General features: G+C 71.2%; 413 protein-coding genes, 7 tRNA genes, 3 rRNA genes, 6 pseudogenes and 3 riboswitches (2 of these 432 cut by a window edge). Of the genes and pseudogenes, 267 read left to right on the top strand and 162 right to left on the bottom strand.

Annotated elements, in window-relative coordinates; genetic code table 11:
• From OG485_RS10825 to OG485_RS10815, 3 genes are all read left to right on the top strand, one after another.
• A protein-coding gene (locus OG485_RS10825) for an aldehyde dehydrogenase family protein (RefSeq protein WP_328667850.1) crosses the window boundary here: on the top strand, window positions 1-65 show its 3' end. 1,345 nt of this gene lie to the left of the window's left edge; the window shows 65 of its 1,410 coding nt (coding positions 1,346-1,410); its start codon lies beyond the left edge, outside the window; the stop codon is at window positions 63-65.
• Window positions 62-853: a 3-oxoacyl-ACP reductase gene (locus OG485_RS10820; protein WP_328667849.1), complete on the top strand. Its 792-nt coding sequence runs from the start codon at window positions 62-64 to the stop codon at window positions 851-853. Before OG485_RS10825 ends, OG485_RS10820 begins: the two co-directional genes overlap by 4 nt.
• A 108-nt stretch (window positions 854-961) precedes the next feature.
• Window positions 962-1,876 carry a DUF2510 domain-containing protein gene (locus tag OG485_RS10815; RefSeq protein WP_328667848.1) on the top strand — a complete coding sequence of 305 codons (915 nt, stop codon included), beginning with the start codon at window positions 962-964 and terminating at the stop codon, window positions 1,874-1,876.
• A gap of 60 nt (window positions 1,877-1,936) precedes the next feature.
• Here the strand turns inward: OG485_RS10815 and OG485_RS10810 are convergent, their stop codons facing one another.
• Complete coding sequence (locus tag OG485_RS10810; protein ID WP_328667847.1) at window positions 1,937-3,139, bottom strand: amino acid deaminase/aldolase; 1,203 nt, start codon at window positions 3,137-3,139, stop codon at window positions 1,937-1,939.
• A gap of 2,034 nt (window positions 3,140-5,173) precedes the next feature.
• Between OG485_RS10810 and OG485_RS10805 the strand changes: the two genes are divergently transcribed.
• Both OG485_RS10805 and mycP read left to right on the top strand, forming a co-directional pair.
• Window positions 5,174-5,992 carry a hypothetical protein gene (locus OG485_RS10805; protein ID WP_328667846.1) on the top strand — a complete coding sequence of 273 codons (819 nt, stop codon included), beginning with the start codon at window positions 5,174-5,176 and terminating at the stop codon, window positions 5,990-5,992.
• Window positions 5,989-7,299, top strand: coding sequence for a type VII secretion-associated serine protease mycosin (gene mycP / locus OG485_RS10800; RefSeq protein WP_328667845.1), 1,311 nt, complete (start codon window positions 5,989-5,991; stop codon window positions 7,297-7,299). The genes OG485_RS10805 and mycP overlap by 4 nt, the downstream gene beginning before the upstream one ends.
• A gap of 73 nt (window positions 7,300-7,372) precedes the next feature.
• Here the strand turns inward: mycP and OG485_RS10795 are convergent, their stop codons facing one another.
• Window positions 7,373-8,335, bottom strand: coding sequence for a serine hydrolase (locus OG485_RS10795; protein WP_328667844.1), 963 nt, complete (start codon window positions 8,333-8,335; stop codon window positions 7,373-7,375).
• Between the two features lie 149 nt (window positions 8,336-8,484).
• On the opposite strand from OG485_RS10795, the gene OG485_RS10790 reads away from it, so the two are divergent.
• Window positions 8,485-9,216: an SseB family protein gene (locus OG485_RS10790; protein WP_328667843.1), complete on the top strand. Its 732-nt coding sequence runs from the start codon at window positions 8,485-8,487 to the stop codon at window positions 9,214-9,216.
• 51 nt (window positions 9,217-9,267) lie between these two features.
• On the opposite strand, the gene OG485_RS10785 is transcribed toward OG485_RS10790, so the two are convergent.
• A complete protein-coding gene (locus OG485_RS10785) occupies window positions 9,268-9,624 on the bottom strand; it encodes a DUF1844 domain-containing protein (RefSeq protein ID WP_266756722.1) in 357 nt (118 codons plus the stop codon).
• A gap of 402 nt (window positions 9,625-10,026) precedes the next feature.
• On the opposite strand from OG485_RS10785, the gene infC reads away from it, so the two are divergent.
• From infC to OG485_RS10735, 10 genes are all read left to right on the top strand, one after another.
• A complete protein-coding gene (infC, locus tag OG485_RS10780) occupies window positions 10,027-10,758 on the top strand; it encodes a translation initiation factor IF-3 (RefSeq protein WP_328674304.1) in 732 nt (243 codons plus the stop codon).
• A gap of 106 nt (window positions 10,759-10,864) precedes the next feature.
• Entirely contained in the window at window positions 10,865-11,059 is a 195-nt protein-coding gene (gene rpmI / locus OG485_RS10775) for a 50S ribosomal protein L35 (protein ID WP_006374321.1), read from the top strand.
• Window positions 11,060-11,154: 95 nt separating this feature from the next.
• On the top strand, window positions 11,155-11,538 hold the full coding sequence (rplT, locus tag OG485_RS10770) for a 50S ribosomal protein L20 (protein ID WP_261702876.1): 384 nt from the start codon (window positions 11,155-11,157) through the stop codon (window positions 11,536-11,538).
• Window positions 11,539-11,780: 242 nt separating this feature from the next.
• Window positions 11,781-12,641, top strand: a complete 861-nt coding sequence (locus tag OG485_RS10765; protein ID WP_328667833.1) for a TrmH family RNA methyltransferase — start codon at window positions 11,781-11,783, stop codon at window positions 12,639-12,641.
• 53 nt (window positions 12,642-12,694) lie between these two features.
• Window positions 12,695-13,870, top strand: a complete 1,176-nt coding sequence (locus OG485_RS10760; RefSeq protein ID WP_328667832.1) for a sensor histidine kinase — start codon at window positions 12,695-12,697, stop codon at window positions 13,868-13,870.
• A gap of 182 nt (window positions 13,871-14,052) precedes the next feature.
• A complete protein-coding gene (pheS, locus tag OG485_RS10755; RefSeq protein ID WP_328667831.1) occupies window positions 14,053-15,180 on the top strand; it encodes a phenylalanine--tRNA ligase subunit alpha in 1,128 nt (375 codons plus the stop codon).
• On the top strand, window positions 15,180-17,684 hold the full coding sequence (gene pheT / locus OG485_RS10750; protein WP_328667830.1) for a phenylalanine--tRNA ligase subunit beta: 2,505 nt from the start codon (window positions 15,180-15,182) through the stop codon (window positions 17,682-17,684). The genes pheS and pheT overlap by 1 nt, the downstream gene beginning before the upstream one ends.
• A 589-nt stretch (window positions 17,685-18,273) precedes the next feature.
• A complete protein-coding gene (locus OG485_RS10745) occupies window positions 18,274-19,227 on the top strand; it encodes a PP2C family protein-serine/threonine phosphatase (protein ID WP_328674303.1) in 954 nt (317 codons plus the stop codon).
• Window positions 19,228-19,788: 561 nt separating this feature from the next.
• Complete coding sequence (locus OG485_RS10740) at window positions 19,789-21,129, top strand: transcriptional regulator (protein ID WP_328667829.1); 1,341 nt, start codon at window positions 19,789-19,791, stop codon at window positions 21,127-21,129.
• 189 nt (window positions 21,130-21,318) lie between these two features.
• Window positions 21,319-21,864, top strand: a complete 546-nt coding sequence (locus OG485_RS10735) for an NUDIX hydrolase (RefSeq protein WP_328667828.1) — start codon at window positions 21,319-21,321, stop codon at window positions 21,862-21,864.
• Between the two features lie 38 nt (window positions 21,865-21,902).
• On the opposite strand, the gene OG485_RS10730 is transcribed toward OG485_RS10735, so the two are convergent.
• Together OG485_RS10730 and OG485_RS10725 are read right to left on the bottom strand one after the other, a co-directional pair.
• The gene (locus OG485_RS10730; RefSeq protein ID WP_328667827.1) at window positions 21,903-22,160 is read right to left on the bottom strand and encodes a hypothetical protein; all 258 of its coding nucleotides are present in this window, start codon (window positions 22,158-22,160) and stop codon (window positions 21,903-21,905) included.
• Window positions 22,161-22,370: 210 nt separating this feature from the next.
• The gene (locus tag OG485_RS10725) at window positions 22,371-23,231 is read right to left on the bottom strand and encodes a 3-hydroxybutyryl-CoA dehydrogenase (protein WP_328667826.1); all 861 of its coding nucleotides are present in this window, start codon (window positions 23,229-23,231) and stop codon (window positions 22,371-22,373) included.
• Between the two features lie 168 nt (window positions 23,232-23,399).
• On the opposite strand from OG485_RS10725, the gene OG485_RS10720 reads away from it, so the two are divergent.
• Entirely contained in the window at window positions 23,400-24,650 is a 1,251-nt protein-coding gene (locus tag OG485_RS10720; RefSeq protein WP_328667825.1) for a glycoside hydrolase family 10 protein, read from the top strand.
• 36 nt (window positions 24,651-24,686) lie between these two features.
• On the opposite strand, the gene OG485_RS10715 is transcribed toward OG485_RS10720, so the two are convergent.
• Both OG485_RS10715 and OG485_RS10710 read right to left on the bottom strand, forming a co-directional pair.
• Window positions 24,687-24,884 (bottom strand): DUF1918 domain-containing protein, encoded by a 198-nt coding sequence (locus OG485_RS10715; RefSeq protein WP_326788826.1) that lies wholly within the window; start codon window positions 24,882-24,884, stop codon window positions 24,687-24,689.
• Window positions 24,885-24,976: 92 nt separating this feature from the next.
• On the bottom strand, window positions 24,977-25,933 hold the full coding sequence (locus tag OG485_RS10710) for a DMT family transporter (protein WP_328667824.1): 957 nt from the start codon (window positions 25,931-25,933) through the stop codon (window positions 24,977-24,979).
• On the opposite strand from OG485_RS10710, the gene OG485_RS10705 reads away from it, so the two are divergent.
• Together OG485_RS10705 and OG485_RS10700 are read left to right on the top strand one after the other, a co-directional pair.
• Entirely contained in the window at window positions 25,932-27,368 is a 1,437-nt protein-coding gene (locus tag OG485_RS10705) for an aminotransferase-like domain-containing protein (protein ID WP_328667823.1), read from the top strand. The two genes, OG485_RS10710 and OG485_RS10705, sit on opposite strands and share 2 nt — an antisense overlap.
• Window positions 27,369-27,542: 174 nt before the next feature.
• A complete protein-coding gene (locus tag OG485_RS10700; protein WP_328667822.1) occupies window positions 27,543-28,136 on the top strand; it encodes a histidine phosphatase family protein in 594 nt (197 codons plus the stop codon).
• On the opposite strand, the gene OG485_RS10695 is transcribed toward OG485_RS10700, so the two are convergent.
• Together OG485_RS10695 and OG485_RS10690 are read right to left on the bottom strand one after the other, a co-directional pair.
• The gene (locus OG485_RS10695; protein ID WP_328667821.1) at window positions 28,118-28,561 is read right to left on the bottom strand and encodes a DUF6314 family protein; all 444 of its coding nucleotides are present in this window, start codon (window positions 28,559-28,561) and stop codon (window positions 28,118-28,120) included. The genes OG485_RS10700 and OG485_RS10695 overlap by 19 nt on opposite strands.
• 114 nt (window positions 28,562-28,675) lie before the next feature.
• Window positions 28,676-29,500 carry a LysR family transcriptional regulator substrate-binding protein gene (locus OG485_RS10690; RefSeq protein WP_328667820.1) on the bottom strand — a complete coding sequence of 275 codons (825 nt, stop codon included), beginning with the start codon at window positions 29,498-29,500 and terminating at the stop codon, window positions 28,676-28,678.
• 80 nt (window positions 29,501-29,580) lie between these two features.
• Between OG485_RS10690 and OG485_RS10685 the strand changes: the two genes are divergently transcribed.
• Window positions 29,581-29,973, top strand: coding sequence for a DUF5997 family protein (locus tag OG485_RS10685; RefSeq protein WP_328454377.1), 393 nt, complete (start codon window positions 29,581-29,583; stop codon window positions 29,971-29,973).
• Between the two features lie 219 nt (window positions 29,974-30,192).
• Here OG485_RS10685 and OG485_RS44000 read toward each other — a convergent pair.
• A pseudogene (locus OG485_RS44000) lies at window positions 30,193-30,801 on the bottom strand (SecDF P1 head subdomain-containing protein); the annotation flags it as partial.
• Between the two features lie 122 nt (window positions 30,802-30,923).
• Here OG485_RS44000 and argC point away from each other — a divergent pair.
• The 5 genes from argC to OG485_RS10655 are packed head-to-tail and all read left to right on the top strand — an operon-like array spanning window position 30,924 to window position 35,778.
• Complete coding sequence (argC, locus tag OG485_RS10675) at window positions 30,924-31,952, top strand: N-acetyl-gamma-glutamyl-phosphate reductase (protein WP_328667818.1); 1,029 nt, start codon at window positions 30,924-30,926, stop codon at window positions 31,950-31,952.
• Window positions 31,949-33,103 carry a bifunctional glutamate N-acetyltransferase/amino-acid acetyltransferase ArgJ gene (argJ, locus tag OG485_RS10670; protein ID WP_328667817.1) on the top strand — a complete coding sequence of 385 codons (1,155 nt, stop codon included), beginning with the start codon at window positions 31,949-31,951 and terminating at the stop codon, window positions 33,101-33,103. Before argC ends, argJ begins: the two co-directional genes overlap by 4 nt.
• Complete coding sequence (argB, locus tag OG485_RS10665) at window positions 33,100-34,014, top strand: acetylglutamate kinase (protein ID WP_328667816.1); 915 nt, start codon at window positions 33,100-33,102, stop codon at window positions 34,012-34,014. Before argJ ends, argB begins: the two co-directional genes overlap by 4 nt.
• Complete coding sequence (locus OG485_RS10660; RefSeq protein ID WP_328667815.1) at window positions 34,011-35,219, top strand: acetylornithine transaminase; 1,209 nt, start codon at window positions 34,011-34,013, stop codon at window positions 35,217-35,219. Before argB ends, OG485_RS10660 begins: the two co-directional genes overlap by 4 nt.
• 22 nt (window positions 35,220-35,241) lie before the next feature.
• On the top strand, window positions 35,242-35,778 hold the full coding sequence (locus tag OG485_RS10655) for an arginine repressor (RefSeq protein ID WP_328454389.1): 537 nt from the start codon (window positions 35,242-35,244) through the stop codon (window positions 35,776-35,778).
• Between the two features lie 102 nt (window positions 35,779-35,880).
• Here the strand turns inward: OG485_RS10655 and OG485_RS10650 are convergent, their stop codons facing one another.
• From OG485_RS10650 to OG485_RS10630, 5 genes are all read right to left on the bottom strand, one after another.
• On the bottom strand, window positions 35,881-36,672 hold the full coding sequence (locus OG485_RS10650) for an FAD:protein FMN transferase (protein WP_328667814.1): 792 nt from the start codon (window positions 36,670-36,672) through the stop codon (window positions 35,881-35,883).
• Window positions 36,665-37,468, bottom strand: coding sequence for an FMN-binding protein (locus OG485_RS10645; RefSeq protein WP_328667813.1), 804 nt, complete (start codon window positions 37,466-37,468; stop codon window positions 36,665-36,667). The genes OG485_RS10650 and OG485_RS10645 overlap by 8 nt, the downstream gene beginning before the upstream one ends.
• A gap of 19 nt (window positions 37,469-37,487) precedes the next feature.
• Window positions 37,488-38,825, bottom strand: a complete 1,338-nt coding sequence (locus OG485_RS10640; protein ID WP_328674302.1) for a ferredoxin reductase family protein — start codon at window positions 38,823-38,825, stop codon at window positions 37,488-37,490.
• 125 nt (window positions 38,826-38,950) lie between these two features.
• On the bottom strand, window positions 38,951-39,451 hold the full coding sequence (locus tag OG485_RS10635; protein WP_328667812.1) for an FMN-binding protein: 501 nt from the start codon (window positions 39,449-39,451) through the stop codon (window positions 38,951-38,953).
• 7 nt (window positions 39,452-39,458) lie between these two features.
• Window positions 39,459-40,820: a ferredoxin reductase family protein gene (locus OG485_RS10630; protein WP_328667811.1), complete on the bottom strand. Its 1,362-nt coding sequence runs from the start codon at window positions 40,818-40,820 to the stop codon at window positions 39,459-39,461.
• Between the two features lie 139 nt (window positions 40,821-40,959).
• Between OG485_RS10630 and OG485_RS10625 the strand changes: the two genes are divergently transcribed.
• Window positions 40,960-41,877 (top strand): response regulator transcription factor, encoded by a 918-nt coding sequence (locus OG485_RS10625; RefSeq protein WP_328667810.1) that lies wholly within the window; start codon window positions 40,960-40,962, stop codon window positions 41,875-41,877.
• An 86-nt stretch (window positions 41,878-41,963) separates the two neighbouring features.
• Complete coding sequence (locus OG485_RS10620) at window positions 41,964-43,403, top strand: sensor histidine kinase (RefSeq protein WP_328674301.1); 1,440 nt, start codon at window positions 41,964-41,966, stop codon at window positions 43,401-43,403.
• A gap of 50 nt (window positions 43,404-43,453) precedes the next feature.
• Here OG485_RS10620 and OG485_RS10615 read toward each other — a convergent pair whose 3' ends face one another.
• The 3 genes from OG485_RS10615 to OG485_RS10605 form a co-directional block, all read right to left on the bottom strand.
• Window positions 43,454-44,152: a L,D-transpeptidase family protein gene (locus OG485_RS10615; protein ID WP_328667809.1), complete on the bottom strand. Its 699-nt coding sequence runs from the start codon at window positions 44,150-44,152 to the stop codon at window positions 43,454-43,456.
• Window positions 44,153-44,155: 3 nt separating this feature from the next.
• Window positions 44,156-44,743: a pyridoxamine 5'-phosphate oxidase family protein gene (locus OG485_RS10610; protein ID WP_328667808.1), complete on the bottom strand. Its 588-nt coding sequence runs from the start codon at window positions 44,741-44,743 to the stop codon at window positions 44,156-44,158.
• 134 nt (window positions 44,744-44,877) lie between these two features.
• A complete protein-coding gene (locus tag OG485_RS10605; RefSeq protein WP_328667807.1) occupies window positions 44,878-45,720 on the bottom strand; it encodes a hypothetical protein in 843 nt (280 codons plus the stop codon).
• Window positions 45,721-45,967: 247 nt separating this feature from the next.
• On the opposite strand from OG485_RS10605, the gene OG485_RS10600 reads away from it, so the two are divergent.
• The 5 genes from OG485_RS10600 to OG485_RS10580 all read left to right on the top strand — a co-directional run bounded on the left by OG485_RS10600 (window position 45,968) and on the right by OG485_RS10580 (window position 51,973).
• Window positions 45,968-47,161, top strand: coding sequence for an argininosuccinate synthase (locus OG485_RS10600; protein ID WP_328667806.1), 1,194 nt, complete (start codon window positions 45,968-45,970; stop codon window positions 47,159-47,161).
• A gap of 132 nt (window positions 47,162-47,293) precedes the next feature.
• Window positions 47,294-48,727, top strand: a complete 1,434-nt coding sequence (gene argH / locus OG485_RS10595; RefSeq protein WP_328667805.1) for an argininosuccinate lyase — start codon at window positions 47,294-47,296, stop codon at window positions 48,725-48,727.
• A gap of 129 nt (window positions 48,728-48,856) precedes the next feature.
• The gene (locus tag OG485_RS10590; protein WP_328667804.1) at window positions 48,857-49,828 is read left to right on the top strand and encodes an aldo/keto reductase; all 972 of its coding nucleotides are present in this window, start codon (window positions 48,857-48,859) and stop codon (window positions 49,826-49,828) included.
• 79 nt (window positions 49,829-49,907) lie between these two features.
• Window positions 49,908-50,459 carry a TetR/AcrR family transcriptional regulator gene (locus OG485_RS10585; protein WP_326788850.1) on the top strand — a complete coding sequence of 184 codons (552 nt, stop codon included), beginning with the start codon at window positions 49,908-49,910 and terminating at the stop codon, window positions 50,457-50,459.
• Window positions 50,456-51,973: an MFS transporter gene (locus OG485_RS10580; protein WP_328667803.1), complete on the top strand. Its 1,518-nt coding sequence runs from the start codon at window positions 50,456-50,458 to the stop codon at window positions 51,971-51,973. Before OG485_RS10585 ends, OG485_RS10580 begins: the two co-directional genes overlap by 4 nt.
• A 186-nt stretch (window positions 51,974-52,159) precedes the next feature.
• Here the strand turns inward: OG485_RS10580 and OG485_RS10575 are convergent, their stop codons facing one another.
• Complete coding sequence (locus tag OG485_RS10575) at window positions 52,160-52,849, bottom strand: lysophospholipid acyltransferase family protein (protein WP_328674300.1); 690 nt, start codon at window positions 52,847-52,849, stop codon at window positions 52,160-52,162.
• Between the two features lie 390 nt (window positions 52,850-53,239).
• Here OG485_RS10575 and OG485_RS10570 point away from each other — a divergent pair, with 390 nt between their 5' ends.
• From OG485_RS10570 to OG485_RS10560, 3 genes are all read left to right on the top strand, one after another.
• Window positions 53,240-54,403: a glycerophosphodiester phosphodiesterase gene (locus OG485_RS10570; protein ID WP_328667802.1), complete on the top strand. Its 1,164-nt coding sequence runs from the start codon at window positions 53,240-53,242 to the stop codon at window positions 54,401-54,403.
• 146 nt (window positions 54,404-54,549) lie between these two features.
• Window positions 54,550-55,044 (top strand): RNA polymerase sigma factor, encoded by a 495-nt coding sequence (locus OG485_RS10565; protein WP_328667801.1) that lies wholly within the window; start codon window positions 54,550-54,552, stop codon window positions 55,042-55,044.
• Window positions 55,045-55,099: 55 nt separating this feature from the next.
• Window positions 55,100-55,603, top strand: a complete 504-nt coding sequence (locus tag OG485_RS10560) for a GNAT family N-acetyltransferase (RefSeq protein WP_328667800.1) — start codon at window positions 55,100-55,102, stop codon at window positions 55,601-55,603.
• A 24-nt stretch (window positions 55,604-55,627) separates the two neighbouring features.
• Here the strand turns inward: OG485_RS10560 and OG485_RS10555 are convergent, their stop codons facing one another.
• Complete coding sequence (locus OG485_RS10555) at window positions 55,628-56,143, bottom strand: hypothetical protein (protein ID WP_328667799.1); 516 nt, start codon at window positions 56,141-56,143, stop codon at window positions 55,628-55,630.
• Window position 56,144: 1 nt separating this feature from the next.
• Window positions 56,145-56,504 carry a hypothetical protein gene (locus OG485_RS10550; protein ID WP_328667798.1) on the bottom strand — a complete coding sequence of 120 codons (360 nt, stop codon included), beginning with the start codon at window positions 56,502-56,504 and terminating at the stop codon, window positions 56,145-56,147.
• Between the two features lie 69 nt (window positions 56,505-56,573).
• Here OG485_RS10550 and OG485_RS10545 point away from each other — a divergent pair, with 69 nt between their 5' ends.
• The 9 genes from OG485_RS10545 (at window position 56,574) to OG485_RS10505 (ending at window position 69,040) form a co-directional block, all read left to right on the top strand.
• Window positions 56,574-57,221, top strand: coding sequence for an HAD family hydrolase (locus OG485_RS10545; protein ID WP_328667797.1), 648 nt, complete (start codon window positions 56,574-56,576; stop codon window positions 57,219-57,221).
• A gap of 375 nt (window positions 57,222-57,596) precedes the next feature.
• Window positions 57,597-58,631: a methionine ABC transporter ATP-binding protein gene (locus tag OG485_RS10540; RefSeq protein ID WP_443048680.1), complete on the top strand. Its 1,035-nt coding sequence runs from the start codon at window positions 57,597-57,599 to the stop codon at window positions 58,629-58,631.
• Window positions 58,628-59,365 (top strand): methionine ABC transporter permease, encoded by a 738-nt coding sequence (locus OG485_RS10535; RefSeq protein ID WP_328667793.1) that lies wholly within the window; start codon window positions 58,628-58,630, stop codon window positions 59,363-59,365. The genes OG485_RS10540 and OG485_RS10535 overlap by 4 nt, the downstream gene beginning before the upstream one ends.
• A 95-nt stretch (window positions 59,366-59,460) precedes the next feature.
• Window positions 59,461-60,297 (top strand): MetQ/NlpA family ABC transporter substrate-binding protein, encoded by an 837-nt coding sequence (locus tag OG485_RS10530; RefSeq protein ID WP_328667791.1) that lies wholly within the window; start codon window positions 59,461-59,463, stop codon window positions 60,295-60,297.
• 180 nt (window positions 60,298-60,477) lie between these two features.
• Entirely contained in the window at window positions 60,478-61,116 is a 639-nt protein-coding gene (locus OG485_RS10525; RefSeq protein ID WP_328667790.1) for a GNAT family N-acetyltransferase, read from the top strand.
• Between the two features lie 311 nt (window positions 61,117-61,427).
• On the top strand, window positions 61,428-62,639 hold the full coding sequence (cbiE, locus tag OG485_RS10520) for a precorrin-6y C5,15-methyltransferase (decarboxylating) subunit CbiE (protein ID WP_328667788.1): 1,212 nt from the start codon (window positions 61,428-61,430) through the stop codon (window positions 62,637-62,639).
• Window positions 62,640-62,983: 344 nt separating this feature from the next.
• Window positions 62,984-66,760, top strand: a complete 3,777-nt coding sequence (cobT, locus tag OG485_RS10515) for a nicotinate-nucleotide--dimethylbenzimidazole phosphoribosyltransferase (RefSeq protein WP_328667786.1) — start codon at window positions 62,984-62,986, stop codon at window positions 66,758-66,760.
• Between the two features lie 165 nt (window positions 66,761-66,925).
• Window positions 66,926-68,158 carry a uroporphyrinogen-III C-methyltransferase gene (gene cobA, locus OG485_RS10510; protein ID WP_328667784.1) on the top strand — a complete coding sequence of 411 codons (1,233 nt, stop codon included), beginning with the start codon at window positions 66,926-66,928 and terminating at the stop codon, window positions 68,156-68,158.
• Window positions 68,159-68,221: 63 nt separating this feature from the next.
• Complete coding sequence (locus tag OG485_RS10505; protein ID WP_328667782.1) at window positions 68,222-69,040, top strand: TrmH family RNA methyltransferase; 819 nt, start codon at window positions 68,222-68,224, stop codon at window positions 69,038-69,040.
• A 13-nt stretch (window positions 69,041-69,053) separates the two neighbouring features.
• Here the strand turns inward: OG485_RS10505 and OG485_RS10500 are convergent, their stop codons facing one another.
• The gene (locus OG485_RS10500) at window positions 69,054-70,367 is read right to left on the bottom strand and encodes a serine/threonine-protein kinase (protein WP_328667779.1); all 1,314 of its coding nucleotides are present in this window, start codon (window positions 70,365-70,367) and stop codon (window positions 69,054-69,056) included.
• A 196-nt stretch (window positions 70,368-70,563) separates the two neighbouring features.
• Here OG485_RS10500 and OG485_RS10495 point away from each other — a divergent pair, with 196 nt between their 5' ends.
• The 4 genes from OG485_RS10495 to OG485_RS10480 all read left to right on the top strand — a co-directional run bounded on the left by OG485_RS10495 (window position 70,564) and on the right by OG485_RS10480 (window position 73,086).
• On the top strand, window positions 70,564-70,797 hold the full coding sequence (locus OG485_RS10495; RefSeq protein ID WP_326788867.1) for a hypothetical protein: 234 nt from the start codon (window positions 70,564-70,566) through the stop codon (window positions 70,795-70,797).
• A 241-nt stretch (window positions 70,798-71,038) separates the two neighbouring features.
• Window positions 71,039-71,245 (top strand): hypothetical protein, encoded by a 207-nt coding sequence (locus tag OG485_RS10490; protein WP_326788868.1) that lies wholly within the window; start codon window positions 71,039-71,041, stop codon window positions 71,243-71,245.
• 507 nt (window positions 71,246-71,752) lie between these two features.
• Window positions 71,753-72,712 carry a phosphotransferase gene (locus OG485_RS10485; protein WP_443048679.1) on the top strand — a complete coding sequence of 320 codons (960 nt, stop codon included), beginning with the start codon at window positions 71,753-71,755 and terminating at the stop codon, window positions 72,710-72,712.
• A gap of 74 nt (window positions 72,713-72,786) precedes the next feature.
• Window positions 72,787-73,086, top strand: a complete 300-nt coding sequence (locus OG485_RS10480; protein WP_326788869.1) for a TFIIB-type zinc ribbon-containing protein — start codon at window positions 72,787-72,789, stop codon at window positions 73,084-73,086.
• Window positions 73,087-73,223: 137 nt separating this feature from the next.
• Here the strand turns inward: OG485_RS10480 and OG485_RS10475 are convergent.
• From OG485_RS10475 to OG485_RS10455, 5 genes are all read right to left on the bottom strand, one after another.
• Window positions 73,224-73,295 (bottom strand) — tRNA-Val (locus OG485_RS10475).
• Window positions 73,296-73,335: 40 nt separating this feature from the next.
• Window positions 73,336-73,407 (bottom strand) — tRNA-Val (locus OG485_RS10470).
• A gap of 19 nt (window positions 73,408-73,426) precedes the next feature.
• A tRNA-Val gene (locus OG485_RS10465) sits at window positions 73,427-73,498 on the bottom strand.
• 1 nt (window position 73,499) lies between these two features.
• Window positions 73,500-73,573, bottom strand: a tRNA-Cys gene (locus OG485_RS10460).
• Window positions 73,574-73,610: 37 nt separating this feature from the next.
• Window positions 73,611-73,683, bottom strand: a tRNA-Gly gene (locus tag OG485_RS10455).
• A gap of 156 nt (window positions 73,684-73,839) precedes the next feature.
• On the opposite strand from OG485_RS10455, the gene OG485_RS10450 reads away from it, so the two are divergent.
• The 3 genes from OG485_RS10450 (at window position 73,840) to OG485_RS10440 (ending at window position 76,722) form a co-directional block, all read left to right on the top strand.
• Window positions 73,840-74,886: a chorismate-binding protein gene (locus OG485_RS10450; protein ID WP_328667775.1), complete on the top strand. Its 1,047-nt coding sequence runs from the start codon at window positions 73,840-73,842 to the stop codon at window positions 74,884-74,886.
• A gap of 85 nt (window positions 74,887-74,971) precedes the next feature.
• Window positions 74,972-75,793 (top strand): aminotransferase class IV, encoded by an 822-nt coding sequence (locus tag OG485_RS10445; RefSeq protein WP_328667774.1) that lies wholly within the window; start codon window positions 74,972-74,974, stop codon window positions 75,791-75,793.
• Window positions 75,794-75,897: 104 nt separating this feature from the next.
• Window positions 75,898-76,722, top strand: a complete 825-nt coding sequence (locus OG485_RS10440; protein ID WP_328667773.1) for a GNAT family N-acetyltransferase — start codon at window positions 75,898-75,900, stop codon at window positions 76,720-76,722.
• Between the two features lie 81 nt (window positions 76,723-76,803).
• On the opposite strand, the gene OG485_RS10435 is transcribed toward OG485_RS10440, so the two are convergent.
• Window positions 76,804-77,337 (bottom strand): DsbA family protein, encoded by a 534-nt coding sequence (locus OG485_RS10435; RefSeq protein ID WP_328667772.1) that lies wholly within the window; start codon window positions 77,335-77,337, stop codon window positions 76,804-76,806.
• A 171-nt stretch (window positions 77,338-77,508) separates the two neighbouring features.
• Here OG485_RS10435 and OG485_RS10430 point away from each other — a divergent pair, with 171 nt between their 5' ends.
• Together OG485_RS10430 and OG485_RS10425 are read left to right on the top strand one after the other, a co-directional pair.
• Window positions 77,509-77,955, top strand: coding sequence for a hypothetical protein (locus OG485_RS10430; protein ID WP_328667771.1), 447 nt, complete (start codon window positions 77,509-77,511; stop codon window positions 77,953-77,955).
• A gap of 155 nt (window positions 77,956-78,110) precedes the next feature.
• Window positions 78,111-78,263 (top strand): hypothetical protein, encoded by a 153-nt coding sequence (locus OG485_RS10425; protein WP_167455603.1) that lies wholly within the window; start codon window positions 78,111-78,113, stop codon window positions 78,261-78,263.
• A gap of 85 nt (window positions 78,264-78,348) precedes the next feature.
• On the opposite strand, the gene OG485_RS10420 is transcribed toward OG485_RS10425, so the two are convergent.
• Together OG485_RS10420 and OG485_RS10415 are read right to left on the bottom strand one after the other, a co-directional pair.
• Window positions 78,349-78,906, bottom strand: a complete 558-nt coding sequence (locus OG485_RS10420) for a CGNR zinc finger domain-containing protein (protein WP_328667767.1) — start codon at window positions 78,904-78,906, stop codon at window positions 78,349-78,351.
• 253 nt (window positions 78,907-79,159) lie between these two features.
• A complete protein-coding gene (locus tag OG485_RS10415) occupies window positions 79,160-79,573 on the bottom strand; it encodes an SsgA family sporulation/cell division regulator (RefSeq protein WP_003959770.1) in 414 nt (137 codons plus the stop codon).
• Window positions 79,574-79,764: 191 nt separating this feature from the next.
• On the opposite strand from OG485_RS10415, the gene OG485_RS10410 reads away from it, so the two are divergent.
• The 7 genes from OG485_RS10410 to OG485_RS10380 all read left to right on the top strand — a co-directional run bounded on the left by OG485_RS10410 (window position 79,765) and on the right by OG485_RS10380 (window position 87,864).
• The gene (locus OG485_RS10410; protein ID WP_328667135.1) at window positions 79,765-80,199 is read left to right on the top strand and encodes a TIGR02611 family protein; all 435 of its coding nucleotides are present in this window, start codon (window positions 79,765-79,767) and stop codon (window positions 80,197-80,199) included.
• Between the two features lie 82 nt (window positions 80,200-80,281).
• A tRNA-Val gene (locus OG485_RS10405) sits at window positions 80,282-80,353 on the top strand.
• Between the two features lie 892 nt (window positions 80,354-81,245).
• Entirely contained in the window at window positions 81,246-82,535 is a 1,290-nt protein-coding gene (locus tag OG485_RS10400; RefSeq protein WP_328667133.1) for an ABC transporter substrate-binding protein, read from the top strand.
• A gap of 11 nt (window positions 82,536-82,546) precedes the next feature.
• Window positions 82,547-83,503 carry a carbohydrate ABC transporter permease gene (locus OG485_RS10395; protein WP_328667131.1) on the top strand — a complete coding sequence of 319 codons (957 nt, stop codon included), beginning with the start codon at window positions 82,547-82,549 and terminating at the stop codon, window positions 83,501-83,503.
• Window positions 83,500-84,405: a carbohydrate ABC transporter permease gene (locus OG485_RS10390; RefSeq protein WP_328667129.1), complete on the top strand. Its 906-nt coding sequence runs from the start codon at window positions 83,500-83,502 to the stop codon at window positions 84,403-84,405. The genes OG485_RS10395 and OG485_RS10390 overlap by 4 nt, the downstream gene beginning before the upstream one ends.
• Window position 84,406: 1 nt before the next feature.
• Window positions 84,407-85,024 carry a hypothetical protein gene (locus tag OG485_RS10385; RefSeq protein ID WP_328667127.1) on the top strand — a complete coding sequence of 206 codons (618 nt, stop codon included), beginning with the start codon at window positions 84,407-84,409 and terminating at the stop codon, window positions 85,022-85,024.
• Window positions 85,025-85,125: 101 nt separating this feature from the next.
• Window positions 85,126-87,864 carry an exo-rhamnogalacturonan lyase family protein gene (locus OG485_RS10380; RefSeq protein ID WP_328667124.1) on the top strand — a complete coding sequence of 913 codons (2,739 nt, stop codon included), beginning with the start codon at window positions 85,126-85,128 and terminating at the stop codon, window positions 87,862-87,864.
• A gap of 21 nt (window positions 87,865-87,885) precedes the next feature.
• Here the strand turns inward: OG485_RS10380 and OG485_RS10375 are convergent, their stop codons facing one another.
• Window positions 87,886-90,324: an SCO7613 C-terminal domain-containing membrane protein gene (locus OG485_RS10375; protein ID WP_328667121.1), complete on the bottom strand. Its 2,439-nt coding sequence runs from the start codon at window positions 90,322-90,324 to the stop codon at window positions 87,886-87,888.
• Between the two features lie 87 nt (window positions 90,325-90,411).
• On the opposite strand from OG485_RS10375, the gene OG485_RS10370 reads away from it, so the two are divergent.
• The gene (locus OG485_RS10370; RefSeq protein ID WP_328667118.1) at window positions 90,412-90,858 is read left to right on the top strand and encodes an SRPBCC family protein; all 447 of its coding nucleotides are present in this window, start codon (window positions 90,412-90,414) and stop codon (window positions 90,856-90,858) included.
• A gap of 39 nt (window positions 90,859-90,897) precedes the next feature.
• A tRNA-Val gene (locus OG485_RS10365) sits at window positions 90,898-90,969 on the top strand.
• A 67-nt stretch (window positions 90,970-91,036) separates the two neighbouring features.
• On the opposite strand, the gene OG485_RS10360 is transcribed toward OG485_RS10365, so the two are convergent.
• The gene (locus tag OG485_RS10360; RefSeq protein ID WP_328667117.1) at window positions 91,037-91,765 is read right to left on the bottom strand and encodes a 3'-5' exonuclease; all 729 of its coding nucleotides are present in this window, start codon (window positions 91,763-91,765) and stop codon (window positions 91,037-91,039) included.
• 170 nt (window positions 91,766-91,935) lie between these two features.
• Between OG485_RS10360 and OG485_RS10355 the strand changes: the two genes are divergently transcribed.
• The 3 genes from OG485_RS10355 to thrS all read left to right on the top strand — a co-directional run bounded on the left by OG485_RS10355 (window position 91,936) and on the right by thrS (window position 95,872).
• The gene (locus OG485_RS10355) at window positions 91,936-92,502 is read left to right on the top strand and encodes a DUF4365 domain-containing protein (RefSeq protein ID WP_328454474.1); all 567 of its coding nucleotides are present in this window, start codon (window positions 91,936-91,938) and stop codon (window positions 92,500-92,502) included.
• A complete protein-coding gene (locus tag OG485_RS10350; protein ID WP_328667113.1) occupies window positions 92,499-93,716 on the top strand; it encodes a hypothetical protein in 1,218 nt (405 codons plus the stop codon). Before OG485_RS10355 ends, OG485_RS10350 begins: the two co-directional genes overlap by 4 nt.
• A 179-nt stretch (window positions 93,717-93,895) precedes the next feature.
• Window positions 93,896-95,872, top strand: a complete 1,977-nt coding sequence (thrS, locus tag OG485_RS10345; protein WP_328667112.1) for a threonine--tRNA ligase — start codon at window positions 93,896-93,898, stop codon at window positions 95,870-95,872.
• Between the two features lie 37 nt (window positions 95,873-95,909).
• Here the strand turns inward: thrS and OG485_RS10340 are convergent, their stop codons facing one another.
• Entirely contained in the window at window positions 95,910-96,566 is a 657-nt protein-coding gene (locus OG485_RS10340) for a potassium channel family protein (RefSeq protein WP_328667110.1), read from the bottom strand.
• 67 nt (window positions 96,567-96,633) lie between these two features.
• Here OG485_RS10340 and OG485_RS10335 point away from each other — a divergent pair, with 67 nt between their 5' ends.
• The gene (locus tag OG485_RS10335) at window positions 96,634-97,194 is read left to right on the top strand and encodes an HIT family protein (RefSeq protein ID WP_328667108.1); all 561 of its coding nucleotides are present in this window, start codon (window positions 96,634-96,636) and stop codon (window positions 97,192-97,194) included.
• Between the two features lie 39 nt (window positions 97,195-97,233).
• Here the strand turns inward: OG485_RS10335 and OG485_RS10330 are convergent, their stop codons facing one another.
• Window positions 97,234-98,901, bottom strand: a complete 1,668-nt coding sequence (locus tag OG485_RS10330; RefSeq protein ID WP_328667107.1) for a hypothetical protein — start codon at window positions 98,899-98,901, stop codon at window positions 97,234-97,236.
• Between the two features lie 178 nt (window positions 98,902-99,079).
• A complete protein-coding gene (locus OG485_RS10325; protein ID WP_328667105.1) occupies window positions 99,080-101,275 on the bottom strand; it encodes an elongation factor G-like protein EF-G2 in 2,196 nt (731 codons plus the stop codon).
• A gap of 274 nt (window positions 101,276-101,549) precedes the next feature.
• On the opposite strand from OG485_RS10325, the gene pgsA reads away from it, so the two are divergent.
• The 15 genes from pgsA (at window position 101,550) to OG485_RS10250 (ending at window position 117,259) form a co-directional block, all read left to right on the top strand.
• Window positions 101,550-102,215: a phosphatidylinositol phosphate synthase gene (gene pgsA / locus OG485_RS10320; protein ID WP_326788891.1), complete on the top strand. Its 666-nt coding sequence runs from the start codon at window positions 101,550-101,552 to the stop codon at window positions 102,213-102,215.
• Window positions 102,212-103,162, top strand: a complete 951-nt coding sequence (locus OG485_RS10315) for a phosphatidylinositol mannoside acyltransferase (protein ID WP_328667103.1) — start codon at window positions 102,212-102,214, stop codon at window positions 103,160-103,162. The genes pgsA and OG485_RS10315 overlap by 4 nt, the downstream gene beginning before the upstream one ends.
• Window positions 103,159-104,319, top strand: a complete 1,161-nt coding sequence (locus tag OG485_RS10310) for a glycosyltransferase family 4 protein (protein ID WP_328667101.1) — start codon at window positions 103,159-103,161, stop codon at window positions 104,317-104,319. Before OG485_RS10315 ends, OG485_RS10310 begins: the two co-directional genes overlap by 4 nt.
• A 348-nt stretch (window positions 104,320-104,667) precedes the next feature.
• A complete protein-coding gene (locus OG485_RS10305) occupies window positions 104,668-105,213 on the top strand; it encodes a hypothetical protein (protein WP_328667099.1) in 546 nt (181 codons plus the stop codon).
• Window positions 105,214-105,401: 188 nt separating this feature from the next.
• A complete protein-coding gene (pdxS, locus tag OG485_RS10300) occupies window positions 105,402-106,250 on the top strand; it encodes a pyridoxal 5'-phosphate synthase lyase subunit PdxS (RefSeq protein WP_389076213.1) in 849 nt (282 codons plus the stop codon).
• Between the two features lie 4 nt (window positions 106,251-106,254).
• Window positions 106,255-106,860 (top strand): pyridoxal 5'-phosphate synthase glutaminase subunit PdxT, encoded by a 606-nt coding sequence (gene pdxT / locus OG485_RS10295; protein WP_328667096.1) that lies wholly within the window; start codon window positions 106,255-106,257, stop codon window positions 106,858-106,860.
• 76 nt (window positions 106,861-106,936) lie between these two features.
• Window positions 106,937-107,689, top strand: a complete 753-nt coding sequence (locus OG485_RS10290) for a YebC/PmpR family DNA-binding transcriptional regulator (protein WP_328667095.1) — start codon at window positions 106,937-106,939, stop codon at window positions 107,687-107,689.
• A 132-nt stretch (window positions 107,690-107,821) separates the two neighbouring features.
• On the top strand, window positions 107,822-108,418 hold the full coding sequence (gene ruvC / locus OG485_RS10285) for a crossover junction endodeoxyribonuclease RuvC (protein ID WP_328667093.1): 597 nt from the start codon (window positions 107,822-107,824) through the stop codon (window positions 108,416-108,418).
• Window positions 108,415-109,026, top strand: a complete 612-nt coding sequence (ruvA, locus tag OG485_RS10280) for a Holliday junction branch migration protein RuvA (protein ID WP_328454496.1) — start codon at window positions 108,415-108,417, stop codon at window positions 109,024-109,026. Before ruvC ends, ruvA begins: the two co-directional genes overlap by 4 nt.
• A gap of 97 nt (window positions 109,027-109,123) precedes the next feature.
• Window positions 109,124-110,218, top strand: coding sequence for a Holliday junction branch migration DNA helicase RuvB (gene ruvB / locus OG485_RS10275; RefSeq protein ID WP_328667091.1), 1,095 nt, complete (start codon window positions 109,124-109,126; stop codon window positions 110,216-110,218).
• 163 nt (window positions 110,219-110,381) lie between these two features.
• Window positions 110,382-110,900: a preprotein translocase subunit YajC gene (gene yajC / locus OG485_RS10270; protein ID WP_328667088.1), complete on the top strand. Its 519-nt coding sequence runs from the start codon at window positions 110,382-110,384 to the stop codon at window positions 110,898-110,900.
• 140 nt (window positions 110,901-111,040) lie between these two features.
• Window positions 111,041-112,807 carry a protein translocase subunit SecD gene (secD, locus tag OG485_RS10265; RefSeq protein ID WP_328667087.1) on the top strand — a complete coding sequence of 589 codons (1,767 nt, stop codon included), beginning with the start codon at window positions 111,041-111,043 and terminating at the stop codon, window positions 112,805-112,807.
• Between the two features lies 1 nt (window position 112,808).
• A complete protein-coding gene (gene secF, locus OG485_RS10260) occupies window positions 112,809-113,930 on the top strand; it encodes a protein translocase subunit SecF (protein WP_328667084.1) in 1,122 nt (373 codons plus the stop codon).
• Window positions 113,927-114,466, top strand: a complete 540-nt coding sequence (locus OG485_RS10255) for an adenine phosphoribosyltransferase (RefSeq protein WP_328667082.1) — start codon at window positions 113,927-113,929, stop codon at window positions 114,464-114,466. Before secF ends, OG485_RS10255 begins: the two co-directional genes overlap by 4 nt.
• Before the next feature lie 315 nt (window positions 114,467-114,781).
• Window positions 114,782-117,259 carry a RelA/SpoT family protein gene (locus tag OG485_RS10250; RefSeq protein WP_443048909.1) on the top strand — a complete coding sequence of 826 codons (2,478 nt, stop codon included), beginning with the start codon at window positions 114,782-114,784 and terminating at the stop codon, window positions 117,257-117,259.
• Between the two features lie 112 nt (window positions 117,260-117,371).
• On the opposite strand, the gene OG485_RS10245 is transcribed toward OG485_RS10250, so the two are convergent.
• On the bottom strand, window positions 117,372-118,601 hold the full coding sequence (locus OG485_RS10245) for a DUF349 domain-containing protein (protein ID WP_328667078.1): 1,230 nt from the start codon (window positions 118,599-118,601) through the stop codon (window positions 117,372-117,374).
• 135 nt (window positions 118,602-118,736) lie between these two features.
• On the bottom strand, window positions 118,737-119,585 hold the full coding sequence (locus tag OG485_RS10240; protein WP_328667076.1) for a peptidylprolyl isomerase: 849 nt from the start codon (window positions 119,583-119,585) through the stop codon (window positions 118,737-118,739).
• A gap of 179 nt (window positions 119,586-119,764) precedes the next feature.
• Between OG485_RS10240 and OG485_RS10235 the strand changes: the two genes are divergently transcribed.
• Entirely contained in the window at window positions 119,765-120,487 is a 723-nt protein-coding gene (locus tag OG485_RS10235; RefSeq protein WP_328667074.1) for an MBL fold metallo-hydrolase, read from the top strand.
• A gap of 10 nt (window positions 120,488-120,497) precedes the next feature.
• On the top strand, window positions 120,498-121,760 hold the full coding sequence (gene hisS / locus OG485_RS10230) for a histidine--tRNA ligase (RefSeq protein WP_328667072.1): 1,263 nt from the start codon (window positions 120,498-120,500) through the stop codon (window positions 121,758-121,760).
• 216 nt (window positions 121,761-121,976) lie between these two features.
• Here the strand turns inward: hisS and OG485_RS10225 are convergent, their stop codons facing one another.
• From OG485_RS10225 to OG485_RS10210, 4 genes are read right to left on the bottom strand one after another with little or no spacing between them, the layout of a single operon-like run.
• Window positions 121,977-122,600, bottom strand: a complete 624-nt coding sequence (locus OG485_RS10225; protein WP_326788909.1) for a response regulator transcription factor — start codon at window positions 122,598-122,600, stop codon at window positions 121,977-121,979.
• A complete protein-coding gene (locus OG485_RS10220; RefSeq protein ID WP_328667069.1) occupies window positions 122,597-123,868 on the bottom strand; it encodes a sensor histidine kinase in 1,272 nt (423 codons plus the stop codon). The genes OG485_RS10225 and OG485_RS10220 overlap by 4 nt, the downstream gene beginning before the upstream one ends.
• On the bottom strand, window positions 123,865-124,710 hold the full coding sequence (locus tag OG485_RS10215) for an ABC transporter permease (protein WP_328667067.1): 846 nt from the start codon (window positions 124,708-124,710) through the stop codon (window positions 123,865-123,867). Before OG485_RS10215 ends, OG485_RS10220 begins: the two co-directional genes overlap by 4 nt.
• Window positions 124,707-125,573 carry an ABC transporter ATP-binding protein gene (locus OG485_RS10210; RefSeq protein WP_328667066.1) on the bottom strand — a complete coding sequence of 289 codons (867 nt, stop codon included), beginning with the start codon at window positions 125,571-125,573 and terminating at the stop codon, window positions 124,707-124,709. Before OG485_RS10210 ends, OG485_RS10215 begins: the two co-directional genes overlap by 4 nt.
• A gap of 139 nt (window positions 125,574-125,712) precedes the next feature.
• Here OG485_RS10210 and OG485_RS10205 point away from each other — a divergent pair, with 139 nt between their 5' ends.
• The 3 genes from OG485_RS10205 (at window position 125,713) to rpsD (ending at window position 128,706) form a co-directional block, all read left to right on the top strand.
• Complete coding sequence (locus OG485_RS10205; protein WP_328667064.1) at window positions 125,713-126,351, top strand: vitamin K epoxide reductase family protein; 639 nt, start codon at window positions 125,713-125,715, stop codon at window positions 126,349-126,351.
• Between the two features lie 44 nt (window positions 126,352-126,395).
• On the top strand, window positions 126,396-127,751 hold the full coding sequence (locus tag OG485_RS10200; protein WP_328667062.1) for a replication-associated recombination protein A: 1,356 nt from the start codon (window positions 126,396-126,398) through the stop codon (window positions 127,749-127,751).
• A 340-nt stretch (window positions 127,752-128,091) separates the two neighbouring features.
• On the top strand, window positions 128,092-128,706 hold the full coding sequence (gene rpsD, locus OG485_RS10195; protein ID WP_054233962.1) for a 30S ribosomal protein S4: 615 nt from the start codon (window positions 128,092-128,094) through the stop codon (window positions 128,704-128,706).
• Window positions 128,707-128,745: 39 nt separating this feature from the next.
• On the opposite strand, the gene OG485_RS10190 is transcribed toward rpsD, so the two are convergent.
• Complete coding sequence (locus tag OG485_RS10190) at window positions 128,746-130,914, bottom strand: ATP-binding protein (protein WP_328667056.1); 2,169 nt, start codon at window positions 130,912-130,914, stop codon at window positions 128,746-128,748.
• Between the two features lie 161 nt (window positions 130,915-131,075).
• Between OG485_RS10190 and OG485_RS10185 the strand changes: the two genes are divergently transcribed.
• From OG485_RS10185 to nusB, 14 genes are all read left to right on the top strand, one after another.
• Window positions 131,076-131,510, top strand: coding sequence for a DUF948 domain-containing protein (locus tag OG485_RS10185; protein WP_261702773.1), 435 nt, complete (start codon window positions 131,076-131,078; stop codon window positions 131,508-131,510).
• Window positions 131,511-131,517: 7 nt separating this feature from the next.
• Entirely contained in the window at window positions 131,518-131,874 is a 357-nt protein-coding gene (locus OG485_RS10180) for a DUF6167 family protein (RefSeq protein ID WP_328667054.1), read from the top strand.
• Window positions 131,874-134,546, top strand: a complete 2,673-nt coding sequence (gene alaS, locus OG485_RS10175) for an alanine--tRNA ligase (RefSeq protein WP_328667052.1) — start codon at window positions 131,874-131,876, stop codon at window positions 134,544-134,546. Before OG485_RS10180 ends, alaS begins: the two co-directional genes overlap by 1 nt.
• 11 nt (window positions 134,547-134,557) lie before the next feature.
• Entirely contained in the window at window positions 134,558-135,022 is a 465-nt protein-coding gene (gene ruvX, locus OG485_RS10170; RefSeq protein WP_328454536.1) for a Holliday junction resolvase RuvX, read from the top strand.
• Window positions 135,023-135,145: 123 nt separating this feature from the next.
• Window positions 135,146-137,071: an endolytic transglycosylase MltG gene (mltG, locus tag OG485_RS10165; protein ID WP_328667048.1), complete on the top strand. Its 1,926-nt coding sequence runs from the start codon at window positions 135,146-135,148 to the stop codon at window positions 137,069-137,071.
• Window positions 137,052-137,900, top strand: a complete 849-nt coding sequence (locus OG485_RS10160; RefSeq protein ID WP_328667046.1) for a shikimate dehydrogenase — start codon at window positions 137,052-137,054, stop codon at window positions 137,898-137,900. The genes mltG and OG485_RS10160 overlap by 20 nt, the downstream gene beginning before the upstream one ends.
• Before the next feature lie 42 nt (window positions 137,901-137,942).
• Entirely contained in the window at window positions 137,943-138,317 is a 375-nt protein-coding gene (locus OG485_RS10155) for a hypothetical protein (protein WP_328667045.1), read from the top strand.
• 173 nt (window positions 138,318-138,490) lie between these two features.
• Window positions 138,491-139,675 carry a chorismate synthase gene (gene aroC / locus OG485_RS10150; RefSeq protein WP_328667043.1) on the top strand — a complete coding sequence of 395 codons (1,185 nt, stop codon included), beginning with the start codon at window positions 138,491-138,493 and terminating at the stop codon, window positions 139,673-139,675.
• Window positions 139,672-140,190, top strand: coding sequence for a shikimate kinase (locus tag OG485_RS10145; protein ID WP_328667041.1), 519 nt, complete (start codon window positions 139,672-139,674; stop codon window positions 140,188-140,190). The genes aroC and OG485_RS10145 overlap by 4 nt, the downstream gene beginning before the upstream one ends.
• On the top strand, window positions 140,187-141,278 hold the full coding sequence (gene aroB, locus OG485_RS10140; RefSeq protein ID WP_328667038.1) for a 3-dehydroquinate synthase: 1,092 nt from the start codon (window positions 140,187-140,189) through the stop codon (window positions 141,276-141,278). The genes OG485_RS10145 and aroB overlap by 4 nt, the downstream gene beginning before the upstream one ends.
• Before the next feature lie 192 nt (window positions 141,279-141,470).
• Window positions 141,471-142,415: a Pro-rich N-terminal domain-containing protein gene (locus OG485_RS10135; RefSeq protein ID WP_328667036.1), complete on the top strand. Its 945-nt coding sequence runs from the start codon at window positions 141,471-141,473 to the stop codon at window positions 142,413-142,415.
• 180 nt (window positions 142,416-142,595) lie between these two features.
• Window positions 142,596-143,702, top strand: a complete 1,107-nt coding sequence (locus OG485_RS10130; RefSeq protein WP_328667034.1) for an aminopeptidase P family protein — start codon at window positions 142,596-142,598, stop codon at window positions 143,700-143,702.
• A 59-nt stretch (window positions 143,703-143,761) separates the two neighbouring features.
• Window positions 143,762-144,328, top strand: coding sequence for an elongation factor P (efp, locus tag OG485_RS10125; RefSeq protein ID WP_261702763.1), 567 nt, complete (start codon window positions 143,762-143,764; stop codon window positions 144,326-144,328).
• Between the two features lie 2 nt (window positions 144,329-144,330).
• A complete protein-coding gene (nusB, locus tag OG485_RS10120) occupies window positions 144,331-144,765 on the top strand; it encodes a transcription antitermination factor NusB (RefSeq protein ID WP_328667029.1) in 435 nt (144 codons plus the stop codon).
• 224 nt (window positions 144,766-144,989) lie between these two features.
• On the opposite strand, the gene bldD is transcribed toward nusB, so the two are convergent.
• Window positions 144,990-145,490, bottom strand: a complete 501-nt coding sequence (gene bldD, locus OG485_RS10115; protein ID WP_037621142.1) for a transcriptional regulator BldD — start codon at window positions 145,488-145,490, stop codon at window positions 144,990-144,992.
• Window positions 145,491-145,735: 245 nt separating this feature from the next.
• Between bldD and pyrR the strand changes: the two genes are divergently transcribed.
• The 14 genes from pyrR (at window position 145,736) to OG485_RS10045 (ending at window position 162,731) form a co-directional block, all read left to right on the top strand.
• Window positions 145,736-146,326 (top strand): bifunctional pyr operon transcriptional regulator/uracil phosphoribosyltransferase PyrR, encoded by a 591-nt coding sequence (gene pyrR, locus OG485_RS10110; protein WP_328667022.1) that lies wholly within the window; start codon window positions 145,736-145,738, stop codon window positions 146,324-146,326.
• Between the two features lie 82 nt (window positions 146,327-146,408).
• Window positions 146,409-147,386 (top strand): aspartate carbamoyltransferase catalytic subunit, encoded by a 978-nt coding sequence (locus tag OG485_RS10105; protein WP_328667019.1) that lies wholly within the window; start codon window positions 146,409-146,411, stop codon window positions 147,384-147,386.
• Window positions 147,387-147,390: 4 nt separating this feature from the next.
• A complete protein-coding gene (locus OG485_RS10100) occupies window positions 147,391-148,677 on the top strand; it encodes a dihydroorotase (RefSeq protein WP_328667016.1) in 1,287 nt (428 codons plus the stop codon).
• A complete protein-coding gene (locus OG485_RS10095; RefSeq protein ID WP_328667014.1) occupies window positions 148,674-149,240 on the top strand; it encodes a PH-like domain-containing protein in 567 nt (188 codons plus the stop codon). The genes OG485_RS10100 and OG485_RS10095 overlap by 4 nt, the downstream gene beginning before the upstream one ends.
• Entirely contained in the window at window positions 149,237-150,409 is a 1,173-nt protein-coding gene (carA, locus tag OG485_RS10090; RefSeq protein ID WP_328667012.1) for a glutamine-hydrolyzing carbamoyl-phosphate synthase small subunit, read from the top strand. The genes OG485_RS10095 and carA overlap by 4 nt, the downstream gene beginning before the upstream one ends.
• Entirely contained in the window at window positions 150,402-153,710 is a 3,309-nt protein-coding gene (carB, locus tag OG485_RS10085; protein ID WP_328667011.1) for a carbamoyl-phosphate synthase large subunit, read from the top strand. The genes carA and carB overlap by 8 nt, the downstream gene beginning before the upstream one ends.
• A gap of 116 nt (window positions 153,711-153,826) precedes the next feature.
• Complete coding sequence (locus tag OG485_RS10080) at window positions 153,827-154,933, top strand: quinone-dependent dihydroorotate dehydrogenase (RefSeq protein WP_328674298.1); 1,107 nt, start codon at window positions 153,827-153,829, stop codon at window positions 154,931-154,933.
• Entirely contained in the window at window positions 154,930-155,772 is an 843-nt protein-coding gene (pyrF, locus tag OG485_RS10075) for an orotidine-5'-phosphate decarboxylase (RefSeq protein WP_328667009.1), read from the top strand. The genes OG485_RS10080 and pyrF overlap by 4 nt, the downstream gene beginning before the upstream one ends.
• Before the next feature lie 310 nt (window positions 155,773-156,082).
• Window positions 156,083-156,406, top strand: a complete 324-nt coding sequence (locus tag OG485_RS10070; RefSeq protein WP_081223334.1) for an integration host factor — start codon at window positions 156,083-156,085, stop codon at window positions 156,404-156,406.
• 37 nt (window positions 156,407-156,443) lie between these two features.
• Complete coding sequence (gmk, locus tag OG485_RS10065) at window positions 156,444-157,037, top strand: guanylate kinase (protein WP_328667005.1); 594 nt, start codon at window positions 156,444-156,446, stop codon at window positions 157,035-157,037.
• Window positions 157,038-157,074: 37 nt separating this feature from the next.
• Window positions 157,075-157,347, top strand: a complete 273-nt coding sequence (gene rpoZ / locus OG485_RS10060; RefSeq protein WP_003982715.1) for a DNA-directed RNA polymerase subunit omega — start codon at window positions 157,075-157,077, stop codon at window positions 157,345-157,347.
• Window positions 157,348-157,438: 91 nt separating this feature from the next.
• Window positions 157,439-158,641, top strand: a complete 1,203-nt coding sequence (gene coaBC / locus OG485_RS10055) for a bifunctional phosphopantothenoylcysteine decarboxylase/phosphopantothenate--cysteine ligase CoaBC (RefSeq protein ID WP_328666900.1) — start codon at window positions 157,439-157,441, stop codon at window positions 158,639-158,641.
• Window positions 158,642-158,880: 239 nt separating this feature from the next.
• Window positions 158,881-160,089 carry a methionine adenosyltransferase gene (gene metK, locus OG485_RS10050; RefSeq protein ID WP_328454579.1) on the top strand — a complete coding sequence of 403 codons (1,209 nt, stop codon included), beginning with the start codon at window positions 158,881-158,883 and terminating at the stop codon, window positions 160,087-160,089.
• 485 nt (window positions 160,090-160,574) lie between these two features.
• Window positions 160,575-162,731, top strand: coding sequence for a primosomal protein N' (locus tag OG485_RS10045; RefSeq protein WP_328666897.1), 2,157 nt, complete (start codon window positions 160,575-160,577; stop codon window positions 162,729-162,731).
• 279 nt (window positions 162,732-163,010) lie between these two features.
• On the opposite strand, the gene OG485_RS10040 is transcribed toward OG485_RS10045, so the two are convergent.
• Complete coding sequence (locus OG485_RS10040) at window positions 163,011-163,553, bottom strand: hypothetical protein (RefSeq protein ID WP_328666896.1); 543 nt, start codon at window positions 163,551-163,553, stop codon at window positions 163,011-163,013.
• Between the two features lie 549 nt (window positions 163,554-164,102).
• Here OG485_RS10040 and fmt point away from each other — a divergent pair.
• The gene (gene fmt, locus OG485_RS10035) at window positions 164,103-165,035 is read left to right on the top strand and encodes a methionyl-tRNA formyltransferase (protein WP_328454585.1); all 933 of its coding nucleotides are present in this window, start codon (window positions 164,103-164,105) and stop codon (window positions 165,033-165,035) included.
• Between the two features lie 63 nt (window positions 165,036-165,098).
• Window positions 165,099-166,532: an RsmB/NOP family class I SAM-dependent RNA methyltransferase gene (locus OG485_RS10030; RefSeq protein WP_328666892.1), complete on the top strand. Its 1,434-nt coding sequence runs from the start codon at window positions 165,099-165,101 to the stop codon at window positions 166,530-166,532.
• A 66-nt stretch (window positions 166,533-166,598) separates the two neighbouring features.
• Here the strand turns inward: OG485_RS10030 and OG485_RS10025 are convergent, their stop codons facing one another.
• Window positions 166,599-168,833, bottom strand: coding sequence for an MMPL family transporter (locus tag OG485_RS10025; protein ID WP_328674297.1), 2,235 nt, complete (start codon window positions 168,831-168,833; stop codon window positions 166,599-166,601).
• 134 nt (window positions 168,834-168,967) lie between these two features.
• Between OG485_RS10025 and rpe the strand changes: the two genes are divergently transcribed.
• From rpe to OG485_RS09990, 7 genes are all read left to right on the top strand, one after another.
• Window positions 168,968-169,654 carry a ribulose-phosphate 3-epimerase gene (gene rpe / locus OG485_RS10020; protein ID WP_328666889.1) on the top strand — a complete coding sequence of 229 codons (687 nt, stop codon included), beginning with the start codon at window positions 168,968-168,970 and terminating at the stop codon, window positions 169,652-169,654.
• Between the two features lie 78 nt (window positions 169,655-169,732).
• A complete protein-coding gene (locus tag OG485_RS10015) occupies window positions 169,733-170,776 on the top strand; it encodes a sugar-binding transcriptional regulator (RefSeq protein WP_328666887.1) in 1,044 nt (347 codons plus the stop codon).
• Between the two features lie 52 nt (window positions 170,777-170,828).
• Window positions 170,829-171,275: a ribonuclease domain-containing protein gene (locus tag OG485_RS10010; protein ID WP_328666885.1), complete on the top strand. Its 447-nt coding sequence runs from the start codon at window positions 170,829-170,831 to the stop codon at window positions 171,273-171,275.
• Window positions 171,272-171,649: a barstar family protein gene (locus OG485_RS10005; protein ID WP_328666883.1), complete on the top strand. Its 378-nt coding sequence runs from the start codon at window positions 171,272-171,274 to the stop codon at window positions 171,647-171,649. Before OG485_RS10010 ends, OG485_RS10005 begins: the two co-directional genes overlap by 4 nt.
• 107 nt (window positions 171,650-171,756) lie before the next feature.
• Window positions 171,757-173,199, top strand: a complete 1,443-nt coding sequence (locus OG485_RS10000; RefSeq protein ID WP_328674296.1) for a GuaB1 family IMP dehydrogenase-related protein — start codon at window positions 171,757-171,759, stop codon at window positions 173,197-173,199.
• Between the two features lie 319 nt (window positions 173,200-173,518).
• Window positions 173,519-175,000 carry an amino acid permease gene (locus OG485_RS09995; protein WP_328666881.1) on the top strand — a complete coding sequence of 494 codons (1,482 nt, stop codon included), beginning with the start codon at window positions 173,519-173,521 and terminating at the stop codon, window positions 174,998-175,000.
• 42 nt (window positions 175,001-175,042) lie between these two features.
• Window positions 175,043-175,495 carry an Lrp/AsnC family transcriptional regulator gene (locus OG485_RS09990; RefSeq protein WP_015661832.1) on the top strand — a complete coding sequence of 151 codons (453 nt, stop codon included), beginning with the start codon at window positions 175,043-175,045 and terminating at the stop codon, window positions 175,493-175,495.
• A 154-nt stretch (window positions 175,496-175,649) separates the two neighbouring features.
• Here OG485_RS09990 and OG485_RS09985 read toward each other — a convergent pair whose 3' ends face one another.
• Window positions 175,650-176,390 (bottom strand): GntR family transcriptional regulator, encoded by a 741-nt coding sequence (locus tag OG485_RS09985; protein ID WP_328666861.1) that lies wholly within the window; start codon window positions 176,388-176,390, stop codon window positions 175,650-175,652.
• 211 nt (window positions 176,391-176,601) lie between these two features.
• On the opposite strand from OG485_RS09985, the gene OG485_RS09980 reads away from it, so the two are divergent.
• From OG485_RS09980 to OG485_RS09935, 10 genes are all read left to right on the top strand, one after another.
• Window positions 176,602-177,759, top strand: coding sequence for an ABC transporter substrate-binding protein (locus OG485_RS09980; RefSeq protein ID WP_328666858.1), 1,158 nt, complete (start codon window positions 176,602-176,604; stop codon window positions 177,757-177,759).
• Complete coding sequence (locus OG485_RS09975; protein ID WP_328666856.1) at window positions 177,756-178,664, top strand: ABC transporter permease; 909 nt, start codon at window positions 177,756-177,758, stop codon at window positions 178,662-178,664. The genes OG485_RS09980 and OG485_RS09975 overlap by 4 nt, the downstream gene beginning before the upstream one ends.
• Window positions 178,652-179,470, top strand: coding sequence for an ABC transporter permease (locus OG485_RS09970; protein ID WP_328666855.1), 819 nt, complete (start codon window positions 178,652-178,654; stop codon window positions 179,468-179,470). The genes OG485_RS09975 and OG485_RS09970 overlap by 13 nt, the downstream gene beginning before the upstream one ends.
• A gap of 2 nt (window positions 179,471-179,472) precedes the next feature.
• Window positions 179,473-180,534, top strand: coding sequence for an ABC transporter ATP-binding protein (locus tag OG485_RS09965; protein WP_328666853.1), 1,062 nt, complete (start codon window positions 179,473-179,475; stop codon window positions 180,532-180,534).
• A gap of 446 nt (window positions 180,535-180,980) precedes the next feature.
• Entirely contained in the window at window positions 180,981-182,465 is a 1,485-nt protein-coding gene (locus OG485_RS09960; protein ID WP_328666851.1) for an HAD-IA family hydrolase, read from the top strand.
• A 174-nt stretch (window positions 182,466-182,639) separates the two neighbouring features.
• A complete protein-coding gene (locus OG485_RS09955; RefSeq protein WP_328666848.1) occupies window positions 182,640-184,943 on the top strand; it encodes a sensor histidine kinase in 2,304 nt (767 codons plus the stop codon).
• Window positions 184,933-185,436: a roadblock/LC7 domain-containing protein gene (locus OG485_RS09950; protein WP_328666846.1), complete on the top strand. Its 504-nt coding sequence runs from the start codon at window positions 184,933-184,935 to the stop codon at window positions 185,434-185,436. The genes OG485_RS09955 and OG485_RS09950 overlap by 11 nt, the downstream gene beginning before the upstream one ends.
• A 46-nt stretch (window positions 185,437-185,482) precedes the next feature.
• A complete protein-coding gene (locus OG485_RS09945) occupies window positions 185,483-185,824 on the top strand; it encodes a DUF742 domain-containing protein (protein WP_326791038.1) in 342 nt (113 codons plus the stop codon).
• 346 nt (window positions 185,825-186,170) lie between these two features.
• A complete protein-coding gene (locus tag OG485_RS09940) occupies window positions 186,171-186,998 on the top strand; it encodes a carbon-nitrogen hydrolase family protein (protein ID WP_328666845.1) in 828 nt (275 codons plus the stop codon).
• A gap of 76 nt (window positions 186,999-187,074) precedes the next feature.
• The gene (locus OG485_RS09935) at window positions 187,075-188,769 is read left to right on the top strand and encodes a flavin monoamine oxidase family protein (RefSeq protein ID WP_328666842.1); all 1,695 of its coding nucleotides are present in this window, start codon (window positions 187,075-187,077) and stop codon (window positions 188,767-188,769) included.
• Between the two features lie 28 nt (window positions 188,770-188,797).
• Here OG485_RS09935 and OG485_RS09930 read toward each other — a convergent pair.
• Window positions 188,798-189,726 (bottom strand): annotated as a pseudogene (locus OG485_RS09930) (LLM class F420-dependent oxidoreductase).
• A gap of 92 nt (window positions 189,727-189,818) precedes the next feature.
• A complete protein-coding gene (locus OG485_RS09925) occupies window positions 189,819-190,493 on the bottom strand; it encodes a DUF5995 family protein (protein ID WP_328666840.1) in 675 nt (224 codons plus the stop codon).
• Between the two features lie 172 nt (window positions 190,494-190,665).
• On the opposite strand from OG485_RS09925, the pseudogene OG485_RS09920 reads away from it, so the two are divergent.
• Window positions 190,666-191,770, top strand: a pseudogene (locus OG485_RS09920) (glycoside hydrolase family 6 protein).
• Here the strand turns inward: OG485_RS09920 and OG485_RS09915 are convergent.
• Window positions 191,752-193,143 (bottom strand): uracil-xanthine permease family protein, encoded by a 1,392-nt coding sequence (locus OG485_RS09915; RefSeq protein ID WP_328666838.1) that lies wholly within the window; start codon window positions 193,141-193,143, stop codon window positions 191,752-191,754. The pseudogene OG485_RS09920 and the gene OG485_RS09915 overlap by 19 nt on opposite strands.
• A 121-nt stretch (window positions 193,144-193,264) precedes the next feature.
• On the opposite strand from OG485_RS09915, the gene OG485_RS09910 reads away from it, so the two are divergent.
• The gene (locus OG485_RS09910) at window positions 193,265-194,605 is read left to right on the top strand and encodes an alginate lyase family protein (RefSeq protein ID WP_328666836.1); all 1,341 of its coding nucleotides are present in this window, start codon (window positions 193,265-193,267) and stop codon (window positions 194,603-194,605) included.
• A 104-nt stretch (window positions 194,606-194,709) separates the two neighbouring features.
• Window positions 194,710-195,168 carry an acyl-CoA thioesterase gene (locus OG485_RS09905; RefSeq protein WP_328666834.1) on the top strand — a complete coding sequence of 153 codons (459 nt, stop codon included), beginning with the start codon at window positions 194,710-194,712 and terminating at the stop codon, window positions 195,166-195,168.
• Here the strand turns inward: OG485_RS09905 and OG485_RS09900 are convergent.
• Window positions 195,128-196,339 carry an MFS transporter gene (locus OG485_RS09900; RefSeq protein ID WP_328666832.1) on the bottom strand — a complete coding sequence of 404 codons (1,212 nt, stop codon included), beginning with the start codon at window positions 196,337-196,339 and terminating at the stop codon, window positions 195,128-195,130. The genes OG485_RS09905 and OG485_RS09900 overlap by 41 nt on opposite strands.
• A 130-nt stretch (window positions 196,340-196,469) precedes the next feature.
• Here OG485_RS09900 and OG485_RS09895 point away from each other — a divergent pair, with 130 nt between their 5' ends.
• From OG485_RS09895 to OG485_RS09850, 10 genes are all read left to right on the top strand, one after another.
• On the top strand, window positions 196,470-197,702 hold the full coding sequence (locus OG485_RS09895; protein ID WP_328666830.1) for an ROK family transcriptional regulator: 1,233 nt from the start codon (window positions 196,470-196,472) through the stop codon (window positions 197,700-197,702).
• Window positions 197,703-198,043: 341 nt separating this feature from the next.
• Window positions 198,044-198,174: riboswitch (FMN riboswitch) on the top strand.
• A gap of 154 nt (window positions 198,175-198,328) precedes the next feature.
• Window positions 198,329-198,964, top strand: a complete 636-nt coding sequence (locus OG485_RS09890; RefSeq protein WP_328666828.1) for a riboflavin synthase — start codon at window positions 198,329-198,331, stop codon at window positions 198,962-198,964.
• Window positions 198,961-199,596, top strand: coding sequence for a nicotinamide mononucleotide transporter family protein (locus OG485_RS09885; RefSeq protein ID WP_328666826.1), 636 nt, complete (start codon window positions 198,961-198,963; stop codon window positions 199,594-199,596). Before OG485_RS09890 ends, OG485_RS09885 begins: the two co-directional genes overlap by 4 nt.
• Window positions 199,593-200,930, top strand: a complete 1,338-nt coding sequence (locus tag OG485_RS09880) for a bifunctional 3,4-dihydroxy-2-butanone-4-phosphate synthase/GTP cyclohydrolase II (RefSeq protein ID WP_328666824.1) — start codon at window positions 199,593-199,595, stop codon at window positions 200,928-200,930. The genes OG485_RS09885 and OG485_RS09880 overlap by 4 nt, the downstream gene beginning before the upstream one ends.
• Window positions 200,931-201,069: 139 nt before the next feature.
• Window positions 201,070-201,555 carry a 6,7-dimethyl-8-ribityllumazine synthase gene (gene ribH / locus OG485_RS09875; protein ID WP_328666822.1) on the top strand — a complete coding sequence of 162 codons (486 nt, stop codon included), beginning with the start codon at window positions 201,070-201,072 and terminating at the stop codon, window positions 201,553-201,555.
• 34 nt (window positions 201,556-201,589) lie between these two features.
• On the top strand, window positions 201,590-201,862 hold the full coding sequence (locus OG485_RS09870) for a phosphoribosyl-ATP diphosphatase (RefSeq protein WP_015661856.1): 273 nt from the start codon (window positions 201,590-201,592) through the stop codon (window positions 201,860-201,862).
• Between the two features lie 82 nt (window positions 201,863-201,944).
• Complete coding sequence (gene hisG, locus OG485_RS09865; protein WP_328454638.1) at window positions 201,945-202,802, top strand: ATP phosphoribosyltransferase; 858 nt, start codon at window positions 201,945-201,947, stop codon at window positions 202,800-202,802.
• A 14-nt stretch (window positions 202,803-202,816) separates the two neighbouring features.
• On the top strand, window positions 202,817-203,284 hold the full coding sequence (locus tag OG485_RS09860) for a PH domain-containing protein (RefSeq protein ID WP_328666811.1): 468 nt from the start codon (window positions 202,817-202,819) through the stop codon (window positions 203,282-203,284).
• Window positions 203,285-203,482: 198 nt separating this feature from the next.
• Complete coding sequence (locus OG485_RS09855) at window positions 203,483-204,814, top strand: hemolysin family protein (RefSeq protein ID WP_328666810.1); 1,332 nt, start codon at window positions 203,483-203,485, stop codon at window positions 204,812-204,814.
• A complete protein-coding gene (locus OG485_RS09850; RefSeq protein WP_328666808.1) occupies window positions 204,811-205,896 on the top strand; it encodes a hemolysin family protein in 1,086 nt (361 codons plus the stop codon). Before OG485_RS09855 ends, OG485_RS09850 begins: the two co-directional genes overlap by 4 nt.
• 76 nt (window positions 205,897-205,972) lie before the next feature.
• Here OG485_RS09850 and OG485_RS09845 read toward each other — a convergent pair whose 3' ends face one another.
• Window positions 205,973-207,838 carry an AAA family ATPase gene (locus tag OG485_RS09845; protein ID WP_328666806.1) on the bottom strand — a complete coding sequence of 622 codons (1,866 nt, stop codon included), beginning with the start codon at window positions 207,836-207,838 and terminating at the stop codon, window positions 205,973-205,975.
• Window positions 207,839-208,304: 466 nt separating this feature from the next.
• Complete coding sequence (locus OG485_RS09840) at window positions 208,305-208,958, bottom strand: uridine kinase family protein (protein WP_328666805.1); 654 nt, start codon at window positions 208,956-208,958, stop codon at window positions 208,305-208,307.
• Window positions 208,959-209,187: 229 nt separating this feature from the next.
• On the opposite strand from OG485_RS09840, the gene OG485_RS09835 reads away from it, so the two are divergent.
• From OG485_RS09835 to OG485_RS09810, 6 genes are all read left to right on the top strand, one after another.
• The gene (locus OG485_RS09835) at window positions 209,188-210,144 is read left to right on the top strand and encodes a hypothetical protein (protein WP_328666803.1); all 957 of its coding nucleotides are present in this window, start codon (window positions 209,188-209,190) and stop codon (window positions 210,142-210,144) included.
• 50 nt (window positions 210,145-210,194) lie between these two features.
• Complete coding sequence (locus tag OG485_RS09830; protein WP_443048678.1) at window positions 210,195-211,736, top strand: amino acid permease; 1,542 nt, start codon at window positions 210,195-210,197, stop codon at window positions 211,734-211,736.
• A gap of 210 nt (window positions 211,737-211,946) precedes the next feature.
• Window positions 211,947-213,299 (top strand): peptidase C39 family protein, encoded by a 1,353-nt coding sequence (locus OG485_RS09825; protein WP_328666799.1) that lies wholly within the window; start codon window positions 211,947-211,949, stop codon window positions 213,297-213,299.
• A gap of 316 nt (window positions 213,300-213,615) precedes the next feature.
• Window positions 213,616-213,762 (top strand): SCO1431 family membrane protein, encoded by a 147-nt coding sequence (locus tag OG485_RS09820; protein ID WP_328666797.1) that lies wholly within the window; start codon window positions 213,616-213,618, stop codon window positions 213,760-213,762.
• Window positions 213,763-213,897: 135 nt separating this feature from the next.
• The gene (locus tag OG485_RS09815) at window positions 213,898-214,557 is read left to right on the top strand and encodes a TetR/AcrR family transcriptional regulator (protein ID WP_328666795.1); all 660 of its coding nucleotides are present in this window, start codon (window positions 213,898-213,900) and stop codon (window positions 214,555-214,557) included.
• 249 nt (window positions 214,558-214,806) lie between these two features.
• Entirely contained in the window at window positions 214,807-215,979 is a 1,173-nt protein-coding gene (locus tag OG485_RS09810) for an acyl-CoA dehydrogenase family protein (protein WP_328666793.1), read from the top strand.
• Here OG485_RS09810 and OG485_RS09805 read toward each other — a convergent pair.
• Both OG485_RS09805 and OG485_RS09800 read right to left on the bottom strand, forming a co-directional pair.
• Complete coding sequence (locus OG485_RS09805; protein ID WP_328666791.1) at window positions 215,942-216,343, bottom strand: hypothetical protein; 402 nt, start codon at window positions 216,341-216,343, stop codon at window positions 215,942-215,944. The two genes, OG485_RS09810 and OG485_RS09805, sit on opposite strands and share 38 nt — an antisense overlap.
• Before the next feature lie 363 nt (window positions 216,344-216,706).
• Entirely contained in the window at window positions 216,707-217,141 is a 435-nt protein-coding gene (locus OG485_RS09800) for a hypothetical protein (protein WP_328666789.1), read from the bottom strand.
• Window positions 217,142-217,411: 270 nt separating this feature from the next.
• Between OG485_RS09800 and OG485_RS09795 the strand changes: the two genes are divergently transcribed.
• From OG485_RS09795 to fxsA, 4 genes are all read left to right on the top strand, one after another.
• Window positions 217,412-217,852, top strand: coding sequence for an Lrp/AsnC family transcriptional regulator (locus OG485_RS09795; RefSeq protein WP_328666787.1), 441 nt, complete (start codon window positions 217,412-217,414; stop codon window positions 217,850-217,852).
• 126 nt (window positions 217,853-217,978) lie between these two features.
• The gene (locus OG485_RS09790) at window positions 217,979-219,595 is read left to right on the top strand and encodes an amidohydrolase (protein WP_328666784.1); all 1,617 of its coding nucleotides are present in this window, start codon (window positions 217,979-217,981) and stop codon (window positions 219,593-219,595) included.
• A 540-nt stretch (window positions 219,596-220,135) separates the two neighbouring features.
• Window positions 220,136-220,930, top strand: coding sequence for a polyprenol monophosphomannose synthase (locus tag OG485_RS09785; protein ID WP_328666782.1), 795 nt, complete (start codon window positions 220,136-220,138; stop codon window positions 220,928-220,930).
• 209 nt (window positions 220,931-221,139) lie between these two features.
• The gene (gene fxsA / locus OG485_RS09780) at window positions 221,140-221,709 is read left to right on the top strand and encodes an FxsA family membrane protein (RefSeq protein ID WP_328666780.1); all 570 of its coding nucleotides are present in this window, start codon (window positions 221,140-221,142) and stop codon (window positions 221,707-221,709) included.
• A 215-nt stretch (window positions 221,710-221,924) separates the two neighbouring features.
• Here the strand turns inward: fxsA and OG485_RS09775 are convergent, their stop codons facing one another.
• The 4 genes from OG485_RS09775 to yczE all read right to left on the bottom strand — a co-directional run bounded on the left by OG485_RS09775 (window position 221,925) and on the right by yczE (window position 225,466).
• Window positions 221,925-222,299 (bottom strand): RNA polymerase-binding protein RbpA, encoded by a 375-nt coding sequence (locus OG485_RS09775; RefSeq protein WP_081223278.1) that lies wholly within the window; start codon window positions 222,297-222,299, stop codon window positions 221,925-221,927.
• Window positions 222,300-222,555: 256 nt separating this feature from the next.
• Window positions 222,556-223,905 (bottom strand): MFS transporter, encoded by a 1,350-nt coding sequence (locus OG485_RS09770; RefSeq protein ID WP_328666772.1) that lies wholly within the window; start codon window positions 223,903-223,905, stop codon window positions 222,556-222,558.
• 41 nt (window positions 223,906-223,946) lie between these two features.
• Window positions 223,947-224,714, bottom strand: coding sequence for a glycerophosphodiester phosphodiesterase (locus OG485_RS09765; protein WP_328454671.1), 768 nt, complete (start codon window positions 224,712-224,714; stop codon window positions 223,947-223,949).
• A complete protein-coding gene (gene yczE / locus OG485_RS09760; RefSeq protein WP_328666770.1) occupies window positions 224,711-225,466 on the bottom strand; it encodes a membrane protein YczE in 756 nt (251 codons plus the stop codon). The genes OG485_RS09765 and yczE overlap by 4 nt, the downstream gene beginning before the upstream one ends.
• Window positions 225,467-225,495: 29 nt before the next feature.
• Here yczE and OG485_RS09755 point away from each other — a divergent pair, with 29 nt between their 5' ends.
• Window positions 225,496-226,995 (top strand): SCO1417 family MocR-like transcription factor, encoded by a 1,500-nt coding sequence (locus OG485_RS09755; RefSeq protein ID WP_328666767.1) that lies wholly within the window; start codon window positions 225,496-225,498, stop codon window positions 226,993-226,995.
• 211 nt (window positions 226,996-227,206) lie between these two features.
• Here OG485_RS09755 and OG485_RS09750 read toward each other — a convergent pair whose 3' ends face one another.
• Both OG485_RS09750 and OG485_RS09745 read right to left on the bottom strand, forming a co-directional pair.
• Window positions 227,207-228,793, bottom strand: coding sequence for a hypothetical protein (locus OG485_RS09750; RefSeq protein WP_328666765.1), 1,587 nt, complete (start codon window positions 228,791-228,793; stop codon window positions 227,207-227,209).
• Window positions 228,794-228,831: 38 nt separating this feature from the next.
• Window positions 228,832-229,026, bottom strand: a complete 195-nt coding sequence (locus OG485_RS09745) for a hypothetical protein (protein ID WP_103549671.1) — start codon at window positions 229,024-229,026, stop codon at window positions 228,832-228,834.
• Between the two features lie 260 nt (window positions 229,027-229,286).
• Here OG485_RS09745 and OG485_RS09740 point away from each other — a divergent pair, with 260 nt between their 5' ends.
• The 5 genes from OG485_RS09740 to OG485_RS09720 all read left to right on the top strand — a co-directional run bounded on the left by OG485_RS09740 (window position 229,287) and on the right by OG485_RS09720 (window position 234,703).
• On the top strand, window positions 229,287-229,679 hold the full coding sequence (locus tag OG485_RS09740; protein ID WP_328666757.1) for an ankyrin repeat domain-containing protein: 393 nt from the start codon (window positions 229,287-229,289) through the stop codon (window positions 229,677-229,679).
• A 300-nt stretch (window positions 229,680-229,979) separates the two neighbouring features.
• On the top strand, window positions 229,980-231,398 hold the full coding sequence (locus tag OG485_RS09735; RefSeq protein ID WP_328666755.1) for a HEAT repeat domain-containing protein: 1,419 nt from the start codon (window positions 229,980-229,982) through the stop codon (window positions 231,396-231,398).
• Between the two features lie 139 nt (window positions 231,399-231,537).
• Complete coding sequence (locus tag OG485_RS09730; protein WP_328666754.1) at window positions 231,538-232,701, top strand: glycosyltransferase family 4 protein; 1,164 nt, start codon at window positions 231,538-231,540, stop codon at window positions 232,699-232,701.
• Window positions 232,698-233,852 (top strand): glycosyltransferase, encoded by a 1,155-nt coding sequence (locus tag OG485_RS09725; protein WP_328666752.1) that lies wholly within the window; start codon window positions 232,698-232,700, stop codon window positions 233,850-233,852. The genes OG485_RS09730 and OG485_RS09725 overlap by 4 nt, the downstream gene beginning before the upstream one ends.
• Entirely contained in the window at window positions 233,849-234,703 is an 855-nt protein-coding gene (locus OG485_RS09720) for an SGNH/GDSL hydrolase family protein (RefSeq protein ID WP_328666751.1), read from the top strand. Before OG485_RS09725 ends, OG485_RS09720 begins: the two co-directional genes overlap by 4 nt.
• Window positions 234,704-234,827: 124 nt before the next feature.
• On the opposite strand, the gene OG485_RS09715 is transcribed toward OG485_RS09720, so the two are convergent.
• The 5 genes from OG485_RS09715 to OG485_RS09695 all read right to left on the bottom strand — a co-directional run bounded on the left by OG485_RS09715 (window position 234,828) and on the right by OG485_RS09695 (window position 239,335).
• On the bottom strand, window positions 234,828-235,697 hold the full coding sequence (locus OG485_RS09715; RefSeq protein ID WP_328666749.1) for a biotin-dependent carboxyltransferase family protein: 870 nt from the start codon (window positions 235,695-235,697) through the stop codon (window positions 234,828-234,830).
• A complete protein-coding gene (locus OG485_RS09710; protein ID WP_328674295.1) occupies window positions 235,694-236,311 on the bottom strand; it encodes a 5-oxoprolinase subunit B family protein in 618 nt (205 codons plus the stop codon). The genes OG485_RS09715 and OG485_RS09710 overlap by 4 nt, the downstream gene beginning before the upstream one ends.
• 65 nt (window positions 236,312-236,376) lie before the next feature.
• Window positions 236,377-237,135 carry a LamB/YcsF family protein gene (locus tag OG485_RS09705; RefSeq protein WP_328666747.1) on the bottom strand — a complete coding sequence of 253 codons (759 nt, stop codon included), beginning with the start codon at window positions 237,133-237,135 and terminating at the stop codon, window positions 236,377-236,379.
• 29 nt (window positions 237,136-237,164) lie between these two features.
• Window positions 237,165-237,959 carry a putative hydro-lyase gene (locus OG485_RS09700; RefSeq protein WP_328674294.1) on the bottom strand — a complete coding sequence of 265 codons (795 nt, stop codon included), beginning with the start codon at window positions 237,957-237,959 and terminating at the stop codon, window positions 237,165-237,167.
• A gap of 56 nt (window positions 237,960-238,015) precedes the next feature.
• Window positions 238,016-239,335 (bottom strand): MFS transporter, encoded by a 1,320-nt coding sequence (locus tag OG485_RS09695; RefSeq protein WP_328666745.1) that lies wholly within the window; start codon window positions 239,333-239,335, stop codon window positions 238,016-238,018.
• Between the two features lie 181 nt (window positions 239,336-239,516).
• Here OG485_RS09695 and OG485_RS09690 point away from each other — a divergent pair, with 181 nt between their 5' ends.
• From OG485_RS09690 to OG485_RS09675, 4 genes are all read left to right on the top strand, one after another.
• A complete protein-coding gene (locus OG485_RS09690) occupies window positions 239,517-240,221 on the top strand; it encodes a GntR family transcriptional regulator (RefSeq protein WP_328666744.1) in 705 nt (234 codons plus the stop codon).
• Between the two features lie 252 nt (window positions 240,222-240,473).
• The gene (locus OG485_RS09685; RefSeq protein WP_328666742.1) at window positions 240,474-241,991 is read left to right on the top strand and encodes a hypothetical protein; all 1,518 of its coding nucleotides are present in this window, start codon (window positions 240,474-240,476) and stop codon (window positions 241,989-241,991) included.
• Between the two features lie 316 nt (window positions 241,992-242,307).
• Entirely contained in the window at window positions 242,308-243,186 is an 879-nt protein-coding gene (locus OG485_RS09680; RefSeq protein WP_328666740.1) for a hypothetical protein, read from the top strand.
• A 67-nt stretch (window positions 243,187-243,253) separates the two neighbouring features.
• Window positions 243,254-247,888, top strand: coding sequence for a hypothetical protein (locus tag OG485_RS09675; RefSeq protein ID WP_328666738.1), 4,635 nt, complete (start codon window positions 243,254-243,256; stop codon window positions 247,886-247,888).
• A 206-nt stretch (window positions 247,889-248,094) separates the two neighbouring features.
• Here the strand turns inward: OG485_RS09675 and OG485_RS09670 are convergent, their stop codons facing one another.
• A complete protein-coding gene (locus OG485_RS09670) occupies window positions 248,095-248,730 on the bottom strand; it encodes a hypothetical protein (protein WP_328666736.1) in 636 nt (211 codons plus the stop codon).
• Window positions 248,731-249,154: 424 nt separating this feature from the next.
• On the opposite strand from OG485_RS09670, the gene OG485_RS09665 reads away from it, so the two are divergent.
• The 5 genes from OG485_RS09665 to OG485_RS09645 are packed head-to-tail and all read left to right on the top strand — an operon-like array spanning window position 249,155 to window position 257,212.
• Window positions 249,155-252,118, top strand: coding sequence for a nitrate- and nitrite sensing domain-containing protein (locus tag OG485_RS09665; protein ID WP_328674293.1), 2,964 nt, complete (start codon window positions 249,155-249,157; stop codon window positions 252,116-252,118).
• Window positions 252,115-252,555: a roadblock/LC7 domain-containing protein gene (locus OG485_RS09660; protein WP_326789002.1), complete on the top strand. Its 441-nt coding sequence runs from the start codon at window positions 252,115-252,117 to the stop codon at window positions 252,553-252,555. The genes OG485_RS09665 and OG485_RS09660 overlap by 4 nt, the downstream gene beginning before the upstream one ends.
• Before the next feature lie 9 nt (window positions 252,556-252,564).
• Window positions 252,565-252,960 (top strand): DUF742 domain-containing protein, encoded by a 396-nt coding sequence (locus OG485_RS09655; RefSeq protein ID WP_328666732.1) that lies wholly within the window; start codon window positions 252,565-252,567, stop codon window positions 252,958-252,960.
• A gap of 24 nt (window positions 252,961-252,984) precedes the next feature.
• Window positions 252,985-256,626, top strand: a complete 3,642-nt coding sequence (locus tag OG485_RS09650) for a hydantoinase B/oxoprolinase family protein (protein ID WP_328666730.1) — start codon at window positions 252,985-252,987, stop codon at window positions 256,624-256,626.
• A complete protein-coding gene (locus OG485_RS09645; RefSeq protein ID WP_328666728.1) occupies window positions 256,607-257,212 on the top strand; it encodes a GTP-binding protein in 606 nt (201 codons plus the stop codon). Before OG485_RS09650 ends, OG485_RS09645 begins: the two co-directional genes overlap by 20 nt.
• Window positions 257,213-257,338: 126 nt before the next feature.
• Here the strand turns inward: OG485_RS09645 and glpK are convergent, their stop codons facing one another.
• From glpK to OG485_RS09620, 5 genes are all read right to left on the bottom strand, one after another.
• Complete coding sequence (glpK, locus tag OG485_RS09640; protein ID WP_328666726.1) at window positions 257,339-258,859, bottom strand: glycerol kinase GlpK; 1,521 nt, start codon at window positions 258,857-258,859, stop codon at window positions 257,339-257,341.
• Between the two features lie 75 nt (window positions 258,860-258,934).
• On the bottom strand, window positions 258,935-259,675 hold the full coding sequence (locus tag OG485_RS09635; protein WP_328666724.1) for an MIP/aquaporin family protein: 741 nt from the start codon (window positions 259,673-259,675) through the stop codon (window positions 258,935-258,937).
• Window positions 259,676-260,163: 488 nt separating this feature from the next.
• Window positions 260,164-261,807 carry a GGDEF domain-containing protein gene (locus tag OG485_RS09630; RefSeq protein ID WP_328666722.1) on the bottom strand — a complete coding sequence of 548 codons (1,644 nt, stop codon included), beginning with the start codon at window positions 261,805-261,807 and terminating at the stop codon, window positions 260,164-260,166.
• Between the two features lie 244 nt (window positions 261,808-262,051).
• On the bottom strand, window positions 262,052-263,242 hold the full coding sequence (locus tag OG485_RS09625; protein WP_328666720.1) for a lipid-transfer protein: 1,191 nt from the start codon (window positions 263,240-263,242) through the stop codon (window positions 262,052-262,054).
• Between the two features lie 28 nt (window positions 263,243-263,270).
• Complete coding sequence (locus OG485_RS09620) at window positions 263,271-263,717, bottom strand: Zn-ribbon domain-containing OB-fold protein (protein ID WP_328666718.1); 447 nt, start codon at window positions 263,715-263,717, stop codon at window positions 263,271-263,273.
• Window positions 263,718-263,959: 242 nt separating this feature from the next.
• Between OG485_RS09620 and OG485_RS09615 the strand changes: the two genes are divergently transcribed.
• Window positions 263,960-264,496, top strand: a complete 537-nt coding sequence (locus tag OG485_RS09615) for an NUDIX domain-containing protein (RefSeq protein ID WP_328666716.1) — start codon at window positions 263,960-263,962, stop codon at window positions 264,494-264,496.
• A 3-nt stretch (window positions 264,497-264,499) separates the two neighbouring features.
• Here the strand turns inward: OG485_RS09615 and OG485_RS09610 are convergent, their stop codons facing one another.
• Window positions 264,500-266,875 (bottom strand): glycoside hydrolase family 31 protein, encoded by a 2,376-nt coding sequence (locus OG485_RS09610; protein WP_328666714.1) that lies wholly within the window; start codon window positions 266,873-266,875, stop codon window positions 264,500-264,502.
• Window positions 266,876-267,088: 213 nt separating this feature from the next.
• On the opposite strand from OG485_RS09610, the gene OG485_RS09605 reads away from it, so the two are divergent.
• Complete coding sequence (locus OG485_RS09605) at window positions 267,089-269,056, top strand: acetoacetate--CoA ligase (RefSeq protein ID WP_328666712.1); 1,968 nt, start codon at window positions 267,089-267,091, stop codon at window positions 269,054-269,056.
• Here OG485_RS09605 and OG485_RS09600 read toward each other — a convergent pair whose 3' ends face one another.
• Entirely contained in the window at window positions 269,057-270,376 is a 1,320-nt protein-coding gene (locus OG485_RS09600; protein ID WP_328666710.1) for an aminotransferase class I/II-fold pyridoxal phosphate-dependent enzyme, read from the bottom strand.
• A gap of 111 nt (window positions 270,377-270,487) precedes the next feature.
• Between OG485_RS09600 and OG485_RS09595 the strand changes: the two genes are divergently transcribed.
• Both OG485_RS09595 and OG485_RS09590 read left to right on the top strand, forming a co-directional pair.
• Complete coding sequence (locus tag OG485_RS09595) at window positions 270,488-271,696, top strand: MFS transporter (RefSeq protein ID WP_328666708.1); 1,209 nt, start codon at window positions 270,488-270,490, stop codon at window positions 271,694-271,696.
• A 25-nt stretch (window positions 271,697-271,721) separates the two neighbouring features.
• On the top strand, window positions 271,722-272,615 hold the full coding sequence (locus tag OG485_RS09590; protein ID WP_328666707.1) for a hypothetical protein: 894 nt from the start codon (window positions 271,722-271,724) through the stop codon (window positions 272,613-272,615).
• 78 nt (window positions 272,616-272,693) lie between these two features.
• On the opposite strand, the gene ptsP is transcribed toward OG485_RS09590, so the two are convergent.
• Together ptsP and OG485_RS09580 are read right to left on the bottom strand one after the other, a co-directional pair.
• Window positions 272,694-274,364 carry a phosphoenolpyruvate--protein phosphotransferase gene (ptsP, locus tag OG485_RS09585; RefSeq protein WP_328666706.1) on the bottom strand — a complete coding sequence of 557 codons (1,671 nt, stop codon included), beginning with the start codon at window positions 274,362-274,364 and terminating at the stop codon, window positions 272,694-272,696.
• A gap of 77 nt (window positions 274,365-274,441) precedes the next feature.
• Window positions 274,442-274,891, bottom strand: a complete 450-nt coding sequence (locus OG485_RS09580) for a PTS sugar transporter subunit IIA (RefSeq protein ID WP_326789018.1) — start codon at window positions 274,889-274,891, stop codon at window positions 274,442-274,444.
• Window positions 274,892-275,560: 669 nt separating this feature from the next.
• Between OG485_RS09580 and OG485_RS09575 the strand changes: the two genes are divergently transcribed.
• From OG485_RS09575 to OG485_RS09515, 13 genes are all read left to right on the top strand, one after another.
• A 16S ribosomal RNA gene (locus OG485_RS09575) occupies window positions 275,561-277,087 on the top strand.
• Window positions 277,088-277,401: 314 nt separating this feature from the next.
• Window positions 277,402-280,524: ribosomal RNA gene (locus OG485_RS09570) — 23S ribosomal RNA — on the top strand.
• A gap of 89 nt (window positions 280,525-280,613) precedes the next feature.
• A 5S ribosomal RNA gene (rrf, locus tag OG485_RS09565) occupies window positions 280,614-280,730 on the top strand.
• The 16S, 23S and 5S rRNA genes sit together here, the layout of an rRNA operon.
• Before the next feature lie 172 nt (window positions 280,731-280,902).
• Window positions 280,903-281,511 (top strand): CDP-alcohol phosphatidyltransferase family protein, encoded by a 609-nt coding sequence (locus OG485_RS09560; protein WP_328454731.1) that lies wholly within the window; start codon window positions 280,903-280,905, stop codon window positions 281,509-281,511.
• Window positions 281,512-281,626: 115 nt separating this feature from the next.
• The gene (locus OG485_RS09555) at window positions 281,627-284,122 is read left to right on the top strand and encodes a mannose-1-phosphate guanyltransferase (protein WP_328666704.1); all 2,496 of its coding nucleotides are present in this window, start codon (window positions 281,627-281,629) and stop codon (window positions 284,120-284,122) included.
• Between the two features lie 98 nt (window positions 284,123-284,220).
• Window positions 284,221-285,126, top strand: coding sequence for a DUF881 domain-containing protein (locus tag OG485_RS09550; RefSeq protein ID WP_328666702.1), 906 nt, complete (start codon window positions 284,221-284,223; stop codon window positions 285,124-285,126).
• Window positions 285,123-285,455, top strand: coding sequence for a small basic family protein (locus OG485_RS09545; protein WP_003988855.1), 333 nt, complete (start codon window positions 285,123-285,125; stop codon window positions 285,453-285,455). The genes OG485_RS09550 and OG485_RS09545 overlap by 4 nt, the downstream gene beginning before the upstream one ends.
• Before the next feature lie 5 nt (window positions 285,456-285,460).
• Complete coding sequence (locus OG485_RS09540) at window positions 285,461-286,306, top strand: DUF881 domain-containing protein (protein ID WP_328666341.1); 846 nt, start codon at window positions 285,461-285,463, stop codon at window positions 286,304-286,306.
• Window positions 286,307-286,367: 61 nt separating this feature from the next.
• Window positions 286,368-287,324, top strand: a complete 957-nt coding sequence (locus OG485_RS09535) for an FHA domain-containing protein (RefSeq protein WP_328666339.1) — start codon at window positions 286,368-286,370, stop codon at window positions 287,322-287,324.
• 42 nt (window positions 287,325-287,366) lie between these two features.
• On the top strand, window positions 287,367-288,122 hold the full coding sequence (gene ftsR, locus OG485_RS09530; RefSeq protein WP_328666337.1) for a transcriptional regulator FtsR: 756 nt from the start codon (window positions 287,367-287,369) through the stop codon (window positions 288,120-288,122).
• Between the two features lie 86 nt (window positions 288,123-288,208).
• Entirely contained in the window at window positions 288,209-288,682 is a 474-nt protein-coding gene (locus OG485_RS09525) for a bifunctional nuclease family protein (protein ID WP_006123076.1), read from the top strand.
• 217 nt (window positions 288,683-288,899) lie between these two features.
• Complete coding sequence (locus tag OG485_RS09520; protein ID WP_328665791.1) at window positions 288,900-289,574, top strand: MerR family transcriptional regulator; 675 nt, start codon at window positions 288,900-288,902, stop codon at window positions 289,572-289,574.
• Window positions 289,575-289,642: 68 nt separating this feature from the next.
• Complete coding sequence (locus tag OG485_RS09515) at window positions 289,643-291,151, top strand: DNA polymerase IV (RefSeq protein WP_328665788.1); 1,509 nt, start codon at window positions 289,643-289,645, stop codon at window positions 291,149-291,151.
• Here the strand turns inward: OG485_RS09515 and OG485_RS09510 are convergent.
• Window positions 291,076-291,444, bottom strand: a complete 369-nt coding sequence (locus tag OG485_RS09510; RefSeq protein WP_326789027.1) for a PRC-barrel domain-containing protein — start codon at window positions 291,442-291,444, stop codon at window positions 291,076-291,078. The two genes, OG485_RS09515 and OG485_RS09510, sit on opposite strands and share 76 nt — an antisense overlap.
• Window positions 291,445-291,558: 114 nt before the next feature.
• A riboswitch (glycine riboswitch) is annotated at window positions 291,559-291,653 on the top strand.
• Window positions 291,654-291,831: 178 nt separating this feature from the next.
• Between OG485_RS09510 and gcvP the strand changes: the two genes are divergently transcribed.
• Window positions 291,832-294,717: an aminomethyl-transferring glycine dehydrogenase gene (gene gcvP / locus OG485_RS09505; protein ID WP_328665787.1), complete on the top strand. Its 2,886-nt coding sequence runs from the start codon at window positions 291,832-291,834 to the stop codon at window positions 294,715-294,717.
• Window positions 294,718-294,853: 136 nt separating this feature from the next.
• On the opposite strand, the gene OG485_RS09500 is transcribed toward gcvP, so the two are convergent.
• Together OG485_RS09500 and OG485_RS09495 are read right to left on the bottom strand one after the other, a co-directional pair.
• Entirely contained in the window at window positions 294,854-295,060 is a 207-nt protein-coding gene (locus OG485_RS09500) for a DUF5999 family protein (protein ID WP_328556777.1), read from the bottom strand.
• 394 nt (window positions 295,061-295,454) lie between these two features.
• Window positions 295,455-296,039, bottom strand: a complete 585-nt coding sequence (locus OG485_RS09495; RefSeq protein ID WP_328665779.1) for a hypothetical protein — start codon at window positions 296,037-296,039, stop codon at window positions 295,455-295,457.
• 539 nt (window positions 296,040-296,578) lie between these two features.
• Between OG485_RS09495 and OG485_RS09490 the strand changes: the two genes are divergently transcribed.
• The gene (locus OG485_RS09490) at window positions 296,579-298,096 is read left to right on the top strand and encodes a glutamate--cysteine ligase (protein ID WP_328665778.1); all 1,518 of its coding nucleotides are present in this window, start codon (window positions 296,579-296,581) and stop codon (window positions 298,094-298,096) included.
• A 282-nt stretch (window positions 298,097-298,378) separates the two neighbouring features.
• Here OG485_RS09490 and OG485_RS09485 read toward each other — a convergent pair whose 3' ends face one another.
• A complete protein-coding gene (locus OG485_RS09485) occupies window positions 298,379-300,148 on the bottom strand; it encodes a substrate-binding domain-containing protein (RefSeq protein ID WP_328665776.1) in 1,770 nt (589 codons plus the stop codon).
• A gap of 184 nt (window positions 300,149-300,332) precedes the next feature.
• Here OG485_RS09485 and OG485_RS09480 point away from each other — a divergent pair, with 184 nt between their 5' ends.
• A complete protein-coding gene (locus OG485_RS09480) occupies window positions 300,333-301,133 on the top strand; it encodes a CPBP family intramembrane glutamic endopeptidase (protein ID WP_326789033.1) in 801 nt (266 codons plus the stop codon).
• Between the two features lie 145 nt (window positions 301,134-301,278).
• Here the strand turns inward: OG485_RS09480 and OG485_RS09475 are convergent, their stop codons facing one another.
• Window positions 301,279-302,088 carry a PhzF family phenazine biosynthesis protein gene (locus tag OG485_RS09475; RefSeq protein WP_328665772.1) on the bottom strand — a complete coding sequence of 270 codons (810 nt, stop codon included), beginning with the start codon at window positions 302,086-302,088 and terminating at the stop codon, window positions 301,279-301,281.
• 123 nt (window positions 302,089-302,211) lie between these two features.
• Between OG485_RS09475 and OG485_RS09470 the strand changes: the two genes are divergently transcribed.
• The 3 genes from OG485_RS09470 to OG485_RS09460 all read left to right on the top strand — a co-directional run bounded on the left by OG485_RS09470 (window position 302,212) and on the right by OG485_RS09460 (window position 304,399).
• The gene (locus OG485_RS09470; protein ID WP_328665770.1) at window positions 302,212-302,613 is read left to right on the top strand and encodes a hypothetical protein; all 402 of its coding nucleotides are present in this window, start codon (window positions 302,212-302,214) and stop codon (window positions 302,611-302,613) included.
• Between the two features lie 103 nt (window positions 302,614-302,716).
• Window positions 302,717-303,508 (top strand): hypothetical protein, encoded by a 792-nt coding sequence (locus OG485_RS09465; protein ID WP_328665768.1) that lies wholly within the window; start codon window positions 302,717-302,719, stop codon window positions 303,506-303,508.
• A 177-nt stretch (window positions 303,509-303,685) separates the two neighbouring features.
• Window positions 303,686-304,399 (top strand): 2'-5' RNA ligase family protein, encoded by a 714-nt coding sequence (locus OG485_RS09460; RefSeq protein ID WP_328665766.1) that lies wholly within the window; start codon window positions 303,686-303,688, stop codon window positions 304,397-304,399.
• 130 nt (window positions 304,400-304,529) lie between these two features.
• Here OG485_RS09460 and OG485_RS09455 read toward each other — a convergent pair whose 3' ends face one another.
• Window positions 304,530-305,789, bottom strand: coding sequence for an MFS transporter (locus OG485_RS09455; RefSeq protein WP_328454765.1), 1,260 nt, complete (start codon window positions 305,787-305,789; stop codon window positions 304,530-304,532).
• 46 nt (window positions 305,790-305,835) lie between these two features.
• On the opposite strand from OG485_RS09455, the gene OG485_RS09450 reads away from it, so the two are divergent.
• The 4 genes from OG485_RS09450 to OG485_RS09435 all read left to right on the top strand — a co-directional run bounded on the left by OG485_RS09450 (window position 305,836) and on the right by OG485_RS09435 (window position 310,351).
• Complete coding sequence (locus tag OG485_RS09450) at window positions 305,836-306,231, top strand: MerR family transcriptional regulator (protein WP_328454767.1); 396 nt, start codon at window positions 305,836-305,838, stop codon at window positions 306,229-306,231.
• Window positions 306,232-306,525: 294 nt separating this feature from the next.
• Complete coding sequence (locus tag OG485_RS09445; protein ID WP_443048908.1) at window positions 306,526-307,233, top strand: TnsA-like heteromeric transposase endonuclease subunit; 708 nt, start codon at window positions 306,526-306,528, stop codon at window positions 307,231-307,233.
• On the top strand, window positions 307,221-309,314 hold the full coding sequence (locus tag OG485_RS09440) for a Mu transposase C-terminal domain-containing protein (protein WP_328665761.1): 2,094 nt from the start codon (window positions 307,221-307,223) through the stop codon (window positions 309,312-309,314). Before OG485_RS09445 ends, OG485_RS09440 begins: the two co-directional genes overlap by 13 nt.
• Window positions 309,311-310,351 carry an ATP-binding protein gene (locus tag OG485_RS09435; protein ID WP_328665760.1) on the top strand — a complete coding sequence of 347 codons (1,041 nt, stop codon included), beginning with the start codon at window positions 309,311-309,313 and terminating at the stop codon, window positions 310,349-310,351. The genes OG485_RS09440 and OG485_RS09435 overlap by 4 nt, the downstream gene beginning before the upstream one ends.
• A gap of 1,199 nt (window positions 310,352-311,550) precedes the next feature.
• Here the strand turns inward: OG485_RS09435 and OG485_RS09430 are convergent.
• From OG485_RS09430 to OG485_RS09420, 3 genes are all read right to left on the bottom strand, one after another.
• A complete protein-coding gene (locus OG485_RS09430; protein WP_328665758.1) occupies window positions 311,551-312,024 on the bottom strand; it encodes a hypothetical protein in 474 nt (157 codons plus the stop codon).
• A complete protein-coding gene (locus tag OG485_RS09425) occupies window positions 312,021-312,677 on the bottom strand; it encodes a hypothetical protein (RefSeq protein WP_328674292.1) in 657 nt (218 codons plus the stop codon). Before OG485_RS09425 ends, OG485_RS09430 begins: the two co-directional genes overlap by 4 nt.
• A 193-nt stretch (window positions 312,678-312,870) precedes the next feature.
• The gene (locus OG485_RS09420) at window positions 312,871-313,380 is read right to left on the bottom strand and encodes an SUKH-4 family immunity protein (RefSeq protein ID WP_328665756.1); all 510 of its coding nucleotides are present in this window, start codon (window positions 313,378-313,380) and stop codon (window positions 312,871-312,873) included.
• Window positions 313,381-313,727: 347 nt separating this feature from the next.
• Here OG485_RS09420 and OG485_RS09415 point away from each other — a divergent pair, with 347 nt between their 5' ends.
• Entirely contained in the window at window positions 313,728-314,381 is a 654-nt protein-coding gene (locus OG485_RS09415; protein ID WP_328665754.1) for a PadR family transcriptional regulator, read from the top strand.
• Window positions 314,382-314,489: 108 nt separating this feature from the next.
• On the opposite strand, the gene OG485_RS09410 is transcribed toward OG485_RS09415, so the two are convergent.
• The gene (locus OG485_RS09410) at window positions 314,490-314,918 is read right to left on the bottom strand and encodes a type II toxin-antitoxin system Rv0910 family toxin (RefSeq protein ID WP_328665752.1); all 429 of its coding nucleotides are present in this window, start codon (window positions 314,916-314,918) and stop codon (window positions 314,490-314,492) included.
• Between the two features lie 319 nt (window positions 314,919-315,237).
• Between OG485_RS09410 and OG485_RS09405 the strand changes: the two genes are divergently transcribed.
• The 3 genes from OG485_RS09405 to OG485_RS09395 all read left to right on the top strand — a co-directional run bounded on the left by OG485_RS09405 (window position 315,238) and on the right by OG485_RS09395 (window position 318,322).
• Window positions 315,238-315,834 carry a Clp protease N-terminal domain-containing protein gene (locus OG485_RS09405; RefSeq protein ID WP_328665750.1) on the top strand — a complete coding sequence of 199 codons (597 nt, stop codon included), beginning with the start codon at window positions 315,238-315,240 and terminating at the stop codon, window positions 315,832-315,834.
• Window positions 315,835-316,110: 276 nt separating this feature from the next.
• Window positions 316,111-317,121, top strand: a complete 1,011-nt coding sequence (locus tag OG485_RS09400; RefSeq protein WP_328665748.1) for an EamA family transporter — start codon at window positions 316,111-316,113, stop codon at window positions 317,119-317,121.
• 202 nt (window positions 317,122-317,323) lie between these two features.
• Complete coding sequence (locus OG485_RS09395) at window positions 317,324-318,322, top strand: DMT family transporter (RefSeq protein WP_328665745.1); 999 nt, start codon at window positions 317,324-317,326, stop codon at window positions 318,320-318,322.
• A gap of 106 nt (window positions 318,323-318,428) precedes the next feature.
• On the opposite strand, the gene OG485_RS09390 is transcribed toward OG485_RS09395, so the two are convergent.
• Window positions 318,429-319,121: a pyridoxamine 5'-phosphate oxidase family protein gene (locus OG485_RS09390; protein ID WP_443048677.1), complete on the bottom strand. Its 693-nt coding sequence runs from the start codon at window positions 319,119-319,121 to the stop codon at window positions 318,429-318,431.
• A gap of 35 nt (window positions 319,122-319,156) precedes the next feature.
• Between OG485_RS09390 and OG485_RS09385 the strand changes: the two genes are divergently transcribed.
• Complete coding sequence (locus OG485_RS09385) at window positions 319,157-320,488, top strand: aminotransferase class I/II-fold pyridoxal phosphate-dependent enzyme (protein WP_328665741.1); 1,332 nt, start codon at window positions 319,157-319,159, stop codon at window positions 320,486-320,488.
• A gap of 53 nt (window positions 320,489-320,541) precedes the next feature.
• On the opposite strand, the gene OG485_RS09380 is transcribed toward OG485_RS09385, so the two are convergent.
• The gene (locus OG485_RS09380; RefSeq protein ID WP_328665739.1) at window positions 320,542-321,477 is read right to left on the bottom strand and encodes a DMT family transporter; all 936 of its coding nucleotides are present in this window, start codon (window positions 321,475-321,477) and stop codon (window positions 320,542-320,544) included.
• A gap of 75 nt (window positions 321,478-321,552) precedes the next feature.
• On the opposite strand from OG485_RS09380, the gene OG485_RS09375 reads away from it, so the two are divergent.
• The gene (locus tag OG485_RS09375; protein WP_328665737.1) at window positions 321,553-322,455 is read left to right on the top strand and encodes a LysR family transcriptional regulator; all 903 of its coding nucleotides are present in this window, start codon (window positions 321,553-321,555) and stop codon (window positions 322,453-322,455) included.
• 225 nt (window positions 322,456-322,680) lie between these two features.
• On the opposite strand, the gene OG485_RS09370 is transcribed toward OG485_RS09375, so the two are convergent.
• On the bottom strand, window positions 322,681-323,148 hold the full coding sequence (locus tag OG485_RS09370; RefSeq protein ID WP_328454784.1) for a pyridoxamine 5'-phosphate oxidase family protein: 468 nt from the start codon (window positions 323,146-323,148) through the stop codon (window positions 322,681-322,683).
• Window positions 323,149-323,329: 181 nt separating this feature from the next.
• Here OG485_RS09370 and OG485_RS09365 point away from each other — a divergent pair, with 181 nt between their 5' ends.
• Complete coding sequence (locus OG485_RS09365; protein WP_328665734.1) at window positions 323,330-323,965, top strand: cysteine hydrolase; 636 nt, start codon at window positions 323,330-323,332, stop codon at window positions 323,963-323,965.
• Window positions 323,966-324,006: 41 nt separating this feature from the next.
• Here the strand turns inward: OG485_RS09365 and OG485_RS09360 are convergent, their stop codons facing one another.
• Entirely contained in the window at window positions 324,007-324,441 is a 435-nt protein-coding gene (locus OG485_RS09360; protein WP_328665732.1) for a Rieske (2Fe-2S) protein, read from the bottom strand.
• Between the two features lie 716 nt (window positions 324,442-325,157).
• Between OG485_RS09360 and OG485_RS09355 the strand changes: the two genes are divergently transcribed.
• Together OG485_RS09355 and OG485_RS09350 are read left to right on the top strand one after the other, a co-directional pair.
• Complete coding sequence (locus OG485_RS09355; protein ID WP_328665730.1) at window positions 325,158-325,604, top strand: cold-shock protein; 447 nt, start codon at window positions 325,158-325,160, stop codon at window positions 325,602-325,604.
• Between the two features lie 520 nt (window positions 325,605-326,124).
• A pseudogene (locus tag OG485_RS09350) lies at window positions 326,125-327,492 on the top strand (AMP-binding protein); the annotation flags it as partial.
• Here OG485_RS09350 and OG485_RS09345 read toward each other — a convergent pair.
• Entirely contained in the window at window positions 327,394-327,591 is a 198-nt protein-coding gene (locus tag OG485_RS09345; protein WP_328674858.1) for a hypothetical protein, read from the bottom strand. The pseudogene OG485_RS09350 and the gene OG485_RS09345 sit on opposite strands and share 99 nt — an antisense overlap.
• A 38-nt stretch (window positions 327,592-327,629) precedes the next feature.
• A pseudogene (locus OG485_RS09340) lies at window positions 327,630-327,845 on the bottom strand (ATP-binding cassette domain-containing protein); the annotation flags it as partial.
• A gap of 160 nt (window positions 327,846-328,005) precedes the next feature.
• Between OG485_RS09340 and OG485_RS09335 the strand changes: the two are divergent.
• The 8 genes from OG485_RS09335 (at window position 328,006) to OG485_RS09300 (ending at window position 334,618) form a co-directional block, all read left to right on the top strand.
• Window positions 328,006-328,482, top strand: coding sequence for a tyrosine-type recombinase/integrase (locus tag OG485_RS09335; protein WP_443048676.1), 477 nt, complete (start codon window positions 328,006-328,008; stop codon window positions 328,480-328,482).
• On the top strand, window positions 328,367-329,119 hold the full coding sequence (locus OG485_RS09330; RefSeq protein ID WP_328674291.1) for a HipA family kinase: 753 nt from the start codon (window positions 328,367-328,369) through the stop codon (window positions 329,117-329,119). The genes OG485_RS09335 and OG485_RS09330 overlap by 116 nt, the downstream gene beginning before the upstream one ends.
• Window positions 329,116-329,499 carry a DUF3037 domain-containing protein gene (locus OG485_RS09325; RefSeq protein ID WP_328454816.1) on the top strand — a complete coding sequence of 128 codons (384 nt, stop codon included), beginning with the start codon at window positions 329,116-329,118 and terminating at the stop codon, window positions 329,497-329,499. The genes OG485_RS09330 and OG485_RS09325 overlap by 4 nt, the downstream gene beginning before the upstream one ends.
• A gap of 204 nt (window positions 329,500-329,703) precedes the next feature.
• Window positions 329,704-330,465: a 3-oxoacyl-ACP reductase FabG gene (fabG, locus tag OG485_RS09320; RefSeq protein WP_151470604.1), complete on the top strand. Its 762-nt coding sequence runs from the start codon at window positions 329,704-329,706 to the stop codon at window positions 330,463-330,465.
• Window positions 330,466-330,482: 17 nt separating this feature from the next.
• Window positions 330,483-331,244, top strand: a complete 762-nt coding sequence (locus OG485_RS09315) for an SDR family oxidoreductase (RefSeq protein WP_328665724.1) — start codon at window positions 330,483-330,485, stop codon at window positions 331,242-331,244.
• A 252-nt stretch (window positions 331,245-331,496) separates the two neighbouring features.
• Window positions 331,497-333,077 carry an ABC transporter substrate-binding protein gene (locus OG485_RS09310; RefSeq protein WP_328665723.1) on the top strand — a complete coding sequence of 527 codons (1,581 nt, stop codon included), beginning with the start codon at window positions 331,497-331,499 and terminating at the stop codon, window positions 333,075-333,077.
• 177 nt (window positions 333,078-333,254) lie between these two features.
• Entirely contained in the window at window positions 333,255-333,938 is a 684-nt protein-coding gene (locus OG485_RS09305) for a uracil-DNA glycosylase (RefSeq protein ID WP_326789051.1), read from the top strand.
• A gap of 122 nt (window positions 333,939-334,060) precedes the next feature.
• Window positions 334,061-334,618, top strand: a complete 558-nt coding sequence (locus OG485_RS09300; protein WP_328674290.1) for a hypothetical protein — start codon at window positions 334,061-334,063, stop codon at window positions 334,616-334,618.
• A gap of 143 nt (window positions 334,619-334,761) precedes the next feature.
• Here OG485_RS09300 and OG485_RS09295 read toward each other — a convergent pair whose 3' ends face one another.
• Window positions 334,762-335,184 (bottom strand): hypothetical protein, encoded by a 423-nt coding sequence (locus tag OG485_RS09295; protein ID WP_328665719.1) that lies wholly within the window; start codon window positions 335,182-335,184, stop codon window positions 334,762-334,764.
• Window positions 335,185-335,452: 268 nt separating this feature from the next.
• On the opposite strand from OG485_RS09295, the gene OG485_RS09290 reads away from it, so the two are divergent.
• Complete coding sequence (locus OG485_RS09290) at window positions 335,453-336,364, top strand: Gfo/Idh/MocA family protein (protein WP_328665717.1); 912 nt, start codon at window positions 335,453-335,455, stop codon at window positions 336,362-336,364.
• Here OG485_RS09290 and lnt read toward each other — a convergent pair.
• The 7 genes from lnt to OG485_RS09255 form a co-directional block, all read right to left on the bottom strand.
• Window positions 336,282-337,868 (bottom strand): apolipoprotein N-acyltransferase, encoded by a 1,587-nt coding sequence (gene lnt, locus OG485_RS09285; protein ID WP_328665716.1) that lies wholly within the window; start codon window positions 337,866-337,868, stop codon window positions 336,282-336,284. The two genes, OG485_RS09290 and lnt, sit on opposite strands and share 83 nt — an antisense overlap.
• Window positions 337,869-338,069: 201 nt before the next feature.
• Window positions 338,070-338,555 carry a nuclear transport factor 2 family protein gene (locus tag OG485_RS09280; RefSeq protein ID WP_328665714.1) on the bottom strand — a complete coding sequence of 162 codons (486 nt, stop codon included), beginning with the start codon at window positions 338,553-338,555 and terminating at the stop codon, window positions 338,070-338,072.
• Between the two features lie 200 nt (window positions 338,556-338,755).
• Window positions 338,756-338,935: a hypothetical protein gene (locus tag OG485_RS09275; RefSeq protein ID WP_151470596.1), complete on the bottom strand. Its 180-nt coding sequence runs from the start codon at window positions 338,933-338,935 to the stop codon at window positions 338,756-338,758.
• A gap of 304 nt (window positions 338,936-339,239) precedes the next feature.
• A complete protein-coding gene (locus OG485_RS09270; protein ID WP_328665707.1) occupies window positions 339,240-339,431 on the bottom strand; it encodes a hypothetical protein in 192 nt (63 codons plus the stop codon).
• Window positions 339,432-339,549: 118 nt separating this feature from the next.
• Window positions 339,550-339,951, bottom strand: a complete 402-nt coding sequence (locus tag OG485_RS09265; RefSeq protein WP_328665706.1) for an NUDIX hydrolase — start codon at window positions 339,949-339,951, stop codon at window positions 339,550-339,552.
• 43 nt (window positions 339,952-339,994) lie between these two features.
• Window positions 339,995-340,870 carry an undecaprenyl-diphosphate phosphatase gene (locus OG485_RS09260; RefSeq protein WP_328665705.1) on the bottom strand — a complete coding sequence of 292 codons (876 nt, stop codon included), beginning with the start codon at window positions 340,868-340,870 and terminating at the stop codon, window positions 339,995-339,997.
• Between the two features lie 138 nt (window positions 340,871-341,008).
• Window positions 341,009-341,470 (bottom strand): winged helix-turn-helix transcriptional regulator, encoded by a 462-nt coding sequence (locus OG485_RS09255; RefSeq protein WP_328665704.1) that lies wholly within the window; start codon window positions 341,468-341,470, stop codon window positions 341,009-341,011.
• Between the two features lie 172 nt (window positions 341,471-341,642).
• Here OG485_RS09255 and OG485_RS09250 point away from each other — a divergent pair, with 172 nt between their 5' ends.
• Window positions 341,643-342,818: a thiolase family protein gene (locus OG485_RS09250; protein WP_328665703.1), complete on the top strand. Its 1,176-nt coding sequence runs from the start codon at window positions 341,643-341,645 to the stop codon at window positions 342,816-342,818.
• Between the two features lie 39 nt (window positions 342,819-342,857).
• On the opposite strand, the gene OG485_RS09245 is transcribed toward OG485_RS09250, so the two are convergent.
• Window positions 342,858-343,676 carry a TVP38/TMEM64 family protein gene (locus OG485_RS09245; RefSeq protein WP_328665702.1) on the bottom strand — a complete coding sequence of 273 codons (819 nt, stop codon included), beginning with the start codon at window positions 343,674-343,676 and terminating at the stop codon, window positions 342,858-342,860.
• Between the two features lie 50 nt (window positions 343,677-343,726).
• Between OG485_RS09245 and OG485_RS09240 the strand changes: the two genes are divergently transcribed.
• The 3 genes from OG485_RS09240 to OG485_RS09230 all read left to right on the top strand — a co-directional run bounded on the left by OG485_RS09240 (window position 343,727) and on the right by OG485_RS09230 (window position 346,907).
• On the top strand, window positions 343,727-344,461 hold the full coding sequence (locus tag OG485_RS09240) for a DNA alkylation repair protein (RefSeq protein WP_328665701.1): 735 nt from the start codon (window positions 343,727-343,729) through the stop codon (window positions 344,459-344,461).
• 318 nt (window positions 344,462-344,779) lie between these two features.
• Entirely contained in the window at window positions 344,780-345,949 is a 1,170-nt protein-coding gene (tuf, locus tag OG485_RS09235) for an elongation factor Tu (RefSeq protein WP_328665700.1), read from the top strand.
• Between the two features lie 112 nt (window positions 345,950-346,061).
• On the top strand, window positions 346,062-346,907 hold the full coding sequence (locus OG485_RS09230; protein WP_328665699.1) for a spermidine synthase: 846 nt from the start codon (window positions 346,062-346,064) through the stop codon (window positions 346,905-346,907).
• A 113-nt stretch (window positions 346,908-347,020) separates the two neighbouring features.
• Here the strand turns inward: OG485_RS09230 and OG485_RS09225 are convergent, their stop codons facing one another.
• The 3 genes from OG485_RS09225 to mmsA form a co-directional block, all read right to left on the bottom strand.
• The gene (locus OG485_RS09225; RefSeq protein ID WP_328665698.1) at window positions 347,021-348,130 is read right to left on the bottom strand and encodes a sugar-binding protein; all 1,110 of its coding nucleotides are present in this window, start codon (window positions 348,128-348,130) and stop codon (window positions 347,021-347,023) included.
• 80 nt (window positions 348,131-348,210) lie between these two features.
• Entirely contained in the window at window positions 348,211-349,509 is a 1,299-nt protein-coding gene (gene mmsB, locus OG485_RS09220) for a multiple monosaccharide ABC transporter permease (protein WP_328665697.1), read from the bottom strand.
• Entirely contained in the window at window positions 349,506-351,053 is a 1,548-nt protein-coding gene (gene mmsA / locus OG485_RS09215; RefSeq protein WP_328665696.1) for a multiple monosaccharide ABC transporter ATP-binding protein, read from the bottom strand. Before mmsA ends, mmsB begins: the two co-directional genes overlap by 4 nt.
• A gap of 217 nt (window positions 351,054-351,270) precedes the next feature.
• Here mmsA and OG485_RS09210 point away from each other — a divergent pair, with 217 nt between their 5' ends.
• Window positions 351,271-352,515, top strand: a complete 1,245-nt coding sequence (locus tag OG485_RS09210) for an ROK family transcriptional regulator (RefSeq protein WP_328665695.1) — start codon at window positions 351,271-351,273, stop codon at window positions 352,513-352,515.
• A gap of 249 nt (window positions 352,516-352,764) precedes the next feature.
• On the opposite strand, the gene OG485_RS09205 is transcribed toward OG485_RS09210, so the two are convergent.
• From OG485_RS09205 to OG485_RS09195, 3 genes are all read right to left on the bottom strand, one after another.
• Complete coding sequence (locus OG485_RS09205) at window positions 352,765-354,180, bottom strand: MFS transporter (RefSeq protein ID WP_443048675.1); 1,416 nt, start codon at window positions 354,178-354,180, stop codon at window positions 352,765-352,767.
• A gap of 159 nt (window positions 354,181-354,339) precedes the next feature.
• Entirely contained in the window at window positions 354,340-355,374 is a 1,035-nt protein-coding gene (locus OG485_RS09200; protein WP_328665693.1) for a hypothetical protein, read from the bottom strand.
• A gap of 114 nt (window positions 355,375-355,488) precedes the next feature.
• Window positions 355,489-356,580, bottom strand: a complete 1,092-nt coding sequence (locus OG485_RS09195) for a hypothetical protein (RefSeq protein ID WP_328665692.1) — start codon at window positions 356,578-356,580, stop codon at window positions 355,489-355,491.
• Between the two features lie 205 nt (window positions 356,581-356,785).
• Here OG485_RS09195 and OG485_RS09190 point away from each other — a divergent pair, with 205 nt between their 5' ends.
• Window positions 356,786-357,223 (top strand): DUF4442 domain-containing protein, encoded by a 438-nt coding sequence (locus OG485_RS09190; protein WP_328674289.1) that lies wholly within the window; start codon window positions 356,786-356,788, stop codon window positions 357,221-357,223.
• 440 nt (window positions 357,224-357,663) lie between these two features.
• Window positions 357,664-358,023: a hypothetical protein gene (locus tag OG485_RS09185; protein WP_328665691.1), complete on the top strand. Its 360-nt coding sequence runs from the start codon at window positions 357,664-357,666 to the stop codon at window positions 358,021-358,023.
• A 55-nt stretch (window positions 358,024-358,078) separates the two neighbouring features.
• Here OG485_RS09185 and OG485_RS09180 read toward each other — a convergent pair whose 3' ends face one another.
• Window positions 358,079-358,483 (bottom strand): PaaI family thioesterase, encoded by a 405-nt coding sequence (locus OG485_RS09180; RefSeq protein ID WP_328665690.1) that lies wholly within the window; start codon window positions 358,481-358,483, stop codon window positions 358,079-358,081.
• Between the two features lie 240 nt (window positions 358,484-358,723).
• Between OG485_RS09180 and OG485_RS09175 the strand changes: the two genes are divergently transcribed.
• From OG485_RS09175 to OG485_RS09165, 3 genes are all read left to right on the top strand, one after another.
• The gene (locus tag OG485_RS09175; RefSeq protein ID WP_328665689.1) at window positions 358,724-360,586 is read left to right on the top strand and encodes a LamG-like jellyroll fold domain-containing protein; all 1,863 of its coding nucleotides are present in this window, start codon (window positions 358,724-358,726) and stop codon (window positions 360,584-360,586) included.
• Between the two features lie 103 nt (window positions 360,587-360,689).
• Complete coding sequence (locus OG485_RS09170; protein WP_328665688.1) at window positions 360,690-361,739, top strand: NAD-dependent epimerase/dehydratase family protein; 1,050 nt, start codon at window positions 360,690-360,692, stop codon at window positions 361,737-361,739.
• Between the two features lie 134 nt (window positions 361,740-361,873).
• Window positions 361,874-362,524, top strand: a complete 651-nt coding sequence (locus tag OG485_RS09165; protein WP_328665687.1) for a DedA family protein — start codon at window positions 361,874-361,876, stop codon at window positions 362,522-362,524.
• 6 nt (window positions 362,525-362,530) lie between these two features.
• Here the strand turns inward: OG485_RS09165 and OG485_RS09160 are convergent, their stop codons facing one another.
• Window positions 362,531-363,061: a gamma carbonic anhydrase family protein gene (locus tag OG485_RS09160; RefSeq protein WP_328454854.1), complete on the bottom strand. Its 531-nt coding sequence runs from the start codon at window positions 363,059-363,061 to the stop codon at window positions 362,531-362,533.
• Window positions 363,062-363,203: 142 nt separating this feature from the next.
• Between OG485_RS09160 and OG485_RS09155 the strand changes: the two genes are divergently transcribed.
• Window positions 363,204-364,022, top strand: a complete 819-nt coding sequence (locus tag OG485_RS09155) for an acyltransferase (protein WP_328665685.1) — start codon at window positions 363,204-363,206, stop codon at window positions 364,020-364,022.
• 84 nt (window positions 364,023-364,106) lie between these two features.
• Here OG485_RS09155 and OG485_RS09150 read toward each other — a convergent pair whose 3' ends face one another.
• A complete protein-coding gene (locus tag OG485_RS09150) occupies window positions 364,107-364,964 on the bottom strand; it encodes a DMT family transporter (protein WP_328665684.1) in 858 nt (285 codons plus the stop codon).
• 92 nt (window positions 364,965-365,056) lie between these two features.
• Between OG485_RS09150 and OG485_RS09145 the strand changes: the two genes are divergently transcribed.
• The gene (locus OG485_RS09145; RefSeq protein ID WP_328665682.1) at window positions 365,057-365,629 is read left to right on the top strand and encodes a helix-turn-helix domain-containing protein; all 573 of its coding nucleotides are present in this window, start codon (window positions 365,057-365,059) and stop codon (window positions 365,627-365,629) included.
• Window positions 365,630-365,760: 131 nt separating this feature from the next.
• Complete coding sequence (locus tag OG485_RS09140; RefSeq protein ID WP_328665681.1) at window positions 365,761-366,321, top strand: YbaK/EbsC family protein; 561 nt, start codon at window positions 365,761-365,763, stop codon at window positions 366,319-366,321.
• A gap of 105 nt (window positions 366,322-366,426) precedes the next feature.
• Here OG485_RS09140 and OG485_RS09135 read toward each other — a convergent pair whose 3' ends face one another.
• Window positions 366,427-367,719, bottom strand: a complete 1,293-nt coding sequence (locus OG485_RS09135) for a cation diffusion facilitator family transporter (RefSeq protein ID WP_328665679.1) — start codon at window positions 367,717-367,719, stop codon at window positions 366,427-366,429.
• Window positions 367,720-367,780: 61 nt separating this feature from the next.
• Here OG485_RS09135 and OG485_RS09130 point away from each other — a divergent pair, with 61 nt between their 5' ends.
• Complete coding sequence (locus tag OG485_RS09130; protein ID WP_326789076.1) at window positions 367,781-368,140, top strand: ArsR/SmtB family transcription factor; 360 nt, start codon at window positions 367,781-367,783, stop codon at window positions 368,138-368,140.
• Between the two features lie 37 nt (window positions 368,141-368,177).
• Here the strand turns inward: OG485_RS09130 and ppk2 are convergent, their stop codons facing one another.
• From ppk2 to OG485_RS09110, 4 genes are all read right to left on the bottom strand, one after another.
• The gene (gene ppk2, locus OG485_RS09125; RefSeq protein ID WP_328665677.1) at window positions 368,178-369,113 is read right to left on the bottom strand and encodes a polyphosphate kinase 2; all 936 of its coding nucleotides are present in this window, start codon (window positions 369,111-369,113) and stop codon (window positions 368,178-368,180) included.
• 371 nt (window positions 369,114-369,484) lie between these two features.
• The gene (locus OG485_RS09120) at window positions 369,485-369,925 is read right to left on the bottom strand and encodes a GNAT family N-acetyltransferase (protein WP_328665675.1); all 441 of its coding nucleotides are present in this window, start codon (window positions 369,923-369,925) and stop codon (window positions 369,485-369,487) included.
• Window positions 369,926-370,022: 97 nt separating this feature from the next.
• Entirely contained in the window at window positions 370,023-370,430 is a 408-nt protein-coding gene (locus OG485_RS09115; protein ID WP_328665673.1) for a CoA-binding protein, read from the bottom strand.
• 22 nt (window positions 370,431-370,452) lie between these two features.
• The gene (locus OG485_RS09110) at window positions 370,453-371,325 is read right to left on the bottom strand and encodes an alpha/beta fold hydrolase (protein WP_328674288.1); all 873 of its coding nucleotides are present in this window, start codon (window positions 371,323-371,325) and stop codon (window positions 370,453-370,455) included.
• Window positions 371,326-371,603: 278 nt separating this feature from the next.
• On the opposite strand from OG485_RS09110, the gene OG485_RS09105 reads away from it, so the two are divergent.
• The 5 genes from OG485_RS09105 to OG485_RS09085 all read left to right on the top strand — a co-directional run bounded on the left by OG485_RS09105 (window position 371,604) and on the right by OG485_RS09085 (window position 378,251).
• Entirely contained in the window at window positions 371,604-372,407 is an 804-nt protein-coding gene (locus tag OG485_RS09105) for a hypothetical protein (protein ID WP_328665671.1), read from the top strand.
• On the top strand, window positions 372,404-372,946 hold the full coding sequence (locus tag OG485_RS09100) for a SixA phosphatase family protein (protein ID WP_328665670.1): 543 nt from the start codon (window positions 372,404-372,406) through the stop codon (window positions 372,944-372,946). Before OG485_RS09105 ends, OG485_RS09100 begins: the two co-directional genes overlap by 4 nt.
• A gap of 353 nt (window positions 372,947-373,299) precedes the next feature.
• Entirely contained in the window at window positions 373,300-373,926 is a 627-nt protein-coding gene (locus tag OG485_RS09095; RefSeq protein ID WP_328665669.1) for a YigZ family protein, read from the top strand.
• Window positions 373,927-374,035: 109 nt separating this feature from the next.
• Entirely contained in the window at window positions 374,036-375,199 is a 1,164-nt protein-coding gene (locus OG485_RS09090) for an exonuclease SbcCD subunit D (RefSeq protein WP_328665668.1), read from the top strand.
• A 55-nt stretch (window positions 375,200-375,254) separates the two neighbouring features.
• A complete protein-coding gene (locus OG485_RS09085) occupies window positions 375,255-378,251 on the top strand; it encodes an SMC family ATPase (protein WP_328665667.1) in 2,997 nt (998 codons plus the stop codon).
• A gap of 95 nt (window positions 378,252-378,346) precedes the next feature.
• On the opposite strand, the gene OG485_RS09080 is transcribed toward OG485_RS09085, so the two are convergent.
• A complete protein-coding gene (locus tag OG485_RS09080) occupies window positions 378,347-378,793 on the bottom strand; it encodes an Lrp/AsnC family transcriptional regulator (RefSeq protein ID WP_328665666.1) in 447 nt (148 codons plus the stop codon).
• Window positions 378,794-379,154: 361 nt separating this feature from the next.
• Here OG485_RS09080 and OG485_RS09075 point away from each other — a divergent pair, with 361 nt between their 5' ends.
• Together OG485_RS09075 and OG485_RS09070 are read left to right on the top strand one after the other, a co-directional pair.
• Window positions 379,155-379,598, top strand: a complete 444-nt coding sequence (locus OG485_RS09075) for a rhodanese-like domain-containing protein (RefSeq protein ID WP_328674287.1) — start codon at window positions 379,155-379,157, stop codon at window positions 379,596-379,598.
• Between the two features lie 117 nt (window positions 379,599-379,715).
• Window positions 379,716-380,231, top strand: a complete 516-nt coding sequence (locus OG485_RS09070) for an immunity 21 family protein (protein WP_328665665.1) — start codon at window positions 379,716-379,718, stop codon at window positions 380,229-380,231.
• Between the two features lie 159 nt (window positions 380,232-380,390).
• Here OG485_RS09070 and OG485_RS09065 read toward each other — a convergent pair whose 3' ends face one another.
• Window positions 380,391-382,082: a DUF885 domain-containing protein gene (locus tag OG485_RS09065; protein WP_328665664.1), complete on the bottom strand. Its 1,692-nt coding sequence runs from the start codon at window positions 382,080-382,082 to the stop codon at window positions 380,391-380,393.
• 62 nt (window positions 382,083-382,144) lie between these two features.
• The gene (locus tag OG485_RS09060; protein WP_326789089.1) at window positions 382,145-382,651 is read right to left on the bottom strand and encodes an Lrp/AsnC family transcriptional regulator; all 507 of its coding nucleotides are present in this window, start codon (window positions 382,649-382,651) and stop codon (window positions 382,145-382,147) included.
• A 60-nt stretch (window positions 382,652-382,711) separates the two neighbouring features.
• On the opposite strand from OG485_RS09060, the gene OG485_RS09055 reads away from it, so the two are divergent.
• The gene (locus tag OG485_RS09055; protein ID WP_443048674.1) at window positions 382,712-383,923 is read left to right on the top strand and encodes a trans-sulfuration enzyme family protein; all 1,212 of its coding nucleotides are present in this window, start codon (window positions 382,712-382,714) and stop codon (window positions 383,921-383,923) included.
• Window positions 383,924-384,013: 90 nt separating this feature from the next.
• Here the strand turns inward: OG485_RS09055 and OG485_RS09050 are convergent, their stop codons facing one another.
• From OG485_RS09050 to pdxR, 5 genes are all read right to left on the bottom strand, one after another.
• Entirely contained in the window at window positions 384,014-385,495 is a 1,482-nt protein-coding gene (locus tag OG485_RS09050; protein ID WP_443048673.1) for a GNAT family N-acetyltransferase, read from the bottom strand.
• A gap of 230 nt (window positions 385,496-385,725) precedes the next feature.
• Window positions 385,726-388,377 (bottom strand): DUF7824 domain-containing protein, encoded by a 2,652-nt coding sequence (locus OG485_RS09045; RefSeq protein ID WP_328665657.1) that lies wholly within the window; start codon window positions 388,375-388,377, stop codon window positions 385,726-385,728.
• Complete coding sequence (locus tag OG485_RS09040) at window positions 388,374-389,936, bottom strand: SWIM zinc finger family protein (protein WP_328665655.1); 1,563 nt, start codon at window positions 389,934-389,936, stop codon at window positions 388,374-388,376. Before OG485_RS09040 ends, OG485_RS09045 begins: the two co-directional genes overlap by 4 nt.
• A gap of 207 nt (window positions 389,937-390,143) precedes the next feature.
• A complete protein-coding gene (locus OG485_RS09035) occupies window positions 390,144-391,739 on the bottom strand; it encodes an alkaline phosphatase D family protein (protein WP_328665653.1) in 1,596 nt (531 codons plus the stop codon).
• A 190-nt stretch (window positions 391,740-391,929) separates the two neighbouring features.
• Window positions 391,930-393,414 (bottom strand): MocR-like pyridoxine biosynthesis transcription factor PdxR, encoded by a 1,485-nt coding sequence (gene pdxR, locus OG485_RS09030; protein WP_328665651.1) that lies wholly within the window; start codon window positions 393,412-393,414, stop codon window positions 391,930-391,932.
• Between the two features lie 47 nt (window positions 393,415-393,461).
• Here pdxR and OG485_RS09025 point away from each other — a divergent pair.
• Window positions 393,462-394,652 (top strand): annotated as a pseudogene (locus tag OG485_RS09025) (DMT family transporter); the annotation flags it as partial.
• Here OG485_RS09025 and OG485_RS09020 read toward each other — a convergent pair.
• Complete coding sequence (locus tag OG485_RS09020; protein ID WP_328665649.1) at window positions 394,539-395,369, bottom strand: alpha/beta fold hydrolase; 831 nt, start codon at window positions 395,367-395,369, stop codon at window positions 394,539-394,541. The pseudogene OG485_RS09025 and the gene OG485_RS09020 overlap by 114 nt on opposite strands.
• Before the next feature lie 163 nt (window positions 395,370-395,532).
• Window positions 395,533-396,186: an NADPH-dependent F420 reductase gene (locus tag OG485_RS09015; RefSeq protein ID WP_328665647.1), complete on the bottom strand. Its 654-nt coding sequence runs from the start codon at window positions 396,184-396,186 to the stop codon at window positions 395,533-395,535.
• Window positions 396,187-396,297: 111 nt separating this feature from the next.
• Here OG485_RS09015 and OG485_RS09010 point away from each other — a divergent pair, with 111 nt between their 5' ends.
• Complete coding sequence (locus OG485_RS09010; RefSeq protein ID WP_328665644.1) at window positions 396,298-397,182, top strand: RNA polymerase sigma-70 factor; 885 nt, start codon at window positions 396,298-396,300, stop codon at window positions 397,180-397,182.
• Between the two features lie 270 nt (window positions 397,183-397,452).
• The gene (locus OG485_RS09005) at window positions 397,453-398,214 is read left to right on the top strand and encodes a GntR family transcriptional regulator (protein ID WP_328665642.1); all 762 of its coding nucleotides are present in this window, start codon (window positions 397,453-397,455) and stop codon (window positions 398,212-398,214) included.
• A gap of 174 nt (window positions 398,215-398,388) precedes the next feature.
• On the opposite strand, the gene OG485_RS09000 is transcribed toward OG485_RS09005, so the two are convergent.
• The 3 genes from OG485_RS09000 to OG485_RS08990 form a co-directional block, all read right to left on the bottom strand.
• Window positions 398,389-399,546, bottom strand: a complete 1,158-nt coding sequence (locus tag OG485_RS09000; protein ID WP_328665641.1) for an ROK family transcriptional regulator — start codon at window positions 399,544-399,546, stop codon at window positions 398,389-398,391.
• 98 nt (window positions 399,547-399,644) lie between these two features.
• Window positions 399,645-400,307, bottom strand: a complete 663-nt coding sequence (locus tag OG485_RS08995; RefSeq protein WP_328665639.1) for a response regulator transcription factor — start codon at window positions 400,305-400,307, stop codon at window positions 399,645-399,647.
• Window positions 400,308-400,321: 14 nt separating this feature from the next.
• Entirely contained in the window at window positions 400,322-401,485 is a 1,164-nt protein-coding gene (locus tag OG485_RS08990) for a sensor histidine kinase (RefSeq protein ID WP_328665637.1), read from the bottom strand.
• A 108-nt stretch (window positions 401,486-401,593) separates the two neighbouring features.
• On the opposite strand from OG485_RS08990, the gene OG485_RS08985 reads away from it, so the two are divergent.
• The 3 genes from OG485_RS08985 to OG485_RS08975 are packed head-to-tail and all read left to right on the top strand — an operon-like array spanning window position 401,594 to window position 403,753.
• Window positions 401,594-402,523: an ABC transporter ATP-binding protein gene (locus tag OG485_RS08985; RefSeq protein WP_328665635.1), complete on the top strand. Its 930-nt coding sequence runs from the start codon at window positions 401,594-401,596 to the stop codon at window positions 402,521-402,523.
• A 2-nt stretch (window positions 402,524-402,525) separates the two neighbouring features.
• The gene (locus OG485_RS08980; protein WP_328665634.1) at window positions 402,526-403,251 is read left to right on the top strand and encodes an ABC transporter permease subunit; all 726 of its coding nucleotides are present in this window, start codon (window positions 402,526-402,528) and stop codon (window positions 403,249-403,251) included.
• Window positions 403,252-403,309: 58 nt separating this feature from the next.
• A complete protein-coding gene (locus OG485_RS08975; RefSeq protein ID WP_328665632.1) occupies window positions 403,310-403,753 on the top strand; it encodes a hypothetical protein in 444 nt (147 codons plus the stop codon).
• 1 nt (window position 403,754) lies between these two features.
• Here the strand turns inward: OG485_RS08975 and mug are convergent, their stop codons facing one another.
• From mug to OG485_RS08960, 3 genes are all read right to left on the bottom strand, one after another.
• Window positions 403,755-404,303, bottom strand: a complete 549-nt coding sequence (gene mug, locus OG485_RS08970) for a G/U mismatch-specific DNA glycosylase (protein ID WP_328674286.1) — start codon at window positions 404,301-404,303, stop codon at window positions 403,755-403,757.
• A complete protein-coding gene (gene purB, locus OG485_RS08965; RefSeq protein WP_328665630.1) occupies window positions 404,300-405,742 on the bottom strand; it encodes an adenylosuccinate lyase in 1,443 nt (480 codons plus the stop codon). Before purB ends, mug begins: the two co-directional genes overlap by 4 nt.
• A 284-nt stretch (window positions 405,743-406,026) precedes the next feature.
• Window positions 406,027-406,398, bottom strand: a complete 372-nt coding sequence (locus OG485_RS08960; RefSeq protein WP_326789110.1) for a hypothetical protein — start codon at window positions 406,396-406,398, stop codon at window positions 406,027-406,029.
• A gap of 1,105 nt (window positions 406,399-407,503) precedes the next feature.
• On the opposite strand from OG485_RS08960, the gene OG485_RS08955 reads away from it, so the two are divergent.
• Both OG485_RS08955 and OG485_RS08950 read left to right on the top strand, forming a co-directional pair.
• Entirely contained in the window at window positions 407,504-408,085 is a 582-nt protein-coding gene (locus tag OG485_RS08955; protein WP_326789111.1) for an RNA polymerase sigma factor, read from the top strand.
• Complete coding sequence (locus OG485_RS08950) at window positions 408,082-409,275, top strand: BN159_2729 family protein (RefSeq protein ID WP_328665627.1); 1,194 nt, start codon at window positions 408,082-408,084, stop codon at window positions 409,273-409,275. Before OG485_RS08955 ends, OG485_RS08950 begins: the two co-directional genes overlap by 4 nt.
• Window positions 409,276-410,023: 748 nt before the next feature.
• Here OG485_RS08950 and OG485_RS08945 read toward each other — a convergent pair.
• The 7 genes from OG485_RS08945 to OG485_RS08915 form a co-directional block, all read right to left on the bottom strand.
• Entirely contained in the window at window positions 410,024-410,821 is a 798-nt protein-coding gene (locus OG485_RS08945; RefSeq protein WP_328665625.1) for an SGNH/GDSL hydrolase family protein, read from the bottom strand.
• 159 nt (window positions 410,822-410,980) lie between these two features.
• Window positions 410,981-411,994 carry a hemolysin family protein gene (locus tag OG485_RS08940; RefSeq protein WP_328665623.1) on the bottom strand — a complete coding sequence of 338 codons (1,014 nt, stop codon included), beginning with the start codon at window positions 411,992-411,994 and terminating at the stop codon, window positions 410,981-410,983.
• Entirely contained in the window at window positions 411,991-413,313 is a 1,323-nt protein-coding gene (locus OG485_RS08935; RefSeq protein ID WP_328665621.1) for a hemolysin family protein, read from the bottom strand. Before OG485_RS08935 ends, OG485_RS08940 begins: the two co-directional genes overlap by 4 nt.
• Window positions 413,314-413,585: 272 nt before the next feature.
• Window positions 413,586-414,017 carry a GNAT family N-acetyltransferase gene (locus tag OG485_RS08930; RefSeq protein WP_328665619.1) on the bottom strand — a complete coding sequence of 144 codons (432 nt, stop codon included), beginning with the start codon at window positions 414,015-414,017 and terminating at the stop codon, window positions 413,586-413,588.
• 57 nt (window positions 414,018-414,074) lie between these two features.
• Window positions 414,075-414,992: an LLM class F420-dependent oxidoreductase gene (locus OG485_RS08925; RefSeq protein ID WP_328665618.1), complete on the bottom strand. Its 918-nt coding sequence runs from the start codon at window positions 414,990-414,992 to the stop codon at window positions 414,075-414,077.
• Window positions 414,993-415,133: 141 nt separating this feature from the next.
• A complete protein-coding gene (locus OG485_RS08920; RefSeq protein ID WP_328665616.1) occupies window positions 415,134-417,701 on the bottom strand; it encodes an ABC transporter permease in 2,568 nt (855 codons plus the stop codon).
• Window positions 417,702-417,708: 7 nt separating this feature from the next.
• Window positions 417,709-418,650 (bottom strand): ABC transporter ATP-binding protein, encoded by a 942-nt coding sequence (locus tag OG485_RS08915; protein WP_328665614.1) that lies wholly within the window; start codon window positions 418,648-418,650, stop codon window positions 417,709-417,711.
• Window positions 418,651-418,900: 250 nt separating this feature from the next.
• Between OG485_RS08915 and OG485_RS08910 the strand changes: the two genes are divergently transcribed.
• The gene (locus OG485_RS08910) at window positions 418,901-419,140 is read left to right on the top strand and encodes a toxin-antitoxin system HicB family antitoxin (RefSeq protein ID WP_326789120.1); all 240 of its coding nucleotides are present in this window, start codon (window positions 418,901-418,903) and stop codon (window positions 419,138-419,140) included.
• Between the two features lie 4 nt (window positions 419,141-419,144).
• Entirely contained in the window at window positions 419,145-419,519 is a 375-nt protein-coding gene (locus OG485_RS08905; protein WP_328665612.1) for a fic family toxin-antitoxin system, toxin component, read from the top strand.
• A gap of 33 nt (window positions 419,520-419,552) precedes the next feature.
• Here the strand turns inward: OG485_RS08905 and OG485_RS08900 are convergent, their stop codons facing one another.
• The 4 genes from OG485_RS08900 to bioB all read right to left on the bottom strand — a co-directional run bounded on the left by OG485_RS08900 (window position 419,553) and on the right by bioB (window position 423,873).
• The gene (locus tag OG485_RS08900) at window positions 419,553-420,242 is read right to left on the bottom strand and encodes a class I SAM-dependent methyltransferase (RefSeq protein ID WP_328665611.1); all 690 of its coding nucleotides are present in this window, start codon (window positions 420,240-420,242) and stop codon (window positions 419,553-419,555) included.
• A gap of 344 nt (window positions 420,243-420,586) precedes the next feature.
• Complete coding sequence (bioD, locus tag OG485_RS08895) at window positions 420,587-421,303, bottom strand: dethiobiotin synthase (RefSeq protein WP_328454943.1); 717 nt, start codon at window positions 421,301-421,303, stop codon at window positions 420,587-420,589.
• A gap of 1 nt (window position 421,304) precedes the next feature.
• Window positions 421,305-422,585, bottom strand: coding sequence for an adenosylmethionine--8-amino-7-oxononanoate transaminase (locus OG485_RS08890; RefSeq protein WP_328665609.1), 1,281 nt, complete (start codon window positions 422,583-422,585; stop codon window positions 421,305-421,307).
• On the bottom strand, window positions 422,578-423,873 hold the full coding sequence (gene bioB, locus OG485_RS08885; RefSeq protein WP_328665607.1) for a biotin synthase BioB: 1,296 nt from the start codon (window positions 423,871-423,873) through the stop codon (window positions 422,578-422,580). The genes OG485_RS08890 and bioB overlap by 8 nt, the downstream gene beginning before the upstream one ends.
• A gap of 170 nt (window positions 423,874-424,043) precedes the next feature.
• Between bioB and OG485_RS08880 the strand changes: the two genes are divergently transcribed.
• Complete coding sequence (locus OG485_RS08880; RefSeq protein ID WP_328665605.1) at window positions 424,044-425,168, top strand: 8-amino-7-oxononanoate synthase; 1,125 nt, start codon at window positions 424,044-424,046, stop codon at window positions 425,166-425,168.
• Window positions 425,169-425,243: 75 nt separating this feature from the next.
• On the opposite strand, the gene OG485_RS08875 is transcribed toward OG485_RS08880, so the two are convergent.
• Complete coding sequence (locus OG485_RS08875) at window positions 425,244-425,468, bottom strand: DUF397 domain-containing protein (RefSeq protein WP_328665603.1); 225 nt, start codon at window positions 425,466-425,468, stop codon at window positions 425,244-425,246.
• Between the two features lie 11 nt (window positions 425,469-425,479).
• Window positions 425,480-426,337 (bottom strand): helix-turn-helix domain-containing protein, encoded by an 858-nt coding sequence (locus tag OG485_RS08870; protein ID WP_328665602.1) that lies wholly within the window; start codon window positions 426,335-426,337, stop codon window positions 425,480-425,482.
• 212 nt (window positions 426,338-426,549) lie between these two features.
• Between OG485_RS08870 and OG485_RS08865 the strand changes: the two genes are divergently transcribed.
• Entirely contained in the window at window positions 426,550-427,008 is a 459-nt protein-coding gene (locus OG485_RS08865; RefSeq protein ID WP_326789129.1) for an ATP-binding protein, read from the top strand.
• Window positions 427,009-427,084: 76 nt separating this feature from the next.
• Here the strand turns inward: OG485_RS08865 and OG485_RS08860 are convergent, their stop codons facing one another.
• Window positions 427,085-428,047: a LysR family transcriptional regulator gene (locus OG485_RS08860; protein ID WP_328665599.1), complete on the bottom strand. Its 963-nt coding sequence runs from the start codon at window positions 428,045-428,047 to the stop codon at window positions 427,085-427,087.
• A 109-nt stretch (window positions 428,048-428,156) separates the two neighbouring features.
• On the opposite strand from OG485_RS08860, the gene OG485_RS08855 reads away from it, so the two are divergent.
• Window positions 428,157-428,798: a LysE family translocator gene (locus OG485_RS08855; protein WP_328665597.1), complete on the top strand. Its 642-nt coding sequence runs from the start codon at window positions 428,157-428,159 to the stop codon at window positions 428,796-428,798.
• Between the two features lie 70 nt (window positions 428,799-428,868).
• Here the strand turns inward: OG485_RS08855 and OG485_RS08850 are convergent, their stop codons facing one another.
• The 3 genes from OG485_RS08850 to OG485_RS08840 all read right to left on the bottom strand — a co-directional run bounded on the left by OG485_RS08850 (window position 428,869) and on the right by OG485_RS08840 (window position 430,827).
• On the bottom strand, window positions 428,869-429,342 hold the full coding sequence (locus OG485_RS08850) for a C40 family peptidase (RefSeq protein WP_326789132.1): 474 nt from the start codon (window positions 429,340-429,342) through the stop codon (window positions 428,869-428,871).
• A 3-nt stretch (window positions 429,343-429,345) separates the two neighbouring features.
• Window positions 429,346-429,518, bottom strand: a riboswitch (cyclic di-AMP (ydaO/yuaA leader).
• A 360-nt stretch (window positions 429,519-429,878) separates the two neighbouring features.
• A complete protein-coding gene (locus OG485_RS08845; RefSeq protein ID WP_328665594.1) occupies window positions 429,879-430,184 on the bottom strand; it encodes a hypothetical protein in 306 nt (101 codons plus the stop codon).
• 7 nt (window positions 430,185-430,191) lie between these two features.
• Window positions 430,192-430,827, bottom strand: a complete 636-nt coding sequence (locus OG485_RS08840; RefSeq protein ID WP_328665592.1) for an ATP-dependent Clp protease proteolytic subunit — start codon at window positions 430,825-430,827, stop codon at window positions 430,192-430,194.
• Between the two features lie 185 nt (window positions 430,828-431,012).
• Here OG485_RS08840 and OG485_RS08835 point away from each other — a divergent pair, with 185 nt between their 5' ends.
• From OG485_RS08835 to OG485_RS08800, 8 genes are all read left to right on the top strand, one after another.
• On the top strand, window positions 431,013-431,291 hold the full coding sequence (locus OG485_RS08835) for a type II toxin-antitoxin system Phd/YefM family antitoxin (protein ID WP_328674285.1): 279 nt from the start codon (window positions 431,013-431,015) through the stop codon (window positions 431,289-431,291).
• A 420-nt stretch (window positions 431,292-431,711) separates the two neighbouring features.
• Window positions 431,712-432,014: an urease subunit gamma gene (locus OG485_RS08830; RefSeq protein WP_326789136.1), complete on the top strand. Its 303-nt coding sequence runs from the start codon at window positions 431,712-431,714 to the stop codon at window positions 432,012-432,014.
• A 15-nt stretch (window positions 432,015-432,029) separates the two neighbouring features.
• On the top strand, window positions 432,030-432,341 hold the full coding sequence (locus tag OG485_RS08825; protein WP_328665589.1) for an urease subunit beta: 312 nt from the start codon (window positions 432,030-432,032) through the stop codon (window positions 432,339-432,341).
• A complete protein-coding gene (locus OG485_RS08820; RefSeq protein ID WP_328665587.1) occupies window positions 432,334-434,055 on the top strand; it encodes an urease subunit alpha in 1,722 nt (573 codons plus the stop codon). The genes OG485_RS08825 and OG485_RS08820 overlap by 8 nt, the downstream gene beginning before the upstream one ends.
• Window positions 434,055-434,729: an urease accessory protein UreF gene (locus OG485_RS08815; protein WP_328665585.1), complete on the top strand. Its 675-nt coding sequence runs from the start codon at window positions 434,055-434,057 to the stop codon at window positions 434,727-434,729. Before OG485_RS08820 ends, OG485_RS08815 begins: the two co-directional genes overlap by 1 nt.
• Window positions 434,730-435,075: 346 nt before the next feature.
• Window positions 435,076-435,753 (top strand): urease accessory protein UreG, encoded by a 678-nt coding sequence (gene ureG, locus OG485_RS08810; RefSeq protein WP_328665583.1) that lies wholly within the window; start codon window positions 435,076-435,078, stop codon window positions 435,751-435,753.
• Window positions 435,741-436,508 (top strand): urease accessory protein UreD, encoded by a 768-nt coding sequence (locus OG485_RS08805; RefSeq protein ID WP_328665582.1) that lies wholly within the window; start codon window positions 435,741-435,743, stop codon window positions 436,506-436,508. The genes ureG and OG485_RS08805 overlap by 13 nt, the downstream gene beginning before the upstream one ends.
• A gap of 168 nt (window positions 436,509-436,676) precedes the next feature.
• On the top strand, window positions 436,677-438,287 hold the full coding sequence (locus OG485_RS08800) for an alpha/beta hydrolase (protein ID WP_328665579.1): 1,611 nt from the start codon (window positions 436,677-436,679) through the stop codon (window positions 438,285-438,287).
• A gap of 69 nt (window positions 438,288-438,356) precedes the next feature.
• Here OG485_RS08800 and OG485_RS08795 read toward each other — a convergent pair whose 3' ends face one another.
• The 5 genes from OG485_RS08795 to OG485_RS08775 all read right to left on the bottom strand — a co-directional run bounded on the left by OG485_RS08795 (window position 438,357) and on the right by OG485_RS08775 (window position 442,939).
• The gene (locus OG485_RS08795) at window positions 438,357-439,370 is read right to left on the bottom strand and encodes an NAD-dependent epimerase/dehydratase family protein (RefSeq protein WP_328674284.1); all 1,014 of its coding nucleotides are present in this window, start codon (window positions 439,368-439,370) and stop codon (window positions 438,357-438,359) included.
• A 55-nt stretch (window positions 439,371-439,425) separates the two neighbouring features.
• Window positions 439,426-440,151: a lysophospholipid acyltransferase family protein gene (locus OG485_RS08790; RefSeq protein ID WP_328665577.1), complete on the bottom strand. Its 726-nt coding sequence runs from the start codon at window positions 440,149-440,151 to the stop codon at window positions 439,426-439,428.
• A 99-nt stretch (window positions 440,152-440,250) separates the two neighbouring features.
• Window positions 440,251-441,501: an ornithine--oxo-acid transaminase gene (rocD, locus tag OG485_RS08785; protein ID WP_328665575.1), complete on the bottom strand. Its 1,251-nt coding sequence runs from the start codon at window positions 441,499-441,501 to the stop codon at window positions 440,251-440,253.
• Window positions 441,498-442,310, bottom strand: coding sequence for a dimethylargininase (ddaH, locus tag OG485_RS08780; protein WP_328665573.1), 813 nt, complete (start codon window positions 442,308-442,310; stop codon window positions 441,498-441,500). Before ddaH ends, rocD begins: the two co-directional genes overlap by 4 nt.
• Window positions 442,311-442,435: 125 nt before the next feature.
• The gene (locus OG485_RS08775) at window positions 442,436-442,939 is read right to left on the bottom strand and encodes an Lrp/AsnC family transcriptional regulator (protein WP_326789146.1); all 504 of its coding nucleotides are present in this window, start codon (window positions 442,937-442,939) and stop codon (window positions 442,436-442,438) included.
• 98 nt (window positions 442,940-443,037) lie between these two features.
• Here OG485_RS08775 and OG485_RS08770 point away from each other — a divergent pair, with 98 nt between their 5' ends.
• The 4 genes from OG485_RS08770 (at window position 443,038) to OG485_RS08755 (ending at window position 447,428) form a co-directional block, all read left to right on the top strand.
• Entirely contained in the window at window positions 443,038-443,793 is a 756-nt protein-coding gene (locus OG485_RS08770; RefSeq protein WP_328665571.1) for a LytR/AlgR family response regulator transcription factor, read from the top strand.
• Between the two features lie 10 nt (window positions 443,794-443,803).
• Entirely contained in the window at window positions 443,804-444,163 is a 360-nt protein-coding gene (locus OG485_RS08765) for a hypothetical protein (protein WP_328665568.1), read from the top strand.
• Between the two features lie 3 nt (window positions 444,164-444,166).
• Entirely contained in the window at window positions 444,167-445,951 is a 1,785-nt protein-coding gene (locus OG485_RS08760) for a sodium/solute symporter (protein ID WP_328665567.1), read from the top strand.
• Window positions 445,952-446,222: 271 nt separating this feature from the next.
• The gene (locus tag OG485_RS08755) at window positions 446,223-447,428 is read left to right on the top strand and encodes a sensor histidine kinase (RefSeq protein ID WP_328665565.1); all 1,206 of its coding nucleotides are present in this window, start codon (window positions 446,223-446,225) and stop codon (window positions 447,426-447,428) included.
• A gap of 90 nt (window positions 447,429-447,518) precedes the next feature.
• Here the strand turns inward: OG485_RS08755 and OG485_RS08750 are convergent, their stop codons facing one another.
• The 5 genes from OG485_RS08750 to OG485_RS08730 form a co-directional block, all read right to left on the bottom strand.
• On the bottom strand, window positions 447,519-447,677 hold the full coding sequence (locus tag OG485_RS08750; RefSeq protein WP_328665563.1) for a hypothetical protein: 159 nt from the start codon (window positions 447,675-447,677) through the stop codon (window positions 447,519-447,521).
• Window positions 447,678-447,799: 122 nt separating this feature from the next.
• A complete protein-coding gene (locus OG485_RS08745; RefSeq protein WP_328665561.1) occupies window positions 447,800-448,753 on the bottom strand; it encodes a cytochrome c oxidase assembly protein in 954 nt (317 codons plus the stop codon).
• A gap of 136 nt (window positions 448,754-448,889) precedes the next feature.
• Window positions 448,890-449,915, bottom strand: coding sequence for a 6-phosphofructokinase (locus OG485_RS08740; protein WP_328454995.1), 1,026 nt, complete (start codon window positions 449,913-449,915; stop codon window positions 448,890-448,892).
• 273 nt (window positions 449,916-450,188) lie between these two features.
• Window positions 450,189-450,917 carry a type 1 glutamine amidotransferase gene (locus OG485_RS08735; protein WP_328665559.1) on the bottom strand — a complete coding sequence of 243 codons (729 nt, stop codon included), beginning with the start codon at window positions 450,915-450,917 and terminating at the stop codon, window positions 450,189-450,191.
• A 19-nt stretch (window positions 450,918-450,936) separates the two neighbouring features.
• Window positions 450,937-452,175: a MurT ligase domain-containing protein gene (locus tag OG485_RS08730; RefSeq protein WP_328665558.1), complete on the bottom strand. Its 1,239-nt coding sequence runs from the start codon at window positions 452,173-452,175 to the stop codon at window positions 450,937-450,939.
• A gap of 153 nt (window positions 452,176-452,328) precedes the next feature.
• Between OG485_RS08730 and def the strand changes: the two genes are divergently transcribed.
• Complete coding sequence (gene def, locus OG485_RS08725; RefSeq protein WP_328665556.1) at window positions 452,329-452,868, top strand: peptide deformylase; 540 nt, start codon at window positions 452,329-452,331, stop codon at window positions 452,866-452,868.
• A 75-nt stretch (window positions 452,869-452,943) separates the two neighbouring features.
• On the opposite strand, the gene OG485_RS08720 is transcribed toward def, so the two are convergent.
• Window positions 452,944-453,588, bottom strand: coding sequence for a TetR family transcriptional regulator (locus tag OG485_RS08720; protein ID WP_326789157.1), 645 nt, complete (start codon window positions 453,586-453,588; stop codon window positions 452,944-452,946).
• A gap of 169 nt (window positions 453,589-453,757) precedes the next feature.
• On the opposite strand from OG485_RS08720, the gene OG485_RS08715 reads away from it, so the two are divergent.
• The 3 genes from OG485_RS08715 (at window position 453,758) to OG485_RS08705 (ending at window position 456,893) form a co-directional block, all read left to right on the top strand.
• Entirely contained in the window at window positions 453,758-454,987 is a 1,230-nt protein-coding gene (locus tag OG485_RS08715) for an acyl-CoA dehydrogenase family protein (RefSeq protein WP_328665554.1), read from the top strand.
• A 365-nt stretch (window positions 454,988-455,352) separates the two neighbouring features.
• Window positions 455,353-455,844 carry a hypothetical protein gene (locus OG485_RS08710; protein ID WP_328665552.1) on the top strand — a complete coding sequence of 164 codons (492 nt, stop codon included), beginning with the start codon at window positions 455,353-455,355 and terminating at the stop codon, window positions 455,842-455,844.
• Window positions 455,845-456,215: 371 nt separating this feature from the next.
• Window positions 456,216-456,893 (top strand): transcriptional regulator, encoded by a 678-nt coding sequence (locus tag OG485_RS08705; RefSeq protein WP_328665550.1) that lies wholly within the window; start codon window positions 456,216-456,218, stop codon window positions 456,891-456,893.
• A 133-nt stretch (window positions 456,894-457,026) separates the two neighbouring features.
• Here the strand turns inward: OG485_RS08705 and OG485_RS08700 are convergent, their stop codons facing one another.
• The 4 genes from OG485_RS08700 to OG485_RS08685 form a co-directional block, all read right to left on the bottom strand.
• Entirely contained in the window at window positions 457,027-457,266 is a 240-nt protein-coding gene (locus OG485_RS08700) for a DUF6213 family protein (protein ID WP_328665548.1), read from the bottom strand.
• A gap of 25 nt (window positions 457,267-457,291) precedes the next feature.
• Window positions 457,292-458,683 (bottom strand): NADP-dependent succinic semialdehyde dehydrogenase, encoded by a 1,392-nt coding sequence (locus OG485_RS08695; protein WP_328665546.1) that lies wholly within the window; start codon window positions 458,681-458,683, stop codon window positions 457,292-457,294.
• A 109-nt stretch (window positions 458,684-458,792) separates the two neighbouring features.
• Window positions 458,793-459,269, bottom strand: a complete 477-nt coding sequence (locus OG485_RS08690; RefSeq protein ID WP_328665544.1) for an NUDIX domain-containing protein — start codon at window positions 459,267-459,269, stop codon at window positions 458,793-458,795.
• Window positions 459,266-459,839: the 3' portion of an ATP-dependent DNA ligase gene (locus tag OG485_RS08685; RefSeq protein ID WP_328665542.1), read on the bottom strand. The gene runs 965 nt beyond the window's last position; only the last 574 of its 1,539 coding nucleotides appear in the window; its start codon lies off the right edge, out of view; the stop codon is at window positions 459,266-459,268. The genes OG485_RS08690 and OG485_RS08685 overlap by 4 nt, the downstream gene beginning before the upstream one ends.

Below are 459,839 nucleotides of genomic sequence, written 5' to 3'. Positions count from 1 at the left end.
ACGCCCTCACCGCCTTCACCGAGACCAAGAACGTCTTCATCAGCACGGAGGGTCCCGCACAGTGACTTCAGACACCCCCGAGATCATCTGCCGCCGCCTGGTGGGCCGCACCGCCGTCATCACCGGCGCCGCCAGCGGCATCGGCCTCGCCACCGCGCGCCGGCTCGCCTCCGAGGGAGCCCACGTCGTCTGCGGCGACATCGACGAACAGCACGGGAAGGCCGTGGCCGCGGAGGTCGGCGGCACCTTCGTCAAGGTCGACGTGACCGACCCCGAACAGGTCGAGACCCTGTTCAGGACGGCGTACGACACCTACGGCTCGGTCGACATCGCCTTCAACAACGCGGGCATCTCGCCGCCCGACGACGACTCCATCCTGGACACGGGACTGGAGGCATGGAAGCGCGTCCAGGAGGTCAACCTCACCTCCGTCTACCTGTGCTGCAAGGCCGCCATCCCCTACATGCGCCGCCAGGGCAGGGGCTCCGTCATCAACACCGCCTCCTTCGTGGCCCGGATGGGCGCGGCGACGTCCCAGATCTCGTACACGGCCTCCAAGGGCGGTGTCCTGGCCATGTCCCGTGAACTGGGCGTCCAGTTCGCCCGGGAGGGCATCCGGGTCAACGCCCTGTGCCCCGGACCGGTCAACACCCCACTGCTCCAGGAGCTGTTCGCCAAGGACCCCGAGCGGGCCGCGCGCCGGCTCGTTCACATCCCGGTCGGCCGGTTCGCCGAGGCGGACGAGATCGCGGCGGCCGTCGCGTTCCTCGCCAGCGACGACTCCTCCTTCGTGAACGCCACCGACTTCCTTGTGGACGGGGGCATTTCAGGCGCCTACGTCACACCGCTGTAGCCCGCACGCGCGAACGGTCCGCGGGCGGCAGGCCCCAGGGTGCGGCCCCGTGGGGCGATCCCGCGGACCCGTTGTACCGCTCGTCCCGGCACGTCCTAGAGTGCCGGGATGAGCATGACGCCTCCACCCGGCTGGTACCGCGACCCTTCGTACCCGCTCGTCGAGCGCTGGTGGGACGGGACCACGTGGACCGACCACCGGCGTCAGCCCGAGACCCCCCAACAGCCCCTGATACAGACCCCGCCGCCCGGCGGCTCCGGACGCGCCAAGGCCGTCGCCCTCGTGACGGCCGCCGTCGTCCTCGTGGCCGCGATCGTCACCGGCGCCGTGCTGCTGCGCCGCGACGACGGCGGCGACGAGGCCGCGGCGCAGACCACGCCCGCGGCCGCCTCCCCCACCCGGAGCGACGGCCCCTCACCGTCACCGTCCGGCCCCTCGCCGTCGGCCGGTGACCCGTCCGTCGTCGTGGACGAACTCGACGGCATCACCTTCCCGGTCCTCGACGGCTGGGCGAAACCGCAGTACGTCGCCGACCACGACATGGTGCTGACGACCCCGCGGACCTACGACTGCCCGGGCGACCCCGGCCTCTGCCGGCACGGACGGGTCGAGGCGCGTACCGCGACGGCCACCGACGAGACGTCGCCGAAGGCCCTCGCCGAGGGGGACATCGAGGACGCCGCCGACAGCGCGTACGGACACGACCTCGTCGGCAGCCGCCCCTTCCGGGGCATCACCTCCCACCGGCTGGTGAAGTCCGGCTCGGTCGCCGTCGCCGGGCGCGCCGGATATCTCGTCCGCTGGAAGGTCAAGACCGGTGTGGGGCCCGGGGGTTACGTCGAGTCGCTGGCCTTCCCGTCCAGCGTGGGCTCGCAGTCCCTGGTCATCGTCCGGTTCGCCTTCGACGCCGGTGCCGACGGGCCGCCGCTGTCCGACATGGACCGGATCACCGAAGGCATCCGCTCGGTGGGCGACAAGGACACCGGCGGCGGTGTGGGCAGCAGCATCGGCCCGTCCCAGTGAACGACGCCCGCCGGGCCGGGGGACAGGCGTCCTCCGGCCCGGCGGGCGTGATCCCGCGGATCAGAGGAAGGTGTGGCCCTCGCCGCGATACGTCGGGACGGAGGCCGTGACGGTGTCGCCCTCCACGAGGTGCAGGGTGTCGAACCGCTCGCACAGCTCACCGGCCTTCGCGTGCCGGAACCACACCTTGTCGCCGATGAGCAGATCGTCCGCCGGGGAGCCGAGCAGCGGCGTCTGCACCTCGCCGGGACCCTCCTGGGGGTCGTACGACAGTCCCTCCGGCAGATACGGGACGGGCAGCCGGTCCGCGCCCGCGGCCCCGGACGCGGGATATCCGCCGCCCAGCACGGTCACCACACCCACACCGGGCCGGCGCACCACGGGCTGGGCGAACAGCGCCGCCGGGCGTCCGCTGAAGGACGTGTAGTTGTCGAAGAGCCTCGGCACATACAGTCCCGACCCGGCCGCGATCTCCGTGACCGCGTCCTCGGCCGCCGTGTGCTGGACGCTGCCGGTGCCGCCGCCGTTGACGAATTCGAGGTCCGGTTCGACGGCCCGTACGGCCCGGACGACCTCCGCGCGCCGCTCGGCGAGCTCCTTGCGTGCCGTGGCCTGCATCAGCCGTACGGCACGCGAGCGCAGCGGCCGACCCGAGACCGCGTCGCCGACGCCCGCTATGTGGCCCTCGTACGCCATGATCCCCACCAGCTTGAACCCGGGGGCGCGTCCGATGAAACGGGCCATCTCGGCCACCTGGGCGGGGGAGTGCAGCGGCGAACGCAGCGCCCCGACCCGGACCCGGCCGCCGAACAGCTTGAGCGAGGTGTCCAGCTCCAGGCAGACCCGCACGACCTCGGTGCCACCCTCGCGTGCCTCGTCGATGAGGCGGAGCTGCGCCGGATCGTCGACCATGACGGTCACCGCGGCGGCGAGCTTGGGGTCGGCGGTCAGCTCCGCGTAGCCCTTGCGGTCGGCCGACGGATAGGCGAGCAGGACGTCGTCGAAACCGGACCTGGCCAGCCACAGCGACTCGGCGAGAGTGAACGACATGATCCCCGCGAAGCCCTCCCGGGCCAGGACGCGTTCCAGGAGAGTGCGGCAGCGGACGGACTTGCTGGCGACACGGATCGGCTTCCCGCCGGCCCTGCGGACCAAATCGTCCGCGTTCGCGTCGAAGGCCTCCAGGTCCACGATGGCGACGGGGGCGTCGAGGTGAGCGGTGGCCCGGTCGTAGCGGGCCCTGTCGGCGGCACGGGCAGTCATGGACGAAGACTGCCAGACTCCATTACCGCAGGGTAGGGGGACGTTCCGGGCAGATGCCCCGGGGCCTCGTACTGGTTCCCGCCCGGGGCGCGTCAACCCGTAGAGTGACGCGGACGCAGGGAGGAACGACCTTGCCCCGGCGGACCCTGCCCGGGTGACGGTCCACCGGTGCGGGTATGCGTGCCCGTGGCGAACCTTCAGCGCACACGGAACGGCTCGCCGGGTCACGGGGCGTCCGACAGCCCGGTACGAGGAAACGGGGGGTGCATGGGTACGGAAGCGCGGCGCGCCTCGCATTCCCAGCGTCCCTCCGTCCCGCCCGCCTCGGCGCCGCAGGCCTCCCGGACTCCGCCGCCCCCCGCGAACCCACCGGGCGGTCCGGCTCCGGCTCACCCGCCGGTTCCGCCGAAGCCGGTCCGGTCGCCCGGGCCGGACCTGTCGGGCGGGGAGGACTGGTCCGCCGAGGACCCCACGCCGAGCACTCAGGGCTCCCCCTCCGGATCCGGGCAGTCGGCGTCCGACCGCGCTGCGGCGGTCCCGCCGCGCCCCGCGAGCCCGCCCCGTGGCGCGGCCCCGTCGGTGCCGCCCCAGCCCGCAGGGCCGCCGTCCGCGCCGACGCGGTCCGGTGCGCCGGGCGGACGATCCGCCGGCGGAGGCGGTTTCCGCTCCTCCGGCGATGCCTCCGCGCCGGGTTCCGCCCCGGCTTCATCCGCCGGGCCGAGGCCCGGACACGCCCCTCGGGTGCCCGCGCCGCCGCCGTCCTTCGACTTCTTCGACATGTCCACGGAGCCCGAGGCACCGTCCGGTACGACGAACGCCCCGAGGCCTGCTTCGCCGTCCGAGCCGCGGCCGGCCCCGTCCGGTACAAGGGCGTCCACCGGGCCCGGCGGGACCGGTGCCGTTTCGCCCGGCAGGCAGGGTGCCGCCACGTCCGGCGTGCCGGATTCAGCCGCTTCCCGTGCCCCGAGGCCCGACGCGCTCGCCCGGCCGAGGGCTGCTTCGGCCGGTGCGTCCGGTACCCCTGGGACGGCTTCGTCCGGCGGGCCGGCATCCGCCTCGACCCGCGCGGGGGACTCCTCGGAGCCGGGCGCGTCCCGTGCGCCGGAGTTCGCTTCACCCGGCGCCCCGGGGTCCGCCTCACCTGCCGCACCGGAGTCCGTCTCGCCCGGCAGGCCATGGTCGGCCTCGTCCGGTACCTCAGGGTCCGACGCGCCGCGGTCCACTCCGACGGGGACGCCGGGGGCCGGCCGCCGAGAGGACACCGCAACCGGCACCCAGGGGTCCGACACGCCGGGCTCCGACCCGTCCGGAACGCCGGAGCGCGACCCGCGATGGTCCGCCCCGACCGGTTCGGCATCGTCCGCCGTGCCGCGCCCGGCGACGCCGTCCAACGCGCCGCGCCCCGGGTCGCAAGCCACTCCGTACGGCTCCGCGACCTCCCCGCCGGAGAGCCCGGTCCCACCGTCGGCGGCTTCACGGCGCTCCGCGTCGGGCGCGGCTCCGCAGGGTCCCGGATCCGCGTCGAGGCCGGAGGCCCGGCGCTACCCCCACCTGCGCCCCGAGGGCCGTACAGGGCCGGCGGCCCCGCCGCCCCCCGCGGCCTCCGCACGCTTCCCGGACGCGCCCCCCGGGTCCGCCGGCCCGGCACGTCCCGACGAGGCGCCGCACAGCGCAGGGCCGTCGCGACCCGGCGGGACACAGCGTCCCGCGCCGCGCCCGGCCCGGCTGTCGCACCCGGCGGCGCCTCAGCGCCCGTCCGAGCCCCCGCGTGCCTCCGAGCCCCCGCGCCCCTTTGAGCCCCCGCGATCCTCCGAGTCCGGGGCGTCCGAGCGGGCCGGGGCGGCAGGGCGCGGCCCCGGTTCCGGGGAGCGGGTCGCGGAGGCGGCCTGGGAGACGCCGGAGACGCGGCCCGGGCGGAACGATCAGGCACCCCTGGCCTCAGCGGCCGCACAGCCGTTCATTCCGGCCCCGTCGGCCCCGTCGGCGGCGCCCGCCGAGGCGACTCCGGCGACCCCTCACGTACAGCGCCCCTTCGTGTCGTTCGCGGAGCCCGAGACGCACGGCGGCGGCACCGCGCGCGTGCGTCCGTTCCGCCGGCGGGCCCGGCCCGGCGTCGTCACCGCCGCGACCTGTGTCGTGCTCGGACTCGGGCTCATCGGCGGCGCGGTGACCGGCAGTTGGCTCACCGGCGACAACACGGACGCACCCGGTTCGCCCGGCGCCTTCACGTCGGCCGGAGAGCTCTGGCACAGCGTGCCCGTGGACCAGCTCTTCCCGCCGACCGTGCGAGGGGACGGCGCGGGCCCCGGCGGTTCCGACCGCAACTGGACGCGGATCGCCGTCGCCCCCGACGCCGGTTGCAAGGACGCCTTCGACCCGCTGCTGCGCCAGGCCCTCGCCCCCGTCGGCTGCCTGCGCCTGCTGCGTGCCACCTACGTGGACGCGACCCGCAGCCATGTCACCACCGTCGGCCTGCTGTTCACCAAGGCGGACGCGGCGGGCATGACCTCCCTGAAGGCCCGTTTCCGCAAGGAGGGCCTGGACCGGCGCACCGACCTGCTGCCCCTGCCCTACGCGGTCGAGGGCACCGAGGCCGAGGGTTTCGGCAAGGCCCAGCGTGCCTCCTGGACCGAGTCGGTCCTCACGGACGCCCCCGTCGTCGTGTACGCGGTCTCCGGGTTCGCGGACGGGCGTACGGTCGCCGCCCCGCAGCCCGCCGCCGACGCCATGAAGCCGGACTCGACCACGGCCGCGGCCCAGGCGGGCCTCGGCCATGAGGCGCAGGGCCTCGCCGACCGGGTCGAGCGAGGCCTTCGCAAGACCGTCACCTCGTCCACGGAGAAGCCGTCATGACCCGCGACGACGGCCCCTACGGCCGCATCCGCCAGTCCCGCACGACCGGTCCTGGCGATACGACCGGTACGACGCCCCCCGTCGGCCGGGCCCGGCGCCCGCGCCCGGCCCCGGAGGCCCGCGGGCCCCGGACCTTCCGCAGGGCCGGCACCCTCGCCGTCCTGCTCGCCGCCTCCCTCGCGCTGGTGCCCTCGGCCGCCGCGCACGCCGACGGCATACGCGCCCAGCAGTGGGGCCTCGACGCGATGCACACGCAGCAGGCGTGGCGCACGACCAAGGGCAAGGGCATCACCGTCGCCGTCCTCGACACCGGCGTCGACGCCCTGCACCCGGATCTCAAGGGCAATGTGCTCGGGGACAAGGACCTGGTCGGTTTCGGCGCGGGCCGCGGCGACGTGACCTGGGCCCGGCACGGCACCGCCATGGCGGGCATCATCGCCGGGCACGGTCACGGTCCGGGTGACGCCAACGGCGTCATGGGAATCGCCCCGGAGGCGAAGATCCTGCCCGTGCGCGTCATCCTCGAGGACAAGGACCCGGCCCGCTCCAAGGCCCGCAACACTCGTGGCAACGCCCTCGCGGACGGCATCCGCTGGGCCACCGACCACGGCGCCGACGTCATCAACCTCTCCCTCGGCGACGACTCCAGGTCCGCCCACCCCGAACCCGCCGAGGACGAAGCCGTCCAGTACGCGCTGAAGAAGGGCGTCGCCGTCGTCGCCTCCGCCGGCAACGGCGGGGAGAAGGGCGACCACATCTCGTACCCCGCCGCCTACCCGGGCGTCATCGCGGCGACGGCCGTGGACCGCTACGGAACCCACGCGTCCTTCTCCACCCGCCGCTGGTACGCCACCGTCAGCGCCCCGGGCGTCGACGTGGTCATCGCCGACCCGGACGACCGGTACTACGAGGGCTGGGGCACCAGCGCGGCGTCCGCGTTCGTCTCCGGAGCGGTCGCGCTCGTCAAGGCCGCCCACCCGGGTCTGTCGCCCGCGCAGATCAAACGGCTGCTGGAGGACACCGCCCGCAACGTTCCCTCCGGGGGCCGCGACGACTCCCGCGGCTACGGCTTCGTCGACCCGGCCGCCGCCATCAAGGCGGCCGGCCGGCTCAAGCCGGAAAGCGGTCTCACGTCGGCCGAGTACGGCCACAAGTACTTCGGCACAGGCCCCGACGCCCCCGACGACGGCGGCGGTCCGGCCGTATGGGTGGCCCCCCTCGCGGGCGGCCTGGGCCTCGCCCTGCTGACCGCCGCGGTGTTCCTGTGGCGCGGCCGCAGAGACACGAATCCCTTCCGGCAGCCTTGACCGTGCGGGTCGTCGAAGAACCCCGCACTCCCTGCACACCGACTCCCTCCGGCCGGCCCCGTGGTGGCGGGCCTCAGTCCTCGGCCGTGTCCTGGAACGCGGACACCGCGGTCTTCGACACCGCTTCCACCAGCGAAATGCCCTTCGCCTGCGTGGAGTTCCCGTTCGACAGCGCCGCCACCAGATAGTCGTGGCCGTCGGCCGAGATCCGCCCGATGCTGTTGACGTCCCACAGCCCGGTCGTGCTGCGTGCCAACCACCCGTTCTTCAGCGCCCACTGAGAACCGTCGGCAGCGGCCGACACTCCCCACTGCTGGTCGGTCTCGATCTCGCCCATGAGTCCCTGGAGATAGGACCGCGAGGCCGTGCTGAGTTCGGAGTCGTCCCCGAACACCTGGCGCAGCAGCGTGAGTTGGTCGCTCGCGGTGGTCTGGGTCAGCCCCCACAGCTCGCCGTCGCCGCCCTGCGTGTCCTTCAGGCCGAAGCGCTTGTTCGCCGCGTCCAGACCGTCGGCCCGCCCGATGGAGGCCCACAGAGCGGTCGCCGACACGTTGTCGCTGTTCTCGATCATCGCGGTGGCGTTCGTCTTCTCCCGCGCGGTCAGATGCCGGTCCGCGTCCTGCGCCTGGAGCAGCAGCGCGGCCAGGATGTTCACCTTGACGATGCTCGCGGTGTCGAAGGCCGCGTCACCGTAGGCGGCGCTCTCACCGGAGTCCACGTCGAGGACGGCCACCGACGTCTTCGCTCCGGCCGCCACCGTCACCGACTTCAGCGCCTTCGCGAGCAGTGCGTCCCGGTCCACGGAGGGTTCCGCCACGGGTTCCACCGATGCCTCCTCGCTCACGGCCGGCGACGGCGAGGGTGACGCCGACGCGGCCGACGATACGACGGCGGGACCGTCGTGCGCCTGTGCCTTCATGTACACCGTCCCGGCCGCCGTGGCGCCCACGAGGACGGCCGAGGCCACCGCGGTGTACAGAAGTGGCTTGCGTCGGGAGGGCCGGGCTCGGCGCCCGCGTGCTCTGTGACGGTCCATCCGCTGATGCTGGACGGCCGGGCTGTGTCTGCGGTTAGACGAGTGTTAGAGGTGTGTCAGGGAAGACTGAGAAACTCGTTAATCCCGTCAACCCGGGGTTTCAGGGGCCGCACAAGCCCAGCAGCATCCCCCCTATAGGGTCGGGGACCGTGGCGAACAAGAACATTCCCGACCCCGGCTTCCCCGACGACGACGGCTCCGCAGACCCCCGGCTGAGTGCGGCCCTCACGGCCTGGTCCGCCGACCGCGCCGCCGTACCGCCGGTCCTGGAGGCGCTCACGGGTGCCCGGCTGCTCGTGCCCGTCGTGGCGATCCTCGGCGAGGTCGAGGAGGACGAGAACGGGCTGCGCCGCGAGAAGACCAGCGACATGGCGGTGCCCACGCTCAAGGCGGGGAACCGTACGGCCCTGCCCGCCTTCACGTCCACGGACACGCTGGCCCGCTGGGATCCCGAGGCCCGCCCCGTCGCCGTACGCCTGAACCAGGTCCTGGAGGCCGCGGCGCACGAGAAGGCCGACACGATCGTGCTGGACCTGGCCGGGCCCGTGTCCTACGAGCTGACCGGTTCCGCCCTGCTGGCGCTCGCCGAGGGACGTACGACCGCCGATCCGCTCGCCGATCCCGCCGTGGTCGAGGCGGTACGCGCCGTGGTCGCCGCGGAGCCCCTGGTGGTCCGCGCCCATCTCGGCCCCGGTCCGGCGGACGGCACCCTGGCGCTCGTGCTCGACCCGTCGGCCGCCCCCGCCGAGGCGGCCCGCGCGGTGGCCGAGCGGCTCGCGGCCGACGAAACACTGAGGGCCCGCCTGGTGCGCGGCCTCGACCTGGCACTCCTGCCGGCCGAGGTCACGCCTCCGGGCGAGCCCCTGTACGTACGCGGATAGGTACGCGGGTGGTCCGTGTCCGTACGACGGACGGACACGGGTCGGCCGTTGTCAGCCGTAGACGGGTCCCGTGTACTTCTCGCCCGGGCCCTGGCCCGGCTCGTCCGGGACGAGGGACGCCTCGCGGAAGGCCAGCTGGAGGGACTTCAGGCCGTCGCGCAGCGGCGCCGCGTGGAAGGAGCTGATCTCGGTCGTGCTCGCGTCGAGCAGTCCGGCGAGCGCGGTGACCAGCTTGCGCGCCTCGTCCAGGTCCTTGTGCTCATCGCCCTCCTCGGTGAGACCGAGCTTCACGGCGGCGGCACTCATCAGGTTCACGGCGACCGTCACGATGACCTCGACCGCGGGGACCTCGGCGATGTCGCGGGTCATGGTGTCGTAGTCGGGGTTCTGGGGAGGGGTGTCACTCATGCCTCACACGATAGGCCCCGGCGCGCGTGACCCCGTCCACGGGAGCCCTCCGCCCGGTGAGCGGCGGTGAGGCGGCCTCCGGTTAGCGCGTACCCGGCGGAACTGCTAACCTTGTGTAACGACCGGCTGGACACGTATGTGCTCACGTATGTGCTCAGCCCACAAGTGGAGGCTCCGATCTCCCACCCGACTGTCCTCCGGGACGGCGGGTCATCCGGTCAGGTGGCCACCACCGTTCCGTACGGACGGTGGAGTCGCCCGAATGCGCGCCCCGCGGTTGACCGCGGCGGTGCTCCGGTTAGCCATGGAGCCCCGCCTGTGTCCCGTCCGGGGCATTTTTCATGTGCCGTGATGGTTGGTCCACTGTCATCAGAGACATACGCGGCTGTCCGCCAGACCGCCGTGTGGTGCTACCGAGGAGGATCCATCAGCACCGAGCCCCGCATCAACGACCGGATTCGCGTTCCCGAAGTGCGACTTGTCGGTCCCAGCGGCGAGCAGGTCGGGATTGTTCCGCTTGCCAAGGCCCTGGAGCTTGCTCAGGAGTACGACCTCGACCTGGTCGAGGTGGCCGCGAGCGCACGCCCGCCGGTCTGCAAGCTCATGGACTACGGGAAGTTCAAGTACGAGTCGGCCATGAAGGCCCGTGAGGCGCGCAAGAACCAGGCGCACACGGTCATCAAGGAAATGAAGCTCCGGCCGAAGATCGACCCGCACGACTACGACACCAAAAAGGGTCACGTCGTCCGGTTCCTCAAGCAGGGCGACAAGGTCAAGATCACGATCATGTTCCGTGGTCGCGAGCAGTCCCGGCCGGAACTCGGCTACCGACTGCTGCAGCGTCTCGCCACGGACGTCGAGGACCTCGGGTTCATCGAGTCGAACCCGAAGCAGGACGGCCGAAACATGATCATGGTTCTCGGTCCGCACAAGAAGAAGACCGAGGCGATGGCCGAGGCCCGTGAGGCTCAGGCGGCTCGCAAGGCGGAAGCGAAGGCCAACCCGGGTCGCTCGCAGAACGCCGCCGATGACGACATCGCCGAGGGTGAAGCCATCGAGGGTGAAGCCATCGAGGGTGAGACCACCGAGGCCGAGTCCGCCGAGGCACCGGCCGAGGCGTCAGCCGAGGCCTGATCCCAGGGCTGACGCCCCGGGACGCCAATCCATACATATGACGTTCCACCGTGCCCGGTCTTGCGACCGGGCACCGGAACGCCACTGACGAGGAGAGAACGGCGCTATGCCGAAGAACAAGTCGCACAGCGGTGCCAGCAAGCGCTTCAAGATCACCGGCTCCGGCAAGGTGCTCCGTGAGCGCGCCGGCAAGCGCCACCTGCTCGAGCACAAGTCGTCCCGCGTGACCCGTCGTCTCACCGGCACCGCCGAGATGGCCCCGGGCGACGCCGCGAAGATCAAGAAGCTTCTCGGCAAGTGACGTACCGGCGCCCAGGCGCCGCACGTCTGATCCGGGACCCCATCGATTTCGGGCCGTGTGAGTCCAACCACGGCCCCGCTACAAGGAGTTAAAAAGTGGCACGCGTCAAGCGGGCAGTAAACGCACACAAGAAGCGCCGGGCGATCCTCGAGGCGGCCAAGGGCTACCGCGGCCAGCGTTCGCGCCTGTACCGCAAGGCCAAGGAGCAGGTCACCCACTCCCTGGTCTACAACTACAACGACCGCAAGAAGCGCAAGGGCGACTTCCGTCAGCTGTGGATCCAGCGCATCAACGCTGCGGCCCGCCAGAACGGCATGACGTACAACCGCCTCATCCAGGGTCTGAAGGCCGCCAACATCGAGGTGGACCGCAAGATCCTCGCGGAGCTGGCCGTCAACGACGCCAACGCGTTCACCTCGCTCGTCGAGGTCGCGAAGAAGGCGCTGCCGTCGGACGTCAACGCGCCGAAGGCCGCGTGACCCTGCGCTGGCTTTAGCCGACGTGACTGAAGGACCCGCAGGTTTCAGCCTGCGGGTCCTTTGCTGCTGACGCCCGCGGAGGCTGTCCGTTCGGGTGCCGGCTGTCGGGGTCCGATCGCTCCCCCGAGTTCTCGGCTCCGCTCGAACAGGGGGGACCCCCATCGCGGCGGAGCCGCAGATCGACACGGGCCCGCGCCCCAGTGGGTCGCAGTCGTCCCCAGATACCGAAGGTGAACCAGAACATGCCCCCCGCCGCCCCCGAGCTGATCTCCCCGCGCTCGCCGCGTGTCCAGGCCGCCCGGCGGCTCGCCCGGCGGAACTTCCGGGGCAAGGAGCGGCTGTTCCTCGCCGAGGGGCCGCAGGCCGTCCGGGAGGCCGCCGCGCACCGCGCCGACGCCACCGCGACGCTGGTGGAACTGTTCGCCACCGTCGAGGCCGCGGAGCGCTACGCCGACATCATCGACGGCGCCCGCCGGGCCGGCGCCCGGGTGCACCTCGCCGACGAGCAGGTCATCGCCGACATCTCCACCACCGTCACCCCGCAGGGCCTCGTCGGCGTCTGCCGCTTCCTCGACACGCCGTTCGAGGACATTCTCAAGACCCGGCCCCGCCTCGTCGCCGTGCTCGCCCATGTCCGCGACCCCGGGAACGCCGGGACCGTGCTGCGCTGCGCGGACGCCGCCGGAGCCGACGCCGTCGTCCTCACCGACGCGTCCGTCGACCTCTACAACCCCAAGGCCGTACGCGCCTCCGTCGGCTCCCTGTTCCATCTGCCCGTCGCCGTCGGCGTGCCCGTCGAGCAGGCCGTGGCCGGACTCAAGGCCGCCGGCGTCCGCATCCTCGCCGCCGACGGCGCCGGTGAGGACGACCTCGACGACGAACTCGACAAGGGGACCATGGGCGGCCCCACCGCCTGGGTCTTCGGCAACGAGGCCTGGGGGCTCCCGGAGGAGACACGCGCGCTGGCCGACGCCGTCGTGCGCGTTCCGATCCACGGAAAGGCCGAGAGCCTGAACCTGGCCACGGCCGCCGCCGTATGTCTCTACGCGTCAGCCCGTGCACAGCGCGCCTCCACAGGGTGCCGTTCCGTCACCGGCAGCTAGTAGGGTGACGGGCCCGGGGGCCCTCTGCGCCAGACGAGAGGTGGGGTACGGGGATGAGTGTCGGCACGGGCGGTGCCCACAGCGCGCTGCGAGCACGGGACGCGCGCGGCACATCCGCGCCCCTGCACGATGACACCGCCGAAGCCGCTCCCGGTCTCGGCATAGACCCCGACGACCTGCCCGACGGGATCGTCGTCGCCGACGAGCACGGCCGCGTCGTCTGCTTCAACGCCGCCGCCGCCCGGATCACGGCGGTCCCGGCGGCCGAGGCACTCGGCCGCCGGCTCGAAGCGGCGCTCCCGCTGGAGGACCTCGAGGGCCGGCGCTGGTGGCAGCTCACGGACCCCTACGGCGGACTCGCCATCCGCAACGGCCAGCCCGAACGGAACCTGCTGCTCCCCGGCGGCCGCGAGATCCTCGTCTCCGCCCGCTATGTGCGCACCCGCCCCCTCGGACCGGTCCGCCGGGTCGTCGTCTGCCTGCGCGACACCGAGGCCCGCCGCCGCACCGAGCGCAGCCACGCCGAGCTGATCGCCACGGTCGCCCACGAACTGCGCTCGCCGCTCACCTCCGTCAAGGGCTTCACCGCGACCCTGCTCGCCAAATGGGAACGCTTCACCGACGACCAGAAGAAACTGATGCTGGAGACCGTCGACGCCGACGCGAACCGCGTCACCCGGCTCATCGCCGAGCTCCTCGACATCTCCCGCATCGACTCCGGTCGCCTCGAAGTGCGCCGCCAGCCCGTCGACATAGGGGCCGCCGTCGGCCGGCACATCCAGGCGTACGTCGCCTCCGGCCAGCCCGCCGACCGCTTCCTGCTGCGCATCGAGCAGCCTCTGCCCGCCCTGTGGGCCGACCCCGACAAGGTCGACCAGGTGCTCAGCAACCTGATCGAAAATGCGGTGCGCCACGGCGAGGGAACCGTCACCATTGACGTGGCACCCTCCACCTCCCCGCGCGAGCGGCCGGACGAGGAGGGCACGGCGAACGCCGTCACGTCGGTCACCGTGAGCGACGAGGGCACCGGAATCCCGGAGGAGTCCATGAACCGCGTCTTCACCCGCTTCTGGCGGGGCAGCAAGCGCGGCGGCACCGGCCTCGGGCTCTACATCGTCAAGGGGATCGTCGAAGCCCACGGCGGCACCATCACGGTCGGCCGCGCCCCCGGCGGGGGAGCGGAGTTCCGATTTACCTTGCCCGTGGGCACCCCGGCGTACCTTCTGTAACGCCACAGCGGCCCCCACGGGCGCATCCGCACGGGAGCACCGCGAGGACGCCCAGTCCTGGGCAGGCCCCCACCCCCGTTAGACTCGGCCTTTGGCACCTTTGCGTCCTCTCATCTGCGGACGATTCGTCTCCGAGTCGATGACGGGGACCCTCAGCCAGCCAACCGGAAGCACGGGAAGAGATGTCGGCACCTAATAAGTCGTACGACCCTGTAGAGGTCGAGGCCTTGAAACCGGAAGAGATCGAGCGCATGCGGGACGAGGCGCTCGCCGCCTTCGCCGCCGCCGGCGACCTCGACGCGCTCCAGGAGGCCAAGGTCGCCCACACCGGCGGCACCTCTCCGCTGGCCCTCGCCAACCGCGAGATCGGCGCACTGCCCCCGCAGGCCAAGGCCGCGGCCGGCAAGCTCGTCGGCCAGGCCCGCGGCGCCGTGAACAAGGCCCTCGCCACCCGCCAGGCCGAACTGGAGGCCGAGCGCGACGCGCGCGTACTGGTCGAGGAGGCGGTGGACGTCACCCTGCCGTACGACCGCGTACCGTCCGGCGCCCGGCACCCGCTCACCACGATGATGGAACGGGTCGCGGACGTCTTCGTGTCCATGGGATACGAGGTCGCCGAGGGCCCCGAGGTCGAGGCGGAGTGGTTCAACTTCGACGCCCTCAACTTCACGCCCGACCACCCGGCCCGGCAGATGCAGGACACCTTCTTCGTCCAGGGCCCCGAGGGCACCCACGGCGACGAGTCCGGTGTCGTGCTGCGCACCCACACCTCGCCGGTGCAGGCCCGCGCCCTGCTCGACCGGGAGCCGCCCGTCTACGTCGTGTGCCCCGGCCGCGTCTACCGCACGGACGAGCTCGACGCCACGCACACCCCGGTCTTCCACCAGATCGAGCTGCTGGCCGTCGACGAGGGCCTGACCATGGCCGACCTCAAGGGCACCATGGACCACATGGTCCAGTCGCTCTTCGGCTCGGACATGAAGACCCGGCTGCGCCCGAACTACTTCCCCTTCACCGAGCCGTCCGCCGAGATGGACATGCTCTGCTACGTCTGCAAGGGCGAGTCCGTCGGCAACCCCGACCGCCCCTGCCGGACCTGCTCCTCCGAGGGCTGGATCGAGCTCGGCGGCTGCGGCATGGTCAACCCGCGGGTGCTGGTCGCCTGTGGCGTCGACCCGGAGAAGTACAGCGGATTCGCCTTCGGGTTCGGCATCGAGCGGATGCTGATGTTCCGTCACAACGTTGAAGACATGCGAGACATGGTCGAGGGTGACGTCCGGTTCACCCGGCCGTTCGGGATGGAGATCTGATGCGGGTCCCGCTTTCTTGGCTGCGGGAGTACGTCGACCTGCCGGCGACGGAGACCGGGCGCGACGTCCAGGCCAAGCTCATTTCGGCAGGCCTCGAGGTCGAGACCGTCGAGCCGCTCGGCGCCGACCTCAAGGGCCCCCTGGTCGTCGGCCAGGTGCTCACCATCGAGGAACTGACGGAGTTCAAGAAGCCCATCCGCTTCTGCACCGTCGACGTCGGCACCGCCAACGGCACCGGTGAGCCCCAGGAGATCGTCTGCGGCGCCCGCAACTTCGCCGTCGGCGACAAGGTCGTCGTGGTCCTGCCCGGCGCCGTCCTGCCCGGCGACTTCGCGATCGCCGCGCGCAAGACGTACGGCAAGACCTCGCACGGCATGATCTGCTCCGGCGACGAGCTGGGCATGGGCGACGACGGCAGCGGCGGCATCATCGTGCTGCCGCCGGAGATGGAGCCCGGCACCGACGCGATCGAGCTGCTCCAGCTCGTCGACGAGGTCCTCGACATCGCCGTCACGCCCGACCGCGGCTACGCCCTGTCGCTGCGTGGTGTGGCCCGCGAGGCCGCCATCGCGTACGGCCTGCCGCTGCGCGACCCCGCGCTGCTGGACGTACCGGCCCCGAACGCGTTCGGCCACCCGGTGCAGGTCTCCGACCCGATGGGCTGCGACCGCTTCACCGCGCGCACGGTGACCGGCCTGGACCCCGACGCCCAGTCCCCGATCTGGCTGCGCCGCCGGCTCCAGAAGGCCGGCATGCGCCCGGTCTCGCTCGCCGTCGACATCACCAACTACGTGATGCTGGAGCTCGGCCAGCCCCTGCACGCCTACGACCGCAGCCGGGTCCAGGGCACGATCGGCGTGCGCCGGGCCGAGCAGGGCGAGAAGCTCACCACGCTCGACGGAGTCAAGCGCACGCTGGACGCCGGCGACCTGGTGATCACCGACGACCGCGGCCCCATCGGCCTCGCGGGCGTCATGGGCGGCGCCCACACCGAGATCGACGACACCGAGGGCACCACCACCGAGGTCGTCATCGAGGCCGCGCACTTCGACCCGATCACCATCGCGCGCACGGCCCGCCGTCACAAGCTGGCCTCCGAGGCGTCCAAGCGCTTCGAGCGCGGCGCCGACCCCGAGGCCACCTCGGCCGCGGCCCAGCGGACCGTGGACCTCCTCGTGCTCCTCGCGGGCGGCACCGCCGACGCCGGGGTCACCGAGGTGATCGCGCCGTCCGCGCCGCACACCATCACCATCCCGGCCGACCACCCGGACAAGGTGGCCGGTGTCGACTACGGCCGCGAGACCGTCGTCCGCCGCCTCCAGGAGGTCGGCTGCGATGTCTACGGGCAGGACGAGCTGATCGTCACCGTGCCGTCCTGGCGGCCCGACCTGACCGACCCGAACGACCTCGCGGAAGAGGTCATCCGGCTCGAGGGCTACGAGAACCTGCCCTCCACGCTGCCCAAGCCCCCGGCGGGCCTCGGCCTCACGGACCGGCAGCGGCTGCACCGCCGGGCCGGCCGCGCGCTGGCCGGCGCCGGATACGTCGAGGCGCTGAACTACCCGTTCATCGGCGAGCACGTCTTCGACCAGTTCGGCCTCGCCGAGGACGACCCGAAGCGCAAGGTCGTCAAGCTGGTCAACCCGCTGTCCGACGAGGAGCCCGCGCTCCGTACGACGCTGCTGCCGGGCCTGCTGCACGCCCTGCGCCGCAACGACGGACGCGGCAGCCACGACCTGGCGCTCTTCGAGACCGGCCTGGTCTTCCACCCCCGGGAGGAACTGCGTGTCGCCGGGCGGCTGCCCGTCGACCGCCGTCCCACCGACGAGGACGTCGCGGCCCTGACCGCCGCGCTTCCCGCCCAGCCCCGGCATGCCGCCGTCGTCCTCGCGGGCGCCCGCGAGCAGGCCGGCTGGTGGGGCAAGGGACGCCCGGCCGACTGGGCCGACGCGATCGAGGCCGCGCGGACCCTGGCCCGCGAGTCGGGGACCGAACTCCTCGTCCGCTCCGGTCAGTACGGGCCGTGGCACCCGGGTCGCTGCGCCGAGCTCGCGGTCCTCGTGGACGGCGCGGAGCAGGTCATCGGGTACGCCGGTGAGCTGCACCCCGGTGTCCTGAAGACGCTGGGCCTGCCCGTGCGCACCTGCGCGATGGAGCTGGACCTGGACGCGCTGGAGCGGGCGAGCTCGGGCCACCCCAAGGGCCCGAAGATCTCGACCTTCCCGGTCGCCACGCAGGACGTCGCCCTTGTCGTCGACAAGAGCGTCCCGCACACGGACGTCGAGGCGGCCCTGCACGAGGGCGCGGGTGAACTCCTGGAGTCCATCCGGCTGTTCGACGAGTACGAGAGCGAGCAGCTCGGCGCGGACAAGAAGTCCCTCGCCTACGCGCTGCGGTTCCGTGCCGCCGACCGCACGCTGACCGTCGACGAGGCCTCCGCGGCCCGCGACGCGGCGGTGGCGCTCGCCGCAGAGCGCACGGGGGCGGTGCTGCGCGGAGCCTGACCGCTCCACCGGGTGTGCCGGGGAACTGTGCGCCACGATGGGCCGTGGATCATTTCGCGGCCTGGCGCACGGTTCCCCGCACCCGTTTCAGCGGGTCCCACCGGCTCCGGTCCGGGGGTTCCGTGGCTCCTGCCCGGCCGTTCCGTGGCCCCTGCCTGCATAAATGCGGGTCTCCGAAGGCACCTCACTCATTCGGGTGACATGCCCGGGCGATCGGGCCCGGGCGGGCCGAGCGGTCGACAGAATCGGAGCGGTCTCTCCGAGGCCGTCTGTGCTGTCAGGGCCTATTGGGGGGCCAATCGGCATGATCCGTATCAAGGCTGGGGCTCCCCGCAGGGCGACGCTCCACACGCATTCGCGGAACCCGGCCCGGGCGGTCCTCGGCCCGCTTCGCCGGCGTGACCGGCTGAGAGCCGGATTCGACCGGGCGGTGCGCGGTCGCCGTCCCTGCCTCGGTTTCACCCGCGCGGCGTGCGGACGCGGCGCGCTCGGCCACCGGGTCCTGCGCACCGCCGACCAGCCGCCGCTGCGCCGGGCGGTGAACCTGGGGCTGCCCGCGGTCTGGGGCGCGCTGGCGATCTCGTACAAGATGGCCTGTCCGCTCGCTCAGGAGAGCGGGCTCGGCGCCCGCGTCGTCACCAGCGCCGTCTTCTTCGCGGTCGGAGCCGGTCTGATACTCCACGTCAGAAGAGTGCTGCTGCGTGAGCTCCGGCAGATCCGCAAGGTCGCGGGAGCCGCGCAGAGCGTCCTGCTGCGCCCGCTGCCACCGCGTATCGACGGGCTGGACATCGCGGCGGCCCAGCTCTCCGCGGACCACGGCGCGAGCATCGGCGGCGATCTGTACGAGGCGATCGCCACCGAGCACGGTGTGCGGGTCGTGATGGGGGACGTGCGCGGGCACGGACTGGGGGCCATCGGGACCGTCGCCGCCGTCCTCGGCAGTTTCCGCGAGGCAGCGCACGACGAAGGCGAACTCGGCGGCGTCCTCAGAAGACTGGAGCGGGCGCTGGCCCGGCACCTGTGCGAGCGGGACCGGGCCGGACACCCCTCCTCCGGGCCCGGCTCCGACAGCGACACCGCCGAGGAGTTCGTCACCGTCCTGCTCCTGGAGATCCGCGGGGACGGCGAGGTGCACGCCCTCAACTGCGGCCACCCGTGGCCGTATCTGCTCACCAGGGGCCGCGTGCGGCCACTCGTCCGCGCCGAACCACTGCCCCCGCTCGGGCCGTTCCCGCTGCCGGCCCGTCTCCCGGCCGAATCCTGCGGCCGGCTCCGGCCCGGCGAGGGTCTCTTCCTGCACACCGACGGTGCCGAGGACGCGCGGGACACCCGGGGGCGGTTCTTTCCGCTGCTGCCGGCGCTCACCGCGGCCGTCCGCGACGGACCCGTCGTACCGCAGGCCGTGCTGCGCGCGGTGCTCACCGGCCTGCTGAGCCACACCGGCGGCCGGCCCGCCGACGACGTGGCCCTCCTGGTGCTCCACAACGACCGCCGTCCCCTCGCCCTGAAGCCGGGCCGTGTGTCCCAGCACGTGCCTCGCTAGTGTCGCGTCAGCCAAGGTTCGCCCCGTCGCGACGCCCGGCACGCCCTCTCGCCGCACCGGCCGAAAGCCCAAGTACGTCCAGTACGAGGACTTCCGGCCGGCACGCCGAGAGCACGCACCGGACGCCGCTCCTTGACGGGCAAACATTGCCTGCCGCGGCACTAGCGCGCGGCGAGCACGGGCGGTCACCGGTCGCGCTTCGCGTTCCCGGCCGGGGCGACCGGCCACGGGACCCGCACCCGGACGACCGGAGTCCCGCGGTCGCCCCGGCCGAACCGGCTCTGCCGTCCGCCCGGCCACGGAGTGTCGGGCAGGCGGCCGGACGGACGACGCGGAGCGGGCCGCCGTACTGTACGAGGGGGAGCCCGGCGGCCCGGCCGGCCTCTTGCGAGGCATTTCAGTCAACCGGTACGAAACTCTCCGCGACAGCGCGCGCACAGCGCGGATACGGGCATTCCCATCACACCCCGTGTGAAAGGGGACGCACTACTCTCTCTGATGCGGTCGGGCGCGGTCGGGCATGACCGGCGCCGTCGGCAACGAGCCACTGGGGGGCCTCCCATGCAGCCCAACACTCTGCTCGACTCGATCCTCGACGAGGCGGGCATATCGCACGCGGGACTCGCCGCCCACGTCAACCAGGCGGGCCGGGCCCGCGGTCTGGCCCTGCGCTACGAACACACCGCCGTGGCACGGTGGCTGAAGGGCCAGCGACCGCGCGGTCAGGTGCCCGACCTGATCTGCGAGGTGCTCGCGGGACGCCTGCACCGGCCGGTCACGCTCGACGACATCGGCCTCGGGGTACCCGGCGAGCCCTCCACCCCGCACGCCGGCTCGCTCTCGGGTTTCGTCGAACGCGCCACCGCTCTGTGGCGCTCCGACGAACAGCAGCGACCGCACATACTCGGCGCCCCGGCCGTCACCGGAACCCCGGCAGTGATGCCCGTGTGGGAGTGGGAGAACCCGCCCGAGGACGTGGACGTCTCCCGCGGCGGGCGCCATCAGGTCAGCATGGCCGACATCGAGATGCTGCGCGCGGCGCGGGCCCACTACGAGCAGATGTACCGCAAGGCCGGCGGCATAGCGACCCGCACCCGGATCGTCGGCTTCCTCAACTCCGAGACCGCACCCCTGCTGCGCGGCAGCTACACCGACGCCACCGGCCGCCAACTGCACCGCGCGACAGGCGGGTTGGTGGCCATCGCGGGCATCTGCGCCTACGACTCCGACGCGCACGGACTCGCGCAGCGCTACTTCCACCAGGCACTGCGTCTGGCGAAAGCCAGTGGGGACAGGGGACTCGGCGCGTACGTCATAGCTCTGCTGGTCAACCAGTCGCTGTTCATGCGCGAGTACCGGCAGGCGGTCGCGTTCGCCGAGGCAGCGCTGCGAGCGGCGGGGCGCCACATCACCCCGGCCCTCGCCTCCGACCTCTACGCCATGCAGGCCAAGGCGTACGCACACCTCGGCGACGGCAGCAGCGCGCTGTCCTGCATACGGCGTGCCGAGCAGGCCGCCGAGCGTATCCGGCGCGGTTACGAGCCCGACGAGACCGGCTATGTCCAGCCGGGACTGGTCAACGTACAGGTGGCGGAGGCCCTGCTCAGCCTCGGCGACCTGGTGGCCGCCGCGGAGCACGCGGCGGCCGCGGTCGACACTCCGGCGCACGACCGGGGGCGTGTGCACCGGCTGGCCATGCTCAGCCAGATCGAACTGCGCCAGGGCAACGCCGACAAAGCGGTGGCGACGGCCGTCCAGATGGCGGAGCAGGCGCGGGGGATGGAGTCCCAGCGGCTGCGCGACAGACTGCGCGCGGTACGCGAACACCTGGTGCGCAGCGGCTGTTCGGGCACGACCGAGGCCGCCGAACTCATCGACGGCGCACTGCGCGTACCGCTGTAGGGAGCAGTCCGGCAAGCCGTTTCACCGGCCGCGCCGGAGCGCCGAGGCACGAGCGGCGCCTGAACGCGGGCCACCGTTTCGCCCGGCCGTGTTCAGGCGCCGCTGTGCTGCGCCCCGACCCCAGTGAGCCCTGCTGCCGGAACGCGGCTGCTGCGATATTGCCATCACTCGGCGGAAGGTGGCAGAACCGTGCAGTGGACGAAACGGAACGAACAAACTGTGTATGCAAACCGCTGGTTCAGCGTCAATCTCGCGGATGTGGAGCTGCCGGACGGGCGGCATCTCGATCACTTCCTGATAAGGCTGCGGCCCGTCGCCGTGGCCACGGTGGTGAACGAGGCCAACGAGGTGCTGCTCCTGTGGCGGCATCGCTTCATCACCGACAGCTGGGGATGGGAGCTCCCGGCGGGCGTCGTGGAGGACGGCGAGGACATCGCCGTGGCGGCGGCCCGCGAACTGGAGGAGGAGACCGGGTGGCGGCCGGGACCCCTGAGGCATCTGATGAGTGTCGAGCCCTGCAACGGGCTCACCGACGCCCGGCATCACATCTACTGGGCCGACGAGGGCGCTTACATCGGACACCCCGTGGACGACTTCGAGTCGGACCGCCGGGAGTGGGTGCCCCTGAAGCTCGTTCCCGACATGGTCGCCCGCGGTGAGGTCCCGGCCGCCAACATGGCGGCCGCACTGCTCCTCCTGCACCATCTCAGGCTCGGGCAGGACGCGTTGCCCTGATCCGGTCCCCTCTCACAGCCCCTCGGGCCGGACAGGTCCTAGTGCCCCAGAGCCTGCCAGACCGCCACGGCCAGTGCGCCCACGGCCGCGACGACGGCGACGGTGGGCAGTGGCCAGCGGGTGTGTTCGAGCGCGACAATCCGGGTGCTGAGGTCATCGAGGTCCTTGGCCGTCTGGTCGTCGCGCTGGGTGAGCAGTGCCAGTCCTCCCTCGATGCGGGTGAACCCCACTTCGAGAGACCGGCGTAACTCCGCGAGTTCCTTCGGTGCAACGGGATGCTCGGGGTCGGCGGTCACGAGTCCGCTCCTTTCCGTGGTCGGCACATCCCTTGTCTGTGCACGGAAAGTCAACTCGCCTGGTGGGCACGTGAGGAGAGTGTGCGCCAGGCATATGCGGGCCCGGCGCGCACACGGCGTGTGAACGCCGCGGGCCCGGCACCGCAGAAGGTGCCGGGCCCGTGCGAACTCCGTTGAGCGGAGCGGGTGTTCACTCGATGTTCGGCCTGGTCAGCCGTAGGTGTAGAACCCCGAACCGGACTTGCGGCCGAGGCGGCCGGCGTCGACCATGCGCTGGAGCAGCGGAGGAGCGGCGTACAGCGGCTCCTTGTACTCCTCGTACATCGAGTACGCGACCGAGGCCACCGTGTCGAGGCCGATCAGGTCGGACAGCTTGAGCGGGCCCATCGGGTGGGCGCAGCCCATCTCCATGCCGTTGTCGATGTCCTCGCGGCTCGCCATGCCCGACTCGAACATCCGGATCGCGGACAGGAGATAGGGGATCAGCAGCGCGTTGACGACGAAGCCCGAGCGGTCCTGGGCGCGGATCGCGTGCTTGCCGAGCGCCTTCTCGGCGAACAGCTGGGCGCGGCTGATGGTGCCCTCGGAGGTGGTCAGCGCCGGGATCAGCTCCACGAGCTGCTGCACCGGGGCCGGGTTGAAGAAGTGGATGCCGATGACCTGGTCGGGACGCGAGGTCGCGACGGCCAGCTTCACCAGCGGGATCGAGGAGGTGTTGGAGGCCAGGATCGCGTCCGGCCTGGTCATCACCTGGTCGAGCACCTGGAAGATCTCGGTCTTCACCTGCTCGTTCTCGACGACGGCCTCGATCACCAGGTCACGGTCGGCGAACTCGCCGAGGTCCGTGGTGAAGCTCAGCCGGTCCTGGGTGGCCTTGAGCTCTTCCTCGGAGATCTTTCCGCGCTCGGCCGCCTTGGACAGGGAGGAGAAGAGCCGGGTCCGGCCGATCTCCAGGGCTTCGCCGGTGGTCTCGGCGACCTTCACGTCCAGTCCGGCGCGGGCGCACACCTCGGCAATGCCCGCTCCCATCTGGCCGCAGCCCACCACTCCGACGCGTTCGATGTCGGTCACATCGTCCCCTTCGCTGATCCGTACGGCCCGGCAGGTAGTCCGTTGTTCGGGCCCTGCTCCGAACGTGCACGTTACTCCCAAGTATCGATGATCGATCGTCGGGGTGGTGCATGCTGGGTTCCGGTACGACATGTGATCGGACGGATACGCAGCGTAGGGGGTAGGGGTATGGGGCGACTGCCACGCCGGACGTTCGCGGCGGCCGCGCTCGTGACACTGTCGGGGTTCGGCACGGCGGGGGACGCCGCGGCGGCCGCCCAGGACACGGCCCCACCGCACCGGTCGGCGGCCCCGCGCGCCATGCGCGGCATGTGGCTCGCGACCGCCTCGAACCGCGACTGGCCCTCCCGCACCGGCCTGAGCCCCGCACGCCAGCGCGCCGAACTCGTCGGCCATCTGGACACGGCGGTACGCCTGCGCCTCAACACCGTGTTCCTCCAGGTCCGTCCCGCCGCCGACGCGCTGTGGCCCTCTCCGTACGAGCCGTGGTCCCGCTACCTGACCGGCGTCCAGGGCAAGGATCCCGGCTGGGACCCGCTGGGCACCGCCGTGCGCGAGGCCCACGCGCGCGGTCTGGAACTGCACGCCTGGTTCAACCCGTACCGCGTGTCCGGACAGCCGGACCCCGGCAGGCTCGCCCCCTCGCACCCCGCGCGTCTCCACCCCGACTGGACCGTGCGGTACGGCGGGAAGCTCTACTACAACCCCGGACTGCCCCCGGTCCGTACGTTCGTCCGGGCCGCGATGCTCGACGCGGTGCGCCGGTACCCCCTCGACGGCGTGCACTGGGACGACTACTTCTACCCCTACCCGGTGCCCGGCGAGCGCTTCGACGACGACGCGGCGTACGCCGAACACGGCGCGGGGTTCCCGGACCGGGCGGCCTGGCGGCGCGACAACGTCGACCGGCTGGTGCGGGAGATGGCGGAGGGCGTCAAGAAGGCCCGCCCCGGGGTCCGCTTCGGGATCAGCCCCTTCGGCGTCTGGCGCAACGCGTCGACCGACCCGCTCGGCTCGCCGACCCGGGCCGGCGTCGAGACCTACGACGACCTGTACGCCGACACCAGGAAATGGGTCGGGCGGCGCTGGGTGGACTACATCTGCCCCCAGCTCTACTGGAACATCGGCTTCGCCGCCGCCGACTACGCGAAGCTGCTGCCCTGGTGGGCGCGGGTCACCCGGGGCACGGGCGTGCACCTGTACGCGGGCGAGGCGCTCTACAAGGCGGGCGACCCGGCGCAGCCCGCCGCCTGGCGGGACCCGGCCGAACTCTCCCGGCATCTCACCCTCGCCCGCGGCCACGCCGAAGTGCGCGGGCATGTCTTCTTCGCGGCCTCGGAGGCGGGCACCGACCGGAACGGCGCGATGGCACGGGTCGTCGCCGACCACTACCGGCAGCCGGCGAAGCCCCCGCGCTGAGCGGACGCCGGCATCCCGGCGTCCGCTCCCGCCGTTCTACCGCGGCGGCATGTCCCGGTGGCGGATCTCGGAGTCCGGCCCCGGCGAGCACACGGCCTCGTGACCGTCCTCGAACCGCACGCGGTAGGGGGGAGCGCCTTCGGCTCCCATGACCTCGGTGATCTCCGCGACCTTGTCGTGCTGGCCGACGGTCCTGCCGTGCTGCACCAGCTGGTCGCCTTTGGTTGCGTGCATCTGAACGGTCTCCTCGCCTGTACGGGAGCAACGGTTCGTGGCCTCGGGCCGAGAGGCCCGGGGCACGGGTCGGTGCGGCCTGTTCGTGCGGGTCAGCCCCGTGCCCGCTGGGTCAGGGCGATGCAGACGAGGACGGCGGCCGCCGTCAGGGGTGCCGCCGGGGTGAGCCGTTCGCCCAGGAGCAGTACCGACCACACCAGTGTGAGCAGCGGCTGGGCCAGCTGCAACTGGCTGGCCTTGGGAATCCCGATCGACGCCATCCCCCGGTACCAGACGACCAGGCCGAGGAACTGCGAACCGACCGCGACCCACAGCAGCCCGGTCAGGCTGTGCGCCGTCAGCCGCACCGGTTCGTGCGACAGCGCCAGCAGCGCGCCCGGAACGCTGAGCGGCAGACACAGGACCAGGGCCCAGCCGATGACCTGCCAGCCCGGCATCACCCGGGCCAGCCGGCCGCCCTCGGTGTAGCCCGCCGCGCAGATCAGCAGGGCCCCGAAGAGATAGGCGTCCGCACCGGTCAGGGCACCACCGCTCTGCTGCACGGTGAACGCGATCACGGCCGCGGCGCCCGCGCAGGCCGCCACCCAGAACGTCCGCGACGGCCGCGCGCCGGTGCGCAGCGCCGAGAACAGCGCCGTCGTCAGCGGCAGCAGCCCGACGACGACGGCCGCGTGGGCGGTGGTCGACGTCCGCAGGGCGAGTGTCGTCAGGAGCGGGAAGCCGAGGACGACACCGGCGGCGACGACGGCGAGGCCCGCCAGATGCCGGCGGGCGGGCCGGGGGACCCGCAGCGCGAGGAGGCAGCCGCCCGCGAGGACCGCCGCGAGGACGCAGCGCACGGTCACCAGCGACCAGGGGCCGAAGCCCTCCAGGCCCCAGGCCGTCGCGGGGAAGGTGAGGGAGAAGGCGGTGACCCCCAGGGCCGCCTGAAGGGTGCCGGAACGGCGGTCCGCCGGAGCGGGGCTCCGGGGCGGGGCGGAGGCCGGGGGCTCGATGCCGGTGCTGACCGCTATCCCGGTCCGGTCGATAGCGCTACTCTCTGCTCTCATGCATGAGCGTAGCAGTGTGGGCGATCTGGCGGATCAGCTGCGGCAGGAGCTGAATCGCTACTCTCCAGGTGGAAAGCTGCCATCCAGCCGGGCGCTCGTCGAGCGGTTCCGAGTGAGCCCGGTGACCGTGTCACGGGCGCTGGCGCAACTCGCCGCCGAGGGGCTCGTGATCACCCGGCCGGGTGCGGGCGCCTTCCGGGCGAGGCCCCGGCCCGCCGTCACCTCCACCGGGGACACCTCCTGGCAGGAGGTCGCGCTCAGCGCGGACGCCGCGACGGAGGCCGTCCCGCGCACCGTGGACGCCTCCGGCGTCCTCGCCTCGCTCGCCGCGCCGCCCCCCGGTGTCGTCGAGTTCAACGGCGGCTATCTGCACCCCTCGCTCCAGCCGGAGCGGGCGATGGGCGCGGCCCTCTCCCGGGCCGGCCGTCGCCCCGGGGCCTGGTCACGGCCGCCCATGGAGGGACTGCCCGAACTGCGCGAGTGGTTCGCGCGCGGTATCGGCGGGGCGATCGGCGCCGCCGAGGTACTGGTCGCGGCCGGCGGCCAGACCGCCCTGACGACCGCCCTGCGCGCGCTCGCGCCGCCCGGCGCCCCGGTCCTGGTCGAGTCGCCCACGTATCCGGGCATGCTGGCCATCGCCCGCGCCGCCGGTCTTCGCCCCGTTCCGGTCCCGGTGGACCCCGACGGCGTGAAACCCGAGCTCCTGGCCGACGCCTTCAGGGCGAGTGGCGCCCGGGTCTTCGTCTGCCAGCCGCTGTTCCAGAATCCGACCGGCGCCGTGCTCGCGCCCGAGCGGCGCGGCGAGGTGCTGCGCATCGCGCGGGACGCCGGAGCCTTCGTCGTCGAGGACGACTTCGTACGCCGCCTGGTGCACGAGGACGCGGGCCCGCTGCCGCGGCCGCTGGCCGCCGAGGACCCCGACGGGGTCGTGGTGCACGTCGGTTCCCTGACCAAGGCGACCTCGCCCAGCTTCCGGGTGAGCGCCCTGGCCGCGCGCGGTCCGGTACTGGAGCGACTGCGCGCCATCCAGGTCGTGGACACCTTCTTCGTGCCGCGCCCGCTGCAGGAGGCCGCGCTCGAACTCGTCGGCTCGCCGGCCTGGCCGCGTCATCTGCGCACCGTTTCGGCCGAGTTGAAGGCTCGGCGGGACACCATGACCGCCGCACTGCGGCTGCGGCTCCCCGAACTCGCCCTGCCCCACATCCCGTTCGGCGGCTACCACCTGTGGGCGCGGCTGCCCGACGGCACCGACGAATCCGCGCTCGTCGCCGCCGCCCTGCGCGCGGGGGTGGCCGTCACTCCCGGCCGCCCCTACTACAGCGCCGAACCCCCGGCCGCCCAGATCCGGTTGAGCTTCGCGGCGGTGGCGGGGACGGAGGAGATCACGGAGGGCGTACGACGACTGACGGCGGCGTACGACGAGGTGCGGGCCTGAGCGGAGGCGGCGGGACCACGTGCCGCGGGAGCCGCGGGGGCGCGACGGCGACAAGACGCGGGTACAGGGCGCCGGCACAGTCGGCGCACAGACCAGAAGCCGATGTTCCGTGAATATTCGGATACTCTGCGTAACACCCTTGACCTGCGGAGTCCGGCGCTCCACGATCTGCGCATGCATCTTCGGGTCACGTTCGTCGCCGCCGCGCGTAGCTCCGCGCTGCTGGCGGAGCGCTTCGAGGACGACCGGCCGCTGGACCAGGCGGGATGGGAGGAAGCCCGGCGCGCCGCCGCGGGGCTGCTGCCCCTGGCGGCGGCCGAGCTGCGCTACTGCGCGCCGACACCCCGCAGCCGGGCCACCGGTGACGTCCTCGGCTACGCGCCACTGGTTCAGCTCGCGCTGCGTGACTGCGACATGGGCCGCTGGCGAGGCTTCACCCTCGGCGAGGCCATGGCCCGCGAGCCCGAGGCCGTGGACTCCTGGCTGTCCGATCCGCGCTCCACGCCCCACGGCGGTGAGAGTCTGCTGACCTTCATCGCCCGGGTCGGCGCCTGGCTCGACACCCGTCCGGGGGAGGACGGCGGCAGCATCGTCGCGGTGGCCGAGCCGTCGGTGGTACGGGCCGCGCTGGTCTACGCGCTGAAGGCGCCGCCGTCGACGTACTGGAACATCGATGTCCGTCCCCTGTCGGCGATCACCGTGACGGGCCGGGCGGGCCGCTGGAACCTGCGCGTCGACGGGGCGCCCGCTCAGGTCGGGCGCGCGTAACCGGTGGTGAGCACCAGGTCCTTCGCGGGTCCCCGGACCCGCCAGACGGACCGCCAGTGGTGCTCGTCCCTGACGGTGAACTCGCCGCGGTAGAGATCCGCGGCGCAGGGGTGGTCGGCGACGTACCGCCCGGTCGTCAGGTCCAGGTCATGGAACGGGCGGCCGTCGGAGAACCGTACGAGCGCGGTCCCGGGGCCCTGGCCCGGCAGGAACCGCAGTGTCCGCTCGGCGGGCCGTGCGACGCCCTGCCACACGAACGTGCCCGACTCCCGGTGCAGCAGCCCGCCCTCCTCCAGCGGCTCGAACACCGTCGTGCCGGTGAAGCGCCCTTCGGCGTCGCTCGCGAGGTCCCGTACGGTGCGCTCGACCCGCCAGTTTCCGCCCAGGTACGTCAGCACGTCCTCGACCGGCCAGAACTCGCCCATGCCGTCCCGTTCCCCGTCCCCTCCGATGCGGCGCGACCCGTTGAGGCGCGCCCGGCCTCCCCCTATCCTGCCGTCCCGGTCACTTCCGGGGCGGGGCCGGGGAGGGGAGCCCGGTCAGGAACTGCGGCGGGGCTTGCCGCGCTTCGCGCCGCCCTTCGGGCCGCCGGTGCCGCCACCCCGGGTGTTCTTGGCCGCGGTCCTGCCGCCGCCCTTGCCGCCCGTCTTGCCGGGCGCGGGCTTGCGCCGGGCGCCGCCGCCCGAGTCCGACTTCCGGGGGGCGGACTTCGCCGCGCCCCGGTCCTTCTGCGCCGCCGCGGGCGGGGTCTGGGAACGTCCTCGGGTGCTGTTGACCGTGCGTCCGCGCACGATGCCGATGAAGTTCTCCACCAGATCGGTGGTCCGCTCCTCGGGCCAGGCCAGCGCGACCCGTGACTCGGGGGCGTCCGTGACCGTCCGGTACGTGAGGTCCTTGCGGTGGTGCAGACGGGCGAGGGACTGCGGCACGACCACGACCCCGATGCCCGCCGCGACGAGTTCCACGGCGTCCGCGGTGGCCGCCGGGCGCTCCAGCGCGGGCCTGCCCGGCAGACGCTCCCACTCCAGCGGGTCGTCGAGGGGGTGCAGCACGATGTCGTCGGCGAGGTCCTCGCCACTGACCTGCTCGACCGCCGCCACGATGTGATCCTTCGGGACCACGACGACCGTCGTCTCGGTGTAGAGGGGGATCGCGCTGAGGTCGGTCCCGTCGACCGGCATCCGGACGAAGCCCGCGTCGGCGTCGCCGCGCCGCAGGACGTCGTACACCTCGTCGGCGGACACCGGGACGAGGGCCAGGGGCACGCCGGGCATCCGCTCGTTCCAGATCCGCACCCACTTCGAGGGCGTCACCCCCGGAACGTAGGCGAGCCTGAACGAGGGGGATGCTTCGGAGCCGGTCACCACGTCAGATTACCCGGCGTGGCCGCGGCACCGTACCGGCGATGGTCGGCGGGGGCCCGTGCGCTCGATACCCTTGACCCATGAGTTCGCACCAGACCGCCCAGACGATGAAGCCCGCCACAGCGGCGAAGAAGCTGGGTGTGTACCTCGAGGCCACCCCCGCCGAGTTCCAGGAGGGTGTCGTCTCTCGTGCCGAGCTGAACGCCTTGCAGACCGACCCGCCCGCGTGGCTCCAGGAACTGCGCCGCACCGGCCCGCACCCGCGGCCGGTCGTCGCGGCCAAGCTCGGTGTCTCCATCGCGGGACTCGCCCGCGCTGGCGTCAGCGAGGCCCTCACCACCGAGCAGATCGAGGCGCTGAAGACGGAGGACCCCGAGTGGCTGCGGCGCGAGCGCGCCACCCAGGCGGACGTCCGCAAGGAGACGGTACGCATCAAGGAGAAGAACGCGGAGCGGGACGCCAAGCGCTCCTGACCCGAATCGCCCCCGCCGCGGACGCCGGCGGGGGCACCCGAGCCGCCCCGCGCCGGGATCTCGGCCGCCGGTCCCCGGGGTGCCGGGCCCGCCGGCACCGGGCGTTCCGGGGCCGTTCGCGCCGAGCGGGGAGCCCTGCCCACCCGCGTGTCCGAAAGAGAGGCCGCCCGGGCCGAGGGTGGCGGCGAGCCGCTCGGCCGACTCCCGCGTGAGGCTTCCGTGGATGTCGGCGGTGCCGTCGCCGAGCCCCTGGTTCACGGCCGGGGCCGAGATCACGGCGCCGTCCAGGACGATGGCCGGCTGGTTCTGCGGCGGGGCGTTCCGGGACGCGCTCGCCGTCAGGGCGGAGAACTGCCGGGCGCCCGCGGAGTCGAGGCGCAGCCGCACGAGCCGGCCCCTCGTCTGCCGGCCGAGCACCGCCTTGGCCGAGGTCACATGAGTCCCGTCCACCGCCGTCGGCCCCAGCCCGAAACGTGGCGTGGGCGGCGGATCCGCCACCGGCGGTCCCCCAGGCCGCGACCGAGCCCCGCGCGGCGCCCTCCCGCCTCGTCGAGCGCCTCTCCCGTGCCGCGCGGTCCAGCGCGGACAAGCGCGCCGGGAGCGCCACGTCACCACGGACCGCCGTGCGTCCGCCGCGGCGAAGGGTGACCCAGAAGAGGAGAACCCTGCGTGGGGCCCCGGGGAGACGCATGCGGGGGACGGTTCCCGCTCGGTGCCCTCCGGCGAAGGTGATGCCGGGCTTCGACCGGAATCAATCCGGAGTGTGCGTGCTGTTCCACCGGATCCGATCGTGTGGTGTCCGAGTGGAGGGACAGCGACTCTGGGCATGACTCCCACCGTGCCGACGGACGGGGGCGTCGCGGAGTCGCGCGTGCCCCGGTGGTCGCCCGGGGAGGATTGCATAAACGTGCAGGGAAACGTATAGTCATGCCATCCAAGAGGAGGGTTCCATGGCGATGCGTGCGGCGGTGGCGGGAGCGAGTGGATACGCGGGCGGGGAACTGCTGCGCCTGCTCCTGGCACACCCCGAGATCGAGATCGGCACCCTGACCGGCAACTCCAACGCGGGCCGGCGGCTCGGGGGGATCCAGCCCCATCTGCTGCCGCTCGCCGACCGCGTCCTCGCCGAGACCACCGCCGAGGCGCTGAGCGGCCACGACGTGGTGTTCCTCGCGCTGCCCCACGGCCAGTCCGCCGAGGTCGCCGAACAGCTCGGTCCCGAGGTCCTCGTGGTCGACATGGGTGCCGACTTCCGGCTGAAGGACCCGGCCGACTGGGAGCGGTTCTACGGCTCCCCCCACGCCGGGACCTGGCCGTACGGCCTCCCCGAACTGCCGGGTGCCCGCGCCGCGCTGGAGGGGTCCAAGCGCATCGCGGTACCCGGTTGCTATCCGACGGCCGTCTCGCTGGCCCTCTTCCCCGCGTACGCGGCCGGGCTGGCGCAGACCGAGGCCGTGATCGTCGCCGCCTCAGGCACCTCGGGGGCCGGCAAGGCACCCAAGGCGCACCTGCTCGGCAGCGAGGTCATGGGATCGATGAGCCCGTACGGCGTCGGCGGCGTCCACCGGCACACCCCCGAGATGATCCAGAACCTCACCGCCGCCGCCGGTGAGCCCGTCACCGTCTCCTTCACCCCCACCCTCGCGCCCATGCCCCGCGGCATCCTCGCCACGTGCAGCGCCAAGGCGCAGCCGGGGGTCACCGCCGAATCGGTCCGGGCCGCCTACGAGAAGGCCTTCGCCGACGAGCCCTTCGTCCACCTCCTGCCCGAAGGGCAGTGGCCCGCCACGGCGTCCGTCTACGGTTCCAACGCCGTTCAGGTCCAGGTCGCGTACGACGCCGCCGCACACCGCATCATCGCGATCAGCGCCATCGACAACCTGACCAAGGGCACCGCGGGCGGTGCCGTCCAGAGCATGAACCTCGCCCTCGGCCTCCCCGAGGAGCTGGGACTTTCCACGATCGGAGTCGCACCGTGAGCGTCACGGCAGCACAGGGATTCACCGCGGCCGGAGTCGCCGCGGGGATCAAGCAGAACGGCAACCCGGACCTGGCCCTCGTGGTCAACAACGGGCCCCGCCGCGCCGCCGCGGGCGTCTTCACCTCCAACCGCGTGAAGGCCGCGCCGGTCCTGTGGTCGGAACAGGTCCTCAAGAGCGGCGAGCTGACCGCGGTCGTCCTCAACTCGGGCGGTGCCAACGCCTGTACGGGACCCAAGGGCTTCCAGGACACCCACGCCACCGCCGAGAAGGTCGCCGAGGCGCTCGGTGACACCGGCGCGGGCAGCGTCGCCGTGTGCTCGACCGGCCTCATCGGCGTGCTGCTGCCGATGGACAAGCTGATTCCGGGAATCGACCTGGCCGTCGCCCAACTCGGCCCGCACGGCGGCGAGAAGGCCGCCATCGCCATCAAGACGACCGACACCGTGCACAAGACGTCGGTCGTCACCGAGGGCGGCTGGACGGTGGGCGGGATGGCCAAGGGTGCCGGCATGCTCGCGCCGGGCCTGGCCACCATGCTCGTCGTGCTCACCACCGACGCGGACGTGGACGGCGAGGACCTGGACCGGGCGCTGCGCGCGGCCACCCGTACCACCTTCGACCGCGTCGACTCCGACGGCTGCATGTCCACCAACGACACCGTGCTGCTGCTCGCCTCCGGGGCCAGTGAAGTCACCCCGGAGTACGCGGAGTTCGCCGAGGCGGTCCGCGCGGTCTGCGACGACCTCGGTCAGCAGCTGATCCGCGACGCCGAGGGCGCCAGCAAGGACATCAAGGTCGAGGTGATCAACGCCGCGACCGAGGACGACGCCGTCGAGGTGGGCCGTTCCATCGCCCGCAACAACCTCCTCAAGTGCGCCCTCCACGGCGAGGATCCCAACTGGGGCCGCGTGCTGTCCGCGATCGGCACCACCCGGGCCGCCTTCGAGCCGGACCGGCTGAACGTCGCCATCAACGGCGTGTGGGTCTGCAAGAACGGCGGGGTCGGCGAGGACCGCGACAAGGTCGACATGCGCTACCGCGAGGTCCACATCGTCGCGGACCTCGCCGCGGGCGACGCGACCGCCACGATCTGGACCAACGACCTCACCGCCGACTACGTCCACGAGAACAGCGCGTATTCCTCATGAGCAATGTGACCCGCAAGCACACCGCTCTGCCCAAGGCGCAGATCCTCATCGAGGCGCTGCCCTGGCTGACCCGGCACCGCGGCAAGACCGTCGTCGTCAAGTTCGGCGGCAACGCCATGATCGACAGCGAGCTGAAGGCGGCCTTCGCCCAGGACATCGTGTTCCTGCACCACGCGGGCCTCAAGCCCGTCGTCGTGCACGGCGGCGGCCCGCAGATCAGCGCAGCCCTCGACCGGCACGGCATCGTCAGCGAGTTCAAGGCGGGCCTGCGCGTCACCACCGAGGACGCGATGGACGTCGTCCGCATGGTGCTGGCCGGACAGGTCCAGCGCGAACTGGTCGGACTCCTCAACGAGCACGGACCCCTCGCCGTCGGACTCACCGGCGAGGACGCGCACACCATCACCGCGACCAAGCACCAGCCCACGATCGACGGCCAGTTGGTCGACATCGGGCGGGTGGGCGAGATCACCGCGATCGACACGGGCGCGATCGAGGCCCTGCTCGCCGACGGCCGGATCCCGGTCGTCTCCTCGATCGCCCGGAGCCAGGACGACGGACATGTCTACAACGTCAATGCTGATACGGCGGCTGCGGCACTCGCTGCCGCACTGGATGCCGAAACCCTCATGGTCCTCACGGACGTCGAGGGCCTCTACGAGGACTGGCCGAACAGCGACGAGGTGATCAGCCGCCTCACCGCCACCCAACTGGAGAAGCTCCTTCCCGAGCTGGCCAGCGGCATGGTGCCGAAGATGGAGGGCTGTCTGCACGCCGTGCGCAACGGCGTCACCACCGCCCGTGTCATCGACGGCCGGGTCCAGCACTCGATCCTGCTGGAGATCTTCACCGACGAAGGCATCGGCACGATGGTCGTGCCGGACGACGAGGAAGCGGGGGACGCCGAATGACCGGCAGCGCGAGCAACGCGGAGCTCACCGAGCGGTGGCAGGGCGCGCTCATGGACAACTACGGCACCCCGCGGCTGCCGCTCGTCCGCGGTGCCGGAACCAAGCTGTGGGACGCCGACGGCAACGAGTACCTCGACTTCGTCGGCGGCATCGCGGTCAACGCGCTCGGCCACGGCCATCCCGCGATCGTCGAGGCCGTGAGCCGGCAGATCGCCTCCCTCGGCCATGTCTCCAACCTCTTCGTCGCCGAACCGCCCGTCGCGCTCGCCGAACGGCTGCTCCAGCTCTTCGGCCGCGAGGGCCGGGTGTACTTCTGCAACTCGGGCGCCGAGGCCAACGAGGGCGCGTTCAAGATCGGCCGGCTGACCGGCCGGACCCACATGGTCGCCACCACCGGCGGCTTCCACGGGCGGACCATGGGCGCCCTCGCGCTCACCGGCCAGCCCGCCAAGCAGGAGCCCTTCCTGCCGCTGCCCGGCGACGTCACCCACGTCCCGTACGGCGACGCGCAGGCCCTCGCCCAGGCGGTCACCGAGGACACCGCGCTGGTGATCATCGAGCCGATCCAGGGCGAGAACGGCGTGGTCGTCCCGCCCCCCGGCTACCTGAAGGCCGCCCGCGCGATCACCGCGGCCCACGGCGCCCTGCTCGTGCTGGACGAGGTGCAGACCGGAATCGGCCGCACCGGCCACTGGTTCGAGTACCAGGCCCACGAAGGCGTCCTGCCCGACATCGTCACGCTGGCCAAGGGGCTCGGCGGCGGACTGCCGCTCGGTGCCACGGTCGCCTTCGGCCGCGCCGCCGGGCTGTTGAAGCCCGGCCACCACGGCACGACCTTCGGCGGCAACCCGGTCGTCTGCGCGGCGGGACTCGCCGTGCTCGACACGATCGGGTCCGAGGGACTCCTGGAGAACGTCAAGCGCGCCGGCGAGAAGCTGCGGGACGGGATCGAGGGGCTCGGGGACGGTTCCGGCCATCCGTTGATCGACCACGTCAGGGGTGCCGGCCTGCTCCTGGGTATCGTGCTCACCGAGCCGCTCGCGCTCCAGGTGCAGCGGGCGGCTCAGGACGCCGGTCTCCTGGTGAACGCGCCCGCCCCCGATGTCGTACGGCTGATGCCGCCGCTGAACCTCGGCGACGACGAGGTGGACACGTTCCTCCGGGCCCTTCCCGGCATCCTCGACGCAGCCAACGGGGACGGGTGATCCCGGGAATGGGACGACGACGATGAGTCAGGCGCAGGACCACGAGCACGCAGGGCCTGCCGTGCCGCAGACCCGCACCGCACGCCACCGCCGGATCGTGGACATCCTCAACCGGCAACCGGTGCGCTCGCAGAGCCAGTTGGCGAAGCTTCTGGCCGACGACGGGCTGAACGTCACCCAGGCGACGCTCTCCCGGGACCTCGACGAGCTGAACGCGGTGAAGATCCGCAACAACGACGGCGACCTCATCTACGCGGTGCCGAGCGAGGGCGGTTTCCGCACTCCGCGCGCACCGCTGGGGGAGTCGGCGAAGGAGGAGCGGATGCGCCGGCTCTCCTCGGAGCTGCTGATCTCCGCGGAGGCCTCGGCGAATCTCGTGGTCCTGCGCACCCCGCCGGGCGCCGCGCAGTTCCTCGCCTCGGCGATCGACCAGGCGGAGCTGCACGACGTCCTGGGCACGATCGCGGGGGACGACACCCTGATGCTGATCAGCCGCGATCCGACGGGCGGCCAGGCGCTGGCCGACCATCTGCTGCGGCTGGCCCAGAACGACCACTGACCCGTACGACGGTGGAGGCGCACCCCGGAGCGGGGTGCGCCTCCACCGTCGTACGCCTCGTCGCGGGTGCGCCGGGGGACCGCGCCGGTGCACGGGTGCCGGTCATCCCAGGCGCTGGGCGAGGCCTCCGGTGCACCGGACCTCGTTGCCGGCCGTGATGAGCAGCGCCTCCACGTCCGGGAGCGACTCCAGCCAGTCGAGGCCCGCCCGCGAACCCATCGCGAAGGCCGCGGTCGCCCAGGCGTCCGCCCAGGTCAGACGGGGGCCCACCACGGTCACGGCCAGCAGGTCGGTGACCGCCGACTTCCCGGTGCGCGGGTCGACGATATGGGCACCGCGTTCGGCGGTGCCCGAGGTCGCGACGGCCAGTCGGTCGACGCCGGCCGCGGAGACCACCGCGGCGAGCGAGCCCGGGCGGAGCGGGTCGGACACGCCCACCCGCCAGGGGCGGTGCGGCCCGGGGACGCCGCAGAGCTGGACGTCGCCGCCGCCGTTGACGCTCACCCCGCTCGCCCCGGCCGCGGCGAGACTCAGGGCCGCGCGCTCCGCCGCCCAGCCCTTGACGATCCCCGTGGGGTCGAGCTGTCCCTCGTAGCGCGTGCTGAACCAGCCGTCGCTGGCCCGTTCCGCCTCGGCGCCCAGGTCGAGCACCTCGGCGACCTCCGGGTCGCACTCCTCGACGGTGAGCTCTCCGCGCACCAGCCGCGAGATCTGGCTGTCCTCGCGATAGGTGCTGAACACCGCGTCCACGCGGTGCAGTTGGGTGATCGCCTGCTCCAGCGCCGTCCGTACGGCATCGGGTTCGCCGCCGCGCACGTCGAAGGAGAAGACCGTGCCCATCACCTCCTCGGCGTGGCGCAGCTCCTGCGGTGCGTCCTGCGCGGGCTCAGACACCGGCCTTGTCCAGCGCCGACTGCAGGGACTTCTTGTAGCCCTCGCTCGTGTAGGTCGCGCCGGAGACGGTGTCGATCTGGGCGCTGCCCGCGGCGACGGCCTCCTGGTTGAGCTTGGGCACGGCGAGTTCGGTCTTCTGGGAGCTGGTCCCGCCGGAGGGTGCCTGGACCGCCTCGGCCTTGGTGATCTTCTTGCCGTCGAGGGTGAGCCGGACCTGGACGGGGCCGTACTGGGTGTCGGACACGGTCCCGGTGACGACGCGCGCCTGCGCGGCCGGTGCCGCCGGGGACGCTCCGGCCTTGCCCGAGGACCCGGAGGACCCCGATGCGCCGCCGGCGGCCTTCGCCTTGTCCAGGGCCGACTGGAGGGACTTCTGGTAGCCGCCGCTGGTGTAGGTCGCCCCGGAGACGGCGTCGATGTCGGCGCTCTGCGCGGCGAGGGTCTCCTGGTTGAGCTTGGGTACCGAGAGTTCGGTCTTCTGGGAGCTGGTCCCGCCGGAGGGCGCCTGGACCGCGTCCGCCTTGGTGATCTTGCCGCCGCTCATGGTGAGCTGCACCTGGACCGGCCCGTACTGCGTCTGCACCACGTCACCGAGGACGGTGGCGGTACCCGACTGCTGAGCGGTGCCGCCCTGCGGCGTTCCCTGCCCGGCGGCGCTCTGCTGGGGCGCCGCGCCCGCCTGCGCCGACGCGGCGGCCGAGTCGGTCGCCGGCTTGAGCGCCAGCAGCAGCACGATCCCGGACACGGTGGCGGCGCTCGCCAGCACGAACCGCCGGATGGGGTGATTTGTCTTCATCGTTCCTGACTCCCGTCGCTCACATCTCGAACGACTCGTGATGGATGCGGCGGGCGGGGACACCCGCGCCGCGCAGTGCCGCGTACACCTCCTGGGCGAAGCCGGGCGGCCCGCACATGAAGACGTCGTGGTCGTCTATGTCGGGCAGCTTGCGGCGCAGGGAGTCCGCCGAGATGTCCGGACGTTCGCCCTCGGGGCTGTTCACCGCGTACATCAGACGCGCCCCGCGCTCCTTGGAGATGGCGGCCAGTTCGTCCCACAGGGCCAGGTCCTGGGTGGTGTTGGCCCGGTAGAGCAGTGTGAGGTCGCCCGACGCGCCGGGAAGGGTCTCGAACAGCGTCCGCATCGGGGTGATGCCGACGCCGCCCGCCACCAGGAGCACCTTTCCGCGGCTGCGCTTTGCGGCGGTCAGGGCGCCGTAGGGGCCCTCGGCCCAGACCCGGGTGCCCGGCTTCAGATCCCGCAGGGCGGCGCTGTGGTCGCCGATCGCCTTCACGGTGATGCGCAGCATGTTGGGGCGGGGCGACGCCGAGAGCGAGTACGGGTGGGAGCTGAACCGCATCCCGGGTGCCAGGAAGCGCCAGCGGAAGAACTGCCCCGCCTCGGCGCCCATCCGGTGCAGCTTGCGTCCGCTGATCAGCACCGACACGATGCCGGGCGTCTCCTCGATGACGGCCTGGACCCGCATCCGGTGCTTCAGGTTCAGCCGGATCGGAGAAAGGATTCGGTACCAGACGACCAGCGCGGTCACCGATCCGTAGAGCCCGTACCAGACGGTCTTGGCGACCGGTTCGACCGCGAAGTCGTTGCCGGTGGAGAGCTGGTGCCAGAACGTCAGGAACACCGCGGCGTACGTCAGCAGGTGGACGTGGTACCAGGTGTCGTACGGGATCAGCCGGCGGAGCCAGCCGACGGATATGAACCCGATGAGCACGAGCAGGCCCGTGCCGATCGCGGCCTTGCCCATGTCGGGAAGCTGGTTGACCGAGTCGACGGTCTGCTGCACGATCTGGCCGAGCCCCTTGCCGGACTGCAGGGCGTAGCCCCACATCGTCAGGAAGAGGTGGGCGAGGACCAGGCAGATGGTGTAGCGGCCGGTCATGGCGTGCCAGCGCGCCACCCGGTCGGATCCCACCCGGCGTTCGAGGGCGGGGACGCGGGCCATCTGCAGCACCACGAGGGCCATCAGATATCCGGCGAGCAGCCCGGTGATGCGGCCGGCGTTGAGGATCCTGCTGTTGTTGTCCGCGATGGACGGGGTGTTGTTCCACCACAGCCACAGGACCGCGGCGGCGCCGGCCCAGACGGCGATCAACAGCGGGACGGCGGGCGAGCGGCGAGGGCGGATTCGGCGCATGGTCTGGCGCCGCGCGGCGCGACCACCGGCGATCGTGGACACGGTTCCTCCGTGTTCGTCCTGGAGAGACGGGGTGAGGGGAGTGGCCCCCTGGCCCAGAGATACGGTCCGCGACGCCCGTGCGTTCAGAAGCCCGCCGAGTCCAGTGCGGACTGCAGCGACTGCCTGTATCCGTCACTGGTGTACGTGGCTCCGGACACCGAGTCGATCTGGGCGCTCTGTGCGGCCAGCGTCTCGCGCCTGAGCTCGGGAAGCGCGTAACTGTTGATCTCCTGGTCCCTGGGATTGTCCGAAGGATAGACGACCGCCGTGGACTCGGTGATCTTGCCGTCCTTCAGCGTGATCCGCACCTGGACGGGCCCCCAACGGGTCTGCACCGAGTCGCCGGTGACGGTCCCCGTCCCCGTGCTCTTAGAGCCCCCGGACGCTCCCGAGGAGTCCCCGGAGGGGCTTCCCGAGGACGGGGACGAGGACGAGGACGGGGAACGGCCCGCGGACGACGCGGCGTCGGCCGCTGCCGGAGCTGTGTGCGGCTTCAGCGACAGCAGCAGGACGAAACCGGTGACCGTGGCGGCGGCCGCCAGCGTCACCCGGCGCAGCGGACGGTTCTTCTTCAGGGCGTGCACGGCGGCCTCACAGCTCGAACGACTCGTGGTGGATACGGCGGTCGGGGACCCCCGCCGCGCGCAGCTCCCCGTACAGGTCCCGCGCCATCGCGGGAGGTCCGCAGAGATAGACGTCGTGCTCGGCGATGTCGGGCACGGTCTGGCGCAGCGACTCGGCGGTGAGCCGCGGGCGGGTGCCGTCGGCGGCGTTGAGCGCGTACAGGACGCGGGCCCCGCGCCACCGCGCGATGTCCTCCAGCTCGCCGCCCAGCGCCAAGTCCTCGGCCGTGCGCGCCCGGTAGAGCAGCGTGACCCGGCCGGGCAGGGTCTCGAAGAGGGCGCGCAGCGGGGTGATGCCGACGCCGCCCGCTATCAGCAGCGCCTTCGGCGCCGTGCTCCGGTCCGCCGTCAGCGAGCCGTAGGGTCCCTCCGCCCACACCCGGGTGCCGGGGCGCAGCATTCCCACGGCCGCGCTGTGGTCGCCGAGTGCCTTCACCGTGATCCGCATCCGGTCGGGACGGGCCGGTGCCGACAGGGAGTACGGCGTCGAGGTCCACCGCATCCCGTCGGCGAGGAAGCGCCAGCGGAAGAACTGACCGGCCCGCGCGTCCAGTTCGTCCAGGCGCTCCCCGCGGATCACGATGGAGAAGACCCCGGGGGACTCCCGGTGCACGGACTCCACGCGCAGCCGGTGGCGCCGGTTGAGCCGTACGGGGGCGAGCAGCCGGAACCACACGACGAGCCCGGCCGTACCGAGGTAGAGGGCGTACCAGGCGGCCCGCGCCGCCGCGTCGCCGACGAAGTCGGAGCCGAGCGCGAGCTGGTGGAAGAAGGCCAGGAAGACCGCCGCGTACGTCAGCAGGTGCACGTAGTACCAGAACTCGTGACTGATCCGGCGGCGGGCCAGGCGTGCCGAGGTGATCCCGACGGCGAACAGGATGAGCGTGCCGGTCGTCGCCTTGAGCATGTCCGGATAGTCGAACACCACGCTGAGCGTCTCGTGGACGACGCCGGTCCCGTCCTGGGCCGCGTAGCCGAAGAGGATCAGTGTCACGTGTGCGACCAGCAGGCAGATCGTGTACCGGCCGGCCATGGCGTGCCAGCGGGCCACGCGGTCGGAGCCGACGCGCCGCTCCAGGAGCGGGACCCGCGCCATGAGCGCCACCAGAACGGCGCAGCCGTAGCCGCACAGCAGCCCGGCGATCCGTCCGGCGTCCGTCAGCCAGCCGGCCAGGCCCACCACCGACCGTGTGTCGGTCCACCACAGGGCGAGAACCCCGGCCGCTCCCGCCCACAGCAGGGCGAGCAGCGGCCCGGCGGGCGAGGGCCGGGGCCGCCGGCCTCCCCGCGTCGTGCGCGGGGGAGCCGCCCGCTGGTACACCGTGGTCATCTGTCCGCCCTTCTTTCGTGCCGTCCGGAAGAGAACTGTGCGTGGTGAACCTCTGAGGAGGCTCTGAACCGGCCCCTTCCGCGCCGACTCACAGGGAACTCAGAGGTCGCGGGGCGGGGAGCGGCCGCCGGGAGGAGCGATGCTGGAAGGCGACATGAACACTCCCGCCCCAGCCCCCGGCCTCTCCCGGGACCCGGCACCGGCCCCTGGCACTCCCCGGGACCCGGACTCCGGCGCTCTCCGCGACCCGGTGTCCCGTGCCGTCGGTTCCCCGGTGTCCGGTGCCGTCGGTGACCCCGGCGCCGGTGCCGTCCGGTCCCGTGGGACCGGCAGGCCGCCCTCGCTCACCCGGCCCGACGGCACCTCCGTGCGTGTCCTCGTCGTCGACGACGATCCGGACCTGGCCGAGGTCCTGTCCGGCGCGCTGCGCTACGAGGGCTGGGAGGTCCGCACCGCCTGCGACGGCGCCTCGGCCGCCGCGAGGGCGCGCGAGCTGCTGCCCGACGCCGTCGTCCTCGACGTGATGCTCCCGGACACCGACGGCTTCGCCGTGCTGCGCGACCTGCACACCGTGCTGCCGGACGTCTGCGTCCTCTTCCTCACCGCACGGGACGCGGTGGAGGACCGCATCGCCGGCATCACGGCGGGCGGCGACGACTACGTCACCAAGCCGTTCAGCCTGGAAGAGGTCGTCGCCCGGCTGCGCGGACTGCTGCGCCGTGCCGGCATGGCCCGCCGCGCCGACGAGGGACCGCGGCTCGTCGTCGGGGACCTGGCGATGGACGAGGAGGCCCGGGAGGTGACCCGGGGCGGCGACCTGGTCGAGCTGTCGCCGACCGAGTTCGAGCTGCTGCGCTTCCTGATGCGCAACCCGCGCCGCGTGCTCAGCAAGGCACAGATCCTCGACCGCGTCTGGTCGTACGACTTCGGGGGCCAGGCCCATGTCGTCGAGCTGTACATCTCCTACCTGCGCAAGAAGGTCGACGCGGGCCGGGACCCGATGATCCACACGGTCCGGGGCGCCGGGTACGTCATCAAACCCGTGGTGGGCCGGTGAACCCGGACACGCGGGACCGGGCCGGGGCCGGCCGCTGGTGGGCCCGGCCGGCGGCGGCCCTGCGCGCGCTGCCGCGGCCCCGCACGATGCGCGCCCGCCTCACCGCCGGCCTCGTGGTGCTCCTGGCCGTGAGCTGCGCGGCCGTCGGCGTGGCCGCGGTCTACGAACTGGACGGCTTCCTGACCGGCCGCCTCGACCAGCAGCTCCAGGATGCCGGGCCGCGGTTCCCGGCGAGCCTGGAGCACGGTTCGGCGATGCCGTCCGGCAAGCCGTCCGACCACGACGGAGACGAACACGGCGACACCCGGCGTCAGGCCACCGGCACGTTCGGAGCACGCCTGGTCGGCGACGACGTCACCAACGCCGCCGTTGTGCCGCCGGGCTCCGGCACGGCCGTGCGGAACGTGGATCCGACCGCTCACGACGAGGCGGTCCTGGCCGCGGTTCCGGCGGACGGCCGGGCCCACACCGTCCGTCTTTCGGCCCTGGGCGGCTACCGCGTCCTCGCGACACCCGGCAAGGACGGTGACGTGCTGGTCACCGGGCTGCCCACGGAGCCGGTCGACGCGGCCGTCCACCGTCTGGAACTCGTCGCCGCCCTGGTCTTCGGCGTGGCCCTCGTGGTCACCGGGGTCGCCGGAGCCCTGTGGGTGCGCTGGTCGCTCCGACCGCTGAACCGGGTCGCCGAGACCGCCACCCGGGTGAGCGAACTCCCGCTCGCCAGTGGGGAGGTGGCGCTGCCTCCACGGGCGCCCGGGTCGGACCCGCGCAGCGAGGTGGGCCGCGTCGCCGGCGCCTTCGACCGTATGCTCGGCCATGTCGAGGACGCGCTCACCAAGCGGCACGCGAGCGAGGAACGGCTGCGCACCTTCGCCGCCGACGCCAGCCACGAGCTGCGCACCCCGGTCGCCTCGGTCCGCGGCCACGCCGAGCTGGCGCTGCTGCACCCCGGCCCGGTGCCCCCGAAGGTGACGCGCGCCCTCGAACGGATCGCCGCCGAGTCGGCGCGCATGGGCGAGATGGTGGACGACCTGCTGCTGCTGGCACGCCTCGACGCGGGCCGCCCCCTGGAACGCCTTCCCGTCGACCTCACCCACCTCGTCCTCGACGCGGTCGCCGACGCCCGCGCGGCGGGCCCCGGCCACCGCTGGGTCCTGGAACTGCCGGAGGAGCCGGTGATCGTGACGGGCGACGCGCACCGGCTCCAGCAGGTGTCGGCCAATCTGCTGGCCAACGCGCGGGTCCACACGCCCGCGGGCACCCGGGTGACGGTGTCCCTGGAGCGCGTCGGCAAGGAGGCCGTGCTGAAGGTCCACGACGACGGCCCCGGGGTTCCCGAGGAGGTCCGGCCCGGCGTCTTCGAGCGCTTCACCCGCGCGGACCGCCGCCGCGCCGACGGCTCCGGCGGCGGAGCCGGGCTCGGCCTGTCGATCGTCGCGGCCGTGGTCGAGGCACACGACGGCACGGTCACCCTGGAGAGCGGCCCGGGAGCGACCACGTTCACGGTCGGTCTCCCCGCCGCCTGAACCACGGCCCGCGCACCCCGTACCGGGTCGCCGCCGCTCCCTCGGCGCCGTCAGTACCGGGTGACCGCCGTCGCCCCGCCCGTCGTGCCGATGGCGATGTGCGGCCTGCGCGCGGGATCGGCCCACGCGAGGATCCGCCGCATCGCGTCCGCCGGCACGGACACGCAACCGGCCGTGGGACCGCTCCCGTCGACGTGCAGGAAGATCCCCGCGCCACGTCCCCGCACCGGCCGCGCGTAGTTGAACCCGATGACGAGGGCGTACGCGTACTGCTTCTCGTAGGCGATCAGATGCTCGGACTCCCCGGCCCGGCAGTCCGCGGGACGCGGCTCGGTCCACCGGTTGTACGACCGGGAGGCGTTGTCCTGGCACCACCAGGAGTCCTGGTCCACCCGGCGGTACGGCATCGAGGTCCCGTCCGGCGCCGCCCGGGTCCCGAACGCGTACGGCAGCTCGTACAGCCCCGTGGGTGTCGTGTTCGTGCCCTGGCGCCGGGCTCCGCCCTCGACGAGTCCGCGCGCCCCGAACCGCGCGGGAGCGGAGCCGGCCCGCACCCACCGCCCACCCCGCAGGTCCCACCAGGTGAGGGTCCCCGAGGTCGCGTTCGCGCGCGGTGCCTCGGCGGTGAGGATCTGGCTCCCGCCGCCGGTGCCGGCCAGCCGCGAGGGCAGGACGGCGACGGGCGGCGGCCCGCCCGGGGCCAGGGCGAGCAGGGACACGGACGCGAGGGCGGCGGCTCCGAGGCGCATGGCTCAGACCGTACTGGGGGGCAACGGCAGCGGCAGCCCGGGAAGTCCGTCCAGGCTCGTCGCGATGTGCTCCTTCTTGGTGAAGTACGCGTTCAGCGACGCGTCGTCCTCGCGCGCGAAGCGCCTGCCGTGCAGGTCGCGGTCCTCGTCGTAGGACATGTAGGGCACCGCGTAGCCGCAGGAGTCGCGGACGAGCTCGGCCGTCACGACGATGATCGCGCGCAGCCCGTGCGCGGTCGGGTCGATACCGCCGAAGTGGGTGAGGAGTTCCGCGAAGCGCGGGTCGTCGCGGAAGACCGGCTCGCCGCGGCCGTGCACCCGGACGATGTTGGGCGGTCCCTGGAAGGCGCACCACATCAGGGTGATCCGGCCGTTCTCGCGCAGATGCGCGATCGTCTCCGCGGTGCTCCCGGCGAAGTCCAGGTAGGCCACGGTCAGTTCGTCGAGAACGGCGAACGAGCCGCTGAGCCCTTTGGGGGAGAGGTTGACCGTGCCGTCCCCGGACAGGGGCGCGGTCGCGGTGAAGAAGAGGGGCTGTGCCTCGATGAAGGTGCGGAGGCGGCCGTCGATGCGCTCATAGGTCTTTCCCATGTCCAACGACTATCGGGGAAAACCTTTCGCCTGTCTAAGGGGTTGCGGGTTCCGGCGGCGCCGTTCAGGGGCACCGCCGGAACCCGCGTACCGCCCCGGCCCTTGCCGGCGGGGCGGCCGCATGGCGGGTCAGGTCACTTGTTGAGCGTGCAGGCGGCGAGGCTGTCCAGGCCGGTGGGCTTGGCGGCGGTGCGGCCGATGGAGATCGCGATGCGGTCGATGGTGGAGACCCGCTTGTCCTTGAGGGGGCCGAGGATCGCGTTCTGGACGAAGTTCGGGCCGCCCTGTCCGACGGTGTCGACCAGCCGCTTGTTGGCCTCGGCGATCTGGGTGTCCAGCAGGGCCAGGTTGCGGTCGACCTCGGCCTTGGCGGTGGCCGGCACGGCGGGCAGCTGCGAGGCGACGTCCGGGCAGGTGATGGTGCCGGCGGCGGTGGCGGCACCCGTTCCGGAGCCGGCCCCGCCCGCCTGCGCGGTGGCCGGCGCGCTCGGCGCGGTGGCGCCGGTGCCCGCACCGCCTGCGGCCGCGCCTCCCGCGCCGTTGAGTGTGCAGGGCGCGAGGGCGTCCAGACCCTGCGGCTTGGCGGCGGTGCGGCCGATGGCCGTCGCGATCCGGTTGACGGTGGCGACCCGCTTGTCCTTGAGGGGGCCGAGGATCGCGTTCTGGACGAAGTTCGGGCCGCCCTGGCCGACGGTGTCGACCAGGCGCTTGTTGGCCTCGGCGATCTGGGTGTTCAGCAGGGCGAGGTTCCGGTCGACCTCGGCCTTCGCGGAGGCCGGGACCGGGGGCAGGCTCGGGGCGACCGCCGGGCAGTTCACCGTGTTCGCGGCGGCCTTCGTCGTGGCGTTCTGAGCATTGTTGTGCGCCTCGCCCGCCAGGGCGCTGCCGGCGATGACCGCCGCGGACAGCACCACGGCGGAGGCTCCGCCGATCATCACGACGCGCCGCTTGTTGTACTTCGGGAGAGCCCTGGACATGCGGAATCCTCACTCGGGTCGGGGGCGGACGACCACCCGGCGTTCGGCCGGTCGGTCAATGTCCGTGTGCCTGCCGTGCGTGAACGCGGCGCCTGCGTTCAGCGGGAGATACGCGGAAACGATTACGAGTGTTCAACCCTCGGTGAGGATTCCTCGGCCGAGCGTGCCGGGGCGGGTCGCGATTGACGAATCATGCAGAGTGCTGCATACTCATGCATGTCAGCGAATGCACTGTGAGGAGAATCCCGTGACCGAGCGCGTCGTACTCGCCTACTCGGGCGGTCTGGACACCTCCGTCGCCATCGGCTGGATCGCCGAGGAGACGGGCGCCGAGGTCATCGCCGTTGCGGTCGACGTCGGCCAGGGCGGCGAGGACCTGGACGTCATCCGCAAGCGGGCAATCGCCTGCGGTGCCGTCGAGGCCGAGGTCGCGGACGCCAAGGACGAGTTCGCCGATGAGTACTGCCTCCCGGCGATCAAGGCCAACGCCCTCTACATGGACCGCTACCCGCTGGTCTCCGCCCTCTCCCGGCCGACGATCGTCAAGCACCTCGTCGCCGCCGCCCAGAAGCACGGCGCCACCACGGTCGCCCACGGCTGCACCGGCAAGGGCAACGACCAGGTGCGGTTCGAGGCCGGTATCGTCGCCCTCGCCCCCGACCTCAAGTGCATCGCGCCGGTCCGTGACTACGCGATGACCCGGGACAAGGCGATCGCGTTCTGCGAGGAGAAGCAGCTCCCGATCGCCACCACCAAGAAGTCCCCGTACTCCATCGACCAGAACGTCTTCGGGCGCGCGGTCGAGACGGGCTTCCTGGAGGACATCTGGAACGCCCCGATCGAGGACATCTACGAGTACACCTCGAACCCGGCCGAGCACCGCGAGGCCGACGAGGTGATCATCACCTTCAAGCAGGGCGTCCCGGTCGCCGTCGACGGCAAGCCCGTCAGCGTGCTCCAGGCGATCCAGCAGCTCAACGAGCGCGCCGGCGCCCAGGGCATCGGCCGGATCGACATGGTCGAGGACCGGCTCGTGGGCATCAAGTCCCGTGAGGTGTACGAGGCTCCGGGCGCGATCGCGCTGATCACCGCGCACCAGGAGCTGGAGAACGTCACGGTCGAGCGTGAACTCGCCCGCTACAAGCGGCAGGTCGAGCAGCGCTGGGGCGAACTGGTCTACGACGGCCAGTGGTTCTCCCCGCTCAAGCGCGCCCTGGACGGCTTCATCGACGAGGCCAGCCAGCACGTCAACGGCGACATCCGGATGACCCTCCACGGCGGCCGCGCGGTCGTCACGGGCCGGCGCTCCGACACCTCGCTCTACGACTTCGACCTCGCCACGTACGACACCGGCGACACCTTCGACCAGGCCGCGGCCAAGGGCTTCATCGACATCTACAGCCTGTCGTCGAAGATCGCCGCCAAGCGGGATCTGGGTTAAGCCGTACGGGACTTGGCGCGGCCGTGTCGTGTCCGCCGCCTCGAAGCCCCCCGAGCACTAGCCTGACTGCCGCCTCCTCACGTACGCGTGGGGAGGCGGTGGCACATCCACACCTTTCGAGGAGTAACGCAAGTGAGCAGCAACAGCGGTGACGTCCGGCTCTGGGGCGGACGGTTCGCCGACGGTCCCGCCGAGGCCCTGGCCAAGCTGTCCGCCTCGGTCCACTTCGACTGGCGCCTCGCGCCGTACGACATCGCCGGTTCGCGTGCCCACGCGCGCGTGCTGCACAAGGCGGGCCTGCTCACCGAGGACGAGCTCACACGCATGATCGGGGGCCTCGACCGGCTGGAGTCGGATGTCGCCGACGGCTCCTTCGTGGGCACGATCGCCGACGAGGACGTGCACACGGCTCTCGAGCGCGGCCTCCTTGAACGCCTCGGCCCCGACCTCGGCGGCAAGCTCCGCGCCGGCCGCTCCCGCAACGACCAGGTGGCCACGCTCTTCCGGATGTACCTGCGCGACCACGCCCGGATCATCGGCGGTCTCATCGCCGACCTCCAGGAGGCGCTGATCGGTCTGGCGGAGGCCCACCCGGACGTGGCGATGCCGGGGCGCACCCACCTCCAGCACGCCCAGCCCGTGCTGTTCGCGCATCACGTCCTGGCCCACGTCCAGTCCCTGTCCCGGGACGCGGAACGGCTGCGGCAGTGGGACGAGCGGACGGCCGTCTCGCCGTACGGCTCCGGCGCCCTGGCCGGTTCCTCCCTCGGCCTGGACCCCGAGGCGGTGGCGAAGGACCTCGGATTCGAGCACGGCAGCGTCGCCAACTCCATCGACGGCACGGCCTCCCGCGACTTCGTGGCGGAGTTCGCCTTCATCACCGCGATGATCGGCGTGAACCTCTCCCGGATCGCCGAGGAGGTCATCATCTGGAACACGAAGGAGTTCTCCTTCGTCACCCTCCACGACGCGTTCTCCACCGGCTCGTCGATCATGCCGCAGAAGAAGAACCCGGACATCGCCGAACTCGCGCGCGGCAAGTCGGGCCGGCTGATCGGCAACCTGACCGGGCTGATGGCCACGCTCAAGGCCCTGCCCCTCGCGTACAACCGCGACCTCCAGGAGGACAAGGAGCCGGTCTTCGACTCCTGTGACCAGCTCGAGGTCCTGCTCCCCGCCTTCACCGGCATGATGGCCACGCTGACCGTCCACCGCGAGCGCATGGAGGAGCTGGCCCCGGCCGGCTTCTCGCTCGCCACCGACATCGCCGAGTGGCTGGTCAAGCAGGGCGTGCCCTTCCGTGTCGCGCACGAGGTCGCGGGTGAGTGCGTGAAGGTCGCCGAGGCGGACGGCAAGGAACTGGACGAGCTGACCGACGAGCAGTTCGCGAAGATCTCGGCCCACCTGACGCCCGAGGTGCGGACCGTCCTCGACGTCCCCGGAGCCCTCGCCTCCCGCGACGGCCGCGGCGGTACGGCACCGAGCGCCGTCGCCGTCCAGCTCGCCGAGATCAAGACGGACGTCGCCGCGCAGCAGACCTGGGCGGCGGCCAAGCGGAAGAAGTAGCGCGACGGCACCCTGCCCCACCGCCGCGGAGCGGACACGGTCCGCGGACCGGGGCGGGTGCGTACGACGGAGGGTGTCGCGGGTTACGTTGGCCGGGAGCCGTAAAGGAGCCGACCGAACGGAGCCGCGATGCCCTTCGCACGTCTCGCCTCAGCCACGACTCCCACCGCACACCTCGGCCTGGGACTCGCCGCCGTGGGCCGCCCCGGCTACATCAACCTCGGGCGCGAGGAGGACCTCCCGGCCGACCGCAGTGTCGACGCCCTGCGCGAGCGCACCCGTGAACTCCTCGAAGCCGCCTACGCCCAGGGCGTGCGCTACTTCGACGTGGCCCGCTCCTACGGCCGTTCGGAGGAGTTCCTCGCCGGCTGGCTGAACAGCCGCCCGGACGTCGACGACGTCGTCATCGGCAGCAAGTGGGGCTACGCCTACACGGCCGACTGGCGCACCGACGCCGAGGCGCACGAGGTCAAGGACCACGGCCTCGCCATGTACGAGCGCCAGCGCGCCGAGAGCGCGGAGCTGCTCGGCGACCGGCTCGACCTCTACCAGATCCACTCGGTGACCCCGGACAGCCCGGCCCTCACCGACAAGGAACTGCACGCGGCCCTCGCCGAAGCGGCCGCCCAGGGCCTGTCGATCGGCTTCTCCACCAGCGGGCCCGCCCAGGCGGAGGCGATCCGTGCCGCGCTCGCCGTCAGGGTCGACGGCGAGCCCCTCTTCCGTACCGTCCAGTCCACGTACAACGTCCTGGAGACCTCCGCCGCCCCGGCGCTCGCCGAGGCCCACGACGCCGGGCTCACGGTGATCGTCAAGGAGGGCATGGGCAATGGCCGGCTCGCCGGTCCTCACGCGCCGGAGGCGCTGCGCGCCATCGCCGCGGAGACCTCCCTCGGCTGCGACGCGGTCGCCCTCGCGATGATCCTGCGGCAGCCCTGGGCGGGCGTCGTCCTGTCGGGGGCGGCCACCGCCAACCAGCTCGCCTCCAACCTGCACGCCGCGGTCGTCGACCTCGACGACGGCCAGCTCTCCCGGCTCGCCGCCCTCGTGGAGGAACCGCGGGCGTACTGGGAGCGACGCGGGCAGCTCCCCTGGCACTGAGCGCCCCCGGGTGATGCGAGTGTGAGACGTGTGCGCCCCGCGTGAGACACCACTGTCTCATGTGCAGTACTGTTGTCTCATGGCTGTCGACCGTGATCACGTGCTGCGCAGCGCAGCCGCCCTGCTCACCCGGAAATCCACCGCGACCATGGACGAGGTCGCCAAGGCCGCCGGGATCAGCCGGGCCACGCTGCACCGCCAGTTCGCCGGCCGGGACGCGCTCGTACGCGCGCTGGAGGCGCTCGGCATCGAGGAGTGCGAGGCCGCCCTGGACGCGGCCCGCCTCGACGACGGCACCGCCCAGGAAGCCGTGCGCCGTCTGGTGCGGGAGCTGGAGAAGGTGGCAGGACTGCTCGCCTTCCTCTACACGGAGAACCAGCTCTTCGAGGGCGACGGGCAGCACGAGGGCTGGGCCCGGCTCGACGCCCGGATGGCCGCGCTGTTCCGGCGCGGCCAGCAGAGCGGCGAGTTCCGCATCGACCTCAGCCCGGCCTGGCTCACCGAGGCGCTCTACGGGCTGATGGCCTCGGCGGCCTGGGCCGTGACCGAGGGCCGGGTCGCCGCCAACGACTTCCACCACATGATCGTCGAGCTGCTGCTCGGCGGCGCGCTCAGGAGAGAGGAACCATGACCAGCACCCTGCGGCCGGCCGTTGTGACGGAGACGCCGAAGCGCCCGGGCCGCTGGCTCGCGCTCTGCGTCCTCGTCCTCGCCGTGCTGCTGGTGGCCGTCGACGCGACCGTCCTCGGCCTCGCGACCCCGTACATCAGCGAGGACCTCGAACCCTCGGGCACCCAGCTTCTGTGGATCGGTGACGTCTACTCCTTCGTCATCGCCGGTCTGCTCGTCTCCATGGGCAGTCTCGGCGACCGCATCGGCCGCAAGAGGCTGCTGCTGGCCGGTGCCACGGCGTTCGGCCTGATATCCGTGCTCAACGCCTATGCCACGACACCCGAGACGATGATCCTGGCGCGGGCGCTGCTCGGCGTCGCGGGCGCGACCCTGATGCCCGCCACCCTCGCCCTGATCCGCAACATCTTCCACGACCCGCGCGAACGCAGCCTCGCCATCGGCGTCTGGGGCGCGACGGCCTCCGCGGGCACGGCGGTCGGTCCCGTCGTCGGCGGCCTTCTGCTCGAACACTTCTGGTGGGGTTCGGTCTTCCTCATCAACCTTCCGGTGATGGTGGTCCTCGTCCTCGTCGGGCGCAGGCTGCTCCCGGAGTCGAAGAGCCCGAACCCCGGGCCCTGGGACCTGATCAGCGTGACGCTCTCGCTCGTCGGAGTGATCGGTGTGGTGTACGGGGTGAAGGAGCTCGCCGCGCACGGGCCCTCCGGCGAGGCGCTCGCCGCCGGTCTGCTGGGAGCGGGCGCCCTCATCTGGTTCGTACGCCGCCAACTGACACTTCCCGCACCGCTGTTGGACGTCCGTCTGTTCCGCAACCGGGGATTCTCCGGCGCGGTGCTCGCCGACCTGTTCACCGTGCTCGGCATGTCCGGGCTGGTGTTCTTCCTCTCCCAGTACCTGCAACTCGTGCAGGGGCGCGGGCCGTTCGAGGCGGGGCTCGCCGAAGTCCCCGCCGCCGTGGGCGCAGTGGCGGCGGGTCTGGTCGCGGGACGGTTCGCCCGGCGCTTCTCCGTGCGGACCGTCGTGTCCGGCGGACTCGCCGCCGTGGGTCTCGCGCTCGGCGCGCTCACCGTGCTGGACCGGTCCACCGGCTATCCGCTGCTCGGCGCGGCCCTGCTGGTCGTCGGCGTCGGCGCGGGCTTCTCGTTCACCGTCACCGCCGACGTCATCCTCTCCGCCGTGCCCAAGGAGCAGGCGGGCGCCGCGTCCGCGGTCTCCGAGACGGCGTACGAACTCGGCGCGGCCCTGGGCATCGCGCTGCTCGGCTCCGTCGTGACCGGCGTCTACGCGGGCTTCACCGGCCCCGCGGGCACACCGGCCGAGGCGCGCGACTCGCTGGGCGGAGCGGTGGAGGCCGCCGGAAGCCTCCCCGGGCACACCGCCGAGGCGCTGCTGGCCGCGGCCAGGGAGTCCTTCGTGGACGGCCTGGCACTCGCCTCCGCGGCGGGAGCGGTGGTCCTGCTGGCCACCGCGGTGGCGGCCTGGTTCCTGCTGCGCGGCCAGAGGCTGGACGCGTAGGACCGCGGTCGGGGTTCACGGGCGCGGAGCGGCTCGGCGGAGCACGGTCCCGTCCTGAACGGTCCGGGCGCACGCTGCGACCTGAACGCAAAGGGTGGGCCCGGCCGGAAGCTTCCGGCCGGGCCCACCCGTGCGCGATGTCGTGGCGCGGGGCGAAGAGCGGGGAGCCTTCGCGCGGCCGGTGTGTCAGGCGGCCTTCGCCTTGGTGGCGTACATGTCGACGTACTCCTGGCCGGAGAGCCGCATGACCTCGGTCATCACGGAGTCGGTGACGGCGCGCAGCACGTACCGGTCGCGGTCCATGCCCTCGTAGCGGGAGAACTCCATGGCCGGCCCGAAGCGGACGGTGACCTTGCCCGGTCGCGGCATGCCCGCGCCGCCCGGCTGGAGCTTGTCCGTGCCGATCATCGCGAACGGGACGACAGGGGCGCCGGTCATCATGGTGAGCCGGGCGATGCCGGTGCGGCCGCGGTACAGGCGGCCGTCGGGGGAGCGGGTGCCCTCGGGGTAGATGCCGAAGATCTTGCCCTCCTCCAGGACGCGGCGGCCGGTCATCAGCGCGGCCACGCCGCCGTTGGCGCCGTCCCGGTCCACCGGGATCATGCCGGTGCCGGTGAAGAACCACGCCATGAGCCGGCCCTTGAGGCCCTTGCCCGTGACGTACTCGTCCTTGCCGATGAAGAACACCTGGCGGTCGCAGATCAGCGGAAGGATCATCGAGTCGATGAACGTGAGGTGGTTGCCGGCCAGGATCACGGGACCCTTGCCGGGGATGTGCTCCACGCCTTCCACCCTGAGGCGGAACATCAGGCGGATGATCGTTCCGAGCACTGCCTTGATGAGCGCGAAGCGGGACAACGGGCCCTCCGGTGTCAGGGGGTCGGTATGGAGTCTGTGCAGGTGAGGACGATACTCGCGGTTCCCGGTCGATTGCACATCGGGTTCATCGACCGGATACGCACTGTTGACCTACGTTTACCTGCGGTTGTGTGCCGGTGAGCGGTGGACACGGGTCCGGTCCGGTGTGACGGACATCGCGCGCGGGTACCGGCGAACGGGTGAGCGCCCGGCGGAGGGCCGTACGCCCCCCTCCGCCTCACGCCTACCCGCGACCGCCCGGCCGATGCCGACGGACCGTCATGTTCCGCATCCTGCGGGGGATCCGAGGTCACCCACTGTTCCGCCGCGGGCCTCCCTCCCGTCACGCCAGGACACCTACGATCGTCCCGCTTCGACAGGCAGGCACCTACGGCGGGAGGAGCGCTCATGCGGGCGCAGGAGTCGAACGGCCAGGAGCGGGGCACGGCGCGGCGGACGCTGCTGGGAGCCGCGGTGCTCGGGGCGGGCGGAGCGGCCCTCGGCCTGCCCGGCACCGCGAGCGCGGACGGACGCCACGGAGGCGGCGGCTACCGGAGTCTGCCCAGACCGACCGTCATCGGTCACCGCGGAGCCAGCGGCTACCGGCCGGAGCACACCTTCGGCTCGTACCAGCTCGCCCTCGACCTGGGCGCTGACGTCGTCGAGGCCGGCGACCTGGTGCCCACCAGGGACGGCCATCTCGTATGCCGTCACGAGCCGGAAATCGGCGGGACGACGGATGTCTCGGCGCACCCCGAGTTCGCGGGCCGCAGGACGACCAAGACGCTCGACGGGGTCCCCACCACCGGATGGTTCACCGAGGACTTCACCCTCGCCGAGCTGAAGACCCTGCGCGCCGTCGAGCGCATCCCCGCGAACCGCCCGCACAACACCCTCTACAACGGCCGCTGGGAGATCCCCACCTTCGAAGAGGTGCTCCGCTGGCAGGACGAGCAGACCCGCAGGCGCGGCAAGCAGGTCTGGATCTACCCCGAGACCAAGCACCCCACCTACTTCCGGGACCTCGGCCTCGGCCTGGAGGAGCGGGTCGCGAAACTGCTGCGCACGTACGGCAAGGACAGGAAGGACTCGCCGGTCATCCTCCAGTCCTTCGAGCCGAGCAGCATCCAGCGGCTGGACAAGCTCGTCGGCAACCCGCTCGTCGTCCTGCTCTCGGCCGCGAACACCCGCCCCTGGGACTTCGTCGCGGCGGGTGACCCCCGCACGGTCGCCGACCTCGTCACGCCCGCGGGGCTGCAGTGGATCGCCTCGTACGCGCAGGGCATCGGCCCCACCCTCGACCTGGTCATCCCGAAGGACGCGGCCGGCAACCTGACCACGCCGACCACGCTCGTCGCCGACGCGCACCGCGCGGGCCTCATCCTGCACCCTTACACCATGCGCAACGAGAACCCCTTCCTGCCCGCGGACTTCCGCCAGGGCACCGCCGCGGACGCCTACGGGGACCCTTTCGGCGCGTTCAAGGTCTACTTCGAGACGGGCATCGACGGCGTGTTCTCCGACAACGCGGACACCGCGGTGCTGGCCCGCGCGGACTTCCTCGGGCGATGAGGCCGCGGCCCCGGTCCGCCGACGGACCGGGGCACCGAATGGGACGGATGCCCGTCCTCCGTCAACGGACGACCCCCTCACCCCGGATGGGGTGAGAAACGGCCGCCCCGGCAACCTCGTGCCGGGGCGGCCGCGTCGTGCCGCACATGACCCACGAGCTGGTTACCGCCCTGCGCCCGCTGCTGTCCGCCGAGGCGTCGGCGGAGGCCCACGCCTCGGGCGCCGAGCCGGGCGACCTGGAACAGGCCGTCTGGCTTCGGCTGCTGGAACGCCTGGACGTGTCGGGACCGCCCGCCGACCCGCGGCGCTGGGTGCGCCGGGCCGTGCGCTCGGAGGCCCGCCGCAGCCGCCGCACGGCCCGCGTCGAGCAGCCCTACGCCACCGAGCCCGCGGACGACAGCGGTTTTGGCCCGGAGCAGCGGGCGATGGCCGCCGTCCGCCGCCGCGAGCTGCACGAGGCGGTACGCCGGCTGCCCGGCCGCTGCCCGGGCCTGATGGCCGCCCTGCTCTCCCCCAGGGACCTCACCTACCAGGAGATCGCGGGCGAGTTGGGTATCTCACAGGGCAGTCTTGGTCCGGAACGCTCCAGATGTCTTGGATGTCTTCGTCGATTGCTGACCGCGGAGGTTGCGGCCCGCTGACGACGGGGATAGGAGTGGGGGACGACCGGAACAGGTGAGCGGGAGGCATGCACACATGGGCATGAGCGTGACCATCTCGGCGGCGACCGAGCAGGATGCGGAATCGATCCTGAAGCTGCAGTACCTCTGCTATCAGAGCGAGGCCGAGCTGTACGGCGACTACGGCATCGAGCCGCTCACCCAGCCGCTCGACTCGCTCAGGGCGGAACTGGCGGGCGGCACCGTACTGGTGGCCCGGCTCGGCGACGAGGTGGTGGCCTCGGTGCGCGGCGCCGTCGACACCGACGGCACGGGCCGCATCAACAAGCTCATCGTGCACCCGCGCATGCAGCGGCACGGCCTGGGCGGACGTCTGCTCGACGCGATCGAGACCCGCCTCGGCGCCGAAGGAACGGCCAAGTCCTTCCAGCTGTTCACGGGCCACCGCAGCGAGCGCAACCTGCGCCTGTACCGCAAGCACGGCTACGCGCCCGTCTCGCAGGAGCGGGTGGGCGAGCGCATGACGCTGGTGACCCTGGCCAAGGGTGCCGACACCGGCGTGTACGCGACCAGCGCCTGAGCCCGGCCGGCTTCGGCCGGTTCGTCAGACGGCGGCGGTCGTACGCGCCTTGCGCAGCCAGTACATCGCCGACAGCGGCAGCAGGACCGGGATGAAGAGATAGCCCATGCCGTAGTCCGACCACACCGTGGCGTCGGGGAAGGCGGAGGGCTCGGCCAGCGTCCAGGTCCCGACGATCAGTACACCCGCGAGCTCGGCGGCGCAGCACACCAGCGCCGCCCTGCGCGCCGTCTCGCCGCCGCGCACGAGCGAGTACGTGATGAATCCGTACACGAGACCGGCGGCCGCGGACAGCGAGTAGGCGAGCGGTGCCTTGTCGAACTGCGTCGAGATCTGCACGGCCGACCGTGACACGGCGCCGACCACCATCACTCCGTACAGCCACACCAGCAGGATCCCGGGGCCGCCGATCAGCCGCGCGCGTTTCGTGCCGGCGGCAGGCTCCGGCGGCGTTCCGCCCTGCACGCCCTGCACGCCCTGCACGCCCTGCGCGTTCCGCTCGTCCCGAGGCACGCTCGTGTTCTCCTCCGTGGCCGTCATCTCAGCCTCCCCAGATGTCGTAGAGCCGGACTTCGAGCACGGCCAGCACGATGCCGCCGGCCGCCACCGTGACCGAACCCCAGCGGGTGCGCTCCGCCAGGGACATGAATCCCGCGGCGGGGATGCAGGCGAAGGCGCCGATCAGATACGCCACGAAGATCGTCGTGCCCTGTTCCGGCTTCTCGCCGCGCGCCAGCTGGACGACGCCGATCACCAGCTGGACCAGGACCAGCACGCTCACCACGGCCATGCCGATGAAGTGCCAGTCCTTGGTGGGCTGATCGCGATGGGCGGCCCAGCCGCACCAGGCGGCGAGCACGAGCGCGGCGACGGCCGTCGCGACCGTCAGGGCATCAAACATGCCGTGACCCTATTACGGGCCAAAAGACCTGATGCGCTCGCCCCCGGGCTCCCCCGTAGGGTCGAAGCCATGAAGATCCACGCTGAAGCCCTCCTGTTCGACAACGACGGCACCCTCGTCTCGTCCCTCGAGTCGGTGAACCGCTGCTGGACCCTGTGGGCCGAGGAGTACGGGATCACCGCCGAGGACTTCGCCGCGATCGGCCTGCACGGCCGCCCCGCCGTCGAGATAGCCGCCGACCTGCTGCCCGCCGCCCTCGTCCCCGAGGCGCTCGCCCGCATCGAGCAGTTGGAGGTCGACGACGTGCCGGGCGGGGTCGAGGCGCTGCCCGGAACCCTCGCGCTGCTCGCCGGACTGCCCGCCGAGCGCTGGGCCGTCGTGACCTCCGCCACCCGCAGGCTCGCCGAAGCCAGGCTGGACGAGGTGGGGATCCGCTCCAAGACGATGGTCTGCGCCGACGACGTCACCCGGGGAAAGCCCGACCCCGAGCCCTATCTGCTGGCCGCCCGCGAACTGGGCGTCGACCCGGCCCGCTGCGTCGTCTTCGAGGACGCCCCCGCCGGGCTCCGGGCGGGCCGCGCCGCGGGTATGACCACCGTGGCGTTGGCCACAACGCACCAGGCCGGCGAACTCGACGCGGACCTCGTGGTCGAGGACCTCTCCGCCTTGTCCGTACTGGTGACGGACAAGGGGATGGAGATCTCCGTCCGAGGCTGAAAAGTGTCCACCGCCGTCCACGGCTGTCCGCTATTCGGACAGCGGTGGCGGCCCCCGGCCCCCGGTCTGCTTTACTTCCTTCCATGACCACGACGAGCGACCGCATCCTTGCGACCGAGGCGACCATGACGCCCGGTGCTCGTTGTATGTGTCGAATGTGTGCCTGCTAGAGGGCCCTCGCTCCACCGCCTGATCCCGCGCCCCGAAGCGGGATCGCCGCGCCCTGTGTCCGTACCGCGTACGTGACCGGGCTGCCCCGCGCACACGTTCTCCTTCCGGTTCCATCGCCATCGCGAGAACCGTGCCGTGTTCCGACCGAATGCACCCGTGCCCGGCGCACCCCCACGCCCGCACTCGACAGTGACGGAATCCCCAGTGATCACGACAACGGGCCTCACCAAGGTCTACCGCTCGCGCGGCCGTGAAGTGACCGCCCTCGACGGCGTCGATCTGCACGTCCGCGAAGGCGAGGTGTACGGCGTCATCGGCCAGTCCGGCGCCGGCAAGTCCTCGCTCATCCGCTGCGTCAACCTCCTGGAGCGTCCCAGCTCCGGCACGGTCACCGTCGACGGCCGGGACCTCACCGCCCTCGCCGGGCGCGGCCCGCGCGCGGGCCGGGAGCTCCGCCAGGCGCGCAGCCGGATCGGCATGGTCTTCCAGCACTTCAACCTGCTGTCCTCGCGGACCGTCCAGGAGAACGTCGAGCTGCCGCTCGACATCCTCGGCCTCTCCAGGAGGGCGCGCAGCCACAAGGCTCTCCAACTCCTGGACCTGGTCGGCCTGTCCGACAAGGCGGGGTCCTACCCGGCCCAGCTCTCCGGCGGTCAGAAGCAGCGTGTCGGCATCGCCCGCGCGCTGGCCGGCGACCCGAAGGTGCTGCTCTCCGACGAGGCGACCAGCGCCCTCGACCCGGAGACCACGCGGTCCATCCTCCAGCTCCTGCGCGACCTGAACCGCCAGCTGGGTCTGACGGTCCTGCTCATCACCCACGAGATGGACGTCGTGAAGACCGTCTGCGACTCGGCGGCGCTGATGCAGAACGGCCGCATCGTCGAGTCCGGCACCGTCAGCGAACTGCTCGCGACGCCCGGCTCCGAACTGGCCGCCGCGCTCTTCCCGGTCAGCGGTACCGCCTCGGGCGACGACCGCACGGTCATCGACGTCACCTTCCACGGGGAGTCGGCCACCCAGCCGGTCATCTCGCAGCTCTCGCGCACCTACAACATCGACATCTCGATCCTCGGCGCCGCGATGGACACCGTCGCGGGCCGGCAGGTCGGCCGGATGCGCATCGAACTTCCCGGCCGCTACGAGGAGAACGTCGTGCCGATCGGATTCCTGCGCGAGCAGGGCCTGCAGATCGACATCCAGGGGCAGCAGCCCACGCTGGTCAAGGAAGGTGCCAAGTGAGCTGGTCCGAGATGCAGCCGCTGCTGTCAGAGGAGTGTTGGAACACGCTCTACATGGTCGGCTGGTCCACCCTCATCGCGATCGCCGGCGGCCTGCCGCTCGGTCTCCTGCTGGTGCTGACGGACCGCGGCGGCCTGCTGCAGAACGTCGTCGCCAACAAGGTCGTCGGCCAGGTCGTGAACGTCGCCCGCTCGATGCCCTTCATCATCCTGATGGTCGCCCTGATGACCTTCACCCGGTGGGTCACCGGCACGATCATCGGCCGTGAGGCCGCCATCGTGCCGCTCGCCGTCGGCGCGATCCCGTTCTTCGCGCGACTGGTCGAGACGGCCGTCCGCGAGGTGGACGGCGGGCTCGTCGAGGCCGTGCAGGCGATGGGCGGCAACACCTGGACCGTCGTCCGCAAGGTCCTCGTCCCCGAGTCGCTGCCCTCGCTGATCTCCTCGGCGACCACCACGGTCGTGGCCCTCATCGGCTACTCCGCGATGGCCGGCACCGTCGGCGCGGGCGGACTGGGCGATCTCGCCATCCGCTACGGCTACCAGCGCTTCGAGACCGAGCTGATGTGGATCATCGTCGCCCTCCTCGCCGTGGTCATCTCGGCCATCCAGTTCGCCGGCGACCACGCGGCCCGCACCCTGGACCGCCGCGGCGGCCACTCCGGTCCCGCCCCGAGGCTGCGCCTGCTGAAGTCCCGCCGGCCCGCGGCCGCGGACGTCGGCGAGGCCGCCTGAACCACCGCGGACCCGCGCGGTCCCCGGCCCCACCCACCGTTTTCCCCGTCCACCCCATGACGGGGTCGCTCCACCCCTCAGGAAAGGCACTTTTCGTGCGTAACACTGCCAAGATCACCACCGCCGTCCTCGTCGCCGGAGCCCTCACCCTGGGTCTCTCCGCCTGCGGTTCGGGCAAGGACTCCTCCTCCTCGTCCTCCGACTACAGTGGCCCGCTCGTCGTCGCCGCCAGCCCGGTCCCCCACGCCGAGATCCTGAACTTCATCGAGAAGAACCTGGCGAAGAAGGCGGGACTCGACCTGGAGGTCAAGGAGTTCCAGGACTACATCGTGCCCAACACGGCGACCGAGGACGGCTCGGTGGACGCCAACTACTTCCAGAACCAGCCGTACCTCGACGACTTCAACAAGAAGCGCGGCACCCACATCGTGCCCGTCGTCACGGTGCACCTGGAGCCGCTCGGCCTCTACTCGCACAAGGTGAAGAGCGCCGACGCCCTGAAGAGCGGTGCGACCGTCGCGGTGCCGAACGACGCGGTGAACGAGGCGCGTGCCCTGAAGCTGCTCGCGTCCAAGGGGCTCATCACCCTCAAGGACGGCGCCGGCAGCGAGGCGACCCCGCGGGACATCTCCAAGAACCCGAAGAACCTCAAGTTCAAGGAGCTTGAGGCGGCGCAGACCCCGCGCTCCCTGGAGGATGTGGACGCCGCGGTGATCAACGGCAACTACGCCATATCCTCCGGCCTCAAGCCCGCCAAGGACGCACTCGTCCTGGAGTCGGCGACGAACAACCCGTACGGCAACTTCCTCGCCGTCAAGAAGGGCAACGAGAACGACCCGCGCGTGAAGAAGCTCGCGAAGCTCCTCACCTCGCCCGAGGTCAAGAAGTTCATCGAGGACAAGTACGCCGGCTCCGTCATCCCGTCCTTCTAAACAGGCCGGAGGCCGGGCCGATTTGCGGCCCGTGGCCCGACTAGTCACCGCACGGGGTCCACTCCATTACCCGGAGTGGACCCCGTTGTGCCGTTCGGTGGTTTCATGCTGCATGCTGGGCAGTTCAGCGGACCCGACGGTACATCAGGTCCGAAGTCCCCGACGGTTACGGAGCGTCGCATGACGAGCACCTTCCCCGACATCTCCATCAGCACGGAGCGGTTGGTCCTGCGTGCGCTCGACGAGGACGACGTGCCCGCGCTGACCGAGATGATGAACGACGAGATGGTGGCGGCCTGGACGTCGATCCCGCAGCCGTTCACCGAGGACGGTGCCCGCGACTGGATCACCGACTACGCGCCCACGGAACGCGCTCGGGGGCGCGGACTCGACCTCGCCGTCACCGAGTTCCTCACCCAGCGTCTGGTAGGCGTCATCCAGCTCGGCAAGACCAACTGGCGGGTCCGCTCCACCGAGCTGTCCTACATCATCGCCCCCTGGGCGCGCGGCGAGGGCTACGCCTCCGAGGCCGCGCTCGCCACAGCCCGCTGGCTCTTCCGCGAGCAGAAGTTCGAGCGCGTGGAACTGCGCACGGCCGCCGGTAACACCGCCTCGCAGCAGGTGGCCCAGAAGATCGGCTGCATCAGCGAGGGCGTGCTGCGCAACGCCTGCATAGCGCGCACCCGGACCGAGGAGGGCACCTGGGTCGACCTGCGCACCGACTTCATCGTGTGGAGCCTGCTGCCCGAGGACCTCGACGGAATGGACGGGCACCTCACCGACACGGGCCGCTACTCCTCTTTCAACGACTGGAACTGAGGGTCCCGGCCGACGCGCGGCAGCCCGTGCGCGGGCCGCTCCGACGAGCGGAAACCGTCACGGCATGTCGCGTCCGGTCACGACGGGTCGTATACGGTCGGGTCGAGTCACATGGGTGTACGGGAGTCACCTCACCGGATCCCGGCCCCGAGGGTCCGGACACGTACCCGGACCCGGCGACCCGGCACGGCGGGACCGCTCCCCGCGCCACACCGACCGCCACACCCCCGCCGGACCGCACCGGGGTACCCTCACGAAGCCCGCCCGGGCTGCACCTGAGACCTGCGAAGACCTTCTGGAGACTGACGACGATGGCCGACCGGGTCACGGTGATCGGCTGGGACGGCTCGCCGCTGGCCGACGCGGCGCGCTCCGCCCTCGGTGCCGCCACGCTGGTGGCCGGCGCGGCCCACCATCTCGAACTCCCCGAAGTGCCCGAGAACGCCGAACGCGTCCGGCTGGGCAGCGTCGCCCTCGCCGCCCGCCGTATCGCGGGCCACCGGGGCACCGCCGTCGTCCTCGCCGACGGGGACCCCGGATTCTTCGGTGTCGTACGCACCCTGCGCGCACCCGAGTTCGGCCTGGAGGTCGAAGTCGTGCCCGCCGTCTCCGCGGTGGCCGCCGCCTTCGCCCGCGCCGGAATGCCCTGGGACGACGCGCAAGTGGTCGTGGCACACAGTCGCACCCTGCGACGCGCAGTGAATGTATGCCGCGCCCATACCAAGGTCGCCGTCCTCACCTCGCCCGGCGCCGGCCCCGCCGAACTCGGGCTGCTGCTCGAAGGAGTGCACCGCTCCTTCGTCATCTGCGAGGAACTCGGCACCGCCCGGGAACAGGTCACGATCCTCACCTCTGACAAGGCGGCCGACCACACCTGGCGCGACCCGAACGTCGTGATCGTCATCGGCGGCTTCGTGGCCGCGGCCGAGGGCGGCGGCTGGATCGCCGGACGGGAACCCGGTGCCGGGCCGCGCGGCTGGGCACTGCCCGCGCGCGCGTACGGCGGCGCGCTCGGCGAGGGTGAGACGGATCTGCTGCGCGCCGCCCAGCTCGCCCGGCTGGGACCGCGCGTCGGCGACCTCGTCTGGGACATCGGCTGCGGCAGCGGCGCCTTCGCCACCGAGGCGGCCCGCACCGGTGCCGCCGTCATCGCGGTCGACCGCAGTCCGGGCTCCTGCGCCCGCACCGAGCACTCGGCCCGCCGCTACGGCGTGCAGATGCAGATCGTGCACGGCAGCGCCCCGCACGTCCTCGAAGACCTGCCCGAACCCGATGTCGTGCGGGTCGGAGGCGGGGGAGCGGCGGTCGTCTCGGCGGTCGCGGACCGCCGTCCCCAGCGCATCGTCGCGGACGCCGCGACCCGTGACGCCGCCGAACTCATCGGCCGCGATCTGACCGAACACGGCTATGACGTCGAGTGCGCTCTCATTCAGTCCGTCGAACTCGATACACGGGCCTGGACGGAGAAGGAGCGGAGCGTCGCGTTCCTGCTCAGCGGCCGTCTGCCGGATCGCGCCCCGTGATCCTGTTGTCGTACTGCGCGCGGTAGGCTGGCCGATCGTTGTACCGCTCCCGGGAGTCGGCCTTTCGTAGGTCAATGTCCGGAAAACCCGCCCGTTTTGAGGCGTGTGTGGTACGGCAGAACCGGAGGACGCGCAACGTGGCGCAGTCCACAGCGGCCACTCGCGGATCACGCTGTCGCGAGGGCGGGATGACCGGGACAATGCCTGTTAATGGCTTTGTCGCCTTTGGTGGCCGGTCGTACGTGCCGCTGGGCATGCACGCTCGTTCTTCACTGTGGGGCGGTCGGTGCGCCGTCCCCGGCGAGCTGGACTTTGGAGCACTAACCGATGGGCGAGGGGTACGCATGACCGACACCGGCCAGGTCCCGGGCGAGGGATTGCCGGAGAACGCAGGCATGGTGGAGCAGCCGGGCGTCACCGCGCCGGGCGCGTACACCTACCTCGACTCCTCCGAGAGCTCTGTCGAGGAGGACGACCTCCTTCTCCTGCCGGGTGCGCCCGGTGCCCAGGGTGCCTGGGGCAACGAGGTGCCGCCGCCGGCCCCGATGCCCTTCACGGACGAACCCGGCCCGCACGAGACGGACGGACGCGACACCGGCGCGATCGACCTCGGCGCCGTGCGCGCGCCGAGCCCGGCGCCCGTGCCCCAGCCGGTTCCGCAGCCCGTGACGCCGCGCCGTCCGCTGCACCTGGGCCCGCCCACGCCGGACGGTTCCTCCAGCCCGGTGCGCTCGCTGGCCGACCGCGGACCCGCGGGCGCCCGCCCGAGCTCCATGGCCACCCCGGTCACCCCGCTGCGCCACGCCGGCCCGGCGAACGCAGGCCCCGAGTACCTGGACCTGCCGCAGGCCGGCGACGCCCTGCCGCAGAGTGCGGCGGTGTGGGGGGCCGTGCCGGCGGGCGGCGAGGCCGCGGCCGCGGACACCGTCGTCCCCGAGGCGGCACAGCTGCCCGCCTCCGCGGACACCGTCGTCCCCGAGGCGGCACAGCTGCCCGCCTCCGCGGTGATGACGGAACCCGCACCGGGTCCCGAGGCACCGCAGGCCGCGGAGGCCGAGCAGGCGCCCGGCGTCGTGGCGGCGCCCTTCGTCCACGACCCGGCCCCGGACTTCGACGCCGCCCAGGCGCCGGTACCGGGGGCCGACGGGATGTCGCTCGACCTCCAGGAGCCGGTGGACGGCACCCCGGCTCCCGAAGCGGTGCCCGCGGCGGACGGCTCGGCCGCCCCGCAGATTCCCGGAGCCCCGCACTTCCAGGACGTCCCGGACGTCCTGGGCGGGCCGGACACCGCCGACGTCGGCGGACCGGCCCCGAGCGAGGGGGAGACCTCCGCGCCCGAGGCCGTACCGGCGCAGATCACCGAGGACCTCGGACCTGCCGTGCCCGCGCAGTCGTTCGCCCCGGCCGAGGGTCTCGTACCCGCCGAGGACCCCGCCGCCGCGCAGGTCCCGCCGCTGCTCGCCGGCCAGGACACCCACGGAGCCGGCCTGGCCGCACCCGGTGTCCAGGAGGCCGGGTTCGCGGAGCCCGCCGTCCACCTCCCGGAACCCGCTGTCCTCTTCGTGGACGAAGCCTCCCTGTCCGGCGCCGAGCAGCCCGCCGACGTACCGGCCCCGCACGTCTACGAGACCCCGGAGTCCGCCCTGTCGGCGCTCTCCGCGCGCTCGGCGGAAGCCTCGCAGGGCGGACAGGACATCGCTCCCGACGAGGTCCAGGTCCAGGGCCAGACCCAGGGTCAGCGGCTGACCGGTCCGCCCGTCGTCGCCGAGAACGGCACCGCCCTGTCCGAGGACGACGCCGTCGCCCACGACGGCATCGCCCTGTCCGCGTCCGGCACCACCGAGGCCCCGCACGCCGTACCGGCCGGCGTGGCCGCGCAGGCCGAGGCCGCCCACGAGACCGTCGGCGACCCGTACCTCCCGGCCCTCGGCGACCAGTACCCCGAGAGCGCCCCGGACGCGGCGGGCGCCCCCGGATTCCCCGGCGCCCCCGTCGTACCCCAGGCCGACCAGAGCCTCGGCGGGTTCGTGCCCGTGGACGGCACGGTGCCCACGGCCGCGCACCTCGCCCCGACCCCGCCGCACGGCATGACCATGGCTCCGGAGGCCGCCGAGGAGCAGCCGCCGGCCCAGGAGCCCGCCCAGGCCGCCCCGGCGCCCCTCCCGGCGGAGGAGGACACCACCGTGGCGCAGGCCGAGCCGGTCGCGCAGGCGTCGGTGCCCGCCCCCCGGGAAGCCGAGGCCGAGTCCGAGGCCACCACCCCCGTTCCGCAGCCCCTCACCGCGGAGCCGGAACCCGTGGCCGCACAGCAAGCGGAGGACCTGCGCACCCAGGTCGCCGACCAGGAAGAGAGCACGGCCGTGGTGGAAGACGTACGCGAGTCCACCGGTCCGGCGGCCCCCGGCTACAACGACGCCGAACGCGAGGCCGTCCTGCGCGTGATCCGCGAGCGCCGTGACATCCGCAACGGCTTCCGCAGCGACCCGATCCCGCACGACGTGCTGCTGCGCGTCCTGGAGGCCGCGCACACCGCTCCGTCCGTCGGCCACTCCCAGCCCTGGGACTTCGTCGTCATCCGCTCCGCCGAAACCCGGCGCAGCATGCACGAACTCGCCCAGCGCCAGCGCGAGGCCTACGCCAAATCGCTTCCCAAGGGCCGTGCCAAGCAGTTCAAGGAACTGAAGATCGAGGCCATCCTCGACACCCCGGTCAACATCCTCGTCACCGCCGACCCGACCCGGGGCGGCCGGCACACCCTGGGCCGGCACACCCAGCCGCAGATGGCGCCGTACTCCTCCGCCCTCGCGGTCGAGAACCTGTGGCTCGCGGCCCGCGCCGAGGGTCTCGGCGTCGGCTGGGTCAGTTTCTTCGACGAGCGCGAGATGGTCCGCGCGCTGGGCCTGCCCGAGCACCTCGAAGCGGTGGCCTACCTCTGTGTCGGATACGTGGACGAGTTCCCCGACGAGCCCGAGCTGATGCAGGCCGGCTGGTCCAAGCGACGCCCCCTGTCGTGGGTCGTGCACGAGGAGACGTACGGCCGCCGTGCCCTGCCCGGCGAGGAGCCGCACGACCTGCTCGCCGAGACGGTCTCCAGCATCCGCCCCCTGGACGCGAAGGCGCTGGGCGAGGCCTGGGAGCGTCAGAAGCGGATGACCAAGCCCGCGGGCGCCCTCGGCATGCTGGAGATCATCTCCGCGCAGCTGTCGGGCCTGTCCCGGATGTGCCCGCCGCCGATCCCGGAGCCGGCCGCCGTCGCGATCTTCGCCGGCGACCACGGTGTCCACGCGCAGGGTGTCACCCCCTGGCCGCAGGAGGTCACCGGTCAGATGGTGGCCAACTTCCTCGGCGGCGGCGCGGTCTGCAACGCCTTCGCCAACCAGGTGGGCGCCGAGGTCTGTGTCGTCGACGTGGGCGTCGCCTCCGACCTGCCGGCCACGCCGGGGCTGCTGCCGCGCAAGGTCCGCGCGGGCACCGCCGACATGACCACGGGTCCCGCCATGACCCGGGAAGAGGTCGTCGCCGCGCTGGAGGTGGGCATCGAGACGGCCCGCGACCTGGTGGCCGCCGGCAACAAGGCGCTGCTGACCGGCGAGATGGGCATCGCCAACACGACCGCGTCGGCGGCCCTGATCTCGGTCTTCACGGGGGCCGACCCCGCCGAGGTGACGGGCCGCGGCACGGGCATCAACGACGAGACCCTGGCCCGCAAGACCGAGGTCGTCCGCCGGGCCATCGACTTCCACCAGCCCGACCCGGCGGACCCGATCGGCGTTCTCGCGGCGATCGGAGGCCTGGAACACGCCGCCATGGTCGGCCTCCTCCTCGGCGGCGCGTCCCTGCGTACGCCGGTGATCCTGGACGGCGTCAGCGCGGGCGCCGCCGCACTGGTGGCCCGCGCCATCGCCCCCGAGGTCCTGGCCGCCTGCATCGCGGGCCACCGCAGCGCCGAGCCCGGTCACGTGGCCGCTCTGAACAAGCTGGGCCTGCGCCCGCTGATCGACCTCGACCTGCGCCTGGGCGAGGGCACCGGCGCCCTGCTCGCCCTGCCGATCGTGCAGAGCGCGGCGCGCGCGATGCACGAGGTCGCGACGTTCGACTCGGCCGGGGTGACCGAGAAGTAGGCCCCCGGCACCGGTGGGGTGGGCAGGCGTCCCGAGCTGCCCACCCGGCCCCGCCGTAGTCTGGACCCCTGTCCGGACCCGTACCGAAGAACCCCACGTCAGGGCCGCTCCAAAGCCGCAGCGCGCCCGCCCGTACCGCCTGCCCGTACGAGGAGCCGCACCTCCATGGCCGAACACCCCGCCTACCCCGTAGGCCTCCGTCTCGCCGGCCGTCGTGTCGTCGTCCTCGGCGGTGGCCAGGTGGCCCAGCGACGGCTTCCCGCGCTCATCGCGGCGGGCGCGGACATCCACCTCGTGTCACCGCAGGCGACCCCGTCCGTCGAGGCCATGGCCGACGCGGGCGAGATCACCTGGACCAGGCGCCCGTACGAGGAGGGCGACCTCGCCGACGCCTGGTACGCGCTGATCGCCACCAGCGACCCGCGGGCCGCCGCCGAGGCGTCGGCCGAGGCGGAGCGCCACCGTGTCTGGTGCGTCCGCTCCGACGACGCCGACGCGGCGACCGCGTGGACCCCGGCCACCGGCCACAGCGAGGGCGTGACCGTCGCCGTCCTCACCACCGACGCCAAGGGCCGCGACCCCCGCCACACGGCCGCGATCCGCGACGCCGTGGTCGAGGGGCTGCGGGACGGGACGCTCGTCGCACCGCACCACCGCACCCGTACCGCCGGAGTGGCCCTGGTCGGCGGAGGTCCCGGCGACCCCGACCTGATCACGGTCCGCGGACGCCGGCTGCTCGCCGAGGCCGACGTGGTCATCGCCGACCGCCTCGGACCCCGTGACCTGCTCGCCGAACTCCCGCCGCACGTCGAGGTGATCGACGCGGCGAAGATCCCGTACGGCCGGTTCATGGCCCAGGAGGCCATCAACAACGCGCTCATCGAGCACGCCAGGCAGGGCAAGGCCGTCGTCCGGCTGAAGGGCGGCGACCCGTTCGTCTTCGGCCGTGGCATGGAAGAGGCCCAGGCGCTCGCCGAGGCGGGCATCGCCTGCACGGTCGTCCCCGGCATCTCCAGTTCGATCTCGGTGCCGGGCGCCGCGGGCATCCCGGTCACCCACCGGGGCGTCGCGCACGAGTTCACCGTGGTCAGCGGTCATGTGGCCCCCGACGACGAGCGCTCCCTCGTCGACTGGTCCGCTCTCGCCAAGCTGCGCGGCACCCTCGTCGTCCTCATGGGCGTCGACAAGATCGGCAGGATCGCCGACACGCTCGTGGCGCACGGCAAGCCGGCCGGCACCCCCGTCGCCCTCGTCCAGGAGGGCACGACCGCCGCACAGCGCCGCGTCGACGCCACCCTGGCCACCGTCGCCGACACCGTCCGCGCCGAGGACGTGCGGCCGCCCGCGGTCATCGTCATCGGCGAGGTCGTGGGCGTCGGCTCCGGGCTTCCCGAGTAACCACGGGTAACCCACCCGTTCCCAGCCGTTGGCACCGCACCCAGGACAAGGCAGTATCACCCTGTGGCCGATCTCATCACCGTCGAGAACCCCGACGACCCGCGTCTGCGCGACTACACGGGCCTGACCGACGTGGAACTGCGCCGCAAGCGCGAACCCGCCGAGGGCCTGTTCATCGCCGAGGGCGAGAAGGTCATCAGACGGGCCAAGGACGCCGGCTACGAGATGCGCTCGATGCTGCTGTCCGCCAAGTGGGTCGACGTCATGCGCGACGTCATCGACGAACTCCCGGCACCCGTCTACGCGGTCAGCCCCGAGCTCGCCGAGCAGGTCACCGGCTATCACGTGCACCGGGGCGCGCTCGCCTCGATGCAGCGCAAGCCGCTGCCGACGGCGGAGGAGCTGCTGCGGTCCGCGCGCCGGGTCGTCGTCATGGAGTCGGTCAACGACCACACCAACATCGGCGCCATCTTCCGCTCCGCCGCGGCCCTCGGCATGGACGCGGTGCTGCTGTCCCCGGACTGCGCGGACCCCCTCTACCGCCGCTCGGTGAAGGTCTCGATGGGCGCGGTGTTCTCGGTCCCGTACGCCCGTCTCGACACCTGGCCCAAGGGCCTGGAGTCGGTGCGCGACGCCGGGTTCAACCTGCTCGCCCTCACCCCGGACGAGAAGGCGAGGTCCCTCGACGAGGCCGCCCCGCACACGATGGACCGGGTCGCGCTGATGCTGGGCGCGGAGGGCGACGGGCTGTCCACCCGGGCCCTGATGGCGGCCGACGAATGGGTGCGCATCCCGATGGCCCACGGCGTCGACTCCCTGAACGTCGGCGCGGCGGCCGCGGTCGCCTTCTACGCGGTGGCGACGGGCCGTCCCGCGAGCTGACGGCCGCGCGGCACTAGCTCTCCGCTCGGTGCGCGCTCCCGTACGGATCGGTGATCGCGTCGCCCGCGGGCAGTCGCCCGGACGCCGACTGTTCCTGGTGTACGCCGCCCCGCGGCCCGTCGTCGAGTCCGCGGGACGGCCCCTGGCACCCCTGCGCCGCCGCGATACCGAGCGCGACCAGCAGCGTCACCACCACGAACACGAAGAGCCGCTGGCGCAGCAGCCGCGGATTGGCGGGCCGCCTGCCGGTGCCGGTGGTGCGCGGACCAGGCCGTCCGGCGCCGCTGCGGGGCGCGGGCCTGTTCCCGGTGCGGCCGGTGCTGCGGGCGGGCGCCGGACGCGAGCCCGACCGCGATCCGCCGTTCGTCCCGCCGGTGCGCGGCGGGGGAGTGGTCCCCGGCCGCCGCTGGGTGCGCTGCTCGGCGTACTGTTCGGCCAGGCGTCCCGTCGGCCGGTCCGGATCCGAGCGCGGCGCGGGCGGCCGTGCGTCCACCATGCCCTGGGCCTCGCGGGCCGCGATCTCCTTGAGCCGCAGGGACAGTTGGAGGGTGCTGGGCCGTTCCTCCGGGTCCTTCGCCAGACAGGCCCGGACGAGCGGAGCGAGCGCGTCCGGGACCCCGTGCAGATGCGGCTCCTCGTGCACCACCCGGTAGAGCATCACCTCGGAACTGCCCTGACCGAAGGGTGAGTCCTGGGTCGCCGCGTACGCGAGCGTGGCCCCGAGCGCGAACACGTCCGTGGCCGGGGTGACGGCGACGCCGCGTACCTGCTCCGGCGCCAGGAAGCCCGGGGAGCCGACCGCGGTGCCGACGTGGGTGAGGGTGCTCGCCCCGGTCGCCCATGCGATGCCGAAGTCGATGATCCGCGGCCCCTTCGGGGACAGCAGGATGTTGGACGGCTTGAGGTCACGGTGGACGACCCCGGCCTCGTGCACCGCGACCAGCCCCTCGGAGAGGGCGGCACCCACGGCGGCCACGTCGGCGGCCGACAGCGGACCCTCCTCCGCGACCTTGTCGTGCAGGGAGGGACCGGGCACGTACTGGGTGGCGAACCACGGCCGGTCCGCCTCCAGGTCGGCGGCGACGAGCCGTGCCGTGCAGCCGCCCCTGATCCGCCGGGCCGCCGAGACCTCGCGAGCGAACCGGGAACGGAACTCCTGATCCTCCGCCAGATCAGGCCGGATCACCTTCAGCGCGACCCGCTGGCCACGCCGGTCGGAGCCCAGGTAGACAACACCCATACCCCCCGCGCCGAGCCGCCGGTGAAGCCTGAACGAGCCGACGACACGCGGGTCCTCGCGCCTCAGGCGCATCATCGCCATGTCCATCCCCGCTGCCCGGTCCGTTTGACGAGCCACAGCTTACGTTTTCGCGGCCGGGTGCGCGCAGAGGCCGCGCCCTCTCGTTCCGATCGATTGTCAGTGCCGGGTGGGAAACTTGAGAGGTGGTCAGGGAGCGTGCGAACAGCGCCTCTTTGGCCTGCCCTTGATCCCAACCATCCATCGTTGAAGGGGGATTGAGCCCGTGAGGGGTGACCGCGTGGAGATAGTCGTGGACGCAGGGGACACGACGCGTACGTACGAGGTGGTGGCGAGCAGGGCGGGTCGCCGGGTGGAGACGGCGGTGCGCCGAGGTGTCGTAGAAGTGAGCGAAGTCACTCGAAACGGAACAGTGGTACGGACCGCCCGCTTCATGGCGACTCGGGTGCTGGCACTCGTCGAGCAGCCGGTTCCCCGGGAGGACAGCTCGGAACAGTAGGGCCAATCGGACGTCCGCCTCCGGGAAGACCCTGAGACCTGGGTCCGCGTCTCCACCCACGGTAGTACTCGGCAGGTCATGGCTCATCCTCCGGGAGGCCCGGCAATCGGTACGAGGGCATGACGACCCGACGTCGTCGCGCGCCTAGATTTGAGGTCAAGCGGCGGGTGCAGCACTCGTCCCCCGAGGTCAGACACCCGCCGCTGCCAGGCACAACAGAATCTCGGTCAGGAGAGGGACCATGGCCCACATGGCACCGCGGACAGAGCTCCGCACGCAGGGACGCAAGGCGTACACCGCCGCGTTCGGCACCCGCCAGGGTCAGCGCCACCCCTTGGTGGCGACAGCGATGGTCCTTCCCCTGGCGGCCCTGCTCGTGGTCGTCTTCGGCGGCTGGGACGCGGTGGTCACACAGGCGTCGTCCGTGGGCGTGATGCTGGGGCGCTGAGCGGCGCCCCAGGCCCGGAAGAGCGGTCCGGGCGGGGACATCCGGCCATGAAACCCCGTGGGGACGGGGGTGCGGCGGACGGCAGAAAGATGCCCGCGCAGCTGGGGAGCTGCGCGGGCATCTCTTTGTGCCCGGTGTCTGCTGCCCGTGTCCGCTGCCCGGCGCTGGGCAGCGGGGCCTGGGCGAAGGTCCGCCGTGAGGCCGGGTGCTTCACAGCGGACCCTCCGCTCATGGACTCGCTTCGTGCCGGGCCGGTGCGGCGAGGGGGTACCCGGCCGGCCGGGCCGGGCACCGGGGTGGTCGGCACCCGTCCCGCCCCGGGATCCGGGGCAGGTGCGGCGGTGGGTGACCGGGGGCCGTCCTGTCGCGGGTGCCGGGTGCCGGGTGCCGGGTGCCGGGTGCCGGGCGTCGGCCTTGGGTGCGTACTCTCGCCGGCAGGCGTCCTGACCGGCGGGCGCCCCCGGCGTCAGGGTCGTACCGGCACGTCGTCCAGCACAGGGGGGATCCGTGACCGTACCCAGCCTGGTGTCCGCGCTCGCCGCCGCGGCGCGCGGCGCGGTTCACCCGGTGGCGGCTGTGCCCGGCCCCCGCGGAGCCTGCTCCTGCGGCGCCGAGGACACACTCCTCGCGGACCGCGACGACGGCACCGTGGTCCGTCACGGCGGCATCGTCGCCAAGGCCCACGCCCCGGACACGGAACCCCACGCGCTCGCCCGGCGTGTCGCCGCGGCCACGCGCCTTCCCGGCATCCTCCTGCCGCCGTCGGACCCGGCCCCGGCCGAGCTCCTCGGCCGCCGGGTGACCCTCTGGCCGTACGGCGCTCCCGTCGATCCCGACATCCCGGAGGCGGCCCCCTGGGAGGCGGCGGCGACCCTGCTGGCCCGGCTGCACCGGGCTCCCGCCCCGGACGGGCTGCCGCCCATGCGGGGGCCCGTCAAGGCCGCCCGGGCGATGGCCCGGATGCGCGCGGCCGGCCCGCACCCGGCCACCGCCCCGGTCCTGCGGGCCTGGGCCGCCCTGCCCGGCTGGGCGCGGGCCGAGGCCCCGATGCCGGACGTCACGACCCTGTGCCACGGAGACCTGCACCTCGGCCAGCTCGTACGCCACCCCGCACCGGACGGTCCCTGGCTCCTCATCGACGTCGACGACCTGGGCGTCGGCGCCCCGGCCTGGGACCTGGCCCGCCCCGCCGCCTGGTACGCCTGCGGGCTGCTGCCGCCCGACGAGTGGTTCCGCTTCCTGGCCGCCTACCGGGACGCCGGCGGCCCCGCCGTGCCCGCCGACGGCGATCCCTGGCCCGCCCTGGACGTCGCGGCCCGCGCCCTCACCGTGCAGGCCGCGGCCCTCGCGGTCGCCAAATCCGCCGCCGCGGAACGGCCGTTGGACGAGGTGCAGCAGGCCGTGGTCGACGCCTGTGACCGAATGAGTGCCATCCCGCCCGAGTTGACCCGAGGTTTCGCCACGTAGGCTGCAACCGACCGAAGCCGGGCGGTGTCTGTCCTGGCGGAAGCAGTACCGACCGGCGAGGAGTTGAGCCGAGCATGCAGTGTCCGAAATGCCATGCGCCGATGCACACGTACAACCGCAATGGCGTCCAGATCGAGCAGTGCAGCGGCTGCCGAGGGATATTCCTCGACTACGGCGAGCTGGAGGCCCTGACCCGCGTGGAGTCGCAGTGGTCCCAGCCCGCGCCGCCGCCCCAGGGCGCCCCGCAGGCGTACCCGTCCGCTCCGGCTCCCGCATGGGGCGCCCCGCAGCACGGCGGTCACGGAGGCCACTACGGCGGTCACGGCGGCCACCAGCGCCACAAGAGCTTCGGCCACATGCTCTTCTCGTCCTGAGCCACCCGAAGGGGCTCCTCCCGAACGGAGGGGCCCCTTCGGCGTGTCCAGGCCCCCGTGGGTCAGGTCACAGGTCCGGCAGGCCGGCCGGGGCACGACAAAGCCCCCGGTCGTCGAGACGACCGGGGGCTTGCTTGTGCGCGATACTGGGATTGAACCAGTGACCTCTTCCGTGTCAGGGAAGCGCTCTCCCGCTGAGCTAATCGCGCAGGTCACGCGGTCGGAGCCGCACTTGCTGCTGGTACTGCGTGCGCGATACTGGGATTGAACCAGTGACCTCTTCCGTGTCAGGGAAGCGCTCTCCCGCTGAGCTAATCGCGCGGGGATCCTTGCGGACCAGTGGACGATACTGGGATTGAACCAGTGACCTCTTCCGTGTCAGGGAAGCGCTCTCCCGCTGAGCTAATCGTCCTTGGAGGTGGAGACGGGATTTGAACCCGTGTAGACGGCTTTGCAGGCCGTTGCCTCGCCTCTCGGCCACTCCACCAGGAGTGCGGGTTCGGGAAGATCCCCCACTTCCTGCGAGCGGACGACCAGGTTCGAACTGGCGACCTCAACCTTGGCAAGGTTGCGCTCTACCAACTGAGCTACGTCCGCTTGTCGTTTCCGTTTCGCTTGCGCGTCCCGGCGACGAGTTGAACTCTAGCGGATTCCCGGGCCAGCACAAAAACGCGTTTGTGCAGCGTGCTGCGGTCTGTCCGCCCGAGGACATGGTCGGGGCACTCGCCGGACACCCGCCCTAGACTCGTCTGCGTGCTCGACCTCCCTCCTCTCGCCCGCTTCGGCGGCCTCGTCGCAACCGGTCTCCTCGATGTCACCAGCGATCCCGCGGCCCTGGACTCGTCCGGCTTCTGGGCCGTCTCGGCCGACTTCGAAGGGCGGCTGACCTGCGCCCGCTTCCGCGACGTACGAGAGGAGCCGGTGCCCGCGCCGGTGCCCGGACGCTGGCACGGCCCGGCGGCCGGTGACTGGACGTCGTCCCTCGACCGCGCCGCGTACACGGCGGGTGTCCGGCGGATCCGGGAGCACATCGCGGCCGGTGAGGTCTACCAGGCGAACCTCTGCCGCGTGCTCTCCGCGCCCGTCCCGGCCGACGCCGACGTCGACGCGCTGACCGCTCTGCTGGCCCGCGGCAACCCGGCACCGTACGCGGGAACGATTCGGCTGCCGGACCACGGTGTCGAGATAGCCACCGCCTCCCCGGAGCTCTTCGTGCGCCGCGCGGGCCGATCCGTCGAGTCGGGGCCGATCAAGGGCACCGGACGCACCGAGGCGGACCTCCTGGACAAGGACTACGCCGAGAACGTGATGATCGTGGACCTCGTCCGCAACGACATCGGCCAGGTCTGTGCCACCGGCACCGTGACCGTGCCCGACCTGTGCGTGGTCGAGAAGCACCCGGGGCTCGTGCACCTCGTCTCCACCGTCAGCGGCGAACTGCGCGAGGACGTCGGCTGGCCCGGACTCCTGTCCGCCGCCTTCCCGCCCGGTTCCGTCACCGGCGCGCCCAAGTCCAGCGCCCTGCGGATCATCGACACCCTGGAGACCGCGCCGCGCGGCCCGTACTGCGGAGGTGTCGGCTGGGTCGACGCCGACCGCGGCACCGGCGAGCTGGCCGTGGGCATCCGCACGTTCTGGATCGACCGTGCCGACGGCGTCCTGCGCTTCGGTACGGGGGCCGGCATCACCTGGGGGTCCGACCCCGAGGGGGAGTGGCGGGAGACCGAGCTGAAGGCGTCCCGGCTGCTCGCGGTAGCGTCGGGAACGTACGACGCGGGTGACGGGACCCTCACCGACTGACCCGGTTGCGGGGACGAGGCGGGGACCGGGGCCGGAACGCCGTGCCGGACGAGACGTCCGGCACATTCACATGCGAGGTAGACCAGTGAAGCTTTGGCTCGACGGCGGGCTCCAGGACATCGAGGCCGCCCGCGTCTCCGTCTTCGACCACGGACTGACCGTGGGTGACGGCATCTTCGAGACCGTGAAGGCGGTCGACGGCCGGCCCTTCGCGCTGACCCGCCACCTCGACCGGCTGGCCCGTTCGGCGCGCGGCCTCGGTCTGCCCGAGCCCGACGCCGACGAGGTGCGCCGCGCCTGCGCCGCCGTCCTCGACGCCAATCCGATGCCGCTCGGCCGGCTCCGCATCACCTACACCGGCGGTCACGGTCCGCTCGGCTCCGACCGCGGAGAGCACGGTCCGACCCTCGTCGTCGCGCTCGGCGGCTCGGCCCCGCGCCCCGACTCCACGGCCGTCGTCACCGTTCCCTGGACCCGCAACGAGCGCGGTGCCCTGACCGGCCTCAAGACCACCTCGTACGCCGAGAACGTCGTCGCCCTGGCCCGCGCGCGTGAACACGGCGCGTCCGAGGCGCTGTTCGCCAACACGGTGGGCCAACTCTGCGAAGGCACCGGGTCGAACGTCTTCGTCGTCCTCGACGGCGAGATCCACACCCCGCCGGTCGCCTCCGGCTGCCTCGCCGGCATCACCCGTGCCCTCACGGTCGAATGGACCGGCGCCAAGGAGACCGACCTGCCGCTGGACGTCCTGGAGCGCGCCGACGAGGTCTTCCTGACGTCGACGCTGCGCGATGTGCAGGCCGTGCACCGCGTCGACACCCGTGAACTGCCGGGCGCACCGGGCCCGGTGACCGCCAAGGCGATGCGCGTCTTCGACGAGCGGGCCGGGGACGACCTCGATCCCTGACCGGCCGTTTCGGGGCCACCGGCCTCCGGCCGTCCGGTAGGTCTGCTGGCGACCGCCCGGTAATTCGGCTGACGACGCGTGCGTCAGCGGGTACAACACCCCTGATGACCACGACCCTGCGGCCGACCGAGCCGCTCCATCGCGCCGCCGACGGGACCCTCTCACGCCGCTACCAGGTGTGCGTGAACAGCCGTCCCGTCGGCCGGGTACACCTGGCCACGGAACCCGGCGCGGGACCGCCCGCGGCCAGGATCCACGAGCTTCGCATCGACGAGCCGGACCGGGGCAGGGGCCGGGGCACCGTGGCCGCGCTGGCGGCGGAGGAGGTCGCCCGCGGATGGGGCTGCCGGCAGATCGAGGTGACCGTGCCCGGAGAAGCCGCCGCGGCCCTGGAGCTCACCAGGGCGCTCGGATACGTCCTGCGCAACCGCATCATGGCGAAGACGCTCGACGGCCCCGCGGTCGTACTCCCCCCGGGCAGCGCCGACCGTCCCATGACGCAGGACGAGTACGAGATCTGGGACCGGGCGGGCAGGCGGGACTACGCCGAGGACTGGATCCGGCGCGGTGTGCCGGAGGCCGAGGCGCTCGCCAAGGCGGACCGCGACTACGGCGGTGCGCTGCCGCAGGGCCCGGACACCGCGAACATGTGGCTGAGCGTCCTGGAGCACGAGGGCGTCCCGGTGGGCGATCTGTGGCTGGGGCGCCGGAGCGGACACGCCTTCGTCTACGACGTCCTGGTGCGCGCCGACCAGCGCGGCCGCGGACACGGCCGGACGCTCATGCGGCTCGCCGAGGCCCGCGCGACCGGTGCCGGACTGAACCGCATCGCCCTCAACGTCTTCGCGGGAAACACCCCGGCCGAGCGGCTCTACGAGTCGCTCGGCTACGAGACGACGGAGTACCACCTGTACAAGACGCTGCTCTAGGGTCCGTCGTTCGGAGCAGGTGGCACCGAGGCGCGGTGCGTCGCCGGCCGGGCCGAGCGGGGCAGGGCTCTTGCTCGGGTGTCAGGCCTGCTCGGCGAGCAGCCGGTCGGCGATCTCCTCGATCCGCTCGCGCAGTCCCTCCTGGCTCTTGCCGCCGTCCAGGAGCTCACCGCCGATGACGTACGTCGGGGTGCCGGTGACGCCGATCGCCTTGCCCTCGGCCTGGTCCGCGTCGACGATCAGGATGTGCCGGCCGTCGATCAGGGCCGTGTCGAACTCCTCGGCGTCCAGGCCGAGTTCCTGTGCGACCTCGACCAGGAAGGCTTCGCCGTCCTTGCGGTCCAGCTCCTCGACGCGACCGAGTACGGCCTCCACGTACGGCCAGGCGCTGCCCTGCTCGGCGGCCTCCTCGGCGGCCTGGGCGGCGGCGAAGGCGTGCTTGTGCTTCTCCAGGGGGAAGTGCCGCAGCCGCAGCTCCAGGCGGTCGCCGTAGCGGGCGCGCAGCGCGCGCAGGTCGGCGAGAGCGTCACGGCAGTCGGGGCACTGCAGCTCGCACCAGACGTCCAGGACGACGGGGGCCGGGCGCGCGGCGGAGGAGCCGGAGGAGTCGTTCATGGGATCCAGTCTCCCAGTCCGGTGAGGAGGAGGCCGCACCGGGACCTGAGGAGGACGGCGACCCCGAGATGTCCCTGAGGTCTGCCCGGACCGTGGCATACCGGGCATGGGGCGGTGCAGGATGGAAGGGATGGGAAACATGTCGCACCGAGCCCTGCCTGGAGGACCGGAATGATCGCAGAGACCGTCTGCTCCGCAGTCTCCGTCGCCGGCCTGGGCATCGCCGCGGTGACGGCCTACCGCAAGCGTTTCCTGGCGGCGGCCCGGATCGCCGCCTATTCCCTGGTGCCGATCGGCCTGGTCATGACCGGAGTGGTCGGCTGGCTGGCCGACACCGCGTTCAGCCCGACCGCCTGGGCCGGCTTCCTGGTGCTCGGCGGCGCCTGGGCGCTGTTCATGATCACCCGTGCCGTGGAGCGACGCGGCGGCGGCACCCGGAAGGAACGCAGAGCCGCGAAGGCCTCTGCCCGGCGCGAGGCGGCGGCTCCCGCGGCTTCGGCCCCGTCAGTGGGCCAGGGTGCCCCTCCCGCCTCCCGGCCGGCGGCGACACCGGGGGCGAAGCGCTCCGGGGACGACTTCAGTGACATCGAGGCGATCCTGAAGAAGCACGGCATCTGACCGGCAGAAACGACACAAGATCACATGCGTGACACAGGGAACGCGCGGAACCGTTCACGTTCGAGCGCGCCTGTCACATCATCCAGCGAACTCCCGTGTATTCCGGGCGTGTTGATCGCGAAGCAGGCGCCCTCTGCGTCATCATCGCCCGCGAGATGCTGGACACAACAACGAGCGACACCGCTGCTCCGCCCGAGGAGCGGCGCGGTTGTCTCTTCGCGCTCTCCCAGCCGCCGCTGATGATCTTCCTTGCGGTGATCGGCTGTCTGCTGCTCATGGCTTCGCTGCACGACCTGCTGCTGCTCTGAGCTGTACACGGAGCCCCTGGCGTCACCCGCCGAGGGCTCCGTCGGTCCGGCCAGGGGCCGGACTCCTCCTCCTGGTGCGAGCCGCTCAGCCCGCGGCTTCCTTGCGGCGTGCCCGGTAGGCGGCCACGTGGAGCCGGTTCCCGCAGGTGCGGCTGTCGCAGTAGCGGCGGGAGCGGTTGCGGGAGAGATCGACGAAGGCCCGTCGGCAGTCCGGGGCCTCGCAGCGGCGCAGCCGGTCCTGCTCTCCGGCGACCACGAAGAAGGCCAGCGCCATCCCGCAGTCGGCCGCGAGGTGGTCGGCGACCGAGGCGCCCGGCGCGAAGTAGTGGACATGCCAGTCATAGCCGTCGTGGTCCGTCAGCCGGGGCGTGGTGCCGGCAGCCGCGACCAGTTCGTTGATGAGTGAGGCGGCGGTCCGTGGATCATCGGCGGCGAAGATCCCGGCGAACAGGCTGCGAACGTCCCGTACGGCCGCCAGATCCCGCTCCGACAGCACCCCGACATCGCTGATGTCGTGCTTTCGTACGAAATCGGCGAGGGACGGCGCATCGGCGAGCCCGTCCGCCGTCTCGTCCTCCGGCGCGGTGTTCACCAGATCCACCACGGCGTCGAGTGCGCACCGGGTGTCGTGGGTGATCAGCACGTTTCGCTCCCTGGCCTGGGGGTCGGGCGAGGGCGCCCGCCCGATGCTGGCCGATGGTAGTGGCTTCCCGGCGCGGCCGAGACGGGCGTGGGGGCGTTGGGTGCGAGAGCGGGGAGTCCGTACTGGTGGACGCACAGCGGCGCCGCCACCGCGAACCTTCCGCGGTGCCGACGCCGGCGCCTTCCCTATGCGGTTGTCTGAGCCCGAGCCGTCTCCCCGAGTGGACGGCGCCGGGCGGCTCTGTCGTGACGCGTCAGCTCTCGGCCAGGATGTGTGAGAGCTCCGTGTCGAGATCGAAGTGCCGGTGTTCCGTGCCGGGCGGCACGGCTGCGTCCGTTCGCTTCAGGAATGACTCCAGGGCCCGCGCTGGGGCTTCGAGCAGGGCTTCACCCTCCGGAGAGCTCAGGGCGATGCATACGACGCCCTGGCCGTGGCTCCGGGACGGCCAGACTCGGACGTCGCCGGTACCGGTGGGCCGGTGGAGGCCCTCGGCGAGGAGGTCGCGGGCGAACACCCACTCGACGGTTTCCTCGGCTCCGGTGTGGAAGGTGGCGTGCACGGCATAGGGATCGGCCGTGTCATACCGCAGTCCTGCGGGTACAGGCAGTGAGGACTCGCTCGACACAACGAGGCGCAGGTGCAGCTCGCAGCTGACCGTGGTGTTCATAAGCGCCAGGGCCTTTCGCTCAGTGTGCGCTCGGGGATTCGCACGTCGGCGAAATCGACATGCCACCTACGGTGCCGTTGTAAACCCCTCTGAGGGTTTTGCCTGTCTTTATGTAACTCATCCGGCCGAGGGTGCGTTCTCCGGATAGGGCCATTCCGGTGACTGGTTTCTCTCGGGTAGGGTTTGGTCGTATGAATACGGGGAGTGACGAGTCGGGCGAGGTCGCCACGGCGGGCGACGGGGCGAACAATGAGCGAGCGCTCGGTTCACGGGCGCCTCAATTCATCAAGGCTCGCCGGGCGCTGCACGTGAGCTGGCAGGTGGGTGTCTTCGTCGTCGGGCTCGCGGTGGTGGCCGCGGGCGTGATCATGCTTCCGCTGCCGGGGCCCGGCTGGCTGGTGATCTTCGGTGGCATGGCGATCTGGGCGACCGAGTTCGTCTGGGCCCAGCTGGTGCTTCGCTGGACGAAGCGCAAGGTCACGGAGGCCACGCAGCGGGCGCTCGACCCCAGGGTCCGGCGTCGCAACATCATCCTCACCTCGATCGGTCTCGTGATCGTCGCCGTCCTGGTGGGTGTGTACCTCTGGAAGTTCGGCCTCGTGATGCCGTGGAGCATCTCCGAATGACGCGGCCGGCCCGGACGCCGTCCGGGCCGTCTCGGCTGGTCGAAGCCACCCCCTGACATGGGGTAATGTTCTTCCTGCGCCCGGGCGATTAGCTCAGCGGGAGAGCGCTTCGTTCACACCGAAGAGGTCACTGGTTCGAACCCAGTATCGCCCACACGTAGGAAAGACGGCTCCAGTCCACGACACCGTGGACCGGGGCCGTTTTCGTGGTTCCGGGGCCGTGCCGGTTCGCTGCGCTGGCGTCTGCGGTGCGGCTCCGGTGGGTGGGTCGGGGCCGTGCGGGTTCGCTGCGCCGGCGTTTGCGGTGCGGGTTCGTTGAGCTGGCCCTTGGCGGTGTCGGTCCGGTGGGGGCGGGGGCCGTGCCGGTACATCCGCCCGTCGCCGTTGGATCAGACGTGAGTTCTCTGGGGAGCCGTTGCTCGATCCGGGCGTAAGCGACGGGCATCTGATGTACCGGCACGGCCCCTCCCGTGCGCTCCCGGCTGCGGGTGCGTCGTGGCTCCGGCCCCTCCGGCCCGCCCCTCGTGGCGGGGGAAGATTCGGCCCCTCCGGCGCACCCCTCCAGCGCGGGGGAAATTTCGGCCCCTCCGGCGTTTGGGGAGCGGGGTCTGGGGTGGAGCACCGGTGCCGGGCGGAGCTGCACGCGCGGGTCGGGTAGGCGGGGAGGGGGCGAAAGCAGGCTGCGGCTGCGCCCGGGGGCGGGAGGCGGGGTCCCGGTAGCGTTGCTGCAAGCTCACGCTCCGTTTCCGTCGAGGCCACCGACACCCCGTCAGTACCCCTCGCTGCAGTACGTTTTCGGCCGCGCCGCCAAGCCGTCACGCCGTCCACGGGATGTTCGGCCGGCCGACCGCGCGGGCCGGACCTGCGTACTCCCGTGCGAGTGCCCCGGAAGGGGTGCGGCGGCCGCTGCGACGGGATCCGACCGCCGCACATCAATTCCTGTCCGAATCATTGACGCGCCCCGAGTGCCTCCGTAACTTGTGCCAGCAAGCGCTTACTTGAAACGATTCATGCAGGCGGCGTCGACGTTGCGGGGAGGCCCGGCAGTGGGGAACAACGGGAGTGTCGAGAGGCGGACGGTGCTCAAGGCGGCCGGGGCTTCGGTGGCCGCGCTGGGGTTGGCGGCGACGACGGGCTGCGGTGGGAGCGGAAGCGGCGCCGGGGACGGGACGGTGACGATCCGTTACGCCTGGTGGGGTGCGGACGAGCGGGCGAAGCGGATCAACCAGTCCATCGCGCTCTTCGAGAAGAAGTATCCGAAGATCAAGGTGCAGACGGACTTCCAGGATTATGTGGCCTTCTGGGAGAAGTTCCAGACCCAGGCCGCCGGCGGAAATCCGCCGGACGTATTCCAGAACGCCGTCGGATTTCTGCGGAAGTACGACAAGCGAGGGATCCTGCTCGACCTCAAGTCCCAGATGGACGCCGGAAATCTCAGCCTGAAAGGCTTCCGTGCCGGCGTGGAGAAGGTCGGCCAGGTCGACGGAAAACAGCTCGGAATTCCCGTCGGATCCAACACCATGTCACTTGTCATCGACGAGAAGGTGTTCGAGAAGGCCGGTATCAAGCCGAAGCAGGGCTGGACCTGGGACGAGTACTTCGCCGCGCTCAAGAAGATTCACGACACGCAGAAGGTCGCGGGTGACACGGGCTACTTCAGCATCATGTACCTGTACGACCTCTACCTCCGGCAGAACGGCAAGGCGTTCTTCACCGCGGACGGACTCGGTTTCGACGAGGCCGATCTGACGGAGTGGTGGACCGACGGCTACAACCGTGTGAAGGCCGGCATCATCACCGATCCCAAGCGGGTCGAACAGGACAAGCCCAAGTCCTCCCTCTCGGCGGGTCACGCGGCCTCCGAGTTCACCTGGGACAACTTCACGGTCCGTTATACGGCCGAGGGTGACAGCAGTTACGGTCTGGCGCCGATCCCGACGACCGACGGCAAGCAGACCGGCCAGTACCTCGCCTCGCTGATGCTCAGCGCGTCGGCGCACACCAAACACCCCAAAGAAGTGGCCCGGTTCATCGATTTCATGGTCCACGACCCCGAGGTCGGCAAGATCATGGGCTACGACCGCGGGATTCTCGCCACCACCGAGCAGTTCGACGCGTTCCAGCCCGCCGACGCCCCCAGCAAGGCCATCGCGCAGTACGAGCAGGACGTCGCCGCTGCCGGGGTACTGGGCACCATCACCCCGCATCCGGCAGGCGCCGACACCGTCGAATCCGCCTTCCTGCGCATAGGCGGTGACATGTCGCAGGGCACCACCAAGGTCTCCGACGCGGTGAAGCAGTTCTTCTCCGAGGCGAAGACCGGCCTCGCCGTCTGATGGGAACCGCCGTGACGCTCGTCAAGGACTCCCCGCCCGACGCGGCACAAAGACGCCCCGAGTCCCCCGGCGCCGACAAGCGCCGGCGGAGCGGGGACAATCTCGCCGGCTATCTCTTCATGTCGCCCTGGATCGCGGGCTTCCTGCTCCTGACCGCGGGCCCGATGGCCGCCTCCCTCTACTTCGCCTTCACCGACTACAACCTCTTCGACGCGCCGCGGTGGATCGGCTTCGACAACTTCACCACCATGTTCGACGACCCCCGGTGGCAGAAGTCCGTCGAGGTGACGGCCAAGTACGTCGTCATCGGTACGCCGCTCAAACTGCTGCTGGCGCTCGGGGTGGCCCTGCTCCTCGCCCAGAGCCGCCGCGGCCAGGCCTTCTACCGGGCCGCGTTCTACGCCCCGTCGCTGATCGGCGCGAGCGTCTCGGTCGGCTTCGTCTGGCGCGCGCTGTTCTCCGACGACGCCGTCGTGGACCGTACGCAGTCCTTCCTCGGCTTCTCCTCCGGGGGCTGGGTCGGCGACCCGGAACGGGTGCTCTACAGCCTGGTGGCGCTCACCGTCTGGCAGTTCGGCGCCCCCATGGTCATCTTCCTGGCCGGGCTCAAGCAGGTGCCGAAGGAGTTGTACGAGGCGGCCGAGGTGGACGGCGCCGGACCGCTGCGCAGGTTCTGGAGCATCACGCTGCCGCTGCTGTCCCCGGTGCTGTTCTTCAACGTGCTCCTGGAGACGATCCACTCGTTCCAGATCTTCGGTTCGGCGTACGTGGTCTCCAACGCCACCTGCGGTCCGGCCGACGCCACGCTCGTCTACACCTGCTACCTCTACCAGAAGGGGTTCAGGGAGTCCCAGATGGGCTTCGCCTCCGCCATGGCCTGGATGCTGCTGCTCGCCGTCGCACTGGTGACGGCCGTCCTGTTCTGGTCGCAGAAGCGCTGGGTGCACTACGAGGAGGACGCCCGATGAGCAGCGTCACCGGCAAGGCATTCGGCTCCGGCGCCGCGACCGCGTCGGCAAGCCCCGGGAGGTCCGGACGCAAGCGCGCCGGCTCCCTCGGCTGGCACATCGGGGCCCTGCTGATCCTCGCGGTCGTCCTCTACCCCGTGCTCTGGGTCGTCGGCGCCTCCTTCAAGCCCAGCCGCGAGATCATCGGCAGCCTGGAACTGTTCCCGGCCGGCCCGATCCTGGCCAACTTCAAGGGGCTCGCCGACGGGATCGCCGACATCTCGATCGCCACCTTCTTCCAGAACTCCCTCTTCTACGCGCTCGGTTCCGTCGCCGGCATCCTGATCTCCTGCTCGCTGACCGCGTACGCCTTCGCCAGGATCCGGTTCGCCGGGCGGAACGTGCTGTTCTCGCTGATGATCGGCACGCTCCTGCTGCCGTATCACGTGCTCCTCATTCCGCAGTACGTGATGTTCCAGAAGGCGGGGCTGATCAACACCTATGTGCCACTGCTGATCGGCAAGTACCTGGCCACCGAGGCGTTCTTCGTCTTCCTCATGGTGCAGTTCATGCGGAACCTGCCGCGCGAACTGGACGAGGCGGCGCGGCTCGACGGCTGCGGGCACCTGCGGATCTACTGGTCGATCGTGCTGCCGCTGTGCCGCCCGGCCCTCATCACCAGCGCCATCTTCACCTTCATCAACGCCTGGAACGACTTCATGGGCCCGCTGATCTACCTCAACGAGCCCGGCAAGTACACGGTCTCGCTCGGCATGATGATGTTCCGCGACCAGGAGGGGGTCGCCAACTACGGCGGCATGATCGCGATGTCGCTGGTGGCGCTGCTGCCCGTGCTCCTCTTCTTCCTCGCCTTCCAGCGCTATCTGATCGACGGCATGGCGACCTCGGGACTGAAGGGCTGACATGACGGTCACTCAGCCGAAGGCCCGCGCCGGGGCGCGGGCCCGCCGGGCGCCCCGGGAGTCCGTTCTCGCCGAGAGGTTCGCCGTCTTCGCGGAGTGTCTGCTGACGGGTGTGTGGATCGCGGTGGCCTCGCTGCCTCTCGTGACCGTTCCCGCCGCGTTCGCGGCCGGCGCGCGGCATCTGCGCCGGCGCACGGCTCATGAGGGCGGCGGGCGGCGGGAGTTCGTGGCCGACTTCCGGGCGGCCGTACGGGGCGGCTGGTTCGTCGGAACCGCCGGATGGGCCGGGGCGGCGGCGGTCTGGGTGGACGTCCAGGCCGTACGCGCCGGAATCCCCGGAGGTCCGCTCGTCGGGGCCGTCGGGATCCTCGCGCTGATCGGGGGAGTCGTCGCGGGACTGCGCGCGGCCGCTGTCTGGGAGCCGGGAGCGGTCTGGCGCGGGCTGCTCGCGGACGCCGGACGCCGGACCGTGCTCGATCCCGCCGGGTCGTTCCTGCTCGTCGGCGGGCTGGCCGTGGTGGTCTGCTCCGCTCTGCTCGTCGCGCCGTTGGCGGTTCCCGTCCTGGGGGCCCTGGCCGCGGCGGCCGTCGCCGTCGAGGAGCGCCGGCGGCGCCGCTGAGCGCGCACTCCCGCGGGCCGGAGCGCCGAGCGCCCGGCCCTGTTCCGCCGCGCCCTCATGACTGTCATGCCCCTGACTATCCCGTAAGGAGAGGAAAGGCCATGTCGCCCATCCCTCGCAGGTCCCTTCTCAAGGCGGCCGCCGTCGCCGGAGCCGCCGCGCAGTTCAGCTGGGCCCTCGGAACCACGAAAGCGCAGGCCGCCCCCGGAGCCGAGGACGCCGGCCCGGATCCCGTCGGCCTCGACTGGCTGGAGGACGGCGGCCTCGGCGCCGCCCCCGGCTCCACCGTCGGTGTTCCCTGGCCGAGGGGGACCCATCAGCAGGACCAGACGTTCGCGCTCGCGGATGCCGACGGCAACGCCGTCCCCGTGCAGTCCTGGCCGATCGCCTACTGGCCGGACGGCTCCCTCAAGTGGACCGCCCACGCGGTGAGTTCGGACGCCGGGAAGCTCACGCTGACCGCGGGGGAACCCGTCACGCCGGAGCGCAAGGTCACCGTCGACAAGAGCGGCGGCACCGTCACCGTCTCGACCGGGGTCATCACCGCGAAGATCGGCAGGAGCGGCTCGGCACTGGTCAAGTCCGTGACACGCGGTACGGCCGAGATCGCCAGGAACGGCCGCCTGGTCCTCATCCGCCGGCCGGAGATCGAGGACGAGGACCAGGGCACCGCGAAGTCCGAGCGTTTCGAGAGCGTGATCTCCGCGGCCGAGGTCGAACAGGACGGCCCGGTGCGGGCCGTCGTCCGCATCGACGGCAAACACCGCAAGGGCGACCGGAGCTGGCTGCCCTTCTCGGTCCGCCTGTACTTCTACGCGGGCGCCGACTCCTTCCGCATGGTGCACACGATCACCTTCGACGGGAAGCAGGAACCCGGGAAGAGCAGCGGCGACTTCGTGGGCGGGCTCGGCGTCCGCTTCACCGTGCCGATGCGGGACGCCGCCTACGACCGGCACATCCGGATCGGCGGAGACGGCACCGGTCTGCTGCGCGAGGCGGTCAAGGGGGTCACCGGGCTGCGCCGCGACCCCGGAGCGGCCGTTCAGGCGGCCCAGTTCGCCGGCGAGAAACTCGCCGACCCGTCCACCTGGGACCAGCGGGTCACCACCCGGCTCCAGTACATCCCCGAGTGGGGCGACTACACCCTCTCCCAGCTCTCGGCCGACGGCTTCACCCTGCGCAAGCGCACCAAGAAGGGGCACGGCTGGATCGCCGCGGGCGGTGGCCGGCGCGCCTCCGGCTTCGGATACGTCGGCGGGCCGAGCGGCGGGTTCTCCTTCGGGCTGCGGGACTTCTGGGAGAAGTTCCCCGCCCAGCTCGACATCCGTGACGCCCACACCGACGAGGCCGAGGTCACCCTCTGGCTCTGGTCGCCCGAGGCGCAGCCCATGGACCTGCGCTTCTACCACGACGGCATGGGCCAGGACACGTACGCCGAACAGCTCGAAGGCCTCAACATCACCTACGAGGACTACGAACCGGGCTTCGGCACCCCCTACGGCATCGCCCGCACCTCCGAACTGCTCTTCTGGGCCAACGAGTCGACGCCCACGCCCGAGAAGCTCGCCGAACAGGTCGACGCCGTACGCGTGCTGCCGCAGCTCGCCGCCCCGCCCAGGCAGCTGATCAAGGCGCAGGTCTTCGGCCCCGGTCTCTACTCGGAGCCCGACCGGTCCACCCCCGCCAAGGCGAAGATCGAGGACCACCTCGACTTCCTCTTCACCTACTACAAGGACCAGGTGGAGATGCGCCGTTGGTACGGCTTCTGGGACTACGGCGACATCATGCACTCCTACGACCCGGTCAGACACCAGTGGCGTTACGACGTCGGCGGCTACGCCTGGGACAACTCCGAGCTGTCGCCGGACCTCTGGCTGTGGTTCGCGTACCTGCGCAGCGGCCGCGCGGACATCTTCCGCTTCGCCGAGGCGATGACCCGGCACACCGGCGAGGTCGACGTCTACCACCTCGGCCAGTGGGCGGGCCTCGGCACCCGGCACGGCGTGCAGCACTACGCCGACAGCGCCAAACAGCAGCGCATCGCCAACACCACCTACCGGCGCTACTACTACTTCCTCACAGCCGACGAGCGGGTCGGCGACCTCATGCACGCCAACGTCGACTCCGACGAGACCTTCCTCGTCCTCGACCCGATCCGCAAGATCCGCACCGAGCCCTACACACCGGACCGGCACGCGTTGTCGATCGGCTTCGGCACGGACTGGAGCGGGCTCGTCTCGGCGTGGCTGACCGAGTGGGAGCGCAAGGGCCCCAAGTGGGAGAAGGCCAGGGCACGCGTGCTGTCGACGATGGAGACCATCGCCGCGCAGCCCAACGGATTCGTCCAGGGCAGCGGCCTGTACGACCTCGACACCGGACGGTTCGCCGTCGCCGCCGAGCCGGTGGTCGGCGTCTCGCACCTGTCCGCGGTCTTCGGCCTGAACGAACTGTGCGCCGAGCTCATCGATCTCGTCGACATGCCCGCCTTCAAGGAGGCCTACCTCGACTACTGCCGCTACTTCAACGCCACCAAGGCCGAACAGGCGGCCCGCTACGGCACCAACTTCGGCACCCTGCTGCTCTTCCAGGGCCATTCACGCCTCGACGCGTACGCCGCCGTGCAGACCGGTGACACCCAACTCGCCACCCGAGCCTGGGCGAAGTTCTACAGCTCCGACGGCTACACCGAGGCCTCGCCCTGGAAGACGGAGAAACTGAGCGGACCGGTCACCCTGGTGCCGGGCAGCGAGGCCAACTGGGTCTACACGAACGACACAGCGCTCTACGGCCTCGCCGCCATCGAGAACCTGGCACTCCTCGGGGACCGGATGCCCTCGTGACCGGTCCCCGATGACCGCCCGCTAGTCCATCTTCCCCAGTACCTCCCGCACCCGCCGTGCGTCGCGGATCCGCTGCTCGTAGGTGGCGCCCAGCGCGAGCAGCAGCAGGCCGGCGAGTGCGGGAGGCGTCCAGCGCGGCAGCGCGTCCACCACCTGCACGATGAACGGGGCGAGTTCGTGCAGGGCGTCCAGGACGAGCACGGCGCCGCCCAGCACCAGCGGAGCCTGGAGCCGGTGCCGGGCACCCAGCAGGGTGACGGCGAGCGCCGCCGCGCCCAGCAGCAGCGGACGCGGCCACTGCCCGTCGCCCCACGCCGCGAACAGGCTCGGCACGAGCGTCGCGGACAGGCCCGGCGCGTACGCCGTCCACGACGACACCGAGGTGTCCGAGTGGCGCCTGAACGCGCCCAGGAGCAGTGCCGGAACGGTCACCGGCAGCGTGTACGCCTCCGGGGAGCCGACGCCCCAGGAAGCGAGCCGCACCCATGAGGCCAGCACGAACAGGGTCGCGGCCGCGTATCCGACGGCGCGCCGGTCCTCCCGTACGGCCGTACCCGCAGCGATCAGTCCGCACAGGGCCAGGACCGTGGCCAGCAGCGCCGGTTCGGCCGTCGCGAGCCCGACGGCGAGCAGCCCGGCGAGGGCACCGGTGATCTCGATCGACACGGTCGTCGGCACGTCCTCGGCGCGTGCGGCGAGCAGCGCGGCGACCACGGGCACGACCAGCACGAGCAGCGCCGTGTGCTGGGGCTGCAGGCCCAGTGAGGCGCCCGCCGCGCAGGCGAGGGCCGACGCGTATCCGAGCGCGGCGGGCGCCGCGACCGGGCCCTGGCCGGGCCGCACGGCGGCCGCCGCGAACAGGACGGCCAGCGCGGCGAGCACCGTCAGGGTCGCGCCCTCGGAGGCCAGCGCGAGGAAGGCGAGACCGAGGGAGGTGACCAGGGCGAGCACCAGCGCCGTCGGCGGCGACAGGACGGTTCGGCGGGCGTACCCGAGCAGGGCCGCCGTGATGAGGCCGTGGACCGACAGCGCGGCCGTGTAAGGGAGTTCGAGGGTCGCCGGAAGGACGAGGACCGCCGCCCACGCCAGGGTCAGCGCGCAGGCCAGGGCGTACGGACGCCAGGCGGCTGCGCGGACGGCCACCACCAGGACGGCGGCGACGAGCGCGAGCACGAGCGGCGCCGTGACCGCGTCCGCGGGCCAGGGCAGGCCGTTCGTCACCGCGTCCCGCGCGTTCTCCGGAGCACCGGACCAGACGGAGCCCGCCCGGCCGACCGGGCCCAGCAGGGTGATCACGACCACGGGCAGGGCCCAGGCCACGGCGAGGGCCCCCACGCATCCCGAGGCCAGGGCGATCCCGCGCCGCACCGGCGTGGGGACACCCGCTCCGGCGACGGCCAGCAGGGCGATCGCGCACGCCAGATGACCGGGTACCGTCCACTCGCCCGGAAGGGACGTGCGCAGCAGACCGCCGAACGCGGTGACACCGATCAGTCCGCCGGCCGTCGCGACGCCCGTCGCGGTGTTCGTGGTGAGGCCCGGCTTCGGGGCGCCCCACGCCGCCGTCAGCGCGATCGACGCGCCGAGGAGGAGGAGCGCCGCCGCACGGGCGGCGGCGCTCGGGCCGGCCGACGTCCAGGACAGCCAGCCGGCGGCCAAGGCGCCCCAGCCGCCCAGGCCGTACGCCCCGACGGCGGCGACGGCGCGGACGGACCGCACGGGCAGGCGCAGCGCGAGCGCCGTGTCGAGCGCCGCCGTGACCAGCAGGGCGGCCGTGACGGCGTAAGCGCCCGCCGAGGCGGCCGCCGCCCACAGGAGCAGCGGAAGCTGTGCGGCGACCACGGCGGCGGGCAGCGGCAGCCGCAGCGACGCACGCGCACCGGGGCCGGCCGTCCGGAGCGGCGCGCCCAGCACGATGCCGTACGCCGCCCACACGGCGGCCAGCGCCGTCGAGGCGAGCGCCGCGTAGCCGACGCCGTCCGTCCGGGGCAGCGCCACCGCGTACAGCGCGTACGCGTCCAGGACCGTCAGTACGAGGCCGGTCCCTGCCAGCGCCTCGGCCGTCGAGCGCAGGCCTCGGCGCAGCAGGGGCACGGGAGCGCCGAGCGCGGCGAGCGTCACCGCGCCGAGCACCAGCGACCGTCCCGCGATCCCGAGATGCCCCCAGCCGACCAGGGTGAACGCGACGGCGGCGACGGCCAGCAGGATGCCGCCGAGGAGCAGGAGCGCGTTCTGCACCCCGGGTGCGCTGGTCTCGGGCCGCCGGACCCCGGGCGCCGGAGGCGCGGTCGGTACGGGCGTCGGCCGGAGCGCGTGGACCAGCCAGGCGCGGCGGGTCAGCAACATGGCCCGGCGTGCGTCGAGTTGCCACAGCTCGGTGTCCAGGAGCCGCAACTCCTCGACCGGGGACGGGATCTGGGTCATGGTTCGGAGTGTGGTCCGCGTCACGCCCCCGGACATGAGCGCGCGTACTCACGCCGTACTCAGATACGCGGACATGCCCGGCAGGTACTTCCGGTACCTCCGCCGCGTCGGCACACTCGGTCCATGGACTGGACGCACTACCGCTTCCACACCGTGTGGGAGCTGCCCGCGCCGCCCGCGGACGTCTACACGGTCCTGGAACAGGCCGAGACCTACCCGCGCTGGTGGCCCCAGGTGCGCGAGGTGACCCCCCTCGACGAACACAGCGCCGTCATCCGGATCCGCTCGGTCCTGCCGTACGACATCACCATCACCGCGCGCGAGGCGCGCCGGGACCCGGCGGCCGGCGTCCTGGAGATGGGGATGTCGGGCGATCTCGAAGGCTGGGCACGCTGGACGCTCGACGCGGCCGGTCCGGGCACCCGTGCCCGCTACGACCAGAACGTGCACGTCACCACGCCGTTGCTGCGGCGGCTCGCGGTACCGGGACGCCCGTTCTTCCGTGCCAACCACGCCCTGATGATGCGTGCGGGACGGCGCGGCCTCACAGCTCGCCTCGAAGCGGTTTGAACCCCACCCGCCGGGACCTGTATTGTTCAGTGCGTTCCCGGGCGATTAGCTCAGTGGGAGAGCGCTTCGTTCACACCGAAGAGGTCACTGGTTCGAACCCAGTATCGCCCACCGGGAGAAGACCGGTCCGTCATCGACGGACCGGTTTTTTCGTTGTGCCCGACGGCATCGCGCCCGGTCAGGCTGCCGCCGCCGGCAGATCCGGGCGCAGCGGCCACGCCGGATCGACCGCCTCCGGTGTACCGCTGCGCGCGAACCAGGCCTGAAGCCCGCGCGCCTGTGCCGCGTGCCACACCGCCTGGAGCGTATGCAGCTCGGACGGCGACAACCGCTCGAGACGGGCCGCGAAACGCCGCCCCACGGCACGGACGACCTCCAACGAGGCCAGTGCGTCGGCCGCCGCGTCGTGCGCGCCCTCCAGCGCCACCTCGTAGTGCGCGCACAGATCGGTCAGGGTGCGGCGGCCCTTGCGGTAGCGGTCCAGATGCTTGTCGAGGACGCGGGGATCGAGCACGCGCAGCGATGTCGACTCGAACCAGTGGTCGAGGGACGAGGCGCGATGCCTGCGCAACTCCCGGTCCAGCAGCGTCAGATCGAACGGGGCGTTCATCACCACGAGCGGCCGGCCCGCCGCGGCCTGCTCACCGAGCTCTCTCGCTATCTCCTCCATGACGGGCGACGGCCAGCGGCCGTTGCGCTGCAGATGTTCGTCCGTGAGCCCGTGCACCGCCGTCGCCCCGGCGGGCACCGGCACTCCCGGGTTCACCAGCCATCGGGTCACCCGCGGACGGGAACCCGGGGCGTCCTGGACGACGACGGCGGCCGACACGATCCTGTCGGTCTCGACGTCCACGCCCGTGGTCTCCGTGTCGAACGCGGCCAAAGGGCCTTCGTACCAGCACGTCATACGCACACAACTCCTCGTTCACCCACGGCAGCTGACGCACCGTCTTCTGCCTGTTTGGTGATACCCGGGCTGTTTGCGCCGTACGCCGGAAGGAGACAACAGAGGTACGGGTCTTTGCAGTTCAGCGACCCGTCGCGGGGATACATCAAGCCTGGAAGGCTGTTGGACTCATGGCACTCGCGCAGCCCGAACGGGGCGGGCTGCTGCCCCAGCGGACGGCACCCCATCGTGGATCACTCGCCACCACCGCCTGCATGGAGACCTTGCAGGTGGGCTACCTTCACGCGGTCGCGGCGGCCGCGGGCTGTTCGCTGTCCCAGCCGTTTCCCGACAACGGCATCGACTGGCACGTCAGCCACAGCGCCCCCGGGCACACGGTCGACGACGAAGTCACCATCAAGGTGCAGCTCAAGTGCACGTACCAGATCCCGCCCAACCCCCCGGGGCCCGCCTTCTCCTTCACGCTCGACAACGAGCACCTGGCGAAGCTCGCGCGCACCCCGGTCTCGGTGCACAAGATCCTGGTCGTGATGCTCGTGCCCAGATCGCAGGACGACTGGCTGCGCGCCAGCCACGACCGGCTCGACCTCAGGCACTGCTGCTACTGGATCAACCTCGCCGGACACGCCATCACGGGCCGGCGCCGGACCACCGTCCGTATCCCGACGGCCCGGATCTTCGACGACCGGGCCCTGTGCGAGATCATGGCGAGGGTCGGGACGGGAGGCAGACCATGACACACCGCCCCACCGACGAGGCGCTCCGGCCGGTCAGGCCCCACCCCGCCGAAGCCTTCTGGAACGATCCGCCGGCCCCCGACCAGGTGGACCCGGCCGTGCTCGGCGCGCTGCTGCGGCGGCACGGCTGGCAGCGCCGCGGGGGAGCCGCCGGGCGGTACGGCCGGTGGACCCCACCCGGGCCCGGGGGCGGCGGCACCAGCCTGCTGGTGCCGGAGAACCGGGCCTTCCCCGACAGCGACGACCTCCTCGGCGAGGCACTCGTCGCGCTCTCCCGCAGCGGCTCCCCGGCCGCGCGGGACGTGCTCGTCGCCCTCGCCGTGCCCAGCGACGAGATCCGCTGGTGGCGGGATGTACCGACCGGTCCCGTGGGCGCGGCGCCCTGGACCGTCGAGGAACAGACGCGTGGGGCCGCCCGCCAGATCCTGGTCGCCGGCGCGCTCGCGGCACACGCGCGTGCCGGCTACTACGGCGCCCGCCACCGCAGGGCGGCCACCGCCTCCCTGGAGAACGTCCTGGTGGGCGCGGAACCGGGCGGCCGCGGTCTCACCGCGTTCGTGCCCGTCACCACGGGCCGGCCGCTCGCCGTACGCCTGCACGAGGCGCTGTGCGCGGCCCGCGAGGCCATCGACTACCAGCGGGCCACCGGCGGTATGGACGCCTTCGACGCGGCCGTGGAGGCGGGCGTCAGCCATGAACTGATGGAAGCCCTGGTGGCCCTCGTCCGGGGCACCGAGGGCGCCCGGATCACCGTCGAGTGGTCACCGGCCGCGGGCGTCCCCGAGGGCGGCGCGAACCCCGCCGAGCCCGTCGAGTTCTCGCCCGGCGACCTGCCTGTGCTGCGCGAGGCCGGGGCCCGCTATCTGCGCGAGGAGCCGTCCGTGCCGGTGCGGCTCACCGGTGCCGTGGTCCGGATGCGCAGGTCGGGCCCGCGCGGCGCGGGCACGGTACGGCTGCGGGTCATCGCGGGCGCCGAGGTCCCGCACGTCCGGATGACCCTGGACGAGGAGGCGTACCGGATAGCGGGCCAGGCCCATCTGGTGGGGCTGCCGGTACGGGTGCACGGCCGCCTGGAGAGCCGCGGCGGCTTCCGCAGGCTCACGGACGCCACCGGTGTCGTACCCGTCCAGGTCGACGAGGCCGAACGGGACCGGCTGATGAAGTCGCTCCAGGAGAATCTGGACTTCTTCGAGGAGGCGTGCAGCGAGGACTGAGGCGGTCGCACGGGGAGGACCGAGGCACGCCTGCGGCGAGGACCGAGGGGTCGTGCGGGGAGGGCCGAGACGCACTGTCCACAACCGTTTCGCGGAGGGCACCCCGGGCTCGGTAGGATTCGGGGCATTGCCATGCCATCCCGTATGTGGTGTGGCACCCCTTCAGTCAGGAGAGACCGGTGTCAGACGTCCGTGTGATCATCCAACGCGATTCCGAGCGGGAAGAGCGCGTGGTGACGACGGGGACTACGGCCGCCGACCTCTTCACCGGCGACCGCACCATCGTCGCCGCCCGTGTCGCGGGCGAGCTGAGGGACCTCGCGTACGAGGTGCAGGACGGCGAGGAGGTCGAGCCCGTCGAGATCTCCTCCGAGGACGGCCTGAACATCCTGCGCCACTCCACCGCGCACGTGATGGCCCAGGCCGTGCAGGAGCTCTTCCCCGACGCCAAGCTGGGCATCGGTCCGCCGGTCAAGGACGGCTTCTACTACGACTTCGACGTCGAGAAGCCCTTCACGCCCGAGGACCTCAAGGCCGTCGAGAAGAAGATGCAGGAGATCCAGAAGCGCGGGCAGCGCTTCTCCCGCCGCGTCGTCACCGACGAGGGCGCCCGCGAGGAGCTCGCGGCCGAGCCGTACAAGCTGGAGCTCATCGGCATCAAGGGCCCCGCTTCCTCGGACGACGGCGCGAACGTCGAGGTGGGCGGCGGCGAGCTGACCATCTACGACAACCTCGACGCCAAGACCGGCGAGCTGTGCTGGAAGGACCTCTGCCGCGGTCCCCACCTGCCCACCACCCGCAACATCCCGGCGTTCAAGCTGATGCGCAACGCCGCCGCGTACTGGCGCGGCAGCGAGAAGAACCCCATGCTCCAGCGCATCTACGGCACCGCCTGGCCCTCCAAGGAGGAGCTGAAGGCGCACCTCGACTTCCTCGCCGAGGCCGAGAAGCGCGACCACCGCAAGCTGGGCAACGAGCTGGACCTGTTCTCCATCCCGGACCAGATCGGCTCCGGCCTCGCCGTCTTCCACCCCAAGGGCGGCATCATCCGCCGGGTCATGGAGGACTACTCGCGCCGCCGGCACGAGGAGGAGGGCTACGAGTTCGTCTACACCCCGCACGCCACCAAGGGGAAGCTCTTCGAGACCTCGGGCCACCTGGACTGGTACGCCGACGGCATGTACCCGCCCATGCAGCTCGACGAGGGCGTGGACTACTACCTCAAGCCCATGAACTGCCCGATGCACAACCTGATCTTCGACGCGCGCGGCCGCTCGTACCGTGAACTGCCGCTGCGCCTGTTCGAGTTCGGCACCGTGTACCGGTACGAGAAGTCGGGCGTCGTGCACGGCCTGACCCGCGCCCGGGGCTTCACTCAGGACGACGCGCACATCTACTGCACCAAGGAGCAGATGGCGGACGAGCTCGACAAGACGCTCACCTTCGTCCTGAACCTGCTGCGCGACTACGGCCTCACCGACTTCTACCTGGAGCTGTCCACCAAGGACCCCGAGAAGTTCGTCGGCTCGGACGAGATCTGGGAAGAGGCCACCGAGACGCTGCGCCAGGTCGCCGAGAAGCAGGGCCTCCCGCTGGTCCCGGACCCGGGCGGCGCCGCCTTCTACGGCCCGAAGATCTCCGTGCAGGCCAAGGACGCCATCGGCCGCACCTGGCAGATGTCGACCGTGCAGCTCGACTTCAACCTGCCCGAGCGCTTCGACCTGGAGTACACCGGCCCCGACGGCTCCAAGCAGCGCCCGGTCATGATCCACCGCGCGCTCTTCGGCTCCATCGAGCGCTTCTTCGCCGTGCTCCTGGAGCACTACGCGGGCGCGTTCCCGGCGTGGCTGGCGCCCGTCCAGGCGATCGGCATCCCGATCGGCGACGCGCACGTGGAGTACCTCCAGAAGTTCGCCGCCGAGGCCAGGAAGAAGGGCCTGCGCGTCGAGGTGGACGCGTCCTCGGACCGGATGCAGAAGAAGATCAGGAACGCGCAGAAGCAGAAGGTGCCCTTCATGGTCATCGCGGGCGACGAGGACATGACGGCCGGTGCCGTCTCCTTCCGCTACCGCGACGGTTCCCAGGAGAACGGCATCCCGCTCGACGAGGCCATCGCCAAGATCGCGAAGGTCGTCGAGGAGCGCGCCCAGATCTGACCGGCCCCTTCGGCCGGGCCCGAAGCCCCCGGGAAGCTCAGCTTCCCGGGGGCTTCTCGTCGCCCTCGCGCGAGAACAGCTGCAACAGCCACGAGGAGAAGGAACCCGTCACCGCGCCGAGCAGCGCCAGACCGCAGACCATCATGGCGACGGCGATCGTGCGGCCCCGAGGGGTCACCGGTGTCACGTCCCCGTACCCGACCGTCGAAAGGGTGGAGGCGGCCCACCACACCGAGTCGCCGAAGGTGACGATCGTCGCGTGCGGCGCCTGGTACTCGGCCTGGTAGACGGCGAGGGAACCCGAGAAGCCGAGCAGCAGGACCGCGATGCTCGCGTAGAAGATCACCCGTGCGTACAGCGGGAGACGGGGCTCTCCGCGGCGTCGCAGTACGGCGTCGTAGAGCTTGACGACCCGCAACGGGCGCAGCAGCGGCAGGACGAGCACCACGGTGTCCAGCAGATGGGTCCGGACGAACCGCGGACCCTGTCCGCTCAGCCGCCAGAGCACCAGGTAGTCGACGAGGAACGCCGCCCAGGCGGCCGCGATCACCGCCAGGCAGGCGTCGCGCCCGCCCTCGGACAGGCCGTGCGCCAGCACATGCACGGCGTAGGCGGCGAGGAACAGCAGAGACGCGACCGCCAGCGGTACCTCGGTGCGGTGCTCCCATCGGGTCATCGGGCTGTCGTCGTCCATGGCCACAGCTTGGCCGCAGGCTCCTTTGCCCGGCACCCGCCGACACGCCGCGAACGGGCGAAGCAATATGCTGCAACACATGACGAGTGAGCCGGAGCAGCAGATCGGAGTGGGAACGCAGGACGCGTTCCAGCGCCTTTGGACGCCCCACCGGATGGCTTACATCCAGGGCGAGAACAAGCCCACCGGCCCGGGGGCCGACGACGGTTGTCCGTTCTGCTCGATACCGGCCAAGTCCGACGAGGACGGGCTCATCGTGAGGCGAGCGGAGCACGTGTACGCGGTGCTCAACCTCTACCCGTACAACGGTGGACACCTGATGGTCGTGCCCTACCGGCACGTCGCCGACTACACGGACCTCACCGGGCCGGAGACGGCCGAACTGGGTGAGCTGACCAAGCAGGCCATGACCGCCCTGCGCACCGCCTCCGGCGCCCACGGCTTCAACATCGGCATGAACCAGGGAACGGTCGCGGGCGCCGGCATCGCCGCCCATCTGCACCAGCACATCGTGCCCCGCTGGGGCGGCGACACCAACTTCATGCCGGTCGTCGGCCACACCAAGGTCCTGCCGCAGCTTCTCGCGGACACCCGCAAGATGCTGGCGGAGGCCTGGCCCACCGCGTAGCCGGGCCCGGGGCGCCCCACCGGGCGCCCCGTCGGGCGGCTACGCGTCGTACACGTCGGCCTTGCGCGGCGAGGGGTCCTGGACCGCCGTGCTCAGGAACGCCGAGCGGCTGCCGAACTTCTCCGTGTCGACGCCGTTCTCCTCGAGGACCCTGATCGCCGCCGCGTGCACCACGCGCAGCACGGGCGTCGCGGCCCGCAGCGCGTCGTCCGCCATGAAACGGTGCCGCCAGGGCTGATCGGCCCAGGCGTGGCGCAGCCCGAACGGCTCGGGCAGCGCGAGGCTGCCGCCGAGCCAGTTCAGCAGCGGCGGATACCAGGTCAGGGGCGCCCGCGCCGCGAGCCGCACGACCTCGTCCGCGGTGACCAGCGGCAGGCTCACCGTGCGGGTCTCCCAGAACTTGACGGTCTTCGCGATCTGCTTGGACGGGGCTTCGGGCTTGCTGGTGAACAGCGGGTTCACCGGTCCCAGCGCGTGCCCGGTCACCTCGATGCGCAGCGTCTCGTGCAGGACGGTCACCGTGATCATCATCGTGATGATCAACTGGCCGTCCCAGAGCGTCCACTGGACCCCGAGATAGTGCCGGTCGCCGCTGCCGAACTGCTGCTTGTTGCAGATGTCCTGCACGGCGTGCGTCTTGATCGTGTAGGCGTCGACATCCGTGCCGCCCGGCCGGGACACCGCCTTCGCGTTCTCGCCGATCGGTGTGACGATCCAGTGCTTTATCGAAGGCGCCGGAAAACCACCGGTGTTGAGCGGGCCGCGCTCCAGCATGCGCAACTGGTCGTGGACGCTGCGGATGACGTCCCAGCTGCGGAACGGGTGGATCTCCTTCTTCGGGTCCTGCGCCACCAGGTTCTCGGCGAGCTGCCAGCTCCCCCAGCGGGTGCCCATGCCGAGTATGCCCTTGGGGCCCGCGTAGAAGACCGAGTTGGACTGCTGCTCCGCGGTGAGCCGGGCGAGCGACTGGCGCAGCTGCTCCGCCGCCGTCTCACCCGGGCTGCCGGGCACCGCCTCGGGGATCTTGGCGCCGATGCCGCCGCCCGACAGCAGGCTGTCCCAGCGCTCTCGCAGATCCTTGGCGGTGCGCTCACAGATCCGCTTCGCCCACAGCCAGCCCACGACCGGGAGGACCACCGCGGCGCGCGCGTACCAGGCCCAGAAGCCGGTGAACGGCATACGGATGAGGAAGAGGACGGCCAGGGCGCCGACGGCGAACAGGAGCGTGGTGCCGAGCGCGGAACCCCGCTTGTCCGCGCGCTTGGCGATCTGCGTACGGATCTGGAAGACCATCAGCCAGATCAGCAGTCCGGGCAGGAACAGCAGCCCGCAGAGCACCATGACGGCCGAGAGCCAATTGTCGCGCTCCCGGCGGATGTTGGTGGCCGCGAGACAGTGCTCGACGACGACCTGCGGCTCGGTGCCGAAGGACTGGATGAGCGCACCGCGGCCCGCGCCCAGCATGCGGGCCGTGACGGCCCCCGCGAAGGCCTCGCCGAGATTCGGCGTGAACAGTTTGATCCGGCCGGCCTTCACCGTGGACTGGTGCCACTCGTTGTCGGCCTTGAGGATCTCCTCCATCGGACTGTCGCGGTACGCCGCCGAGGCCAGGGCGAAGGTCGCCGCCGTCTGCCCCGCGGAGCCCGTGAGCGGCACCTGCGCCCCGGGAGTGAAATCGAAACCGTCGAACGCCACTTCCGCCCCCATCGCCGCCGCACCCGCTCCTGCGGCCTTCCCGACTTCGGTGTCCCGCACACCTGTTGATCAGGTCTTCGTCTTGATCAGTTCTCAGAGTATCGGCCGCGGCCGACATTCGTCGGCGGACGGCCGAAGCCGCCCACCGACGGATGAAACCCCCGGCGGAGCGCCCGAAGTCCCCCTGGCCTCAGGCGCTCGCCTCCTGTTCGCGGAGCCGCTCGGCGATGTGCTGCGGCATGGGTTCGTGCCGTGCGTAGCTCCGGTCGAAGCGCGCGGTGCCGTGCGAGACGGACCGCAGATCGACGGCGTACCGCCCGATCTCGATCTCGGGCACCTCGGCACGGACGAGCGTGCGCCCGGCGGCCGCCTGCTCGGTGCCGACCACCCGGCCGCGCCGTCCCGACAGATCGCTCATCACCGGGCCCACGTAGTCGTCGCCGACCAGGACGGTCACCACCGCCACCGGCTCCAGCAGATGGATCGTGGCGTCACGGGCCGCCTCGCGCAGCGCGAGCGCGCCCGCCGTCTGGAAGGCGGCGTCGGAGGAGTCCACCGAGTGCGCCTTGCCGTCCTTCAGCGTGACCCGTACGTCGATGAGCGGATAGCCGGCGACCACGCCCTTGGCCGCCTGGGCGCGCACCCCCTTCTCGACGGAGGGGATGAACTGCCGGGGCACGGCGCCGCCGACGACCTTGTCCACGAACTCGATGCCCGAGCCGTTCGGCAGCGGTTCGACCTCGATCTCGCAGATCGCGAACTGACCGTGCCCGCCGGACTGTTTGACATGGCGTCCGCGCCCGGTGGACGGGCCGGCGAACGTCTCGCGCAGGGAGACCTTGTGCGGCACCACGTCGACCTGCACGCCGTAGCGGTTGCGCAGCCGTTCCAGGGCGACGTCCGCGTGCGCCTCGCCCAGGCACCACAGGACGACCTGATGGGTGTTCTGGTTCTGCTCAAGACGCATCGTGGGGTCCTCGGCCACCAGCCGGCCGAGCCCCTGGGAGAGCTTGTCCTCGTCCGCCTTGCTGTGCGCCTCGATGGCGAGCGGGAGCAGCGGGTCGGGCATCCGCCACGGCTTCATCAGCAGCGGGTCGTCCTTGGCCGAAAGAGTGTCTCCCGTCTCGGCGCGGTTCAGCTTCGCCACGCTGGCGAGGTCGCCCGCGATGCAGTGGGTGAGGGCACGCTGCTGTTTGCCGAACGGCGCGGACAGGGCGCCGATCCGCTCGTCGACGTCGTGGTCCTCGTGTCCGCGGTCGGTCAGCCCGTGCCCGGAGACGTGCACCGTCGCGTCGGGGCGAAGGGTCCCGGAGAAGACCCGGACCAGGGAGACCCGGCCCACGTAGGGGTCGGACGCCGTCTTCACGACCTCCGCGACCAGCGGCCCGTCCGGGTCGCAGGCCCTCACCTCGCGCGGTGCGCCGTCCGGCGTGGTCACCGCGGGCGCCGGGCGTTCCAGCGGGGTGGGGAAGCCGCCGGTGATCAGTTCGAGGAGTTCGACCGTGCCGAGGCCCTGCCGGGCTCCCTCGGCGGCGGGCGCGGCGGCCAGCACGGGGAAGAAGCTCCCGCGGGCCACCGCCTGTTCCAGGTCCTGCACGAGCGTCTTGAGGTCGATCTCCTCGCCGCCGAGGTAGCGGTCCATGAGCGTCTCGTCCTCGCTCTCGGCGATGATCCCCTCGATCAGCCGGTTGCGGGCCGTGTCGATGAACGGCTGCTGCTCGGGCCCCGGATCCGCCTCCTTGCGCTCCCCGGAGGAGTAGTCGAACAACTGCCGGGTGAGCAGGCCGATCAGGCCGGTCACGGGCGCGTGCCCGTCCGGCCCCGCCGCGCCGTGCAGCGGAAGGTACAGCGGCAGGACGGCGTCGGGGTCGTCGCCGCCGAACGCCTGCGCGCAGACCGCGGTCATCTCCTCGAAGTCGGACCTGGCCGATTCGAGGTGGGTGACCACGATGGCCCGGGGCATGCCGACGGCCGCGCACTCCTCCCACAGCATGCGGGTCGAGCCGTCGACCCCGTCCGAGGCCGAGACGACGAAGAGGGCCGCGTCCGCCGCTCGCAGACCGGCCCTCAGTTCGCCGACGAAGTCGGCGTATCCAGGGGTGTCGAGAAGGTTGATCTTCAGCCCGTCCCAGTCGACGGGTACCAGGGAGAGCTGCACCGAACGCTGCTGCCGGTGCTCGATCTCGTCGTAGTCCGAGACGGTGCCGCCGTCCTCCACGCGGCCCGCCCGGTTCACCGCTCCCGCCGTCAGCGCGAGAGCCTCCACCAATGTCGTCTTGCCCGATCCGCTGTGGCCGACCAGCACCACATTCCGTACGGACGCGGGGTGGTCGGCCGCCGTAGCCCTGCCGGCGGCTCCGGTGTGTGTGTTCGCCTTGTCGCCCATGGCCTTGCCTCCCGTGCACGGTGAGGTCACTGTGGGCGCGGGACATGCCGAAGCCGCGTGCGGTGGCGGCACCGGTGACGCCCGCGGTCCTTCGAGCTTTGCACTCGCGTCACTGTGCGTCCATACAAGGGACGCGATCGCGCCGTGACACCGGCGGCATCGGGTCGTGACACGGGGCGCGGGTGCCCGGCCATCGCACAAGCGCACGCGTGACTACGATGGGCCAGCCGACGGCCAGCAGGGGCCCCCGGCGACACCGACCCTCGGGAAGGCCATGCTGAACAAGTACGCGCGTGCATTCTTCACGCGTGTCCTCACACCGTTCGCCGCGTTTCTCGTCCGCCGGGGGGTGAGCCCCGACACGGTCACCCTCCTGGGCACGGCCGGAGTCATGGCGGGGGCGCTGGTCTTCTTCCCCCGGGGAGAGTTCTTCTGGGGAACGATCGTCATCACGCTCTTCGTGTTCTCCGACCTGGTCGACGGGAACATGGCGCGCCAGCTCGGCCGCTCCAGCCGCTGGGGCGCCTTCCTGGACTCCACCCTCGACCGGGTCGCCGACGGCGCGATCTTCGGCGGCTTCGCGCTCTGGTACGCGGGCAACGGCGACGACAACGTCCTGTGCGCCGTCTCGATCTTCTGTCTCGCCAGCGGCCAGGTGGTGTCGTACACCAAGGCCCGCGGCGAGTCGATCGGCCTGCCCGTCGCGGTCAACGGTCTCGTCGAGCGCGCGGAGCGGCTGGTGATCTCGCTGGTCGCGGCCGGTCTGGCGGGACTGCACACGTTCGGTGTGCCCGGCATCCAGGTGCTGCTGCCCATCGCGCTGTGGATCGTCGCCGTCGGCAGCCTCGTCACGCTGATCCAGCGCGTCGTCACCGTCCGCCGGGAGGCCGCCGAGGCGGACGCCGAGGTCGCCGGGCAGAGCAGTGAGGCCACCTCGTGACCAGCCTGCGGGACAGGCTGGCCGACGGTGCCTACGCCGTAGGCTGGAGCGTCGTCAAGAAGCTTCCCGAGCAGGTCGCCGTGGGCCTCGGCCGCACGATCGCCGACATCGCCTGGAAGCGGCGCGGCAAGGGGGTCCAGCGTCTGGAGAGCAACTACGCGCGCGTGGTGCCGGACGCGACGCCGCAGCGGCTCGCGGAGCTCTCCAGGGCCGGCATGCGTTCGTACCTGCGCTACTGGATGGAGTCGTTCCGCCTTCCCGCGTGGAGCGAGGAGCGGGTGGCGAACGGCTTCGAGATCAAGGACGCGCACCGTCTCACCGACGGCATCGCCTCCGACCGGGGCGTCATCCTGGCGCTTCCGCACATGGCGAACTGGGATCTCGCGGGCGCCTGGGTCACCACCGGTCTGAAGACGCCGTTCACGACCGTCGCCGAGCGCCTCAAGCCCGAATCGCTGTACGACCGTTTCGTCGCCTATCGCGAGGGCCTCGGTATGGAGGTCCTGCCGCACAGCGGGGGTGCCGCGTTCGCCACGCTGGCCCGGCGCCTGCGCGACGGCGGACTGATCTGCCTGGTCGCCGAACGGGACCTGTCCGCTTCGGGCGTCGAGGTGGAGTTCTTCGGCGAGACGACCCGGATGCCCGCGGGGCCCGCCCTGCTCGCCCAGCAGACCGGAGCCCTCCTGCTGCCCGTGACGCTCTGGTACGACGACTCGCCCGTCATGCGGGGCCAGATTCATCCGCCCGTCGAGGTCCCCGAGGCAGGTACCCGTGCCGAAAAGACGTCTGTCATGACACAGGCGCTGGCCGACGCCTTCGCCACCGGCATCGCCGACCACCCGGAGGACTGGCACATGTTGCAGCGGTTGTGGCTCAAGGACCTCGACGCCGGGAAGGCTCCCCGAGAGGGGTCCGGGACTGCGGATCCCGAGAAGAGGGCCTCGTGAGGATCGGCATCGTCTGCCCGTACTCCTGGGACGTCCCGGGCGGCGTCCAGTTCCACATCCGCGACCTGGCCGAACACCTCATCGGCCTGGGGCACCACGTGTCCGTCCTCGCCCCCGCGGACGACGACACGCCCCTGCCGCCGTACGTCGTCTCGGCGGGCCGCGCGGTGCCGGTTCCGTACAACGGCTCGGTGGCGCGGCTGAACTTCGGCTTCCTGTCGGCGGCCCGGGTACGGCGCTGGCTGCACGACGGCACCTTCGACGTGGTGCACATCCACGAGCCGTCCTCGCCGTCGCTCGGCCTGCTCACGTGCTGGGCGGCGCAGGGCCCGATCGTCGCGACCTTCCACACCTCGAACCCGCGCTCCCGGGCGATGGTCGCCGCGTACTCCATCCTCCAGGCCGCCCTGGAGAAGATCAGCGCGCGGATCGCCGTGAGCGAGTACGCCCGGCGCACCCTGGTCGAGCACCTCGGCGGTGACGCCGTCGTCATCCCGAACGGCGTCGACGTCGACTTCTTCGCCCGTGCCAAGCCCAAGCCCGAGTGGCAGGGCGACACCATCGGGTTCATCGGCCGCATCGACGAGCCCCGCAAGGGCCTGCCGGTGCTCATGAAGGCCCTGCCGAAGATCCTGGCCCAGCGCCCGCAGACGCGGCTGCTGGTCGCCGGACGCGGCGACGAGAAGGAGGCCGTGGAGTCGCTGCCCGCCGAGATGCGTTCGCGCGTCGAGTTCCTCGGCATGGTCAGCGACGAGGACAAGGCCCGCTTCCTGCGCAGCATCGACCTCTACGTCGCGCCCAACACGGGCGGCGAGAGCTTCGGGATCATCCTGGTCGAGGCGATGTCCGCCGGAGCACCCGTGCTCGCCGCGGATCTCGACGCGTTCGCCCAGGTCCTCGACCAGGGTGCGGCGGGTGAGCTGTTCGCCAACGAGGACGCCGACGACCTGGCCGCCGCCGCGCTGAGGCTGCTCGCCGACCCGGACCGCCGGGCCGCGCTGCGCGAGCGGGGAAGCGAGCACGTACGGCGCTTCGACTGGTCGACGGTCGGCGCGGACATCCTGTCCGTGTACGAGACGGTGACGGACGGCGCCGCCGCGGTGGCCACGGACGAACGCACGGGCCTCCGGGCCCGCTTCGGCCTGGCCCGGGACTGACACCCCGCACGCACGTCCCGGCGGGACGGACCGCCCCGGCCCGCGCGGGCCTCCCGTGCGGACTGCGGTGGCGGCCCTGTCCGGACCGTTGCCGCTCGGCCCCGGGCCCGGCGGGCCGCGACGGCTGCGCTCCGGCCGTGCCCCTGTGGTGCCGCGCCTGTCGAGATGCGGCACCGAGCGGCAGGTCCCGCGCCGCTTCACCCGCCGGGGACCGGCCGGGAACCCGTCGCGCCCCGACCCGTCCCGACGGGGTCGGCCGGCGTCGTGGTGCGGGCGCCGGCGAGGCGCGCCCACGTCGTGGTGCGGGCCCCGGCGGGCCGGTGACCGGCACGGGTAGCCTTGCCGCCCGTGACCGCAACCCTCATCTGGACCCTCGTCGGCCTCGTCGCGATCGGCCTCTACCTGAGCTGGACCGCCGGACGTCTCGACCGGCTGCACGCCCGTATCGACGCCGCCCGCGCCGCCCTCGACGCGCAGTTGCTGCGCCGGGCCTCCGTGGCGCAGGAGCTGGCCACCTCCGGGGTGCTCGACCCGGCCGCCTCGATCGTGCTCTACGAAGCGGCGCACGCGGCCCGGCAGGCCGAGGAGGAGCAGCGCGAGGTGGCCGAGAGCGAGCTGAGCCAGGCCCTGCGCGCGGTGTTCGGGGAGCCCCAGCAGGTCGAGGCGGTACGCGCGGTGCCCGGCGGCGAGGAGGCGGCCGGCGAGCTGGCCCAGGCCGTGCGCCGGGTGCCGATGGCGCGGCGCTTCCACAACGACGCCGTCCGCGCCGCGCGTGCCCTGCGCCGGCACCGCAAGGTCCGCTGGTTCCGTCTCGCGGGCCACGCCCCGTTCCCCATGGCCTTCGAGATGGACGACGAGCCCCCGACGGCTCTGGCGGACCGCCCGACGAACTGATGTACACCGGTGGACCGGAACGAAAACGATCCACCGACTCCTCATTGGCCCTTGCAGTGGACTGGTCGCCTCGCGTTTCCTCGGAGCTGCAGAAATCCTCTTTCACCGAGTGAGGTCAACCCGTGTCCAGCACCCTCCCCAACTCCGCCGAGAACACTGCGATCGGTACCGCCCGCGTCAAGCGCGGCATGGCCGAGCAGCTCAAGGGCGGTGTGATCATGGATGTGGTCAACGCCGAGCAGGCGAAGATCGCCGAGGACGCCGGCGCCGTGGCCGTCATGGCCCTGGAGCGGGTCCCCGCCGACATCCGCAAGGACGGCGGCGTCGCCCGGATGTCGGACCCGAACATGATCGAGGAGATCATCGAGGCGGTCTCCATCCCGGTCATGGCCAAGTCCCGCATCGGCCACTTCGTCGAGGCCCAGGTCCTTCAGTCCCTCGGCGTCGACTACATCGACGAGTCCGAGGTCCTCACTCCGGCCGACGAGGTCAACCACTCCGACAAGTGGGCGTTCACCACCCCCTTCGTCTGTGGTGCCACCAACCTGGGTGAGGCCCTGCGCCGTATCGCCGAGGGCGCGGCCATGATCCGCTCCAAGGGCGAGGCCGGCACCGGCAACGTCGTCGAGGCCGTCCGTCACCTGCGCCAGATCAAGAACGAGATCGCCAGGCTGCGCGGCTTCGACAACAACGAGCTGTACGCCGCCGCCAAGGAGCTGCGCGCCCCGTACGAGATCGTCAAGGAGGTCGCCGAGCTCGGCAAGCTCCCGGTCGTCCTGTTCTCCGCCGGTGGTGTCGCCACCCCCGCCGACGCCGCGCTCATGCGCCAGCTCGGCGCCGAGGGCGTCTTCGTCGGCTCCGGCATCTTCAAGTCCGGCGACCCGGCCAAGCGCGCCGCCGCCATCGTGAAGGCCACCACCTTCTACGACGACCCGAAGATCATCGCGGACGCGTCCCGCAACCTCGGCGAGGCCATGGTCGGCATCAACTGCGACACGCTCCCCGAGACCGAGCGCTACGCCAACCGCGGCTGGTAGTCACATGAGCACTCCTGTGATTGGCGTCCTGGCCCTCCAGGGCGACGTACGGGAGCACCTGATCGCCCTGGCCGCGGCGGACGCCGTGGCCAGGCCGGTAAGGCGCCCCGAGGAGCTCGCCGAGATCGACGGCCTGGTCATCCCCGGCGGCGAGTCCACCACCATCTCCAAGCTGGCCGTCCTCTTCGGAGTGATGGAGCCGCTGCGCGCGCGGGTCCGCGACGGCCTGCCCGTCTACGGCACCTGCGCCGGCATGATCATGCTCGCCGACAAGATCCTCGACCCGCGCTCGGGCCAGGAGACCATCGGCGGCATCGACATGATCGTGCGCCGCAACGCCTTCGGACGGCAGAACGAGTCCTTCGAGGCGGCGATCGACGTCCGCGGTGTCGAGGGCGATCCTGTGGAGGGCGTCTTCATCCGCGCACCCTGGGTCGAGTCCGTGGGCGCCGAGGCCGAGGTGCTCGCCGAGCACGAAGGCCACATCGTCGCGGTACGCCAGGGAAACGCGCTCGCCACGTCGTTCCACCCGGAGCTGACGGGCGACCACCGTGTTCACGGTTTGTTCGTCGACATGGTGCGCGCGAACCGGACACCGGCGTCCTTGTAGGATCTGTGGGGTCTTCCCAGGCTCCCAATGTCTGGGGGCGTCCGTACAGGTTGGGTTACGCGAAGGAGACAGGCAGATGTCCGGCCACTCTAAATGGGCTACGACGAAGCACAAGAAGGCCGTGATCGACGCCAAGCGCGGCAAGCTCTTCGCGAAGATGATCAAGAACATCGAGGTCGCGGCACGCACGGGCGGCGCCGACGTGTCCGGCAATCCGACGCTGTTCGACGCCATCCAGAAGGCCAAGAAGAGCTCGGTCCCGAACAAGAACATCGACTCCGCGGTCAAGCGCGGCGCCGGTCTCGAGGCCGGTGGCGCGGACTACGAGACGATCATGTACGAGGGTTACGGCCCGAACGGTGTCGCCGTGCTCATCGAGTGCCTCACCGACAACCGCAACCGCGCGGCCTCGGACGTCCGCGTCGCCATGACCCGCAACGGCGGGAACATGGCCGACCCCGGCTCCGTCTCGTACCTGTTCAACCGCAAGGGCGTCGTCATCGTCCCCAAGGGTGAACTGGCCGAGGACGACGTCCTCGGTGCCGTGCTCGAAGCGGGTGCCGAGGAGGTCAACGACCTCGGTGAGTCCTTCGAGGTCCTGTCCGAGGCCACCGACCTGGTCGCGGTGCGCACCGCGCTCCAGGAAGCCGGCATCGACTACGACTCCGCCGACGCCAACTTCGTCCCGACCATGCAGGTCGAGCTCGACGAGGAGGGCGCCCGGAAGATCTTCAAGCTGATCGACGCCCTGGAGGACAGCGACGACGTGCAGAACGTCTTCGCCAACTTCGACGTCAGCGATGAAGTCATGGAGAAGGTCGACGCCTGATCGAGTGCTTGCAAGGAGCGACGGGCCGACGGGACACCCCCGTCGGCCCGTCGCTCTGTCAGTGGCACCCGATAGCCTGCACGAACTGGGGATACCTCCAGTGGTGGCCAGGGAAATCGAAGGAGAGCTCGGTTGCGGGTGCTGGGTGTTGACCCCGGGTTGACCCGGTGCGGCGTCGGGGTGGTCGAGGGAGTCGCGGGCCGGCCGCTGACCATGCGCGGCGTCGGAGTCGTCCGTACCCCCGCGGACGCCGAGCTGGGCCTTCGCCTGGTCGCCATCGAGCAGGGCATCGAGCGGTGGCTCGACGACTACGAGCCCGAAGTCGTCGCCGTGGAACGGGTGTTCAGCCAGCACAACGTCCGGACCGTGATGGGAACCGCCCAGGCCAGCGCCGTCGCCATGCTCTGCGCGGCCCGGCGAGGCATCCCCGTCGCCCTGCACACCCCGAGCGAGGTCAAGGCCGCCGTCACCGGCAACGGACGCGCCGACAAGGCCCAGGTCGGCGCGATGGTCACCCGCCTGCTCCGGCTCGCCGAGCCCCCCAGACCCGCGGACGCGGCGGACGCCCTCGCCCTCGCCATCTGCCACATCTGGCGCGCCCCCGCCCAGAACAGACTCCAGCAGGCCGCCGCGCGGACCGGGCCCGACCGGGCCGTCGCGCAGAACAGACTCCAGCAGGCCGCGGCCGCGCACGCCCAGAACCCAGCATCGAAAGGCCGTACCGCATGATCGCCTTCGTCAGTGGCCCGGTCGCCGCCCTCGCCCCCGACTCCGCGGTCGTCGAGGTCGGCGGCATCGGCATCGCCGTCCAGTGCTCGCCCAACACGCTCTCCGGGCTCCGCACGGGACAGCAGGCCAAACTCGCCACCTCCCTCGTCGTCCGCGAGGACTCGCTCACCCTCTACGGCTTCGCCGACGACGACGAACGCCAGGTCTTCGAGCTGCTCCAGACCGCGAGCGGCGTCGGCCCGCGCCTGGCCCAGGCGATGCTCGCCGTGCACAGCCCCGACGCCCTGCGCCGCGCCGTGTCCACCGGAGACGAGAAGGCCCTCATCGCCGTCCCCGGCATCGGCAAGAAGGGCGCCCAGAAGCTGCTGCTGGACCTCAAGGACCGGCTCGGCGAGCCCCTCGGCCCCGGCGGCCCCGCCATCGGCACGGCGGTCACCGCCGGCTGGCGCGACCAGCTGCACGCCGCGCTCATCGGCCTCGGGTACGCCACCCGCGAGGCCGACGAGGCGGTCGCCGCCGTCGCCCCGCAGGCCGAGGCCGCCGAGGGCACCCCGCAGGTCGGCCGGCTCCTCCGGGCCGCCCTGCAGACCCTGAACCGGACACGCTGAACGGCCCGGGCCCCCGGGACGGGCGCGCGCCCCGGTGCGGCCCGCGCCCGCCGCACCGCCGACCGCCCCACCACCACGAGACCGCGAGGCACCACCGATGAACTGGGACGACACGACAGACGAAGCCGCCGACGAGCGGCTCGTCGGCGCCACCGCGGAGCGGCTGGTGCGATCGGTCGCCGACGGAGAGGACCAGGCCGTCGAGGCCGCGCTGCGCCCCAAGGACCTGGACGAGTTCATCGGCCAGGAGAAGGTCCGCGAGCAGCTCGACCTGGTCCTGCGTGCCGCACGCGCGCGCGGGGCCACCGCCGACCACGTGCTGCTCTCCGGCGCTCCCGGCCTCGGCAAGACCACCCTCTCCATGATCATCGCGGCCGAGATGGGCGCCCCCATCCGCATCACCAGCGGCCCCGCCATCCAGCACGCCGGCGACCTCGCCGCGATCCTCTCCTCCCTCCAGGAGGGCGAGGTCCTCTTCCTCGACGAGATCCACCGCATGTCCCGGCCCGCCGAGGAGATGCTCTACATGGCGATGGAGGACTTCCGCGTCGACGTCATCGTCGGCAAGGGCCCCGGCGCCACCGCCATCCCGCTGGAGCTGCCCCCGTTCACGCTGGTCGGCGCCACCACCCGCGCGGGACTGCTGCCCCCGCCGCTGCGCGACCGCTTCGGTTTCACCGCGCACATGGAGTTCTACGAACCCGCCGAACTGGAGCGGGTCGTCCACCGCTCCGCCGGCCTTCTGGACGTCGAGATCGGTGCCGAGGGCGCCGCGGAGATCGCCGGCCGCTCCCGTGGCACGCCCCGCATCGCCAACCGTCTGCTGCGCCGCGTACGCGACTACGCGCAGGTCAGAGCGGACGGGATCATCACCCGGGAGATCGCCAACGCGGCCCTGAAGGTCTACGAGGTCGACGCGCGGGGTCTGGACCGGCTCGACCGTGGAGTTCTCGAAGCCCTGATCAAGCTTTTCGGCGGCGGCCCTGTCGGATTGTCCACACTTGCTGTCGCTGTGGGGGAGGAGCGTGAGACCGTGGAGGAGGTCGCCGAGCCCTTCCTCGTACGGGAGGGACTCCTCGCACGCACTCCCCGTGGCCGGGTGGCGACACCCGCGGCATGGGCGCATCTCGGCCTCACGCCGCCCCGCCGTTCGGCAGGCGGAAACGGACAAGAAGACCTGTTCGGGGCGTGACGGCGTGCGTACGTACCGGGGCAGGAACCCCGGTGCCATGCTGAGCGTTGTTCCCTGAGTGCGGACTCGCTTAGACTCCGCCGATGCCGCCCTTGTCGACGGCATACATACCCCCATCCAGCAGGCCGCTCACCTTTGCGGTTGAAGAAGGAAGTCCCGACCCGTGAGTCCTCTGACCCTCCTCCCGTTCATCGTGCTCATCGGGGCCATGTTCCTGATGACCCGGTCGGCCAAGAAGAAGCAGCAGCAGGCGGCTTCCATGCGCAATGAGCTGCAGCCAGGCTCGGGCGTGCGCACGATCGGCGGTATGTACGCCACCGTCAAGGAGGTCAACGAGGACACGGTCCTCCTCGACGCCGCCCCGGGCGTCGACCTGCTCTTCGCGAAGAACGCGATCGGCGCCGTCCTCACGGACGACGAGTACAACCGCATCGTCCACGGCATCGAGCACGACCTGAAGGCCGACGGAACCGTCGTGCCGGACGACGCCTCCTCCCTCACCGAGACCGACGAGCCCGCCGCCGACGCCTCTTCCGACGCCTCCGACGACAAGCCCCTCGACCTCGGCAAGAAGGACGCGGCTGACAAGCCTGCCGACGAGGCCGTCGCGGCGAAGGCCGACGAGGCCGTCGCCGACGACGCGGAGCCGAAGAAGACCGACGGCGGGGCCGAAGCGAAGTAGTCACGACCCGGGAGTACGGCCCGATCCGCTCGCGCCGCACACCTCCCGGGACGTGCTGTTCTCGCACGGAGTCCCGACACCATGGCATGGCCGTTCCGCGCTCACCCGGCGCAGGGCGGCCCGAGAGGGAGTACGAGAAGGTGGCAGCACCGAAGAAGGGCCGGAGCGCGAGCGCCCAGAGCAGGCCGGGGCGCTCGCTGGCCCTGATCCTGATCGCCATCGCGGCGCTCACCGGGGGGATGTTCGCCTCCGGGCACACCACTCCGCGTCTTGGCATCGATCTCGCCGGCGGCACGAGCATCACGCTCACGGCGAAGAACGAGCCGGGCCAGCCCAACGCGATCAACAAGACCAACATGGACACCGCGGTCGACATCATGAACCGCCGTGTCAACGGTCTCGGTGTCTCCGAGGCCGAGGTTCAGACCCAGGGATCCGACAACATCATTGTCAACATCCCCAAGGGCACGAACTCGGAGCAGGCCCGCGCGCAGGTCGGCACCACCGCCAAGCTCTACTTCCGTCCCGTGCTGACCACCGACGTCTCCGGTGCGGCAGCGTCGTCCAGCCCGTCGCCGAGCGCCTCCAGCAGCGCCTCCGGCAAGGCCGAGGACAAGGCGACCCCGTCCTCCTCGTCCTCCGTGACGCCGTCGGCCTCCGCCACCACCCAGGGCCGCGTGGTCACCGACGCCCTGAAGGCGGGCTCCTCGCCGTCCGCGAGCAGCACCCCGAGCGCCTCGGCCTCCGCCTCCGCCAGCGCCTCGCCGTCCGCGAGCGCCAGCGTGGACCCGGCGACCGCGAAGCTGCAGGCCGAGTACGCCGCGATCGACTGCACCGACAAGTCGGTCCGCGCCAAGGCCGGTGCCGGCACCAAGCCGACCGACCCGATCGTGGCCTGCGGCCAGGACAAGAACTCCGCGGGTGAGTGGCAGAAGTACATCCTCGGCCCGGCCGAGGTTGCCGGCACGGACATCAAGAAGGCCGGCGCGCTCTTCGACACGCAGACCGCCGCGGGCTGGAAGGTCACCATGGACTTCACGTCCGGTGGCTCCAAGAAGTTCGCCGCCATCACCGGCAAGCTCGCCCAGAACCAGCAGCCGCAGAACCAGTTCGCGATCGTCCTCGACGGCCAGGTCGTCTCCGACCCCTCGGTCGGCCAGTCGCTGAGCGGCCCCGCTGAGATCTCCGGCAGCTTCACCCAGACCGAGGCCGAAGACCTGGCCAACATGCTGAAGTACGGCGCCCTGCCGCTCAGCTTCAAGGAGTCCAGCGTCACCACGGTGACCGCCGCGCTCGGTGGCGAGCAGCTGCACGCCGGTCTGATCGCGGGCGCCATCGGCCTCGCCCTGGTCATCCTCTACCTGGTGATCTACTACCGGGGCCTGTCGGTCATCGCCATCGCGTCCCTGGGCGTCTCGGCGATCCTCACCTACGTGCTCATGGCGCTGCTCGGCCCGGCCATCGGCTTCGCGCTGAACCTCCCGGCCGTCTGCGGTGCGATCGTCGCGATCGGTATCACCGCGGACTCGTTCATCGTGTTCTTCGAACGCATCCGGGACGAGATCCGCGAGGGCCGCACCCTGCGTCCGGCCGTCGAGCGTGCCTGGCCGCGTGCCCGGCGCACCATCCTGGTCTCCGACTTCGTGTCGTTCCTGGCCGCCGCGGTGCTCTTCATCGTCACCGTCGGCAAGGTCCAGGGCTTCGCGTTCACCCTCGGTCTGACCACCGTGCTCGACGTCGTCGTCGTGTTCTTCTTCACCAAGCCGCTGATGACTCTCCTCGCCCGCAGGAAGTTCTTCGCGGAGGGTCACAGCTGGTCCGGCCTCGACCCGAAGCGACTGGGCGCCAAGCCGCCGCTGCGCCGCACCCGTCGCGCGTCCGCCCCCGTCGACACGAAGGAGGCGTGAGATGTCGAAACTCGGCACCCTCGGCGCCCGGCTCCACCGCGGCGAGATCGGCTACGACTTCGTCGGCAAGCGCAAGATCTGGTACGGCATCTCGATCCTGATCACCATCACGGCCATCCTCGGCCTGACGGTGCGGGGCCTGAACATGGGCATCGAGTTCCAGGGCGGCGCCGTCTTCACCACCACCGGGAAGAGCAGCGTCTCGGTGAGCCAGGCCGAGACGTTCGCGGAGGAGGCCTCCGGCCACGACGCGATCGTCCAGCAGCTCGGCAAGGGCGGCCTGCGCATCCAGATCGCCGGTATCGACACCGACAAGTCCGACACGATCAAGCAGAAGCTCGCCACGGACCTGAAGGTCGACGCCGAGGACATCAACGCCGACCTGGTCGGTCCGAGCTGGGGTGACCAGATCGCCAACAAGGCCTGGGAGGGCCTGGCGATCTTCATGGTCCTGGTCGTGATCTACCTGGCGATCGCCTTCGAGTGGCGCATGGCCATCGCCGCCCTGGTGGCCCTGATCCACGACATCACCATCACGGTCGGCATCTACGCCCTGGTCGGCTTCGAGGTCACCCCGGGCACCGTGATCGGTCTGCTCACGATCCTCGGTTACTCGCTCTACGACACGGTCGTCGTCTTCGACAGCCTCAAGGAGCAGACGAAGGGCATCACCAAGCAGACCCGCTGGACCTACAGCGACGTCGCCGACCGCTCGATCAACAGCACCCTGGTGCGTTCCATCAACACCACGGTGGTCGCGCTCCTGCCGGTCGCCGGCCTGCTGTTCATCGGCGGCGGTGTGCTCGGCGCCGGCATGCTCAACGACATCTCGCTGTCGCTGTTCGTCGGTCTCGCGGCCGGCGCGTACTCCTCGATCTTCATCGCCACGCCGCTCGTCGCCGACCTCAAGGAGCGCGAGCCGGAGATGAAGGCCCTGCGCAAGCGGGTCCTCGCCAAGCGGGCCCAGGCGGCCGCCAAGGGCGAGTCCCTGGAGCCGCAGGCCACCGAACCGGCGTACGAGGACGGCGAGCCGGACGACGTCACCCCGGCGGTCGTCGGCCCCCGCAACCAGCCCGCGTCCCGCGCCCGCGGCCGCGGCCGCCCCTCGGGGAAGCGCCGATGACCGGCATCGAAGAGCTGCTGACCAGCCGTATCCGTGACGTGGCCGACTACCCGGAGCCGGGAGTGATGTTCAAGGACATCACCCCGCTCCTGGCCGACCCGGCCGCGTTCGGCGCCCTGACCGGCGCCCTGGCGGACATCGCCGTGCGCACCGGCGCCACCAAGATCGTCGGTCTGGAGGCCCGCGGCTTCATCCTCGGGGCCCCGGTCGCCGTCCACGCGGGGATCGGCTTCATCCCCGTGCGCAAGGCGGGCAAGCTCCCCGGAGCGACCCTGTCGCAGGCGTACGACCTGGAGTACGGCTCCGCCGAGATCGAGGTGCACGCCGAGGACCTGAGCGCGGCCGACCGCGTGCTGGTCGTCGACGACGTCCTCGCCACCGGCGGCACCGCCGAGGCCTCGCTCCAGCTCATCCGCCGGGCGGGCGCCGAGGTCGCGGGCGTCGCCGTGCTGATGGAGCTCGGCTTCCTGGGCGGCCGCGGCCGTCTGGAGCCGGCTCTGGCCGGGGCTCCCCTGGAGGCGCTCCTGACGGTCTGAGGACCGCGTGCGCGCCACCCGGGAGTCCGCTCCCGGAAAGGCCCCCGAAAGGCCTGAGGCACCCGTAGGACACCCTGGAGGCGGGCCCGGAGGAATCCGGCGCCCGCCTCCGGCGTTTCCCCTGTGAGGCCGCTGCCGGCGGCCGACAGCGAGTCCGGCGCGAAGGATCGCTACCATGGGGTTTCCGGAGCCTGACCGGGGGACCCGGATCGCGCACGAGGAGCCCTCTTGCCAGACGAGGCCCAGCCACTCGCCCCCAGCGCGGAACGCCTGGGGCGAACCGCCTCCACCCAGCCCGAGCCCGCCCCGGGTGCCGTGGAGAAGCCCGCACGGAACGGAGCGAGCGGGCCGGTCGAGCACGCCCAGTCCGCGCCCGACGGAGCGGCGGCCGAGGGAGCACGTCCCAAGCCGGTGCCGCCCGAGCGCCCCGCGAACACCCCGGCGGTCCGTCCCACGGCAGCGCAGCCCACCCGCTCCGGCGGCTCCTCCAACCGCGTCCGGGCCCGCCTCGCCCGTCTCGGCGTCCAGCGCTCGAACCCGTACAACCCGGTTCTGGAGCCGTTGCTGCGCATAGTCCGCAGCAACGACCCCAAGATCGAGACGTCGACGCTCCGGCAGATCGAGAACGCGTACCAGGTCGCCGAGCGCTGGCACCGCGGCCAGAAGCGCAAGAGCGGCGACCCGTACATCACGCATCCGCTCGCCGTCACCACCATCCTCGCCGAGCTGGGCATGGACCCGGCGACGCTCATGGCCGGCCTCCTGCACGACACGGTCGAGGACACCGAGTACGGCCTCGACACCCTGCGCCGCGACTTCGGTGACCAGGTCGGGCTGCTCGTCGACGGCGTCACCAAGCTGGACAAGGTCAAGTTCGGCGAGGCCGCCCAGGCCGAGACCGTGCGCAAGATGGTCGTGGCGATGGCCAAGGACCCCCGCGTCCTGGTCATCAAGCTCGCCGACCGCCTGCACAACATGCGCACCATGCGCTATCTCAAGCGCGAGAAGCAGGAGAAGAAGGCGCGCGAGACCCTGGAGATCTACGCGCCGCTCGCCCACCGCCTGGGCATGAACACCATCAAGTGGGAGCTGGAGGACCTCGCCTTCGCGATCCTCTACCCCAAGATGTACGACGAGATCGTGCGCCTGGTCGCCGAGCGCGCCCCCAAGCGCGACGAGTACCTCGCCATAGTGACCGACGAGGTCCAGTCAGACCTGCGCGCGGCCCGCATCAAGGCGACCGTGACCGGCCGCCCGAAGCACTACTACAGCGTCTACCAGAAGATGATCGTCCGCGGCCGCGACTTCGCGGAGATCTACGACCTGGTGGGCATTCGCGTCCTCGTGGACACCGTCCGCGACTGCTACGCGGCACTCGGCACCGTGCACGCGCGATGGAACCCGGTCCCCGGCCGGTTCAAGGACTACATCGCGATGCCGAAGTTCAACATGTACCAGTCGCTGCACACGACGGTGATCGGCCCCAACGGCAAGCCCGTCGAACTCCAGATCCGTACGTTCGACATGCACCGCCGTGCCGAGTACGGCATCGCCGCGCACTGGAAGTACAAGCAGGAGACCGTCGCCGGCTCCTCCAAGATCCGCACCGACGTGCCCCGGGCGGCCAAGGGCAGCGCGGGCCAGGACACCGTCAACGACATGGCGTGGCTGCGCCAGTTGCTCGACTGGCAGAAGGAGACCGAGGACCCCAGCGAGTTCCTGGAGTCGCTGCGCTTCGACCTGTCGCGCAACGAGGTCTTCGTCTTCACGCCCAAGGGCGACGTCATAGCGCTTCCGGCCGGTGCGACACCGGTGGACTTCGCGTACGCGGTCCACACGGAGGTCGGCCACCGGACGATAGGAGCACGGGTCAACGGCCGCCTGGTGCCCCTCGAATCGACCCTGGACAACGGCGACCTGGTGGAGGTCTTCACCTCCAAGGCGGCCGGCGCGGGCCCCTCCCGCGACTGGCTCGGCTTCGTGAAGTCGCCGCGGGCCCGCAACAAGATCCGCGCATGGTTCTCCAAGGAACGCCGCGACGAGGCGATCGAGCACGGCAAGGACGCCATCGCCCGCGCGATGCGCAAGCAGAACCTGCCGATCCAGCGGATCCTCACCGGCGACTCCCTGGTCACCCTCGCGCACGAGATGCGCTACCCCGACATCTCGTCGCTGTACGCGGCGATCGGCGAGGGTCATGTCACCGCCCAGAGCGTCGTCCAGAAGCTCGTCCAGGCGCTCGGCGGCGAGGAGGCGGCCACCGAGGAGATGGACGAGGCCGTACCGTCCGCTCGGGGCCGTGGCCGCAAGCGGCGCAGCAACAACGACCCCGGAGTGGTCGTCAAGGGCGTCGACGACGTGTGGGTCAAGCTCGCCCGCTGCTGCACGCCGGTGCCGGGCGACCCGATCATCGGGTTCGTCACCCGCGGCAGCGGTGTCTCGGTCCACCGCAGCGACTGCGTCAACGTCGACTCGCTCTCGCGCGAGCCCGAACGCATCCTCGAAGTCGAGTGGGCGCCCACCCAGTCCTCGGTCTTCCTGGTCGCCATACAGGTCGAGGCACTGGACCGGTCCCGGCTGCTGTCGGACGTCACCCGCGTCCTGTCCGACCAGCACGTCAACATCCTGTCCGCGGCCGTCCAGACCTCCCGCGACCGGGTCGCCACCTCCCGGTTCACCTTCGAGATGGGCGACCCCAAGCACCTGGGGCACGTCCTGAAGGCCGTACGAGGCGTCGAGGGCGTCTACGACGTGTACCGCGTGACGTCGGCCCGCAGGCCCTCCGAGGCCTGACACCCGCCGTCCGCCCGGCCACTCGGCCGGGTGGACGGGCAGCCGGGCGGAGACACGCGAAGGGGCTCCCGTACGAACCGTGCGGGAGCCCCTTCGCGTGTCCGCAGCGTTGTCAGCCGCCGAACTCGTGAAGACCCTTCAGAGCCTGGTCCAGCAGCGCCTGACGGCCGTCCAGCTCCTTCTGGAGCTTGTCGGCCTTCGCGGTGTTGCCCGCGGAGCGCGCCGCCTCGATCTGGCCCTGGAGCTTGTCCACGGCGGCCTGAAGCTGACCGGTCAGACCCTCGGCACGCGCGCGTGCCTCAGGATTCGTCCGGCGCCACTCGGTCTCCTCCGACTCCTGGAGAGCCCGCTCCACCGCGTGCATCCGGCCCTCGACCTTCGGGCGGGCGTCGCGCGGCACGTGGCCGATGGCCTCCCAGCGCTCGTTGAGGGAACGGAAGGCCGCACGAGCCGCCTTCAGGTCCTGCACCGGGACGAGCTTCTCGGCCTCCTCGGCCAGCTCCTCCTTGAGCTTCAGGTTCTCCGTCTGCTCCGCGTCGCGCTCGGCGAAGACCGAGCTGCGCGCCGCGAAGAACACGTCCTGGGCGCCGCGGAAGCGGTTCCACAGGTCGTCCTCGTGCTCGCGCTGGGCACGGCCCGCGGCCTTCCAGTCCGCCATCAGCTCGCGGTACCGGGCCGCCGTCGGGCCCCAGTCCGACGAGCCGGACAGCGACTCGGCCTCCGCGACCAGCTTCTCCTTGGTCTTGCGGGCGTCCTCGCGCTGCGCGTCCAGCGACGCGAAGTGCGCCTTGCGCCGCTTGGAGAACGCCGAGCGGGCATGCGAGAAGCGGTGCCACAGCTCGTCGTCCGACTTGCGGTCGAGTCGCGGCAGCCCCTTCCACGTGTCCACCAGCGCGCGCAGCCGCTCACCGGCCGCCCGCCACTGGTCGCTCTGCGCCAGCTCCTCGGCCTCGACGACCAGCGCCTCCTTGGAGTGTCTCGCCTCGTCGGACTGCTTGGCCCGTTGGACCTTGCGTTCCTCGCGGCGCGCGTCGACGGTCTCCACGAGCTTGTCCAGCCGCACCTTCAGCGCGTCCAGATCACCGACCGCGTGGTGGGCGTCCACCTGCCCGCGGATGTGATCGATGGCGGTCTGGGCGTCCTTCGCCGACAGGTCGGTGGTCTTCACTCGCTTTTCGAGGAGGCCGATCTCCACAACCAGGCCTTCGTACTTGCGCTCGAAGTAGGCCAGCGCCTCATCAGGGGTGCCGGCCTGCCAGGAACCGACGACCTGCTCGCCGTCGGCCGTACGCACGTACACGGTCCCCGTCTCGTCGACGCGGCCCCACGGGTCGCTGCTCACAGCGCCTCCTCCACATGATGCCTGCGTGGGGCTTCAGCGCCCCCTGGCATCGTCCACAGTTCGTCACGGCCAACATAGGCGACCGGCGGGGCGGCTGTCCGCATCCCGCGCGACCGAAATCTCGCAGTTGAGGGGTCAGGATTTGACGACTGTCGCCTTGTTGATCACGACGGTCGCGTTCGGGGCGGTGTTCTGTGTCGCGGGGTCGGCGGCTTGCGCGCCGGCGGTCGCGATCTTCTTGAGAACCTTCATTCCGTCCTTGGAGATCGTCCCGAACGGTGTGTAGTCGGGCGGGAGCGGACTGTCCTGGTAGACCAGGAAGAACTGGCTGCCGCCGGTGTTGCGGCCCTGCCCCGTCTGCGCGTTGTACTGGTTGGCCATGGCCACGGTGCCCGCCGGGTACACGTTCCCCTTCAGGACCTTGTCCTTGAGGTTCTCGTCCGGGATCGTGTAGCCGGGACCCCCGGCGCCGGTGCCCTGCGGGTCACCGCACTGCAGCACGTAGATGCCCTCGGGGGTGAGCCGGTGGCACTTGGTGTGGTCGAAGTACCCCTTGCCGGCGAGGAACGCGAACGAGTTCACCGTGTGCGGGGCGGCGGAAGCCTTGAGAGCGATGTCGATGTCGCCGCAGGTCGTCGCCATCTTCATGGTGTAGGCGGCGGCCTTGTCGATGGTGACCGCCGGCTCCTTCTTCCACGTGAGCGACTTCACCTTGCCCTCCGCGGGCTTCTCGCACGGATCGGGTGCCTTGCTCGTCGGCGTCGCGCTGGGCGTCGCCCCGGCGCCCGCGTTGGCCTTCTTGCCGTCGCTCTCGAAGACCCCGGTCGCGTACGCCGTCGCACCGCCCGCGACGACCACGCCGACGACCGCCGCGATCACCGCGTTACGTGTATGGGTCCTTCGTCGAGCGGATGTGCGGCGCTGCTGCTGTCGCAAGAACTTCTCCCGGGCGAGCTGACGCCGCCGCTGTTCCTGGCTGACCACCGGGTTTCTCCTCGTGCGTCTCGTACGTCGAGTGGGACGCGTGCGTCGCCTGAGCCGACCGCCTGCGTGTGCCCCGTACCGTATATGGGTTAGCTGAGTAATCGGCAGCGCCGGTAGGCTCTGATCCACAGCCACCCGCCCGTACGACACTCGCGCGTACGCCACCACGAAGGACGATCGTGCTCATTGCCGGGTTCCCCGCCGGGGCCTGGGGGACCAACTGTTACCTGGTCGCCCCCGCCGCGGGTGAGGAGTGCGTGATCATCGACCCGGGCCATCAGGCCGCCCAGGGAGTCGAGGACGCACTCAAGAAGCATCGGCTCAAGCCCGTCGCGGTCATCCTCACCCATGGCCACATCGACCACGTCGCCTCGGTCGTCCCGGTGTGCGGAGCGCACGACGTTCCGGCCTGGATCCACCCCGAGGACCGGTACATGATGAGCGACCCCGAGAAGGCGCTCGGCCGGTCCATCGGCATGCCGCTGATGGGCGAGCTGACGGTGGGGGAGCCCGACGACGTGCGGACGCTGACCGACGGCGTCGAGCTGAAGCTGGCGGGCCTCGACCTCTCCGTCGCGCACGCGCCGGGCCATACGAAGGGGTCGGTGGCGTTCCGGATGCCCGAGAGCGCGGACATCCCGTCCGTGTTCTTCTCCGGGGATCTGCTCTTCGCCGGCTCCATCGGACGCACCGACCTGCCGGGCGGCGACATGGACGAGATGCTCGACTCGCTGGGCCGTGTGTGCCTGCCGCTCGACGACTCGACCGTGGTGCTGTCCGGCCACGGCCCCCAGACGACCATCGGCCAGGAGCGCGCCACCAACCCGTATCTGCGGCAGGTGGCGGCGAGCCGCCAAGAACGCGGAGCGGACCCGACATCCGCTCCTCGACGAGGAATGTGACCAGACTTCCGTGAGCACCTTCAGGGCCCCCAAGGGCACGTACGACCTCATTCCGCCGGACAGCGCCAAGTACCTCGCGGTACGCGAGGCCATCGCGGCCCCGCTGCGCAACTCCGGCTACGGCTACGTCGAGACGCCCGGTTTCGAGAACGTCGAACTGTTCGCCCGCGGTGTCGGTGAGTCCACCGACATCGTGACCAAGGAGATGTACGCCTTCGAGACCAAGGGCGGCGACAGGCTGGCCCTGCGTCCGGAGGGCACCGCCTCCGTGCTGCGCGCGGCCCTCGAGGCCAACCTGCACAAGGCCGGCAACCTCCCCGTCAAGCTCTGGTACTCGGGCTCGTACTACCGCTACGAGCGCCCCCAGAAGGGCCGTTACCGCCACTTCTCCCAGGTGGGCGCCGAGGCGATCGGAGCCGAGGACCCGGCGCTCGACGCCGAACTCATCATCCTGGCCGACCAGGCGTACCGCTCGCTGGGTCTGCGGAACTTCCGCATCCTGCTGAACAGCCTGGGCGACAAGGAGTGCCGTCCCGTGTACCGGGCCGCGCTGCAGGACTTCCTGCGCGGTCTGGAACTCGACGAGGAGACGCTGCGCCGCGCGGAGATCAACCCGCTGCGCGTCCTCGACGACAAGCGGGAGGACGTCCAGAAGCAGCTGGGCGGGGCGCCGTTGCTGCGCGACTACCTGTGCGACGCCTGCAAGGCGTACCACGAGGAGGTGCGCGACCTGATCACGGCCGCGGGCGTCTCCTTCGAGGACGACCCGAAGCTGGTGCGCGGTCTGGACTACTACACGCGCACCACCTTCGAGTTCGTGCACGACGGTCTCGGCTCGCAGTCCGCGGTCGGCGGCGGCGGCCGCTACGACGGGCTGTCCGAGATGATCGGCGGCCCCGCGCTGCCGTCCGTCGGCTGGGCGCTGGGTGTCGACCGTACGGTGCTGGCGCTGGAGGCGGAGGGCGTGGAGCTCGAACTCCCGGCGGCCACCAGTGTGTTCGCGGTGCCGCTCGGGGAGGAGGCCCGCCGGGTGCTCTTCGGTGTGGTCACCGAACTGCGCAGGCTCGGTGTCGCCGCCGACTTCTCGTACGGTGCGAAGGGGCTCAAGGGCGCGATGAAGAACGCGAACCGCAGCGGGGCCCGCTTCACGGTCGTCGCCGGTGAGCGTGACCTCGCCGAGGGTGTCGTGCAGCTCAAGGACATGGAGTCCGGGGAGCAGACGGCGGTCGGGACCGGCGAGATCGTGGCCGAGCTGCGCTCGCGCCTGGGCTGAGGCGGGTCCGGGCCGGTCGCCCGGCCGACCCCGTCGGGTGCCGGGCCGCCTCTTGCGACGGGATCCTCCCGGGGTCCCGGTGTCGGGCGGACGCTTTCCGGTGTCCGTCCGGCCCCGGGGTTCCACCCCGGACCCCTCTCCGTGAACGCCGGAGGGGCCGGAGGACTCTTCGGCCTCACCGGCCCCGGGGAAGCGGCAGGACAGGGCGGGGGAGCCTCACTCCAGCAGCCCGAAGCGCATCGCGCTCGTCACCGCGGCCGTCCGGTCGTCCACCCCCAGCTTCCCGAAGGCCCGCAGCAGATGCGTCTTCACGGTGGACTCGCCGATGAAGAGCCGGCGCCCGATCTCCGCGTTCGTGCAGCCCTCGGCCACCAGTCGCAGCACGGCGGTCTCCCGCGCGGAGAGGCGGGGCCGCTCCGGCCTGGTACGGAGCTGATCGACCAGCCGGGCCGCGACGGACGGGGCCAGCACGGTCTCGCCCCGTGCGGCGGCCCGGACGGCGTCCGCCAGTTCGGCACGGGGCAGATCCTTCAGCAGATACCCCGCGGCCCCGGCCTCCACCGCCCGCAGGATGTCCCGGTCCGTCTCGTACGTCGTCAGCACGATCACCCGGCAGGGCAGCCCGGCCCGCGTCATCCGCTCGATCGCGTCGACGCCCCCGCCCTCGGGCATCCGCAGGTCCATGAGCACGATGTCGGGCCGGAGTTCGGCGGCCAGCGCCTCCGCGCGGGGCCCGCTGGACGCGTCGGCGACCACTTCGAGATCGGGTTCCGCGCTGAGCATCGCGCGCAGCCCTTCGCGTACGACGGGATGGTCGTCGGCGAGGATGATCCGGATCACGCGTCACTCCTGGGGACGGGCAGGCACACGGTGACGGTCGTGCCGTCGCCCGGCGCGCTGCGGATCAGCGCGGTACCGCCCACCTCGGCGGCCCGTGCGCGCAACCCCGCAAGACCGTACCCGCCGACCGGCACACCGGGGTCGAAACCCCTGCCGTCGTCGCGTACGGAGAGGGCCAGCGAGCCGGCGGTGTAGGTCAGGGTGACCGCGACGGCGGGGGAACTCCCGGCGTGCTTGCGGGCGTTGGTCAGCGCCTCCTGGCACGAGCGGAGGATCACCACTTCGGGGCCCGCGGGCAGCGGCCGTACCGGGCCGGTCACGTCGACGCTCGCGTCGTGGCGGGCGGCCAGCCGGCGCAGCGCGTCGGGCAGCGTGGCGCCGTGCAGGTCGGCGGGCGTGCCCCCGGTCACCAGGGCCCGTGCCTCGGCGAGGTTCTGCCGGGCGGTCTCGTCCATCAGGGCCAGATGGCGGCGGGCCTGCGGCAGGTCGTGGTCGAGCTCGGCCTCGACGGCCTGGACCAGCATCAGCAGGCTGGTGAAGCCCTGGGCGAGGGTGTCGTGGATCTCCCTGGAGAACCGTTCGCGCTCGGCCAGCGCTCCGTGCGCGGCCGAGAGCCGGGCGATCTCGTGACGGCTGGCGTCCAACTCGGTGATCAGCGCGGCCCGTTCCCGACTCTGCTCCATGATGCGGATGATCCAGCTGCCCATGGCGACCGAGAACACGAGCGTGACCACGGCGAAGACCGTGTTGAGGAAGAGGACCTGTCCCTCGGGCCGCCACAGCAGGGCCCAGCCCGCCACCGGCGCGATGTTGATGACGGTCGTGGCGGCGAGTGCCCGGCGCAGCCGCAGCGCGTTGAAGCACTGGGGGATGAGCGCGAAGGTCATCAGGCGGGTCTCGCCCACCAGCACCCCGGGGGGCAGGAAGAGCAGGACCGCGCCTGCGATGTAGCCGAGGCCGCGGCGCTCGTCGGGGTCCTCGGCCGTGAGGACGGGGCGCCCGACCAGCAGGTACCAGGGGATCAGCAGCAGAAGGAGCCCGCCGGCCGCGAGACGGACGTGTATCCCCGGGTGCGCCGTGCCGAGCACGAACACCAGGGTGGCCACCCACACGACCGCGAAGTACGAGTCCCAGAGCCGGAACGAGAGCTCCCAGGTGTTCGAGGCGCGGGCCCCGCCCGGCGCGGGACGCGCCTGAGCCCCGCTCGGCTCCGGCGCCGTACGCACCGCGTCCGGCGCCGGGCCGGGGCGCGCGGCCGGAGTCCTCATCCGTCGCGCCGGTTCTTCCAGCGGAAGGTCAGCAGGCACAGCAGCAATCCTCCGGCGCACCATGCCCCGAGCACCAGGGCGATCCGCCCGAACTCCCAGTCGCCCGCCTGTTCGAGGACCTTGGCGGACTCGGGCAGGAACACCCCGCGCAGCCCCTGGCACATCCACTTGAGGGGGAACAGCGCGCCGATGTTCAGCATCCAGTCGGGGATGGTGTCGATGGCGATGTAGACGCCGGAGATGAACTGGAGGACCAGGAAGGGCAGGACGACCACCGACGTGGCGCTCCTGCCCGACTTCGGGACCGTGCTGATCGCGATGCCGAGCAGGGCGCAGGCCGTGAGCCCCAGTACGAAGATCCAGGCGAAGTCCGCCCACTTGCCGGGGTCCGAGGGCAGGTCGACGTCGTACAGCGTGGTGCCGACGAGCAGCAGGACCGCCGTCTCCAGGGCGCCGGTCGCGAGAACCAGCCATATCTTGCCGAGGAAGTACGCGGCCGGCGGCATCGGTGTCCCGCGCAGCCGGCGCAGCACCTTCTCGTCCCGCTCGATCGCGATCGAGATGCCGAGGGACTGGAAGCTGGTCGACATGATGCCCGCGGCCATCATCGCCGGGACGTACAGCTGGGAGGCGGTGATGCCCGCGCCCGCCACGTCGTCGCTGAAGATCGACGCGAACAGGAACAGGAAGACGACCGGGAAGGCGAAGGTGAACACCACCTGGTCGCGCTGGCGGAAGAACTGCCGGAGCTCCAGGCCGCCGCGGCGCAGCCCCAGTCCCCAGGTGCCGGGCAGCCGGCCGGACGCGTTCTTCGTGCCCGGTCGTACGTCGGTCGTGGTCATCGCGCGTCCTCCAGGCCGGTCAGTCGCAGATAGACGTCCTCCAGGGTGGGGCGGCTCACCCGGAGCCCCGGGATCTCCCCGTCGAAGCGGCGGGTGAGCGCGGCGACGGTCCTGGTGGGGGTGTCCGTGCGTTCGCTGCGCGGGCTGCCGTCGGCCTCCGTCCACTCGACCGTGGCCCCGGTGCCGAAGCGCTCGCGGAGCGCGGCCGGGTCGCCCTCGGCGACGACACGGCCCCGCGCGACGACCGCCAGCCGGTCCGCGAGGGCCTCCGCCTCCTCCAGGTAGTGCGTGGTCAGGAGGATCGTCGTGCCCTCGCCGGCCAGCTTGCGGATCAGGTCCCAGAACTGCCGTCGCGCCGCCGGGTCGAAGCCCGTCGTCGGCTCGTCCAGGAGCAGCAGTTCGGGGCCGCCGATCACGCCGAGGGCCACGTCGAGCCGTCGCCGCTGGCCGCCCGAGAGCGACTTGATCCTGCTGCCCGCCTTCTCCTCCAGACCGACCAGGCCGATGACTTCCTCCGGATCACGGGGATTCGGGTAATAACGGGAGAAATGCCTCACCGTCTCGCCCACCGTCAACTCGGCGGGCGCGGATTCGTCCTGCCAGACGATTCCGACACGGGACCGCCACGAGCGCGTGGCGGTCGCCGGGTCCGAGCCGAGCACGGAGACCTCGCCCGCGTCCCGCCGCCGGTTGCCCTGGAGGATCTCCACGGTGGTGCTCTTGCCCGCCCCGTTCGGTCCGAGCAGGCCGAACACCTCGCCCTGCCGGATGCCGAGATCGATGCCGTCGACGGCGGTCACGTCCCCGTACCGCTTGCGCAGTCCCCGTACGTCCACCACGAGCCGGTCCGCGTCTGTTGTCATGAAGGCGAGCCTCCCGCCGAACCGAACGCTCCGGAACGACCGTGCGTACCTTCTTATGTCCACCGAACGATGGACGAGCGGGCGCGTGCGGCACAATGAGCCTGCCCGCAAGCCCCTTCGAAGCTACGGAAACGGCGTGATGAACAAGACGACAGTCAAGGACGTCCCGACCGATCGGGAACGCCCCGCCGCCGCCGTGCGGACGGCCGGCGGCAGCCGCGCCCTCGCCGTGCTGCTGGTGATCACGGGTGCGGCCGGTCTCCTTGCCGCGTGGGTCATCACGATCGACAAGTTCAAGCTGCTGGAGAACCCGAACTTCGTCCCGGGGTGCAGCCTGAACCCGGTGGTCTCCTGCGGCAACATCATGAAGAGCGAGCAGGCCTCGGCCTTCGGTTTCCCGAACCCCATGATGGGGCTCGTCGCCTACGGCATCGTGATCTGCGTCGGCGTGAGCCTGCTCGCGCGGGCCACCTTCCCGCGGTGGTACTGGCTGACCTTCAACGCGGGCACGCTCTTCGGCGTCGCGTTCTGCACCTGGCTCCAGTTCCAGTCGCTGTACCGGATCAACTCACTCTGCCTGTGGTGCAGCCTGGCCTGGGTCGCCACGATCATCATGTTCTGGTACGTGACCTCCTTCAACGTCCGCAACGGCTTCCTGCCCGCCCCGCGCTGGGCCAAGAGCTTCTTCGGCGAGTTCACCTGGGTCCTGCCCACGCTGCACATCGGCATCATCGGCATGCTGATCCTGACCCGCTGGTGGGACTTCTGGACCAGCTGACGGTCCCGCGGGGTTTGTCAGCGGGGTGACATAGGGTTTCGCACGTGGAGCCCGACCTGTTCACCGCCGCCGCCGAAGAGCGCCAGGAGAAGGACCCGTCCGCCAGCCCGCTGGCGGTGCGGATGCGTCCGCGCACCCTCGACGAGGTCGTGGGACAGCAGCACCTGCTGAAGCCGGGCTCACCCCTGCGCAGACTCGTCGCCGAGGGGAGCGGCGGCCCCGCCGGACCGTCCTCGGTGATCCTGTGGGGCCCGCCGGGCACCGGCAAGACGACCCTCGCGTACGTCGTGTCCAAGGCCACCGACAAGCGCTTCGTCGAGCTCTCCGCGATCACCGCGGGCGTCAAGGAAGTGCGCGCGGTCATCGAAGGGGCCCGCCGCGCCACCGGCGGCTACGGCAAGGAGACCGTCCTCTTCCTGGACGAGATCCACCGCTTCAGCAAGGCCCAGCAGGACTCCCTGCTCCCCGCCGTGGAGAACCGCTGGGTGACCCTGATCGCCGCGACCACCGAGAACCCGTACTTCTCGGTGATCTCGCCGCTGCTCTCCCGCTCCCTCCTCCTGACCCTCGAACCGCTCACCGACGACGACCTGCGCGGCCTGCTGCGCCGGGCCCTCACCTCGGAGCGCGGTCTCAAGGAAGCCGTCGCCCTGCCCGGGGACGCCGAGGAGCACCTGCTGCGGATCGCGGGCGGCGACGCCCGGCGTGCCCTGACCGCCCTGGAGGCCGGGGCCGGCGCCGCGCTCGACAAGGGCGAGCCGGAGATCACCCTCCAGACGCTGGAGGAGACGGTCGACCGCGCCGCCGTGAAGTACGACCGTGACGGCGACCAGCACTACGACGTGGCGAGCGCGCTCATCAAGTCCATCCGCGGCTCCGACGTGGACGCCGCCCTGCACTACCTGGCCCGGATGATCGAGGCGGGCGAGGACCCCCGCTTCATCGCCCGCCGCCTGATGATCTCCGCCAGCGAGGACATCGGCCTCGCCGACCCGAACGCGCTGCCCATAGCCGTGGCCGCCGCCCAGGCCGTCGCGATGATCGGCTTCCCCGAGGCCGCGCTCACCCTGAGCCACGCCACGATCGCCCTCGCGCTGGCCCCGAAGTCCAACGCCGCGACCATGGCCATCGGCGCCGCCATGGAGGACGTGCGCAAGGGCCACGCCGGCCCGGTGCCGACGCATCTGCGCGACGGGCACTACAAGGGCGCGGCCAAGCTCGGGCACGCCCAGGGGTACGTGTATCCGCACGACCTGCCCGAGGGCATCGCCGCCCAGCAGTACGCGCCCGAGGAGCTCGCGGACCGGGAGTACTACACGCCGACCCGGCACGGCGCGGAGGCCCGGTACGCCGACGCGGTGGAGTGGACCAGGAAACGCCTGGGTAGAGGGCGGTCCTGAGCACCCTGTAGCATGGCTCGAAGCGCTGCGTCCCGTGTCCGGCTCCGGTCGGCACCACCAGAACGGGACATCCAGCCGGAGCCCCTGCCTCCACGGGGGGATTCCAGGAGCGTCGCGCACCGTCGAAGGTGTCGCGGGCAGCCCACCACCACCCGGATTTCCGGGACCGGCCGGTGGGTTATTCGCGTGCTGCACGTATGTGCCCAGACCCAGGAGCGGCTGCCCGCCCCGTCCACGTGGTTCGCCACAGCGGCGAGGAGGGTTTCCCGGGCTGCGGATTGCGACCTCCCCTAACCCTGGTGAAGCCGTATTCGCATCAGAAACACGAGGTGTTTGGTTCATGGCGAACCAGTCCCGCCCCAAGGTCAAGAAGTCGCGTGCGCTCGGTATCGCGCTGACCCCGAAGGCTGTCAAGTACTTCGAGGCCCGCCCCTACCCGCCGGGTGAGCACGGCCGTGGCCGCAAGCAGAACTCGGACTACAAGGTCCGTCTGCTCGAGAAGCAGCGTCTGCGCGCGCAGTACGACGTGTCCGAGCGCCAGCTCGTCCGCGCCTACGAGCGTGCCTCCAAGGTTCAGGGCAAGACCGGTGAGGCCCTGATCATCGAGCTGGAGCGTCGTCTCGACGCGCTGGTCCTTCGTTCGGGCATCGCCCGCACGATCTACCAGGCCCGCCAGATGGTCGTTCACGGTCACATCGAGGTCAACGGCCAGAAGGTCGACAAGCCCTCGTTCCGCGTCCGTCCCGACGACGTCGTGATGGTCCGCGAGCGCAGCCGCAGCAAGACGCTGTTCGAGGTTTCCCGCGCGGGCGGCTTCGCCCCCGACGGTGAGACCCCGCGCTACCTCCAGGTGAACCTCCCGGCCCTGGCGTTCCGCCTGGACCGTGAGCCGAACCGCAAGGAGATCCCGGTGATCTGCGACGAGCAGCTCGTCGTCGAGTACTACGCCCGCTGATCTTCTTACAGCGGACGCGGTACCACCTGCGCGTCAGTGTCAGCCCGTCGTCTCCCCGCCCTTCGAGGTGGGCGAGACGGCGGGCTCTCGCATATCCGGGGGCAGTCTGCGCGGCGACGGCACCGCCCCGAGCGGCGGCACCCCGGCACCGCCCAGCGCACGGGCGACCGCCGCGTCCTGACCGAGCAGCTCTCCCGCCCGTACGCACTCCTCGTAGCGCTCGTCGCCCAGCTGCTGCCGGGAAAGAGCCGCGCAGCGCTCGTGCGGCGCGTTGTAGTACGCCGAACCGAACAGCGGCAGGCCGACCGACGGCCACATCCGCGACGCCGCCCCCTGGAGCACCGCGGCCTCGGCCGGATCGCCCTCCGCCACCGTGACCAGGGCGAGCAGCTCGACCGCGAGAACGGCACCTAGCAGATCGTGGAAGCCGTGCGCGATACCGAGCCCCTGCTCCAGCAGTCCGCGGGCCCGCGCCTGACCGCCCTCGACCTGGGCCTCGTACGCGAGGACGTACAGCGCGTACCCCAGCGCCCAGCGCTCCCCGTGGTCCTCGCAGACCCCGCGGACGTCCTCGCACAGCTTCACCGCGCCCGGCAGATCGCCCTGGAAGGCGAGCGCCATCGCCAGTTCGACCTGGGCCATCAGCACATTGCTGTTGAGCTCGCCGATCTCGTGATAGCGGTCCAGCGCCGAGCGCAGCAGTTCCTCGGCACGCGCCATGTCGTCCGTGACCAGGGCCAGACAGCCGGTGCGATGCTCGGCGTAGGCGACCGCGACGGCGTTCTCACAGCGCTCCGCCTCCTCACGGCACTCCTGGAGCGCGGACAGCGCGGGCACCGAGTCCCCCTGGAGGACCGCCACATAGCCGAGCACCCACAGGGCCTTCAGCCGTGACTGGTCACGGTCGCCGTCGAGTTCGACACTGCGCTCCAGCCAGTGCCTGCCCTCGGAGATCCGGCCGCAGCCGACCCAGTAGAACCACAGGGCGCCCGCCAGATACTGGCCCAGATGTGCCTCGTCGGGTTCGCCGAGCGAGTACTCCAGCGCGCAGCGCAGATTCGGCAGTTCCGTCTCGACGCGTACCGCCACCTCGGCCTGCCGCGGCGAGAACCAGTCCAGCTCGCACCAGGTGACCAGGCCCATGTACCAGTCGCGGTGGCGGCGGCGAAGCCGCTCCGCGTCGCCCGTCGCCTCCAGCCAGTGCGCGCCGTAGGCCCGGACCGTGTCCAGCATCCGGTAGCGCACACCCGCCGCGGTCTCCTCGCGCGACAGCACCGACTGCGCGAGCAGCTCGCCGAGCACGTCCAGCACGTCGTCGGCGTGCAGCCCGTCCCCGCTGCACACGTACTCGGCGGCCTCCAGGTCGAACTGCCCGGCGAACACCGAAAGACGGGCCCACAGGAGCCGTTCAGCCGGTGTGCACAGTTCGTGGCTCCAGCCGATCGCCGTCCGCAGGGTCTGGTGCCGCGGCGGCGCGTCGCGCACACCGCCGGTCAGCAGCCGGAACCGGTCCTCCAGGCGGGCCAGGAGCTGCGCGGGGGACAGGGCGCCGACGCGTCCCGCCGCCAGTTCCAGCGCCAGCGGGATCCCGTCCAGCCGCCGGCACAGCTCCCGGACGTCGGAGCCGTTGCCCTCGTCCAGAGCGAAGCCGGGCACCCGGGCCGCCGCCCGGTCCGCGAACAGCTCGACCGCCTCCGCCGCGGCCAGCGGAGCCAGCGGGAACACCCGCTCGCCCGCGATGCCCAGCGGTCTGCGGCCCACGGCCAGCACCCGCAGTCCCGGCGCCCGCCGCAGCAACTCGCCCGCCAAGGCGGCACTCACGTCGACCAGGTGCTCGAAGCCGTCCAGGACCAGCAGGAGCCGGCGCCCGGCGAGGTGGTCGAGCAGCGTCCGGAGTACCGGCTTCGCCGTGTGGTCGGTCAGGCCGAGGGCCTCGGCCACGGCGTACTCGACGAGTTCCGGTTCCTGCACCGCGGACAGGTCCACGCGCCACACGCCGTCGCGCGGGTACGTCCCCGCCGCGGCGTGCGTGGCGAACCGGGTCTTGCCGACGCCGCCCATGCCGGTCACGGTCACCAGGCGGACCGTCTCCAGTGCCCCGGCCAGCCGCGCGAGCTCGGCGGAGCGCCCCACGAACGCGTCGAGTTCCAGGGGCAGATTGCCGGGTGCGGCAGGACCGGAGTGTCGGGCGGACTGAGAACGCTGCATGAGATACGGAGCGTACTGAAGCGTTAGCGCTCCGTACAATCGGTTCCCGCAACTCCACACTCCGGAGCGGATAAATGCGGTACAGAGCCCCGGCCCCGGCGCGATAGGCTCGGGTGACGACTTTTCGATGTTCAGGCACACAGTCAGGGAGCGGGTGCACAGTGTCCGGTGGTGAGGTGGCCGGGATCCTGGTGGCCGTCTTCTGGGCGATCCTGGTCTCCTTCCTCGCTGTCGCGCTGGTGAGGCTGGCCCAGACGCTCAGGGCGACCACCAAGCTCGTGGCGGACGTGACCGACCAGGCCGTCCCGCTCCTGGCCGACGCCTCGGCGGCGGTGCGCTCCGCGCAGACGCAGATCGACCGGGTCGACGCCATCGCGTCGGACGTCCAGGAGGTCACGTCGAACGCCTCGGCGCTGTCGACGACCGTCGCCTCCACGTTCGGCGGCCCGCTGGTCAAGGTCGCGGCGTTCGGGTACGGCGTGCGCCGGGCCATCGGAGGCCGTCGAGAGAATGTGCCCGACAAAGCGTCCCGGCGTACCGTGATCGTGGGCCGCACCGTCCCGTCCGCGCGGCGGGGAAAGCGGAAGAAGGACTGACGCAGCGATGTTCCGCCGTACGTTCTGGTTCACCGCGGGCGCAGCCGCGGGTGTATGGGCCACCACCAAGGTCAACCGCAAGCTCAAGAAGCTGACCCCCGAGAGCCTCGCGGCACAGGCCGCGAACAAGGCGATCGACGCGGGCCACCGGCTCAAGGAGTTCGCCCTCGACGTCCGCGACGGGATGGCCCAGCGAGAGGCCGAACTCGGCGAGGTGCTCGGCCTGAACGCGCACCCGGATCCCGAACTGCCCACGCAGCGCCGCATCGCCGCGATCGGCGGCGGCGAGCAGCCGGGCGACAACAAGCAGATCAAGTACATCGACAACACGACGTACTCGTACAACCGGAATGAGGACCACTGATGGAGTCGGCTGAAATCCGCCGCCGCTGGTTGAGCTTCTACGAGGAGCGCGGTCACACCGTCGTCCCTTCGGCGTCGCTCATCGCGGACGACCCGACTCTGCTCCTGGTCCCCGCCGGCATGGTCCCCTTCAAGCCGTACTTCCTCGGTGAGGTCAAGGCTCCCTGGGCGCGTGCCACCAGCGTGCAGAAGTGTGTGCGCACGCCCGACATCGAAGAGGTCGGCAAGACCACGCGCCACGGCACGTTCTTCCAGATGTGCGGCAACTTCTCCTTCGGCGACTACTTCAAGGAAGGCGCCATCACCTACGCCTGGGAGCTGCTCACCTCGCCCCAGGACAAGGGTGGTTACGGCCTCGACCCCGAGCGTCTGTGGATCACGGTCTACCTCGACGACGACGAGGCCGAGACCATCTGGCGCGACAAGATCGGCGTCCCGGCCGAGCGCATCCAGCGCCTGGGCAAGAAGGACAACTACTGGTCCATGGGCGTCCCGGGCCCCTGCGGCCCGTGTTCCGAGATCAACTACGACCGCGGCCCCGAGTTCGGCGTCGAGGGCGGCCCGGCCGTCAACGACGAGCGCTACGTGGAGATCTGGAACCTGGTCTTCATGCAGTACGAGCGCGGCGAGGGCACCTCGAAGGACGACTTCGAGATCCTCGGCGACCTGCCCAGCAAGAACATCGACACCGGTCTCGGCATGGAACGCCTCGCCATGATTCTGCAGGGTGTGCAGAACATGTACGAGATCGACACCTCCATGGCCGTCATCAAGAAGGCCACCGAGCTGACGGGTGTCGAGTACGGCGCCGCCCACGGCTCCGACGTCTCGCTGCGTGTGGTCACCGACCACATGCGCACCTCCGTGATGCTCATCGGCGACGGCGTGAGCCCCGGCAACGAGGGCCGCGGCTATGTGCTGCGCCGCATCATGCGCCGCGCCATCCGCAACATGCGCCTGCTCGGCGCCACCGGACCGGTCGTCAAGGACCTCATCGACGTCGTGATCGCGATGATGGGCCAGCAGTACCCGGAGCTGGTCACCGACCGGCAGCGGATCGAGACCGTGGCCCTCGCCGAGGAGGCCGCCTTCCTCAAGACGCTGAAGGCCGGCACGAACATCCTCGACACGGCCATCACCGACACCAAGGAGTCCGGCGGCACGGTCCTCGCCGGCGACAAGGCCTTCCTGCTCCACGACACCTGGGGCTTCCCGATCGACCTCACCCTCGAAATGGCCGCCGAACAGGGCCTGTCGGTGGACGAGGACGGCTTCCGCCGCCTGATGAAGGAGCAGCGGGACAAGGCCAAGGCCGACGCCCGCGCCAAGAAGACCGGCCACGCCGATCTCGGCGCCTACCGTCAGATCGCCGACGCCGCCGGCGAGACCGACTTCATCGGCTACGACCGCACCGAGGCCGAGTCGACGGTCGTCGGCATCCTCGTCGACGGTGTCTCCTCCCCGGCCGCCACCGAGGGCGACGAGGTCGAGATCGTCCTCGACCGCACCCCGTTCTACGCCGAGGGCGGCGGTCAGATCGGTGACACGGGCCGCATCCGCGTCGACACCGGTGCCGTCATCGAGATCCGCGACTGCCAGAAGCCCGTCCCGGGCGTGTACGTCCACAAGGGCGTCGTCCAGGTCGGCGAGGTCACCGTCGGCGCCAAGGCCCAGGCGACCATCGACGTACGCCGTCGTACGGCCATCGCCCGCGCCCACTCGGCCACGCACCTGACGCACCAGGCGCTGCGCGACGCTCTCGGCCCGACGGCCGCCCAGGCCGGTTCCGAGAACCAGCCCGGCCGCTTCCGCTTCGACTTCGGCTCCCCGTCCGCCGTCCCGACGGCCGTGATGACGGACGTCGAGCAGCAGATCAACGAGGTGCTCGCCCGCGACCTGGACGTGCACGCCGAGATCCTGAGCCTCGACGAGGCCAAGAAGCAGGGCGCCATCGCCGAGTTCGGCGAGAAGTACGGCGAGCGCGTCCGCGTCGTGACCATCGGCGACTTCTCCAAGGAGCTGTGCGGCGGCACCCACGTGCACAACACCTCCCAGCTCGGCCTGGTCAAGCTGCTCGGCGAGTCGTCCATCGGCTCCGGCGTGCGGCGCATCGAGGCTCTGGTCGGCGTGGACGCGTACAACTTCCTGGCCCGTGAGCACACGGTCGTCGCCCAGCTCCAGGAACTGGTCAAGGGCCGCCCGGAGGAGCTTCCGGAGAAGATCTCCGCCATGCTCGGCAAGCTGAAGGACGCCGAGAAGGAGATCGAGAAGTTCCGCGCGGAGAAGGTCCTCCAGGCCGCCGCCGGTCTCGTCGAGTCCGCCAAGGACGTCAACGGAGTGGCCCTGGTCACCGGCCAGGTCCCGGACGGCACGGGCGCCGACGACCTGCGCAAGCTGGTCCTCGACGTGCGCGGCCGCATCCAGGGCGGACGGGCCGCTGTCGTCGCCCTGTTCACCGTGGCGGGCGGCAAGCCGCTGACGGTCATCGCCACCAACGAGGCCGCCCGCGAGCGCGGTCTGAAGGCCGGCGAACTGGTCCGCGCCGCCGCCAAGACCCTCGGCGGCGGCGGTGGCGGCAAGCCGGACGTCGCCCAGGGCGGCGGCCAGAACCCCGCCGCCGTCGGCGAGGCCATCGACGCGGTCCAGCGCCTCGTCGCCGAGACGGCCAAGTAGAGGCCGCGGACATGCGCAGAGGACGTCGGCTCGCGATCGACGTCGGGGACGCCCGGATCGGGGTCGCGTCGTGCGACCCCGACGGGATCCTGGCGACACCGGTGGAGACGGTCCCGGGGCGTGACATCCCGGCCGCCCACCGCCGGCTGCGGCAGCTCGTCGAGGAGTACGAGCCGATCGAGGTCGTCGTCGGACTCCCTCGCTCCCTCAAGGGGGGCGAGGGTCCCGCCGCGGTCAAGGTCCGCGCCTTCGCCCAGGAGCTCGCGGAAGGGATCGCTCCTGTTCCGGTACGGCTCGTGGATGAGAGGATGACCACGGTCACGGCCAGTCAGGGCTTGCGCGCCTCGGGCGTGAAGTCGAAGAAGGGCCGGTCCGTGATCGACCAGGCGGCAGCCGTCGTCATCCTTCAGCAGGCCCTCGAATCCGAACGGGTGTCAGGCAAGTCGCCCGGCGAGGGCGTCGAAGTGGTCATGTGATCGCGATACGGTAACGTTCCGCCCGATGCGGTGGTGTTCGAACAGCCGTCGCACAGTAAAGAGGCGGACGGGAGCCGGGCCATAGGAGCCGGCCGTTGCCGGCTCGCGGCTCGTAGGGGATCGATGACTGAGTATGGCCGGGGCTCTGGCTCCGAACCGTGGCATCCGGAGGACCCGTTGTACGGGGACGGCGGATGGGGCGGGCAGGCCGCCGACGGCCAGTCCGCCTACGACGGCGGCCAGCCGCAGCACTATCCGCAGCAGGGCGACTGGGGCCAGGGGCAGCAGTACCAGGGCCAGCAGTACCCGCCGCAGGGCCAGCACGGTCAGTACCCGGGCCAGCAGCAGTACCAGGACCAGCAGCAGTACCAGGACCAGCAGTTCCAGGGCCAGCAGCAGTACCCGAACCAGGGCCAGCAGCAGTACCCGGGGCAGGGCGGGCAGCAGTACCCGAACCAGGGGCAGCAGCAGTACCCCGGCCAGGGTCAGCAGCAGTACCCGAACCAGGGTCAGCAGCAGTACGACACCCAGGGCGGGCAGCAGTACCCGAACCAGGGGCAGCAGCAGTATCCGGGGCAGGGTCAGCAGCAGTACGACACCCAGGGCGGGCAGCAGTACCCGAACCAGGGGCAGCAGCAGTACGCGGACAACGGCACCGGCGCGCAGTCCCAGGTGCCGTACGCGGCCGACCCCGCCGACCCCTACGCGGGCCAGTACGCGGCTGAGCAGCCCGATGCCTACAACACCCCGGACGCCTATCCGCCGCCCGAGCCGCCGGCCCGGCGCCGGGCCGAGCCCGAACCCGAGCCGGACTGGGACCCGGGACCGGACCAGGGCGAGCACGCCTTCTTCGCCGGCGGCGACGACGAGGACGACCTCGACGAGGACGACGACGACCCGAAGAAGCGCCGGGGCCGCGGGGACCGCAAGGAGCCGCGGGGCGGCGGCAAGGAGCGCGACGGCAAGGGCAAGAAGCGCCGCAACGGCTTCGCCTGTCTGGTGGTCGTCATGGTCTTCGGCGGCGGTATCGCCGGAGCCGGGTATTTCGGGTACCAGTACTACCAGAATCGTTTCAGCGCGGCTCCCGACTTCGCGGGCGAGGGTTCGGGGCAAGTCCCCGTCGAGATTTCCAAGGGCGAGGTCGGTTATGTGATCGGCCAGAAGCTCAAAGCGGCCGGTGTCGTCAAGAGCGTGGACGCGTTCGTGTCCGCCCAGGCGGAGAATCCCAAGGGCAAGTCGATCCAGGCGGGTGCCTATATTCTGCGCAAGGGGATGTCGGCCAAGAGCGCCGTCGAGTTGATGCTCGACCCCAAGAGCCAGAACAACGTCACCGTGCGCGAGGGTCTGCGCAATGCCCAGGTGTACAAGTTGATCGACACGAAGCTCGGACTCGCCAAGGGCACCACCAGTGCCGTGGCGAAGAAGAAGTACAAGAGCCTCGGGCTGCCGAGCTGGGCGAACAGCGACAAGGACATAAAGGACCCCCTCGAGGGGTTCCTCTATCCGCTCACGTATCCCGCCGCCAAGGGCATGAAGCCCGAGGTCGTGCTGAAGAGCATGGTCGCGCAGGCCAACAAGAGGTACACGGCGTTGGGACTCGCGGCGAAGGCGAAGGCGCTCAAGCTCGACAACCCCCTTCAGGTGGTCACGGTCGCGAGCCTGGTCCAGGCCGAGGGCAAGACGCACGACGACTACCGCAAGATGGCCGAGGTCGTCTACAACCGTCTGAAGAGCACCAACACCGAGACCAATCAGAAGCTGCAGTTCGACTCGACCTTCAATTACCTGAAGGGCCAGAGCAAGATCAACATCGGCGAGTCCGAGATCAACAGCAATCCGGACCCGTACAACACGTATTACCACAGGGGTCTGCCGCCCGGTCCGATCGGTAATCCGGGCGACGACGCCTTCAGGGCGGTGTTCAACCCCACGAAGGACGGCTGGATGTATTTCGTGGCGACCGACGGTCAGAACAATACGGAATTCGCCAAGACCTTGGCCGAGTTCGAGGTACTCAAGGACAAGTTCAATGACAGCTCGGGCAACTGACGCTCGCCGGGCTGCCGTGCTCGGTTCGCCGATCGCGCACTCCCTCTCGCCGGTGCTGCACCGCGCCGCGTACCGGGAACTGGGCCTCGGCGCGTGGACGTACGACCGCTTCGAGATCGACGAGGCGGCGCTGCCCGCTTTCGTCGAGGGCCTCGGACCGGAGTGGGCCGGGCTGTCGCTGACCATGCCGCTCAAGCGGGCCGTCATGCCGCTGCTCGACGAGATCAGCGAGACGGCCGCCTCCGTCGAGGCCGTCAACACCGTCGTGTTCACCGAGGACGGGCGGCGCGTCGGCGACAACACCGACGTCCCCGGGATGGTCGCCGCGCTGCGCGAGCGGGGGATCGAGCAGGTCGACTCGGCCGCCGTTCTCGGCGCCGGCGCCACCGCCTCCTCCGCACTGGCCGCCCTCGCCCGGATCTGCACCGGTGAGGTCGTCGCGTACGTACGAAGCCGGGAGCGGGCCGCCGAGATGCGGCGGTGGGGCGAGCGCCTCGGCATCGAGGTGCGTACCGAGGACTGGGGCGACGCCGAACAGGCGCTGCGGGCGCCGCTGGTGATCGCCACTACTCCGGCCGGGACCACGGACGCGCTGGCCGCCGCCGTCCCGGGGCGCCCCACGACCCTCTTCGACGTGCTGTACGACCCCTGGCCGACCGACCTCGCGGCACGCTGGTCCGCGTACGGCGGAGCCGTGGTCGGCGGCCTCGACCTGCTCGTGCACCAGGCCGTGCTCCAGGTGGAGCAGATGACCGGGCGGCAGCCGGCCCCCGTGGGCGCCATGAGAAAAGCCGGGGAACACGCGCTCGCTTCCCGTAATATCCGCTGAGGTCCGCAGGGAGCGGAGCGCGGGGTAGGGGGAGTCAGGTACATGACCAGCGTGTCCACCGGGGTGCCACTGGCGTCCGGCAAGGGTGAGATTTTCGAGCTCGTTCTGAAGTTCCTGCCCGACTGGGTGCAGGTCACCGTTCTCGCGTTGATCGTGCTCGCCGTCCTCGGCTCGTGGATCCTGAAGCTCACGCGCAAGATCCGGTACTGGCGTGCCGTGCGGGCGGGTGTGCCCGTGCACGCCGCGGCGCAGTACGGACAGGGGCGCGGCGCGGACTACCTGGGCGCCTACGCTCCGCAGCAGAACCAGCAGGGCGGGCAGAACCAGCCCGCGCAGACCCCGGCACCGGCCGGGCAGAGCGGTGCCGACTTCCTCGGCGGCTACGCGCCCGGGCAGGGGCAGGACGGGGCGCGCTGAAGCCGCCGTCCGTGCCCGGCCGTCCCGCCTGATGGACCTGCGGCCGGTTCCCGCCTCCGGACGTGGGAGGATCGGACATGGCGGGCCTGGGCCGCGCACCCGGTCGCGCCGTCGCCGTACGCGAGGACACGTGTACGCAGCAGCAGTACAGGGCGCGAGCATGAGGAGCACCGTTGAGCAGGTTGCGCTGGCTGACCGCTGGGGAGTCCCACGGTCCCGCACTTGTCGCGACGCTGGAGGGTCTTCCCGCCGGCGTGCCGATCACGACGGAGATGGTCGGCGACCACCTCGCCCGGCGGCGCCTGGGCTATGGACGCGGTGCCCGGATGAAGTTCGAGCGTGACGAGGTCACCTTCCTGGGCGGTGTCCGGCACGGTCTCACCCTCGGCTCCCCGGTCGCGGTCATGGTCGGCAACACCGAATGGCCCAAGTGGGACCAGGTGATGGCGGCCGACCCGGTGGACCGGGAGATCCTCGACGGTCTGGCCCGCAACGCGCCGCTGACCCGGCCGCGGCCGGGTCACGCGGACCTGGCCGGGATGCAGAAGTACGGCTTCGACGAGGCCCGCCCGATCCTGGAGCGCGCCTCCGCCCGCGAGACCGCGGCCCGCGTCGCCCTCGGCGCCGTCGCCCGCTCGTACCTGAAGGAGACGGCCGGCATCGAGATCGTCTCGCACGTCGTCGAACTCTGCGCCGTGAAGGCCCCGCTGGGCGTGTACCCCACCCCGGCCGACGTCGAGAAGCTGGACGCCGACCCGCTGCGCTGCCTGGACGCGGACGCCTCGAAGGCGATGGTCGCCGAGGTCGACCAGGCCCACAAGGACGGCGACACCCTCGGCGGCGTCGTCGAGGTCCTCGCCTACGGCGTTCCCGTGGGTCTGGGCTCGCATGTGCACTGGGACCGTAAGCTGGACGCCCGGCTGGCCGGTGCCCTGATGGGCATCCAGGCGATCAAGGGCGTCGAGATCGGTGACGGCTTCGAACTGGCCCGGGTGCCCGGCTCCCAGGCACACGACGAGATCGTCAACACGCCCGAGGGCATCCGCCGTGTCTCGGGCCGCGCCGGCGGCACCGAGGGCGGTCTGAGCACCGGCGAGCTGCTGCGCGTGCGCGCCGCGATGAAGCCGATCGCCACCGTGCCGCGCGCGCTGGCCACCATCGACGTCGCCACCGGCGAGGCCGCCAAGGCCCACCACCAGCGCTCCGACGTCTCCGCGGTACCGGCCGCCGGCATCGTCGCCGAGGCCATGGTCGCCCTCGTCCTCGCGGACGCGGTGGCCGAGAAGTTCGGCGGCGACTCGGTCACCGAGACCCGCCGCAACGTCCGCTCCTACCTCGAGAACCTGGCCATCCGGTGACCGCAACCCCGCTTGTCGTCCTGGTCGGTCCGATGGGGGTCGGCAAGTCCACGGTCGGCGCGCTCGTCGCCGAACGGCTCGGCTGCGCCTACCGCGACACCGACGACGACATCGTGGCCGCCCAGGGCCGCACGATCGCCGACATCTTCCTCGACGAGGGCGAGGCGGCCTTCCGCGCGACCGAGAAGCAGGCGGTGCGCGAGGCGCTCGCCGAACACGACGGTGTGCTGGCGCTGGGCGGCGGTTCGGTCCTCGACGCCGACACCCGGGCGCTGCTCGCCGGCCACCAGGTCGTCTACCTCTCCATGGACGTGGAGGAGGCGGTGCAGCGCACCGGCCTGAACGCGGCCCGGCCGCTGCTCGCCGTCAACCCCCGCCGGCAGTGGCGCGAGCTGATGGAGGCCCGCCGTCACCTGTACACCGAAGTCGCCCGGGCGGTCGTGGCGACCGACGGCCGTACCCCCGATGAGGTCGCCCAAGGGGTCCTCGACGCACTGGAGTTGAAGCAAGCATGAGCCAGGCAGTGACCCGGGTCCAGGTCGGCGGCAGTGCGGGAACCGACCCCTACGAGGTCCTGATCGGCCGTCAGCTCCTCGGTGAGCTGGGCGGGTTGATCGGCGACCGGGCCAAGCGCGTCGCGGTGATCCACCCCGAGGCGCTCGCCGGCACCGGTGAGGCGCTGCGCGCCGACCTGGCCGAGCAGGGTTTCGAGGCCGTGGCGATCCAGGTGCCGAACGCGGAGGAGGCCAAGACCGCCGAGGTCGCGGCCTACTGCTGGAAGGCACTGGGCCAGTGCGGTTTCACCCGCACCGACGTCATCGTCGGCGTCGGCGGCGGCGCCACCACCGACCTGGCCGGTTTCGTGGCCGCGACCTGGCTGCGCGGGGTCCGCTGGATCGCCGTCCCCACCACGGTGCTCGCCATGGTGGACGCGGCGGTGGGCGGCAAGACGGGCATCAACACCGCCGAGGGCAAGAACCTCGTCGGCGCCTTCCACCCGCCTGCAGGCGTGCTGTGCGACCTGGCCGCGCTCGACTCGCTGCCGGTCAACGACTACGTCTCCGGGCTCGCGGAGATCATCAAGGCCGGCTTCATCGCCGACCCGGTGATCCTGGAACTCATCGAGTCCGACCCCGAGGCGGCCCGCACGCCCGCCGGCCCGCACACCGCCGAGCTGATCGAACGCTCCATCAAGGTCAAGGCCGAGGTCGTCTCCGGCGACCTCAAGGAGTCGGGGCTGCGCGAGATCCTCAACTACGGCCACACCCTCGCCCACGCCATCGAGAAGAACGAGCGCTACAAGTGGCGCCACGGCGCGGCCGTCTCCGTGGGCATGCACTTCGCCGCCGAACTCGGCCGTCTCGCGGGCCGGCTGGACGACGTGACCGCCGACCGGCACCGCACCATCCTCGAGTCCGTCGGTCTCCCGCTGAGCTACCGCTACGACCAGTGGCCCAAGCTCGTGGAGAACATGAAGGTCGACAAGAAGTCCCGGGGCGACCTGCTGCGCTTCATCGTCCTCGACGGACTGGCCAAGCCGACCGTCCTGGAGGGCCCGGATCCGGCCGTCCTGCTCGCGGCCTACGGCGAGGTCGGCGAGTAACGGGCGGCGCCCGGCGAGGACGTATGGTCCGGAGAACACCTGCTCAGCCCGTTTTGCCTCTCCTCACCGGGCACTTCGCACGGTCCCCGGCCGTTCACACAACGGCGGCCGGGGAAGGTACCGTTCGGTAGCGACGGGACCGGCGTCCCGTCCGCCAGCGCACATCGCCTGTACGAGACGGAGTGGCACCGGATGCAGCACGCAGTGGGGGCTCCGCTGCCGCCGCCCCACCAGCCGGGGCAAGGGCCGGCCGCCGGATGGTCGCCGGCCGGACAGTACCCGGGGCAGCAGGGCCCCGCGCCCGCTCCGGGCTTCGCCGGAGCGCCGGTGCCGCCCGGCGCCCCACCGGCCCAGGTGCCGCAGCATCATCTGCCACCGCATCAGATGCCCCAGCAGCCTCCGCAGCACCCGTCGGTGCAGCCTCCGCAGCACCCGTCGGTGCAGCCTCCGCAGCATCCGTCGGCGCAGCACCCGCCGGTGCCGCCCGCGCCGGACACCACCGGGCATGTGCGGCTGCCTCCGGGTGTGTCGGTGGCCATGCCGAGCCTGCCGCCCGCCACGGGCGCGCCCGACCCGGCGGCGACCACGCTCGCGGTCCTGCTCATCGGGCCCGCGGGCGCCGGGAAGACCAGCGTCGCCAAGTACTGGGCCGACCACCGCCGGGTGCCCACGGCCCACATCAGCCTCGACGACGTACGCGAATGGGTGCGCTCGGGCTTCGCCGACCCGCAGTCGGGCTGGAACGACCATTCCGAGGCGCAGTATCGTCTCGCCCGCCGCACCTGCGGCTTCGCCGCCCGCAACTTCCTGGCCAACGGCATCTCGTGCATCCTCGACGACGCCGTCTTCCCGGACCGGCCGGTCGTCGGCCTCGGCGGCTGGAAGCGGCACGTGGGTCCCGGGCTGCTGCCGGTCGTGCTCCTGCCGGGCCTGGAAGTGGTCCTTGAGCGCAACGCGGAGCGCTCGGGGAACCGCAGGCTCAGCGACGAGGAGGTCGCGCGCATCCACGGCCGCATGGCGGGCTGGTACGGCTCCGGGCTCCCGATCATCGACAACTCCCAGCTCGACGTGGCGGCCACGGCCCGCGTCCTGGACGACGTCCTGGCCCGCTCGATCGCCAGCCCGCCGCAGTGGTGAAAGGGTTCGGCCCGCCGAGGTGAAGAAAGGGTTCGGCCGGTCGCGGTTCTGAAGCGGTCCGGCCCGCCGCGGTGCTGAAACGGTCCGGCCCGCGGCCCCGTGGCCGCCCGTCCGGCGCCGGACCTACCCGTCCGGCCCTCTGAACCGGCGACATCCGGCCACCGCTCGTAGGCTCGGTTCATGCCAGAGGTGTACGCGACCCGCAGAGAGCGGCTCCGGGAGCGTTGTACGGCGGGCGGCAGCGCGACAGCGCTCGTCACCCGTCCCGCCAACGTGAGGTATCTCGCCGGCGCCGCGCCGCTCGGCGCGGTGCTGCTGCTCGGCAGCGACGAGGACATGCTGCTGTGCGCCGGCCCGCCGTCCGGCGAAGCCATGGAAGGGCGCCCCGACGAGGCGCTGGACGTCAGGGTGCTGCCGCGTGCCGGAGGTGATCCGGCCGTCGCCGCCGCGGGACTGGCGGCCGATCAGGGCGCCGAGTCCCTCGCGGTCGAGGAACACCACCTGACCGTGACCCGGCACCGCGCCCTCGGCTCGGTCGCGCCGCGCTTGCGCCTGGACGACCTGGGCGGCGCGGTGGAGCAGCTGCGCGTGATCAAGGACGAGGAGGAGATCTCCGCGCTGCGGATCGGCGCCGAGATCGCAGACCAGGCGCTCGGCGAACTCCTCGAGTCGATTCTCGTCGGCCGCACGGAGCGCCATCTCGCCCTGGAACTGGAGCGCCGGCTCGTCGACCACGGCGCCGACGGACCGGCCTTCGCGACCTCGGTCGGCACCGGCCCGAACTCGGGACGCCGCGGCCACCGGCCCAGTGACCGGCGTGTCGAGGAAGGCGACTTCCTCTCCGTCTGTCTCGGTGCGACCTACCGCGGCTACCGCTGTGAGATCGGTCGTACGTTCGTGATCGGCACCTCGCCCGCCGACTGGCAGATCGAGCTGTACGACCTCGTCTTCGCCGCCCAGCGCGCCGGCCGGGAGGCGCTGGCACCCGGCGCCGCCTACCGGGACGTGGACCGCGCGGCCCGTCAGGTACTGGACGCCGGAGGCCATACCGAAGGCCTTCCGCCCCTGACGGGACACGGGGTCGGGCTCGAAATCGACGAGGACCCGCAGCTTGCCCCCGCGGCCATGGGTAAACTGGACGCTTGCGTGCCGGTCACCGTCGAACCGGGGGTCCACCTTCCGGGCCGGGGCGGTGTCAGGATCGATGACACGCTCGTCGTACGCCCTGAGGCGGACGGCGGACCCGAGCTACTCACCATCACGACCAAGGAACTGCTCGCGCTCTAGCTTTCGAGCTGCGTGCGTGCGCCGGGGTCGTCCACGTCAGTCCAGGAGATTCCGCAACCGTGGCTTCCACGAACGACCTCAAGAACGGCCTGGTGCTCAAGCTCGACGGAGGCCAGCTCTGGTCCGTCGTCGAGTTCCAGCACGTCAAGCCCGGCAAGGGCCCGGCCTTCGTGCGCACCAAGCTGAAGAACGTGCTCTCCGGCAAGGTCGTCGACAAGACGTTCAACGCCGGCGTCAAGGTCGAGACGGCCACGATCGACAAGCGCGACATGCAGTTCTCGTACATGGACGGCGAGTACTTCGTCTTCATGGACATGGAGACGTACGACCAGCTCATGGTCGACCGCAAGGCCGTCGCCGACGCTGCCAACTTCCTCATTGAGGGCTTCACGGCCAGCGTTGCCCAGCACGAGGGCGAGGTGCTCTTCGTCGAGCTGCCGGCCGCCGTCGAGCTGGTCATCCAGGAGACCGAGCCGGGTGTCCAGGGCGACCGCTCCACCGGTGGCACCAAGCCCGCCACCCTGGAGACCGGCCACCAGATCCAGGTCCCGCTCTTCATCACCACCGGTGAGAAGATCAAGGTCGACACCCGCACCAGCGACTACCTCGGCCGGGTGAACAGCTAACCGTGGCTGCCCGCAACACGGCCCGCAAGCGCGCCTTCCAGATCCTCTTCGAGGGCGACCAGCGCGGTGTGGACGTACTGACGGTCCTCGCGGACTGGATCCGGCACTCCCGGTCTGACACCCGGCAGCCGCCGGTCAGCGAATACACGATGGAGCTGGTCGAGGGCTACGCCACCAAGGTGCGGCGGATCGACGACCTGCTCGCGCAGTACGCCGTCGGCTGGACGCTGGACAGGATGCCGGTCGTCGACCGCAACATCCTGCGCCTCGGTGCCTACGAGCTGATCTGGGTCGACGAGACCCCGGACGCCGTGGTGCTCGACGAGGCGGTGCAGCTGGCGAAGGAGTTCTCCACGGACGAGTCGCCCTCGTTCGTGAACGGCCTGCTGGGCCGGCTGAAGGACCTGAAGCCGTCGCTCCGCCGCGACGAGGACTGACCGGCAGCAGCAACCGCCGTAGCCGTACGGCCCCAAGGGGGCGTACGGAACGCCGGAGGGCCCGCAGCGTGATCGCTGCGGGCCCTCCGGCGTTCCTGTACCCCGACGACTCCCCAGGCCCGCAGAACAGATTCTCCGGGCCCGCAGACGGCCGCCGGGGTGGCCGGAACCATCAGGTTCCGGCCACCCCGGCGGCACGTTTCTGCTGAGCTGTCCTAAGGGATTCAGCCCTCGTCGTGGGCGACTGCGCGGCGCGCGTCCGCGTCCAGGACGCCCCAGCTGATCAGCTGCTCGGTCAGGACCGAGGGGGACTGGTCGTAGATCACGGCGAGGGTGCGCAGGTCGTCCTGGCGGATCGACAGCACCTTGCCGTTGTAGTCGCCGCGCTGCGACTGGATCGTCGCCGCGTAGCGCTGGAGCGGGCCCGCCTTCTCGGCCGGCACGTGCGCGAGCCGCTCGAGGTCGAGGACCAGCTTCGGCGGCGGCTCGGCGGCCCCGCCCGGAGTGGTGCCGGGCAGCAGCTCCTGGACCGGAACCCCGTAGAAGTCCGCCAGCTCGGCGAGACGCTGTACGGTGACGGCGCGGTCGCCGCGCTCGTACGAACCGACCACGACCGCCTTCCAGCGGCCCTGCGACTTCTCCTCCACGCCATGGAGGGAAAGGCCCTGCTGGGTGCGGATGGCGCGGAGCTTGGCCCCGAGCTGTTTGGCGTATTCGCTGGACATATAGCTCCCCGGACGCTGTATCAACGTGCGGCTCCGCCGCGCGGCTGGTAACTCACTGTGAGGTTACGCAGCGTTACTCTCCCCCGTCAAGCCGAAGGATTTTCGACCGGTCCCCGCACGGGGGTCACCACGGGTGGCTCAAAGGGGGGTGATCAGGTCCGTTGCCGGGCTGGTACCGTTGATGGCGCAAATCCGACGTCCTTTAATGATCCGTCCCGTGAGGCGGAGAAGGAGGTCCGTTTCTTATGGACACCGAGCACGACAAGCAGCAGTACGAAGCCGATGCGCGGCCCGTTCTGGAGGCGCCCGACATCGCGCGGGTGCTGACCCGCATCGCCCACGAGATCGTCGAACGCGCCAAGGGCGCCGACGACGTGGTGCTCCTCGGCATTCCGACCAGGGGCGTTTTCCTGGCCCGCAGACTGGCCGAGAAGCTCCAGGAGATCACCGACCGCAAGATCCCGGTCGGCTCCCTCGACATCACCATGTACCGCGACGACCTGCGCATGCACCCGCCCCGTGCGCTGGCCCGCACCGAGATCCCCGGTGACGGCATCGACGGCCGCCTCGTCGTCCTCGTCGACGACGTGCTCTTCTCCGGCCGCACCATCCGCGCCGCGCTCGACGCGCTGAACGACATCGGCCGGCCGCGCGCCGTGCAGCTCGCGGTCCTCGTCGACCGGGGCCACCGCGAACTGCCCATCCGCGCCGACTACGTCGGCAAGAACCTCCCCACGTCGTTGCGGGAGACGGTCAAGGTCCAGCTCGCCGAGGAGGACGGTCGCGACACCGTGCTGCTCGGTGCCAAGCGGACCTCCCCGGGCGAGCGCCAGTAGCACTCCGGCCCGTGCCGCGACGTGCGCTCCCGCGCGCCCGCATGCCCGAATCCTCCCTGAACTTCCCTACGGAGCCTGACAGATGCAGCGTCATCTCATCTCGGCCGCCGACCTCACCCGCGACGACGCCGTCCTGATCCTCGACACCGCCGAGGAGATGGCCCGGGTCGCCGACCGGCCGATCAAGAAACTGCCGACCCTGCGCGGCCGCACGATCGTCAACCTCTTCTTCGAGGACTCGACGCGCACCCGGATCTCCTTCGAGGCCGCAGAGAAGCGCCTCTCCGCGGACGTCATCAACTTCACCGCCAAGGGGTCGAGCGTCTCCAAGGGCGAGTCCCTCAAGGACACCGCCCAGACCCTGGAGGCGATGGGTGTCGACGCCGTCGTCATCCGGCACGGCGCCTCCGGAGCCCCCTACCGGCTCGCCACCTCCGACTGGATCGACGCCGCCGTCATCAACGCGGGCGACGGCACCCACCAGCACCCCACACAGGCCCTGCTCGACGCCTTCACCATGCGCCGCCGCCTCGTCGGCCGGGACGCCGGGCTCGGCCAGGACCTGTCCGGCAAGCGCATCACGATCGTCGGCGACGTCCTGCACAGCCGCGTCGCCCGCTCCAACGTGGACCTGCTGCACACCCTCGGGGCCGAGGTCACCCTCGTCGCGCCGCCCACCCTGGTGCCGGTCGGCGTGGAGAGCTGGCCCTGCGAGATCTCGTACGACCTCGACAGCACGCTCTCCAAGTCCGACGCCGTGATGATGCTGCGCGTGCAGCGCGAGCGGATGAACGCGGCGTTCTTCCCCACCGAGCGCGAGTACTCGCGTCGCTACGGGCTCGACGGCGACCGCATGGCGAAAATGCCGGAGCACGCCATCGTGATGCACCCCGGTCCGATGGTCCGCGGCATGGAGATCACCGCGGAGGTCGCCGACTCCGAGCGCTGCACCGTCGTCGAGCAGGTCGCCAACGGTGTCTCCATCCGCATGGCCGTCCTGTACCTGCTCCTGGGCGGCAACGAGCCCGCCGTCACCCACACCCGTACCGAGGAGAAGTAAGAACATGAGCAAGATCCTTATCCGTGGTGCGAGGGTGCTCGGCGGCGAGCCGCAGGACGTCCTGATCGACGGCGAGGTCGTCGAGGCCGTCGGCACCGGGCTGTCGGCCGAGGGCGCGGAGGTCGTCGAGGCCGACGGCAAGGTGCTGCTGCCGGGTCTGGTCGACCTGCACACCCATCTGCGCGAGCCCGGCCGCGAGGACTCCGAGACCGTGCTGACCGGCACGCGCGCCGCGGCGAGCGGCGGCTTCACGGCCGTGTTCGCCATGGCCAACACCTTCCCGGTCGCCGACACCGCCGGCGTGGTCGAGCAGGTCTACCGGCTCGGCCAGGAGCACGGCTACTGCGACGTGCAGCCCATCGGCGCCGTCACCGTCGGCCTGGAGGGCAAGAAGCTCGCCGAGCTGGGAGCCATGCACGAGTCCGCCGCCGGTGTCACGGTCTTCTCCGACGACGGCAAGTGCGTCGACGACGCGGTGATCATGCGCCGCGCGCTGGAGTACGTGAAGGCCTTCGGCGGTGTCGTCGCCCAGCACGCCCAGGAGCCCCGCCTCACCGAGGGCGCCCAGATGAACGAGGGCGTCGTCTCCGCCGAGCTCGGTCTCGGCGGCTGGCCCGCGGTGGCCGAGGAGTCGATCATCGCCCGGGACGTCCTGCTCGCCGAGCACGTCGGCTCCCGCGTCCACATCTGCCACCTGTCGACCGCCGGTTCCGTCGAGATCGTCCGCTGGGCCAAGTCCCGCGGCATCGACGTCACCGCCGAGGTCACCCCGCACCACCTGCTCCTCACCGACGAACTGGTGCGCTCGTACAACCCGGTCTACAAGGTCAACCCGCCGCTGCGCACCGAGCGCGACGTCATGGCGCTGCGCGAGGCCCTCGCCGACGGCACGATCGACATCGTCGCCACCGACCACGCGCCGCACCCGCACGAGGACAAGGACTGCGAGTGGGCCGCCGCCGCCATGGGCATGGTCGGTCTTGAGACCGCGCTGTCCGTCGTCCAGCAGACGATGGTCGAGACGGGACTGCTCGACTGGGCCGGCGTCGCCGACCGCATGTCCGTGAAGCCCGCCGCGATCGGCCGGGCCACCGGCCACGGACGTCCCGTCTCGGCAGGTGAGCCCGCCAACCTCACCCTCGTCGACACCGCATACCGTGGGACGGTGGACCCCGCTGGCTTCGCCTCGCGCAGCCGCAACACCCCCTACGAGGGCCGTGAGCTGCCGGGCCGGGTCACCCACACCTGGCTGCGGGGCAAGGCCACCCTCGTCGACGGGAAGCTCGCGTGACACCTCTCCTCTCCATCGCCGCCGCACAGAAGTCCGCGGAAGTGACCGACTGGCCCGCCCGGGTCGGCTGGCTCGTCGGCCTCGCGCTCTTCGTCGCGCTCGTCTACTGGCTGATGCGCGAGGGCTGGAAGTGGCGCGGCACCCTCCAGGGCGATCTGCCCGAGCTTCCCGACGCGCCGGAAGACCCCGGTCCGGCGAGACTGAGCATGAGCGGCCGCTACCACGGCTCCACCACCGCCGGGCAGTGGCTCGACCGCATCGTGGCCCACGGCCTGGGCACCCGCAGCCGGGTCGAGCTCACCCTGACGGACGCGGGACTGGACGTCGTACGCCCCGGAGCCGGCGATTTCTTCATTCCGGTCTCGCAGCTGCGCGAGGCCCGGCTCGACAAGGGCATCGCGGGCAAGGTCCTCACCGAGGGCGGACTCCTCGTCGTCACCTGGGCGCACGGCGACAGGCTCCTCGACTCCGGATTCCGTTCGGACCACGCGGCCGAGCACAACGAATGGGCCGACACCCTGAACGACATGATCAACAAGACGGAAACGGAAGGCGCACGATGACGACCTCCACTCAGGGGAACGCCTCACAGAGGGAAAAGGCGCTTCCTGCCGTACTCGTCCTGGAGGACGGCCGGGTCTTCCGCGGCCGTTCCTACGGGGCCGTGGGGGAGACCTTCGGCGAAGCGGTGTTCTCCACCGGCATGACCGGCTACCAGGAGACCCTCACCGACCCGTCCTACCACCGCCAGGTCGTCGTGATGACCGCCCCGCACGTCGGCAACACGGGCGTCAACGACGAGGACCCCGAGTCGGGGCGGATCTGGGTCGCCGGGTACGTCGTCCGCGACCCCGCGCGCGTGCCCTCCAACTGGCGCTCGCGGCGCTCCCTGGACGAGGAACTGCGGAGCCAGGGTGTCGTCGGCATCAGCGGCATCGACACCCGCGCCCTCACCCGCCATCTGCGCGAGCGCGGTGCCATGCGCGTCGGCATCTTCTCCGGCAACGCGCTGCCCGACGCGGGCACCATGCTCGCCGAGGTGCGTCAGGTGCCCGAGATGAAGGGCGCGAACCTCGCCGCCGAGGTCGCCACCAAGGAGACGTACGTCGTCCCCGCGATCGGTGAGAAGAAGTTCACCGTCGCCGCCGTCGACCTGGGCATCAAGGGCATGACCCCGCACCGGATGGCCGAACGCGGCATCGAAGTGCACGTACTCCCCGCCACGGCCACTGCCGAGGACATCTACGCGGTGAACCCCGACGGCGTCTTCTTCTCCAACGGCCCGGGCGACCCGGCCACCGCCGACGGCCCCGTGGCGGTCATGCGGGAAGTGCTCGCCCGGAAGACCCCGCTCTTCGGCATCTGCTTCGGCAACCAGATCCTCGGCCGCGCCCTCGGCTTCGGCACGTACAAGCTGAAGTACGGCCACCGCGGCATCAACCAGCCGGTGCAGGACCGTACGACCGGCAAGGTCGAGGTCACCGCGCACAACCACGGCTTCGCCGTCGACGCCCCGCTCGACAAGGTCTCCGAGACCCCCTTCGGCCGCGTCGAGGTCTCCCACGTCTGCCTCAACGACAACGTGGTGGAGGGCCTCCAGCTGCTCGACCAGCCGGCCTTCAGCGTCCAGTACCACCCCGAAGCGGCGGCAGGACCGCACGACGCCGCCTACCTGTTCGACCGCTTCACGTCTTTGATGGAAACAGTTCTGATGGAGGGCCAGCGTGCCTAAGCGCACCGATATCCAGTCCGTCCTGGTCATCGGCTCCGGCCCGATCGTCATCGGCCAGGCCGCCGAGTTCGACTACTCCGGCACCCAGGCGTGCCGCGTCCTGCGCGCCGAGGGCCTGCGCGTCATCCTCGTCAACTCCAACCCGGCGACGATCATGACCGACCCGGAGATCGCCGACGCCACCTACGTCGAGCCGATCACCCCCGAGTTCGTCGAGAAGATCATCGCCAAGGAGCGCCCCGACGTCCTGCTGCCGACGCTCGGCGGCCAGACGGCCCTCAACACCGCGATCTCCATGCACGAGCAGGGTGTGCTGGAGAAGTACGGCGTCGAGCTCATCGGCGCCAACATCGAGGCGATCAACAAGGGCGAGGACCGCGACCTCTTCAAGGGCGTCGTCGAGGCCGTGCGCCAGAAGATCGGCCACGGCGAGTCCGCCCGGTCGGTCATCTGCCACACCATGGACGACGTCATCAAGGGCGTCGACACGCTCGGCGGGTACCCCGTCGTCGTCCGCCCCTCCTTCACCATGGGCGGCGCCGGCTCCGGCTTCGCCCACGACGAGGACGAACTGCGCCGCATCGCCGGCCAGGGCCTCACGCTCTCCCCGACCACCGAGGTGCTCCTGGAGGAGTCCATCCTCGGCTGGAAGGAGTACGAGCTGGAGCTGATGCGCGACAAGAACGACAACGTCGTGGTCGTCTGCTCCATCGAGAACTTCGACCCGATGGGCGTCCACACCGGCGACTCCATCACCGTCGCCCCGGCCATGACGCTGACCGACCGCGAGTACCAGCGGCTGCGCGACATCGGCATCGCGATCATCCGCGAGGTCGGCGTCGACACCGGCGGCTGCAACATCCAGTTCGCGATCGACCCCGAAGACGGCCGCATCATCGTCATCGAGATGAACCCGCGCGTCTCGCGGTCCTCGGCCCTCGCCTCCAAGGCGACCGGCTTCCCCATCGCCAAGATCGCGGCCAAGCTCGCCGTCGGCTACACGCTCGACGAGATCCCGAACGACATCACCGAGAAGACCCCGGCCTCCTTCGAGCCGACCCTCGACTACGTCGTCGTGAAGGCCCCGCGCTTCGCCTTCGAGAAGTTCCCCTCCGCCGACTCCACCCTCACGACCACCATGAAGTCGGTCGGCGAGGCCATGGCGATCGGCCGCAACTTCACCGAGGCGCTGCAGAAGGCGCTGCGCTCGCTGGAGAAGAAGGGCAGCCAGTTCACCTTCGTGGGTGAGCCCGGTGACAAGGACGAGCTGCTGCGCGAGGCCGTCCGGCCCACCGACGGCCGCATCAACTCCGTCATGCAGGCCATCCGCGCGGGCGCCACACAGGAGGAGGTCTTCGAGTCCACGAAGATCGACCCGTGGTTCGTCGACCAGCTCTTCCTGATCAAGGAGATCGCGGACGAGCTGGCCGCCGCGGACAAGCTCTATCCCGAGCTGCTCGCCGAGGCCAAGCGGCACGGCTTCTCCGACGTCCAGATCGCCGAGATCCGCGGGCTGCGCGAGGACGTCGTCCGCGAGGTGCGGCACGCGCTGGGCGTGCGCCCGGTCTACAAGACGGTCGACACCTGCGCCGCCGAGTTCGCCGCCAACACGCCGTACTTCTACTCCTCCTACGACGAGGAGACCGAGGTCGCGCGGCGCGAGAAGCCCGCGGTGATCATCCTGGGCTCCGGCCCGAACCGCATCGGCCAGGGCATCGAGTTCGACTACTCCTGCGTCCACGCCTCCTTCGCGCTCAGCGACGCGGGCTACGAGACCGTGATGGTCAACTGCAACCCTGAGACCGTCTCCACGGACTACGACACCTCCGACCGCCTGTACTTCGAGCCGCTGACGCTGGAGGACGTGCTGGAGATCGTCCACGCGGAGTCGCTCGCCGGCCCGATCGCCGGTGTGATCGTGCAGCTCGGCGGCCAGACCCCGCTCGGCCTGGCACAGGCGCTCAAGGACAACGGTGTGCCGATCGTGGGCACCCCGCCCGAGGCGATCCACGCCGCCGAGGACCGCGGAGCCTTCGGACGGGTCCTCGCGGAGGCGGGTCTGCCGGCCCCCAAGCACGGCACCGCCACCACCTTCACCGAGGCCAAGGCCATCGCCGACGAGATCGGCTACCCCGTCCTCGTCCGCCCCTCCTACGTCCTCGGCGGGCGCGGCATGGAGATCGTGTACGACGAGACGCGGCTGTCCTCGTACATCGCCGAGTCGACCGAGATCAGCCCCTCCCGGCCGGTGCTGGTCGACCGGTTCCTCGACGACGCGATCGAGATCGACGTCGACGCGCTGTACGACGGCGAGGAGCTCTACCTCGGCGGCGTCATGGAGCACATCGAGGAGGCCGGCATCCACTCCGGCGACTCGGCGTGCGCGCTGCCGCCGATCACCCTCGGCGGGTTCGACATCAAGCGGCTGCGCGCCTCGACCGAGGCCATCGCCAAGGGCGTCGGCGTCCGCGGCCTGATCAACATCCAGTTCGCGATGGCCGGCGACATCCTCTACGTCCTCGAAGCCAACCCGCGCGCCTCCCGCACCGTCCCCTTCACCTCGAAGGCGACCGCGGTGCCGCTCGCGAAGGCCGCCGCCCGCATCTCGCTGGGCGCGACCGTCGCCGAGCTGCGCGCCGAGGGCCTGCTCCCGGCGAACGGCGACGGCGGCACCCTGCCGCTCGACGCGCCGATCTCCGTCAAGGAGGCCGTCATGCCGTGGTCGCGCTTCCGCGACATCCACGGCCGCGGCGTCGACACGGTGCTCGGCCCGGAGATGCGCTCCACCGGCGAGGTCATGGGCATCGACTCGGCGTTCGGGACGGCGTACGCCAAGTCGCAGGCGGGCGCCTACGGCCCGCTGCCCACCAAGGGCCGCGCCTTCATCTCGGTCGCCAACCGCGACAAGCGCTCGATGATCTTCCCGGCGCGCGAACTCGTGGCCCACGGCTTCGAGCTGATGGCCACCTCCGGCACGGCCGAGGTGCTCAAGCGCAACGGCATCAACGCCACGGTCGTGCGCAAGCAGAGCGAGGGCGAGGGCCCCAACGGCGAGAAGACCATCGTCCAGCTCATCCACGACGGCGAGGTCGACCTCATCGTCAACACGCCGTACGGCACCGGCGGCCGCCTCGACGGCTACGAGATCCGCACGGCGGCCGTGGCCCGCTCGGTCCCGTGCCTGACGACGGTGCAGGCGCTCGCCGCCGCCGTCCAGGGCATCGACGCGCTCAACCACGGAGACGTGGGCGTGCGCTCACTCCAGGAACACGCCGAACATCTGACCGCGGCGCGCGACTAGCAGCCCTGAGGGGGACACCGGAAACGGTGTCCCCCTCTTCATGAGGCCCCCCTCTTCGCGAGGCCCCCTGCCCCTTCAAGAGGCGCCCTTCACCGGGCACTTTCGAGGACATGATCATGTACAAGCTGTTCTTCAACCTCGTCTTCAAGCGGATGGACCCGGAGCAGGCCCACCACCTCGCCTTCCGCTGGATCCGGCTCGTCGCCCGCGTCCCCGTCCTGCGCACCTTCGTCGCCGCCGCGCTCGCGCCCCGCTACAAGGAGCTGCGCACCGAGGCGCTCGGCCTGCGTATGCACGGGCCCTTCGGCCTCGCGGCGGGCTTCGACAAGAACGCCGTGGCCATCGACGGGATGTCGATGCTCGGGTTCGACCACATCGAGATCGGCACGGTCACCGGGGAGCCGCAGCCGGGTAACCCCAAGAAGCGGCTGTTCCGCCTCGTGCCGGACCGCGCGCTGATCAACCGCATGGGATTCAACAATGAGGGTTCCGCGGCCGTCTCCGAGCGCCTGGCGGCCCGTACGCCCGTGTTCAGGACCGTCGTGGGCGTCAACATCGGCAAGACCAAGACCGTCCCCGAGGCGGAAGCCGTCGGCGACTACGTCAAGTCCGCCGAACGCCTCGCCCGGCACGCCGACTACCTCGTCGTGAACGTGTCCTCCCCGAACACCCCCGGCCTGCGCAACCTCCAGGCCACCGAGGCGCTGCGCCCGCTGCTCAGCGCCGTCCGAGAGGCCGCCGACCGTGCCGTCACCGACCGGCGCGTCCCGCTCCTCGTCAAGATCGCGCCCGACCTCGCCGACGAGGACGTCGACGCGGTCGCCGATCTCGCCGTCGAACTCGGCCTCGACGGGATCATCGCCACGAACACGACCATCGCGCGCGAGGGGCTCGGTCTGACCGCCGATCCCTCCCTGGTGAAGGAGACCGGCGGCCTCTCGGGCGCGCCGCTCAAGGCACGCTCCCTGGAGGTGCTGCGACGCCTCTACGCGCGCGTGGGCGACCGCATCACCCTGGTGGGCGTCGGCGGCATCGAGAGCGCCGAGGACGCCTGGCAGCGCATCCTGGCCGGCGCCACCCTGGTCCAGGGCTACAGCGCCTTCATCTACGAGGGCCCCTTCTGGGGCCGCGCCATCCACAAGGGTCTCGCCGCCCGCCTGCGGACGAGTCCGTACGCCACCCTCGCCGACGCGGTCGGCGCCGACGTGAGGAAGTCCGTATGAGCCTGGAACCCTTCGGCGCGCGCCTTCGCCGCGCCATGGACGAGCGCGGTCCCCTGTGCGTGGGCATCGACCCGCACGCGTCCCTGCTCGCCGACTGGGGGCTCGGCGACGACATCGCGGGCCTGGAGCGCTTCAGCCGTACGGTCGTCGAGGCGCTCGCCGAGCGGGTCGCCGTCCTCAAGCCGCAGAGCGCGTTCTTCGAGCGGTTCGGCTCGCGCGGGATCGCCGTCCTGGAGAAGTCGGTCGAACAGGCACGGGAGGCCGGTGCGCTGGTCGTGATGGACGCCAAACGCGGCGACATCGGCTCGACCATGGCCGCGTACGCCGAGACCTTCCTGCGCAAGGACGCGCCGCTCTTCTCGGACGCGCTGACCGTGTCGCCGTACCTCGGCTACGGCTCGCTGAAGCCCGCGGTGGAGCTGGCGCGCGAGAGCGGGGCCGGGCTCTTCGTCCTCGCGCTCACCTCCAACCCGGAGGGCGGCGAGGTGCAGCACGCCGTCCGCGCGGACGGACGCACCGTCGGAGCGACGATGCTCGGGCACCTGGCCGCCGAGAACGCGGACGAGAGTCCGCTCGGCTCCTTCGGAGCGGTCGTCGGCGCCACCCTGGGCGATCTCTCCTCCTACGACCTGGACATCAACGGCCCGCTCCTCGCGCCCGGCATCGGTGCCCAGGGAGCGACCGCGGCCGATCTGGCGGGGGTCTTCGGGTCCGCCGTGCGCAACGTCGTCCCGAACGTGAGCCGGGGTGTTCTGCGTCACGGTCCCGACGTGATGGCCCTGCGCGAGTCGGCCGAGGGGTTCGCGGAGGAGATCAGGGCGGCCGTGGCGGCGGCCTGAGACCTCCGACAGCCGTTCGAGAGTCCTCCGAGGAGTGCCTTCCGAGGGTCCCGAGTCTGAATACATTCTCAAATCCGGGGAGTTATGTCGGAAATGTCGGGCCCCAGGGAGGCTGACCAGGACTTTTCCTCTGTTCTCGCTGACTCCGGCGCACTTGCCCGCTAGTCTCCGTCGAGTGGGGGCAGCTCCCACCGCCACAAGGCAGTGGGAGGAGAGCGGGCGAGCGTGTTGCCCGTGGCTCCCAGGTGTGGGGCGACTAGGTTCCTCACCGGTCCGTATCCGACAGTTCGACATCCGAGGTGACGTAGGCGTGGCTCTTCCGCCCCTTACCCCTGAACAGCGCGCAGCCGCGCTCGAAAAGGCCGCCGCGGCTCGCCGGGAGCGGGCCGAGGTCAAGAATCGACTCAAGCACTCCGGCGCCTCTCTTCACGAGGTCATCAAGCAGGGCCAGGAGAACGACGTCGTCGGCAAGATGAAGGTCTCCGCTCTCCTGGAGTCCCTGCCGGGCGTGGGCAAGGTCCGCGCCAAGCAGATCATGGAGCGACTCGGGATCTCCGAGAGCCGCCGCGTTCGCGGTCTCGGCTCGAACCAGATCGCCTCTTTGGAGCGCGAGTTCGGCGGTTCCGGCGCCTGAGTCCTGGACACACCAGGATTGCTGGAATAATCGCTGCATGGCTGTAACACCCCGGGGGACGTCCCCCGTACCCCCGGACGCACGTCCGCGGCTGACCGTGCTCTCCGGCCCCTCCGGGGTCGGCAAGAGCACGGTCGTCGCTCATATGCGCAAGGCGCACCCCGAGCTCTGGCTCTCGGTGTCGGCGACGACCCGCAAGCCGCGCCCCGGCGAGAAGCACGGAGTCCACTACTTCTTCGTCTCCGACGACGAGATGGACAAGCTGATCGCCAACGGCGAGCTCCTGGAGTGGGCCGAATTCGCCGGCAACCGCTACGGCACCCCGCGTGCCGCGGTGATGGAGCACCTGGAGTCGGGCAAGCCGGTCCTCCTGGAGATCGACCTCCAGGGAGCGCGGCAGGTCCGCGAGTCCATGCGGGAAGCGCTGCTCGTGTTCCTGGCCCCGCCCTCCTGGGAGGAGCTGGTGCGCAGGCTCACCGGGCGCGGCACCGAACCGCCCGAGGTGATCGAGCGCCGGCTGGACGCGGCCAAGATCGAACTGGCCGCCGAGCCGGAGTTCGATGTCACCCTGGTCAACACCTCCGTCGAGGACGTGGCGCGTGAGCTGCTAGCCTTGGTGGCAGTTGTTTGATCTTTCAGGTCAATTTCCACCTTTCGGAAGGCAGAGCGTGTCCTCTTCCATCACTGCTCCCGAGGGCATCATCAACCCTCCGATCGACGAGCTTCTCGAGGCCACCGACTCGAAGTACAGCCTGGTGATCTACGCGGCCAAGCGTGCCCGCCAGATCAACGCGTACTACTCGCAGCTCGGCGAGGGCCTCCTCGAGTACGTCGGTCCGCTCGTCGACACCCACGTCCACGAGAAGCCGCTGTCGATCGCCCTGCGCGAGATCAACGCGGGACTGCTGACCTCCGAGGCCGTCGAGGGCCCCGCTCAGTAGTCGTTCACTTGCTCATCCCAGGCCCGGCGGCGCGACTGTCGGGCCTGTGGTGTGTCATGGAGTCGTAGATTTCCGAGCCCGGGGAGAAACGGTGGACAAGCCGAAGGTCGTTCTGGGGGTCAGCGGTGGCATCGCCGCGTACAAGGCCTGTGAGCTGCTGCGACGACTGACGGAGTCGGGACACGACGTACGCGTCGTGCCCACCGCCTCCGCGCTGAACTTCGTCGGCGCCGCCACCTGGTCCGCCCTCTCGGGCCACCCTGTGTCCACCGAGGTCTGGTCGGACGTCCACGAGGTCCCGCACGTCCGCATCGGACAGCACGCCGACCTCGTGGTGGTCGCCCCCGCGACGGCCGACATGCTCGCCAGGGCCGCCCACGGGCTGGCCGACGACCTCCTGACCAACACGCTGCTCACCGCCCGCTGTCCGGTCGTCTTCGCGCCCGCCATGCACACCGAGATGTGGGAGCACCCGGCGACGCAGGAGAACGTGGCGACGCTGCGGCGGCGCGGCGCCGTCGTCATCGAGCCCGCCGTGGGGCGTCTGACCGGCGTCGACACCGGCAAGGGGCGGCTGCCCGACCCGGGAGAGATCTTCGAGGTCTGCCGCCGTGTCCTCGCCCGCGGGGTCACCGAGCCGGATCTCGCCGGACGGCACGTCGTCGTCAGCGCCGGCGGCACCCGCGAGCCCCTCGACCCGGTCCGCTTCCTCGGCAACCGCTCCTCCGGCAAGCAGGGGTACGCGCTCGCCCGCACCGCGGCCGCGCGCGGCGCCAGGGTCACCCTGATCGCCGCGAACACGGGGCTGGCGGACCCGGCCGGGGTCGACGTGGTCCAGGTCGGCACCGCCGTGCAGATGCGCGAAGCCGTGCTGAAGGCGGCCCCGGACGCCGACGCGGTGGTGATGGCGGCCGCGGTGGCCGACTTCCGCCCCCAGGCGTACGCGTCCGGGAAGATCAAGAAGAAGGACGGCAAGGAACCGGAGCCGATCGTTCTGGTCCGTAATCCGGACATCCTCGCGGAGATCTCCGCGGACCGCGCGCGCCCCGGCCAGGTCGTGGTGGGATTCGCCGCCGAGACCGACGACGTCCTGTCCAACGGACGGACCAAACTGGAGCGCAAGGGTTGCGATCTCCTGGTGGTGAACGAGGTGGGGGAGCGCAAGACCTTCGGTTCCGAGGAGAACGAGGCCGTGGTGCTCGGAGCCGACGGAAGTGAGACCGCGGTGCCCCACGGACCCAAGGAAGCGCTGGCCGAGACGGTGTGGGACCTGGTGGCACGCCGACTCGTGTGAAAAGCTCATCCATCACACCCGTCACCACAAAGCCCGCAAAATCGGGCGTGGCGACCCTGGCGGAGAGCCCCGACGATGGCGCAGAATGCCCGTGCCGCAGGTCACAGGCCTTCCGAGAGGCGAGACAGGGGTCCCGCGGCCGAGTGCGACCGATAAACTGTTCTCGGACGACGCCGGGCGCAGCCCCCGACCCGTCCACCCATGATCAGCCAGCAGCCGCTGCAACCACAGGGAGCGTTGTGTCCCGTCGCCTGTTCACCTCGGAGTCCGTGACCGAGGGTCACCCCGACAAGATCGCTGACCAGATCAGCGACACCATTCTCGATGCCCTTCTGCGCGAGGACCCGACATCCCGGGTCGCCGTGGAGACGCTCATCACCACCGGCCTGGTGCACGTGGCCGGAGAGGTCACGACCAAGGCGTACGCGCCGATCGCCCAGCTCGTCCGCGACAAGATCCTGGAGATCGGCTACGACTCCTCGAAGAAGGGCTTCGACGGAGCGTCCTGTGGCGTTTCGGTGTCGATCGGTTCCCAGTCCCCGGACATCGCGCAGGGTGTCGACACGGCGTACGAGTCCCGTGTCGAGGGCGACGAGGACGAGCTGGACAGGCAGGGCGCCGGCGACCAGGGCCTGATGTTCGGGTACGCGACGGACGAGACCCCGAACCTGATGCCGCTCCCGATCCACCTCGCGCACCGGCTCGCGCGCAGGCTGTCCGACGTCCGCAAGAACGGGACCATCCCGTACCTGCGTCCCGACGGCAAGACCCAGGTCACCATCGAGTACGACGGCGACAAGGCGGTCCGTCTGGACACCGTCGTCGTGTCCTCGCAGCACGCCTCGGACATCGACCTGGACTCCCTGCTCGCTCCCGACATTCGCGAGTTCGTGGTGGAGCCGGAGCTGAAGGCCCTCCTCGACGACGGCATCAAGCTGGAGACCGAGGGCTACCGCCTGCTGGTGAACCCGACCGGCCGCTTCGAGATCGGCGGCCCGATGGGCGACGCCGGCCTCACCGGCCGCAAGATCATCATCGACACGTACGGCGGCATGGCCCGCCACGGCGGCGGCGCCTTCTCCGGCAAGGACCCGTCCAAGGTCGACCGCTCCGCCGCCTACGCGATGCGCTGGGTCGCGAAGAACGTCGTCGCCGCGGGCCTCGCCTCGCGCTGCGAGGTCCAGGTCGCCTACGCGATCGGCAAGGCCGAGCCGGTCGGTCTGTTCGTCGAGACCTTCGGCACTGCCAAGGTCGACGCGGAGAAGATCGAGACCGCCATCACGGACGTCTTCGACCTCCGTCCGGCGGCCATCATCCGCGACCTCGACCTGCTCCGCCCGATCTACTCCCAGACCGCCGCCTACGGCCACTTCGGCCGTGAGCTGCCCGACTTCACGTGGGAGCGGACGGACCGGGTGGACGCGCTGCGCAAGGCCGCGGGCCTGTAGTCCGCGAACGCTTCGCCACAGCCGTGAGGCCCGGTACCCCGAGGGGTGCCGGGCCTCACGGCTGCCCGGAAGAGCCGTGGCTGGGAAAGGCGGTGGCCGTGCCGGGCCGTCCGCGGAGCAGCGGTGGCCGGTCCGGGCCGACCGCGGAAAAGCGGTGGCCCGTCCGGGCCTGAGTTCGTACGCTGATGATCTTCCGGTGCGATGGCCGCGGTTACTTCGGTGGAGTACGCCCACGGCGTGCGGTGAATCTGGATCACGTTCCGCTGCCGCCCTGATCTCGGGAGAACCGGTGTCGTCCGGCCCGGTGCGACGGCCGCGGATACTTCCGGGGCGATGGCCCCTCACAGGTTCGAATCCTGCTGCCGGTCCCCGACCGGTATGGCCGAGCGGTCCATGGCAAAAGCGCCTTCAAGGCGTTCGCGATCCGCGTCCGGCCCGATCTCGGGCGGGCGGCGCTGTCAGTGCGGTCTGGTAGGAATACTGCTGTGAGCAGCGCGAACGAGCGATCCGAGGACAGCGCGGGCGGCGCGGACGGCGCACCGCCCGAGCAGCTTGCGCTGATCCGGGAAGCCGTGCGGCAGGCCAAGGCACCGAAGGCGAAGCCGCGGACCTGGCGGGGTGCCCCGCTGGCGAAGGAACTGCCCGTCGCGCGGGTGCTCGTCGACAAGGGTGTACTGCACCTCGACCGGTACTTCGACTACGCCGTGCCCGAGGACCTCGACGCCGCCGCGCAGCCGGGCGTGCGGGTGCGGGTCCGCTTCGGCGCGGGCGGGCGCACGGTGCGCGAGGGGCGGCGCGAGGGCGGCGGTCTCATCGACGGATATCTCGTCGAGCGGGTCGCCGAGTCCGACTACTCCGGGCCGCTGGCCGCCCTCGCCCAGGTCGTCTCGCCCGAACCCGTCCTCGGACCCGAACTGCTGGGGCTGGCCCGCGCCGTCGCCGACCGGTACGCGGGTTCGCTGGCCGACGTGCTGCAACTGGCCGTGCCGCCCCGGCACGCCCGTGCCGAGGCGAGGGAGTCGCCGGCGCCCCCGCCGCCGCCCGCCGCACCCGACCCCGGGACCTGGCGGCGCTACGGGCGGGGTGCCGACTTCCTCGCCTCGCTCGCCTCCGGCGGTGCCCCGCGCGCGGTGTGGACCGCGCTGCCCGGTCCCGAGTGGGCCGAGGAGATCGCCCGCGCGGTGCAGGCGACGCTCGCCTCCGGGCGCGGCGCGCTCGTCGTCGTCCCGGCGGGCCGGCCCGCGGCCCGCGTCGACACGGCCCTCAAGTCCCTGCTGGGCGAGGGGCATCACGCCGTGCTGACCGCCGACGCCGGACCGGAGCGGCGCTACCGGGACTGGCTCGCCGTACGGCGCGGGTCGGTCCGGGCCGTGGTCGGCACCCGGGCCGCCATGTTCGCGCCGGTGCGGGACCTGGGCCTGGTCGTCGTCTGGGACGACGGCGACGACGGACACAGCGACGACAACGCTCCCTTCCCGCATGTCCGGGAAGTCCTGGAGCTGCGCGCCTCGCGCGACAAGTGCGGCTTCCTGCTGGGGAGTTGGACGTGCACGGTGGAGGCGGCACAACTGGTCGAGAGTGGCTGGGCGCTGCCGCTGGCCGCCGACCGGGACCAGGTGCGTGCCGCCGCACCGCTGGTGCGGACCGTCTCGGACGGCGATCTCGCCCGCGACGAGGCCGCACGGGCCGCCCGGCTGCCGACGCTCGCCTGGCAGACCGTCAGGGAGGGGCTGAAACACGGGCCCGTGCTGGTCCAGGTGCCCCGGCGGGGATATGCGCCCCGGATGGCCTGTGCGCGGTGCCGGGAGCCCGCGCGGTGCCGGCACTGCGCGGGGCCGTTGGAGGCGCAGGACGCCCAGGCGCTGCGCTGCGGGTGGTGCGGGCGGGACGAGACGGCCTGGCACTGCCAGGAGTGCGGCGGGTTCCGGCTGCGGGCGCAGGTCGTCGGTGCCCGGCGGACCGCCGAGGAGTTGGGGCGGGCGTTCCCGGCCGTGCCGGTGCGCACGTCCGGGCGGGAGCAGGTGCTGGACACGGTGTCCGCGGCACCCGCCCTGGTGGTCAGCACGCCGGGGGCCGAACCGGTCGCCGAGGGCGGGTACGCGGCGGCCCTGCTGCTCGACGGCTGGGCCATGCTCGGACGGCCCGATCTGCGGGCCGGCGAGGACGCGTTGCGCCGGTGGACGGCGGCTGCCGCGCTGGTCCGTCCGCAGGGAGCGGGCGGCACGGTCGCGGTCGTGGCCGAACCGACCCTGCGGCCCGTGCAGGCGCTCGTGCGATGGGATCCGGTCGGCCACGCGGTGCGTGAACTCGCCGAGCGGGCCGAGCTGGGATTTCCGCCCGTCTCCCGGATGGCGGCGGTGTCCGGGGCACCGGAGGCGCTCGCCGGGTTCCTCGCGGCTGCCGAACTGCCCGGCGACGCCGAGGTGTTGGGGCCGGTGCCGCTGTCGGCCGGTGAGGCGGGGCGGCCGGGGCGGCCCGGTGGACCGCCTCCCGGGGAGCCCGGGGAACGGGTGCTCATCCGCGTGCCCCCGGGCAGTGGCGCCGCTCTGGCGGCGGCGCTGAAGAGCGCGCAGGCGGCGCGCATGGCCCGCGGGGGCGGTGACCCCGTACGCATCCGGATCGATCCGCCCGACATCGGGTGAGGCCGGGTGGGATCGGGTGAGACCTGCTGATATCCGGTGGGGTCGCGCCGAGCACGGGTCGCGGACGGTGTGCCGCACAGGTGCCCGCTGCGGACCGTGTGGGTGACCGGGGGCGGGTGACCGGGCGGCCCGATGCCAGGGGGCATGCCTCCGCACGTCGGCAGGGGGTGCAGGCCGGGCCGGGGGCTGGAGGGGGAGGCGGACTCGGGCACGGGCGTGCGCAGGGGACTGCCCCCCGGGCCTGGCGCCGGGAGGCAGCTGTCGTCTCGGGGAGTCGGGTCAGCCGTTGCGCGGGCCCGGGAAGGCCGTGGACCTGGCCTCGTCGCGGAGCGTCGGGCTGCCGGCCGTCGGCTGGGTCGGCATGGAGCGGGCGCCGGGGACGGTCGGCACCGACGGCAGAGCGGCGTTGACGGCGACCGTACGCGTGTCGGCGGTCTCCGTGGCGCGCTCCGCCTCGGCGGCGGCCTGGGCGGCGGCTCGGCGGGCACCGTAACGCCGGTGCACCGCCTGCTTGGTGACCCCGAGGGCCGATCCCACCGCGTCCCACGAGAAGCCGAGGGAGCGGTCGAAGTCCACGGCGGCGGTGACCAGGGTCTCGACGCTGTCCCGCAGTTCCTGGGCGAGACGGACGGTCGGGGCGGGGGCGCGTCCGTAGACGACGAAGCCCGTGGAGGGGCCGGCGCGGCGTGGGCGGTAGACGTTGCCCAACTGGGCGGTGAGCGTGCGCAGTGCGTCCACCTGCCGACGGACCCGCTCGATGTCCCGCACCAGCAAGTGCAGGCTGGCCCGAGCCTGGGCGTCGTGGGTTGCATGGTCGGCCATGAACAAGCCTCTCGAACCGTCGTTGAAAGGGATCGGGCCGCTGGTCTGCGGTCCGCTGTGGTCAACTCTTTCTTGACCAACGCGTGGACGGGTGAGTGGTCACGGGTGCAAGGGCGCAAGAGCATATGAACGGGGCGTGTCCCGAGCTGTACGCCCCCCGTCGTGCGATCGACGCGCCCCGTGCGCCTATGGGCGGACCCCTTTGCCTGTGCCGACGGCCGGTCCGCACCACCCGGGCCCGTGCGCGGACGGCGCGGACAGCACGTACCGCCGGAGCCCGGCTGCGGCGGGCCGACGCGCAGCCGCCCGGCCAAGTGCCTCCCGCGTACGCCGCCCACAGCCCGTTCCCTTACGCCGCCCACAGCCCGTTCCCGTGCCCCGCCCGCGCGGCCGTACCGCCCGTGCGGGCCCGGGGACATGACCCTGTGGAGAACGCCCGGGCCCTCGGGCCCCGCGCGGCATAGACTGGTGCGCTGCCCCGTGCATGGCCTGAACCGGTACGCGCGCGGGGGATGGAAGTACTCCCGCCCGAGAGGCCAACCACCACCCATGAAGCTCGTCTTCGCAGGTACCCCCGAGGTCGCCGTTCCCGCCCTGGACGCCCTGATCGCCTCCGGGCGGCACGAGGTGGCCGCCGTCGTGACCCGGCCGGACGCGCCGGCCGGACGGGGGCGACGGCTCGTCGCGAGTCCGGTCGCCGAGCGGGCGGAGCAGGCCGGGATCGAGGTGCTCAAGCCCGCGAAGCCCCGGGACGAGGAATTCCTGGCCCGGCTGCGGGAGATCGGCCCGGACTGCTGTCCTGTCGTCGCGTACGGGGCGCTGCTGCCCCGGGTCGCCCTCGACATCCCCGCCCAGGGCTGGGTCAACCTGCACTTCTCGCTGCTGCCCGCCTGGCGCGGCGCGGCTCCCGTGCAGCACGCGATCATGGCCGGGGACGAGATCACCGGCGCCTCCACCTTCCTGATCGAGGAGGGCCTCGACTCGGGGCCGGTGTACGGGACCGTCACCGAGGAGATCCGGCCCACCGACACCAGCGGGGACCTGCTCACACGGCTCGCCTTCGCCGGGTCGGGACTGCTCGCCGCGACGATGGACGGGATCGAGGACGGCACGCTCAAGGCCGTGCCGCAGCCCGCCGACGGCATCAGCACCGCGCCGAAGATCACCGTGGAGAGCGCTCACGTCGACTGGGCGGCCCCGGCGCTGCGCGTCGACCGCGTGGTGCGCGGGTGCACGCCCGCGCCCGGCTCCTGGACCGTCTTCCGCGACGAGCGTCTCAAGCTCATCCAGGTCGCGATGGTGCCCGACCGCACGGACCTCGCCCCGGGCGAGCTGTCGGTCGCCAAGAACAATGTGTACGTGGGCACCGGTTCCTTCGCCGTGGAGCTGCTCTGGGTGCAGGCCCAGGGCAAGAAGCCGATGCGCGCGGCGGACTGGGCCCGCGGGGTGCGGATTCCGTCCGGGGAGCGGCTCGGAGTCTGACGCCGGACCTGCGGCGTACGCTGATAAGCGCATCTTTTTTCCTGGATCCGGAGCACCTTTTTCGTGAGTGAGCAGCCCCGTCGGCCGCAGAAGCCCGGCAAGCCCTACCGCCGCCCCCAGAAGGACCCGGTCCGCATGCTCGCCTTCGAGGCGCTGCGGGCCGTGGACGAGCGGGACGCGTACGCGAACCTCGTCCTGCCTCCGCTGCTGCGCAAGGCGAGGCAGAAGGAGGACTTCGACGCACGGGACGCCGCGCTCGCCACCGAGCTGGTGTACGGCACGCTGCGCCGCCAGGGGACGTACGACGCCGTCATCTCGGCCTGTGTCGACCGCCCGCTGCGGGAGGTCGACCCGCCGGTCCTCGATGTGCTCAGCCTCGGGGTCCATCAGCTGCTCGGCACCCGCATCCCCACGCACGCGGCCGTCTCCGCCTCGGTCGAGCTGGCCCGGGTGGTGCTCGGCGACGGGCGGGCCAAGTTCGTGAACGCCGTGCTGCGCAAGGTCGCGCGGCAGGACCTCGACGCCTGGCTGGAACAGGTCGCGCCGCCCTACGACGAGGACGCCGAGGACCACCTCGCCGTCGTGCACTCGCACCCGCGCTGGGTCGTCTCCGCGCTCTGGGACTCCCTCGGCGGCGGCCGGGCCGGCATCGAGGACCTGCTGGAGGCCGACAACGAGCGGCCCGAGGTGACCCTGGTCGCCCGGCCCGGACGCTCCACCGCCGGGGAACTCCTCGACGCCCTCGACGAGGACTCGGCGCTTCCCGGGCGCTGGTCCCCGTACGCCGTGCGGCTCACCGAGGGCGGTGAGCCGGGCGCCATCGACGCCGTACGGGAGGGCCGTGCGGGTGTCCAGGACGAGGGCAGCCAGCTGGTGGCGATCGCCCTGGCGAACGCGCCGCTCGACGGCCCCGACCGGGCCTGGCTGGACGGGTGCGCCGGGCCCGGCGGCAAGGCCGCGATGCTGGCCGGCCTCGCCGCCCAGCGGGGAGCGACGCTGCTCGCCTCCGAGAAGCAGCCGCACCGCGCGGGGCTCGTCGCCAAGGCACTCGCCGGGAATCCCGGCCCCTACCAGGTCATCGCCGCCGACGGCACCCGCCCGCCGTGGCGGCCCGGCACCTTCGACCGGGTGCTCATGGACGTGCCCTGCACGGGCCTGGGCGCGCTCCGCCGCCGTCCCGAGGCCCGCTGGCGGCGTCGCCCCGAGGACCTCGACGGCTTCGGGCCGCTCCAGCGCGGACTGCTGCGCACGGCGCTCGCATCGGTGCGGGTCGGCGGTGTCGTCGGCTACGCGACCTGCTCGCCGCACCTCGCCGAGACCCGCGCGGTGGTCGACGACGTCCTCAAGCACTTCGAGGACGGCTCCGCCGAACTGCTCGACGCCCGCCCGCTGCTGCCCGGCGTGCCCGCGCTCGGGGACCGGCCGGACATCCAGCTGTGGCCGCACCTGCACGGGACGGACGCGATGTACCTGGCCCTGATCCGCCGAACCGCCTGACCCGACGCTCCCAGGTCCGTCGTCCGGGTCGCTCCGGGCCATCGGCCCGCGTTCCGGTGCGTCCCGTCAGTCGGGCGGCCGGACGGGTCTCGTGGAGTCGTCCGGGTCCCCGGTGTCCTGGGGTCCCGCGGGCCCCGGGGACGCCGCGAGCTCCCCGGACTGCTCCGGGGCCGGGGTGTCCGGGTGCCGGGAGCCGCCGTCCTCGTGGGCGAGCCGGTTCGGCCACCACACCTTCGGGCCGACATCGAGGAAGAGCGAGGTGACCAGCACCGAGCGCACCACGAAGGTGTCCAGGAGCACGCCGAGGGCGACCGCGAAGCCGATCTCCGCGAACCCGACGATCGGCAGGGTGCCCAGTGCCGCGAACGTGCCCGCGAGAACCAGGCCGGCCGAGGTGATCACCGCCCCGGTGGTGGCGAGGCCCGTCACCACCCCCTGCCGGGTGCCGTGGCGGCCGGCCTCCTCGCGGATACGGGTGGTCAGGAAGATGTTGTAGTCGATGCCGAGCGCCACCAGGAACACGAAGACGAACAGCGGGAACGCCACGTCCTCGCCCGCGTAGTCGAAGACGTGCCGGAACGCCAGCGCGCTCACACCGAGGGCGGTGGCCAGCGACAGCACCACGGTCCCGATCAGCAGGAGCGGAGCGACCAGCGCGCGCAGCAGGACGCTCAGGACCAGCAGGACCACCACCAGGACGAGCGGGATGACCAGGTAGTTGTCGTGCGTCTGGGCGTTCTCCATGTCCAGCAGGGCCGCCGAGCCGCCGCCCACCTTCGCGTCGGCCCCGGGTACGGCGTGCACCGCGTCGCGCACCCGCTCCACGGTGTCCTTCGCCGCCGCGCTGTCGGCCGGGGCGCGGGTGGTCGCCTCGAACAGCACCTTTCCGTCGTGCACCGGCGCGGTGCCGGGGGGCACACCGATGCTCGCCGGCACCACGCCCGGATCCGCCGCCACGGCCTCGCCGACCTGTCTGCCCTGCGCCGTGTTGGACACGATGACCAGGGGATCCCCGTCGCCCGCGGGGAAGTAGCGCGCCGACACCTCCTGGCCGACGATCGAGTCCGGTTTCCCGGTGAACTGGTCGGCGTTGGGGATGCCCGCGGCCCGCAGCTGGATCAGGCCGAGGGACAGCAGCCCGAGCGCCAGCGCCGTGGCCACCCAGAACGTCCGGGGGCGGCGGGCGATCCGCCGGCCCATGTGCGCCCAGACGCCGCTCCTGGTCGGATCGGCCGAGCCGAGGTGCGGGACGGCCGGCCAGAAGATCCAGCGTCCGAAGACCAGCAGCAGGGCGGGGAAGAGCGTGAGCATGGCGAGCAGGGCAACGGCCACGCCGATCGCCGCGACCGGGCCGAGGCCCCGCGTCGAGTTCATCTCGGCGACCAGGAGCACCAGCATGCTCAGCACGACCGTGGCGCCCGACGCGAGGACGGCGGGCCCCGCCCGGTTCATGGCGAGTGTCATCGCCTCGTGCCGGTCCTCGTGACGGCGCAGTTCCTCGCGGTAGCGGGCGACCAGCAGCAGCGCGTAGTCGGTCCCCGCGCCGAACACGAGCACGGTGAGAATGCCCGCGCTCTGGCCGTTGACGGTCAGACCGGCGTGTTTCGCCAGCAGATAGATCAGCGCCTGCGCCGTGAACAGGGCGACGACCACGCCGAGCAGGGGGACGAACAGCAGGATCGGGCTGCGGAAGGTGATCAGCAGCATCACGATGACGACGGTCATCGCGGCGAAGAGCAGCGTCGAGTCGATGCCCTCGAAGGCCTTGGAGGAGTCGGCGGCCGTACCCCCGGGCCCGGTGATGTGCACCGAGAGCCCGCCGCCGCCCTTGCCGACCTGGTCACGGATGGAGTCGACGGCGGGGGCGATCCGCTGCCAGCCCGCCGCGTCCATGGTGATGGGGACGTAGATCTGCGCCGCGCGCGGGTCCGGCTGCCGGTCGAAGACCGGTCCCCGGGTCTCCGCGCCGCGGATGCCGTGTTCCCGCAGCGTCTTCACCTGCTGGACGTCCTCGGCGATCTGCCGCCGGTCCTGCACCGTCAGACCGTCCGGGCGCGCGTAGACGACGACCGCGGGTATCTGCTCGGGCCTGAACCCGTTGGAGATGTCGAGGACCTGGGTGGACTCGGCCGAGCCGGGCAGCCAGGACTGGGCGTCGTTGTCCTGGGCGTCGCTCAGCTTCGCTCCGAGCGGTGCCACGAAGAGCAGGATCAGCAGCCACAGGGCCAGGACCAGCCACTTGGACCGCCGGCCGCACACGACTCCGATGGTGCCGCGCTTCCAGACGTCGAGCCGCTTCATGCCCACCCCCGAGACCGGACGGAGCGCCGCTGGGCCGTCCAGCATGGCACGGCGGACCCTCGTACGGTGTCCGCGGGACGATCCAGGTCCGGACCGGGGCGGGCAACGGGCCCGGGGCATGGCAGTCTTGGGGCATGGCCGCGCAGATCAACCCCAGCATCCTGTCCGCCGACTTCGCCCGTCTTGCCGAGGAGGCAAAGGCGGTGGAAGGCGCGGACTGGCTCCATGTCGACGTCATGGACAACCATTTCGTACCGAACCTCACCCTCGGGGTACCGGTCGTAGAGTCTTTGGCCCGTGCGACGGACACTCCGCTGGACTGCCATCTGATGATCGAGGACGCCGATCGGTGGGCGCCCCAGTACGTGGAAGCCGGTGCCGGCTCCGTCACCTTCCATGTGGAGGCCGCCGCCGCGCCCGTCCGGCTCGCCCGCGAGATCCGGGCCAAGGGAGCCCGTGCCTCGATGGCGCTCAAGCCCGCGACCCCCATCGAGCCGTACGAGGATCTGCTGCCCGAGCTCGACATGCTGCTCATCATGACGGTCGAGCCCGGATTCGGGGGCCAGGCTTTTCTTGACATCATGCTCCCCAAGATCCGCCGTACGCGCGAGTTGATCAGCAAGCACGGCCTGGAACTGTGGCTCCAGGTCGACGGTGGCGTGTCGGCCTCGACCATCGAGCGGTGCGCGGAGGCGGGAGCCGATGTGTTCGTCGCCGGTTCGGCGGTGTACGGGGCCGCGGACCCCGCTCAGGCGGTACGTGCACTGCGCACCCAGGCCGAGGAGGCGACGGCCCGTGCGTCATGGGCGTGCGGCCACTGAGCCAAGGGAACGTGAACGCCGCCCATCAGGGCGGATCAAGTGCGCCGGATCTGCAAGGATGAACGGCGAATCCAGAGTGTGAACAGAAGTGAGGAGATCGCCGTGTCGGGTATGTCGGCGGGCCGGTCAGCCATGCGGATGGGACCCGCTGAGCTGGTCCAGGCGGCGGCCATGGCCCGCCGCTTCTACCTCGAGGGCAAATCCAAGATCCAGATCGCCGAGGAGTTCGGCGTCAGCCGCTTCAAGGTGGCCCGGGTCCTGGAGACCGCTCTCGAACGGGATCTCGTGAGGATCGAGATCCGCGTCCCCGCCGAGCTGGACGCGGAGCGCTCGGACGCGCTGCGCGCCCGCTACGGCCTGCGGCACGCCGTGGTCGTCGAGTCCCCGGCGGAGGCCGAGGAGTCGCCCGACCCGGAGAACCTCGGTGAGGTGGCCGCCGACCTGCTCGGCGAGCTCGTCAACGAGGGCGATGTGCTCGGCCTCGCCTGGGGCCGCTCCACCATCCACATGGCGGCGGCCCTGGACCGGCTGCCGCCCTGCACCGTGGTGCAGCTGACGGGGGTGTACGACGCCGGGACCGCCGAACGCGGCTCCGTCGAGGCGGTACGGCGTGCCGCGCAGGTGTCGGGCGGCGACGCCCACCCCATCTACGCGCCGATGCTCCTGCCCGACGCGGCCACCGCGGCGGCGCTGCGCAACCAGACGGGGATCGCCCGCGCCTTCGAGTACTTCGACAAGGTGACGGTGGCCTGCGTCTCCATCGGCTCCTGGGAGCCCGGCATCTCCACGGTGCACGACATGCTCAGCGACGAGGAGCGCGCGCACTACGCGTCGCTCGGTGTCGCCGCCGAGATGTCCGCGCACCTCTTCGACGCCGAGGGCCGTCGGGTCGGGCGTGACCTGGGCGAGCGCTGCATCACGGTCGAGGCCGACCGGCTGCGCCGTATCCCCGAGGTCGTCGCCATAGCGGGTGGGCACCGCAAGGCGGCCGCCATCGACGCGGTACTGCGGTCCGGGCTCGTCACCAGCCTGGTCACGGACACCGCGGCCGCGGACGCGCTGATGACGGCGGGCCCGCCGCCGCGTCCGGCGCTGAACCGGGCGGACCCGGACGGGGTCTGAGGACAGCACACAGCGCGCGCCGCGAGGGGACGGCCGTGGCAGCATCTACGACATGCCGCTGCGGCCGTCCCCTCGCGCGTTCACGGGCCGTCTGTTCGCCGGCCTGCTGGTCTGTCTGACGGTCCTGCTGGCGGGCTGCTCGCCGACGGGCACGGCCGGTCCGCGAGACCCGGCGGCCACCGTCGCGAGCCGTCCCACGGCGGTCCCGTCCTGGGCCGGCGGCCTGCCGGCCGTTTCCGCGGCCGCGCTCCCCGCCGAGGCGCGGGAGACCCTCGCCCTCATCGACCGGGGCGGCCCCTTCCCGTACGCCAAGGACGGCGCCGTCTTCGGCAACTTCGAGCGGGAGCTGCCGGGGCACGCCAGGGGCTACTACCACGAGTACACGGTGCGGACCCCGGGCGAGCGCGACCGCGGGGCCCGGCGCATCGTCACGGGGCGGGGCGGGGAGATCTTCTACACCGACGATCACTACAACTCCTTCAAGGCGGTGCTGAGATGACGCACGGTCCGCTCGCGGCGGTATGCCGTTCGGCCGGGTGGCAGGTCACCGAACTCGACCTCACCGGGGTCCTCGACAAGGGCGCCTTCATGGCGCGCTGCGTCCGCGACCTCGGCCTGCCGGAGTGGTTCGGGCGGAACTGGGACGCGCTCGGCGACGTCCTGGGCGACCCCGACTGGGGCCCGGCCAGTCCGGGCAGACTGATCGTGGTGACCGGCTGGCGCCCCTACGCGAGAGCACGGCCCGACGAGTGGGAGACCGTGCAGGGGGTGCTGGCGGCGGCCTCCGGTCACTACGAGGCCTCCGACGCGGCGCTCGCGGTCGTCCTCTCCCTTGGAGGATCCGACCAGCTGCCCCCTGACCAGCCTGGATGATCCGCCCGGGGACCGCATACCGGCTGTCATGGGACAATGAGGTACGTGCTCTTCCCCCTGGCTGACCTGTCCGGGGGCCACCTCTGATCGACTGGGATGTGCAGCACGTGCGTTTCCTCAACGACATCCAGCCCCCGTACGACCTGACGTACGACGACGTCTTCATGGTGCCCAGCCGCTCCGCCGTGGGCTCGCGTCAGGGAGTGGACCTCACCTCTCCCGACGGCACCGGCACCACCATCCCGCTCGTCGTCGCCAACATGACGGCGATCGCCGGCCGCCGGATGGCCGAGACCGTCGCCCGCCGCGGTGGCCTTGTCGTCATTCCGCAGGACATCCCGATCGAGGTCATCACCGAGGTCGTCTCCTGGGTCAAGGGACGCCACCTGGTGCTCGACACCCCGATCGTCCTCGCGCCCCACCAGACCGTCGCCGACGCGCTGGCGCTGCTGCCCAAGCGCGCGCACAACGCGGGCGTCGTCGTCGACGACGAGGGCCGCCCCGTCGGTGTGGTCACCGACACCGACCTCACCGGCGTGGACCGCTTCAGCCAGCTGTCCGAGGTCATGTCCAAGGACCTGCTGCTCCTCGACGCGGACATCGAGCCGCGCGAGGCGTTCAACCGTCTCGACAACGCCAACCGCCGCTACGCCCCCGCCGTGGACGCGGACGGCAAGCTGGCCGGCATCCTCACCCGCAAGGGCGCTCTGCGCGCCACGCTGTACTCGCCGGCCACCGACGCGAACGGCAGGCTGCGCATCGCCGCCGCCGTCGGTATCAACGGCGATGTGGAGGGCAAGGCCAAGCAGCTGCTCGACGCGGGCGTCGACACGCTCGTCATCGACACGGCGCACGGCCACCAGGAGTCGATGCTCAGCGCCGTCAGGACGGTGCGCGCGCTGGATCCGCAGGTGCCGATCGTCGCGGGCAACATCGTCGCCGCCGAGGGCGTCAAGGACCTCATCGACGCGGGTGCCGACATCATCAAGGTCGGTGTGGGCCCGGGTGCCATGTGCACCACCCGCATGATGACCGGCGTCGGCCGGCCGCAGTTCTCCGCGGTCCTGGAGTGCGCGGCCGAGGCGAAGAAGTACGGCAAGCACGTGTGGGCCGACGGCGGTGTCCGTCACCCCCGTGACGTCGCGATGGCGCTGGCCGCCGGTGCGTCCAACGTCATGATCGGCTCGTGGTTCGCCGGCACGTACGAGTCCCCGGGCGACCTTCACCAGGACGCCGGCGGACGCCTGTACAAGGAGTCGTTCGGCATGGCGTCCGCGCGGGCCGTCAAGAACCGCACCAGCGAGGAGTCCGCGTACGACCGGGCCCGCAAGGCGCTGTTCGAGGAGGGCATCTCCACCTCGCGGATGTTCCTCGACCCGTCCCGTCCGGGCGTCGAGGACCTGATCGACTCGATCATCGCGGGCGTCCGTTCCTCCTGCACCTACGCGGGCGCCAACTCCCTGGAGGAGTTCGCCGAGAACGCGATCGTCGGCATCCAGAGCGCGGCCGGCTACGCCGAGGGCCAGCCGCTGCACGCCAGCTGGAGCTGATCCGCCGCAGTTCCCGTACGGCCCCTGTTCCCCTGCCGGGAGCGGGGGCCGCACGCGTGGGAGAGCTCCCACGCGCGGGCCGGAAGTCGCCTCGCGCAACCATCGAAAAGGCCCGCGCAACGAACGTACGCCGGGATGGGATGAACGCAACGATCTTGCGGAGATGCGCAAGGTTGCTGCATTACGCCCGGGAAGCCCGAACTCATAGGGTCGAGCGCTGTACACAGGCGTGGCGGGGACCCCGCTCGGCGGGTCCCGGCTGTCAGGGGTGCCGCCGGTTCCCGTCCTCTTCGACCGGCAGCGATGAAGGAGCCAGCGCGTGCTCGACCAAGGCGCACCCCCGCAGTCCCCACCCACGTCAGCCCCGCCCGCCCCGGGTGTCGGCGCGCGTCTCATGCGCCGCAAGCCGGTGGAACGCCTGGTGGAGGAGGGCGGACACGGTGAAGGGGGCTCGCTGCGGCGCTCCCTCGGCCTGTGGCAGCTCACCATGATCAGCATCGGTGCCACGCTCGGCACCGGCATCTTCGTGGTCCTCGGCGAGGCCGTCCCCAAGGCCGGGCCCGCGGTCACCCTGTCCTTCGTCATCGCCGGCCTCACGGCCCTCTTCTCCGCCCTCTCCTACGCCGAGCTCGCCGGCACCATCCCGGTCGCCGGATCCTCGTACTCGTACGCGTACGCAACGATGGGCGAGCTCATCGCCTGGATCTGCGGCTGGTGCCTGGTCCTGGAGTACGGCGTCTCGGTCGCGGCCGTCGCGGTCGGCTGGGGCGAGTACCTGAACGAGCTGCTCGACGGCACCATCGGCGTCACCATCCCGGACGCGCTGTCCGCGCCGCCCGGTGACGGGGGCATCTTCAACCTGCCCGCGCTCATCGTCGTCCTGCTCGCGATGGCGTTCCTGCTCGGCGGAGCGCGCGAGTCGGCGCGGGCCAACACGATCATGGTGGCCGTGAAGATCGCCGCGCTCGTGCTGTTCTGCGCGATCGGCGTCCAGGGTCTGCGCTCGGGCAACTACGAGCACTTCATGCCGCTCGGCATGGCGGGCGTCAGCGCCGCCGGCGCCACCCTGTTCTTCTCCTACATCGGCTTCGACGCCGCCTCCACCGCCGGTGAGGAGGCCAAGGACCCGCAGCGCGACCTGCCGCGCGCGATCATGCTCTCGCTGGTCATCGTGACCGCCCTGTACGTCCTCGTCGCCGCGGTCGCCGTCGGCGCGAAGCCCTGGCGGCAGTTCAACGACTCGGAGGCCGCGCTCGCCGGGATCATGAAGGACGTCACCGGGCAGACCTTCTGGGGCACCCTCCTGGCGGCCTGCGCCGTCATCGCCATCGCCAGTGTCGTGCTGACCGTGCTCTACGGCCAGACCCGCATCCTCTTCGCGATGGCCCGGGACGGCCTGGTGCCCAAGGTGTTCGCCCGGGTGCACCCGAAGACCGGCACGCCCCGCGCCAACACGGTCATCGTGTCGCTGTTCTGCGGCGTCCTCGCCGCCGCGATCCCGCTCGGCCAGCTCGCCGACGCCACCAGCATCGGCACGCTGTTCGCCTTCGCGCTGGTCAACGTCGCCGTCGTGATACTGCGCCGGACGCGCCCGGCCATGCGCCGTACGTTCCGGGTTCCGCTCGCGCCGGTGCTGCCCGGGATCGGCTTCCTGCTGTGCGTGTGGATGATGGCCAGTCTCTCCGCCGTCACCTGGGCGGTCTTCGGGGTCTGGATGGCCGTCGGGCTCGTGTTCTACTTCAGTTACGGCTACCGCCGGTCCCGGATGGCGACCGCGGAAGCCGTCGCCGAGCAGCCGTAGAACCGTCGCAGGAACCCCTCGCAGAAAAGTGAACCACCCGCAGTGCTGAACGATCTCGACGAACGCATCGTGCACGCCCTCGCCGAGGACGCCCGTCGCTCCTACGCGGACATCGGGCAACTGGTCGGCCTGTCCGCCCCCGCCGTGAAGCGGAGGGTCGACCGGCTGCGGGCCACCGGGGCCATCACCGGGTTCACCGTACGGGTGGACCCGGCGGCGCTCGGCTGGGAGACGGAGGGTTTCGTCGAGATCTACTGCCGCCGGAACACCTCGCCGGAGACCATCCAGCGCGGTCTGGAGCGGTACCAGGAAGTCGTGGCCGCCTCCACCGTCACCGGGGAGGCGGACGCGGTGGTGCAGGTGTTCGCCTCCGACATGCGGCACTTCGAGCGGGTGCTCGAACGGATCGCGGGGGAGCCGTTCGTGGAGCGGACGAAGTCCGTGCTCGTGCTGTCGCCGCTGCTGCGAAGGTTTTCCTCGGGGTCGCCTACTTAGTCGGCGCCCCCATAACCGCAGGTGCGCCGCAGGGGGTGGGGCTGTGCCTCTGCGCGGCCGCGGGCCCGTCGTGGCTGGGCGCGCAGTTCCCCGCGCCCCTGACGGGGCGCTCCCGGCGGCCCGCGTGACGAGGCCCCCTCGGCCCAGGGGGCCTCTACTCGGCCGTCTTCCTGGCCAGGGCGTTGTTGCCGATGGAGTTGTGCACGCTGAAGCTCACGGCGTCCGAGCGGTAGCGGTCGTCGGACCACTCCACCGGGCGGCCCTCGCGGGTGGTGGTGACCCGGCGGACGCGCAGCAGGGGACTGGTGCGGCGGACTCCGAGGAGGTCGGCGTCCTGGGCGCTCGCCGCGACGGCGTCGATGACGTGCTCGCCGTACGCGAAGACCAGGCCGGTGTCCTCGAGGAGCCGCTGGGTGACGGACGGGCACTCCGGCTCGATCGCCGCGACGGCGGGGGAGATCCAGTCCGCGTACACCGTGCGCTCCAGCAGCACCGGTTCGCCGTCCAGTCCCCGGACCCGCAGCACGTGCAACACCGGCGTCCCCTCCTGGAGCTGGAGGCGGACGACGTCCTCAGCCGTCGCCGGACGGTACTCCTGGGCCACCACGTGCCCCGTCGCCTCGCGCCCCATCGCCCGCGCCCACTGGGCGAAGCTGCGCAGTTCGGCGAAGCTCTGGCTGCGACGGCCGGCCAGGACCACGCGCCGGGCGCCCTGGCGCGACCCGATGAGGCCCTCGGCGGTCAGGGCCGCGACGGCCTGGCGGACCGTGCCGCGCGCGACGCCGTAGTGGGCCGCGAGGTCCGTCTCCGCCGGCAGCAGACTGCCCACGGTGTACTCCTCGCGGTCGATCGCCCGCCGCAGCTCCTCGGCGATCTCCTCGTGTCGCGCCGTCATTCTTCCCCTCGGGTTCGACCGCTGTGCACAGTCTGATCAGCCTAATCGACGTCGGACCGTGATCCGCGGTGGCCGGAACTATGCAGGGAATAGGGGGCTGTGGTTTCACCGACGTTCATGAACAGGACACCGGCGGCGGGCCTACTGGGGCCAACTTGTTCAGACAAGTTTTTCGCTTCATCCCACCCTCGTGCGTCACCCTGGAGAGACCGTGACCGTGTTCCTGCCGAGGACCGCCCTCCTCACCGGCGGCCTCGCCGTCGCCGCAGCACTCACCCTGAGCGCCTGCGGCGCCGCTCCCGACGACAAGGCGGCCACCGCCGACGGCAAGAGCGCGGCCACCGCGACCTCCGCCGCGGACTTCGGCGGTCTCGACGCCCTGGTCAAGGCCGCGAAGAAGGAGGGCACGCTGCACGCGATCGCCCTTCCCCGCGACTGGGCCAACTACGGCGCTCTCATCGACGGCTTCACCAAGAAGTACGGCATCAAGATCCAGGTCGAGAGCCCCGACGGCTCCAGCCAGGACGAGATCAACGCCGTCACCTCGCGCAAGGGCCAGGACCGCGCCCCCGACGTCCTCGACCTCGGCAGCTCCTTCGCTCTGAGCGCGGCCCAGCAGGGGCTGCTCGCCCCCTACAAGGTGACCGCCTTCGGCGACCTCCCCGAGGGGCAGAAGGACACCGCGGGCCGCTGGTTCAACGACTACGGCGGCTACATCTCCATCGGCTGCGACGCCAAGAAGGTCAAGGAGTGCCCGACGACCTTCAAGGACCTGCTCAAGCCGCAGTACAAGGGCCAGGTCGCGCTCAACGGCAACCCCACCAAGTCCGGTTCCGCCTTCGGTGGCGTGTACGCCGCCTCCCTGGCCGACGGCGGCTCCTTCGACGACATCCAGCCCGGCCTCGACTTCTTCGCCCAGCTGAAGAAGAACGGCAACTACACGCCCGTCGAGTCGACCCCGGCCACCGTCGAGAAGGGCGAGACGCCCATCAGCATCGACTGGGACTACCTGAACGCCGGATACGCCGACGAGTTCAAGTCCAAGGGCGTCGACTGGAAGGTCGCCATCCCCTCCGACGGCCAGTACGCCATGTTCTACTCCCAGGCCATCAACAAGGACGCCCCGCACCCGGCGGCCGCCCGCCTGTGGCAGGAGTACCTGTACAGCGCCGAGGGCCAGAACCTCTGGCTCAAGGGATACGCCCGCCCGGCCCTGATGACCGCGCTGGAGAAGGCCGGCACGCTCGACAAGACCGCCGCCGCCAAGCTCCCCGCGGTCTCGGGCACCCCGAGCTTCCCGACCGAGGCCCAGCAGAGCAAGGCCAAGACCGTGCTCGCCCAGGGCTGGGGCAAGGCCGTCTCCGGATGACCACCGCCCTCACCGAGGCCCCGGCCGACGTGGCGCCCGCCGCTGCCCACCGGCAGCGGCGGCGCCGCCGCGCCACCGGCCCGCTCGCCGTCCTCCCGCTGCTCGTCTTCGTGGCGATCTCCTTCGGCGTCCCCGCGCTCGCCATGCTCAACGGCGCGTTCACCGTCAAGGACCAGGCCACCGGCGCCAGTTCGTACACCACGGCCAACCTGACCGGTTCGTTCCAGGGCGCGTACCTGACCGCCCTGATCGGCAGCGTCAAGCTGTCCGCCGTCTCCGCGGGCCTCGCGACCGTCCTCGGACTGCCGCTCGCCCAGGCTGTGGTCACCTCCCGCTTCCGCGCGCTGCGCGAGGCCGTGCTCACCGCCTCCGGGGTCCTCGCGAACTTCGGCGGTGTCCCGCTGGCCTTCGCCTTCGTCGCCACCCTCGGCAACTCCGGTGTACTGACACGGCACTTGAGCCTCACCGACAAGGGCTGGAACCTCTACAGCTTCTGGGGCCTGGTGGTCGTCTACCTGTACTTCCTGATCCCGCTCATGGTTCTCACCATCACGCCCGCCCTCGACGGCCTGCGCCCCCAGTGGCGTGAGGCGGCGCGGAACAACGGCGCGACCTCCGTCCAGTACTGGCGGCACGTGGCCCTGCCCGTCCTCGCGCCCTCGCTCCTCGGCGGGCTCGTGCTCCTCTTCGGCAGCGCCTTCGCCGCGTACGCCACCGCCGCCGCCATGGTGGGCAGTGCGGTGCCGCTGGTCACCCTGCAGATCGCCGACGCGATCTCCGGCAACGTGCTGGTCGGCCAGGAGAACGTGGCGCTCGCCCTCAGCCTCGACATGGTCCTCATCGCGGGCCTGGTCATGGCCGTGTACCTGCCCCTGCAACGACGGAGCGCGCGATGGCTCGCCTGAACCTGTGGCGCTGGGCCGTCCTCGCCCTCGCCGCGCTGTACTTCCTGGTGCCCATGGCCGCGTCCGTGATCTTCACGGTCGACGTGCCGGGACAGGGCGTCACCTTCGACGCCTACCGCTCGATCGTGTCCGCCGACGGATTCGTCTCCAGCCTGCTGCTCTCGCTGGAACTCGCCGCCGTGACCATCGCCGTGGTGCTGCTCCTGATGGTGCCCGCCACGGTCGCGCTGCGGCTCGGCTCGCCCCGGCTGCGGCCGGTCGTCGAGGTGGTCTGCTCCCTGCCGCTCGTCGTGCCGCCGATCGCGTTCGTCGCCGGTATCTCCACCGTCCTCAAGTGGGGACCCGAACACCTCTCGCGCACTCCGCTGTTCCAGACGTTCGTGGCGATCCAGGATCCCGGCTTCCCGGTCGTCCTCGTCCTCGCGTACGTCGTGATGGCGCTGCCGTTCGTGTACCGGGCCCTGGACGCGGGACTGCGCGCCGTCGACGTGCGCACGCTCGTCGAGGCGGCCCGGAGCTGCGGCGCGAGCATGCCGCAGGCACTCGTGCGCGCGGTGCTGCCCAATCTGCGCGGCGCGCTGCTCAACGCCTCCTTCCTCACCCTGGCCCTGGTGCTGGGCGAGTTCACGGTCGCCGCCCTGCTCGGCTATCAGCCCTTCGCCGTGTGGATCTACAGCGTCGGCGGCTCCCAGGCCCAGATGTCCGTCGCCGTCTCCGTGCTCAGCCTGTTCCTCACCTGGGCACTCCTCCTCGCGCTCGCCGTCCTCGGCGGCCGCTCCCGTACCGCTTCCGCCTCCCGGGGATGAACATGACCGTCGCCACGCTCGACAAGGCCGCCACCGTCGAATTCCGGGGGCTCCGGCGGGAGTTCGGCCCGACCGTCGCTCTCGACGGCCTCGACCTCACCGTCCGGCCCGGTGAACTGCTCGCCCTGCTCGGTCCCTCCGGCTGCGGCAAGACCACCGCGCTGCGCATGCTCGCCGGCTTCGAACACCCCGACTCCGGCGAGGTGCTGGTCGACGGCGAGGACATCACCCGGGTTCCGGCGCACCGGCGCGACGCGGGGATGGTCTTCCAGTCGTACAGCCTCTTCCCGCATCTGAACGCACTGGACAACGTGGCCTTCGGACTGCGGATGCGCAAGGTGCGTACGGCCGAACGGCGTTCCCGTGCGGCCGAGTTGCTCGATCTGGTGGGCCTCGGGGACAAGGGCGGGCGGTTCCCGCACCAGCTTTCCGGCGGCCAGCAGCAGCGGGTCGCCCTGGCCCGCGCGCTCGCCCTGCGGCCCCGTGTCCTGCTGCTCGACGAGCCGCTGTCGGCGCTGGACGCCAAGGTGCGGCTTTCGCTGCGCGAGGAGATCCGCCGGCTCCAGCTCGAACTCGGCATCACCACCCTGTTCGTGACCCACGACCAGGAAGAGGCGTTGTCCATGGCGGACCGGGTCGCGGTGATGCGGGCCGGACGGCTCGAACAGTGCGCGTCGCCCGCCGACTTGTACGGGCGTCCCGCCACCGCCTTCGTCGCCGAGTTCGTGGGCACGATGAGCCGGATCCCGGGGACCCTCGACGGCGACCGGGTCGAGGTGCTCGGCCGACGGCTGCCGGTGGACGGGGACGCGCCCGCACCGGGGGAGGTGGATGTGCTGGTACGCCCCGAGGCGGTCCGGGTGAGCGCCGACGACGCGGGTGACGCACGGGTCGTGGCCACCGCGTTCCTCGGCGCGGCCACCCGGGTGACCGTGCGGCTCGCCGACGGCACCGAGGTCAAGGCCGACCTGCCCACGCACGAGGCCGCGACGCTCGCGTCGGGCGCCGCCGTGACCGTCACCCTGCCGGACCGTCCGGTCCTGGTCGCCGAGCGCACGAGCTGAGGCACACCCGGTGCCGCCCCGGACCACGGGTACCCTCCCGGGCCAGCGGCCAGCGGCCAGCGGCTTCCGGGTACCGGCCTTTGGCTCCGGCTCCCGGCCTTGGCTTCCAGCACGGCTCTTGGTTTCCGGCCTCGGGCTCACGGCTCTCGGCCTCGGCCCGATCCTCGGCTCAGGGCCTCCGGCTTCCGGCCTGGCTCTTGGCCCCGGCAGCGGCTTCCAGCCCCGGCCTCCGGCTTCGCGCCTCTGGCTACTGGCCCCGGCTCCCGACCCCGACCCTTGCCCCGACCCTTGACCCCTGAACCCGACCCCCGCCGCCGGCCGCACGTGCCGCCCCGGTGCCTGTGGCCGGGATTCCGCCCCGGCCCCGGGGCGGCAGGCGGTCCCCCGACCCCCGGGGCGGGGCCACCGCACCACGCTCGATCCCCCCACCGATGAAAGAGATCACCGTGACCCGTCGCACCACCGCCCGACCTCCCCTCCAGGCCGTTCTGTTCGACATGGACGGCACGCTCGTGGACACCGAGCGGCTGTGGTGGGAGGCGGTGGAGGAGGTGGCCGGCGGGCTCGGGCACGTACTGACGGCGGCCGATCAGCCGCATGTCCTCGGACGGCCCGTCGAGCACACCGCCGCATGGCTGGCCGGTGTCACCGGAGCGCCGGCAGAGGAGACCGCCGTCGAACTGCACCGGCAGTTCGCGGACCGGGTCCGTACGGGCGTCGTGCCGCGCCCCGGGGCGAGGGAACTGCTCCGGGCGCTCGCCCGCGAACGCGTGCCCACCGCCCTCGTGACCGCCTCCCCGCGCGCGGTCGCCGACACCGTGCTGGAGGCACTCGGCACCGGACACTTCGCCGTTTCCGTCACCGCCGACGACACCGGGCGCACCAAGCCCGCCCCCGACCCCTACCTCGCCGCCTGCCGCGCCCTCGGTGTCGACCCCGCGGCCTGCGTCGCCGTCGAGGACACCCAGACCGGTGTCACCTCGGCCGAGTCGGCCGGCTGTGCCGTCCTCGCGGTGCCCTCGCTCGCGCCGATCGAGCCCGCGGCGGGCCGGACCGTGCTCGGCAGCCTGGAAGGCGTCTCCCCGGCCCGGCTGCGGGCCATGGTCGCCCCGGGTGAGCTGCGGGTGATGAGCTGGAACCTCTGGTTCGGCGGCACCAGGGTCGACGGGTACCGCGAGAAGCAGCTCAAGGTCATCACGGAGACCGGCGTGGACGTGGTCGGTCTCCAGGAGACGTACGGGGACGCGGCCCGCGAACTCGCCGACGCCCTCGGCTGGTACCACCACCGGGCGGGCGACAACCTCGGCGTCATCAGCCGCCACCCGATCACCTCCGTGCTCGGCGACCCGGACGTCGGCTTCTACGGGGGAACCGGGGTCCGGATCGAACTGGACGGCGGGCAGCGGGTGGACGTCTGGAGCGTCCACCTCGACTGTGCCCCGTACGGTCCCTACGAGGCCCGCTTCGACGGGCTCCCGGCGGCCGGACTGATCGCGCACGAGAGCGGCCGGCTCGCCCGGATGCGGGAGATCCTTCGGGGGGTCGCCGACACCCGCGACGAGTCCGTGCCGGTCGTCCTGACCGGTGACTTCAACGCGCCCTCGCACCTGGACCGGCCCGATGTCGCCTGGCCGGTGACACGGGCCGCCGAGGAGGCGGGCCTGCGCGACTCCTACCGGGAGGCCCACCCCGACCCGGTACGGGAGCCGGGACACACCTGGTCGCCCGTCCACGCCGAACACGAGGACGGCAGCGGGCGCCCGGAGCCGCAGGACCGGATCGACTTCGTCCTGCACCGGGGCCTGACCGTCCTCGACTCCCGCACCCTGGTCAGCGGTGATCCGCGGCCCTGGCCGGATGTCGCGGGCAACGACTGGCCCTCGGATCACGCGGCGGTCGTCACCGTCTTCACCGTGCCGAGGGGCGACTGACGGGACGGATCCGGTGACGGCGCGCAGCGCGCGTTGAACGCTCAGTCAGTCCGGACCATTGCGGTCCGGGCGCGACATCGACTAGTTTGAGCCGCGCGCCCGCTACCCGCGAGTAACACACGGGTCACCACACGTCACCCGGCCACCCGACCGTCCCGTCGTCCTGGGGAGACCATGCGCTGGCCCTTCGGCCGTACGCCCACGGTCCGTTCGCGGATCGTGGCCCTCTCGATCGCTCCGGTGATCGCCCTCATGACGCTGTGGAGTTTCGCCATGGTGTCCGTCACCGGCGATCTGCGCGCACTCGTCCGTCTGCAGGACGTCTACAACACCTTCGGCACCCCGGCCGACACGGCGATCGGCCAGATCCAGATCGAACGCCGCCTCGCCGCCGCGTACCTGGGCGCGAAGCGCGGGACGACGGCGGGCGTCGACCTGCTGGCACAGGAACGCCGCACCGACCGCGCCGTGACCGCCCTGCGCGCGGCGGTCAGGGACGGGGACCGCGGCAGCCTCTCCGGACAGCAGCGCCGGGCGCTCGACGCCCTGCTGCACTCCGTCGACGGGCTGGAGGGGCTGCGCGGCCGGGTGCTGGCACACACCGTCACCTGGGACCGGGCCGTGGCCGAATACAGCACCCTGGTGGAACCGTCCTTCGACGTCCAGTCCGCGCTCACGGCGCTCCAGGCGGGACAACTGGCCCGTGAGGCCCAGGTCGTCGTCGAACTGGTGCGGGTACGGGAGTTCGTGTCGCGCGAGGACGCGCTCGTCGCCGGGGCACGGGCCGCCGGCACGCTCACCGACCGCCAGTACGACACCCTCACCGCGACCATCGAGGACCGCCGGGTCTTCGAGCAGACCTACGTGCCCGACCTGCCGGCCGACTCGCGCGCCCTCTTCGAGACCTTCCAGCGCGACGACCTGCACCGGGAACTGACCCGGGGCGAGGACGCCCTGCTGCGGGCGGGCGCGCGGCAGGCGGGCGAGGCCGTCGCGGCCGGCACCTGGCGCACCACCAGCGACCGTGCCGTCAAGCGGTACATGCGGCTGTGCACCCAGTCCGCGATCAACTCCGCCGCCCGCGGGCGGGCGTTCGCCTACCGGGAGCTGACCAAGGCGGCGATCGTCGGTGTGCTCGGACTGGCAGCCGTCGGACTGTCCCTCTGGTTCGCGGTGCGCGGCGCCCGGCGCATCTCGCGCCGTCTGGAGTCGCTGCGCGACGCCGCCGACCTGCTGACCAACCGCCAACTGCCTCAGGTCATGGAACGGTTGGGAGCTGGTGAGGAGGTCGACGCGGCCGCCGAGGCGCCGCCGCTGGCGGACGTGGAGGCGGTGGCCGACGAGATCGGCCAGGTCGGCCGGTCCTTCAACACCGCCCGGCTCGCCGCCGTCGAGGCCGCCGTCAAGCAAGCCACCCTGCGCCGCGGGCTGTTCGCGGTGCTCCTGAACATCGCCCGCCGCAACCAGGCGCTCGTCCACCGCCAGCTCAAGCTGGTCGACACGCTGGAGCGCCGTACCGACGACCCCGACGTCCTGGACGACCTGTTCCGGATCGATCACCTCACCACCCGCATGCGGCGCCACGCGGAGAGCCTCATCATCCTCTCCGGCTCGGCCCCGGGCCGCCGTTGGCGACGGCCGGTGCCCGTCGCCGAGGTGGTGTCCTCCGCGGTGAGCGAGATCGAGCAGTACACGCGTGTCGTGGTCCCCCCGATGCCCGAGGTGGGCGTCGCGGCGGACGCCGTCGCCGACGTCGTCCATCTCATCGCCGAACTCGTCGAGAACGCCACCGTGTTCTCGCCGCCCCGCACCCAGGTCACCCTGCGCACCGGGCGGGCCGGGAGCGGGTTCGTCCTGGAGATCGACGACCGGGGTCTCGGCCTCGAACCCGACCAGATCGACGAGGCCCACCGCACCCTCACCACACCGGAGGACTTCGACCCGACCCGGCACGACCGGCTCGGCCTGTACGTCGTGGGCCGGCTCGCCGCACGGCACGGCATCAAGGTCACGCTGTGCCGCTCCCCGTACGGCGGTACGACGGCGGTGGTGCTGCTCCCCGAGGCCGTCCTCGCACCGGTGGAGACCACGCTCCTGGCGGCGGACACGGCTCCGGCGGCGCTTCCCACCCGGACCGCCACCGCGCTCCTGCCGGCACAGCGCAAGGCGTCCGGGGAACAGCAGGCCGGCTCCGTGCCGCCGGAAGCCCCGGAGCCGCCCGTGCTGCCCACCCGGGTCCGTCAGCGGGCCCTGGCCCCGGAGCTGCGCACCGCGGCACCGGTGGCCGACGAGACGCCGGAACGTGAGATCACGCCGGAGGAGATGCGCGCGGTCTTCGGAGCCTTCCAGCGTGGTCTCGACCGAGGCCGCAAGGGACTGCCCGCGGAGCCGGACACCGGCGGGCCCGGCTCCGCGCCGTCCGGCCCCGCGCAGCGAACCGACACAGAGGAAGGGACGGACGCCGACGATGCGCCCTGACCAGCTCCCAGAGCACCCCGTCCGGACCCTGGAGGCCCGGCACCCGGATCCGGCGGGCGGCGGCCTCGGGTCCGGGGACGACGCCGACCGGCCCGGCACCGATCTCGGGTGGCTGCTCGACGATCTCGTGGCCAGGACCGACCACGTCCGCCAGGCCGTGCTCCTCACCGCCGACGGCCTCCCGCTGAGCTGCTCGGACGGCATGCGCAGACGGGACATCGAACACCTCGCCGCGGTCTGCTCGGGCTTCCACAGCCTCGCCCTCTCGGTGGGCGAGCGCTTCGCCGCGGGCGGGGTGCGCCAGACCATGGTGATGCTCGACGACGCCTACCTCTTCATCACCCCGGCGGGTGACGGGAGCCGGCTCGCCGTGCTGAGCGAGGTCCAGACGGACGTCGGCCAGCTCGCGCACGAGATGGAACTGCTCGTCCGCCGCGTCGGCCGCCACATGGCCGCCGCCGTACGCTCGGCGGCCGACCCCGCGGGCCACTGATCCGGCTGTGACCGACGAGCACTGGTACGAGGACGAGACCGGGCCGATGGTGCGGCCCTACACCGTCACCGGGGGCCGCACCCGGCCCTCGCGGCGGCACGTCATCGACCTGATGTCGCGGGTCACGGTCCTGGAGACGGACGCCGGGCGGCCCGGTCTCGACCACGCGGCGGCCGCGCTGCTCGACCTGGCCCGCCGCGGCCCCCGGCCGGTCGTCGAGCTCGCCGCGGACGCCGACCTGCCGCTGACCGTCGTACGTGTCCTGCTCGGCGACCTGGCCGAGGCCGGTCTGCTGACCATCGACGAGCCGTACCGTCCGCCGGACGGCGCTCCCGCGGCCGACCCGGAGCTGCTCCGCGAGATCGTTGAGCGGCTGCGCGAGCTGTGACCCCGGCCGGGAGGGCATCCCGGGGCCGGGGATCCCGGCCCCGGGGACCCCGAGCCGGGATCCCGGGCCGGCGGATCCCGCCCCGGCGGCCTCGTCCCGGCGTCGGGCCGCGTCCGTCCCGTCACCGGGACCGCCCCCGCCTGTGACCTGCGTCTCCCGGGGTTCAGGACGTTCGGGACTTGACCGCGGGGCGCGCGGCGGGGCGCGCAACGAATCGCCGCCGGGGGCCGAGGGCACGCAACGAATCGTTCAGTGGCGCGCAACGGGTCCTTCTTGTCCCCCCGATCCGGCCGACCGTACCGTCTAGGTGGCCCCCAAACCCCCCTCGTACCGGTGGAGAACCCGTATGCGCACAGCCCTGCTCCAGAGCTCCGGCCGCCCCGGCTCGGTCGTCGAGAACCTCAAGGTCCTCGACGAGGCCGCGGGTCGTGCCGCCGCAGCGGGCGCCGGGCTGATCGTGACGTCGGAGATGTTCCTGACCGGCTACGCCATCGGCGACGGCATAGCGCGCCTCGCCGAGCCCGCCGACGGCGACTCCGCCGACGCGGTGGCCGAGATCGCCACCCGGCACGGCGTCGCCGTCGCCTACGGCTACCCCGAGCGCGAGTCCGCGCGGTCCGGGAGCGAGGTCCCCGGGGCCGACGGCGGGGCGAGGGTCTTCAACTCCGTGCAGCTGATCTCCGCGGACGGCACCCGGCTCGCGAACTACCGCAAGACCCATCTCTTCGGCTGCTTCGAGCACGACCACTTCACACCCGGCGACCAGCCCGTCGTGCAGGCGGAACTGAACGGCCTGCGGGTCGGCCTCATGATCTGCTACGACGTCGAGTTCCCGGAGAACGTCCGCGGGCACGCTCTCGCCGGCACCGACCTGCTGCTCGTGCCGACCGCGCAGATGCACCCGTTCCAGTTCGTCGCCGAGTCCGTCGTCCCGGTGCGCGCGTTCGAGAACCAGATGTACGTCGCCTACGTCAACCGCACCGGCCCGGAAGGGGAGTTCGAGTTCGTCGGACTGTCCACGCTGGCCGGTCCCGACGGCGTCGCCCGTGCCCGCGCCGGCCGCGGCGAGGAACTGGTCGTGGCGGACGCCGACCCGGTTCTCCTGGCCGCCTCGCGCGAGACGAACCCGTATCTGAAGGACCGCCGCCCCGGCCTCTACGGGTCCCTCGTCTGACCTCCCGCCCGGCCTGTCCCCGGCCGGTCACGCAAGCCCTCCCCTCACCAGTTTCCGCGCAAGGAGTCCGTACCCCATGACGTCCACCGTGCCCAACGCCGTCCAGCACGCCGACGTGCAGCAGCCGCCGATCACCATGTTCGGCCCGGACTTCCCCTACGCCTACGACGACTTCCTCGCGCACCCCGCGGGCCTCGGGCAGATACCCGCGACCGAGCACGGCACCGAGATCGCGGTGATCGGCGGCGGACTGTCCGGCATCGTGGCCGCGTACGAGCTGATGAAGATGGGCCTCAAGCCCGTCGTGTACGAGGCCGACGAGATCGGCGGCCGGCTGCGTACGGTCGGCTTCGAGGGCTGCGACCCCTCGCTGACCGCCGAGATGGGCGCGATGCGCTTCCCGCCCTCCTCCACCGCCCTCCAGCACTACATCGACCTGGTCGGCCTTCAGACCCGCCCGTTCCCCAACCCCCTTGCCGAGTCCACGCCCTCGACGGTCGTCGACCTCAAGGGCGAGTCGCACTACGCGACCTCCGTCGACGACCTCCCGCAGGTCTACCGCGACGTCATGAACGCCTGGAACGCCTGCCTGGAGGACGGCGCCGACTTCTCCGACATGAACCAGGCCATGCGGGAGCGCGACGTTCCGCGCATCCGGGAGATCTGGTCGAAGCTCGTCGAGAAGCTCGACAACCAGACCTTCTACGGCTTCCTGTGCGACTCGGAGTCCTTCAAGTCCTTCCGCCACCGCGAGATCTTCGGTCAGGTCGGCTTCGGCACCGGAGGCTGGGACACCGACTTCCCGAACTCCATCCTGGAGATCCTGCGGGTCGTCTACACCGAGGCCGACGACCACCACCGCGGCATCGTCGGCGGCTCCCAGCAGCTCCCGCTGCGGCTGTGGGAGCGCGAGCCGGAGAAGATCGTGCACTGGGCGTACGGCACCTCGCTGTCGACGCTGCACGACGGCGCCCCGCGTCCGGCCGTGACCCGGCTGAACCGCACCGCGGGCAACGGCATCACGGTGACGGACGCGAACGGCGACATCCGTACGTACAAGGCGGCGATCTTCACCGCCCAGTCCTGGATGCTGCTCTCCAAGGTCGCCTGCGACGACTCGCTCTTCCCGATCGACCACTGGACGGCGATCGAGCGCACGCACTACATGGAGAGCTCCAAGCTCTTCGTGCCCGTCGACCGGCCGTTCTGGCTGGACAAGGACGAGGAGACGGGGCGTGACGTCATGTCGATGACGCTCACCGACCGTATGACGCGCGGCACCTACCTCCTCGACGAGGGCCCGGACAAGCCCGCCGTCATCTGCCTCTCGTACACGTGGTGCGACGACAGCCTGAAGTGGCTGCCGCTGTCCGCGAGCGAGCGCATGGAGGTCATGCTGAAGTCGCTCGGCGAGATCTATCCGAAGGTCGACATCAGGAAGCACGTCATCGGCAACCCGGTGACCGTGTCCTGGGAGAACGAGCCCTACTTCATGGGCGCGTTCAAGGCCAACCTGCCGGGTCACTACCGCTACCAGCGACGCCTGTTCACGCACTTCATGCAGGAGTCGCTGCCCGAGGACAAGCGGGGCATCTTCCTCGCCGGCGACGACATCTCCTGGACGGCCGGCTGGGCCGAGGGCGCCGTCCAGACCGCGCTGAACGCGGTCTGGGGGGTCATGCACCAGCTCGGCGGGACGACCGACCCGACCAACCCCGGGCCCGGCGACGTGTACGACGAGATCGCGCCGGTGGAGCTGCCCGAGGACTGATCCTCGACCGGGGGCGCGGGCGTTCGGGTCACACCCCGGCCGCCCGCGCCGCCTCGTACACCTCGGCCGCCACTTCCTTCAGTTCCTCGGCGTCCCGCATCCCGCTCTGGAGATCGAGGAAGATCTCGTCGAGGCCGATCTCGGCGTGGGCGACCAGGTCCGCCACGATCTGCCCGACGTCACCCTGGAAGGCCTGGCGGTCGTCACCCGCGTACGGCTTGGGCGTGTAGCGAGGGTTCGTGCGCAGCACGGTCCGCAGCGGCCGGGTGCGCCCGCGCTCGGCGGCCAGGTCCTGCAACTGACGCCACTGCGATGTCAGTCGGTCGACACCCATGCCGATCGGCATCCAGCCGTCCGCGTGGTCGACGAGCCTGCGGCGCGCCTTGCCCGTGTTGCCGGCGAGCAGGATCGGGATCGGCCGGGCCGGCTTGGGGCCGACGACGGCCGAGGCGATCCTGGTGAGGGTGCCGTCGTAGACCACCGGGTCGGGGCCCCACACCGCGCGGCACACCTCGATCACCTCGTCCAGGGCGTCGCCGCGCTCCGCGAAGGGCCGCGCGGAGGCCGCCGAGTACTCGTCGAGCGACCAGCCGTGCCGAGGCCCGCCACGACCCGGCCGCCGCTGGCCGCGTCGAGGGAGGCGAGGGACTTGGCGAGCTGGAAGGGCGTGTGCAGCGGAGCGACCAGGACGCTGGTGCCGAGCTCGGCGCGCTCGGTCGCCGCGGCCGCGAGGGTCAGGGTCACCAGCGGGTCGGCGACGGCCCGGTAGGAGTCCGGCCAGGCCAGTCCCTCGACGCCGTACAGCCCTTGGGTCGGCGGGTCCGGGAACAGGGCCCGCTCGAAGACCCACAGGCTGTCGAACCCGATGGCCTCCGCGGCGCGTGCCACGGCGGGCACGTCCCGTCCGAGGTCGTACTGCTTCATCTGCGGGAGGGCGAGGCCGAGTCGCGTCGTCATACAGCTGTACTCCTTCGCATCGGGGTGTGCCGAGGTGTCAACGTACAGTGAGCGTCCGGTCGTTCCGGCGAGGACCGCGGCGCGTGGCCGGATCAGGCCCGCAGGGGAGTGAGCAGCATCCGGCCGGCCAGGCCCACCGCCGCGTCGAGGCGGTCGCCGAACTCCTCGGCCAGGTCGGGGATCCCGCGCAGCGCCCACAGGGCGCGCGCCGCCGCCCAGGTCGCCTCGCGAGCCCGCTCCAGACTCCAGGAGCCGAGCAGATGGGTGAGCGGATCGGCGATCTGGAGCAGGTCGGGGCCCGGCATCAGCTCTTCGCGGATGCGTTCCTCCAGCGAGACGAGGAGATCGCCCACGCGGTCGAACTCGTCCTCCAGGTCGGCCGGTTCGCAGCCGAGCGTACGACAGCTGTCCACCACGGCGAGCGCGAGATCGTGCCCGATGTGCGCGTTGATGCCCGCGAGCGCGAACTGCAGGGGGCGTACCCCCGGATGGCGGCGGAAGCGCAGCAGCGGCCGCCAGCAGGCGGGCGCCCGGCCCTCCTCGGCCACCGTCAGATAGCGCTCCGCGAACCGCACGTCCAGTGTCTGCGCGGCCCGTCGGTCGGGGAACACCCCGGCGTCCAGACGGCGGTCGAACTCCTCGGTGACCGTGAGGTAGACGCGGTTGAAGACCGCGAGACCGTCACGCTCGGGGAGGGTCTCGTCCAGGGCGCGCATACGGGCGACGACCGTGTCAACGGGAACGGTGAACTGTGCCGACTGCGCCATGGGGGCAGCGTCCCAGTCCTAGGGTGGCCCGCGTGCCGCCGGGCCGACGGCTTCCCCAGAACGGGGGAACGCGGACGGGGCCGGAGTGGGGGAACCGTACGTGTCAGGCTTACGTGTCCAACGGCTCGTCGAGCGCGGGGCGGAGAGCGGCAGAGCCGTGGGACGCGGTGTCATGGTCGCCGTCGCCTCGGTCGTGGTCGCGGCCGGCACCGTGACGGGGACCGTGTCCGCTCTCGGCGACGGGAGCCCGTCGCCGGAGGCGCGCGCGCCGGTGACCCGCTCGTCCGCCCCCTCACCCACCGGTGCGCGGACACCGGCGGGCGGTTCGGCCACGCCGTCCCCTTCGCGGTCGGCCTCCCCGGAACCGGCCGCCGGTCCCTCGCCCGGGGAAGGCGGGCCACGGACCGCGGCGGGGCCCGCCCTTCTACCGCCACCCCGATTCCCAGGTGCGCGCGTGGGTCGACGGCCACCCCGGTGATCCCCGGCGCGCGGTCATCGCGTCCCGGATCGCCGACCGCCCGGCCGCGGTGTGGTTCGCGGACTTCTCACCGTCCACGATCACCGCGCGGGTCGAGGCCGTGACCTCGGCCGCCGCCGAGCGGGGCGGGGTGCCGGTCCTCGTGCCGTACGCCGTCCCGCGGCGCGACTGCGGCGGGGCCTCGGAGGGCGGGGCGCCCGACCTCGCCGCGTACGACGGCTGGATCGACGGCTTCGCGGCGGGGCTCGGCTCCCGCGAGGCCGTCGTCGTCCTGGAGCCCGACTCGATCGCCCAGTCCGACTGCCTCACCGGGCCGGAGCGGGCGGGCCGCCTCGCCTCCCTGGCCCGCGCGGGACGCGTCCTGAAGGCGGCGGACCCCAGGGCCCGGGTCTACTACGACGCGGGCAACTCCGACTGGAACCCGGCGGCCGCGCAGGCCGCGCTGCTGCGGCGGGCGGGCGCCGCCTCCGCAGCCTCCTCCGACGGTGTCTTCACCAACGTCTCCAACTTCAACCGGACGACCGACGAGATCGCCTACGTGCGGCGCGTCCTCGCCGCGCTCGGCGGGCCCTCGGGCCTCGGTGCCGTCATCGACACCAGCCGCAACGGCAACGGCGCCGCCCCCGGCGGAGCGTGGTGCGATCCGCCGGGCCGCAGGATCGGTCCGGCACCGACCCTGAGCACCGGGGAGGCCGGGATCGACGCCTATCTGTGGGTGAAGCCGCCGGGGGAGTCGGACGGCTGCCGGGGCGAACCGGGAACCTTCTCGGCCGAGTACGCCTATGAGCTGGCGGGCTGATCCCCGGGCCCGTCGTACGCCGAGGTCCCCGAGTCGAGCAGCGGTTCCTGGCGGAGGTGGGCCGGGGCCATCGCCCGCAGCGCGTGGTAGCCGGTGATCACGACGATGGTGCCCAGCGCGATGCCGTTCAGCGAGAAGTTGTCCGTGAACTTCAGGGTGACGCCGCCGATGCCGATGATGATGCCCGCGGCGGCGGGCACCAGGTTCAGCGGATTGCGCAGGTCCACCCGGGCGTTGAGCCAGATCTGGGCACCGAGCAGGCCGATCATGCCGTAGAGGATGACGGTGATGCCGCCGAGGACACCGCCCGGGATCGCCGCGACCACCGCGCCGAACTTGGGGCACAGCCCGAAGAGCAGGGCGAAGCCGGCGGCGGCCCAGTAGGCGGCGGTGGAGTAGACCCGGGTCGCGGCCATCACGCCGATGTTCTCGGAGTACGTGGTGTTGGGCGGGCCGCCGACCACGGTGGAGAGCATGGAGGCGGCTCCGTCCGCGGAGATCGCGGTGCCCAGCTCGTCGTCCAGCGGGTCTCCGGTCATCTCGCCGACGGCCTTGACGTGCCCCGCGTTCTCCGCGACCAGCGCGATGACCACCGGCAGGGCGACGAGGATCGCGGACCACTGGAAGGAGGGCCCGTGGAACGACGGCAGTCCGATCCAGTCGGCCTTCCCGACCCCGGAGAGGTCCAGGCGCCAGTGGTCGGTGACCTTGCCGCTCGCGTCCACCGCGTGGATCCGGCCGAAGATCCGGTCGAAGGCCCAGGAGACGGCGTAACCGAAGAGCAGCCCCAGGAAGATCGCGATGCGTGACCAGAAACCTCGCAGGCACACCACGGCCGCGCCGGTCACCAGCATGGTGAGCAGGGCCGTCCACTGGTCCTGCGGCCAGTAGGTGGAGGCGGTCACCGGCGCCAGGTTGAAGCCGATCAGCATGACGACCGCGCCGGTCACGATCGGCGGCATCGCGGCGTGGATGATCCTCGCCCCGAACCGCTGGACGGCCAGGCCCACCAGGAACAGCGCGACGCCGACCACGAAGCACGCGCCGGTCACCGTGGCGCTGGTGCCGCCCTGCGCACGGATCACGGCGGCGACGCCGACGAAGGAGAGCGAACAGCCCAGGTAGCTGGGCACCCGGCCGCGGGTGGAGAGCAGGAAGATGACCGTCGCGACACCGGACATCATGATCGCAAGATTCGGGTCAAGTCCCATCAAAACGGGCGCGACGAAAGACGCTCCGAACATCGCCACCACGTGCTGGGCGCCGAGCCCGAAGGTCCGGGGCCAGGAGAGGCGTTCATCGGGGCGGACGACCGCTCCTGGGGCGGGAGTCCGCCCGTCGCCGTGCAGTGTCCAGCGCACGCCGAGGTCCATGGTGAGGGTTCGCTTTCTCTGTACGTGAATTTGTCCGGCCCATTGTCACGTCCAACCAGCCGTTCTACGCTCACACGGTCCTTCTCATGAACATCGTTCATATGTCTGATCGGAGTGTTCCGTGAGTGCACGATCCGGACTGGGCCTGGTGGCCGTGGCGGTCACTGTCACGCTCGCGACCCTCGTCGCCCCCTCGGCGTCCGCTCGTACGGCGTCCGCGGCCACCCAAGCGGTGTCGGCACGTACGGAGTCCACGGGCGGCCCAATGCCGTCCGGACGGGCCGCGCCCGGGCTGCCGAGGACCGTGGTCCTCGACGGCGGTCGGCTGCGGCGCACCCGCGCCCGCCTGGACCACGGCGACGGCCGACTCGCCCTCGCTCTGCGCCGGTTGACGGCCCGCGCCGACAACTGGCTGGACCAGGGCCCCTGGACGGTCGTCGACAAGCCGAAACCCGCCCCCGGCGGCGACGTTCACGACTACCTCAGCCAGGCCCCCTACTGGTGGCCCTCGCAGCCGGCCACCGCCGGCAATCCCTGGGGCTGCCCGTACGTCCAGCGTGACGGGCAGCGCAATCCCGAGGTGGACACCGGCACCGACCGCCAGGACGTCGAGAAGGTCTTCGACTCGACGTACGACCTCGCGCTCGCCTGGTACTACACCGGCGAGAAGCGGTACTCCGTGAAAGCCTCCCAGGTTCTGCGCACCTGGTTCCTGGACCCGGCCACACGGATGAACCCGAACCTGGACCACGGCCAGTTCATCCCCTGCAAGTACGACGGCCGGGCCATCGGCGTCATCGACTTCTCGCAGTCCTACACGAGCGTCCTCGACGCGATCGCCCTCCTCGACACCGGCGCCCCCGGCTGGTCCCGGTGCGACCGGGCCGCGATGCTCGCCTGGAACACCGGCTACCGCGACTGGCTGACGGACAGTTCCTTCGGCAAGGAGGAGGGCGCCGCGCGGAACAACCACGGCACCTTCTACGACATGCAGCTCGCCGCCCTCGCGTACGCGACCGGCGACAAGGACCTCGCCCGGCGGACCGTGCTCGCCGCGCGCGGCCTGCGTATCGACCCGCAGATCGCCGCCGACGGCAGCCAGCCCCAGGAGCTCGCCCGCACCCGCAGCTGGCACTACTCGACCTTCGACCTGGTGGCGTACACCCGGCTCGCCGCCGTCGGCCGGAAGGTCGGCGTGGACCTGTGGGCGTACCGGGGACCGGACGGCCAGAGCCTGTTCAAGGCGGTCGACTACCTGCTGCCCGCGGCGACCGGAGCCGGGCCGTGGAGCCACCCCGAGCTGGAGTTCCACCGCTTCGCGGCGACCGACGTGGTGCATGCCGCGGCCGACGCGGGGGACCGGGCCGCGCGGGCCGCCGTGCCGGGGCTCGAAGCGCCGCCCGGCGGTGATCTGTGGGAGCTGCGGCCGGCCGCCGAGCAGCTCGACTCCATCGCGGGCTGATCCCGCCCGGACGGGGTTCCTGAGCGTTTGCTTAGGATGGGGAGCGTCGTTTCAGCCAGGCCCGCCCAGTCCGCGTGCCGCAGTACGCCCCAGGAGCCCCGCCCGTGACCACCGAAGCCCCCGCCGCCCCCGCCCTCCCGTACGGACGCCTCCTGCCCGTCACCGTCCACTTCGACGACCTCGACGCGCTCGGACTGCTGCACAACGCCCGCTACCCGGTCATGGTGGAACGCGCCTGGACCGCGCTGTGGAACGAGCGCGGCTTCGGCTTCGAGGGCGACTGGGAGGCGGCGGGCGACTCGTGCAACGCGGTCAAGGAACTGCGGATCACCTACGAGGCCCCGGTCAGCCGTCCCGGCGCGTACGCCGTCCACCTCTGGCTGGAACGGCTCGGGAACACCGGACTGACGTACGGCTTCCGCTTCTGCTCCCTCGACGGCGCGGTCACCTACGCGCACGGAACCCGGGTGCTCGTACGGCTCGACGCCGGGACCCTGCGCCCGACGCCTTGGAGCGACCGGTTCAGGGCCGTGGGCCGGGAACTGCTGCGCTCGGGGGACTGACCTTCGACGTGACGCGGTCTCCCGCCCGCAGCACACCCGCGAGCGCGGTGAGCCCGAGCGCCAGCAGCGTGACCAGCCCGAACGACACCATCAGGTTCGTCGCCTGCGCCACCGACCCGATCAGGCTCGGCGCTATCAGCCCCGAGGTGTACGTGATGGTCGCGACGCCCGCTATGGCCTGACTGGGGTTGGGGCCGCTGCGCCCGGCCGCCGCGAAGCAGAGCGGGACGACGACCGCGATACCGAGGCCGAGCAGCGCGAAGCCGCCCATCGCCACGGCCGGATGCTCCGCGACGACGATCAGCAGTCCGCCGAGCACGGCCAGCACACCGCCCGCCCGCACGGTGCGCACGGCGCCGAACCGGTTCACCACCGAGTCGCCGGCCAGTCGGGCCACCGCCATGGTCAGCATGAAGCCGGTGGTCGAGGCCGCGGCGAGACCGGCCGAGGTGTCCAGCCGGTCGCGCAGGTAGACCGCCGACCAGTCCAGGCTCGCGCCCTCCGCGAACACCGCGCAGAAGCCGATTGTGCCGATGAGCAGCGCCGACCGGGGCGGCAGCGCGAAGCGCGGCGGCGGCTCCTCGTCCTCGGTGGGCCGCAGATCGAGCACCCAGCGGCAGGCGAGCAGTCCGACGAGGGTGAGGGTCGCCGCGGCCAGAGCGTGGTGCAGGCGCGCGTCCGCGCCCAGTTGGGCGGCGAGGGTGCCGGCCGCCGCGCCGATCAGTGCGCCGGCGCTCCACATGCCGTGCAGCCCGGACATGATCGACTTGTCGAGCCGGTTCTCGACCTCGACACCCAGCGCGTTCATGGCGACATCCGCCATTCCCGCCGTGGCGCCGTAGGCGAACATCGCGAGGCACAGGGTGAGCAGGTTCGGCGCGAGGGACGGGAGGACCAGCGCCAGCGTCCACAGCGTCATGAGCCCGCGCAGCGCCGTACGGCTGCCGAAGTGGTGGGTGATCCGGCCGGCCAGCGGCATCGAGCAGGAGGCGCCGAGCGCGGTGAAGGCGAGCGCGAAACCGAGCTGCCCCGCGCTGACCGACGCATGGTCCTGGATCCACGGCACCCGGGTCGCGAAGGACCCGGTGACGGCTCCGTGCACGGCGAACACGGCCGCCACGGCGTACCGGGCGCGCCTGACCTCGCGCTGGTCGTAGACCACTTCACTCATGCTCGGGCCCTCCCCAGGTGATGGTTCCACGTCGTGCCGCCGTAAACTATCAGGAACCCTGCCTGATAAATAGATGACCGCTCGCCGCCCGGTCGACCGGGGGCCTCGCCGGTCTGGGAGGATTCCCGCCATGCCCGCATCCCCGAGCACCGCACGGGCCATCAACGACCGGCTCGCCCTGCGGCTGTTGCAGCAGGAAGGCCCTTTGACGGCAGGGCGGCTGAAGCAGCTCACCGGCCTGTCCCGGCCGACCGTCGCCGACCTCGTCGAACGCCTCACCGCCTCCGGTCTCGTCACCGTCGTCGGGGAATCGGGGGAGCAGCGGCGCGGCCCGAACGCCCGGGTCTACGGGATCGTCGCGGACCGCGCGCATCTGGCCGCGCTGGACGTCCGTACGGAGGGAGTCTCGGTCGTCGTCTCCGATCTGGTCGGCCGGGTCCTGGCCGAGGCGTCGGTGCCCATCGGCGAGGGCACCGGGACCGGGCCGGCGGTGGAGCAGGCGGTCGCGCTGGTCGAGCGGGCGGCGAAGGAGGCCGGCTCCCTCGGGGTGTCGCCCCCGCGCGAACCCGTCCCGGGGTGGGGCCGGCTGCACACCGTCGGCATCGGGGCGCCCGGCCTGATCGACCCCGCCAGTGGCGAACTCCGCAACTCCACCGGCCTGCCCGCGTGGCACCGGCGGCTGGTCGCGGCCCTTCAGGAACGGCTTCCCGAGGCCCGCGTCCTCGTCGAGAACGAGACCAACCTCGCGGCCCTCGCCGAACAGCGCGAAGGAGTCGCCCGCGACCGCGACACGTTCGTCCTGCTGTGGCTCGGCCACGGCACCGGCGCCGCCGTCGTCCTCGACGGCGCCCTGCGCCGCGGTGCCTCCGGAGGCACCGGGGAGATCGGGTTCCTTCCGGTGCCGGGCACCACGAGTCTCCCCTCGGCGACCGACTGCGGCGGCGGTTTCCACTCGCTGGTCGGGTCCGCGGCGATCGCGGAGCTGGCGGCGGAGCACGGTGTCTCGGCGCGGCCCGAGGGCTACGAACCGCACGCCGCGGCGCTGGTGCGGCAGGCGCTGGCGGCCGCCGGCTCGCCGGCCGCCGACGGCTTCCTCGGCGCCCTCGCCGACCGCCTGGCCATCGGGGCGGCCTCCGTCAGTGCCGTGCTGGACCCCGGGTGCGTGGTCCTGGGCGGCGAGGTCGGACAGGCGGGCGGCGCGGCGCTCGCCGCTCGGGTCGGGCGACGGCTCGCCCGTATGTCGCCGCTCCCGACCGAGGTGCGCGCGAGCCCGCTGGGCGGGGGCGCGGTACTGCGCGGCGCCCTGTTGACCGCACGCGACGGCGCCCAGGACGAGCTGTTCGCCCCGCCGTCGTCGCGGTAGGCCTGTTCGCTCCGCCGTCCCGGCGGGCTCGGCGCGGGGCCGGCTGGAGACCCGGCGGCGGGGCAAGGGCCTTCGTCACCGCCGCCGGGTCGATCGTGGGGGGACCGGCAATGAATGATCACGCAGTCTTGATCGAGGACACTAAGAGGACTAGACCAGAGCGTCAATAGGTATGGACCAGTCGGGTAGGTCCGGGCCGTGTCACAAGGCCGCCCGGAGCCAAGGAGGTTGACGGCGAAACCGTTCCGTGGAAGTCCATGGAGGCCGGCTGTGAGCCACCCCACAGAGGTACGGCCCTCTGGCCGACGATCGGGCGTGGCACACTGGCCATGTACCAGAAGCAGCGCACTCCGGGGTCGGTGTAATTCCGAACCGGCGGTTATAGTCCGCGACCCGGTCGCTTCCAGCGGCCGGTTGACCAGGTGGAATTCCTGGACCGACGGTTAAAGTCCGGATGGGAGGCAGTGCGCGGCGGGCGGGTATGTCGTGCGCGCTGCCGTTTGTCGCCGCTCGTCCTACGGGACGGGTGTCCTTCCGGTATCGCTCCCGGTGTACCGCGGTCCGCTCATTGTGTCGTCATCGACAGCCCCGGAGTCCGTGCCCCATGAGGCAGGAGGACCCGGGAAGTGTTCACCGGAATCGTCGAAGAGCTGGGTGAGGTCACCGCCGTCGAGATTCTCGACGACGCCTCGCGTTTCCGGCTGCGTGGCCCCGTCGTCACGCAGGGCGCGCAGCACGGCGACTCCATCGCCGTCAACGGAGTCTGTCTCACCGTCGTCGAGCACGAGGGCGACGAGTTCACCGCCGACGTCATGGCCGAGACCCTGAACCGCTCCAGCCTCGGGGCCCTCACCGTCGGCTCCCGCGTCAACCTGGAACGGCCGATGGCCGTGGGCGAGCGCCTCGGCGGCCACATCGTGCAGGGACACGTCGACGGCACCGGCGCGGTCATCGAGCGCAAGCCGTCCGAGAACTGGGAGATCGTCAAGATCTCGCTGCCCGCCGACCTTTCGCGCTATGTGGTCGAGAAGGGTTCCATCACCGTCGACGGCATCAGCCTGACCGTGGTCGACGCCGGCCCCGACTTCTTCACCGTGAGCCTCATCCCCACCACCCTCGACCTGACCACACTGGGCCACAAGCAGCCCGGCGACCCGGTCAACCTCGAGGTCGACGTGATCGCCAAGTACGTCGAGCGGCTGCTGGGCGCACGCGGTGGGCAGTCCGCCGGTCTGCCCGGCGTCCAGGGGGCCGGGCAGTGAACTGGCTGAACTCCGAGGCCTTCGTCCTCCTCGACCAGCACATCATGTGGTCGGACATGATCGGCAACGTGATCGGTCTGATCGCCCTCGCGCTCGGCTGGCGGCGCTCCGTGTGGAGCTGGCCCGTCCAGCTCCTCTCCGGAGTCGTCCTCTTCGCCGCCTTCTTCGGCCACCTCACCGGCAGCGCCGGCAAGCAGGTCGTGGTCATCGTCGTCGCCCTGTGGGGCTGGTGGCAGTGGAACCGCGGCGAGGGCAAGGACGGACGCGTCTCCGTACGGTTCGCCACCTGGCGCGAACGCGCGTACATGGCGGGCGCGGCCGTCGTGGGCACCCTCGCCGTCAGCGGCCTGTTCCACGCGTACCCGACGCTGTCCTGGGACCCCTGGCCCGACGCCTACATCTTCGTCGGCACGATCGTCGCCATGTACGCGCAGGCCCGCGGCATGGTCGAGTTCTGGTTCGCCTGGCTGCTGGTCGACGTCGTGGGCGTCCCGCTCAACTTCGCCAACGGCTACGCCTTCTCCGGTTTCGTCTACGTCCTGTACGGCGCGCTCGTCCTGTGGGGCATGCGCGACTGGTGGCTGCGCTCCCGTGAGGCCGGGCAGCCCGTCATGGAAGGAGCCCCGGCATGACAACGGCGCCGGTTTGGTACAGCACCGGGCACGATCAGGATGCCTCGGACTTCGCGCTCGACCCCGTCGAGCAGGCCATCGCCGACATCGCGGCCGGCCGCCCCATCGTGGTCGTCGACGACGAGGACCGGGAGAACGAGGGAGACCTCGTCGTCGCCGCCGAGATGGCGACCCCCGAGATCGTCGCCTTCATGATGAGCGAGTGCCGCGGACTGATCTGCGCGCCCATGGAAGGCGACGAACTCGAGCGGCTGCGCCTTCCGCAGATGGTCGACGACAACACCGAGTCGATGAAGACCGCGTTCACGGTGTCGGTGGACGCGTCCGCCGCCCACGGGGTCACCACCGGCATCTCGGCGGCCGACCGCGCCGCCACCCTGCGGCTCCTCGCGGACGGCGTCTCGGGTGCCGACGACTTCGTGCGCCCCGGCCACATCTTCCCGCTGCGCGCCCGGCCTGGAGGCGTGCTGGCCCGCAACGGCCACACCGAGGCCGCCGTCGACCTGGCCCGGCTGGCGGGACTTCGCCCGGCCGGAGCGATCGTCGAGATCGCCGGCGAGGACGGCCGGATGCTCCGGCTGCCCGAACTGATCCCCTTCGCCCGCAAGCACGGCCTGACGATCATCTCCATCGAGGACCTGATCGCCTACCGCCGCTCGGCCGAGAGCACCCTGGCGGCCGGGACCGGGACGGCCCCCGCCGCACCCACCGTCCGGCGCGAGGCCGAGGTCCGTCTCCCCACCGCCTTCGGCGAGTTCACCGCGTACGGCTACCGCTCCACCGCCGACGGCGTCGAACATGTCGCCCTCGTCCACGGCGAGATCGGCGAGGGCGAGGACGTTCTGGTCCGGGTCCACTCCGAGTGCCTCACCGGCGATGTCTTCCACTCGCACCGCTGCGACTGCGGCCCCCAGCTCCAGACCTCCATGCGGCGCATCCAGACCGAGGGCCGCGGCATCGTCGTCTACCTCCGCGGTCACGAGGGCCGCGGCATCGGGCTGCTGTCCAAGCTCCGCGCGTACGAGCTCCAGGAGCGCGGCCGGGACACCCTCGACGCCAACCTGGAACTCGGTCTGCCCGCCGACGCCCGGGACTACGGCGCGAGCGCGCGGATCCTGGAGGACCTCGGCGTCCGCAGCCTGCGCCTGATGACCAACAACCCCGACAAGACCGACGCGCTCGTCCGGTACGGCCTGCGGGTCACCGGACGGGAGCCGATGCCCGTCCAGGCGGGCGAGCACAATCTCGGCTACCTGCGCACCAAGCGGGACCGGATGGGGCACGACCTCCCCTGGCTCGACGCGACCACCGTGTCGGCCTGCGGGAGCCAGTGACCCCGTACGCCCGGCACCACCGCGGGACACGGCACCACCGGCACCACAGCACCATCGGTACGACAGCACAACCGGTGCGGCGCAGCACCGGCGGCACAGCACTATCGGCAACACGGCACAGCGGGACTGAAGGAGAGACGTGAGCGGCAAGGGTGCACCTGAACTGTCCGTACGCAACTGCGGCGACCTGCGGGTCGCGGTCATCGCGGCACAGTGGCACGACAAGGTGATGGACGGTCTCGTCGACGGCGCCCTGCGCGCCCTGCGCGAGCTGGGAATCGACGAGCCGACCCTGTTGCGGGTCCCCGGCTGCTTCGAACTGCCGGTCGCGGCCAAGGTCCTCGCGGGTCGCGGCTACGACGCGATCGTGGCGCTCGGCGTCGTCATCCGCGGCGGAACCCCCCACTTCGAGTATGTGTGCCAGGGCGTCACCCAGGGCCTCACCCAGGTCTCCATCGACACCGGCGTCCCCATCGGCTTCGGTGTGCTGACCTGTGACACCGAGGAGCAGGCCCTGGACCGTGCCGGCATCGAGGGCTCCAACGAGGACAAGGGCCACGAGGCGGTGACGGCCGCCGTCGCGACCGCGGCCACCCTCCGCTCAGTATCTGAACCCTGGCACTGAGGTACGGCACCGAGCGCGTAGGGTGAGGACCACCATGTCCAAGAAGACGTTCGAGGAGCTCTTCACCGAGCTCCAGCACAAGGCCGCCACGGGCGATCCCGCCACTTCGCGCACCGCCGAACTCGTCGGCAAGGGTGTTCATGCCATCGGCAAGAAGGTCGTCGAAGAGGCCGCAGAGGTCTGGATGGCCGCCGAGTACGAGGGCAAGGACGCCGCCGCCGAGGAGATCTCGCAGCTGCTCTACCACGTCCAGGTGATGATGGTCGCGCGCGGGATCTCCCTCGACGACGTGTACGCGCATCTGTAGGGGCGAACTCAGCAGCGCCCCCACCGAGCACGCCCGTCCGTCCCACCCACCCGAAGAATCTCCAGCAAAGGAAGCCGACCTCATGCTGCGCATCGCCGTCCCCAACAAGGGTTCCCTCTCAGGACCTGCGGCGGACATGCTGCATGAGGCCGGCTACCAGCAGCGCCGGGAGTCCAAGGAACTGCGGATCGTCGACCCGAACAACGAGGTCGAGTTCTTCTACCTCCGCCCCCGCGACATCGCGATCTACGTCTCCTCCGGCCGTCTCGACATCGGCATCACCGGCCGCGACCTGCTGGTCGACTCCGGAGCCAACGCCGAGGAGATCCTCCCGCTCGGCTTCGCCCGCTCCACCTTCCGCTTCGCCTCCAAGCCGGGCACCGCGAAGGGCATCGCGGACCTGAACGGCATGACGATCGCCACCTCCTACGAGGGCATCGTCGCGGGGCACCTCGCCGACCACGGCGTCGACGCCTCCGTCGTGCACCTCGACGGCGCCGTCGAGACCGCCATCGAACTCGGTGTCGCCGAGGTCATCGCGGACGTCGTCGAGACGGGCACCTCGCTGCGCAACGCGGGCCTGGAGATCTTCGGCGAGCCGATCATGAAGTCCGAGGCCGTCGTCATCCGGCGCGTCGGAGCCGGCCCCACCGAGGACGCCGAGCCCAAGGTCCAGCAGTTCCTGCGCCGCCTCCAGGGCGTGCTGGTCGCGCGGACCTACGTGATGATGGACTACGACTGCCGCGCCGAGCACCTGGAGAAGGCCGTCGCGCTCACTCCCGGACTGGAGTCGCCGACCATCTCGCCGCTGCACAACGAGGGCTGGGTCGCCGTCCGCGCCATGGTCCCCTCCAAGGAGGCCCAGCGGATCATGGACGACCTGTACGAGCTCGGCGCGCGGGCCATCCTGACCACGGCCATCCACGCCTGCCGGCTCTGACGGGATCAACGCACATGTCGGACCTTCCCACCCTTCCCATAACCTTCCGCCCCTCCCGTACCCGGGCGGTGCTGCTCACCGCGGGCGCGTCGATCCTTGTGGTCATCACCACGGTCGCCATGCTTCTGGAGCAACTCGGCCCGGGGGAGCGGCTCAGCTTCATCTTCACCGCGGCGCTGCTCTTCGGAGTGCTCCTGCTGCTCTCGCGGCCCAAGGTCGTCGCCGACGAGAGCGGTGTCACGGTCGTCAACATCACGAGCCGCCGGCACCTCGACTGGGCGGAGATCGTCCAGGTCAACCTGCGTCCCGGCGACCCCTGGGTGTTCCTCGACCTCAGTGACGGCACCAGTCTCCCGGTCCTCGGCATCCAGCCGGGCATCGCCCGGCAGCGCGCCATCGAGGACGCCCGCGCCCTGCGCGCCCTGGCCTCGGCCCGTGGAATCCAGGAGCCCGACGGGCAACGTGACGAACATCAGGGCTGACTCTCGGCCTTCCACCCTGCCCTGAGAGCCCATGTCTTGATTAATCTGTCGGCGGAGGCGTTTTTCATCGCGCCTCCGCCTCCGATGTGCTCCCGCCCTCAGAGGCCCCCTGCTACCCGAGGAGTGATTCCCTCCAGCGATGGACGGATCGTCCTGTAGTACCTGCGCCGCCCCCTTCCGACATAGCGAGGCGGCGGCATGACCATCCCCCTGTTGCTCCTTGGCGCGGCGTTCCTGCTGATTCTCGCCAACGGCTTCTTCGTGGCCGCGGAGTTCGGCCTCGTCACCGTCGAGCGCCCCGATGCCGAGAAGGCCGCGGCCGACGGCGACAGACGTGCCGGCACGGTCGTCGAGTCGCTCAAGGAGCTGTCCTTCCAGCTCTCCGGCACCCAGCTCGGCATCACCATCACCTCGCTCGTCGTCGGCATGCTCGCCGAACCGGCGCTCGCCGAGCTCCTGCACGGCCCGTTCACGGCGATCGGGCTGCCCGAGGGCGCCGTGCCCGGCGTCGCCGTGGTGGTCGGCATGCTGCTGGCCTCCGCCGTGCAGATGGTGGTCGGGGAACTCGTGCCCAAGAACTGGGCGGTGTCCAAGCCGCTCCAGGTGGCCCGCTTCGTCGCCGGTCCGCAGCACGTCTTCTCCCGCCTCTTCCGGCCGGTGATCGCCGCGCTGAACACGGTCGCCAACCGGCTCGTCCGCGCCCTGGGCGTGGAACCCGCCGAGGAGCTGGCCTCCGCCCGCACCCCGGGCGAACTCATCTCCCTCGCCCGCCACTCCGCCCGCGCGGGAGCCCTGGAGCAGGACACCGCGGACCTCTTCGTCCGCACGATGTCCCTGGCCGACCTCACCGCGCAGCACGTCATGACGCCGCGGGTGAAGGTCAGCGCCCTCCAGTCGTCGGCCACCGCCGAGGACGTGGTCAACCTCACCCGTGCCACCGGCCTCTCCCGCTTCCCGGTCTACCGGGAGCGGATCGACGAGATCGTCGGCATGGTGCACCTCAAGGACGCCCTCGCGATCCCCTCGCGCGACCGGCTGCGCACACCCGTCGGCCGGATCGCCCAGGTCCCCCTGCTCGTCCCGGAGACCCTGCCCGTGCAGCCCCTCCTGGAGCGCCTGCGCAGTGAACAGCCGATCGCCGTCGTCGTCGACGAGTACGGCGGCACGGCCGGCGTGGTCACCCTGGAGGACATCGTCGAGGAACTCGTCGGCGAGGTCCGCGACGAGCACGACGACGAGCAGGGCGAGCCGCCCGAGCTCGCGGCCGCGCCCCCCGAGGACGGCAGGCCCGCCTGGGACGCCGACGGCAGCTGCCGGGTCGACATCCTGCAGCGCATAGGCCTCGACGTGCCCGAGGGACCGTACGAGACCGTGGCGGGCCTCGTCGCCGACCTGCTCGGCAGGATCCCGGCCCCCGGTGACAAGGCCGAGCTCCCGGGCTGGCGCCTCGTCGTGCGACAGGTCGGGCACTACCGTGCCGAACGCGTCCGCCTCGTGCGCACCGCGCTCGCCCCGGAGGCCGTCCGATGACCGTGCTCCAACTGCTGTTCGCGGCCCTGCTGGTGCTCGCCAACGGCTTCTTCGTCGGCGCCGAGTTCGCGCTCGTGTCCGTACGGCGCAGCCAGATCGAACCGCTGGGCACCGCCCGCTCCCGGCAGGTCCTGTACGGCCTGGAGCGGCTCCCGCAGATGATGGCGGCGGCCCAGTTCGGCATCACCATGTGCTCGCTGACGCTCGGCGCGGTCGCCGAGCCCACGGTCGCCCGTCTGCTGGAGCCGCTGTTCGAGGCGGTCCACCTGCCGGACGGGGTGATCCACCCCCTCGGCTATGTGATCGCGCTCGCCTTCGTCGTCTTCTTCCACCTCGTCATCGGCGAGATGGTCCCGAAGAACCTGGCGATGGCCGCGCCCGAGAAGACGGCCCTGTGGCTCAGCCCCGGACTGGTCGCCTTCGCACGGGTGTGCCGCCCGGTCACGGTGGGCCTCGGCGCCTGCGCCCAGCTGATCCTCCGGCTGTTCCGGGTCGAGCCCAAGGACGAGGTCGAAGCGGTCTTCACGAGCGAGCAGCTCAACCGGCTCGTCGAGGACTCCGGACAGGCGGGACTCCTCGACCCCGAGGAGCAGGAGCGCCTCGAGGACGCCCTGGAACTCGGCTCCCGTCCGGTCACCGACGTCCTGCTCGACAGTGCCTCGCTGGTCACCGTGGACCCTTCGGTCACCCCGGGGCAGGTCGTCGCGCTCACCGCGCGCACCGGGTACTCCCGGTTCCCGGTGGTCGCGGAGAACGGCGCCTCCATGGGCTGCTACCTCCATGTGAAGGACGTCCTCGACCTGGAGGGGTCGGAGCGTGCGGTCCCGCAGCAGGTGTGGCGGCCGATGGCCACCCTGCGCTCCGAACTCCCCCTGGACGACGCCCTCACCGTGATGCGCCGTGCCGCCACCCATCTGGCCCAGGTCGCCGACGCCTCCGGGAAGGTCCTCGGCCTCGTGACGCTGGAGGACGTACTGGAACTGCTCGTCGGCGAGGTACGGGACCCGGCGCACCGCGATGTCACGCCGGTACGGGTCACGGAGCCGCGCGTCGGCCAGGCCGAGGAGGCGCTGGCGAGCTGACCGCGAGCGTGGGCCCCGGTTCCCGGGGGCCGTACGACCCGTGACGGTCGTACGGCCCCCGGGAACCGGGGCCTTCTCACATCGCCGACGGATCCTGCGGGCCCCGGCCCGAGAGGACCTCCCCGTAGGCCTGCATGAGGTCGGGCAGACGCAGCGTCGACAGGTCGTCGCGCGACGGTGTGCCGGGGTATCCCGACAGCCGCAGATCGCGGTACGCGCAGCTCTTCTCGTACAGGGTGCGCAGGAAGCGGCCGTTGCCGAGCTCGTCGATCCAGCCCTGGTCGACGACGTGCCCGGCGATCGAACGGAGCTCGTCCAGCGCCTCCTCGTCCCAGATGTCACCGTTCTCGGCGGCCAGCACCTCGCCGATGGAGGTCAGTTCGAGCGGGCGGTAGGAGGGGAAGTCCACGCGGCTGGTGAAGCGCGAGGAGAGACCGGGGTTCGCGGCGAGCAGCCGGTCCATGCCCTCGGGGTAGCCGGCGAGGATGACGACCAGGTGGTCCCGGTTGTCCTCGGCCCGCTTCAGCAGCACCTGGAGGGCCTCGTCGCCGTACGCGTCGCCCTTGCCGTAGCCGGAGTTGGACAGCGAGTACGCCTCGTCCACGAACAGGACGCCGCCGATCGCCGAGTCGATGAGCTCGTTGGCCTTCACGGCGGTCTGGCCGAGGTACTCGCCGACCAGGTCGGCTCGCTGGGCCTCGACCAGATGGTCCCCGCCGAGCAGCCCGAGCGCGTAGAACACCCGGCCGAGAATGCGCGCCACCGTGGTCTTGCCGGTGCCGGAGGGGCCGGAGAAGACGAAGTGCCGTTTCGGCGGCTGCACCGGCAGACCCTGCCCCGTGCGCAGCCTGGCCATGTTCAACTGCGCCGACAACGCCTTGACCTGACGTTTCACCGGTTCCAGGCCCACCATGCGCTCCAGTTCGGCGAGCGCCTCGTCGAGCAGGGCGGGGTCGGTCGGCCCCGCCGGCATCGGCTGCACCGGGATCACGGCCTTCTCCCGGAAGCCGTCGGTCTGGGCCGGCAGCCCGCCGGGCGGCGACGGATCGGCGTCCGGGAGCCTCAGGTCGCGCCCCTCGGTGCCGAACAGCGCGTCCATGCCGTCCGGGCCCTCCAGCACGTCCTGCCCGATCCCGGCGAGCGTGATCGCCGCGAGGTCGGCGGCGGCGTCGTCGTACCCGTCCCCCTCGGCGATGGCGGCGAGCCGGGCCGAGGTGTCCATGAAGGAGGGGTCGACCCGGTGCACCGCCCGGTACAGGGGGAGCGCGGCGGCGGACCGTCCGGTGCCCTCGTGGGCGCGGGCCAGCCAGTACCGCAGCTCCTTGCGCTGCGGCTGTTCGCTGCGGCAGCGCATCAGCGCGGACGACAGCAGCGGCTCGGCCTGTCCGTACATCTCCAGCCGGACCCGCGCCATGCCGCCGAACAGTCCGGCCTCGATGCCGAGCATGGCGTCGTTGATCAGCGGATCGGTGTGCCGCACCAGCTGTTCCCAGTCCTTGACCAGATAGGCGCGGCACGCGTGCAGGAACCGCACCTGGTGGTCCGCGTCGACCGGCGGCAGTCCGGCCAACGCCCGGTCCAGTTCGGGGACATGACGCCCGTCGAGCCAGTGCGAGGCGTGCGCGAGCAGCAGGTCGCGCGGACTCTCCAGCACGGGCTGGACCCACCAGCCCAGCCAGTACCAGGAGTTGAGGGTGCGCCGGTGGCGGGAGCGCTGCTCGCCGAAGCGGTCCCGGTGCCGGAACATCCGCAGCAGCGCGGTCGTCGTGTCCACCCGTAGCGCGTGCAGTCCGAGCCAGCCGTCCGCCATACCGGGGTCCATCCGGACCGCGGCGCGGAACTCCTCCTCCGCCTGCGGGTAGGCGCCCATCGTGTAGGCGTCCACGCCCCGCAGCCAGGCGAGGTCGGCCGGGGCCTCGGGGCCCTGCGTGCCGAAGTCCATCCGTCCCCCACAAACCGTGCCCCCGATGGTCGGGGAGTGCCTCGCGGATCAGGACATCCCCTTGCCGCCGGGCCGGTGCCCGTCGGCAGCTCTGGTCGAACGACTGTGCCGCGGACGGGAGTTGAAGCGGTGCGGCACAGCAACCGTCCGAAAGTCGCACCGAGAGGCATCGTACCTGCGGTGGACGGGCCTGCCGAAGGGTGCCGCACAGCCCGTTCCACGAGGTGGGAGCATATGGGGCGCACTGCGAACGGTGACCCAGGGTGAGCGAATCACGCCGTGGGGCGCCCGGAAAGAGAGGGTGTGGGCAGAACGAAGCCCCCGATCACGGGGGAACAACCGGGGGCTTCGCGACTGCGGGCGGCTCCCGAAGGGCCGCTGCTTCAGAACGTAAGACCTGTACGGCCCCCTGGTCAAGCAGAGTTGGGGCACTGAGGCAACTTCTCCGGAGTGGGTCTTCACAACTTCAGCACGCTGCGGATGGTCCATCACGGTGCGTGATGAACTGGTCCGGTCCAGACGTCCCAGCAGGCCCCGGCAGCACCTCGTATCCCTCTGGACACTGCCGCACCACATGGTCCGCGAACGGTCGCGTGGGGTCCTCGGCGAAGTGCCGGCGCTCGGCGCGGACCCATCCGTCCCAGAACTCGCTCTGCGCCTCCCCGTCCCGTCGCCGCCCCCGCGCCCAGGCCTGCTCGTGGGGCAACTCCATCCACAGCAGTCGCGCGAGCCACGGCCGCAGCGCACTGCGTCCCGCGCCGACGCCCTCCAGGAGCACCACGGGCGCGGCCGGGAGCTCGCACACCGCTCCGAACTCCCGGGTCGTCCAGTCGTAGGGGGCGTAGCGTGCCGGCTCGCCGCGCCCGAACGGCTCGATCACCCCGCTCAGCAGGCGCTCGGTCCAGCCGAAGAGCTCCTCGTGGGTGGCGATGTCGTCGAGGTGCAGGACGGGCGCGCCGTCCAGCGCCGTCGCCAGTCTCCCGGCGAACGTGGTCTTTCCGGAGCCGGCGTGACCGTCCACGCCGACGAGGCGGACGGGCCCGCAGGAGGGCGGCAGCCGGCGCAGCCGTGAGGCGAGGTCGTGAATGGGTTTTCCCGGGGTGAGGTGCGAGGTCGGCACAGTCCTGTGGAACATTCTATCGAGGCGCCGTCCACAGCGGACCCATGGGTTCAGGATGGTGCCGTATTGAACCATTCATTGAACAATCCTCAAGGGCTTCGGGGGCCGCGCCGAAAATTCCCGGCCCCGCGGAACCAGGTATTTCGGATAGGGCGTTCCGGTACTCGTGGATGCTGAGTAGGGTTCCTGTCGGGGAACGCAAGCGTCGTACGGGGACGGACTGGGGAAGATGGCCGCGGAGTTATTCGAGGGGCAGTATGTGTGGCATCCGGCGGCCGACGACCGCAGACTCGCGAGCGTCTGCACGGACATCAGAGCCGGCCGCTATCTGAGCGCCCACGAAGCCCTGAAGGAGACCCGCTCCGACTACGGATTACGGGCCCATCGATCCCTGGTCCTCGCCTCCGAGGCCGCCGACTCCGATCTCACCGAACGCTGGCTGGCGGAGGAGCAGACCCCCGAGGCCGCCCTGATGTGGGCCCGCGTGGCCGTGCTGCGGGCGTTACGCGCGGCCGACGCCAAGGACGACCGGGCCGAGGCGCTGGAACGCATAGCGCTGACCGCCTGCGACCGGGCCGCGGTGATGGACCGCGCCGACCCCACGCCCTGGGTCGCCCGGCTGTCCATGGCCCGGCTGCACGACCTGCGCGACCCGGCCCCGCAGGGGCTGCTGACCCAGCCTCTCGGCCCCTGGCGCCTGTTCTCGCACGTCCTGCGCCTCGACCCCTGGAACCGTGAGGGCCATCACCGGTTCCTGGCCTTCTTCTTCACGCGCTACGGCGGTTCCGTGAACGCCGCCTGGGACGTCGCCGCCTTCCTGAGCCAGCGCGCCCCCGCCTCCTCGCCCCTTCGGCTGCTGCCGCTGGTGGCCCTGGTGGAGAGCTACAACCCCACGCAGCTGCTGGTGGACCGCACCTGGGAGCAGCCGCAGTGGCGTTCCACGGCGCTCGCGATCTACCAGAACTGGCTGCCGGAGGTGACCGGATACCGCTTCACGCCCGTGCTCGACCTGGCGTATCTGGCGCACGCGCTCTTCATGGCGCAGCGCGAGTTCGAGGCCCGCGCGGTGCTCATGGCGATGGGACCGTACGCCTGCCGGATGCCGTGGAGCGTGTTCGGCGAACCCGAGGAGCAGCTCTCCCGCGCCCGCCGCGCCTGCGGCCTGCCCGTGCCGGGGGCCGGCTGAACGGCGGCCCTCCCCGACGTCCTCATCGACCCCCGAGAGAAAGGTCAGCTGTGTCGGAACGAATATCGGCCCCAAGTCGGAGAACCGACGCCGGAAAGGAATCCGCCGCCTTCGACGACGATGCCACGTTGCACGCGATGGGATATCCGAGAAAGCTCACCCGTCGATTCCAGGCATTCGACAACTTCGCGATATCCTTCACCATCATCAACATCATTTCGGGTATTTTCTCGTCCTTCGGTTTCGGATTGAATGCAGGCGGCCCTCGCGTTCTCGTGTTCGGCTGGATCGGCGTATCCGTGATGGTGCTCTTCATCGGTGCCGCGATGGCGGAAGTCGCCTCCGCCTATCCGACGAGCGGGGCGCTCTATTTCTCCGCCGGCAAGCTCGCCAAGCGGCACAAGGGTGCCTGGTCCTGGTACACGGGGTGGCTGAATTTCGTGGGTCAGGTGGGAGGCACGGCCGCCACCGGATACGCGGCCGCCACCTTCATCCAGGCGTTCGTCGCCCTGCAGTGGGACTCGTACGAGCCGACCGCCCAGCAGACGGTCCTGATCACCGCGGTGATCATCGTGCTCCAGGGTTTGGCCAATACCTACACCGTCCAGCTCGTCGCCGTGCTCAACCGGATCTCCGTGTGGTGGCTGCTGGTCGGGCTCGTCGTGATCGTGAGCACACTCATCGTGATGCCCGACGACCACCAGTCGGCCTCGTTCGTCACGCATTTCGCGAACAACACCGGTTTCACGAACGGGATTTACGGAGGGATGCTCGGCCTGCTGGTCACCAGCTGGACCTTCACGGGCTTCGACGGCAGCTTCCACATGTCCGAGGAAACGGTGCGGGCCACGGTCAACGCACCAAAGGGGATCACCCGTTCGATCGCCTATTCGGCGATCACCGGGCTCATCCTGATGCTTGCCCTTGTGTACAGCATTCATGATTATGACCGGGTCGCCGGATCGTCGGCGCCGCCCGTGCAGATCCTCATCGATGGGCTTGGCATGGGCATGGCTAAAACCATCCTGCTCGTCGTGATCGGCTCCATGCTGTTCTGCGGGCTGGCCAACCTGACCAGCAACACCCGGCAGATCTTCGCCTTCTCCCGGGACGGCGCGATGCCGGGCTCCCGCTGGTGGCACTCCGTCTCGCCGCGCACCCGTACACCCGTCAAGGCCGTCTGGCTGGCGGTCGCCTGCTCGCTGGTCCTCGTCCTGCCCGGATGGTGGTCGCACACCGCGTTCACGGCCATCGTCAGCGTCAACGTCGTCGGGCTCTTCCTCGCCTACGCCGTGCCGGTCTTCCTGCGGCTGCGGCTCGGCGACGAGTTCCAGCCCGGCCCCTGGAACCTGGGCCGCTGGAGCAAGCCCGTCGGCTGGGTGGCCGTGACCTGGATCCTCGCCAGCAGCGTGCTCTTCATGCTGCCCCAGGTCTCACCGATCACCGGGGACAACTTCAACTACGCCTCGATCGCCCTGGCCGTGGTGCTGATCGTCGCGACGGTGTGGTGGTTCGCCACGGCACGCCGTCGCTTCCAGGGCCCCGTCAGTTACGGCCGCCCCGACGAGGTCGCCGCCATGGACCTCGTCTGACCGCCCGGCCCCCGGCCCGGCCCCCGGCCCGGCACCCGCCGGGCCGGGGGCCGGGGGCGAGGCGCCCCAGGTCATGCCAGTGGTCCCGACCAATATTGGTGGGCGTGGCACGGGCCGAAGTGCTGGCAGAAGTCACCCTCCGGCGTCCATAGTTGGCGCACGACAGAGCATTGGGCCCGCCCGTTCCGGACACCTGGGGGTTCTCCACCCATGAGCAGAGCCGAACAGCCGTCCCGCAGAATCGTCCTGGCCGCCGCGGTGGCCGCGGCGACGGTGGGGGCCGTGGGCCCGCCGGCCGCCGCCGCTCCGGCCCGCCGGACCGGAGCGCCCGGCCGCCTTGTCGACAACCGCGCCTGGACCTCGTACGGCGACTGGCGCGCGGGCAGCGCGCACGGCGCGCGGGCCGTGCCGGGCACCCGCCCCGGGCTGGTGATCGCAGCCCCGGCCGGCACGACGGACTACACCGACCCGCACACCGGCAGGACCGCCACCTGGGAGCACGCGACCTGGACCTCGCCGGTCCACCGGCTCGCCGTCCCCTCCACGGAGGTCATCGCCTCCTGGAACGCGCACACCCCGGCCGGCACCTGGCTCCAGGTCGAGCTGAGCGGCACCTACTCCGACGGCACGGACACGCCCTGGTACGTGATGGGCCGCTGGGCTTCCGGTGACCAGGACATCAGGCGCACCTCCGTGGACGACCAGACCGACGGCCGCAGCACGATCTGGACGGACACGTTCTCCATCGACGACGCCGCCTCCGGCCTGCGCCTCGTCTCGTACCGGCTGCGCCTGACCCTCTACCGCACCCCGGGTACCAGGATCACGCCCACCGTGTGGCGGCTGGGCGCGATGGGCTCCGACATCCCGGACCGCTTCACCGTCCCCGCCTCGGCCCCGGGCCTGGCCCGGGAACTGAACGTTCCGCGCTACTCGCAGGAGATCCACGCCGGTCAGTACCCGGAGTACGACAACGGTGGCGAGGCATGGTGCAGCCCCACCTCCTCGCAGATGATCATCGAGTACTGGGGACGCAGGCCGACCGCCGAGCAGCTCGCCTGGGTCGACCCGGCGTACACCGACCCGCAGGTGTGCCTCGCGGCCCGCTCCACCTACGACTACCAGTACGCCGGCTGCGGCAACTGGCCCTTCAACGCCGCCTACGCGGCCACGTACAAGGACCTCCAGGGCGTGGTGACCCGGCTCGGCTCGCTCACCGACCTGGAGACGCTGATCGCCGCCGGCATCCCGGCCATAACGTCCCAGTCGTTCCTCAAGACCGAGCTGACGGGCGCGGGTTACGGCACCTCGGGCCACCTCATGACGGTCATAGGGTTCACCGCGGACGGCGATGTGATCGCCAACGACCCGGCGTCGCCCGGCGACGCCGCGGTGCGCAGGATCTACAAGCGCTCCGAGTGGGAGAACATCTGGCTGCGGACCAAGCGCTACAACGCCTCCGGGAAGGTCGTCTCCGGTACCGGCGGGGTCTGCTACCTGTACTTCCCGGCGCATCCCTCGCCGCGTCAGCGCAAGGCGCTCGCGGCGGTGGGTATCCGCTGATGTAAGGCGCGGCCCCGCCGGGCGGGACCGGGCTTGCCCGGACCCCCGTGCGCGGGCCGGCCTGAGTCACTCCGAAGCCCGCTGCGGGCCGGCCGGAACCTGGCCCGCGGCGGGCTTCCGGCCGTCCTGGGCGCCGTGTGACGAGACGCACACGCGGGCCCGCCGGGTGGAATCCGGCGGGATCGGGAGCCGCCGGGCCGCCGAGGTGACCTGGGTCTCTACCGGTGACGGCGGCTCCGGTGGCAAGGTGGTCGGGTCGGTGGGGAGCCGACGGGAGGCGGGGGACGTCACCGCACCACTACGTCAGCGAGATGCCATGACCGTGAGTTCCGCCACCGCCCCTCGTCTCCGCACCCGTACCGGAGGCCCCGAGGACAACGGCCCGAAGATCCTCGAACACGTCCTGGGCTGGATCTTCGTGGTGGTCGTGGCGATGCTGGTGACGCGGCTCGGTCTGCTCTGAGACGGCGCCGGCGCCAGGGGCCCACGGCACGCTGCCCCGCATGACGGCCAGGGCGGCGATCGCCCCCGGATGACGGTCGGCACGGTTCTGCCATACTGCGGATGTTCCGTCGGCAGTTGGAGACCAGGGCCGGAATTGAATAATAGTCAACAGCGTGAGATCGACCGCCCCCGAGCGCGGGGCACCGACCGCTCACTGGCGCGCCGCGCCGAACTCATCGCCATCGGGCGGAAGTTGTTCGCCGACACGTCGTACGACGCCCTGTCGATGGACGACATCGCACGGCAGGCTCATGTCGCCAAGGGGCTGATCTACTACTACTTCAAGTCCAAGCGCGGCTACTACCTCGCCATCGTCGAGGACTCGGTCGCTGATCTGGTCTCCCGGGCCGCCGACGGCCGGGATCTTCCTCCGGTGGAACGGGTCCAGCGCACGATCGACGGCTATCTCCGCTATGCCGAGCACAACCAGGCCGCGTACCGCACGATCATCGCGGGCGGCGTGGGCTTCGACGCCGAGGTGCAGGCGATCCGCGACGGGGTGCGCGAGGCGATCGTCGCGACGATCGCCGAGGGCGCGTACGGCAGGGGCAGGGTCGGACCGCTGCCGCGCATAGCCCTGCTCGGCTGGCTGCACAGCGTGGAGGGAGCCACCCTCGACTGGATCGGCCACCCGGTGCTGCCGCGCGACACCATGCGCGAACTGCTGGTGAAGATGCTGGGGGGTGCGATGCGTGCCGTCGAAGAACTCGACCCCACATACGTGGCCCCGCCCGACGCCCGGCGGGACGACTGACGGAACACTATGAGGACTAGACCACCCTGTCAATGGTTTGGACCAATCGGCCAGGTCTCCTCGGCGACCGGCCGGCATCCGGAGCGGATGAGCGGATGGTCCTCCTTTCGGGCGTACTCCCGGCGCCACGGCCGCCGTTCGCCGGGTTCCGTGACCGGGACCGGGAGCATCGGCGGGGCCGGGTGAGACCCGGCCCCGTCGCTCCCGGGGGAGCGACGGCGATGTGCCCGACCAGGGAGGAGCGCCGCCGTGCCCGATCCCGCCCCGCGGCCGGTGGACCGTCAGCTGCCCACGGACGAGGCCCGGGACCTGATCGCGCTCGTCCGTGACATGGCGCGCCGCGAGATCGCCCCGGACGCCGCCGAGGAGGAGGACGCCGGGCGCTTTCCGCGTGAGCTCTTCGGACTGCTCTCGGAGTCCGGACTGCTCGGACTGCCCTACGACGTCGCCCACGGTGGCGGCGGCCAGCCGTACGAGGTCTACCTCCAGGTTCTCGAGGAACTCGCCATGGCCCGCCTCACCGTGGGCCTCGGCGTCAGCGTCCACACCCTGGCCTGCCACGCGCTGGCGAACCACGGGACCGGGGCGCAGCGGGCCGCGCACCTGCCCGCGATGCTCGGCGGTGGTCTGCTCGGCGCGTACTGCCTCTCCGAGCCGTCCTCGGGTTCCGACGCCGCCGCGCTGCGGACGGAGGCGGTGCGGCGGGGGGACGACTGGATCGTCACCGGCACCAAGGCGTGGACCACCCATGGAGGGGTGGCCGACTTCTACACGGTGTTCGCGCGAACCGGCGGCGAGGGCGCGCGGGGCATCACGGCCTTCCTGGTGCCCGGCGACGCCGAGGGGCTGAGCGCTTCGCCGCCGGAGCGGAAGATGGGCCTGAAGGGTTCGCCGACCGCACAGGTCCACTTCGACGGGGTACGCGTCACCGACGGCCGCCGCCTCGGCGACGAGGGCCAGGGTTTCGCGATCGCCCTGTCGGCACTCGACGCCGGGCGGCTCGGCATCGCGGCCTGCGCGACAGGCCTGGCCCAGGCCGCGCTGGACGAGGCGGTCGCGTACGCCACCGTCCGGCGCCAGTTCGGGAGGCGGATCGCGGACTTCCAGGGGCTCCGCTTCCTGCTCGCGGACATGGCCACCCGGGTCGAGGCCGGCCGCGCGCTCTGTCTGTCCGCCGCCCGGCTGCGCGACGCGGGCCGGCCCTTCTCCCGGCAGGCGGCCATGGCGAAACTGCTGTGCACGGACGGGGCGATGAAGGTCACCACGGACGCCGTCCAGGTCCTGGGCGGGTACGGGTACACCGCCGACTTCCCGGCCGAGCGGTACCTCCGTGAGGCGAAGGCGCTGCAGATCGTCGAGGGCACCAATCAGATCCAGCGCATGGTCATCGCGCGGCACCTCGTGGGTCCCGGGACGGGCTGAGGTCGCCGCGCGGGTCCGCGCTCATGCCGAACTCGTTCCGCGGATCCCGGGACGCGTCGAACCGGCCGTCGCCGCGCGGGTCCCGGCCCGGGGTGAAGCGCTCCTCACCCCGCGGTTCCGTGAGCGCGCCGAACTGCCCGCGCCCGTACATCACCGACGGCGCCGACAGGCGCACCCACTCGGGGTCGTGATGCCCCGGCAGTGTGCGGCCGTGATCGGCCCAGGCGCGCATCAGGGCGCGGTAGATGGGCGGATCCTGAGCCGGCGGGGGTGGCGGTGGCGGCGGGACCCAGTGAACCGATTCCGCCGGAGCCGGGACGAGGATCCGGCGGCGGCGCCCGGTGGCGGAAGGTGTGGGGCTCATACCGGGGCAACGTGCCGGCGGGCGGACAGGTCACCCGCGCGCGGAATCGGGTGTGTGTTCGCGACGGGACCCCTGCGAGGGCCCCGCGGAGGCGCGCTGTCGGGCCCTCGGCAGACATCTGGCGTAGAGATCTGACGCACGCATCTGACGAACCGTCAATTCCGCCGCCGGGGGCCGCGTCCTGTCGGGCGACGTGCGGCAGGCGATCATCTTGCTGCGCATCGCCCACCGCCAGGTGTACTTCGGCGACCTGGCGTCCCACGGATCCGGACGCACTGGTCCTGCACCACGGCAGCCTGCGGGCCATGGTGCAGGGCAGCTACTGGGACGAAGCGGGCGACGCCCGCTGAACGTGCCGAGCCGTCAGGCCGCGCGCCGCATCTCGGAGACCCGCCTGGGGACCGAGCCCGGACCGCCCACGTGGGAGAACGGCTGCGTACGCCAGTCCAGCCCCTGAGGGAGCGTCAACAGGAGGGCGGTGTCCTGCTGCTGGGGTTCCGCGGAGTCGTCCGCGGACTGCGCCTCGGCAGCTGCACGGCCCGTGCCCGAACAGACGGTGAGCCCGAACGGGTTCCACGGGGAGGCGCACAGGGCGTGCTCCGGCAGGACCTCCTCGTCCGCGAGCAGCGCGATGGGCTGCGCGCAGTCCGGGCAGATCACCCGGTACATCTCGAACGTGTCGTACGCGTCGAACTCGTCACCGTCCAGGTCGTCGGATTCGACGCCCTCCGGCTCGGGTTCGAGAACGGCCTGCTGCCGCTTGGGTGCGGTACGACCAGGGCGCTTAAGACTCTGCATGGGATTCTCCCCCTCGGGTGGGCCGACAAGGCGCTGCGACCTCGACCACAGCAAGCACTTCCCGTCCGGTCTCCGAGGTAATCACGTGAACATCGCCGACGCGGTTGCATTCATGTGTCGTTCGTCACATGCCGTCCGCAGGTGCCCGGCGCCCCGCGGAAGTTGGCGGCCGGATGACGTGCGAACGACGCCCGTCCACATCACAAAGCGGGTATGACCTGCGCCGCTGAGGTATCCCGGGGGATCGGCGGCCCTGTAGGTTCTTGCGCCATGGAGGAGCTGGACCGACAGATCGTGCAGCTGCTCGTCGCAGACGGGCGGATGAGTTACACCGACCTGGGCAAGGCCACGGGCCTGTCCACGTCCGCCGTGCATCAGCGGGTGCGCCGCCTCGAGCAGCGCGGCGTCATCCGGGGCTATGGCGCGGTCGTGGACCCGGAGGCCGTCGGGCTGCCCCTGACCGCCTTCATCTCGGTGAAGCCGTTCGACCCCAGCGCCCCCGACGACATCGCCGAACGCCTCGCGGGCGTCCCGGAGATCGAGGCCTGCCACAGTGTCGCGGGCGACGAGAACTACATCCTCAAGGTGCGTGTCTCGACCCCGCACGAACTCGAGGAACTCCTCGGGCGGCTGCGGGCGCTCGCCGGTGTGTCGACGCGTACCACCGTCGTCCTGTCGACTCCGTACGAATCCCGCCCGCCCCGCATCTGAGGGACCGCCGGGACCCGGGCGCGCGATCACGCGGATCCCTCCGGACGGACGGGCGCACCCGGCCGCCACGCCGTGCCGACCCCACCCGGGCGACGACCGGACGCCCGCAGGCGCGAGACTGTTCCCATGAGTGAGAGCACCGCCCCGTCGGACACCGTGCTGCTGCGCGGTGGAGAAGTCCACAGCCCCGCCGACCCCTTCGCCACCGCCATGGTCGTGGAACGGGGGCAAGTCGCCTGGGTCGGTTCGGAAGGCGCGGCGGACGCCTTCGCCGAAGGCGTCGACGAGGTCGTCGACCTCGAAGGCGCCCTGGTGACCCCGGCGTTCACCGACGCGCATGTGCACACCACCGCCACCGGACTGGCCCTCACCGGCCTCGACCTGTCCGACGCGCCGTCCCTGGACGCGGCGCTCGCCCTCGTCCGTGATTTCGCCGCCGCCCGTCCGGCCGACCGGGTGCTGCTCGGCCACGGCTGGGACGCGGCCCGCTGGCCCGGCGGACGCCCCCCGGCCCGCACCGAACTCGACGCCGCGACCGGCGGACGTCCGCTGTACCTCTCCCGCATCGACGTGCACTCCGCCGTCGCCACCACCGCCCTCCTGGACCTGGTCCCCGGCGTCACGGCGCTCGCCGGGTACGTGCCCGACGGCCCCCTGACCCGCGACGCCCACCACGCCGTGCGCGCGGCGGCGCTCGGTGCGATCGGCGGCGCGCAGCGCGCCGGCGCGCAGCGCGCCGCGCTCGCCCACGCCGCCTCGCTCGGCATCGGCTCGGTGCACGAGTGCGCGGGTCCCGAGATCTCCTCCGAGGACGACTTCACCGGACTGCTGCGGCTCGCCGCCGAGGAACCGGGCCCGAGGGTCGTCGGCTACTGGGCCGACCGCGATGTCGAGAAGGCGCGGGCCCTCGGCGCGGTCGGAGCGGCCGGCGACCTGTTCGTCGACGGCTCCCTCGGCTCGCACACCGCCTGTCTGCACGAGCCGTACCTCGACGCGGACCACACGGGCGTCGTCCACCTCGACGCGGACGCCGTCGCCGCGCATGTCGTCGCCTGCACCGAGGCGGGCCTCCAGGCGGGCTTCCACGCCATCGGGGACGCCGCGGTGGCCTCGGTGACCGAGGGCGTCCGCGCCGCCGCCGAGAAGGTCGGCCTGGCCCGTGTGCGCGCCGCCCGGCACCGCGTCGAGCACGCCGAGATGCTCACCCCGGAGACCGTCGCGGGCTTCGCCGAACTCGGCCTCACCGCCTCCGTGCAGCCCGCCTTCGACGCGCTGTGGGGCGGCGAGGACGGCATGTACGCCCAGCGCCTGGGCGCCGAGCGGGCCCGCACCCTCAACCCGTTCGCGGCCCTGCTGCGCGCCGGGGTGCCGCTGGCCTTCGGATCCGACAGCCCCGTGACCCCGCTCGATCCGTGGGGCACCGTGCGGGCGGCGGCCTTCCACCGCACGCCCGAGCACCGGGTATCCGTGCGGGCCGCCTTCACGGCCCACACGCGGGGCGGCTGGCGGGCCGTCGGACGCGACGACGCGGGCGTCCTGGTGCCCGGCGCGCCCGCGGACTACGCCGTGTGGCGCACCGGCCGTCTCGTGGTGCAGGCCCCCGACGACCGGGTCGCGCGCTGGTCCACCGACCCTCGCTCCGGCACACCCGGACTCCCGGATCTGACCCCCGGCGGCGACCTGCCCGTCTGCCTGCGCACCGTGGTCGGCGGACGGACGGTATTCGTACGGCCTAACGAGTGATGTCCCCGGGTGCCCGGTGCTCCTCCAGGGCCCGGCACCCCGTCGTTCGACCTGCGCATCCTCGCCGCTGACCTGGGCTTTGTCGGAAAAGGCGCAGATCAAGCCAGTGTTGACAGCCTGCCGAGGGAGGCGGGTAGGTTCGGCCGGGTCCACCACCGGACGGCCGACCGGGGAACTCCGCACGGCCTCGCGGCGCCGCTGGGTCAGGGGTGGTGCGCCGCACCGGCGCACCGCCACTGGGAAGCCAGGCCCAGCGTCGGCGCCGCGAGGCGAGGGAACGTTCCGACACGTCGGCAGGTGCGACCCGGGTGGGGCCCGGACGTTCAGTAGACAACGGCTTTCGGTCGACCCGCAGCCAGCGGGTCCCAGGTCGGCCCGAAGGGCGCCGGGCCCCGATCCGAAGGACGCGATTTCCGCTCCGGCGCGTCCGCTCTTACCCGCCTCTTGGCGAATCGACACCCCTGTAGGACCGCCGCGACGCAATGGCGCAGGCTGGGCGCACTATGGTGGAGCCCTGCGTACGGATACGAAGGGGCAGCAGTGAACGACGGCGACGGGACCCTCGCGGCGGAAGCCCAGGGGAGGCGGTTCGGCCCGCTCGGCACGGCCTTGGTGATCATTCCGACCTATAACGAGGCGGAGAACATCAAGAAGATCGTCGGCCGGGTGCGATCCGCCGTGCCCGAGGCGCACGTTCTGGTGGCGGACGACAACAGCCCCGACGGCACGGGCAAGCTCGCCGACGAGCTGGCCGCCGACGACGAGAACGTCCAGGTCCTCCACCGCAAGGGCAAGGAAGGGCTCGGTGCCGCCTACCTCGCGGGGTTCCGCTGGGGCCTGGAGCACGGGTACGGCGTACTCATCGAGATGGACGCCGACGGATCGCACCAGCCGGAGGAACTTCCCCGCCTGCTGACCGCGCTCAAGGGCGCCGACCTCGTACTCGGCTCGCGCTGGGTGCCCGGCGGCCGCGTGGTGAACTGGCCCAAGTCCCGCGAGTTCATCTCGCGCGGCGGCAGCCTGTACTCCCGTGTCCTGCTCGACGTGCCGATCCGGGACGTGACCGGCGGCTACCGGGCCTTCCGCCGCGAGACCCTCGAAGGCCTCGGCCTCAGTGAGGTCGCCTCCCAGGGCTACTGCTTCCAGGTCGATCTGGCCCGCCGCGCGGTGAAGGCGGGCTACCACGTGGTCGAGGTCCCGATCACCTTCGTCGAGCGGGAACTGGGCGACTCCAAGATGAGCCGCGACATCCTCGTGGAGGCGCTGTGGCGGGTCACCACCTGGGGTGTGGGCGAGCGGGTCGGCCGGATCACCGCCCGCCGCAGGCAGTCCTGACACGGTCCGGGCACCACGCGGGGCTCACCGGTCCGTCCAGGCGACACGACGGGCCCGTGAGCCGCGCCGACGCCCGAGGGGCGCGGCGAGCGGCGGCCGGCCACGGTCAGGGGGCGTGAGCGGTGCCACCGAGGCGGGCACCGGCGTCCGCCGACGCGGTTGAGCGTCCGCTTATCCCGAACTGAGGCACGCCCAGGCACACTGGGAGCATGACGACAGGCGTTCCGACCCCCACCCCCTCCCGCCCGCGGCGCTCGCGGCTGCGCACGTTCCTGCCGCTCGGTGTCGCGGTGTGGCTGGTGCTGGAGATCTGGCTGCTGACGCTCGTCGCGCATGCCACGAGCGGCTTCACGGTGTTCCTGCTGCTGGTCGCCGGGTTCGTCCTCGGTTCCGTGGTCATCAAGCGGGCCGGCCGCCGGGCCTTCCGCAATCTCAGCCAGACGCTGCAACAGGCACAGGGCGGTGTCACGCCGACGGGCGGCGACAGCGGCAGGGGCAACGGCCTGACGATGCTCGGTGGCCTGCTCCTGATGATCCCGGGTCTGATCTCCGACGCGATCGGCCTGCTGCTGCTGGTCCCCCCGGTCCAGAAGGGCGTCAGCCGCTTCGCGCAGAGCGCCTTCGAGCGCAAGATGCGGCTCGCCGCGCCCGGCACCGTCGGCGACGCCTTCCAGCAGGTCCGTATCCACCGCCCCGACGGCAAGGTGGTCCAGGGCGAGGTCATCAGGGACGAGTCCCCGCACGAGCCCGGCGGCACCTACCCGCCGCTGAACCGCTAGCAGCCCCTCCGGCAGCCCCTGCCGTACCGCCGCCAGGTGCCCCCGCGGCGGTACGGGAAACGGCGCGCCTGAATCCACTTCCGGCTTCCGGTGGATTCAGGCGCGCCGTTTCCCGTACCGAAGGCACCGGAACGCACGAGACCGCGAGCCCCGTACCTGAAGTACGGTGCCCGCGGTCTCGGCGTGCGGTGTATGCCGCTCGACCCTCGAAGGGGTCAGGCGGACTTGCGGCTGTCCCGCGGATGCACCGCGATGTTCATCGCGCCGGAGCGAAGAACGGCCAGACGCTCCTCGAGGACCTCTTCGAGCTCCTCGCGAGTGCGCCGCTCCATCAGCATGTCCCAGTGCGTGCGCGCGGGCTTCGCCTTCTTTTCCTCAGGGCCGTCGCCGTCGACGAGAAGTGCCTGGGCCCCGCAGACCTTGCACTCCCACTCCGCCGGAATTTCGGCCTCCACCGAGAAGGGCATCTCAAAACGATGCCCCTTCTCGCATGCGTACTCCACGGCCTGGCGCGGGGCCAGGTCGATGCCGCGGTCCGTCTCATAGCTGGTCACTACGAGGCGTGTGCCGCGAAGAGCTCGCTCACTCATGAATCGTGCCTCCCGGGCTTGTCGCCCACAGGACAGGTGTCGCTGTCGTCGTCATCCGGTCAACGTCCGGTCGGCGGTAAAGATTCCCGTTGCTGGGTCATGCGTCGCCGTCGTAGCCGCCCCTTGTTGTACCCACCGTCGCCCGGTTTGTCACATCTGACATCAGATGTCACCCAACGCTTCAGTATCATTGACGCGCAGTAACGGTACGGCAGGCAGGCCAAACGCGTACACTACCGCTCTTTGGCCCCCGGCGCTAAATCCTCTCGGGTACGGGATTGCCCGCGTCCCGCACGGCCCGGCGCACGGGTACCCGCGCGAGCAGGACGAAGCCGATGACGAAGAAGACCACGAGCGAGATGATCGCGTCCCGATAACTTCCCGTCAGCTGGTAGGTCAGTCCGAACAGCAGCGGGCCGAGCCAGCTCATCCCGCGGTCGCTCATCTCGTACGCGGAGAAGTACTCGGCCTCCTTGCCGCTCGGCACGAGGTGCGAGAACAGGGAGCGCGACAGCGCCTGGCTGCCGCCCAGGACCAGTCCGATGCCCGAGGCGAGGACGAAGAACCACACGGGCGCGCCGGCGGGCAGGAAGTACCCGGCGGCGAGGGTGAGCGTCCAGGCGACGAGTGAGCCGAGGATGGTGCGTTTGGCGCCGTACGTGCGGGCCAGCCGGCCCATGCCCAGTGCGCCCCCGACCGCGAGCACCTGGACCAGGAGTACGGCTGTGATCAGGGTCGACTGACTGAGGCCCAGCTCTTCGGAACCGTAGACCGAGGCCTGCGAGATGACGGTCTGGATGCCGTCGTTGTAGATGAGGTAGGCGAGCAGGAAGGAGAGCGTGAGCGGCTGGCGGCGCATGTCGCGCACCGTGGCGGCCAGCTGCCGCCATCCGTGTGCGGACGCCTGGCCGGTGGAGGCGGTACGGCGGTCGCGAAGCCGCTTCAGCGGGATGAGCGTGAAGGCGCCCCACCAGACACCCGCCGAGGCCAGGCAGATGCGCACGGCCGTGGACTCGGACACGCCGAAACTGTCATGGGCCGTGAAGAGGGCCAGGTTCGCGACCAGTACCACGGCGCCCGCCGCGTACCCGAAGGCCCAGCCCCGGGAGGAGACGGCGTCGCGCTCCTCGGGCGGGGCGATCTGCGGGAGGTAGGAGTTGTACAGCACCATCGACACTGCCAGCGAGGCGTTCGCGACGATCAGCAGCAGTCCGCCCAGCAGATAGCGGTCGCCGTCCAGGAAGAACATGCCCGTGGTGGCTCCGGCGCCCAGGTAGGCCGCCGCCGCGAGCAGCGGCTTCTTGCGGCCCGTGCGGTCGGCGGCGGCGCCGGCCATCGGCATCACGACGATCGACACGATCACCGAGGCGGAGACCGCGTACGCGAAGAAGGAGCCGGCGCGGACCGGTACCCCCAGCGGGTGGACGAACCCGTCCGCGTCCGCCGCGTGCTTGGCCACCGCCGTCAGATAGGGGCCGAGGAACACGGTGAGCACGCTCGTCGAGTAGACGGAGCAGGCCCAGTCGTAGAAGTACCAGCCCCGTTGTTCTCGCCGGCGCTCCGCGGCCTCCTCGGCCGCCCCCGCCCGCACGGTGTCCGTGCTCACCCGCGCCCTCGCTTCTCCGTGAACGGACCGCGCGAGGAGGCTCAGAACCAGGTGCCCCGGTCTTCCAGGACCTTGCGCAGTGTGTCGATGTGATCGGTCATGATGCCATCGACTCCCAGGTCCAGGAGCCGGTGCATGCGTTCCGATTCGTTCACGGTCCACACGTGCACCTGGAGCCCGCGCGCGTGGGCCGCCCGTACGAAGCGGCGGTCGACCACCGGCACGCCCGACTGTGTCTCGGGGACCTGGGCCGCGACCGCCGAGCGGCGCACCGCGGCGGGCACGCCCCACGAGCGCAGCCGCAGGTTGAGCACCCCCCGGGTGCCGAACGAGGTCGCCAGGCGCGGCCCGGCGAGATGCTGGGCACGGGTCACGCGGGCCTCGGAGAACGAACCGACACAGACGCGGTCCCAGGCGTCGGTGCGGTCGATCAGGTCGAGCAGCGGGACGAGCGCGGGTTCGGCCTTGACGTCGACGTTCCAGCGCGTCTCGGGAAACTCTTCGAGCAGGTCCTCGAAGAGGGGGACCGGTTCCTTGCCCGCCACGCGCGCCTGGCGCACGTCGTCCCAGGGGAGGTCCGCGATCCGGCCCGCGCCGTCGGTCACCCGGTCGAGGGTCGTGTCGTGGAAGGCGACCAGCCTGCCGTCCGCCGTGGCGTGCACGTCGGTCTCGATGTAGCGGTATCCGGCGTTCACCGCCCGCCGGAACTGCGTGAGGGTGTTCTCCAGGCCGTCCGCGGACCCGCCGCGGTGGGCGAAGGGGATCGGGCCGGGGTGGTCGAGGTAAGGGTGAAGAGTGCGCGTGCTCACCCGGGCAGTATGGCGCGCTCGGGTTGACCTGGGGCGACAACGGCGCTGCGGAGCGGTGCCGGACGGGCGGCGAACACCTTCAGGAAGAGCTGGGCCAGGGGGCCGATGGCGACGGCGTAGAGCACCGTGCCGGCTCCGACCGTCCCGCCGAGCGCGAAGCCCGTCGCGACGACGGCCACTTCGAGGACCGTGCGCACCAGACGGACCGAGCGGCCCGTACGCCGGTGCAGTCCCGTCATCAGGCCGTCGCGGGGACCCGGGCCGAAGCTGGCCGAGATGTACAGGCCCGTGGCCACGCCGTTCAGCGCGACGCCCCCCACCAGCAGCGGAATCCGCAGGGCCAGCGAGTGGACGTCCGGGATCAGCGCCAGGGTGCCGTCCATGGCCAGGCCGACCACGAAGACGTTGGAGACGGTTCCGAGGCCGGGCCGCTGGCGCAGCGGGATCCACAGGAGCAGCACCGCGGCCCCCACGATGATCGACACGACACCGATCGTCAGACCGGTCAGCTCGGCGAGGCCCTGGTGCAGCACGCCCCACGGCTCGAGGCCGAGACCCGCTTCCACGAGGAGCGCCGAGCTCGCGCCGTACAGGGCGAGCCCGGCGTAGAGCTGGACGAGACGGCGGGGGAGCCGCCCGGACCCGGGAGTCCCGGAGGGTGCGGACTCGGAGCGTGTGGACAAGGGATGCCCCCGGTGGTGGTAGTGGCCTGGTGCATGACACTCTGTGGCTTGAGAAGTGGCTTCAACCATGGCCAATTCGGGGAAGGTGGACTGGAATCATGGCGCAGTGGACTTCGGCGGTGGGGGCCGCGCAGCTCGCCCGCCTCCTCAACTCGCAGCAGGAGCGCCCCGCGGGCCCGGGGACCCGGCGTCCGCCCGCGTATCGCGCGCTCGCCGACGGTGTCAGGCTGCTCGTGCTCGAAGGACGGGTGCCGGTCGCCGCGCGGCTGCCCGCCGAGCGGGAACTGGCGCTGGCCCTGTCCGTCAGCCGTACGACCGTCGCCGCGGCCTACGAGGCGCTGCGCGCGGAGGGCTTCCTGGAGTCGCGCCGCGGAGCCGGGAGCTGGACCGCGGTCCCCGCCGGGAATCCGCTGCCCGCGCGAGGTCTCGAACCCCTGCCCCCCGAGACCCTCGGTTCGATGATCGATCTCGGCTGCGCGGCGCTGCCCGCGCCGGAGCCGTGGCTGACCCGAGCCGTCCAGGGTGCCCTGGAGGAACTGCCCCCGTACGCGCACACGCACGGCGACTACCCCGCCGGCCTCCCCGCGCTGCGCGCCATGCTCGCCGAGCGGTACACGGCGCGCGGTATCCCCACCATGCCTGAACAGATCATGGTGACCACCGGGGCGATGGGCGCGATCGACGCGATCTGTCATCTCTTCGCGGGCCGCGGCGAACGCATCGCCGTCGAGTCCCCCTCCTATGCCAACATCCTCCAGCTGATGAGGGAGGCCGGTGCCCGGCTGGTGCCCGTCGCGATGGCCGAGGGGCTGGCCGGCTGGGACATGGACCGCTGGCGCCAGGTCCTGCGCGACGCCGCGCCCCGGCTCGCGTACGTCGTCGCCGACTTCCACAACCCCACCGGCGCGCTCGCCGGCGAGGACCAGCGGCGCGGGCTCGTGGACGCGGCGCGCTCGGCCGGCACGGTCCTCGTCGTCGACGAGACGATGAGCGAACTGCACCTGGACGACGATCTGGAGATGCCGCGCCCCGTGTGCGGCTTCGATCCGGCGGGCTCGACCGTGATCACCGTGGGTTCGGCGAGCAAGGCCTTCTGGGCGGGCATGCGGATCGGCTGGGTGCGGGCCGCACCCGACGTCATCCGCAGCCTGGTCGCCGCGCGCGCCTACGCCGACCTCGGCACTCCCGTGCTGGAACAGCTCGCCGTGAACTGGCTGCTGAGCACGGGGGGCTGGGAGAAGGCCGTCGACATCCGGCGCGACCAGGCCCGCGAGAACCGGGACGACCTCGTCGCGGCCGTCCGAAGGGAGCTGCCCCGGTGGGAGTTCACCGTCCCGCGCGGCGGTCTCACCCTGTGGGTGCGTACGGGCGGTCTGTCCGGGTCGCGGCTGGCCGAGGTCGGCGAGCGCGTGGGCGTGCGGGTGCCCTCGGGGCCCCGATTCGGCGTGGACGGCGCCTTCGAGGGATATGTGCGGCTGCCGTTCACGGTGGGCGGCGCGGTCGCGGACGAGGCGGCGACGCGGCTGGCGGCGGCGGCCCGGCTGGTGGAGACCGGCGCGAGCGGAGGGGGCGAGGGGCCCCGGACGTTCGTGGCGTAGCCGTACGGGACCCCGGGGAGCGGAACCCCGGGGAGCGGAGTCAGGAGCCGAGTTCGGGAGGCCGAGTCCCGGGCGCCGAGTCCAGGGGCGGTATCCGGGTGCGCGGACGCCGGGGATGTCCGGGCGAGGAACAGATGCCGACGGGGCCGGAGACCCGCCTGGGTTTCCGGCCCCGCCGGAGCGCGTGGACCTCGGATTCGTTGCCTCACTTCTACCCCTCGGCCACCGCGACCCCGGCGACCTCTGCGACCTCTGCGACCTCGGAGGGCACCTTTTCCGCGTCCGCCGGGGTCGTGCGCTCCGGCAGCAGGGCGAGCACGGCCCGCCGCTGCGCCTCGCTCGTGGCGTCGTCGTACGGGTCCGGTGTGGCGGGGACCTGGAGGCGCAGGACGGGGCCGGTGCCCAGGCGCGCGTAGCCCCGGCCGGGGGGCACGTCCCGGGTCGGGGTGGTGTGCGGGGGCGCGCCCAGGACCGCTTCCAGCTGAGCGGCCGAGGCGGTGCCGAGCACCACGCGCGCGCGGGTGTGCCGGCGTACCGCGTCGCTGAGGAAGTCGAGGTTCTCGAAGTGCTCGGCGACCACGACCGTGACGTTCGCCGCGCGGCCGTGCCGCAGCGGGACCTGGAGCAGCGACTGCGGGTCCTTGCGCCCGTCGGCGGCGGCCAGATGGCCGAGCGCGCTCGGCCGGTCCAGCAGGATCCACAGCGGGTTCCTGATGTCGTCGGGGGCGGGGTGTCCCGCCTGGCGGGCGCGGTTCGCGGCGATCAGCCGCCGCTCGGTCTCGTGCGCCGCCCACTCCAGGCTGGCGAGTGCCCCGCCCGTCGAGCACTCGACGGCCAGGACGCCCTCCCGCCCGGTCAGGCACGCGTACTCGCCGGTGCCTCCGCCGTCGACGACGACGACATCGCCGTACTGGAGGGACTGCAGGGCGATGGAGCGCAGGAGTGTGGTCGTGCCGGTGCCCGGTTCGCCCGTGATCAGCAGGTGCGGCTCGGTGGAGCGGGGGCCCGTGCGCCAGACGACCGGCGGAACGTCGCGCTGCTCCTCGCCGTGGGTGAGGGGGAGCGTGCGCTGGACATCGGCCGGATCGGTGAATCCGAGAACCGTCTCGCCGGGGGCGGTGACGAAGCGCTGGGCGGCGATGTCGGTGGGCAGGGGCGCGAGGACCGTGACGGTGAGTTCGTTGCCCTCCTCGTCCCAGTCGAAGTGGTACTCACGGCCGCGGCCCGACTTGGCGTGCAGGAGCTGTTCGATACGCGCGCGGGAGTCCGCCTCGCCGTCCGTGAAGTACGCCGGGTAGTGGAGGTGCAGACGGGAGATCCGTCCGTCGTCGTCGAAGCCGTACGAGGCGAAGGCCTTCTCCCAGTCGCCGCCGTGGGCGTACAGGGGAGCGGGGTCGTCGGCCGTGGAGAAGTACGGGACGAGTGCCTCGTAGAGCGACTGGAGGCGTCCGGTCTGCGCCTCGTCCGGGCCGGTCGCGGGCGGTGGGGTGCGCTCGCGACCGGCCCAGGCCGCCGCCGCCATCAAAGTGATGACGGCGAGCAGAGGTCCGTACGGCACCAGGGCCACGATCAGGACCACCGAGGCCACCAGGAACAGCAGCGGTCCGCGACGGTCCTTGGGGGTGGCGGCCCACTTGCGCCGTCCGGCGGCTGCCAGCCGGCGCAGTCCACGGGTCACCGTGATCAGCGGATGGAGGACATCGGTGGCGCTGTCGGCTGCCGTCCGGGCCAGCTCCCGGCTCCTGGCGATCTGTGCGGTGCCGTTGCTGAGGATGCGGGGGAGAGGGCGCCGGGCCACTGCTGTCTCCTGGAGGTGCGTACGAGGTGGGGACGTCGTCAGAACTTGATCCCGCCGAGGAGGCCCGCCAGGCTCTCCCCGCCTGCCTTGATGCTCGGCGCGATGGCCGTGCTGGCGAGGTAGAAGCCGAAGAGCGCGGCCACGAAGGCGTGCGACGCCTTCAGCCCGTCCTTCTTGAAGAAGAGGAAGACGATGATGCCGAGAAGGACGACGCCGGACATGGACAGAATCATTTGAGCTCTCCTGGTTCGTGGGGACGGTCACCATGAGTTGTTCCAGGATCACAGCATGTATCCATACGATAAAAGGTGCAACTGAGTGAAAAGTGGCTGATTTCACCCGCGCGACGGAGCTGTCTTGCGCCGCCTGAGCTGCTCTGTCGCGCTTGATGTGCACTTTGTGATCTTTGGCGCGGAGGGTGCCTGTGATGTGCCGCTGGAGCCAGTACCCTGTCGATTCACCCGAACGGTTGCAGTGAGAGGCGGTCCGGCAGATGAGCGAAGCCCCCGACCCCGAGGTCGTGGAGCTCGCGACCAAGATCTTCGATCTGGCGCGACGCGGCGAGACGGAGGCGCTCGTGGCGTATGTCGACGCCGGTGTCCCGGCCGACCTCACCAACGACCGCGGCGACTCGCTCGTGATGCTCGCCGCCTACCACGGGCACGCCGACGCGGTCCGCGCCCTGCTGGAGCGCGGCGCCGAGGCCGACCGTGTCAACGACCGGGGCCAGACCCCCCTCGCCGGAGCCGTCTTCAAGGGCGAGGAGGCCGTCATCCGGGTCCTCCTGGCCGCCGGCGCCGATCCGGCCGCGGGCACCCCGTCGGCTGTCGACACGGCGCGCATGTTCGCCAAGACGGACCTGCTCGAATTGTTCGGCACGTCATGAATCGAACGCCCTGACCAGGCGAAACGCAGGAAAAAAGGGAGGCGGAACGGGGCCGCCGGAAATACGGTCGCGGCAGGAAGAACCGCCGAGTCATCATGACGACGTGATTCACGGACGCGATGGCTGGGCAGAAGTTGCCGCACCGCGCGGGCCGTGACTCGGCCCGCATGGGCCACCGACGAGAGGCAGAGGAAGATGGTCTACAGCAAGCAAGAGACGGCGGGCGCCCCGACGTGTTGTCACGCGGCCAGGTAATGCAGGATCCCGGTTGCGTCGACGCTTGATGTGAGGCTGTTTCCCATGTTCGATCCGGTCATAGCGCCCAGCGGAACCCTGCTCGGCCTTCTCCAGAGGGGCCGCGGCGACGGCACGCTGCACGCACTCACCGCACCGCGGGCCGAAGCGCTCGCGGCACTGAACCACTGCGTTCTCAGGGACCCGCGCCACGACTGGCAGGTGGAGAACCGCTCCCTGTACTACGCCCGTCTCTATCTCGATCTGAGTGGCGAGCTCGACGAGATCGAGCGGCACCTCTTCGACGCCGAGGACATCCTCGACGACTGCGAGTCACGCACAGGGCTCGCCCTCGCGGTCCTCGGACACCTCGCCTCCTACGGCAGGCGCGACGCGCTCGCGCTGCTGCGCCGGTACGCCGCGGTCGGCTCCAACTGGGCCTGGGCCCTGGACGAGCTGGCCCTGCGCGACGACGACGCGGGCCTGCGCGCCCTCGCCGCCCCCGTGCTCGCCCGGTTCCCGGCCGATCCCGAGGGTGACGCCGCCCTCGCCGCCGTCGTACGCGACTCCTTCGAGCCACGGCCGTGGCGGCTGTGGGCCGACGACTCCCGTACGTCCATCGCCACCCGTGTGCGCGCCGCCCAGGAAGCCGGGTCCTTCGACCGCTGGCAACGGCAGATGCGACCCGCGGGGCCCCGCCCCGGGTGGAGCGTCGAAGCCGTCTTCGCATGGGCCCAGCAGGGCATCGAACGCGGAGCCGCGCTGCACGTCCCCGCCGCCCGCTGCCTGACCGCCGTCGCCGGACCCGAGGACCGTCCCGAGATCGTCGAGGCCGCGCGCCACGGCGGGGAGGGCGCGCGCTGCACGGCTCTGCGCTACCTCGCCGACGGCAACGATCCGGACGCCCTCGACCTGATCGCGGCGGCCGTCGCGGACGGGTCGACGCCCGTCGCCGAGGCCGCCGTCGACGCCTTCGAACGGATGCGGAGCGTCGCCGCCGTCGACCGGGCCCGGGGCTGGGCGCACCGGCCCGACGCCCTCGGCGCCGCCGCCGGCCGCATGCTCGCCTGCCGGGGCGGGGCACAGGACCGCGACCTCGTCCTGGCCGCGCTGCGCGAGGCGGTACGGGGCGAGGGCCCCGACGCACCGACCCTGTGGACCCTCGTCGACGGCACCGGACGGCTCGGCATCGCCTGTGCCGCCCCCGTGCTGCGGCACGTCTACCGGGAGACCGCGTCATCGCATCTGCGCCAGCGCGCCGCCCGTGCCCTGGCCGTCACCGATCCCTCCTTCCCCGCCGGCTTCGCCGTCGAGTGCCTGTGGGACTGCGAGGAGACCACCCGCGAGATCGCCGCCCGGCACGCCGAGACCGGTGACGCGCGCGTGGTGGATCAGCTGCGCCGGCTGGCGGCGGATCCGGCCGAGGAGGCCGAAGTCCAGACAGCCGTACGGAGCCGGATCGGGCCCGACATGCCGGCCGTATGAACGTTCGGTGACCCGGGAGTCAGGAGCGCGTGGACGGGGGCTGACCTGCCCGGGTGCGGAGTGCAACGCTCACGGGACGTTCATCGTTCGCATAGATCCACGTTGACGCGGCCACGTCCAGCGGGGCGAGAACACCCGTATGCGAGTCGTCATCGTGACCGAATCCTTTCCCCCCGATGTGAACGGCGTGGCCCACTGCGCGCTCCAGACCGCCCGGCACCTCGTCGATCGCGGTCACGCTCCCCTGGTCGTCGCCCCGGCCACCTCCCCCAAGTTCTCGGCCTCCCCCGAACAGGGAAGCGCATTCACCCGGAGCGGGCCCGACGCCCTCGCGCCGTGCCCGGTCGTCCGTGTCCCCTCCATTCCGCTCCCGGGCTACCCCCAGGTCCGCGTCGCCCTCCCCAGCCGGCGCGTCGCCGCGGCCATCACCGAACACCGCGCCGACATCGTCCACCTGGCCAGCCCCTTCATCCTCGGCGTCCGCGGCATGGCGGCCGCCTCCCGGCTCGGCATCCCCGCCGTGGCGGTCTACCAGACCGACCTCGCCGGATACGCCCGCACGTACATCAGCGCGGGCGAGGGCACCGCGTGGCGGCGCATCCGCTCGGTGCACGCCGCGGCCGACCGGACGCTCGCCCCGTCCAGTGCGGCCCTGCACGACCTGGAGACGCACGGCGTGCCCCGGGTACGGCTCTGGGCGCGCGGCGTCGACACGGTCCGCTTCCGCCCCGGCCACCGCGACGAGGCGCTCCGCCGCGAACTGGCTCCGAACGGCGAGCTGATCGTCGGCTACGTCGGCCGGCTCGCCCCCGAGAAGCACGTCGAACTGCTCTCCGGGGTCTGTGAGATGGACGGCGTCCGCGTCGTCGTGGTCGGCGACGGGCCCAGCGAGGCCACCTTGCGCGGCGCGCTCCCGGGCGCGGTCTTCCTCGGCCGCCGCACCGGCGACGAACTCGCCCGGATCTTCGCCTCGCTGGACGTCTTCGCGCACACCGGCCCCTTCGAGACCTTCTGCCAGACCGTGCAGGAGGCCATGGCCAGCGGAGTGCCCGTCGTGGCGCCCGCCGCCGGCGGACCGCTCGACCTGGTCGACCACGGGCGCACCGGGCTGCTCGTCCCGCCGCGCGACGCCGACGCGGTACGGGACGCGGTGCGCACCCTGGCCGCCGATCCCGCCCTGCGGGCGGCCTACGGCGCCGCCGGGCACGCCCTGGTCGAGGGCCGCACCTGGGCCGCGGTGGGCGACCAGCTCATCGCTCACTACGAGGATGTGCTCTCCGCACGGAAGCTGGTGGCGGCATGAGTCTGCGCATCGTACGGCTCGCCAACTTCGTCGCCCCCTCCTCCGGAGGGCTGCGCACCGCACTGCGGGAGCTGGGCGCCGGATACCGGGCGGCCGGCCACGAACCGGTCCTCGTCATACCCGGCGAGCGCGCGGGTGACCGCGACACCGAGCAGGGACGGGTGATCACGCTGCCCGGCCCGCTGCTGCCCGGCACCGGCGGCTATCGCGTCCTCACCGACAGACGGCGGGTCGCCCGGCTCCTGGAGTCGCTCGCCCCCGACCGCCTGGAGGTCTCCGACCGGACCACCCTGCGCTGGACCGGAGTGTGGGCACGGCGGGCCCGGGTGCCCGCCGTGATGGTCTCCCACGAGACCGCCGACGGTGTGCTGCGCACCTGGGGACTGTCCGAGGCGATGGCCCGGCGGACCGCCGACGCCCTCAACGTCCGTACGGCGCACTCCTACGCGCGCGTGGTGTGCACCACCGAGTTCGCCGAGCGCGAGTTCGTGCGGATCGGCGCCCGCAACGTCGTACGAGCCCCCCTGGGCGTCGACCTGGTGGACCGGCACCCCGCCCTGCGCGACCCGGCATTGCGCGCCCGCCACGCGCGCCCGGACCAGGTCCTGCTCGTCATGTGCTCCCGCCTGTCCGTCGAGAAGCGCCCCGGCACGGCGCTCGACGCGCTGGAGGCGCTGCTGCGGCGCGGTGAGCGGGCCGTGCTCGTCATCGCCGGGGACGGACCGCTCAGGGCCCGGCTGGAACAGCGCGCCCGGGATCGGAGGCTGCCCGTCACCTTCCTCGGGCACGTATCCGACCGGGCCCTGCTCGGCTCGCTCCAGGCCTCGGCGGACGTGTGCCTGGCACCCGGGCCCGCGGAGACCTTCGGGCTCGCCGCCCTGGAGGCGATGGCCTGCGGCACCCCCGTGGTCGCCAGCTCGCTCTCCGCCCTGCCGGAGATCGTCGGCTCCGCCGGGGCCACCGCCGGCGACAGCGGTGACTCCTTCGCGGACGCCGTACGGCTGCTGCTCGGCCGCGCCGAGAGCGAGCGCAGGCAGGCCGCACGCGCGCGTGCCGAGTGCTTCGGCTGGGACGCCGCCGTGACGGGTTTCCTCGCCGCGCACGACGCGGTGGCCGTGAACCGGCCGCGTCTTCAGGAGGGTGTCGCATGAGACCGGTTCGCTTCGTCGCTCTCGGGGACTCCCTCACGGAAGGTGTGGGCGACCCGGTCGGGGACGGCTGGCGGGGGTGGGCCGAGCTGCTCGCTCCGGGGCTCGCCCCGGCGGACGCGCCCGTGCGGTTCACCAACCTCGCGGTCAGCGGGGCGCAGACACGGGACGTCCTGGAACGGCAGACCCCGGCGGCGCTCGCCCTGGAGCCGGACATCGTCTCCGTCGTGATCGGCGTCAACGACACCCTGCGGTACACCTTCGACATCCACTCGGTGGCCGAACGGCTCGACACGGTGTACGCGGCCTTCCGCGCGCGGGACACGATCGTGCTGACGGCCTGCCTCCCGGACCCCGGCTCGATGCTCGGGCTCCCGGGAGCGCTGGCCCGCCCGCTGGCCCGGCGTCAGCACGCGGTCAACGCGGTGGTGCACGCCCTCTCGAAGCGGCACGGGGCGATGCATCTGCACGCGGCGGAGGAGGACTGGCTCAAGGGCCGCGCCGTGTGGAGTGCCGACCGGCTGCACCCGGGGGAGCTGGGGCACCGTCAACTGGCCCTGCGCTTCCACGCGCTGCTCGCCGAGGAAGGCGTCGCCGACGGGATCACCCCGTCGGCCGAGGCCGAGTTCCCCGCGCCGACGCGTGCCGCGAGCCTTCTGTGGCTGGCCACGGCGGGAACGGGCTGGGTGGCCAGGCGCTGCACGGACCTGCTGCCCCAGCTGCTCACCCTCGCCGCGTCCGAGGTGCGCCACCGGGCCCGGGGCACCAGCGCCCGCCTCGACCTGAGCGCCTCGCACGCCGTCGCGTCCGCCCTGGCGGCCCTGTCCGTGGCGGAACGGCCGGACGTGGCCTGACGGGCGGAGGAAGCCCGACGGCCGGACGTGGTCTGACGGCTGGACGCGGCCCGGCGGGCGCGCGAGGCGGGCACCGGTGGAAGCGGCCGGTGCCCCTTTCGCCGGCGCACGGCCCGCGGCGGCCTCAGCGACGGCGAACGGCCAGGAACCGCACCGGGGTTCCCGGGACCGCCTGAGCTGCCGCCGGGAGATCGGCGGACCGGACGACCGCGATCACCGGGTAGCCCCCGGTGGTCGGATGGTCGGCGAGGAAGACGACCGGGCGGCCGTCGGGCGGCACCTGGACGGCGCCCAGCACCAGGCCCTCACTGGGGAGTTCGCCGGAGACGGCCCTCTCCAGCGAGGGCCCCTCCGTGCGCAGGCCGATGCGGTTGCTCGCCGACGAGACCCGGTACACGCGCGTCGTGAGCGTCCGCAGGGCCGGCTCGGTGAACCAGCCGTCGCGTGGGCCGAGCGTCACGCGCAGCACCAGCTCGGCGGGCGGGGCGCGGTGCGGGACGACGTCCACGCGCGTGTGAACGGCGCCGGGACTCCCCAGGGGAAGCACCGCGCCGTCCGTCAGCGGTGGCGGGCCGAGCCCCGAGAGCAGGTCGGTCGAGCGGCTGCCGAGCACCGGATCGACCGCCACGCCGCCGGACACGGCCACATAACTCCGTAGCCCCCCGCGCGCGGAGCCGACGTCCAGGAGCGCCCCCGCGGGCACCCGGACAGGAGCCCCCCAGGCGACCGGGCGGCCGTCCACCCGTACCCGGCAGGGAGCTCCGGTCACGGCCACCGTGACCGTCGAACGGGGACGCAGGGCACAGCCGTCGACCGTCGTCTCCAGTACGGCGGCGTCGGCGGGGTTGGCGACGAGCCGGTTGGCCAGCGCCGCCGCGGGCGCGTCGAGCGCTCCGGAGCGCGGCACACCGAGATGGGCGTGCCCGGGCCGCCCCTGGTCCTGGACGGTGGTCAGGGCCCCGGCCCGCACCACCGCGAGGGCCCGGTCGCTCATGAACACCTCTGCGGTACGAAGCGCACCCGCGCGCCGGGGGCCAGCAGCGCGGCCGGCACGCGCGCGTGGTCCCACAGCAACGCGTCCGTCGTGCCGATGAGCTGCCAGCCGCCCGGAGAACTGCGCGGGTACACACCGGTGTACGGGCCCGCCAGCGCCACGGAGCCCGCGGGCACCGCCGTACGCGGGGTCGCCCGGCGCGGCACGTCGTACCGTGCCGGCAGTCCCGTGAGATAGCCGAAGCCGGGCGCGAACCCGCAGAAGGCGACCCGGAACCCGGCCGCGGCGTGGATCTCCGGCACCTCGCGCACCGCCACTCCCCACATGGCCGCCACATCCGCCAGGTCGGGACCGTCGTACCGCACCGGGATCTCGACGGTGTCGTCCGCGCGCGCGGTCAGCGGGGGGATCTCCCAGCCGGGCAGCAGCTCCGCGAGCCGGCCGGGGTCGTCCAGTCCGTCCAGGAGCACCGTGCGGGCCGCCGGGACGATCTCCCGTACGGACAGCGAGCCGTCCGCGCGGCGCCGCAGCAGCTCGGCGTGCAGTGCCTGGGCGGCCTCCCCCGAGGACACCTCGACCAGCAGCGCCCGGTCGCCGACGGGCAGGGTCTTCAGGCCGGGGCCTTGCGGGTCGCCGCCGGCCGGCACCGGGGCCCTCCCGCCGTCGGCGGGCCGGGCGCTCACGCGAACGCCCGCACGAGCACGCCCGCGGACTCCAGCCGGGCTCGCACCCGGCGGGCCAGTTCGACCGCGCCCGGTGTGTCCCCGTGCAGACACAGGGAGCGCGCGCGGACCTGCACGCGCTCCCCGGAACGGGAGGTGACCACCCCGGAGCGCGCGAGGCCCAGGGAGCGTTCGACGACGGCCTCGGCCTCCGTGATGACCGCGCCCTCCTCCGTACGCGGCACCAGAGTGCCCTCCTCGGTGTACGCGCGGTCCGCGAACGCCTCGGGGACGACGGGCAGCCCGGCCCCCTCGGCGATCTTCAGGAAGCGCGAGGACGGGAGACCGAGCACGGGCAGATCCGCGCCCGCCAGCAGGACACCGTCGACGACCGCCGCCGCCTGCTCCTCGTCGTGCACGACCCGGTTGTAGAGCGCTCCGTGCGGCTTCACGTACGCCACCCGCGAACCCGCCGCCCGCGCGAAGACCTCCAGGGCGCCGATCTGGTACGCCACTTCGGCCGCCAGCTCGTCGGGCGGCACGTCCATCGCCCGCCGCCCGAACCCCGCCAGGTCACGGTAGGAGACCTGGGCGCCGATCCGTACCCCCCGCTCCGCCGCCAGCTCGCACACCCGCCGCATGGTGGGCGCGTCCCCGGCGTGGAAACCACAGGCCACATTGGCGCTGGTCACGACGGACAGCAGCTGTTCGTCGTCGGTCAGCCGCCAGCGGCCGAAGCCCTCGCCGAGATCGGCGTTGAGATCGATGGGGGTCATGGGCTGCCGTTCCTCCTCCTCCGGCCCGTTCAGGCCACTCGGTACTGCTCGTCACGGGTGTCCGTGATGAACATCCGGCCGGGCGCGTGGGTGATCGCGAACGGCGGACGGGATGCCATCACGGCAGCCTGCGGCGTCACTCCGCAGGCCCAGAACACCGGGATGTCGTCCGGGGCCACGACCACCGGATCGCCGAAGTCGGGGCGCGAGAGATCCTCGATGCCCAGCCCCGAGGGATCGCCGCAGTGCACCGGAGCGCCGTGCACGGCGGGCAGCAGACTGCTCTCCCGGATCGCCGTGCCCAGGTGCTCGGGCGGCACCGGACGCATCGACACGACCATGGGGCCGCGCAGCCGCCCCGCCGGCCGGCACTGACGCGTCGTCACGTACATCGAGACGTTGCGGCCCTGCTCGATGTGGCGCAGCGGGACACCCGCGGAGCTCAGTGCCCACTCGAAGGTGAAGCTGCACCCGATCAGGAACGACACCAGGTCGGACCGCCAGTGGTCGAGGACGTCCGTGGGCTCGGCCACCAACTCGCCGTGTTCCCACACCCGGTAGCCCGGCAGATCGGTGCGCAGGTCGGCGCCCGGGGCGAGCACGGTGGTCCAGGAACCGGCGTCGGTCACGTCGAGGACGGGACACGGTTTCGGGTTGCGCTGGCAGAACAGCAGCATCTCGTACGCCCAGTCGGCGGGCACCGACACGAGGTTGGCCTGGGCGTGGCCCGCGGCGATCCCGGCGGTGGGAACCGACAGTCCCGAACGGAACCGCCTGCGGGCCCTCCCGGGGGTCCACGCGCGCGCGTGGCCGGGGGTCTTCAGCGGGCCCGGTGAGCCGCCCCCGGGGAGGGCGGGCGTCCGGACCTGGACGGTGTCGTTCACAGGAGCTCCTTGCCACGCGTCTCGGGGAGTCCGGTCAGGGCGAGCGCGGCGAGGGCGTATCCGATCGCGCCGAAGACCAGCGCTCCGCCGACGCCCCAGCTGTCGGCCAGGAAGCCGACCGTGGTGGGGAAGGCCGCGCCGACGGCACGACCGGTGTTGTAGGCGAAGCCCTGTCCCGTGCCGCGCACCGCCACCGGGTACAGCTCGCTGAGGAACGAGCCGAAACCGCTGAAGATCGCCGACATGCAGAAGCCGAGGGGGAAGCCGAGCAGCAGGAGAAGGGTGTTGGCGCCGCTCGGGATGTTCGCGTAGGCGAGGACGCAGGTCGCGGAGAGGATCGCGAAGAGCAGGATGTTGCGCTTGCGGCCCAGTCTGTCGGTGAGGAGACCGCCGGTGAGGTAGCCGAGGAAGGCTCCGGAGATCAGGAGCGTCAGATAGCCGCCGGTGCCGACGACGGACAGACCACGCTCCGTCTTCAGATAGGTGGGCACCCAGGTGGCCAGCGTGTAGTAGCCGCCCTGGACACCGGTGGAGAGCAGGACCGCGAAGAAGGTGGTGCGCAGCAGGCCCGGGGCCTCGGCCGTGCCGGGCCTGAAGATCGCGGCGAACGACCCCTTGTCGGCGCTCCTCTCGCGCGCCGCGGCCGCCTCGGGCGCGTCCCGCACCTCGCGCCTGACCCAGACCACGAGCAGAGCGGGCAGCGCGCCGGTCCAGAACATCACGCGCCAGGCGAGGTCGTCGTCGAGAAGCTGGAAGACCAACGTGTAGACGGCCACGGCGAGGCCCCAGCCGACGGCCCAGGCGCTCTGGACCGCGCCGAGCGTACGCCCGCGGTTCCGGGGGCTCGCGTACTCGGCGACCAGGACGGCGCCGACCGCCCACTCGCCGCCGAAGCCGAGACCCTGGAGGGCACGGAACACCAGCAGCGTCTCGTAGTTCGGCGCGAAGCCACAGGCCACGGTGAACACCGCGTAGGTGATCACCGTGATCATCAGCGCTTTGACGCGTCCGATCCGGTCCGCGACCACACCCGCGACGGCACCGCCGACCGCGGACACGACCAGTGTGACGGTGGTGAACAGGCCGGTCTGGCCGCTGTCGAGGCCGAAGTACGTCGCGAGGGCGACCATGCTCAGCGGCAGGGTGAAGTAGTCGTACGAGTCGAGGCCGTAGCCGCCGAACGCGCCGCCGAACGCGCGCCGGCCCCGCGGGCCGAGGGCGCGCAGCCATCCGAACGCGCCTTCCCGGGCGGCGGGTTCACCTGTGGCGGGTTGCGTGCCGGGGGTCAGGGCCTGGGGTGGAGGGGTCGTGCTCATGGGCACCTCGCATTGAGGGACGGAGAGTGCATGAGGACTGAGCCGGGCCGTGCGGAAGCCTTTGGGCGCTTGGCAGTTCGCGGTGGTGCGGAGAGCGCCTGTCCGACAAGGTAGAGGATCGTTGAACGATCCCTCAATACCCGTGTTGTTTCGTTCTCGTGTCTGCGGTTGAATTCCGGGCATGGCAGAGCTGACGGAACTGGCCGACGACCGAGCCCTGTTGGGCCGCACCAGCACCGCCGAGCGGGTCTCGGACATCCTCAGGAGCCGGATCGCCGAGGGCTTCTTCCCGCCCGGGACGCGATTGTCGGAGGACAGCATCGGCGGCGCCCTCGGGGTCTCCCGCAACACGCTGCGCGAGGCGTTCCGGCTGCTCACGCACGAGCGGCTGCTGGTGCACGAACTCAACCGAGGGGTCTTCGTACGGGTGCTCACGGTCGAGGACGTCGAGGACATCTACCGCACCCGGTCCCTCGTCGAGTGCGCCGTGGTCCGCGGGCTCGGCGCTCCGCCCTACGCCGTGGAGGGGATCGCCGGAGCCGTCTCCGCCGGGCGGCGGGCGGCGCGCGAAGGTGACTGGAAAGGAGTGGCGACCGCCAACATCCACTTCCACCGCGAACTGGTCGCGCTCGCCGGCAGCGCCCGTACCGACGAGGTGATGCGCAGCGTCTTCGCGGAGCTGCGTCTCGCCTTCCACGTCGTGGACGACCCCCAGCGGCTCCACGAGCCCTACCTCGCGCGCAACCACGAGATCCTCCAGACCCTGCGGGCCGGCGACCGGGACGGCGCGGAACGTCTCCTCGCGGCGTATCTCGACGACTCGCTCGCCAGCCTCGTCGAGGTGTACGCGCGCCGCGTGGCCGACGGGGGCGGGGGCACGGGCTGACGGCCTCGCGCCGCGTGCCTGCCGGGTGGGTCCGGTGTGTGGCGTCGGCCACGTGGGGCCGGTGCCCTGGCCCGGACACGCACGGCGGCCGTCAGTGTGTCCGGCCGTGCCCACGGCGAGACGCACGGCGGCTGTCCGTGTGTCCGGCCGTGCCCACGGCGACCGGGTCGGCCGGTTCGTGGTCCGGCGGGGACGGCGGTCGCTTCTGCGCCGTTTCGACCGTTGTCGGACCGAGGACCTAGTCTGTGCAGCGTGACATCGCCTGCATCGACGGACAGCGTTCCGCCCCAGCTCAGCGCGGCGCGGCGCCCGGCGCCGGGCCCGGCCGCCGACGAGGGCCTGGCGCGGCGGCTGCGCGCGCTCGCCTGCACCGCGCCGCTGCACGACCTGGACATGCGCAAGGCGAATCTCGCGGGCGAGTACACGGTGTACGGCATGGCCGAGGTCGCCCTCGCCGCCATCGATCTCGTCACACTCAACATGGACTTCGACACGGGCGCCGACCACGACCAGATAGTGGCCAGGCTCATCCCGCGTATCGCCGCCCAGGCTCCCGGGCGACCGGTCGCCGAGCACGAGCGCGTGGCCCGCTGGGTCCTGGAGAACCTGATCAACGTCGGCAGTGTCGACCGGGGTTTCCGGGCCGTGTACGGCACCTTCGCACCCGACGGCACCTATGTGCGCCGCGACTACGACTTCAAGCTGATCGAGGAAGTGCCGGGCTACGGGGGCAGCGTCTACCTCCGTACGACCGACGAAGCGGTCAACGTCCTCGTCGGCGCCCTCGACACCGATGTCACCAGCGCGCAGATCGCCGCAGAGGTCAAGCTGGAGGTCCTGATCAGCCGCGGCCGGCTGGCCGACGCGCAGCTCGCCGCCGAGCAGGCCCGCTACCGGACCGTGCAGTACGCGGAAACGCTGCGCAAGGCCCTCGACGCCACCCGGCGCAACGTCCGGGCCGTCGACTGGCTCCAGGCCGTGCCCGACATGATCGCCGAGGCCCTGGACCACGTGGCCGACCGGTACCGCCACGAGAACGCGATCCTCACCAACATCCGCAAGGCCCGTGACGAGTCCGAGGACCCCGAGCAGAAGCGGCGCGCGGCCGAGCTCGTCGACATAGTCAAGGACTGCATCCGCCGGCACACCCAGCTCCAGTCCCGCCTGCTCGAAGCCGGCCCGCTGTTCCGCGCCGAGCAGGACCGGCAGGCCTTCGGCACCCCCATGACCACCTCGGGGATCGACCTCTACGGCCATCTCGTCGCGCCGGTGCTGCCCCTGCCGGTGGAGCGGGCGCTGCGCGTCACCGACGCCTTCTTCAAGCGCGGGACGGGCCTGCGCACCCCCGTCGCCGTACGGGTCGCGGATCTCGTCGACATCCTGCTGACGCCGCCGCTGGAGCGAGAGCACCTCGGCGCGGAGATGCCCGAGCCCGACCTGATCGCCACACCGGACGACAGCCGCTTCAGCGAGGAGCAGCTCGCCTCCGCCAAGGAACTGCTGAACCTGCCGCCCGACGCGCCCCGCCGACTGTCCGGACTGCTCGCGGAGGCCCGCCGCCGCGATCCCGAGCTGCCCTACCTGGTGGCCCTCCTGGCCGTGCACGCCGCGAGTCCGCCGGTCGGCACCGCCTACCGGCAGGGCGAGGAGCGCCTGCTGTTCGCCGTGGACGACGGGACCGAGCTGGACGACCCGGAGTTCGGCGGGGCCGATCTGATCGTGGGCATGGCGCTGCTCGACGCGGCCGGGATGAAGGCGGACCGGGCATGAACCATCCACCGCGAGAGCACGCGCACCCCGGGACACCCCGGACCCCCGCGGGCGGGCACGGCGGGACACCCCGGACCTCCGCAGGGACGTACCCCGGGACATCCTGGACCCCAGCCGGCGGGCACCGCGGGACACCCCGGACCCCCGCGGGCGGGCACGGCGGGACACCCCGGACCCCCGCCACCGGCCGCACCGCTCCGGTGACGGCGCACGCCGGTCCTGCGGAGCCGGGCGCCTCCGGTCCGCGAGCCCCGCACGGGGCACCCGCCCGCACCCCCGCACGTACCCTCGTACTTTCGACCAAGGAGTCCCAGCCGTGACCGAGCACGTCGAGTGGAGTGAACCGGAGGCCACCGCCGCACCGGCGAACGCCCCCGTCACCCCTGCCGACGCCGCCGACGCGGCGCGGCTCGTCGCCTTCGGGCTCCAGCCCAAACTCCAGCCCGCGCGCGATCAGGAGTACACCGAGCTGCTGCGCCGCTACCGCGAGGACCCGCCCTTCGCGCGGCTCGCCGACGCGGTCGCCGCCGGTCTCGGCCTCGTCGTCCTCGAGGTGTCCCCGCGCGCGGGGATGGCGGTGACCGCGGCCGAGGACTCGGTCTTCGCCGTCCGCATGGGCGACTACGCGCGTCGCGCCTCGACCGACTCCGGGGACCGGTTCCTGCACGGACTCGCCCACCTCGCCGTGGCCGCCCTGGCCTTCCCGCGCCCCGAGGACCTCGCCGACGACGGATACATCGGGCGCGTCTCGGTCAACGGCGTCGACGCGTTCGTACGACAGGCCTGCCGGCGCCTGGAGGAGCGGGCCGAGGAGACCGGCGAGAACACCGACCCGGCGACCGACGCGCCCGGACTGGAGGCGGCCTGGCGGATCTGGGCACGGCGCAGCTCCACCGGCGCCACCAAGGACGCGCGAAGACTGGCCGGCTCGACGACGGGCATCATCGCCAAGGCCGTCGCCTTCCTCACCGACTCCGGGTTCCTCCAGCGCACCGGCGACGAATCCGGCGGGACCTACCGGACGACGGCCCGCTATCAGCTCCAGGTCCGCGACATGGCGGGCAGCGCGGCCATGGCCGAACTGCTGGAACTGGGCATCGTCCCGGTGACGGACGGCACGGCGAGCCTGCTGCCCGCCGAGGACACCGACGACCTGGAGCTCGTGGCCGGAGCCGGACTTCCGTTCCACTCCTGACGTCCGCCCGCCCTCTCCGGCTCCCCCTCCACGACCTCCCCCCTTTCGACTACGAGAGTCCGCCGCCATGTACGAGCTGTCCCGGGTCCGCCTCTACTCCATCGGGCCCGCCGGTGCGCGTTACGCCGACACCGTGCTGGACCTGCGCGGAGTCGGCGAGCCCGTGCCCGACCCCGCGCCCACCCAGGCGGAGTTCTTCGCGGAGGAGCCGGTCGGCCCGCCGCGCCGGCCCGCGCCCGCCGGTGTGCTCTTCCTGGAGAACGGCGGCGGCAAGTCGGTGCTGCTCAAGCTGATCTTCTCGGTCATGCTCCCGGGCCACCGCAACACCCTGGGCGGCGCCAGCTCCGGCGTGCTGCGCAAGTTCCTGCTCGCCGACGACTGCGGACACGTCGCGCTGGAGTGGCAGCACACGCTGACCGGTGAGTGCGTGGTGGTCGGCAAGGCGAGCGAGTGGCGGGGGCGGCAGGTCTCGAACGACCCGCGGAAGTTCGCCGAAGCCTGGTACTCGTTCCGGCCGGGACCGGGGCTCAGTCTGGACAACCTGCCCGTCGCCGAAGCCACTTCGGTACGGCCGCCCGTCGAGGGCGCCTCCGGAGCGCAGGGGCGACGGCGCACCATGAAGGGCTTCCGCGACGCGATCACCGAGGCCGGCAAGGCCTACCCGCACCTGGAGGTGCACTGGGAGGAGATCCACGACCGCTGGAACGAGCACCTCGGCGACCTGGGCCTGGACCCCGAACTCTTCCGTTACCAGCGGGAGATGAACGCCGACGAGGGCGAGGCCGCCGGCCTCTTCGCGGTCAAGAAGGACTCCGACTTCACCGATCTGCTGCTGCGCGCCGTCACCGACACCCGCGACACCGACGGGCTCGCCGACCTCGTCGGCGGTTTCGGCAACAAGCTGGGGCGCAGGGCCGAGCTCATCGCCGAGCGCGACTTCACCGCCGGTTCAGTGGATCTGCTCGGCCGGATCGTCGACGCCGCCGGGTCAAGGGCACGCGCGCGTGACATCCACACCGGCGCCGAGCGGCGGACCAGGACCCTGGCACGCCGGCTGTCCGCGCGGGCCGTGCGGGAGCGCGTGCGCGCCGGTGAGCTCGCCCAGCGCGTGACCGCCGCCGCGTACGGTGTCACCCACGCCGAGGGTGCCCGTGAGCGCAGCGCCCTGATCGCCGCCGAACTCGCCTACCGTCACGCCTCGCTGGCCCTCGCCGGCGCGGAGAAGTCGGCCGCCGCACAGAAGCGCGAGCTCGCCGACGCGCGGACCCTGCACGCGGCCTGGCAGGCCGCCGAGGCCGTGCTGCGCCACCGTGCCGCCGCCGACCGTTCCACCCGCGTCGCCGACGCGATCCGCGAGGCCGAACGGGACGCCGCTCCCGCGCTCGCGGCCCGTGCCACGGCCGCCGTCGATCTCGTCCGCGCGCTGCACCGGGCCGCCGAGGGCGCCGAGGCGCTCGCCAACGAGGAGGAGGAGCGGTCCGCGGGCCTCCAGGAGGCCGGCGAGACGGCCCACGCCGACGCGACGGCCGCCGCCACCGCCGCGCAGCGCGCCCGCAGCGAGGTCGGGCATCTGCGCCAGCGGCTGTCCGAGGTCGAGCAGGAGACCACCGAGGCGGTCCGGGCCGGCTGGCTCGACGACAGCGCCCCCGACGCCGACCCGGCCAGGGCCGCCCTCGCCGCCAGCGACGCGGAGAAGAACGCCGTCGCCGCCTGGGACACCGCGCGCGAGGCCTCGCGGCGCGCCGCCGACCAGGCGCGGGAAGCGGCGTCCGCCGAGTCCCGCGCCGAGCTGACGGCCGCCCGCGCGGCGGACGCGGCGACGGCCGCGGAGCGGTCGCACGAAGCGGAGCGGCGCACGGCCGAGGCCCTGGCCCAGGAGGAACGGCTCGCGGAGCTGCTCAGCCTGCCGGGCACCGCCCCCCGACTCGGCGCTCCCCAGCCGGGCCGTGACGCGGACTCCGACGGCCCGGTCGGCTCGCCGGCCGGTCCGCCGCTGGCTGCCGAAGAATTGGACCGGTGCGCCGACGAACTCCGCGGGCTTCTCGACGAGACGGTCGCCTCTGCCGAACGGCAGCTCTTCGAGTTGCGCACCGCCGCGGCCGACGACGCCCGGATTCTCGGGGCGCTCGGCGACGGGGGGCTGCTGCCGCCCGGCCCCGACGTCCTCGCCGCCGTCGAGTACCTCGGCGAGCACGGCATCCCCGCGCTGCCCGGGTGGCGCTACCTCGCCCAGGCCGTCGACCCCGTCGACCACGCGCGCGTCCTGGCCGCCCGGCCCGAACTCGTCGACGGTGTGATCATCACCGACCCGGACACCCATGCACGGGCCCGCGAGGTCCTCGGCGACGCGGCGCTGCTGCCCCGCTCGACGGTCGCCGTCGGCACGGCCGCCGCCCTGCTCGCCCCGACCCCGGCCGCCGACGCGGACGACGGCGGCGTCTTCCTCGTACCGCCGAACCCGGCCATGCACGACGAGCACGCCGCCGACGAGGAGCGCCAGGCCCTGCGGGCCCGGACGGGCCTGCGGGACGAAGAGATCCGCACGCTCGCCGCTCGCCTAGGCAAGGACCGGGAGCTGGCCGCGCGCCTCGCGTCCTGGCGCACCGGCTGTCCCGCCGGGCGGCTCGCCGAGCTGGCCGCGACCGCCCGCGACGCGCGCGCGTTCGCGGAAGAGAGCGAGGCCGAGCTGGCCGAGGCCCGCACCGTCCGGGCGGAGACCGACGAGACGGCGGCCGAAGCGGCCCACGTACGCGACGAGCGGCAGGAGGCCGCGCAGAAGGCCCGGCGTGCCGCCGACGCGCTCGCCGGACTCGCCTTCCGGCTGCGTGAACGCGCCGGATGGCAGGTCAAGGTCCGCGAACTCGCCGACGAGGCGGCGGAGTCGGAGGCCCGCGCCCAGGTATGCCTGGAGCGCGCCCGCGCCGCCGACGAGGACCGCCGCGCCACTCAGCGTGCCGCCGACGACGCCCGCCGCACGGCCCGCGCGCTGCGCGCCGAACGCGCGGAGATCGCCGGGGCCCCCGACGAGGTGACACACGAAGGGACGGCCGCGGCCAAGGCCTCGCTGCCCGCTCTGCGCGAGGCCTACCGGGCCGCGTCGCAGCTCTACGAGAAGGTCGGCGTGGGCGCCGACCTGCGGGCCGAGCAGGCACGGGCCGAGAGCGACGAGAGCGCGGCCCTCGCGGAGCTGAACCGGCTCAGCAACAAGGTCCGCACCCGCGCCGGGCAGCTCCTGGAGTCACCGGACGGCTCGGACGGCCCCTCCCGTCAGGCCGCCGTGGCACGGGCCGAGGAACTGGTGCAGCTCCTGGAGACCCGGATGTCGACCGCGAGCGAACAGCTCGGACGGCTGCGCGGCGAGGCGGAGCGGCACGCCCCCGAGGAGGGGGAGGCCCACACCGAACTGGCTGAGGAACTGGTTCCGGTCGACGCCGAGCAGGCCCAGGCCCTCCTGCGCACCGCCACGACCGAACTCGCCTCCCGCACCGAGGCGTTGAACCAAGCCCGCGAGGCGCACGCGGAGTTCCTCGACGCACACCGGTCCGCCGAGGACGGGGCCGGCGGCTTCGACGAGACGGCCGCACTGCTCAGGGACCTGCTCCGCGAACACGTCGACGAGGAGCAGGACGAGCCCGAGCCCTATCCGGGCACGCTCGAAGAGGCACGGAACTCCGCCGCCGAGAGCCGCCGCTCGCTGCGCGGCTGCGCCGCCGACCTGACCACGGCCGAGGCCGCCGTCCGCGAGGCCTGCGACATCCTCGTGCGCCACGCCAACTCCACCCGCTACGAGCAGGTACGCACCCCCGCCCGGCAGCAGATCCGCGAGCTGCCCGCCTCCTCCCTGCCCGAGCACGCACAGAAGTGGTCGGACGCGTTCGCGCCCAGGCTGCGTGTGCTGACCGACGAACTGGCGCAGCTGGAGCGCAACCGGGACTCGATCGTGGACCGGCTGCGCGGGCTCGTCGAGTCCTCCCTCGCCACCCTTCGGTCCGCCCAGCGGCTGTCCAGACTGCCGGAGGGACTGGGGGAGTGGTCCGGACAGGAGTTCCTGCGCATCCGCTTCGAGGAACCCGACCAGGCCACCCTCACCGAGCGGCTCGGCGAGGTCGTGGACGAAGCCACCCGCGCGGCGGTCAAGAAGAACTCCGACATGCGGCGCGACGGCATGTCGCTGCTGCTGCGCGGAGTCGGCGCCGCGCTCCAGCCCAAGGGCGTCGCCGTCGAGATCCTCAAGCCGGACGCCGTGCTGCGCGCCGAACGCGTTCCCGTCGGACAGATGGGCGACGTGTTCTCCGGTGGCCAGCTCCTCACCGCTGCCATCGCCCTGTACTGCACGATGGCAGCGCTGCGCAGCAACGACCGCGGCCGTGACAAGCACCGGCACGCCGGCACCCTGTTCCTCGACAACCCCATCGGGCGCGCCAACGCGACGTATCTCCTGGAGCTCCAGCGGGCCGTCTCGGATGCGCTCGGCGTCCAACTCCTCTACACCACCGGCCTGTTCGACACGACCGCGCTCGCCGAGTTCCCCCTTGTCATCCGGTTGCGCAATGACGCCGACCTTCGCGCCGGGCTGAAGTACATCAGCGTGGAGGAACATCTGCGGCCGGGACTGCCACGCGAGGCCCCCGCCGGGGAAACGGTGCACACCGAGATCACCGCGACAAGGATGTTCAAGCGACCGGCGCCGGTCACCCCGTAGGGACGGAGCCGTGGGACGGGGTGGGTGGGGGAATCGCGTGCCGTCGGCCACCGGCCGTCGGCGACGCGGTTCCCCGCACTCTTCCTCATGGTGTGCTCGTCCACCCCGGCTGCTTCCTCCCGGCACGGCCGCCGGAGTGAAACTGTCCGGCGGCCGCTCCCCGCACGCGTGAGTCGTGATAACCGATGTCGGTGGCTGCCGCTCCGCTACGAGTGCGACAGCTGTCCGGCCCCGCCCCGCCTGCGTATCCGCTCCTGCGCCCGCGCGGTGATCCGTGCCTGACGCCTGGCCTTGCGGCGCTCGCGTCGGAGCGCCCGCGCCGTGCTGCTCGGTACCGACACCACGCCGTTCCGCTGGTTCCACACCTGCCGCGTCACCCAGACGTCAAGGGCGGCCCAGGTGGCGACGACCGTACTGGCCACGCTGCTGAGAACCATCGGGAAAGCCAGCCAGGACTCCGCCATCGTGCACAGGAACGCCACCACGGCCTGTATCAGCGTGACCGCGATGACGAGCACCGCACGCACGGCGGACGTACGCACCGGATCGGGCAACCGGCGCTTGCGCGCGGGCTCCTCGATCCACAACGGCCGGTAGTACGCCCGGTCTTCGTGGTCCTCGTATCCCTTCGTGGCAGCGGCCTTCTCCTCGGCTCGGCCGCCCCTGTCGGAGGCCGTGTCCTGGAGGTCCGCCGTGCCGGGCCCGTCCGCCGCCGACCGCGCGTCCGGACTGCCTTGCCCCGCTGCCGGAATGCCGTCATCCGGTGACCGGGTGGCCAGTTGTGCCGCCTTCCGTGTCGCAACCTCTGCAGCGGGTGACCCGCTCCGCTCCGCCGTGCCCATCAACTTGTCACTCCCCACCGCCCAGCAGTTCTCTCGCACGGGTGTCTCGCGACCCCCGCCCCCCAGTGGCTGCCCGGCTTGCGTCCTTTTACGCCGACTGAGCGCGGCATGCGGCACCTGTGGCCGATTCCGCCCCCAATTCCCGTACAGACAGACGAACGGCCTGCCCCGAAGATTCCCGCCGAGCGAAGAATTTCGGCCAACTGACAAAGTTCCCCGATCCGATGGGATCCGGCCCCAACTGCCATATCCAGGGGAGCAATCTCCCCCAATGAACGGACAACTCCCCATGTCTCGTTCCCCGTCGAGCCGGAATCACCCTCCGGACGCTCTTCGAGTCGGCTCCGTGTCAGTAGTAGGCTCACGCCGTTTGTTGACGCACATGTGTACCCCCGGCCTGGAGGGGGTCGAGCTGGGGGAGGCCATGCGCTTTCGCGGGAAGTCCATCCGCCGGAAGATTGTGGCGCTGCTCCTCGTGCCGCTGGTGTCGCTGGCCGCGATCTGGGCTTTCGCCACCCTGCTCACGGGTCGTGAGGCCAGCCAACTCTTCAGCGTTTCCGAAGTCGTGAAGAAGATCGGCTACCCGACCGAGGACACCGTCAGGGTTCTCCAGCGGGAACGCCGGCAAACGCTCGTCTACTTGGCCGATCCCCGCGCGTCCGACGGGCTCGCGGCGCTCAAGCGCAGCCGTGGTGCCACGGACCGCGTCCTGGCGAAGGTCCGCAGGAACGCCAAGGACAAGAGTGTGAGCCAGGAACTCGGCGGGGGCACCGCGGAGCGCCTCACCTCTCTCCTGGACGCCGTCGACGGGATCTCCTCGCTGCGCAGCGGCATCGAGGACGGCACCTTCGACCGCGTCCAGGCCCTCGGCCTCTACGACCGTCTCATCGATCCCTGCTACGTGCTGCTGGCCAACCTGCACGTGGTCGACGACGTGGAACTGGACAAGGAGAGCCGCGCCCTCGTCAATGTGTCCCGCGCCCGCGAACTGCTCTCCCGTGAGGACGCCCTTCTCGGTTCCGCACTGGTCGCCGGTCACATCACCCGGGACGAACTCCGCGAAGTCTCCGACCTCGTGGCCCAGCGCACGCTGCTGTACGACATCAGCCTGCCGCTCCTTCCCGCCGCGGACCGGGCCCGCTTCGAGCGCTACTGGGGCAACGCCGGCACCGGGCCGCTGCGCGCGGCCGAACAGACGGTCGCCGCTTCCACGGACGGCTCGCCGAGCGGCGTCACGGCGAAGAGCTGGGACGGCGCGGCCGGGCACGTGCTCGCCGAGCTCGGTGAACTCGAGGACCGGGCGGGCGACCACTACCGGGACCGCGTCAGGCCCGTGGCCCTGGGCGTCATCCTCCAGGCCGTCGGCGCCGGCGTGGTCGGACTGATCGCCCTGCTGATCTCTCTCGTCATGTCCGTCCGCATCGGCCGGAGCCTCATCCGCGACCTGCGACGCCTGCGCATGGAAGCCCACGAGGCGTCCGGTGTACGGCTTCCCAGCGTCATGCGCCGGCTCTCAGCGGGTGAGCAGGTCGACGTCGAGACCGAAGTGCCGCGCCTGGAGTACGACAGGAACGAGATGGGTGAGGTCGGCCAGGCCCTCAACACCCTTCAGCGCGCAGCCGTCGAGGCGGCCGTCAAGCAGTCCGAACTGCGTGAGGGTGTCTCCGAGGTCTTCGTCAATCTCGCGCGCCGCAGCCAGGTGCTGCTCCACAAGCAGCTCACCCTCCTCGACACCATGGAACGCAGGACCGAGGACACCGACGAACTCGCCGACCTGTTCCGCCTCGACCACCTGACCACCCGCATGCGCCGCCACGCCGAGGGACTCGTCATCCTGTCCGGCGCGGCGCCGTCCCGGCAGTGGCGCAAGCCCGTCCAGCTCATGGACATCGTCCGCGCCGCCGTCGCCGAGGTGGAGGACTACGAACGCGTCGAGGTGCGCCGACTGCCGCGCGTCGCCGTCACGGGTCCCGCCGTCGCCGACGTCACCCATCTCGTGGCCGAGCTGCTGGAGAACGCGACGGTGTTCTCGCCGCCGCACACGGCCGTCCACGTCGTCGGTGAACGCGTCGCCAACGGCTTCACCCTGGAGATCCACGACCGCGGCCTCGGCATGACCGCCGAGGCGCTGCTCGACGCCAACCTGCGGCTCGCCGAGACCCCCGAGTTCGAACTCTCCGACACCGACCGGCTCGGCCTCTTCGTGGTCAGCAGGCTCGCCCAGCGGCAGAACGTCCGCGTCTCGCTCCAGCCTTCCCCGTACGGCGGCACCACCGCGGTCGTCTTCATGCCGGACGCACTGCTCACCGACGACGTCCCGGACACCAACGGCATCGGATTCCGCCTCGACCGCACCCTGCCCGCCAAGGAGCGCAAGACCCAGGAGCGGGCCGGCGCGGTACTCACCGAGTCGTCGGCGCGTCTGCCCGGTCTGCCCGCCTCGGTCCTCGACGGCCCCGTCGAGCTGGACGCGCCCGTCGACCTGGACACGCTCACCGGATTCCCCGGCGCACTCGGCGACGACGACAGCGAACGCGGCGGACTGTTCCGGCCGCGGCGCTCCATCACCGGGGTTCCCGCAGGGCGGCACCAGCAGACCGGCGACGGCGACGAGCCCGCCGGCCCGGGGGACGACGACCGTCCGGACGGCGCTCCAGTCCCACTGCCTCGACGCGGGACCCCCAAACTCGTCAGCTCCCACGGCCGTCCGGTCACGACGACCAGATCCTGGCGCGACCAGTCGGACGAGGGCACGGCCCAGGACTTCGAAACGCGGCGGGACCCGGGCGAGAACGCGGATCACCGGGAACACCGTGTGCCCGAACTCGAAGGCACGAAGCCACTGCCCAAGCGGCGCGGCGAGCGGTCCGCCGCCTCGGTCCGGCGCGGCGGTGAACGCTCCGGTGCCCCCGGGACACGCGGAGCCATCGGCGCACCCGGCAGACCCGCTCTCCACGAGGCCCCCGAACCTCCAGGAACTCCCGGTCTCCGAGAGGGCACCGACCGTCCTGACGCGCCTGGCCGCCACGACGCCCCGGCTCTGCCCCGGCGCACTCGTACCACGGCGTCCGCCGCGAGCCCGGAGGAAACGACTTTGCGCCGCGACACCGCGGCGGGGCAGGCGGAAGCGGGTACGGCCCCGCTTCCCCGGCGTGTCCGGCAGGCGAACCTGGCCCCGCAGCTGAAGGACGGACCGGCACGGCTCGCCGAACGCGGCAAGGGCCGCGACGGCACGGGCCCGGACCCCGCCGAACGGGACGCCGAAGAAGTACGCAGCCGTATGGCCTCGCTCCAGCGTGGCTGGCAGCGCGGCCGCGAAGAGAACGCCGAGGGCGACCAGGCCCAGGACGGCTCAGCACGAGGAACGACAAAGGGGGATGGTCGATGACCGCACCGAAGGCCGCAGGGCCCACCGAGACCAGCAATGTGTCCGGTGAGCTGAACTGGCTGCTCGACGAACTGGTGGACCGTGTCGCCAGTATCAACAAGGCGATCGTGCTCTCCGGCGACGGCCTTCCCACCGGGGCCTCGAAGGACCTCACCCGGGAGGACAGCGAACACCTGGCCGCCGTCGCCTCCGGCTTCCACAGCCTCGCCAAGGGCGTCGGCCGGCACTTCGAGGCGGGCAGCGTCCGCCAGACCGTCGTCGAACTCGACGAGGCCTTCCTGTTCGTCACGGCCGCCGGCGACGGCAGCTGCCTCGCCGTCCTCTCGGACGCCGACTCCGACGTTGGCCAGGTCGCGTACGAGATGACGCTGCTCGTCAAGCGAGTCGGCGTACATCTGGCCTCCAGCCCGCGCACCGATCTGCCCTCGGGCGGGTAGTGGGATGACATGAGCGGAGACGGTCAGGGAAGACGCCACTGGTTCGACGACGAGGCGGGACCGGTGGTCCGCCCGTACGCCATGACCCGCGGCCGCACCACCAGCGCGGCCCAGCACCGCCTCGATCTGATCGCGCTGGTGGTCACGGAACAGCACGCCGAGGACCCCGAGGCGGACCACACGCTGTCCCCGGAACACGTGGACATCGTCGAACTCTGCCGTGGTGTCCCCCAGTCGGTCGCCGAACTCGCGGCGGAACTCGATCTGCCCATCGGAGTGGTGCGGGTCCTGATCGGCGACCTGGTGGATGACGAAATGGTCCATGTGACACGTCCCGTTCCCCCTGCCGAACTGCCGGACGAGAGTATTCTGCGCGACGTGATCAGCGGCCTCCGGGCGCTCTGAGCTCGGCGGAAACGGGGAACAGACGTGACAGGCTGGCAGTTCTGGATCGACCGGGGCGGGACCTTCACGGACATCGTCGCGCGGTGCCCCGACGGCCGGCTGCTCACGCACAAACTGCTGTCCGACAATCCGGACCGCTACGCCGACGCGGCCGTCGCGGGCGTCCGTGAACTCCTCGGCGGCGAAGAGGACGACGCGGGCGCCCGGGTCGACGCCGTCCGCATGGGCACCACCGTCGCGACCAACGCTCTCCTGGAACGCAAGGGGGAGCGCACCCTCCTCGTCACCACCCGGGGCTTTCGCGACGCCCTGCGCATCGCCTACCAGAACCGCCCGGCCATCTTCGCCCGCGCGATCGAACTCCCCGAACTGCTCCACGAACGCGTGATCGAGGTCGACGAACGGATCGCCGCCGACGGCACCGTCCTTCGTGCCCCCGACCTGGACGCCCTCGCCGCATCCCTCCAGGAGGCGTACGACGACGGCATCCGCGCGGTCGCCGTGGTCTGCATGCACAGCCATCTCCACCCCGACCACGAACAGGCCGTGGGCGAGCTGGCGACACGTGTCGGCTTCCCGCAGGTCTCCCTCTCCAGCGAGGTCAGCCCGCTGATGAAGCTGGTGCCGCGCGGTGACACTGCCGTCGTCGATGCCTACCTGTCGCCCGTGCTGCGCCGCTACGTCCAGCAGGTCGCCGCGGAACTCCGGGGCGTACGGCTGATGTTCATGCAGTCCAACGGAGGCCTCGCCGAGGCCGGACAGTTCCGCGGCAAGGACGCCATCCTGTCGGGCCCCGCGGGCGGCATCGTCGGCATGGCCCGGATGTCGCAGCTCGCCGGCTACGACCGCGTCATCGGCTTCGACATGGGGGGAACGTCCACGGACGTCTCCCACTTCGCCGGAGACTACGAACGGACCTACACCACCCGGATCGCGGGGGTCCGGCTGCGCGCCCCCATGCTCGACATCCACACGGTCGCCGCGGGCGGCGGATCGGTGCTCCACTTCGACGGCTCCCGCTACCGCGTGGGCCCCGACTCGGCCGGAGCCGCCCCCGGACCCGCCTGCTACCGCAACGGCGGTCCGCTGACGGTCACCGACGCCAACGTCGCCCTCGGCCGCGTCCAGCCCGCACACTTCCCGAAGGTGTTCGGCCCCGGCGGGGACCAGCCCCTCGACGACACTCTCGTCCGGGACCGGTTCACCGCCCTCGCGCGGGAGATCCACGACAGAACCGGCGACGCCCGCACCCCCGAGCAGGTCGCCGAGGGCTACCTGCAGATCGCCGTGGCCAACATCGCCAACGCCGTCAAGCGGATCTCCGTACAGAAGGGCCACGACGTCACCCGCTACGCGCTCACCACGTTCGGTGGCGCCGGCGGCCAGCACGCGTGCATGGTCGCCGACTCGCTCGGCATCCGCACCGTCCTGGTCCCGCCCATGGCAGGCGTCCTGTCCGCCCTCGGTATCGGACTCGCCGACACCACGGCCATGCGCGAACAGTCCGTCGAAGCACGCCTCGAACCGTCCTCGATGCCCGGCATCCTCAAAACCGCCGACGATCTGGAAAACGCCACCCGCGCCGAACTCCTCGCCGAGGACGTCCCCGAACACCGCATCCGGATCACCCGTCGGGCCCAGCTCCGTTATGACGGCACGGACACGGCACTGACCGTCGAGCTCACCGAACCCGACACCATGACCCACGCCTTCGAAGAACGTCATCGCGCCACCTACTCCTTCACCCTCGACCGTCCGGTCGTCGTCGAAGCCCTCTCCGTGGAAGCCACCGGTCTCACCGAACCCCCCGACCTCTCCGCCCTCGCACCGCGCGAAGCCGGACCCGCGTCCCGCCCGGCCACCGCGCCGACCGTCCGACTCCACACCGACGGCTCCTGGCGCGAAGTGCCCCTGCACCGCCGCGAGGAACTCCCGCCCGGTGAGACCGTGGACGGACCCGCGATCATCGCCGAGGCAGGCACGACAACCGTCGTCGACGACGGCTGGCGGGCCGCGACGACCGACGACGGGCATCTGGTCATGGAACGCGCGACGGTCACGGAGAGTTCCGATCTCGGCACGCAAGCGGATCCCGTTCTGCTCGAGGTCTTCAACAACCTCTTCATGTCCATCGCCGAACAAATGGGCGCCCGACTCGAATCGACCGCCCAGTCCGTCAACATCAAGGAGCGCCTGGACTTCTCCTGCGCCCTGTTCGACCCCGACGGCAACCTGGTGGCCAACGCCCCTCACATCCCTGTCCACCTGGGCTCCATGGGCACGAGCGTGCAGGAGGTCGTCCGGCGGCGCGGCGACACCATGCGGCCCGGCGACACCTACGCCGTCAACGACCCCTACCACGGCGGCACCCACCTTCCCGATGTCACCGTGATCACCCCGGTCTTCGGCACGGAGAGTGAGCGGATCCTGTTCTACGTCGCCTCGCGCGGCCACCACGCCGAGATCGGCGGTATCGCCCCGGGCTCCATGCCGGCGAACAGCCGGACCATCGACGAGGAGGGCATCCTCTTCGACAACTGGCTGCTCGCCGAGAACGGACAGTTCCGGGAGGCGGAGACACTGGCCCTGCTCACCGCGCCGCCTCACCCGTCGCGCAACCCGAAGACGAACCTCGCCGACCTGCGCGCCCAGATCGCCGCCAACCGGAAAGGCGTCGACGAAGTCGGCCGCATGATCGAGGACTTCGGGCTCGACGTCGTCCAGGCGTACATGAGGCACGTCCAGGACAACGCGGAGGAAGCGGTGCGCCGCGTCATCGACACGCTCGAGGGCGGAGAGTGCGCCTACGAGACTGACTCCGGGGCGGTCATCCGGGTCCGTGTCTGCGTGGACCGCGCGGCACGCTCGGCCACCGTCGACTTCACGGGCACGTCCGCACAGCTCGCCACCAACTTCAACGCACCCTTCGCCGTCGTCAACGCCGCGGTCCTGTACGTCTTCCGCACCCTGGTGGACGACGACATCCCGCTCAACGACGGCTGTCTGCGCCCCCTGCGCATCGTGGTGCCGCCGGGGTCGATGCTCGCCCCCGAGCCCCCGGCCGCCGTCGTCGCCGGCAACGTGGAGACGTCCCAGGCGATCACCGGCGCCCTCTACGCGGCCCTGGGCGTGCAGGCCGAGGGCTCCGGCACCATGAACAACGTCACCTTCGGCAACGAGCGCCACCAGTACTACGAGACCGTGGCCTCCGGCTCGGGCGCGGGTGACGGCTTCCCCGGCGCTCCCGTCGTGCAGACCCATATGACCAACTCGCGGCTCACCGACCCCGAGGTCCTCGAGTGGCGACTGCCCGTCAGGCTCGACGAGTTCGCGATTCGACACGGCAGCGGCGGCCCCGGACACTGGCGGGGCGGCGACGGCGCCGTACGACGTATCCGTTTCCTGGAGCCGATGACCGTCTCGACGCTCTCACAGCACCGCAGGGTGCCGCCGTACGGCATGGCGGGCGGCGGGCCCGGTGCTCTCGGCGTCAACCGGGTCGAGCGCGCCGACGGCACCGTCACGGAACTCGGCGGAAGCGATGCGGCGGACGTCGGACCCGGAGACGTACTCGTCATCGAAACCCCCGGCGGCGGGGGCTACGGCCCACCGTCGCACGACCCCCACACAGCAGGAGAAGAGATCGATGATCTTCGGGCGTTCTGAGCGCGGCAAACCTCCGGTCGAGCCCGTCACGCTCAAGATCCTTGTCGCGGGCGGCTTCGGCGTGGGCAAGACGACCCTCGTCGGCGCGGTCAGCGAGATCAGGCCGCTGCGCACCGAGGAAGTCCTCACCGAGGCGGGCCGGCCCATCGACGACATCAGCGGTGTGGAGGGCAAGCACACCACGACCGTCGCCATGGACTTCGGCCGGATCACGCTCCGCGAGGACCTGGTGCTCTATCTGTTCGGGACCCCCGGACAGGACCGTTTCTGGTTCCTCTGGGACGAGCTCGCCACCGGTGCCCTGGGCGCCGTCGTGCTGGCCGACACCCGCCGCCTGGAGGACTGTTTCGCCGCGGTCGACTACTTCGAGCGGCGCTCCATTCCTTTCGTGGTCGGAGTCAACTGCTTCGATGCCGCGTCCCGTTACCCCGCGGACGCCGTCCGCCAGGCCCTCGACCTCGACCCCGATGTGCCCGTCGTCCTGTGCGACGCGCGGGACCGCGAGTCGGTCAAGGAGGTCCTCATCCGCGTCGTCCAGCACGCCATGGCGCAGGCGGCCGCCGCCCGTGAGGCCGTCACGACCTGACGCACGCACGGTCCCGCGGCCGTCACGTCGCATGGGTGCGGCCCGTACCCCCGCCGACCGGGGTACGGGCCGCGGTCATGTACGCGCGCGTGCCTCACCCGAGCCGCGCGCGCGTGGGCGCCGAGGTCATTCGACGGTGTCGTCGTGCCAGCCGAAGCTCTTCTCCACCGCCTTGCGCCAGTTGTCGTACTCGCTGTCGCGCACCGAGGCCTCCATGGACGGCGTCCATTCGACGTCCTTCTGCCAGTGCGACTTCAGTTCGTCGAGGTCGTTCCACACCCCGGTCGCGAGCCCCGCCGCGTACGCGGCACCCAGACAGGTCGTCTCGGAGACCTTCGGACGGATCACCGGCACGCCGAGGACATCCGCCTGATGCTGCATCAGCAGATGGTTCTTGGTCATGCCGCCGTCCACCTTCAGGGTGGTGATCCGTACCCCGGAGTCCTGGTACATGGCGTCCACGACCTCACGCGTCTGCCAGCTCGTGGCCTCCAGGACCGCCCGTGCGAGATGCGCCTTCGTGACGTACCGCGTGAGCCCGGTGACGACACCGCGCGCGTCCGAGCGCCAGTAGGGGGCGAACAGGCCCGAGAAGGCGGGCACGATGTACGCGCCGCCGTTGTCCTCGACGCTCGCCGCCAGTGTCTCGATCTCGTCGGCGGAACGGATGATGCCCAACTGGTCCCGGAACCACTGGACCAGGGCGCCCGTGATCGCGATCGACCCTTCGAGGCAGTAGACCGGGGCCTCGGTGCCGATCTTGTACCCCATGGTGGTCAGCAGTCCGTTCTTCGACGGAACGGGCCTGTTGCCGGTGTTCAACAGCAGGAAGCTGCCCGTGCCGTAGGTGTTCTTGGCCGTGCCGACCTCGTAGCAGGCCTGGCCGAAGACCGCCGCCTGCTGGTCGCCCAGCGCCGACGCGACCGGCACACCGCCGAGTTGGCCCACGGCTGTCCCGTACACCTCGGCGGAGGACCTGATCTCGGGGAGCACCGCCTCCGGGATGTTCATCGCGGACAGGATGGACGGGTCCCACTGGAGAGTGTCCAGGTTCATCAGCATGGTGCGCCCGGCGTTGGTCACGTCCGTGACGTGCCGCCCGCCGTCGGTGCCGCCGGTGAGGTTCCAGATGAGCCACGAGTCGATGGTGCCGAAGGCGATCTCACCGTGCTCGGCGCGGGCGCGCAGGCCCGGGACGTTGTCGAGCAGCCAGGCCGCCTTGGGCCCGGAGAAGTAGCTCGCCAGCGGGAGTCCGGTCTGCTCGCGGAAGCGGTCCTGGCCGTCCGGGCCGCCCAGTTCGTTGCACAGAGCCGACGTGCGGGTGTCCTGCCAGACGATGGCGTTGTGGACGGGTTTGCCCGTGGCCCGGTCCCACAGAACCGTCGTCTCGCGCTGGTTGGTGATGCCGAGCGCGCTGAGCTGGTCGGGGCGCAGTCCGGCCTTGGCGAGCGCTCCGGCGACCACGGCCTGCACCTTGGACCAGATCTCGGTGGCGTCGTGCTCCACCCAGCCCGGTTTGGGGAAGATCTGGCGGTGTTCGCGCTGGTCGACGGCGACGATCGCGCCGCCGTGGTCGAAGATGATGCAGCGGCTGGAGGTGGTGCCCTGGTCGATCGCGGCGACGTACTTCTCGGATGTGTCCGTCATGTCGTCCCCTTACGTGTTCTTCGTCAGGAGGCTGCTGTCTCGTCAGGAGGCCGCACTTCGGGTGGTGGCGATACGTCAGAAGGCCACGTTGTAGATCCCGGCGCCGACGGCGGCACCCGCGATCGGGCCGACCACCGGGATCCAGGAATATCTCCACTCCGAAGTGCCCTTGTTGGGGATAGGCAGGAGCGTGTGGGCGAGGCGCGGCCCCAGGTCGCGGGCCGGGTTGATGGCGTACCCGGTGGGGCCGCCCAACGAGAGACCGATGCCGACGACGAGGAAGGAGATGAGCAGGACCGGCAGACCCGCGGCGCCGATGCCGGCGACGTGCTTGCCGCCGCCGACGAGTCCGAGAATGGGAAGCATCAGGGCGGCGGTGGCGATGATCTCGGTGATCAGGTTCTGTACCGGATTGTCGATCTCGGGACGCGTCGAGAAGATTCCCAGCGTCTCGATGGCCTTGTCGTCCTCGGCGTTGAGGTTGAACTGTCCGAGGTAGAGCAGCCAGCACAGGACCGCGCCGATGACGGCGCCGGCGAACTGGCCGAGGATGTAGAAGGGCACGTCCGACCACTTCGTGGAACCCTCGATCGCGAACCCGATGGTGACCGCCGGGTTGATCTGCCCTCCCGACAGCGGCGCCGAGGTGTAGGCACCGGCCAGAACGCCGAAGCCCCAGCCGAAGGCGATGACGATCCAGCCCGCTCCCTGGGCCTTCGATCTGTTCAGGGTGACAGCGGCGCACACACCCGCGCCGAAGAGAATCAGAATCGCTGTGCCGATCAACTCGCCGACAAAGATGTCTCCGTTGCTCATGGCGGCTCCTGGACTCTCGCCCGGAACGATCCGCTCCGGGTCACCGTGCAGAGTGCGTTCCCATGGCTGCTTCAGCCGAAGGCAGGGAGTTCCCGCGCCCCGCCCGGCGTCCGTGACGAGCGTGCCGTCGCTGTGGAATCGCCCGTGGGTAACCACCCTGGGCTCGGGTCGGAACCCGAGCGGTGCGGTGCCTGATGGCGCCCGATTGCGGCGATGCCGACGACACCCGGAAGTGTTCACCGGCGCCCAGGGGGCGTCAAGGTCGTGGACCGCACCGGTTGGAGGCGCGAAATGGACGTGCCGCGGAGGGGTGCCGGCGCCGTACGAGTGGACCATTTCCGGCCAGACGGCCAGACGGCCAGACGGCCAGACGGCCATGTGATCGGTCGTTAGGGAGCCGGATGATCAGGCTGTCGAGTGATCGGACAGTCGGGCCGTCAGGTGATCGGATGATCGACCGGTCGGGCGGGGCGAGGTGCTCGGTCGGTTCAGCCGGTCAGCGTCTGCCCGTACGACTCCGTCGGACCGGCCCCGGTGCCGCGCCGGATCTCATGCCCGGGCAGCCCCGCCCGCCCCAGCACCCAGCTCGCCCCGTCCAGAGCCTTGGCGGCCTGCTTGAGGGGCGCCAGAGAGGTGGCCGCCTGCCGGTGGTCGATCACGCTGCCGGGCGCGCACAGCACCGTGGCCAGTGACAGTGTGACCGCGCGGCCGCCCGCGGACCAGGGTGTGTCGAGCACCGACGCGGCCAGCGGGTCGAGGGTGTCGGGGTCGGCGAGGACCAGGAAGTCGTCGCCGCCGATGTGGCCGACCAACGTCGCCTCGGACGCCGAGTGCTGGAGCATCCGGCCCACCGCCCGGATCAGCTCGTCGCCGGCCGCGAACCCCGCTCCGTCGTTGACCTGCTTGAAATGGTCGATGTCCAGCCAGCTCAGCGCGAACATCCGGCCGTCCGCGATCCGCCGGTCCACCTCCCCGGTGATCGTGTCCGAACCAGGCAGCCGGGTCAGCGGGTTGAGCCCCGCCGCCTCCTCGACCCGGCTCTCCGACAGCGCCCGTACGAGGTCCGCCAGGCGTACGACGCCCACGCACCGCCCGTACCGGTCGACGACCGCGACATCGTCGGACGTGCGCTCCCGGTCCCCGTCCGCGACGACGTCGAGCACTTCCCAGGCCGTGGCGTCGACGCCGACCGTACGTGGCGCGTCACCCAGTTTGGCGGCGGGCCGGTCGGCGTACAGGGCGTGCCCGTAGCGCCCGGACATCGACAGCAGGAAGCGTGACCGGTGCACCGAGCGGACCGGTATCCCGAACGGATCCACGAGCAGCACACCGGACACCTCGGGCGACCCGGTGAGCAGGGCTCTGACCTCTCCGGCCGACGCGGTGGCCGGCAGCAGCGCGGCCGGGCGGACGAACTGCCCCACGGACGGCCCGGACCGGGGTACGCCGCGGACGGCGGGCGACAGCGCCGGAACGTATACGTCCGCCGAGGGCAGCCGGGCGGGCGGGGCGAACAGATCGCCCTGCGCGAGCTGTGCGCCCGCCGACACCGCGGCGGCGCACTGCAGTTCCGTCTCGACGCCTTCGACGGACAGCAGCGCGCCGAGCTGTTCGCACAGTGTCCGCATCGCCCGGACCGCCGCGGGCCGCGACAGCAAAGACACGTCGAGCTTCATCAGCTCCGGGGCGAGATCCGTGAGCAGGCGCAGCGGTATGTCGCCGTCGCCGATCCCGTCCGCGCAGATCCGGAAGCCCTCGCCGCGCACGGCGGCCACCGCCTCCAGCAGGGCGTGCTGCGGCACGTGCGTGTACGGCGGGACGATGTCGACGGTGATCTCCCAGGGAAGCCGCCCGGCCTGCCGTACCTCGTTGCGCAGCGCGGAGAGCCGGCCGAGGTCGGCCAGGGTTCCGGCGAACACGTTGACGTGCAGGGGGAGCAGTGTCTCCCTGCGGGCGGCGGCCCGGATGGCCAACGCGGCCAGCCGGCCGTCCAGTTCGGGCTCGCGGCGGGCTCGCGCCAGGATGTCGCCGGACTCCGGACGGGCGAGCGTCTCCAGCGCCGCGACCCCTCCGGTCGTCAGATTGACGACCGGTTGGAAGGCGAAACGGACCATATCCGTCCAGGAGGTCACAGCAGCATGGTCCCGCCGACGGCGTACGCCGGTGGGCGATTCACGAGGTGTTCACGCAGGATTCCGGGGTCGTCACAGTAGGTGTGGAGGAGGCTCCGGGCGCGCCGCGCGCATCGCTCCCGGAGTGACACGCGCGCGGTGCGGCCCGTGTCGGACAAGACGCTCGGAACATCCCAGGGAGCAGCCGACCGTGGGCCGGCCAGGTCCTCCGGATCCCCCCGGTGGGGTGAGGGCCGCCGCGTGGCTACCGAACCGCCACGACCGAAGAGCCGTGGCCGAACAGCCCCTGGTTCGCGGTGATCCCCACCCGTGCCCCGGCGACCTGCCGGTCACCCGCACCGTCGCGCAACTGCCAGGTCAGCTCGCACACCTGGGCGATGGCCTGCGCCGGAACGGCCTCTCCGAAGGAGGCGAGACCGCCGCTGACGTTCACCGGTATGCGTCCGCCGAGTGCCGTGGCGCCTTCCCGCAGGAGTTTGGCGGCCTCGCCCTCCCCGCAGAGCCCGAGGTCCTCGTACCACTGCAGTTCCAGCGCGGTCGACAGGTCGTAGACCTCCGCGAACGAGAGATCCTCGGGGCCGATACCCGCCTCCTCGTAAGCCGCTCGGGCGATGGACGCCCGGAAGGTTCCGGCCGCGGGCTCGACGGTGGCCGCCGAGTCCGTGGCGATGTCCGGCAGATCCAGGACGGTGTTCGGGTAGTGCGGCGACACGGTCGACACCGCGCGGATCCGCACCGGGTCGGCGACCCCGTGTCGGTGTGCGAACTCCATGCCGGCCAGCACGACGGCGGCGCCGCCGTCCGAGGTCGCGCAGATGTCGAGCAGTCGCAGTGGATCGGCGACCACGGCCGACGCGGCGACCTCCTCGGCCGTGACCGGCTTGCGGTAGCGGGCGTTGGGGTTGAGCGCGCCCAGGGCCGCGTTCTTCACCTTCACCTGGGCGAAATCCTCCGGGGTGTCGCCGTACAGAGCCATCCGGCGGCGCGCGTACAGCCCGAAGTACGTCGGATTCGTCGCCCCGAGGACACGGAAGCGCAGCCAGTCCGGATCGTCCGGCCGGTCCCCGCCGGCGGGGCGGAAGAACCCCTTGGGCGCCGCGTCCGCGCCCACCACGAGGACCACCTCGGCGAGGCCGGAGAGTATCTGGGCGCGTGCTGTGCCGAGCGCCTGAGCCCCGGAGGCGCAGGCCGCGTACACACTCGCCACGCGTGCTCCCTGCCACCCCAGGGCCTTCGCGAACGTCGCCCCCGCCACATACCCCGGATAGCCTCCGCGCACGGTGGACGCGCCCACGACCGAGTCGACGTCCCGCCAGCCGATCCCCGCGTCGGTCAGTGCCGCGTGCGCCGCGGCGACCCCGTACTCGACGAAACGGCGACCCCACTTGCCCCACGGGTGCATCCCCACACCCAGCACCGCCACATCACCGGTCACGCCGTCACCCCCGTCCGCCCCGAGTCCTTCATGCCGTCACCTCTGCAGGCCGCCAGTGCCACGTCGTCCAGGTCGTCTTCTCGTCCTCGTGCAGCACACCGGGGACGACCTCCACCTCCATGCCCACCGTCAGATCGGCGACGGTGATCCCGGGAACCGCCTGGCCGAGCACCACGAGGCGCTCGGATTCCAGTTCCACGGCGATCAACGCGTAGGGCTCCCACTCGAGTTCCGGATCGGTGACATACGGTGACGGAGGCCGGTACCGGCTGTCCGTGTAGGACCAGACGCGTCCTCGGGGGGACAGGGGCACCTCCGCCAGTTCGCCGCCCGCGCACCCCGGATTGCGGCAGAAGGCATCCTCGCGTGGGAAGAACACCGAGGCACACACCGAGCACCGTGTGCCGAGCAGGCGGAAGTCGTTCCCTTCCCCGGTGAACCACCCGGCGACGACGGGTGTGCGTGTGGGCGACACGGTCCCTCCAGGACACTCGATCTGACGGAACGTCAGAAGTGTGCCACGAGGGGAGGCGATTGGGCAGGGCGTCCGCACGGACCGACGGGTGCCTGCGGACGCCGGAGCACCAGCCGCAGCGGGCCGTGGCGCGGGGTGTACCTTCGGCCGCCTCATCCGCCCCGACCGAGCCGTTCCACCTCGGGCGCCTCATCGGGTCCAACCTGAAGACGTCGGTCCGGTGATGGACTACAGTCCGCGGCGTGTCCGAAACCCCGCACCCACCTGCCGACTTCGCGCCCGATTCGCACTGCTCGAGCTGCGGCGCCCCCTACGGAGAGGGCATCTCCGGCTGGCCCCGCACCTGCGCCGCCTGCGGCACGGTCGCCTACCGCAATCCGCTGCCGGTCGCGGTGGCCCTGCAGCCCGTCTACGACGACCGGGGCGCCGCCCTGGTCGTCATCACCCGGACCATCGCCCCCGCGCGCGGGGGTGTGGCCCTGCCCGGAGGATTCATCGACCACCGGGAGGACTGGCGGCAGGCCGTCGTGCGCGAGCTCAAGGAGGAGACGGGCATCGACGCGGCGAGCAGGGAAGTGCGGCTCGCCGACGCGATGAGCTCTCCGGCGGGCCATCTGCTGCTCTTCGGGCTCCTCCCGGAACGCCCCGCCGCCGAACTTCCGCGGTCCGCCGCCACCGACGAGACCGAAGGCTGGCATCTGCTGCGCCGGCCCGCCGAACTCGCCTTCCCGCTCCACACCCTGGCGGCCCGTGCCTGGTTCGACGGGCGGTACATCTGAGGGTCAGGGACGGGGTCCCCCCAGTCCCCGCACCCGCACGGGGTACGCCGGCGCGCTCAGGCCCCCATCGCCGCCGGCCCGCCGCACCACCACCTCGTCCTCCTGCCAGCGGGACACATGGCGTTGGGCCTCCGGTTCCTCCCACCCGTCGCCCGAGTCCGGCACGAGGAGACCGCTTCCGCCGCTTCCCCGCGGGGGCGCCCACGCCTCCAGCTCCAGACCGCCGTCGGCACCGCGTACGGGCAGGACGGCACCGGCCCGCGCGAGCACCGGAATCCGCGACATGGGGGCGTCGACCACCACCTGAGCGGGTCCCTCGTACGCCTCCTCGGTGACCGTGTCGTACCAGCGCCCGCGCGGCAGCTGCACCGTCCTCCGGAGCGCACCCGGGTCCAGCACCGGCGCCACCAGGAGGCTGTCGCCGAGCAAGAAGGCGTCCTCGCAGTCGCGCAGCGCCCGGTCCTCGGGACTGCCCCACCACAACGGCCGGACGTAGGGAGCGCCCGTGCGGCGCGCCATGTGCGCCAGTGTCATGAAGTACGGGAGCAGCCGCCGCCGTTCGACGAGCGCCACGCGCGCGTGCTCCAGCACCTCGTCACCGAACTCCCAGGGCTCCCTGCGCCCGGCCCGCAGGCTCGCGTGCGTGCGGAACAGCGGGAGGTACGCCCCGAGCTGGAACCACCGCAGATAGAGCTCGGGCGACGGGCTGCCGTCGAAACCGCCCACATCGGGTCCCGAGTAGGGCACCCCGCACAGGCCGAGCCCCAGCACCAGGGACAACGACGCCCGCAGCCCCGGCCAGCCCGTGGCCACGTCCCCGGACCACGTTCCCGCGTAGCGCTGCAGTCCGGCCCAGCCGGAACGCGAGAACAGGAACGGCCGCTCCTGGGGCGCGAGTTCACGCAGGCCCTCGTAGGCGGCCCGGGCCATGCCCAGCGCGTACACGTTGTGCGCCTCGCGGTGGTCACCCCCGCGGCCCTCCAGGGCGTGCCGCGCCGAACGCGGCAGCGTCGGCTCCCCGAACGCCGTGAACGACGTCGGCTCGTTCATGCCGTGCCAGAACCCCGCGAACCCCTGGGCGAGCCGCTCCTCGTAGAGACCGCCCCACCACGCGCGCGCCCGCGCGTCCGTGAAGTCCGGGTAGACGGCCTCCCCGGGCCATACGACGCCCCGCACGAGCCGCCCCGAGGAGTCCCGGACGAAGGCGTCCTCGGCGAGGCCGCTGTCGTACACGGCGTTGCCCGGCTCCGCCTTGACCGCCGGGTCGATGACGGACACCAGCCGGATTCCGTCGCGCCGCAGCTCCTCGGCGAGCACGGGAAGCTTCGGGAACCTGTCGCGGTCGACGGTGAACACCTGGTGGGCGTCGTAGTGGTCGATGTCCAGGTGTACGGCGTCCAGCGGCAGGCCCCGCTCCTGGTAGCCCGCGACGATCCTCCGTACCTCCTGCTCGCTGCCGAAGCCCCACCGCGCGTGCTGGTGACCGAGCGCCCACGCGGGCGGCAGAGCCGCGGCACCGGTCAGCGACGCCCAGGAGTGCAGCACGCGCGCGGGAGTCCCCACCATCATCCAGCAGCGCAGCGGTCCGCCGTCCATGCGCAGCTCGCACGATCCGGCCCGGTCGTGCCCCGAACCGGCGCCTTCCTTGCCCTCGCGAAGGATCACCGTGCCGTCCCAGGTCGTGTCGTGGAACACGAGATGCGTGCCCGCGTCGGCCACGACCATCTGCACAGGCATCGTGAGGTACAGCGGATCGTCGCCCGGCCCGAAGGCCTGTCCCGGATCCGTGTTCCACAACCGGTACGTCCCCTCGCGCAGCCGGAGCCCCGCGGCCCGGCCGCCCAGACCGAAGAACCGTGCGTCGGCCGCCACTTCGGAACGCTGCATCCAGCGGGCGGTGCCGCCGTCGACGGGTTCCCACCACCGGGGCGGCAGATCCCGGCGCAGGACCACACCACCGGGCGTGAGGACCTGGACCGCGCCGTGCCGTGAGACCGCTACCGTGACCCGCTCGGCCACGACGCGCCAGCCGCCGTCCTTGTCCGGCTCCAGAACGGCCCGCGGGTCGGGTTCCGGGGAGCGGCCCGCGAGGGCGTACGACGGCTCCGGCGCGACCGCGTCCCAGCCCCAGAAGACCGCCCCGCCCACCGTGACGGTGATCCGCAGTTCCGATCGGGTGAAGCGGACGACGCCGCCACCGGGGCCCGGCTCCACACCGAGCACCGGCCCCGGTACCCGTGCGCGCTCGGCCCCCCGCTGCGGCAACCCGGCGGCGTCGGCACGCCTCCTCCGCCACGCGGCTCGTACCGTGAGCAACCCCTGAGTGGTACCCCCCGAGCCGACCGCTTTCACCGAACGCACCAGGTCACGACCGTCCATGCTGCTCACCCTGCCACTACCGTCGCCCGTTGAGTGAGCCGTTCAACTGTCGTTCACCTGTTGTCACGCCACATCTTCATGTCGCCGACTATGTGCGGTGTGCCCTGGTAAAGAAGTCGATCACATGGCATCGTCCGTGTCAGCCGCGTGACGCGCACACCCCCGCTCGTGCGCGACCGACGCACACGACGCGTACAGCCCGGGAGCCGCCCCATGTCCACCACGAACCCCTCACCGCTCTGGCAGCCCTCCGCCGAGGGCATCGCCCAGGCGCAGGTCACGAAGTTCCAGGCATGGGCGGCCGAACGGCACGGAGCGCCGGCCGACGGAGGCTACGCGGCCCTGCACCGCTGGTCGGTCGACGAGCTGGACACGTTCTGGAAGGCCGTCACCGAGTGGTTCGACGTCCGGTTCTCGACTCCCTACGCGCGCGTGCTCGGCGACCGCGCCATGCCCGGTGCCGCGTGGTTCCCCGGAGGGACCCTCAACTACGCGGAGCACGCCCTGCGCGCCGCGGAGACCCGCGCGGACGAACCGGCCCTCCTGTATGTCGACGAGACCCACGAGTCCGTCCCCGTGACGTGGTCCGACCTGCGCCGCCAGGTCGGCTCCCTGGCCGCCGAGCTGCGCGCCCTCGGTGTACGCCCCGGAGACCGGGTCAGCGGCTATCTCCCCAACATCCCCGAGGCCGTGGTCGCCCTTCTGGCCACGGCCGCCGTGGGCGGGGTCTGGACCTCCTGCGCCCCCGACTTCGGCGCCCGCAGCGTCCTCGACCGCTTCCAGCAGGTCGAACCCGTGGTCCTGTTCGCCGTCGACGGCTACCGCTACGGCGGCAAGGAGCACGACCGCCGTGACACGGTCGCCGAGCTGCGCCGTGAACTGCCCACCCTGAACGCAGTCGTGCACATCCCGCTGCTGGGCACGCAGGCGCCCGAGGATGCCCTTGAGTGGTCGGCGCTGACCTCCGCCGACGTGGAGCCCGTCTTCGAGCAGGTCCCCTTCGACCACCCCTTGTGGGTGCTCTACTCCTCCGGCACGACGGGCCTCCCCAAGGCGATCGTGCAGTCCCAGGGCGGCATCCTCGTCGAACACCTCAAGCAGCTCGGCCTGCACTGCGACCTGGGGCCCGAGGACCGCTTCTTCTGGTACACGTCCACCGGCTGGATGATGTGGAACTTCCTCGTCTCCGGCCTGCTCACGGGCACCACGATCGTGCTGTACGACGGCAGCCCCGGCTATCCGGACACGGGCGCCCAGTGGCGTATCGCCGAACGCACGGGAGCGACCCTCTTCGGCACGTCCGCCGCGTACGTGATGGCCTGCCGCAAGGCGGAGGTCCACCCCTCGCGCGACTTCGGCCTCGGCCGGGTGCGGTGCGTCGCCACGACCGGCTCGCCCCTGCCGCCCGACGGATTCCGCTGGCTGCACGACGAGGTCCGCGAGGACCTGTGGATCGCCTCCGTCAGCGGCGGTACCGATGTGTGCTCCTGCTTCGCCGGGGCGGTACCGACGCTCCCGGTGTACATCGGCGAACTCCAGGCCGCCGGCCTCGGCACCGACCTCCAGTCCTGGGACCCCAGTGGAAAGCCCCTCACCGACGAGGTCGGCGAACTGGTCGTCACCAACCCGATGCCGTCGATGCCCATCCGCTTCTGGAACGACCCCGACGGCAGCCGCTACCACGACAGCTACTTCGACACGTACCCCGGAGTGTGGCGCCACGGCGACTGGATCACCGTCACCTCACGAGGTTCGGTCGTCATCCACGGCCGCTCCGACTCCACGCTCAACCGGCAGGGCGTGCGCATGGGCTCGGCCGACATCTACGAGGCCGTCGAGCGCCTTCCCGAGATCAAGGAGTCGCTGGTCATCGGTGTCGAACAGCCCGACGGCGGCTACTGGATGCCGCTGTTCGTCCATCTCGCACCCGGAGCCGTGCTGGACGAGGACCTCCTGAACCGCATCAAGGGCACCATCCGTGAACAGCTCTCCCCGCGTCACGTTCCCGACGAGGTCATCGAAGTACCCGGAGTGCCGCACACCCTGACCGGCAAGCGCATCGAGGTCCCGGTCAAGCGCCTCCTCCAGGGCGCGTCCATGGAGAAGGCCGTCAACGTCGGGTCCGTGGACAACGTCGAACTTCTGCGCTTCTACGAGAAGCTGGCCCGCGAGCGCGGCTGATCAGCCTCCGTAGGTGGCCTCCGACTCGCCGAGCACGGCGGTGAAGTCGGAGGCCAGCCGCACGGCGTCGGCGGCTGAGAGTTCCGCCACCGAGATCCGTACACCGGGCGCGGCCGAAGTCCTGAAGCGCGCGCCCGCCGCGACCCACCATCCGTACGACCGCAGCCCGTTCACCACCGCCGACTCGTCCCGCACGGGCACCCAGACGTTCAGCCCGCTCACGCCGTGGCCCTGTGTGCCGCGATCCGCGAATTCACGGAGCAGCGCGTCCCTGCGCAGCGTGTACGTCTCCTGGGCACGCCCCACCAACGCGCGCGTGCTCGCGTCCGTCATGAGTCCGAGCACCGTCTCCTGCAACAGGTGACTGACCCAGCCCGACGTCAGCAGCATGCGTCCGTCGTGCCGTGCCAGTGTCGTCGGGTCACATGCCGCGGCCGCCCACCGCAGGTCGGTTCCCAGGAACTTGCTCACCGTGCGCACATGGACCCAGCGGTTCAGACCGCCCGCGGTCAGTGTGCGCAGCGGTGCGCCGGCGACGGACGACGCGTGATCGTTCTCCACGACCAGCACATCGGGCATCTCCCGGAGCACGTCGACGAGCGCGTCCCGCCGTCCCGCCGAGAAGCTGCCGCCGCAGGGATTCTGCGCCCGCGGACTGCACACCACCGCGCGCACCCCCGCCCGCAGAGCCGTCCGCAGGGCATCCGGTCGGATGCCCTGGTCGTCCACCGCGACCGGAACCGTGCGCAGTCCCAGCGCCGTGACCAGGTCCAGCAGATGGTGATAGCCGGGGTCCTCCATCGCGACCGCGTCCCCCGGACGCAGCTCCACCGACAGCAACCGCCCGATCAGGTCGAGCGCGCCATGAGCGAACGTCACATGCTCCGACGGCACCCCATCGGGCTCCAGCCAGTCGCGTACGGCCTCCTCCAGTCGCGCCAGACGCGGCGTGCCGCGATGTGAGCGGGCACCGGGGGAGAGCTGCGACGGCGGCACCAGGACGGGGAGCAGCGCGGGATCCGGATGCCCGCCCGCCAGGTCGCGCAGTCCGTCCGGCACGCGGGGTGGGCGCCGTGACGCCACGGCGGGCGCGGCGGCGACCACGGTCCCACCACGTCCGCGGGTCACCACGATCGCCCGTTGCCGCAGTTCCCTGTACGCCGTCGCGACCGTCCCGGGACTGACGCCGAGCCGTTCGGCCAGGCCGCGCACCGGGGGCAGCGCCGTGCCCGGCTCCAGGGCACCTTCGGCCACGCCTCGTTCCACGGACGCGGCAATTCCCTTGGCCGTCGTACCACTGATCGAATATTGTGTTGCCACGTTACTAAGTATGTATCAATACATACTGGGGAGCAAGGGGGAGTCGTGAGCCCGATGCGCCGCGCAGCCGCATGGTCGACACGCATTCCAGGAGGCCTCGACGGCCGAAGAATGCTCTGGATCGCCCTGGTCGACCGCATCGGCAGCGGTCTGTGGGCATCCGTCTCCGTCCTGTACTTCACCTACGTCGCCGGTCTCTCGGTCGCACAGATCGGCACCCTCGCGGCCGCGGCCGGAGCGGTCGGAATCGCCGGCGCACCCCTGGGCGGGCGCCTCGCCGACCGGCTGCCCCTGACCCACGTGCTGATCGCGCTCCAACTCCTGCGCGCCCTCGCCTCCTTCGCCCTGCTCACCACGGACAACTACGCCTTCCTGCTGGCGTACTCCGCCGCGGGCAGCTTCGGTGACCGGGCCGCCAACGTCCTCACCAAGCTGTACGCCACCCGCGTCTCGGGCCCCGACCGCGTCCGCTACCAAGCCGTCAACCGCACGGTCGCCAACGCCGGTTGGGCCCTCGGAGGCCTCGCCGCGGCGGGAGCCCTCACCATCGGCACCACCGCCGCGTACCAGTGGCTGCTCGTCGGCGACGCCGTCTCCTTCGTGGCCGTCGCTCTCGCGACAGCCCGCTGCGGCGAACCGCCCTCGGCCGCCCGCACGATCGCCACATCGAAGGACCCGGCTCCCGCGACCCGACCCGCCGGCCCGTGGCGCGACCGCACCTACCTCGCCTACGTCGCCACAGAGGCCGTCCTCTTCCTCGACGACGCCGTGTTCAAAGTCGGGCTGCCGCTGTGCGTCGCCCACTCCGAACAGGCTCCTCACGGCCTCGCGCCCCTGTTGATGGTCCTGAACAACGTGATGGTCGTGACCCTCCAGGTCCCCCTGGCCCGGCTCGGCGCCACCACTGCCGCGGCCCGTGCCCTACTCGTCCCGCTCTCCGTGTTCTCCGTCCTCGGGGGCGTCGTCCTGGCGCTGTCCGCAACGGGCGGAACCGTGGCCGTGACCCTCTTCCTCACCGCGGCGGCCGTCACCTTCACGGTGACGGAGATGCTCCATGCCACCGTCTCGTGGGAACTCTCCGTGGCCCTCGCCCCGGACACCACGCAGGGCGGCTACCTCGGCGTCCACGGACTCGCGCAAGCCGTACAGCGCAGCGTCGGGCCACTCGCTGTCACAGCAGCCATCGCGGCCGGCCCCCTCGGCTGGACTCTCTTCGGCGCGACCATAGCCACGACCTGCATGTTCCAGCACCACCTCGTGCGCGACCGGCTCACCCGCCCCGCGTTGTCAGTGCCGCCCGTTACTGTGAGTGAGCATTGATCGACTGTGCACAGGGGGAAATTCAATGGCGCACACCCAGCACCACACCATGCGACGCGTCCTGCGCCGCGAGATCGCGGGCACCATCGGGCTGCTGACCGACGAACAGGACTTCCGGGCGATGCGGCGCTATCGCACCTTCGCCTTCGACGACCACACGACCTATCTCCAGCAGGTCGAAACCCTGCTCAAGACGCTCGCCGCCCAGGGCAGCCACACCACAGTGGCCCTCTTCGACCCCGAGGAATACGCCGAATTCTGCGCCGAAAGCGGCCTGGAACCCGACACCCCGGTCAGCCGAACCCGCTTCACCGCCCAATTGGCGGCGACCGGCCCCACCATCCCCTACGACGGACAGCCCCTCGACGAACTGGTCCCGGACCTCGTCGACGAAGCGGTCCGCCGGGCCACCTGGGAGTACGCCACCACGCTCCTGGCCCGCATCGGCACCTGCGCGACCTGCGGCGAGGACATCGGCCGAGCCTCCTTCATCCGCGCAGCCCACCTCCTCACCCGGGTCGTGGACACCGCAGGACCGGGAGAACTCCACCTCGTGTGCAGCGTCACCTCCGCCCCCGACACGCTCGTCGCCGTACTCCGGACGGAGGGACGCATCGAGGGCCCGACATGCCTCGACGAATCCGAAGCCCTCGAATTCACCACCGTCCTGGCCCTCGGTATCGCCACCCGGAGCGCCTGCGGACTCGTCATGCGCACCACCGCCCCCGACACCGCCGACCGCGTCTACGGATGGCGCCTGCGCGGCGAAGACCTGGAGCCCCTCACGGCGGGCGAGGTGTTCGACGCCTACTGCACCGACCTCGATTCCGGGGATCTGGTCTCCCCGGAATCGGGCGTCGACTATTGCGTACCGCCCGACCTCGGAGACGAGGGAAACGGGACGGGCCACACGCACTGAAACGAAAGGGGCGCCCCATCCGCAGATGGAGCGCCCCTCCGTACCGAAACCGCTGTCACCCGAAGGCGCGCCGTCCGGCTACTCGCCCGACAGCACCGCCTGCGCCGCGGTGCGCGCCTCCTCCGCCGTGTCCGAGGCACGTGCGGCCGAGGCCGCGCGCTCGCACTGGGCGAGCGTGTACTTCGCCAGCGTGGCCCTCACATAGGGGATCGACGCGGCACCCATCGACAAGGAGGTGACACCCAGACCGGTCAGCACACAGGCGAGCAGCGGGTCCGACGCGGCCTCACCGCAGACACCACAGCTCTTGCCCTCGGCCTTCGCCGCCTCGGCGGACAGCGCGACCAGGTCGAGCAGCGCCGGCTGCCACGGATCCTGCAGACGGGACACCGCGCCCACCTGCCGGTCGGCGGCGAACGTGTACTGCGCGAGGTCGTTGGTCCCCAGGGACAGGAACTCGACCTCCTGCAGAATCGACCGCGCCCGCAGCGCGGCCGACGGGATCTCCACCATCGCGCCGAACTTCGCCCGCAGCCCGGCCGCACGGCACGCGTCCGCGAACGCCTTGGCGTCCGTACGGTCCGCGACCATCGGAGCCATCACCTCGAGATAGACCGGCAGCCCTTCCAAGGCCTTCGCGAGAGCGGTGAGCTGCGTACGCAGCACATCGGGGTGGTCGAGCAGCGAACGCAGACCCCGCACGCCGAGCGCGGGATTCGGCTCGTCGGCCGGCGTCAGGAAGTCCAGCGGCTTGTCCGCGCCCGCGTCCAGCACTCGCACCACGACACGGCCCTCGGGGAAGGCCTCGAGCACCTTCCGGTACGCCTCGACCTGCTTCTCCTCGGACGGCGCCGTCTTGCTGTCGTCGAGGAACAGGAATTCGGTACGGAACAGACCGACGCCCTCGGCCCCGGCCTCCACGGCCGCCGGCACGTCCGCCGGGCCGCCGACGTTGGCCAGCAGCGGCACCTTGTGCCCGTCGGAGGTGGCACCGGGGCCCGTCGAGGCGGAGAGTGCCGCCTTGCGCCGCGCCGCCGCGGCCTCCAGCTCCGCCTTCTTCTCCGCGCTCGGCTCCACGAAGATCTCCCCCGTGCTGCCGTCGACGGCGATGACCGTGCCCTCGGCGATCTCACCCGCGCCCGGGAGCGCCACGACGGCCGGCACGCCCAGCGCACGCGCCAGGATCGCGCTGTGGCTGGTCGGCCCGCCCTCCTCGGTGACGAAGCCGAGGACCAGGGTCGGGTCCAGCAGTGCCGTGTCGGCGGGCGCGAGGTCACGCGCGATAAGAACGTAGGGCTCGTCGCTGTCCGGGACGCCCGGCATGGGTACACCGAGCAGCCGAGCGACGATACGGTTCCGCACGTCGTCGAGGTCGGCCACGCGTCCGGCGAGGTACTCACCGGCGCCGGCCAGCAGTGCCCGGTAGGCGGCGAGCGCGTCGTAGACCGCACGCTCGGCCGTGCTGCCGACGGCGATCCGCCGGTTCACGTCAGCCGTCAGCTCCGGGTCCTGGGCCATCATGGCCTGGGCTTCGAGCACCGCCTGGGCCTCGCCCCCCGCCAGATTGCCGCGCGCAATCAGGTCGGCCGCCACGTCCTCCACAGCCTTGCGGGCGCGTGCCTGTTCGCGGGCCGCGTCCTCCGGGGGGATCTGTTTGGCAGGCGGTTCGAGAACCGCCGTTCCCATGTGCCGAACCTCGCCGATGGCCACACCGTGGCTCACGCCGACGCCTCGCAGCGTTGTCTCCATCTCACCCGTCTCCGAATAGTGCGGCGTGTACCGCCGCCGTGATGGTTGTCGAAGCGCCGTCCAGGACAGCGTCGATGTCACTGCCAGCCGAAGAGCGCGTCGCCGGCCTTCACATCGCCGTCCTCACGGACGTCCGAGAGGGAGTCCGCCGTGGCTTCGAGGGCCACGACCGGACACACCGGGGACTTGCCGGCCTCCTCGACGGCGGCGGGGTTCCACCGCACGACACTCTGGCCGCGCGTCACGGTGTCCCCCTTGTTGACGAGCAGCTCGAAGCCCTCGCCGTTGAGCTGCACGGTGTCGATACCCAGGTGCGTGAGCACGCCGTGGCCTTCACCGTCGACGACGACGAACGCGTGCGGGTGAAGAGAGACGATCACTCCGTCCACGGGGGCGACAGCCTCCGAGGGCTCACGCACGGGGTCGATCGCCGTGCCGGGGCCGACCATCGCTCCGGAGAAGACGGGGTCCGGTACCGCGGCGAGTCCGATGGCGCGTCCTGCAAGAGGGGACGTCACGGTGGTCATGGGAAGCCTCCGAGGGGTGGAGATCTATACGGGCCGTCACTGCCTGTCCCGGACAGCGCACTGTTGAGCAGGGTATGTCATATGAAGTGCCGGTTCCGCGCGAGAGATCCCGGTTGGCGCCGTAGAGGACAGGGCAAACGATTTGCGCCTGCTCCCGCACCCCATGTAGAGTCGTACTCCTGCTTGAGGCTGAGCGGCGTGACCAAGGCGTCGTTGCCCGGCAGCACCCAACTTGTCAGATCCTATCTCGGGGTCCTGTTCCGTATGTCTGCGGGACGGTGGTCAGCGAGAGGGAAAAGGACTGATAGAGTTTGGACTCGCCGGAAAGGGAAACGCGAAAGCGGAAACCTGGAAAGCGCCGAGGAAATCGGATACGGAAACGGTCTGATAGAGTCGGAAACGCAAGACCGAAGGGAAGCGCCCGGAGGAAAGCCCGAGAGGGTGAGTACAAAGGAAGCGTCCGTTCCTTGAGAACTCAACAGCGTGCCAAAAATCAACGCCAGATTTGTTGATACCCCGTCTCCGGCCGTTCGGTCGGGACGAGGTTCCTTTGAAAAAGTCCTGCCGGGCATTGTTCCGGCAGGCGCATCAGCGAGGACGCTGTGAACCGGGGGATTATTCCTCCCCTTGGTTCCGCTCTCGTGGTGTCGTCCCGATTACGGGAAAACATTCACGGAGAGTTTGATCCTGGCTCAGGACGAACGCTGGCGGCGTGCTTAACACATGCAAGTCGAACGATGAAGCCCTTCGGGGTGGATTAGTGGCGAACGGGTGAGTAACACGTGGGCAATCTGCCCTTCACTCTGGGACAAGCCCTGGAAACGGGGTCTAATACCGGCATAACACTCCTGCCCGCATGGGTGGGGGTTAAAAGCTCCGGCGGTGAAGGATGAGCCCGCGGCCTATCAGCTTGTTGGTGAGGTAGTGGCTCACCAAGGCGACGACGGGTAGCCGGCCTGAGAGGGCGACCGGCCACACTGGGACTGAGACACGGCCCAGACTCCTACGGGAGGCAGCAGTGGGGAATATTGCACAATGGGCGAAAGCCTGATGCAGCGACGCCGCGTGAGGGATGACGGCCTTCGGGTTGTAAACCTCTTTCAGCAGGGAAGAAGCGAGAGTGACGGTACCTGCAGAAGAAGCGCCGGCTAACTACGTGCCAGCAGCCGCGGTAATACGTAGGGCGCAAGCGTTGTCCGGAATTATTGGGCGTAAAGAGCTCGTAGGCGGCTTGTCACGTCGGGTGTGAAAGCCCGGGGCTTAACCCCGGGTCTGCATTCGATACGGGCTAGCTAGAGTGTGGTAGGGGAGATCGGAATTCCTGGTGTAGCGGTGAAATGCGCAGATATCAGGAGGAACACCGGTGGCGAAGGCGGATCTCTGGGCCATTACTGACGCTGAGGAGCGAAAGCGTGGGGAGCGAACAGGATTAGATACCCTGGTAGTCCACGCCGTAAACGGTGGGAACTAGGTGTTGGCGACATTCCACGTCGTCGGTGCCGCAGCTAACGCATTAAGTTCCCCGCCTGGGGAGTACGGCCGCAAGGCTAAAACTCAAAGGAATTGACGGGGGCCCGCACAAGCAGCGGAGCATGTGGCTTAATTCGACGCAACGCGAAGAACCTTACCAAGGCTTGACATACACCGGAAAGCATTAGAGATAGTGCCCCCCTTGTGGTCGGTGTACAGGTGGTGCATGGCTGTCGTCAGCTCGTGTCGTGAGATGTTGGGTTAAGTCCCGCAACGAGCGCAACCCTTGTTCTGTGTTGCCAGCATGCCCTTCGGGGTGATGGGGACTCACAGGAGACTGCCGGGGTCAACTCGGAGGAAGGTGGGGACGACGTCAAGTCATCATGCCCCTTATGTCTTGGGCTGCACACGTGCTACAATGGCAGGTACAAAGAGCTGCGAAGCCGTGAGGCGGAGCGAATCTCAAAAAGCCTGTCTCAGTTCGGATTGGGGTCTGCAACTCGACCCCATGAAGTCGGAGTTGCTAGTAATCGCAGATCAGCATTGCTGCGGTGAATACGTTCCCGGGCCTTGTACACACCGCCCGTCACGTCACGAAAGTCGGTAACACCCGAAGCCGGTGGCCCAACCCCTTGTGGGAGGGAGCTGTCGAAGGTGGGACTGGCGATTGGGACGAAGTCGTAACAAGGTAGCCGTACCGGAAGGTGCGGCTGGATCACCTCCTTTCTAAGGAGCATCTAGGCCGCCGGGCTTGCCCGGTGGTCCAGGGCCATTACGTCGGCAGATGTTCGACGGTGGTTGCTCATGGGTGGAACGTTGATTATTCGGCACTCTCAGTCATCTCGGGCTGCAAGTACTGCTCTTCGGAGCGTGGAAAGCTGATCATGAGTGGCGAGGGTGTCGGGCACGCTGTTGGGTGTCTGAAGGTACGGCCCGTGTGGCTGCCTTCAGTGCCGGCCCCAGTGCACTCGAACTACTGGTTCGGGGTGATGGGTGGTTGGTCGTTGTTTGAGAACTGCACAGTGGACGCGAGCATCTGTGGCCAAGTTTTTAAGGGCGCACGGTGGATGCCTTGGCACCAGGAACCGATGAAGGACGTGGGAGGCCACGATAGTCCCCGGGGAGCCGTCAACCAGGCTTTGATCCGGGGGTTTCCGAATGGGGAAACCCGGCAGTCGTCATGGGCTGTCACCCATACCTGAACACATAGGGTATGTGGAGGGAACGCGGGGAAGTGAAACATCTCAGTACCCGCAGGAAGAGAAAACAACCGTGATTCCGGGAGTAGTGGCGAGCGAAACCGGATGAGGCCAAACCTCAAGCGTGTGAGACCCGGCAGGGGTTGCGCTTGGGGGGTTGTGGGATCTCTCTTTCACAGTCTGCCGGCTGTGAGACGAGTCAGAAACCGTTGATGTAGGCGAAGGACATGCGAAAGGTCCGGCGTAGAGGGTAAGACCCCCGTAGTCGAAACATCAACGGCTCGTTTGAGAGACACCCAAGTAGCACGGGGCCCGAGAAATCCCGTGTGAATCTGGCGGGACCACCCGCTAAGCCTAAATATTCCCTGGTGACCGATAGCGGATAGTACCGTGAGGGAATGGTGAAAAGTACCGCGGGAGCGGAGTGAAATAGTACCTGAAACCGTGTGCCTACAAGCCGTGGGAGCGTCGCGCATTGAGTTTACTCAATGCGTCGTGACTGCGTGCCTTTTGAAGAATGAGCCTGCGAGTTTGCGGTGCGTTGCGAGGTTAACCCGTGTGGGGAAGCCGTAGCGAAAGCGAGTCCGAATAGGGCGATTCAGTAGCGCGCTCAAGACCCGAAGCGGAGTGATCTAGCCATGGGCAGGTTGAAGCGGCTGTAAGAGGTCGTGGAGGACCGAACCCACCAGGGTTGAAAACCTGGGGGATGACCTGTGGTTAGGGGTGAAAGGCCAATCAAACTCCGTGATAGCTGGTTCTCCCCGAAATGCATTTAGGTGCAGCGTCGTGTGTTTCTTGCCGGAGGTAGAGCACTGGATAGGCGATGGGCCCTACCGGGTTACTGACCTTAGCCAAACTCCGAATGCCGGTAAGTGAGAGCGCGGCAGTGAGACTGTGGGGGATAAGCTCCATGGTCGAGAGGGAAACAGCCCAGAGCATCGACTAAGGCCCCTAAGCGTACGCTAAGTGGGAAAGGATGTGGAGTCGCACAGACAACCAGGAGGTTGGCTTAGAAGCAGCCACCCTTGAAAGAGTGCGTAATAGCTCACTGGTCTAGTGATTCCGCGCCGACAATGTAGCGGGGCTCAAGCGTACCGCCGAAGTCGTGTCATTGCAGCAATAGGGCCAACGCCCGCTGTGATGGGTAGGGGAGCGTCGTGTGCCGGGTGAAGCCGCGCCGGAAGGCAGTGGTGGACGGTTCACGAGTGAGAATGCAGGCATGAGTAGCGATACACACGTGAGAAACGTGTGCGCCGATTGACTAAGGGTTCCTGGGTCAAGCTGATCTGCCCAGGGTAAGTCGGGACCTAAGGCGAGGCCGACAGGCGTAGTCGATGGATAACCGGTTGATATTCCGGTACCCGCTGTGAAGCGTCAAACATCGAACCAGGCGATGCTAAGTCCGTGAAGCCGCCCCGGAGCCTTCGGGCAAAGGGGAGTGGTGGAGCCGACGGACCAGACCTGTAGTAGGTGAGTGATGGGGTGACGCAGGAAGGTAGTCCATCCCGGGCGGTGGTTGTCCCGGGGTAAGGGTGTAGGCCGTGTGATAGGCAAATCCGTCACACATTAAGGCTGAGACCTGATGCCGAGCCGATTGTGGTGAAGTGGATGATCCTATGCTGTCGAGAAAAGCCTCTAGCGAGTTTCATGGCGGCCCGTACCCTAAACCGACTCAGGTGGTCAGGTAGAGAATACCGAGGCGTTCGGGTGAACTATGGTTAAGGAACTCGGCAAAATGCCCCCGTAACTTCGGGAGAAGGGGGGCCATCACTGGTGATCCGATTTACTCGGTGAGCTGGGGGTGGCCGCAGAGACCAGCGAGAAGCGACTGTTTACTAAAAACACAGGTCCGTGCGAAGCCGTAAGGCGATGTATACGGACTGACGCCTGCCCGGTGCTGGAACGTTAAGGGGACCGGTTAGTCACTCTTCGGGGTGGCGAAGCTGAGAACTTAAGCGCCAGTAAACGGCGGTGGTAACTATAACCATCCTAAGGTAGCGAAATTCCTTGTCGGGTAAGTTCCGACCTGCACGAATGGCGTAACGACTTCTCGACTGTCTCAACCATAGGCCCGGTGAAATTGCACTACGAGTAAAGATGCTCGTTTCGCGCAGCAGGACGGAAAGACCCCGGGACCTTTACTACAGTTTGATATTGGTGTTCGGTTCGGCTTGTGTAGGATAGCTGGGAGACTGTGAAGCTTGGACGCCAGTTCAGGTGGAGTCGTCGTTGAAATACCAGTCTGGTCGTGCTGGATGTCTAACCTGGGTCCGTGATCCGGATCAGGGACAGTGTCTGATGGGTAGTTTAACTGGGGCGGTTGCCTCCTAAAGAGTAACGGAGGCGCCCAAAGGTTCCCTCAGCCTGGTTGGCAATCAGGTGTTGAGTGTAAGTGCACAAGGGAGCTTGACTGTGAGACCGACGGGTCGAGCAGGGACGAAAGTCGGGACTAGTGATCCGGCGGTGGCTTGTGGAAGCGCCGTCGCTCAACGGATAAAAGGTACCCCGGGGATAACAGGCTGATCTTCCCCAAGAGTCCATATCGACGGGATGGTTTGGCACCTCGATGTCGGCTCGTCGCATCCTGGGGCTGGAGTCGGTCCCAAGGGTTGGGCTGTTCGCCCATTAAAGCGGTACGCGAGCTGGGTTTAGAACGTCGTGAGACAGTTCGGTCCCTATCCGCTGTGCGCGTAGGAATATTGAGAAGGGCTGTCCCTAGTACGAGAGGACCGGGACGGACGAACCTCTGGTGTGCCAGTTGTCCTGCCAAGGGCATGGCTGGTTGGCTACGTTCGGGAGGGATAACCGCTGAAAGCATCTAAGCGGGAAGCCTGCTTCGAGATGAGTATTCCCACCCCCTTGAGGGGTTAAGGCTCCCAGTAGACGACTGGGTTGATAGGCCAGATCTGGAAGCCCGGCAACGGGTGGAGGTGACTGGTACTAATAGGCCGAGGGCTTGTCCTCAGTTGCTCGCGTCCACTGTGTTGGTTCTGAAACCACGAACAACCCCACGTTTGTCACAGAGCGTGGTGCGGTTGACAGTTTCATAGTGTTTCGGTGGTCATAGCGTGAGGGAAACGCCCGGTTACATTCCGAACCCGGAAGCTAAGCCTCACAGCGCCGATGGTACTGCAGGGGGGACCCTGTGGGAGAGTAGGACGCCGCCGAACAAAAATTAGAGCTCCGGCTCTCGGGAATTTCCCGGGAGCCGGAGCTTTTTTGTTTTCCGGCAGAATTTTCCGATGACGCCCCCGCTCTTGCCTCCCCCTCTGCGCTGTGGCGCCGGGGCTGCGGGTAAGGTCAGGGGGCATCGTTGGCTCGTTTCCCACAGGAGGCCCCCGGGTGGAGGTCCAGGAGACCCGCGTTCAGACGAACCGGGTCCTCACCATCCCGAACATCCTCAGCATGGCGCGCCTCGCCGGCGTGCCCCTCTTCCTGTGGTTGATCCTCAGGCCGGAGTTCGGTGGTCCCAACAGCGACGGTTGGGCGCTGCTCGTCCTCATGCTGAGCGGTATCAGCGACTATCTGGACGGCAAACTCGCCCGGCGCTGGAACCAGATCAGCAGCCTCGGCCGGCTGCTGGACCCCGCGGCCGACCGGCTCTACATTCTGTCGACGCTTGTCGGACTCACCTGGCGCGAGATTCTTCCGATCTGGCTCACGGCCGCTCTTCTCGCACGCGAGCTGGTTCTGCTGGTGATGGTGTGGATCCTCCGGCGCCACGGCTATCCGCCCCCACAGGTGAACTTCCTCGGGAAGGCGGCCACCTTCAACCTGATGTACGCCTTCCCGTTGCTGCTGCTCAGTGACGCCAGCGGCTGGATCGCGACACTCGGAGCTATTTTCGGATGGGCGTTCGCCGGATGGGGTACAACCCTGTATTGGTGGGCAGGAGTCCTCTACGTGGTACAGGTCCGCCGGTTGATCCGAGCGGACGCCATGGCCGATTGAGCTCGGCCCGATTGGGCGGCAGTAGTGCCCGATGGCCCCCGCTCGAAATCTGCGGGACAATCAGGACGGGTGAAGTCGGCTGTACCGTCGTCTCTTCAAGGAGGACGCTTCCGACATGAAGGCCGTCGTGATGGCCGGAGGCGAAGGCACACGCCTTCGTCCGATGACCTCAAGCATGCCCAAGCCGCTCCTGCCCGTGGCGAACCGCCCGATCATGGAGCATGTGCTGAGGCTGCTCAAAAGGCATGGGCTCAACGAAACCGTCGTCACTGTCCAGTTCCTGGCCTCAATGGTCAAGAACTACTTCGGTGACGGCGAAGAGCTCGGCATGGAGCTCACCTATGCCAATGAGGAGAAGCCACTCGGTACTGCCGGCAGCGTCAAGAACGCCGAGGAGGCATTGAAGGACGACGCCTTCCTCGTCATCTCCGGTGACGCCCTTACCGACTTCGATCTCACCGAACTCATCAACTTCCACAAGGAAAAGGGCGCCCTCGTCACCGTCTGTCTGACGCGCGTTCCCAATCCGCTGGAATTCGGCATCACCATCGTGGACGAGGAAGGCAAGGTCGAGCGCTTCCTGGAGAAGCCGACCTGGGGCCAGGTCTTCTCGGACACCGTGAACACGGGCATCTACGTCATGGAGCCCGAGGTCTTCGACTACGTCGAGGCCGATGTCTCCGTCGACTGGTCCGGTGACGTCTTCCCTCAGCTGATGAAGGAAGGCAAGCCCGTCTACGGCTATATCGCCGAGGGCTACTGGGAGGACGTCGGCACCCACGAGAGCTATGTGAAGGCCCAGGCGGACGTCCTGGAGGGCAAGGTCGACGTCGAACTCGACGGGTTCGAGATCTCCCCGGGTGTCTGGGTGGCCGAGGGCGCGGAGGTGCACCCCGACGCGGTGCTGCGCGGGCCGCTCTACATCGGTGACTACGCCAAGGTCGAGGCCGACGCCGAGATCCGTGAGCACACCGTCGTCGGCTCCAACGTCGTCGTCAAGACCGGCGCGTTCCTGCACCGGGCGGTCGTGCACGACAACGTGTACATCGGGCAGCACAGCAATCTGCGCGGCTGTGTGGTCGGAAAGAACACCGACATCATGCGAGCCGCCCGCATCGAGGACGGCGCCGTGATCGGCGACGAGTGCCTCGTCGGTGAAGAATCGATCATTCAGGGCAACGTCCGCGTCTATCCGTTCAAGACCATCGAGGCCGGCGCTTTCGTCAACACCTCGGTGATCTGGGAGTCGCGGGGCCAGGCCCACCTCTTCGGCGCTCGTGGCGTCTCCGGGATCCTGAACGTCGAGATCACCCCGGAGCTGGCCGTGCGTCTGGCGGGTGCCTACGCGACGACGCTCAAGAAGGGCTCCACCGTCACCACGGCCCGCGACCACTCCCGAGGCGCTCGCGCGCTGAAGCGGGCGGTGATCTCCGCGTTGCAGGCCAGCGCCATCGACGTACGCGACCTGGAGAACGTACCGCTGCCCGTGGCCCGGCAGCAGACGGCCCGGGGCAGTGCCGGCGGCATCATGATCCGGACGACGCCAGGAGTGCCGGACTCCGTCGACATCATGTTCTTCGACGGGCAGGGTGCCGACCTGTCGCAGGGCGGTCAGCGGAAGCTGGACCGGGTGTTCGCGCGGCAGGAGTACCGTCGTGCCTTCCCCGGCGAGATCGGGGACCTGCACTTCCCCGCGAGTGTCTTCGACTCCTACACGGGATCGCTGCTGCGCAACGTCGACACCACCGGGATCGCGGATTCCGGGCTGAAAGTGGTCGTCGACGCCTCCAACGGCAGTGCCGGACTGGTGCTGCCCAGCCTGCTGGGCAAGCTCGGTGTGGACTCCCTGGTGATCAATCCCGGTCTCGACGAGTCGAGGCCGACCGAGACGGTGGAGACGCGGCGGGCCGGCCTGGTGCGGCTGGGTGAGATCGTCGCGTCCGCGCGGGCCGCGTTCGGCGTGCGCTTCGACCCGGTGGGCGAGCGGCTCTCGCTCGTCGACGAGAAGGGGCGGATCGTCGAGGACGACCGGGCTCTGCTCGTGATGCTCGACCTGGTGGCCGCGGAGCGGCGCAGCGGACGGGTGGCGCTGCCCGTAACGACCACACGGATCGCCGAGCAGGTGGCGGCGTACCACGGCACGCAGGTGGAGTGGACGACCACGTCGCCGGACGACCTGACCCGGGTCGGCCGCGAGGAGTCGACGATCTTCGGCGGCGACGCGCGCGGCGGGTTCATCATTCCCGAGTTCAGCGGCGTCTTCGACGGCGCGGCCGCCTTCGTACGGCTCATCGGTCTGGTCGCGCGGACTCAGCTCACGCTCAGCCAGATCGACGCCCGGATTCCACGGGCGCATGTCCTCAAGCGGGATCTCGCGACTCCGTGGGCCGTGAAGGGGCTCGTGATGCGCAGGGTCGTGGAGGAGGCGGGAGACCGCTTCGTGGACACGACGGACGGTGTCCGCGTCGTGGAGACGGACGGGCGCTGGGTGATGGTGCTGCCGGACCCCGCCGAGGCCGTCACCCATCTGTGGGCGGAGGGGCCGGACGACGCCTCCGCGGAGGCCCTGCTCGACGAGTGGGCGGCCGTCGTGGACAGCGCCGGCCGCTGAAACGATCTTCACCCGTACGTGTCGGACAAGTGCCCTCAAGGGCGCCTGTCCGGCACGTTGGTGGGGCCATTCGGAGGTAGCACCCGCGACGTGCGACGATGTGCGGCATGCCGCAGCAGCCCCCCGTTCGGAGCAGCGCTCCGCGCCCCTCGCGCCCGGACGCCTCCATGTCGCTGCTCACCAACGTCATGGACCACAGCCTCGACGAGGGCTACGCCGAAGCGGCGGCCCGCAAGGAGGCCGAGGGCGCCGGTGGCCTGCCGAAGACGGTCCGGGCCAAGCTGGCTCTGGCGGCCGGTCTGGTGCTCGCCGCGCTCGTGGTCACCGTCGGGGCGGCGAACGCCCGGCTCGCGGCCCCCGTCGTCGCCAGGGAGCGCCAGGAGCTCATCGACCGCATCGAGCGCGAGACGACGGCCGCGGACAAGCTGGAGAGCGGCGTCGACACCCTGCGCGCCGATGTGAGCGCCCGCCAGCGTGCGGCGCTGAAGAAGGACGGCGGTGAGCAGGCCGATCTGGTGAGCGTCCTGTCCGGCGCCACCGATGTGCACGGACCGGGTGTGAAGCTCGTCGTCAACGACGCCAAGGAAGCCAGCACGGGCGGTGACGGCACCAACCCGCGGGAGACCTCGGGATTCTCCGACACCGGACGGGTGCGGGACCGTGACATGCAGCGCGTGGTCAACGGCCTGTGGGAGTCGGGTGCCGAGGCCATTTCCGTCAATGGACAGCGGCTGACCGCTCTGTCGGCCATCAGGGCCGCGGGTGACGCGATACTGGTCGACAACAAGCCGCTGGTGCCGCCGTACACGGTGCTCGCGGTGGGGGACGGCCAGCGGCTCAGCACCAGGTTCCAGAACAGTGCCGACGGGCTGTATCTGCATGCCCTGCAGGAGAACTACGGCATCAGGACCGGTATCTCCGTCGAGGGGGACGTCCGGTTGTCCGCCGCACCGAGTGTGATCGTACGTACAGCAGAGCCGAGAACAGAGAAGGGCACACCGTGATCGCCGTACTGGGCCTCGTCGTGGGAGTCGTGGCTGGACTGTTGGTCCGGCCCGAGGTCCCGGCGGTCGTCGAGCCTTACCTTCCGATCGCCGTCGTGGCGGCGCTCGACGCCGTGTTCGGCGGTCTGCGCGCGATGCTCGACGGCATCTTCGACGACAAGGTCTTCGTGGTCTCGTTCCTGTCGAACGTGGTCGTCGCCGCGCTGATCGTTTTCCTGGGTGACAAGTTGGGTGTGGGCGCCCAGCTCTCCACGGGTGTCGTGGTCGTCCTCGGCATCCGGATCTTCTCCAATGCCGCGGCCATCCGCCGGCACGTGTTCCGGGCGTGAGGCCGATGAGCGACGAGAACGAAGCCGAGACCCCCGAGAACCCACTGCGCAGGGAGCTGCCGGAAGAGGTCCCCGCGGCCGTGGAGGAGCCCGAGCCGCAGGTGGCCGAGGAGAGTGGCGTGCCGCTGCTGTCCGGCCGTCAGAGGCTGGTCAAGGGGTTGTGGCCGCCGCGGGTGTCGCGTGCCCAACTCATCGTCGCCGTGCTGCTGTTCGGCCTCGGGTTCGGCCTGGCCGTCCAGGTGGCGTCCAACAGCGACGGCGACAGCGCGCTGCGCGGCGCGCGTCAGGAAGATCTCGTGCGCATTCTCGATGAACTCGACAGCCGGACTCAGCGTCTTGAGGACGAGAAGCAGGGTCTCGAGGATCAGCGCACCGAGCTGGAGAACAGCTCGGACCAGGCCGAGGAGGCCCGCAAGCAGACGGTCGAGAAGGAGAAGCAACTCGGCATTCTGGCGGGCACCGTGGCCGCTCAGGGGCCCGGCATCACTCTGACCATCGACGACGCGAAGGGGACGGTCAAGGCGGACATGCTGCTCGACGCCGTCCAGGAGCTGCGCGCCGCCGGTGCGGAGGCGATCCAGGTGAACGGCGTGCGTGTGGTCGCCGGTACCTATCTGTCCGACTCCGGAAGCGGAGTGAAGGTCGACGGGAACAAGATCACCCAGCCCTATCGTTTCAAGGTCATCGGCAAGCCGCAGGACCTGGAGCCGGCGCTGAACATTCCGGGAGGCGTGGTGCAGACACTGGAGAAGGAGCAGGCCACCGTCACGGTGGACCGCTCCACGAAGATCATCGTAGATGCCTTGCGACCGGCCGAGCGCCCTGACTACGCTCGGTCGTCCTCCCGGTGAACGGCGGTCGGATGGGGGCCGTCGGGCGAGGGCAGGAGGTTGCGGGGGGTCGGCGCACCGAATGGGTGGTGCGTGGTGGAAACTGTCTGGTGGATACGGACGTTGTGAGGATGTCCGGGTCGACCGGTGTGTTCAATCAGGGTTCGTCCTGCCCCACGGGCGGGTCTGTTTCGGTCAAGGGGAATCGCCCGTGAAGTTGTTTGCGAAGTTGTTCGGCAAGAGCACGCGAGAGGACAGTGGCGACAACGCGTCCGCCCGTCATCGCGCACCGCGCCAGGGAGACGCGGAGGCCCAGGGCGGCGACCGCCCGCTGTTCCGGGACCAGGTCACCGGTCCCGGTGGTCAGGGCGCGTCGTCTGTTGACCCTGGCCAGCCCGGCCGCATAGGTTTCGGGGAACCGTCAGCCTCGAGCGCGGGTGGAGGGTTCGCCTCCGATCCGTATGCGTCCCATGCCCCTGGTGGGCAGCCGCGGCAGGAGGATCCGTCCATGTCGGCCCAGGTGTGTACGAGGTGCGGTAACCGGAACGCGGAGAACAGCCGGTTCTGTTCCAACTGCGGTGCGCCGCTGCGGGGTGGACCGGAGCGTCCGTCGGAGCAGACGTCCACGATCTCCATCTCCGGCATCGAGGCCTACGACGCCGAGGTGACGGGCCAGACCGCCTCGCCGATGCTCTCCCCGGAGGCTCAGGCTGCGGTCGACGCGCTGCCGGTCGGCTCGGCGCTCCTGGTGGTGCGCCGTGGTCCCAACTCGGGCAGCCGCTTCCTGCTGGACGGTGAGCTGACCACGGCCGGACGTCATCCGCAGAGCGACATCTTCCTCGACGACGTGACGGTTTCGCGTCGTCATGTGGAGTTCCGTCGTGTCGCGGACGGTTCGTTCACGGTCGCCGACGTCGGCAGCCTGAACGGTACGTACGTCAACCGGGAGCGGATCGATCAGGTCCCTCTGTCCAACGGTGACGAGGTACAGATCGGCAAGTACCGGCTGGTGTTCTACGCGAGCCAGCGGGGCATCTGACCCTCCCCCAACTCCGTCCGGGGGGACACCGAGGGAATGTCCATGCTTCAAACACCGAGCGGCGGTGCCGGCAGCGGTACCGCCGCCGCGGACAGTGGGCTGATGAGCATCGGCGCGGTGCTCAGCCTGCTGCGCGACGAGTTCCCCGAAGTCACCATCTCCAAGATCAGGTTCCTGGAGTCGGAGGGGCTCGTCGAGCCGCGGCGGACCCCTTCGGGGTACCGCAAGTTCAGCGCGGACGATGTCGAGCGTCTCGGCCACGTCCTGAGGATGCAGCGTGACCACTACCTCCCGCTCAAGGTGATCCGCGAACACCTGGATGCCCTGGCGCGCGGTGAGCAGGTGCGTCTGCCCTCCGTGGGCCGCCAGCGCGACGCGGGGGAGGATGAACCCTCCGGAGAGCTCTACGGGGAGCCCGAGGGGCCCACGGTGGCCCGGGTGGGCCGTGAGGAGCTGCTGGCCGCCGCCGAGATCGGTGAGCAGCAGCTCCAGGAGTGGGAGTCGTACGGACTGATCGGTCCGTTGCCCGACGGTGTCTACGACGCGGAGGCGGTGACCGTCGCCGCGCTCGTCGTCGAGCTGGGACGCTTCGGGATCGAGCCGCGCCATCTGCGGGCGATGAAGGCCGCGGCGGAGCGGGACGCGGGACTGGTGGACCAGGTGGTCGCCCCCCTGCGGCGCCATCGCAATCCGCAGACGCGGGCCCACGCGGAGGCCCGTACCAAGGAACTGGCGGGCCTCACGGTGAAGCTGCACGCGGCGCTCGTGCAGACGGCGCTGGGCGTGCGTCTGCGCTGATCCGTGCCACCGGCGCGGGCCGCGGATCGTCCACCCGTTCTGTGCCCGACTACCCAAACGTCCCGGGCACGGCCTAGGGTTGCTGTGTGAACGAGCTCGATGTCGTAGGTGTCCGGGTCGAAATGCCCTCCAACCAACCGATCGTGCTTCTGCGTGAAGTGGGAGGCGACCGCTACCTCCCCATCTGGATCGGACCGGGGGAGGCGACGGCGATCGCCTTCGCCCAGCAGGGCATGGCCCCCGCACGACCGCTGACCCACGACCTGTTCAAGGACGTGCTGGAGGCCGTCGGCCAGGAGCTCACCGAAGTACGCATCACCGACCTGCGCGAGGGCGTCTTCTACGCCGAGCTCGTCTTCGCCAGCGGGGTCGAGGTGAGTGCCAGGCCGTCCGACGCCATAGCGCTCGCGCTGCGCACCGGAACGCCCATCTACGGCAGCGACGGGGTGCTCGATGACGCGGGCATCGCGATCCCGGACGAGCAGGAGGACGAGGTGGAGAAGTTCCGCGAGTTCCTCGACCAGATCTCGCCCGAGGACTTCGGCACCAACAGCCAGTGAGCCGGCCGGGCGGACGCCTCTCCGGGTGGCATTTGCCCGCGGCGAGTGTGGTGTGCCGCGGCCCGCGCCGGGAGCATTCGGCTAGCCTTTCCCCGCGGTAGGGCACGGGAAACCACTCTTAGGGTGATAATCACTCGGCGTGCCGAGTGTGGCGATCGTTGACGCGCCCCTGGTGACTGCCTACCGTCGAGAAGGCAGGTCAAGGACGGAGGTCGGCGTGAGAAGCAGCGGCGACGGTACGGCTGGGGGTGCTCCCGGACACGGTCCGGGAGAGAGCGGCCCGTACCCTCCCCCAAGCTCTCGGCTCGGCTCGAGCAGGGGGCGCCCTCAGCATGGCAGCGCGGCCGATCACGTTCCGGTGCGGCCGGCGGCAGTGTCCGACGAGGAAGGGACTGTTCCCGACGAGGTCGGTTACCGGGGGCCCACGGCGTGCGCCGCCGCGGGCATCACCTACCGGCAGCTCGACTACTGGGCGCGGACCGGACTGGTCGAGCCCAGCGTGCGTCCCGCCTACGGGTCGGGGACGCAACGCCTCTACAGTTTCCGGGACGTGGTGGTCCTCAAGATCGTCAAGCGGTTCCTGGACACCGGGGTGTCGTTGCAGAACATCCGCACCACGGTCCAGCACCTGAGGGAGCGCGGCTTCCAGGACCTGGAGCGCATGACGCTCATGAGCGACGGCGCGACGGTCTACGAGTGCACCTCCCCGGACGAGGTCCACGCCCTGCTGCAGGGCGGCCAGGGCGTCTTCGGCATCGCCGTGGGAGTGGTGTGGCGGGACGTCGAGGGCGCCCTGTCCCAGTTGCACGGAGAGCGCGTGGACACCGGTGAGACGCTTCTCGCGCACCATCCCGCCGACGAACTGGCGCGCAGGCGCAACCGCGCGGTGTGAGCCGCTCCGATGACGTGATGCCCCGGCGCGCCGGGGCATTGTCAGTGGCGTAGGGCAGCATCGGAGATGTGAGAACCGCGCCCACGATCCTGCATCTCGACATGGACGCCTTCTTCGCCTCGGCGGAGCAGGCGTCCAAGCCGAGCCTGCGCGGGAAGGCCGTCGTGGTGGGCGGGCTCGGGCCCCGTGGAGTGGTCGCCACCGCCTCGTACGAGGCCCGCGTCTTCGGGGTGAACTCCGCGATGCCCATGGCCCAGGCCCGCAGGCGGGCACCGAACGCCGCCTACCTCGTGCCGCGCTTCGGGCTGTACCGAGAGGTCAGCGAGCAGGTGATGGGGCTGCTGCGGGCCCTGTCGCCGCTGGTGGAGCCGCTGAGCCTGGACGAGGCGTTCGTGGACCTGGAGGCGGGCGGGACTGCGTGGGACGAGGCGTCGGCGCGGCTGACCGGTGCCAAGCTGCGCGCGGACATCCGGGCCGTGACGGGGCTCACGGGGTCGGTGGGGCTCGCCGCTTCCAAGATGCTGGCGAAGATCGCCTCGGAGCAGGCCAAGCCGGACGGTCTCGTCCTGATCGAGCCGGGCATCGAGCGCGCGCTGCTGGGACCGATGCCGGTGCGGACGCTGCCGGGCGTGGGGCCGGCCACCGGCGACCATCTGCGCCGGGCGGGCATCACCACCGTCGAGGAGCTCGCCGAGGCGGGCGAGGACGAGCTCGTACGGCTGCTGGGGAAGGCCCACGGGCACGCGCTGTTCGCGATGGCGCTGGCCCACGACGAGCGGCCCGTGGTGGCCGAGCGGGAGACCAAGTCGGTGTCGGTCGAGGACACGTACGACGTGGACATCCACGACCGGGTCCGGGTGGAGCTGGAGGCGCAGCGGCTCGCGGACCGGTGCGTGCGGCGGCTGCGCCGGGCCGGCCTGTCGGGCCGGACCATCGTGCTGAAGGTACGCCGGTACGACTTCTCGACGCTGACCCGGTCCGAGACGCTGCGGGGGCCCACGGACGACCCCGGAGTCGTCCGGGAGGCCGCCGCCCGGCTGCTGGAGGGCGTGGACACGACCGGTGGCGTCCGTCTGCTGGGGGTCGGCGTCACCGGGCTCGCCGACTACACGCAGGAGGATCTGTTCGCGCAGGCGCAGGCCGCGGCCGCGGGGGAACCGGCGGCGGAGGAGCACGCCGGGGACGAACCGGCGGAGGTGGCCGCCGCGGACGGGGAGACGGCGCCGGCGGAGCGACGATGGCCCTCCGGGCACGACGTGCGGCATGCCGAGTTCGGGCACGGCTGGGTGCAGGGGAGCGGGCTGGGACGGGTCACGGTGAGGTTCGAGACGCCGTACTCCGGGCCCGGCCGGGTGCGGACCTTCCGGACGGACGACGCGCAGCTGGAACCGGCCGACCCGCTGCCCCTGGTGGAGCGAAGACCCGAGGAAGCCGGCGGGCTGCCGACCGGTCCCGGGCCGTCGGTGTCAGCGGTCGGGACGCACGGCCCCGGCGCTGGGGATCAGGTGTCCTCCGACCCCGCGAGCCGGCCGAAGTCCCGGTCCGGCGGCGGAGGGGACGCCACGTCGAGTCCGTAGTGGTGGTAGAGCTGGAGCTCCTGTTCGGGGGAGAGATGCCGCCCGACGCCGAAGTCGGGGGCGTCCTTGATCAGGGCCCGGTCGAAGGGGATGCGCAGGGTCCCCTCGATGATCTCGCTGGGCTCCAGGGGCACGAAGGCGTCCCTGCTGAACAGCCCGGTGCGTATGGCCGCCCACTCCGGGACACCGGTCGCGTCGTCGAGGTAGACCTCGTCGATCGTGCCGATCTTGGTGCCGTTGCTGTCGAACGCCTTGCGGCCGATCAGGTTGCGCGGATCGATGTCGGTCTGCACGGTCCCTCCAGTGGTCGCAAACTCATCCGTAAGTACTACAAAAGAGCACATTTGTGAAGGCGGCCACTCGAAGGCTGTCGCCTTGTCCTCGCTGGTAGTCTGGCAAGTGGCTGCTGATCCCGTGCGGGAGAGTCCTCCGGATTTCGCGGAGGCGCCGAAGGAGCAACTCCTCCCCGGAATCTCTCAGGCTCACGTACCGCACGGACGAGGTCACTCTGGAAAGCAGGGCGGGTGCCGATGGCCTCCGCCCTCACCGACGGTGAAAGCCGGATCGTCCACGGGACCATCCGGTGAAACTCTCAGGTTGAGATGACAGAGGGGGAGGCCGTCGGGGTACCCGTGCCGGGGTGCCCCTCGAAGGTCGCGTCAGACCAGGAGGCCTCCGCCATGACCGCCCCTCGCATACCGCTCTCCGAGCTCGAACAGGGAATTCCCTTCGAGCAGCGCCACATCGGACCCGACTCCGAAGCCCGGGCCAAGATGCTCGCGCAGGTCGGATACGGCTCGCTCGACGAGCTGACGGCCGCCGCGGTGCCGGATGTGATCAAGAACGCCGAGGCCCTGAAGCTGCCGGCCGCGCGCACCGAGGCCGAGGTACTGGCCGAGCTCCGCTCCCTCGCGGACCGCAACCAGGTGCTCGGTTCGATGATCGGCCTCGGCTACTACGGCACGTTCACGCCGCCGGTGATCCTGCGCAACGTCATGGAGAACCCTGCCTGGTACACCGCGTACACGCCGTACCAGCCGGAGATCTCGCAGGGCCGTCTCGAGGCGCTGCTGAACTTCCAGACCGTCGTCGCCGAGCTGACCGGGCTGCCGACCTCCGGCGCCTCCCTCCTCGACGAGGGCACCGCCGCCGCCGAGGCCATGGCGCTGTCCCGCCGGATGGGCAAGAACAAGAAGGGCCTCTTCCTGGTCGACGCGGACGCGCTGCCGCAGACCATCGCCGTCATAGAGACACGTGCCGAGCCGACCGGTGTCGAGATCGTCGTCGCCGACCTCTCCGACGGCATCCCGGCCGACCTCGCCGGGCGCGAGATCAACGGCGTGCTGATCCAGTACCCGGGCGCCTCCGGCGCCGTACGCGACATCAAGCCCCTCATCGAGCAGGCGCACGAGCTGGGCGCGGTCGTCACCGTCGCGGCCGATCTGCTCGCCCTGACCCTGCTGACCTCGCCCGGCGAGCTCGGCGCGGACATCGCGGTCGGTACGACGCAGCGCTTCGGCGTCCCGATGGGCTTCGGCGGTCCGCACGCCGGCTACATGGCGGTCCGCGAGAACTTCGCGCGCAGCCTTCCCGGCCGTCTCGTCGGTGTCTCCGTGGACGCCGACGGGAACAAGGCGTACCGCCTCGCCCTGCAGACGCGTGAGCAGCACATCCGCCGTGAGAAGGCGACCAGCAACATCTGCACCGCTCAGGTGCTGCTCGCCGTGATGGCCGGCATGTACGCCGTCTACCACGGCCCCGAGGGCCTGCGGACCATCGCACGGCGTACCCACCGCTACGCCACCGTCCTGGCCGCGGGTCTCACCGCCGGCGGTGTCGAGGTCGTCCACGGCGCGTACTTCGACACGCTCACCGTGCGGGTCCCGGGCCGTGCCGCCGCCGTCGTGGCCGCCGCCCGTGACAACGGCGTCAACCTCCACCCCGTCGACGCCGACCAGGTGTCGATCTCGTGCGACGAGACGACCACGCGCGAGCAGCTCGTCGCCGTGTGGACCGCGTTCGGTGTCGAGGGCGACGTCGAGGCGCTGGACGCGAGCACCGAGGACACCCTGCCGGCCGCGCTGCTGCGCACCGACGAGTACCTCACGCACCCCGTGTTCCACGACCACCGCTCCGAGACGGCGATGCTGCGCTACCTGCGCAAGCTCTCCGACCGCGACTACGCGCTCGACCGCGGCATGATCCCGCTGGGCTCCTGCACCATGAAGCTCAACGCGACCACCGAGATGGAGCCGGTCACCTGGCCCGAGTTCGGGCAGCTGCACCCCTTCGTGCCCGCCGAGCAGGCACAGGGCTACCTGACGCTGATCCACGAGCTGGAGGACCAGCTCGCCGAGGTCACCGGCTACGACAAGGTGTCGCTCCAGCCCAACGCCGGTTCGCAGGGCGAGCTGGCCGGTCTGCTGGCGGTCCGCGGCTACCACCGTGCCAACGGTGACGACCAGCGCACCGTCTGCCTCATCCCGTCCTCCGCGCACGGCACCAACGCCGCCAGCGCCGTGATGGCCGGCATGAAGGTCGTCGTCGTGAAGACCGCGGACGACGGCGAGATCGACGTCCAGGACCTGCGCGCCAAGATCGAGCAGTACCGCGACGAGCTGTCGGTGCTGATGATCACGTACCCCTCGACACACGGTGTGTTCGAGGAGCACGTCGCCGACATCTGCGCCCAGGTGCACGAGGCCGGCGGCCAGGTCTACGTCGACGGCGCCAACCTCAACGCCCTGGTGGGCCTCGCCAAGCCGGGTCACTTCGGCGGCGACGTCTCGCACCTGAACCTGCACAAGACCTTCTGCATCCCGCACGGCGGCGGCGGCCCCGGCGTCGGCCCGGTCGGCGTGCGCGCGCACCTGGCGCCGTACCTGCCGAACCACCCGCTCCAGCCGGAGGCCGGTCCCGAGACCGGTGTCGGCCCGATCTCGGCCGCTCCCTGGGGCTCCGCGGGCATCCTGCCCATCTCCTGGTCGTACGTCCGGCTGATGGGCGGCGAGGGCCTCAAGCGCGCCACGCAGGTGGCCGTGCTCTCCGCGAACTACATCGCCAAGCGCCTGGAGCCGCACTACCCGGTGCTGTACACCGGCCCCGGCGGTCTGGTCGCGCACGAGTGCATCATCGACCTGCGCCCGCTCACCAAGGCGACCGGCGTGAGTGTCGACGACATCGCCAAGCGCCTGATCGACTACGGCTTCCACGCGCCGACGATGTCGTTCCCGGTGGCCGGCACGCTGATGATCGAGCCGACCGAGTCCGAGGACCTGGGCGAGCTCGACCGGTTCTGCGACGCGATGATCGCGATCCGCGCGGAGATCGAGAAGGTCGGCTCCGGCGAGTGGTCGGTGGACGACAACCCGCTGCGCGGGGCGCCGCACACGGCCGCCGCGCTCGGCGGCGACTGGGAGCACCCGTACAGCCGCGAGGCGGCCGTCTTCCCGGCCGGTGTCTCGGCCGCCGACAAGTACTGGCCGCCGGTGCGCCGCATCGACCAGGCGTACGGCGACCGGAACCTCGTCTGTTCCTGCCCGCCGCTGGACGCCTACGAGGACTGATCAGCGCTCGGCACGTGGACGCCTACGGGGAGTGACCATCCTCGGACATGCGTCGGGGCCGGTTCGGAGAGTACGTCTCCGGGCCGGCCCCTCGTGTGTCTGGGCGGCCGGTCAGGGCCGCCCGGGGTGGTGCGGCTCAGGCGGCCGTCATCACCTGTGCGCCGCCCAGCGGGCGGTGCGGGGCGATGATCTGGCCGTCGGGCAGGAGCTCACCGGTGTCCTCGAAGAGCAGAACGCCGTTGCACAGCAGGCTCCATCCCTGCTCCGGGTGGTGCGCCGCGAGGCGGGCGGACTCCCGGTCGGCTGATTCGGCTGACGGACACGGTGGCTGGTGCTGGCACATGGATGGGATCTTTCGCTGGGTCGAGATGTGAGTGTTGGCTGTGGTGTCTGTCTTGCGGCTTGAGGTACTCATGGCCGCCCCCCGTTGGTGTGTGGTCTGACCCCAGTGTTGCCCCACGGGCGCCAATCCGCAGGGATTTGGGGGCACCGCTTCTCACAGGTTTATGACGCGTCACCCGTGCGGAGGGTTCACCCCAACTGCGCTGTCCTTTCGGGTGGTTCGAGGGGGCCGGATCGGGCTAGTCCAGCTGGGCGTTCGGCGCGTTTCCCCTCGTACGAGCGGTCTTCGGCCCTAACGAGCGAGCCGCTCTCGGGGTTCGTGACAGCGCCGTGCCCCGCGGCAGGTTTACCCGTGTGGGGCACTGCTGCGGGGCACGGACGCGAGGGGCGGAGATTCAGGCCGGCGAGCTGAGGAGCGGTGCCGGGGTGACCCGGTGGGTGAGGACCGGCAGCAGTTCGGTGACGAGATACGGCCGGTGCGCGGCGATACCGGGCGGGGCGGGTGCGAGCGGGACCAGGAGGTCGGTGGCGGCCGGATGGCCGGTGGCGCCGTCCGCGGTGCAGTCGCCGTGCAGCCAGAGCGTCAGCATGTACAGCTCCGGCACGGACAGCAAGCGTGCTTGGTAGGACTGTTGCATGGTCTCGGCCTGCCGCAGGGCGAGCTCGGTGGCGGTGACGTAAGGGCCCTCGAAGAAGCGCGAGAAGGCCCAGCCGTCCGGGGTCAGCATGGTGTCGGCGGCGGCCACCGCGCGATCGCCGGCGCGGATCAGGAAACGCCACCCGGCGAGCCGGGTGGCGGAGGCGCCCGCGGGAGTGATGCGATCCAGGACGTGGACGGGCAGCGGGAGTTCGGGGGTGACGGGTCCCTGTGCCAGGCGCAGGGACGGGGTACGGGCTTCGCGGACAGCGGTGGGGGAACCGAGTGCCGTGAGTACGGTGCGCAGGGCGGGCGCGGGAGCCGGGGGTACGTGCAGCGGCATGGTGGGTCGCCTCTCATTCGACAGGCACAGTGGCGCGAGGGCGGGGGCGGACGGCGCTGTCAGCTCTCGGGTCAGAGGGCGAGGGGTCTGGATCTGCCGACAGGGTGTCGCCTGCCGCCGTCACCGTGACGACAGGACCTGGGACCGCGAGCGCCAACTCTCTGCCTCGGTAGCGGAGTTTATACGACGCGTGTTCAGCCGGTGTTTCGTCTAGTCGCCCCGAATTCGAAGAACAAGTCGATATCCGGTCGGCGAAATGCGGGATTCATCCCGGTTCTGCGCGATCGAATCGCGGTGACCTCGGAATACTTCGCCCGAGCGGTCGGCCGATTCTCGTCGGCGTTTTTCACGAGATCGTTTCGGACGGCAAACTTGCTGAATGCTCCATGCCTCGTGAATGTGCCCGGGGCCGATGTCCAGACTAGCGGCCGAAGAGCGCGCGCGGGACGTTATGGATCGTGTTGCCTGGGCATCATCCCCCGTGACCCGGGACGCCAGGGCCGGAAAGTCGGCCTGCCCATCCGAGGAGGGACACTTCGATGGGGGAGAAGGTCGTGGCAGGGACGTTCGGCCTGTCCGATCGGCAGCGCCACCGTGAAAAGCTCCGACAGTGTCTGGCGGGGCTGGAGCGACTGCTGGAGGAGAAGCGGTTCGACCGCCCGAAGAACCTGATGGGCCTGGAGATCGAATTGAATCTCGCGGGCCCCGACGGCATGCCCAGAATGATGAACGGGCAAGTGCTCGAAAGGATTGCGAGCCGCGACTTCCAGACAGAACTCGCCATGTTCAACCTGGAAGTCAACATAGCCCCACACCGATTGGGTGGCCGGGTATTCGACCGGCTCGCCGAGGAGATCCGCACCTCGCTCGCCTACGCCCACCGGAAAGCCAGTGAGGTCGACGCCGGAATCGTCATGATCGGTATTCTGCCGACGCTCGGCCAGGACGATCTGGTGTCCTCCAACCTGTCGGACGTCGACCGGTACACGCTGCTCAACGATCAGATCGTGGCCGCGCGCGGAGAGGATTTCGAACTCGACATCGACGGTGTGGAGCGTCTGGTCTGCCGGTCGGCGTCCATCGCCCCCGAAGCCGCCTGCACCTCCGTGCAGTTGCACCTCCAGGTCACACCGGACCGGTTCGCGGACGTGTGGAACGCGGCGCAGGCGGTCGCGGCCCCACAGGTCGCGATCGGCGCCAACTCGCCCTTCCTGTTCGGGCGTGAGCTGTGGCGGGAGTCGAGGCCCCCGCTCTTCCAGCAGTCCACCGACACCCGGCCGCCGGAGCTCCGGGCGCAGGGAGTCCGGCCGCGCACCTGGTTCGGCGAACGGTGGGTGACCTCGGCGTACGAGCTCTTCGAGGAGAACCTGCGGTTCTTCCCGCCACTGCTGCCCATCTGCGACGAGGAGGACCCGCTCGGTGTCCTCGATGCCGGGGGCGTGCCCAGGCTCGCCGAACTGGTGCTGCACAACGGCACGGTGTACCGCTGGAACCGGCCCGTGTACGGCATCGCCGACGGCGTCCCGCATCTGCGCGTCGAGAACCGGGTGCTGCCCGCGGGACCGACCGTCACCGACGTCCTCGCCAACGCGGCCTTCTACTACGGTCTGGTCCGCGCGCTCGCCGAGGAGCAGCGTCCGGTGTGGACCCGGCTGTCCTTCGAGGCGGCCGCCGCCAACTTCGACGCGGCCTGCCGGCACGGCATCGACGCGCGCCTGGAGTGGCCGCGGCGTGGCCGTTACGGCGGGACCACGCAGGTGGACGCCGTGAGCCTGGTGCGCGACGAACTGCTGCCGCTGGCCGCCGCCGGCCTGGACGCCTGGGGCGTCGAGCCCGCCGACCGGGACTTCTATCTGGGCGTGATCGAGGACCGGTGCAGACTGCGTGTCAACGGCGCGACCTGGCAGGCGGCCACGTTCCACCGGGCGCTGGAGAAGGGCCTCGGCCGCGAGGCCGCGCTGGCCGCGACGACGCGGCGCTACGGCGAGCTGATGCATCTCGGGGAGCCCGTGCACACCTGGCCGGTGGGACTGCCGGAGCCGGTTCCGCTGGGGTGACGCGCGGTGGTGCGGGTGCGCTCGGCCGCGCCGGGCATCCGGCCTCGGGGTGTGTCGTCGAGGCGTCTTTACGGCGGTTCGGCAGGGGAGGCGGGACAGCGGGCCCGTGGGGGCGGGCGGTCGTGGCTGGTGATGGCGTTCGCGTGGCTCGCGTGTCCAGGCGGTCGTGGTCGGTCCGGGTCGCCCGCGTGGGTGTGGTCAGCCCGGGTTGTACGCGTGGTCGTGGTCGGTTCGGGTCGCCCGTGTGGGTGTGGTCAGCCCGGGTTGTACGCGTGGGTATGGTCAGCCGGGGTTGCCGGCGCCGGCGGCTGTGATCGCCTTGAGCATCGCCGCGTGGATCTGTGAGGGCTCGTTGACCCGCTGGCCGGAGCCGCCGGTCGCCCTGGCGATCTGGTCGACCTCCCGCCGGTCGCTGTCGGGGCCCACCGCGATGGCGATCAGCGGTACCGGGTGCTCCGGGTCGGCCAGCTTCTGGAGCTCGGAGACGAGCTCGGACCGGGAGATGCTGCCGGGGTCCCGGTTGACCCCGTCCGTGAGGACGACCAGCGCGTTGAACCGGCCCTTCGCGTAGGAGGCGACCGCCTCCTTGTACGCGGCGAGCGTGGTGTCGTACAGACCGGTCTCTCCGTGCGGGACAGGCTTCAGGGACTTGAACGCGGCGGTCAGCTTCGCGCGCTGGCCGCCCTTCTTCCTGCTGTCCCCGAGCCGTCCGGTCGGCACCAGCACGCGGTAGTCCTTGTCGCCGTCGAGCTTCGTGGAGAACGTCCACAGCCCGATCTCGTCCTCGGCGGTGAAGGTGGCGAGGGCCTGGAGCAGGGACTCCTTCGTGACGTCCATACGGGAACGGCCGTCGCCCGGCAGCGTCACGCCCATGGAGGAGGAGGCGTCGACGACCGTGGTGATCCGGGCGCTCTCCACCGTGATCGTCCACATCCCGAGGGCCTCCTGGACCGCGCCTTTCGACGCGGAGTCGGCCAGGATCCGCGTGTACGGCTGCGGGGACCTGCCGCCGGCCTCGGCTACGAGTGAGGCCGACGGGCTCTCCGCGTCCGTGCGGAACCCGAACACGCGCAGGAACTGCCGGGGTGCCGCCTCTCCGAGCAGGGTCATGAACCGCAGGGCCGCACGGCCCTCGTCGGTGCTCAGCCGCGGCTCGTCGACCAGCGTGTACGGGTAGTCGAGCAGCGGCGAGCCGTCCTCGGGGTAGAAGAGGTCGAGGTCCTGGTCGCCGTCCGGCGCGCTGTTGTGCGCGAACACCGCCTGCTCGGAGAGGATCAGCGCCTGATTGCGGCCGGCGCTGTTCCCGCCGGAGGCCGAGCCGTCGTGCGGCAGAGTGCCGAGGAGTTCGGTGTCGCTGTCGGACGTGTGCCGCGAGAGCTCCTTGGCCATGGCGGCCGCCCGGACGTCACCGTCCTTGACGTCGGAGGTGGCCGCGCTGATCCTGGCCAGCGCGAGCAGTCCCGTCGAGCTGCGGGCGGGATCGACCGCGCCCAGTTCGAGCTTCTTGACCCGGCTCGTCTCCCCGGCCAGTTCGGTCCAGGTGTACGTCTTCGCGGGCCAGCCCAGCCTCTTGGCGGCCGACGGGACGACAGCGACGCCGACGGGTGAGGAGGCGACGTTGCCCAGGCTGGTGACCTGCGTGGCGGAGCCGGTGTCGGCGACCCGCTCCACCCACGCGTCGGAGTCCGGCACCCACACCTGCACGTCGGACTTCTTGCCCGCCCCGAGCGAGGCGGCGACCTCGTACGACTCGCGCGCCGTCACGCCGACGTCGAGACAGCGGCCGTCGGAGGTGACGTTCTTCTCGCGGGCGTCCTTCGCGACGGCCCGTAGCGCGGGCGCGATGTCCGGCGAGGCGGCCACCTCGATGTGCACGACATCGTCCTCGCAGGAGCCTCCGAAGGAGAACAGACCCCCGCGGACCGCGGCGGCCGTGCCTCCGACGACGGTGAGGACGAGTGCTGTCGCGAGGGCCGTATTGCGGCGGCGGGCGCGGATCCGGGGGTCGGCGGAGCCCGCCCGTCGAGCGTCGGGCAAGCTGTGACGTCCCATGACGGTGAGGTCCTCCCAGATGAGCCTGAGCCGTGAGACAGCCGCAGAACAGGCGAAAGGGGACGTGCGCCCCGTACGGTGCCCGCCCCCCGACGGCCTGTCGCGCACGATCTTCGTAACTTCTTTCGAGACCCTAGCGGGGCGAGGACGGGGATGCGGCGGGAATACCCAACTGGAGGCGGGAGTGCAGGTGGAGGCGGGATCGGTGGCCGATTCTTTTCCGGGGGAGAGGCTGACCCGACGGATTCTCCGGGACGAGACGCTGCTCGTCCTGGCGCTGTCGCTCGGTGCGAGCGGAGTGTCCGCGCTGATCAGTTTTGTCGGATCGGTCACGAAACCCGGAGGTCTCAAGGATCAGGCGGCCACCCTCAACGCCTCGGCGGCGCCGGGCCGGCCCTGGCTCGACCTGGCGTGGCAGCTCTTCGGTATCGCGTCCGCCCTGGTGCCGGTCGCGCTCGTCGCGCACCTGCTGCTGCGCGAGGGCCAGGGCATGCGCGTGATCGGCTTCGACCGTACGCGCCCCTGGCCGGACCTCGGACGCGGCGCCATGGTCGCGGCGGTGATCGGCAGCTCGGGAATCGCCTTCTATCTGGCGGCGCGCGCATTCGGCGCCAACCTCACGGTGGTGCCCGAGGCGTTGCCGGACGTGTGGTGGAAGTTCCCCGTGCTGATCCTGTCGGCCGTGCAGAACGCCGTGCTGGAGGAGGTCATCGTCGTCGGGTATCTGCTGCGCCGGCTCGGGCAGTTGGGCTGGACACCGGGGACGGCGCTGATGGCGAGTGCGGTGCTGCGCGGCTCGTACCACCTCTACCAGGGCATCGGCGGGTTCGTCGGCAACATGGTGATGGGTGTGGTCTTCGTGTATCTGTACCGGCGTTGGGGCCGGGTCGGGCCGCTCGTGGTCGCGCACTCGCTGCTCGACATCGGTGCCTTCGTCGGGTACGCGCTGCTCGCGGGGAAGGTGGGATGGCTCCCGACGGCTTGAGCCGCGCTCGCGAGGACTGAGCGGCGGAGCCTGTTCCCGCAGGGGCGTACGACCGTCCCGTACGCCCCTTCTCGTGTGCCGTCGTGCCCGTGCGGGGCCTGTCGTACGGGTCCCGGGGGTCGTTGCGCCGGATCCCGCGGGCTCGCTAGACGAGCAGGTCGCCCTCGATGACCGTGACCGCGTGGCCCGAGAGCAGGGTGCGGTCGCCGCGAACTTCGGTGCGGACCAGGCCGGAGCGGGGGGAGGCCTGCAGGCCGGTGAGGGCGGGGCGGCCGAGGCGATCCGACCAGAACGGGGCCAGGGCCGTGTGGGCGCTGCCGGTGACCGGGTCCTCGTCGATGCCGACGTTCGGGAAGAAGCAGCGGGAGACGAAGTCGTAGCCGCGTGACGGGTCTTCGGCGCGGGCGGTCGCGATGATGCCGCGCTCGGAGTAGCGGGCGAGCGCCTTGTGGTCCGGGGCGAGCGCGCGGACCGTCTTCTCGTCGGCGACCTCGACCAGCAGGTCACCGGTGTTCGGTCCGGTGTCGAGGGTGCTGAGCGGCTCGGTGCCGAGCGCCTCGGCGACACCGTCGGGGGTCTCGACCGGGGTGAGGGGCGCGGTCGGAAAGTCGAGGGTGATCGAGCCGTCGGCCTCCGGGGTGGCGACGAGGACACCGCTGCGCGTGGCGAAGCGCACCGGGCCCTGATGGGCGCCGGTGGTGGTGAGGACGTGTGCTGCCGCGAGGGTCGCGTGTCCGCACAGGGCGACCTCGGTGGCGGGGGTGAACCAGCGCAGTGCCCAGTCGGCCTCGCCGCCCTCCGGCAAGCGGTGGGTGAACGCCGTCTCCGCGTGGTTGACCTCCATGGCGACGCTCTGGAGCCAGGAATCGTCGGGGAAGGAGTCGAGGAGGAGAACCCCTGCCGGGTTGCCGGCGAAGGGGCGGTCGGTGAAGGCGTCGACGATACGAATCCGCATGCTTCGAAGTTAGCGGCGCCTGCCGGCCACGGGCCAAGGCCAATCCGGGGGATCTGGCCCTTTGCCGCGCGGGCGGTCAGGGTGCGGGTGTTCGTTGAAGTCTCCGCCGATCTCGCGTTTTCGGTGACAGATGATCAGGCCGGTCTCCTGGACGAAAAGGGGATGACCCGGCTGGGGTACTACGGCTCTCTGCTCGGCAGCGGCCGATGGCTGAGTGCCGCCGGTGCGGTCGTAAGCTCACGCGCAGTCGTCGAGGTGTGGCGAGAGGGTCGTGGCTTCCGCCAGGAACTCGCCCGTTTGCGGCCCACCAGGGCGCCCGAGGAGTTCGAGACCCCGCCCGACTCCGGGACCCGGGTGGCCTTCGAGCCGGACCCGGCGTACTTCGGCTCGGGTGCGGCCGTCACCGCCGACCTGAGCGCGCTGGACCTGCATGGTCCGTACTGCACCGAGCGTGGCGGACCGGGATACGTCGTCCTGCGAGATCACCGTGACGGCGGAGACCCGGCCGAAAGCCGCCGACGCTAGGCCGTCGTCCGGCCTTCGCCGTCGAAGCAGCGGCGAATGGCGCAGGGACTTCCTGGACACCAGACCCGACTGTTCCCAAGGATTCCTGCAAGCCGTCGCCCCCGTGCTGCAGACCTACGCCCGGGAACTACGGCCCCGCGCGCTGAAACGTCCCATCCGCAGGACACGCTTCGGCCCCCAGCACATCCCCCATTTCCTCGAAGACGACTGGTACGCAAGGTACTTCGCGCACATGGACGGAATCCCGGCGTCCAGCATCCGGCGAGCAGCCGTGCTCCACCTGTGCCAGATCGCAGTCGGCGGCTCGCTCTTCAAGTCCGGGACGCTCCTGGGACTGCCACTCAACCCCGCCGGCACCCACCGGGCCTCCGACAACGCGAAGGCCGTCCACAACTGGGCCCGGACACGGCCTGACCCGCAGGAGTTCGAACTCGCCGTCCACGCCCTGGCCGACGAACTCGACAGCCGAAACGATCTGATCGACTACCGTCGCCGACGCGATGCCCTGCGCCACTGGTGCATCGACCCGGCGACCTGGAACGAGATCACCGCCAGAATCCCCATCCCGACTGGACGGGGTGGCCGCCCCGACTTCAGCGACCGCAAACGCCAGACCGCGTCCATTGTCACGTGGACCATCCTGACTCAAGGCGAGCATGTGTATTCTCCGCACCCCATCCGCGACCAGCAGCCCCGGGGAACTCACCACCTCTGGCGGACGAGCGACAGCGCATTCTGGGCACGCATCCAGCACGGAACCACAGGCACCACCGACAACAACTGGCTCTCCCTGCTCTCCCAGTACGCCGCGTTCCTCGCCCCGATCATCGACAAGGGCGGCACCGCCCCGCCGGGCATCGCCCCGTGGACCGCGACCACCACTGCGGTGCGCTGAACCGCGCGGGCGACACCCGCAGCTCGTCTCCGCAGTTCCGGTGAGCTTTACCCCGGCCGCCGCGACCTGGAACAGACGAGACGGGTGGCTAGGCTCGGTGACTCAGCGCCCCACTGCGGGCGCGACTCTGGACAGCGACGCAGACGGCCCGAACGCCGTCCGGCCGAGGGGGTATGAATGAGCGCGATTCTGCGTCGGGACCAGCGGGCATTCCCGCCCGACCCTCCGCGTGACCTCGTCGACCCCCACGCGATTGCCGCACACGACTGGGCGGCGTTCCAAGCCGTGTCGCACATGTCCAACCACTGGGACCGTCCCGGTTGGAACGGGGGCCGGGCCTACTACTTGATGCTGACTTTCCCCGATGAGCGCGCGCTGATAAACGATGCTCGCGCCTGTCAGGACGCCGTTGCCGACCCGGCACTGGACCTGGTGCCTTCAGATGGCCTGCACATCACATTGAACAAAGTCGCCGACAGCGCCGCCATGAGTGAGAGGGACCTGGCCCGAGTCGTGCAAGTGGCTCAGGACATGGCGCCCAAAGCCTTCGACCTGCAGGTCGGCCCGCTGGCGGGATCACGAGGTGCCCTGCGCTACAGCGTCGCCCCGTGGAACCCGCTGATCGGCCTTCACGCGATGCTCGCTCGTGCGGGGGCGTTGGCTGGAGCCCCCGGAGGAAGATCCACGGAATCTTTCCGTCCACATCTTGGAATCGCCTACAGCAATACGAACCGCCCCGCAGATTCGGTGATCGGCCAGGTGGCAGCGCTCCGAGGCCAGCCAGCTCTCCCGGTTCACGTCTCGCACGCGGACCTTGTGGAACTGCGTCGAGAAAACGCTACCTACAGGTGGGACGTCATCTCTGCAATCACCTTGTCTCACGGGAACTGATGCTGTTGAGCGTCGGTGCCAGCGAGCCCAGCAACATGCCTCGCCTGCTGCCAATCCACCGGCTCGATCTTCGCGTGACGTGGCCGCATCCGGCCGCCGATGTGAGTCGCATGCCGATCGAGGCAGCCCCTCAAGTGAGCCTCGAACCGGCCCGCTGATTTCCCCAGACCCGCACCCCGGTGGCAACGACGGCGAGAACGATGGTCGTGATCCCCGAGGCAGCCAGCACCAGCCGCGGGCCCAGGGCAGCGGTGAGGGGGCCGCCGAGCGCGGTGCCAACCGGTGCGGCGGTGAGAAGGGCGGCGCCTCGGGCAGCCAGGACCGTGGTCAGCCAAGCTGCTGGCGTGCGGTCCTGGAACAGGGTGAACGACAGCGCCGTGAATGGTCCGTAAATCACGCCGCCCAGAGCAAAGCACGCGACAGAGACGGAGGCCGGTGCCCCCAGCCCGAAGGGCACGAGCGTGAGGCCCCAACCGGCAACGATGGCCAGGGTGACGGGCCAGAGGGGGAGCTTGCGAAGGGCACCGGCAGCCAGGCTGCCCAGAACGGCACCCACCCCGAAGAGCGTCCAGTACAGCCCGAGAAGGCTGGACTCGGCGTGCAGGTCATCGGTGACATGCAACGGCAGCGCGACCTCCACCGGTCCGTACAGAAAGTTGAAGAACCACGTCAGGGCGAGGACCCCAAGAAGCTCGGGCTGCCTGCGCAACAAGTGCAGGCCGGCTGCCGATCGGCCGGTGTCGACTGGCGCAGACGTCGCTATCGACTTGGCCGCTCCGCCCAGCCGACCGACCTGGACGGCAAGGACGGCGAAGGACACCGCGTCGAGCCCGATGATCCAGGCTGGACTTACGGCCGTCGCGAGGAATCCGGCGAGTGCGGGGCCGATGATGACAGACGCCGAAGTGCTTGAACTGACCAACGCGTTGGCCGCCAGGCGCTGATCCGGGGGAAGGATCTGGGCGAGCAGCGAGTACTTTCCCGCGCTTCCCCAGGCATGCAGCACTGACGAACCGGCGAGCAGGACGACGTACAGAACCGGGTTCAACACCCCTGCCGTCCAGGCCAAAGGCACGCAGCCGAGGAGTGACGCACGGAGCCAACTGTCCGCGGCCAGCAGCCGCTGAGCGGGCAAGCGACGTAACCAACGGCCGAAGACCAGCGCGCCAGCAGCCCCAGGCAGGGCATACGCGGCGATCGCCGCACCGACGAACAGGCCGGACCGACCTGGTGGTGCGATCTGAATGGCCAGCCATGCCACGGCGACCACACTCATCCCGTCACCGAGATCGGAGGCTGCCAGGGCCGGCAAGAGGCGTCGGAACTCAAGGTGAGCGAACAGGGGCTGATACGTCCGCGGCAGAAGGCGAGTTGTCCGTGGAGGCTTCACCCGGCCAGACTTGTGGTTCAAGCGCGCTTGAGGTCAAGGGGGATCAGTGCGAGAGCTCGGCATTGGGGAACTTGCGCGGCAGGTCAGGATGCGCCCCTCGGCCTTGCGCTACTACGAGAGCGTCGGCTTGCTGCCGCCCGCCGGGCGCGTCGCAGGTCGGCGTGTCTATCCGGCCAGCACGGTGCGGCGGATCGCGTTGATAAAAATGGCGCAACGGGCCGGGTTCACCCTGGCCGAGATCCGCCAGTTGCTGGATGCGGACGCTGACCGGGGCGCCACCCGGCAATGGCGCGCACTCGCCGAACGCAAGCTCCCCGAACTGGACCAGTTCATCCAGGATACGCAGGCGCTGCGGAACGCCGTCGCCGACTGCCTCGCCTGCGGGTGCATGAACTTCGACAGCTGCGAACTGCTCTCGTCCGGCACTGCCGAAGACATCTGAGGCCGCCCCTGCGTCAAGGCCGTCGGCTGCGAGCAGGACACGACAGTTTTCGAAGGGCGGGGCTCGGGCTTGGCGACTGGTGATCTTGGTGCCAGTCGTGCCTGAAAAGTGCCAGGTCTCGCTGAAAGTCTCATCCAAGTGACCCGTCTCAGTGAAGGTGGGCTGTTTCTCAGCGAAGACGGGCGGATGCCCGTTAGTTTCACCGAAGTTGGGCCGATTGGTGTCTGATCTGGTGGGGGCGTCGTGGGGGCACCGGCTGGTGCGTTAGCGGATGCTGGGCTAGCGGGTTTCGAGCTGGCCTTTTTGCTGAACGGGACCCGTGTACAGCGTCCGTTGGCGGTGGGCTGGGACACGCGGTTCGAGGACGTCGAGCCGGTTCGGGAGTTCAGCTGGCGTAAGGGCGGCCGGGGGTTCGCGGGCTGGTACTACTCGGTGACTGCTGGCGATCACGTGGGTTACGAGTCATGGCTGGAGCGCGACCGGCTGATCTTGCTCGACCGTGATCCACAGGTCGCTTCGATCATCTCGCAGCCGTTCTGGCTGCACTGGGACACCGGGGAGAGGACGCGCCGTCACGCTCCTGACTACTTCGTTCGGCTGGCCGGCGGGCGGGTCCGAGTGGTCGATGTCCGTGCCGAGGACGACATGGACGAGAGGACACGTGAGGCGTTCGCCGCCACGGAACGTGCCTGCTCGATGGTGGGGTGGGAGTTCGAGTGGGCGGGCAGACCGGATCCGGTGTTCATGGCGAATGTCCGCTGGCTGGCCCGGTATCGCCGGGCACGGTCCGCCCGGCCAGCCGCGACGGCGGCCCGGCTCCTGGACGTGTTCAGTGAGCCGAAGGCGATGTGGCAGGGCGCCGAACTGGTCGGAGACCGGTTGCAGGTTCTGCCCGTGCTCTTCCACCTTTTGTGGTCCGGGGCTTTGGAAACGGACCTGGTGGGAGGGCTGATGGAGTCCGACAGCCTGGTCTGGAGGAGGAGGCGGCAGTGGGCGGATTGAGGCGGCCACCGACTCTGGCGATCGGGGAGAGAGTCCGGTTCGACGGACAGGTGAGGGGCGTCCTGCAGGTCACGGCCCAGGCCGTGATGCTGGAGGATGCCGAGGAGTCCCACCGGGTCGTGGCCCTGATCGACTTGTTTGAGGCGGAGGGCTTCGAGGTCCTGTTCCGACCGGAGCGAGTTCCGCTGCCCGCGTCTGGGCTGCTGGAGACCTTTCCGGCGGAGGCCGTCAAGCAGGCGTTCTGGGTGGAGGGCCACATTCTGGAGGTGATCCACGGGCTGCCGCCGGACGCGGAACCGGGAGCCACCCCGCGTCCTGGTTACGGACCAGGGTCGTCGATGACCTCTCGGCAGAAGCTGAAAGCGGCCGAGCTGACGGCGGCCGGACACACGGTGGCCGCCAAGACGATAGGAAACTGGCGGCGCCGCTACCTCACGAACGGGCTTGTCGGGCTTGCTGACCACCGTCCGGTCCGCAAGCGCCAGGAATTCGGGTCAGTTGATCCGGCCGTCGTCGACGCGATGCGTCAGGCGATCAAGGAGGGCGTCGACACTTCGACCAGGAACGGCGCCTACCTGATCTGGCGAACAGGCGAAATCCTCCGGCAGTCACGCAGCGAGCAGGCTGATGCCCCAGAGGTCGAATGGCCGTCCAGGCCCACTCTCTACCGTCTGCTGGCGAAACTCACAGCCGGAACCCATGCCACCGGATCGGCGGTCACGCGGCGTTCGAAGGCCCACGGGGCGGCCGCTCCGTTCGGGGAACTGACGGTGTCCGCCCCGGGCGAGGTCGTCCAGATCGACTCCACTCCGCTGGACGTCATGGTCCGACTGGACAACGGGGTGGTCGGCAAGGTCGAGCTGACCGGCATGATCGACGTCGCGACCAGGACGCTGACAGCGGCGGTGTTGCGGCCCTCGACCAAATCGGTCGACGCATGCGTGCTGCTGGCCCGCACCGTCACCCCGGATCTGATGCGACCCGGCTGGGTCGACGCACTCAAGATGTCCCGCTCGGTGCTGCCGCACCGCCGGCTGCTGACCTTGGACGAACGGCTGGAACACGCCGCCGCCAAACCCGTGATCGTCCCCGAGACGATCGTCTGCGACCACGGCAAGGTGTTCATCTCCCGAAACTTCCGGGCCTCCTGCCGGTTCCTGGAGATCGACTTCCAGCCCACCCACAAAGGGGCGCCCTTCGAAAAGGGCCACATCGAGAAGATGCTGGGCTCGATCGCCACCCAGTTCACACAGTTCCTCCCTGGGTACACCGGACGCAACACCGACAACCGTGGCCGCCACCCCGAGCAGGAGAACCTCTGGTCGCTGCCCGAGCTCCAAGACCTCCTCGACGAGTGGGTCGTCGCCCACTGGCAGAACCGGCCCCACGAGGGCCTGCGCGATGCCGACCACCCCAGCCGGCTGTTCACGCCGAACCAGAAGTACGCCGCGTTGGTCGAGTCTTGCGGTTACGTCCCGGTCGCCCTCAGCGGCCAGGACTACATCGAACTCCTGCCAGCTGCCTGGCGGGCCGTGAACGCCTACGGCATCCGGATCAACAACCGTACCTACGACAGCCCCGAGCTGGGGCCGATGCGCCGGCGGGACTCCGGCGTCACCGCCAAGCGCGGACTGTGGGAGATCCACCGTGACCCCTACGACGCCTCCCGAGTCTGGGTCCGCGATCACCGAGGCGACGGCGGCTGGGTCCAGGCGACCTGGAAGTACCTGAACCGGGCCCCGGTCCCCTTCGGTGACCTGGCTTGGGACCACGTCAGCCACCAACTACCCAAGGCCACCGAGGAGGAACTCGCCGAGGCCGTGGCCGCACTGCTGACCCGCGCCCACGCCGGCCCCGTCCCGGCAGCCAAGGGCAAGAGCGGCAAGAAGGACAAGTCCTCCAAGAGCGACCGCAAGGTCGCCGCCAGGACGCGGGCCACCGCGCCAACCGAACCTCCGGCGCCACTTGAGCCTCGGATGCAAGACGCCTCCGAGGACCCCGCGGAGGACGAGGAAACACTGGCCGAGGTGATCCCGCTGGGGCTCTTCGACCCGTTCGAAGACCCCTGGAGACGCCCGTGACAACGCTTCCCGACAGCCCGCACGAGGACTTCGGGCGCTACTTAACCGTCCTGACCGGCTGGCGTGAGTTCGTCGCCTCCTCGACCGCCGAACAGATGACCATGCTCTCCCTTGCCGAGTACAACTCACTCAGCAAGGAGGACAAGTACGCCTACGACGAGGACCGGCTCGACCACCATGCCCGCCTGCAGGTGGTCGCCACCTCCACGGTCAGGCACACCGTCACCTGCGGCCGCCGACTGATCATCTTGAACCGGGGTTCGATCAGCGCCCGCCGCGGTCTGATCGTCTCCGGCCCAGCCAATACCGGCAAGACGATCGCGCTCACCCAGCTCGGCCTGGCCCACGAAATCTCGGACCGGCGCCGCCACCCGGGACAAGACGAACGCATACCGGTCATCTACATCACCGTCCCGCCGGCCGCGACACCCCGCATGATCGCCGCCGAGTTCGCCAGGTTCCTCGGCCTTCCGGTCCTACGGAGTTCGAACATCACCGATCTGACCGAGGCTGTCGTCGGAGTCTGCACCAAGGCCCGCAGCGGCCTGGTCCTGGTCGACGAGATCCACAACATCTCCCTGCAGACCCGCCATGGCGCCGAGGCTTCCGACACCTTGAAGTACTTCTCCGAGCGCATCCCGGCGACCTTCGCCTATGCGGGCATCGACATCGAGGAAGGCGGTCTGCTCTCGGGCACCCGCGGCGACCAGATCGCTGGCCGCTTCACCTCGGTGGCCACCCACCCGTTCCCCTACAACGCGGAATGGAAGGCCCTGGTCGCCCAGATGGAGGCGAACCTGCTGCTGGACCAGCACAAACCAGGCACCTTGACCCGCCTGGACCGCTTTATCCACACCAGGACCAGCGGCATGATCGGCACTCTCTCCCACCAGATCCGCGGAGCCGCGGTCGACGCCATCCTCACCGGCACACAGAAGATCACCAAGGCCGGACTGCTGGCCGTCGACCTCGACATCGCCTCACGACGCAAGCGTCCCCCAGGCCCAGGCCCCTCGGCGCCGGACCCGCAGACGTGATCCCAGGGCCAGGGGACGGCCCTCCGATCGCCAAGCTCCCCTTCCAGATCCGCCCGATCGCCGGCGAAGGGGGCCCGGCCTTCATTACCCGTCTGGCCCGCGCGAACCAGCTCCCGCCCGCCTATCTGCGGAAGTTCCTCGCCAAGCCGCCGCTGCACCGCGGCATACCGTCATGGGACCGCCTCGCGGCAGTCACCGGCCGTGACGCCGACCAACTGCGGGTGACGCTGGAGACGAGGCAGTGCAGAGAGTGCGGCACCGACATCCCACCCTCCAGCGCTTTCGGCCGTCGGGCCTTCCTCTGCTCGGTCCGCTGCCGCGACCGGATCTCCCGGAAGCGCTTCACCAAGGCCCCCTGCAGGATCTGCCAGAAACCGATGAGGATCCGGATCGGCCAACGTCACCGGCTGTGTTCCTCTCCCTGCCGCAGAAGGGCCTACCTCATACGGCAAGGTGCCCTGACAGCCGAGGGCGAGGAGCCGGCGGCTGACCGCGCCTGCCTCGCCTGCGAGCGCCCACTGGCGCCCGGCTCTCTTGCTTCTCGCCGCACTTGCTCAAACCCCTGCCGGCAGCAGGTCATCCGCTGGAAGCAGCTCGATGAGAGAGACCATCCTTCCGGCTCCTTCTCGGCCTGCGCATTCTGCCGAACCCCGATCCAGTCTGACCCTCCCGCCTCGCCACTTCGCCGCTGGTGTTCTAGCCGATGCCGCCAGCGGGGTTACCGGCGCCTCGACCCAACCGCCTACCTCGGGCTCTTGACCTGCGAGCACTGCCAGACTTCCTTCGAGCGAGGATCGTCTGGCAGGGCTCGTCGCTGGTGCTCAACCCAATGCCGGATTCAGGCCCGCGCTCTCCAGGCACCGCCGAGGCCCGCCAAGTCGCCAGCCGCAAGGCAGGTCAAGACCGCAACCCTGAACTGCCCCCGCTGCGAGGACTCGTTTGAGAGCACCGCTTCCCGCGGCTGCCCATGGTGTTCAACCCGATGCTGGAACGATGCGCTCAACCAACGGTTGCAGCAGATCGCATGCGGTGTCTGCGCAACATCCCTGAGCAACCGAAGGCCGCACGACACCCGGCGCTGGTGCTCAGGAGCGTGTCGTCAGAAAGCCGTCCGATGGCGAAAGGAACTCAGTACCCGCAGGGCGGACACCGCCGATCGTGTCCCGTCTCAGTAGACGTGAGCAGCGGGCGCCCTTGGACTATGTGTCATCGCTGGGTGGATGAGCATTCCAGAGGCGTCTGAGGGCTTCGAGTTCGGTTCGAGGGAAATGCTCACCCCATTTGCCTCGGTAGCCGCTCTCGTCGTAGGTCCGAGCTACCTCGTCGAAGCAGCGGATCACGGCACGGGCTAGCGCGTCGATGCGAAGTTGGCTCGACCAGATCTCGGTGCCCTTGTTGTCGTGGTCGCTGCCGCGGCGAAGTTCCAGGATTCGGATCCAGGCGTCGTCGCCTTGGCGGTAGAAGATCCACCGGAAGGCGGTGGGCTCGGCTTCGAACTGCGCGCGGGTGTCCGTCTCGCCTGAGACGAGCCGGGCCATGGCAGTCAGGAACTCCTCTGGAGCGCTGGTGATGTAGGAGGCGGTGAGCTCGACTTTGGCCTGTTGATCTTCAACTGTGCAGTTGGCCCAGCCATGTCCGTCGAGCGTCCAGGTCATGCGCATGCTGGTCGTCACGTCCGTTCCGTGCCGAGCGGTGTTGGCGGTATGCCCGGCGTGGGAAGGGCGAGAACGCGGGCAAGGGCGGCGGTCAGAGGAACGGAGTGGTCAGGTAGGTGCTCGGCAATCCAGTCCGTTGCTGCCGCGAGAAACTCGGCCAGGTCGCGCTCGGCGCTGGCGAGCAGATGGCGGAGCTCGGTGACTGACAGTTCGATCACTGGACTGTCATTCCGGTCAGTGCCGACGGTGAGGCGGATGGTATCCCCGAGGCGCTCGGCCAGCGACGGGTCAGGATCGTGGCCGTATCCGATGATGCCGCTGCCATCGACGACCTGGTGCCAGTCGGGCCAGTCCTCCAGTCCGTCACAGCAGCCGGGCGAGAAGGTGATGCCCGTGGAGTTGTCTGTGACGCGCAGGCCGCCCGCCGCGTAAAGGTTGTCGAGGTTCAGTAGTCCGTGGAGGAAGCCGCTGAGAGGCTCGGTCGGCCGAGGCGGGAGGTCGCCATCGTCGTCGGGGTCCACGTCATTGCAGGTGGCGATGCGCATGAGCGCCGTCCCGATCTCGGCGGGTGAAAGTTCACCGTTGAGCGGCAGGAAACTGAACCGTTCGGTCTCGGCGACTGGCCAGAGGTCGAAGCCATCGGGGGTGTTCATCTCCAGGACGGGCTGCATCACGATCACCAGGCGAAGTGTTCCTCATCCGTCGCCGATCTCGCCTCCCGATTACGCCGAGCATCCTCGTCTTCGCCGAGCCGTGAAACGCCGGCTCAAGACGATCCAGTACCGCTCCGACCTCGTCGACGGCTGCCTCGCTGCCAGCGCCCTGAGCCTGGACGGCTGGCCGCAGTCGGGGATCGCCGCCGGATCACGCATCCCAGTCCGGATAGTCCCCGATCGCCACGTCGTCGCAGAATGTCTCCCAGAACCCGTCGTGCACCAGAGCGGTCTCGTCGATGCCAGAGATGAGATCGCGAAGCTCTTCCGCCACCGCCTCGTACGCGTCCTCGTCGCCGTCCACATCGAACGGGAAGCGTGCGATCACGGCCGCGACGCATCGGTTGAAGGAGCCGAGGTCGCTGTTCACGTGACTGGCCTTCGCTGAGTCGATCTTTGGAATCTGCACCACGTGACCGGTGGCCACATCGACGGCGATGCGTCCGAACAGACCACTCGTCGCAATGGCGACCAGCCCCCGCTCACCGATCCCCCCGAGGAACACCGGCTCACTCAGCGGCCGGTACTCGTATCCGATCAACCCGCCTGGAACGCCAGTCTGACCGAGATCGACAGCATTCTGGCCTTGCACCTCGGGTGGAGCCTCGATGCGAATCAAGACGAACTCGGGCTTCGGCAACTGCGGCAGGGGCTGGCTCACGGGAAGATCTTCTCCCGTTGGACGGCCCGGGCAACAGCCGTAGACCCAATCGCGTTCAGTGGCTCTGTTCAACGGCGAGGGGCGAGGCGTACGGGCAGATGCCCAGGCCCACGGAGGCTGGCCCGCCTTCATTGGGGCCGGACAATTCGGCCCATCTTCGATGAGACGGATAGAGCAGTGGCCCACCTTCGGTGAGACAAACCGTCGTCGACCCACCTTCGCTGAGACGCGCCCCAGCTTCGATGAGACAAGTCACCAAGGACACGCGGAAGGGGGTTGTCATGCGAACGGTAGCGATATATCGTTGACGCATCGCGACCGATCAACGATGGAATGGAGTGATTGCGATGCGTTCCCGTGGAGAAGACTTCGGATACGAGCACGGACACGGACATGGACACCACGGCGGACCCGGCCATCGGGGTCGGGGCGGCTTCGAGGGGCTGCGGGGGGCTTTCGGGCCCTTCGGGCCGGGTGGTCCCGGTGGCCCCGGCTTCGGCGGGCCCGGCTTCGGACCGGGCCCCTGGGGCGGGCGCGGCGGCCGGGGCGGACCGCGGGGCAGGGCGCGGCGCGGCGACGTACGCGCGTCGATCCTCGCCCTGCTCAAGGACCGGTCGATGCACGGTTACGAGATGATCCAGGAGATCGCCGAGCGCAGCGGCGGGGCGTGGAAGCCCAGCCCTGGTTCGGTGTACCCGACCCTTCAGCTGCTGGAGGACGAGGGCCTGATCACCAGCGAGGCCGAGGGCGGCAAGAAGCTGTTCTCGCTCACCGAGTCAGGCCGCAGCGCGGCCGACGAGGGTCCCGACGCGCCGTGGGAAGAGGCCGGGCGCGGGGTCGACTGGGAGACGCTGCACGAGATCCGGCAGGCCGGATTCGGTCTCATGGAGGCCTTCGGTCAGGTCTGGAAGACCGGCAGCAAGGGCCAGCGCGACAAGGCGCTGGCGGTCATCAACGAAGCCCGTAAGAAGCTGTACCTGATCCTCGCCGACGAGGACTGACGGCGTGTTGTGGTACCTGCCGGCGCCCCGTGGAAGTGTTTCCGCGGGGCGCCTGTCGGTATACGGAGCGCCGGGCGCCGCTTCGGGCGTCGCGCGGACGCGCGAGACTCAGGCGACCAGCCCGGCCAGTTTGCGCAGCGACTCGTCGAGGGCGGCCGTCGCCGAGTCCTTGAGCTTTCCGGCCATCAACGAGACGGCCGCACCCGTGAACTCCCCGTCGATGCGCACCGAGGTGGCGTCGCCGTCGGGGGTGAGCGTGTAGCGCGTGGTGACGTTCACCGACATCGGGCCCTTGCCGCGGATGGCCAGGGTGCGGCCGGGCTCCAGTTCCTCGATGGTCCAGGTGACCTCGGCCGGGAAGCCCATGAGCTTCATGTTCTCCGCGAAGGTGCCGCCCACCTCGAGCTTTTCCGGGCCGCCCTGGGGGAAGTCGGTGTGCGTCGCGTTCCACTCGCCGTAGGCGGACCAGTCGGTGAGCTGGGACCAGATCTTCTCGGCGGGCGCCTCGATCCGTGCTTCCGCGCTGACTTCGGCCATGCGACCACCCCTTCGTGTCGGGCGCTGCGCCCGGCGCAGCTACGGTGTCGCGGAACGTAGCTCCAGGTCCTGGAACATTCAATACTGATGGACCGTCAGGAAATGTGGAGAGGGCCGATCCCTGCCCCGCACCGGGGCCGGGGGCGGGGAGGTCGACCGGGAAAGCGTGAGGCAGGGCGGCGCGCGCTCCCTGGGGGAAATCGGCGCGAAGTCATCCGCAAGGAGGAGAATCCGCACAGGGATGCCCACCCTGTGTCGGACCCGAAGATGCTGCCTGCCGCGGATGACGTGGCGTGGCGCGACTGATGGGGTGGAGCTTGTGCCGCCCCGTATTCCCCAGCAGTCCGCCACCGCGAGCGGTCCGAAGCCTGTCGGCATCGAGGCCGGACTCGGCGCAGAGCTGGCCCCGGTGGTCTCCGGCGCGCGCAGAAGAGCCCTGCGCGACGGGGACCGGCAGATCGACACGGCTCATCTGCTCCACTCCCTGCTGGAATGCGACCCCGAGGTACGTGCCGTCTTCGAGGGCGGGCCGCAGCTCGCCCGGCTGCTCGGCTACCTCGTGCAGCGCAGCATCGGATACGGACTCCGCTGGCAGAGCGCCGTCGAGAACTCGGGCGCCGGACCGGTGGCGGCCGGAGGCAACAACTGGTCCCCGGTGGCGGCCGATGCCATGGGGGAGGCGTACGAGCGTGCGGTGCTGCGCGGTGACGAGCGGGCCCGGGGTCTCGACCTGCTCGCGGCGCTCGTCGCCGATCCCCGGTCGCGGGCCGTCGAGGTGCTCGGACGGGCCGGTGCCGATGTCCCGCGGCTGCTGGAACGCGTCGAGAGCGAATACGTGGAGCGCGTCGAAGGCGGCCCTGGGGAGCGGGTCGAGAGCGGACATGGGGAGCGCGTCGGCCGGGAGGGCGCCGGCTGACGCGCGTCCGGAACTCGACGGCCTTTCGAGCGAGGCCTGTCGGAGCCGGTCTCTCGGGTGGGGCTGCCGGGGTGAGCTCGTCGGAGCGGGTCTGTCGGAGTGGGCCTTCCGGAGTGGGTGGGGTGGCGTGGGTGCGGGAGGGGCCGGACGCCCGGAACCCCTGGACGCGAAGTCTGACCCGGCGAGCCCGCGGCAGTCGTCGTGGGTCCCTTCCGGAGTCCAGCGGCTGAGACAGGTGTCTTCGGGGGTGACGGTCATGTCGTCGCCTGTCATCATGTGCCGGTGCATACGTCTCAGGGCAGTCAGGGCAACCACGGAAGAGGCGTCGGTCTGGGCCTGGCGCTCGTGTCGGCGGTCGCTTTCGGCGGATCGGGTGTCGCGGCCAAGCCGCTGATCGAGGCAGGTCTCGACCCGCTCCACGTGGTGTGGCTGAGGGTCGCCGGTGCCGCCCTCGTCATGCTGCCGCTCGCCGTGCGGCACCGGGCGCTGGTCAAGCGGCGCCCCGCGCTGCTCGCCGGGTTCGGACTCCTCGGCGTCGCCGGTGTCCAGGCCTGCTATTTCGCCGCGATATCCCGTGTCCCCGTGGGCGTCGCCCTCCTCGTGGAGTACCTCGCCCCCGCGCTGGTTCTCGGCTGGGTGCGCTTCGTGCAGCGCCGGCCCGTCACACGTGCCGCGGCTCTCGGAGTCGTCCTCGCGGCCGGCGGACTCGCCTGCGTGGTGGAGGTGTGGTCGGGGCTCGGCTTCGATGCCCTCGGACTGCTGCTCGCGCTGGGAGCCGCCTGCTGCCAGGTCGGCTACTTCGTCCTGTCCGACCAGGGCAGCGACGCGGGCGACGAGGCACCTGACCCGCTGGGCGTGATCGCGTACGGGCTCCTCGTCGGCACCCTCGTGCTGACCGCGGTCGCGCGTCCCTGGACCATGCGGTGGTCCGTTCTCGGCGGCAGCGCGGACATGGACGGGACGTCCGTGCCCGCCTCGCTGCTCCTCGGCTGGATCGTCCTCGTCGCCACCGTCGTCGCCTACGCCACCGGTGTCCTCTCCGTGCGCAGGCTCTCCCCGCAGGTCGCGGGCGTGGTGGCGTGTCTCGAAGCGGTGATCGCCACGGTCCTGGCGTGGGTGCTGCTGGGTGAACACCTCTCGGCGCCCCAGATCGCCGGCGGAGCGGTGGTCCTGCTCGGCGCGTTCATCGCGCAGTCCTCGGCACCGGCGAAGCCCTCGCAGGAGCCGGTCGCGCGGGGGACGAGCGAGACCGGACGGGAGTTGTCGGCCAACGGAACCGCCGTCTAAGGTGCTGATCATGCCTGCGACGCTCGTTCTTCCGCCTCCGGCCGCCTGAGGCGGGCGTACCGGAACACCGTCCGGCCCCGTGCCGGGCGGAACGGCGCTGCCCGCAGAAGAAGTCCGAGGACCTTCCGTACGCCCCTGCCCCCGTGGCACGGGCTGCGACGCGGTCCCTTCCCGAACTTCTGCGGAACTGCGGAGAGAACACGTGTCGAACACCGCTGTCGGCCTGCCCGTCGGGCGAGGCCTGCTCTATCTGATCGTCGCCGGTGCCGCCTGGGGCACCGCGGGCGCCGCCGCTTCACTGGTCTACCGGGCCAGTGACATGGGGCCGGTCGCCCTCTCCTTCTGGCGCTGCGCGGGCGGACTCGCCCTGCTGCTCGCCGTACGCCTGCGCCGTGGCCCGGGCCTTCGCCCGCGCCGTCTCCCCGACCGGCGCGGCGCCCGTCCCACCGGGCGGGAACTCCTCGGCCCCAAGGTGCTGCGCATCGGTCTGACCGGCCTCGCGCTGGCCCTCTTCCAGACCGCCTACTTCGCCGCCGTCGAGGCTACGGGCCTGGCGGTGGCGACCGTGGTCACCCTGGGCGCGGGGCCCGTTCTCATCGCGGTCGGCGCCCGGCTCACCATGGGGGAGCGTCTCGGCCGGGGCGGGTGCGCCGCCGTCGTCGGGGCGCTGACCGGACTCGGCGTGCTGGTCCTGGGCGGCGGGGACGCCACCGTGCGCCCCTGGGGTGTCCTGCTCGCGGTGCTCTCCGCGGCCGGATACTCCGCGATGACGCTGCTCACCCGGTGGTGGGGGCGCGACGGCCGCGTCGACGGGTCGAGCACGACGGTGTGGGCGTTCGCCGTCACCACCGTGTGCCTGCTGTCGCCCGGGCTCGCCGAGGGGCTGATCCCGCACACCGCCCAGCCTGTTCCCCTGCTGGCGCTGCTGGCCTACATCGCCGCGGTCCCCACGGCGCTGGCCTACGCGCTCTTCTTCGCCGGCGCCGCCGTCGTCCGCTCCGCCACCGTGTCCGTGATCATGCTCCTGGAGCCGGTCTGCGCGGCCGTGCTCGCCGTCGGGCTGCTCGGCGAGCGGCTCACCCCGGCGACACTCATCGGCACCCTGCTGATGCTCGGCTCGGTCGCCGGACTCGCGGTGGCGGAGGCGCGCGCCGCGGGCGCCGAACGGCTCGCGGTGCCCCAGGAGGCGCTTCTCGTGTGACCCAGACCCCTGACGCCACCGGTTCCGGCGGAGGCCGGTGCCGGTGGCGGGTCGAGGCGCAGGGCTCGCGGGTCGTCTCAGTCCGAGGGACGACCGGCTCCGGCGCTCACAGGGCCCTCAGGTAGTCGGGCAGTTCGATGCCCGGTGCCAGGGTGTCCGCCGGGACGGGGACGCCGTGCCCCTTGGTCAGCGGGACCACGCCGGTCCAGTGCGGAAGCGAGAGGTCCTCGGGATCGTCGTTCGGGCCGCCGGTGCGCAGCTTGGCGGAGACCTCGTCGAGATCCAGGCTGATCACGGCCGTGGCGGCGAGTTCCTTGGCGTTGGCGGGACGTGAGTCGGCCGAGCGGCCGGGGACGGCGTGGTCGACCAGCGCGTCCAGCGCCAGGCGCTTCTCCTCGGGGTCCGTCACCTGGTGGGCGATGCCGTGCACGACCACGGAGCGGTAGTTGAGCGAGTGGTGGAAGGCCGAGCGGGCCAGCACCAGCCCGTCGACATGGCTCACGGTGAGGCAGACGGCCAGTCCGGGATCGGTCCGGCTCGTCATGTGCAGGGGGCGTGAACCCGTCGATCCGTGTACGTACAGTCGCTCGCCGGCCCGTGCGTACAGCGTGGGCAGGACGACAGGCGCGCCGTCACGGACGAACCCGAGATGGCAGATGTACCCCTCGTCGAGTATCGCGTGCACCCGTTCCCTGTCGTACGAGGCGCGTTCCTTGGACCGGGTGGGGACAGTGCGGTCGGTCGGGGTGTAGGCGGCGGACGCCGTCGTCCTCGGCTGCTGGGTGCTCGTCTCCGACATTGCCATCTCCATTGCACTAGTGCATAATCTCTTTTGTGCTAGGAGAGTATCGGATCGAAGGGCGTCGCGCAGCGGAGATCGCCGCCGACGTCGAGCGGGCGGTCGGAGCGGGGGAGCTGGAGCCGGGTCGACTCCTGCCGCCCATGAGGGAGCTGGCGGAGGAACTGGGGGTCAACCCGAATACGGTCGCGGCGGCCTATCGCACGCTGCGTGAACGCGGGGTCATCGAGACCGACGGCCGCCGGGGCAGCCGGGTGCGCCCGAAGCCGGCCACCACGGGCCGGGAACGCCTGCGCGTCGAGGCGCCCGAGGGTGTGCGGGACCTGGGCGAGGGCAATCCCGATCCAGCCCTGCTGCCGGCGCTCTCCGAGGCCTTCGCGGTGGCGGCCCGGCAGTCGGACCGCGACCCCGTGCAGTACGGGCAGGACGCCGTCGAGCCGGAGCTGGAGCGCCTCGCCCGCGCCGGGCTCGACGCGGACGGAGTGCCCGAGGGGCCCGTCGTCGTCACCTCCGGATCGCTCGACGCGATCGAGCGTGTCCTGATGGCCCATCTCAGGCCCGGCGACACCGTGGCCGTCGAGGACCCCGGCTGGGGCAGCCTGTTCGACCTGCTACCGGCGCTGGGGCTGCGTACGGCCGGGGTCGGGGTCGACGACGAGGGCCCGCTTCCCGCCGACGTACGGCGCGCGCTGGCGGCAGGGGCGCGGGCCCTGATCGTCACCGACCGGGCGCAGAACCCCACCGGCGCCGCGGTCACCGCCGCCCGCGCGAGTGACCTGCGCTCGGTCCTTCGCGCGTACCCGCGGACCCTGCTCGTCGAGGACGACCACGGCCATCGGATCGTCGACCTGCCGTTGCATCCGCTCGCCGGAATCACACACAACTGGGCTTTCGTGCGCTCCGTCGCCAAGGCGTACGGGCCCGATCTCCGGCTCGCCGTGCTCACCGGGGACCCCGTCACGGTCGACCGTGTGCACGGGCGGCAGCGGCTCGGCCCCGGCTGGGTGAGCCGGCTGCTCCAGAAGGCCGTGGTCCACCTGTGGACCTCCGGCACGGTCGAGGCCGGGGCCGTGGCGGCGGCCTACGGGGCACGCCGCGACATGCTGATCGACGCGCTGCGGGAACGCGGTGTCGAAGCGCGCGGGCGCAGCGGGATGAACGTCTGGATCCCCGTTCCGGACGAGACCGGGGCCGTCTCCCGGCTGCTGCACAGCGGATGGGCGGTCGCTCCCGGCGCCCGCTTCCGGATGAGCTCGCCGCCGGGTATCCGGATCACCGTCTCGACGCTGCGGCCCGAGGACGCCGGGCCGCTCGCGGACGCCGTCGCGTCCGCCGTGGGACCGGCCCCCGCACGCCGTTACGTCTGAGCTGTGTCCCTGAGCCGGGGCGGCGGCTGAGTGGGCGGAGGGTGCCGCGGGCGTCAGCGGCGCGGCTTCGCCTGGGTCAGCGCCGCGCCCGCGAGGACGATCACCGCGCCGACCGGCGTCGACCAGGCGAGGGACTCGCCGAGGATCGCGACCCCGGCCGCGGTGGCGATGACCGGGATGAAGTACGTGACCATCTGGGCCGTCGTCGGGCCGACCTCGGCGACGATGCCGTACTGGAGGAGCATGGCCAGGCCGGTGCCGAGCGCCCCCAGGGCCGCGATCGCCAGCAGCGGCACCCAGGCGACCCGGCTCGGGAACGTGGTGAACAGCGGGGTGACGAAAGCCAGTTGGGCGGTGGCCAGGAGCAGTTGGGCGCCGGTCATCGACAGATGCGAGTGGCCGGTGCCCGCGAGGGTCCGGCGGACGTAAATCCAGCCGACCGGATAACTCAGCGACGCCAGCAGGGCCATCGCCGTGCCCGTGGCGTCCAGGCCGTGGAAGCCCTGCCAGACACCGAGGACCGTCAGGACGCCGAGGAAGCCGATGCCGAGACCGGCCACTCTGCGCCGGGTCGGCCGGTCCTCGGAGAGGGCGACCAGGGACAGGGCCATGCCCCACAGCGGCGACGTCGCGTTGCAGATCCCCGCGAGCGTGGACGGGATCGTCAGCTCGGAGTAGGCGAAGAGGGAGAACGGCAGCGCGTTCAGCAGGAGAGCCGCGACCGCGAGGTGCCCCCATGTCCGCGCCCCGCGCGGCAGCCGCTCCCGCTTCACCGCCATCGCCGCCACGAGCACCACGCTTCCGAACAGCAGCCGGCCCAAGGTGACCTGGAACGGCGCGTACCCGTCGGTGCCGACCTTGATGAGCAGGAAGCTGAAGCCCCAGATCAGCGACAGGACGCCGAAGCGGATCCGCCAGTCGAGGGCGGTGCGGCGGCGGGGTGCGACGCCGTTCGGCGTGACGGGGCGGGGAGAGGCGACGGTGCTCATGCGGTCAAGAATGAGGCAGAACAATCTCGTAGCACAAGCGAGAATGCTCAAGCGATATCTCGTAGCATTGCTTACATGTTGAATCTGGAGCGACTGCGCACCCTCGACGCCCTCGCCCGGCACGGCTCGGTGAGCGGCGCGGCCGAGGGGCTGCACGTGACCACCTCCGCCGTCTCCCAGCAGATGTCGAAGCTGGAGCGCGAGGTGGGACAGCAACTGCTCGCCAAGAACGGCCGGGGAGTCCGTCTGACCGACGCCGGGCGGCTTCTCGCCGAGCACGCGGCCCGCATCCTGTCCCAGGTCGAGCTCGCGCAGTCCGACCTGGAGGCACAGCGCGGTCAGGTGGCCGGCGAGCTGAGACTGTCCGCGTTCCCGACCGCGGCGCGCGGACTGTTCCCGGCGGCGCTCGCGGAACTGCGTGCCGAGCACCCGGCGCTGCGGGTGCGCTCCAGCGAGCTGGAGCCGGAGGCCGGGGTCGCGGGAGTGGTGCGCGGGGACCTGGACCTCGCGGTCGTGCTCGACTGGTACAACAAGCCGATGCCCCTGCCCGACGGACTGGTGAAGGCGTCGATCCTCGACGACCCCGCCGATGTGGCGATGCCGGCCGGCCATCGGCTCGCCGGCCGCGACGAGGTGGACCTCGGGGACTTCGCCGACGACGAGTGGATCACCTGGGCGGAGGGCGAGTTCTGCCACGAATGGCTGATGTTCACGCTGCGCTCCCAGGGCGTCGAGCCGCGCATCGGGCACCGCGCCGGGGAGACGCACACCCAGCTCGGCCTCGTCGCAGCGGGGCTGGGCGTGTGCGTGGCCCCGCTCCTCGGGCGCCGTCCGATGCCCGAGGGGGTCGTCACGGTGCCGGTCCGGCAGCGTGTGCGCCGCCATGTCTATGTCGTGTGGCGGGCCGACGCCGACCGCCGGCCCTCGATCAGGGCGGCGGTGGACGCCTTGCGCAGGGCCGGAGCGGCCGTCGAGTAGCGGGAGGCGAACAGCGGGAGGAAGCGGTTCGGCTCCGACTCCGGCTCCGACTCCGGTTGGGGCTGTGGGGCTGTGCGGCTGTTTGGCTCGGGCCGCGCGGGCAGGGCTGTTCGGCTCCCGCTGCGGGCGGGGCTGTTCGGCCCCGGCTGCAGCGGGGTGAGGTTCGGCCCAGGCTGCGTCGGCAGCGGGTTCGGTCCGGCTGCGGCGGTACGGGGTTCGACCCGGCTACAGCGGGGGGAGCTTGCGGAAGTCCCACGAGGCGATCGCCGCCGGGGTCAGTCGCATCCACGCGTGCCGGCCGTCGTGCGGCATCTCCTCCAGGCCGAAGTTCTTGCGGGCGAACAGCGTCTCCGGGACGTCGAGTTCGGCGCACAGTTCCCCCGTACGCGGGAACTCGCCGACGAACTCCACCGTGCCGGACAGCTCGACACCCCTCAGCTCCCCGTACTCCTCGCCGGAGTCGATCACCACCGCGACCCGCGGGTCGTTCCGCAGCTGCACCCAGCGCTTGCTGCGCACCACCGAGTACAGCCACAACGAGGTGCCGTCCCAGGTGAACCAGAGGGCACTCACATGCGGGACTCCGTCCTTCGACACGGAGGCGACACGGCAGGTGCGCTGGGTGGTGAGAAACTCGTCCAGTTCACCCGGAGTCATCATGATCTTCCGGCCTCTGCGCTGCGTGACGGTCATACGGTCCTCTCCTGTCCTGTGGATCGGCCAGGTCCTGCCGATCTTGTCGTGTGTACCGGACTGTCCGCCGAGCTTCCGGTAAAGCTTTCTGACGTTCCGTCAGGAAATCATGAGCCGTCTTCCGTCCTCGCGCAATGGTCGTTACGCTCCGCCGTCCCGAACCGCGACGACAAGGAGAGCCATGCCGTCGTTCGAGCACCTCAGTGAACTCCTCGACCCCGCCGGCACGGTACTGCTCACCGTGGAGTGCCAGCAGGGCGTCGTGGGCCCGGACAGCGCGCTGCCCGAACTCGCCCAGGAGGCGAGGTCGTCCGGAGCGCTCGGCCGGATCGCCCGTCTGGTGGGCGCCGCGCACGAGAGCGGGGTGCAGGTGATCCACGCGGTCGCCGAGCGCCGCCCGGACGGCCGCGGCGCCAACCGCAACGCCCGGCTGTTCCGGGCCGCCGAACGACTGTCCGTGCGGCAGCTGACCGGCACGGCGGCCGTGCGGATCGCGCCGCCCGTCGAGGTCGCCGAGGAGGACTTCGTCGTACGCCGGCTGCACGGTCTGTCGCCGATCTCGGGCACCGACGTCGACCCGCTGCTGCGCAACCTGGGCTGCCGCACCCTCGTGGTGACCGGAGTCTCGGCCAACATCGCCGTTCCCAACGCCGTGTTCGACGCCGTGAACCGCGGCTACACCGTCGTCGTTCCCGCGGACGCCATCGCGGGGGTGCCCTCCGAGTACACCCCTGCGATGGTCCGGAACACGCTCGCGCTGGTCGCCACCATCACGACCACCGACGACGTGCTCGCCTGCTTCGAACGACGACGCTGACGCTCCGGCGCCGCGCGTGGCCCCGCGGCCGGCGCCGGCGGTCAGGCGAGCTTGATGGCGTCCCCGTCGACGGTGATGGCCGTGGCGGCCAGTCCGGTCGTCGCGGGCCCCTTCTTCACACTGCCGTCGGTGGCGGAGAACTCGCTGTTGTGACAGGGGCAGGTGATGACACCGTTCGCGATGCCCTTGACCGCACAGCCCTGATGGGTGCACTTGGACGAGAAGGCCTTGAACGTGCCCGCCGTCGGCTGGGTCACCACGACCCCCTTGTCGGCGAAGACCTTGCCCCCGCCCTCCGGGATGTCGCTGGTCTTGGCGAGTTCCGTGCCGGCCGCGTTCCCGGCGGCGCCGTTGTCGGAGGCCTTGTCGTCCGCCCCGCACGCGGTCAGCGCGACGGCGAGCCCTGCCGCGCCGACCGCCGCCACGACGGTGCGCCGGGCCGGTGTCTGCGCGGAGTGAAGCGATTCGCTGGTCATGCTGGCTTTCCCTTCAGCGGACATGATCTGGATCTGCTCAGAGGTACGGTCCACCAGTGCGTACTGTTCAGGCAATGGCGACTTCTTGACCTGATCCACAGCGCGCCGACAGCCGGGCGTGCGTGGTCACGATCCGCCCCGCCCCGGACACGGGGCACCGCTCCCGTCGCCACCACCGGGTCGCGTCCCCGGGGCGGGACCAACGGCTTCATCTTCGTTGCGCCACGGCTCGGTGGTCCGGAAATGGTCCGGATCTTGGGTCGTGTGGACGTAGTGCCCCGAGACTGTGGTGGGCCTTTTGCCCGCGGTCTCGCTGACGTGTGCTGGGGCAGGTCTCGATTCCTCCCCCCCCGGTACCTTCTTCGTGGCTCCGCATGGGAGCCTCCGGCCTTCGGGTCCGGAGGCATCGACGGACCGCTGATGAGGGGCTTGAGCACCGGATCCCCCCGAGCCGCAGGAGCTCTCCGTAACGTGGGTGTGGCAGCTCGGTGCCGAGGCAAGGCCGGACATTCCGCTCCACGCCGGACCGGCAGCCCGCCGAGGTGTCTGCCGGTTCCGGGGTGGGTGCGTAACTGGTGCAAGCCCGCCCGCACCACCTCTGACCTGCGACGAAGACGTGCTGATCGAAGTGTTCAACTGCGATCGTGAAGTTGAAGACGGCCGTGATTACGATCGGGCGAAAGATGTTGGAAGTGCACGAGAGGTGAGGGCGGGGCATGGCCGCAGGTCGAGTGGTTCGGCTCGACGGTATACGCGGATACGGCTTCATCGCGCCGGAGCACGGCGGCGAAGACGTCTTCCTGCATGTGAACGACCTGCTCATTCCCGAGTCGACGCTGCGTCCCGGACTCGTCGTGGAATTCGAGGTCGAGGACGGGGACCGCGGCCTCAAGGCGTCCGAGGTCCGGCTGGCCCACGACACGGAGAGCCTTGCGGAGCAGGGTGCTCCCGCGCCGGCACCCGCACCGCGGACCCCGGTGGCCGGCTCGCCTGCCGTGGAGGGCCAGGAACCGATGTGTGACGTGCTCGGCTCGGCGGAGTTCACCCGTGAGGTGATCGAGCTGCTGCTGACCGCCACCCCGGAACTGGCAGGCCATCAAATAACGGCCGTACGCAAGCAGTTCGCGCTGCTCGGCCGACGGCACGGCTGGGTCGAGGACTGACGGGACGGGCGGACCGGAGGACGGGCCGAGTCCGCACCCGAACCAGGGCCGGGTGCACCCCCCCGAAGCACCCGGCCCTCCCCGTCCCGTTGACGCCGGACGTACGTGAGCCACTCAACCGAGCCAGTCAACCAACGGAGAGGGCGGGGCTTACCCATGACGGAGCTGCCCACAGCTGTTCCACCGGGTCCTGCGGGCACCCGTGACGAGCCGGACAGCCGTACACCCCGCGCCGAAGGCGACCCGCGCGACCCGCTCGTCCGGCTCGCCAGGCTGCTGGACCGGGAATCCCTCACCGTCGTGCACGACAGCGACACCGTCAGCACGGCGGTGGTCCGCGGCCGGATCCACGAACTGGACGTCATCGCGTTCTGCACCGACGCCCGAGTGATGGGCGGTGCGGTCGAGACCGTCGAGGACGTGCCGGAGGGCACGTCGGTGACCTGGTGCGTGCAGCAGCGAGCGACTGCTGACGACCGTGGAGCACGCCGACGTGGCCGTGGACGCGCACGCCGACCTCATGCCCGCAGCGCGGTCCGGCCGGCGGTCCCTGCCGTTCCGGCACGGCTTCGACCACCAAGTGGGCCGTTATTACGCCGAGTTCACGGTGGACGGCCGAAAGGCCCGGCCGTTTCCCGCCGCGAGCGGTGCCGCCAGGTTGGACCTCCACCTCTGTGCCTCCTCGACGGACGACGGCGTCTCGGTGGGGGCCGTCTACCGGACCGAGCTGTTCGAACGGTCCTGCGCGGACCTGCTGCTGGCACGCTACGAGGCGGTGCTGTTCTCGTTCACGGACGATCCCGGCCGTCCTGTGGGCGACGTCCACTGGTGGAGCGCCGTCGACCACGAGGTCATCATTGCGGCCAACGACACAGCCCGGCCCGTTGAACCCGCCTCGGTCCTCGATGCCGTACACGCACACGTCCTGCGGTCGCCCGACGCCGTCGCCGTCGCCGTCGTGGACAGTGAACGGCAGCTCGGCTACGGGCAGTTGTGGAGCGCGGCACACGCCATGAGCGCTCTCGTCCGCGGCGCCGGTATCCGGGCGGGGGACAGGGTGGCGATCGCCCTCCCGCGCGGGCCCGAGCTGGTCGCGGCGGTCCTGGGAACCTGGCTGGCGGGCGCGGCGTACGTGCCGGTCGACGCGGCGCATCCCGAAGAGCGGATCCGGTACCAGCTCTCCGACTCGGCCGCGAAGGTGCTCGTGACGACCGAGGAGCCGGCCCGCTTCGCCGGCGACGGGCTCGTGGTGCTGACCGCGCCGGCGGTCGACGCCGCCCGGGACCCGGAGACGGCCGGTGCCCCGCCCGCGGCGGTGGACCCGGCGTCCTGCGCGTACCTGATCTACACCTCGGGATCGACGGGCCGGCCGAAGGGCACGTTGACCACCCACGAGGCCCTGGCCAATGTGGTCGTGCACTTCGCCGAGCAGCTGGGGGCGTCGCCCGGCGACACGATGCTCTGGACGACGACGTTCGCCTTCGACATGTCGGGCACAGAACTGCATGTGCCGCTGGTCTCCGGCGGCCGCCTGGTGGCCGCCCCCGACCGGGCCAGGAGCGACGGCCGGGTTCTGCGGGAGCTGCTGGAGCGGTACGGGGTGCGGTTCGTCGAGGCGACGCCGACGACCTGACGGCTGGTCATCGAGCGGGTGGAGGGCTGTCTGCGGGGTCGTGGCGTCATCGTGGGCGGTGAGCCCGTGCCGGTCGCCCTGGCCGAGCGGCTCGTGGCCGCCGGGTGCGTGTTGCATCACGCCTACGGGCCCACCGAGACGACCATCTGGTCGACGTCACGCGTGGTCACGGAAGGCCCGGGGGCCCGCCTCGACGTCGGCGGGCCGATCCGCAACACCCAGGTTCACGTGGTTGATCAGCACGGTCGCGAACTGCCCGTGGGTGTGCGCGGGGAACTCTGCATCTCGGGCCTCGGCGTGGCTATCGGCTACCACGGCCGGGCGGAGCTCAACGCGCAGCGCTTCGGCGTGCATCCCGGGTACGGCCGCTTCTACCGTACGGGCGACGTGGCCCGCTGGGCGTGGGGGTCCCCGCCGAGCACGCGGATCTCCCCGCTGTCGTACGGACGCAGGCCCTTGATGCATTCCAGGGTCGTGGTCTTGCCCGCGCCGTCGGGGCCGATGATCCCGAAGATCTCGCCTTCCTCGACGGTGAAGGAGACGTCGTCGACGGCCACCAGGTCGCCGTACTTCTTGTGCAGCTTCTGAGCCGCGCGGGCCGCTGCCAACTCGGTGACCAGCGAGTCCCACTGCTCGTGCGGGATGCGGTGAGGGCGGGATGGGTCAGCCGGTCGCCGCCGGGGCCGCCTCGATCCCTCCGGACTCCCCATACCATGGCAACGAATCCCGGAACCGGAAGCGACGGCTTGTTCCCGCGAAGAACCGGCAATGGGTGCGGCGCCGAAGGACGGCTTCCACGTGCTGCGGCACACCTGTGCCCCGATCATGCTGGAGGCGGGAGAGCCCGTGGTGACCGTGGCGCGGTGGCTCGGGCACTCTTCGCCCGCGATCACCCTCGGTTACTATGCTCACTTCATGCCGGAGGCCGGAAGCAAGGGCCGGACGGTCATTGACGGACTGCTGGGGAGACAGGGAGATCTGCCTGTCGGCCGAAACTCCCCAGATTCTCCCCAGGGCTGCCGGCGGGGAAATCCCGCTGTTAGCCCCCTCCGGAGTCGATCGTGCATTGCAAGGTTGAAGAGATTGGTGGCCTGGGAAAGTGCTGAAAGAGGTCGCCGCGACCCGCTACATCACGCCGTTGCGCGAGGGTGGCTCGCTGCCGGGACTCGTCGAGGCCGACGACCTCGGGACGTACGTCATGAAATTCACCGGCGCCGGACAGGGTCGCAAGACGCTCGTCGCTGAGGTCGTCTGCGGTGAACTCGCCCGCCGGCTCGGCCTGCGGGTGCCCGGACTGGTGACGATCGGCCTCGACCCGGTCCTCGGACTCGGGGAACCGGACCAGGAGGTCCAGGACCTGCTGAAGTCGAGCGGGGGGCCGAACCTCGGGATGGACTTCCTGCCCCGCGCCATCGGCTTCGACCCCCTCGCCTTCGAGGTGAGCGCCGAGGAAGCCGGCCGGATCGTCTGGTTCGACGCCCTGGTCAACAACGTCGACCGCTCCTGGCGCAACCCCAACCTGCTGATGTGGCACGGCGATCTGTGGCTCATCGACCACGGCGCCACGATGATCTGGCACCACCACTGGCCCGGCGCCGAGACCTCCGCCGCCAAGCCGTACGACATCTCCGACCACGCGCTCGCACCCTTCGGCCCCGACATCGCCTCGGCCGCCGCCGAACTGGCCCCGCTGGTCACCGAGGACCTGCTCGCCGAGGTCACGGCCGAGATCCCCGAGGCCTGGCTGGCCGGCGAGCCGGGCTTCGGCACGGTGGACGCGCTGCGACGCGCCTACGCACGGCCGCTGCTGGCGCGCGCCGTCGTCATCCACGAACGGATCAAGGGCGTCGACGGCATCGACGGCACGAAGGGGGAGAAGTGAACGAGCGGAACGTCTTCGAGTACGCGCTGCTGCGCGTGGTGCCACGGGTCGAGCGCGGCGAGTGCTTCAACGCGGGCGTGCTGGTGTACTGCCGCGCCCACTCCTTCGTCGCGGCCCGCACCCATCTGGACGAGAACAAGCTGTTCGCGCTCGACCCGGACGCGGACGTGCGGGGCGTACGGGCCGCGCTGCGCGCCGTCGAAGGTGTCTGCACCGGAGGGGAAGCCGCTGGTCAAGCGGCGCACGACGATGCCGGCCGACGCTTTCGCTGGCTGATCGCGCCGCGTTCGACCGTGGTCCAGCCGGGCCCCGTGCACACCGGCCTGACCGCCGATCCCGAGGCCGAGACCGAGCGGTTGCTCCAGCTCCTGGTCAGGTAATGGATCACATGCGCGCGGTGCGCCGTTGACACCGGGTGCCAGGGCTTCTAGCGTCACGTCTGCTGAAGGTACTAAGCGGTTGCTCACCGGATGGGCGTACCGTATGAGCCGCAGGTCTTTCGGGATCACCGAAGGCGCCGCAAGGTTGTCGAGACAGCTTGGCCGGGCTTGGGCCGGCTTTTCCAAGGGCGAGGAGAACCAGCAATGTCCACCACTGAGCAGCGCGTCGCCGTAGTCACCGGTGCCGCGCGCGGCATCGGTGCCGCGACCGCCGTACGACTGGCCGCGGAGGGCCGCGCCGTCGCGGTGATCGACCTCGACGAGGCCGCGTGCAAGGACACCGTCGAGAAGATCACCGCCGCAGGCGGCAAGGCTCTCGCGGTCGGCTGTGACGTCTCCGACGAGGCCCAGGTGGAGGCCGCCGTCGCGCGGATCGCCGAGGAGCTCGGCGCGCCGACCATCCTGGTGAACAACGCGGGTGTCCTCCGTGACAACCTGCTGTTCAAGATGAGCGCGTCCGACTGGGACACCGTCATGAACGTGCACCTGCGCGGTGCGTTCCTGATGGCGAAGGCCGTCCAGAAGTACATGGTGGAGGCCAAGTTCGGCCGCATCGTCAACCTGTCGTCCTCGTCGGCGCTGGGCAACCGCGGCCAGGCCAACTACTCCACCGCCAAGGCCGGTCTCCAGGGCCTCACCAAGACCCTGGCCATCGAGCTCGGCAAGTTCGGCGTGACCGCGAACGCCGTGGCGCCCGGCTTCATCGTCACCGACATGACCGCCGCCACCGCCGCCCGCGTCGGGATGGACTTCGACGACTTCCAGGCCGCGGCCGCGACCCAGATCCCCGTGCAGCGTGTCGGGAACCCCGACGACATCGCCAACAGCATCGCCTTCTTCACCGGCGAGGCCGCCGGATTCGTCTCCGGCCAGGTGCTGTACGTGGCCGGCGGACCGCTCAACTAGACGCAGGGGAAACACACATGACCACGCTCCCCGAACTCTCGGGCAAGGTCGCGCTCATCACGGGCGCGAGCCGCGGCATCGGCTACGGCGTCGCGGAGGCCCTCGTGGCCCGCGGTGACCGTGTCTGCATCACCGGCCGCAACGAGGACGCCCTCAAGGAGGCCGTCGAGACGCTCGGCGCCGACCGCGTCATCGGTGTGGCCGGCAAGGCCCACGACGAGGCCCACCAGGCCGCCGCCGTGGAGCGCGCCATGGAGGCCTTCGGACGCGTCGACTTCCTGGTCAACAACGCCGGTACGAACCCGGTGTTCGGGCCGATCGCCGAGCTGGACCTCAACGTGGCGCGCAAGGTCTTCGAGACCAACGTCATCTCCGCGCTCGGCTTCGCCCAGCAGACCTGGAAGGCCTGGCAGAGCGAGAACGGCGGCGCCATCGTCAACATCGCCTCCGTCGCCGGTCTCGCGCCCTCGCCCTTCATCGGCGCGTACGGCGTCAGCAAGGCGGCGATGATCAACCTGACGGTGCAGCTCGCGCACGAGTTCGCGCCCAAGGTGCGGGTCAACGCGATCGCGCCCGCCGTGGTGAAGACGAAGTTTGCTGCCGCACTCTACGAGGGCCGGGAGGCGGAGGCCGCCGCGGCCTACCCGCTCGGCCGGCTCGGCGTGCCCTCCGACATCGGAGGCGCGGCCGCGTTCCTCACCTCGCAGCAGTCGGACTGGGTCACCGGCCAGACGCTCGTGGTCGACGGCGGGATGTTCCTCAACGCCGGAGTCGAGTGACACGAGGGCCGGTCGGACGTTCCCCGCGTGCGGGGAACGTCCGACCGGCCTTTTGTTGAAAGTTGACAAACACTCAGCCCGCGTCGAGCGGTACGGAGTCCGGGTGTCCGGAGTGCCGACGTGTTCACGGGATCCTGACAACGTAGTCACATACATGCTGATCAAGTGCCCTGCCAGGGAAACACGGTTCCCTCGGCAGGGCGCCGCGGTATGGTCTGCCGACCTTGGTACGGCGGATCGAGGAGCGTGTACGTGTTCAACCGGAACCGATACCTGCGACAGCTGGCGGCGATCACGTCCATAACCCTGGTGGCCGGGTGCGGTGCCTTCTCCTCGGGTTCACCGGCCGACAAGGGGCCGATCGTGGTGGGCACCACCAGTGCCCCCAGCACCCTGGACCCGGCGGCCTCCTGGGACGGATCGTGGGAGCTGTTCCGCAACATCTACCAGACGCTGCTGAGCTATCCGACCGGCTCGGTCACCCCGCGGCCCGACGCCGCCGAGAAGTGCGGGTTCACGGATGGAACCAACACCGTCTACCGCTGCAAGCTGCGCCCGGGCATGACGTTCTCCGACGGCGACCCGCTCGACGCGTCGGCCGTCAAGTACTCGATCGACCGCATCAGGAGGATCGGTGTGAGCGGCGGACCCGCCGGGCTGCTCGGCAGTCTCCAGCGGGTCCAGGTGCTGGGCGGCCGTGACGTCGTCTTCCACCTCGGCAAGCCGGACGCCACCTTTCCGTTGGTGCTGGCCACGCCGGCGATGTCGATCGTCGACCCCGACGACTACCCTGCCGACGCCCTGCGCGAGGACGGCAAGGCCTTCGGCTCCGGGCCCTACACACTGCGCTCCTACACGGAGGGCAAGCAGGCCGAACTCGTCAGGAACGACCACTACGACGGCTTCGCCGAGCGCAGGAACAGCGCGGTGACGATCCGCTACTTCCAGGACTCGGCCCAGTTGGTCGGGGCTCTCAGGGACAAGAAGATCGACGTCACCTACCGTGGCCTCGCCGCCTCGGACGTCGTCGCCCTCCAGGGCCACGGCGACGGCAAGGGCATCCAGCTCATCGACGGGGCGGGCACCGAGATCAACTACCTGGTCTTCAACCCCAGGGACCCGTGGGCGGGGAAGCCCGCCGTCCGCCACGCGATCGCACAGATCGTCGACAGACCGGCCATCGTGCACAAGGTCTACCAGGACACCGTCGACCCGCTCTACTCGATGGTCCCCGCGGGACTGACCGGGCACACCACCGGCTACTTCGACCAGTACGGCAGCCCCAGCCCGTCCAAGGCCCGCAGGATCCTGCACGACGCGGGCATCGACGAACGCGTCCCGCTCACCCTCTGGTACACCACCGACCGCTACGGCTCCGAGACCGCCCCGGAGTTCAGCGAGCTCAAGCGCCAGCTCGACGGCTCCGGGCTGTTCACCGTCACGCTCAGGAGCCGCCCCTGGAAGACGTACGAAGCGGGCTACCGCAGCGGCGAGTACCCGGTGTTCGGCCGCGGCTGGTTCCCCGACTTCCCCGACGCCGAGAACTTCATCGCGCCCTTCGTCGGGGAGCGGAACGCCCTCGGGACGCCCTACCCGGCCCCGCGGATCACCGACGTCCTGCTGCCGGAGTCGCGCCGTGTGCGCGATCGCGGGGAGGTGGCCGAGGAGTTCGAGGAGGCCCAGCGGATCCTCGTCGACGACGCCCGGCTGCTGCCCCTGTGGCAGGGCAGGCAGTATGTGGCCACGAGCGAGGAGATCTCGGGCGGAGAGCGGGCCCTGGACCCCTCGACGATCATGATGATGTGGGAGCTGGACCGCAAGACCAGCTGGTAGCGGCCCCGGGGACCGGGTGACGCAGGGGCGACGGACGGCCCGCCCGCGTACCCCCGCGGTGCGTGCGGAGGCATACCGTACCCGTCATTCGGCCTCCGCACGGGCCCGGGACCGATTGTCAGTGGGCGACGGTAGGTTCTGTGGTCTGGAAGTCACCGCACATCGAAGGAAGTTGACGTGACCGATATCGCCATGTTGCCCGAGTCCTGGCGCGGAGTCCTGGGCGACGAGCTTCAGCAGCCCTACTTCAAGGAACTCACCGAGTTCGTCGAGGAGGAGCGCGCGAAGGGTCCCGTCTACCCGCCCAGGGAGGAGGTCTTCGCCGCGCTCGACGCCACTCCGTACGAGCGGGTGAAGGTGCTGATCCTCGGCCAGGACCCGTACCACGGCGAGGGCCAGGGGCACGGCCTGTGCTTCTCCGTCCGTCCTGGAGTCAAGACCCCGCCGTCGCTGCGGAACATCTACAAGGAGATGAAGGAGGAGCTGGGCACCCCGATCCCGGACAACGGCTATCTGATGCCGTGGGCCGAACAGGGCGTGCTGCTGCTCAACGCGGTGCTGACGGTCCGCTCCGGCGAGGCGAACTCGCACAAGGGCAAGGGCTGGGAGAAGTTCACCGACGCGGTCATCCGCGCGGTGGCCGACCGCCCCGACCCGGCCGTCTTCGTCCTCTGGGGCAACTACGCGCAGAAGAAGCTCCCGCTGATCGACGAGGAGCGGCATGTGGTGGTGAAGGGGGCGCACCCCTCACCCCTGTCCGCGAAGAAGTTCTTCGGCTCGCGTCCCTTCACGCAGATCAACGAGGCCGTGGCCGCCCAGGGTCATGAGGCGATCGACTGGAGCATCCCGGACCTGGGCTGACCGCCGAGCCGCTGGCCAGGACCGTCACCGGCCTGGCCCAGCGGCGTACGGGGGCGCCTGAGCGGGATTGTCACCGGCTGCGGCTAGCTTCGTGAGGGACAGTGACGAGCCTGGAGGACGCGGTGGCGGAGCAGCAGGAGCAGGCGGCGCCGGACGCCATGATGACCCGGATCGGACAGGCCGTCATGCTGCACCACGCCGGTGACCGCGAGGAGGCCCGGGGCCGCTTCCTGGATCTGTGGGGGGAGATCGGGGACGGCGGCGACGCACTGCACCGCTGCACGCTGGCGCACTACATGGCCGACACCCAGGACGACCCGGCCGACGAACTCGCCTGGGACCTGCGGGCCCTGGCGGCGGCCGAGGAACTGAGCGAGGGCAGCGCCGCCGAGCCCCACCAGTCGCTTGCCGTGCGCGCGTTCTACCCCTCGTTGCATCTGAACCTCGCGGCCGACTACGCGAAGCTCGGCCGTTCGGAGGCCGCCCGCACTCATCTGCGCCGGGCCCGCGGTGCGGCCGGCGCCCTCGCGGACGACCGTTACGGGGACGGCGTCCGCGCGGCGATCGGCCGCCTGGAGCTGCGGCTCCGGGACACCGGCACCGCGGCGGAGGCCGGCGGATCCGGCCGCTTCGACGGACCGGGCGGTGAGACCCTGGGGCCGCCGAGACAGCGGCCCTGAACCCCGCCCCGCCCGGCATGTCCAGGGACCGAGCGCCGGTGCGCCGGTCCACGGGACGTGGTGCTGCGGTGCTCAGGTGTTCCGGTGCCGGGTTCCGGCCTCGGTGGGTCCCGGGGTACGGAGCCTTCCCCGGGTCGGCGCCGTCATCGTCCGTACGTCTTCGCGCAGATGACCGCCTGCGGGCTGTCCGCGTTCCAGCCCCCGTACTTCCTGCCGAGCGCGCACACGTCCGGATGCTTCCCCAGGTCGGGGACGCCGGGCGGAACAGCCGTACGGTGCCTGGGCTGCTGCGGCTCGGGACGCGGGAGCTGACGGGCGTGCCGCGGAGGCGCCGGGGGTGCCACCGCCCGGGGCGGGGGAGCCACCCGGTGCCGGGCCGCCGCGTCGGGTGAGGGTTCCCGAGAGGGGCCGACGCGCTGCAGCGCCTCCCGGGCCGGAGCCTGCACGGTCCGGGGTCCCCCCTTGCTGTCCGGATGTGGCGCGGTACGCCCCGCCGGGGCGGCGGGAAGTCCGGAGGCGGGCTGCCGCTGGACGGTCACACAGCCGGTGAGGGCGGTGACTGCCACGGCGACCAGGAGCGTTGCGGAAGTCGTCGTTCGATGCACCCGCCCAACTCTGCTGGTTCCGGACCGCTTCCAGGGAGCGGAGAGGCGCAGGATACCCCCGCACGGGTGATCCTTCCGCTCCTCCGGCGGGCACGGACGTCGGCGGGCTGACAGGCTGAACACCGTCCGCGCCCGTGCCGTGGGCCTTTCGCGCGAACACCGGCCGTGGGGCCGAGGCGGCGGCCGTATGCTTCCGACGGACCCGCGTCGGCGACTGAAGGAGACTCCTGTGAAGGTCGGCTGCATCGGACTCGGCGACATCGCGCAGAAGGCGTATCTGCCGGTGCTCGGCGTGCAGCCCGAGATCGAACTGCATCTCCAGACGCGGACGCCGGCCACGCTCGACCGGGTCGCCGACAGCCTGCACCTGCCACCGGCCCGGCGCCACGGCGACCTGGAGGCGCTGCTGGCCCAGGACCTCGACGCGGCGTTCGTGCACGCGCCCACCGCCGCCCACCCGGAGATCGTCACCCGGCTGCTGGAGGCGGGCGTACCCACGTACGTCGACAAGCCGCTGGCGTACGACCTGGGCGAGTCGGAGCGGCTCGTGCGGCTCGCGGAGGAGCGGAACGTCAGCCTCGCGGTCGGTTTCAACCGGCGTCACGCACCCGCGTACGCGCAGTGTGCCGAACACCCCCGCGAGCTGATCCTGATGCAGAAGAACCGCACGGGGCTGCCCGAGGAGCCGCGCACCATGGTCCTCGACGACTTCATCCACGTCGTCGACACCCTGCGCTTCCTGGTGCCGGGTCCGGTCGACGACGTGACGGTGCGGGCCCGTGCCGAGGAAGGGCTGCTGCATCATGTGGTGCTCCAGCTCGCCGGGGACGGATTCACGGCACTCGGAGTGATGAACCGGCTGAGCGGGTCGAGCGAGGAGATCCTCGAGGTCTCGGGCCAGGACACCAAGCGGCAGGTGGTCAACCTCGCCGAGGTGATCGACCACAAGGGGCAGCCGACCGTGCGCCGGCGCGGCGACTGGGTGCCGGTGGCCCGACAGCGCGGCATCGAGCAGGCGGTCCTCGCCTTCCTCGACGCCGTGCGCTCGGGAAAGGTGCTCAGCGCCCGGGACGCGCTGGCGACTCACGAGTTGTGCGAGCAGGTGGTACAAGCGATTCAGGAGCGGTCCGCCGCAGCCTGAACGTGCGGGCGCCTTCCGCCACGCACAGTGCCGCCATCACCAGCAGGGCGCCGTGCACCGGCCAGTCGCCGAACCGGACGTAGGGCGTCACGCCCCGGGCCAGCGGCACGTCGTAGACCGTCGCGCCGCTCGTGTTCGTGCCGAGCCAGGAGCCGATGCGTTCGCCGTCCGGGCCGTAGACGGCGGAGACGCCGGTGAGCGTCGCGTGCACCATGGTCCGGCCGGTCTCGGCGGCACGCAGCGCGGCGAGCGAGGCATGCTGCTCGGGGGCCCAGCTGTGCTGGAAAGTCGACGTCGAGGACTGGGCCACCAGCACCTCGGCGCCGTCCTGGGCGAGGCGGCGGCTCATGTCGGGGAACGCCGACTCGAAGCAGATCATGGGACCGACGCGCAGCCCGTGCCCGACGTTCATCACCACCTGTTCGGTGCCCTGCCTGCGGTCCTCGCCCGCGGCCTTGCCGACGGAGGTGGCCCAGCCGAGCAGGGAACGCGCGGGCACGTACTCGCCGAACGGGACCAGCCGCATCTTGTCGTAGCGGTCGCCGGTCGTGCCGTGCGGCCCCACCAGGACCGAGCTCTTGTAGATACCCGGCCGGTCGGAGCGGCGCGCGTCGACGTTCACCAGGATGTCGGCGCCGACCTCGCGGGACAACGCCGCGACGCGGAGCGCGAGACCGGGCCGGTCGGCCAGGTCGAAACCGACACTGCTCTCGCCCCAGACGACCAGGTCCGCGCCCTGGCCCGCGAGTTCACGGGTCAGCTCCTCCTCACGCGCGAAGCGCTTGTCGCCGCTCGTGCTCCCGTCCACGACACCGGGCTGCACGACCGCGATCCGCACCCGGCCGTCGATGTCCGGGCGCGGCGACCACACCCAGGCCGCCGAGGTCGCGGCGGCCGTCACGACGAGTCCGGCCACCGCGGGCATACGGGACTCACGCACCGAGACCAGCACGGCGACCACGACGTTGACCGCCACGACCAGGAAGCTGAGAAGCCACACCCCGCCGACCGAGGCCAGCCGCAGCGCCGGCTCCACCTGCCACTGACTCGATCCGAGCAGACCCCAGGGACCGCCCAGACCCTGCCAGGAGCGGGCGAGTTCCACCATCAGCCACCCCGACGGCAGGACGAGGAGGGCGGCACCGACCCGGCCAGGAGACGGCACCCCGGCCAGGAACCGCCGGACGAGCCAGCTCCACGGAGCCCACAGCGCGCCGAGCAGCGCCGCTATGACCACCGTGAAGACATGCAGGCTCGGCAGCAGCCAATGGTGCACGGCCAGGATGAAACCGAACCCGCCGAACCAGCCGTCGTACGCGGCACGCCTGCCCGTGGGGGCCGAGCGCGCCAGGAGGATCCAGGGCACCAGAGCCACGTACGCGAACCACCACCACGACGGGGCGGGGAACGCGAGCATCGGCAGCGCGCCCGCCAGCGCGGCGACGACACCGCGCCGCCAGGGGGAGACCAGCCATGGGCCGAACGCACGGTCGGGCCTGTTCATCCTTCGCCTCCCTGCCCCGAGGTGTCTCCAGTGTGCGCGTCGGCGGCGATCTACGACAGGGGGCGTGGTGATCAGAAGGGGGCGCGCCGTTGGGCGGGCGCCCCAGAGCGTGGAGGCCGGGCGGAAACCCGCCGGTGGCCAGGCATCCCGGGGCGTGGAGGCCGGGCGGGAACCCGGGGGCAGGGACCGGGCGCCGGTGACTCAGGTGTTCGCGGGTGTGTGCCGGGGCTCTGGCATCCGGCGCCATTTCTCCTGGACGACCACCTGGCGCAGCCGCCAGCCGTCGTGGGTGCGCAGCAGGCCGAAGGTGTAGCGGCCGCCGCACACGAGGTCGGGCGCGGTGGAGTCGCCGTCCTGCCCCGCGAACCGCATCGGATTGATGTAGTCCGCCCGCACCTCGGCCGTGTCGCCGGTGTCCTGGTCCAGGACGTCGAACCTGACCCGCCGGTTGACGATCAGATGCTGGCGCATGGCGAACAGGTCCAAGCTCTGCGCGAGCCACTCGGCGACCTCGGCCGCGTCACCCTCGATGCCGCCGGCCGAACGGTAGTCGGCGCGGCCCTTCGGTGCGAACAGCCCCCGGTATCCCTCCCAGTCGCCGTCGTCCACGGCCACCGCGTACGCGGTGACGATCTCGTCCACGGAGAACCGGTCCAGCACGGTCGCGAGCTCCACACGCTGCGTCATCGGCTCAGTGTTGGCCACTGTGCTTCCCACGCCAAGGGGCTGGGCGGGGGTATTCCGGGTCCGGCGGCGTTCGGTTCGGCGTCGCTCGTACGGTCGCGGGGGCTCGTGGGACAAGCGGCGGCCGGGCTCGGGAGGAGTCCGTGTGGTGTCACGGGGGTCGGCGGGCGGTGAGCCTGTGCGTGGCGGAAGCTCGGAGGGGCCTACGCCGCTTCGATGATCTCGCCGCGTATGGCCTCGGCCCACTTCACGATCAAGAGCTCGTACTCCGCCCGCTCCTGTGCGGACAGGGAGCCGCCCGTCCGCGTCCACAGGGCGCGGATCTGTTCGTTCAACGCGGCGGCAGACCGCACGGAACCAGGCGGAGTGACATCGGGGGACATGCGGACCAGCCTAGGCGCAAGGACTGACACTGCGCTACCGGGCGGCTACTCAAGTCGTATGTGCTGCGTCACGGTGTTTACGCGCGAAGCCTCTTCGGTGGCCGAACTCCTTTGCCGGTGGCTTGAGTTGGTCGTGGTGGCAACTGTTCCCCGGGAGGGGGTCGATCGGCCGGGGAACGTGCGGGCCCGTCGCCGGCGGCATCCACGCGAGACGGGCGGGATGGCCGGGACGGGCCGGACGGACGGGTTCGCCGGGACGGGCCGGGCGGTCGATGCCGGGGTGTGTCGTCGATGCCGGGGGGTGTCAGGGTGTCAAGCGTTCGGCCCGCCCGTCTTCCCCCGTTTCCATCCGTTCCGCCCAGACTCGCGCCGCGAGCGCCTCCGCCTCCTCCTGAGGAATACCGGCGCTCACCAGGATGACCCCGCGGCTGCCGTCCGGGAACTTCACACTGCGCGCTTCTGTGCCCAACCGGCCCAGCGCGGGATCTTTCGGCATGCTCCACCTCCAGTCGGAGAGACCACGCTAAAGCGCCGCAACACGAACCGCAGAAGCGTTCGGCCAGACGGCCTACCGCCACGGTCGCCGCGGCACGACGGGTACCTGGAGCGCCGTTTCAGTGTGGCAGCACGTCGGAGAGGTACTTCCGCACGGGCTCGAAAACGCCGTCCGGAACCAGCCGGTGAAGGTCCCCGAACCGTGCCCAGGTGACCTCCGCCACCTCCCGCGGAGAGGCCGCCCAGGCTTCACCGGACACGAGACGGCAGGCGACGTAGACCACCCGCCGACCGGTCACCGGATGTACGCGCTCGCCCAGCAGCGGCCCCGGCTCCACGGTGACCCCCGTCTCCTCCAAGGCCTCTCTGGCCGCGGCGTCCGCCGGAGACTCGTCCGCCTCGACCTTCCCCGACGGGAACGTCCAGAGAACCGAACCCGCGGGCACGCTGCGGCGCATCATCAGCACGCGCCCGGCGTGCACGATCACCGCGCCGGCGACCGTCGCGTCGTCAGTCGGCATACGGCCTCGGCTCTCCCTCGGGGAGCGGCGATCAGCGCTCCGCTCAGCCGGACGACTCGGCCGCGTGGGGGCTGAGGACATCGGTGCCGACCAGGCCGATGATGACGAAGCCGAGGACGATCCGGTACCAGACGAACGGCATGAAGCTCTTGTGGGAGATGAACTTCATGAACCACGAGATGACGGCGTATCCGACCGCGAAGGCGATGATCGTCGCGAAGACGGTGGGCCCCCAGGAGACATGGCCCTCAGCGGCCGCGTCCTTGAGTTCGAAGACGCCGGAGGCGAGGACGGCCGGCATGGCGAGGAGGAAGGAGTAGCGGGCCGCCGCCGCACGGCTGTAGCCCATGAACAGGCCGCCACTGATGGTCGCGCCGGACCGGGAGACGCCGGGGACCAGGGCCATGGCCTGGCAGACGCCGTACAGCAGGCCGTCCCGGGTGTTGAGGTCCTCGAGTCCCTTGCGCTGCTTGGCCGCCCGGTGCCTGCCGCCCGACTCGTCGCGGGCCGCGAGCCGGTCGGCGATGCCTATGACGATGCCCATCACGATCAGCATGGTGGCGGTGACCCGCAGATCGCGGAACGGCCCCTCGATCTGGTCCTTGAGCGTGACCCCGAGCACCCCGATCGGGATGGAGCCGACGATCACCAGCCACCCCATCTGGGCGTCGTGGTCGCGGCGCATCGCCTTGTCGGCGAGCGAGCGGAACCACGCCGACAGGATCCTGCCCACGTCCTTGCGGAAGTAGATCAGCACCGCGGCCTCCGTGCCGAGCTGCGTGATCGCGGTGAACGCGGCACCGGGGTCGTCCCATCCCGCGAAGGCGGCGGTCAGCCGCAGATGCGCGCTGGAGGAGACGGGAAGGAATTCGGTCAGCCCTTGGACGAGCCCGAGGACGAGGGATTGAAACCAAGACATGAAGTTACGTGGTCCAAGTGCTGATCGCGGAAAGGGAGATGGGCACGCCCGATCGCGGTGAAAGGCGATCGTGGACGCTGAGGGAAGCCTAACCGCCGCCGGTGACAGCCCGGCCATGGGGGTTTCGGGGTGCGGTGGCTACTCCGACACGGGGCCCGTCACCGTCCAGCCCGGGACTTGGGGGTGGGAGGTGAGGGACTCGTGCCGGACCTGCTCGCCGCATTCCCGGCAGACGACCTGGGGGACCAGTTCGTGGCCGCAGGTGTGCTCCAGCACCATGGGCCGGAAGCCGCCCTCCTGGAGGTGCCGGTCCCCCCAGGACATCAGCATCAGCAGGACGGGGCTCAGTTCGAGGCCCGCCGGCGTGGGCCGGTACTCGTAGCGCTTGGGACGGTCGCTGTACTCCGCCTTCTCCAGCAGCCCGGCGTCGACGAGGCGCTTCAGCCTGGCGGTCAGCACGTCGCGAGGAGCGCCGATGTTGCGTGCGAGCTGGTCGAAGCGTGTGGCGCCGAGCGACACCTCGCGCAGGACCAGCAGGGAGTACTTCTCCCCGACGAGGGCGAGCGTCGCGGCGATCGAGCAGGGGCGGGGGTCCTTCATGCCGCCAGTCTACGAAGGTGGGTTGGATGTTCCAACTCACTGGGTTACTCTTGGGTCACTTAGTGGGTTTGGAAATCCAACTCACTTGCTTCGGTGGCCGGCCCGCCCGGTCGCCGGTTCACCGACCTCAGAGATCCGACCGAAGAGATCCGACCGACCTGAGAGGCATCCGATGCGTGACGCCGTGATCGTCGAAGCCGTACGCACCCCCGTGGGCAAGGGCAAGCCGAACGGTTCGCTCGCCCACGTCCACCCGGTGGAACTCCTCGCCCACACCCTCCGCGCGCTCGTCGAGCGCTCAGGGGTCGACCCGGCGCTGATCGACGACGTCATCGGCGGCACCGTCGACCAGGTCGGCGAGCAGGCCATGAACACCACCCGCTACGCCGTGCTCTCCGCGGGATTCCCCGAGACGGTCCCCGCGACCACCGTGGACCGCCAGTGCGGGTCGTCGCAGCAGGCGGTGCACTTCGCCGCTCAGGGCGTCATGTCGGGGGCGTACGACATGGTCGTGGCCTGCGGCGTGGAATCGATGAGCCGTGTGCCGATGTGGTCCAACGTGCCGGCGGGCGCGGACCCCTTCGGGCCCGGGGTCGCGGAGCGCTACCCCGAGGGCCTGGTGCCCCAGGGAATCAGTGCCGAGCTCATCGCCGCCAAGTGGGGCATCGCCCGCGAACGGATGGACGACTTCGCGATCGGCTCGCACCTGAAGGCGGCACAGGCGTGGGACGGCGGCCTGTTCGACGCGGAGGTCGCGCCCCTGGAAGGCCTGGTCCGGGACGAGAGCGTCCGCCCCGGCAGCACCCCCGGGATACTCGCCGGACTGAAGCCCGCGTACTACGACCCCGGCTTCGCCGAGCGCTTTCCGCAGATCGACTGGTCCGTCACGGCCGGGAACGCGAGCCCGGTCAACGACGGCGCCTCCGCCGTGCTCATCACGTCGAGCGAGACCGCCGCCCGCCTCGGCCTGCGGCCCGTCGCCCGGCTGCACAGCTTCGCCGTCACCGGTTCCGACCCGCTGCTGATGCTCACCGGTGTCGTCCCGGCCACCGAGAAGGTGCTGCGCAAGGCCGGTCTCGACCTCGGTGACATCGACCTGTTCGAGGTGAACGAGGCTTTCGCCGCCGTCGTTCTCGCCTGGCAGCAGGAGACGGGTGCCGACCTGTCCAAGGTCAACGTGCACGGCGGAGCGATCGCGATCGGGCACCCGCTCGGCGCGAGCGGCACCCGCCTGACCACGACCCTCGTCCACGCGATGCGCGCCCGGGGTGCCCGCTACGCGCTGCAGACGATGTGCGAGGCGGGCGGACTGGCGAACGCGATGATCCTGGAGGCCGTGCGTCCGTAGCGGGCGCGTTCGGTCCGGCGTACCGGTGCCGTGCGTGTCTCAGCGGCCGCGCAGGTGGTGGCGCTTGCGCCAGGCCACCACCGTTCCGACCAGGGCCGGGACCGTGATCAAGGCCATCGCGATCAGGAACGCCGGGGAGGTCGGTGACGACGCGCGGGCCCCGGCGACGGCGTACGCGGCGGTGTTCGGGATCGAGCCGAGCGCCGTCGCGGCCAGGAAGGGCAGCCAGCCCATGCGGGACACGGCCGCGCAGTAGTTCGCCGCCCAGAACGGCACACCGGGGAACAGCCGGGCCGCCATCATCGAGCGGAAGCCGTGCCGGCTGAGCTGGCCGTCCGCGGCCTTCAGCCAGCGGGCCCGCAGCAGCGACCGCAGCGCGTCCTGCCCGAGAATCCGGCCGAGCCCGAAAGCGGCCCCCGCGCCGAGCACCGTGCCCACCAGCGCGGTTCCCAGCCCCAGCTGGGAGCCGAACACGGCTCCGGCCGCCAGATTGAGCAGCGGCCGGGGCACGAAGGCGACCGTGCACAGCCCGTACGCCACGGTGAACGTGACGGCCGCCGCGGCGCCGCCGAGCTGGGGCGACCAGCCGTCGGCGAGCAGTCGCTGCGGGTCGAAGAGCAGCACACTCGACGCCGCCGCCGCGAGCAGCACGACCAGCAGCGAGAGCCGCGACCACGGCGAGAGCAGCGCTCTCAGGAAGCGGGAGGCCGGGTCGGCGCGTACGGCGGTCGGGACCGCGGGTGCGGCGACGGAGATCTCCGGGCCGCCGACCGGGTCGGCGGCGACGGTGAGCTCCGTGGCGGCGGCCTGGGGAGTGGCCGTGGCGGTGCCCCCAGAGCGGGTGGTGGCATCGAGCATTCCGGTGACACTAGCCGACGCGTGTGTGTGATCGCCGTATGGTTCGTCTCATGGGCGTCACAGCTTCCGGAACGTCGGGTGCGCGGTTCGACGTGCCGGACAGCGTGCTCGCGGACACTCTCCTGGAGCGGCTCACGACCGTGTATCCGGCGGCGGCCGACCCACGGCGGGCCGCGTCGATGCGCGCCTACATGAAGGACATCGCCCCCTTCCTCGGGCTGACGACACCCGAGCGCCGCACCCTGTCCCGCACCGTGCTCCTGGACACCGCCCCGCCCGACGAGCGGGACTGCACCGCGCTCGCCCTGCGCTGCTGGCGACTGCCGGAACGCGAGTACCAGTACTTCGCCGTCGACTATCTGCGCCGCCATGTCTCACGCCTGTCGTCGGGCTTCCTGCCAGTGGCCAGGCATCTCGTCTCCACCGTCTCCTGGTGGGACACCGTCGACGCGCTCGCCGCGCACGTGGTGGGAGGACTGGTGGCCGCCGACCCGCGCCTGCGCACCGACATGGACGCCTGGATCGAGGACGACGATCTGTGGACCGCCCGTACGGCGCTGCTCCATCAGCTCCGGTACAAGGAGGCCACCGACACCGGGCGGCTCTTCGCGTACTGCGTCCGGCAGTCCGGCCATCCCGACTTCTTCATCCGCAAAGCCATCGGATGGTGTCTGCGCGAATACGCCAAGACCGACCCGAGCGCCGTACGGGACTTCGTCGCCGCGCAGCGGGCGGGACTCGCGCCGCTGTCCGTGCGTGAGGCGCTCAAGAACATCGGTCCCTGAGACCGCCGACGCCCCTCGCGTCACACCGGTCCGCGGGGCACCGAAAATCGTTCGACGCGGCGGGACACGTCGGAGATGATCTCCTCATGTTCCGGTACGCCTTCCTCCTCGCAGCATCCGCAGCCGCGGACGCGCCGAAGGCTGCCGTCCAGATCATCACGGCAGCCGTCGACGGCGCCCGAAGCTGACCCTTCCCGGATCGTCCGGCGGACCCCGCAGGGGGAGGGTCGGTAACTCCTGGGGGTCCCCGTCCCGGCCGGAACGCGCCGGGGCCATCACTCAGCTCCGCTGACACCGAAGAGGCTTCGAGGAACAGTCATGCCCAAGACGGCTTACGTGCGCACCAAACCGCATCTGAACATCGGCACCATGGGTCACGTCGACCACGGAAAGACCACCCTGACCGCCGCCATCACCAAGGTCCTCGCCGAGCGGGGTTCCGGCACCTTCGTCCCGTTCGACCGCATCGACCGGGCGCCGGAGGAGGCCGCCCGCGGCATCACCATCAACATCGCGCACGTCGAGTACGAGACCGACACCCGGCACTACGCGCACGTGGACATGCCGGGCCACGCCGACTACGTCAAGAACATGGTCACCGGCGCGGCCCAGCTCGACGGGGCGATCCTCGTCGTGTCCGCGCTGGACGGGATCATGCCGCAGACCGCCGAGCACGTCCTGCTCGCCCGGCAGGTGGGCGTCGACCACATCGTCGTCGCCCTCAACAAGGCCGACGCGGGGGACGAGGAGCTCACCGACCTCGTCGAGCTGGAGGTCCGCGAGCTGCTCTCCGCGCAGGGCTACGGCGGCGACTCCGTACCCGTCGTACGGGTGTCCGGCCTCAAGGCCCTTGAGGGGGACCCCCGGTGGACGGCCGCGATCGACGCGCTGCTCGACGCCGTGGACACCTACGTGCCCATGCCCGAGCGCTATCTCGACGCGCCGTTCCTGATGCCGGTCGAGAACGTGCTCACCATCACCGGACGCGGAACGGTCGTCACCGGTGCCGTGGAGCGCGGCACGATCCGTGTCGGCGACCGCGTCGAGGTGCTCGGCGCCGGCGTCGACACGGTGGTCACCGGACTGGAGACCTTCGGCAAGCCCATGGAGGAGGCGCAGGCCGGCGACAACGTGGCGCTGCTGCTGCGCGGTGTGCCCCGCGACGCGGTCCGCCGCGGGCACATCGTCGCCGCGCCCGGCAGCGTCGTGCCCAGCAGTCGCTTCACGGCGCGGGTCTACGTCCTGTCGACGCGCGAGGGCGGCCGTACGACAGCGGTCTCCACCGGCTACCGGCCGCAGTTCTACATCCGCACCGCGGACGTGGTCGGCGACGTCGACCTCGGCGAGCAGGTCGTCGCCCGGCCCGGCGACACCGTCGTCATGACCGTCGAGCTCGGTCGTGAGGTGCCGCTGGAGCCGGGCCTCGGCTTCGCGATCCGTGAGGGCGGACGCACGGTCGGCGCCGGGACGGTGACGTCGGTCGGCTGACGCACGGCCGGACCCGGGATCGGGGCCCGCCACACCCTGGCGGGCCCCGATCCCGGTCCGGTCGCCGCGCCCGGCCCCGTGGGCGTCGCCGTGGGTACCGCACAATGGACCCGTGAACGAGCCGATACCCGTGATGCGGGCCGTGGACCACGGGACCGCCAAGCTGATGCCCGACGTGGACCGCGAGCGGGCATGGCTGCTGACCGTGGACGGCGCACCCCAGTCGTACGTCGATCTGGACGAACCGACGTACCTGGAGTTCGAGTACACCCGGCGGCTCGGGCACGTGCTGGACACGGTGGCGGAACCGGGACGCGCTCTGGACGTGCTGCACCTGGGCGGCGGGGCGCTGACCCTGCCCCGCTACGTCGCGGCCACCCGGCCCGGTTCACGCCAGGACGTGATCGAGGCGGACCAGGGACTGCTGGCCATGATCGGCGAGTGTCTTCCGGTACCCGGCGGCACGGGCATCGCACTGCACCACGCCGACGCCCGCGCCTGGATCGAGGCCGCCGCCCCGGGCTCCGCCGACATCCTGATCGCGGACGTCTTCGGCGGCTCGCGCGTACCGGCACATCTGACGTCCACCGCCTACGCGAACGCCGCCGAGCGCGTGCTGCGCCCCGACGGCGTCTACCTCGCCAACCTGGCGGACGCCGCCCCCTTCGCTTTCCTCCGCTCCCAACTCGCCACGTTCTCCACGGTGTTCGAGGAGATCACCCTCATCGCCGAACCCGGTGTGCTGCGCGGGCGGCGCTTCGGCAACGCAGTGCTCGTGGCCTCCCACCGACCGCTCGACACGGCGGCCCTGGCCCGCCGTACCGCCGCCGACGCCTTTCCCGCACGCGTCGAACACGGCTTTGGGGTACGGAAGTTCATCGGCGGAGCCGCTCCGGTGCGCGACGAGGACGCGGTTCCGTCACCGGAGCCGCCCCATGGATCCTTCGGTATCGGCTGAGGCCCGCCCGGCGGCGGACACCGGGTGTCCGCCGCAGCCCGGGGGAACGACCGAGCGCCGCTGTCCCGCACCCGGTGGACTCCGGGCCGGTACAGCGGCGCTGGGGGATTCGCCTACTTGGTGAGAGGCGACAGCTTCGGGTCGTTGGCGTAGGCCTCGGCCGCGTTCTCCTTGGTCACGATGACCGGCGGGAGAAGGTAGGACGGGACGACCTTGGAGCCGTTGTCGTACGACTTGGTGTCGTTGATCTGCGGCTTGTCGCCCTTCTGCAGGGACTTGACCATGTTGACGGTCTCGGCGACGAGCTTGCGCGTGTCCTTGTTGATGGTCGAGTACTGCACACCGGCCATGATCGACTTGACCGACTCGGCCTCGGAGTCCTGACCGGTGACGACCGGGACCGGCTTGCCGGCGCCCTTGATCGAGGTGATGATCGCGCGGGCGAGGGTGTCGTTCGGCGACAGGACACCGTCGAGCTTGGTGGAACCGTGGTACGTCGAGGTCAGCAGTCCGTCCATGCGCTGCTGGGCGTTCTCCGCCTTCCAGCCCTGGGTCGCGGTCTGCTTGATGTCCGTCTGGCCCGATCCGACAACGATGTCGCCCTTGTCGATGAGGGGCTTCAGCACCTCCATCGCGCCGTCGAAGAACACCTTGGAGTTGTTGTCGTCCGGCGAGCCGGAGAACAGTTCGATCTTCCAGGGGCCCTTCGGCTTCTTGGCCTTCATGCCGTTGATCAGGGCCTGGCCCTGCAGCTGGCCGACCTTGAAGTTGTCGAACGCGATGTAGTAGTCGACGTCCTTGGTGTTGGTGATGAGGCGGTCGTAGGCGATGACGGTGGCGCCCGCCTCCTTCGCCTGGGCGACCTGGGTGGAGAGCTGCGCGGCGTCGGTCGCACCGATGACGATCACCTTGGCACCCTTGGTGACCATGGAGGAGATCTGCGCCTGCTGGTCCGCGACGGTGGTCGAGGCACCCGCGTACTGCACGTCCGCCTTGAAGCCGGCGTCCTTGAGGCCGCTGGTGAACAGGTCACCGGCGAGCACCCAGTTCTCCGAGGTCTTCGCGGGCAGCGCGACCCCGACGAGGGAGTTCTTCGCGAATCCCTTGGCGGCGGCGCCCTTGTCCGAGGAGGAGCCCTCGCGTTCGTTGGAGCACGCCGTGCCCAGGCCGAGCAGTGCGACGGCGCCGACGGCGGCGATGCCTCTGATGATGCCTCTGCGCATGGTGGAATGAGCCTTTCTTACGGTGGTGCGGGGTGAGTGGCACGCCGTGGGACACGGCATGATCGGTGACGACTCGGCGTTCAGCCTGCGACCTTTGCCTTGCCGGTGTCGGAGACCGGATCCGGCGGATCGGCCGGGCCGTTCGCCTCGTCCCGCTGGAACGGGCGGGCCAGTGTCCCGATGATCGAGAACCGGCCCTGCTTCTTGCTGTAGACGTCGAACGCGACGGCGAGCAGGAGGACCAGGCCCTTGATGATCTGGACCATGTCGGAGCCGACGCCCTCCAGCTGCAGCCCGTTGTTGAGCAGGGCCATGACCAGGCCACCGACGATCGAGCCGCTGATGGTTCCGAGGCCGCCGGAGACCGCCGCGCCGCCGATGAAGACGGCCGCGATGGCGTCGAGTTCCCAGCTCAGCCCGTCCTGCGGGCCGGAAGCGGCGGACCGGGCCACGAAGATCATGCCGGCCAGTGCGGCGAGCACGGACATGTTCATCATGACGAGGAAGTTGACCTGCTTGAGCTTCACACCGGACAGCTCGGCCGCGCGGGAGTTGCCTCCGACGGCGTAGATGTGCCGGCCGCCGATGGTGTTGCGCGTGTAGTACGAGTACACGAGCACCAGGACGACGAGGATGATGCCGGAGATGGGGAGGCTCGTCCCGACGCGGCCGCCGGCGAACCGAAGCGTCGCGAAGACGATGACGCCCACCATCACGGCCAGCCGTATCCCCGCCACCCACAGGGGCGCGGTGTCGGCGTTCATCTCGCGCCGGGTCCTGCGTGCCTTCCCTTCCCGCCACGCCACACCTAGGCAGGCGGCCAGACCGAGCAGCAGGGTCAGGTTGTTGTATCCGGTCTCCGGTCCGACCTCCGGGAGGAACCCGGCGCCGATGTCACGGAAGCCGCTGGGCACCGGCACCGTGTCGGCGTTGCCGATGTACTGGTTGCCGCCGCGGAACAACAGCATTCCGGCCAGCGTGACGATGAACGCAGGCACCCCTACGTAGGCCACCCAGAAGCCCTGCCAGGCGCCGATCGCCGCGCCGACGAGCAGGCCGAGCACGATGCCCAGGGGCCACGGTATCGAGTACTCCTGCATCGCCTTGGCGACCACGATTCCGGTGAACGCGGCGACCGAGCCGACCGAGAGGTCGATGTGGCCGGCGACGATCACCATCAGCATGCCGATGGCGAGGATCAGGATGTAGGAGTACTGGCTGACCACGGCGATGAGGTTGCCGGAGGTCAGGGTCAGCCCTCCCGTCCAGATCTGGAACAGCACGACGATCGCCACGAGCGTGGAGATCATGCCGAACTGGCGGGCGTTGGAGGTCGTACCTCCGAAGAGGTTCTTCTGCAGCTCTGTGATGCGGCTCATGTGGTCGCTGTCTTCGTGAGTGAGGTCATCTTCTTCATGAGGAGTTCGGGGTTCGCGTCGCGCCGCGTCACCTCACCGGTGATGGCACCTTCGAACACGGTGTAGATGCGGTCGCACAGTCCGATGAGCTCGGGCAGCTCCGAGGAGATGACGATGACGCCCTTGCCCTGGCCGACGAGCCGCTGGATGATCCCGTAGATCTCGTACTTGGCGCCCACGTCGATGCCACGGGTCGGCTCGTCGAGGATCAGCAGGTCGGGATCGGTGAACATCCACTTCGCGAGGACCACCTTCTGCTGGTTGCCGCCGGAGAGTTTCACGACCCCTTCGTCGACGCCGGGGGTCTTGATCTTCAGGCTCTGGCGGTACTCCTCGGCGACGCGGTGCTCCCGCACCGGATCGACGACCCGGCGCCGGGCGATCTTCGACAGCTTGGCGGCCACCATCGAGGTCTTGATGTCGTCCAGCAGATTGAGGCCGATCGACTTGCGGTCCTCGCTGACGTAGGCGAGACCGTGTCCGATGGCCTCCGCCACCGACTTCAGCTGGATCTCGCTGCCGTCCTTGAAGACCTGGCCGGAGAGGTACTGGCCGTACGAGCGGCCGAACAGGCTCATCGCGAGTTCGGTGCGCCCCGCGCCCATGAGTCCGGCGAAGCCGACGATCTCACCACGCCGGACAGTGAAGCCGGAACCCTTGCACACGAGCCGGTCGTCCGAGCTGGGGTGCCGCACGGTCCAGTCGCGGACCTCGAAGAACACCTCGCCGATGTCGGGCGTGTGGTCGGGGAACCGGCTGTCGAGTTCGCGGCCCACCATGCCGCGCACGATGCGGTCCTCGTTGACGCCGTCGGCCTCGACGTCGAGGCTCTCGATCGTCCGGCCGTCCCGCAGGATGGTGATGGTGTCGGCGACCGCCTCGATCTCGTTGAGCTTGTGGGAGATCATGATCGAGGTGATCCCCCGCTCGCGGAAGCCGCGCAGCAGTTCCAGCAGATGCTGCGAGTCGGCCTCGTTCAGGGCCGCCGTCGGTTCGTCGAGGATCAGCAGCTTGACGTCCTTGGCGAACGCCTTGGCTATTTCGACGAGTTGCTGCTTGCCGACGCCGATGTCCTTGATCAGCGCGTCCGGGTCCTCCTGGAGCCCGACGCGCTCCATCAGCTCCAGGGCCCGGCGTTGCGCGGTCTTCCAGTCGATCGAGCCGCGCCTGCGCGGCTCGTTGCCGAGAAAGATGTTCTCGGTGATCGACATGTTCGGGACCAGTGCCAGTTCCTGGTGGATGATGACGATGCCGGCCTGTTCACTGGCCCGGATGTCGTGGAACTGGACGTTCTCGCCCCGGTACACGATGTCGCCCGTGTAGCTGCCGTGCGCGTGAACGCCGCTCAGCACCTTCATCAAGGTGGACTTGCCGGCGCCGTTCTCGCCGCAGATCGCATGGATCTCGCCCTGCTTCACCACCAGGCTGACGTCTGCCAGGGCCTTCACACCCGGGAACGTCTTGGTGATCGCCCGCATCTCCAGCAAGACCTCGGGCCGGCTCATGAGCAGAGCCCCACGCCGCGGAGGCCGCGCCGAGCACGCGGATCCGGGCGTTGTGGGATACGACATTTCGTGGACATCAACTTGCCTCCGATGACACGGCTCGTGTCTCCAGGTCCTGCGTGTTCGTCTGCGGCCGGACTTTAAATCCATTTGTTTTACTAAGTCAACGGCCCAGGCGGCGGTATCGTCGTCGAGCTGGCACAAGAGAGGACGATTCGTGCGGCAAGCAGGAACAAATCTCCCCAAGGTCGGGCGATATAACCGGGCGGTGGTCCTCGACCAGATCCAACTCACGGACGGCATCAGCCGGGTCGAGATCGCTCAGCGGACCGGCCTCACCCCGCAGACGGTCTCCGGCATCGTGCGCCGGCTGCTGGGCGAGGGGATCGTGCGCGAGGACGGAGCCAGCCGGGTCGCCAGTGGCGGCAAGCCCCGCACCACCTTGCGGATCAACGCCGACGCGGGCTGTGCCGTCGGGCTCGTGCTGGACCCGGTCGAACTCACCTGTGCCGTGGTCGACCTGCTGGGCCGGCCTCTGGTCGTCATCCGGCGGCCCACGCCGCCCGGCACCGACCCGTCGCACGTCGTGTCGGCCATGGCCGAGCTGGTCGCCGATGTGCTCGACGAGGCGAAGGTGCCGCGCGAGAAGGTGCTGGGACTGGGACTCGCCACACCTGGACCGATCGACCAGGAGCTCGGCATGATCGTCGCTCCGCCCCAGCTCGCGCACTGGACGCGGGTGCCCCTGCAAAGCATGCTGAGCGAGGTCACCCGTCTGCCGGTGACGCTGGACAACGACGCCACCGCCGCCGCCATCGGCGAGCGCTGGTCCGGGGTGGGCAAAGGCGTCGCGAATTTCGCCTACTTCTACCTCGGCACCGGCATCGGCGGTGGCCTGATCCTCAATCACCAGGTGTACAGGGGAGGCTCGTTCAACGCGGGCGAGTTCGGCCACTCGTCGGTGCTGCCCGACGGGCCGGAGTGCTACTGCGGCAACCGGGGATGCCTGGAAGGGCTGGTCAATCCCTCCGCGATCGTCTCCGAGACGCATCGCCGACTTGCCGCCGGTACCGGCGGAGACAGTGCGCTGTCGCACATGTTCGACCGGGATCCGGCCTCCGTCGACCATGCCGCGATCCGGTTCGCGGCGGGAGCCGGCGACCCCGTCGCGACCGCGGTCATCGACGAGGCCGCGGGACATGTCGCCTCGCTCGCGGTCAGCATCGCCAATTTCATCGACGTGGACCTCATCATCCTGGGCGGCAACGGCATCCACCACGTGGAGTCGCGATACGTCGGCATCGTCGCCGAAGCGCTGGCCGGCAGACCGCTGGCCCGCCACATCCGTACGGTGCAGGTCGCGGCGTCCCCGCTCGGTGCGGACGCCGCCGTCGTGGGCAGCGCCGCGCTGGTCCTGCACGCGACGTACTCTCCCCAGCTGTCCTCGCTTCTGTCCGACTGAGGGGGCGGGCGGGACGCGGTTGCGGCCCGGGGGTGATGCGATCGCGACTCGTCGGGGTCGGCAGTACCGCCGGCACTGCTGGGACCGCCGGATCGGCTCGGCCGCCGAGTGCGGCCGAATGCCTGCCGGGCGCGGGGGATGCCGGACGGGCGCGGTCGAATGTCCGCCGGGTGGGGTCGAGAAGGCCGTAGCGGCCCGCTCAAGCCGGACGGTGGGGCTGCTCCGGTGGGTGACGAGGCCGCGGGTTCGTCACCCGAGGCGCCCGACGGAGTCGACGGAGCCCTCGGCATCGGCCGGCGCCCGGCCGGCGTCGGACACCGGGGTGCCCTGTGCCACCGGCCGGGACCGCCGCGTCAGATTCCGGACGTCCGGGACGCACAGCACCGCCGCCGTGACCACCACGACGAGCGTCGCGCAGCCCCACAGCGCGGGCGTCCGGCCGAAGGCCTGCTCCGCCGGGCCCGCCAGCGCCGTGGCCAGCGGGACCATCGCGATCGAGCCGAACCAGTCGTACGCCGAGACCCGCGAGAGCTTGTCCTCGGGGATCTCCTGGTGGAGCGCCGTCATCCACGACACACCGAAGACCTCGATCGCCAGACCGCTGACGAACATCACGGCGTACAGCGGTCCCACCGGCAGGGGGACCGCGAGCGCGGCGGCGGGTGCCGCGAGCGGGAAGACGCACAGGGTGCCCGCGAGCAGCAGGCGACGGGGCTTCCAGCGGGTCATGAGCAGCGCGCCGCCCACGGTCCCGGCGCCGAACGCGCCGAGCGCCAGACCCCAGGGTCCCGCCCCGCCGAGACTGTCCCGGGCGACCAGCGGACCGTAGACCGCGTCCGCGGCTCCGACGACCGCGACCACCACGGAGAACTGCGCGACGATCGTCCACAGCCAGGGCCGTCCGACGAATTCGTGCCAGCCGTCGCGCAGGTCGGCGAGCAGACCGCCGCCCGGTTCACGCGGCGGTATGTGGCTCACGTCGAGGAAGCAACGCAGCGCACCGGCGACCGCGAAGGCGACCGCGTCCACGGCGAGCACCCAGCCCGGTCCGATCACGGCCACCAGCGCGCCGCCCAGGGCCGCGCCGCCGAGGCCCGCGCCCTGCATCGCCATCCGGAACATCGCGAACGCGCGGCTCGCCTGCTCACCGCGGACGGAGGACATGAGCATGCCCTCGGCGGCCGGGTTGAAGAAGGCCTGCCCGGTGCCGCCGAGCGCGGACAGCAGCATCATCTGCCACAGCCGTGCGTCGCCGGAGACGACCAGTACGGCGAACGCCGCCTGCGACACACAGTTGAGGGCGTTCGCCGCGACCATCACCCGATGCCGTGGCAGCCGGTCCGCGACCGCTCCGCCGATCAGCAGGAAGAGCACCAGCGGCAGCGTGCGCGCCGCGGCCACCAGGCCGACGTCGCCTCCGTCGCCGCCCGCTCCGAGCACCGCGAACGCCGCGGCGATCAGCGCGCCCTGGCTGCCCAGGTTGGTGACGACCGCGGCGGCGGTCAGGAGGGTGTAGTTCCGGCCCGCCCAGGAGGGGCGGCGGGAGGGTCGGGCGAGGTCGGCGGCTGAGGTCACCGGGAGACTATCGCCGCCCGGTGCCCGACTTGCCAAACCCGTGCTTGAACACCCTTCCGGGCGCTCATGCCGCCCGGCATCGGCACGCATGCGCCGACCGGCCCACCGGGCACCGGCCCCGCATGCGCCGGCGCCCCCGTCCCTCGTGCGCGCCCACGGCAGCGGCGGAAGAACAGGCTCCGCTCAGCCGGGACTGCGTTCCGGCCGGGGACGGGAGCCCGTTCCGGAGTCGCGCGCCTCGGCCGGGGCTCAGGAACCCGTCGGCTCGCCGTGCAGCCGTACGGTGCTGAGGATCTTCCGCACGGTCGCGTCCGGGATCTCCTCGGAGACACCCTTGGCGCCGTAGAGGGTCCAGGACACGAAGTCGCCCGCCGAGTTCTTGAAGGCGAAGGTGGTCGCCTTGCCGTCGGAGTCGCACTTGCCCTTCTTGACGACGCCCTTGGAGTACGTCGTCGCGACGCTGCCCTTGATGCCCGCGGCCGTGGTGTACGCCTTGGGCTTGCCGATCTTCAGCAGCTTCTTCGAGGCGTCCTTCTGGTCGGTGTAGCCGCCGAAGACCCACCACGCGGAGTCGTTGCGCGCCACGTCGTCGGTGTTCTTGGCGCCGCTCTGGCCCTTGGTGCCCGAGGCGGCGAGCGAGGTGTCCTCGGTGCGGCCGTCCTTGTTCGCGTCGGACGTGCACCACTTCTCCTTGAGGAACGCGGGCGCGGACATGCCGATGAGCAGGGAGCCGTCGCCCTTCTTGTCGTCCTCGAAGCCTATGAAGGTGCCGGAACTGCTGACACTCCATTCCGGCGGAACGTCGAAGGCGGTGCCCCACTTCGGGTTCACCACGACCTTCCAGCCGTCGACCGTCGCCTTCTCGCCGTCGCCGCCGCGCGGGTTGGCCTCGCTCGCGCTCGCCGACGCTGAGGCGGACGCCTTCGGGGACTTGGAGGTGTCCCCGCCGGCCTTGTCGTCCGAGTCGCCGTTTCCGCCCAGGACGAGGAAACCGGTGACCCCGGCGGCGATCACGACGGCAAGGGCCGCGACGATCGCGGTGATCTTCGTCTTGTTGCCGCCACCGCCGTTGCCGCCGGGCACCTGGGGCGGGCCGAGGGGATCCGACGGCGCTCCCCACTGCGGCTGCCCCGGCTGCTGTCCGTACGGGCCGGGCTGCGGGTACCCCGTCTGCTGGTATCCCGGTTGCTGATACGGATTCGGCTGCTGGTAACCCGGCTGCTGATACGGGTTCTGGTCCTGCGGGTTCTGCTCGCCCCCGGGCGGCTGCTGTCCTGGCCACATGGCTGGTAACGATAGAGGGGCCTGTGACCGGGGTGCCACGGCGGTCCCCGAAACGACGACGCCATCAGACCATTTGTCCCATTGATCCCGGCTCGGCACGTGTCTGATGCCGGCTCAGGACCCCGTCGGGTCACCGTGCAGGCGGACGGTGCTCAGGATCTTCATGATGGTCGCGTCGGGGATCTCGTCCGTCACGCCGGTGGCTCCGTAGAGATTCCACGCGACGTAGTCGCCCGCGGAGTTCTTGAATCCGAACGTGACGGCCTTGCCGTCGCTCGCGCACTTCCCCTTCCGGGGCGTGTTCTTGGACCTGGCCCAGGCGACGCTGCCCGTGACGCCCGATTCCGTGGTGTACGGCTTGGACTTCTTGTCGAAGGTGAGGCTCTTCTTGTCCGGTTGGGTGTAGCCGCCGAACACCCACCAGGGGACCTGGTTCACGGCGACCTCGTCGGTGCTCTTCGCCCCGCTCGCGCCCTTGGTGCCCGCGGCGCCGAGCGCGGTGTCCTCCGTACGGCCGTCCTTGTCGCCGTCGGTGGTGCACCACTTGGACTTGAAGTAGGCGGGCGCCGACATCATGATGAGCGGCTTGTCGTCCGCCTTGGCGTCGTCCTTCTCGAAGCCGATCGAGGTGCCGGGCGACGCCACCTCCCAGTCCGCGGGGACGTCGAAGGCCGTGCCCCGCTTGGGGTTGACGACGACCTTCCAGCCGGGGACGGTCGGCTGCTCGGCGGCCCCGCCGCGCGGGTCGCTGTCGGAGGGGGAGGCGCCCGGGCTCTTCGGAGCACTCGCCGGGGGCTTCGAGCCCGCGCCTTTGCCGCCGTCGCCGGCCCGGTCCTCCTTCCCGCCGCCGAGCAGGACGGCGCCGGTCACCCCGGCGGCCACGACCACGGCGGTGGCCGCCACGACGGCGATCACCTTCGTCCGGTTCCCGTTCCCCCGCGGCGGCACGGATCCGCCCGCGGGGGCGGCCGCATCCCACGGCTGCCGCCCCGGTCGCGTTCCGTACGGGCCGGGCTGCTGCGGCCGCTCCGGCTGCTGTCCGTACGGTCCCGGCTGCGGGTACCCCGTCTGCTGGTATCCGGGCTGCTGATACGGGTTCGGCTGCTGGTACCCCGGCTGCTGGTACGGGTTCTGCCCCTGCGGGGTCGGTCCCTGCTGTCCCTGCGGGTTCTGCTCGCCTCCGGGCGGCTGCTGTCCTGGCCACATGGGCAGTCACGTTAGTGGCGCCTGTGAAACGTTTCTGTCACCGCGTTTCGTCAGGCCTGTACCGGAGTGCCCACCGCGGTGCCGACCGGAGTGCCGACCGGAGTGCGGCTCCGGCCCTTGGCGCCGTCCCGGCTTCGATGCCGTGCGGAGGGGCTGGCCAAGGATTGCTACTCATGGGTAACCTCGCGGTATGAGCGCAGACCAGATGACGATCGGCGAGATGCTCGCCGCGACCGTGCCGATGGCCCGGACCCTGAACCTCGACTTCGTGGAGACCACTCCGGAGAAGGCCGTCGTGGCGCTCCCGGACCAGGGCGACTTCCACAACCATGTCGGCGGACCGCACGCCGGAGCCATGTTCACGCTGGGGGAGTCGGCGAGCGGGGCCATCGTGCTTGCCGCCTTCGGGGACCAGCTCTCCCGCGCCGTGCCGCTCGCGGTCAGCGCCGAGATCGCGTACAAGAAGCTCGCGATGGGCCCCGTCACGGCCACCGCCACGCTCGGGCGGCCCGCCGCCGACGTCGTCGCCGAGCTCGACGCCGGTCAGCGCCCCGAGTTCCCGGTCGCCGTCGCCATCCAGCGCGGCGACGGCGCGGTGACCGGCGAGATGACCGTCGTCTGGACCCTCCGCCCGAACGGCTGATCCGCCGGCCTGCGAAATCCTGGCTCCCTTGAGGTTCACGACGAGCCTCAGGGGGCGGCCAGGGTGACCTTCTACGGACCGACTGCGAGCCCCCGTCCATCGCGGCGCGCCCTCGGCCGTCCGTCCTGGGCGTCATATGCGCAGAGATCCGCACGTTCCTCGTTTCGGTGCAACCCGGCCAACCGGCAGCCGGAGCCGCTCCACCGTCGCTAGTGCCGCGACAGGCAACGTTCGCCCCGTCGCGACTCCCGGCACGCTCCCCCAAGCTCTTCGAGCAGGGGGGACCCCCACTCGCCGCACCGGCCGAAAGCCCAAGTACATCCAGTACGAGGACTTCCGGCCGGCACGCCGAGAGCACGCACCGGGCGCCGCTCCTTGACGGGCGAACGTTGCCTGCCGGGGCACTAGCATCCCCAATCCGCACAACCTTGGGGACAGCCATGACGAACCAGTTGCCGCCGATGCCCGACACCCCGCCCCCCGTCGTACCGAAGCCGACCGCGACGAAGCGCCGCAACCTGATCCTGGTCGCCGCCGTCACAGGCGCCCTCGCCGTCGGCGGAAGCGTTTACTGGATCAGCCGGCCGTCTTACGACGACATCGTCAAGGGATGCCAGAGAGCCCTCGTCGCTCAGTACCAGGCGGATGGGAGAGGCAAGCCCTCCGCCTGTGACGGCGTGAAGGGCGACGACTACGACGTGCTCGTCGTCAACGCGGCCATGGGCAACCTCGGCTGGCTCGACGACGACGGCAACTTCGACAAGGACAAGGTGCTCGAGGGCACGCTCGACCAGCCGTAGCTCACCCGGAGACGTCAGTATGGGCGATCGGGGCCCTGAACCGGCGGGTGCCCGTTCAGCCGCGCGGCACTCGTATGCTCACCGTCTGGGTGACCCGGGTGCAGAGCCGGTGGCTGTCGTCCTCGATGTCGCATTCCACGACCGCCGTGTCGCGTCCCACCCGCAGCACGCGGGCCTTCGCATGCGCGGCTCCCTCGCGTACCGGCCGCAGGAAGTGCGTGGTCGAGGTGGTGGTGGCCGGGACCGCGCCCGCGGGGCCGTTCAGCGCGGCGCACACCGCCGAGGCGACGTCGGCCAGGCCCATCAGCGCACCCCCGTGCAACCCGCCTCCCACGGTGGACAGTTCGGGCACGAAATCGAGTTCGGCGTCCACTCCCTCGGCGGACAGAGCCGTGAAGCGAACGCCCAGGGTCCTGGCGTAGGGGGCCATCGCGTAGATGTCGTCGGCGGTCACGGTCACATCGGGCTCCTTGTGGGAACGGCGGGACGCAAGTCGGTGATCCTTTCTATCAACTCCCTTGCCTCCAGGGGGAGTTCCGGCGGTGCGGAGAGTGTGTGCGATCCGGTCGTCCGCCGCGCCGGCGTGCCGGACGCCAATCGTGCGGCGATCACAACGCGTCGTTCAGCTCACTGCCACCGCCCGGTCATGGCCGGTCACCAGCGTGCCCCCTGACACCGATCCCGCTCACCTGGAGGGCACATGGGCACGGCAGGACAGCAGAACGGGCCGGACAGACGGGCGTTGCTGCGCGCGGCGGTCACCGTCCCGGCGGCCGGCGCGGCGACGGCGGCCTTCACGACGGCCCCGGCACGGGCCGCGACCACGGGCGGGGGAGGCCGGTTCGACACCGAGAGCCCGCGCTTCGCGCTGGCCGTGCTTCCCGACACGCAGTACCTCTTCGACGCCGACAGCGCGGACCCGGAGCCGCTGCGGGAGACCTTCCGGTACCTCGTGGTGGAGCGGGCCGAGGCCAACATCGCCTTCATGACGCACCTCGGCGATGTCACCGAACACGGCACCGGGGACGAGATCGGACGCGCCGCCGACACCTTCCGCACCCTCCACGGCAAGATCCCCTACAGCGTCCTGGCCGGCAACCACGACATTCCCTCGTCCACCGACGACCAGCGCGGAGCCACGGCCTACCTGGCCGCGTTCGGCCCCGAGCGCTACGCCTCCATGCCCACCTTCCGCGGTGCCTCTCCCGACGGCTACAACAGCTACCACGTGCTGCGCGCCGCCGGCCGGGAGTGGCTGGTGCTCGCCCTGGACTGGCGGGTGTCGGACAAGGGGCTGCGCTGGGCCCAGGGTGTCCTGGACGCCCATCCGACGCTTCCCGCCGTCCTCACCACACACGACATCGCGTGGTCGGACGACGACGGAAAGGCCCGGCTCTCCGACAACGGCAAGCGCCTGTGGGACGGGCTCGTCCGGGGCAACGACCAGATCTTCCTCGCCCTCGGCGGCCACTACTGGCCGCCCGGGCGCACGGTCCTGACCAACGACGACGACAACGATGTCCACGTCCACGTCACCAACTACCAGGACCGCTACTACGGCGGCGCCGGGATGATCCGCACCTACTCCTTCGACCTGGCCAGGGGCGTCGTCGACGTCGAGACGTTCGCGCCGTGGTTCCTCGCCCGCGACCCGGAGAAGAGGACCCCGCTGGAGGCCGAGACGATCGAACTGACCGGCCCTGCCGACCGGTTCAGCCTGAGCATCGACTTCGACGAGCGTTTCGAGGGCTTCGCGCCCGTCGTCCCGCCGAAGCCGCGCCCGGCCTCCGCGGTGATGCCGCACGGCACGGTGGCCTACTGGCGCTTCGACGACTCCGGGACGGCGCCGGGCGCTCCCGTCGAGGACGGCACGGTCGTACGGGACCTCACGGGCCACGGCAACGACCTGACCGTGAGCCGGCTGCACGGGAGCGGCCCGGCCGTCCTGACCTGGTCGGCGGACCACCATCCGGGCCAGCCCGCCCACGCCAGCCTCCGCTTCGACGGCGGGAAGAGCCCCGACCGCGGCGCCATCCTCACGACGCGCGCCGGGGCCGCCCTGAACAGTGCGAGGTTCACCCGGGGCTACACCATCGAGACGTTCATCAAACTGCCGGATCCCTTCGAGGGCGACCACGCCTGGATGGGCATCCTGAGCTGGGAGGGCCGCAACGGGGACGCGGGCAAGACGACCGGCTGGTCTCCGCTGGAGCCCACCTGCAGCCTCAATCTGTCGCCGGAGCGGTTCCTGCAGTTCGTCGTGTATCCCGAGCGGCAGGACGCCGACCCGACCTCGTGGAGCCACGCGCTCCCGGTGGGCCGCTGGACCCATGTCGCGGTCGTGAACGACGGCCGCCGCACCGTGCTCCACGTCGACGGCTCGAAGATCGCCCGCAACCCCGCGCAGCCGTCCACCGGGATCGCGACGCTCGGCAAGCCCTTCGTCATCGGTGCCACCCAGTTCGACGAGAGCTTCGGTCAGGGCTTCTACGGCTGGATCGGTGACACCCGCGTCGTCGACCGCGCCCTGCCGGTACGGGACTTTCTCAAGCCTCCGTCCTAGAGCATCTGTTCCCTTCCGGCCGTCCATGCCCGACTCTGGCCATCGGGCGGTGCGCGCACCGCCCGACAGCCGGAGCGGGGTACCGGGATCGAGGAGTGCGAGCGTGGGTGTACGCGGGCGGGGTGCCGTTCTGGTGACCGGTGGCAGCGGGTTCGTCGGAAGCCATCTGGTGCGGCGGCTGCTGGAACGGGGCTACCGGGTCCACACCACCGTACGGACGACCGCGAACACGGCGAAGGTGTCGCCGCTCCGGGAGATGCAGGAGGCCTTTCCCGGCAGGCTCACGCTGTTCGAGGCGGATCTGCTGGCCGACGGGTCCTTCGACGCGGCGATGAGCGGCTGCGGCGTGGTCTTCCACGTGGCGTCGCCGTTCCTGATGCCGGAGAAGATCAAGGACGGCCGCCGGGACATGGTCGACCCGGCGCTGCTCGGCACACGCAACGTGCTGGCCGGGGTGGAACGGACACCGACGGTCGGGAAACTCGTCCTCACCTCCACCGTCGGCGCGATCTTCGGCGACTACGCCGACGTCCGGAGCATGGACGGCGGTGTCCTGTCGGAGAAGTACTTCAACACCACCAGCACGGTCGAGAACAACCCGTACCACTACGCGAAGACGCTCGCGGAACGCGCGGCCTGGGAGGCGGAGGCGGCCCAGGACCGCTGGCGCCTGGTGTCCGTCAACCCCGGTCTGGTCCTCGGCCCGTCGCTCACCCCCGCGTCGCAATCCGGCAGCCTGTTCCTGCTGGACGAACTGTTCAAGGGCTACTTCTTCTACGGCGCACCCGATTTCAGCTTCACCACGGCGGACGTCCGCGAGGTCGCGGACGCCCACATCGCGGCGGCGGAGCACGACGGCGCCAAGGGCCGGTACATCGTGGCGGCCGAGACGATGACGTCCTTCCACGACATGGCACGCGTCATCCGCGGCCGGTACCCCCGAGCCCTCCGGCTGCCCCGCACCGCGCTCCCGCACTGGCCGGTCCGCGTCCTCGGCCCGGCGTTCGGACTGACCCAGGACTACATCCGCAAGCACCTCGGCATCCGGTTCCGCGTGGACAACAGCCGCAGCGTGCGGGAACTGGGGATCACCTACCGACCGGTCGGGGAGACCCTGCTCGACCACTACGAGAGCTGGAGGCGGCGGACGTGACGAGTCCCACGTCCGGGCCGCTGTTCAGGACGAGCAGGTAGTCTCTTTGGCGGGCGCTCCGGGGAAGCGCACCTCGGTGATCACGCGAAACGCGGTCGCCCGGGTCACGTACACCGAAACGGGAGGAAGCGGCGTTGCACGTCCAGGACTGGCTCGAGACGGTGCCTGCGGTCAGTATCTACGCGCTCGTGGCCCTGGTCATCGGCCTGGAGAGCCTGGGTATCCCGCTGCCCGGGGAGATCGTCCTGGTCTCGGCGGCGCTGCTGTCCTCGCAGCACGGCGGCATCAACCCCGTCGTGCTCGGCGTGTGCGCCAGCCTCGGGGCGATCATCGGCGACTCCATCGGCTACGCCATCGGCCGCAAGGGCGGACGCCCGCTGCTCGCCTGGCTCGGCGCGAAGTTCCCCAGACACTTCGGCGAGGCCCATGTCGCCACGGCCGAGCGTTCCTTCCAGAAGTGGGGCATGTGGGCCGTCTTCTTCGGCCGCTTCATCGCCCTGCTGCGGATCTTCGCGGGACCGCTCGCCGGTGTGCTGCGGATGCCGTACTGGAAGTTCCTGATCGCCAACGTCCTCGGCGGCATCATCTGGGCCGGCGGCACCACCGCCGTCATCTACTACGTGGGAGTCGTCGCCGAGTCCTGGCTGAAGCGCTTCTCGTACCTCGGCCTGGTCGCCGCGGTGCTCGTCGGTCTCGCCTCGATGCTGCTCGTCCGCCGCAAGGCCAAGCAGACCGCGACGGAGCACGCCACGGCGGAGACGGATCCCGTCCCCGCCGCCGAGTAGAGCGGTCTACTCGTGGATCTCGCGGTGCGCCTTCGCCAGTTCCACGTAGAAGACGCCGTTCAGCGAGAGACCCTCGCGTTCCTCGTCGGTCAGCGGGCGCTTGACCTTGGCGGGGACACCCGCGACGAGTGAGCCCGGCGGGACCCGCATTCCCTGCGGCACCAGTGCCTGCGCGGCCACCAGCGAGCCGGCCCCGATCACGGCCCCGTTGAGCACCGTGGCCCCCATGCCGATCAGACAGTCGTCCTCCACGGTGGCGCCGTGCAGGACGGCGTTGTGGCCGACCGAGACCCGCTCCCCGACGGTGATGGGGAATCCGGGGTCCACATGCAGACTGCAGTTGTCCTGCACATTGCTGCCGGCGCCGATGACGATCGGGCCGCAGTCGGCGCGCAGCACCGCGCCGTACCAGACACTCGCGCCCGCCCCCAGCGTGACGTCTCCGATGACCACGGAGGTGGGGGAGACGAACGCCTCCTCGTCCAGCTGCGGATCCTTGCCGCCGATCCCCTTGATCAGCGCCTGATGCGTCGTCACCGTGTCACCGTCTCGTCGTCTCGTGGTCCGGCCCTCTGAGTACACCGGCACCGTATGCCATCGCCCCCGGGTACCTCCGGTGGGGCGAAGATCACAGGCGCCCGGCCGCGTCCACATGTCCCGCGCTGAGTACCGTGAGCGGGTGTCCAGGAGCAAGAACACGTTCTCATCATGGCGGCGACGCCTCGCGCAGCGCGCCGTCCACGCGGGCTGGGCCTGGGTGCGGCGCGCGGGTACGGTCTCGGCCGAGCGGCCGGGCCGCTTCCGCTTCGGTGCCATAGGGGAGAACACCAGGCTGGCCTTCCCCCTGGGCACGGTCTTCGGCGAACCCTGGATCCACCTCGGCTCGTACTGCATCGTCGCCGAGCAGGTCACGCTGACCGCGGGCCTGATGCCCGATCTGGACCTCGGTCCCGACCCGATCCTGCGCATCGGGGACGGCGTGGTGCTCGGCCGCGGCAGCCATGTCATCGCCGACACGACGGTCACGATCGGCAGCGACTGCTACTTCGGGCCCTATGTGTACGTCACGTCCACGAACCACTCGTACGACGATCCGCACGAGCCCATCGGCAAGCAGTGGCCGCGGATGGAGCCCGTGGAGATCGGCCCCGGCTGCTGGATCGGGACCGGTGCGGTGATCCTTCCCGGGGCGCGGATCGGACGGAACGTCGTGGTCGCCGCGGGTGCGGTGGTGCGCGGTTCGGTGCCGGACCACTCCGTCGTCGCCGGAGCGCCCGCGAAGGTCGTCCGGCGCTGGGACCCGGTCGCCGGATGGCAGCCGCCGCTGCGCACACCGCCGCCGGTGCCCATCCCCGACGGGGTGACCCCCGAACAGCTCCAGGCGCTCGCGGAACTGGACGAGGAGACCGTCGCGCGGCTCGCCGAGCTGGACCTCGACCCGCGGGACGCGGCCGGGGACGTGCACGCGCAGTCGGGGGACGTCCGCGCCGAGTCCTGACCGCGGAGCGGCGGACGGGCCGCGGTCCCGGCGGTGCGTTCCGACGGCGCGTCCCGGCGGTGCGTCCCGACGCCCGGAGCCGGCTCAGCCGGTCGCCAGCAGGACCGTGCCGACCAGCGCCAGCGCCGCTCCGGTGGCCTGCACCCCTCGCAGCCGTTCCCTGAGGACGCCACGCGCGGCCAGGGCCGTGACCACCGGGTAGAGCGAGGCGAGGACGGCGGCGACGGTGACCGGGCCGTGCTGGGCGGCGACCGAGTACGTGCCGTTGGCCGCGACGTCGGCCAGGCCCACGAAGGCGAGTGCGGGCAGGGAGGCCCAGGGGAAGCCGCCCTCGGGAAGGGCCGCGGCGCCGCGCCGGACGGAGAAGGCCAGAGCCGCGCCGCCGGTGACGACATTCGTCAGGCGCTGCACGAACAGTGCCAGGAAGAGCCCGGTGACCGACGACGAGGCTTCCGCGATCAGCGCGAACACCGTGCCGAAGCCGGCGGCCGCGATCAGGGTCAGCAGGATCGCCTGCCGCTGCACGGGCGCGCCCCGCAGCTGGGGCCCGCCGGCGAGGACGATCCCCGCGACGGCGACCGCGATGCCCGCGACCTGCGTCAGTCCCGGACGCTCCCCGAGGAACAGGCCGACGCCGATGGGGACGGCCACCGCCAGCGAGCCGAGCGGCGAGACCACGCCCATCGGCCCGAGCGCGAGCGCCTTGTAGAAGGAGAGCAGCGCGACCGGGCCCACCAGGCCCGCGGCGACCGCGAACCACAGCTGCGGTCCCGCCGCGCTCCAGCCGCCGGTGGCCAGGACGATCGCGCCGAGGACCACCGCGGCGATCGACTGGGACACGACGACCACCGTGAGAGCGGGGGTGCGCCGGGTCAGCAAGCCTCCGCCGAAGTCGGCCAGGCCCCACAGGAGGCTGGTGGCCAGGGCGAAGAGTGCTGTCACGGGGGCCTCGCAGTACAGTTCGGTGAACGATCAGGTGCATCACACGATAGTTCACCGGATTGAACTCTGTCATTCAAAATATTGGACGGAATGTGTCGGATCTCGACCTGCTGACTCAGTCCCTGGCGCGCAATGTGAAGCGCTGGCGCACCGAGCGGGGCTTCACCCTGGAGGCGCTCGCCGCTCGCGCCGGAGTCAGCCGTGGCATGCTCATCCAGATCGAGCAGGCCAGGACCAATCCCAGCCTGGGTACCGTCGTCAAGATCGGGGACGCGCTCGGCGTCAGCATCACCACCCTCCTCGACTACGAGCAGGGGCCCCGGGTCCGGATCGTCCCCTCCGACCAGGCCGTACGGCTGTGGCACACCGAAGCGGGCAGCTACAACCGGCTGCTGGCCGGCACCGAGGCGCCCGGCCCGCTGGAGATGTGGGACTGGCGGCTCATGCCGGGCGAGGGCAGCCCCTCCGACCCGCACCCCTCCGGCACCGTCGAACTCGTGCATGTCATCTCGGGCGACCTGACCCTGACCGTCGACGGCGTCGAGCACCGCGTCCCCGAGGGGGCGAGCGCCTCGTTCGAGGCCGACACCCCGCACACGTACGCCAACAAGGGCGAGGTCCCGGTCGAGATGGTCATGGCCGTGTCGGTCCCGCTCGTGCACTGAGGCCCGGCGCCGCTCGGTCCGCCTCTGACGGGGCCTGTCCCGGCGTCGCTCGGTCCGCCCCGGACGGGCCGGTCCCGGCGGGCGCGGCGGCTTCCCGCCGGGCGGGTCCGCGGGGCTGTTAGCGTGCCGTCATGCGCGCACCCATCGGACACTTCGACCTTGCCTTCCCGGCCCCCGACCGCCTGGACGACCTCGTCAGCCCCGTCGCCGACGCGGTGCGCGGGTGGCGCGGTGGCACCCCCGCCGAGCAGATCGTCTACGTCGAGACGGACCCCGAGTGGGCCGACACCGCCGTCTTCGTCGAGCACTACGGCAAGGAGCTGCTCGACACGTCCGCCAACTGCGTGGTCGTCGCGGGCAAGCGGGGCGGCGAGACCACGCTCGCCGCGTGTGTCGTACTGTCCGCCACCCGTGTCGACGTCAACGGCGTCGTACGGCGTCAACTGGGCGCCCGGAAGGCCTCGTTCGCCCCGATGGACCTCGCGACCGGCGAGACCGGCATGGAGTACGGCGGCATCACCCCCGTCGGACTCCCGGGCGACTGGCCGGTGTTGGTCGACTCGGCCGTCGTCGAGCTGCCGTACGTACTGGTGGGCAGCGGCCGTCGGCGCGGCAAACTCCTGGTGCCGGGCAAGGCGTTCACGGAGCTGCCGAACGCGGTGGTCCTGGAGGGCCTGGGCATCGCCGGATGACGCACGTCCGCCCGTGAGGCGTGCCTGCCCGGCGGGTCCGCCGACCGTCGTCGGCGAAGCGGGGTCTCTGCCGTGTGCGGGATCCGGCCGGGTGGCGTCGTCCGTTCACGCGGCGGCGTGATGCGCCAGCGTCCGGTGCGGGTCCGCCTCGCCGGGTGCCGGGGCCGGATCGGCGTGGACCAGGGCGGCGGTCAGCCTCGGGACGGCGTGCAGCAGGGCGTGTTCGGCGTCCACGGCGATGGCGTGGGCCTGGCGAACGGTCGCCTCGCCGTCCACCACCACCGCCACCTCGGCGCGCAGCCTGTGCCCGATCCAGCGCAGCCGCAGTTCCCCCACGTCGCGCACGCCTTCGACCCGCCGCAGTGCCTCCTCGGCCCGGTCCACCAACTCCGGCTCCACGGCGTCCATCACGCGCCGGAAGACCTCCCTGGCGGCATCGCGCAGCACCAGCAGGATCGCGGCGGTGATCGCCAGCCCCACCAGCGGGTCGGCGAGTTGCCACCCGAGGGCCGCGCCGGCCGCGCCCACCAGTACGGCGAGTGAGGTGAACCCGTCGGTACGGGCGTGGAGTCCGTCCGCGACCAGAGCGGCCGAGCCGATCTCGCGCCCGACGCGGATGCGGTACCGGGCGACCCACTCGTTGCCGGCGAAGCCGATGAGCGCGGCGATCGCGACCGCCGGGAGGTGCCGCACGGGCTGGGGATCGAGCAGCCGGCCGACCGCCGCCCAGGCCGCGAAGGCGCCGGAGGCCGCGATCGTCAGCACGATCACGATGCCCGCCAGGTCCTCCGCCCGCCCGTAGCCGTAGGTGAAGCTCCGTGTCGCAGCGCGGCGGCCCAGAGTGAAGGCGATTCCCAGCGGCAGGGCGGTCAGCGCGTCGGCCGCGTTGTGAACGGTGTCGCCGAGCAGCGCGACCGACGCCGACAGCACGACAACGGCCGCCTGCGCCACGGCCGTTGTGCCGAGGACGGCCAGAGAGACCCACAGCGCCCGCATGCCCCGGGCCGACGCCTCCAGCGCGGAGTCGAGCTTGTCCGCCGTTTCGTGGGAGTGCGGGGTGAGGAGATGGCGCAGCCGGCTCCGGTGGCCGTGCGGGTGACTGTGGCCCCCCGGACGCGTACCCGCGTGCGGCCGGCCCGGGGGGTGCGCGTGGGTGTGGCCCGTGCCGTGGCCGTCCTCGTCGTCGTGAGCGTGCCCGTTCCCGTCCGGGTGCGGGTGGCTGTGACGGTGTGCCCGCCCGCCGGTGCCCTCGCCCCCGTGGCTGCTGCTGCCGCCGTGGTCGCTGCGGTGACTGCCGTTGCTGCCGCCGTGGTCGCCGCCGTCGCCGCCGCGACCTTCCCCGTGGTGATGGCCGTGGCCGCCGTCCCCGTGATGGTCGTGGCCGTGCCGCTCGTTCACGTGCGTCCCCTTCCGTGCGCGGGAGTGGACGCGCTGGTGTCCACGAGGCCATTATGTGCGTATGAGCGCACGCATGCACCTATCACCTGCGCACGATGCGCACCCGCGCACCCCTGGCGAGGAACAGTTCGCGCTCGCGGCCGAACTTCTCGCCCTCCTCGCCGACCGCACCCGACTTACGCTGCTGCACGCCCTGACCGGTGGCGAGGCCGATGTCACGACGCTGACCGAGAGGTGCGGAGCGGCCCGCCCGGCCGTCAGCCAGCACCTGGCCCGGCTCCGTCTCGCCGGGCTCGTCAACACGAGGAAGGAAGGACGCCGGGTGATCTACTCGCTCGGCGACGGTCATCTGCGCCGGGTGGTCGACGAGGCGCTGAGCCTGGCCGACCACCGGCTCTCCGACCGCCCGGCGCACGACTGAGGCCACGTGCAGCCGTGTCCGGGTGGGGGCGCGGCCGTCAGCGCGTGAGCGTGCCGTCGCCCGTGACCGCGTGGCCGGCCGCGGGCGTGGCGTCGTCCTCGCTCTCCTCGCCCTCCTCCAGCAGGTTCGCCGCCGCGCCCACGATGCTCGGGTCGGGGCTGCCGACCACCTCCTCGTCCTTGTCGGCGTAGGCGAAGCGGGCGAGGACACTGCGCATGGCCTCGACGCGGGCCCGCTTCTTGTCGTTGCTCTTCACCACGGACCATGGCGCCTGCGTGGTGTCCGTCTCACGGAACATCGCGACCTTGGCCGCCGTGTATTCGTCCCAGAGGTCCAGCGAGGCCAGGTCCATGGGGCTCAGTTTCCACTGCCGTACCGGGTCGACCTGGCGGATCGTGAAGCGGGTGCGCTGCTCACTCTGCGAGACCGAGAACCAGAACTTGACCAGGTCCACACCGTCGTCGACGAGCATCCGCTCGAAGGCCGGTGCCTGACGCATGAACCGCCGGTACTCGTCGTCGGTGCAGAAGCCCATGACCCGCTCCACGCCCGCCCGGTTGTACCAGGACCGGTCGAACATCACGATCTCGCCCGCGGTCGGCAGATGTTCCACGTACCGCTGGAAGTACCACTGCCCGCGCTCCCGCTCGGTCGGCTTCTCCAGCGCCACCACGCGCGCGCCGCGCGGGTTGAGATGCTCGGTGAACCGCTTGATCGTGCCGCCCTTGCCCGCCGCGTCGCGCCCCTCGAAGACGATGACGAGCCGTCGGCCGGTCTCCCTGATCCAGCTCTGCAGCTTCAGCAGCTCGATCTGCTGGAGCCGCTTGTGCCACTCGTACTCCTTGCGTTCCATTCGCTGCTCGTACGGGTAGTTCTCCCGCCAGGTGTCCACCGGGCTGCCGTCCGGCCGGATCAGTACGGGGTCGTCGTGGTCGGTGTAGTCCACCCGCATCCCTGTCAGCAGTTCCGTCATCCGGCCCTCCTCTTCCCGTGCTCCGATTGTCCGCCGATCACCTTGTTCATGCCGTTCCACCGGAATGACGGAACGGCCGGATGGATCCCGTACGCCACCACGGCCGCGCGGCCGGGGAAGCGCGCTGACGTGATGTGGTCCGTTCCTCGATGGAAGCAATCGGAGGCGTACGGCGGGAGAACCGGAGACGAAGGCGACGCGAGCCGGAGTCGAGATGCCCGCACGCACGAGGACCGCATGCCTCAACCATTGCGTGCCGCGCGTAGTTTGACGAGTCGTCAGACAGCTTGCCCGGGTGAAGCCGTACGGATGACGACGACAGGCGTGCCGGTTCTCGTCTCCGCGGACGGAACCCGGCTCGCCCGGGGCGCTCAGCCCAGTCTCAGGTCGACCCACTCGGCGGTCTCACCGGGGAGGACGTAGCGCTCGATCTCGGCGAAACCGTGTCGCCGGGCGAAGCGCAGTCCGTCCTCGTTGGCCGCGAGGACGACGGTCTCGATCACCCGGGCCCCCGACGAGCGAGCCTGTTCCAGGCCGCGTGTGTACAGCTCCCCGCCGAGACCCCGCCCGCGGTGCTCGGCCAGCACGCGCGCGATCACGGTCGCGGTCGCGCTGTCGCCGGTGGGCGGACGCACGGTCGTACAGCCCACGAGGACGTCGCCGAGGTAGGCGACCTCCAGGCGGTAGCGCCGGACGCGCTCGCGCACCTCGGCGAGCGACATCGCGGCGGGCGGGACGATCACGTTGTGGACGTGCCGCCAGTCCGCGAGGCGGGCCTCGTCGTCCGGCGATTCAATGCGAAGGATGGGCACCGGAGCAGGAAACCGGTGCGGGCCGCCCCCCGTCAACAGCGTCGGCCCGAGCCGCCGGCGGGCCCCGTCGGAAGCGGGGCCGCCCCACCCCGTCGCGTCAGCCCAGTCGCGGAATCTCGATGGCCGGGCAGCGGTCCATCACCATGTCGAGTCCGGCGGCACGCGTCCGCGCGTACGCGGCCTCGTCGATCACGTCGAGCTGGAACCAGACGGCCTTGGCGCCGATGGCGACCGCCTCGTCCGCGACCGGCCCGGCGAGGTGACTGTTCACGAAGACGTCGACGACATCGACCTCGAAGGGGATGTCCGCGAGAGAGGCGTACCCCTGTTCCCCGTGGACGGTCTCGGCGTTCGGGTGTACGGGCACGATCCGCTTGCCGTAGCGCTGGAGGACCTCGGCGACGCCGTGGGCCGCGCGGCGCTGGTTCGACGAGAGCCCGACGATCGCCCAGGTGCCGCCCTGCTCGGTCAGGATCCTGCGGATCGTCTCTGAGTCGCCGTACACGCTCGGCCTCCGGGGGTATCGGTCAGTGTCTGCCGTTCTCCTCAACGGTGAGCGGAGCGCGATGATTCCGCCCGCCGTCCGCTCGCAGATGGTCGAGCAGCAGACGGTTCAGTGTCTCGGGTGCCTCTTCCGGGATCCAGTGGCTGAGGCCGGGGAGGATCTCGAACCGGTACGGCCCGTCGACCCAACGTCCGGTCTCCTGTGCGGGACCCGGGCCGAAGGCGGTGTCCTCCGTGCTCCAGACGTACAGCGTGGGCACCTCGACGGAGCCGATCTCGCCGTCGGGGCGGCCCGACCGGTACCAGTTCAGTGCCGCGGTGAGGGCGCCCGGCCGGGACAGGTGGCGAACGTAGGCGTCGGCGCCGGCCTGCGGGACCTTTCCCGCGTAGAGCGCCCGAAGGAGCGCCGCGTCGTCGGCGAGCAGGCGGTTCTCGGTCGCGGGCGCCTCGCGCCAGTCCTTCATGTACTGGGACCGTGCGCGTTGGTCGTCGTCCGAGCGCAGAGCCTCGGCGAGGGCGCCCGGGTGCGGGGTGGAGACGACCGTCAGGGTGCGTACGCGGCCGGGATGGCCGGCGGCGGTCCACCAGGCCACCGCGCCGCCCCAGTCGTGACCGACCAGGTCGAACGTGGGCCAGCCCAGCTCCTCGGTGATCGCGACGACGTCCGCGACCAGGACGCCGATCCGATAGTCCTCGGCCCGCTCCGGGCGGACCCCGGGGGAGTAGCCGCGCTGGTCCGGCGCCACGACGCGGTAGCCCTCGGCGGCCAGCGCCGCGGTCTGCCGCCGCCAGGCCCGACCCGTCTGCGGGAAACCGTGCAGCAGCAGTACCGGGCGACCGTCGTGCGTACCCGCCGCGACGGCGTCGAACACACCGGCGGCGTTGGAGATACGCATGCCGTTCACGACCCACTCCTTCATACCGACTGGTCGGTCAGCCTTTCGGCGACGGAAGCGGATTGTCAAGGCCGCGCCCGCGTCCGTGCGACGAACGTCCGGTCCTGCCCCTCGAACCCGAACGGACCGTACGGCACCCGCTGTTCACGGTTGCCGTCACCCCGCCCACCGGCACCGCGGGCCCGGGTCCGGCGGCGGTCGGGGCCCGCAGTGCGGGCGCGTGTCCGGAACGGCCCCACCTCCCTGCATCCACCCGTACCTCCGCCTAGGCTCACCTCGTGCTCCGTATCCTCGACGCCCGCACGGGCGAACCCATCGACGCAGCCCTCGCCCGCCGCGGCCTGGTCCGCGTCCACGCGCACCTGCCCGGGTTCGACCTCACGGGTCTACGGGTGCTCCTGGTCGCCGATGTCCTGGTACGCGCCCTGGAGATCGGCGGCAACCCCGTCTGGGCGACGCTGACTTCGGCGCCCGAAGGGGCGGCTGCCCGGGACCCGGGACATCCCGCGGACCCGTCCGACGCATCGGACCCGGCGGACCCGGCAGGCCCCTGGGGCGAGACAGGACTTCGGGCGCGCGCCGCCGAACTGGGAATCCGGCCGTTCGAGGAACACCGCGACACGGAGCAGGGACCGGCGGCGACGCGGACCGTGAGCGTCCTCGCTCCGGGAGCCGCGGGGACGGACGGGCCGCGCGTCGAGGTGGCGGCCGTCGACACCGGGAGCGGTCCCGCGCCCCTTCCCGGGGATCCCACCGTGCTGCGGCTGGCTCTGCTCGCGTGGCGCCGGGACCTGCCCCTGCGCCTCGACGCGGACGCCCTGGCAGAGGCGGAGAGCACGCTCAAGCGGTGGCGCTCCGCCGTCGCCGGATGGGCCACCCGTCCCTCCAAGCCGGTTCCCGAGGACGTACGCCTGCGGTTGCGCGCCGCCTGGGAGGACGATCTGGACGTCCTCGCCGTGCTGGACGTGCTGCGGTGGGTCGAGACGTCGGACGTCGCGGAGGGAGCGCGCTTCGAGACGTACGCCTACGCCGACCGGCTGCTCGGCCTCGAACTCACCCGCGAGATCGGAGCGTCGCTGTGAACACGCGCGCCACCGCGGGCCCGAGGCGAAGACTGGTCGTCCTGCGGCACGCCAAGTCCGCCTGGCCCGACGGAGTGCCCGACCACGAACGGCCGCTCGCGGCGCGCGGCCGTCGAGACGCCCCCGCCGCCGGACGCGCCATGGCGGGAGCCGACCTGCTGCCGGACCTCGCCCTGTGCTCGACCGCCGTACGCGCCAGGGAGACCTGGGAGCTTGCGGCCGAGCAGTGGGGTACTCCGCCGCCCGTACGGTTCGATGAGCGGTTGTACGGGGCGGACATAACGGAGTTGCTGCAATCCGTGAGCCAAGTCCCGGAACATGTACGGACCTTGCTGCTGGTCGGGCACAACCCGGGCCTTGAGGAGCTGGTTCTCGAACTGGCGGGGGACGGCTTCGACGACACGCTGGACCATGTCCGGACGAAGTTCCCGACCTCCGCCGTCGCGGTCCTGGTCTGGCACGGCAGGGCCTGGCACCAACTCGGTCCCGGCGAAGCGCTGTTGACGGACGTCGTCGTGCCGAGGGGCAAGAAGGAGTGAATCTCGACCGACGTGCGCCGGGGGCCGACGGGCCGGGCCGGCCGTCACCCGGCGCGGTACCCGGAGCTGTACCTCGCGCGTGACAGCGCGCCCGTGCGGGACGAGGGTGCCCACCGGTGGCCGAGCGGGGAGGCGACGTGACCGCGCCGCTCGCCCGGACGAGCTCGTTTCGTCCACCGCTCCCCGTCCGTCATCCGCCACGCACGCGTGCCCGCGGGACGCGGACGAGCTCGCGCCGTCCGCCGCCTGCCGTCCGCCGTTCGTCGGCCACGCGCGCGTGCGGTGCGGTGCCTGATAGCGGGCCTGGGGCCGGCCCGTCGGCTGCGTGCGCGTGCAGCGCATACGCTGGCGTGATGCAGGACGAGTACCGCACAGTGGCCCACGCGGGCGTGCACGAGACCGAGGTCAACCGCTCCCGATTCCTGTGCGCCCTCGCCCCGGCCGCCACCGAGCGGGAGGCCCAGGACTTCGTAGCGGCCGTCAGGAAGGAGCACGCGGACGCCACGCACAACTGCTTCGCGTACGTCATCGGAGCCGAAGGCGGCGTGCAGAAGGCGAGCGACGACGGCGAACCGGGCGGCACCGCGGGCGTCCCCATGCTCCAGATGCTGCTGCGCCGCGACATGCGGTACGTCGTCGCCGTCGTCACCCGCTACTACGGCGGGGTCAAGCTGGGCGCCGGCGGACTGATCAGGGCGTACGGCGGCTCGGTGGGCGAGGCGCTGGACGCGGTGGGCACGATCACCCGGCGACGCTTCCGGCTGGCCACGGTCACCGTCGACCACCAGCGGGCCGGCAAGGTGCAGAACGATCTGCGGTCGACCGGCCGCGAGGTACGTGATGTGCGTTACGGCGAGGCCGTCACCATCGAGATCGGGCTGCCGGACGCCGATGTGGAGTCCTTCCGGGCCTGGTTGGCCGACGCGACCGCGGGGACGGCCGGCTTCGAGCTGGGCGGGGAGGCCTACGGGGACGCGTGACAATCCGGGTAAACCGGGATTGATCGTCGCGTTCCGGAGGTGGTCAGGGTGGGCCGATACGGGAGTAACCGCCCGTGATGTCAGACCCGGCCGTTACTCTTCGGGGATCATGAGGCTCCTGCACACTTCCGACTGGCATCTGGGCCGGGCGTTCCACCGGGTGAACATGCTCGACGCCCAGTCCCGCTTCATCGGCCACCTCGTCACGACCGCGCGCGAGCGCGAGGCCGACGCGGTGGTCGTCTCGGGAGACGTGTACGACCGTGCCGTGCCGCCCCTGGCCGCGGTCCAGCTCTTCGACGACGCCCTGCACCGCCTGGCCGACCTCGGCGTGCCCACCGTGATGATCTCCGGGAACCACGACTCGGCGCGCCGGCTCGGCGTCGGCGCCGGACTCATCGGGCGCGCGGGCGTCCATCTGCGCACCGACCCCGCGGGCTGCGGCACACCGGTGGTGCTGGCCGACGCCCACGGCGATGTCGCCTTCTACGGCCTGCCCTATCTCGAACCCGCCCTGGTGAAGGACGAGTTCGGGGTGGAGAAGGCCGGTCACGAGACCGTGCTGGCCGCCGCCATGGACCGGGTGCGCGCCGACCTCGCCGGCCGTGCGCCGGGCACCCGCTCCGTCGTCCTCGCCCACGCCTTCGTCACCGGCGGCGAGGTGAGCGACAGCGAGCGGGACATCACCGTCGGCGGCGTCGCCTCCGTGCCCGCCGGAGTCTTCGACGGAGTCGACTACACCGCCCTCGGGCACCTGCACGGCAGCCAGGTCATCACCGAGCGCGTGCGCTACTCGGGATCCCCGCTGCCGTACTCCTTCTCCGAGGCCGACCACCGCAAGAGCATGTGGCTCGTGGATCTCGGCCCCGACGGCTCCCTGGCCGCCGAGCGGATCGACTGCCCGGTGCCCCGCCCGCTCGCCCGCCTGCGCGGGCACCTGGAGGACCTGCTCGCCGACCCGGCGCTCGACCGTCACACGGGCTCCTGGGTCGAGGCGACCCTCACCGACCCGGTGCGGCCCTCCGACCCCATGGCGCGCCTGGCCGGGCGCTTCCCCCACACGCTCAGCCTCGTCTTCGACCCGGAACGCTCCCCGCAGGCCCCGGGCGTCTCGTACGCCCGCCGGATCGCGGGCCGCAGCGAGGAGCAGATCGCCGAGGACTTCGTGGCCCATGTCCGCGGCGCGGGTCCCGACGCCCGGGAACAGGCCGTTCTCCAGGACGCGTTCGACGCCGTCCGGGCCGACGAGAACGTACGGGAGAGCGCCCGGTGACGACACGTCCGCCGCACACCCAGGGGGCCACCCGCCCGGAGACCGAGGGAACCCGATGAGGCTGCACCGCCTGGACATCACCGCCTTCGGCCCGTTCGGCGCTGCCCAGCGGGTCGACTTCGACGAGCTGTCCGCCGCCGGGCTCTTCCTGCTGCACGGGCCGACGGGCGCGGGCAAGACCTCCGTCCTCGACGCCGTCTGCTACGCGCTGTACGGAGCGGTTCCCGGCGCCCGGCAGAGCGGTCAGGGCCTCGGACTGCGCAGCGACCACGCGACACCCGACGTCCGCACCGAGATCCGCCTCGAACTCAGCGTCGCCGGACGCCGTCTCGAAGTCATCCGGCAGCCGCCCTGGGAGCGCCCGAAGTTGCGCGGCAAGGGCATGACGACCGACAAGGCCCAGAGCTGGCTGCGCGAATACGACTCGGCGGCCGGCTCCTGGAAGGGCCTCAGCCGGTCCCACCAGGAGATCGGCGAGGAGATCACGCAACTGCTCGGCATGAGCCGCGAACAGTTCTGCCAGGTCGTGCTGCTGCCCCAGGGAGACTTCGCACGCTTCCTGCGGGCCGACGCCGAGGCCCGCGGCAAACTGCTCGGCAGGCTCTTCGACACCCACCGCTTCGCCGAGGTCGAAAAGCGCCTCGCCGAGCGGCGGCGCGCCGCCGAGGCCGAAGTGCGGGCCGGCGACACCGCGTTGCTGGCCGACGCGCACCGGATGCAGCAGGCGGCCGGACACATCGTCGAGGAGGCGCTGCCCGACCTCGCGCCCGGCGATCCGGGCCTCGCCGGCTCGGTGCTCGCCTGGGCCGCGGTGGCCCGCAGCACGGCTCGCGAGGTGCTGGCCGTCGCCGGCTGCGCCCGCGGCGCCGCCGAATCGGCGCAGGCCGCGGCCGACCGCGCGCTCGACGACGTACGCGAAGTCGACCGGCTGCAGCGCCGGTTCGCCGAGGCACAGGAGCGGGCCGCACGGCTGGAGCAGCGCGCCGACGCCCACCGGGACGCCCGCACGCGCATGGAGCGAGCACACAAGGCCGAGACCGTGGCCCCCGCACTCGAACTGCGCGACGCCGCCGAAGCCGAGCACCGGCGCGCGGCCACCGAGGAGACCCGCACGCGAGCCGCCCTGCCGGAGACGTACGCCGGTGCCGGAGCGCCCGGTCTCGCGGCCGCCGCGCGCAAGGCCGCCGAGGAACTGGGCGGCCTGGAATCGGCACGCCGGGCCGAACGACGCCTCGGCGAACTCGGCACGGAACGCGCCTCCTTGGACCGGCAGGAACGCGCCGACGAGGACGTCCTCCAGGACGCCGAGAGCTGGCTGGCCGACTGGGAGGAGACCCGCGCGGGAGTCGAGGCGCGGGTCGACACCGCGCAGGAGGCCGCGGCGCGCGCCGAGCAACTCGCCGTGCAGCGCGAACCGGCTTTCAAGCGGCTTGCCGCGGCCCGGCTGCGCGACGAGCTGGCCCAGGACACGGAGACCGCCCACGCCCGGAGCCTGGCCGCGCGCGAGCAGGCCACCGAGGTACACGCCCACTGGCTCGACCTGAAGGAACAGCGTCTCCGGGGCATCGCCGCCGAACTCGCCGCCGGTCTGGTGGACGGAGAGTCCTGCGCCGTCTGCGGTGCCACCGAACACCCGGCGCCCGCCCGGAAGATCGCCGGACACGTCGACCGTGAGACGGAGGAACGGGCGCTCGCCGCCTATCGAAGCGCCGACGAGAAACGCGCCGAGGCCGAGCGCCGGCTCGGCCTCGTACGCGAGGCGCTGGCCGCCGCGACCGCGGAGGCGGGCGACGCGTCGACCCGCCAACTCGAAGAACGGGCCGAGGAGCTGGAGCGGCTGCACAGCGAGGCCCGTACGGTGGCCTCCGGGCTGCATGCCGCGCGCGAGGCCCGTGAGCAGGCCGAACGGGAACACGAGCGGCGGCTGACCGCCCAGCAGGAGGCAGCCCGGCGGGTCGCCGCACGAGCCTCGCACCGGGATTCCCTCGACCGCGAAAAGGCTTCACTGGAAGGGGAGTTGGAGCAGGCGCGAGGCGCCGCCGTGAGTGTGTCCGCCCGGGCCACGCAGCTCGAGCGGCAGGTCGCGCTGCTCACCGAGGCCGCGGACGGCGTCCGGGCGGCGGAGGACATCGCGCGGCGCCTCAAGGACGCCGACGCGCGTCTCGCCGACGCCGCCTTCCGCGCCGGTTTCGAGACCCCGCAGGCCGCGGCCGCAGCGATGCTCGACGACGTGGCCCACCGTGATCTCCAACGGCAGCTCGACGCCTGGCAGTCGGAGGAGTCCTCGGTGCGCGCCGTACTCGCCGAGGCGGACACCGCGGCCGCGGCGCGGCGCCCTCCCGTCGACCTGCGGGCCGCCGAGCGGGCGGCCGAGTCCGCCTCCCGACGGCTGCGGGACACGGCGTCGGCGCAGGACGCTGCGGCCCGCCGCTGCACCGAGCTGAACGCGCTCTCCACCCGTGCGACCGGCGGAGCCCGCCGGCTCGCCCCGCTGCGCGAGGAGTACGAACGTGTGGCCCGCCTCGCCGGTCTGGCGGCCGGCACCTCGGCGGACAACGAACGCAGGATGCGCCTGGAGGCGTACGTCCTCGCCGCCCGTCTGGAGCAGGTCGCCGCCGCCGCCACGGTCCGCCTCCAGCGGATGTCCTCGGGGCGCTACACCCTGGTGCACTCCGACGACCGGGCGGGCCGCGGACGCAGCGGGCTCGGACTGCATGTCGTGGACGCCTGGACCGGACGGGAGCGCGACACGGCCACGCTGTCCGGCGGCGAGACCTTCTTCGCCTCCCTCGCCCTGGCGCTCGGCCTCGCCGACGTGGTCACCGACGAGGCCGGCGGGGTGCGGCTGGACACGCTCTTCATCGACGAGGGCTTCGGAAGCCTCGACGACCAGACCCTCGACGAGGTGCTCGACGTCCTGGACTCGCTGCGGGAACGCGACCGCAGCGTCGGCATCGTCAGCCACGTCGGCGACCTGCGCCGCCGCATCCACGCTCAGCTGGAGGTCGTGAAGGGGAGAACGGGGTCGGTCGTACGGCAGCGGGGCGCGTGATCGTCGCCGGGAAGGGACTGTCCCGGCCGGCGCCGGGAACGGGCTGTGCCGATCGTCGCCGGGAACGGGCTGCGCCGGCCCTCGTCGTGGCGGTCTCAGTGACCCACAGGCCGACGCGGCAGCGGTGAGGAGTAGACGACGCTCGTCGTCACCGACCCGAGCGTGCCGATCTTGCCCGACACCGTCTCCAGATGCCCCATCGACCGTGCCGCGACCTTGATGACGAAGCAGTCGTCACCGGTGACGTGGTGTGCCTCCAGGATCTCGGGTGTGACCTCGACGAGGTCGTGGAACGGCTTGTAGTTGCCGTTCGGATATCTGAGGCGGACGAACGCCAGGATCGGCAGTCCCAGGCTCTCGGGGTCGACGACGGCCGCGTACCCCTGGATGACGCCCGCCTCCTCCAGGCGGCGCACCCGCTCGGTGACCGCGCTCGCGGACATGGAGACGGCCCGTGCCAGCTCGGCGAAGCTGGCCCGGCCCTCGCGCTGGAGGACGTCGAGGATGCGCCAGTCGGTGGCGTCCGGGGAATACGCGGTCATCCACAATGAATACCAGGGGAATCACCGGCTGATCAACTGTACTGCCGTGGATCGTCACTTCAGGAAGAACACCGGCGGACGTAGATTTCTGGTCGGGAAGTCCCGCGGGATGCGGTGCGGAGGAAGCACCGGGGTGGCAAGGGCGGCATCGGTCCGGCGGGGCCACGTTTCAAGGAAAGGCCAGGCCATGACTACGACTGCCGAAGGCATCACGAACAGCACGGCGACCGGTTCCACGTCGACGACCGAGGCGACGGTGGGGGCCGACGCGCCGCACGGTTCCACGCCGGGCACGGCCGGGGCGGACGCGGTCACCGCTTCCGCGGCCGGTTCCGCGGCGGCGGCGAACCCCGTTCTGCGGATGCCGCCGGCGTCCCCTGCCGCGGCCGCCGCCTACTTCCGCGCGAGCCTCGCGTTCCACGCGGACGTGTCCGACGTGGCAGGGGTCCTCGCGGCCGGCGGCGACCCCGGGTTCGTCGTGCTCGACTCCCGTTCCGCCGCCTCGTGGGACCAGGGCCACGTTCCCGGCGCGGTCCACCTGCCCACCGCGCTCATCCCCGAGCAGGCCGAGCGGCTTCTGGACAAGTCGGTTCCGGTCATCACCTATTGCTGGGGTCCCGGATGCAACGGCGCGACCCGCGCGGCCCTCGCCCTGGCCGAACTCGGCTTCCAGGTCAAGGAGATGCTCGGCGGCTTCGAGTACTGGGTGCGCGAGGGCTTCGAGTTCGAGACCTGGCAGGGTCGTGAGCGCCCCACGGCGGACCCGTTGACGGCGCCCGTGGACGCGGCGGACTGCGGCTGCTGACCTGAGGAAGGGGGCCGAACCGGCGCTCTGGCCCCCGTGTTGCCGCCGGTGTCCGGAATCCGTTTCCCTGGACCGGCTGGCATACGGGGGCGGACGCGTGCCGTGTAACTTCTGCGCATGCCAAGATACGCGGACCCCGGGGCGGTCCAGTGGGTGGAGTCGGGCGGCGGGCCGCTCATAGCGATTCCGGAGACGGTGCTCCCGTTCTGGGCGGGGGCCGACGGCGACGACATGTCCTGCGACTACGACCGGGCCTGTGACATCGACGGATTCGTCGGCCTCCTGCCCGTGGGCGACACCCGAGCCCTCGTCCTGGGCGACGATCCCGCCTCGACCACCTACCTTCCCGAGCACGGCGCCTTCGTCCGCTGGTGCGCCGCCGATTCCGAGGACGAACTGCTCGCCGTCGTGCCGGCGGCGCTGTCGCAGGCACGGTGGGAGCGGGAAGTGGTGTGGACGGTGCCGGGTCCCGTCGTCCTCTTCGACGCCGCGTGGCCCGGCACCGCCTCCGGGCGCACGGATCACCTGAGGGTGGCGCTCGAACCGGGCCGGTACGGGGTCCGCGCGGCGCGCGTCGAACCGGGACCCGAGACGTGGGTGGGCCTCGTACAACTGCGTCGGTTGACGCCCTGACGCCCTGGGGCTCTGAGGTCCTGACGCCTTGAGGTCCTGAGGTTCTTGACGCGGGGACGCTTCGGGCATCGGAGGCGTTCCGGTGCGGGGGTGTGCTGATGTCGGGGCACCATGGTGATGCGCGCGCGGCGGCCGGGATCCGGCCGCCGCGCGGGGCCGTCAGAGCCTGGAGAGTTCGTCCACCAGGTCGTCCAGGCCCAGCGACCCCTGGGACAGGGCGGCCATGTGCCAGGCCTTGGCGTCGAACGCGTCACCGTGGCGCTTCCTCGCGTTCTCACGGCCGAGGAGCCAGGCGCGCTCGCCGAGCTTGTAGCCGATGGCCTGGCCGGGCATCGTGAGGTAGCGGGTCAGCTCGCTCTCCACGAAGTCGGCCGGCCGGCTGCTGTGCGCGCCGAAGAACTCCTGCGCCAGGTCCGGGGTCCACCGCTCGCCCGGGTGGAAGGGGGAGTCGGCGGGGATCTCCAGCTCCAGGTGCATGCCGATGTCGACGATGACCCGGGCGGCCCGCATCATCTGCGCGTCGAGATAGCCGAGCCGCTGCTCCGCGTCGGTGAGGAAGCCGAGCTCGTCCATCAGCCGCTCCGCGTACAGCGCCCAGCCCTCGCAGTTGGCGCTGACCTGGCCGACGGTGGCCTGGTAGCGGGACAGGTCGTCGACGACGTACGCCCATTGCGCGAGCTGGAGGTGATGGCCGGGCACCCCCTCGTGGTACCAGGTCGAGACGAGATCGTAGACGGGGAAGCGGGTCTGTCCCATCGTGGGCAGCCAGGTGCGGCCGGGCCGTGAGAAGTCCTGCGACGGGGCGGTGTAGTAGGGGGCCGCGGCACCGCCGGGCGGGGCGATGCGGGACTCCACCTTCCGTACCGGCTCGGCGAGTTCGAAGTGCGTGCCGTCCAGGGCCGCGATCGCCTCGTCCATCAGCCCCTGGAGCCACCGCTGCACCTCCTCGACGCCCTCGATGTGACGGCCGTGCTCGTCGAGGTGCGCGAGGGCCACCCAGGGGGTCGCCGCTCCGGGGAGGATCTTCTCGGCCTCGGTCCTCATCTCGGCCAGCAGACGGTGGTACTCGGCCCAGCCGTACGCGTACGCCTCGTCGAGGTCGAGATCCGTGCCGTTGAAGTAGCGCGCCAGCCGCGCGTACCGCTCGTGGCCCACGGTGTCCGGAGCACCCTCGATCGTGGGCGCGTACACGTCACGCATCCAGTCCCGCAGGGCGATCACGGCCTCCGTCGCGGTACGCGCCGCCGCGTCCAGGTCCTCGCGCGCGGAGCCGGGGCCCGCCGAGACGAAGTCCTCGAACCAGCCGCGGCCCTCTCCGTCCGTGTCCGACCACTCCGTGAGCTGTTCGACGAACGTCGCGGTCGGACGCGGCCCCGCGTACAGCTTGCGGTCGAGCCCGAGCGCGAGGGACTCCCGGTAGCCGGCGAGCGCGGCCGGTACCGCGCGCAGCCGCTCGGCGACCGCGGCCCAGTCCTCGTCGGTCTCGGTCGGCGTCAGGGTGAAGACCTGGCGCACGGAGTGCACCGGTGTGTGCAGGTTGCCCACCGCCCGCAGGCCCTCGCCGGCCTCGTGGACCGCGAGTGCGGCGCTGAGCCGCTCCCGCAGCAGCCGGGCACAACGGCGCTCGATGTCACGTTCCGCGTCCGGCAGCCGCTCCGCCTCGTCCAGCCGCGCGAGGGTCACCCGCGCCAGCTCGGCGACGGCCTCCTGACCGGCGGGCGAGGTGTCGGGCAGCCTGCTGTGACTCTCCTTCACGCCGAGGTAGGTACCGAGAACCGGGTCGAGGGCGATGAGCTCGTCGACGTACGTGTCGGCGACCTCGCGGGGCAGCGGCTTCTTCGTCTCTGACATGCGCACATCCTCGTACGAGCAGACGCGCCGCGTCAGCCCGCCCAACCGGGCTTTTCACCACATCAGCCGGATTTGGCCGGGGACGACGGGCCCGGCGCGGCGGGCGGCAGCAAGGGGCCGCAGTCCCACTGCTGGAATATCAACCGCGTCTCGACCCGAGCCACTTCACGCTGCGAGGTGAACTCGTCGAGCACCAGTCGCTGCAGATCCGCCATGTCCGCGACCGCGACATGCACGAGGTAGTCGTCGGGGCCGGTCAGATGGAAGACGGTCCGCGACTCCGGCAGCACCCGGATGCGGTCGACGAAAGGTCCCACCAGTTCCCGGCGGTGCGGCCGGACCTGCACGGACAGCAGCGCCTCCAGGCCCCGTCCGAGCTTCGCCGGGTCCAGTCGCAGCTGATGGCCGAGAATCACTCCCGCCCGGCGCAGCCGGGTCACCCGGTCGAGGCAGGTCGACGGCGCGACGCCGACCTGAGCCGCGAGATCCCGGTAGGTCGTCCGTGCGTCGTTCTGCAACAGCCGCAACAGATGAAGATCGACCGGATCGAGTACGACGGAATCAGCCATGGCGCGAACGTAACACGGGATGCGGCGCCGAAACCCCGCCCGGTGTTCAGGCTTCGGCGCATGGACTCCGTTGTGTACGACACGCAGGGCGCGCAGGACGCGCAGGACGACCTGAGCGGAAGCGGCCAGGTCATCACGGCTCCGACCCGGGCACTCGCCACGGAAGCCGTGCACGCCGGCCGGGAGGACCTGGCCGCCCTCGGGCTGCACGCGGCCCCGATCGACCTGTCCACCACGTACCCCTCGTACGACAGCCGCGGCGAGGCCGCCCGGATCGACGCCTTCGCGGCCGACGGCGCCGAACCCGAGGGACCGCCGGTCTACGCCCGCCTCGGCAATCCGACCGTGGCCCGCTTCGAGACCGCCCTCGCGCGCCTCGAAGGCACCCAGAGCGCGGTCGCCTTCGCGAGCGGTATGGCCGCGCTGAGCGCCGTCCTCCTCGTACGCAACGCGATGGGCCTGCGCCATGTCGTCGCCGTACGTCCGCTGTACGGCTGCAGCGACCACCTCCTGACCGCCGGGCTGCTCGGCAGTGAGGTCACCTGGGTCGACCCGGCCGGGATCGCCGACGCGCTGCGGCCCGACACGGGTCTCGTGATGGTCGAGTCCCCGGCCAACCCGACGCTCGCGGAACTCGACCTGCGTGCCGTGGCCCACTCCTGCGGGTCCGTCCCGCTCCTCGCCGACAACACCTTCGCCACCCCCGTGCTGCAGCGCCCCGCCGAGCACGGCGCGCGACTGGTCCTGCACAGCGCCACCAAGTACCTGGGCGGCCACGGGGACGTCATGGCCGGAGTGGTCGCGTGCGACGAGGAGTTCGCCCGCAAGCTGCGCCAGGTGCGGTTCGCGACGGGCGGCGTCCTGCATCCGCTGGCCGGTTACCTGCTGCTGCGCGGCCTGTCGACCCTGCCCGTCCGGGTCCGGGCCGCCTCCTCGAACGCCGCGGAGCTTGCCCGCCGGCTCGCCGACGATCCCCGTGTCGCCCGCGTCCACTACCCGCGCATCGGCGGGGCGATGATCGCTTTCGAGGTGCACGGCGACCCGCACGACGTCATCGCCGGGGTCCGGCTGATCACCCCCGCCGTGAGCCTCGGCAGCGTCGACAGCCTCATCCAGCACCCGGCCTCCATAAGCCACCGCATCGTGCCCACGGCGGACCGCCAGGACGCGGGCGTCAGCGACCGTCTGCTGCGCCTGTCGGTGGGCCTGGAGGACGTGGACGACCTGTGGTCCGACCTGGACACCGCACTGGGGTTCCACGGCGGAGAGTGAGGGGACGAGCTCCCGGTGTGCGGGGCGTGCGCCCGGTGGTGCCGGGCGCACGCCCCGCAGCGGATGTGGGTGCGGACCGGGGCTTTCGGGCTAGGCCCGCCCCGTGCCCCTGCTTCCCTGGCCGATCCCGTTCCCGATGGCGTGCGGAGCGTGGCTGTGACCGTGGTCCTGGGCGTACGGCTGCGGCGATGTCACCGGTGTCGTGTCCAGGCGGGCGGTGATGACCAGGGTGCCCTCCTCGATCTGGTAGTCGAGCGGGAGGCCGAGGCCGCGCATGGCGGCGACCATGCCGGTGTTCGACGCCTGCGTGACGGCGTACACGCTCGCGCAGCCCGCCTCGACGGCCATCGCCACCAGGCGGCCGAGCAGTTCGACGCCGATTCCCCGCCGCTGCCATTCGTCCTCGACGAGCAGCGCGACCTCCGTCTCGTCGCCGTCCCAGAGGAGGTGACCGAGTCCGACGATCCTGCCGGATGCCGTCCGGACGGCGAGCGTGCGCCCGAAACTGGGGCTGAGCAGGTGGTTGAGGTATCGGTCCGCGTCCCCGACGGGGCCGTGGTACCGCATGCTCAACGTGCGCGGCGAGCAGCGCTCGTGCATCGCCTTGGCGGCCTCGAGGTCGGAGACGTCCGCGCGCTGGACGGTGATCGGGTTGCCCTCGGGAAGCGTCAGCATGTCCTGCCCGCGCGGAACGCGGGGGCCGAGCCGCGCGTCCAGTTCGACCAGCGCCCGCGCCCGCGCGAACTCGGTCGGTGTGAACGGCAGATACGGCCGCTCCACCGTGATCACCCCGCCCTCCGGCGCGCGCAGCCGCATCACCGTGTCCTCAAGGGCCCCCTCCACGGGTGCCCCCTGCGTCGCCCGGCCGGAGACGGGAGAGGTGGCGGGCAGTGAACGGATCGTGCACCGGCCGAGCAACTGCCTGAGCGCGAGCGGCAGTTCGGAGGCGTCGAGGGCGGTGCGGGTGGCCAGACCGAGCACCCGGGTCGGCGCGTCCACCAGGTCATGGGCGTCGGCCCGCTCGATCCACGTCGAGGTGCCGCCCGCCTGCGCCACGCTGCGGGTGATCTCGGAGATGGCCAGCTCGGCGGGCGCGCGCAGCAGGAACTCGTCGACCGTTCCGTCCGCCAGCGGGTGCGTCTGGAGGCTCAGGATGTCGACCTGGCGCTGTGCGAGCGCCGTGCACAGCGCGGCGAGCGAACCCGGCGCGTCCTGGACCGTCGTACGCATCCGCAGCAGCACGGTCGCCCCCACGGCGGGCAGTGGCGCGGAGGCTGCCGCGTCCTCCCCGGAAAGCACGCCCGTTCGCCCCTCCGAGGGCGGCCGGGCGCCGGTATCGCTCGTCGGCGGGGCGTGACCGTGGCGGCGTGCCCACCATGTGTGGAATCCGGCCGTGGCGGCCAGGAGCACCGCCGATATCACCAGCAGCGCGGGGCCGTCGGGCCCGTGCCCGATCAGATTGGCCACACCGTCCGCGACCGCCACGGCCGTGAACAGCGCGGCGAGTTCGACGAGGTCCCGTCGCCAGTGGTGAACGGGCCGTCCGTGCTTCGCACGCGTCACATCAGACATGTCTGGAGTCATACCTTCACTGTGAAGGAATGGTGTTGCGTGATCACGAACGGCTTGTGACTGATCGGTTAAGTGTCGTTCTGCCCTTTTTGCAGTTCTTTTTACGGGTCTTTTGCCTCGAACACGGGTCCTCGCTGCCCACCTGGTCAGGGCCGGCGGATCCTTGATCGTCCTGCGTAACAAGTGCGGCGGCCCGCTCCCGCTCCCGCTCCCGCTCCCGGTCGCCCGTGTCAGGCGGCGGCCTCCCCCCTCAGCGCGGTCCGCAGTCGTCGGGCCTGGGTCACGACCTTGGACGAGCCGTGCCGCTCGGCGGTACCGGCGAGATGGGCCAGATCACCGCGCGCCCCGGATCGCTCGGCGCAGTCGGCGGCGACGGCCAGCAGCTCACCGAGCCCCCGCGCCGCGCCGCCGCCCGCCCCGTCGGCGGCGAGGTCGGCCAGCAGGGCCGGCAGCAGGCCGAGCAGCACCGACCAGACCGTGGCGTACGCACCCGTGGCCGCCGCCGTGCGTATCGACTCGGCCAGCCGGGACTTCTTCAGCGCGCCCCTGCGCACCAGCTCCCCGATGTCCGAGCCGAGCCGCCCGGCGTCGAGCTGTCCCCGGGCGGCGAGGACCAGCAGGGCGTCCACAGCGGCGAGCCGGTCCTCGGGATGCCGGGCCCCGAGCCCGTACGCCAGGCACAGGTGCAGCGCCTCGCCCGCTGTGCCGTCGGCCTCGGCGAGCAGCGGCAGCATCGCGGCGACCATGCGGCCGTCCTCCACCGCGGCCGTGCTGATGTCGCGCAGCAGACGCGCCGCCACCAGTTCCCGGCGTCCCGGTACGACGGCCGGCCAGTACCGCTGCTCCGTGACACCCCAGTGCCGGCAGTACCGGTGGTCCTTGAACACCGTGAGGGGGCGTCCCAGCAGCCGGAACTCCTTGGGGAACAAGCCCTGTATCTCTTCCAGTTCGCCCAGTTCCAGAAGGATGCGGGCGCCCGAGGTCCGTCGGCGGCTCGTCGGGAGCAGCGGCCCCTCGGCGGTGAGCCACTGGGCCAGCCGGTACCCCTCGGGGCTGCCGAGCGCGCGGGCCCGGGCCGCGGCCGCCTCCGCCGTCGCACGGTCGTCGCGCCGTACGCGCAGAAGTGCCTGCGCGAAGTCGGCCGTGCCCGGCCGGGTGTCGAGCCGCCGGTACTCGGTGAGGCGTTCCACCAGCTCGTCCGGCTCCAGCAGCCCGGTGTCCCAGGTGGGAGTGGCCAGCAGGAACGGCATCGGGTCGGTGCGAAGGCGGTGGCCCGCCTCCCACAGGCGCGCGTCGAGAGCGCGGGAGAGCGCGCTGTGATGGCAGTTCCCGCTCGTCGGTCCCTGCTGTACCGCCGCATGGAGCGTTTCCATGCCGACCCCCTCGAACAGGGCCGCCAGGACGACTTCGAGACCCTGTGCCGACTCACGGAAGCTTCGGTCCACGACCGGGTAGCTCGGATCGCGGTCCTTCCACCAGCAGCGCGCGACCACGGGGCCGAGGGCCTCCACCAGAGCGTCCCGATCACGGTGGGCGTGGCGGACCAGGCCGTCCAGAGCGCGCTCGAACGCCGCGACTCCGCCACCGGAAGCCAGTATCGCGCTGACCTCCTCGGCCAGTTCGGTCACCGAATCCGGCGCCGCCGCCAGCCGCGCCCGCTCAGGCACGGGCGGCAGCATCTCCTCCTGGACCGTCGAAGCGGAGCCCGGAGCCTCGATACCGAGGGCGCGCTGCGCCCGCAGCCGCAGCCCCGGGCTCAAGTCGGCACTGAGGTCTTCGAGCCGAGCTCGCACGTCGAACGAGTCGGGAAGCGCGCCGGCATGGCGCTCCACCAGTTTCAGCGCACGCTCCTGCACGTCGGTGTCCTCGTGCCCGAAGGCTTCGGCCACCGCGGGCAGCAGCACATCCGCCGTGGACGGATCACGCTTGAGGACCTTCCCCAGCAGGACGAGCTGGGCGCGTACCAGCTTCTTCTCCGTACGGAAGAGCACCCCCGAGGACATCTCGGCCAGCTGCCGGGACGTCAACTCACCGTCCAGGGCGAGAGAAGCGAGCACCGACTGCGCGTACCCGGCGACGGTCGGCACGGCCTGGCAGGCGAGCACCGTCCAGTCGGCGGAGCGCTCGCGTTCCTCGTCACGCGCCGGAGCCAGCGACGACAGCAGACGCAGGAAGACCCGCTGGTCGGCCGGGGCGCCACCGCGCAGGAGCCGCGCGACGCAGGCGTCCAACACGACCCTTCGGTCGAGGGTGCCCTCCTCGGACAGCTCGGCGAGGGCGTCGTACCAACTGCCCGGTCCGTCGCCGAACAGCCAGGCGATCTGACTCGTGACCTCCAGCGACTCGAAGAGCGCGGTGACCATCACGGACACGTGGGGCTCCTTGCGCAGTCGCTGCGCCACCGTGCCTCCGCCGTGCCAGGAACCACCGATGTGCTCCAACCAGCCCCGCACATAGGCGTCGGTCGTCGGAACCTCGCACCCGGACAAGGCCACCAGGCCCGACAGCAGGGCGAACGGGACCCGGGACGTCGCCGGCCGGGCGGCGAGCCGGTGCGTCAGATCGGCGAGCCAGTCGGTCTCGCGATCGCCCAGCACGTGGAGCAGGACACCGGGGGAGGCCTGGAACCAGCGCATGTCCACGCCGGCGATCCAGGTCGCCGCACCAGCGGCGCCCGTGTGACACGCGGCTCCCGCCGCGTGCAGCGCGGGATGGGCCACGCGCGACGCCGCGTTCCACGGCGCCGACCGCAGCTCCTTGCGGAGTTCCTTCAACGCGGGCAGACAGGACCGGCGTTCACCGTCGGTCATCCCGTCCAGGAGTCCGGCGGCCTCGACTGTCCGCCCCGCCCGTACCGCCTTCAGCAGTGCCTCGCCACTCATCGCCCATCGCCCCCGTCGAACCGAACTTCCGGGAATTCCTCATGTCGTTCCACGGCCGGAGCCGGAGCCGGGGCCGAACCCGGGACAGGGACCTGAACCAGGGCCGCAGTCGGGACCGGAGCCAGGGCCGCAGTCGTGGTCGTAGCCCGACCGTTCCCGTTCCCGTTCGCGCTCCCGCTCCCGTTCTTGTGCTCGGCCCGAGCGCCCCGCCGCACCATCCGCACCGCGAGAGCGTGCTTGCACGGCCCGCGGCCGCCCCGGTACTTCGCCCACCACAGGCAGGAACAGCTCAGCGTTCCCGCGTCGTCGCGGACGCGGTGCACATGTCCGTCGTCCGCGGTCACCGTGCCGATGGCTCCGTCCAGGGAGACCGCGCCCGCGCCGACCAGGGCGTGGGCCGACCGCAGGCGAGGGTTGTGCCGCTCGGCCCGCCCCGCGTCGTACGGCAGTTCCCGGTGGAAGTACGCGGCTTCCGCGGTGTCGTAGCCCACGCGCCCCGATGTGCCCAGCCGGACCAGGGCGGCTCTCACCCGCTCGGCCGGCAGGCCGGAGGCGGCGGCCAGTTCGCCCACATCGACGCGTGGTTCCCACGCCAGCAGCACCGCGATCAGCTCCGCGTCCTCGGCGGCCTCGTCGGTGGCGAGGGCGTCCAGCACCCCGCCCTCTCCGGAGAAGCCCCGGGAGGCATCGGGCGACAGCGTGAGCGTCAGCCGCATTCCGGGCAGGACCGCTTCCCAGGCGCCGGCCAGGGCGGTGTCTCCGGTGACCGGTGGGCCGTACACGCGCAGTGCCGTCGCATGGCGCAGCACCCGCTGGAGCGCGATCAGCCGGTCGGGCCCGGGCAGGCACACGGCTCCCGGAACCGGCCGGGTCGTCGGACGCAGACCCCGGCCCGACGGCACCACCCACTGGGCGCCGCCCGACCGGCCGCGTACCGTGCCACGCGGGAGGGAACGCAGGAACCGCACGGCCTCGGCCGCGGGGAGTTCGGCCCGCAGATCGAATCCCGCCGCCGTCACCTGGGCCTCCGCGAATCCGCGCAGCCAGCGGTCGGGCAACGGCACCTTCTTCTCCACCACCGGTCCGTCCAGCGTGGTCACGGCCATCTCGTCGGGGCCGACCCGGAGATGCAGTGGATCGTCCGTGCCGATGCGGGAAAGGGCCTCGCGCAGCGGGTTGTTGACGTCGACATTCGTCGTCCCGTGCCCGATCTCGTCGCCGTCGAGGCCCGGTGCCAGCACGTCCAGACGCGCGTACACCCCGCCACAGCCGGAGAAGGACTCGAACCGCAGACGGTCACCGTTGCCCGTGACCACCGGGTCGAGGGACGCGCGCAGCTGAGGCTGGTAGTAACGCGCCGCGGCGACATCGGCCACCGCCAGCAGCCCCGCGGCGGCCACCTGGGGTGACGTCAGAAAGCCCGCGAAGAACCGAGGATGGTCCTCGAAACCCGTGGGCGTCGAGCCCCGCGAGGTCTCGAGTCCCAGCCGCTGCCCGCCGGGCGCGGACTCCAGGGCGGAGGGTCGGGTGTAGGCCACGGCCTGCAACGATCGCGTCATGGAAAAACCGTAGAGGTGACCACTGACAATCACCTCTGACCTGCGGCGACGATCCGCCGAGGGGGCGAATGCGGTTGAGATCCTCCGGCCGGCGGCCGGTGTTCCCGTAACTGTCCGTGGTCTACCGCTCGTTGCGATGTGAACCCGGTACATCATGACCGAGTCAAGCCCGCGAGGTGTGGCCCCGGGCGAGGCGGACCGCTGCCCCTACTGGCCTACGCGCCCTGGCTGGAGCACCTGTGAGAACAGCACGGTCCCGTCCTGCTCCCGCAGCCGCACCGTCAACTCGCCGCTGTCGCCGTCGATGTCGACCTCGCCGAAGAACTGGTAGCCGCCGGCGGGCGAGACGTTCGAGGCGGCGGGTGCCTTCACGAACACCCGTTCCGGACCGAACGTGTTGTCCAGCACGCTGGCCGGGAAGGCTCCGGCGTTCAGGGGACCGGAGACGAACTCCCAGAACGGCTCGAAGTCGGTGAACGCGGCCCGCGACGGCTGGTAGTGCTGCGCCGACGTGTGGTGCACATCCGCGGTGAGCCACACGGTGCCCGTGATCCGACGGTGCTTGATGAAGCGCAGCAGCTCGGCCAGCTGGAGTTCCCGTCCGAGGGGCAGGCCGGGGTCCCCCTGCGCCACGGCCTCGATGTTCGGCTGTCCTTCGGTCGTGTCCGGCACGACGAGGCCGAGCGGCATGTCCGCGGCGATCACCTTCCACACGGCCCGCGAGCGCGACAGCTCGCGCTTCAGCCACTCCAGCTGCCCGGCGCCGAGGATGCCCTGCGGATCCGTCGTCTGGTTGTCCGGGGAGTTGGCGTTGCGGTAGGTGCGCATGTCGAGGACGAACACGTCCAGGAGCGGACCGTGACGCATGACCCGGTGCACGCGGCCGTCCCGGTCGCCCGGGCGCAGGGTCGACACGGGGAAGTACTCGCTGAACGCGCGCCGGGCTCGCGCCGCCAGGACGTCCACGCTCTTCTCCGTGTAGCGCGTGTCCGTGGTGGCGACCACCTCACCGGGGTACCAGTTGTTGCGCACCTCGTGGTCGTCCCACTGGATGACGGAAGGCACCCGGGCGTTGAACCGTTTGAGGTTCTCGTCGAGCAGGTTGTAGCGGAAGTTGCCGCGGAACTCCGCCAGCGACTCGGCGACCTTGGACTTCTCCTCGGTCGTGATGTTCCGCCAGGTGCTGCCGTCGGGGAGCGTGGCCGTCGCGGCGATCGGGCCGTCCGCGTAGATGTTGTCACCGCTGCACAGGAAGAAGTCCGGGTCGAGCCGGGCCATCGCGTCGTAGATGCGGTAGCCGCCGATGTCCGGGTTGATGCCCCAGCCCTGTCCCGCCAGGTCGCCCGACCACAGGAAGCGCACGCCGCCGCGCCGGCTGTGCGGAGCCGTACGGAAGGTCCCGCTCACCGGCTCCCCGGCGCGCCGGGGGTCGTCCGGGTCGGCGAGCAGGACGCGGTAGTGGATCTGCTCACCGGACGGCAGTCCGCGCAGCCGGGTGGTCCCCGTGAAGTCGGTGTCCGCGCCCAGCAGCGGACCGTGCCATCTGCGCGAGTCGCGGAACGACGCGGTCGCCGAGGTCTCGACGATCATCCGTGCGGGCCGGTCGGAGCGGACCCACACCAGGCCGGAGTCGGTGGTCACGTCGCCGGTCTGGACGCCCCAGCCCGCCTTCGGCCGGCCGGACAGGGCGAGTGCCGGTGCCGAGCCGAGCGTGGTGGGCAGGGCCAGCGCCGCCGACGCGGCCAGGGAGCCGCGCAGCACGCTGCGGCGGCCGGGGATCGAGCTGAGCGGACGGTGCGACATGGATACGCCTCCGGGGACGGATTCGGCCAGTGTGCAGAGCCACAACTACTGGTACGCCGCAGCGCGCACGCAAACCACGGGTGAACAACCGGGCCTGGGATGTGCGGAATCGGCGTGGATCATCCTGCGGAGCCGGACCGGTCGACGGCGTGGGCCCGGAGAAGCCCGCCCCGAACCTGGGTGCGGCGTTTCAGGGCCCCGAGGACTCGCCAAGTGCGCCCCGGCCGCGTACGGCCTCCGCCATCAGTCGCATGCCGTCCCGTATCCGCGCGGGCGGCAGATGGGCGTACCCCAGCACGAGCCGTACGCCGTCCGCGGCCGTTGCTCCGTAGTGTGCCGATGGCCGGACCACGACCCCGGCCGCCGCGGCCCGTACGACGAAGCGGTCCTGTGGCCCGTACCGGCCGGGGAGCGCGGCGACGACGTGCAGGCCGGCCGCGATGCCGGAGACCTCCGTGCCCGGAAAATGCTCCTCCAGGGCCGCGACCAGGACGTCTCGCCGCTCCCGGTAGGCGCGCTGGCAGCGGCGCAGCTGACGGTCGTAGTCGCCGCGCTCCACGAAACGGGCCAGGAGCGCCTGATCGAGGACCGGATTACCGAGGTCCATGGTGCGTTTGCGCTCGACGACCTCCTCGAAATGGCGCGCCGGAACGAGGAGCCAGCCCAGTCGAAGCCCCGGAGCGAGCGATTTGCTGACCGAGCCCGTGTACCCGACATGCTCGGGGTCGAGTCCCTGAAGGGCGCCCACCGGGGCACGGTCGTAGCGGAAATCGCCGTCGTAGTCGTCCTCGATCACCAGTCCGTCCACGGACCGGGCCCAGTCGAGGAGTTCGGCGCGGCGCCGCGCCGAGTACGCGATCCCCGTGGGGAACTGGTGGGCCGGCGTCGTCACCACGGCTCGTACACCGGAGGCACGGAGCGGAGCGACCGCGAGGCCCTCGTCGTCCAGCGGCAGCCGTACGGTGCCGACGCCGGCCGAGGCGAACAGCGAGCCCAGCTCCGGACTGCCCGGCTGCTCGAGGCCCACGGTGGGTGTCCCGCGCGCGTGGAGCACGAGTCCGAGCAGTGTCATCGCCTGGGCGACCCCGGAGACCACGACGACGCGCTCCGGGTCCGCGACCACGCCCCGGCGGCGTACGAGGAGTTCGGCGAGGGCGGTCCGCAGTCCCGGCAGACCACGCGGATCCGGGTAGCCCAGTGCCTGGTGGGGCAGTTCGGCCAGCACTCCGCGGTGCGCCGCGGCCCACGCGGAACGCGGAAAGAGAGACAGGTCGGGGGTTCCCGCGACGAAGTCGGCCCGCACCCCGGCCGCCCGCGGGGCACGGTCACGCGCGCGCGGGCCGACCGCCCGGACCGCGTCACCGACCCAGGTACCGGCCCCGCGGTCACTGCGCAGATACCCTTCCGCGGTCAACTGCTCGTACGCCTCGGTGACCAGCCCCCGCGACACGCCGAGATCACCGGCCAGCTCGCGGCTGGACGGAAGCCGGGTGCCGGGGGCGAGACGCCCGGAGCGGACCGCCTCGCGCAGCGCGGCCTGAAGGGTGCGGCCACGCGCGCGGGGCGGAGCCGACGCGGCCGGCAGGAGCAGCTCCCACGCGGCCGTCCACGAGGGTGCAGCCGCTGTCGGAGCGGGACGCGGCGGCCCGCCGCGATTGGTCCCCGATGACGTCATGGAAGTGGACCTTAAACCGGGCCACGCCCGCCCATAGCGTCGGAGTCATGAACGCCACCACCACCCGGGGCGCGCTGCTCGCCGCCCTCGCCTGCGTCCTCGTCGGAGGTTCCTTCACCGCCAACAGCGTCATGGGCCACTATCCCTACGCGGGCGGCCAGTTCCTGCGCTACGGCCTCGCCTGTGTCCTTCTGCTGCCTCTCGTCGGCCGGGGCGGAGCCGCCCCGCTGCGGCGGCTCACGGTCCGCCAGTGGGGGCGCCTCGCGCTGATCGCGGCCGTCGGCATGGTCGGCTTCAACCTCGCCGTGCTCGCCGCCGAGCGCACGGCGGAACCGGCCGTCCCCGGCGTCTTCGTGGGCTGCGCCCCGGTCGTCGTCGCGGTGCTCGTACCGCTTCAGGAGGGGCGTCGTCCGCAACGCCGGGTCCTGTACGGGGCGTTGCTCGTCGCTCTCGGCGCGTCCGCCGTTCAGGGGTGGGGCCGCACGGACGCGGCCGGGATCGCGTACTCCCTGGGCGCGCTGGCCGGGGAAGTCGGCTTCGCCGTCCTGGCCGTACCGGTCCTGCGTCCGCTCGGGCCTCGGCTGTTGTCGGCCACCGTGTGCGGTGTCGCCGCGGCGGAGTCGGCGGTGGTCGGGGTGATCACCGGCGGCGGCAGATGGCTGCGGGTGCCGGACGCGACGGAGGCGACCGCGTTGGTGTGGCAGGCGGCGGTCGTCACGGTCGTCGGCTTCGTGTGCTGGTACACGGGCGTGCAGCGCATCGGTGCGGAGCGCGCCACGCTCTTCTCCGGACTCATCCCGGTCTCCGCCGCCTGCACCGCGCCGCTCGTGGGCACGGGCGCCTACGGGATCGCGCAGGCCGCGGGATCTGCCCTCGTGGGCACCGGAGTCGCCCTCGGATCAGGCGCGTTGAGCCTCGTCGTCGGGCGCGGCCGCCGGGCTGCCGCGAGGGGCCGCTCGACGACAGCCGCCCATGACCGATCGAAAGCAGTCGCCCACGGCCGTACGGCCATTACCGACCAGGGCCGTACGGCCGCCGTCGCCCATGACCGTACGACTACTGCCGACCGGGACCGTACGACCCTTACCAACCAGGGCCGTAAGACCGCTGCCGCCGAGGACGGCTCAGCGGCTTCCGTCGAGGATGACGCGGGCGACGAGCGCCGGGTCGTCGTTCATCGGGACGTGGCCGCAGCCGGGCAGCCGCACCAGCCGCGCCCGCGGGATGATCTGCTTGGCCCGGACACCCTGGCGGCGGATCAGCAGCCGGTCGCGGGTGCCCCAGGCCACGGTGACGGGGAGCGTCGGGATGTCGTCCGTGAACTGGACGTTCGTACCTGCCCGCAAGGTCTCGTCGAATCCCTCGGCGTGGGCCAGGGCGAGGGTCTCGGCGACGACCGCCTCAGGTGAGCGGCGGCCGGGCCGGGCGTAGATGGAGCTGGTCAGCACCGCCCGTCCGGCCGCCGAGCGGGAGAGCCGCTCGATGACCGGGACGGGCGTGCGGCGGGCAGCCTGCCGCATGGCGATCAGCAGGCCGAAGGCGTAACGCCGCTCCACCGGTGACCAGAAGCCGGCGGGTGAGAGCGCGGTGACGGACCGTACGAGCTTCTCGCGCCCCAGTTCCAGGGCCAGCAGCCCGCCGAGCGAGTTGCCGGCGACGTGCGGCCGTTCGATCCCCAGCGCCTCGCACAGCGCGCCGAGCAGGGGCACCACCGTCGGCAGGTCGTGGGTCATTCCCTCGGGCAGCGCCGGGGACGCGCCGAAGCCGGGAAGGTCGACGGCGATCACGTCGCGTTCGGCGGCGAGGATGGGGATGACCGGGTCCCAGGCCTGACGGTGGTGGCCGATGCCGTGCAGCAGGAGCAGCGGTTCGCCGGTGCCCACGCGCGCGTAGGACACGGTGACCGCTTTGGGGCCGCGCGGTGAGGGGAGGCTGACGGTGACCGTGTCGGACATGGGACTGCTCCTCGTCTGAACGCTGTGACGAACCATCTTGTAGACAGCTTGTCAGCAAGTGCTACCGACGGGTAGCCCCGAACCGTCACGAACCGTGCGCCAGTCATCACACGTCAGTCATCACGCGTCAGCCGCCGCCCCGGTCGCACGTCTCCGTGGGGCACTAACGCGCCCTGCGCACCTCCACGTTGAAGTCCGCGTGCCCGATGCCCTGCATGAGCTTGACCCACAGCGGCACGTACATCTCCACGACCCGCGCGGTGCGGATGCCCCCCAGGTCGAACACACGCTGCGCGGGCCAGCCGAACTCGCCCAGCAGCGCCGTCACCTGCTCCTTGGCGCTCTCGTCGTCACCGGAGACGAAGATCTGGTGCTCGCCGGGCACTCTGGAAGGCTCGACCATCACCTGGCAGTTGACGGTGTTGAGACTCTTCACCACCCGGGCCCGCGGGAACTCCCGCTGGATCTGCTCGCCCACACTGTCCGACTCGACGGGGGAGAGCCGCAGCTCGCCGTCCTCGAACGCCAGGGGGTTGGAGACGTCCAACAGCACCTTGCCGTCCAGGTGTTCCTCCCCGGCCGACCGCAGTACGGCGAGCGCGATCCGCCCGCCCACCGCGTTCACGACCACCTCGCCGAACGCCGCGGCGTCCGCGAAGGTGCCGTGACGGGCGGTGGGACCCGCGCCGTCGGCCCACTCGACGGCCGCCGCGTTGTCCTTGGTGCGCGAGCCCAAGGAGACCTCGTGGCCCAGTTCGACCAGCTTGCCGGCAAGGGCGCGCCCCACGTCGCCCGTGCCCAGTACCCCGTATCGCATCGTCGTTCCTCCCGTTTTCGGGACCGCCGGCCACCGGAGGCCCGCGGTCATTGTGCTCCGGGGCGGCCGATTCGCCTGGACACCGGGGAAAGTGTCGGGTGGGATGGTTCGGTGGCAGGCGACACGGCGACCGATGTCTTCGAAGAACACCGCCCCTTGCTGATGGGTGTTGCGTACCGCATGCTCGCCCGGGTGGCCGACGCGGAGGACGTCGTCCAGGAAGCGTGGCTGCGCTGGTCCGGCAAGGACCGGTCGGACGTGCGGGAACCACGCGGGTATCTGGTCCGCGTCACGACCCGGCTCGCCATCGACCGGCTGCGCCAGGTCCAGTCGCGTCGTGAAGCCTACGTCGGACCGTGGCTCCCGGAACCGTACGTCACCGACTTCGGCGAGGCCGTGCCCGACAGCGTCGAGCGGGCCGTTCTCGCGGACTCCGTCTCCCTCGCCGTCCTCGTCGTCCTGGAGTCCCTGTCACCGCTGGAACGCGCGGTGTTCGTCCTGAGAGAGGCGTTCGGCTATCCGTACGCCGACATCGCCGCCGTCCTCGACCGGGGCGAACCGGCGGTGCGTCAACTGGCCGGGCGGGCGCGCAGGCACGTGGAGGAACGGCGGCCGCGCTACGAGGTCGACCCGGCCGAACGCCGTGACCTCACCGAGCGGTTCCTCGCCGCGGCGGGCGAGGGCGATCTGGAGGGACTGGTGTCCCTGCTGGCACCGGAGGCGCGGCTCATCGGCGACAGCGGAGGCCGCGCGCAGGCGCCGCTGCGGATCCTCGACACGGCCGAGAAGGTCGGCCGCTTCGTCGTCGGCGTCACCAAGAAGGGCGCGTCCGGCCTGTCGCTGCGCTTCCTCGAGGTCAACGGCGGTCTCGCGGTGCTCGCGCTGTCCGACGGCAAGCCCGACAGCATCATCCAGCTGGATGTCGCGGACGGCCGTATCCAGTGCGTCTACATCGTGCGCAACCCGGAGAAGCTGATGTCGATCCCCGCGGCCTGATGCCCCGGAGGACGCCTCCGTCCGAGGCGCCGCAGAAGAGCGGAAGCCCCCGTCTTTGTACGGGGGCTTTCGGCGTTGTGTCGCGAACGTCGCCCGGCGAGAACACCCCGTGAACGCTCCGCGGCGGGGCGCCTGTGCAATCCGTAAGGGTTCGAGGATTGGTCTTGACCAAGGGTGGGGGCGGCCCTATCGTCGCAGGGATAGTGCAGGAACCTTTAATAAACAAGGGCGTGAAAACGCCGCCGGGCCACGGCGATTGCGGAGGACAGGGTGGGGACCACGCAGTTGGAATCGGTGCCGGAACCGAAGTACTGGCACCTGAGGACCGTGCTGAGTGAAGCGCTGGACTCCGAGTTCACGGTGGGCGAGATCCTGCCCAACGAACGTGACCTGGCGGCCCGCTTCGGTGTCGCTCGGGCGACCCTGCGCCAAGCACTCGAACAGCTCGAACTGGACGGCCGCCTGCAGCGCCGTCGCGGCGTGGGCACCACCGTCGCGCCACCGCGCGTGGGCGTGGCCGTCGGAACCGAACAGCACGTGTGGCCGGGGGCCGTCGGGGACGCCTGGCACGCCGCGGACTGCACCGTGGCGGCGCCGCCCGCGGCAGTGGCCGGCATCCTGGAGACCGCCGACGGCGAGCCGGTGCACACCGTACGCCGCTCGCTGGTGACACACGGTCAGCCCGTCGCCGCCGAACTTCTGTACATCCCGGCGTCCTCGGTGCCGGACCTGTCGGCGATCGACGCGCCCTCGGGTGCCGCACGCGCGCGTGCCGTGCTGCGCGAGCTCCAGCGGCTGGAACTGGAAGGCCAGGACCGTGCCGTCGAGCTGGGCTCGGCCCGCGCGGACGACGCCAAGGAGCTCGACCGCCTTCCCGGGGCGCCCGTTCTCGTGGTCACGACCCGTTTCTTCACCGAGGGGCGCACCGCGGCGGTGTCCGTGGCCACGTACCGCGCGGACACCTGCCGGCTCACGTTCGGTGACTCCGGCGGTGTGGAGATCCACCACGACCCGGAGCGTCGCGCCTCCTGAGCCGTCCGGCCCGGACCGCCCCGCTCGTCGAGCCGCGTCCCTGACCACACCCGTCCGACCACACCCGTCGCACCCCGGAACACTTCGGAGCGCGACGGGTTTTGTGGCTGTGGCTGTGGCTGTGGCTGTGGCTGTGGCTGTGGCGGCGGTCGGCGTCGTCGCGTCACCCGCGCCTCAGCGGCGCGCGGTCACGGTTCCCTCCACCGCGAACAACTGCTCCTCCACATGGTCGAGGGCCAGCCGCAGCGCACCGGTCGCCACGGCCGCTTCCCCCAGCATCGAGAGGGCCACCCTGGGCGGACGCAGGCAGTAGCGTGCCAACTCCCTCCGCAGCGGCTCCAGTACGCCGTCCAGGCCGGCCGCCCAGCCCCCGATGACGACCAGCTCCGGGTCGAGGGCGAGGACCAGGGCCGCCACGTCGTGCACCAGCCGCTGGATGAAGCGGTCGACCGCGGCACGCGCCCGCTGGTCGCCGTCCCGGGCCAGCGTGAACACCTTGGCGACGGCCTGCTCGTCGAGCGGGTGCAACGGCTCGTCCGTCGTCGACAGCAGCGTCTCGGGGGTGACGTCACGGCCCAGCAGATGCAGCGCTCCGATCTCGCCGGCCGCCCCGCCGAACCCCCGGTGCAGCCGCCCGCCGATCAGCGAGCCGGCACCCGGACTCAGCCCCGCCAGGACGAACACGACGTCGTCGGAGTCGGTCGCCGCGCCCTTCCAGTGCTCCGCGACCGCCGCCGCGTTGGCGTCGTTCTCCACGAGCACCGGGCATTTGAAGGAGCGGCTCAGCCGTTCGCCCAGCGGCAGGCCCGTCCACTCCGGCAGCGCCGTGCCCAGGCGCACGGTGCCGTCCGCCTCCACGATGCCGGGGCTTCCCACGCCCACCGCGCGCAGCGAGCTGCGGGCGACACCCGCCCTGCGCAGCAGCTCGGCGACCGCCACCCGCAGCCGTTCCAGCCGCTCGTCGGCGGACGCCGTCTCGTCCACGTCCTTGGCCATCGCGCCCATCACGCGCCCGTCCAGGTCCGCGAGCAGCGCCGCGACGCGGTGAGGGCCGATCTCCAGGCCCAGCAGATGCCCCGCCTCGGCCCGGAACCGGAACCTGCGCGCCGGACGCCCCTGGCGCCGTGCGGCGCCCTCCTCGGCCGCCTTCTCGACGACGAGCCCGTTCTCGATCAGCCCCTCGACGACCCCTTCGACCGTCGGCCGTGACAATCCGGTCACCCGGGTGATCTCGGTGAGGGTCGCGCAGTCCGTGGCACGCAAGGCGTGCAGGACCACCGCGGAATTGATCCGTCGCAGCAGAGAGGGATCCCCGCCGGTCAACCGCCCCAACGTCCGTCCTCCCAGCTTGTACGCGTGTTGGCCGGATCGTACTCGTCGCGGGGGTCCCCGGCGAGGGCCGGGGACCCTTTCCCGTGCACGGGCCGCCGTCAGCCCGGCGCCACGAACCCCGACTCGTAGGCCGCGATGACCGCCTGAGTACGGTCCCGGGCACCCAGCTTCGCCAGTACGGAGCTGACGTGCGACTTGACCGTCTCCGTGCCGACGACGAGCCGCGCGGCGATCTCGGCGTTGGACATCCCCCGTGCCATCAGCCGCAGTACGTCCGCCTCGCGCTCGGTCAGCGCGGCCCGATCCATGGCCGCCCGCGCCGCCGGATTCCCACCGTTCTCCCCGTACTCGGCCGCCAACTGCCGCACGGAGGCGGGGAACAGCAGGGACTCGCCCTCGGCCACCAGCCGCACCGCGTGCACGATCTCGGCCGGCCGCGCCCGCTTCAGAAGGAAGCCGTCGGCCCCCGCGCGCAGCGCCTCGTAGACGTACTCGTCGTTCTCGAACGTCGTCACCACGAGGATCTTGGGCGGGTCGGCGACCGTCCGCAGTACCGCGCGGGTCGTCTCGATGCCGTCCATCAGGGGCATCCGGACGTCCATGGCGACCACGTCCGGCCGCAACTGCCGGACGAGCGGGATCACGGCGGCGCCGTCGGCGGCCTCCCCGACGACCTCGATGTCGGGCTGCGCCTCCAGCACGGCGCGCAGCCCCGCGCGTACGAGGGGTTCGTCGTCGACGAGCAGAACGGTGACCGGCATCCGGCCAGCGTAGATCAGTGCAACGGTAGCTCGGCGTGCACCTGCCAGTCACCCTCGTGCGGGCCCGTCCGGGCGCTGCCGCCGAGCAGCGCGGCCCGCTCCCGTATGCCGCGCAGACCGCTGCCCCGCCCGGCACCGGATCTGCCGTCCGGCAGCGGATTGCGGACCTCCAGGGAGAGCGTGCCGTCCCTGACCTCGATACGGACGCGCACCGGGACACTCCCGGCATGCCGGATCACATTGGTGAGCGACTCCTGGAGGATGCGGTAGCCCTCTCTGGACACCGGTCCCGCCACCGTCTCCAACGGGCCCGAGACCTCGGCGTCCACCTTGGCCCCCGAGACGCGCGCCGACTCCAGCAGCCGGTCGGCGTCGGTCAGCGTGGGACGGCCGCTCACGGGACGCTCCGCCTCGCGCAGCACACCCAGCACCCGTTCCAGATCCTCCAGGGCGGACCGTCCGGTCTCCTCGATGGCGGCCAGGGCACGGGAGGTGAACTCCGGGTCGCCCGCCGCGCGCGCGGCGCCGGCCTGCACCACGGCGACGGTGAGCGCGTGGCCGATGGAGTCGTGGAGCTCCCGGGCGATGCGGTTGCGCTCCAGGAGCTGTTCGGTCCGCTCCTCCAACGCGGCGAGCCGCTCGGCGGGGGAGGGGCCGAGGAGCCGCCGAGCGAACACCGTGGTCAGCTCGCCGAGGCCGACCACCGCGCCGTACAGGGCGAGCAGGGGCAGCGGGACGAGCAGCGCGCAGCTCCAGTGCGGGTCCAGGAGCCGGATCACGGGGTCGCCGGACGGCCAGTAGCCGAGGGCCGCCCTGGTGAGGTCGACGGCGAACATGGGCAGCCAGATGGTGATCATGGAGGTCACCACGCTCAGCAGCATGCGCGCTTCCAGCCAGAGCACGGTCCGCCACCGGTCCCTCAGGCCGACCGAGGGCGCGACCGAGAACGCCGTGTCCTCACCACTTCGCTCGCCCGGCGCCAGCATGAACCGCGCCTGCACACCCTCGCCCCGCCGCACGGCCGGGATCAGCCCCAGCGGAACGAGCATCAGCGCGGGCACCCACGGCCTCGTACTGTCGATGAACAGCCACACGCTGACGAACAGCATCGGCACCCACAGGTGCAGCAAACGCGTGTACGTCGTCCCCCACAGCAGCGGGCGCAGAAATCGGGCCATTGCGCCATCGTGTCAGCCGCCACTGACAACGGACCTCCCCCGGGCGGGGGAGAGGATCTCCACCCGTGGGGGAGGCGGGAGCCGGTCCGCGGCCGCCACGCTGGGCCCATGACCAGCATCGACGTCCAAGACCTGACCAAGGAGTACGGCAGCAAGCGCGCCGTGGACCACCTGACCTTCAGCGTTCTCCCCGGCCGTGTCACCGGATTCCTCGGCCCCAACGGCGCCGGAAAGTCCACCACCATGCGGCTCGTGCTGGGCCTGGACCGGCCCACCTCCGGCATCGCCACCATCGGGGGCCACGCGTACGCCACCCTCGACGAACCGCTCCGGAAGGTGGGCGCCCTCCTCGACGCGGGAGCCGCGCACGGATCGCGGACCGCCCGGAACCACCTGCGGGCCCTCGCCGCCACCAACCGCATCCCCGAACGCCGGGTCGACGAGGTGCTGGAGGAGACGGGGCTCGCCCCCGTGGCCCGGCACCGGGTGAAGACGTACTCCCTGGGCATGCGTCAGCGTCTGGGCATCGCGGCCGCCCTCCTCGGCGACCCGCCCGTGATGCTCCTGGACGAACCGTCGAACGGCCTGGACCCCGAAGGGATCATCTGGATCCGGGAACTGCTGCGCCGGCTGGCCCGGGAAGGGCGCACCGTCCTCGTCTCCAGCCACCTCATGAACGAGACCGCCTCCTTCGCCGACCAGCTCGTCGTCCTCGGCCGCGGCAGACTCCTGGCCGACATGCCCATGCGCGCGTTCATCGACGCGCGCGTGCGGCCTCGCGTCCGGGTCCGCAGCACGGACGGCCGTGCCCTGGGGGGCCTGTTCGCGGACCACGGCATCGAGGCCGTGGAGGGCGAGAACGGCCGCTGGACCGCTTTCGACGCAGGACTGGAGGACATCGGGCGCCTCACCTCGGCCGCCGGTCTCTCCATCCTCGAACTCGCCTCGGAAGAAGGGACGTTGGAGCAGGCCTATCTGGATCTGACGGCCGCCGAGACCGAGTTCGCCGCCGCCCCGACACAGCCTCAGGAGGTCTGACCGTGTCCTTCGCACCCGTACTCCGCGCGGAATGGATCAAGATCCGGACGTTGCGCTCGCTCACCTGGGGGCTGCTCGCCGTCCTCGTGGCCACGGTCGCGTTCTCGGCGCTCGCCGGACTCGACACCTCCGACGACCCGGAGTTCGACCCGCTCTTCTCCACCTTCTTCGGTGTCAGTTTCGGCCAGATCGCGGCCATCGCCTTCGGAGCCCAGGCGGTCTCGGCCGAGTACCAGGGCGGCGCGCTCCGCGTCTCGCTGGCCGCGGTGCCCGTCCGGGGGCGCTGGTTCCTGGCCAAGACGGTGGCGATCGGCGTACCGGCCCTGGTCATCGGCCTGGTCACGGGAGTGGCCAGTCTGGTCGTGGGGACGTCCGTGCTCGGATCCCGGGCGAACGGGCTGACCGGGGCGGAAGAACTCCGGGGAGTGGTCGGCTGCGCGATCTACCTGGCTCTGATGGCACTGTTCGCGGCGGGCCTGGCAGCCGTCCTGCGCAGCGGAGTCGCCACGCTGAGCATCCTGATCCCCTTCCTCCTGATCGTGTCCTTCGTCGTCGGGGGAGCGTCGGGGAGCGTGGCGGACTTCCTTCCGGACAAGGCGGGGCAGACGGTCCTGCACGAGACGGCCGACGGCGCTCTGGGCCCCTGGAGCGGGCTCGCGGTGACCGCGCTGTGGACCGCCGCGGCCCTGGGCGCGGGCGCGTGGTGCGTCCGGCGGCGGGACGCCTGACCGCACGGGCCTCCTGACGCCTCACCAATTGTCAGTGGCGGCCGCTTTACTGGAACTCGTGACCATCGCGCAGCATCTCGTCTTGATCGACCGGCTGTGCTCCGAGGACTTTCCCGCGGAGTCCAGCCGGTCGGATGTCGGCACGGGTGGACCCGGCTACCACATCGCCGAGTTAGTGACGAGCGAGGACTTCTGGGAAGCCGACGGCGCGGCACGCGAGGAGACGGAGGAGCAGTACGAGGCCGACCGGGACGGCCTCTCGGAGGTGCTCACCCGCCGCTGGGGGAGCCCGTACGTCTTCAGCCTGGCAAGTGTTCTCGACCGGGTGACGGACGGCGAGGACATACCCGAGCCCTGGGGCGTCCTGAGCTCGCACGTGCCCGACGTGCACCTCTGGAAGCCGGAGGGGCACGACCGCTGGGTCGCCCTCGGTATCTCGCAGTGGGACAGCGAACTGCCGTTCCAGCTGCTGGCGGTGATCACCGAGACGGACCCACCCTGACTCAGGGAGTCCGCGCCGCCGCCCGCAGGCGGCCGAACTCCTCGGCCATCGTCGCCGCGGTCCAATGCGCGTTGAGTCCACTGGGGTTGGGCAGTACCCACACCCGGCTCGACCCGATCACCCGCTCCTGCGCGCCGATGCGGGCCTTGCGGTCGTCGAACGCCGCTCGGTACGCGGTCACCCCCACCACCGCGAGCCACCTCGGGCGCAGCCGCTCCACCTTCTCGCCGAGCAGCCGCCCGCCCTCGCGGTACTCCTCGGCACTCAGCTCGTCGGCGCGGGCCGTCGCCCGGGCCACCACGTTGGTGATGCCGAGTCCGTAGGAGAGCAGCTCGTCCTGCTCGGACGGCTTCATGAGCCGCGGAGTGAACCCGGAGAGCTGCAGCACCGGCCAGAACCGGTTGCCGGGCCGGGCGAAGTGATGGCCGGTGGCCGCCGTCATCAGGCCCGGATTGATGCCGCAGAAAAGCACCGAGAGGCCGTCCGCGACGACATCCGGCACGAGCCGGTCGCGGGCGGCCTCCAGGTCCGCTTGGGTGAGCCGCGTCAGAGGATCGCCCCGGGCGTGTAGCCCGCGGCCTCCGGGTGCTGCTTCACGATCTCCTCCACGCGGCCGACGACGACGGCCACCTGGTCGGCCGCGGCGCCCGTGAAGGACAGCTTGTCGGCCATCAGCTCGTCGAGCTGCGCACGGTCCAGCGGGATCCGCTCGTCCGCGGCGAGCTTGTCGAGCAGCTCGTTGCGCTCGGCGCCCTGCTCGCGCATGGCCAGGGCGGAGGCGACGGCGTTCTCCTTGATCGCCTCGTGGGCGACCTCACGGCCGACACCGGCGCGCACCGCGCCCATCAGGACCTTGGTCGTCGCGAGGAACGGCAGGTAGCGGTCCAGCTCGCGGGCGACGACGGCCGGGAAGGCGCCGAACTCGTCGAGGACGGTCAGGAACGTCTCCAGCAGGCCGTCCAGCGCGAAGAACGCGTCCGGCAGCGCGACCCGGCGGACCACCGAGCACGACACGTCGCCCTCGTTCCACTGGTCGCCGGCCAGCTCGCCGGTCATCGACGCGTAGCCGCGCAGGATGACCATCAGACCGTTGACGCGCTCGCACGAGCGGGTGTTCATCTTGTGCGGCATCGCCGAGGAGCCGACCTGGCCGGGCTTGAAGCCCTCGGTGACCAGCTCGTGCCCGGCCATGAGCCGGATGGTCTTGGCGGTCGAGGACGGGGCGGCCGCGAGCTGCACCAGGGCGGTCACGACGTCGTAGTCCAGGGAGCGGGGGTAGACCTGGCCGACGGAGGTGAAGGCCTGCGAGAAGCCGAGGTGCCCGGCGATCCGCCGTTCCAGGTCCGCGAGCTTGGCCGCGTCGCCGCCCAGCAGGTCGAGCATGTCCTGGGCCGTGCCGACCGGGCCCTTGATGCCGCGCAGCGGGTAGCGGCCGAGCAGCTCCTCGAGGCGGCCGTACGCGACGAGCATCTCGTCCGCGGCGGTGGCGAAGCGCTTGCCCAGGGTGGTGGCCTGCGCGGCCACGTTGTGCGAGCGGCCGGCCATGACCAGTTCGGCGTACTCGCCGGCGAGCTTGGCCAGCCGGGCGAGGACCGCCACCGTACGGTCGCGCATCAGCTCCAGGGAGAGCCGGATCTGCAGCTGCTCGACGTTCTCGGTGAGGTCGCGGGAGGTCATGCCCTTGTGCACGTGCTCGTGGCCGGCGAGGTCGTTGAACTCCTCGATCCGCGCCTTCACGTCGTGCCGGGTGACCTTCTCGCGCTCGGCGATGGAGGCGAGGTCGACCTGGTCGAGGACGCGCTCGTAGTCCGCGACGGCGGCGTCGGGCACCTCGATCCCGAGGTCCTTCTGGGCCCGCAGCACGGCGAGCCAGAGCTGACGCTCCAGCTTGACCTTCTGCTCGGGGGACCAGAGCGTGGCGAGCTCGGCGGAGGCGTAGCGTCCGGCGAGAACGTTGGGGATACGGGGCTTTGCAGGCGCGGCAGTCACGTGCATGGAGCATACCGGCTGTCCGGCGCGGCTCCTGTTATGTCCGGGGCGTCCCGGATGCGCAGGTCGTGGCGGAGCGGCACCCCCCGGCGGACCGGGGCGTGCGTGAGAGGTGCGGGGACGGGACGGAGGTGTCGCGCTCGGTGCGCACCGCAGACCACGTCGTCGCTCCTGCGCCCGCCGGTGACTCCGGCGGATTGACGCTCAACTCCTTTGAACGGAAGGGAGTTGTTCACCGTATGGATGGGTGGACGGTTCGGTGGAACGTTTTCGCAGGGTGGTGTTCAGGATCCAGATCGCGGGGGACGGCTTCCGTAACCTGCCTGTGCGTGTGGGTCGGGGTGGGGCCGCTCGCTGCCGACAACAGCGCGCAGACCCCCGTACGTCTTCGAGGTGAACCGGTCGTGGGCGAAGGTGAGCTCTGCCGTGATCAGTTGGTTGCGCTCGTCGTTGACTTCCTCGATCTCCTGCATGAGCTGGGAGTTCTTGGCGCGGAGTGCCGTGTTCGCATTCCGCGCCTCGTCGAGGGCTCTGGCATGGCTGCCGAGTCTGATGGCTGTGACGGTGGCCCTGCGGGCCATGGCTTTCTCTCGCTGGGCCAGGTCCAGCTCGCGCTTGTGCATGTCCAGCTCCAGGCGGCGTCTGTGCTCCGCCATGACGCTGAGATCATGTCGTGTGCGGGCGTCGACCTGCGTCACCATGTGACGGAGCACGGCCGCAAGTGCTCCGGCCAAGCCCATGGTTAACAGGCCGATCCCGACTGTCGCCAACTCCCATGTATGGTGCCAGACACCCGCGCCCACGAATGTCCAGCCGGCTGTGCAGCTGGCGGTGGACGCGGATGCCAGTCTGTACGCCACGTTTCGTTACCCCCTTGCAGTGGCCCCCCGGCTGTCGTCGGCGTCGAGATCCTTTTGGAGCTCGATAGCTTGGACGATGTTCCCGCTGAGCAGTGTGCGGATTCTGAGATCAGTGATTCCCCATGCGTCCATGGCCTCCTCCGGGGTGAGTGTTACTGAGGCTACCCTCCGCACCGCGGGCTGAGGCCCGTGTTCCGGGGGAAGCATCCCGCTGTTGACCAACATCTCTCGCTGGTCGAGGCCAAGTACTGACGCCCATGTGGTCAGTTGCGAGGGAAGGGGGAGGGTCCGTCCTTCCAGTGTTCTGCTGATCGTCGTCAGGCTCACTCCTATCGCGATGGCCAGCTGAGCCCGGCCACCGGCTCGTGGGCGTACGTCGTACCCGGCCGCTGTCGCGGCATTTGTGAGGTACTCGCCCACCCTCCTTGCGAGAGCTTGTCGCTCACCGCGGGACTCGTGGGGGGACTCTTCCATGCTCCGCATGTTCCGGAGAGTAGCGCGCGTGTATGCAAGTTGCACGCGACTTGCATGCGTGCATCTTCGCAGGTCAGTAGGCGTTTATGTGTCATGCCAGGCCAAGGGGGACGCCTCGCACTCCAGTTCCCACCAAAAAGTCTCGCCGTGATACCGGCGAAGCAACTTGCGCACGTGTACGCAAGTTGCATATGTTGCATGACTGTGAGTTAGTCGCACGTATGCAAGTCCCTTTGGGGGGACCCTGATTGCACCGCCTCGGCATCGGCTCGACCAGGCTCCGGAGCTGCGAGGCATCTGCGGGGGACGCCTCGAAACCTTCGGACACGACGACCCGGTCATCCGGCGCCCGAGCCCGGCCATGGCCGGCGCGGACCGTCGCAGCACATGCCCGCCACAGTTCATCCACTCATGAACGGAGTAGGCCTTGATCGCCGAGGCTAACGCCGCCACACCGCGGTTCGACACCAGAGAACCGGCCCTTATCGCCCGAGCGCTCGCGGGTGACCGGGACGCGTTCGGGGAGCTCTACGCTCTGCATCACCCCGCGGTACTGGCTTACGTACAGCGCCGTGTACGCAATCGGCAGGTCGCCGAGGACATCACCGGCGAGACCTTTCTCAACGCATGGATGAAACGCGAGACTTTCACCTACCGCGGTATCGGCTTCGTCGGGTGGCTGATCACCATCGCCCGGAACAAGGTCATCGACCATTGCAAGAGTGCTCAGCGCCGTGAGTTCGTCGTCGAGGACATGCTCGGCTTCGACGAGGATCTCACGGTCAGCACCGAGGACACCGTTTTGATCAGTCTGGACGAGGAGTTGCTGCGCCGGGCCCTGGAGCAACTGCGGCCGCCGCAACGCGAGGTCCTCACGCGCCGGTTCCTCATGGAGTTCTCGGTGTTGGAGACCGCGCGTCAGATGTCACGGTCCGAAGGCGCGGTGAAGACCCTGCAGTTCCGGGCTCTGGCCAAGCTGCGCAGTGAGTATCTGGGGGTGGCGGCATGACCACCGCGCCCCGGATCCCTTCGGCTGTCGAAGTCAATCTCGCCGAGCAACTCAGCGCGTTCGCCCGGGAGTTCGTCGCCGACCTGGAGGCGCAGGGGCGTCTGGTGGAAGCGGGCGGGGCAGGTGTCCTCGAACGGCTGCGGACACAGGTCGAGGCCGGGCAGAACTGTCCGGAGGCCTATCACGCGGCTGTCGACACGATCGTCGAGGACTGCGGCTACCCGAGCGAGGTCGCGATGCGGATCGCCACCGCGCTGAACCGCAAGGGACTGATCCCCGGCGACGACGTCGAGCCGCGGCACGACCACGCGCACGCGCCCGGGTCGGACGCGCGGCACGACCATGCCCACGCGCCCGGCCCGGACATCGAGGAACCCGTTCCCGGGGACGAGGACTCCGAGCCCCGGCACGATCGCGCTCCCGCGCCCGTTCCGGACCACAGGGAGCCGGTTCCCGGTGGCGCGGACCCCGGGGCGCGGCACGACCGGGCTTCCATCGCCTCGCCGCTCGTGCCGCCCGCGCGGGGTGCGATCGTCCTGCATCTCGCCGACCGCGGTGCCGGAAGGGCCATGGCGGAGCACGGGGCGGCGCCGGTGCCGCAACGCGTCGACGGCCAGGTTCCCCGGGTGAGGCCGGCCGCCGCGCGGTCACGGCCCGTCGGATGGGGCAGCGCCTCCGCCCGCGCGGTCTCCGTCGCCGCGAGCCTTCAGTCCGACCACCTCGCACGCCTGGAAGCCATGCAGATCAAGGCGGACGGCGAGCGGGTGACGGTGGCCATCAAGGCCACCTGTCTGGACGACTGGGAGTACTGGCTCGACGCGATCGGGGCTCCCCGCAACGTCCGGACCAGGACGGCCGGGCACGCTCAGGTGGCCGCGGGAACCCTCGACGGCGTCGCCGTCCACCTCACCGCGCACGGTGTCCCCGAACTCCTCCAGGAGGCGAGCGACACGGCCGCCGATCCCTTCTTCCTCTGGGGGCGGATCTACGACCTCGGGGTGGGGCAGGTCGACCGCGCCGACCGCATCTGGCTGTCGCTCGGCCGGCGCCAGGACGAGCGGGGGATGCCCCTGCTGGTCCTGCGCGGCACGGACGGTCCCCCCTATCCGCTCGCCTCGATCGTCATGGCGCACGGCCCGCTGACGGCGACCCCCCTGCCCTCCGGCGGAATCACCGGGGACAGCGCTTGATCGCAGCCGGGGGCGCCGCTTCGGCTGACTGTTTCTCACTCGTGGCGCACCGCGCCTCTGCATGAGGTGAACCGGGGCGACGCGTCCACACTTGCTCACAGTCCGTGTACTGCACCTGGCGCAGAGCGACACTGGCCTGTTGTAGGCGAGGTTGCTCGGTATGGCTGGTTTCCCACCCTGCCGGAAGTCCGTCCCAAGGGTGCCGATGGGGCACATCGGCCCTGATCGGTCCACCGGTGGTGTGTCGGTGCCAAAAGGTACGCACTTGCCTTTGCCCCGGCCACGCCCATGGACAGGTGCCGACAAGTTCCTCGGGCAGTGCTCAGGGGCGTACTTCTCAGGCCCACGCTTCAGTGCTTGGATGCTGATTCCAGCGGGAACTCCCCGCTGGCCTGTTACTTGCCATCCTCTCAGGGGTGGCGAGACGGCTCCTCTCCATGCTCCGCAAAGCTGGAGGGGCCGTCGGCGGGGCCCGGCGTACGCGCCGGGCCCAGCCGTAGTTCCGGGCGCATCCAGCGGCGCTCCCGCGCTGTCGAGCGCCCCCCGTGCGCCCTGTGGCGGTCGCGGGGGGAACCGGTAGCGTCCTCCTCTATGCGGAGCATGGGCCGCCGTGTCACTCGAGAGAGCGGCACGGCGGAAGCCGCCCGTCAGGCGCTTCGCCCAGCCCCTGCGGCCACCGTGCTCGGGTACGTCGGCACGCGAACAGGGTCCGCGGCGTCCGGAGGCACCTCGGTGGTGGATCGCGGACTCAGCCGCCGTGGCCGCCCGTGACGTGATCCTCGTAGGGCAGCAGCTCCGGCCGCTTCGCCGGCAGTCCGTCCCCGGACGAGCGCCCCGTCAGCCGTCGCCCGATCCACGGCAGCAGATGCTGCCGTGCGAAGCGGGCGTCGGCGGTGCGGCGGGAGACCCAGCCAGGAGGCGCAGTGGGTGCCGACGGGACGTGCCACTCCGGGTCCTCGGCTTCGTAGCCGAGTGTCTGCCACACGGCTTCCGCGACCCGGCGGTGTCCATCGGCGGTCAGGTGCAGCCGGTCGACGTCCCAGGAGCGGGGGTCGGCGAGCGAGGGCGCCCCGTAGAGGTCGACCACCAGAGCGCCGTGCCGCTCGGCGAGGGCGTCGACGACGGTGAAGAGCTCCTCCATGCGGGGCCGGAAGCGTTCGAGGACCGGACCGTTGCGGCCGGGGCTGCGCATCAGGACGAGCTGCTCGCAGGCCGGGGCGAGCCGCTCCACGGCCTCCTCCAGAAGGCCGCGGACGCGTCCCATGTCGACCTTGGGCCGGAGGGTGTCGTTGAGACCGCCCACCAGCGTGATCACATCCGGCCGCATGGTGGCGGCCACGTCGACCTGCTCGTCGACGATCTGCCCGATCAGTTTGCCGCGCACCGCGAGGTTGGCGTAGCGGAAACCGGGCGTCCGGGCCGCCATCCGGCCCGCGAGGAGGTCGGCCCATCCTCGGTACGAACCGTCGGGCAACTGGTCCGACATGCCCTCGGTGAAGGAGTCGCCGACCGCGACGAGGCTGGTGTATGAGGCATTCATCTGCATGGCGAGAAAGATGGTAACCCGAACACATACCCATCGGTCGGTCGGACCGTCCCACCGGAGCGGAGAGGGTGACCCCGGCGCCGGGCGGGCCCCGGGTTCCTGCCGCTGTCCCGCACCGGAGCACGAGCGCGCTCTCCCGCACCGGAGCCCGAGCGTCTCCTACGCGGGCTGTCCGAACAGTTCTCTCAGGACGTCCTCCATCGTCACCAGTCCCGTGAGCCGTCCGTCGCTGCCCATGACCGCCGCGAGATGCGTACGACTGCGGCGCATCGCGGTCAGGACGTCGTCCAGAGGGGTGCTCTCGCGGACACGGGCGATGTGCCGCATGTCCTCCACACGGAACGGCACCTCGCGAGGGACCGCGTCGAGCGCGTCCTTGACGTGCAGGTAGCCGACGATCCGGCGCCCCTCGTCGACGACGGGGAAGCGGGAGAACCCCGACTCGGCGGACAACCGCTCCAGCTCCTCCGGAGTGACGCCCACGCGCGCGTAGACGACGCTTTCCACCGGGAGCACGACGTCGTGCACCGGGCGGCGGCCCAGCTCCAGGGCGTCACGCAGCCGCTCCTGGGCACGGTGGTCGATGAGCCCCGCAGCACTGGAGTCCTTGACCAGGCGGGCGAGTTCGTCGTCGGAGAAGGTCGCCGCGACCTCGTCCTTCGTCTCCACCCGCAGCAGTTTCAGCAGCCCGTTGGAGAAGGCGTTGACCGCGAAGATCACCGGGCGCAGCGCGCGGGAGAGCGTGACCAGCGGCGGTCCGAGCACCAGGGCCGTGCGTACGGGCTCCGCCAGTGCCACGTTCTTCGGCACCATCTCGCCGAGCAGCATGTGCAGATACGTCGCCAGGGTGAGCGCGATGACGAAGGAGACCGCGTGGCCCGCGCCGGAGGGGACGCCCACCGCGTGGAACACCGGCTCCAGCAGGTGCGCGATGGCGGGTTCGGCCACGATGCCGAGCACCAGGGTGCACAGCGTGATACCGAGCTGCGCGGTCGCGAGCAGGGCCGAGACGTGTTCGAGGCCCCAGAGAACGCTCCGTGCCCGCCGGTCGCCCCGTTCGGCGTGCGGTTCGATCTGGCTGCGGCGCACCGAGATCAGGCCGAACTCGGCGCCGACGAAGAAGGCGTTCACGACGAGTGTCGCGAGTCCGACCAGCAGTTGTACGGCGGTCATCGCGTGCTCTCCTCGGCGTTGGGGGCGTGCAGCAGCACCCGAGCGGCCCGCCGTCCCGAGGCGTCCACGACATCGAGCCGCCAGTCGTCGGCCGCGACGCTGTCCCCCTCGGCGGGGATCCGGCCGAGCTCGGTCGCGATGAAACCGGCCAGGGTCTCGTACGGTCCGTCGGGCACCCGCAGTCCGACCCGGGCGAGCTGGTCGGTACGGGCGAATCCGTCGGCCGAGTACAGCGTCCGGCCCTCGGCGTCCGTGCCGACCGGGGCGAGGTCGGGCGTCTCGTGCGGGTCGTGCTCGTCGCGTACCTCGCCGACGACCTCCTCCACGATGTCCTCCAGGGTGGCGACGCCAGCCGTACCGCCGTATTCATCGATGACCACGGCCATCGTGCGCTTGCCGGCCAGCCGGTCCAGGAGCCTGTCGACGGTCAGCGACTCCGGTACGAGCAGCGGCTCGCGCATGATCTGCGAGACCGGCGTCTGGGTCCGGCTGGAGGCGTGCACGGTCAGCACGTCCCTGATGTGCGCGACGCCGACGACCTCGTCGAGGCTCCCGTGGTAGACCGGGAACCGGGACAGGCCGGTCGCCCGGGTCGCGTTCGCCACGTCCTCGCAGGTCGCCTGGACGTCCAGGGCGATGACCTGGACGCGCGGTGTCATCACGTTCTCCGCGGTCAGGTCGGCGAGGTTCAGGGTGCGCACGAACAGCTCGGCGGTGTCCGCCTCCAGGGCGCCCTCCTTGGCGGAGTGCCGGGCGAGCGCCACCAGCTCCTGGGGCCCGCGGGCGGAGGCCAGCTCCTCGGCCGGTTCGAGGCCGAAGCGGCGTACGACGTGGTTCGCGGTGTTGTTGAGATGGGCGATGAACGGGCGGAACGCCGCGCTGAACCAGCGCTGCGGCGTCGCCACCCGCTTGGCCACGGCCAGCGGTGAGGAGATCGCCCAGTTCTTGGGCACCAGCTCGCCGACGACCATCAGGAAGACGGTCGAGAGCGCCGTACCGATGACCAGCGCCACCGAGTTCGACGCGGAGGGCGGGACGCCCAGTGATTCCAGAGGGCCCGCGATGAGCTTGGCGATCGACGCCTCGGAGAGCATGCCGACGACCAGGTTCGTCACGGTGATGCCGAGCTGGGCGCCGGAGAGCTGGAAGGTGAGGTTCCGTACGGCCTTGAGGGCCCCGGAGGCGCCCCGCTCGCCGCGCTCCACGGCACGTTCCAGCTCGCTGCGCTCGACGGTGGTCAGGGAGAACTCGGCCGCCACGAAGCCGCCGCAGGCCAGCGACAGCAGAACTGCGACCAGCAGGAGGAACACTTCGGTCATCGGGTCACCTCCGTCCCATGATCGGCCAGGGACTGGGGGATCGCGCGATGTCCCGGGCCGCCGTGCGCATCACGGCCGCGGGAACTGGGAGGCTCGCCCATGGATGGACGCTCACGCCTTTCGTCGGAGGAACGATGGTCCAACAAGGGTAAAGGATCGGCAAAGTGACCTTTCCGGGTGGTGGCCCCGCGGCCGGTGCCGGCCGCCCCCGCCGGGCCCGGGGGAGCGGCCACCGCCCCCGCGGACAGCCGCCCACCGCCGCCGACCAGGAGTCATGGCTGCTCGGTGAGCGGCTTCACCCAGCGCCGCCACTGTTCCTCCGGCGTATACCCGGCGGCCCGCCAGGCATGGTGGGCGGTCTCGTTCCGTTCCAGGACCATGGCGTCCCCGCGCCGCCCCCCGAGCGTCACGAAGCGCTCCTCCGCCGCGGCGAGCAGCGCGGAGCCGATGCCGAGGCGCCGCCGGTCCGGATGGACCGCCAGCCGGTACAGATGGCAGCGCCAGCCGTCGAAGCCGGCGATCACCGTGCCCACGAGCTCCCCGGCGTGCTCCGCGAGCAGGAGTGCCCCGGGATCCCGGGTGACGAGCCGTTCCGTGCCGCTGAGGTCGTCACTGATGCTGGTGCCCTCGGCGGCAGCCTTCCAGAAGGCGAGCACGGCGTCGAGGTCCTCGGGCCGAGCGGCCCGTATCCGCAAGTCGGTCATGATCCGATCCCATCACGCCCGCCGGGCGCCGGAACGGCATTTCCGTCATGCGGACGATCACCGGCCGCTCAGTTCGCGGACCACGGGAGCGAAGGCCTCCAGGTTCGGCTCCAGCACCGTCAGATACGAGAATCCATAGCGCTCCCGCAGGTCCCGGACCCGGCCGACGAGCTGTTCCACCGTGCCGATCAGGACGATGGGCAGCTCCAGCACCTCCCGCTCGGTCAGCTGCGGGAGCCGGGGCAGCCACGGCCGCACAGCGGCGTCGCGGTCGTCGGTGACGGTGACGATCTGGATCAGCAGGTTGAGCTCGGCGGGTTCCCCGCGGGCGGCGGACGCCTTCCGGTAGAGCGCGACACGCTGGTCGAGCTCGATGGCCGTGAGCGGTTCCAGCGTGCCGTTCCGCCCGGTGCGCGCTCCCGTGAACGACGCGATGTCCGCGTGTTCCGCGGCGATGCCGAGCATCCGGTCGCCGTTGGCGCCGATCAGCAGGGGCACCCGCGGCGGCCCGCCGCTCGGCCGCTCAGGCGCCTTCCCGCCCGGCCACGGGGTGCCGGAGGAGAGTCCGTCCGGGCCGAGCAGGCGCTCCAACTCATCGACCGTGCGCAGGAGATGGTCGACCCGCTCGCGCGGGGTGCCGAAGGGCAGACCCGCCGTCTCGTGTTCGGCCGGTACGTATCCGGTGCCGAGGCCGAGTTCGAGACGGCCGTCCGTCAGCGCGTCCGTGGTGGCCACCTCCCGCGCCAGCAGCGCGGGGTTCCAGAAGGCCGCGTTGAGCACGAACGTGCCGAGCCGCGGCCGTTGGGTCGCTGCTGCGGCGGCGACCAGCGAGGGGAAGGGGGCGGGCATGCCCAGATGGTCCGCCACGGTGATCACGTCGTAGCCGAGTTCCTCGGCTCGGCGGCACTTGGCGGCCCACTCGGCGGCGGTCGCCGGGGCGATGAGGCTGACACCGAAACGGAACGGGCGTGACATGAACCATCCCTTTCTCAGCGGGACCTGCCCCGGCCGGGCGGACCGGGGCGAGCGGTGGCCGGTCCCGGGCCCCGGTGGACCGGGAAGCGGTGGGAGCCGGTGGTCACGCCCCGGCCCTGGTGGACCGGGGCGAGCCCGTGGTCACTCGTGGGCGATGGCCGCGAGCACATTCATGCGCGACGCGCGCAGGGCCGGAAGCAGCGCCGCGACGATTCCGACGACGGCCGAGCCGACCACGACCGCGACGATCGTCGTCCAGGGGATGGCGAGCGCCTCCATGCCCTGGAGCGCGAGCACCTGCTGCACGCAGACGCCCCAGACGATCCCCAGCGCCAGCCCGAGGATCGCGCCGAACACGGCGATCACCACGGACTCCAGACGGATCATCCGGCGCAGTTGGCGCCGGCCGAGACCGATGGCGCGCAGCAGTCCGATCTCACGGGTGCGCTCCACGACGGACAGGGCGAGGGTGTTGACCACCCCGAGCACGGCGATGACGATCGCGAGCCCGAGCAGCGCGTACACGAGGTACAGCAGGACGGCGATCTGGTCGTGGACGAGCTTCTTGTAGTCGGCCTGGTCTCGGACCTGGACCTGCGGATACGGCTCCAGGGTCTTCTCCAGACGGGGGCGCAGCCGGTCCGGGGCGGTGCCCGGGGCCGCGTTCACGTACAGCGACGAGTCCTGTCCGCCGGGCACGTACTTCTCGATCGTGCCGAAACCGAAGAAGAGTCCGCCCTGCATGCCGAACCCTCCGCTGCCGGCCTGGTCGGTGAGCGCGCCCACCGTCAGTTCGGTCTTGCGCCCTGCGGGGAACTCGACGGGAATCGTGCTGCCGACCCGCACGTCGTGGTCCTTCGCGAACTGCACGTCCATGGCGATGCGGCCCTCACCGAGCGCCGCCGCCGTGTCACCTCCCGCGTACGTGATGTGGGCGACGTCGTCGAGCCGCGGATCGTAGGCCGCGGCGGTCGTCTCCACCCGCTTGCCGTCGGGCAGTTCGACCGCGACCGGGGTGAACCGCTGCCTGACGACCAGTCCGACCCCGTCGGTGGCGCGCACCTTGTCCGTGACCTCGTGCGAGAACGGCACGAAATTGGCGTTCTGGAGCACGAAGTCGGCGCCGAGGGTTTTGTCGATCTGCTGGTCGAAGGACTTGCTCATGGACGCGCTGGCCACGGACATCCCGCCGACCAGGGCGAGCCCGACCATCAGGGCGGCGGCGGTGGCACCGGTGCGCCGTGGATTGCGCAGCGCGTTGCGCTGGCTCATCCGGCCCACCGGGCCGAAGATCGCCGGGAACGCGCCGCCGAGGACGCGGATCACCGGGCGGACGAGCAGTGGTCCGGCGATCACCGTGGCGATCAGTGTCAGGACGACACCGAGTCCCAGCAGTGAGGCCGCGGTCGACGTCGTGGACGAGGCCGCGCATCCCGCGAGGGCCGCCGCCCCGGCCGCGCCGACGACCCCGCCCACCACGGCCCGTACCCGCAACGGCCTTCCCACGCCCGCGATTTCGGCGTCCGAGAGGGCAGCCATGGGGGAGACGCCCGCCGCACGTCTGGCCGGCAGATAGGCCGCGACGTACGTGACGCCGACCCCGACGACGTACGCCGCCACGGGGGTCGGCCAGCCGATCACCATCTCCGTGGACTTGAGGTTCATGCCGAAGGCGGACATCAGCTTGATCAGCCCGACCGCCAGCCCGATCCCGGCCGCGAGGCCGAGCGTCGAACCGACCAGGCCGAGGAGCAGCGCCTCGGTGAGCACCGACCGGCGGACCTGGCGCCGGTCGGCGCCCAGGGCCCGCAGCAGCCCGAGTTCCCGGGTGCGCTGGGCGATCAGCATGGAGAAGGTGTTGACGATGAGGAATATGCCGACGAGCACCGCGATCCCGGCGAAGCCGAGCATCACGTACTTGATCACGTCGAGGAATCCGCCGAGCGCCTCGGCGGAGGACTTCGCCTGCTCTTCGGCCGTCTTCACGTCGTAGGGCCCGCTGCCGAGTTCGGCGGAGACGCGCTGCTTGAGCGCCGCGTCGCCGACACCCGGCGCGGCGTCGACGGAGATGCTCGTGGCGGCGTCGGAGCGGCCGAGGAGCTTCGACTGCGCGGTCGGGGTGTCGAGAAAGACCAGCGCCGCACCGGGGTTGGTGGTGGTGAAGGTGGCGATCCCGACGATCCGTACCTCGAAGGAGCCGGGCTGCGCCTGCACCGTGAGGGTGTCGCCGATGCCGAGGTGCTTCTTGTCGGCGGTGTCCGCGTCGAGCAGTGCCTCTTCGCCGCCGTGCGGTTCGTGCCCGGAGGTCAGTTTCACCGGACTGCGTTCGGTGATCTCCCAGTTGGTGACGATGGTGGGGGCGCCGGTCGTCGGTCCGACCGACTTGTTCGCGCTGTCGACGACCGGGGCGTTCTCCACGGACGCGTCCACATGGGTGGCGGCGACTCCGTCGACCCCGGCGAGCCGGTCCGCGAGGGAGGCCGGAACCGTCTCGGTGGCGCCGGTCGGCAGCTGGGACTTGAGGTCGTTCTTCGGCTCCACGGTCACATCGGCCGCGGTCGAGGCGAAGAGCCGGTCGAACGTACGGGTCACCGTGTCCGAGAAGATGAGACTGCCCGCGACGAAGGCCACGGACAGCACGATGGCCAGGGCCGAGAGCAGCAGTCGCCCTTTGTGCGCGAGAAAGCTTCGCAGTGTCGCCTTGAGCACGACCGCCTCAGTCCTTGTCGGGGGTTACGTCACCGGAGCCGCCGCCGGGGCTGCCGTGGGCCGTGTCGCCGGCGGCGGGAGCCGTGTCATCCGCGCCGTGGACGCCGGCCGCGAGAGCCGCGTCGCCCTCGGACGCCGTTCCACCGGGCCCGCCGCGCCCGCCGTCGAAGGTCACCCGAACCGTGTCGAAACGCTTCATCCGCTCCAGTACGGCGTCTGCCGAGGGCCGTTCCATCTCGTCCACGATCCGCCCGTCCGCGAGGAAGAGCACCAGGTCGGAGTGGGCGGCGGCGCCGGGGTCGTGCGTGACCATGACGACGGTCTGGCCCAGTTCGTCCACGGCCTCGCGCAGGAATCCGAGGACTTCGAGGCCAGCCCGCGAGTCCAGGTTGCCGGTCGGCTCGTCGGCGAAGATCAGCTCGGGCCGGGAGGCGAGCGCCCGCGCGCAGGCGACACGCTGCTGCTGTCCTCCGGAGAGCTGGGCGGGCCGGTGCTTCAGCCGGTCGCGCAGCCCGAGGGTGTCGATGACCTGGTCGAGCCACTTCTGGTCGGGCTTCTGGCCCGCGATGTCCATGGGCAGCGTGATGTTCTCGGCCGCGTTCAGGGTGGGGATCAGGTTGAAGGACTGGAACATGAAGCCGATCCGGTCCCGCCGCAGCCGGGTCAGTTCGCGGTCCTTCAGCCCGGTGATCTCCGTGTCGCCCAGCCACACCTGCCCGGCCGAGACGGTGTCCAGGCCCGCCAGGCAGTGCATGAGGGTGGACTTCCCGGAGCCCGAGGGGCCCATGACGGCGGTGAACCGGCCGCGCGCGATGTCCACGTCGACCGAGTCGAGGGCCAGTACGGCGGTCTCGCCGGAACCGTACGCCTTGGTCAGGCCGCGGGCGCGGGCGGCGATCCCGTCCCCCTCCGCGCGGCCCGGAATCTGCTCCGCAGCAGCTGTGGACAAGACCGCCTCCTCTGTGATGGATGGTCCGGACTCCTCGTCCGGCCCGAGCGTAGTGTGATCGGAGGCACACCCGGTATCCCCCCTAGGTGCCGCACCGTCTCCGTCCCAGGGTGTGCCCCTGATATCGATGTAAGGGGCAATCTCCACCGCGGCTCTCCACCCGGCTTCACGCCCCGACCCATACCCTTGGCTCTCCACCCTGGACCAGGCCCCCTTGCCGGTGCTAGCGATATCGCGCTAGCTTCGAAGGATGGCGAAGACTCAGCTGAACGTCCGGGTGGACGAAGGCACCGCGAGGGCCGCTCGGGAGCGCGCCCTGGAACGGGGGATGAGCGTGAACCGCTATATCGAGGAACTGGTCCGGCAGGACACCGGGGAAGTGGGCCACACCTTCGTGGAAGCCGCCGCCGATTTCATGAAGCAGTACGAGTCCGTCTTCGTCGAGGAGTTCGGCGCGGACCGCGAAGGCACCAGCGAAGGTCGTCGTTGATCCCTTGAGCAGTCTCAGAGTCGATCTTGCCTGGCTCCTTATGATCGCCGAACAGAAGACGCCCGGAGACCCCCAGGTCACCGATTGGGGATCCCTCGTCGCCGCGGTCAGCCGGCACGAGGCCGAGATCCTCGGCATTCCCGTCTACGACACCCCGCACGCCCGCGCCGCCGCGCTGCTCCAGCTCCTGCTGCACGTCCCGGCGCTCGAACGCTCCAACGCGATGTTCGCCTCGGCCGTCGCCTACGCCTATCTCGTCGCCAGCGGCCTGAAGGTCGTCACCTCGCCCGAACAGGTGCGGGAACTGGCCCGCCTGGTGAAGAGCGGCGAGGCGACCGTGCACGACATCGCCCACGAACTGCGCCGCTGGAGTCTGTGACACCCGCTGTCCTGGGCGCCGGGGGCGCGCTCGTCAGTCGAGCGGCCGGCGCGCGGTGCCCAGGACGCAGTACGACGTGGGCAGGCGTGGTCCCTTCTCCGGTATCAACAGCCGCCGGTACGGGCCCAGTTCGAACCCCGCCTCACGCAGTGCGGCGATCGGGTCGCGGGCCACGTGACAGCCGCCGCACAACCGCGGCCACACCGTGGCGTCCAGGCCCCGCTGGACGGACCCCATGACCCGTCCGCCGCCCCGGCCGTGCTCGAAGAACCGCACCGTGCCGCCGGGCCGCAGCACCCGCCGCACCTCGGCGAGCGCCTTCGGTACGTCCCGCACGCTGCACAGCACCAGCGAGAGCACGGCGGCGTCGTACGCCTCGCTCTTGACCGGCAGGGCCTCCGCGGCGCCCGGGGCCACATCGACGGGCACCTCGCAGCGCATCGCCGCCTCCACCGCCAACTGCCGCAGCAGCCGCTCGGGTTCGATGGCGACGACCTCCGAGACGGTGCCCGGATAGTGGGCGAAGTTCAGGCCGTTGCCCGCGCCGATCTCGATCACCCGACCGGACAGTCCGGCGAGCAGCCGTTCACGCAGCCGGCCGATCCCCATCCGGGTCTCGGCGCCGGTGCTGAAGCGGGCGTAGTAGCGGGCGAACACCGGGTGGTGCACGGCGTGCGCGGAGACCTTGCCGGGGCCGGCCGGCCGGAGCGGCTTGAACGGCATTTCGGACCTCCCGGGAGACAGGGTTCACCGGGATTGTCCCCCCGGGACGTCCACCGCACGCGCCGCGCGTCGCGTACGAGGCGGGTTCACCCGACCGGGAATCCGGTCGGGTGAACCCACGGCGGCTGCCGGGTCACCGGTGCCCGCCGGACGGACGCGCGACGCGTGACACACGACAACGCGGCGGTCGCCGGGTTACCCGTGACTGCTGACGGACGTGCGACGCGGGCCGCGGGGCCGCGAGTGGCGTGTCGCCACCGGTGACGCGCCGATGGCCGGTGCGGGTGACAGGTGACAGGTGACGGGTCACCTGTCACCGGTGACAGGGACGTGCGGCGGCCGCCTCAGGCTGTGTGCGCCGCCGTGAAGACCCCGGCGTTCCAGCGTCCGCCCAGCCGGTGATCCAGCCAACTCGGCGCTCCGGCACGGAAGTCCGCGGGCGAGAGGCCACCCGCGCCCGCCGGGACCGCGCCCAGCAGGGGCGCCCCGGACACGGCCGGGAGGTCCGCGAGATTGCACCGCATCGCCAGATCCGGGGAGTCCGGCCAGCTCCCGATCACGACCCCCGCGAACTCCAGCTCCCGCAGCCGCAGTTCACGGGCCGTCAGTTCCGTCGTGTTGAGCGTGCCCAGCCCAGCGGAAGCGACGACCAGCACGGGCGCGTCCAGCAGCCGGGCCACGTCCGCGAGCGTCCCGTCCTCGTGGTCCAGCCGGACGAGCAGACCGCCCGCGCCCTCGACCAGCACCAGATCGTGCTCGGTGGCGAGCTTCGCCGCGGCCTCCGCCGCCGACTGCGGGGACACGGCCGTCAGTCCGGCCCGCCGTGCGGCCGTCGCGGGCGCCAACGGCTCGGGATAACGGCCCAGTTCGAGGGTCGTGACGGCACCGGCGAGCCGGGCCACCTCGTCCGCGTCGCCGCGCTCGTCCGGTCGTACACCCGTCTGCGCGGGCTTCAGGACGGCCACGGACCGCCCGGCCGCGAGAGCCGTGGCGGCGACGGCGGCCGTGACGACCGTCTTGCCCACCTCCGTGCCCGTACCCGTGATCACCAGTACCGTCATCTCAGCCCTCCCGCGCCGCCGCGCACACCGCGCGGGCGATCCGTGCCAGATCCGTGTCGCCGGTGACGTACGGCGGCATCGTGTAGACGAGGTCGCGGAACGGCCGCAGCCACACGCCCTCGCGCACCGCGGCCGCCGTCGCCGCCTTCATGTCCACCTCGTGGTCGAGCTGGACGACTCCGATCGCACCGAGTACGCGGACGTCCCGGACGCCCGGCAGCGAGGCGGCCTCCGCGAGGCCCTCCCGCAGCCCGGCCTCGATCCGCTTCACCTCGGTCCGCCAGTCCTGGCCCAGCAGCAGGTCGATCGAGGCGCACGCCACCGCGGCGGCGAGCGGATTGCCCATGAAGGTCGGGCCGTGCGCGAGCACCGGGACCTCACCGCGCGAGATGCCGTCGGCCACCCGCGAGGTGCACAGCGTGGCCGCCATCGTCAGATAGCCGCCGGTCAGCGCCTTGCCGACACACATCACGTCCGGGGTCACCCCCGCGTGGTCCGCGGCGAACAGTTCACCCGTGCGGCCGAAACCCGTCGCGATCTCGTCGAACACCAGCAGGACGTCGTGCTCGTCGCAGGCCTCGCGCAGCACCCGCAGATACGCGGGGGAGTGGAAACGCATCCCGCCCGCGCCCTGCACCACCGGCTCCACGATGACGGCGGCGAGCTCGTCGGCGTGCCGCCCGACGAGCTCGCGCAGCCGGTCCGCGTACGACTCCTCGTACCCGGCCGGCGGCGCGTCGGCGAAGACCTGGCGCTGGAGCACGCCCTGCCACAGCTCGTGCATCCCGCCCTCGGGGTCGCACACCGACATGGGCTGCCAGGTGTCCCCGTGATAGCCGCCGCGCCAGGTCAGCAACCGCTGCTTGCCCGGTCGGCCGAGCGAGCGCCAGTGCTGGAGGCACATCTTGACGGCGACCTCGACCGCGACCGAGCCGGAGTCGGCGAGGAAGACGTGCTCCAGACCCTCCGGCGAGATGTCGACCAGCAGCTTCGCCAGCCGGACGGCGGGCTCGTGGGTGAGCCCGCCGAACATCACATGGCTCATGCGGTCCAGCTGGCCGCGTGCCGCGTCGTTCAGGACCGGGTGGTTGTAGCCGTGGATGGCCGACCACCAGGACGACATGCCGTCGATCAGCTCGCCCGTGCCGCCGGCCAGCCGCAGCCGGACCCCGCTCGCCGACTCCACGACCAGCGGCTCCTGGCGCCCGGGCATGGGCCCGTACGGATGCCAGACGTGCCGCCGGTCGAGGTCGAGCAGTTCCCGCACGGACAGCTCAGGCATTGGGCGCGAGGTCCGTTCCGGCACCGCGACGACGAACGGAGACCAGGTCCGTACGGGCGTCGGCGGGCGCCTCGGCGACAGCCGCGGGCACCTCGGCCGGAGCCGCGGGCACCGAGCCGCAGACGCCGCCGCCCTCGTGGGACCCGCATCCGACCTCCGCGTGCGATCCGCACCCTGCGCCGTCGTGCGATCCGCACCCGTCCTGCGCGTGCGATCCGCACCCTGCGCCGTCGTGCGATCCGCACCCGTCCTGCGCGTGCGATCCGCAGCCGCCGCCCGACGGCGCGCGGTGCTCCGGCAGCGTCACCTCGCCCGCGTTCTCCACCTCGAAGCCGGCGTCCGCGATCATCTCCAGGTCGGCCTTGCCCGCCTGGCCCTCGCTGGTGAGGTAGTCACCGAGGAAGATCGAGTTGGCGAGGTGCAGGGCCAGCGGCTGGAGCGTGCGCAGATGCACCTCGCGGCCGCCCGCGATCCGGACCTCGACGTCCGGGCACACGAAGCGGACCATCGCGAGGATCCGCAGACAGCGCTGCGGGGTGAGGTTCCACTCCTTGGCGAGCGGGGTTCCCTCGAACGGGATCAGGAAATTCACCGGAACGGAGTCGGGGTCGAGCTCGCGCAGCGCGTACACGACGTCGACGAGGTCCTCGTCCGACTCGCCCATGCCCGCGATCAGACCCGAGCAGGCGGACAGCCCGGCCGCGTGCGCCTTCTGGACGGTGTCCACCCGGTCGGCGTACGTGTGGGTGGTCGTGATCTCCCCGTACGTCCCCTCGGACGTGTTCAGGTTGTGGTTGTAGGCGTCCGCGCCCGCCGCGCGCAGCCGCTCGGCCTGGCCGTCGGAGAGCAGGCCGAGGCACGCGCACACCTCGACGTTCTCGTTCTGGTCCTTGATCGCCTTGATCGTGTCGGAGACCCGGTCCACGTCACGGTCCGTCGGGCCGCGCCCGCTGGCCACCAGGCAGACCCGCTTGGCGCCACCGGCCAGTCCGGCCGCCGCGGCCCGGGAGGCCTCGTCGGGCTTGAGCCAGCTGTACTTGAGGATGCCGGCCGTGGAGCCCAGACGCTGCGAGCAGTACGAGCAGTCCTCCGGGCACAGGCCCGACTTCAGGTTGACGAGATAGTTCAGTTTCACCCGTCGCCCGAACCAGTGACGGCGCACCTTGCCGGCCGCGGCCACCACGTCGAGTACGTCGTCGTCGGAGGTGGCCAGTACGGCCAGCGCCTCGTCGCGGGTCGGCAGCTCGCGCCGAAGCCCCTTGTCCACCAGCGTGTTCAGCAGGTCCATGAGGTCCGATCCTGGCCTATGCGACCGCTTCCGGCCAAGGAGAGTTTGCACAACAGAGATGGTTCGACGTGTGGGTATTGCCACATCATGGGCCCGCGGAGCGACCGCTAGGGTCTGTGCACTGCCTACAAATCACCGCCACCGCGCATGCGGCGAGACCCGGAGGACACATGGCGTTCGGCTGGATCGACGAGCAGGCCGAGGCGCGCCGCAGGGCCGGACTCGTACGAACGCTGCGCCCGCGTCCCGCGGACTCGCCGCTCCTCGACCTCGCGAGCAACGACTACCTCGGGCTCGCCCGCCACCCGGAGGTCACCGAGGGCGCGGCCGCGGCCGCGCGCCGGTGGGGCGGCGGCGCGACGGGCTCCCGGCTCGTCACCGGCACCACCGAACTCCACGGCGAGCTGGAACGCGAACTGGCCGACTTCTGCGGCTTCGAGTCCGCGCTCGTCCTGTCCTCGGGCTACGCGGCCAACCTCGCGGCCGTCACCGCGCTCGCGCCGCACGGCTCGCTGGTCGTCTCCGACGCCGGCAACCACGCCTCCCTGATCGACGGCTGCCGGCTCGCCCGCGGCACCACACAGGTGGTCTCCCACGTGGACCCCGACGCCGTGCGCAAGGCGCTCGGCACCCACGACGGACCCGCGGTCACGGTCTCCGACACGGTCTTCTCGGTGGACGGCGACGCGGCCCCGCTCGCCGAACTCGCCCTGGCCTGCCGGGAGTACGGCGCCGGACTCATCGTCGACGACGCGCACGGGCTCGGTGTCCTGGGCCGCGGCGGCAGGGGTGCTCCGCACGCCGCGGGGCTCGCGGGGGACCCGGACGTCGTCGTGACCGTCACGCTCTCCAAGTCGCTCGGGAGCCAGGGCGGCGCCGTCCTCGGCCCGGCGGCCGTCATCGACCATCTGATCAACGCGGCGCGCACCTTCATCTTCGACACGGGCCTGGCGCCCGCGGCGGCGGGCGCGGCGCTGGCGGCGCTGCGGCTGCTGCGCCGTGAACCGGAGCGGGCGGCGCGGGCGCGCGCGGTGGCCAGGGCACTGCACACGCGGCTGACGGCGGAGGGCCTCTCCGCGGTGCGACCGGACGCCGCGGTCGTCTCCGTGCGGGCACCGTCCCCCGAACGGGCGGTGCGATGGGCGGCCGACTGCCGCGAGGCGGGCCTCGCTGTCGGCTGTTTCCGTCCCCCGTCGGTGCCCGACGGCGTTTCGCGACTGCGGCTGACGGCCCGCGCGGACCTCTCCGAGGAGCAGATCGAGCACGCGGTGGACGTGATCAGCCGGAACCGGTGAACCGGTGGAGCGATCGGCCGGTGGTCCGCCGGAGCGGCCGGCCGGTGATCTGTCGGAGCGGTGATCCGTGCGGGGTCAGTCCAGCCTGGTGATGAACCCCTTCCAGACGTCCGGGGTGAACAGCAGGGCGGGTCCCGCCGTGTTCTTGGAATCGCGCACCGCGACCATTCCGGACCAGGGTCCGGTGCTCGGGCGTGCCGTCTCGACGCAGTTGTTCATCCCGGTACTGCGGCTGCTGCGCAGCCATCGCACAGGGTGCAGTGAAGTGCTGGAAGGTACGTACCGAGGCATTGCTGACATGACGTGCCTCCTTACGCGCCGTCACCTATCACGGCGATGTAGTCCAACGAGTCCTCGGGCGAAAGGGCGTGGAACTGAAGGGTGTTGAAGGCCTCGGTGTAGGCCTGGAGGTCTTCTTTCCGTTCGAGATAGAGGCTACTCGTCAAGTGGTCGAGAACAACCACATCCAGATCGGTTGTGTTCGGAAATGAGAAAATAACGAAAGGCCCGGTAACTCCGATGTGTGCCCCGGCGGCGAACGGCAGTACCTGGAGCCGTACTTGGGGCAGGGCGGCGGCCTCCCGCAGCCGCCGCAGTTGGCTCGCCATGACGTCGGGGCCGCCGACCTCCCGCCGCAACACCGCCTCGTCCAGGACGGCGGACAGCTCCAGCGGCGGGTTCGAGCGCAGGACGTCCTGCCGGGCCAGGCGCACCTCGACCAGGGCGTCGAGCTTGCTCTCCTCCAGACCGTCCACGGCGGCCCGCGTGACCGCGCGGGCGTACTCCGGCGTCTGCAGCAGTCCGGGTACGACAGAGGTCTCCAGGGTGCGCATGGCGCTGGCGCCCGACTCCAGGCTGATGAAGTCGCGGTAGGCGGGCGGAAGCACACCGCGGTACGCGTGCCACCAGTGGTGGCGCCCGTTGCCCTCGGATCCGGCCAATACGACGAGAAGTTCACGCAGTTCGGGATCATCGACGCCGTACGCGTGCAACAGGCGCTCCACATCGGCCGGTTTCACCCCGCTGGTGCCGGTTTCGATGCGGCTCACCTTCGACTGGTGCCAGCCGAGCAGGCGGGCCGCCTCACCGCTCGTGAGGCCCGTACCCGCGCGGAGCGCGCGCAGTTCGGCACCGAGCTTGCGGCGGCGCACCGCGGGACCGTGCTGCATGACTGTTCTCCTTACTCCTTCCAAGTCGCCCGAATATGCTCTGCCGACGCAGAGTTCACCGCATCGAGCGACAGATATATGCATTAGTCGGTGGATCGCACCCGCGACCGGCCCGGTAATGGCAGTCTGGCGCAAGCACCAGTCCGGGACCGTACTCGAACCATCCGCTCGGTGTCGGGCTCCGGTCCCGTGGGAAAGGGACGAACGTCGCCATGGCAGACCATCAGGAAGCATCCGTCACCCTGCCGAGCGAACCGGTCTCGGTTTCCGTGGCCCGTAAATTCGTCGCCGAAGTGCTGTCCGAATGGGGCCTGCCGGGCGACTGCGAAGTCGCCGAGACCGTCCGTCTGATCGTGTCCGAACTGGCCACCAACGCCGTCCAGCACACGTTCGGGCAGTCACCCACCTTCACGGTCGGCGTGCGCCTCGACCGGGAGGAGCGTCTGCGTATCGGTGTCACCGACAGCCATCCGCGTTTTCCGAAGCGGCTGCCCGCGGCCGTCCAGCAGGACAACGGCCGCGGCATGGTGATCATCCGCTGGCTGGCCGCCGAGTGCGGCGGCAGGCTCACCGTCGTGCCGACCCGGGAGGGCGGCAAGACGGTCTCCATCGAACTCCCGTGGACGGTCCCCGTCCAGCCGGTGCCGGCGGGGTGGCCGGAAGAGCCCTAGGGTCCGATCCAGACGGCAGACCCCAGGGGGATCCCGGGATCGACGCAGACCTGACGGAGTCGTACCAGGAGTCGCACTAGAGGATGTTGTCCCGACGCCCCCGGGTCTCCGGCCGGCCGGAGAGCCGGTGCCTTCCGGCTCGTCCGAACGCCCCGCGCAGCAGGGCGCGGAACGCGTCGGCAGCGGGGACCGTGACATCCGCCCGGTGGACGACCGAGATCGTGCGGCGCAGGTCTCCCGGCTCCAGCAGCCGGGCGCTCACCGGCGTCGCCGCGGTCGCCGCCACCATCTCGGGCACGACCGCGACCCCGAGCCCGGCACTGACCAGCGCGCACACCAGGGCGTACACCGGTGTCTCGACGAGCACCGCCGGTGTGGCCCCCGCCCGGGCGAGCGCGGCCTCCACACCCTGCCGGGGAGGGTGGTGCGGGGCCATGCTGATCAGCGGCTGTCCGGCGAGCTCGGTGAGCGGCAGCCGTGCCGTACCGTCCGCGAGGAGGTGGCCGGGAGCGGTCACCAGCACCAGCTCCTCGACGAGGAGCGGCTCGACGCCCACGGACGACGGGACCGGTACCGGCGCGGCGGGCCGGTAGGTGTGCGTGAGGGCCAGGTCCACCTCGCCGGCCGCGACCGCCGCGATCCCGAGCGGGGGCTCGTAGTCGGCGACCGCGAGCGCCACGTCCGGGTGGGCCCGGCGAAAGGCGCTGAGTACCGGCGGGAGCAGATGGGTGCCCGCCGTCTGGAAGGTGCCGAGCCGCAGCGTGCCGCCCGACAGTCCCGTCAGACCGGCCAGTTCGTGCCGGGCCAGCTCCATCTCGTCGAGGACCCGGCGGGCCCGTACGACCAGCAGTTCACCCGCGTCGGTGAGCCGCGTTCCGCGGTGGGAGCGCACCAGCAGCGTCGCCCCCGCCTCCCGCTCCAGCTTCGCCACCTGCTGGGACAGCGCCGGCGGGGTGTATCCGAGGCGCTCGGCGGCCCGGGTGATCGACCCCGCCTCGGCGACCGCCACCAGCGCCGCGAGCCGTGTCGGGTCGTACATCGCGGCCTCCCGGGACCGGTGGCACGCCGCCCGGCCTAAACGATTGCTTAAGGCCCGCCCAGGATATTCGACATACCTGCTGAAGGCCCGCTCCGGGCAGCCTGGACGCATGGACGCACAGCTCATCGCCTTCACAGGTGTCGCCGCGGGGATGGTCGCCATGCCGGGCGCGGACTTCACCGTCGTCGTACGCAACGCACTCGTCTCGCGCCGTGCCGGGGTCGCCTGCGCCCTCGGCATCGCGGGCGGCCTGCTCGTCCACACCGCGCTCGCCGTCGCCGGGGTCGCCGCGGTCCTCACCGCCGTGCCCACGCTGTTCCGGACGCTCCAGCTGCTCGGCGGCGGCTATGTGCTGTACCTGGGCCTGCGCACGCTCCACTCGCTGTACCGTCCGCGCGGCGCGGCGGCTGACGGACCGGCGGGCGAGGGGGCAGTGACCGAGGGGGCGGGCCCGCGTCCGCTGCGGCAGGGGTTCGTCACCAACGTGCTCAACCCGAAGGCGCCCGTCACCTTCCTGAGCCTGCTGCCGCAGTTCGTGCCCGCGGGCAGCGCGGTGGTGCCGCGGACGCTGGTGCTCGCGCTGATCGTGGTCGTCCTGGCCCTGGTGTGGTTCCCGGCGGTCGCGCTGCTGGTCGACCGGCTCGGACGGTGGCTGCGCGGGCCGCGTGCCGCGCGCGCCGTGGCGGGGGCCACCGGCGGCGCTCTCACCGTTCTGGGCGTCGTCCTGGTGCTGGAGCCGCTGAGGAGCTGAGAGGGCGTCGGGCGGCCCGTGGAGGGCCCGCTCCGGGGCGGCGGCACGCGCCGCCGCCCCGGGCGAAAGGTCAGCCGACCCTGCCGTACCAGACGCTTCTCGTCCAGATCTTCTGGAGCTTCACCACTTCCCCGGTCTTCGGAGAGTGCCAGATCTTCCCCTTCCCGGCGTAGATACCGACGTGGTACACGTTCCGGCCGGAGTGGAAGAACACGAGGTCACCGGCCTTGCGGTGTGAGGCCGAGACGTGGTGCGTCTTGTTGTACTGGGCCGCGGCCGTACGAGGCAGCTTCTTGCCCGCCTTCTTGTACGAGTAGAGCGTGAGCCCGGAGCAGTCGAAGCGGTGAGGTCCCGTGGCGCCCCACTGGTAGGGGGAGCCGTGCTTCGATGCCGCGACGTGGAGTGCCCTCGTCGCAAGAGTGGCCGCCTCGGCGTCCGGCGCGGCGCCGGGTACCACGAGGCTGCCGCCCACCGCGGCAAGGGTGAGGGCCGAGGCCGTACCGGCCCGGGTCCACAGCGACGGGACACGATTGAGCGCAGTCATGCGCAACCCTTCGTCAGCCGCCTGTGAAGGATGACCTGTCGGATTCGGGCTGGCGAAGTTGCCCGGCCGCTGTTGCGGCTTCACCCCAAGGACCGCCCGGAACTGTTCCGGCGGCCCGTCTAGCTGGGTCCTCCACTCCTGCCGATCCACTTCTGTCGACCGGGCATCCGGGCGGCGGCAGGACTCGGCGTCCGCCCGGACCGCCCCGCCGCTGTGGCGGGGGCTTGTCGTCGGAAGGGATCTTCACTCATGGGAGTAGGAAAATCCGAGCGGAACCGGTGTTTTGTGGGCTTACTCACCACTCACCCGTTCGAGTGAACACCCCTCCGTTCGAGCACGTGTTGGGGACGTGGATGAGGCCCGCACCTGCGACGACGGGCCTCATCCGGCCTTCGGACGCCGCGTGTTGCGCAACTCGGAGGGGTCGTAGAAAGGTTGGGCGAATACGCCAACGGGGGGTACACCATCCGGTCCGTTTGAGTCGCGGTCCGGACGTCGGCGGCCACGGCGCGTACCGGCCTTCCGGTGCGGGTCCGTCAACTGCCGGACTCGGGCGGCAAGGTGACCCGGTTCGCCCGCCGCTCCCCGTCGAGCACCCGCAGGGCCTGGGCCAGCGTCGGGGCGTGCACCTCGCTCTCGCCCCGCTGGTGCATCAGCGTGAGAGCGTCCCGCAGGGCCGCCGCCTTGCCGACCAGTGCCTGAGCCGCCCTCAGGCCGCGATAGGTGTCTCCGGGACGGGACGGGTTGATACGGCCGACCAGGTCGACCACGTCGAGATAGCGGTCGATCAGCTCGGCCTCGGCGCGGGTCAGCGCGGGCAGCGGGGGGAGGTCCGGGATCATCGGCCGCTCACCTCGCGCCGGGCGTCTCGTGCGAGGCCCTGCGGCTCGGGACGATCCGGTCGATCAGCCCGTAGGCCAGTGCCGCCGGAGCGTCGAAGATCTTGTCCCGCTCGATGTCCGCGGCGACCCGCTCCGGGCTCCGCCCCGTATGCCGTACGAGCATGTCCTCGAGGATCTCGCGGGTGCGCAGCAACTCCCCGGCCCGGATGACCAGGTCGCTCGTCTGTCCCTGGACCGGCTCCGGGACCGACGGCTGGTGCAGGAGGACGCGCGCTCCCGGCAGGGCGAGCCGCTTGCCCGGGGTGCCGCCGGCCAGCAGGACGGCCGCAGACGACGCCGCCTGGCCGAGGCAGACCGTCTCCACGTCGCAGGTGACGAACCGCATCGTGTCGTAGATCGCGGTCATCGCGCTGAAGGAGCCGCCCGGGGAGTTGATGTACAGCGAGATGTCCTGCTCGGGCGCCTGGTGTTCGAGGTACACGAACTGCGCCATCACGTCGTTCGCCGACGTGTCGTCGATCGGTGTCCCGAGGAACACGATCCGCTCGCTGAGCAGCTTCGAGTACGGATCCAGGGTCCGGTGCCCCGAGCTCGTGCGTTCGGTGAACTCCGGCAGGACATGGCGGGCGGACGGGCTGCGCATGGCGCGCCTCCTCAGATCGACGTCTGTAAAAAATGTACAGGACGTACGTCTCCGGGGGAGGGGACATGCTGAGAGCGAAATCGGCCCTGCCCCTGTCCGGGGACCGTCCGAGCGGTGCCGTACGCGGCCGGACGGAGGATCCCGAGCCCCGCGGCGCGCGGGAGGCCCGGTCTAAGCTGGACGTCATGGCCTACGAGATTCCGGTGACGCAAGCCAGGGCTGAGCTCGCCGAACTGATCAACCGCGTCGTGTACGGCGGTGAGCGCGTCGTCGTGACGCGGCACGGCAAGCCGCTCGTCGCCCTGGTCTCGGCCGCCGACCTGGAGCGCCTCGAAGAACTCCCGGACCCCGCGGACGGCCAGGTGATCAGCTCCCTGTCCAGCGTCCGGGAGGTGGCGTCGGCGCCCCGCGAGCGCCAGCGGTTCGGCATCGCGGCGGAGCACCGCGGGCCCAGCGCTTCCTAGGTCCCCTGGCGGGTCACGTCTGCCCGTCGAGGCGCGTGCCGGGCGTCGTGACGAGGCGGACGCCGCCCGTTGGCGCACTGGCCGCCGACGTGACCGTGGCCGGTGCCGTGTCGTGCCGTGCCGTCACCGGTCGGCGGGGAGGATCCCCGCGAGTCGCCCGGTACGCCGTATACGGTCCTGTCCCCGACGGCCTCACGGCGTCCAGGGGTGCCACCCCGGCCCGGTCGGGCGGAACGGGGCAAGCGGGGCGGCATCGCGGACCCGAGGGGTTCACCCGGCCCGGCCCGGAAGGGATCACAGGCTGGTTAACGTCCTCGAAACTCCGGCCAACTAGCGTGCGCATCCACGCCACCAGGGGTTTTGGTGGCCACGGCCACCGGGCCCCGCACGGTCCGGAGCGAGGATGTGAGGTGGGACGCCGTGCAACTGACCCCGCACGAGCAGGAGAGGCTGCTGATCCATGTGGCGGCCGATGTCGCCGAGAAGCGCCGGGCCCGCGGACTGAAACTGAACCACCCCGAGGCCGTCGCCCTGATCACGTCGCACATCCTCGAGGGCGCCCGTGACGGCCGTACCGTCGCCGAGCTGATGTCCTCCGGGCGCAAGATCCTCACCCGGGACGACGTCATGACGGGCATCCCCGAGATGATCCACGACGTCCAGGTCGAGGCGACCTTCCCGGACGGAACCAAGCTGGTCACCGTCCACGACCCGATCGTCTGACGGAGGGCAAGCGCCGTGATTCCCGGAGAGTTCCTCTTCGCCGACGAACCCGTCGTGTTCAACGAGGGCCGTGAGACCACCCGGCTGACCGTTCTCAACGCCGCCGACCGCCCCGTTCAGGTCGGCTCCCACTACCACTTCGCCGAGGCCAATCCCGGTCTGGACTTCGACCGCGCCGCCGCGCACGGCAAGCGGCTCAACGTCGCCGCCGGGACCGCCGTGCGCTTCGAGCCCGGGATCCCCGTCGAGGTCGAACTCGTCCCGCTCGCCGGCGCCCGTGTGGTGCCCGGACTGCGCGGGGAGACCGGAGGTGCCCTCGATGCCTGAGATCTCGCGTGCCGCGTACGCCGACCTGTTCGGTCCGACGACCGGCGACCGTATCCGCCTCGCCGACACCGACCTGCTGATCGAGATCGAGGAGGACCGTTCCGGCGGGCCCGGACTCGCCGGCGACGAGGCGGTGTTCGGCGGTGGCAAGGTCATCCGCGAATCCATGGGCCAGGCACGCGCCACGCGCGCGGACGGCACCCCGGACACGGTCGTCACCGGTGTCGTGATCGTCGACCACTGGGGGATCGTCAAGGCCGACGTCGGCATGCGCGACGGCCGGATCTCCGGCATCGGCAAGGCCGGCAACCCGGACACCATGGACGGCGTCCATCCCGACCTGGTGATCGGCCCCGAGACCGAGATCATCGCGGGCAACGGGCGGATCCTGACCGCGGGCGCCATCGACGCGCACGTCCATCTGATCTGTCCGCAGATCGCCGACGAGGCCCTCGCCTCGGGCATCACGACGCTCGTCGGCGGCGGCACGGGACCCGCCGAGGGCTCCAAGGCGACCACCGTCACGCCCGGTCCCTGGCATCTGGCCCGGATGCTGGAGGCGATGGAGGGGTACCCGCTCAACTTCGGTCTGCTCGGAAAGGGCAACACCGTCTCGCACGAGGCGATGTTCTCGCAGATCCGGGGCGGCGCCCTCGGCCTGAAGATCCACGAGGACTGGGGTTCGACGCCCGCCGCGATCGACGCGGCCCTCACCGTCGCCGACCGCACCGGCATCCAGGTCGCCATCCACACCGACACGCTGAACGAGTCCGGGTTCGTCGCCGACACCCTCGCCGCCATCGCCGGACGCGGTATCCACGCCTACCACACGGAGGGTGCGGGCGGCGGGCACGCGCCGGACATCATGACCGTGGTCTCCGAGCCGTACGTCCTGCCCAGCTCGACCAACCCGACCCGGCCCTACACCGTCAACACCGCCGAGGAACACCTCGACATGCTGATGGTCTGCCACCACCTGAACCCGGCGGTGCCCGAGGACCTGGCCTTCGCCGAGTCCCGCATCCGGCCCTCGACCATCGGGGCCGAGGACATACTCCACGACCTCGGCGCCATCTCGATCATCTCCTCGGACTCCCAGGCCATGGGCCGTGTCGGGGAGGTCATCATGCGGACCTGGCAGACGGCCCATGTGATGAAGCGGCGCCGGGGCGCCCTGCCGGGCGACGGCCGCGCCGACAACCACCGCGTACGTCGCTATGTCGCCAAATACACGATCAACCCGGCGCTCGCGCAGGGACTCGCCCGCGAGATCGGCTCGGTGGAGACCGGCAAACTCGCGGACCTCGTGCTGTGGGAGCCCGCGTTCTTCGGGGTCAAGCCGCATCTCGTCATCAAGGGCGGAATGATCGCGTACGCGCAGATGGGCGACGCCAACGCGTCCATCCCGACACCGCAACCGGTCCTGCCCCGGCCGATGTTCGGGGCGATCGGGCGGGCCCCGGCCGCGAACTCCTTCAACTTCGTTGCACCGCTGGCCATCGAGGACGGGCTGCCGGAGCGGCTCTCGCTCGGCAAGCGGTTCGTCGCCATCGAGTCCACGCGGGCGGTGACCAAGGCCGACATGCGGGAGAACGACGCACGGCCCGAGGTGCGGATCGACCCCGACAGCTTCGCCGTGCACATCGACGGGGAGCTCGTCGAGGCGACTCCCGCCGCCGAACTGCCCATGGCCCAGCGTTACTTCCTCTTCTGATGTCCCGGGCAGCGCTCCTCGTCCTGTCCGACGGCCGCTTCCCCGCCGGAGGGCACGCGCACTCCGGCGGGGCCGAGGCGGCGGTCAGGGCCGGACGGATCACCGGAGCGGAGAACCTGGAGGACTTCTGCCGGGGGCGGCTGCACACGAGCGGACTCGTCTCGGCCGCACTGGCCGCGGCGGCCGCACTCGGGGTCGATCCGGTGGCCCTGGACGCGGCCGCCGACGCCCGTACGCCCTCGCTCGCCCTGCGGGTCACCGCGCGGCGGCTGGGACGGCAGTTGATGCGGGCGGCCAGAGCCACCTGGCCCTCCGGTGAACTCGACGCGCTGGCGCGGGAGTTCCCGAAGGGTGCGCATCAGCCGGTCGTGCTGGGCGTGGCCGCTCGGGCCGCCGGTCTCGGGCCCGAGGACGCCGCGTACTGCTCCGCGTACGAGTGCGTCAGCGGGCCCGCGTCGGCGACGGTGCGGCTGCTGAGCCTCGACCCGTTCGACGCGACGGCCGCGCTGGCCCGGCTCGCACCGGAACTGGACGTCGTCGCCCACGCGGCGGCGAGTGCGGCCCGGAGGGTCCTCGACGACGGCGTCGAGGCGCTTCCCGCGGCGTCGGCGCCACTGCTGGAGATCGGTGCGGAGGCGCACGCGGCCTGGCCGGTGCGGCTCTTCGCCTCCTAGCGGACGCGGGCCGCGGGCTCTCGGACCCCTCGGGAACCCGCGAACCGTCCCGCCGTCGGCTCCGGGCTCCCGGGTCCCCAGCACCTTCGCTTCGCGGACGTTCGTGGGACGTCACGCTCAAGGAGCAAGAAGCAAGGAGCAAGGAGCAAGGAGTCAGGAGCCCGGCGGCGGCCCGAAGTCGGACGGGGCCGCGTCCCCGGGGCATTCCGCCCCGCAGGTGTCGGTGCCCGTCGACCGGTCGGGGTCCCTGGCCTCCGGGGGAGCGTCACCGACTCCGTTTCCCACCCCCACCCCCACCCCCTCCCCACCCCAACACCCACGCCACGAACGAAGCTGGAGCCGTACCGTGCATCTCGACCACTCTCACCACGGGCCGTCCGCGGTCAGTGCCGACGCCCGACGGCCCGACGGAAGGCGCCGTGCCCTGCGCATCGGGCTCGGCGGCCCCGTCGGCTCCGGGAAGACCGCCACCGTCGCCGCGCTCTGCCGGGCGCTGCGCGACGAACTGTCCCTCGCCGTCGTCACCAACGACATCTACACCCGCGAGGACGCGGAATTCCTGCTGCGGGAGGCGGTACTGCCCCCCGAGAGGATCACCGCCGTCGAGACGGGCGCCTGCCCGCACACCGCGATCCGGGACGACATCTCCGCCAACCTCGAAGCGGTGGAGGACCTGGAGGACGAGATCGGGCCGCTGGATCTGATCCTCGTGGAGTCCGGCGGCGACAACCTCACCGCGACCTTCTCCAGGGGACTCGTCGACGCGCAGATCTTCGTGATCGACGTCGCGGGCGGGGACGACATCCCACGCAAGGGCGGGCCCGGTGTCACGACGGCCGACCTACTCGTCGTGAACAAGACCGACCTGGCGCCGTACGTGGGCTCCGACCTGGGGCGGATGGCCACCGACGCCAAGGCGCAGCGGGCCGAACTGCCCGTGGTCTTCCAGTCGTTGCGGACCGAGGCCGGCGTCACGGCGGTCGCCGGCTGGGTGCGGGAACGGCTCGCGGCGTGGACGGCGTGACGACGGCGGGAGTGCGCGCCACGGCGCGGATCGAGGCCAGGGACGACGGCCGGGGCGGGACCTCGCTGCCGGTGCTGGACGGAGAGGGGCCGCTCGCCCTGCGCCGGATCCGGAGCGGCGGTTCCGAGGCGCGCGTGATGCTGGTCGGGGCGATGAGCGGACCGCTCGGCGGCGATCACCTCGCCGTCGAGGCCCGGGTCGGTCCGGGCGCGCGACTGCGGGTCGGCTCGGCCGCCGCCACCATCGCGCTGCCCGGCCAGGCCAAAGGCGAGGCCCGCTACGACGTGCGCCTGAACGTGGCCGACGGAGGTGAACTGTGCTGGCTGCCCGAACAGTTGATCTCCGCGGGCGGCAGCGATCTCTCCGTCGCCTCGCGCATCGACCTCGAACCCGGCGCCCGGCTCGTCTTCCGGGAGGAACAGGTGCTCGGGCGCGTCGGTGAGGAACCCGGGCGGCTCACCAGCCGTCTCACCGTGCGACGCGGCGGACGGGCCCTGCTCGACCAGGAGGTGGCCTGCGGTCCGGGTGCGCCCGCCGGCTGGGACGGGCCCGCTGTCCTCGCCGGGCATCGGGCACTCGGACAACTCGTCGTCGTACGACCGGAGTTCGAGAGGGCGGCGCCGGCGGCGCGACCGCTCGGGGAGTACGCCGCGCTCACCCCGCTCGCCGGACCCGCCGTGCTCGTGACGGCACTCGCCCCCGACGCGCTGCTGCTGCGACGGGTGCTGGACGAGGCGCTGCGCGAACTTACGTGACGTCAATTATGTTGCTGCGAAAGGCCTTTCACATCTGGTTCACCGCTCACCGGAACACGTCGTACCGGCTATCGGATTGGTAAAGAACACCGGTCACGTCTGTTGCCGGGGACCTCACAGCAGAAAGGATCCTCGTACCAATCGCAATGATGTACGGGGAGGTCACACTTGAGGTCCAAGAGACCGACGAAACGGGTGGCAGCGCTCGGTTCGGCCGGAGCGCTCGTCACCGCGACCCTGATAGCCGGAGCCGTCGCCGCTCCGTCGGCCACCGCCGACTCGCGGGACGGCCGGAGCTACGGGCAGAGCCGCGAGCAGCGCGGAGCGGCCGTCGCCGCCGAGCGGGCCGCCAAGGCCGGGATCGACTGGCAGGACTGCCCGGCCGACTGGGGCTTCGAGAAGCCGATCCAGTGCGGCTGGGTGAGCGTGCCGCTGGACTACGCGCACCCTTACGGCAAGCAGATCAAGCTGGCCGTGGACCGCATCGGGAACACCGGTACCAAGGAGGAGCGCCAGGGCGCGCTCGTCTACAACCCGGGCGGCCCCGGTGGCTCCGGCATGCGCTTCCCGCGCCGGGTCACCACCAAGGCCCCGCTGTGGGCGAACACCGCCAAGGCGTACGACTTCGTGGGCTTCGACCCGCGCGGAGTCGGCCACTCGGCGCCCATCTCCTGCATCGACCCGCAGGAGTTCGTCAAGGCGCCCAAGGCGGACCCGGTCCCGGACTCCGAGGCCGACAAGCGGGCCCAGCGCAAGCTGGCCGCGGAGTACGCCGACGGCTGCGCCGAGCGCAGCGGCAAGGCCGTGCTGGCGCAGATGACCACGCCCAACACGGCACGCGACCTCGACGTCATCCGGGCCGCGCTCGGCGAGAAGAAGCTCAACTACCTGGGCGTCTCCTACGGCACCTACCTCGGCGCCGTCTACGGCACGCTGTTCCCGGGCCACGTGCGCCGCATGATCGTCGACAGCGTCGTCAACCCGTCGCGCGACAACATCTGGTACCAGGCCAACCTGGAGCAGGACGTCGCCTTCGAGGGCCGCTGGAAGGACTGGGAGGACTGGGTCGCCAAGAACGACGCGGCCTTCCACCTCGGTGACACCCGCGCCAAGGTGCAGGACCAGTGGCTGAAGCTGCGTGCCACCGCGAAGAAGAGCCCGCTGGGCGGAGTCGTCGGCCCCGCCGAGCTGATCTCCTTCTTCCAGAGCGCTCCGTACTACGACTCCTCGTGGGTGCCGGTCGCCTCGGTGTTCAGCAAGTACGTCGCCGGTGACACCCAGGCGCTCGTCGACGCCGCGTCCCCCGACCTCACGGACACGGCGGGCAACATCTCCTCGGAGAACGGCAACGCCGTGTACACGGCCGTCGAGTGCACCGACGCGCAGTGGCCCACCAGTTGGAAGAAGTGGGACCGGGACAACACCCGACTTGACGCCGAATATCCCTTTATGACCTGGGCCAACGCATGGATGAACCTTCCGTGTGCCACCTGGGGGGTCAAGCAGCAGTCCCCGGTGGAGGTGAAGACCGGCAAGGGCCTGCCCGCCGTCCTCATCGTGCAGTCCACCAATGACGCCGCCACTCCGTACGTCGGTGCCGTCGAGCTGCACAAGCGGTTCAAGGGCTCCCGCCTGATCACCGAGCAGGGCGCGGGCTCGCACGGTGTGACCGGACTGGTCAACCCGTGCATCAACGGGCGGGTGGACTCCTACCTGCTCACCGGCAAGACGGACGCCGCCGACGTGACGTGCACGCCGCACGCCACTCCGCAGCCGTAGTACTCGCCCACGAGGGGGCGGCCGGTCCGACCGGCCGCCCCCTTTGGCGTACGCCGTGACGGCGCCGCCTCAGGGGGAGAGCCAGGCGTCCTCCGCCGCGTAGTCGAAGAGGTCCCCGTAGTTCCTGGCCATCGCGGGATACGCCTCACGCCAGTCCTTCCCCGCGAGCTGCCGCTCGATCGAGGCGACCGTCTCCGGGAGCCTGTCGGCGTACCGGGTCACGGGGCGGTAGCCCAGCTCCCTCTCGGCGGCGCTCATGTCGCAGACCACGGGCAGGGGGACCGACCAGGGGGTGTCGCCGACCGTCGGGGACGGGGGAGGCCCGTCGACGAGAACGTCCTCCGTCCGGGTGCCCATCACCGCGTCGACGGCCCGGACGATCTCCGCCACGGTCGGCGCGTCGGGGTCGCAGGCGTTCAGGACGCGCGAGCCCGGTCGTGCGGCGGCCAGCCGGATCAGCTCGGCGAGGGTGTGGACGCTCACCGGATGGAAACGGCTCGCGCCGCCGTACGCGAGGATCCGCCTGCGGCGTCCGTCCAGATTGCGCTTGACGGCATACAGCTCGCGGGGCGTGCGGCCGTACGGGCCGTGGACGGCTCCCGCCCGCAACAGCGTCGTCGGCAACCGGTCGCCCGCGGCGAGGAGTTCACGCTCCAGGGCCGCCTTGCGTGTGCTGTACGTGCCCTCACCGGGTCGCACGGTCCCCTGGCTCTCCGGGATCGGCACGGGATACGCGGGGAAGCCGTCCGGCTCCGACTGCGTGTCGAACCCGCGCCCCTTGTCGTCCTCGTACACCGACACGCTGGAGATGACGACGGCCGAGCCCACCCGGCCGGCGAGCCCCGTCAACTGCCGCGCGTGGTCCGCTCCGTACGCGACGATGTCCACGAGCACGTCGCAGCCGTCGCCGACCGCCGCGGCCAACGCGGTGCCGTCCTCCCGGTCGAGCGCCGCCGTGCGCACCTCGGCGGGCCAGCCGTCGTCGCGACGGCCGCCGCGCGAAGCGGCCGTCACCTCCCAGCCGTCCCGGGCGAGCGCCGTCACGGCCGCGCGTCCGATCTGTCCTGTCGCTCCGATCACCACAGCACGTCTCATACGCAAGAAACGTACAGGACGTACGTATGGGTTCCCGGTCGGGTCAACTCATCGGCATTCGGGGGAACTTGCGGCTCGCCTCGGCCCTCTCCGCCGCTTCCTCGGCCTTGACCTCGCCCGCGTACCGGTCGACGTACTCCTGCTCGGAGAGCGACAGGATGGCGTACATGATCTCGTCGGTGATGGCGCGCAGGACGGCCTTCTCGCCCTCCATCCCGGCATAGCGCGAGAAGTCGAGCGGCTTGCCGAAGCGGATCACCACGGGGTGGATCCGCGGGAGCTTCCTGCCCGGGGGCTGGGCCTCGAAGGTGCCGATCATGGCGCAGGGGACGACCGGGGCCTGAGCCCGCAGGGCCATCACCGCGACACCCACCTTGCCCTTGTAGAGGCGTCCGTCGTGCGAGCGGGTGCCCTCGGGGTAGATCCCGAGCAGCTCGTCCTTGTTCAGCACGCCGAGGCCCTCGCGGATGGCGGCCTGTCCCGCTTCCTTGCCCGACCGGTCCACCGGAATCTGTCCGATGCTGCGGAAGAACGCCGCCGTCAGCCGCCCCTTGATGCCGGGTCCGGTGAAGTACTCGGCTTTCGCCAGGAAGGTGATCCGGCGCTTCAGGATCGCCGGCATCAGGAAGTGGTCCGCGAAGGACAGGTGATTGCCGGCCACGATGGCCCGGCCCGACGACGGTACGTGCTCAAGGCCCTCGATCCGGGGCCGGAAGGCCACTCGCAACAACGGACCCAGAAGCACGTACTTGAGCACGTAATAGAACACTGGGGCACTCCTCGTTTTCCCCGGGAGCGATCAGTGTAGGCGCGGCCGTCGCCGGGCGTAACCAGCGTGGTGTCACTCTCTGTGGCCACTTGGCCGGTATCAGACTCCTTGCGTCAGGACTTTCTCGAGAGACCCGAGAGCCGACCGGAGTTCCGCGGCCGTGATGGTCAGCGGCGGCGCCAGCCGGATGGTCGAACCGTGGGTGTCCTTGACCAGAATTCCCTCGTTCATCAGACCCTGGCTGATCTCGCGGCCCGTGCCGATGGAGGGATCGATGTCGACGCCCGCCCACAGCCCTCGTGACCGGAAGCCCTCCACACCCCGGCCCACCAGGGCCGTCAGCCCCTCCTGCAGCAAGGCGCCCAGCTCGGCCGCCGTGCGCTGGTACTCGCCGGTCTCCAGCAGGCCCACGACCGCCGATCCGACCGCCGCGGCCAGCGGATTGCCGCCGAAGGTGGAGCCGTGCTCACCCGGACGCAGCACGCTCAGCACGTCCCGGCGGCCGACGACCGCGGAGACCGGCACGATGCCGCCGCCCAGTGCTTTGCCGAGCAGCAGCAGGTCGGGGACGACCGACTCGTGCTCCACCGCCAGGGTGGTGCCGGTGCGGCCGAGCCCGGACTGGATCTCGTCCGCGACGAAGAGGCAGCCGGTGCGGCGGGTGAGCTCGCGGACGCCGGCGAGATAGCCGTCGTCCGGGATGACCACGCCCGCCTCGCCCTGGATGGGTTCGAGCAGCACCGCGGCCGTCGTCTCGTCGATCGCCGCTTCGAGCGCGGCCAGGTCGTTGTACGGCACGACCCGGAAGCCGGGCGTGAAGGGGCCGAAGCCGGTGCGGGCCGTCTCGTCGGTGGAGAAGCTGACGATCGTGGTGGTCCGGCCGTGGAAGTTGTCCGCCGCCACCACGATGGTGGCCCGGTCGGGCTCGACGCCCTTCACCTCGTACGCCCATTTGCGGGCCACCTTGATGGCGCTCTCCACCGCCTCGGCGCCCGTGTTCATCGGCAGGACCATGTCCAGGCCCGTCAACGCGGCCAGGGACTCGGCGAATCCGGCCAGCTGGTCGTTGTGGAAGGCCCGTGAGGTCAGGGTGAGCCGGTCGAGCTGGCGGTGCGCCGCCTCGATCAGCACCGGGTTGCGGTGGCCGAAGTTGAGCGCGGAGTAGCCCGCCAGCATGTCGAGATAGCGCCGCCCCTCCACATCCTCGACCCAGGTGCCCTCGGCATGCGCGACGACCACGGGCAGCGGGTGGTAGTTGTGCGCCAGGACGGGGCCCTCGGCCCGGATCAGTTCCTCGGAGCTGCGGGCGCCTGCGCCGGCGGGCTCGGTCGCACGGGCGGGAGCGGTCATGAACGGATCTCCTGTGTGCAGCACTTGATGCCGCCGCCGGCCTTGTGGAACTCCGACAGGTCGACGGGGACGGGGACGTAGCCGTGGCGGACGAGCTGGTCGGCGAGGGCCTCGGCGCGCGGCGCGATGAAGACATGGCGGCCGTCCGAGACGGAGTTGAGGCCGAAGGCGAGGGCGTCCTCACGGGTGGCGAGCACCGCGTCGGGGAACAGCCGGCTCAGCACCTCGCGGCTGCCCGGCGAGAACGCCTCCGGGTAGTACGCGATGTTGTCGTCGTCGAGGACGAAGAGCGCGGTGTCCAGGTGGTAGAAGTGCGGATCCACCAGGCGCAGGCCGATGACCGGGACGCCGAAGAACTCCTGGACCTCGCGATGGGCCTCGGGCGTGGTGCGAAAACCCGTACCGGCGAGGATGTAGCGGCGCGTCGGGACGAGGTCGCCCTCGCCCTCGCACACCGACTCCGGGCGGTAGACGTCGAAACCGGCCGTCTTGAACCAGGTCTCGTACGCGGTGGACTCGGGGCGGCGCTCGGGTGCGTGGAAGGACGAGCCGAAGACACGGCCGCCCAGGACGAGCGCGCAGTTCGCGGCGAAGACCATGTCGGGAAGCCCGGGGACCGGTTCGACGGAGTCGACGGTGTGGCCGTGCGCGCGATAGGCGCTGATCAGCGCCTGCCACTGATCTCGCGCGAGATCGACGTCCACGGGGGTGTCGGGACGCATCCATGGGTTGATCGCGTACTGCACGGCGAAGTGTCTGGGGTCGCAGACGAGGAAGCGCCGGGGGCGCGGCACACGGCTTTCGGACACAGAGAGGTTCCTCCGCTTCCTGCGGTGTCGGCTGGTGGGATGCCTCCACGGTAAGAAGCGAGGGCCAGGCACGACAAGCGACGAGAGCTGCGCATATACGCAGGACCGCTGCGTGATAGGCAGGTTCAGCGCACGTTTCCTGCGTCATCGGGAGCCGCGTGGGTCGCCCCGGCCTCCGGGGCCTCGGGCAGCAGATGGGACAGCACCATGTAGCTGACCGTCTTCCGGATGAACGGCTCCACCCGGATGCGCTCCAGGACCTCCTCGAAGTGCTCCACGTCGACGGCCCGTACATGGAGCAGCGCGTCAGCGCCCCCGGTCACCGTCATCGCCGCGGTGATCTCCGGATGGTTGCGCACCACCTCCGCGAGCCGCCTGGGCGGGGCGGCGCCCTCGCAGTACACCTCCACGTACGCCTCCGTGCGCCAGCCGAGCGCCGCGGGCTTCACCGTGGCGGTGAACCCGGTGATCACGCCGGTCTCGCGCAGCCGGTCGACACGGCGCTTGACCGCCGTCGCGGACAGTCCGATCGCCGCGCCGATCTCCGCGAAGCTCGTCCGGGCATTGGCCATCAGGGCGGTGATGATCTTGCGGTCGAGCTCGTCGAACATCGCGGGCTTGCTGCTCATTGGCGCACTGTATCCAGCGGCGGCCACCACCCGGCCGGCGCCGACGGCCGTGTCCCGCACATGTCCAGCCACGCGAATCGCTCCTACACTCCACTCTCATGCTGCGCGCGCTCGCCGTCGACGACGAACAACCCTCCCTCGAAGAGCTGCTGTATCTGCTCAACGCCGATCCCCGGGTCGGCAGCGCCGAGGGCGCGAGCGACGCGACCGAGGCGCTGCGCCGCATCAACCGGGCCCTCCAGTCGGGCCCCGGCGGCCCCGAGGCGATCGACGTCGTCTTCCTCGACATCCACATGCCCGGCCTGGACGGGCTCGACCTGGCCCGGCTGCTCGGCGGGTTCGCCCAGCCGCCGTTCGTCGTGTTCGTGACCGCCCACGAGGGGTTCGCCGTGCAGGCCTTCGAACTCAAGGCCGTCGACTACGTCCTGAAGCCCGTACGCCGCGAACGGCTCGCCGAGGCGGTCCGCAGGGCCGCCCAACTGCGGGACACCGCACCCCTGATCCCCGTCCACGAGCCCGACCCCGACCACATATCCGTCGAACTCGGCGGAGTGACACGCTTCGTGGCCGTCGAGGACATCACCCACGTCGAGGCCCACGGCGACTACGCCCGGCTGCACACCGCACAGGGCAGCCACCTGGTCCGCATCCCGCTGTCCACCCTCGAGGAACGCTGGCGCCCCCGCGGCTTCGTCCGCATCCACCGGCGTCACCTCGTCGCCCTGCGCCACATCGGCGAACTCCGCCTGGACGCGGGCACGGTGAGTGTCCTCGTCGACTCCGTCGAACTCCAGGTCAGCCGCCGGCACGCCCGCCAACTGCGCGATCTGCTGCTGCGCCGGACCACGAGCTGAGGAGCACCGCGTGCCGCAGGACCCCACCGAACGCCGCGTGGTCGTCACCGGAGCGCCCCGGCGCGCTCGCCGGACGTCCGGCTACTACCGGCCGAGGACCGAGATCGACGAACAGACCACCCTCGGCCACACCTATGTGCGTTCCCTGATGCGCAGTCAGCTCCGGGCCGCATGCGTCACGTTCGCCGTCCTGGTCCTGCTCGTCGGACCACTGCCGCTGGTCTTCGCCGCGATGCCGGACGGAGCCGCCCTGGAATGGGCCGTCCTCGGCTTCTGCCTCTACCCGCCGCTCGTGCTGCTCGCCCGCTGGTACGTACGGCGCGCGGAACGCAACGAGAGGGACCTCGTGCGCCTGGTCGAGGACCGCTGAACCGTGAACGAGAACTACTCCGTTCCCGCCGTCGCCCTCGTCGTCCTCGCGACCGTCCTGGTCGGCGCGTTCGGGCTGCGCATCTCCCGGACCACCTCCGACTTCTACGTCGCCTCGCGCACCGTCGGCCCCCGGCTCAACGCGGCCGCGATCAGCGGCGAGTACCTCTCCGCCGCCTCCTTCCTGGGCATCGCCGGCCTGGTGCTCGTCCAGGGACCCGACATGCTCTGGTACCCGGTCGGCTACACCGCCGGCTATCTCGTGCTGCTCCTCTTCGTCGCGGCCCCCCTGCGCCGCTCCGGCGCCTACACCCTGCCCGACTTCGCGGAGGCCCGGCTCGGCTCCCAGGCCGTCAGACGGCTCGCCGGGGCGTTCGTCGTCGGCGTCGGCTGGCTCTACCTGCTGCCCCAACTGCAGGGAGCGGGGCTGACGCTGGCGGTGCTGACCGACGCCCCCGACTGGTTCGGCGGGGTACTGGTCGCCGTCGTCGTGGTGGCCACGGTCGCCGCGGGCGGCATGCGCAGCATCACCTTCGTCCAGGCCTTCCAGTACTGGCTCAAGCTCACCGCCCTGCTCGTGCCCGCGCTCTTCCTGATCCTCGCCTGGCAGTCCCACGGCGCCCCCCGCGACGCCTTCGAGGAACCGCCGGCCTTCCGCGAACAGCGCCTCGTCCAGATCGACTCCACACTCGACCTGAAGCTCACCCGGCCCCTGACCGTCACCGCCACGGGCACGGTCGACGGCCGTCGGTACGAGGCCACGCGCGTCCGGCTCCCGCGGGGCACCCACCGCGTCGACGGCGGCACCCGGCTGACCTTCGACCGGGGCACTCCGGTCCCGGCGGCCGAACGCGGCAGCGACGACGCCCTGTCGGCCTCCCCGACCGCCGCCGGCCGCGAGGAACGCCCCCTCTACGCCACCTACGGCCTGATCCTCGCCACCTTCCTCGGCACGATGGGCCTCCCGCACGTCGTCGTCCGCTTCTACACCAGCCCGCACGGTGTCGCCGCCCGCCGCACCACCGTCGCCGTACTCGGCCTGATCGGCGCCTTCTATCTCCTGCCGCCCGTCTACGGAGCGCTGGGCCGGCTGTACGCCCCCGAACTCAGCCTCACCGGCGACGCGGACGCCGCCGTCCTCCTGCTGCCCGACAGGATGATCGGCGGAGCCGGCGCGGACCTGCTCGGGGCGCTCGTCGCGGGCGGCGCCTTCGCCGCGTTCCTCTCGACGGCGTCCGGGCTCACCATGGCGGTCGCCGGGGTGCTCACCCAGGACGTCCTGCCCTCCCGCGGCGTACGGCACTTCCGGCTCGGCACCGTCCTGGCGATGGCCGTACCGCTCGCCGCGAGCGTGCTGGTGGGAGGGCTGCCCGTCGCCGACGCGGTGGGGCTCGCGTTCGCCGTGTCCGCGTCCTCCTTCTGCCCGCTGCTGGTCCTCGGCATCTGGTGGCGGCGGCTCACCCCGCCCGGGGCGGCGGCCGGGATGATCGGCGGCGGCGGCGCGGCCCTCGTCGCCGTCGGCGCCACCATGGCCGGCTATCCGGGGACGACGGGCTCCCTGCGCGCCCTGCTCGCCTGGCCGGCCCTCTGGTCGGTGCCGCTCGGCTTCGTGACCATGGTGCTGGTCTCGCTGGCCACCGCCGCCCGCGTACCGGCCGGCACGGCCGCGATCCTCGCCCGCTTCCACCTCCCGGAGGAACTCACGGACGGCCAGGTCCGCGCCGCGGTCGGCGGGACAGCGGGCGCGGCGGCGGGCATGGCGGCGGGCACGAAGGAGGCGGGGCCATGAGGGCCCCGGCCGACGGGTCGCGGGGCAAGGGGCTGCCACGTGGAGGGTGGCTGCGGGGCGAGAGGTCCTGGGCCGGGTGGCCGCGATCCCGCCGGCCGCGGGGACGGGGGTTGAGCCGGTCTTCCGAGCGGTGGTCGCGCGGGCCGTCCGGGCGGTGGTCGTGGTGGCTGTGCCGGTGGGCCGCGCGCTGGTCGTCCGGATCCGGGTCCGGGTTCGAGTCCGAGCCGGGCCGGGCGTCGGCGTGCGGCTTCGGGGCAGGAGCGGTGAGCCGGTGAGCGGGTTCATCGCCGGGCTGTGTGTGGCCGTGCTCCCCTTGCTGGCGGCCGGATTCTGGCTCGGCAGGCGTACCGCCCGGCCCGAGAACCTCGGCGGACTCGGCACCCCGGTCGAGCACGCCACCTTCGAGACCCTGCACACCGCCTCGCTCGCCGCGCCCCCGCTCCGCGCCGGACTCACCGAGGAGACGGCCCGCCGGTCCGCCCGCCGGCTGCGCACCCTGCTCGGCACGGACGCCCTGTGCCTCACCGACCAGGAGACGGTCCTCGCCTGGGACGGCGTCGGCTCCCACCACCGCACCGAGGTCATGGAACGTCTCGGCGGTCCGCTGGAGACCGGCCGGGGCGAGGCCTTCAGGCTGGCCTGCGACGAGCCCGACTGCCCCCTGCGCTGGGCCGTCGTCGCACCGCTCACCGTCGACGACCGGGTGCACGGAGCCCTCGTCGCCTGCGCGCCCCGCGAGTCCGCGGTCCTCGTACGCGCCGCCGGCGAGGTCGCGCGCTGGGTCTCCGTCCAACTGGAGCTGGCCGACCTCGACCGGTCCCGGACACGGCTGATCGAGGCGGAGATCAAGGCGCTGCGCGCCCAGATATCCCCGCACTTCATCTTCAACTCGCTCGCCGTGATCGCCTCGTTCGTCCGCACCGACCCGGAGCGCGCCCGCGAGCTCCTGCTGGAGTTCGCCGACTTCACCCGCTACTCGTTCCGCAGGCACGGCGACTTCACCACGCTCGCCGACGAGCTGCACGCCATCGACCACTATCTGGCACTCGTCCGGGCCCGCTTCGGCGAGCGGCTGTCCGTCACCCTCCAGATCGCCCCCGAGGTGCTGCCGGTCGCGCTGCCCTTCCTCTGCCTCCAGCCCCTGGTGGAGAACGCCGTCAAGCACGGACTCGAGGGCAAGACCGACAAGAGCCACATCAGCATCACGGCACAGGACGCCGGTGCGGAGGCACTCGTGGTCATCGAGGACAACGGCGTGGGCATGGACCCCGAACGGCTGCGCCGCATCCTGTCCGGCGAGGCCGGCCCCGCCGGGGGAATCGGTCTCTCCAACGTCGACGAACGGCTGCGTCAGGTGTACGGCGACGATCACGGCCTGGTCATCGAGACCGCGGTGGGAGCCGGAATGAAGATCACCGCCCGGCTCCCCAAGTACCAGCCCGGCGTGCACTCGGCGGCCGGCCGTCCCCGGCAGTGACGGATCGGCCGCCCTTGGCCGTGACGGGGGGACCCGGCGGACGGACCCGGCGGACCGGGGGAGAGGCCGGCCGGTGCGACGGGCTCGCGGTCAGGTGCCGTGGGAGGCCACCATCCCCAGTGTGATCAGACCGAGCACGACCCAGCCGAACCACAGCCAGCCGTTGCTGCCCAGCGCCACCGTGTAGGCCGTCACCACGACGAGCCCGCCCACGGTGAGCACCCCCATCGTCTTCGTCGAACCGGGCATCGCAGCACCCTCCTCGAGGCGGGTCCGCGGCGCGGGCCGTGGCCTTTGGGGCCATTTTCACCCGGAGGGACGCGCTTCGCCAGGGCCGTGCGGACTCCCGGTCACCCGGGCGGAGCCGGAATTCAGCGGCTGCGTGCGTTGAGCGAGGCCAGGTAGGCGTTGTAGGCCTCGAGTTCCTTGTCGCCGTCCCGGTCGGCGGCGCGGTCCATGCGCTTGGCCTGGCGCTGCTCGGAGCTGTACCACTGGAAGAGCAGCGCGAGCAGGACGAGTACGGAGGGGATCTCGCTGAACGCCCAGGCGATCCCGCCGGCGGCGGTCTGGTCGGCGAGCGCGTCGATGCCGAGGGAGGCCGGCGGATTCCTGTACGACTCGACCATCGGTCCCGAGGCCATCATCAGCGCGATGCCGAAGAACGCGTGGAACGGCATCCCCGCGAACAGCTCCAGCATCCGCATCAGATAGCCCGGGCGGTGCGGGCCCGGGTCCACGCCCATGATCGGCCAGAAGAAGAAGAGGCCGACGGCGAGGAAGTGGCACATCATCACGATGTGGCCCGCGGTGGAGCCCATCAGGAAGTCGAAGATGGGGGAGAAGTACAGCGCGTACAGGCTCGCGATGAACATCGGGATGGTGAACGCCGGGTGCGTGACGACCCGCATGTACCGGCTGTGCAGGAACATCATCAGCAGTTCACGCGGCCCCTTGCTGCCCCGCTTCGCGGCCACCGGCAGCGCGCGCAGCGCCAGCGTGACCGGAGCCCCGAGCAGGATCAGGATCGGGGACAGCATGCTGATCACCATGTGCTGGACCATGTGCACGCTGAACATGACCATGCCGTAGTCGTTCAGCCGGGTGCACATGACGAGCATCACGGTCAGCACGCCGATGACGAAGGAGGCCGTACGGCCCCACGACCAGGCGTCGCCGCGCCGGGCCAGCCGGACGGCTCCCCAGCCGTACAGGCCGAGCCCGAGCAGGCACGCGACGAGGAAGAACGGGTCCGCGGACCACTCGAGCCCCCGCCCCAGCGTGAACGGCGGCAGATCCATGGTCATGCCGTGCCCGCTGTGATCCATCCGCCGGCTCCTGTTTCTGGGGTGCCTCCCCGGCCCTTTTACGGCACTGGGGGAGGTTGTGCGCTGTCTGTCCGCACCAGAGTAGAACCGCCCCCGGCCGCGACTGCGACCGGGGGCGGCTCCGACGGCGTACGGCTCAGAGCACGCACTCCGCCTCGGCGTAGCGCTCGTCCGGAACCGTCTTCAGGGTCTCGACCGCCTCGGCGAGCGACACCATCACGATGTCGGTCCCGCGCAGCGCGGTCATCTTCCCGAACTCGCCCCGGTGCACGGCTTCCACGGCGTGCCACCCGAACCGGGTCGCGAGCACGCGGTCGTACGCCGTCGGGGTGCCGCCCCGCTGCACGTGGCCGAGGATGACCGGGCGGGCCTCCTTGCCGAGCCGTTCCTCCAGCTCGATGGAGAGCTGCCGGGCGATGCCCGCGAAGCGCTCGTGGCCGTAGATGTCCTTGCCGCCCTCGTCGTACCGCATGGAGCCCTCGCGGGGCTTGGCGCCCTCGGCGGCGACGACGATGGCGAACCGCTTGCCGGCCTCGAACCGTTCGCCGACCTTCGCGGCCAGCTCCTCGATGTCGAAGGGCCGCTCCGGTACGACGATGGCGTGGGCGCCCGCGGCCATGCCGGAGTGCAGCGCGATCCAGCCGGTGTGGCGGCCCATGACCTCCACGATCAGGACACGCTGGTGGGACTCCGCGGTGGTCTTCAGCCGGTCCAGGGCCTCGGTCGCGACACCGACGGCCGTGTCGAAGCCGAAGGTGACGTCCGTGACCGCGATGTCGTTGTCGATGGTCTTCGGCACGCCGACGATGGGCAGGCCGCCGTCCGACAGCAGGCGGGCCGCCTTCAGCGTGCCCTCGCCGCCGATCGGGATGATCGCGTCGAGCCCGAGGTCCGCGACGTGCCCCTTGGCCCGCTCCACGCCGTCACGCAGATGCGCGGGCTGGACCCGGGAGGAGCCGAGCATGGTGCCGCCGCGAGCCAGGATTCCGCTCACCGCGTCGAGGTCGAGCTTGAGGTAGTCGCACTCCAGGAGACCCTTCCAGCCGTCCCGGAAGCCGATGACCTCGTCGCCGTGGTCGACGACGGCGCGGTGTACTACCGACCGGATGACGGCGTTCAGGCCGGGGCAGTCGCCGCCGGACGTGAGGACACCAATGCGCATAGCCCGAAATACCTTCTCAACGTGGTCCGGGGACCGGACCACGTTGTCCGGCAAGGATCCCCGCCACCCTACCGGCGGGAGGGGTCCGCGCCCTACCGTGCGTCCGCCTGCTGGACGTGCCCGCTCACCTGTGCGGATGCGGTTTCAGACGGGCTCCGGGCGGGGCCGGACGGGCCTGTTCGGTGGAGCAGAAACGGTTCTTCCCGGGAAACGCAAAGAGGAACCGTTCCTCCTCGAGAAACGGTTCCTCTCACCCGCCGGGGCGGGCCGGCCCTACGCGGGCTGCTGGGCGGACGCGATGCGCTCGGAGCGCAGCGCCTCGTACCAGCGGTCGTCGGTCGGCGGCAACGCGTTGACGTCGAGGGCCAGCTTCAGCAGCAGGTCCGCGATCTGCGGGTTGCGGGCGAGGACGGGCCCGTGCATGTACGTGCCGAACACGGTGTCGTTGTACGCGCCCTCGGTGCCGTCACCCGTGCCGTTGCCCTTGCCGAGCCGCACGTTCGCGAACGCGCGGGCGGTGGGCCCGAGGTGGGTGACGCCCTGGTGGTTCTCGAAGCCGGTGAGCTGGGGCAGACCGAGCCGCGGGTCGATGTCGCCGAGGACGTCGCCGACGCACCGCTCGCCCTCGCCGCGCACCGAGACCACGTCGAGCAGGCCGAGGCCCGGCTCGCGCTGGCCGAGGTCGTTGATGAACTCGTGCCCGAGGATCTGGTAGCCGGCGCAGACGGAGAACACGATCGCGCCGTTGCCGACCGCGCGCTCCAGACCGCCGTCGCGGCGCAGCCGCTCCGCGGCGAGCCGCTGCGGCCGGTCCTCGCCGCCGCCGATGAGGTAGATGTCACCGGAGGTCGGGACCGGCTGGTCGCTGCGCACGTCGACACGGGCCACGTCGAGGCCGCGCTGACGCGCCCGGCGCTCCACGACGAGGGCGTTGCCCTGGTCGCCGTAGGTGCTCAGCAGGTCCGGGTAGATCCACACCAGGCGCAGGCTGTTGTCCGTCATTCTCTTCGTCCTCCGTGGCTCAGTTGCCGACACGACGCCTCAAGTCCTGGAATGCGGTGTAGTTCGCGATGACCTCGATGCGTCCGGGCGGCGCCATCTGCACGGCCTGGTCGAGGGTGTCGCAGACCTGGAACTGCTGGTTGGCGACTTCGAGGCGGACGGCGAGGTCGAGCTTGCGGTCGCCGAGAACGAAGATCGGGTGTCCGGTCAGGCGGGTGTAGTCGACGTCCCACAGCCAGGAGGTGTCCGTGCCGTCGGCGCCGCGCGCGTTCACCGACAGGATGACCGGGGTCGGCGGCGGGTCGATCAGGGAGAAGGTCTCCAGCCAGCCCGCGGGGTTCTTGGCGAGCAGCAGACGCAGATCGCGCTCCATGAACTGGACCACGTCATAGCGTCCGGCCACGGCCTGCACCTGGTACATGCGCTCCAGGGCGACCTGCGGCGGCACTCCGAAGACGGCGGCCACGGCGGCCGACGAGGCGGCGTTCGCCTTGTTGGCGCGGCCCGGCAGCTGGAGGTGGATCGGCCACGCGGAACCGTGCGGGTCGAGGACGTGGTCCCCGGACAGGGCCCAGGTCGGCGTGGGACGGCGGAAGCCGCAGTCGCCGCAGAACCAGTCGTCGCCGGGGCGCTGCATCACGCCACCGCACGACGGGCAGGACCAGGCGTCTTCCTTCCACATCTGGCCCGCCGCCACCCACATGACGTTCGGCGAGGAGGACGCGGCCCAGACCACCAGCGGGTCGTCCGCGTTGGCGACCACGACGGCCTTGGAGCCGGCCAGCCCCTCGCGCCAGTGCTCGGCCATCATCCGGGTCTCGGCGGCCCGGTCGAGCTGGTCGCGCGAGAGGTTCAGCAGCGCGATGCACTTCGGGTCGGTGTCACGTGCCACACCGGCGAGGTACTTCTCGTCGACCTCGATGACCGCGAACTTGGCGTCCGAGCCGCCGGCCAGCGCCGAGGTGATGCCCGCGGGCATGTTGGCGCCGAGCGCGTTGGACACGACCGGGCCGGCGGCGCGCAGCGCCTCCGCGATCAGCCGGGTCGTCGTGGTCTTGCCGTTGGTCGCCGACACCAGGATCACGTCCAGGTGTGTGGCGAGCCTCGCCAGCAGGTCGGGGTCGAGCTTGAGCGCCACCCGGCCGCCGATCACCGATCCGCTGCCGCGTCCGGCGGCTCGCGAGACGGCTGCCGCCGCCTTGCCCGCCGTCACGGCCAGCTTGGCCCGCGGCGACAGCGGGTCCGAGTTGCCTGACATCGTTTCTCGATCCTCCTTGCGTACGCGCCGCGCCCCTGCCCCCGGCACATGTGGGGGTCAGCCTATCGAGATCCACTCACGGGCCCGAATCGCGGCACCATCTCGGTGCCGGCGCGACATGCGCGCGCCTGCCAGGACCGTACCCTTGCCGCCATGCGACACGGTTCCATCCCCGGCACCCACGGGCGCGTCCGGCCCCTCATCCTGCTAGGTGACCCCGTCCTGCGTACAGCCTGCGAGGACGTCACAGATTTTGGTCCTCAACTCGCGGAGCTCGTCGAGGACATGTTCGCGACGATGTACGCCGCCGAGGGCGTCGGTCTCGCCGCGAACCAGATCGGCGTCGGTCTGAGGGTCTTCGTGTACGACTGCCCGGACGACGACGATGTCCGTCATGTCGGATATGTGGTGAACCCCCGTCTTGTCGAGGCGGACGGTGTGGTCCTGCGCGGACCGGAGGGCTGTCTCTCGCTGCCCGGTCTGGAGGCCGGCACCGAGCGCTTCGACCACGCGGTCGTCGAGGGCCGCACGGTCACCGGCGAGCCGGTCACCGTGCACGGCACCGGCTGGTTCGCTCGCTGCCTCCAGCACGAGTGCGACCACCTCGAAGGCGGGGTGTACGCGGACCGGGTCACCGGGTGGCGACGGCGGCGTCTTCTGCGCAAGGTGGCGCGGGCTTCCTGGAGCGGCTGAGGGCCGTCCGGTGCCGCCGACCGTCTCCCGCGGCGGGCGGCACGCCTGCTGACGGGGTGTCCGTATGAGCCCCGGTCAGAAACCCGGGCCGCCGACGCGGTCACCCGCCGCCGCGAGACGGCCCCACAACAGGTCGGCCAGGCTTCGGACCAACTCGGCGCGCGTGCACGGCCGTTCGCCGAGCCACCAGTCCCCGGCGGCGTGCATCATGCCGACGATGCCGTGGCCCCACACCCGCGCCAGCTGCTGGCTGCCCGGTCCGAGGTCCACCCGCTCCTCGATGACCTCGGCCAGTTCCTCGCCCATGCGACGCAGCACGGGCGCCGAGTACTTGCCCACGTCGAACCCGGCGTCGCCCGGCTGGCCGCCCTCCGCCGGATGCATCAGGAAGCGGTAGACCTGCGGTCGTGCCTCGATGGCGGCCAAGTACGTGTCGAGGGTCGCCTCCACGCGCTCACGTCGTTCGGCGGGGGCGTCCAGTGCCGCCCGCAGCGCTTCGAGGAGGGCGTCGGTGTGCCGCTTGGCGAGTGCCGCGTACAGGCCGCCCTTGTCGCCGAAGTGGCGGTACAGGATGGGCTTCGTGATGCCGGCCTCGGCGGCGATGGCGTTCATGGAGGCCCCGGGGCCGTCGCGGAGCACCACTCTGTCGGCGGCTTCCAGCAGTTCGCGCCGGCGGCGGTCGGCGGACCTCTGCTGATCCGTCCGTTGTGTGGTGTCCATGTGCTCTCCCCACCCGTGGTGATTCGGTGACGCCTGCGCAAACTAACACTGATCGTCGTATGGGTATCGAACGGGATCCCGAGCCGGGTTCGGGAGTTGACTTTTCCTACTAGCCGGTAACACACTCCAGTTACCGCAAGTAACAGCTTAGTGCAGCGCTGGAGGGGACATGGCCGAGTTCACCATGGAGCTCAACGACGAACAGAAGGAGGTCCGGGACTGGCTGCACGGCTTCGCCGCCGATGTCATCCGCCCCGCGGCCGCCGAATGGGACGAGCGCGAAGAGACTCCCTGGCCGGTCATCCAGGAAGCCGCCAAGGTCGGCATCTATTCCCTGGACTTCTACGCGCAGCAGTACTTCGACGCCACCGGGCTCGGCATACCCATGGCGATGGAGGAGCTGTTCTGGGGCGACGCGGGCATCGCGCTGTCCATCGTCGGCACCGGCCTCGCCGCCGTGGGCGTCCTCGCCAACGGCACCGAGGAGCAGATCGGCACCTGGATCCCCCAGATGTACGGGGATGCCAACGATGTCAAGGTCGCCGCCTTCTGCTCCTCCGAGCCCGACGCCGGCTCCGACGTCGCCTCGATGCGCACGCGTGCCGTCTACGACGAGGCCAAGGACGAGTGGGTCCTGAACGGTACGAAGACCTGGGCGACGAACGGCGGCATCGCCAACGTCCACGTCGTCGTCGCGGTCGTCGACGCGGACCTCGGCTCCAAGGGCCACGCCTCCTTCATCGTGCCGCCGAGCACGCCCGGCCTGTCGCAGGGCCAGAAGTTCAAGAAGCACGGCATCCGCGCCTCGCACACCGCCGAGGTCGTCCTGGAGAACGTCCGTATCCCCGGCTCCTGCCTGCTCGGCGGCAAGGAGAAGCTCGACGAGCGCCTCGCCCGTGCCCGCGAGCGCGCCAGGGCCGGTGGCGGCGAGCGGGTGAAGAACGCCGCGATGGCCACCTTCGAGGCCTCCCGCCCGGCCGTCGGCGCCATGGCGGTGGGCACCGCGCGCGCCGCGTACGAGGTCGCCCTCGACTACGCGAAGACGCGTGAGCAGTTCGGCCGCCCGGTCATCGACAACCAGGGTGTCGCCTTCCAGCTCGTCGACATGGCCACCTCGATCGACGCGGCGCGGCTGCTGGTGTGGCGGGCGTCCTGGATGGCGGTCAACGGCAAGCCGTTCACGTCCGCCGAGGGATCGATGTCGAAGCTGTTCGCCAGCGAGACGGCGAAGAAGGTCACCGGTCAGGCGATCCAGATCCTGGGCGGCAACGGTTATACGCGGGAGTACCCGGTGGAGCGCATGCACCGCGACGCGGCCATCTACACGATCTTCGAGGGCACCAGCGAGATCCAGCGCCTGGTGATCGCCCGCACCCTGTCCGGGATGCCGATCCGCTGAGGCGTGTTCCCAGCGGGACACGCGTAGATCGATGCTGCGAAAGCGGCCCTCCCAATCATCGGGGAGGGCCGCTTTCGTTCGTCCGCTGAAAGATCCAATGTGTTCCGGCGACCGGACGACCTGGTCCCTGTCCATCGTCTCCCAGGCGGTGGGGTCTTCCCTCGTTCGCACCCTCGCCGCCGGCCCGGTCGTTGAGACGGCCGAGCTGACGAATCGGACGAGCTTGAACTACAGGCCGTCGGCGATCCGTCGCGGCCGCCTGCCCCCGCGCAGCAAAAGGCCTCGACTGTCCCCGGTCGGGGTCCTCGCTTGTGCCCGCTACCACCCGTTCCGGTCACAGGCCCGTCATAAGCATCACGCCCCGCATGAATGCCCCCTACTCTCACCGATCACAAACCAGTACCAACAGCACTACTCAGGGAAAAACAGTGGCCAAAGGTAAAATTCTCGGTGGCATCATCATCGGCGTCATCGCCATCGGCGGCTGCAACGCCGCCATGAACAACAGCGGCGGCACCAAAACCGGCACCGACAGCGCCAAACCCGCAGCCGGCGCGGCCGACAACAAGAACACCGCCAGCCAGGCCGAAGAGTTCACAGCCTGCGTCACCAAGAACGGCACCCCCACCGAGAAGGCCGCCGTCAAACACGTCACCAAAGTCACCGGTGCCGACAAGCGCAACGACATCCTCGACTCCGCCGAGGTGTACACCGACTTCACCGGCGGACTTGCAGGCCCTCACTCAGGTGAGGGAAAGCTGATCGCGACCGCGTTCACGTCCTGCTACGAGTCCGACAACGGGCTCGTCACCGTCTACGACAAGAACGGGCAGATGCTCGCCAACGCCCAGTTCTGACAGTCGTATCCACCGCAGAGCACGCCGAGACCCCGAGCCGCACGCGCCCGGGGTCTCGCAACATCGGCATTGCCATCGGACCGCAGTGTCACGCCCCCTCGTGCACAACTGGCTCGGGGCATGGCCAAGCTTCCCGTACCACCGCCGAGGAGCCGCACCGTGCACGACCACACCCCCGACGGCGACGGCTACGCAGGTGCCGGGCCGGGGGGAACGAGACGCGGCGTGTGGGCGAGCGGGGCCGGCTTGCTCCCGGGTGGCTCTCGTCACCCCACCGGACCTGGGATTTCGCGTCGGACCGCGGGGAACCGGGGGTGACCGTGCACTCTGGTCGCGGGGGCTCGGAGTCAGCCGGACCGAAGGAGCGTGTGATGACGCGGACGGCCAGGGAACTGCTGGAGGGCGTCACGGGGAACCTCGCCCCGGACCCGCACGCCAATCGGCTGCTGCCGTTGATCGCCCGGGGCGCCGCCCAGCTCGGCACGCTCGCCGCCCTCGCCCTGGAACAGCGTCTTGTGATCGCCGCGGATCACCGGGCGTTCGTTCATCTGGCCCAACGCTCGGCGGCCGCCGACGCGGAGAGCGCCGCCTTCTTCGCGACGCTCGCCGAGGGCGAGGCGGTGGCCGGGGACCGGCTCACCGCGTTCGCCGCCGCGGTGGGAGCCGACGAGGCACGGGCGGCGGAGTACGAACCCCTCGCCGACTGCCAGGCCTATCCCGCGTACGTCGCCTGGCTCGCCCTGAACGGGGAGCCGGCCGACGTGGTCATCGCGCTCGGCGCCAACATCGCGGCCTGGGGCGGCTACTGCGAGACCATCGCCGAGGCCCTGCGCCGTCATTACGGCTTCGACGACGAGGTCTGCGGCTTCTTCGACTTCTTCGCCGAGCCCGCGCCCGACCTGGAGATCAAGGCACTGGCCGCCGTACAGGCGGGGCTCGACGCCGAACGGATCTCACTGGACGACGTCCTGCGCCACGGGCGGCTGCTCCAGGCCTACGAGGAGAAGTTCTGGCACGCGCTGTGGGAACTGGACCAGCGGGTCGCCTGAACCCGGCTCCGGCCGGACACCGGGCCGGGCGCGGCACACTCGCCGGTCCCGCCCGGCCTCCGGCGGGGCCGGGGGGTTCGGAAGCGGAACGGCGTCCGCCGCTCGATCCGGTCCGGCGCCGTCACCGACCCGTTCAGCGGCCGGTCGGGCCGCTGCTGTGCGCGATGCAGGCCACGTCGATCCGATCGGCCAGTTTGGCCAGTTCGATCGTGAGCGCGGCCACCGTGTCCTCGTCGAGGCCGTCCTGGCCGGCCTCCACCAGATGCAGCCACCGGCCGCCCACCGTGCGCAGCAGCTTGCTGACGTCGCCGGCGGCCACCTGCAACGTGCCGCGGTCGTCGACGATCAGGGGGAGGGTCACTTCGCGGTTCACACGAGGGATCGTAGCTGCGGAACGCTCACGCTCCGTGCCATACGGTGGTGATGTTGCAGAACTCGCGGATTCCGTGCCCCGACAGTTCGCGCCCGTAGCCGGACCGCTTCTCCCCGCCAAAGGGGAACGCCGGGTGCGAGGCCGTCATCCCGTTGACGAACACCCCGCCCGCCTCCAGATCGCGCACGAACCGCTCCACCTCGGCCTCGTCACGCGTCCACACGTTCGAGCTGAGCCCGAACGGGGTGTCGTTGGCGAGGGCCACCGCCTCGTCCAGACCGGCGGCCCGGTACAGCGTGGCGACCGGCCCGAACGTCTCCTCCTGGTGGATGCGCATCGCGGGCGTGATGTCGGTGAGCACGGTCGGCGCGTAGTACCAGCCGCCGCCGAAACCGTCGGGGCGTTCGCCACCGCACAGCACCGTCGCCCCGTTCTCGACCGCGTCGTCGACCAGTTCCTCCAGGTCGGCACGGCCCTGTTCGGTGGAGAGCGGCCCGATCTCGGTGTCCTCCTCCAGCGGGTCGCCGACCTTGAGGGCCCGCATACCCGCCGCGAACCGCTCCGCGAAGGCGTCGAACACGTCGGCGTGCACGATGAACCGCTTGGCGGCGATGCACGACTGCCCGTTGTTCTGCGCACGCGCCGTCACGGCGATCGTCGCCGCGCGCTCCACATCGGCGGACGGCATCACGACGTACGGGTCGCTTCCGCCCAGCTCCAGCACCGTCTTCTTCACCTCGTCCCCGGCGACCGAGGCGACCGCCCGGCCGGCCGGTTCGCTGCCGGTGAGGGTGGCCGCCTTGACCCGCGGGTCGCGCAGGACGCCCTCGACCGCCCCCGACCCGATCAGCAGCGTCTGGAAGCAGCCCTCGGGGAAGCCCGCACGCCGGAACAGGTCCTCCAGGTACAGGGCCGTCTGCGGAACGTTCGAGGCGTGCTTGAGCAGTCCCACGTTGCCCGCCATCAGCGCGGGCGCGGCGAAGCGCACCACCTGCCAGAGCGGGAAGTTCCAGGGCATCACGGCGAGCACGGGGCCGAGCGGCCGGTAGCGCGCGAGGACCCGGGAGGCCCCGGAGTCCGCGGCGTCGGCGGGGGCGGCCAGTTCGTCGGCGAGCAGGTCCTCGGCGTGGTCGGCGTACCAGTGCATGGCCTTGGCGCACTTGGCGGCCTCCGCCCGGGCCTGCTTGACCGGCTTGCCCATCTCGGTGGTCATCACCCGGCCGATGTCCTCGAGGTCCTCGTCCAGCAGACCGGCCGCGCGGTGCATGAGCCGGGCCCGTTCAGCGAACGGGGTGGTGCGATACGTACGGAACGTGGCCTCGGCGGCAGCGAGCCTGCGCTCGATCTCCTCGGCGCCGAGGGCGTCGTACGTCTTGAGCGTCTCGCCGTTCGCCGGGTTCACCGTCGCGATGGGCATGGCCGACCTCCTGAAAGCTGGCTGTTCCCCGACCCTCCCGCGCGGTGCCGCGCGGCGCAACGCGGGCGGGCCCCGAGGTGAGCCGACGCTGCTGGCCGAACGCCGGCTCTCAGGCCGAGTGCTCAGCCAGCCGGTCGAGAAACACGGTCTGCCCCTTGACGAGCAGAGGGCGGGCCCGCTCCGGGGTCATCCACTCCACCCGGTCGAGTTCGGGAAACTCCTGCCGCCGCCCCGACTTCGGCGGCCACTCCATCGTGAACGTGCCGGGGACCACGGCCGCCGGATCGAGGTCCGCCTCGATCGCCCAGGCCGTGACCACCTTGCCGTTCGTCTGGGTGACCTCGCCGAGCGCGAGCGCCTCGCCGTCGGGCGGCGGCAGCCCGAGCTCCTCCCGGAACTCACGGCGGGCTGCGTCCCAGGCACTCTCGTCGGGCTCGTACTCGCCCTTGGGAAGGGTCCAGGCCCCGGCGTCGCGCCGCGCGAAGTACGGGCCGCCCATATGGCCGACCAATACCTCCATGCCGTGGTCGGTGTGCCGGAACAACAGGAGTCCCGCGCTCCTGCGTCCGTGCTGCGCTGCGCTCATCGCGTCACCTCCGGGTGGGCGGCCAGCAGGGTGTCCACGGTGTCGGCCTCGGCCGCCCGCTTGTCCTCGCGATAACGCACGACCCGGGCGAAGCGGAGGGTGACGCCGGCCGGGTAGCGGGTGGAGCGCTGCAGACCGTCGTACGCGATCTCGACGACGAGCTCGGGCCGTACGGTCACCACGTGGCCGTCGTCCGCGACGGCCAGCTCCCGGAACCGGTCGGTCTGCCAGGTGAGCATCGCGTCGGTCATGCCCTTGAACGTCTTGCCGAGCATCGCGAACGAGCCGTCGGCGGTACGGGCGCCCAGGTGCAGGTTCGAGAGCTTGCCGGTGCGCCGCCCGTGACCCCATTCGGCCGCCAGGACCACCAGGTCGAGGGTGTGCACGGGTTTGACCTTGAGCCAGGCGGCACCGCGCCGGCCCGCGCCGTAGGGGGCGTCGAGGGCCTTCACCACGACACCCTCGTGCCCCCGGGCCAGCGCGTCGGCGAGAAACGTCTCGGCCCGCGCGGCATCGCCCGGCCCCGGCACGAGCGTCCGCCGGACCCGCATCGGCTCGGGCACCAGCCGT

The organism is Streptomyces sp. NBC_00328 (assembly GCF_036139655.1).
Taxonomy (GTDB): domain Bacteria; phylum Actinomycetota; class Actinomycetes; order Streptomycetales; family Streptomycetaceae; genus Streptomyces.
This window is presented reverse-complemented; position numbering and strand designations above follow the sequence as displayed.

Bases quoted from the DNA above. Each gene is read 5' to 3' on its own strand.
- OG485_RS09925 (WP_328666840.1), bottom strand. From the start codon at position 190,493: ATGGCGCAGTCGGCACAGTTCACCGTTCCCGTTGACACGGTCGTCGCC.
- OG485_RS09970 (WP_328666855.1), top strand. From the start codon at position 178,652: ATGGCTCGCCTGAACCTGTGGCGCTGGGCCGTCCTCGCCCTCGCCGCG.
- pdxR (WP_328665651.1), bottom strand. From the start codon at position 393,414: ATGACGTCATCGGGGACCAATCGCGGCGGGCCGCCGCGTCCCGCTCCG.
- OG485_RS10565 (WP_328667801.1), top strand. From the start codon at position 54,550: ATGACCCACGAGCTGGTTACCGCCCTGCGCCCGCTGCTGTCCGCCGAG.
- OG485_RS10210 (WP_328667066.1), bottom strand. From the start codon at position 125,573: ATGACAACAGACGCGGACCGGCTCGTGGTGGACGTACGGGGACTGCGC.
- OG485_RS08735 (WP_328665559.1), bottom strand. From the start codon at position 450,917: ATGACGGACAACAGCCTGCGCCTGGTGTGGATCTACCCGGACCTGCTG.
- OG485_RS09935 (WP_328666842.1), top strand. From the start codon at position 187,075: ATGACGTCCACCGTGCCCAACGCCGTCCAGCACGCCGACGTGCAGCAG.
- OG485_RS09555 (WP_328666704.1), top strand. From the start codon at position 281,627: ATGAAGGCCGTCGTGATGGCCGGAGGCGAAGGCACACGCCTTCGTCCG.
- OG485_RS09550 (WP_328666702.1), top strand. From the start codon at position 284,221: ATGTGCGGCATGCCGCAGCAGCCCCCCGTTCGGAGCAGCGCTCCGCGC.
- OG485_RS10785 (WP_266756722.1), bottom strand. From the start codon at position 9,624: ATGAGTGACACCCCTCCCCAGAACCCCGACTACGACACCATGACCCGC.
- OG485_RS10025 (WP_328674297.1), bottom strand. From the start codon at position 168,833: ATGAAGCGGCTCGACGTCTGGAAGCGCGGCACCATCGGAGTCGTGTGC.
- OG485_RS09490 (WP_328665778.1), top strand. From the start codon at position 296,579: ATGGGGGAGAAGGTCGTGGCAGGGACGTTCGGCCTGTCCGATCGGCAG.
- OG485_RS09270 (WP_328665707.1), bottom strand. From the start codon at position 339,431: ATGCCGAAAGATCCCGCGCTGGGCCGGTTGGGCACAGAAGCGCGCAGT.
- OG485_RS10525 (WP_328667790.1), top strand. From the start codon at position 60,478: ATGACGAGCACCTTCCCCGACATCTCCATCAGCACGGAGCGGTTGGTC.
- OG485_RS09735 (WP_328666755.1), top strand. From the start codon at position 229,980: ATGTTCGATCCGGTCATAGCGCCCAGCGGAACCCTGCTCGGCCTTCTC.
- OG485_RS09975 (WP_328666856.1), top strand. From the start codon at position 177,756: ATGACCACCGCCCTCACCGAGGCCCCGGCCGACGTGGCGCCCGCCGCT.
- OG485_RS09665 (WP_328674293.1), top strand. From the start codon at position 249,155: ATGCGCTTTCGCGGGAAGTCCATCCGCCGGAAGATTGTGGCGCTGCTC.
- OG485_RS10440 (WP_328667773.1), top strand. From the start codon at position 75,898: ATGACCACGACCCTGCGGCCGACCGAGCCGCTCCATCGCGCCGCCGAC.
- OG485_RS08950 (WP_328665627.1), top strand. From the start codon at position 408,082: ATGACCACCGCGCCCCGGATCCCTTCGGCTGTCGAAGTCAATCTCGCC.
- OG485_RS09045 (WP_328665657.1), bottom strand. From the start codon at position 388,377: ATGAGTGGCGAGGCACTGCTGAAGGCGGTACGGGCGGGGCGGACAGTC.
- OG485_RS10590 (WP_328667804.1), top strand. From the start codon at position 48,857: ATGCCCTTCGCACGTCTCGCCTCAGCCACGACTCCCACCGCACACCTC.
- OG485_RS09605 (WP_328666712.1), top strand. From the start codon at position 267,089: ATGTCCACCACGAACCCCTCACCGCTCTGGCAGCCCTCCGCCGAGGGC.
- pheS (WP_328667831.1), top strand. From the start codon at position 14,053: ATGTCGGCACCTAATAAGTCGTACGACCCTGTAGAGGTCGAGGCCTTG.
- OG485_RS10710 (WP_328667824.1), bottom strand. From the start codon at position 25,933: ATGAGAGCAGAGAGTAGCGCTATCGACCGGACCGGGATAGCGGTCAGC.
- OG485_RS10815 (WP_328667848.1), top strand. From the start codon at position 962: ATGAGCATGACGCCTCCACCCGGCTGGTACCGCGACCCTTCGTACCCG.
- OG485_RS08900 (WP_328665611.1), bottom strand. From the start codon at position 420,242: ATGCCGTTCAAGCCGCTCCGGCCGGCCGGCCCCGGCAAGGTCTCCGCG.
- OG485_RS10760 (WP_328667832.1), top strand. From the start codon at position 12,695: ATGAGTGTCGGCACGGGCGGTGCCCACAGCGCGCTGCGAGCACGGGAC.
- OG485_RS09275 (WP_151470596.1), bottom strand. From the start codon at position 338,935: ATGTCCCCCGATGTCACTCCGCCTGGTTCCGTGCGGTCTGCCGCCGCG.
- OG485_RS09795 (WP_328666787.1), top strand. From the start codon at position 217,412: ATGGAGGAGCTGGACCGACAGATCGTGCAGCTGCTCGTCGCAGACGGG.
- OG485_RS10645 (WP_328667813.1), bottom strand. From the start codon at position 37,468: ATGAAGACAAATCACCCCATCCGGCGGTTCGTGCTGGCGAGCGCCGCC.
- OG485_RS09260 (WP_328665705.1), bottom strand. From the start codon at position 340,870: ATGTCTTGGTTTCAATCCCTCGTCCTCGGGCTCGTCCAAGGGCTGACC.
- OG485_RS09140 (WP_328665681.1), top strand. From the start codon at position 365,761: ATGCGCGCACCCATCGGACACTTCGACCTTGCCTTCCCGGCCCCCGAC.
- cbiE (WP_328667788.1), top strand. From the start codon at position 61,428: ATGGCCGACCGGGTCACGGTGATCGGCTGGGACGGCTCGCCGCTGGCC.
- OG485_RS10010 (WP_328666885.1), top strand. From the start codon at position 170,829: ATGCCGCTGCGGCCGTCCCCTCGCGCGTTCACGGGCCGTCTGTTCGCC.
- rpmI (WP_006374321.1), top strand. From the start codon at position 10,865: ATGCCGAAGAACAAGTCGCACAGCGGTGCCAGCAAGCGCTTCAAGATC.
- OG485_RS09050 (WP_443048673.1), bottom strand. From the start codon at position 385,495: ATGTCTGATGTGACGCGTGCGAAGCACGGACGGCCCGTTCACCACTGG.
- ptsP (WP_328666706.1), bottom strand. From the start codon at position 274,364: ATGGAGACAACGCTGCGAGGCGTCGGCGTGAGCCACGGTGTGGCCATC.
- OG485_RS09335 (WP_443048676.1), top strand. From the start codon at position 328,006: ATGGGTGCGGCGCCGAAGGACGGCTTCCACGTGCTGCGGCACACCTGT.
- OG485_RS08770 (WP_328665571.1), top strand. From the start codon at position 443,038: ATGCTGCGCGCGCTCGCCGTCGACGACGAACAACCCTCCCTCGAAGAG.
- bldD (WP_037621142.1), bottom strand. From the start codon at position 145,490: ATGTCCAGCGAATACGCCAAACAGCTCGGGGCCAAGCTCCGCGCCATC.
- OG485_RS08835 (WP_328674285.1), top strand. From the start codon at position 431,013: ATGGCCTACGAGATTCCGGTGACGCAAGCCAGGGCTGAGCTCGCCGAA.
- OG485_RS09080 (WP_328665666.1), bottom strand. From the start codon at position 378,793: ATGACCGCGTATTCCCCGGACGCCACCGACTGGCGCATCCTCGACGTC.
- OG485_RS10715 (WP_326788826.1), bottom strand. From the start codon at position 24,884: ATGCACGCAACCAAAGGCGACCAGCTGGTGCAGCACGGCAGGACCGTC.
- OG485_RS09225 (WP_328665698.1), bottom strand. From the start codon at position 348,130: ATGCGCAGAGGCATCATCAGAGGCATCGCCGCCGTCGGCGCCGTCGCA.
- OG485_RS10205 (WP_328667064.1), top strand. From the start codon at position 125,713: ATGAACAAGACGACAGTCAAGGACGTCCCGACCGATCGGGAACGCCCC.
- OG485_RS10480 (WP_326788869.1), top strand. From the start codon at position 72,787: ATGCAGTGTCCGAAATGCCATGCGCCGATGCACACGTACAACCGCAAT.
- OG485_RS09200 (WP_328665693.1), bottom strand. From the start codon at position 355,374: ATGTGGCCAGGACAGCAGCCGCCCGGGGGCGAGCAGAACCCGCAGGAC.
- OG485_RS09945 (WP_326791038.1), top strand. From the start codon at position 185,483: ATGGTGCGGCCCTACACCGTCACCGGGGGCCGCACCCGGCCCTCGCGG.
- OG485_RS09035 (WP_328665653.1), bottom strand. From the start codon at position 391,739: ATGTCGCACCGTCCGCTCAGCTCGATCCCCGGCCGCCGCAGCGTGCTG.
- OG485_RS09895 (WP_328666830.1), top strand. From the start codon at position 196,470: ATGCCCGCATCCCCGAGCACCGCACGGGCCATCAACGACCGGCTCGCC.
- OG485_RS10555 (WP_328667799.1), bottom strand. From the start codon at position 56,143: ATGACGGCCACGGAGGAGAACACGAGCGTGCCTCGGGACGAGCGGAAC.
- OG485_RS10325 (WP_328667105.1), bottom strand. From the start codon at position 101,275: ATGGGCGACAAGGCGAACACACACACCGGAGCCGCCGGCAGGGCTACG.
- OG485_RS09055 (WP_443048674.1), top strand. From the start codon at position 382,712: ATGGACTCCGTTGTGTACGACACGCAGGGCGCGCAGGACGCGCAGGAC.
- OG485_RS09255 (WP_328665704.1), bottom strand. From the start codon at position 341,470: ATGAAGGACCCCCGCCCCTGCTCGATCGCCGCGACGCTCGCCCTCGTC.
- OG485_RS09280 (WP_328665714.1), bottom strand. From the start codon at position 338,555: ATGACGCAGCGTGTGGAGCTCGCGACCGTGCTGGACCGGTTCTCCGTG.
- OG485_RS10385 (WP_328667127.1), top strand. From the start codon at position 84,407: ATGACGGTCACTCAGCCGAAGGCCCGCGCCGGGGCGCGGGCCCGCCGG.
- OG485_RS09085 (WP_328665667.1), top strand. From the start codon at position 375,255: ATGAGGCTGCACCGCCTGGACATCACCGCCTTCGGCCCGTTCGGCGCT.
- OG485_RS09425 (WP_328674292.1), bottom strand. From the start codon at position 312,677: ATGCAGCCCGTCCTGGAGATGAACACCCCCGATGGCTTCGACCTCTGG.
- OG485_RS10410 (WP_328667135.1), top strand. From the start codon at position 79,765: ATGAATACGGGGAGTGACGAGTCGGGCGAGGTCGCCACGGCGGGCGAC.
- OG485_RS09240 (WP_328665701.1), top strand. From the start codon at position 343,727: ATGGGCGTCACAGCTTCCGGAACGTCGGGTGCGCGGTTCGACGTGCCG.
- OG485_RS10380 (WP_328667124.1), top strand. From the start codon at position 85,126: ATGTCGCCCATCCCTCGCAGGTCCCTTCTCAAGGCGGCCGCCGTCGCC.
- ftsR (WP_328666337.1), top strand. From the start codon at position 287,367: ATGCTTCAAACACCGAGCGGCGGTGCCGGCAGCGGTACCGCCGCCGCG.
- ruvB (WP_328667091.1), top strand. From the start codon at position 109,124: ATGAACTGGGACGACACGACAGACGAAGCCGCCGACGAGCGGCTCGTC.
- OG485_RS09915 (WP_328666838.1), bottom strand. From the start codon at position 193,143: ATGGACCTCGGCGTGCGCTGGACACTGCACGGCGACGGGCGGACTCCC.
- OG485_RS09265 (WP_328665706.1), bottom strand. From the start codon at position 339,951: ATGCCGACTGACGACGCGACGGTCGCCGGCGCGGTGATCGTGCACGCC.
- OG485_RS10720 (WP_328667825.1), top strand. From the start codon at position 23,400: ATGGGGCGACTGCCACGCCGGACGTTCGCGGCGGCCGCGCTCGTGACA.
- OG485_RS10435 (WP_328667772.1), bottom strand. From the start codon at position 77,337: ATGAACGACTCCTCCGGCTCCTCCGCCGCGCGCCCGGCCCCCGTCGTC.
- OG485_RS09410 (WP_328665752.1), bottom strand. From the start codon at position 314,918: ATGGCCGAAGTCAGCGCGGAAGCACGGATCGAGGCGCCCGCCGAGAAG.
- OG485_RS09790 (WP_328666784.1), top strand. From the start codon at position 217,979: ATGAGTGAGAGCACCGCCCCGTCGGACACCGTGCTGCTGCGCGGTGGA.
- OG485_RS08880 (WP_328665605.1), top strand. From the start codon at position 424,044: ATGGCGTTCGGCTGGATCGACGAGCAGGCCGAGGCGCGCCGCAGGGCC.
- bioD (WP_328454943.1), bottom strand. From the start codon at position 421,303: ATGACGGTACTGGTGATCACGGGTACGGGCACGGAGGTGGGCAAGACG.
- OG485_RS09645 (WP_328666728.1), top strand. From the start codon at position 256,607: ATGATCTTCGGGCGTTCTGAGCGCGGCAAACCTCCGGTCGAGCCCGTC.
- OG485_RS09355 (WP_328665730.1), top strand. From the start codon at position 325,158: ATGGCCGCAGGTCGAGTGGTTCGGCTCGACGGTATACGCGGATACGGC.
- OG485_RS10580 (WP_328667803.1), top strand. From the start codon at position 50,456: ATGACCAGCACCCTGCGGCCGGCCGTTGTGACGGAGACGCCGAAGCGC.
- OG485_RS08870 (WP_328665602.1), bottom strand. From the start codon at position 426,337: ATGCAGCACGGTCCCGCGGTGCGCCGCCGCAAGCTCGGTGCCGAACTG.
- OG485_RS10745 (WP_328674303.1), top strand. From the start codon at position 18,274: ATGGCCTGTCCGCTCGCTCAGGAGAGCGGGCTCGGCGCCCGCGTCGTC.
- OG485_RS10655 (WP_328454389.1), top strand. From the start codon at position 35,242: ATGAGTCAGGCGCAGGACCACGAGCACGCAGGGCCTGCCGTGCCGCAG.
- OG485_RS10220 (WP_328667069.1), bottom strand. From the start codon at position 123,868: ATGAGGACTCCGGCCGCGCGCCCCGGCCCGGCGCCGGACGCGGTGCGT.
- OG485_RS09315 (WP_328665724.1), top strand. From the start codon at position 330,483: ATGACCACGCTCCCCGAACTCTCGGGCAAGGTCGCGCTCATCACGGGC.
- OG485_RS10625 (WP_328667810.1), top strand. From the start codon at position 40,960: ATGCTGGAAGGCGACATGAACACTCCCGCCCCAGCCCCCGGCCTCTCC.
- OG485_RS09370 (WP_328454784.1), bottom strand. From the start codon at position 323,148: ATGACCGTCACGCAGCGCAGAGGCCGGAAGATCATGATGACTCCGGGT.
- OG485_RS10190 (WP_328667056.1), bottom strand. From the start codon at position 130,914: ATGCAGCGTTCTCAGTCCGCCCGACACTCCGGTCCTGCCGCACCCGGC.
- OG485_RS09740 (WP_328666757.1), top strand. From the start codon at position 229,287: ATGAGCGAAGCCCCCGACCCCGAGGTCGTGGAGCTCGCGACCAAGATC.
- OG485_RS08720 (WP_326789157.1), bottom strand. From the start codon at position 453,588: ATGGACACCACACAACGGACGGATCAGCAGAGGTCCGCCGACCGCCGC.
- aroB (WP_328667038.1), top strand. From the start codon at position 140,187: ATGAGCCAGGCAGTGACCCGGGTCCAGGTCGGCGGCAGTGCGGGAACC.
- fabG (WP_151470604.1), top strand. From the start codon at position 329,704: ATGTCCACCACTGAGCAGCGCGTCGCCGTAGTCACCGGTGCCGCGCGC.
- lnt (WP_328665716.1), bottom strand. From the start codon at position 337,868: ATGAACAGGCCCGACCGTGCGTTCGGCCCATGGCTGGTCTCCCCCTGG.
- OG485_RS09190 (WP_328674289.1), top strand. From the start codon at position 356,786: ATGACGATCGGCGAGATGCTCGCCGCGACCGTGCCGATGGCCCGGACC.
- OG485_RS10005 (WP_328666883.1), top strand. From the start codon at position 171,272: ATGACGCACGGTCCGCTCGCGGCGGTATGCCGTTCGGCCGGGTGGCAG.
- OG485_RS10550 (WP_328667798.1), bottom strand. From the start codon at position 56,504: ATGTTTGATGCCCTGACGGTCGCGACGGCCGTCGCCGCGCTCGTGCTC.
- rpe (WP_328666889.1), top strand. From the start codon at position 168,968: ATGGCCGCGCAGATCAACCCCAGCATCCTGTCCGCCGACTTCGCCCGT.
- def (WP_328665556.1), top strand. From the start codon at position 452,329: ATGCGACACGGTTCCATCCCCGGCACCCACGGGCGCGTCCGGCCCCTC.
- OG485_RS09390 (WP_443048677.1), bottom strand. From the start codon at position 319,121: ATGTCGGAGACGAGCACCCAGCAGCCGAGGACGACGGCGTCCGCCGCC.
- OG485_RS09185 (WP_328665691.1), top strand. From the start codon at position 357,664: ATGACGAACCAGTTGCCGCCGATGCCCGACACCCCGCCCCCCGTCGTA.
- OG485_RS10615 (WP_328667809.1), bottom strand. From the start codon at position 44,152: ATGCGCCTCGGAGCCGCCGCCCTCGCGTCCGTGTCCCTGCTCGCCCTG.
- OG485_RS09345 (WP_328674858.1), bottom strand. From the start codon at position 327,591: ATGCACGCCGAAGCGCTGCGCGTTGAGCTCCGCCCGGCCGTGGTAGCC.
- mycP (WP_328667845.1), top strand. From the start codon at position 5,989: ATGACCCGCGACGACGGCCCCTACGGCCGCATCCGCCAGTCCCGCACG.
- OG485_RS10335 (WP_328667108.1), top strand. From the start codon at position 96,634: ATGCTGCAACACATGACGAGTGAGCCGGAGCAGCAGATCGGAGTGGGA.
- OG485_RS08750 (WP_328665563.1), bottom strand. From the start codon at position 447,677: ATGCCCGGTTCGACGAAGACGATGGGGGTGCTCACCGTGGGCGGGCTC.
- OG485_RS08845 (WP_328665594.1), bottom strand. From the start codon at position 430,184: ATGATCCCGGACCTCCCCCCGCTGCCCGCGCTGACCCGCGCCGAGGCC.
- OG485_RS09015 (WP_328665647.1), bottom strand. From the start codon at position 396,186: ATGCGATACGGGGTACTGGGCACGGGCGACGTGGGGCGCGCCCTTGCC.
- OG485_RS10080 (WP_328674298.1), top strand. From the start codon at position 153,827: ATGTACAAGCTGTTCTTCAACCTCGTCTTCAAGCGGATGGACCCGGAG.
- gmk (WP_328667005.1), top strand. From the start codon at position 156,444: ATGGCTGTAACACCCCGGGGGACGTCCCCCGTACCCCCGGACGCACGT.
- OG485_RS09090 (WP_328665668.1), top strand. From the start codon at position 374,036: ATGAGGCTCCTGCACACTTCCGACTGGCATCTGGGCCGGGCGTTCCAC.
- OG485_RS09070 (WP_328665665.1), top strand. From the start codon at position 379,716: ATGCCAAGATACGCGGACCCCGGGGCGGTCCAGTGGGTGGAGTCGGGC.
- argC (WP_328667818.1), top strand. From the start codon at position 30,924: ATGGCGATGCGTGCGGCGGTGGCGGGAGCGAGTGGATACGCGGGCGGG.
- OG485_RS10135 (WP_328667036.1), top strand. From the start codon at position 141,471: ATGCAGCACGCAGTGGGGGCTCCGCTGCCGCCGCCCCACCAGCCGGGG.
- OG485_RS10355 (WP_328454474.1), top strand. From the start codon at position 91,936: ATGGCACTCGCGCAGCCCGAACGGGGCGGGCTGCTGCCCCAGCGGACG.
- OG485_RS09820 (WP_328666797.1), top strand. From the start codon at position 213,616: ATGACCGTGAGTTCCGCCACCGCCCCTCGTCTCCGCACCCGTACCGGA.
- OG485_RS08855 (WP_328665597.1), top strand. From the start codon at position 428,157: ATGGACGCACAGCTCATCGCCTTCACAGGTGTCGCCGCGGGGATGGTC.
- OG485_RS09835 (WP_328666803.1), top strand. From the start codon at position 209,188: ATGGCCGCGGAGTTATTCGAGGGGCAGTATGTGTGGCATCCGGCGGCC.
- OG485_RS09580 (WP_326789018.1), bottom strand. From the start codon at position 274,891: ATGACCACCGTGACGTCCCCTCTTGCAGGACGCGCCATCGGACTCGCC.
- gcvP (WP_328665787.1), top strand. From the start codon at position 291,832: ATGACCGCCCCTCGCATACCGCTCTCCGAGCTCGAACAGGGAATTCCC.
- OG485_RS09250 (WP_328665703.1), top strand. From the start codon at position 341,643: ATGCGTGACGCCGTGATCGTCGAAGCCGTACGCACCCCCGTGGGCAAG.
- ppk2 (WP_328665677.1), bottom strand. From the start codon at position 369,113: ATGACGGAACTGCTGACAGGGATGCGGGTGGACTACACCGACCACGAC.
- carA (WP_328667012.1), top strand. From the start codon at position 149,237: ATGACGACCTCCACTCAGGGGAACGCCTCACAGAGGGAAAAGGCGCTT.
- OG485_RS10290 (WP_328667095.1), top strand. From the start codon at position 106,937: ATGTCCGGCCACTCTAAATGGGCTACGACGAAGCACAAGAAGGCCGTG.
- OG485_RS10330 (WP_328667107.1), bottom strand. From the start codon at position 98,901: ATGGGGGCGGAAGTGGCGTTCGACGGTTTCGATTTCACTCCCGGGGCG.
- OG485_RS08910 (WP_326789120.1), top strand. From the start codon at position 418,901: ATGGCGAAGACTCAGCTGAACGTCCGGGTGGACGAAGGCACCGCGAGG.
- OG485_RS08985 (WP_328665635.1), top strand. From the start codon at position 401,594: ATGACCAGCATCGACGTCCAAGACCTGACCAAGGAGTACGGCAGCAAG.
- OG485_RS09360 (WP_328665732.1), bottom strand. From the start codon at position 324,441: ATGACCAGCGAATCGCTTCACTCCGCGCAGACACCGGCCCGGCGCACC.
- OG485_RS10545 (WP_328667797.1), top strand. From the start codon at position 56,574: ATGAAGATCCACGCTGAAGCCCTCCTGTTCGACAACGACGGCACCCTC.
- OG485_RS10795 (WP_328667844.1), bottom strand. From the start codon at position 8,335: ATGGACCGTCACAGAGCACGCGGGCGCCGAGCCCGGCCCTCCCGACGC.
- OG485_RS10560 (WP_328667800.1), top strand. From the start codon at position 55,100: ATGGGCATGAGCGTGACCATCTCGGCGGCGACCGAGCAGGATGCGGAA.
- OG485_RS09720 (WP_328666751.1), top strand. From the start codon at position 233,849: ATGAGACCGGTTCGCTTCGTCGCTCTCGGGGACTCCCTCACGGAAGGT.
- OG485_RS09940 (WP_328666845.1), top strand. From the start codon at position 186,171: ATGCGCACAGCCCTGCTCCAGAGCTCCGGCCGCCCCGGCTCGGTCGTC.
- OG485_RS09805 (WP_328666791.1), bottom strand. From the start codon at position 216,343: ATGAGCCCCACACCTTCCGCCACCGGGCGCCGCCGCCGGATCCTCGTC.
- secF (WP_328667084.1), top strand. From the start codon at position 112,809: ATGTCGAAACTCGGCACCCTCGGCGCCCGGCTCCACCGCGGCGAGATC.
- OG485_RS08940 (WP_328665623.1), bottom strand. From the start codon at position 411,994: ATGACCGCCGTACAACTGCTGGTCGGACTCGCGACACTCGTCGTGAAC.
- pdxT (WP_328667096.1), top strand. From the start codon at position 106,255: ATGAGCACTCCTGTGATTGGCGTCCTGGCCCTCCAGGGCGACGTACGG.
- pyrF (WP_328667009.1), top strand. From the start codon at position 154,930: ATGAGCCTGGAACCCTTCGGCGCGCGCCTTCGCCGCGCCATGGACGAG.
- OG485_RS09075 (WP_328674287.1), top strand. From the start codon at position 379,155: ATGCCGCCGGCGTCCCCTGCCGCGGCCGCCGCCTACTTCCGCGCGAGC.
- OG485_RS09500 (WP_328556777.1), bottom strand. From the start codon at position 295,060: ATGTGCCAGCACCAGCCACCGTGTCCGTCAGCCGAATCAGCCGACCGG.
- OG485_RS08960 (WP_326789110.1), bottom strand. From the start codon at position 406,398: ATGGCGGAGCACAGACGCCGCCTGGAGCTGGACATGCACAAGCGCGAG.
- OG485_RS10705 (WP_328667823.1), top strand. From the start codon at position 25,932: ATGCATGAGCGTAGCAGTGTGGGCGATCTGGCGGATCAGCTGCGGCAG.
- OG485_RS10340 (WP_328667110.1), bottom strand. From the start codon at position 96,566: ATGGACGACGACAGCCCGATGACCCGATGGGAGCACCGCACCGAGGTA.
- mltG (WP_328667048.1), top strand. From the start codon at position 135,146: ATGACTGAGTATGGCCGGGGCTCTGGCTCCGAACCGTGGCATCCGGAG.
- OG485_RS09635 (WP_328666724.1), bottom strand. From the start codon at position 259,675: ATGAGCAACGGAGACATCTTTGTCGGCGAGTTGATCGGCACAGCGATT.
- OG485_RS10040 (WP_328666896.1), bottom strand. From the start codon at position 163,553: ATGGCCGACCATGCAACCCACGACGCCCAGGCTCGGGCCAGCCTGCAC.
- OG485_RS09745 (WP_103549671.1), bottom strand. From the start codon at position 229,026: ATGATTCTGTCCATGTCCGGCGTCGTCCTTCTCGGCATCATCGTCTTC.
- OG485_RS10430 (WP_328667771.1), top strand. From the start codon at position 77,509: ATGATCGCAGAGACCGTCTGCTCCGCAGTCTCCGTCGCCGGCCTGGGC.
- OG485_RS10640 (WP_328674302.1), bottom strand. From the start codon at position 38,825: ATGCGCCGAATCCGCCCTCGCCGCTCGCCCGCCGTCCCGCTGTTGATC.
- OG485_RS10765 (WP_328667833.1), top strand. From the start codon at position 11,781: ATGCCCCCCGCCGCCCCCGAGCTGATCTCCCCGCGCTCGCCGCGTGTC.
- OG485_RS10350 (WP_328667113.1), top strand. From the start codon at position 92,499: ATGACACACCGCCCCACCGACGAGGCGCTCCGGCCGGTCAGGCCCCAC.
- OG485_RS09020 (WP_328665649.1), bottom strand. From the start codon at position 395,369: ATGTCCGACACGGTCACCGTCAGCCTCCCCTCACCGCGCGGCCCCAAA.
- OG485_RS09800 (WP_328666789.1), bottom strand. From the start codon at position 217,141: ATGCAGAGTCTTAAGCGCCCTGGTCGTACCGCACCCAAGCGGCAGCAG.
- OG485_RS08820 (WP_328665587.1), top strand. From the start codon at position 432,334: ATGCCTGAGATCTCGCGTGCCGCGTACGCCGACCTGTTCGGTCCGACG.
- OG485_RS09060 (WP_326789089.1), bottom strand. From the start codon at position 382,651: ATGGCTGATTCCGTCGTACTCGATCCGGTCGATCTTCATCTGTTGCGG.
- OG485_RS10500 (WP_328667779.1), bottom strand. From the start codon at position 70,367: ATGGACATGGCGATGATGCGCCTGAGGCGCGAGGACCCGCGTGTCGTC.
- OG485_RS09535 (WP_328666339.1), top strand. From the start codon at position 286,368: ATGGGTGGTGCGTGGTGGAAACTGTCTGGTGGATACGGACGTTGTGAG.
- OG485_RS10415 (WP_003959770.1), bottom strand. From the start codon at position 79,573: ATGAACACCACGGTCAGCTGCGAGCTGCACCTGCGCCTCGTTGTGTCG.
- OG485_RS09610 (WP_328666714.1), bottom strand. From the start codon at position 266,875: ATGGACGGTCGTGACCTGGTGCGTTCGGTGAAAGCGGTCGGCTCGGGG.
- OG485_RS10160 (WP_328667046.1), top strand. From the start codon at position 137,052: ATGACAGCTCGGGCAACTGACGCTCGCCGGGCTGCCGTGCTCGGTTCG.
- OG485_RS10155 (WP_328667045.1), top strand. From the start codon at position 137,943: ATGACCAGCGTGTCCACCGGGGTGCCACTGGCGTCCGGCAAGGGTGAG.
- OG485_RS09495 (WP_328665779.1), bottom strand. From the start codon at position 296,039: ATGCCGCTGCACGTACCCCCGGCTCCCGCGCCCGCCCTGCGCACCGTA.
- OG485_RS09245 (WP_328665702.1), bottom strand. From the start codon at position 343,676: ATGCTCGATGCCACCACCCGCTCTGGGGGCACCGCCACGGCCACTCCC.
- pgsA (WP_326788891.1), top strand. From the start codon at position 101,550: ATGCTGAACAAGTACGCGCGTGCATTCTTCACGCGTGTCCTCACACCG.
- OG485_RS09860 (WP_328666811.1), top strand. From the start codon at position 202,817: ATGTCGGACCTTCCCACCCTTCCCATAACCTTCCGCCCCTCCCGTACC.
- pyrR (WP_328667022.1), top strand. From the start codon at position 145,736: ATGGACACCGAGCACGACAAGCAGCAGTACGAAGCCGATGCGCGGCCC.
- OG485_RS10130 (WP_328667034.1), top strand. From the start codon at position 142,596: ATGCCAGAGGTGTACGCGACCCGCAGAGAGCGGCTCCGGGAGCGTTGT.
- OG485_RS08990 (WP_328665637.1), bottom strand. From the start codon at position 401,485: ATGGCCCGATTTCTGCGCCCGCTGCTGTGGGGGACGACGTACACGCGT.
- OG485_RS09675 (WP_328666738.1), top strand. From the start codon at position 243,254: ATGTACGAGCTGTCCCGGGTCCGCCTCTACTCCATCGGGCCCGCCGGT.
- OG485_RS09095 (WP_328665669.1), top strand. From the start codon at position 373,300: ATGCAGGACGAGTACCGCACAGTGGCCCACGCGGGCGTGCACGAGACC.
- OG485_RS10695 (WP_328667821.1), bottom strand. From the start codon at position 28,561: ATGGGCGAGTTCTGGCCGGTCGAGGACGTGCTGACGTACCTGGGCGGA.
- OG485_RS10610 (WP_328667808.1), bottom strand. From the start codon at position 44,743: ATGGGAAAGACCTATGAGCGCATCGACGGCCGCCTCCGCACCTTCATC.
- OG485_RS08995 (WP_328665639.1), bottom strand. From the start codon at position 400,307: ATGCCGGTCACCGTTCTGCTCGTCGACGACGAACCCCTCGTACGCGCG.
- OG485_RS09855 (WP_328666810.1), top strand. From the start codon at position 203,483: ATGACCATCCCCCTGTTGCTCCTTGGCGCGGCGTTCCTGCTGATTCTC.
- tuf (WP_328665700.1), top strand. From the start codon at position 344,780: ATGCCCAAGACGGCTTACGTGCGCACCAAACCGCATCTGAACATCGGC.
- OG485_RS08745 (WP_328665561.1), bottom strand. From the start codon at position 448,753: ATGGATCACAGCGGGCACGGCATGACCATGGATCTGCCGCCGTTCACG.
- cobT (WP_328667786.1), top strand. From the start codon at position 62,984: ATGACCGACACCGGCCAGGTCCCGGGCGAGGGATTGCCGGAGAACGCA.
- OG485_RS09040 (WP_328665655.1), bottom strand. From the start codon at position 389,936: ATGACGCGATCGTTGCAGGCCGTGGCCTACACCCGACCCTCCGCCCTG.
- OG485_RS08705 (WP_328665550.1), top strand. From the start codon at position 456,216: ATGACGCGGACGGCCAGGGAACTGCTGGAGGGCGTCACGGGGAACCTC.
- OG485_RS09670 (WP_328666736.1), bottom strand. From the start codon at position 248,730: ATGGGCACGGCGGAGCGGAGCGGGTCACCCGCTGCAGAGGTTGCGACA.
- OG485_RS09380 (WP_328665739.1), bottom strand. From the start codon at position 321,477: ATGAGCACCGTCGCCTCTCCCCGCCCCGTCACGCCGAACGGCGTCGCA.
- OG485_RS09690 (WP_328666744.1), top strand. From the start codon at position 239,517: ATGGCAGAGCTGACGGAACTGGCCGACGACCGAGCCCTGTTGGGCCGC.
- OG485_RS10370 (WP_328667118.1), top strand. From the start codon at position 90,412: ATGGACTGGACGCACTACCGCTTCCACACCGTGTGGGAGCTGCCCGCG.
- OG485_RS10100 (WP_328667016.1), top strand. From the start codon at position 147,391: ATGAGCAAGATCCTTATCCGTGGTGCGAGGGTGCTCGGCGGCGAGCCG.
- OG485_RS08865 (WP_326789129.1), top strand. From the start codon at position 426,550: ATGGCAGACCATCAGGAAGCATCCGTCACCCTGCCGAGCGAACCGGTC.
- OG485_RS10660 (WP_328667815.1), top strand. From the start codon at position 34,011: ATGACCGGCAGCGCGAGCAACGCGGAGCTCACCGAGCGGTGGCAGGGC.
- OG485_RS10700 (WP_328667822.1), top strand. From the start codon at position 27,543: ATGCATCTTCGGGTCACGTTCGTCGCCGCCGCGCGTAGCTCCGCGCTG.
- OG485_RS10570 (WP_328667802.1), top strand. From the start codon at position 53,240: ATGCGGGCGCAGGAGTCGAACGGCCAGGAGCGGGGCACGGCGCGGCGG.
- OG485_RS09415 (WP_328665754.1), top strand. From the start codon at position 313,728: ATGCGTTCCCGTGGAGAAGACTTCGGATACGAGCACGGACACGGACAT.
- OG485_RS09965 (WP_328666853.1), top strand. From the start codon at position 179,473: ATGACCGTCGCCACGCTCGACAAGGCCGCCACCGTCGAATTCCGGGGG.
- OG485_RS09775 (WP_081223278.1), bottom strand. From the start codon at position 222,299: ATGAGTGAGCGAGCTCTTCGCGGCACACGCCTCGTAGTGACCAGCTAT.
- OG485_RS08730 (WP_328665558.1), bottom strand. From the start codon at position 452,175: ATGTCAGGCAACTCGGACCCGCTGTCGCCGCGGGCCAAGCTGGCCGTG.
- OG485_RS08690 (WP_328665544.1), bottom strand. From the start codon at position 459,269: ATGAGCGCAGCGCAGCACGGACGCAGGAGCGCGGGACTCCTGTTGTTC.
- OG485_RS10180 (WP_328667054.1), top strand. From the start codon at position 131,518: ATGTTCCGCCGTACGTTCTGGTTCACCGCGGGCGCAGCCGCGGGTGTA.
- OG485_RS09755 (WP_328666767.1), top strand. From the start codon at position 225,496: ATGGCGCAGTGGACTTCGGCGGTGGGGGCCGCGCAGCTCGCCCGCCTC.
- OG485_RS09955 (WP_328666848.1), top strand. From the start codon at position 182,640: ATGCGCTGGCCCTTCGGCCGTACGCCCACGGTCCGTTCGCGGATCGTG.
- OG485_RS08930 (WP_328665619.1), bottom strand. From the start codon at position 414,017: ATGACCGACTTGCGGATACGGGCCGCTCGGCCCGAGGACCTCGACGCC.
- pdxS (WP_389076213.1), top strand. From the start codon at position 105,402: ATGGCCGAGCAGCTCAAGGGCGGTGTGATCATGGATGTGGTCAACGCC.
- OG485_RS09485 (WP_328665776.1), bottom strand. From the start codon at position 300,148: ATGGGACGTCACAGCTTGCCCGACGCTCGACGGGCGGGCTCCGCCGAC.
- OG485_RS08945 (WP_328665625.1), bottom strand. From the start codon at position 410,821: ATGCAGATGAATGCCTCATACACCAGCCTCGTCGCGGTCGGCGACTCC.
- OG485_RS09130 (WP_326789076.1), top strand. From the start codon at position 367,781: ATGAGCGCACGCATGCACCTATCACCTGCGCACGATGCGCACCCGCGC.
- OG485_RS09725 (WP_328666752.1), top strand. From the start codon at position 232,698: ATGAGTCTGCGCATCGTACGGCTCGCCAACTTCGTCGCCCCCTCCTCC.
- OG485_RS08890 (WP_328665609.1), bottom strand. From the start codon at position 422,585: ATGCCTGAGCTGTCCGTGCGGGAACTGCTCGACCTCGACCGGCGGCAC.
- OG485_RS10810 (WP_328667847.1), bottom strand. From the start codon at position 3,139: ATGACTGCCCGTGCCGCCGACAGGGCCCGCTACGACCGGGCCACCGCT.
- OG485_RS10740 (WP_328667829.1), top strand. From the start codon at position 19,789: ATGCAGCCCAACACTCTGCTCGACTCGATCCTCGACGAGGCGGGCATA.
- OG485_RS09950 (WP_328666846.1), top strand. From the start codon at position 184,933: ATGCGCCCTGACCAGCTCCCAGAGCACCCCGTCCGGACCCTGGAGGCC.
- OG485_RS09660 (WP_326789002.1), top strand. From the start codon at position 252,115: ATGACCGCACCGAAGGCCGCAGGGCCCACCGAGACCAGCAATGTGTCC.
- mmsB (WP_328665697.1), bottom strand. From the start codon at position 349,509: ATGAGCCGCATCACAGAGCTGCAGAAGAACCTCTTCGGAGGTACGACC.
- OG485_RS09695 (WP_328666745.1), bottom strand. From the start codon at position 239,335: ATGAGCACGACCCCTCCACCCCAGGCCCTGACCCCCGGCACGCAACCC.
- pheT (WP_328667830.1), top strand. From the start codon at position 15,180: ATGCGGGTCCCGCTTTCTTGGCTGCGGGAGTACGTCGACCTGCCGGCG.
- OG485_RS09205 (WP_443048675.1), bottom strand. From the start codon at position 354,180: ATGCGTGCCGATGCCGGGCGGCATGAGCGCCCGGAAGGGTGTTCAAGC.
- OG485_RS08935 (WP_328665621.1), bottom strand. From the start codon at position 413,313: ATGACCGAAGTGTTCCTCCTGCTGGTCGCAGTTCTGCTGTCGCTGGCC.
- OG485_RS10105 (WP_328667019.1), top strand. From the start codon at position 146,409: ATGCAGCGTCATCTCATCTCGGCCGCCGACCTCACCCGCGACGACGCC.
- OG485_RS10375 (WP_328667121.1), bottom strand. From the start codon at position 90,324: ATGTCCGGGGGCGTGACGCGGACCACACTCCGAACCATGACCCAGATC.
- OG485_RS09375 (WP_328665737.1), top strand. From the start codon at position 321,553: ATGTTGAATCTGGAGCGACTGCGCACCCTCGACGCCCTCGCCCGGCAC.
- OG485_RS08840 (WP_328665592.1), bottom strand. From the start codon at position 430,827: ATGCGCAGCCCGTCCGCCCGCCATGTCCTGCCGGAGTTCACCGAACGC.
- OG485_RS09175 (WP_328665689.1), top strand. From the start codon at position 358,724: ATGGGCACGGCAGGACAGCAGAACGGGCCGGACAGACGGGCGTTGCTG.
- OG485_RS09900 (WP_328666832.1), bottom strand. From the start codon at position 196,339: ATGAGTGAAGTGGTCTACGACCAGCGCGAGGTCAGGCGCGCCCGGTAC.
- OG485_RS10605 (WP_328667807.1), bottom strand. From the start codon at position 45,720: ATGTCCAGGGCTCTCCCGAAGTACAACAAGCGGCGCGTCGTGATGATC.
- yczE (WP_328666770.1), bottom strand. From the start codon at position 225,466: ATGGTTGAAGCCACTTCTCAAGCCACAGAGTGTCATGCACCAGGCCAC.
- OG485_RS09595 (WP_328666708.1), top strand. From the start codon at position 270,488: ATGCTCTGGATCGCCCTGGTCGACCGCATCGGCAGCGGTCTGTGGGCA.
- OG485_RS09705 (WP_328666747.1), bottom strand. From the start codon at position 237,135: ATGACCCCCATCGATCTCAACGCCGATCTCGGCGAGGGCTTCGGCCGC.
- OG485_RS08850 (WP_326789132.1), bottom strand. From the start codon at position 429,342: ATGACTGCGCTCAATCGTGTCCCGTCGCTGTGGACCCGGGCCGGTACG.
- OG485_RS09195 (WP_328665692.1), bottom strand. From the start codon at position 356,580: ATGTGGCCAGGACAGCAGCCGCCCGGAGGCGAGCAGAACCCGCAGGGA.
- ruvA (WP_328454496.1), top strand. From the start codon at position 108,415: ATGATCGCCTTCGTCAGTGGCCCGGTCGCCGCCCTCGCCCCCGACTCC.
- OG485_RS10490 (WP_326788868.1), top strand. From the start codon at position 71,039: ATGGCCCACATGGCACCGCGGACAGAGCTCCGCACGCAGGGACGCAAG.
- cobA (WP_328667784.1), top strand. From the start codon at position 66,926: ATGGCCGAACACCCCGCCTACCCCGTAGGCCTCCGTCTCGCCGGCCGT.
- OG485_RS09985 (WP_328666861.1), bottom strand. From the start codon at position 176,390: ATGACGGCGCGACACGAGGAGATCGCCGAGGAGCTGCGGCGGGCGATC.
- rpsD (WP_054233962.1), top strand. From the start codon at position 128,092: ATGGCGAACCAGTCCCGCCCCAAGGTCAAGAAGTCGCGTGCGCTCGGT.
- OG485_RS09655 (WP_328666732.1), top strand. From the start codon at position 252,565: ATGAGCGGAGACGGTCAGGGAAGACGCCACTGGTTCGACGACGAGGCG.
- OG485_RS08815 (WP_328665585.1), top strand. From the start codon at position 434,055: ATGTCCCGGGCAGCGCTCCTCGTCCTGTCCGACGGCCGCTTCCCCGCC.
- OG485_RS09540 (WP_328666341.1), top strand. From the start codon at position 285,461: ATGAGCGACGAGAACGAAGCCGAGACCCCCGAGAACCCACTGCGCAGG.
- OG485_RS10215 (WP_328667067.1), bottom strand. From the start codon at position 124,710: ATGACCACGACCGACGTACGACCGGGCACGAAGAACGCGTCCGGCCGG.
- OG485_RS09825 (WP_328666799.1), top strand. From the start codon at position 211,947: ATGAGCAGAGCCGAACAGCCGTCCCGCAGAATCGTCCTGGCCGCCGCG.
- OG485_RS10685 (WP_328454377.1), top strand. From the start codon at position 29,581: ATGAGTTCGCACCAGACCGCCCAGACGATGAAGCCCGCCACAGCGGCG.
- OG485_RS09475 (WP_328665772.1), bottom strand. From the start codon at position 302,088: ATGCGGATTCGTATCGTCGACGCCTTCACCGACCGCCCCTTCGCCGGC.
- OG485_RS09460 (WP_328665766.1), top strand. From the start codon at position 303,686: ATGAGCGCGATTCTGCGTCGGGACCAGCGGGCATTCCCGCCCGACCCT.
- OG485_RS08875 (WP_328665603.1), bottom strand. From the start codon at position 425,468: ATGTCAGCAATGCCTCGGTACGTACCTTCCAGCACTTCACTGCACCCT.
- fxsA (WP_328666780.1), top strand. From the start codon at position 221,140: ATGACGACAGGCGTTCCGACCCCCACCCCCTCCCGCCCGCGGCGCTCG.
- OG485_RS09590 (WP_328666707.1), top strand. From the start codon at position 271,722: ATGGCGCACACCCAGCACCACACCATGCGACGCGTCCTGCGCCGCGAG.
- OG485_RS09850 (WP_328666808.1), top strand. From the start codon at position 204,811: ATGACCGTGCTCCAACTGCTGTTCGCGGCCCTGCTGGTGCTCGCCAAC.
- fmt (WP_328454585.1), top strand. From the start codon at position 164,103: ATGAAGCTCGTCTTCGCAGGTACCCCCGAGGTCGCCGTTCCCGCCCTG.
- OG485_RS09845 (WP_328666806.1), bottom strand. From the start codon at position 207,838: ATGGACTTCGGCACGCAGGGCCCCGAGGCCCCGGCCGACCTCGCCTGG.
- OG485_RS10585 (WP_326788850.1), top strand. From the start codon at position 49,908: ATGGCTGTCGACCGTGATCACGTGCTGCGCAGCGCAGCCGCCCTGCTC.
- OG485_RS08925 (WP_328665618.1), bottom strand. From the start codon at position 414,992: ATGTCACGCCCGTTCCGTTTCGGTGTCAGCCTCATCGCCCCGGCGACC.
- OG485_RS08695 (WP_328665546.1), bottom strand. From the start codon at position 458,683: ATGCCCATCGCGACGGTGAACCCGGCGAACGGCGAGACGCTCAAGACG.
- OG485_RS09065 (WP_328665664.1), bottom strand. From the start codon at position 382,082: ATGTCAGAGACGAAGAAGCCGCTGCCCCGCGAGGTCGCCGACACGTAC.
- hisG (WP_328454638.1), top strand. From the start codon at position 201,945: ATGCTGCGCATCGCCGTCCCCAACAAGGGTTCCCTCTCAGGACCTGCG.
- OG485_RS10425 (WP_167455603.1), top strand. From the start codon at position 78,111: ATGCTGGACACAACAACGAGCGACACCGCTGCTCCGCCCGAGGAGCGG.
- OG485_RS08860 (WP_328665599.1), bottom strand. From the start codon at position 428,047: ATGTACGACCCGACACGGCTCGCGGCGCTGGTGGCGGTCGCCGAGGCG.
- mmsA (WP_328665696.1), bottom strand. From the start codon at position 351,053: ATGAGCCGGCCCGAGGTCTTGCTGGAGATGCGGGCGATCACCAAGACG.
- bioB (WP_328665607.1), bottom strand. From the start codon at position 423,873: ATGGACCTGCTGAACACGCTGGTGGACAAGGGGCTTCGGCGCGAGCTG.
- ruvX (WP_328454536.1), top strand. From the start codon at position 134,558: ATGCGCAGAGGACGTCGGCTCGCGATCGACGTCGGGGACGCCCGGATC.
- OG485_RS10255 (WP_328667082.1), top strand. From the start codon at position 113,927: ATGACCGGCATCGAAGAGCTGCTGACCAGCCGTATCCGTGACGTGGCC.
- OG485_RS10630 (WP_328667811.1), bottom strand. From the start codon at position 40,820: ATGACCACGGTGTACCAGCGGGCGGCTCCCCCGCGCACGACGCGGGGA.
- OG485_RS08710 (WP_328665552.1), top strand. From the start codon at position 455,353: ATGAATGCCCCCTACTCTCACCGATCACAAACCAGTACCAACAGCACT.
- rocD (WP_328665575.1), bottom strand. From the start codon at position 441,501: ATGACCGCTCCCGCCCGTGCGACCGAGCCCGCCGGCGCAGGCGCCCGC.
- OG485_RS09880 (WP_328666824.1), top strand. From the start codon at position 199,593: ATGACAACGGCGCCGGTTTGGTACAGCACCGGGCACGATCAGGATGCC.
- OG485_RS10360 (WP_328667117.1), bottom strand. From the start codon at position 91,765: ATGACGTGCTGGTACGAAGGCCCTTTGGCCGCGTTCGACACGGAGACC.
- OG485_RS09730 (WP_328666754.1), top strand. From the start codon at position 231,538: ATGCGAGTCGTCATCGTGACCGAATCCTTTCCCCCCGATGTGAACGGC.
- glpK (WP_328666726.1), bottom strand. From the start codon at position 258,859: ATGACGGACACATCCGAGAAGTACGTCGCCGCGATCGACCAGGGCACC.
- OG485_RS09365 (WP_328665734.1), top strand. From the start codon at position 323,330: ATGCCGTCGTTCGAGCACCTCAGTGAACTCCTCGACCCCGCCGGCACG.
- OG485_RS08775 (WP_326789146.1), bottom strand. From the start codon at position 442,939: ATGAGCAGCAAGCCCGCGATGTTCGACGAGCTCGACCGCAAGATCATC.
- OG485_RS08715 (WP_328665554.1), top strand. From the start codon at position 453,758: ATGGCCGAGTTCACCATGGAGCTCAACGACGAACAGAAGGAGGTCCGG.
- OG485_RS08740 (WP_328454995.1), bottom strand. From the start codon at position 449,915: ATGCGCATTGGTGTCCTCACGTCCGGCGGCGACTGCCCCGGCCTGAAC.
- alaS (WP_328667052.1), top strand. From the start codon at position 131,874: ATGGAGTCGGCTGAAATCCGCCGCCGCTGGTTGAGCTTCTACGAGGAG.
- OG485_RS09870 (WP_015661856.1), top strand. From the start codon at position 201,590: ATGTCCAAGAAGACGTTCGAGGAGCTCTTCACCGAGCTCCAGCACAAG.
- OG485_RS10620 (WP_328674301.1), top strand. From the start codon at position 41,964: ATGCGCGCCCGCCTCACCGCCGGCCTCGTGGTGCTCCTGGCCGTGAGC.
- OG485_RS10390 (WP_328667129.1), top strand. From the start codon at position 83,500: ATGAGCAGCGTCACCGGCAAGGCATTCGGCTCCGGCGCCGCGACCGCG.
- OG485_RS09110 (WP_328674288.1), bottom strand. From the start codon at position 371,325: ATGCGTATCTCCAACGCCGCCGGTGTGTTCGACGCCGTCGCGGCGGGT.
- OG485_RS09715 (WP_328666749.1), bottom strand. From the start codon at position 235,697: ATGAGCGACCGGGCCCTCGCGGTGGTGCGGGCCGGGGCCCTGACCACC.
- argB (WP_328667816.1), top strand. From the start codon at position 33,100: ATGAGCAATGTGACCCGCAAGCACACCGCTCTGCCCAAGGCGCAGATC.